This is a genomic window from Devriesea agamarum (genome assembly GCF_900070355.1).
GTDB lineage: Bacteria > Actinomycetota > Actinomycetes > Actinomycetales > Dermabacteraceae > Devriesea > Devriesea agamarum.
Window position 1 is genome coordinate 1211101 of sequence record NZ_LN849456.1, and the last position, 461373, is coordinate 1672473.

Here is a 461373-nt window from a genome sequence, read left to right on the forward strand (position 1 = left end):
CTCCGTCGCCGCGCGATCCTTCCGCCCCCAAGTGGAACCCGCTCAGCGGATACGCCCAAATCTTTATGCGCGTTGCCCGTGCGTGTCGCCGTGAACCAGTGATGCTGCACTACCTGATCTCGTCGGCAATCTACCGGGACGGCCTGGGCGCGATATTTTCTTTGGCGGGCGTGGTTGCAGCCGCCTCGTACGGGTTCTCCCAGACCGAGATCATTATTTTCGGGATTTCAGCGAATCTGATCGCGGGAGTCGGTGTCTACCTCGGCGGCAAGGCTGATGATCGCCTTGGGCCCCGGGTTGTGATCGTGGGTGGCTGTGTCGCGGTGATCCTCACGGCATCGGTGATTTTGCTGTCGGCTGCGCCGATTGTGTTTTGGATTTGCGGTCTCACGTTGAGTTTTTTCGTGGGCCCGATTCAATCGGCTTCGCGTTCTTTGCTCACACGCCTGTCCGATCCAGGCAGCGAATCGGAAAACTTCGGGCTGTACGCGACCACGGGAAGGGCGCTCGGGTTTATGGGTACCTTCGCCTTTGGCGTCACGGTGTCACTGTTCCAGGACACCCGCATGGGAATCCTGGGCGTGGTGATCGTGATGCTGCTCGGTTTGCTGACTTTCTTGCCGTTGAAACTCGGCGCCGCGGGAAAGCCCGGCTCTCAGTTAGCATCAGCAGCGCACGAGGCGAAGTCTTAGCGCTGAGGCGACGCCATGCGACTCGACCCGGGTTGGGTTGGGTTGGGTTGGGTTGGGTTGGGCGAGTTTACGTGAGTTGTTGCTTTTGAGACGGGGCCGTGCGGCCTAGGTCAGGTCTTTAGGGTCCACCAAGAACCCTTCGCCGTCGATCACGAAGCCTCCCAGCACCTCGTGCAGGCGCTTCGCTATCGTCGCACACGCGAAATAAGCTTCCCTCCACCGCTGCGCCACTTTGCGATCAGGCAGCTCTATTTCGCGTTCTTCTTCGTCATGCGGCGCATACACCACCGCGTAGGCGACAAAAGATTCGCGCACCCAATCCACCTTGGCTAGTGCAATGGGAACCGGTTCGGAGCTGGAGACCAGAACATGCACTTCGGCGTCGTCGCGCAGCGGAATCACGACCCGGTAGCCGTCGAGTTCATCTTCGACAACGCCCTCTGGCAGCTCATCCAGACGGGCTTCGGGCACGATGTCCTGGATGATTTCGAGGGTCTCATCGCGCAGAAGTCGGTCACCGGCGATCACCTGAAGATCCGGAACCGAATACCGATGCGGCACTAATGTCGCCCCGGAGTCGGTCACTAGGCGTCCGCCGGTACGTCGCGCGATGGAATGCAGTAAGTCGAGAAGCTTGCGTTCTTCGCGCCAGGGCAGCCCGTCGGGGAATGCACGCGCGTACCCTCTCCGGTCTGTCACACCTGCTTCGGGGGCACTTTCGCGTTCTCGCCGAACCGTCAATGTCCAGGTGCCTGTGCCGGGAATCTGCGTCAAAGATGCGGTTCGGGTCACCCGGATCATGGTGTGCCGCCGCTCAGCGTGCGGGAAACGGTTCAAGATGAGCGCCTCAATATCGTCGACGCTCACCACTGACGGCACTTCTAGACGATGACTCATCGGGAGGGGCCATCTCCGCTCTGATGGATAACCGGATTATCGGGGTGAAAACCGGGGTGGACGGGGTCGTATGACGGTTCGTCATGGTCGACCGCAATCATCGTACGATGAAAGTTCAAGTACGAGCGTGAGGCGGTGGGACCCCTCTGCCCGTGATAGCGGTTCAGATTCCCTTCGCTGCCGTACGGATGTTCAGCCGCCGAAGACAGCTGGAAAAAGCACAGCTGCCCAATCTTCATGCCCGGCCAGAGCTTGATCGGCAAGGTCGCCATATTCGACAGTTCCAAGGTCACATGCCCTGAAAAACCTGGGTCGATGAACCCAGCCGTGGAGTGAGTGAGCAAGCCGAGGCGTCCGAGCGAGCTCTTTCCTTCGAGCCGCGCCGCGATGTCATCCCCCAGGCTGACCAGCTCGTAGGTTGACGCCAACGCGAACTCCCCCGGATGCAGGATGAACGGTTTATCCGGGTCCACCTCAACCAGACGGGTCAGCTCGTTCTGATTGACCGCGGGATCGATCACCGAATACTTGTGGTTATCAAACAGCCGGAAGAAGCGGTCGATACGCACATCAACTGAGGACGGCTGGATCATCTGCGGATCGAATGGGTCCAGCGCGATCCGCCCAGCCGCCAGCGCACTGCGGATGTCACGATCGGAAAGAAGCACGGTTCAAATCTACCGGACAACGCAAGGCATCCACTGGCCCCATGCCGAAGTCGGTTCGTTATGTGAGGGATCGACAGCTTTCTGGGGGGGGGCGACAGTCCCCCTAGCCGAGAGTAAAAGTTCTCCAGGCGGGACCGCAATCCTCTAGGCGGGAACAACAGCATTCCAGGGCATGACGGTTCCCCAGGGGCGCGATAGTTGTCCCGGGAGGGCGCCGACGTCCTGGAAGGGACTGGAAGCCTTTCCAGATGGATCGGAGGCCTTCCGGCACGCCACACCACCGCGCATCGGAGCTCTCTAAATCTATTGAGGAGATCCATCGACAGGATACTTCTCCGGGCCTCGATGGATTTCAATGTGCCTCAGACAGTGCCGGTTCGATTCAACCCCAAGCTCGCGCTATACTATTCAGGTCTGGCCGCTCCTCCCAGCGGTTTGATGCGCGGGTGTAGTTCAATGGTAGAACTTCAGCTTCCCAAGCTGACAGCGCGGGTTCGATTCCCGTCACCCGCTCCATGCCGACATAAACCCTTGAAACATCGGAGGCTAGCCCTAGAAGTGAATTATGCTTTAATCAAGGTCTACATTTTGCTATTTAAGCGACCTGTTATGCAAAGCCGACAAAAGCGTCAGTCCTCACTTGTGGGAAGATTTTTTACCCAGGGGCCTACGGTAACGTCCGCTATTTATCACAAAACTAAGCATAGTCGCCAAGTTTTTCGAGCGATGAAGACTTGGCACAATAAAGGCGTTCAGTCGACGGGCTCCCAAGTAGACTCTTGATAGAAATCTATAGGTTGCGATTAGGCTAACATTGACATGAGGCACATCATATCACCCGTCCCGATCGTCAACGTGAGAGTAAACCATTGGGCGTCACTACCGAGATGACACTCATGAGTTAGCAAAAAGAAATGGGAGTACGGCTTTGGGCAGTTTATTAGCAGTCGCACCCGGGAAACTTTATAGATGCGGTAAAATGTATTTTTTGCTACAGATGCCCGAAAAAGCGAAATGGCCATACCTAGAGAACTCGCAGGTTTCAAGGTAGCTGCAGATATGAAACCGAAGCAAATAATCTCGGTAGCGTGACTTAAAATTCGCACACAAATAGCTTTTCTATCTATTAGTTGCACGTCGACCACCACACGCCAAGTCGGGCGGCGATATAAAGTTGAATAACGAAAAGTTTACAAGGATATTTAGATCAGCACGTTGGATCACATGGCTATTACACTTTGCACATACTCATTGATCCGGTGTATTTAAATAAAGAATAGACAAAGATATAAATATTATTTTATGGAGCTAGACCCAAGTTTTGTATGACATTATTTGAAATGTCATTCACATAAAAGACGACTATCAGAATATTAAGTCGGCCTTCATTTTTAAATCGCGCAAATTAAATTAAGTCGATATATTGCCTTGCTGTACCACAAATAAGCATCAACAGCTTGCAGTCTCTAGTTACTGTTTGATCTATCTTTCGAATGGTCCTTAGGCCTACTTATCGTGAAATCCTGAGAATCTGAAAAACATTTATTACGAAAGCGAATAGCTAGTCCGCAAGATAAAATGCCGCGATCGGGCAGAGAGACACGGGATAAATATGATCCTCTACGGTTAGCAGTATTTATCGCAGAGATTAGGGCTCATATCCGCTGCACGGTCATGAATCATGAGTTGCATACCCATCGGTGGCTGCGCTCTGTGCAGGTGAAGAAATGATGAGATGCACTGGTAAAATGTTCGCCAGTCTACCGATATCAGCTGAAATTAATACCCAGTAATGGTACCAATCGGTAATGTCGAGGCGATTTAAGGTTAGCGCTTCATAACCAATGGAATAATTACAGAGCTATAATAATCACAAGAAATATACCGTCATAGTTTGATACCTAGAAGCGAATTGCATCTAATCTATATGTAATACGAGTTATTTATCGATTTCAAATTAATAAGATCAAGAACCTCTCTCAAAATTAGGTTGCTATGTTAAATCGTTAATGGTACTACATCGTCCCAATTCGACACGGATAGACTTAGCGAAGTTTTGAGTTTGACTATGCAACGAATGTTTAATATTAAAATCGTAAAGATTGCAGGCAGACGCAATTATTTTAATATTAAAAAGCATAAATGCGAGTCGACATGTTTTGAAAACTAACAATCTTACCTTGAAGAGTAAATAGATAACTCCTTAACAGATCGACTGCTCTGCGAGGTCTAATATGACAGCAGTTATATAAATATCATAATATTATGAGAGATAAAGCCTTTCTGGGATTAAAAATCCAGCTACAGCAAATTAATGGCAATCAAGGGAATTGCTAAAGAATTTAATCTCATTAAAATAAATAAACCTTGAATGCAATTTTCCAAATTTTTAGCCGATAAATCGAATCAATTATCTAGCTCACGAGGTTAGAATATTATCCATATGTTCAATTATTTATCCTGACTAAATCATACACTTACGCCCCATTGAGACCAGATCGAACTGCGGGATTGCATTGAATTGCGATTAAGTCTCATAATGCGTCCCGACTCAGTTCACCTATAATTTAAGAACCAATACATTGGCATCTACTACAAACAGACCTGGTGCTTTCGCTTTTCATGTAAGCTGCCGGTGGGAAATCGGTAATGATTATCCGTTATCGATAACAATCGATCTTACAGTAGAGTTAGCAAAATGACACTTTAAACCAGGATGGGCCCATATTTACTCAATATAGTCAGTCAAATGAATTATAGATTTTTGTGCCACGGCGATCAGCCAGAAAGTAGATTCTGGCCTTATTCGCAATAAGAAAATTAAGAATTCCAGCATATTGCTTATATATTATAGGTGTGAGTGTGAGAAAAAATAGTAATACTATTCACCTGCATAATGTATTTATTATGCAATTCGCGCGTACAAACTAATAGGGATTTGGGAGCTGCGCATACTAACTTGTTGCATGTAGTCACGCGACAAAACCTACATAAAGCATAATTACCATTGTTTACGATTGAACTGAACTGGCTGCAGTTTAAGTATGGGTCGCCCATCCGCACCTTAGGATGAGCGACCCATCAATTAACTTATACTTTTAGTAAACGCGCTGCGCCGGCGAGTATAAATAACTACTTATGCTGTTGGCGGGAAAACTTTTTGCACTGAGAAAATCCCAATAATATCAACCCTACCAGCGCAACCCACGGAGCAGCAACCAGCATCATTTCGAAATATTCGCGGTGAGTTAGTAGGGACAAAAGGTAAACACCAATTAAAAAACCAAGGTTCCTGCGATGAGATTTCGAACTATCCCTTTAACCAATTCCATCCCTCCTTAAGAGCGCAACCTGTGACGTAGACACCAGCGGAAGCAGCTAGCCCTGCAGGAGTCAACTTAATAACTTGTTTAAGAGCAATTTTGGCACCCTGCTTTTTTAACTCTTTTTCGGCTTCTTTCTTCAAGAGTGCTGCAGCGGCACCCCAAGCTTTCTGCTTAATGTATTGGCCGAGAAGATTGTAATCGATGCCAAAAATCGAAAATCCGAGAATTCCAGTAACGACACATTCCCCAAATGATGCCCAGCTCCTATCGGTCACACCAGTTTTTGAAGCATTCATTGCAGAGGCTATTTTGTGAAACTGATCAATACTGACCTCGGGAGCATACTTTTGAGCATTGTTTTCATCAACAACGTAGATGCCCTTCGAATTTTCCTTAATAATTTTAGTAAAAATTAGCTCGAAGCCTTCTGATAGCTTCATTTCAAAGGTGTCGAGCTCTAAAGCCTCTACTGATTTGGCCGCAGCCGCATGGGATCCATGATAGTCCCCCGGTCTAGCTGCAGACGCCATCCCCATCCCTGCAAACATAACAGTGGTGGCAGTCACTGCAGCAATGCTCTTCTTAATTTTCATGTCCATAACTCCTTTGTGATGTCATCCACTCAAATCCATTTTATGAATAGGATTTTTATAGCGTACCAACATGAGTTGCGAGTCCACACCGGGTTACACGACTTCGACACTAACGATCTATCCGCATCCTACAAAAGTAGGAAAATCGCTCTGCACACTGTCCCCCTAAGGCTTATAGCCCGTACCCTGTCCTTGGGGCTATGTCTAGCATAGCTGCGTTCCACAGTAGCCCTTGCATCGCCTCCACAGCGATACCGTCACGTGTTCATAGCTACTACGTACGTACCAGTAGCTACAGTCAGTTGATCTGCATCATCCATAAGACGAACCTCACGACGTTCAGCGTCAGCTCAGAGCTACTCCCCCCTGCACACAGGCCCCTTCCACCTACGTCGATACCGTCAGGTGAAGGCGCCGGCCGCGCCAATGATCAATTAACCAGCGATCATGACTGGCGATTATCAGGGTCCCATTCCAGCTGGCTAAGGCTGATTCCAGGGCTTCAATGCTCGCCAGATCCAGATAGTTCGTCGGTTCGTCAATCACCACAATCTCTGGGCGACCCTCGACCGCCACCCCAATCTGCGCACGCCGCTGGTTACCCGCCGATAGCTTCGCAATAGGCGTTGCCCACATGGACGGGTGAAGCACTCCCGCGCCAGTCTCACCAATACCCCGGTCCCAGACGTCGCGAGAAAATCCAGCATCACCACATCGCGGCAGACGCTGCGGGATACAGGCCAAAGTCCCACCCACGCTCACGGATCCAGAGGCTGATCCTTCTGCATCGCGCGGCGGTCGGCCTGCAGCAATCCATGTGAGCAGCGTTGATTTCCCAGACCCATTACCACCGGTGACCAGCAGATGCTCGCCAGTCGCCAGATCAAAAGTCACCTCATCCAACCGACCCAGCACCCTCACCGCCCGTGCCGAGATCGCAAGTCCACTACGCACCCGAATCGGCTGCAGGTTCAGACTGAGCTCATAATTGCGCGGTTTACGCACCTCACGTTCTGCGAGCGCTTCAAGACGGCGATCATCGTGACGGGTTCGGCCCACCGCCGTCGCAGCGGCGCGGTCAGAGAAGAACTTCCGCGCCATCCCCGAAGCATTGGCAAGTTGTTTACCACCGCTAGCGATGTCCTCGCTGGCGCGGCGATGCAGTCTGACGCTTCGTTTTTCGGCTTGCTGCGCCGAGTGGAGCTCACGATGAGCGACTTTGGCGTGTTGTTTCGCCTGAAGGTAGTCGGTATATGTACCCGAGCACCGATACACACCAGGCAAACGCCCGCCACCTGCCGCTGTTACCATCGCCTGCCACGGCGCGGTATCGAAGTCATACATGACTGTGGCGACAGCCTCGATAAAGGCACGATCATGGCTAGTCATAAGAACCGGACCCGGCCACTGACAAATCTGGCGCGTCAGAAACTGAGCAGCCTCATCATCGAGATGGTTCGTAGGCTCGTCGAGCAGTAAAACAACCGGCCGAGCAAGCATCATCGCCGCTAGCTCAAGTCGCCCTGCCTGCCCCGGCGATAGCGTCCGAACAGGCCGCATCCGCCCCTCACCGGCGAGCTGAGACAGCCCTAAACCAGCTAACGTCTCATTAATTCGGGCATCCAACGACCAGACATCTGCCGTCGTCATCGCCGCCAGCAGACTGTCATATTCAGCGGCAAGCTGTGACGAGAAGGGCTCAGAGCTGAGGGCTTCTGTCACGTGGTCAAACCGTGCAGACAGCTCGCGAAAATGGGTTAACGCAGCATCGATGTAGTCCTGGACGCTACTGCCCTCGCCCGTCACACTGGGTACTCGCAGGCCGGCTTTAGTCGCACCAGGTATAGATACGGTTCCCGAGTCGGGGCGAATATCACCCGCGATCACGCCGAGCAGGGTCGATTTCCCGCAACCGTTAGGGCCAATCAGACAGGCGCGCTCACCATCTCCAACATACAAGGAGATGCCGTCAAGAAGCGGACGGTCCGTGTACGAAAAGGAAATGCTGTTGATGTCGATGGCAGGCATAGTGATCTCCAAGAGCGTCGGGATAAGACGGCGTCTCGGCTGGGCCGAGTGGAGATCACAGGGTCATCGGAACAGGCATACTCCTTACTAGCTAACAGGGCTGACGAGCGCCGCTGCACTCTTCCCACTGTAGCCGAAGACTAGTGCCAGCGGTGAAGACGGTGCAGTGCCATAAGAAGGTCCCAAGAGCACAAGGGGTCGCGAGCAGCAGTTAAAACCTAGACATGACTAGGAATGATCTGCATGGCATTCCGCCACAATGGGACAGGGATCGTTCAGGTAAAGTCGCCGGTCACGCCACAGCACCCCTTATGTGCACCGCTTTATTTGCGGTGCTTTATCATCGCATAGCCGCTCAGCCCCACGAGACCAAGCACAGCACCGACAATCACCGCGATCACAATTGTGTTGTGATCGCCAGCGTGTGGCCGGGCCGGATCATCGATAACCTCTCCATCTGACGAGGAGTCACCTTGAGCGTCAGACGTATTTTGCGCCGCGAAAATACTCAGGTTGGTGACGTCCTCAAGCGACCTCAGTTTGACAACCTGACCCTCAACAATTCCTTTATTCGCGTCTCGTACCGGGTAGGGCATGATGATGTCTAACTCTAGACGGGACAGCTTCAGGTACGGCTCGGGCAGGATCGGAGGCAAACCAACCTGAACAGAAGCTTTAGGCCCGGTGACATCTACATCAATATCGTCACCCCCAGCGATTTTCCCTCGAAATCGGCACTGTAAATCACCACCTCTAGAGACCGTGCTGACCTCGACGTCTTGCACTCTGATCCCATCAGAGACAAGATCACGGGCAATGCGCTCACAGGTGAGCTTTTGGTCAGCCACCACCGCCTTCGGAAAGGTCCCGACCGCATCGACGCTGATGCGCCCATCCTTCTCAACAGTCGCGCTTGCTTGAAGGTTGCACGCGGTCAGCAACACCGACATAAACATCGCTGTACACAGCGCACATAGAGACTTAACTCTCGACACAGTGAGCTCCTTTATTACGAGAGACTTTTACATTTAAACCGAGGACAACAAGGACTAGGCCGCACACAAAATAACTGCGGCCCCAGCCGAGATGGGTCCAATATGGCCGCCCCTGCGTCCGGCCCCATGACGCATGCACATAGCACATAGCACATAGCACATAGCACATAGCACATAGCACATAGCACATAGCACATAGCATGACCGAATACCGCCCCCGCACCTCACACAAACCGACAAGATGAGCTGGACCCCATCCGCACGAGCCCTCATCGAACGCGGCACTTCCGCCATCACGGCGCAACTCTATGTCAGACATAATCTCCTTCGCAGACCAGCGGAAACCTCAAAAAGATCCGCATGTCCGGTAGACCTGTGTCAGCATTTACCACATGGGATCCTCGGATTTGTGTGGGAATGAGCCCGCGATTTCGCTGCACCGTGTTGTGCGCGAGTTTCACAGCGGACACCAGGTGGTGCGGGCGCTCGATGACCTCACACTCGAGGTTCCGCGAGGCCAGTCCGTGGCGCTGCTGGGAGTCAACGGCGCCGGCAAAACGACACTGAGCAAGGTGTTATCGACGTGGATCTACCCGACCTCAGGCACAGCACGCGTTTTCGGTTTCGATGTAGTACGACAGTCGGCGGCAGCCTCACGATGTGTGGTCCCAATATTTGGCGGGGATCTCGGTCTGTATCCGATGTTGTCCGGTTGGGAGAACTTGCGCTATTTTTCGGCGGTCAGAGGCCAAAAGACCCGAGTCACAGCTTACGATATTGACAAAGCGCTCGACGAGGTGGGGCTCGGCGCAGCGAAAAAACGACGGGTTGAAGAATATTCCAAAGGGATGAAGCAGCGGCTTCACCTCGCCATTGGACTCGCCTCCGATGCTCCGCTGGTCATTCTCGACGAGCCAACAGCCGGTCTCGATCCGATTGAGGCAACCCGATTCCGCGGCACTATTCGCGAGCTCACCGGCCAAGGACGAACAATTCTGCTGACGAGTCACAACCTCGCTGACATTGAGGATGTGTCCGAGCGCGTGCTCTTCCTCAATGGCGGACACATCCAGCACGACCTGCCACTTGACCGCTTCAAAGCACTTGCAGGTTTCCGATATCGACTCAGTGCGACGACCCGCCAACGCATCTCCCGCGAAGGATATTCCTGCGTGGAAAATCCTGACGGAACATTTAGCATCCAGCGCCTACTCGGTGCCGATGAGTTCAGTGAAGTCTCTCGCATGCTTGCGGAGATCGAGGAGGCCGATGTTCTCAATGTCAGCCTTCAAGAGCCCACCCTCGATGAGGCTTTTTCAGCTGCCGCACAAGGGGTGTAAGGATGCCATTTCGCAACCAGTGTGGGATGCGCACGCGGGCAGTTTGCGCATCGTTTCGTCTCCAATTTCTGATCGTGGCCAACCGTCCCATGAATATCGCCACCGGTATCGTGACCCCATGGATGTTCATGTCGTTATACATCCTGCCTAGGATCCACAATGCGACAGCAGCTGATGTCACCGCATCGGTCAGTGCGAGCATCGTGGCATCGCTGTGGTCGGCCTCAATGTGGAGCGGGGCCGGCGTTATCCGGCGTGAGAAATGGATGGGAACACTTGGGTCGACCCTTTCCGGTCATTTGAATCCGTTCAGCGCCGTCCTTTCCAAGATCGCAGGAGCCGTCGCCTACGACGCCTTGCTCATTTCGCTGAGCGTGTCAGCTTTCTGCATCGCCTTCCAATTGCCTATTCAGCTAGAGCATCCAATGCTTACCCTCATGGCGTTTGTGTTGGTGGTGCTCTTCGGCGTATCCTCATCATCGCTGCTCGCTGGAGTGCTGATTCTAAGCCGCAATCCTTTCCACATTACGAACATTTTCGGCACCCCCATACTGCTGCTGGGCGGCCTCTTGATCCCACCTCAATATCTACCGTCATTTTGTTCGTGGATCGCTCAAGGCATTAATTTCTATTGGCTCCGGGAATTCATGAATTCGCTGCCGCACGTTTACCCGGACTACCCGCCCCTCTGGATTGGGATCGGGTTATCCGCCATCTACCTGGTATTAGCCTACATTGCAATGCAGCGTCTGCTGAAACGTGCGAAAAAGGAGGCGACTTTTGAGCTCTCCTAATGTGAATTCGTACCCGCGAGCAACCGCCGCCCGCGAAATGCTGCGATTGGCGTTCCTGCACCAGCTGCGGTCCATGCCACTGGGCATCTTGGTGACCACGCATATGGTCCCGGAATTGCTGCGCATGTTGGTCTATATCTTGATCGCGCAGTTGGCTGCTGGGCCGCAAGCGGCGACCGCGGCTGCAGCGGGCGCGGTCGCTCTCATCACCGTCCGGATGACGATATCCGAGCAGAGCGGCGTCCCAGTTGCCGATGTGTGGGCTAAAACCATTGGCAGAAACACCACCGCCGTGCTTCCGCTACATGTCCAGTATGCGATTCGGTCACTTCCGCTCCAGCTCATTGCCGCGATCGACAGTGGGATTGCGTTTGCATTGGTGAGCGTGTTCTACTCGCCGCATTCATTGGATATCGGGGCCTGGCTGCTCAGCCTGTCTTGCATTCCAAGCGGCGTCGCTTTTGGAACCGCTATTTCCGTGTCATGCCTCGGCAAGAATACCCACAATATGGTTCATAACATCGCCGTGAGTATTGTGACGGTGTGCTCCGGTGCGATCATGTCGGTCGATGCGGTCCCAGCTCTTAATGCCATTGGGGAAATTCTGCCGGTCACTCACTCGGCGCAGATCCTTCACGTCGGCGAGGTGTCCTCCTCTGTGTGGTATCTGGCAGGGCACGAACTTTTGATTGGACTAATGTGGTTCGCAATCGCCTGGCTCTTGTATACCGTGCTGCTACAACGGGCACGCCGCACCGGGAGTGCATATTTCGGAAACTGAGATCGACGCCCCGTCGAGAAGAAAGGTTGCCGCTACCACTGGCGCGGGTTGCCCCAGAAGGGAGGCCCATCTCGCCGATAAAATAGCTGAGGATAGATCGAGAGCAGCTTAAGAAAAGCTGCCGTGGTGCAGCACGGATAGCCACCCACCTCGTCCAGAGTTCACCAAAACCTCACTCCTCAGGTGGGCGACAGAATCGGAGGCAGAGCATTGAAAGGAAACCGGCAGCAACGATGGATCGCCATCACGATAGCGACGCTGACCTCGCTCATCACAATCTTGTGGGCGCTCAGGATTGTAATGGGGATGCTGGCCCCTGAGGAAGAAATCGACAATAATGCCCCTCAATTTAAAGCCGCTGGACATCAGGAGATATCGATATCCCGGCCCATGACCTTATACCACGGCGACACAATAATGCTCACGGATTAATGAAGGACTAGCTGCGCAATATGGCGTGATCTGTATGCGGACAACTACCTGGTGGATGCTCAGCTCTGTGCTGATAGTGCTGGCTACGTTGGTGTCCATTGTTGCTCTCGTGCCTGATCTCGGCCCGGTCAGGGCGCTCAGCATGGTCACGCCATTCGCGCAGCTCATCGCGTTCTCTGCCATTCTAGGCTGCGGGGCGGGTTTGTTCGGATTGGTGTTCCTCCTATCCGCCTGCATTATTAAGCGCGGGCGACGATACCCCTTCACAATTGGTTTGGCGTGGCTCATCGCCGGCATATGTTTCGTGCTGTTCCCAGCGGGTATGACTCTCCCTCCCCCAGAGACCAGCCCGGTCAATGCTCAAACGATCACGGTCGCGACGTTTAATAGCGGATCAGCTCTCACCTCGACGGACATTGACACCCTGGTCCGCTCATACGCCCCGAATGTCATCGTCTTGCCAGAAACCTCCGGTCCGGAGCTCGACGATGCTGTAGCAGGCAGTGGTTTTCACGGGTCGGTCTACACCGTGCCAGATGACGGTTTCCCCAGCACCTATACCGGGGATATCGATCCCACCAGCGTTTTAGTCAGCACGCAGCTCGGCCCAGCCCAGGTGATTGACGGACCCATGACGTCATTCGGTACGGTTGCTATCCGGTTCTCCGACCCATCACTCCCGATCGTCATCGGCCTTCATACTGCGCCTCCCCTACCCTCGATCGTCCATGAGTGGAGATCTGATCTCGATCGAGTTATCGCATTTGGTGAGCACTCCAACACTCCGCTCATACTCGCGGGAGATTTCAACGCAACTTTGCGGCACGGACCGATGGCGACCCGAACTCGGCTTATCGACACAGCGCAACAATGCGGCAGATTCCCTCAAGGAACTTGGCCGACCGCATTCCCCCGGGAATTTCGTTCCCAGATTGACCACGTCATGCTCAGCCCGAATATGGTTGCCCACACTTGCGCGGTGGTCGATATCGGGCAATCAGATCACGCCGCATACATTGCCACCATCGCTATGACGCTCTGACCAGAACCGAGTGTGAACCGAGCTGGTTCGTCCTGCGCTTCACGAATTCGTATCCGGCCGACAAGCGGTCGAGCCCTCTACCACGATGCGTCGCATAGGACCTCAGACAGTACGGTATTCATATCTCCATGGGTCGACGCACCATGAGCAGAACCTAACCCCCATGCAGCACCATCCTCATACACAATATGCGGCATAGCAAGTAAAATAGTCGACACTAGCATACGACCAATGTATTATTGAATATAATCAAACCAATCATCTAAGCAATCACGGACATATGCATTCCCCTCCTCAATCAGGAGATTAAGATGCATCGAAAATCTCATAAGCTTACTCCACCGTGGATGATATTTACCTTAGGCCCTCTCGGAGGTACTGCCATGTTCAGTACAGCAATGGCTTTTCATGGCTCCATCTTCTGGCTACCCCTTGATATCCTTGCCATATGTTCATTGTTAGTTATGCTCGTCATATTTGGCTGAGAGTTTAAATAAAGTAAGTGGCACATGACGTTGGCTCGCATTTAATATCTGTGCCACAGGAAATGCAATCTCAATGCTCCACGTAGGCACAAATTTTTATGTCATTAAAAATAAATTATAAACCTTATAATATTACGCTAGATTTATTCCCATTCAGGATCGTCTATGGGAAGCCATCCACGGTAGAGAATCTCCCGGGGAAGCCGCCGACTCAAAGCATTCCAAGTACTCAGCCACGAACGGCGAACCTCAGTCGGCAACCAGTTTTCGGAGCGCAGCTCTAGAGGAAGAAGAGGATCCAATCGCAACGCATCCTCAAGTCCTTGCGCGAGAAGCAATTGCGCATGGAGAACCGCTTCCATGCCGAGCACAGCTGTGATGAAATTATGTTTTAAAAGTGAGGCAAGGTCATGATACCTAGCAAGCAGTGGACCAGCAGGCCAAAGCATTTCAGCGAGTTCAATGGGATCATCCGTACCTCTCACCTCAACATTTGTTGCGGTAGCAACGACCAGTACCGAACGCTGTTCCTCAGCCAAGAACTCCACAAGATTATGCGGCGAAATGAACAGGCTCGTAGATATGTTTGCCGCCCCGAATCCAATAAGCTCTCGGCGCAGTTGATCCCTAAGATTTCGGTCAGATTCTGGAACATGCGGCGCGAACAGTCTCCAGCACCCATCCCAACGAATCATGCCCCTATCTTGAGCAAGTGCTAATTGCACTGCGTACCGATCACGCCCGAGTCGCGCAAGTCCGGTGTTTGTGGCGGTAAGTACTCCTTGGCGTCCGCGGCCAGTAACATCGATTTCACCGGCCGCAGCCATCCTGCGCAGGGCGAGTCGAAGAGGTTGATCTGCCATCCCAATGGCATTTGCAGTGTCGTACACTAAATCGAGAGTAACGCCACCATCAGTGGGGAGAAACGCCTCAATAATGGTGCGCGGAGTGATCTCTGTTCTTACATTTTTCATAATCCAATTTTCTTCCGCATGACGATGTAGCAATCAAATCCGTAAAGATGGCGCAGGGGTCCCATCCATCCGCGATCAATTTCCACGAATCCGCGCCGGTTGTAAAGCGATTTTGCCCGCGGATTTGCTGCGATCACGGTCAACTCGATGGCAACCGCTCCACAGCGTTGACCAAACGCCGATACCGCGTCAAGCAGGGACGATCCGATACCCCTTCCGCGCATTTCCCGATGAATACAAATCCCATCAAGGACTACTACGCCCTTACATTGGCGTCGCCTCAAAACAAACAGCACAAAAAGTGCCCACATTGTAGCCACTGGCGACAAATATCTACGTAGATAATCCCATGAGAGCTCAACTGCGCCACACCCGGATTCGTAGTATCCACATACCCCGCGACGCTACCGGCTACACGCGCAACCAGAACCCGGTCCCGACGCAGACAAGCCACCATCACGCGGCGCCCAATTGAGGGATTGGAGAAGGCAGCCGAGAGCTTGCGGCCGAATGCCTCCCAGTACAACTGCCCGACCTCCTCCCGCTCAGTTTCAGCGAACCCGTTCCCGATCACTATTTCTCCCACACCTCAAGATATCATGTAGACTACGATCGTGCGCCGAGCAATATGTAGCAGACGAAACCGCCTACCCCTCCTGCTTGCCGGTCCGCTGACATTCCTTCTTGCACTGGGTGGGCTCATAGTCCTTGGACATGACTTTCGGATCGAACAGAATGAAATTTCGATCAATACCGGAAAGGAGCAACTTCAAGGAGTGCTCACCACACCAAAATCAAAGCAACCTCGCGGTCTTGTGATAGTTGTTCATGGCGATGGGCCTATCGATGCCACATATGGAGGGCTCTACCTTCCATGGTTCGAGGCTGCGGCGGATGCCGACTACGCAACGCTGTCATGGAGTAAACCTGGAGTGGGCAGGTCCACAGGAGACTGGCTCACTCAGACCATGTCCGACCGCGCTACCGAGACATCCGCGGTGATCGATTGGGCTAAGAGCAATACAGGCGTCCCGACCGACCGCATTGTCCTATGGGGAGCTAGCCAAGCGGGATGGGTGCTGCCGAAAGTTGTAGCTTCACGCACCGATATCTCGGCAGTCATCGCGGTCAGCCCCGCAATTAACTGGCTGCAGCAAGGGCGATACAACCTCTTAGCCGAACTCGACCACAACAAAGTTAGCACCGTGGAAAAAGAAGCAGCCATTGCACGTAGCAACCACACAGTAGCCCTCCTCAAAGAAGGTACACCTTACGACACCTACAAGTCTCTTACAGGTGACCCCGAGCCAATGAGCCGGGATCGTTGGAAGTTTGTTTCCCTCAATTACACATCTGACGCCATAGCCGACCTAAAATCCATGGCCGATCAACAGATTCCGATCTTTCTTCTGCTCGGAAATTACGACCTCAACGTCGACATTAAGAATACCGAGTCGTCATACAAACACCTCTTTAGAGACAAGCTGATTATTAAACACTTCAATGCTGCACACTCGATGGCACGGCCCATCTTCGAGGACTCACAGGTTGCAGGCGCGCTTGTCGGAACTTTATGGCCGCGTGCACTAATGGCCACAAATGTTCTTAATTCTTATCACGACTATCTTTCAAGGATTCCATGATTATCGCGGCCGAGCCGCGGAATCGGTGTCCGGTTGCAACTCAGCTCTTTTACGACCGAGATCTAGTTGCCAGACGAGTGCAGCTGCAACGCATCGCCCGATATAGGCAATAAAGTTTAATCATGAGACTTGCTAGTCCGACACCGATGCCACACCTTATCTCATATGCGATTTATTCATTGAAAACCAACATGACAATGAAATAAAAATTGATAAGTACTCAGTGCATTGAGACAATATAATAACGGTGACAAATTTTCCAGGAAATCCTTAAGAATAAGGCCACCGTGGATAATATTTGCGTTGGGCCTCCTAAAAGGTGCTGCCATGTTCAGTGCAGCAATGGCTTTTCATGGCTCCATCTTCTGGCTATCGCTTGGCTCCCTTACCATATGTTCATCATTGGTACCGCTCATCATCTTTGACTGGAGGTCAAAATAGCATAAATAACACACGATGTGGGCTCGCATTTAATGTCAGTGCGGCAAGAGCTAGGATTTCAATGCCTTCACATAGGCGCGAGTTTTCTTCGCCGCCCACTCGTAGTGGGAGCTCGTCGCAGATACTAAGTAGGATCCGAGACTCGTGGTTCCAGTCCACAGGAAATACTTCTTCGTAAATAGCTCCTCGTCACTGAAGCTCTCGATGACAGCGACAATGTCATGGTGCGAGGCCGCTAGCAGTTCACGGGCGTGCTCGTAGGTCGTGTTGCGATGCTGCACAGCAAATAATTCATTGAGGCCCGCATAATTTCGCCACGTATAAGGCGCCGGGAAGAACCCGGCAGGGGTGCCGTTGCGATTAGCCGCCACCCAGGTCAACACGAGATTGTGCCATTCGTGTAAGTGAACCACCACATCGCGCAAGCAAGTATCGCGCCTCCAGTGCGCCTCAGAACCAGCTTCACGGAAACGCTGCGGAAATGGCTTCCGAGCTTGTTCCGCAGACAGAGAGTCCCACAGCGTCGTGAGTTTTGTGAACGAGCTAGTTGCAGCACTTAATAGCTCAACCTTCGTCGTCGGCCTCGGCATAAATCAAGTATAGCTGTCAGCCTGGCGACGGGCAGGTCATTCTCTATCTAATAATGGTGACCGAACCCCGATGAGTCTGGTCCAATCGGGTCACGCTTGTCCATCCTTCCTGCAGCTCAGGCAAACCTTCCAAATTCAGCTATCCACCTCATAGGCCTCGGGTTGAATACTTTCAGGTTGCAGCCTCGGACGGCCTCATACTAGCCCGCCAGGGCCATAGCGTCACAATTCAGTGGACTGAACATCGTAAAAGGTAAAGACATTAAATTGTTCCGGCAGAAAACCCGTGTCGGTCCGCAGAACAATCTGCTGGGGATCGCTGAGCTGTTTTGACGGGATGGAAACCGTCCACACGTAGGTATGTTCGACGCCATGCGCGGTTTTCGATGCCGATGCCCGAAACTCTGGCTTACCTAGCGGAATCGACCGGTGGTCCATGCCGTCATACATACTGAGAATTGGTCGATCCATATTGACCATTGGGGGCGTTGCCGGGCCTGTGACGGAAAGAGTCACGTCCGTCATGAGTTCTTTGCCGTGCGCCGGATACACGTCGGGAGTCATCCCGGCGGTGACGCGAAACCCGACCCCTACCTGGGCGGTACATACCTCTGCCGGGCTACCCTCTTTAATAGAGGTGGCCCAGTGCATCCTGTTCGCAGCGGACTCCGGCAGGCCCGCGTCAAGATAGGCTTGCCTCGCTTGATCACCGAGAATGTTTCCCGTAACAGTGCCTGGATCTGCGGTTGGGACCGCTTTATCGCGGCACGGATCAACAGCTAGCTGATCGCCGAACACCTCGGGACGCGTGGCGAGCTTAGCCGTGATCTTTGGCAGAGACCGCGTTCTGTCCCGGTGTGCACCGGTTGTAGCAGCCGAACCCACCGATGGCGACGTCCCTGGCGAGGCGTGAGGCTGCGTGCTGCACCCCATAGCACTCAGACCGAGAGCAAGAGCCGCGCAGACAACACCATATTTCCGCAGTGAAACCATTTATCCACTCTAGCGGTTCAGGACATTATGAAAACCTCATTCAGCTGAATGCGCCGTCTTCTAGCCACTTGCAGCCACGGTCTAGGCGCGCGTGCACACCGTCATGCAAACATCGCGGCAAGGCGCCGCATTCGTCCTCGCGAGACTTAGTCTCCGCTCTTAGTGACCGTATTTGTTTATAGGGCTGCTAAGCAAGAAATATCCCTGGCGGCATCACACTCTTGCCGCCAGGGATAATCCAGCACATACACATGGGGATTCCGACACGCGCAGTACTGTATATATAGGCGCAGCCTTACTACGAGCGCTGCCGCACGCAGCAGTCATCATCTGCGTAGGCCCAAGGTTTAACCCTTGATAGCACCTTCCCCTACACCGCGGAAGAAGAACCGCTGGAAACAGGCGAAGAAGATAATGATCGGGACCAACGCGATCATGGTTCCCGCGGCGATCGTCCGGGGGTCGGCGGCGAAGTTCGAGTTCAAGTACTCCATACCGACCGTCAACGTGTACTTATCGGGATCCGACAACACAATCAGAGGCCAGAGGAAGTCATCCCACCCACCGATAAAGGCGAAGATCGCAACCACACTGGCCATACCGCGGACACTTGGCCACACGATGTGGCGGAGAATCTGCCACGTATTGGCCCCGTCCAAGGTCGCCGCGTCAGTCAGCCCGTCGGGAATGGAGCGGCACGCTGCGGTCATCAGCAGCACATTGATAGCGCCCACCAAACCGGGCAGGATCACGCCGCCTAAAGAGTTGGCCAGCCCCAACTGTTTAATGGTGAGGAACTGACTCATCAGGGTGACTTCACCGGGAAGCAAAAGAGTCGAGAGCAAAATAGCGAACGCAATTTTTTTGCCCCGGAACTTCAAGCATCCAAGTGCGTAACCAGCGACGGTCGCGAGTACCACGTTCGACACTGCGAGCGTGACCGCGACAATCAGCGAGTGCCAAGCGTATTTCAGGATTGGAATGGTGTCAGCCACCCGGGAATAGTTTTCCAGGGTGAAGTGCCGGGGAATAATGTCCGGCGGGAAGGTGTAGATATCATCGAGCGGGCTTTTAAGTGACGTCGAGAGCTGCCAAATGAACGGACCGACGGCGATCAGCAGCATGATCACTAAGAGGACATAGCGAGTGATCAGGCCGGGCAGGGTTGGTTTTCCAAATCCGCCAGCGCCCTTGGTTCGCCACGGACGGCTCTTAGGTCGCATTGCCCCTGCTCCAGTTCGGGAACCGCGGGCTGAGGTGCCGGTGCGCTGTGCAATGTCGGGGGCGGGAGTTGCGCTCATCGGGCCACCTTCTTACTCGAACGATCCTCACGGTTTAGGTAGGCCACCAGTAGCAGCGGCCCAATGGTGCAGAAGAAGAGCACAACGCTCAGCGCTGAGGCGTATCCCAGACGGCCCTGGAGACCTGAGCCGGTTTGCTGCACCAGCATGACCAGGCTCGATGCCTCGCCACCGGGGCCACCGCTGCCGTTGGTCAGAACGTAAAGCTCGGTGAACACGCGCATCGCCGCCACCGTAATCATGGCGCTGACCAAGAACATGGCACCGCGCACGCCGGGCACGGTCACCGACCAGAAGCGGCGGATAGCGCCAGCACCATCCATTGCCGCCGCCTCGTGCAGTTCCCGGCCGACATTTCCTAGGGCCGCCAGGTAGATCACCATGTAGTAGCCGAGGCCCTTCCACACGGTGAGTAAAACCGCGGTCAGGATAATGCCCCATCGATTCGTCAGGAACGGAATGGGTCCGTGAATGAGCCCGATGAACTGCAACGCTTCGTTGATGACACCGCGCGAATCCACCATCCAGGTCCAGATCAGACCCACCACGACCACTGAGGCGATCACCGGAAAGTAGTAGGTGGTGCGAAAGAGCGCAATTCCCGGAATCTGTTTCTCCACCAGAAGAGCAAGCAGTAACGGCAAGAAGGTAAGGAAGGGAACGCAGGCCACCACATACACCAGACTGGTGACGAGCGCGTTCCAGAACCGCGGGTCAGACCCGATTTCGCCGTAGTTTTCCAACCCAATGAACTGGCCACCGGTCAGCGGGTTCGCATTCGTGAACGACAAAATGATCGTGTTCACAAACGGCCAGAGGGCGAAAACGATCACCCAGATCAGAGCAGGGGCAACTAACACCCATGCGGTTACCGTGCGCTTCCTTCGCATGCTTTCACCAATCCAGTGCGGTCCGCTCCTTTCGCGGAGCGGACCGCACTTTATGTCATTTCAGTCGTTCCGGGTGACGTTTACTTCTGTAAATTCTTATTCCCGTACTCCACGGCCTTATCCAGGGCAACCTTAGCCGACTGGGTACCCTTCAATGCCAAGGCCATCTGCTGATTGAGGTTGGTATTCATATCGTTGGTCCAACGCGGGTTCGTGATGTACTTTGCGTCTTTCAACGATGCCGATGCGATCTTCACCGCTTCGTTTTGCACCTCGTTATCGCTCTTCTCAGCGAATTTCGACGGATCTTCCGATGCTTTCACCGTACCGGGGAGGAAGCCCTGGGCAAGTTTGCAGAACGCAATCTGGTTCTCGTCGTTGGTAGCGAACTTTGCGAAGGCGAGCGCTGTTGCTGGATTCTTCGACTTGCCTGAGACGCTGAGCCCTTGCACGAACAGCGGCGCAAAGGGGAAGCGGGGATTGACTGCCGTATGGGAGAGAATCGTCGGCGCCTCGGTCTTGAGCTTATCCGCGTACGAGGACGTTGAGGTGGTCCAGAGAGCTTTGCCCTGCTTGTATAGCTCAGAGTTGCCCGCGAAGTTGGCGTTCAGTACCTCGGGCGGCATCGCTCCCATTTGGAACAGCTGCGCATAGCGCTCAAGCAGTTTAACGTTTTCATCGGTGTTGAAGTCAAACTTGCCATCTTTCATCGTGATGGTAAAGACCGGCATGCTCGAGATCAGAGGAGTTTTGCCCCCAGCTTTGGCGATCTTCTCAGCCAGGGTGAATACTTCATCCATGCTGGTGGGCAGAGAATTCTTGTCCACTCCGAAAGGCTTAAGGCCCTCCAGGTTCCACCAGTTCATGTCGGTGCCGAGGTACCAGGGGAAGCCGTAAATGCCATCGCCCTCGGTGAGCTTGTAGGAGGTCACGGCCCCGGAGACATAGGTGCTCTCCAGCGAGGGATCCGCCTTCTTCAAGTCCATCAAGAAGTTGCCCTTGACCAGTGGGTATGCCAAGTCAGGCGGAAGGTTGATGACGTCCGGAAGGGTCTGGGAGTTTGCCTGGGAGAGGATCTTGTCCTGGTAACCATCACCGGGCTGATCCATCCACTTCACTTTGGTGCCCGGATGCTTCGCCTCGAAGTCTTTGACGAGTTTCTCGAAGTACGGGGTGAACTTTTCAGACTTGAGTGACCAGGTCTGGAACGAAATTTCGCCCTTGACCTCACCTTTTGCGGCGTCTGAGCCCGAATCCGACCCGCCTGAGCCGCTGCCAGACAGGCCACAGCCTGCCAAGCCAAGAGCTGCCATACCGATTCCGGAGGCGAGTACGTGACGACGTTTGGGGAGCATGATGAACCTCTTCCTCGAAGCTGTCCGGGATGGCGCCTGAAACATACCGTGCTCGGTATCGTTTCTCATGCCACCAGCCCTTGCGATCTCACTGAAGCGCTAAAGCTAAGCCTGACACGGATTCTTATCGCATGTCAACGGGGGCAGCGAGCCCGATCTTTGCTAGCGCCCTTCCAGAGTACACCGCCAAATCGGGAGTAACTTTGGCACTCAACCACAACCCAAAGCAGAGATTCGACCGCCTCGAGCAGTGAAGCGCTTAAGCGGCGTAAGAGTGACATAAAGCGCAGTCTTCCACCGCTCCTATATAAGAACGTGCGCAGAATGACGACGAAGGTACGCGGCGGACCCGGTCGGCCTATGGTGAGATATTCCTATGCCCAAGATCATCGGCCGTTCGCTAGAGGACCATCGCCAGCAAACCCGCACTCGTATTTTCAATGCGCTCGGCGACCTCATGGAATCCAACAGCTTCGAGTCGATTACCTTCGCGCAAATCGCAGCCAAAGCCGGCGTGGGGCGAACTGCACTATACAACCACTTTTCTGATAAAGAGTCCCTCGTCCTGGCCTATGCCATGCACGAAACCAGCGGATATGTCGATCAACTGCGCGCTGGCATGGCGCACGCGCTGGACCCCGTGGATGCCATGCGCCTGTACATTCGCACCCAATTAGACCTGCGCCGTTCATTCCATTTCGCACCCGGTCCCGAACTGCGCAGCGTGCTGTCTACCGCAGCACTGCTGAAAATGCGCGAGCACGTCAAAATCATCGAAGATGTGCTGCGCGAAGTTCTCGACTCCGGGGTTAGCGGCGGTTACTTCACCTCGGATCTGGATATTGAGGCCACGATGCCGCTGATCAGCGCGTGCCTGATCGGTCGCCATATCCCCGAGGAGGAGGGGCCCGCTCGGGAACGCGCCATTGAGGCCGCCACTACGTTTGTTCTGCGGGCATTGAGCGCCCGCCTACCGGAGACCTTATCCGCCTCGGAGGCGTCCGCCTCATCTGAGGTATCCCCCGCCTCAGAAACGGAATGACCCTAGGCTCTCACGTTCCGCAGTTTGCTTACGGCCCGCGTCCCCGTCAAGGTTGCGGCCCCATCGAGGTTACGGCTCCGCCAAGATCACGGCTCTCACGAGCGCACCTAGCGCATATCCATCGAGCATGAAAAGGCCCGGGATGGAGTAACACGTTATGTGTCACACCATCCCGGGCCCATCACCGCAAGAGGAAATCCGCGTCAGAGGTTAGAACTTCGGCTTCCACGCATCACTGTCGAGATCTTCAGCCTCCGATAGCTCATCCTCACTGAAGTCAACTCGGCCAGCATCCGTGTTAGCCAGCAAGATGTGCTCGTCGTCCTCGTCGACATCGCGCGCGAAGAGAGGATCATCCAAGGTGTCGCCGAGATCTTCCAGATCCGGCTCAGCAATGGTGTCGGCGACCGCATACGCCATAAACACGATGGCCAACGCTAAAACAGCGATACCAATCCGCAGGTAGATGTTAGTGCCATTGGTCGCCAGCTGAATCACAGCGGGCAACACTAAAACCGCACTGAGCGCCGAGAGCAGCACGCTCGGCACCGCCAGCCGGCCAATGCTTCCGCGCAGACCCGTCGCCAACACGGCGTTGTCCAAAGCGGCGGTATGGGCCCAGGAACCTGGGCCTCCGTAGCGGCCCGACTCCACAACCCGCAGCGACGAGGACCAGGTTGAGGCGGACGCCCCCATCCACAGGGTGATCACCAGCATGCCAAGTGCCATACCCGCCAAGCTGTACGCCAGCGGCACAGCACCAATCCCAAAGCCGACAATCACCGGCGTAAGAAATGCTAAGACCAGCGGAACTAGAGCTGCTTTGTGGGCATCCCTGGAAAGATCATCCAGGTGAACAACTCCTGATCCGTCCTCTAGCAAGCTAACCCGAGTGTCCAATACGGCACCTGCCGCGATGCGCCGGGCCGCGTTCATCACGGCTGCCCCGGCAAACAGCGCAGCCACCAAACCGATTGCTAGCCCGGCCAAATTGCCGAGCGAGGAAATTGAGAAGTCAACAAGCAAGTGCTCTTCAAGCAACGTCTTCGCGTGCTGAGTCGCAATAACCAGAGCGCGGGCCACCAGTCCAAGGACTCCGACGACCAAGAACACCACCCCAATTCGCAGCCCTGACTGCACCTGCGTATCCGACGTGTGCGCTGCATCCCGAAGGCTATTCGAGGAGCCTTCGCGGTCAACCAGAGCTGAAATCGTGTGGAAGGCCGCGTGCCCCGCAAGCACCAGCATTGCGCCCCCAGCTGCCAGCACCGCAAGATAGATCGCAAGGCGGTCTACGCCACCGGCCAAGACATTCAGCACAACAAATGCAACTGCCATCAAAACTGTAATAACGCCAGCGATAACTCCGCCGAGACCGAAAGCACCGAGGACCGGCAAGCTGGCGCCGGTGCGCGTGGTCCGCGCTACCTGCAAGGTGAGACCAAACCGGCGATCAGCGAGATAAGCCACCGAGAACTGAGCAATCAGGGCGATGACCGCGCCAATTACCACCGCGAGTCCAGCCACCAGATGCGGATGCAGCTGAGAGAGCGTTACCACGTCGCCAACTTCAAAGGCACCGGCAATCGCTGTACGGCGTTCGATCAGCTGGGGTATTTGCGGAAGCATCTGCTCAGCCTGCTTCCAGAGCTCACTGTAGGGCATGGGGTATCCACCGACCACGAGCTCCTTTTGACCAGCCTGAGCGAAGTGAAGCCCGGGGAACGTGGACGGCAGCCACAGCATCGTGGCCGCGACCGCGCCACCCAGTCCAAGACCCGTCGGCAACAATGAGCCGAGCCGAAGCGCGCCTCGCTCCCGACCAGGAACGCCGAGCAGAGTAAAGAACGTGGAGAGAATCGCGGTCACCATGGCAACGCCCGCTACTACGAACGGCACCAGAACACCTTCAACGCCCATCACGCCGATTCCGGCGGCGTACCCGAGCCCTAGCACTGCGGCGGCCAGCATCACCACATCTGCACTGCGGCCCGCCCCGGCTACTACATCGGCGACCCGAACATGGGCGCTGCCTGGGTTGGAGGCACTATCCCGGGCGATCTGGTGTTCACTTGTCCCCACCAGAAGCGCCGATGAGTCAGCAGCGGTCGATGCGAACGCATCAACAGCTCGGCTGGCGACAGCGACCACCGCAGTACCTGCCGCAAAAGCGAGCAGAGCCGTCGCTGCCTGGTGATTGAGGATCAGCACCACGATGACCGGCACCAACGAAGCCAACCCCAACGGGAACAAAACAAACGCCCCGCCGATGCGCCCGACCAAACCTGCGCGCCGCTCGACAGGAACATTTCCTGCCGAGGTCAGAACAAATGCGCCGTGACGCGAGGTCACAAATGCAATGACCACACCCGCGAGGAGCATGCCCGATCTCCAGAACCGCTCGGGCCAGGTCCCCGCCACGAGCAGAAGCAATAGGGCGGCAGGGACGGCTACGAGCAGCGATACCGCAACCGTTGACACCCCCAGGCCGCGCACGCGAGCCACCAAAGCAGCTGTATTCCCGGCAGGGGAATCGGCAGACTCTTCGTCATCCGCCGTATCCGACGCCGACCTTGGCCCATCAGTGGGCACGTCATCAGTCTGACCGTCAGATACATCCGAATCGTCGCTGGATGTCTCCGGCAGACCAGATTCCTTAGACGATGCCCCCGCTCGTGGCAGAAGCACCAATCCGAGCACAATCGCAACGATGGCGATGAGCCCGGTGACGATAAGCGCCCAGGCCATGCCACCACCCATGGCGTAGTGGTTAATGATGTCCACTCTGTTCCTCTCGCTTCGCGTATCCCCGCGCCGAGCACGGGTAAGGGGACCGCCGCAGTTTATCCGTTGAGTGCCAGGTCTAAGCTGTGTTCGCCGTCATCGGTGACAATGACGGGCACCCCCCAGTCTTGCTGGTGCATATGACATGCGGGAAACTCTGCGGCTTCATCGTCGTCACACGAGGCCGCGCGGGCAGCAATATGCAAGACCCCCTCACCCACGTCCGGGTTAATGGTGAGCACCCGGCTCAGCTCGCTGTCCGTTCCAGATCCCGACAGCAGCAGCTCCGACGGGGTCGATGAGACTTGCAGCTGGGTCGACGGGCCAGACGAAGTATCCAGCTTGTGCCCCGGTGGAGTCGAAAAAATGACCCGAAGATTGAAGTGACCAGGAGAAATGGCGGTGACGGGGCGTTGCGTCGTCAAGGCGCCAGTATCGATGGTGCGTCGGGCAGCACCGGCCAGCGAGACAAAAGTCAGGCGGTGAGCAGCCGATTCCACCACTAAAAGCTGTTCGTCTCCGTCGACGGGCTCCACCGCAACCGCGTCCGAAGGCTCCGCCAAATCGGTAGCAACCGTCTCAACCATCTGTGTAACGGGATCGAATAGCCGAATAGCGCCGTTATAGGTGTCGGACATAGCGATCTGACCGGATGGCAGACACGTGACACCGAGCGGATGCTGAAGCAAGGCATCCTGCGCAGGACCGTCCACATGTCCGAAATCAAACAGACCCACACCGATCGCAGTGGCAACCGTGAGACTGTTCACGTCCAGGCACCTCAGCGCGGATGACTCCGCATCTGCGAACCACAGCTGACCGTTGCCGTCCTCATCAACCCCGCTCGTCTGCGCCCACCAGGAGGTTGCGGCCGGGCCATCCACCAGCCCCTCATGGGTGGTTCCAGCAAGCACCCGCAACCGACCCTGGAGCGGGTCAAACGCCCAGATCTGATGGTTGCCCGCCATGGTGACCACAACTTCCCCGAGAACCGCAGAAAAATGCACGTCGTACGGGGTGGACAGGGGACATTCCAAAGGATCACTATCTGCCGCAGGCCAGGAATCCGCCTGCGTCCGCTGCCGTCCAGTACCCGCCACCGTACGAACCTCGGTTTCCACGCGCGGACGCAGTAGTCGGTTATAACCAAACGTCACACCGCGAAGACGATGGCCCGCAGCATCGGCCACCACCACGTCATAACCGCACTCCTGGGCGATCTCCTGCGGAAGAACCGCCAGACCAATCGGTTCGTCGAACTGGGCGAGCTCAGCCTGTCCGTCGGCGTGGCCACGTACCCCGGACCCCACCGTTTCCATCACGGTAGCGGCGTCGTGGTCGAAAATGACTAGACGATGATGACCGGTATCCGAGACTAAGAACCGTCCATCGGGAAGCCGAAGGGCTTTAGACGGGAATCGAAGCGTTCCCGAGATCTCCTCGGCGGGCAGCGCAGGTGGCTCTCCCCTGCTCAAGGTACCGCGCTGCTCATGATCAGAGACGAGCTTGTCGATCAGCGCGTCAAGATCCTCCCCGTGCCCCTCACCACTCATTGTGCGCACGATGTACCCCTCAGGGTCGGTCACCACCAGAGTTGGCCAGGCCTTCACTCCGTATGCGGACCAAGTCGCAAGCTCCGGGTCATCCAGCACCGGGTGGGTCACGTTGTACCGGGCGATATTCTTAATCAGAGCGCCCTGATCAGCCTCATGAGTGAACTTCGGCGAATGCACGCCGATCACGACCAGTTCCTCGGACCATTTCTCTTCGAGGGGGCGCAGCTCGTCGAGAACGTGCAAACAGTTGACGCAGCAAAAGGTCCAGAAATCAAGCACGACGACCTTGCCGCGCAGCTCTTCTAGACCGAGCTCACGACCACCAGTGTTTAGCCACGACCTGCCCGTCAGCTCACTCGCTCGGACCCGGGACGTGAACGCTGTATCTTCGCTCATGCCCCCAGTGAACACGTAACCGGGCCGAGAACGCCACCGGGGCTATCCCCTGACAGCCATCTAAGTAACCAATAAGTCACCTGTTGACCTGGGAAAACAACCAGTTGATAGAAAATAGTCACGCACCTGAAAAATCATGACTCACGCCCGCAAGCTTCGTCTGAGTTCCGCAGCTGGGCCTCACCCTCACCAGAACGAAATCCACTCCAGCAGGTCGGGATCCGACAGGGACGAGATCGTCAGGTCAGCCTGCGGACATTGGGTGTCATGCGATGGCACCGCGATGAGCCGCAAACCAGCGCGACGGGCCGCCAGCGCCCCAAGCTCAGAATCCTCAAAAGCGAGAGTGTCCTTGGGGAAGGCTCCGCACGCAGCCGCACCGGCGAGATACATATCCGGGGCAGGTTTGGGATTTTCCACCGTATCGGAGGACTCAAGCGCCGTCATGTGCCGGATCAGACCGGTGCGGGTGAGCTTATCCTCCAACGCCTCGTGCCAAGAGTTTGACGCCACAGCCACGGGGACCCGGGCGGCTGCAGCCTCGACTACCTCCCGCGCACCGGGCAGAACCCGTAAGTCTCGTGCGAGCGCCGCTTTAAACTCAGCTTCTAGCTCCTCATGGACCCGCTCGACGGGTTGCTGAGCGGCCCGGGCGATGATTGCCACGGATGTTTCCAGTGCGGTGCCGACAATTGTTTTGTACTCCTCCGGGGACAGTTCAGCTCCGTAGCGGGCTAGGACTGTCTTCTGGGTGTGATTCCACACGGATTCGGTGTCGAGGAGCAGGCCATCGCAGTCGAAAACTACAGCTTTCGGCGTCCATTCTCCGAAGGTCTGGGCGAACCGATTGACGGTCATGCAATTCTCCTGAGGGGCAGGTTGTGACATCTTCTAGGAGGTCTAGGGGCTACCACGCGGAAATCCAGGCGAGCAGGCCGGGATCGTCTAATAATCGCAACGAGATATCGACGTCCGGCATCTCACCCGGTCCGGATGGGACAGCGAGCACCCGCAAGCCCGCCGCCCGAGCCGATTGCACCCCGGTCCGAGAATCTTCCATCGCCAACGCGTGGGCGGGTCTGACGCCCAATCGAGTGGCCGCTTGCGTATACATATCGGGCGCCGGCTTCGGCGCATCCACATCGTCGACCGAAATAATGTGCTGCGGCACGTCGGCGATCCCCGCAGTCTCTAGCTTGTGGCGCAAAAACTCTCCCGGCGTGTTGGACGCAATCGCAACCGGCACCCGTTCAGCTGCCGCATGCAGAACGGACTGGGCACCCGGTAGCAGGCACAGCTTCTGCTCAACGTCTTGTAGATGACGGGTAAAAAGTTTGGTCGCGACTTCAGCGGCGGGAATATGCACCAGCTCAGCCACGGTGGCAACCACCCGGTCGGCACTCGCACCCACCAGGGATGCCGCGCAATCTGCCGGGAGTTCAACGCCCGTCTCAGCCATAAATTCCGTGTAGGTCTCGACCCAGACCTGCTCGGTGTTCAGAAGTAGACCATCACAGTCAAAGACCACCGCTTCGGGGGTCCAGGTGCCGAAGGCGGTGAGCAGCCGTTGATGCAGAGGGGGCGAGTCAGAGGTGGACGAGGATAAGGCGTTCACACCCGACACTCTACGGGCTCATCCAGGCTCGTCCGGGAGAGTGCAACCCACCGCTTGGCACAGGCGATCACCAAAAGTTCTAAGGACACCCCTCAAACAGCTCAGGGATCAGCAAATGCACGCCTCAGCACACGCCCTCATGTAAGTAAATACACTCCCCGACTCAGCGGCGATGCGAATCGGCAATCTGGTGACGGGTCGGCAGCCTGAACATCGCGCCAGGCTGCCGACCCTTATATCCCTTCCCCCGAAGGGTCTAATCTAGACTAGCGACATTTATTACCTTTTCTGCTCGATAGCACACATCTGGGCCGAGATTTACATCACAGCCACCCGGTTGGCATGCAGAGAACCCGCCGGGACTTACTTCCCTTTACTCAGGTCGACAAGGCAGAATCAGCCCATGCAGATCACACCCGAGAAGTCCACCAAACTTGCCGTCATCGGAGCCGGGTCCGTGGGCTCATCTCTCGCCTACGCCTCGCTCATCCGCGGCGCCGCCAGAACTGTCGCCCTCTATGACCTCAACACCGCCAAAGTGAACGCTGAAGTGCTGGACCTCGCCCACGGCACCCAGTTCATGTCAGGATCCCGCGTCATTGGCGGCGATGACATCGAGTGCGTACACGATGCGGATGTCGTCGTCATTACCGCCGGAGCGCGCCAAAAGCCCGGCCAATCTCGCCTAGACCTCGCCGGGGCCAACGTCGCCATCCTGCGTTCACTCATGCCGCAACTGCTTGAACAAGCCCCCGACGCGATCTACGTACTGGTGACCAACCCGTGCGACGTGCTCACAGCCGCAGCGGTCAAGATCTCCGGACTGCCCCCGTCACGGGTGATGTCCTCTGGCACCGTGCTAGACAGCTCCCGATTGCGCTGGCTGATCGGCACCCGCATTGGCGTCGCCCCGTCCAGCGTGCACGCGATGATCGTCGGCGAACACGGAGACAGCGAATTCGGGCTCTGGTCCTCGGCATCCATCGGGCAGGTTCCCTTGACCCAGTGGACCGATGAAAACGGCGAGCAGGTCTTCACGCCCGAGGCCTTGGAAGAACTCGGGCACAAAGTCTCGGGCGCCGCCTACCGCGTTATCGAAGGAAAGGGCGCTACTAACTACGCCATCGGCGTCACCGGAACCCGGATCGTACAGGCAATTCTCGGTGATCAGCACGCGGTGCTTCCGGTGTCGACCGTGCTCGATGACTACCACGGCGTCAGCGGCGTCGCGATGAGCGTTCCCTCCATCGTCAGCCGTGATGGCGTCGTTCGCACGCTTGACTTCCCCATGGATGATGCCGAACACGCCCGCTTCATTCGCTCGGCGGAAACTCTGCGTGAGGTCCACCGGCAGCTCGGCATCTAACTCACGGCATCGGATATACACCCAGCCGCGGCAAGGTAACGTCCTAGCCGCGGCTGCTTGGCATACCAGCCGCGTCATCTAATGCACCCCAGGGCCAGTTTCCCCCAGCCGGGCAACTCACGGTCTCAGCGACTCTGCTCAGGCCTACTTAACGCAACCGCAAACCAATCCGTACCTCAGCTTCAGCAGGTCAGCGCATATTCCCACCCAATCAACCTGCCACGGAAATCGACGCGCCAGCTCATCATCGCGCAGGTCCGACCCGTTTTATGACGTGCACCGTTAGGATGGTTATCGCCCCCTCGGTTTAACACCCCTCGAGCTCCCTGCTCGCCGGAGGCGTCCACTGAACGGTATTTCGGAAGGCACACCATGGCTTGCGCTCACGACGACGAGGTTCCCACGTGTGACAAGGTGCTCGTAATTGGCGCTGGTCCGGCAGGACTAGCGGCCGCGGCAGCCTTACAAGAGCTGGACGTGCCCTTTGATCTCGTGGATCGCTCCCGAGACGTGGGAGGAGTATGGAACCCCGACGACCCTCACTCTCCCAGCTGGCCGGGATTGCGAGCAGTCTCATCGGTGTCCACCACGCAATTTGACGACCTATTAATGCCCGCCTCGTTCCCGGCGTTTCCTACCGCTGAGGATATGGCTAAGTACCTGCGCGCTTACACCGCTCACCACGGGCTCAGCGTGCATTTCCGCGGCGGCGTCACGGTTCGCAGCGCCACACCGTTTGGGCAGGGGCGGTGGCAGGTTGAGCTGTCCACCGGAGAAGTGGTGATCTACCGGGCATTAGTTTCGGCCCACGGCATCAGCCAGCGTGCCGCGCTGCCCGATTGGGCTCCCCCGCGTACTCGCACCTCCCGCAGCCCGGGGCATTTTGAGCCGACGGTGCGCCACAGTGTGTTAGAGGGCGAACCGCTTCCGCCCGTCGAGGTGCTGCACTCCAGCGCTTGGGCTGGGGCGGAATCAGTCGCCCACCGCAGCGTGCTGGTCGTCGGTTCCGGACAGTCTGCCGCCGACATTGCGGTGGAGGCCGCAGGCACCGCTCGTGAGGTCCGGCTTGCCATGCGCGAGGGTCACTGGGTGGTGCCCCGTCGTATCGGCCCGCTGCCCGGCGATATGCTCGCGGAACAGGAACCAGCGCTGCTGGGCCAGCTGAATGCACGCGTGGCGGAAAGCGTCGTAACCCGCATGGTCGGCACCCCCCAGGCATTCGGGCTGCCCGCTCCGCAACGCAGCCTTCTCAGTGACACCGTAATCGTCTCGGATGACCTCCTCGACCTGATCCGCTCCGGAGCGATTACGCCCACCGGCGAGGCCCTAGCCATGGCTCAGGACGGGACCGTGACGTTCACACCGCCTCCGAGTTCCCGTCCTGGAGTGACCTCCGTCGAGACGACATGGAGACCAGACATCGTGGTCTTTGCGACCGGCTACCGGCCAGGGTGCGATCACCTCGACGATGATCTACTTCCCCACGGAGCCGATGGATCGTGGGATCTATTCCTCGGCGCCTTCCCCCGGGTGCGGGATGACCTCGTGGTTTTGGGTCAGATCCAGGTCAGTGGCGGCACCTTCCCCATCGTGCGCGAACAGGCCCGCATCGCCGCGCGGATTTTACGCTCCTACCTCGACACCGGGCATCTGCCTGAAGCATTCCGGCAGGCCCGGGCATCCGGGGTACCGTCAACCTTGATCGGTCCCGCCACCCAACGCCTTCCCGAGGGGCCGCGCCAGGTCGTCGGTCGCTTCTTCGGTGCGCTGCGCGCTAAATCCCTCGGCGCGCAGGCACAGAGCACGACGCAACCCTCAGACCGGACGCATCTGCTGGGTCAGCTACGTACATTGCGCGCAGCACTGGCTGGCAACTGACCCATTCACCCGTTCACTGAGCGAAACTATGCCGTGACCTGACTGGCTGACATGCCGGTGATTGTTCCGCCCATTAGCTAGAGCGGCTTACGCACCCACCGGCTGAGGTCGCAGCCACCGGATAATGGCCCAGAAAACCAGGCCGAGAACCGGTGCGGCTACGATCAGGCCGATACCGGCCTGCTGCTGATCAATTAAGGCGTCCGCACGCCAGACCCGCCCCGTCGCTCCAAAAAATGATGCCTGAATTAGCACATCCCGCATCACCAAAGAGCCGCCCCACACAGCAAGAATAAGCGTAAGAAGGACCGACGCGAGGGCAGGAGCAGCCCGCGGATGAGAACGCGAGGCACAGCGCACCGCCCAGGCTCCGCCAATCCCCAAAGACAGCGTTAACAATGCCATCGCCATATGGCCGGTATGGTCGATCAGCGCCCACCGCAGAAGCGGTGAGAAAAACAGTGCAGCAAGGATCACAGCCCCAGCTCCCGAACCAGCCGTAAGCCACCAACCATTCCGGCGAGAGCCCCATGAGCACGAAGCCACCACACCGCTCACAAGCGGACCGACCACCACCAGCAACAGCACATGTTCGGTCACAAACGCCGAAAAAAGCACCCGCCCGTACACGCCGATTGGCCCCAGGAGCACCACCGACAGCACAATCAATCCGGTGAGAAATGCCAGGGACGAGTGACGATGAGGATGCCTCGTGCCGGGTGCAGACAGGCTGAGAGGATGCTGACGCCACCACCACAGCAATCCGAGAGACGCAATCAGGACCAGGGCAAACAGATCCAAACGCCACGTGAGAAGAACCTGCGGCCAGGTGGGCGCCGGAGGCAGACTAAGCCCTGTGACCAGCTCAAAAGGTGGCATTGCTGCGGCGCGAGCCGGAGGCGGACCGGCGGGTGGCGGAGCAATCCTCCCCATCAACGCGCCGAGCCCGGTCGCAATCACCATCACAGCAATTTCCGCAACAGCCAGGCGGGGCAGAATTGCCGTGCCGTCGCTGAGCACTAAGCGATGCCGCTGGAGCATTCCAGCCCCAGCCAGAATCAGCACCACCGCGATTTTCACCGCAGCAAAGCGCCCCCAGGCACCGTCCAGCATTGAGGACAGCCCCGAGACCCCCTGGGTTTGCACCAAAATCATCAGCACACCCGAAACAGCAATGGCAACCCAGGCGACACCGGCGAGGCGCGAATAGGCACGTACAAGAGTGCGTGTCTGCTGAACCCTCAGTCTGATCGTGGGACGGGTGTGAAGGTCAAGGATCTGGATGAGCCCTCCCATCCAGACAACCATGGCCAGAACGTGCACGAGAATCGCTGTGCCTGCCGTCTCGTGATCCTCAGCCGTGCTGGGATGACCAGTGCGCGCTAACCAGACGATTCCCAAAAGTGACAGAGCGACTCCGGCATAACCGCTCCACCGCAGCCGCGCCACCAGCACCATTGTGGTAAGTGCGGCAATCACCGTCACAGCCAGCAGATCCCGGCCAAGCTCACTGGTCACAAAGAGACCGAGATCAGAACCGAAACGCGAAGACCACAGCGGCTGCTCGGACGCCACCGAATACGACAGGATCAAGCCAATCAATGAGGCCACGGTCCAGATCCCCGCTGCCACCGAAGTGTTGGTCATGAGGTGGCCACGCACCTGGTCGCTATCTGGCCCGGATTCGCCTCGCGCGTCAAAAAAGGTGAGTAGACCGCATCCGGACGCTGTCAACGCCATAGCAGTCAGGTAGATCATCGCCACCAGAGTGGATGGAAGCACCTGGGTAAAAGATGTACCCGCGCCTTGTCCGCTGAAAACTCCGGTGGTGATCATAGCCGCGCCGGCGGTGACCGCGAGACCCAAACTTGCTGCCGCCACCAGCATCCAGCGCATCCCTCGCACGGAGCCGGCACCAATCGGGTTAGTGCCCGGGTCGAGACTAGGGCTCGGCCTAAGGCTAGAGCTAGGGCTAGAGCTAGAGCTAGAGCTAGACGGTTCCATGCCCTGCCCGGACATGCCTGTACCGTTCACCGGGTCCAAAGCACCGGTAGGAAAAGTCCGAGCCACATTGCGGCCATGATCGAACCCAAAGTGATCATCAAATATCCGACGGCTTCCACCGCAGCACCGCGACGCAGAAGCATCACAATTTCAAAGGCAAACGTGCTCATCGTGGTTAAAGCTCCGCAAAAACCGGTGCCCACGATCAGCAACAGCCAGGACGGTGAGGTGTCGGCGCCGTTGACCAAGATCCGGGTGAAAAATCCGAGCAGGAACGCACCGGCCACATTTACAACAAATGTCGCCCATGGGATCTGAGGTTTGTCCGGGTGGCGCTGCCACCGCACCCCCAGTTCAGAGACGGAGTACCGCACGAGAGCTCCGAGAGCACCACCAAATGCCACACACAGCACCGCGATCATGCGTGGTCCTCCGAATCACCGTGGGAATCATCAGCGGCATCACCGGCAGAGACAGATTCCTTAGCCCCGCCAAAAAGGCGCAGTCCAGCAGCCAAACCGCCAGCAGCAGCGATAATGCTGCTCAGGATGGTCAGCAAACCGTACTGAAGCGCCGTGACCGAGGCATCGCCTCCGATCATCAACGCGAATTCAATGCTGAACGTTGAGACGGTGGTAAAACCCCCACAAAAACCGGTAACCACCAGTGGTTTAATCCATTGGGGAGCCGATGCCCGGGCGATGAGTGCGCCGGAGACAACGCCGATCAGCAAACAGCCGACGATATTAGCCAGCAGCGTTGCCCACGGAAACCCCATCGTGGCGTGGTTGTGCACCCAGGGGAAAACGAGGCCGAGACCGTATCTGGACACAGCCCCAAGGCTGCCTCCCAACGCAACAAACGCATAAGGCACCCACGGCCGCGGTTTCGCGGGGCTGGGGGCAACCTCCAGCATGGCTTCGACATCGTCGAGATCCGCTGAGGTCAGCGCCGCGAATTCAGTGGTGTGCATCCGCGGATCATCGCGGCGCGCAGGACGCCGCTCAGAAGGCGTCGGAGGCATGGACATCACCGGGGAAGCCTAACAAGCAACCCGGGGAACGGGGCCGCTTCCCAGATGATGAACCCGAGGCCGACACCGCAGGCAAAACCTGCCGACAACTCACGCAATACCTGCATAGCTGCTGGCTGCCCCCCGAATCAGGTCCGCATGAAAACGGATTAGCCCCAGACCAGACCCATTTCCGGATGTTCCAGCACCGCAGAGACATCTCGCAGCAGTTCTGCCCCGAGCGCCCCGTCGATCAGCCGGTGATCAAAGGACAGCGCAAGATCCGTGACCTGGCGCGGAACAATCTGGCCGTCCTTAATCCATGGTTTTTCCTTCACCGCCCCGAAACCGAGGATGACCGATTCACCGGGGTTCAGAATCGGGGTCCCGGAATCAATGCCGAACACCCCAAAATTCGTGATGGTGATGGTGCCATCCCGGGTATCAGCAACCCGAGTTCCTCCAGCGCGAGCGGTGCGAGCCAGCGCCTGGATATCCTCGGCCAATTCGCGCAGCGTCTTTAAGTGGGCATCTTTAATGTTCGGCACGATCAACCCGCGAGGAGTGGCCGCGGCAATACCGAGATTCACATAATGCTTGTAGACAATCTCCTGGCTATCCTCATCCCAAGAAGCGTTGACCTCGGGGTTTCGACGGATAGCCACCAGGAGAGCCTTCGCCACGATCAGCAGCGGTGACACCTTGATATCGCGCCAATCACGGTCGTGACGCAGACGCTCCACCAACCGCATTGTTTCGGTCATGTCCACCGTGTTGAACACGGTGACGTGAGGAGCAGTGAACGCAGAAGACACCATGGCCTCAGCGGTCCTCTTGCGTACGGACCGGATCGGAACCCGAGTCGTCCGTTCATCGCTGACCACGCCGGGAAATGGCTGGTTCCGGGTGGTTTTCATATTGGCACCAAGGTCGTCGGGAGCCTGCGGATGCTCGTCGGGGAAGTAGTTCTCCTCCCCCGCCGGCTGCTCCGCTGAACGCCCTTGGCGCTCAGCCACGTCTGAGGCTGCGGGCTTAGCCGCGGCCATCACGTCATCGCGGGTGACGGTGCCATCCGGACCGGTCGCGAACACGTCGGCGAGCGCAATCCCGAGGTCACGCGCGAGTTTACGTACCGGAGGTTTCGCGAGAATGCGGTCGACGGGGACCTGCGGCGGATGCTCCTGATCTGAGAGCGCGGCACGCCGACGACGGCGCTGCGTCGCCCCCTCTTTGAGACCGTATCCCACCAAAATCTTGGGAGCAGCTGCCTCATCGCCCCCCGTGGCGCCGGTTTCATCCGGCTGCGGGGCATCGGACGATATCTCACCGTCGGCAGCACCGTCGGGCTGGGCGTCACCGTCGGGATGGGTATCAACGACGTCAGCGCCCTCGGGCTGAGTATCGACGTCGAGGAGCACAGCGCCGACCGCAACTTCATCACCGGGCGCGGCGCAGATTCGGGTGACACGACCGGCAACAGGGCTGGGAAGTTCAACCGCTGACTTCGCGGTCTCCACCTCCACCACGATGTCGTTAATCGCGATCAGGTCACCAACGGACACTTTGAATTCGATGATCTCGGCCTCGGTGAGTCCCTCGCCAGGATCGGTCAGGGTAATCGGCACGATACGCGGTGTGCTCATGGGTATGCGTGTTCTCCTTGGTCGGCGCGCCCATACTGGCGCAACCGGGTCCGGTCTAAGTCAGGCAGCGAGTGCGCGGTCCACGGCATCGAGGATGCGGTCGAGATCGGGCAGGTAGGACTCTTCCATTCTCGCCGGAGGATAGGGAAGGTGGAAAGCACCTACCCGAAGAACCGGCGATTCGAGGTAGTAGAAGCAGCGCTCGCTAACCCTGGCAGCGATTTCTCCGCCGAGGCCACCGAAGACCGGTGCCTCATGAGCGATCACCAACCTGCCGGTGCGGCGAACACTCGCGCACACTGTGTCGATATCTAGGGGGCTCAAACTGCGGGCATCGATCACTTCAATGTCAATGCCGTCGCCGGCGGCAGCATCAGCTGCTTGCAGAGCGGTGTGCACCATGGGCCCCCAGGCCAGCAGTGTCACATCTGTTCCGGGACGGACAACCCGCGCAGAGTACGGGGATTCCGCCGGACGGGTTTCAGTATCGACATCGCCCTTGAGCCAGTAGCGGCGTTTGGGTTCAAACAGGATCACCGGGTCGTCGGACTCAATAGCCTGCCGGATCATCCAATATCCGTCTTGGGCCGAGGCGGGTGCCAGAATCCGCAGACCCGCCGTGTGCGCAAAGAGCGCTTCGGGACTCTCGGAATGGTGCTCCACCGCACCGATGCCACCACCGGAGGGAATGCGGATAACCAGAGGCATCCGCACTTTGCCCTGCATCCGGTTATGCATTTTGGCGACCTGGGTGGTGATCTGGTTGAAAGCAGGGAAAACGAACCCGTCGAACTGAATCTCCAGCACGGGCCGGTACCCGCGGAAGGCCAGCCCCACGGCCGTGCCGACAATGGAAGCTTCGGCGAGTGGCGTATCAACCACTCGTTCAGAACCGAACTCGGCATGCAGTCCGTCGGTAATGCGGAAGACACCGCCGAGAGGGCCGATATCTTCGCCCATCAACAGGACTTTGTCGTCGGCGCGCATGGCGTCTCGCAGGCCAAGGTTAATGGCTTTGGCCATGGGCAGGGTCATGGTGCTCATCGGTTCCCCTCCGCGGTCGCCGGGTCAGATTCGTCCTCGAAGAAGGCGAGGTAGGCGCGGTATGCCTCGCGTTCCTCAGCAACCAGCGGGTGCGGTTCGGCGTAGGCGTAATCGAACATGCTCATCGGGTCGGGATCGGGCATCGCATGGATATGCGCGTGCAGGCGCATGGCGAGGTCATGGGCATCGGAATCGGTCTGCTGGATAAACGCATCGTCAATTTCGCCCAGGCCTTTGAGGTGTTTACGCAGCCTGAGAATCGGGTCAAGGCCCTCCCACTGCTGTTCCTCTTCGCGGGAACGATACCGGGTCGGATCATCGCTGGTGGTGTGCGCTGCCATCCGGTAGGTCAGCGCCTCGATGAATGCAGGGCCGCCACCGGATCGCGCTCGATCCAGTGCGTAGCGCGTGGTGGCCAGGGCCACGAGCACGTCGTTGCCGTCAATTCTGACGCTGGGAATTCCCCAGCCTCGTGACCGCTGCGCGAGCGGAACCCGGGTTTGGGTGCTAGTGGGCACGGAGATGGCCCAGTGGTTGTTCTGGCAGCCGAACACGATAGGAGCCTGGAAGGAGGCAGCCCAGGTGAAGGCTTCGGAGACTTCGCCCTCGCTGGATGCCCCGTCGCCGAAGAACGCGAGCACTGCCGTGTCCCGGTCAGGATCGCCCGTACCGACCAGGCCATCGCGTTGGAGTCCCATCGCGTAGCCGACGGCCTGGGGCGCTTGGGAGCCGAGCACGATCATGTACGGGTGGGTGTTGATCTCTGCGGGGTCCCATCCGCAGTGGGATACACCGCGGTACAGCTCCAGCAGGGTCATGGGTTCGATGCCGCGCGCCCATGCCACCCCGTGTTCACGGTAGGTGGGGACAAGGTAGTCGTGCGGGCGGGCACCGTGCCCCATGCCGATCTGGGCGCCTTCTTGTCCGAGCGCACTGGCCCACAGACCGAGTTGGCCCTGTCGCTGCAAGGAGGTCGCCTGGAGATCTGCGGCGCGGATCATCACCATGTCGCGGTAAAAACCGCGCAACGTGTCTGGGGTGACATCTGCGATCAACGGATCGAGATCAGGATGGGGGGTTCTGGTGCCGTCCGGTGCGAGGAGTTGGATCATGGGCTCGTTGCCCGGATCGGCAGGGATCGACGTTTGGAACACACTCACGACGGTAGCGTAACCTACGCAAGCGTAGGTCTAGGTGAAGATGGTCCCGACATGGACGTGACCAGCAGCAAGACTGCGCCAATAGCGCGCCGACGCCACGCCGGGACCACTGCAACACCCCGCAGACAACCTCCTGAAGCCGCACCAAGACCAGCTGGTGAGCTCACCGAAATAACCCGCAAGGGCCGATGCTCACCACCTCGCCTGAAAACAGTTCATCACCGTGAGGTTTTCAGCCAGAGCCCGCACGCCTCGATGATCCGATCATTCGCCTCGGGCTCAGCCACGGTGATACGCACACCGTCGGTCCCATAGGCGCGCACCACAAGGCCCTGTTCGTCGGCAAACGCCGCAAACTCGGCGCTGCTGTGGGCTAACGGCAGGTAGATGAAGTTCCCCTGTGACCGCGGAATGTTCCAGCCCTGGGCCCGCAGTTCGTCTTCGATTCGCTGGCGTTCCTCCCGCAGGGTGGCCGCCCGTTCTTCCAGCAGGTATTCGCTGTCCTCGTCCAGGCACGCCAACGCTCCCGCCTGGGCGAGCGCGTTCGCACCAAACGGCAGGGTCACCTTCGCCAGCGCGGTCGCCAACTGGGGATGCGCAATTGCGTACCCAATGCGCAGTCCCGCAATGCCGTGCGCCTTGGAGAAGGTGCGCAGCAGCACGACATTGCTGTGGCGATGAAAAATATCGAGTGCGTCTAGGCGCTGCTCAGGATTCACAAATTCCCGGTAGGCCTCATCGATGGCCACCACGACGTGATCCGGAACCGCAGCCAGGAAATCTTCGATCTGGTGGGCGGTTAGAGCCAGACCGGTCGGGTTGTTCGGGGTGCACAGGATGATCAGTTTTGTGCGCGAGGTGACGGCCGCGGCCATTGCCTCTAGATCATGGGAGAGGTCCTCGGTCAGCGGTACCTGCACGCTGTGGCCCCCATGGGTTCCGACAATGATCGGGTAAGCCTCAAAGGACCGCCACGCGTAGATGACCTCGTCACCTGGATCTACCAGTGCCCGCACCAAGTCTGCGCATGCGGCCACCGACCCGGTGGAGACGACTACCTGAGATGGGTCAACCCCGACCCGCTGCGCCAAGACGGTGCGCAGTGGCAGCGCCGTCATATCCGGGTATCGATTCAACCCATCGATACTGGCCAGCAGTGCTTCACGCACGGCGGGCAGCGGTGGGAAAGGCGATTCGTTAGAGGACAGTTTGAAGCGGACCTTCCCGTCATCCGCTGCTGGCTTACCGGGAACATAGCTCGGAAGAATATCCAGACACGAGCGGGTACGAATATGTTCCTCGACGGTGGGTTCTCTGCGAGATGGTTCCTGCTCAGCGAGGGCAGAAGAGACGGGGGACGATAATGATTGGGGCTCCATACATCCAGGGTAGTTGGCGCCGAGAGTGACCCGCTTGGAACAATGACGCCATGAAATTCGTCGGCCGCATCATCATCAGCGCCATTGCATTGTTCCTCAGCTCGCTCATCCTGCCAGGCATGCACCTTGCCGCGGAGGGGTCGACCACCTCCCGCATCGTCACCGTGGTGCTGGTGGCATTGGTGTTCGCCATTGTGAACACTGTCATCAAACCCGTTCTGAGCTTTTTGTCGTTGCCGCTGACCTGTCTCACGCTCGGCCTTTTCACCCTGGTGATTAACGCCATCATGCTGCTGCTGACCGCCTGGCTGAGCCAGCTGTTCGGTCTCGCCTTCCACATTGATTCCTTCTGGTGGGCGGTACTCGCCGGCGTTTTGGTGGGTCTGCTGGTGTCGATTTTCGAGGGCTTGGTGGGTCTGCATGAATCCAGGGAAGGCCGCTAGATCTCAGCTCTCGACGCGCCAGGTCGGGGAGCGATGCAAGAATGTTGAGCATGTCGACCTCTTTCGCCGATGTGTTCGCGCGCAGTGCCCCGCCTCTCGCTTTTACCCCTCTCGACGGTCGTTACCGCTCAGAGGTGGCCCCGCTGGTGGACCATCTCTCCGAGGCGGCGCTCAACCGGTGCCGCCTCATCGTCGAAGTGGAATGGATGATCCACCTGACCGACCAGGGTGCTCTGCCAGGTATCCGCAAGCTCACCGATGACGAACGGGCGCTGCTGCGGACTATTCCCGAGGAGTTTGATGAGGAGGGAATCGCCGAACACGCCGCCATCGAAAAGGAGACCGTCCACGATGTCAAAGCCGTCGAGTACTACATCAAACGACGGCTAGCCGGAACCTCGCTGGATTCCCTTTCGGAAATGGTGCATATTTTCTGCACCTCAGAGGACGTTAATAACCTCAGTTATGCGCTGATGGTGCGTGCAGCGGTCACCCAGGTATGGCTGCCGATCCTCGATGAGGTGACAGGTCGGCTCCGCGATCTTGCCCATCGCACCGCCCATGTTCCGATGCTCTCGCGCACTCATGGCCAGCCCGCCACCCCCACCACGCTGGGCAAAGAAATGGCTGTGTTCGCATACCGTCTGCAGCGCCAGCGCGACCGGGTGGCTTCCGATCAGTATCTGGGCAAGATCAACGGCGCCACCGGCACCTACGCAGCGCATTCCGTCGCCGTTCCGGACACCGACTGGCAGCACATTTCCCGTACCTTCGTCGAGCACCTGGGGTTGACCTGGAACCCGCTCACCACCCAGATCGAGTCCCACGACTGGCAGGCAGAAATCTATTCCGACATTGCCCGTGCAGGACGTATCTTGCACAACCTGGCAACCGATATCTGGACTTACATCTCGCTCGGCTATTTCCGTCAGCGCCTGTCGGCACAGGGTGGAACCGGATCCTCAACCATGCCGCACAAGGTCAATCCGATCCGGTTTGAGAACGCTGAAGCCAATTTGGAAATCTCTGCCGCGCTTTTCGATGTGTTATCCCAGACGTTGGTGACCTCTCGGTTGCAGCGGGATCTGACCGACTCCACCACCCAACGCAATATTGCGCCTGCGTTCGGGCACTCGGTGCTCGCAATGAAGAACCTGATCCGCGGTTTAGACGGGTTGGACGTGGATGCCGACGCCATGGCGCGTGATCTGGATGAGAACTGGGAAGTGCTCGGCGAGGCTGTGCAGTCCACGATGCGTGCGCTCGATCTGCGCGGGGTTGAGGGAATGGATCAGCCGTACGAGCGACTGAAAGATTTGACCCGTGGGCAGCGCGTGAGCGGCGAGCGCATGCGCGAGTTCATCGAATCACTCGGTGTGCCTGAGCCCGAACGCAGTCGGCTGTTGGCGCTGACCCCGGCGACGTATACGGGCCTCGCACCGGATCTGGTGGCACATCTTCGTGCGGATGCCCAATGACCGGGCGAACCTCCCCCTGCTGCGGGAACTCAGATGGCCTACCGGATCCCGGCGCCGATGGGGCTAGCGGCTCGAAAGGCTCCGGGGCATGCTCTGCCGAGGCCGGTACCTCCGAAGCCGGCTCCAGCACAGATCAAGCCGCCTGCCACACCATCTCGCCCGGTTACCGCCCGGCGAAAGTCGCCTATCTGCGGCGTCTGCGGCTGATCGAAGGCCAGGTGCGCGGATTGCAGCGGATGATCGACGAAGATGTGTACTGCATTGATGTTCTCACGCAGGTCAGCGCGGTGGTCAAAGCGCTGCAGTCCATCTCGGTTGCCCTTGTCGATGACCATATTCACCACTGTGTGCACGCAGCGGCTGCCTCTGGCGACGAAGCCGCGATTGAAGAAAAACTGGACGAGGTCTTAGTTGCCGTCAAACGTCTTTTGAAGTAAAAACCCGCATTTTAAACTAAAGACTTTTGAACTAAAGCCTTTGAGTCAAAGCCTTTGAACCAGAACTGCACGGAAGGTTATGTATGAAAATCGGTATTGTGCTCGGGTCAATTCGGGAGAACCGTGCCGGTGAAGCTGTCGCACACTGGGTATATGACGATGTCTCAGCCACCTGCGCATCGATGTCGCGGGCCACGGGTGAACACCTCGCGGTTGAACTCATTGATATTGCCGCTTTTCGCATTCCACTACTGACCACCCCCATCCATCCGGCCAAGTCCCAGCGCACCTACGATTCGGAAGGTGTGACGGCATTTTCTCGGGCCGTTGACTCCTGCGACGCCTACATATTCGTTACCGCTGAGCACAACCATTCAGTGCCCGGAGCGATGAAAAATGCCGTCGATTCACTGATGCCGGAGTGGTGGGGCAAGGCAGTTGCGTTTGTGTCCTACGGCGGTAACGGCGGCATCCGGGCTGTTGAGCATTGGCGGCAGATCCTCGGAAACTTCAACATGTATGACGTTCGCCAGAGCGTGAGCCTATCGCTGACGCGAGATCTTCCGGCACCCGGTGAGGAATTTAAGCCTTCTGATCGTCGCAAAGATGAGTTGGCGATGATGCTGTCACAGCTACTCACGGCTGCCAAGGTGGCCACGGACCGACTGTGAATCTCTGCGGACGCGATTTTTTCGTCGGTCGCGCCCGGGATCTCGCCCCACGACTGCTCGGATGCGTGCTGGTGGGGCGAGGAGTATCCCTTCGGATCACTGAGGTGGAAGCGTACGAGGGCGATATCGATCCCGGGTCCCACGCCTATCGCGGACGCACTGCCCGCAATGCCACCATGTTTCGAGAGGGCGGGCACCTCTACGTCTACCGCCATCTTGGAATCCACCACTGCATGAATATCGTCTCCGGAACCGCGGGCACGGCCACCGGCTGCTTAGTGCGCGCCGGAGAAGTGGTCGCCGGTATTGATGTGGCCCGAGGGCGTCGATCTGCCGCCGGCCGCACCACCAAAGATACGGATCTTGCCCAAGGGCCGGGGCGCGCCACCGTCGCCATGGGGATCACCCTCCACGACGACGGGACGGATCTGTGCGCACCCGATTCACCGTTCCACCTATATGCACCACCCCACCCACATAGGCCATCCCACTTATCTGCACCCGATCATCAACCGCATGCCACGCGATCCGGCCTGATCGGAACCTCGGTGCGAATTGGCCTGCGCCCAGAGGCCAGCGACCCCGCGCACTATGCGTGGCGATACTTTCTGCTGGGCGATCCAACGATATCGGGCCCCGCTTCGCTGAATCGCTCCCCTTCATCGGTCATCTGACATCTAAGCTCCTCCCCGAAATAGACCCAGTTCCCAGGCTGATCTGCATACACTCGCAGTGGGACCAACGGAGTATCCCTCCCGGTCCCGGGTCAGCCGCCTCGCATGCGAGGCACTCCTCAACGGACAGGGACAGGACACTGCGCGATGACGACGTACGTGTACGCATTCGACCAGGGACATAAAGACCAGAAAGACCTTCTGGGTGGTAAGGGCGCGAACCTCGCGGAAATGACGAGAATTGGCCTGCCAGTGCCCCCTGGTTTTACCGTTTCCACCGACGCTTGTCGCTACGTCATGGAACATGGAACTAATCCACCTGAGTTAAAAGACCAGGTCGACGCGGCATTAAGCAAAGTCGAAGAACTCATGGGACGCCGATTCGGCGATTCGCAACAGCCATTACTGGTCTCTGTGCGTTCCGGGGCGAAGTTTTCGATGCCCGGAATGATGGAAACGGTGCTCAACGTCGGACTCACCGATGAGACGATTCAAGGTCTTGCCCGCATGGCCGGGGCAGAGCGTTTTGCTTACGACTCCTATCGCAGGCTCATCCAGATGTACGGCAAAACCGTGTTGGATATCGATGGGGAACTTTTTGAGCATGTGCTCGACGATTACAAAGCCCGCCGCCAGGTCAGCTCCGATGTGGGCCTGAGCACCGATGATCTGCGCGGCATTATTGACGAGTTCAAAGCGATCGTGAAACGCGAATCGGGAACACCGTTTCCGCAGGATCCGCGCGAACAGCTCACCCGCTCCATTGAGGCTGTGTTCCGGTCCTGGAATGCGCCGCGCGCCGTCATTTACCGCAACACCGAACGAATCCCGCATGACCTCGGCACCGCGGTCAACATTTGCTCCATGGTGTTTGGCAATCTCGACGAACAATCCGCAACCGGTGTGGCGTTCACCCGTGACCCGGCCAGCGGCGCCCGCGGCGTCTACGGCGATTTCCTCGTGAATGCTCAGGGTGAGGACGTGGTGGCGGGAATCCGCAACACCCTGCCCCTGGCCGAGCTGGAGAATGTGCTCCCCGACTGCTACCGCGAACTCACCGGCATTATGGCCAGGTTGGAAGAGCACTACCGAGACCTGTGCGATATCGAGTTCACCATTGAATCCGGGAAACTGTGGATGCTCCAGACCCGCGTCGGCAAGCGCACCGCTGCCGCTGCCTTCCGAATCGCATCCCACCTGGTCGATGAAGGTTTGATCGACGAAACTGAGGCGCTCACCCGCGTCACTGGTGACCAGCTCACCCAACTCATGTTCCCCCGCTTCGACCGTTCAGGAACCCTCGACCTCATCGCCACCGGCATGAACGCCTCCCCCGGCGCAGCGGTCGGCCACGTGGTCTTTAACTCCGATATTGCCGTGGAGCGCCAGCGCGAGGGCATCCCGACCATCCTGGTGCGCCGCGAAACCAACCCCGATGATCTCGCCGGGATGATCGCAGCCGAAGGCATCCTCACCTCGCGCGGAGGGAAAACCTCCCACGCGGCTGTGGTCGCGCGCGGCATGGGTAAAACCTGCGTGTGCGGGGTTGAAGAGTTCGATGTTGACGGGGTGCACGGAGAAGTCCGGGTGCACGGTAACGTCCTGCTGCGCGAAGGCGACGTGATCTCCATCGACGGCACCACCGGCGAAGTATTCCGCGGTGAAGTCCCGGTGACCCCCAGCGAAGTCGTGCAGTACTTCGAGGGCTCCTTGGATCCGACCTCTCCGGACGCGTCCGAACTCGTTCAGGCGGTTCATCGTCTGATCGGGGTCGCTGATCGCGCCCGGACCATGAAGGTTCGCGCAAATGCCGACACCCCCGAGGACGCGGCACGATCCCGGCGCATGGGCGGCGAAGGTATCGGCCTGTGCCGTACCGAACACATGTTCCTCGGTGATCGGCGAGTCGTCGTAGAAAACCTGATCCTGGCGCATAATCAGGCCGAACGCGATGCGGCCCTGGCCGAGTTGCTTCCGCTTCAGCGTCAGGACTTCCTCGAAATTTTCGAGGCCATGGGCGAATTGCCGGTGACGGTTCGACTGCTCGATCCGCCGCTGCACGAGTTCCTACCGGACCTGACCGAACTGTCGGTGCGGCTCGCTAAGGATGACAAACCGGCCAGTGAGTACGACCAGCGGGTGTTAGAAGCTGTTCAGCGGATGCACGAACAAAATCCGATGCTGGGTCTTCGCGGGGTACGCCTGGGGCTGACCATTCCGGGCCTGTTTGGAATGCAGACCCGCGCCATCTTGGAGGCAGAAGCCGAAGCTCGTCGGCGTGGGCTCAACCCGCACGTGGAGATCATGGTGCCGCTAGTGGCATCGATCCGCGAGCTCAAAGCCATCAACGAGGAAATCCGTCAGGTCGCCCGCGACGTCTCAGAAGAACAAGGAGTGGACCTGACCGCCCGGGTCGGCACCATGATTGAACTCCCCCGCGCTGCACTGCGGGCCGACGAAATCGCGGAGGAAGCGGAGTTCTTCTCCTTCGGCACTAACGACCTCACCCAGACCACCTGGGGATTCTCCCGCGACGACGTGGAGGCCGGTTTCTTCTTCACCTACAAGGAACGCGGCATTTTGTTGCTGTCACCGTTTGAAACTCTCGACCAGTTTGGGGTCGGTGAGCTGGTGCGGATCGCTGCTGAACGGGGGCGTCAGACCAACCCCGATATTAAGCTCGGCGTGTGCGGTGAGCATGGCGGAGACCCGCAGTCGATCCACTTCTTCAACTGGGTGGGCCTCGACTATGTGTCGTGCTCACCGTTTAGGGTTCCGATTGCCCGGCTCGAAGCTGGCCGGGCTGCCTTGACAGTGGATTCGTTCGAGATGAGTCACTAATCGCGCCGATTGATTCCGCGTAGACCGCGTACCGCGTGAGTCTCGTGACCTGGTGGGCCATTCCGACAATGATCGGGATGGCCCACCTCTAAGTTTTGGGGCGGCTTAGTCAGTAGCGCGGACGGATGGACATGGAGTCGATGCTCGCTTCGGGGCTCATACGTGCCGCTAAGCCCACGGCCTGCGCCACAGACTCCGGACGCAGGTAGCGCTCCGCCTCGTACTCTGCCTGTTCACACGCCACGAGTTCCCGTTGCATATCTGTATCGACCCGACCCGGATGAATTGAGGTCACTCGTACCCCATGCGCACGCTCCTCAGCGCGCAGCGCATCCATCATGGCTCTCAGGGCGAATTTGGAGGCCGCATACGAGCTAGTACCCGCACTCGCGGTAAAACCTGCCCCGGAATTAATGGCAATCACTGTTCCCTGTGCGCGGCGCAGGTGCGGTAACAACAGTTTCGTCAGATCGGCACATGCCACAACATTCGTGTCTAGAACCTCTCGCCATTGGGTTGCATTCAGCTCCTGAACCTCACCAAATCCGAGCCGACCTGCCGACAACACCAGCACGTCTAAACCGTCGGGAAGCTCAAGCGTCTCCATGGCCTGCGCTAACGCTTTGTCGTCCGTGAGATCAGCACACAGGAGCTGGCTTCCGGGATATTCCTTGGCGAGCTCTTGCAATGCATTCTGTTGGCGTCCGCCCAGAATCAGGTTGTGGTCTTTGGAGAGGTCGTCGGCGATTGCACGGCCAATTCCGCGCGTCGCTCCGGTAATTAACGCTGTTTTCATACCCACCAGTCTCACACCCCAACGCGCCGCAGGCCCCATCCCGGGAAGTACAAGCCAGCCACAGGGCGCAGCCATTTTCGCCGAGGGGCCGCGAAAACGGGCTGGACCTGGGGCTGGGGCGCGGACTCGGGCTAGGGCTAGAGCTGGGGCCGCGGACTCGGGCTAGGACTGCGCCGCGGACCGCCCTGCCGCATCCATATACGGCTGCCAAAATATGGTTATGGATTGCACCCGGTCCTCGGCGCAGACAGCGTTCACCGCTGCGAAGGTCCGCACCGAGATTATTCTCGTGATGCTTCTGACGCTTGGCCAGTCAGCCGTCTATGCGGTGGTCTCACTCATCGCGAAACTGAGCCAGGGACCGCTGTCTGGCCAAACCACCGCGATGAACACATCGGCCTCACCACGCCCTTACCTGGATCTCACCTACCAGCTGCTCGATATCTTCTTCAACCTGGTGCCGGTGGCCCTGGTGCTGTTTCTACTCAACCTCGCGGGATACCGCGCCTGGCAGACCCTGGGGCTTACCCTGTCCCGTCCGTGGAAAGACGTCGGCTGGGGAGTTGCGCTGAGTGCCGCTATCGGGGTGCCGGGACTGGGACTGTACGCGCTCGGTCGGGCACTAGGCATAACTAGTGAAGTCGTACCTGTCGCATTACACGCCTTGTGGTGGACGATTCCGGTGCTCATCCTCCAAGCCGTGAAAAACGCCGTCTTGGAAGAGGTCATCGTCGCTGGGTATCTCGTGACTCGTCTGGAGGCGCTGGGCTGGAAGCCACGATGGATCATCACGACCTCTGCCCTCTTACGAGGCTCCTATCACCTGTATCAGGGGTTCGGGCCCGGTATCGCAAACGCGTTGATGGGGATCGTTTTTGCCGAGTATTTCCGCCGCACCCGCCGTACCCTTCCTTTGATCCTCGCGCATACCCTGCTCGACACCGTGGCGTTCGTCGGGTACTTCCTGCTGCGCAGCATCATCACGACCTGAGCAGACCCGCGGGGCTGTGTTGTCCCATCCCCGTGGCCGGCGCCTTCCAGTCCTAGCCCCATGCTCTCCAGTCCTGACCCCATGCCCTCCAGTCCTAGCCCCGTGCCTTCCAGACCCGAGACCCGCACCGGTCATAGCGGAGAACCGGCTCCCGGCCGCGAGATCGCAAACGGTGCCGGGCCCAGATAGAGCGATGCGACAGGCTAGAGAAGAGCTAGAGGATAAACGGTTCCTCGGCGCCCTGGGAGGTCAGCGGCAGGCCAGCCTCTGCCCACGCACCCATACCACCGCGCACATTAATCGCCTCATAGCCGTTCTGGTTCAGCCAGATCGCTGCCTTAGAGCTGCGCCCACCTGAGCGGCATACCAGGTACACCGGGCCATCCTCGGGCAGCTCACCGTACCGGGCAAGGAGTTCGCTGGCTGGAAGGTGCTGGGCATTTGGAGCATGCCCAGCATCCCATTCATCGCTTTCACGCACATCCACCAGGAGAGCGCCAGCTGGAATATCGGTGACATCAACGGAAGTAATCGCGTCGTTCATCATGCATGGAGCATACGGCGTCGCCGTAGCCTGCGCGAAGAGACGACCCCGCCTGGCGCGTCGGCGCTCAGCCACTCCGCACAGTGCGAGCACGACCGCACACTACGGCCCAGTCGACACGCTCAGTCGTGCAGCGCCACCGCTCGGATAAGAGGACGCGCCGCCGCAACCGCGCATAGCACCAAGGCGAACGACGCTACGACCGCAATGAGGTAGCCACCTGCGGTCATGAGTGCCTGCCCTGCGTTTCCACCCGCCACCGGCGCCAGCAACAACACAGATGAGACAGCAGCGACGACAGCGCTGAGCACGAGAGGTATTGCCGTCTCCAGGGTTCGGGCGCGGTGTAGATGGTTGAGATCAGCGCCAGAAATATGCATGGCGCGGTACTGGGTCCGCGAGTCGAGGACTTTAGCCGCTTGGGTCACCCCAGTCGATACCGCAGCCAAAACAGTCGCCATACCCAGCGTGAGATACCCGCCTGTCCTGACGTCGTGAGCCATCACCTCATCCGGGCCAGAGGGAGCGACAGCTCCGATATAGGCGGTGATTGCGGCCACAATCAGGGCGAATGAAATGCCGCCGACGGTTCGCCAGCCTGATCGCGGGTCATCTGCAAGACGTCGCGCAGCCACCAACAGCACGGGGCCGCGCGCCACCGCGCCCACAATGCGCGCCACGATCCACACTAGATAGGGTCCCAATAGGTTCACTGACGATATAGCCAGAACAAAGAGCGTAACCATCACTGCTATGGCAAGACCCATGTCCTGATAGCTGAGTCGCGACGCCACAATAAATACCACGAAGATGACCACCCACATCACCACGCGGGCCAACGACATCCGCATATCCCGTGACCGCCGGGCGACTCCAAGTGGGGATGTCGCCACACCGATCAAGCTAATGCTCGCGGAAACCACAGCGAGCACCACAAATCCGATCACTAAGAGGGGGTATCCCCACCAAGGAAGCAGAAGCCCACCGACGCTCAGTTGCTCACCATTAAAGCTGAGCAGCGCCACCAACGGCAGGGTCACCAGGTGCAAAATAATCCCGATCACCGCGCCCACCAGCGCCTGCACGCCGGTATCCAATACGGTTAGGACGCTAACTTGACCTCGGGTTGCCCCAACGAGTCTCATGACCGCAAGCTCATGGTCTCGCCGAGCTAGGGAAAGCCGCGCAGCCGATGCCCCCAAACCAACAGCAGCTGGCACCAACATTGCTCCGGCGATCACCGAGCAGAAAAAGAGAAAACTGTCTGGGGTGTCCTGGATATCTCCTGCCGAAATAGTTCTCCCAAACCATCCGATCCCACCGAGCACGGTCGCCAACATGCCACTGGAGACCGCGAACGCGATGATCGCCAGGGCCTCGCTTAAATGTCCTCGCCGTCTGACCAGCATTAACGACCAGGTTTTCAGCATTGCGTTCATGCCTGCACCCCCGCACCTGCGGGCCGCTGGTATTCGCGCGCGATGATGCCGTCTTGCATTGCGATAGTGCGTTCGCAAAACGAAGCCACATGAGGATCGTGGGTGACTACGATCAGCGAAGCGCCCGCATCGTGGCAGGCGGCCACCAGAGTCGACATCACCTCACGTCCCGTGGCTTGATCGAGCGCCCCGGTTGGTTCATCTGCGAACACCACACTCGGGGTCGATGTCAATGCCCGGGCTATGGCCACACGCTGCGCTTGCCCGCCGGATAGCTGACCGGGACGACGGTTATGCATACCGCTTAAGCCAAGCCGATCTAACCATTGGGCAGCGTTGTTCTGGGCAGCTTTTCGGGAGATGCCTGCAAACATGGACGGTAGTGCTGCGTTATCCAGGGCCGTAAGTTCAGGTAGGAGCTGTCCATCTTGAAAAACGAATCCGAAATCGGTGCGGCGGAGCTTGGTGCGGGCTCGATCGCCCAGTTGGGCGAGGTCTTGATCTCGGTACATAACAGATCCCGAGGACGGCTTATCAATACCCGCCAGTAAATGCAGCAGGGTAGTTTTCCCTGAACCAGACGGGCCCATAATCGCTAGGGACGAAGCCACGGTGACATCCAGATTGACGCCGGCCAACGCTCGGGTCTGCGCCTGCGATGTGCCATAAGTTTTAAAAAGCGCACGCGCGCTCAGCAGTGGAGTATTCATACATCCAAGGTGCCAGCACAGCCATCTCAAGCGGATCGGTCTGCAAACGGATATTCGCACCGAACATACGACCTCAGGCGTAGTCCGAGACGACCTCGGGGCGAAATAGCATCGTCCGAAGGCAAAAAGCCCGGCCAGGTCAGCCGAAGCGCCCGGAGATATAGTCCTCCGTTGCCTTCTGCTTCGGGTTGCGGAACATCACTTCGGTGTCATCCATTTCGATCAGCTTGCCGGGTTTTCCAGTGCCCGCAATATTAAAGAAAGCGGTGCGGTCCGACACGCGCGAGGCCTGCTGCATATTGTGGGTGACAATCACGATCGTATAGTCATTTTTCAGCTCATGAATGAGGTCTTCAATGGCGAGCGTGGAGATCGGATCCAAGGCCGAGCACGGCTCGTCCATCAACACGATTTCCGGTTTGACGGCAATTGCTCGTGCAATGCACAAACGCTGCTGCTGACCTCCGGACAAACCAGAGCCGGGTTTACCCAGGCGATCTTTCACCTCTTCCCACAGGTTCGCGCCGCGCAGAGACTTCTCCACCAACTCATCCGCAGCTGCCCGTGAAATCCGTTTGTTGTTGAGTTTGATGCCCGCGAGCACATTTTCGGCAATCGACATGGTCGGGAACGGATTCGGACGCTGAAAGACCATGCCGACCCGGCGGCGAACATTGACCGGATCCACCCCGGGACCGTAAATATTTTTGCCGTCGATCATCACGTTGCCCTTGGCGTAGGCACCGGGAATCACCTCGTGCATACGGTTGAGGGTGCGCAAAAATGTTGACTTCCCACACCCCGACGGCCCGATCAGCGCCGTGACGCTGCGCGGCTGAATGACCATATTGACGTCCTCGACAGCTAAGAAGCTGCCGTAGTACACATTGAGGTTCTCGACGTCGATTCGCTGCGACACCGCGGGTCCTTTCGCCAGGGGATGCTTGAGACCGGTCCGGGAGGCCGGATTAACGACCAGTCTTCGGGGAGAAGTAATAGGAAACGAAACGGGCGATCACATTCAGCAGCATCACAATCAAGATCAGCGTAAGCGCAGCTGCCCAGGCCCGGTCATAGTTGATCGTAGTTGAGCACGGGTAGGCCATGTTCGTAATCGGATTAGTAATGAGATCAGAGTTGCACACCGCATTACCCAGTTTGTACTGGCTATTAATAAAGGTGGGCAAAGTCGACATGCGCCCATCGAACATGTTGGCATTCATCATGGGCAAAGCGCCGATTGTCAGCAGCAGCGGCGCCGTCTCACCGATCACACGGGCAACAGCCAAGGTCACCGAGGTGGTCAGTCCCGCAATGGCGGTGCGCAACACGATCCGCACAATGGTCAACCATTTGGGGACCCCGAGCGCATAGGCTGCTTCCCTTAGCTCATTGGGCACTAAACGGAGCATTTCCTCGCTGGAACGCACCACGGTGGGGATCATCAAAACACTGAGCGCCACCGCGCCCATCATGCCGATGCGCAGCCCCGGGTCTCCGCTGACGGTGACAAATAGGGAGAGCGCGAACAGACCCGCGACGATCGAAGGAATCCCGGTCATCACGTCCACCAGAAAGGTAACGCCCCTACCCAGAATCTTCATTGGGCCGGTGGTCGCATATTCGACCAGGAAAATCGCGGTGAAGATACCAATCGGCACCGAGATGATAGATGCCCACAGCGTGATTAATAGGGTTCCCACAATGGCGTGAGAGATACCCCCGGAGTTCATACCGCCGATCACACCGGCCATATCGTGGGTCCAGAAATAGCCCGGATACGGTTGGAGAAGTTTCTTCAGACCGCGGCTGACCACTTCCCACAGTAGAGAAATCAGAGGGATCATGGCCAGGGCAAACGCGCCAAAAACAAACAGCGACATGAGCCGGTCCGCAGCCCAGCGAGGCCCCTCGCGCAGCCGTGAATAGGTGTAGCCAACAACCAGATGGACGAAGAAACCAAGGACGACCGCACCGGGAACAGAGAAGGCTCCGCACAGTGCCAGCACCACCCCGGCCAAGATCAGGGAGATGATCCCTGTGGCGAGCAGGTGGTACCACGGCAAGCTACGTTCGGCACTGGCAGCAAACCCAGATCCGCGGCCAGAACTGCCTCGTCCGGACCCACCTCGGTCAGACCCACTCCATCCAGGGCCACCAGCTTCGGGACGGTCGCAAGCCACATCGGCGACACTTTCGACCATAGAACCACTAGACGAAGGATGTGCCATCAGTTCGCTCCCGAGAAGTCCTTGCGGCGGGCGACAATCCCTCGCGCAATGGAATTAATAATGAACGTGATGATGAACAGGACCAACCCTGTAAAGACCAGCCTCGACATATCGATACCGGTCGATTCGGCGCTCTGAGCGGCAATGTTGGCAGCGATCGAATTATGCTGACCGACTTCGAGAATGTGCAGCGAATAGGTGTGTCCAGCCGAAAGCACCATCAACACAGCCATCGTCTCGCCCAGGGCACGGCCCAGCCCCAACATGGACGCGGAGACGATGCCCGAGCGGCCAAACGGCAGCACCGCCGTCCGGATCATTTCCCAACGGGTTGCGCCGAGCGCAAGTGCTGCCTCCTCGTGAAGTTTCGGAGTCTGCAAAAAAACCTCGCGCGTCACTGCCGTAATGATGGGCAAAATCATGACGGCCAGCACAATGGATGCCGACGCGAGGTTGCGCATCGGTTTAGTGGGGTCGCCAGCGAACAGCGGAATCCACGAAAAATAGGTATTCAAAAAGGTGTAGAGAGGTTCCAGCTTTGGCACCAGCCACACCCCGCCCCACAAACCGAAAACAACCGACGGCACCGCGGCGAGCAAATCCACCACGTACCCCAGAAGCTGTGCAAGTTTGCGAGGGGCAAAATGCGAAATGAATAGGGCAATCCCGACCGCGACCGGCACCGCCATCACGAGGGCGAGACCTGCAGCCAGCACGGTGCCGTAAATCAGCGGACCCGTGTAGGCAATTAAGGAGACGGCGTCCGCTTTCCCCGTGAGTTCCTTGCTGCCTTCGATAGCTTCGCGTGACTGCAACGCCAAGAAGACGAACACCGCGAGCAGAGTCAGGAAGATCACCAATCCTGACGCAACTGACATCGATGCGAAGATCCGGTCGGCAACACGCACTTTAGGTTTAGCCATCGGTGCTGGCGGTGCCGCCGATTCCGGCGTAGATGGGGGTGAGGCGGTGCTCACGCGCTAACTCCTCGATTGTGTAACTGCATTCGGCCTTCGATGAGACTCGAACCCGGTATGAGCGAACATGACGGTGCGCCGCCGGACCGTAACGGAGTGATCTGGCGGCGCACTGCCGGTCGCTGGTTGCTGTGAACGGCTCAGGCCTTTGCCTTGATGGACGAAATAGCCTTCTTCGCCTCGTCGCTCAGCTTTGTGGTCAGCGGGGCTGAACCTGCGGCCTGGTGAGCGGCCTGCTGGCCGTCGGTGGAGACGATGTAGTCCGCGTACGCCTTAACCAGATCCGCTTCCTGCTGGTTCTGGTAGGTGTCACACACAGCGAGGTAGGACACCAAAACCAGCGGGTAGGTGCCTGCTTCCTTCGTGGTGCGATCCAGCTCAACCACGATGTCGTGGTCGGAACGTCCCTGTGCACGCGGCGAAATCTCAACGGCCTTGGCCGCTTCCTCCGGGGTATATCCGACGTACTTATCGCCAACCTTGATCTTGGCGGTGGACAGATTGCCAGCCTTGGAAGCGTCGGCGTATCCGATGGTGCCGTCGCCGCCTTCGACCACCTTAATCAGGCCAGTCGTGCCGTCACCGGACTGTCCGCCCGCGTTCGGCCACGTTTCGACGGCTCCTGCAGTCCAGGTTTGCGGGGAGTTCTTCGAGAGGTATTCGGTGAAGTTTTCGGTGGTGCCCGACTTATCGGCGCGATGCACCGGCACGATCTGTTTGTCGGGAAGGTTGGCGTTGGGGTTGTCGGCCTTAATCGCCGGATCGTTCCACTTGGTGATCTTGCCGGAGAAGATACCCGCCAGCGCATCCGGCGACAGCTGCAAGTCCTTCACGCCGTCAAGCTTGTACACCACCGCAATCGGGGAAATGTAGATCGGAATATCGAAGGCTTGCCCCCCAAAACAGCGTTCCTTCGAGGACGTGATCTCCTGAGCGCTCAGCGGTTTGTCCGACCCAGCGAACACCACGCCTTTGCTGAGGAACTGCTCTCGCCCTTTACCGGACCCCACCGCATCGTAGGTGACCGAAGCGCCGGGGTTCAGAGCCATGAAATTCTGGGTCCAGGCACTTTGAGCAGCCTCCGCGGACGACGCACCCGAGCCGGCGAGCGAACCGCTCAGCTTCGAGGACGAACCTGCGCTGCTACTTGCACCGTTGGAGGGGACTTTAACCCCGCCGTCATTGCCACTACAGGCGGCAAGACCGAAGACGCTCACGATACCGAGGGTGGCTGCGGCGGCAAACTTGCTCGTCCGAACGTTCACTAGGTTTCCTCTCCAGAGCCTGTGGCTCTGCACACTCAACGGGGATGCGCACGGGACTACCGATGACATTCGTGAATGTAGGGAGGGCAGGTGTCTAATTGCCGCTAGGCGGGTGAACTTCCGGTTAACAATCTCGTCTATTCGCGTTCCTGCAGCTCAAGCGGCCTCACCGACGCGATGACTGATGTCACAGCGCCATCATGTCAAGCTGATGCGGCTTCACCAGATGTTCGGCAAATGGCGTTCAACAGCCACAACCTTGCCGCGGGCAGTGGTGTGCAGCACCAGCGCCTCCCCTGCGGCGAGGTAAGGGTCCTGCCGAGGAAGCTCCAACGCCGCAGCCTTCGTGGCATGGCGCCTAGCAACTTGAATCACCGTCGGTAAAACCGGTCGATGGGTGCATACAACCGTCGGACGTGCAGCGTCCAAAACCCGTTCCATCACCGCCGCTGTTTTCGACGGGCGTTTCGCATTGCCCGCCTCAGTGAGCTCGTCCCGGGTGACGATATCGATTCCGGCGGTGTGCGCGAACGGTTCCACGGTGGCAAGGCACCGCTTCCACGGACTGGTCACCACTTCTGCCGGGTCGAAGGCAGCCAGCAGCGGGGGCAGAGCCAAAGCCTGCTTGCGACCTTTTCTCGTCAACGGTCGAGTGCCTTCCCCTTTGCGCCATTTAGAGCGGCTGAGCGCTGAACCGTGCCGCTGCACCACAATCGGTACGGTTTGCAGTTCGTCAGCCTCCAGGTAGCGGCGCAGGGCATCAATTTGGACGTGATCTGCCGACCCGCTGACCATCGTGTCCACTGCATCGAGCTTAACCCATTCCACCCGGTCAATCTCTCGTGGGTCTTCTGGCCCCGGCGCCACCCGCGAACGCACGGTTCCCACCCAGTACTGCACGATTTTCGGTCGGCCATCAGGAAGGGAATACACGGCCGCGGGCAATGGTCGGTGCAGACGGATCCCGTACCCGGTCTCTTCGGTGATTTCGCGAATAGCAGCAGCCGGAAAAGTCTCTCCCGCATCCAGTTTCCCTTTGGGCACCGACCAGTCGTCATATCGTGGCCGGTGCACCAACAACACCTCTCGGCGGCCTTTTTTCTCCCGCCACACCAAAGCGCCAGCGGCCAACACCGGGGCCTCTGTTTTCACCCGATCAATCACAGACATAACCACTCCTCACGACCGCCGACGACGACGCCGATGCACGTCAATGAGCTCAGCTTGAAGATCGGGAAGACGCTCCCCGTCGGCATCGAGATAGTGGCGTCCCCAGACACCGTCACCATCCAGATGCCAGCTCGTCATAGAGTCGTCCATGGCCATATCCAGCAAACGGGTCAGCTGTTCGATGTGGTCCGGGCTTGTGATCCTTACGAGCGCCTCCACGCGCCGGTCAAGATTTCGATGCATCATATCGGCGCTGCCGATATACACGATTTTTTGTCCGCCACCGTCGAAGCTGAAAACGCGCGAGTGCTCAAGGAAACGACCGAGGAATGATCGCACCCGGATGGTGTCGCTCAGTCCAGGAACTCCTGGCCGCAGCGCACAAATACCCCTCACCACGATATCGACCGGAACTCCCGCCTGGGACGCCCGGTAGAGCGCGTCAATAATGGTTTCATCCACCATCGAGTTGCACTTAATACGAATTCTGGCGGGCCTGCCCGCAGCATGGTGGGCGATTTCGTCCTCAATGCGCTGCACTAAGCCGTCGCGCAACGCCCGAGGAGCGGTCAAAATCCGGCGTAGCGACGTGGCCGGGGCGTAACCCGACAACTGGTTAAACAGTCGGGTAATGTCCTGCCCCACCTGTTCGTCACAGGTTAAAAGTCCGAGATCCTCGTACATGCGGGCCGTCTTCGGGTGATAGTTCCCGGTGCCCACATGGCAGTACCGGCGCAGCCCGGCTTGCTCACGGCGAACCACCATCGACAATTTGCAGTGGGTTTTCAACCCGACGATTCCGTACACCACGTGCACGCCTGCGTGTTCAAGTTTCCGCGCCCACGAAATGTTAGCCTGCTCATCGAACCTGGCTTTGATTTCCACCAGCGCGAGCACCTGTTTTCCAGCTTCAGCCGCATCGATGAGCGCATCCACAATCGGCGAATCACCGGAGGTACGGTACAGGGTCTGCTTAATCGCTAGCACCTTCGGGTCGGCGGCAGCCTGTTCCAAAAATGCCTGCACGGACGTTGAGAAAGAATCGTACGGATGGTGTAGCAAAATATCGCGTTTGCGAATCGCCGCGAAAATATCCGCGGCTTTAGCCGTCTCCACCTCGTTCAAATGCGGATGAGTGGTCGGCAAAAAAGCCGGGAAATGCAAGCTAGGTGCGTCGATATCCGCGATTTCATGTAATCCGCGCAGGTCGACCAGACTGGGCAGCTCAAATACCTCGGCTTCCATCACACCGAGCTCGCGCACCAACCACTCCCGCACTTCCGGTTCGATGCCTTCTTCCAGTTCCAAACGAACCGGGGCACCAAACCGCCTGCGCAGAAGTTCCTTTTCGAGCACCTGCAAGAGGTTTTCTGCGTCGTCCTCTTCGACTTCCATGTCTTCGTTGCGCGTCACGCGGAAAATATGATGGCCGATGATGTCCATCCCGGGAAACAGCTGATCCAAGTTGGCAGCGATGACATCTTCCAACGGAATGAAGCGCAGTTCTTGCCGATCATCACCGCTCGGGCCGACCGCGTCCTCCGCGCTACGGATACGCACAAACCGCGGCAAGGTATCGGGCACTTTCACCCGCGCGAAATGCAGTTTGTCGCCGCTTTGGCTGCGCATCTGCACCACCAGGTTCAATGCCAGCCCAGCGATATAAGGGAATGGGTGCGCGGGATCCACGGCCAAGGGTGTGAGCACCGGAAAGAGTTCACTGGCAAAGAAATCCACCAGATGTTCCTGCTCGTCGGCATTCAGCCCATTCCAGTGAGTGATGGCGACACCGGCCTGTTCCAAGAGCGCCGGGCGCAGGTCATCCTCGACGATCCGGGACTGCATGACCTGCAATTCATGGGCCCGCCGACGCACCATATCCAGCACCTGCCGCGGCGGGATTCCCGATGGTCCCGTCACCGCAAGACCAGTCTCCAGACGACGCTTCAACCCAGCGACCCGCACCATGAAGAACTCATCCAGGTTCGAGGCGAAGATCGCGGCAAACCGAACCCGCTCCAGCAGCGGCACCTCACAGTCGCGCGAAAGTTCCTGCACCCGCTCGTTAAACGCCAGCCACGACAGTTCCCGTTCTAAGAAACGATCATCGGGTAGCGGCTCCCCGTCCTCGGTCGCGCCGCGTTTGGTGCGAGTGAGCCCGGTGTCTGCGGCGCGAGATGACGGCCTGGCACCGGTTCCGCGGGAGCTGGACCCTCTGCTGCCCGAATTCGATGACGTGCGCACGTTCACGGAGGCAGACTCCTGCGGCGCCAGTACCTTCGGGGTGGAACGCGCCGCAGGGTTCACGGTGACGGGATGGTGGGGTCCGGCCACTTGCGCCGCGGGCCGGAACTGGACGTCTTCGGAGATCACCTCGAAACCGAGATTGCGGTACAGCGTCAGCGCAGGGTCGTTATCCCCCTCCACGTAGAGGTGCACTCGGCGCACGCCGAGATCATGCACGTGATTCAAACTGTGGGTCAGCATGGCACGGGCCAAGCCCTGCCCTTGAGCTTGCGGCGAAACAGCCACCACATAGATTTCTGCGTCACTGGCACCGCGCACATGCTTGACCCAGCACATCCCGAGGATCGTGTGGCCGCGCCGCGCCAAGAGAAGATCGGCGGCATTGAACCAGGACTCACGCATCCGCTCTTCGAGGTCGCGGCGCGTCATATTTCCTTGCTCCGGGTGGCCTGCAAACGCCGCCGCATTCAGTTCCAGCAGACCGGGAGTATCCGTCGCAGGGTCGAAGGTTACAAGCTCGATATCTTCGGGCACATCACCGCGAACCGGGGGAACAGTCAGTTCAAGCCCCAGCTGCAGCAGACGCCGCACCGGAACATCGCCGCGCGAGCCGAGCAGAAGCAACGCCCCTTCCAAGGCGCCGTGAGCCCACACTGCGCCGTCGGGCCGCAGGGCAAGTGCCGCATCCAATAAGGCAGTGCCATACCCCTGGCGCCGGTGTTCCGGATGGACCATGCCCTGCACCGTGCCATCGGGCAAGATTCCTGCATATCCCACGAGTTCTCGATCCGCCGAGTAGACCATGAGATGCCACACTCCCCGGCACCTCGCGGTCGCTTTTAGTCGCAACCGAGCCGCCTCGTCCAGAGGCACCACCCCGTCATATTCCGCAACGGTTTGGCACAGGTCGATGACCGCCCTGCTCTGCCCTGGTGTCAGCAGATCAGTTTTTATCATGGGCGTTCGCGCTCTCCTCACGTCGTGTGACGCTGCTTGGTCCTACTCACGGTGTCTCCCCGGCGCACCTCAGTGCCCGTAGACTGCGGTTTGGGTCTTTACTGTGGGCCCTTAACCAATAAGAACTCTAACCGCCGACGCGACCGCTCGTCGCCTAACGCCTGCGAGACCAGGGAGGCTATCCCATGCCGAGGACAAACCGTGTTCCGCTCGGTGCCGCCCTCGGCCTGTTGATCACGATCATTCCTCTAATCCAGGGTCGGCTCTTTCCCTCCTCGCAGATGCTCAGCGGCATACAGCTTCTTCTAATCGCCGGTGTGTGCGTCATCGTGGTGGGGTTTTTATGCGCGGGCTGGCCTGAACTACTCGAACTTCCGTCCCCGCACGGAACCCGGCTCGTGATGGCTTGCACTGGGATCGCCGCGATTGCGGTAAGCCTGTTGACCAGTGTTGTCCACGCTAATCCCGACCCGCCAGCCTCCTTCACCGGCCTTGCCTTGGTGGTGGCAGCGTCAGTGTTGGCAGCTTTTATCCACGAAATGATGCGCAAGCAGCGGGATCGACTCACAGAGTCACTGACCGGAACGATCTGCGGCGCCCTGATCGTGACGCTTGCAATTGGCTGGATTGAGGCTGCCCGGTTCCCGAGCGGAGCCTGCCTCACTCTCGCTGCGGGTGCGAGTTTCACCGCGGCGTCGTTGATTCTCACACTCCCGATGCGGGGGCAGGTTTTAATTCCGATGGCGCTCGTCGGAGGCACCGCTGTCGGCACCCTGATGACCGCGGTGACTCGGCCTGGCGCATTGACGGTAGCGCTGGTCACCGGGCTCGTTGTGGCGGTTTTGACGGTTTCCATCCACTATCTGCTCACCCGGGTGTACCGGGCAGATGAACCTCGTGCCGTGCTCACCACCGCGGCGGCCCCGGTCGCCGTCATTGGCTTCGTGGTGATCGCGGTGGTCGGCATTTTCGGTCTATAGACCACTGGATCTTACGTGTGCCCGGCTCAAACTCGACCGGGCCGGGTCAGTCGTTCCCGTAACTTCGGGTCGATGTCCGTCCATGCTCGCTACACTGAGCCCATGAGTGCTCTCTCCATATTCTTTACAACTCTCGTGGTCTTGGTTGGCCTTGGCACCGTCGCATTCGCAGGCCTGGTCGTGACCCGCCTGTTTGGCCGGGGTCGCTGACGTGCCGATTGTTCTTGACGAGTCGCTGGATCCGTCTCTGTACCCGCTCGCCTGGCTGGTGGGTGAATGGCAAGGCGAAGGCGCCGTGCAGCTCCCGGGCGAAGACGGCCAGGATGTAGGCCGGCGCATTGAACAGACCGTCTCGGTGGCACCGACGCAGACAGCAGCCCTCGCATGGACCATGCGCACCTGGGTGTTTGACGCCCCATCACCGACCCCACCAACCGCCGTTTTTGCTGGTGACAGTGACGCTCAGTCCCAGGATCAGGCGAAGGCCCCAGATCAAGCCCCAAGCCGCGATTCAGCCCAGACAAGCTCTGATTTGTCGTCGGATGACTCCTCTGAGCCCGACCGCACGCTCTTGCACGAAGAAACCGGGTTTTGGCGCGTAACTGGACCGGTTGAGGGCGCAGATGTTGACAAAGCCCGCGGCGCTAAACCCGGCTCCCCCGAATCCCTGATCCCGTACGACGTGGAGTTCCTGCTCGCCCACCCTGAGGGAATGGTGGAGATCTATGTCGGACAGGTGCATGGACCTCGTATCACCCTCAACACTGATCTAGTGGCTCGCACCCGGACCGGTAGCGGCCATTCAGCAGCGGTTCGTATGTTTGGTTTGGTCCGCGGCAACCTCATGTGGGTTGAAGATCAGGCGAGCGAAGGCCGTGAGATGAGCAGTTACCTGTCGGTGGAACTGCACCGCGCCTCATGACTGTACCGCCCCCACCTCGGGAACCATCCCGGCTAGCTCAGCTTCCCGGAGCGGTGCTGTCCACGGGTCTGGACCAAGGTGTCGCCGCCCATTACGGTGCGTCGCTGCGTGAACAGCGACGCATGGAAACTGGCCGGGCCGTGGTCGATCTGTCCCACCTAGACATCCTGGAGATTGCGGGCGCAGATCGCCTGACCTGGCTGCATGCCATTACCTCACAGCACCTGGTCGGGTGTGTGCCCGGCAACTCCACGGAGTTGCTGGTGCTCTCACCTCAGGGGCGTATTGAACACGCAGCAGCAGTGATCGTGGGCGAGACCAGTCTGATGCTGGTGGTCGATCCCGGGCGCAGTGGTCCGCTGCTGGAGTTTTTCGACCGTATGCGCTTTGCGGCCCGCGTTCAGATCACGGTGCGGGATGACCTCGCTGCTGTCGGTTCCCAGGTTCCCTGGCCAAAGCTGAGCTTGCACAGCCAGCCAGAATGCAGCCAGTTAGCTGACAATTCCAGTGCCCAGACGGTGCACGCACCGGTGGCGGTGTGGACGGACCCCTGGCCGGGGATCTCCGATGGCGGCATCGCCTACGGGCCGGAACCGGAGGACGCCTCTGCCTGGCATTTGTCCCTGCTTCCGCGATCTGCCTGGGTGGACGCGATCGGTCCCGCATGGCATCGTGCCGATGGTTTAGCCGGGCTACTTGCCGCTGAGGCGCGCCGTATTGCAGCCCACCGCCCGCGGTTTCTCTACGAGGTTGATGACCGCAGCATCCCCCATGAATTGGATTGGCTACGCACCGCGGTGCACACGGCTAAAGGGTGCTATCGAGGGCAGGAAACCGTGGCGAAGGTGCTGAACTTGGGGCAGCCACCGCGCCGGTTGGTGATGCTTCATCTCGATGGTGGTCAGGAGACGCTGCCCGTCCATGGCGATGCGGTTGCGTTCTCAGGTCGAGCCATCGGACATGTCACCAGTGCCGCTGTGCACGCCGATCTGGGGCCGATTGCTTTAGCGCTCGTGCGCCGCGCTGTGCCGGTTGATGCGCCATTAACGGTGCAAGCCTTGGCCGGAGACAATGCCACCGTCTTAGATGCCACCCAGGAGCCGATTGTGCTGCCTCGGGACCACGGGCAGCGCCCACCCACCGCGAAACTCTAAAAGGCAGCCCCGCGAAAACTGTGCGAGGCTAGTGCCTCCGCGGGGTAGCCAGCTTCACGCTCCCCTCACCTTAACCTTCACTGGCAGAATGAGAGTATGCGCGCGACATCGGATGGATCCTCCCCCACATCTCCTGACCGCGCTCCCCGCGGCGACCACTCTCATCACGACCATCGCGACGACATTCTTGCCGTGCAGGAACGAGCGCGGCTCGCGCGTGAAGCTGCAGAGCACAAAAACACCCAACGTCTGCTGCGTGAGGCCGTGCACGCATTTACGCAGGCGCAGATACCTCCGATCCCTCTGCGAGCTCGGCCCTATAACGGGGGCCGCAGCATTCGCACGTCGTTGCGCGGATGGTATTTGACCCTGGACCGTCGTGCAGCGGTAGATACTGACGGGAATTTTTACCTTCTGCGGTGTGATGGGTCCTGGCGCGAACGTCTCCACGGCGCACATCCTGCTCCTAGCCCAGCGCCGCTGGTGATCGGTAGGGGTGGACGCGACGGCGAATCCATTGACCTCGCCGAGCTGATTGCACGACGCATTTCGGCGCCGATCCGATGAACCAGCGCCCCACACCGAAAAATCCGTCACCGGACTCATCGGCTCGTCTGCGCCCGTTTGATCGAGTCGTCCATGCAGCGGTGCCGCGCATCTCAGGGTTTCTTCGCGAGGGAGTTCAGCGGCTGCGAGAAGGACTGTGGCCCATCGCTTTAGCATCGCTGGCAGCCGCCCTGGCCTACGCAACCTCGAAGTTCCTCTGGGACCACCCCTACCCGTTCTTTTCGGCGATCGCCGCGTGGATCATTATTGGTTTCAGCACTGAGAAGAAGGTACGCAAGGTTGCCGAGTTATCCATGGGGGTTTTACTCGGGGTTGTTTACGGTGAAGCCCTGCGCTATCTGATTGGGTCGGGTACCTGGCAGATCGCCTTCGTTATTTTCACCGCTGCCCTCACCGCCCGGTTTCTTGATCGCGGAGTTATTTTTGCGATCCAAGCCGGCGTGCAGTCTTTGCTCGCCATGCTGATGCCGTTCCAGGCAGGCATGACCCCGATCGGTCGATTCTTTGATGCGGTCACTGGCGTCCTGATCGCCATTGTGATGCTGATGCTGCTCACCACCGATCCCCGGCGAATTCAACGCCGCGCTGCGATTCAGTTCTTTCGTAGCCTTGACGAGACAATGACTGCGCTGGCCTTATCGGCTCGCAATGGTTCGGCTGAGGTCTCCAGGGCAGCGCTTAAAAAAGTTCGGGCCACCTCGCAGTCCTCAACTGACCAGTGGGCGGTGGCCAATGATGCTGCCGACGAACTTGCCCGGTTTTCTCCGGCTGGTCACCGTCATGCCGCTGAAGTGCAACGTTTTCAGCATCTGTTGGTCGGCGCTGACCGGGCAATGCGTAATATTCGCGTGATAGCCCGACGCCAAACCCAATTTTTGGACGCGGTCGGTGGCCGGCCTCATTCTCATCTGGCTGATGCGTATCTCGCTGGGATCGATGCGATCGCAGCGATCCGAGAGGCTATCGATACCGGGGCTGATTTCACCGCGTCGCGACGAGCCCTACGGCTTTTTAGCTCCTACCTCACTCCGGAGCATCTTCTACGCGGTGATGACGACAAGGATCTGGGGCGGATCGGCCATTTTGAAGGCATCACACTGGTGATTCAGATCCGGTCGCTGGCTATCGACTTGTTGGAAGCCACCGGTTTAGATCATGCTGACGCCCAACGGTTTCTTCCCAGTCTTTTGGTGGTCTCAGATGGACAAATCGTCGGCCCCCGGCCGCTCACCCAGGAAATATCCGCTGTCGAACCCCCAACTACAACCGCAGCCATCGAATCGTTAATTCTCGGAACGATGGATGATGACCCTCCCGAGCAGCCGCACCCTTAGGATTGGCGCATGGTCTTCCAGATTCAGCAATGGATCTTCGTGATCCTCGGCGTCGGTATGTTCGCTCTTCAGATCTGGGCGTTCATCAACGCCCTTAGGTTTCGCCCTGACGCCTATGTCGCGGCGGGTAAGCGCACCAAAGTGTTTTGGTCCGTGCTGACGGGTGTTGCCATGCTGATCGGTTTCATATCGTTGCCCTACCCCATTGGTGGCGGGAACTCGCTCATGTTCCTCAATGTGATCGCCGCAGCGGCAGCCGGTGTTTTTCTAGCCGATGTGCTGCCTGCGCTCAAACGGGTGATGGGCCGGGCTCAGGGCCGCAGCTGGTAAGCATCCACGTGCGTTGAGGGGTGGGTGCGCTCTAGGCACGGCCACCTCTCCCTGATGGCATGCGGCACATGACGTGATGTTGTGCGTGTCCGATCCGACATCATTCGTCTTTGATCCGATGTTTTTGTGCATGCAGACGGGGCTGGCATTCCCGAACAGGAATGCCAGCCCCGTCTTAAGCATTCATGCCTGGGCAGTGATGCCCTGGCACTGTGCACGCCGCATCGTCAGGCCATCTTCTGGCCCTTGGAGCGGAGGTTGTCACAAGCCTCGATGACACGGGCCGCCATACCAGCTTCAGCCTTCTTGCCCCAGGCGCGCGGGTCGTAGGTCTTCTTGTTGCCGACCTCGCCGTCAACCTTGAGCACGCCCTCGTAGTTCTCCATCATGTGGCCCACGACGGGACGGGTGAATGCGTACTGGGTGTCGGTGTCGATGTTCATCTTGATGACACCGTTGTCGACGGCCTCGCGGATTTCCTCCAGGGTGGAGCCGGAGCCGCCGTGCATCACCAGGTCGAACGGCATGTCCTTGCCGTACTTCTCGCCGACAGCCTTCTGGATGTCCAGCAGAATCGACGGGGTGAGCTTCACGTTGCCCGGCTTGTACACGCCGTGCACGTTGCCGAAGGTCAGAGCGGTCAGGTAGCGACCGTTCTCGCCCAGGCCGAGTGCGGCAGCGGTCTTCAAGCCATCCTCGGGGGTGGAGAACAGCTTGTCTTCATCCACATCGGCCGAGTAGCCATCTTCTTCGCCACCGACGACGCCCACTTCGATTTCGAGAATCTTCTTGGCCTCGACACAGCGAGCAAGCAGCTTCTCAGCGATCTGCAGGTTTTCGTCGACCGGAACCGCCGAGCCGTCCCACATGTGGGACTGGAACAGGGGGTTCAAGCCCTTCTTTACGCGCTCGTTGAGGTCGTATTCGATGAGCGGTTCGACCCAGCTGGCGAGGTTCTGCTTCGCGCAGTGGTCGGTGTGCAGGGCGATCGTCACCGGGTAGTTCTTCGCGACCTCGGTCACGAACTGCGCGAGGGCGATAGAACCTGCGACGCGGTCCTTCACGGACGAGCCGGAGAGGTACTCCGCACCGCCCACGGACACCTGGATGATGCCGTCAGATTCGGCTTCGGTGAAGCCCTGAAGTGCTGCGATAGCGGTCTGGGAGGATGAGACGTTCACGGCCGGGTAGGCGAACTTGCCTGCCTTGGCCCGGTCGATCATCTCCGCGTACTTCTCAGGCGTTGCAATAGCCATGCTGTGTGATCTCCTCACGCGGGTGCTTCGGGGTCATGCCGGCAAACCGTGTCTCGGCCTCAGGCCACGGGCGTGCGACATACGGGACGCAGTCGCCGGCCATGTCCTATTGTCCCACAGTGGCGACGCGGCATCACGGGACCCACAGCGCCCAATCATCACCCCATCGGTGAACGACTTATCACAGTGACGCGAGGGGCGCTGCGACGTTGCCTATTCTGTGCCCGGTTTGCGGTTGCCACCTCGTATGAATTGCGGCGCTGTGCTTATGCGGTGGGCTCTTATGGCACGCACGGAATATCCGCGTGTCGACGAATCCACTCGTGCATGGCGATGGCGGCGGCAGCTCCCGCGTTCATTGACCGGGTGGATCCGTACTGCGGGATTGCAACCACGAGGTCCGCCCCGGCCAGCGCGTCCGCGCTCAAACCGGGTCCTTCCTGTCCGAAGATCATGACGGCATGCTCGGGGATCTCGGCGTGCTCAATCGCAACGCACCCCGGCACATTGTCAACCGCGATCACATATCGATCCTCAGCTCGAGCCCACTGTAGGAACTCCGGGACCGTCGGATGGTGGCGCACATCCTGGTAGCGATCGGTGACCATCGCACCACGGCGGTTCCAGCGCCGCGCGCCGACGATATGCACGGCCCCGACGTTAAACGCATTGGCGGTGCGCACCACCGAACCGATATTGAAGTCGTGTTCAAAATTCTCGATGGCGACATGCAGGTCGTGCCTGCGTATGGCCAGTTCCTCAATAATTGCGTCCCGCTTCCAGTAGCGGAAGCAGTCGATCACATTGCGTCGATCACCGTGAGCGAGCAGCTCCGGGTCATACCGAGGGTCAGTCGGCCAGGGATGCGGGTGCGGCCCCACCCCAATTTGCCGTTCGTTGCCGGTCTCCTGCTCTGTTCCCGCATGCCGTTCGGCGCCGATTTTCAGCTCCGCGCTAACGTGTTGCCCCGCGCTGACCTGTTGCCCCGTTTCGGGTTCTCGTTCGGTCCCGGCTTCGGCGCTGCTTTCTGCCGAGGAGGTCATAGCGCCAGTTCATCGACCGTGAACGCGGACAAATAGCGGTATCCAGCGGCTTCGACCTTCTCCCGGGCACCGGTTCCGCGGTCCATAATCACCGCCACCGCCTGAATCTGTGCCCCGGCCTGCGTCATCGCCTCGCAAGCCGTCAGCACCGAGGATCCGGTGGTGGAGGTGTCTTCAACCGCGATCACTGACCGTCCGGCAATATCGGGGCCTTCGATCCGACGTTGAAGGCCGTGCGCTTTTTCGCTCTTACGCACCACGAAAGCATCCAGCGCCGATGAGGTCCCCGCCGAGGCGTGCACGATGGCTGTGGCGACCGGGTCTGCCCCTAAGGTGAGACCACCGACTGCCTGCGCCCCGGGCACAAGGCCCTCACGCTGGAAAAGCTCGAGCATGACCTGCCCGACGAGCGGAGCAGCCTCATGATGCAGGGTGATCCGGCGCAGGTCGATGTAGTAGTCGGCCTGGGCACCGGAAGATAACGTCACTGTGCCGCGGACCACCGCGAGATCATTGATCAGCTGAAGAAGACGAGTACGCGCATCGGTCATGAAGCCAGCTTAACTGGGCTCCGGGCCCTTACCAGGGGCGGAGCGTTCACCGGCCACAGGGCTATCCCCGGATGTGGGCTGTTCCCCATGCGAGCGGTGAATCCCGTTAGAGCGGTGGCCCTCACCGTCACGGCGATCCTGGTTCGGCGCGCTGGCATCATTCGCGGAATGGGCAGAACCCGAAACCTCACCAGTCCACGGCAGTCGAGTCCGCCGCAAAGCTGTTAGCCGCTGGGCTTTTTGGGCCCGTCGGCGACTCGCCCACCGTTCCCACCGCCCGTACGTGACGTCGCGGATCACTGACCGAGGAGCGAACGGCGCCCCTTCCCGACCGGCCCGGTACCGCAGCGACGGGATCGAAAGCACAACCCCCTTCGCGGTGTCCCGCAGGGCTTGCTCCACCACGTACGGTGCTTTCAACCAGGTGATTCGGGGAAGACCATCGACGTTTATCGCGGCCCGGTCATGAAACTCGGTGTGCACATACCCCGGCAGCAACGCGGTCGCCGTCACCCCGGTTCCGCGCAGTTCCATCGCGAGCGACTCCGTGAACACCGTGACCCAGCTCTTTGCCGCCGCGTAGGTTCCCGCGGTCGTGTATGCAGCCAGAGATGACACGTTCAAGATTGCGCCTTTGCGTCGATGCACCATCGCCCGCGCTGCGGCATGGGAGAGCACCATCACCGCTGTCATGAGCGTGTCCATGTGGCGCACATGCTGCTCAATATCGGTCTCTAAAAAGCCGTGGCGCAGCCCGTATCCGGCGTTATTGACCAGCAGGTCGATGGGCGACACCGGATCGAGAAGGCGCCGGGCCACCTTGTGTAGCTGTTCCCGATCCGAGATGTCGGCGCGAAGCGTCTCAACCGAAACCTCCGCAACATGCTCAATCTGGCAGGCGATGGCGCGCAGCCTGTCCTCGTCACGAGCCACCAGGACCAAATCATGCCCGGTTGCCGCCAGCTGCCAGGCAAATTCCAGGCCGAGTCCTGCGGTTGACCCTGTGACCAGTGCGCGTGCCATGTCTCAAGAGTATTCATAGGATCGTCCTCATGCGCATAGCGACTTGGAATATCAATTCAGTACGAGCCCGCTCGGAGCGTCTGCTGGGTTTTCTGACCCGGCACGATGTTGATGTGTTGGCTTTGCAAGAGATCAAATGCCGATCTGAGCAATTCCCGCGCGATGAGCTGGAAGCTGCTGGCTACCAGGTCGCGGCGCACGGGTTGAACCAGTGGAACGGCGTAGCTCTGATCTCCCGGGTCGGGTTGGAGGATGTGCGCACCAGCATCGATGGTCTACCTGCGTGGGGCGATGATGACCTCGTGCACGAGGCTCGGGCGATCGGCGGTCTGGTGGCAGGCTCATTGCGCCTGTGGTCGCTGTATGTGCCCAACGGACGGGAAATTGATCACCCGCATTACGCCTATAAGCTGCGCTGGCTGGACGCGATCCGGGCTGAAGGCGAACGACTGTTGTCCGCCGATCCTGATAGCCGCACCATTTTTAGCGGCGACTTCAACGTGGCACCCCTCGATGAGGATGTCTGGGATCCTGAGTTCTTTGTCGGGAAAACGCATCTCACGCCCGCGGAGAGGGACGCTTTCCACGCCATTGTGGAAGCGGAATACGCAGATCTGGTGCGTCCGTACTGTCCCGGTCCCGGCGTCTACACCTTCTGGGACTACCAGCAACTGCGCTTCCCGAAGCGCCAGGGCATGCGGATCGATTTCTTGCTGGGCTCGCCTGCGGTTCAAAAGTGCGTGACCGGCGCCTTCATTGACCGAGAAGAACGCAAAGGCAAGGGCGCTTCCGATCACGCCCCCGTGGTGGTGGACCTGGACCTGTAGTTAGCCTGGATACCCGATTCATAGAGCCAGACTGGATGTGCTGTCACTGGAGCGGGGCTGGAGCTTGCGTCGATGGAATCGGACTGTGAACTGGAGCCTCGTTCCATGGCGCAGCCGTTGAGTCTTTGGAGTAGTCCGATGTGCAGCCTTCAGCCGATACTTTGAGGCACATCGCCGCTACTTTAAGGCACATCCTCCGGCGCGGACACAAAAAAGCGACGGCACCCTTAACGGATGCCGTCGCCCCATCGGGTCACGAGTCGGGATCAGGCGTGCACACCATCGTCAGCCGTTCCGAAGTTTTCTGCTTCGTTCGGCCGGTCCTTTGCGTGGACCAGTCGCACGTGGGTTTCGATTCGCTTCCCTATGGCTTTGTGATGCATTCAACATACTACTGACGCTTCAGGGATGCAAGGCCCGCTCGGGAGGACCTCACCGCATCGCGCAGCGTCACCAACCCGAGCATCGCCACCGCGGCTGCCACCAGGCCGAGCCCCACCATCAACGCGACTTTTTTCGGCGGATCCAACCGGTCGATCTTCTCGGTCGCACTGACTGGCGAGTAAAAGAACAGAACCGGCCACCCCTGGTCGGCAGCCTCTTTGCTCATCGCGCCGTCGGGGTTGACAACATACGGGTGCCCCACCATGTCCAGGAGCGGAACGTCTGTTTCACTGTCGGAGTAGGCGTAACTCGCGTCAAGATCGTAGCCGCGCAGGCGGGCAACACTGCGCACCCTGTCAGCCTTATCCTGCCCGTAGGCATGAAAGTCCAGTTCGCCGGTGCACACCCCGTCTTTCACCGCGACCTCTGACGCGATGACATCATCAGCTCCAAGCATCCGCGCAATCGGGACCACAAATGGCCGCGCCGCTGATGAGGCGATGACAATTGCACGCCCCTGTGCACGATGCTCAGCCATCAAAGCCACCGCTTCTTCATACACCTTGGGGGCGATGACTTCGGCGAGCGCTTCCTCCACAATGCGTTCGATCTGTTCGGGTCGCCATCCGGCGATCAGCGAGCACAGGTAGGAACGCATGCGCATCATCTGCTCATGATCGGCATCGGCCACGACGTAGAGATAGTGAGTGAAGGCTGCTCGCACCGCATCGGCGCGCTGCATCATGCCTTCCCGGCGCAAAGGCCCACGGAATGCGGTCACGGCATGGGTTGACATGACTGTCTTGTCGAGGTCGAAGATCGCTGCTGCTCTCGAAGTTCCAGATGGGGTCGTGCGCACCGTACCTGTCATGTACTCAGCCTACTGACGTGGGATCAGGCTGTCACCGACGCGCAGGTCTGATGGTCCTCGCGGGCGCTCCGTATGGATGCGTAGCGTTCGCACGGAGAGTACTCGGGGGCGACTCTCGCTAGCTCCGGTTACATACCGGTAACTCCGGTTACATACTCGCTAGCTTCGTTCAGGTACCGGTAACCGCACTGCATAGCCCATCCCAGAAAGCAAGATCAATATGAGGAACGACGCTATATTAGCGCCTTTAGTCGGAACTGGAGAATTCATATTCTCCCCTTCCCCTCATGACGAGTTCCATTGGTTTTAGCGTCATAGCATTTTGGCTAGCTCCTGAAAGTGATAACCGAATTTCTGAACTAGGACACTGATAGCAGGCGGCTGTATCCTGTCGATACGCGGGTCATCGACGCTGATTCTCTCCAGAGAGTAGTCCCCTCGATCATCTCGAGCGAACTCCGATCCCGTTCGGTTATCCCAGTCCATTTTTGTGACGCGTGCGAGAAAGAACGTTTGCGCTGATGGGGATTGGTCGGCCTCGTGTACGTCATATTCAACGTGCACAACAGGCCCTATCACGATGTCGGCGGCTCCGACTTCCTCAAGTGCTTCGCGTCTCGCAGCCATCTCTTCATCCTCGAAAGGATCCAAGCCACCTCCTACGGTGACGAGATACGGCTCGCGCCCAGGCCGACTTCGACCTATGAGAATCAGCGCCCCCTCCTGATCAAACAACAGCAGCCGCGCTGAGTCTCGGGAGCGTAGATGTGGAAATCTATTCGTAAACATTTGCCTTCATAGTCCTACCACGCGGCAGCTAAATAATTAGTATGTGCGATTACCGCATCGATGGCGCTTTATTACCCGCTATCAGAGGTGTCACCACCCCAAAAAAACCGTCTTGCGGACTGATGTGGACTCAAGGGACACCTGTTTATCACCGCGTCCATAGACGTTTTGGCAAACCCCGCCAGCCGTTCATCCACCAGGTGAAGCCGGGCGAGTTCTCCACACAACGCCGCACCCCTGGGGCTTGCCCCAGCCTCCGCCCAGCATGGACGCATGAATCCGCGTCACCTGATACACCCAAACGCCTCTCCCCCATCTGTGCCGTTAATCAACGCTCACGATCCCTCATCCCCACGTTTCACCTGCTCGCTGCTCGGATTTGGCCCTGACGTTGCGATGGCGCTGCACGATCACATCCTGGCTGCCGGAGGGACACTTGGCCCGAGTGAAGAGCAGCTTCAGCTGAAAGGCGGCACGGGCCACCAGGTACCCGCATCATCCGATCTTCTGCTGTGTGCACCCGCTGCGCTCGCCAGTTTAGATCCCGCCCTCACCCCACCGACGATCGTGGTCAGCGATCAGATGCCTGATTCATCGCTGTGGAATCTCGCGCTCGCCCGGGGTGTGCGCCGCGTCATCACGTTTCCTGATCAGTCGCGAGAACTGCTCGCCGAACTACAAGGGATCACGCTATCCTCAGCGCGCCACCGGGCATGCGTGATCGCGGTCAGCGGCGGATGCGGAGGCGCGGGGGCCTCATCCCTGGCAGCCCGCCTGGCTAGTGCTGCCACCAAACAGGACCTCACCACCGTGTTAATTGATGCCGACCCAGAAGGGGGCGGTCTCGATGTGCTGCTAGACCTCGATCCCGACGGGGCTCGGTGGGATGACGTCAACCCTCTCGCCCCAGGCGATGGGGAGGCATTGCGCGCCTCGCTCCCCCTCATTGATGGCTGCGCCGTGCTTGCGGGGCGCCCCTCGACCAGTCTGATTCCCGCGGCTATAACAGCGCTCTCCTCCAGTACCGACGTCCTTGTTCTCGATCTGCCGTGGGCGCTCGTCCCATCTATGACGAGCAATATCGACCGCATCCTCATGGTGGTTCCCGCTCACTTGCACGCTGTCTCAGCAGCAGCCCGTCGACTTTCGCATTTTCCGCTTGCGCACTCGGGGATGGCGTGCGATCTGGCCGTACGCCTAGTTTCCGGAGGCTGGATGGTCGAAGATGTCGAGGATGCTCTGGGGATGAGCGCGGCCCTCACGTTTCGTGATCACCGACCCGGTGTCATACCCATGAGAGATATTCGTCCCGGGCGTCGTGGGGCGGATGCCGCGTGCTCTCGCTATATCCGTCAGCTGATCACCCAAGATCTCGCTGTCACTAACCGCGCAGAACTCTCTCACGACCTCGACAGCCGCCCCGCCGGGGTTTCACGATGACCAGCCACCGCCGGCGGCAGAGCCATGTTCCTTCTCGCTCAGCGTCCCCGCTGTCGCATCACCCGATACCAGGGATCAAAGCCGCCGCATCGCGCACTGACGCCACCACCTACGACGAACACGAACACGAACGATTAGAGCAGATCAGTCGGCAACTCATCTCGGCCGTGCGCGATGACCTCATCGCTGAACCCGGGTCATTGGATGCCGCACGTGTCGCACGCTGCACCCAAGCCAGCGGACTGGTATTAGGAGCACACGACCTGGTCCGAGTCACCGCATCGGTGCGTGACCATGTCCACGGGCTCGGCCCCTTGCGCCCCTTCGCCCAGCCCGGGGTCACCGATATCTTGGTGACCGCAGATGGACGAGTCTGGGTAGACAGCGCAAAGACCAACGGCTTAGAACAAACATCGACGGTTCTCAGCAGCGAAGAATGCAGGGACACAGCCGTGCGCTTAGCGACCGCTGCTGGTCGCCGACTCGATGACGCGATGCCCTGGGTCGACGCGCATTTACACGATGGCACCCGTCTGCATGCAGTCCTTCCACCGGTAGCCATCGGCGGGACCGTCATTTCACTGCGTCGCCCTTCATCACATCGCCCCACCCTGGCCGACCTCGAACACAGTGGATCCCTTAGCGCCACAGCCCGCCATATCCTCACCGCATTGATCGAGCGCAAGCTGAGCTTCCTCATCAGCGGGGGCACGGGCAGCGGCAAAACCACCTTATTAGGCGCCATGCTCTCCTCCGTTCCCGAACACGAACGGGTTCTCATCGTCGAAGACGCCACAGAACTGCGCCCTGTTCACCCCCACGTCGTCCACCTGCAATCACGACACGCTAACAGTGAAGGAACAGGGCAGATAGGTCTGGACACCCTAGTCCGACAATGTCTGAGAATGCGGCCCGACCGCATCGTCGTCGGCGAATGCCGAGGTGCGGAGATTCGCGAGCTTCTTCTCGCACTGAACACCGGGCACGACGGCGGGTGCAGCACTCTCCATGCCAACAATGCCTACGACGTCCCGGCGCGGCTCGAAGCCCTCGGAGCGCTGGGCGGGCTCGATAGATCAGCCCTCGCGGCGCAGGCCATGAGCGCGCTCGATGTCATTCTGCATATCGAACGGCGAGGAAACCAACGAAAACTCACCCAGATCGCCACGCTGGCCCGAGGAACCGACGGATTTCTCACCACCGATGACGTCGCACGATTTTCACCCGCCGGAGACCTCATACCCGGACCCGCCTGGTCACAGCTCGCCACACGCCTGGAAGGCACCCCATTTGCCAGCTCACCTGCGACATCCCGTGCAGCTGAGCCCAGCGCTGCACCCCGTATCTCGGCGCCAACTCTCATCGACCAGGCCACCTATTTGCCATCGCAGCAGCCAATAGGACGCACCGCCCGACACAAAATGGACATATCATGACTCTATTCGACGCCTTGTTGATAGGGGTCCCCGCACTGCTGGCCATCCTCATGCTGCGTTCAACTCGGCCAAGGCCCGCGGACCGAAAACCCAACCCCACACAGCGCTCCGCTCCCATCCCTAAACGCCCCGTAGAAACGGGAGCTCTTGCTCAACTCGCCGAAGCACTAGCGGCCATGTTGAACGCCGGTCTCGGCCCTGCTCAGGCATGGCAGGTGTTAGCTGAGGAACTCACTGACCCCCGACTGACCTACCTCGCTCGCGCAGCGGCATCGTCCCTCGACCCCCAAAACGTCGTGGCACACGCACAGCTCGGTTCCCCCGGGCGAGCTTTGGCCGCAAGCCTCACACTCTCCCATCACTGCGGGGTCGGGCTTGCTCCTCTGCTGCGTGAGCTTGCCTCAACACTGCGCGACCTCGACGACGCCGACCGGGCCCGGCGCACCGCACTCGCAGGTCCACGCGCCACGGCCCGGCTCCTGCTCGCACTCCCCTGGGCCGCGCTCGGGATCGGAGCCGTGCTCGGCGGGAACCCCATCACCGTCTTGTTGAGCACGCCGCTCGGTCTGATCTGCCTGACTATTGGCACCGTGCTCAGCATTGCCGGGTGGTGGTGGATGCGACGTTTAGTCGATGCCGCTCGCATAGAAGAGCCGCATCGCCGCGGGGAGCGCAAGAGCTCATGAACCTTCACCTCACCCTGTTCCTGATCGGCATGTGCGCATGTGCCGCCACACTGGCGCTAATACCCAATCGGTACCAGAAGCCACCCCGCAGACTCGGCGAGTATGTATCCCACCTAGACGACACCGTCACTGCCGGCGACCCCAACCATAAACGTCACCCCGTACCACTCTCGCGAAATCGCATCGTCAGCCGTTGGATAGGAAGATCTCGGCAACAAACTGGGGTCGCACCCTGTCTCATCCTGACTCTCATAGTGGCCTGTCTACGGGCCGGAGCCCCTTTGGCTAAAGCCCTGCGCGACGTATCCATGGCTCTCGGCAGCGATCCATCCGCGTCTGTGCTCCACCAAGCCGCCGAGGCGCTGTCTTTAGGAACCTCGGGGCACACCTCCCTTAGCGCGCTTCCGCTGGGGCTTCATCCACTTCGCGATGCGGCGGTGCTCTCCGAACGCACCGGCGCAGACCTCGCAGATCTCCTCACAGCAGCCGCTCACGATGACCGACGCAGCCGAGCCCGACGCGCCGAGGCCCGCGCAGCAACCCTCGCGGTCCGCCTGGTTTTACCGACCGGGCTGTGCATTCTGCCAGCGTTCGTCGTCCTTGGCATCGTGCCCACGGTCTACTCGCTTCTCACCGCTCCCGGGCTACTCAGCCCCTAAAACCTCCGGGAATGCCCCGGACGATGACCCACACGGTCATCCCACACCGAAAACACCATAAAGAAAGGTCAGATATGTCAACTACCAGCACCATTGTCAAAACCGCACCAGCTAGTACCGCATCAAACGGCGTCACTACCCCGGAGCTTGATCGGCTCACGCCCACCACCCGGCCCCGGATTGATCTCGAACGAGGCGCAGCGACCGCCGAATACGCCATAGCCACCTTGGCAGCCTGCGGATTCGCAGCTGTCCTAGTCGGACTGCTGGCCTCTGGTGAAGTGCGCGAACTTCTCTTTGGAATTATCCGCTCTGCCCTCGGCATGGGATCGTGATCGAGAGCATCGTGGACACAGGTAACGCCTCTGGGCGCGGTGATGACATAGTGCCACCACCGCACTACCAGCCCAGGGGCGTTTGCCTCCGCGCCACAATTCAAGAAAACATCTCTCGGACCGAACGCGGATCGGCAACAGCTGAAACCGCCATCGTGCTTCCCGTCGTCATCCTGTTTGTGTTCGTCCTCGCGATCCTCGGCGTTGGCATCGCTTCGCAGCTCACGACCCTCGAAGCAGCGCGCGCAACGACCCGTGAATTAGTGCGCGGATCACCCCAGGAGAAAGCGATAGCTGTTGCCCACAGGATCGCCGGCCAGAAAGCAGATATCGCTATCACCCGCGACGGCGACTTCGTCCAGGTGAGAGTAAGGCGACCACTAGAAATCCCTCTGGACGGCCCTATTGCCTGGCCAGAGATGACGCTCACCGGCACCGCAACCGGTCATCTTGAACCACACCTCCTACCTGACAGCAGCAACCCCACACCAGAAGACAGCTCATGACTTATCCAAAGCACCGTCGCGACCGAGGATCCGCACCCGCCGGAGTCCTCGCTTTCACCTCAATGTTCCTCCTGATCGTCTGGGGCATTGGCCTGTTGGGCGTCGGGTTAAGCCTGCGCGTCCGCGTCGACGGCGCCGCTGACCTCGCCGCATTAGCAGCAGCAGATCACCTCGCAGGGCACAGCCTGGCTGGGACGCCCGACCAGTCAGACTCGCAACCGTGCGCCCTGGCCGAGGCTGTGGCAGCAAAGCACCACGTGCAGCTCACTTCATGCATCCTGAACGGCCCCGAGGCGATCGTCTCTGTCAGCGCATCAGCTCCGTTACTGGGAACCATGACTGGGCAGGCACGCGCAGGTCCCGAGGATTCACATATCTCGGGTGCACCGTTATCAGTAACCACACCATCGCTCGCACTGGCCTTACACCCGGCACCCATCGCGGTATGGGAAAGCTTGGAACCAGCAATCATCGCCGCGACCTCGCTGTAGGTCTGCACGGTGCCCGCACAGTCAACGCCAACAAAGTGATCATATTCAATGATCGTTTAGATATTTACCATGATCATCCGCCACGGATTGATAGCCCAAAGCACTCACTCGGCACCGCCACACATCCGCGGCGCACGCGCTTAACCGCCGCTAAATCACACTGACAGGACAGGAATACACATGAACCAGCTGCTGCTTATTGATTACGCCGAGGTTCTCTCCAAGCCTTTTAGCGATGACTCCATGACGAGCCTTGCCCGCCAGCTACACATGGACGTCAGCGAGTTCAAAGAACGCTATTGGGAGTACCGCGCCCCCTATGACCGGGGACAATCAGACCGTGATTATTGGGAGACCGTGGCCGGGCGAGAACTCGATGACGATACCCTCGCCACACTGATCAAAATCGATGTCGACGGATGGACAGACCTCGATCCCAGAGCCGAAGGCTGGTTATCGGATCTCAACGCGGCGGGAAGCAGGCCGTGGCTCCTATCAAATGCACCGCATCCTCTAGCCGACGCCGTTGAGCTTCTACCCCTTACCTCATCATTTGCTGGATTGCTCTTTAGCTGCCGAATCGGCGAGGCAAAACCCTCCGCTCAATGTTTCTCTGTGGCGCTCAAGGCCATGGGGGCAACACCGGAGTGCGTCACGTTCATTGATGACCGTCAGACAAATATCGAAGCCGCTGCGAGGCTTGGGCTAAACACCTATCTATTTACCGGGAACTACCCCCAACCGGATCACGTGCTCCACCCCAATCGCGCACAGAACATCTGATACTCAGCGCTCAACCAACGCCTCTAACAGCACAACCGCCCCCTGTTTAGAGAGCGGTTCGTTACCATTGCCGCACTTCGGAGACACGATGCAGGCGGGACACCCGGCACGGCACGGGCACGTACGCACCAGGTCGAGCGTGGCATCCAGCCATGCCCTCGCCCGGGCAAAACCCTGATCGGCAAACCCAGCCCCACCTGGCGCGCCGTCATGCACAAAAACCGTGGCATGACCTGTGTCTTCATGCAGCGCCGTTGATACCCCTCCGATATCCCAGCGATCACAGGTTGCAAGCAGGGGTAACAGTGAGATGGCCGCATGTTCGGCGGCATGCAACGCACCCGGTAAGTCCGCCGGAGCAATACCCGTGCGTTGGATCAGGTCCGGTGGGATCACCCACCACACGGCCCGGGTTGTCAACGATCGAGGCGGCAAATCCAGAGGATATTCGGCTAAAACAGCCCGCGTAAAAATATCCCGCACCTGATAGCTCGTGACCTGATCGGTGACATCAACCATCCCGCGACATAAGCGCACACCACTGTCCCACCGCGTATCCTCGTCCGTTGACCGGATGCGCAGTGAGGAAATCGATTGGGCATGCGTTGAGATCAGCGGGTCTTCTCGACGCACAAAGGCCACCGCGTCCTCAACATCAAGCCGATCAACAACAAACGTCTGCCCCTGATGCAAATAAACAGCCCCGTCATGAACCTGCTGGTGAGCGGCCGCCGCATCCACGGTTCCCAGTAGCGCTCCAGAAGATGTCTCGACGATGCGAACCGGCTCACCCCCGCTTCCCCGCAAGTCGGCGAGATCGTGAGCTGAGGATGGATGCGTCCAGTACCACCCGGTCGTCCGCCGTCGAAGAGCTCCCCGGCGCACGAGAACAGCCAGCAGATCAGCAGCGCTTGGCCCGAAAATCTCCAGATCCTCATCGCGCAGCGGATGCTCCGCGGCAGCCGCACACAAATGCGGTGACAGTACAAACGGGTTGTGCGGATCGAACACAGTCGCCTCAACCTCAGCCCCGAACACGGTGTCCGGATGATTGACCACATAGATGTCCAAAGGGTCCTCGCGGGCGATGAAAATCGCCAAGGCGGGCTGCTGGTGCGAGCGTCCTGTCCGTCCGATCTGCTGCCACAGTGATGCTCTAGTTCCGGGCCATCCGGTGACCAGCACCGCGTCCAAACCGGAGACATCAATACCAAGTTCCAACGCGTTCGTCGACGCCAGACCGAGCAGCTGTCCACTCCGAAGAGCTTTTTCCAGGTCACGGCGTTCCTGTGCGAGGAAACCTCCGCGATAGGCCGCGATTCGCCGGGCCCGATCAGCGATCTCTGGCCGATAGGTGTCCTCAGCTTGCTGGTCGAGCAGTCGGCGTGCGGAACGCGCCACCAGTTCGACGCCGCGCCGTGATCGCACGAAAGCCAACGTCCTGACTCCATGGCCCGCTAAGTCAGCGAGGAGTGCGGAGGCCTCAATAGTCGCTGATCGCCTCAGGGGTTCCACATCGGGGCCGGCGTGAGAGCCCTCATCAGAATCGACGCCACAACCAGCGTCGGGGTCCACACCACAACCAGAATCGACACCACAACCAGTGTCAGGATCGGTATCACAGCCGTCGTCAAGACCGGTATCAGAACCGTCATCAGGATTAATGTCAGGGCAGATACCCTGGCCAACTCGGCCTCGTGCTGCCCGAGACATCTCGGGACCGCTATCACTTCCCGGTTCCCACAGGGCGATGGTCACAGGAGCTCTGGGGGAACCATCGTCCTGCACTGCATGAACGGGTTGCCCCACAAGTCTCGACGCCGACAGATCGGGATGCGCTGTGGTTGCTGAGGCCAGAATCATCGTGGGCTGAGCACCATATAACCCTGCCAAACGACGCAGCCGCCGCATCACCATCGCGACGTGCGCACCAAACACGCCCCTATATGCGTGGCACTCGTCGATCACAACGTATTTCAGTGCTCTAAGGAAGGCCGTCCACTGCTCGTGACCGGGGAGCATGCCGTAGTGCAGCATGTCGGGGTTACTCAACACCAGATTTGCATGGCGTCGTATCCAGCGGCGTTCCTCGGATGGGGTGTCACCATCAAAGACAGCGGCCCTCACCTCACGCAAATCTGCCTCACGGCACAACGCCTCTAGGCCATGCAGCTGGTCGGAAGCGAGTGCCTTCGTAGGGGCAAGGTAGAGAGCCGTTGCTCGGTTAGCGGATGCGTCGTGCGTGCGCGCGGTGATAGCGCTGAGAACTGGCAGTTGGTAGGCGAGCGATTTACCCGATGCTGTAGAGGTCGCGATCACCACATGGCGACCCTCCTGCGCGCACCGTATCGCTTCGACCTGATGCGACCATAGGCGGTCAATTCCCCGTTGAGCCAGCGCCTCAACCAGCCGAGGGTCGATGCCAGGTGGGATATCGGCGTAACGGGCAGGTCGGGAGGCAAGGCGTTCCACGTGTCGCAGACACCCCAATCGACTGGCGGGTGCACTCAGCATTGCAAGCAGCCGGTCAGCATCCATCGAAGCACCCTCCCTCCTTGTCCCTACATTCTCTCTGTCCCTACATTTCGGCGACTTTCTGCGCTGTGAGAACGCGGCAGAGCCCTAAGAGCCCAGAGCCCAGAGCCCAGAGCCCAGAGCCCAGAGCCCAGAGCCCAGAGCCCAGAAGAACCGTCCCACAGGTCGCGCCGCACCTACGCATCGCAAAGCACCCCGCGCCTAGCCATCGCCGAGATCCCCGACGCCTATCCGCCCGAATCATCCGATCTTGGCCGGTCGGTTTTCGCGCTAGGTCAGCGACCCAGGCACAATCGTAGGCATGATCTCGCCTCCCCCACCCCAGATACCCGCCGGGCCACAGGGCCAACGGCTGTTGCGCGCCCTGCGCGAGGATCTGGAGTCCGCGGGCTACGGCGTCAGCGCCGTGAGAGAGACACTTGGACCGGTGGCCCACGATGCGCTGTCGCGGGAAAACCCCGTCCCGGCGCGTCGGCTCTTGGCGGCCCACTCTCGAGCTGGGCAGAGCTTTCCCGCGCTCGAGCTACTGAATCTTTTTACCCTGGGCGGTGTAATGGGCGGCGAGCGCATCTCTCATCTCCTGCCCCGCCTGGGACTGTGCGGCGCCATGGATCTCGGCTTGATCACACCGGTTTCCGATGATGACCTCCGCGAGGACGCGACACACCCCGTATGTCCAGACGCCGATCTTCAAGGCTCAGATTCCTGCACCTGCGATGATGCGCGCCGTGTTCCCGACACCAACTCTGTGGGCGAGACTTCTTTACACGCCGCACCTTCCCGCACGACCTCCTCACACGTCATCCCTTCCCGCGTCGCCTTTTTCCGCGCGACAGTTGATCTACGCCCGTATGAAGCGGAAGACGAACTGGGGCAGATCCTCTGGTGGATCACCTCGGATCTGTCTGAGCTTGCGACCGGCCGTGAACTCGCACCTGATCATGTCTTGGGAGTCGGCGGCGCCTCCACCACACTGGCAAGGATCACGCCCCGACCCCAGGTCAAGGCCACCTGGGATCTTGGCTGCGGATGCGGCATCCAGGCTTTGCATGCGGCACGCCATAGCGAACGGGTCGTGGCGACAGATCTATCACCCCGGGCCATAGCCTTTGCACGGTTTAATGCCGAACTGAACGGCGTGGCCTTGGATCTGCGGGTTGGCTCACTGTTTGAGCCGGTGGACGGCGAACGTTTCGATCTGATCGTCTCCAATCCTCCGTTCGTGATTACGCCTCGCGTTGCGAGCACCAACCCCGACCAGTCAGCCAGCACCAGCGAGACGCCTGCCCTAGATTATGCGGACCACGAACGCACCTTGACCTACCGGGACGGTGGCCGCAGCGGTGACCGACTGCTCGCTGAGGTCACATCAGGGCTCGGTGATCATCTGAACCCCGGTGGAATAGCGGTCATGCTCGGGAACTGGGAAATACCTTCCGACACCTCATGGGACACCCATCCGAGGGCCTGGGCTGCGGCTTCTGGTCTGAATACCTGGGTGATTCAGCGAGATGTCGAGGATCCAGCTCGGTACGCCGAAACGTGGACCCGAGACGGCGGGATCCGGCCTGGCGATCCTCGCTACGCACCCATGATTTCGCGGTGGCTAGATGATTTCGACACTCGACACGTGCACGGCGTGGGTTTTGGCTATTTGCTGTTTTCTCGGCCGGAGGATAGCTCGCCGCCTACCGTGCGCACCGAGGATATTCGGCGCCCTCTGCCCTCCCCGTTGGGACCGCGCTTGCTGGCGATCTTGCGTCGTGAAGCCAAGCTTTTGCGGCTGACTAACCAGGAGCTGTGCACTGTTCACCTTGTGCATGCCACGGATGTGATTGAGCGACGCCATCTCACTCCGGGCAGCGCGGATCCGCTGCTGATTGAGTTGGTTCAAGGTGATGGGCTGGCCGCTACCTACGCGGTGCCGTGGACTCTTGCCGCTGTGTTTGGTGCGTTGGACGGCGCGCTCACCCTGGGTCAGGTGGTTGCCGCGGTGGCTGCTTTGACGGAAACGGATCATGGCGAGCTATTAGAGGATCTTCTGCCGCGGGTGCGCGAGCTCATCCGCGATGGTCTTCTGCTCATGCCCGACTCCTTACCGCTGGCACCAGGAGACATCTCGCAGTCGTCCGCGGAGGCCTCGCCATCTCCGACACAGGTCTCGCCATCGTTAGCAGACGCGTCATACCCCGTTACAGACACCCCGCAGTCACCCACAGCAGACACTTCGCCAACACCCACAGCAGACGCCTCGCTATCACCCGCAGATGAGCAGTCAGCTTCGAGCCATAGGACGCATTTGTGAAAGGCCGCATAGCGACAGGCTGGGGCAGTTTCGCGTTGTGTTTAGCCTGTCTTGTCGGGGTCAGTCTGCTCGCCGGCACCTCTATAGATACTGCGGGTGGGCAGCGCTTGGACCAGCTGGTTTTGAGCGGCGCTCGGGGAGATGACGGGCTGATTAGCCGGATCGTCTTCCCGGTCCTGAACACGGTGTCCATCCCCTTTATTCTGGTTGCGCTTGTGGTCACCGTGCTCGTGGCTTTGCTGCGGCGTCGATACGGCTTGGCCTGGTCGATGTTGGTGCTGGTGCTCGGGTCCAATGCGACCACGCAGGTGCTGAAGAAAATCGTGATTGAACGCCCCCATTTGGTGGCTGGAATAGATGTCACGCCGAACTCTTTTCCGTCGGGGCACACGACGGTTGCGGCGAGTGTCGCCATTGCCTTTGCGGTGGTTGCGCCGACCACATTGCGGCCCTTGGTGAGCATTCTCGGGGCGTTCTTTACGATTTTGACAGGAATTGGCACCATGACCGGGGGCTGGCATCGGCCCAGTGATGTGGTGGGGGCATTTTTGGTGGTCGCGGCGTGGACGTTCGGTTTCTTGGCGTCGGAGGCTTTGATGGCGTGGCAGCAACCCCCTCAGCAACCCCCTCATGAACGTGTTCAGGCACGCCAAGGCTGCTACCCGCGCACGCGAAACCGCAAGATCCACCAGTGTCGCCGGACCCACCAGCGCCACCCAGAGTCACCTCAGTCCTCCCCAGCAGACAGCTGCCGGAGCATAAGTCGGGGGCACCTGCACGTGGAGCGGTGGATGCGCACTAATGCATGGCTGCTGAGGGGACTCGCCGCCGTCGGGGCAGTATCTCTAGCCAGTGGCGTAGCGCTGATTGGGGCACTTCCGCAGTCGCTTCCGTTGAATGATGTGGCCGTGCAATCACGTGCCTACCTCGGGGCTTGTGCAGGGATCTGCGGACTGTGGTGCCTCACCATGTGGGCCACGACACGCCTGCGAAAGATCCTCGATCCCCCGCCGTCCCAGACAATTGTGTTGCGCCACCGTGTACCGTGATCGTGTCATGCGCGGGAGATATCTCTCGCACCCCGGAGAAAGGCCTGAACTTGTCCACCGGTCGCCATCTCGTCATCGTCGAATCGCCCGCTAAGGCGCAAACCATCGGGAAGTACCTCGGTGACGAGTACATCGTCGAGGCTTCCGTCGGCCATATCCGCGATCTTCCTCAGCCCTCCGAATTACCTGCCGACATGAAGAAGGGGCCTTACGGTAAGTTCGCTGTCGATGTGGACAACGACTTCACGCCGTATTACGTCGTTGACTCGGATAAGAAGAAAAAAGTCGCCGAGCTGAAGAAGGCCCTCAAGGACGCTGACGCCCTGTATCTGGCCACAGACGAGGACCGCGAGGGTGAGGCCATCGCCTGGCACCTGCTGGAGACGCTGAAGCCGAAGAAGGGTCTCCCGGTGCACCGCATGGTGTTCCACGAAATCACCAAAGAAGCTATTCAACGGGCGGTGCATAACACCCGGCAGCTGGACGAACGCCTGGTTGATGCGCAGGAAACTCGCCGTATCCTTGACCGCTTGTATGGCTATGAGGTCTCCCCTGTGCTGTGGCGCAAGGTGAAACAGGGACTGTCGGCGGGTCGTGTCCAATCGGTGGCGACGCGTCTGGTGGTTGAGCGTGAACGCGAGCGCATGGCGTTTGTTCCCGCAGATTACTGGGATCTGATTGGCACCTTCGTGCCGGCCTCCGAGGCTGCAAACCCGGGGGCGGCTTTTAAGGCTCGTCTGCAATCGGTTGACGGTCAACGGGTAGCGACTGGACGCGATTTCCGTGATGACGGCACGGTCAAAACCAAGGGAGTGACCGTGCTGACCGAGGAGGCCGCACGCAATCTCGTCAGCGCGGTACAGGGAGCCCCGGCCACCGTCACGTCGGTGGAGTCCAAACCGTACACCCGCAGGCCTGCCGCTCCGTTTACCACCTCCTCCCTTCAGCAGGAGGCCTCGCGCAAGCTGCGTCTGAGCGCACGGCAGACGATGCGTATCGCGCAGACGCTGTATGAAAACGGTTACATCACCTATATGAGGACCGACTCGGTCACGTTGTCGGGCCAGGCCATTGCGGCGGCCCGGCGCCAGGCGACCGAGATGTACGGTGCTGAGTTCGTGCCGGATTCTCCGCGGGTCTACAAGGGCAAGGCACAAAACGCGCAGGAGGCGCACGAGGCGATCCGTCCGGCTGGTGATTCATTCCGCAGCCCGGCCGATGTGGCTCGTCAGTTAAGTGGGGACGCGTTCCGTCTGTATGACCTGATCTGGAAGCGCACGGTCGCTTCGCAGATGTCCGACGCGAAAGGATCGACCTCCACGGTCCGTCTCGATGTGACTGGGCAGGGTAAGACGGCGACGTTCAGCGCGTCCGGAACCGTCATTACTTTCCGCGGGTTCCTCGCCGCATACGAAGAGGGACGTGACCTTACTCGGTACGGCGATGAGGATGAGCAGGGAGATAAACGTCTGCCGCGGCTCAGTGAAGGTCAGCAGGCTGACGTTACTGCGCTGGAGGCCGACGGCCATGTGACCTCACCACCCCCTCGCTACACCGAAGCGTCTCTAGTCAGGGCTTTAGAAGAGCGCGGCATTGGCCGTCCGTCCACGTATGCGGCCACGATTTCGGTCATCCAGGATCGCGGCTATGTGCTGCATCGCGGCAATGCACTGGTTCCGAGCTGGCTCGCATTTTCGGTGGTTCGTCTGTTGGAGGAGCACTTCGACAATCTGGTGGACTACGACTTCACCGCGCAGATGGAAGCTGATCTGGATGAGATTGCGGCCGGGCGTATGCAGCGCCCCGCGTGGCTGCGGAGTTTCTATTTTGGTGATGGCGATGCGCTCGAGGGTCTGAAGAATGTGGTCGAAAACCTCGGTGACATTGATGCCCGCGAAATTAATTCGATTCCGATTGGTGAGGGCATTACTTTGCGGGTGGGCCGCTATGGCGCTTATGTGGAGCGGGCAACCTCTGAGGGCGCCGATCCTGTGCGTGCATCGGTTCCGGACGATATTGCCCCCGATGAGCTCACGGTGACCCTTGCTGAGGAGCTGCTGTCCCGCCAGAAGGACGATGGGCGTGTGCTCGGGGTTGATCCTGTGAGCGGCCACGACATCATTGCTAAGGATGGCCGTTACGGTCCGTACGTCACCGAGGTTCTGCCCGACACCGAGTCGGAGGCCGAGTCGGCTCCGAAGTCCAAGACGAAGAAAGCCGCAAAGCCAAAGCCACGCACAGCCTCACTGTTTAAGAGCATGAGCCTTGCCACCGTGTCGCTGGAGGAGGCTCTGGCTTTGCTGTCGCTTCCCAGGGTCGTTGGTGTGGATACCGACGGCACGGAGATTACCGCCCAAAATGGCCGCTTCGGCCCTTACCTCAAAAAGGGCACGGATTCGCGCACCATTGATTCGGAGGAGAAGCTTCTCACGATCACGTTGGATGAGGCTCAGGCTATTTTTGCTCAGCCGAAGACTCGCGCCCGGAGCGCCGCGAAACCTCCGTTGAAAGAGCTTGGCGTGGATCCCACGAGCGAGAAACCCATTGTGGTTAAAGATGGACGATTCGGTCCGTACATCACGGATGGGACCACCAATGTGACCCTGCGCAAGGATGACGTGCTGGAGGAGCTCACGCACGAGGTGGCGGTGGAGCGGTTAGCGGAGAAACGGGCGAAGGGTCCGGCGAAAAAGCGCACGACGAAGACTACTAAGTCCGCTAAAACCGCTAAGGCCACGAAAACCACTAAGGCGAGTGCGAGCACTGCTAAAGGCTCGTCATCGAAGGCGACGAAGTCTGCTGCGTCGAAAGCTAAAACAGCGACATCGTAAACAGTTCTACATCGTCGCCCCTGTCATTAGGCTTGCCCGGAATCGAAATAGTCTTGGACGTTCTGGGGTACGGGAGGAACCGGCAGCAGAGCTCCGTCACTGCGGATTGAAGCGGTCGCAACGCAACCGGCGGCGACCGCTTCACGTGCGGCGATAACAGAGGTCTCGGTGCGTCCGCCAGCACGCGCGAATCGCAAAAATTCCGAGACTAACCGCGGGTCAGCACCTCCGTGTTCACCGTCGGCGGGTTCGATGACTTCGACCGCATCGGGTCGGCCTGCGCCGCCGCGACGGGAAGTCCAGATGTATAGAAAATCGCCCGCGCCATCGCCCATGTTTTCAATGCGACCGGCATCGCCGATGACCGTGTAGTTTCGCCAGTAATCGGGGGTGAAATGACATTGCTCGTACGAGGCGAGCACCCCGTTACCCAGACGCATCTGAATCATCGAAATGTCTTCGACATCCACCACCGGATTCAGGTCGGTCTGGGCCAAGGGTGGCCACACCTGCTCGCTATACCAGTCCCCCATGCGCCGATCAGAATTGTCTCGACGCGAGGCGATGTCGCCGTAAACCATAAGGTCACCGATACCTGCAACCTGCCGGGTATATCCGCCCGCGAGCCAGTGAATCACGTCGATGTCGTGTGCGCCTTTTTGCAGCAGCAGTCCGGTGGAGAGCTCGCGGTCCGCATGCCAATCTTTAAAGTAGAAGTCGCCGCCTGCACCCACAAAATGACGACACCAAATAGCGCGAACTCGACCGATCCGGCCAGAATCAATGATCGCTTTCATTTGCCGGATGACCGGCATGTGCCGCATGTTGTGTCCGATATACAGGCGGGTGCGATGTTTCATGGCGACCGCCAGCATTCGATCAGTGTCCTGAACGGTAATCGCCATCGGTTTTTCGCAAAAGGTCGGCAGGCCAGCCGCCAGAGTTTGGCAGGCGATGTCGGCGTGTGTGTAGTCCGGCGCCAGCACCATCACTGCGTCGAGATCGTGTGCCAGAAGGTCATCGACCGTGCGCACATAGCGTGTGTGCTGGTCACCGAAGCGTGCTTTGGCTTCAGCCAGTCCACGATCCGAAGGATCGGCAACAACGCTGACCACTGACCCCTGTCCGGGAGCATGAGCATATCGGGCCAGACTTCCGCGCATGCCGTACCCGATCACACCGACTTTCATATCGACCATGTGCCCATCATGCCGCGCACGTGTCCCGCAGCGGTCAAACTCGTCCAACGCGCCGCCAGATCATCCTCACCACACAGTTATGCGCATGCGTAGCATCCCGCGAAACCGGTTCGTTAGAGTGAAGGTATTCGACAACCGCGTCGAACGAGAGGCGACAACGAGTCTCCCTGGCCCGCTTAGGGAACAAATAGCTCAGGAGCTGCGATGACGCACAGATTCAACCAACATTCCCCCCTCAAGCGCCGGACGCTGATCACAGGTGCCGCAGCTGCCGCCACCGTGGGTCTTTCCGGGTGTCTTCAAAATCCTCACCCCACCGGCGGAGCTGGCGGCGGATTAAACGGCTACGTGGATGGCGGTAGCACCGACAATGACAAAAAAGTCACCATTCTTGGCGCTTTTGCAGGCCAAGAACAGGATGCTTTCCGGGCGAGTTTGACCGCGTTTGAGAAGGAAAGCGGAATCAGCATCCAATACACCGGTGATAGCGACTTCACCACCACCATTAAACAGAAGGTGCAAGCCGGGGATGCGCCGGACATCGCTCTGTTTCCGCAGCCTGGCGGGCTTTTTGAGATGGCAGCGGCGGGGAAGGTCCAGCCGATCGATACCTTTTTGGATTACGACGCACTCGATGCGTCTTTGATTCCGGGATTCTTGGAGTCAGCGCGTTATAAGGGTCGCGTGTATGGGGCTCCGATGCGCATGGCCTGCAAGTCCATCGTCTGGTACCCGAAGAAGGCGTATGAGGCTGGCGGATACGGTGCTGAGCCCGCCACGATCCAGGACCTGTATCGCATCGCCGACACAATGAAAGCCGCGGGCATCACCCCGTGGACGGAGGCTTGGAATGCGGACCAGTCAACCGGTTGGGTGGGCACCGACTGGATTGAGGAGTACATGCTGCGCCTGCATGGCCCGCAGGTGTATGACGACTGGGTGTATCACCGGATCCCCTTTGATGATGCCAGGGTGATCGAAGCTTTCGACGCGGTCGGGGAACTCTTAAAGACCCCCGGAAATGTCAACGGTGGAGTTCCCGGGATTTTGAACACTAATTTTTCGGATGCCCCTCTTGCCGAGTTCGCTCATCCCCCGAAGGCACTCTTGCTGAGGCAGGGAAATTTCATCACCGGGTTTTTCCCCAAGGAGATCCAAGATCATTTGGATCAGGAGGTCGGAATCTTTCCTCTGCCGCGATGGGAAGGGGGTTTTGATGGACTTCCCATACTCGGCGGCGGTGACCTTGCCGCCCTGTTCAACGGCAATGACCCCGACTCCCAGAAGGTGATGCAGTTCCTCACCTCGCCGTCCTTTGGAGGGCCCTGGGCCGCAGCGGGCGGTTGGCTATCCCCTCATAAGACATTCAATGCCGCGCAGTACCCCAATGAAACCACCCGGCGGATCGCACAGATCGCTTCGAGCGCCGCCGTCTTCCGCTATGACGGAAGCGATTCCATGCCCAAGTCCGTGGGCTCCGGTTCGTTTTGGACCGGCATGGTGGAGTGGTTGAACGGTTCAAAAACCTCGCGCCAGGTGTGCCAGGAGATCGAAAAAGGGTGGCCGCGATCATGAGCGCTCACCCTGCATCTTCAGGTCATGCCGCAGATCCAGTGGATACAGCTCACCCTCAAGGCCCAACCTCATCGCACGGCTCAGGCTCATCGCAAGCCTCGGGTTTGTCTCAGCCTTACGATCACCGGGGACGGGCGCGGCCGCTGCGTATCCTGGGCGGCGTCATCGGCCTCAGCCTCACGGTGTGGCTCATCGGTAACCTTTTCCTGGCGATTGCCTACTACCCCGAGTTTTTTGCCCATTCCAGGATCTTGATGGGGGCTATTGCCCTGGTGGCCGGGGTGGGTGGTGCGATGGTTTTCTTTCGCTTCCTCAACCTTGCAATTGAGGGCCTCCCGTCCCGCTTATCTGAGGGTTTGATCCCGTACGCATTTTTGCTTCCCGGGTTCTCGCTGATGGCGCTGATGCTGATCTACCCGACGATTCAGACCATCGTGTACTCGTTTGCCAACGATGACTCAACCGCGTGGGTGGGCTTTGAGAATTACCGAACCATTTTCCAATCGGGTGAGTTCTGGCAATCAATCTTCAACAATGTGCTGTGGATTTTAATCGTCCCCTTTGTAACGGTTGCCTTCGGCTTAGCCGTAGCGGTGATGGCCGATAAGCTCTCTCCCCGGGGCGAAAAAATTGCCAAGTCTACGATTTTCCTCCCTATGGCGATCAGCTTCGTGGGAGCATCCACGATCTGGAGCCTGGTGTATGCGTACAACAATCCGGGAGATTCACAAACTGGTTTATTGAACGCCGTGTGGGTTGGCCTCGGCGGAGATCCGCACACCTGGCTGTCGATCTCGTCCGGTCGTCTGAATTCGCTGTTCTTGATGATCATTTTGATCTGGCTGCAAACGGGATTCGCCATGATCTTGCTGTCATCGGCCATTAAAGGGGTTCCTGAGGACACGATCGAGGCGGGCAGGGTGGACGGAGCTAGCGATTTTCGGATCTTCTGGCAGATCGTGCTACCTCAGATCAAGGGCACCATGCTCGCCGTGTTTATTACGGTTCTGATTTTGGTGCTGAAGGTTTTCGACATCATCTACGTCATGACCAACGGTCGCGATAACACCAACGTGATCGCGAATCTCTTCTTCAACAAGCTATTTGCCAGTGGTCAAGCCGGCATTGCCTCGGCAATTGTGGTGGTGCTACTGGTGGCCATCATCCCCATCTTGATTTATCAAGTGAAGGCATTTAGGGACCAGGAGGCACAGCGATGAACACGGCTGCCAATCCCCTCAAGCCAGCGTCGCGGCCCTCCTCAGGATCGGGGAGAGTGTCCGCGGCGCGACGTTCAGCTGGAACGCGGCATTCATCGGGCCGTAGCCGGCGAAGCATTCCCGCCATCATGACCGTGGTGATTCTCGGCGTGCTGTGGAGTATCCCGACGTTCGGCCTCTTGGTGACGAGCTTTCGCAGCCGCACTGACGCCGCCACGTCCGGGTGGTGGGATGCTCTGCTGAATCCGTTTGGCACCGGTTGGACACTCGATAACTACGCCCGTCTTTTCGACGGAACCACCATGGGTTCGTCCCTGGTGAACTCGGTGGTGGTGGCGATTCCGGCCACGATTTTGCCGATTATGTTCGCAGCTTTTGCCGCGTATGCATTCACCTTCATTGAGTTTCGGGGAAAGGACATACTCTTTATCGCGATTGTGGCCGTGATGGTGGTTCCCATTCAGGTTGCGTTTCAACCGATGTTGGACCTGCTGGGGCCTCGTCATCTCGATATTGCGGGGCAGTACATCGCCGTATGGCTTTTGCACACCGGCTTTGGCATGCCGCTCGCGATCTATGTGTTGCGCAACTACATGTCCACGCTTCCCCGTTCTGTTGTGGAATCCGCGAAGATTGATGGCTGTTCGCACTTTCAGACCTTCTGGCGGCTGGTGGCTCCGATGTCCATACCTGCTATCGCCGCCTTTGCGACCCTTCAGTTTTTGTGGGTGTGGAACGACCTGCTGATCGCGAAGCTCTTCCTCAATAGCGATCATAAGACGGTAATAGTCGATCTCCAGCAGTTGCTCGGCTCACAGGGACAGGGAGCAGAATTACTGACCGCAGGTGCGTTCATCACCATGATTGTGCCGATGATCGTGTTCTTCACGCTGCAACGGTTTTTCGTGCGCGGACTCACCGCCGGGTCGGTCAAGGGCTAATGTTCTACGGCGCCAGACGGCCCGCTATTTAGGCTTATGCACAGGGGCTCTCTCACTGGTGCCTTGCGGAGGGGACCAGTCGGGCTCAGTCTGTTCGCTGGTGTGTCACAGGCCCGCGATAGATTGGGGCCATGACTTCACAGCAGCTATGCCTTCCCCCGTCGCGGGTTCCTGATCCGCTGACGGCACCGGGTGTCTCGTGGGGTGTGATCGCGCCGGGGAATATCGCCGCGCAGTTCACGGATACGGTGCACCGGGCGAGCCAGTCGCGGGTGGTTGCGGTAGCTGGGCGCAATGAGGGCCGGGCTCAGGTTTTCGCAGCCGAGCACGGGGTGCAGCGCGCGCACGCGAGCGTGAGTGATCTGCTCGCCGATGATCGGGTGGAGATCGTATACATTGCGTCCCCTCACGCTCAGCACTATGAGCTGGCTCGTCAGGCCTTGTCATCAGGTAAGCCCGTGCTGGTGGAAAAGCCGTTCACGCTCAATGCTCATCAGGCCCGCGCCCTGCAGAATCTCGCCCGCCAGCAGGGTTTATTCCTGATGGAAGCGATGTGGATGCGTTTTCTCCCCCAGTTCGATGTGCTGCGTCAGATCCTTGCCGATGGCCTTATCGGTGATGTCGTCACCGTGTTAGCCGACCACGGGCAGATGTTCCCGCCGGATCCGTCCCATCGTCTGTATGCGCCGGAACTGGGTGGTGGAGCTCTTTTGGACCTCGGCGTCTATCCGGTGTCATTCGCGCAGATGGTGCTGGGGCAGCTGAGCGTCATCACCTCGGTCAGCAGCCCTGCGATGACAGGAGTTGACGCCCAAAGCTCAATCATCGCCTGCGGTCCGCACAATGCTCATGCTCTGCTGTCCACCACCTTGTCGAGTGTGACGCCGACTCGCGCATCTGTCAGTGGCACCCTCGGGAGGGTCGATGTCGCAGCCCCGTTTTATACCCCAGGCAGCCTGAGCGTGGCCTTGCACAGTGGTCGCACCGCTGAGTTTTCACACCCGGGGTCATTGCGCGACGGCATGGTGTTTGAAGCGGCAGAAGCGGCGCGCTGCCTGCGGCACGGGCTGCTCGAATCATCGGTGATGTCGTGGGCAGATACGGTGCAGGTGATGGAGGCCATGGATGCGGTGCGGGCACGTGCAGGGATCCTCTACCCGGGGGAGAATAGCGACCGTGCCTGATTCGCTTTCCATCTCGCCGTTAGCACCCAACTCCCAGGGCGTATCCGAGCCGCCCTCACATCTATCTCACCCTCGTCCCTGCGCCTCGGCAAGCGGATTGTTTGTCACGTTCGAGGGTGGCGACGGCGCCGGGAAGAGCACGCAGATTCGGATGCTCGCCGATTTTTTAAACAGCCATACCAAAGCACAAAAAGTCTTGGTCACTCGCGAACCGGGAGGATCTGATCTGGGGCAAGGCATCCGCACGCTGCTGCTTCATTCTGGACATGTGGCAACCCGGGCCGAAGCTCTTTTATACGCGGCAGACCGAGCCCATCACATCGCAGAAGTTGTGCGTCCTCACCTGGATTCAGGGGGGATTGTGCTGAGCGACCGCTACCTCGACTCGTCCGTCGCCTATCAAGGTGCTGGTCGGGCACTGGATCCCGCAGATATTCGCGCACTGTCACTGTGGGGAACAGATGGCCTTCTCCCCCACCTCACGTTCTTACTGGATTTAGACCCGGACCTATTTGTCCAACGCCGCAGTGCCGATACTCACGACCGATTGGAACGCGAAGATATCGTTTTCCACCAGGCGGTACGGGCACACTTCCTAGCTCTCGCTGAGGCCGAACCTCATCGGTTTGTTGTTCTCGATGCCAACCAGTCCAGAACAACGATCCATCAGGCAATCCGCACCGCTCTCAGCGAGCGCGGACTATTCGACTGTTCTTCCCCCGAAACGTGCACATCTGATTCTTCAGCTTCTGAATCGTTGGCCTCTGATTCTCTACCTTCTGAAGCTTTAGCCTCCGATTCTCTAGCCTCTGATTCTTCAGCTTTATCGAGCACTCAGCCCTGCGAAGGGCACGCCAGCACTTACTCGGCACCGAGTACTTCACTCCCGGGAACTGATCGATGAGCGTGTGGGATGACGTCGTCGGTCAGCCCGGAGCCACCGCCACTCTCAAGCAGGCCGCCGCACCACACGGTTCACTCACACATGCCTGGCTGATCACAGGGCCACCAGGCTCCGGGCGTTCCACCGCAGCCATCGCCTTCGCCGCCGCCCTAAACTGCGCGCATCGCAGCACCGACCCGAGCTCCCCCGAACCCGGATGCGGGCAGTGCCACGCATGTCAGACCATCCTCGCGGGCACACACGCAGATGTAACCCGGGTGAGGACCGACAAACTCTCCATCTCAAAAGACGAAGTGCGCTCACTCGTACAAGTGGCGCAACGCTCACCCAGCTCTGGCGAATTCCGGGTTCTCATCGTTGAAGACGCCGACCGTATGAGCGCAGGCACATTCAATGTTCTGCTGAAATCCATTGAAGAACCACCACCGAAAACAATTTGGATTCTGTGCGCTCCGTCGCCACAGGATCTTGCCCCGACGATTCGTTCCCGGTGCAGGGTGGTAACGCTTTCGCTTCCATCCCCCCATGACGTTACAGAGCTCTTAATTCGTCGTGACGGCATTGACCCCGAACTAGCTACGGTCGCAGCGCGTGCAGCCCAAGGCCATATTGGGCTTGCACGACGTTTCGCCATGCACCCCGATGCGCTGGCCAGGAGGGATGCCGTAGTTCGGATACCGTGGGAGCTTCGGGGAGTGGGCTCGGCGGTACTGCGCGCAGCACGTTTGGTGGAGGAGGCCACGGCCGAAGCCAAAGAAACATCAGAACATGCCGCTCGTATCGAACGTGAACGCTTTTTACGCAGTGCCGGGATAGAAGGATCAACTGTGCCCCCCGCATTGCGGTCGCAACTTAAACAGCTCGAAGACGACCAGAAAAAACGACAGACTCGCCTGGTGCGGGACGTCCTAGATCGGACACTGCTCGATCTGTTTTCGGTCTACCGCGACATCTTAATGATCCAGCTCGGCTCAGGGAGCGAGCTGGTCAACGTCGCCCTGTCTGACGATATTGCGCGCTACGCCGCCGACACCGAGGCCCGGGATACCTTGGCGGCACTGGACGCGATCACCCAAACTCGCGAACGCATCACCGCAAACGTTCCGCCTCTGCTTGCGGCAGAAGCATTACTCGCGAGGCTCGCAGCCCGCTGACCTGATCCTCTAAAACTGATCGCCCGAACAGTCTTCTATCCGAATCGCCTGCGCAATCCGCACGAAAACACGGCGACAGCCCTCTGGTCGGCCTATTTGGCCCCTTCATCGGTCTGAGCCGGCACGTCGTCAGCCCGTTCAACGGGTTCGCCGGACTGTTCAGCGCCTTCGTCAGGCCGATCAACAGGTTCATCAGACTGCTCAGCGCCTTCGTCAGGCCGATCAACAGGTTCATCAGACTGCTCAGCGCCTTCGTCAGGCCGATCAATAGGTTCGTCGGACTGTTCAGCGCCTTCGTCAGGCCGTTCGGACCGTTCATCGGCCTTTTCAGTCCGCTGGTCGGTCAGCTCATTGCCGCCTTCAACGCCCTTTTCGTCGGCGAGAGTGGTGTATTCCAGCTCAAGCTCGTCAAGAGCGTGATCAGCGTTCTCCTCGCGCGGAGAGTCATCCTCACCGGTCTCACTGTGCGATCCACACCCGTAGCCGAGCGAGACAACGCGACCGTCAGCCGGGGACCACTCATTAGCGCACACCCCAAAGGCTTGGCGGAACGAACCAGCCAGCAACACCAAAAATCCACACGATGAGCAGTGGTCAGTTACCGTCCCCCGACGGCGGCGAGCCGACGTATCACGCGGACCAAACTCGCCATTGTTCCACCGCTGAGCAGCCTCATCACGGCCTTCACGGCTGAGAACCCGGACTCGCCCCAGGCCAAACTCATTAATTTGTCCGGCATCAACATCGTGATGTTCATCAGATGCGTCACCATCAACCTGCTCGTACCCCTGATCCAGACGCGGATCATTCTCGATATACGGCAGGGTGTCATCAGCCCCTACATCCTCCGGTCGTAGACGGCTCGCCCACGGCTCCCAGGCTGGGGCAAGCAAGGCGTCCTCGCCGGGAAGCAGCGCCGTCTCGCACACCGTCGCAGTTTTGGCCCGAGGGGCTCGTGCCACGGTGACCACCCAGATCCAACCCCGGTACCCCGGCATGGTGCACTCAAAGACATGCGTGGCGAGACGCTCCCCTGCGGTCTCAACCCGCTGGTGCTCCCCTACCTGGCCGGGCTCGGTCACCTCAAGCAACGCGCGCTGCGCCACCTCAACGGACTGAGCGCAGATCGCATCCAATTTCGGTGTGGAACTACCCCGCCCGCGGGAGCTTGAGCCAGCCCGTGACCTGGATGTGCCACGTGACGACGACTTGGTGCGCGGCTGGGTCTCTGCGCCGTTACCGGCAGTAGGTGTGACGGTCTGTGAGGCCATACTCACGCCTCGAAATCGTCGGCAACCGCGCGCAAAACCGTCGCGATCTTCGCCGCATTGCGCCGTTCGGGATAGCGTCCACGCCGCAACCCGTTGGATGCCCCATCCAGAAGCTTGATGAGGTCCTCTACCAGGACAGCCATCTCTTCAGCGCTCTTGCGCTTGGCGCGCACAATCGAAGGCGCTGCTTCGAGAAGGCGCACGGACAGCGCTTGAGCACCGCGACGACCCTGAGCTACGTCATATTCGACGCGTGTTCCCGGTCGCAGGGTGCTCTGCCCGGCGGGCAGCGCTGATGACGGGAGATACACACTCCCGCCGTCTTCATCGTTGATGAAACCGAAGCCCTTCTCGGCGTCGTAGAACTTCACCTTGCCGCGTGGCACGTCGTGTCCGTCCCTACCCTTTGTCCCGGCGCGCTTGCGCCACAGTTTTAACCTCTGGTTCTCACTCCGAAGCCGCCATCAGCTCGGGGTGGAAAACCACGTGAGCTGACCTCAGCAACCGTCTTGCGACAGTTGCCCTGCGACAACCGCATTGCGATGGAGCGGCGCCACTGGTGGACGCTATTGAACCAACAACTAGTCTACAGGCGTTCGGATTGGGTTCCAGGACATTGTCACCGGCGTCAGCGCCGGCATGGTCCGGTCGACACGGGCCCAGTCTGGCGCTTAGCTGTGGCGAGCACTCCGCTGAGATCGGCATCGGTCAGGGCATATCCAATGCCCGGTTTATCGACGGAACGCGCCACGATGAGGCCCACCACGTCACCGCGAGGGGACAGAAGCGGACCGCCGGAGTCCCCTCGTCGCACATCACCTTCCAGAGCGTAAAGACGCCGAATCACCGATCCTCGGTCGTAAATATCCGTGCCGCGGGCGGTCAGTTGTTCACGAACCCGAACGGTCTGCGCCTGGTAAGCGCCCCCGCCAGGGAATCCATGCATGACCAGTTGCTCTCCGGGCTTTGCCACCCCGCGTACGGTCCGCACGGGGGCATGAAGATCGGGCACCGACACGATGGCGGCGTCCGCATCAGGGTCGAAGGCCACCACCTGACCGGAGAGCACCTTGCCACTGCGCTGCTCAATCTCGACCTCATCTAGCCCCGCCACAACGTGCGCTGCCGTCAGAACTTGTCCGGTCCCGATGACGACGCCCGACCCGCTTTGGCCAACGGAACATGACCGACCTTGGCCCCAAACCCTGACCACAGAATCTCTCCACCGGGCCGCCGAATCGCGCGCTAAACCGGTGTCGAGATGGGCAGGCTCCGCAACAGTTTCGGCATCGAGCGGCATGCTGAGCGTCGGGAGCCGAGATGGCCCGATGATTTCCGCCAGAGAACGCATCCCTGGACGGGCGGATGCCGGCATCACACCGTCTAAAGCAGCCAGCACCCGGGAGTCCGACACGGCTTGAGACACCCGCGGCCAGGGGCTTTCACGTAGCGGACCGATGGCCACCCACACCAACGTCAGCACCAGCAGTCCCCCGAGCATAGAGCCCGCGAAGCGATCGAGGCTGCCCAGCGCCGCGCGCGACTTGGAGCCGGTCGGCACCCGGCGCAGGCTACTTAACACCAGGCTCCCTAGGACACTACCCACGGCTTCAACGGCGACGACGAGCAGCACAATCACGATTAACGCGAGGACCACCCGCGTAGTGTTATCTGCTCCGATCACAGGTCCTACCGTGGATGCGACCGGCATAGCCAGGTAAAGGCCCGCGGCTAGACCCACCAAGGCCCCTAGTGCTGAAGCCAAAGTCAGTAGAAATCCCCGCCGCCAGCCGACCACAACATAGATCAGGATCACTACGATGATGGCGACGTCAACCACATGCCCTCCTTCCTGTGACCTCATCTGATAGACCGTCGGTGTGCGATACGGACGTATGCGCTACCCGCAGATTATCGGTACCGGATCGCGCGCGCTGAGCAGGAACCGGAATCCTGCGCTGAGTGGGCCACGGCGCTGCGAGGCCGGCGGCGCTCAACACCGCATCGAGAATTTTGGCGGTCAGGCCCCATATGAAATAGTCCGGGCTGCCAACTGCGTGAAACACGGGCCCGACCTGGCGCTTTGACAGTAATCCAGTGGCCCGGCAAGCCGGGTCTGATAGTCCACCCTGGCCTGTGAGCCGGATCCATTGAGCGGCAGCGACTTCTGCTGCGCTGATGCTCAGAGACGGACGGGAAGCCGACCAACCAATGACGGGAATCACCTGCACTGAGCGCACTTGCATACTCACCGGTGCGCTGACCCTCACCACTCGAACCGTCTCAGGATCGAGACCGACTTCTTCCCGAGCTTCCCTCAGTGCCGTGTCGGAGGGTCCAAAATCGCCTGGTTCTCGCATGCCGCCAGGCAGGGCGATCTGTCCGGGCTGGGATCGCAGGTGGTGCGCCCGTTCGGTCAGGAGAACCGACAGATCCTGGGTGGTGGATCCAGCAAGCAGCACCAAGACCGCGCTCGAAGCCCCGTTGAAGCTTGGGTCAGTTCCCGGGCTAGAGGTGGAATCCAGCAGCCGAGCCACCGGTGCCGGTAACTCGGGTTCATCGTGGCTCATGGCGTAGTCCGACCAGCTACCCGGTTTGTTGAGACCACGCCGATGCGGGGGCACAGATCCGCGAGGACGCATGCACCGCAGTGAGGGGCCCGCGCTGTGCAGCATGCTCGGCCATGGGCGATGAGCCGGTGCGAGAGCATAGTGAAGTTGATGTGGGATGCCCCGGGTCGCGCAACCACGTCGTCTTCCACCTGGCGCGGATTATCGTGGCTGCTCCATCCCAGGCGCCGCGACAGGCGCCCGACGTGGGTATCAACGGTGAGGAGCGAGGCACCAAATACGTTTCCTCGCACCACGTGCGCAGTTTTACGCCCCACCCCCGGTAATGCTTCAAGTGCCACCTGATCATCTGGCACACTGCCGCCGTGTTGCGTGAGTACGTCATGCCCAAGTCTGACCAGGCGCGCCGATTTAGTGTGGGCCATTCCCAGCGGTGCGATCACCGCTTCAACATCTGCGACCTCGGCTGAGGCGAGCGCCGCGGCGTCTGGCCAGCGGGAAAACAGCTCTGGCGTCACGGTGTTGACCCGGGCGTCGGTAGTTTGGGCTGACAGCACCGTCGCCACGAGCAGTTCAAAGGCGTTGCGGTGGTGCAGGGCGCATTGCGCATCCGGATATGCAGTGGCAAGACGGTCGTCCACGTCGTGAAGTGAAGGAATCGTCTGTCGAGGCGCGGGCCGAGCAACCGGACACTCCGCATTGTTACGTATTTGCGTCATCTCGATCTGCACCCTCCTCTTGACACAACACCAAAGCTAAACCTATGACCGCATGCGGATTTGCGCATGTGCTCTACGATGATTGTTCTCAGCGCCCTACCACCGGATGACACGTTGTCACGCCGGGACCGGGCCATTTACGCCCCGACGTGACACCTTTCACCCACTCACGTGCATTTTCCGTCACAATGGGGATTGCACGCCCGTCCCGGCATCAGTCGGGGCACCCGAGACCAGGAGGAACCGTGGACGAGAACATCGTACGGTCGGCGCCGTTGTTCGCCGCACTTGACGAAGACGGGAAGCAAGCCGTCCTCGCATCGATGTCGCAGGAGGACTACCATCGCGGAGCGGTGCTGTTTCGCGAAGGCGATCCGGGAGACCGGCTGTACATCATCGCATCGGGCAAGGTGAAGGTGGGCCACACCAGTGGCGATGGTCGCGAAAACCTGCTCGCCGTGCTCGGGCCGGGTGAGACTCTCGGTGAACTGTCACTGTTTGATCCGGGCCCCCGCAACGCCACTGCCACTGCCGTTGCCGAAACCACCCTGTATGCCCTCGGCCAGCAGGATCTCTACCGCGTTCTCGCACAGCGCCCAGAGGTCGCACGTCATCTTCTCGCGAGCCTTGCCCGCCGCCTCCGGAAGACAAACGAATCGCTAGCCGATCTTGTCTTTGCGGACGTTCCCGGTCGCGTCGCGAAGAACCTGCTGGATCTCGCGCAGCGATTCGGTCGGCAGACCGATGACGGTGTGATGGTCTCTCATGGACTCACCCAGGAGGAACTCGCCCAGCTGGTTGGCGCCTCCCGTGAAACAGTGAACAAGGCTCTGGCCGATTTCGCCTCCCGCGGATGGATCCGCTTGGAAGCTCGCGCGGTGCTGTTGCTCGACATCGAGCGTCTGCGCCGTCGGGCCCGCTGACACAATATTTCCAGTCGTAGGTGATTACAGGCGCTCTCATCTGTGATCACACGCAGCGCCCACCGCTGTCCTTGGACGATAGCGGTGGGCGCTTCGTATATGCGTCCATAGGCCATAACGCCATAACGCCATAAGGCCAGCCCGGCTCATCCGGTGCTTAAGCTGGTGCGCCCGGCCCTTAACCCGTCGCACACGCATCGTTAACCGGTTTAACGGCGCAGCCGGTCCTGCTCTGCCAGATAACGCAAAACAGCCCGCAAATTAGCGCGCGCAGCTTCCGCTAGCTCGGGCGCAAGATCGTCGCCGTACACCTGAGGAAGCAGACGATTCACAGTTAAGGCGCCTGCCGCCCGGGCTTTGCGCACTGCCTCGATGCGCCCGCAACGGCGGTCTGTGGCGCGACGGAGCAGGGCCAGCACGTCGTCGCCGCCTAGTGCCGCTTCACCGTGCCCCGGATAGAGTGCCTCAATGCGCCCTGCTTCAGCCATCGAGCTGAGACTTTGCAGGGTTTCTAAATAGTGGCCAAGGTTGCCGCTATCCGGATCGATCACCGTGACCCCGTCATCGAGCACGGTGTCGCCGCTCAGCAACAGACCTCCTGTCAGGAGGATGCCCACGCTATCGGCGGTATGCCCTGGGAGACGCAATATTTTCGCGACCTCATGGGACCCCGACAGCAGTGTGGCAGGCATCTTCTCCGCACCCGGGACTCGCCGGGGGTCAGCGGCAAGTATCCGCACCCGTTCCCCCGTTGCCGCTTCGAGCAATCGCCGCAGCGTACCCGCACCTTCGCAGTGGTCGGGATGGGAGTGAGTTACCAGCACGGCTCGGGGAACGCGCCCGATGTCCACAGCGCAGGCATCTAGAACAGCCTCAAGGTGGTCTCGCTTTTTCGGGCCGGGGTCAACAACCCAGACGTCGCAGTCCGTGCCGATGACATACGTGTTGGTTCCATCCATAGTCATGGGACCAGCGTTTCCCGCGCACAGCGGCACGAGATCAATTTCTATCGACGCCACGTTTTTGGTTGAGGTCAGCGGAATTCGACGAGCAGGTCGAGTTCGACCGGCGCATCTAGGGGCAAAGCTGCGACTCCGACTGCGCTGCGCGCATGCAATCCGCGCTCAGCGAAGATGTCACCGAGAAGATCTGACGCACCATTAATCACCCCGGGCTGGCCCGTAAACGAGGGAGCACTGGAGACATAACCCGTGAGTTTAACCACACGGCAGATTCGGTCGAGGTCATCGATTTCTGCGGCGATGGCCGCGAGTGCGTTCAGGCAGCACACGCGGGCGAGGTCGCGCGCAGTGTCAGGGTCAACCTCGGCGCCCACCTTGCCGGTCACTGGCAGTGCACCGTCCACTAGGGGCAGCTGCCCCGAGGTCGTCACCGTGTTTCCGCTGATAACAGCCGGAACATAAGAGGCGACCGGAGCGGGAACCGGAGGCAGAGAAAGTCCCATCCGGGCCAAAGCATCAAGGGTTTGGGACATTACTCAGCATCCCTCCGATGCGATGGGCCGTTTCAAGTACGCGACCAGAGATTCCGGATTGGGGCCCGGGATAACCTGCACGAGTTCCCAGCCCTCGCTTCCATAGTTATCAAGAATCTGCTTCGTCGCATGGATTAAAAGCGGAACGGTCAGGTATTCCCAGGTGGTGCGCTGTGTCATGGGGCAAGCCTACGACGAGTCCGACCTAGACCTCACACCCGGGCACCCTAGGCTGGGCGAGCGTCATGACAATCAATGCAGCACACCTAGCTTCCGGTGGGGCGTTGCACTAGCTGCTCTTGCTGACGGCACGCGGCTTCCAGCACATCAAACCAGTCGCTGACGTCGGGATACTGGCGGAGCATCCGACGACGTTCACGCTCGGTCATCCCTCCCCACACGCCGAATTCGATGCGATTTTGCAGGGCATCGGCAAGGCATTGTGTGCGCACCGGGCACGGCCCACATAAAGCTTTCACTCTTTGCTGGTCAGCACCCTGGACGAAAAAGCCATCGGGGTCGAGATTTGAGCATGCCCCGTGCGCTGTCCAGTCCTGACCGTCGGCCGCCCGTCGGTTCGTCCTCACATCGCCCTCTTTCGATCTTCGTCGATCCTCTTCCGCTGCACTGTGTCAGCCCTATGGCAACGCCATCCTAGGAACCAAGTTGGCTGTGTGCAAAGTCCACCAAAGTCATCAGACAACCGACATTGTTGGGTTTTGATACTCACCAGTCACTATCGTAAACCGCCACAACCCGAAACGGTACAGAGCGCCAGCGCCCCAACCGACACAGAGCGTCAGCACGACAACCGGCACAGAGCCCAGCGCCTTAACTGACTCAGAGCGCCAGCGCGACAACCGACACAGAGCGCTCCCGGCCTCTGTGAGCTGTGCCCCGACCTTGTGTCGCGTGCCCACATGGAAGCGCTCAGCCTCACCCCCTACTCTGGTACGTATGGCTGACCCTGATCCGACGCGACAGTCCTCCCGTTCCGGGGCCGTGGCGCGCCTTCGATCTGCCACGACGAAGCAAACCTTGATGCTCCTGCTCGGGTTGCTCGCAGTGTGCACCCTTTCGGGCATTCTCTTGGCGAGTTTGCTCCTGCCTGCGGTGACGGTAACCTCCGCCGCCGCAGACCAAGGCGTCAAAATGTTCAATGAGCTGCCCGACGAACTGGACGTGCAGCCCCTGAACGAAGCCTCGCGCATTGAGGCTGCCGATGGTTCTCTGCTGGCGATGTTCTACACAGAGAACCGAATCATGCTTCCGCTGGATCAGATTTCGCCAAATATTCAGCACGCCATTGTGGCGATTGAGGACCGCCGCTTCTATGAGCATGGCGGCGTTGACCCGAAGGGTTTGCTGCGCGCACTGGTCTCAAACCAGCTTCATAAGAATACGCAGGGCGCATCGACTCTAACCCAGCAGTACGTCAAAAACACTCTGCTGATGGATGCGGTCCAGCGCGGCGACAAAGAAGGGGTTGCGGAGGCAACCGAGCAAACCTACCTGCGAAAAGCCCGCGAAGCGAAGCTGGCGATGTCGTTGGAAAGCCGGCTGACTAACAAGCATCACGGCGATGTGCGCGCGGCGAAAAACGAGATTCTTAACGGTTATCTCAACGTCGCCCAGTTTGGCCCGTCCCAGTACGGTGTGGAGACGGCCTCGCGCCACTATTTCTCGAAGAACGCCAAAGATCTCACCGTGGGCGAAGCGGCGCTCCTGGCGGGAATTACCAACGCTCCGAACGCATACGACCCGGTCAGCCACCCGAAGGCAGCCACGAAGCGGCGCAATGAAGTGCTCGCCGAAATGAAGGCGCAGGGCTACATCAATCAGCAGCAGTTCGACGAGGCTAAAAACACGCCGGTCGAAAGCATGTTGAAGATCCAGAACTTTACTCCCGGGTGCGCCGAGGCCAAGGGCAGCGGGTTCTTCTGCGACTATGTAACCCGGGTTCTGTTGAATGATCCGGCGTTCGGTAAAACCTTTAAGGACCGTCAACGGCTTTTGTACGGCGGTGGCCTCACCATTAAAACGACGCTGGACCCGTCAAAACAAAAGATCGCCGAAGATATTTTGGAGCGCCGCGTTCCCTCCACATCGTCCAACGGCTTCGGCCACACTATCGTCACCGTGGAACCGGGCACCGGAAACATCGTGGTGATGGCTGAAAATCGCACTTTTAACCCGCATGAGCAGGTTAAACCCGGGGAAACCGCGCTGAACTATAACGTGCCGAGGGTGTTCGGTGGGAGCAATGGTTTCCCTGTCGGCTCGACTTTTAAGGCGTTCGTTTTGACCGAGTGGCTGATGACCGGTCACAGCGTCTACGACACGGTGGCTACCCGGCGTCAACCGATCAGCACCTATCCGGCGAAGTGTCTGCCGCGGGGTCGCTGGATGGACACTCAACCGTATGACCCGGATAACGCGGTGTCAGTGCCGCTGCCGCCCATGCAGACTGCGCTCGATGCCACCAAGTATTCGGTGAATACCTCGTACGCCCAGATGGCCCACCAGATGGATTTGTGCGACATTGCCTCGCGCGCTCGAAGCCTTGGCGCTATTCCCGCCTCGGTGAGCCCCGATTCGCCTAAGACGACAGAGATGCCGGTCAACGAGCTGTTCAAGGGACTGATTGGGCCGTCCTCAGTGGTGCTGGGCGAAATCCCGATCGCTCCTTTGGAGATGGCGGCGGCGTATGCAACCTTCCCGGCTGATGGCAAGTACTGCAAACCCCGCGCGATTCTCGAAGTGAAGGATCGAAACGGTAAGGATCTTCCGTTTACCGGTGAGCAGTGCAAGCAGGAAGTGCCAAAACCGGTGGCTGATGCTGTGCAGTACACCTTGGAACAGGACCTTCAAGATCCCCGGGCAACCGGTAAAGGGCACACGATTCCGGGTCATGACGCCGGTGGAAAGACCGGCACCGCCAGCATGCAGTATCACGGCTGGTATGTGGGCTTTACTAAGCAGCTATCCACCGCAGTGTGGTTTGGTCACCCTGCGCGCAATGTGCGCCCGGGTGGGTTCTCTGTGGATGGAGAGTACCTGCGCACCGGGCATGTGTGGGGCGCGACGGTGTCGTTGCCCACCTGGCAGGAATTCATGATCAAGGCTAGCGAAGGGATGGAGAATATTCCGTTCCCTGGCCCCCACCGTCAGGGTCTTTGGTGAAGGTCTCATCGGGAGAATCTCAACCCAACGCTGAGCCGACCGCTGCCCGGGTAGTGCCCGATGTCAGCGGTATGACGAAATCGCAGGCTACGAAGGCGCTGCGTCAGGCCGGATATAACGTGTCCGGTTCCGTCACGTCCCCGTCGGATTCGGTCCGTAAATGGGCTGTGACGGGCACTCAGCCAGCTGCCGGTACCGCGCTCGCGCCGGGCTCTTCGGTGACTTTGGTGCAGTCCTCAGGGCCTGCGCGGGGCACTCAGGAGGGACAGGTTGCGGGTGGTCCGTCGGATGAGGCGATGGCCCGTGTTGAAGAGGCGGAGGGCCTGGATGATTAGTCGGCGTCGGATGCCGTGCCCGGTGGCAGTAGCCGGGGCTTTGGGGTTTGCCGGGGCAGCAGCGGCACATGTGTGGGCGCGACACATTGAGATCAATGCGTTTACTCTGCGCGAGGAAACGCTGACGATTTTGCCAGCAGGGTATGCTCCGGTGCGCCTGCTACATATTTCCGACATCCATTTAATGCCTGATCAGGCCCGTAAGATTGCGTGGTTGTCGGATCTGGTTTCGTTGAAACCGGATGTGGTGATCAATACTGGCGACAATATTTCGTCGGCGATGTCGGTTCCAGCGCTGGAGCGCGCTTTATCAGGCTTGTTGCCGATCCCGGGTGCATTTGTTCTGGGTTCCAATGACTTATACGCACCGAAGCCTAAGAATGTGTTGCGTTACTTTTTGAAGGATCCTCGCCCTGACGGCTACACCGACGCCAACCGTCCAGCGAATTTGCCCACCGCCCGGCTGGTACGCATGCTCAGCTCGGGGGGTTGGAAGGATCTCACGAATCGTCGAGACGAGATCGTGCTGGATGTTCCTCAGACAGTGCCTTTGCGTCCGGCTCCGCGAGCAGATGGGCAGGAATCTGAGCGGCGCACAATCCCGTCGGGGGCGTCCGGCCTGCGTCTACAGCTGGTTGGCGTCGATGATCCGCATTTGGAGCGTGACGTGATGCCCCAGGAGCATGTGGAGGTTGAGCCTCGGGGGCATTCGTTGCGGATCGGGGTGGCTCACGCGCCGTATCGCCGTGTGCTTGATCGTTTCGTGGATGACGGTTGCAACCTCATTCTGTGCGGGCACACTCATGGCGGGCAGCTGCGAGTGCCAGGTTTCGGCGCTCTCGTGACTAACTGCGATCTTCCGCGTCGGCAGGCGCGCGGGCTCAGTGCATGGCGCGGTATTCCGCTGCATGTGAGCGCGGGTTTGGGCGCGAGCCCGTTTTCCAATATGCGTTTTGCATGTCCGCCGGAGGCGACGTTGCTCACGTTGCGTGCTCCTGGCTGCTGAGCGCGTCGCATAGTCGGCCTGAATTCTGCTAAGGTCGCTTGTGCTGTCCGATCCGGTCGCAACCGTTGAGGGCAGTGTTATTCGGTTCAGTTCCCGCGCGAGCGGGGTGTGAATTGGATAGTCCACCGGGGTGTGGCGCAGCTTGGTAGCGCGCTTCGTTCGGGACGAAGAGGTCGCAGGTTCAAATCCTGTCACCCCGACATGTGGCACCGTTGGTGCCGTTGAGGCTCGGATCCCTATGGGATCCGAGCCTCATGCACTTTCCGAGCCCCATGTGTATCCGGAGTCGGGTTCCCGTTGCAGGCTTCGGCTATAGGCCGTTGTCTCGCGGGCTCGTTCGACACTTCCGCTTCACTGAATCGCCCCACGTCGCCGATTCAGTCCGCTATTGCATTCCAAATGCGTTACTCCGTCCCGACCCGCTGGCTGCGCCACTCCATCATGAAAACGTCGCGCCACCGGCCGGCGTGCGGCCCAAATGCCATTAGCCCGACCCGTCGATAGGTTCCTACCGGGTAGAAACCGGCGCGGCGATGGACGGCGATGGAGGCGTGATTCTCCGGGAAGATACCCGCTCTGATCGACCAGATGCCGAGCTCTTCGGCGCGGTGCTGGGCCTGGGCCACCAGCAGGCTGCCGATCCCCTGTCCTTGATACGCCGGGTGCACGAAGAGGGAGATTTCCACTACTCCGGCGAAAACAGCTCGGGAGGACACCGGCATAGCACCGACCCATCCCGCAACGGCTCCTGTCGATGTGGTGGCCACAAGCGTCATGCCGTCGATATGGGACGCGACAAAGGAGTCGTAGGTTGGGGTGCTGTCGTCGAAGGTGGCCTCTCCGGTGCGCCGCCCCAGTTCGTAGGCCTCTTTAACCCCTGGCCACAGTGAGTGGTCGAGGAGGTGGATCTGGATCGACTCCATTGCGTGCGCGGGATCTGGTGACCTAGATTCTGTGGGCGTTACCCGCTGGCAGGCTTCGCTGTCGGATGCCAGGTCGGCATCGTCGTAGGGGGTGGGATATTTCGGATCGGGATGACTGCGGGGCATGACCATCAAAATACAGCTTCGCGACAGATTCCCGCCGAGTTGTCTCTCCCGTCTGTCAGTGGTGGATGAGAAGATCAATGTATGAGTCTCACGGTGTCAAAGAAACTGGGTTCCGGGCCAGCGCGAACGGTGAATTGTCTTCCTCGTCGCGGCATTCTCAGCCAGGCTCCGTGGGCGTGGTCAGGTTCGGGTCGGGCAGTTTTGGATGTGCCCTGCGATGGTCATGTGATTCGACCTGGCGACCACCTGGTATGGCATGTATTCCCCGTCTTCCACGACGATGGAGTGACTCAGTCTTGGGACGCAATCGGGGTCAGCCTTGATCTCACCTTCGATGATGGTTCGACTCTGCTCGCCAGCGCTATCGATGGGGATGGAGCTGAGTCTGAGCAGCGGCGAATCACCGACCAGTACGGTCACGGGCTCTCACCGACAACGGCGCTGTCCGTGCGTACCCGGTGGGCAGATCAATGGAACCGGGTCGAGATCGACCTCTCCGCACTCAGCGGGCGCCGTATCAGTGGCGCCGAGCTGGTGGTGGAACGTACCTCCTCGGGTTTTGTGGATGGCGTCATGATCAGTTCTGTGACCTCCCGCAGGCCGCGTCCCACTCGGCCCGTGGAGTGGGTTGATACCCGCCGCGGCACTCATTCCAGTGATCGTTTCTCCCGCGGTAATACGTTCCCAGCCGCCGCGGTGCCGCATGGGTTCACCTTTGTGACGCCGATGACCGATGCGCAAAGCTCACGCTGGCTGTATTCCTGGGCTGAGCACGATATTGCGCCCGGTGTGACGCCTCTTGGCGCTATCGCGTTAAACCATCAGCCAAGTCCCTGGATGGGAGACCGTACAGCGCTGCAGTTCCTGCCGGTTCCGGTTCTCGGCGATGAGGTTCCCGTATCGGATCCGGGCCACCGAAACCTGGTGTTTTCGCACGGTGATGAGCTGGCTCGCCCGGACCGTTACGAAGTGCTCACACATGAGGGGGTCCACATTGCTGTGGCGCCCACGGACCACGGAGCCCTGCTGGTCGCTGAGCTCAAGGGGCTGGAGGCCACACCTCATTCCGGGGCGGATGGTGTGACACGTTCGGATGGTCCACATGGCGCTGACGCTACAGCAGGTTCTCAGCGGCTCGGCGACGCCAGCACTGGTGAGAGCACTGAACCAAAGCCGGGTTTGGCGCTGGTGTGCGATCAGATCGGCGATCAGGGGCTACTGCGGATTGAGCCCTTGCCCGACGGCAGCGGCGCGCTGTTGAGCGGTTATGTCGAAGGGAATCCTGACGCCTTAGAGCGCGTTCCGCGGAAGTTTTTCGTGGCGGTGCTCGATACGCCTATCCGCGATCACGGTTTAGATTCGGCTGGGCGGGGCTGGGTGCGGGTTGAGGGTACCCGCTTGTCCATGCGGTGCGCGGTGTCCTTCATTTCGCTGGATCAGGCTAAGCACACGCTGGAGCTGGAACTTCCGCACGGGATTTCCTACGACGAAGTAGCCCATGCTGCGGCGGATGCCTGGGATGAGCTGTTAGGGCGTGTCCGGATTGGTGAGGGGCCGACGGCTGACTTTGGGCCGCGCACAGCAGACCGTTTCATGACGCATTATGGCAACCTCTACCGCCTTTTCCTCTACCCGAATCGAGCTAGTGAGAATGCAGGAACGGCGCAGAATCCTGCCTGGGTGTATACCTCACCGTTCGATGAGCTGGAACGCGAACCTGATGCGGAACGCACCGGGCATGTGGTGGCCTCGGGCCAGGTCATGGTCAATAACGGGTTTTGGGATACCTTCCGCACCTGCTGGCCCGCTTACTTTCTGTTCACCCCGGACTATGCGGGCGAACTTGTGGATGGGTTCATCGAGCATTTCCGGCAGGGTGGCTGGATGTCTCGCTGGTCCTCGCCCGGATATGCGGATTGCATGGTGGGCACGTCCAGTGACATCGTGATCGCAGATGCGCTCACTCACGGCGTCACCTCGTTCGACGTCACAGCTGGGTACGACAGCGCGCTGCGCAATGCAACCTCTCCCTCTCCGGTGCGTGAAACCGGGCGGAAGGGTTTGCATGAGGCACTGTTTCTCGGCTGGGTTCCCACGACCATTCATGAGGGCATGAGCTGGTCGCTTGAAAATGCTCTGAATGACTACGGCATCGCGGTGATGTCGGCTCTGTTGGCGGCATCCTGCTGCGCTGATGATCCTCGCCGGGAGGAATACGAGGCGAATACCGAGTGGTTTGGCTCGCGTGCAGCGAACTATGTTCATCTGTTCGATAAGCGCATCTCGTTTTTCCAGGGCCGGGACCGCCAGGGGAATTTCCGGACCGCTCCGGAAGTTTTCGATCCTGCTCGTTGGGGCGGCGATTACACCGAAACCAATGCGTGGGGCATGGCATTTACTGCAGTGCACGATATTGCGGGGCTTGCGTCCTTGTACGGCGGTGCCGACGGACTCGAAGCGCAGTTGGACGCGTTCTTTGCCACCCCGGAGACGGCACGTGCGGATGTCCGCGGCAGCTACGACACTGTGATCCACGAAATGACCGAGGCACGGGATATCCGGGAAGGCATGCTGGGGCTGTCTAATCAGCCGGCCCACCACATCCCGTTCCTGTACCTGTTCACCGGTTCACCGCATAAAACTCATCGCCTGGTGCGGTCGCTGGCTGATCGCCTCTTTACCGGCTCGGACCTCGGTATGGGATACCCAGGGGATGAAGACAACGGAGAGATGTCAACTTGGCATACCTTTGCGGCGCTGGGACTGTATCCGCTGACTCCCGCGTCGGGAACTTTCGTGCTGACCACCCCGCTATACGAACATGCCGAGGTTCATCTGCCCGGGGGGCAGCGCATTGTGATCGATGCAACGGGTGTGAGCGAACACAACACCTATATTCGTGGTATCCGTTTGGACGGTGAGCTCTGGGACCGTTCCTGGGTACCGACCTCGCGTCTGCACTCCGGGGTTCACATTGAGTTTGATCTGACGGATCAGCCCACCGAGTTCGGCGCGGCTGAGGACCTGCGTCCGCCGTCGATGTCGGCGTTGCCGGCCTCCTCTGGATCTGGATCGAGGATGGCCTCGTCCACGTCGGGGCCGCTGCCGCTTCAGGATTTGTTGGTTCGTGGGGCTCGCTACGACCTGAGTCCAGGTATTGAACGCCCGTGGGCCTTGATCGATGACACTTCGTATACCGCTGCGTACCTCCCGGGCGGAGCGTCGGTGACGCTCCATTTGACGACGCCTGCCGCTGGACGTCTGTATACCGTGACCTGTTCACCGCAGGGCGCTGTGACGGCGTGGCGGATTGAAGCCCGTCAAGACGACGGCAGCTGGGTGGAGATTGATCATCGGCACGGGGTGGAGTTCCGCTGGGACCGCCAGACGCGCGCGTTTGCGCTACCTGAGGTTGCTCGCACCCGGCTTTTTTCGGCCTATCGCTTCGTCGCATTAACTCCCGGGGATATTTTCCAATTGGAGTTCTTGGGGTAACTCATTCGCGAAAGATGTCATGGTCACAAATAAATAACACCCGTGTCATTATCATGACGATTCCGGAAACGCACATCGCGACACCCTGAAGCTGCAGGAAAAAAGTAAAATCTTTGTCAAATATAGGGTCTCGGGGAGGTAAAAGCCCTGTTTAAAGATCTTCCCAGGGACATAAGCTAGGACAAGAACCCACTGTTCAGAGGGTTCTGTCCAGACGCGCCGCCTTCCCCGTCGGCGTCCGGACCCTTCCTCGATTCCCTCGGTGACGGGTGCGAGGGCGCAGATGTCCTACGCGTCTCGCCGGCGGCCGATACCGAAGGATCACCCATGATGTTCACAGCGCCTCGGGGCACCCACCGTGCCCCAGGGCGGGCCGTCACCGACTTGTCGGGCTTGGTCGGTCCTGTCGGGCGTGGTCTCGGAAGCGTCGCCGTTCTCGGCGCCGTCGCTGCCGGTTCCGCGTTCCTCAGCAATGACCAAGCTCGTGCGGAGGGTCCAACTCCTATGCGGGGTCAGATTGCTCTTCCGTCGGTCGCCCAGGCTGCTAAGCCTGCGGCGATGAAACCTGCCCAGTCGTTCAACTATGTCAAGCTGCGCCACGGCGCCCGTGGCGAGGCCGTTTCCGCCCTGCAACAGCAGCTGGTGGATCGGGGTGCTCGCATCGCCGTCGATGGCGTTTTCGGACGCGACACTCTCAATGCTGTCCGAGATTTCCAGCGCTCTCAAGGGCTTCAAGTCGACGGAATCGTCGGCCCGCTCACCTGGAGTGCTCTCGGATCGGTCGCTACTCCGCAACAACCATCCACGTCCACTCCCCAGGAGCGCCGTCCGCTACTGCGGCACGGAGCTCGCGGCGACTCGGTTCGGGCTCTCCAGTCGGAACTCAATAATCATCGCGCGGACATCGCCGTGGATGGCATCTTCGGCCGGAGCACTCTCAATTCGGTACGCACCTTCCAGGCCAACGCCGGTATCGGTGTTGACGGCGTGGTGGGGCGCGACACCTGGAATGCCCTCCATAACTCCAATGCCGCGGCCAAGCCCGTGAGTGGATCGCCAGGCGCATCACGCCCGACCCCATCTACGCCTGGGTTTAACGGACGCGCCATCGTGAATCTCGCTAAGGATCAGCAGGGCGCACCATACGTGTGGGGAGGCTCCAGCCCTAGCGGTTTCGACTGCTCCGGTCTGACCAGCTGGACCTATCGGCAGATGGGGATTGATATTCCGCGCACCGCACGCCAGCAGGTGTATGGCGGACGCATTATTTCCCGCTCAGAAGCCGTGCCTGGTGACCTTGTTGCTTTCACCGGAGGCAACTACGGCCATATTGGGATCTACGCCGGTAACGGAAAGATTATTGACGCTTCGGGTTCCCGAGGCGAGGTCATGTACCGGTCCATCTGGGATGCATCGCACGTGTTCGTGACCTACCGCTGAGGTGACAGCAAACCTCTGAGGACCGTCAGGACCTCACACGATCGCATGGTCTCGTCCGGCACATCGGTGCCACTGGGAAGGGATGGGACACGCGAGGAAGGCCCGCCGAACCCTGCACGGGGTTGGGCGGGCCTTCGTGTTGTGAGGAGCCGCGTGGTTGTCTTGTGAAGCCGCGCGGTGTATGCGATTGAGGTTGAGCAAGTGGCGCAGGTGGAGCAGGCGTTGGCCTCCACGCCAGCCGATCTGGTCGATGGCCGGTTGGTGTATCCATAGCGGCCGGGGCGCCCAATACGCCAGCCTGGCCTACTCTGAGGCGCTGGCAGAACAGGGTGTGAGGGTTTGTGTGGGCACGAGGGGTGATTCGTGCGGCAACGTTCTGGCTGAGACGGTCAATGGTTTGTACAAGATCGAGCTGATCTATGTATGCACGAGCTGGCCATCGACGTCTGCGGTCGAACTCGCGACATCATTGGAGTGGGTGAGCTGGTGGAATCATCGGCGCCTTCCCGAGAATCTGGGCTACCACATCCCAGTCGAGGTTGAGGCCTCGTATGCTCAAGACGTAACGAAGGAGCTCATCCCGTCATGACACACGTGTTGGAACTAAACCCAGTGCGCTTCACTGCCGACGTCCCACCCACCGCAACTGGTTGATACATCTCGCGTGGTTTCGCCGCGACATCGGGAACGAGGAAAGTCGGGGGTTTATGCTGGGTCTGGTTCGGTCGCTCGAGTCCGCCAAAAAGCCCATCCGGAATCCAAATTACGGGATTCCACGAGTTATGCCGCCGTACCCACTCATTGTTTTCTTTCCGACGCTGATCCTCTTTGCGTGCCTGGGTGATAGCTGTCTGCAGGTTTTTCTCAATCGAATCCAACGCGATGATTAAACGATCCGCATCCCCCACCGCAGTCTGTGTATTCCTGGCCAGCACATCAGCGTAATGCCCCCGAAAGTCTTTCTTTGCTGTGGCAACATAGCCCGCCCGCGCCTGTGCCTGGTCCCGCAGCTTCTGAACCGCCCGCGCGCACTTCGAGCGTAAATCCTCCGCCACACTATAAATAAAATAAACCGCCCGTCGGTATCCTCGACAAGCAGTGGAACCTCAGTAAACTCCGTGTCGGTTGTATCGTCTGCCACCAGTCAACCCCTTTGTCAGCATCACGGTGCACATATAGAACACGCACGGCGCCACACACCCATTGCCCCTCGCATCCACATTGAACAAGGCACGCCAGGCACCGGCAAAAATCGCGACGCACCCGCCGAAACCAGCATGATGCGATGCGTGCCGGAATAGTACAACATCTCCGAGGACTCCGCCACGGCGGAACAGATCATCACATATGCCCGGTGAAACCAGACCCCGCGCGCCACAGATCAGCGACCGAACACCCCACCCGCCCCCACCTCCTTGGCCCACCTCATCGCCATCACCCGCCCCGCCACTATCACCCCGCCCCGTCTCGCCCCGCCACTATCACCCCATCACCCCATCACCCCATCACCCCATCAGAATCGCACCGCAGCGGCACCACAATCACGGCCAGAACTCGCGGGTCTCGGACGTGCTGTGCGACACTTTGCTATACAAATAATTCCCTGCCGTTGCGCTAGATTGCACCACCACACACACCAAGACTGCACCGTCAATGAGGAGCTGTTATGTCCGATCCCATGAGCCTCGTCCCACTTCCACGATCGGTCCAGTGGACCGGCCAGGAGTGGATCACCGACGACCCGTGGGGACAGCTGAGTGTCGGCATCGATAAAGATCTCCCCCGCACCGACTACGCACTATCCATCGGCCCTGGCGGAGCCCAGCTCACCGCGGGAAGCGAGGCTGCGCTGACCGATGGGCGAAATACGTTTGCGCAAATTCTGTGCGCCGCCGAGGGCCCCATCCCCGGAGTTCTCATCTCGGACGGGCCTGCGTATGCGTGGCGCGGCCTCATGATCGATGTGTGTCGTCATTTCATGCCCATCGCAGAGCTTCACAAAATGATCGACGCCATGGCATTGCACCGGCTGAACGTTTTACACCTTCATTTAACAGACGATCAGGGCTGGCGAGTGGAAATTAAGGGGTACCCGCGCCTGACCGAAGTGGGCGCATGGCGCGAGCGCACGCTCAGCAGCCACCAATCAGTCGCCGAGACGACTCCGGATGACGCCGAGTTCGATCATGAACGCCACGGCGGGTTCTACACCCAAGATGAGCTTCGCGAACTCGTCGATTACGCATCCAAACGCGGGATCACGATCGTCCCCGAAATCGATTTACCCGGTCATATGCAAGCCGCTATTGCCGCTTACCCACAGTTCGGCAACGATCCCGCTCAGCAATTCGGAGTGCGCGAGATGTGGGGGATTTCCGAGCATGTGCTGGGGGTGGGCGACGATGTCTTTGCTTTTGTTCGCGATGTTCTCAATCAGGTTTCGGATATTTTCCCCGGCCCGTTCGTGCACACCGGCGGGGACGAATGCCCGCGCCAGGAGTGGGAGGTCTCCGATGCCGCTCGCGCCCGCATGCAGGAGTGGGGTTTAACGCGGGTGAGTGAGATTCAAGGGAAGTTCTCCGAGGAAGCGTCGCGGGTTCTGGCGGCTAAGGGCAAACGGATGGTCGGCTGGGATGAAGTGTTAGAGACGCATCTTCCCGACGACACCGTGGTGATGGTGTGGCGCCCTGAGACCGAGGTTAGCGAAGCAACCTCGCGCGGTTTCCAAACCGTGGTGTCATCGTCGCGAGCCCTGTATTTCGATTACTACCAGGGGGATGCGTCGCAGGAGCCGCTGGCGATTGGTGGCCGCACGACCCTGCGGGATGTCTACGAATTTACGCCGGTGCCTGAGTCCCTGCCCGATGAGGACAAAGCTCTCGTTCTCGGTGTGCAGGCCCAGCTTTGGACCGAGTACATTCCCGACGGGCATCACCTGGAATACATGGCGTTCCCGCGCGTATGTGCCCTCGCCGAGTTGGCTTGGGGTTCACCGCGCCAGTCCTACCGCGAGTTTGAGGATCGGGTTCGGGCCCACCTTCCGCGTTTGGACGCGCTCGGGTTGACCTACCGACCTCTGGACTAAAGAGGAGTGCCGTGTCGTCGTCTGATCCCCACCGAGAAGGCGACATCCGCGCTGGCCACGAACGGTCGCGGCCAGCCCGGCACATGCCCTGGGCGCTTCGGGTTCGGGTAGCTCTGATCGTGACCCTGGTGGTGGTGGCAGCTGTGGGATTCGTATGGAGAGGGTTGTTGGGGCCGCGGTCATCCCCCGGCCCATCGGCTTCTTCCACGGCCTCTCCGTCGATTCCGCCCGGGGCGTTTTATTGTCCGCCGACGGGGTCGCTGCCCGCTGCCCCGGGATCGTTTACCGTGACGGTTCTCAATGGCTCGTCTCGCAATGGGCTCGCAGCTAAAACCTCGGAGGAGCTCACGACCCGGGGATATAAGGTCGCCAATATTGGCAATGCCTCTGCCCCTGACACCGCGACGGTGTTGCGGTTCGGCCCGTCCGGTTATCTTGCGGCTAGCAGCGTCTCCGTTAATTTCCCTCAGGTGACCTTTGCGATCGATAAACGGAGCGATAACAGTGTCGATATTGTGCTCGGACCTGAATTTACTCAGCTGGCTCCCCGCGCCCTGGCGAAGACTGCGTTACAAAAAGCGGTGAACGTTCCAAAGGGGTGCGTGCACCCGTAGCGGGTCGAGATCATTAGTGTTCAGAGTGTTCAGCGCCACGGATTTTCCTGCCAACCCACAGCGCAATAGCCCCGTCGAAAAGAAGAAGCGACATGATGGTGATGTAGAGCAGGAACTTGGAACTGTCGGGAGGTAGCAGCCCGTCGGCAAGGGCCAGCACACCATTTCCCGCGGGCGCCGGGGGCGTCACGACATTGGGCACGATATTCACCGTCAGCGTGGCGCCTCGGGTCACACCTTTGGAGTCGGTGACAAAGTAGGTTACCGGAGAGGTGGGGCCGCGGAACCCGTCTACCGGAGTGAATGTCATATTCCCGTCGTAGACCGCGAACGTGCCCTGATCGGGCAGCACGAGGACCCGGCCTGACCAGTGCGAGCTATTGCTGAGGTTGGGTGCCTGGATCGATTGCAGTTCCACCGACGAACGCCGGAAAGGCTGGTCTATTGAGACTGGCGCGTCGTTGGTGAGTAAATCCACGGTCACCGGATGATCCGCAGACCCTGTGATCACGTCATCGCGAATCGTCGGCAAAGCCTGCACATATTCCACGGAAAACACCGCCGATGCTTTATTGACCAGGTCAATATCATCGGCTTTGACCGCCACCGGGTCTGGGTTCCCCTTGAGGTCTGGCGCCGGTTGAAATATCAGCTGCATGCGATCCGGGCTAAAGCTCCACGTCCCCTGATGGGGTACGGTCACGGACTCTCGCGAATGCATCGCTGTTCCGCCGGGTCGATCGACGTGGATGGTCAGAGTCTCAGGCCGAATATTATCGAGCCGGTCCAGCAGTGAAATATCGACCTTGTGTCCGAGTCGCGCGAACTGTTTGTGGCCCACCACCACCGGATACATTGGCTTGAGGCGAGTTGGCAGGGTATGCATCGCCTCGTCGTTCGCCCCGATGATCGCGATTTCTGACGCCCGGCGAACTTCAGGACTCTGAGGGGTAAACGTCGCCGTTCCGCTTTCTGGGCTGAGCTCCCACTTTCCCTGATTGGGAACCTCTACATGGGTGCCATCGTGCTGAACCGTACCCGGCGGCATACCGTCGGTGATGAAACGGAGGGTAGATGCGGACACATCCTGCGCATCATGCATCACCGGGAACACAATGGGCTGTCCATACGAAGCCGTGCGCGACAGCGTCCGCAGCAGCGGGGTGGCCAGTCTGACCGTGCCCGCAGCAGCCGCAACCCCCACCGAGTTATACGCCGTAAAACGCACGGGGCCCGGCTGGCTATCGCGAAAATCCTGAGCCGGCTCAAAGCGGGCGTTGGTGGTGCCCGGCGTAATCTGCCAGATGCCCTGATCGGGAATCACAACACGCTGCCCATCCGAGCTGACGGTCGAGCCAGGCGGTAAATCTTCGATCAGGAAGCGGAAGGTCGAGGGCATCACGTTGGCTGCTCCCCGCGACAGATCAACGGTGACCGGCGCGCCCTGACTGGCAGTGGCAGCAACGTCCTTCACACTCGGATACGCCGCCTTCAGAGGCAATGGAGCGGATAGATGTCCACTGTGACTGCGCAACGACAGGGCAATATCCAATGGTGACCCGCGGAATGTTCTGACCGGGGTGAAAATAATCCGAGCCCCGATAATTTGCCAGGTTCCCTGATCTTGAATCGTCACACGTTTATGGTCGGGCGCCACCGAATATGCGTCGCTCACGTCATCATCGTCTGCGCCCGGGACAGACAATCGACCAGAGCCAAGTTCCAGATCAGCGCGGGCCGAAGGATCCACGAGCACATTGAGGTCGAAAGTGGTCGGGTCTCCCGGCACCCCATGCACGGTGGTCGTAGTCATCGGAATGGTGAATCCCTGAGTTTCTCCGACGGCCCGGGCAACTCCTGCGGGTGCACATATCACCGCAATCAACATGATCACGAGGAACAATATCGGGTGCCTTAAACCCATCCGGCTCTCGACTCTTTCCGTCCTCACCTGCGACACGGTACCAGCCCCACGATCACAGTCAGCAGTTTTCGATCGACCGTAAAGTAGAGATATGGACGTAAGCGATGAGGCACCACACACTGACTCAGCCTCACCGGGTGGTCTCGTGCGGTTCAGCCTTCGCGATGAGCTACCGTCTGGCGCGCTGCCACAGATAGCCCAATGGATGCGGCATGCCCGCTGGTATACCGGAGCATCATCGGATCTACCTCGTCTTTACCTGCGGGGACAAGTCCAGTTACCGGGTGTGGAGGGACCCCTCGTGCATCTCATGTTGCTCGAAGATACCGCTTCAAGCACCCCGGTTCTCTATGCGGTACCGCTTCAGGTCTTTCCCTGCGAGGACGTCCACCACAGCCGCCCGCATCAGGTAGACCCTCACGCGGTGATCGGACAGACGCACGACGGAATGCTGGTCGATGCCACCCGATCCGCATCGGGCCGGTCAGCGATACTGCGGGCCACGCTCACTGCCTGCCTGCATCCGGGATCCGTTACATCCTCACGGTGCCTATCCACCGAGCAGTCCAACACCTCCATGGTGTTCGAGTTCGACGATGCCGAGCCGATTATCGTGAAACTATTTCGCGTGATTCAACCGGGCCTAAACCCCGATATTGAGTTACAGACTGCGCTCAGTGCTCATCATTGTCCGCATCTTGCGCCCGTGCGGGGATCGTTAGAAGCTCAGTGGCCCCTCTCTGACGATCACCGTGTAGGTAAGGCAGGTAGTGACACCCTCCCCGACGTTCGCGTGGCTCACGGGCACCTCGGTATCGCTCAGCAGTTCATCCCTGATACGACGGATGGGTGGGCTTTCGCCATCGAACAGGCCCGACAGGGTCGCGACATCGCCGATGACATGGTGACCCTCGGGCAGGCAACCAGATCAGTCCACGCGAGTTTGCGCGACGCATTTGGCGAGATGCCTTTGGACCCACAACCCGTGCTTGCCCGGATGCGCGCGCACCTGAACTCCGCATCCCACACGGTGCCCCAGCTGCGCAAGCACACTGATGCCGTTCATACCATGCTGGATCGAGCAGTACACCGATCGTGGCCTTCCGCGCAGCGTATCCACGGTGACCTGCACCTTGGACAGGTAATCCGCGATGCCAACGGACGCTGGGTATTCCTGGATTTTGAAGGAGAACCGATGCGCCCCCTGTCCGAGCGTTCCCAGCCCGATGCCGCAATGCGCGACCTGGCGGGAATGCTGCGAAGCATCGACTACGCCGCAGCCTTCGCAGCCATGGCCCCCGGAAAACCGGCGCCTGGTGATGCTACCCCGGGCGATCCAGTGCCTGGTGATGCTACCCCGGACAGTCAGGCTGCGATGCCTCTATCGCTTCAGGAGTGGGCACAGCGGGCCCGCATCGCCTACCTATCTGGGTACGGGTTCCTGCCGGGCCCTGGTTCAGCCTGTGACCTGACCGTACTCGCTGCCTACGAAATCGACAAAGCCATCTATGAAGCGGTGTATGAAACGAGTTACCGCCCCAGTTGGGCACCGATTCCTCTCAGCGCCATTGAGCGCCTGACCTCAAATATCGGACCTGCAGGAAGTCCTTACCCCTCGTCCGACGGCACAAACTCAATCGGGCTCACCGACGAATACCTGTCATCCCTAATCGAGACCACACCCACCCCGCCGATAAACGGGGCCAACGCCTGAGGGTTCTTACCCGGGTTAGCTAGGAGCACCTGGAAACCGAAGTGTCGGAACGACTCCATCGCTGCGGTAATGAATTTACCTGCGCCTTTACTGAACGCCTCGTCGATAATAATCGGCGCATAGCGAGGAACATCGATCCCAGTACCAGCCAGTTGATAGCGCAGGGCAGCAGCGAGACAAAACGTCGTCAGACGCTCATTCTGCCCACCCGAGAGCGGCCCACCCGATTCATGGGCGTGGACCACAACCCCGTCGTCATTCACTTCCTCAGCATGAAAATGCACATGCCGACGCACATCCAAAATTGCCCTCGAAGCCTGGTCATCTTGGGTGCGAGCCGCGGTGATCAGCTCCATTAAATACTTCAACGAGATGAAACGCTGCTCGGCAAGTTCACGGTCAAGCGTGACATCGTTGGCCACGGTCGCATTCACAGCCTCACCGAGTGCACGTTTAAACTCATCCAACGCGGCAAGATGCACCGGGCGCATCGACAGCTGCAAATAACGTCCCTGATGGAACTCAACCTGGGCCAGCAAACTGTTGATCCGCACCAAACGTTTCTTAATTTCTGCCGGTTCACGAGCAATAGCGGTCGCCAATGCCTGGACGTCCGCAACGGTATTCCCGGTGAAGAAATTAAAAAACCGTTCCTCCACATCGGGCAGTTTCTCGTCTTCGATCCGGGTCAGGATCGCTAGGTATTCCGGCGCAGAATCTAGCGAGGTGTCGACGTCTCCCGCATCGGCGGGCCAACGCCGCGAGAACTCGCGCAAACCGGTGCGGATATCCTCCTCTGCCCGCGAGGTCTGCTTCGTCAGCTGCACGAGTTCCGCATCTAAGGTGGAGGCTGCATCGCGGGTGACCTGGTCGATGGTGGCCAGTGCCATCGTGGGTGCCACGGCGGCAAAACGCTCCGCAAGATCCTGCTCAACTTCGGGGGACAGCTCGCGGGCCGCAAGGCGCTGGCGAGCGTCCTCGAGCCGTTCGCGAGATCTCTCCGCCTGCTCATCGAGACGTCCCAGGGTGGCGGTCACGTCCAGCAGTTCTTCGTTATCATCCGAGATAGCCTGCTCGACCTCGCTGATCTGGTGGGCAATCGCGGTCAACGCTGCGGACCCATCTTCGGCGGCGCGCACCATGTCGCGCAGGTTTGCGATGCGCCGAGCCACGGAGGCTGCGTCAATATCGTCCCAGGTCACCCCCTGGATCTTGCCGATGGCGAATTGTCGATCGCGGCGGGCCTGCGCCTGGGTGTCGAGGTCCTTGCGCCGAGCCTGCGCTTCAAACAGCGCCTGCTCTGCGAGAGTCCGCTCCCCCTCGAACACTTGCCGTTTAGCTCGGTTATCAAATCCCAGAACCCAGGATGACCGGTCGTTAATTGCCCGGTCGGCACCTTTTTCGTGCCGGGTCGCGGAGTGTTTGATCTGGGCCGATTTGGTGACGGCGCGGGTGGCGTTTTTGAATTCGTCGATATTTTCAGCGCACACGTAGTCCATGCGCGATGCAATCTCGTGGGAGAGCCACTCCTGAAACTCGCCGTCTTTCACCTCGATCTTCGCCGCGAGTGAGCGCGGGTCAATCCGTGGCGTCGGCTGCACTAACCCGGTGCGGATGCGGTTGTAGGAGATCCGCCGGCGCAGTTTCATCCCATCGATCGCTTCCGCGAACGCACCGTAGTGCCGATCTGGGACCAGGATCGACCGTGCCAGGCTGCGCAACGCCTGTTCAGCGGCCGCAGTCCATTCTTCGTCTCCGGCGCGAACTTGCAACAGCTCCGCGGCGAACGGCAACGCACTCGGTGCAACCCCAATCGCATTCGCAACGGCATCGCGCACGGCGATGTCTTCGCTATGCATGTTCGACGCCCGCGAGCTGAGCGATGCCAGTTCCGCTTTGGTGCGCTCGAGTCGAACACTCAAGTCGCGAACCGCAGCCTCCGCCTCAAAACGGCGCTGACCAGCTTCTTTTTCTTCTGTCGCGAGACTTTCGGCGAGCGCGGTCACCTCTCGTTGCAGGGCAAGGAACATATCCTCCGCGAGCGGGGCCCGCAGATCGAGGGTGGCAAGCTGGGCCGCAAATTCTGTGGCCCGATCTTTGCGCCGGTCGCGTTCAACCTCAAGGCCGGCGATCTGCTGTTTCCAGTCGTCGATCTCGCCGCCACCGGCGCGCCGGCGCTGTTCTTTGAGCTGCGCGAGATCGTGGCGGCTTTCCTCCAAATCGGAGGTGAGTCGATGCTGCTGGGCGATGGCGCGGTCGTGTTCGCGCTGCAAATGCTCCTGTTCCTCGTGTAAGAGTCGCACCAGGTGGCGGGCTGCGAACAGGTCAATGTCGGCGCGGCGATCAACCAGGGCGCTGCCACGACTTCGCAGGTCATTCCACAAGGTGTAGGCATCGCGTACGGTTCTCAGGCAATCCCGTTGCTCGCGCGCCGTCACCAGCGCTTCATACACCTCGGAAAGGTTCGCAAAGTTCGCTAGCGCTTGGTCCGCAAGGTCAAAGGTGCGTGGCTCTTCCAACATGTAGTCGCGTAAAAGAGCGTTGATATCTCCCAGTTCTTTGGCCGACTGGATTTTGTGCAGCAGCCCGAGCGCTTTTTCATCGGGGATTCCGAGTATCTGACAGAACTTCGCGCGGTACTCGCGGAATTGCCGGAATACTTCCACCCCGGGAATGGCTTTTTCCAGCGCCTTCGCTTCAATTTGGGTTCCGACGAACGGTTGCAGGTCGGTCACGTCAAGGGGACTGCGGGCGATCAAATATAGGCTCTTCACATCCGAATCGGCGCTGTGGCCTTTGTGCAGCAGCAGCATCCGAGTCAGCTGTACCAGGGCCCCCGCACCGTCGCGGTAGCGCAGCGAGATCACCGACAGGGTGGATTTATCGCGCAGAACTTGCTGGGTGAACTCCCCGGTGGTCTGGTCGTAGTGCATCGCCCAGGCGCCACGCACATAACTGGCGACGGTGCGCCGATATTTGGCGCGAGCTGGACCGGCATCTGAGGCTGCGGCGTTGAAATGCAGGCTGCGCGGCGGAGTGAGCAAGGCGCTGATCGCGTCCAGCAGCGTGGACTTGCCGGTGCCAGGACCTCCGGTAAGGAAATAGCCTTTTGGCGAGATGGCGAGGTTGTGTGTGCCGTGGAAGGTTCCCCAGTTGGACACCTGCACGTGCGTTAACCGCCATTGACCGGGGTGGGGGTGGTCGGGGTCTCGCGGAGCGGGGGCACTGACAGCGGCGCCTGGGAGGTCCAAGCCCGCAAGCGGTGTCTCAGTCACGGTGTTCACAAGAGATGAGCCTACCGACTACCGGGCTGTCCCCCGCACTGCGAACATCGGAGTGTGCTCTATAAAATACGGACATGAGTAAACCTCCGATGATGTCCGCTCGTGCTCAACGTCGCAGATCCCGAGGGGTGTTAGCTGCCGGGATTATCATTATGTTCATATACATTATGCTTACTTCCGTGATTTCCTTTGCGAGCGGAATCGGAAATCCTGAACTAGGCATCACTGCGAGACTCATCGCCGCCGCGATTTTCACAGCTCCCATCGGTCTTATCAGCTTGGTATTGCTGTGCATTGGCATCGTTGCGGAATTTAAAGCCCACAAAATCAACGGCGCCGACTGGGCGCAGGCTGAAGCGGTGGCGCGAGAATGCGGGGCGCTGCTCGCACTATCCCCTACAGAGGCCTACCGATCGCCAGATAACTTCATACTGGCTCCGCATTCTTTAATCGAAGTTGAGCGCCATTTTGATCAGAAAACAGCCGGTGAGGTGCGCGGCGCGGTAGCTCACCGTTTCTCCATGTTCGGCTCGTCATTTGGTCACACAGTCGCTAGCCGTTCGGGGTACAGCGCATCGTCGACGAGCATATTTGGCGGAACCATTCGCGGCCTGTCTGATGTGCACCTGTCTTTGGACCAGACAACTCGCAGCGACCTCATGGGCGACGCGATCTTCGCCCTATTCGAGATAAGGGACCAGCAGGGCCACTCGGATACGGTGCGGCTGACAGCCTTGTCCAACGCCGCGGTATCCGACTGGATCTACGCTCTTATCTCTCAGACAGCGATTCGCTTCGGTCTCGACACCCACACCGGGGTCACCGTCGCCGCATATGCGGGCCAGCTCGCCAACCATTTCGGACCGGGCGATGTCTCCTATCTCTCTGATCGGCTCCACCTCATACAGCGTAACGGTGGCGACACCGATGACATCCGGATCGCGGGTCTGCCGAGCGGACGCAACGCGCTGGTAGCGGTCTCGGCTCTGCTCAATGGAAATAACGAATTGTTTGTATTCCCGTTGCGATTCCCAGCTATGTGGGGTGAAGCCCTCGGCAAGGCCTGTAGCCGACCGGCGATCGAGCAGCCTAAAGCCCACCATGCCATCGAATCATCCTAGGCGGTGCCTGCAATTAAGCAGCCGCTTAGCTGCTACTCGCCCTGACCGCGGATGTCCGCCTCAGTATCGTCCTGGTCCATATCTGAATCCTCACCAGCCTGCCGCCCACTTGATTCAAGATCGACCCCCGCTTCGCGATAGAGCGCGGTGAATTCCCGGGCCACATCCGGGGTGATCATCAGCCGCAGAACCGGGGAGATTTCAAAAGAGTCCCCTTGTTCATCCAGGAGTCCCGATTTATGGATCTTGGTGATACTGGCGCGTATTTCCCGGGCGAAACCGGCTTCGTCGGTGGAGGTGGACCGACGGTAGGCCGTCAACGCCTGCTCCAGTTCTTGCCGGGAGACTACTGCACGCTGGCCCCGTGAGGACTGGGTGAGGAGGTGCTGGCGCAAGATCAGCAGAAGAATTGAATCCAGTCGATTCAGACCCGTTAGTCTGCGCAGAAGTTTGGGTGCATCGGGATCCTGTTCACTTTGTCGCACGAAGGCGACCTGTGAGTCCTCGTCGAGAACGAGCTCTAAGAAAAGGTCGGCTAAGCGCAGTTCGATAGCTTCGCGGTCGCGCAGAAGCTGAGCCCAACGCTCTGAGTCTTTGCGTCCGTCCAGGAATGGACCTTGGAGGAGCGCCACCAGCACCCGTCGGGATGGGTCAACGAGGCGACGAAAGCCCCCGGAACCGCTGCGAGTATCCGTATCGGTTCCGGGGGTGTCGGGCTCGGATGAGTCGGCGTGACGAGATTCGGGTCGACGATATGGGGAGGTGCTCACGACGTCTCAGCCTACCGGTGTCTCATCCAACCCGACGCCCTCCCTGTGTCACATACCTGGGCCGCGGCCACCGCGTTAGTCAGGGCATGGGCGACGAGATACCGGCCCTAAGGATGGGCGACGGGATACCCGTGCCGAGGTTCGGTGGGCACGCGAGCCGGGTATGTAACAGGTCAGGCTTTACGGATTGTAATGGTCCATCCCGCGTCGCCGGTGCGATCAAAATGGGTTACCGGGTAACCGGATTCAGCGGCCCACCGCGGAATGGACTCGGTGGCCTGTGTGCAGTCGAACTCTATGACGAGTTCATCGCCGGGAGGCAGCTGAGCCATGGCTTCCTTGGCGTCGATCAGCGGAAACGGGCAGACCTCGCCGTTGGTCTGAAGGACATGGGTAGCTGACATCTGTTTTCTCCGTATCTTTGATATGTGGCGAGAAATCCTCAGTATTTATTGAGTGATCCTCAGAGTTGGTTGAATGGCCCTTAGTAAATGTTGACTGGTCCTCAGCGCTTTATTGAATGACCTCGACATTTGTTAAATGAGCTCAGTATTTGTCGAGTAACCTTCAGCATTTGGTAGGGATTTTTAATTTTGTTAAGGGGTTTTTATGGGTTGCGGTGGGCTGTTTATAACGTTGAGGTCGCGCCCACCGAGCCCAGGTGCTCACGAGCGGACATTGATTCCGACGGGTTCAGCGACCTGCGCCTCCCCCTGATCCAGAGCTGCGGCCGTGGTGCGCAGGGCTTGCCGTTCAGAGGTTCGGCCTGTCTGGTTCTGGGCGGCTTTATCCCTGGCTGCTGCGCGCGGCCTGATCAGCAGGAGGTAGGTGGCAAGTCCGGTACCTGCGATCATGGCGAGCAGGGCAGCCCAGCCTTGGTAACTGAACAGGGCCGTTTGAACCATGGCGTTTCCGATGGTGCATCCTCCGGCCCAGGCGGCCCCGACCCCCATCAGGGCCCCGCCGGTCAGTGCGCGCAGCAGCGTGGGGGCGTCGGGAACTCGCAGACGGAACTCCCCTGACCCCTTAGCCGCAATGAATGCGCCTACCAGGATGCCGAGCACAAGCAGTACGCCCCAGTCGATCTTGGAGAAGTCGCCGGTTGTAAAGAATGCGACGAGGTCGGCGCTGGGCGTGGTAATACCGAGGCCCGAGTTCCTGCCGGTCGCGGCAGATAGCGGCCATGCGAGGGTGGCCAAGATACCGATGATTACGGCGGCTCCGAAGGGTCCCCAGGGAGTTTCAAAGAAGATTCGGGCCAGTCCGGTGCGGCGTGCTGGAAGCATTGCCACGGGCAGTTTGGGACGGCGTACGTGGTGGGCTACCAGCAGGCCCACCCCGATGACGAGGGCGACCACGAGGAACCAGGGCGAGATGCCGAGGGTGTCGTACACGGTGGAGGCGGGGACGGTGGCGCCGCGCAGCCAGGATGTGACCGGCGCAAGGGGGCCGTCTTTTGCAATGGATGCGAACAGAGCGTAGGTGATCAGAGCGAACCAGCTGCCGACCAATCCTTCCGCGCTGCGGTAGTAGGTACCGGTTGCGCACCCGCCCGCCAGCACGATGCCAAATCCGAAGATCAGGCCACCGATGATGACGGCGAGGGGTGCGAAGTTGTGGATGACGGGAGAGATGAGCCCGACCTGTGTGAGGGCAAATACTCCGACGGATTGGATCGCGACGACCAGCAGGAAGGCGGAGAACCAGCGGGTCGAGCGGGTGAGGAACAGGTCACGGAAGGCGCCTGTGACGCAGAAGCGGCCGCGCTGGAGGGTGAACCCGAGTGCGGCACCGAGGAGGAGTCCAGTGAGGATCATGCGATGACGGTAACGGCTCACTCCCCCCGTTGCCAAGTTTTACTTATGAATATCATTAGTAAATGAACGCGTGTTGCTGCGAACCGATCTCGGACCGCGAATCTTAAGCAGGCGTACGCGCCCGCTAAATGTCGATCACCCGTTGGGCTGAGAGCGCCGGACATCCGCGAGTCCACCCACCGCCGGACACAAACTCACCCACCATGCCGCCGCAACGCCCATGCCACACTAAAAAGGTGCCCCCAGTCGATCCCCCTCAACCCGCAGTCGATCCCCCTCAGGCCGCTCCCAATTCCCCACACCCTGCCCCCAGCCATCCGGTGCGCCTGGATGACCTCACCATTGAGCGGGTGCTGCGGACAGTCGAATGCATTCCAGAGGGGCGAGTGGCAAGTTACGGCGATGTCGGGGCAATCGCCGGGGTCGGGGCGCGCCTCGTCGGACGTATTATGCGTGACTGGGGCTCATCCGTACCGTGGTGGCGCGTCACCAGGGCGAATGGCGATCACCCCATACTCGCCCGAGCCCGGCCGTACTGGCAGCGCGAAAATATAGAGGTTGCCGCTCACGGTCGTGGCTGTGTCATGACCACCTACCGCGTTGACCTCGCACAGCTGCGCAACGCCGCCGCCGTAGCCTGGCAGGATCTTCCCGACGCCTGAGCGCATCCGCGCAGCACCAACAAACCAGCCAGAAACCCACCTGCCCGGTGTGGCAAGACATAGCTTGCCCGTCCCACTCAGCTCGCAGGCACCGGAGTCAGGAAGAAAAAGGCTGGAATGCGTGCGACATAGGGGCGACCGTCAGGCTCGGTCCAGCGGATCGTTTCCTGATCCCCGTCGCGCTGCTCAGCATGCTGTGTCGCCAGGAACATCAGCCCGATCACGCTCGCAAGCCCCTGGGGCGCCGGATGTTCCCGCAGAACATCCCCAATCCCTGCCTGACCAGTACGAGCAATCACATCGTTGACATCCTTGGTCAGGCCATCAATGTCAATGTCATTCGTCCGCACCAAATCGCCCAGAACCTCCACGCTGAGCGCTTTCGCGTCATACACCTCCGCAGCTGCCGGTGAACCCGGGTCGGAGGGGTCGCGCAGTTGATGCTGCGACACTGAAGACACCAGCACGCGGGCCAGATCCAACTCCATCGGGAACGGTGCGCGGCTAGAGACCTCATCGCGAGCCGCCAGCGCCACCGATTGTGCTTCCACCAATGCATCGAGCATGACCCGGTGCTGCCGGAAATCCTGGCTGCGCACGAACCGGGCCAAGGAACGATACAGCTCGGTTTTCACATCGAGCACCTCTTGCGCAGGTTCATGTAGGTCTGAAAACACGTTAGCCAGACGTTCGCGTTCACTCCGGGTCAGCATCTTCGCGAAATCGCGCTCTAGCAGTCGATCCACCACAGCCTGGGCCTCTTGGCTGCGGATCGGATCATTTAGCATCCGGAAAAACGCGGTGAATGTGCGCCCCACTTGGGACTGACCTAGCAGATCATCCCCGGCCAGCAAGCTTTCCAGTACTTCGCCGCGGGCTGCGTCGGGCGAGAGAATCTGCTCGCGCAATCCGAGATCGACCTTGCGTAGATCCTCGCGGTACTGCAGAAAGTCTCCCGATAGCTCGGTGGCAATTTGCAGCACATCTCGCAGGCGGTCAACGGAGGATTCAGGGCTTGGCAAAAGCAGCTCACCCTCGCTGAGCTCACGGATCTGCCGTTCAATCTGTTCACGCTGTTCTTGAAGATCTCGCAACCGGCGGTCACGGTCGGTTTCGGTGTCCTGCGCGATGCGGTCGAATTGCTGGACCACCAACTGCAAACGCGATGTGGTCGTCGTGGGCTGGTGATCTTCTAATGAGGAGATGAACTGGAGCGCGTCAATGGTGGCCGCAGACGGCTCAAACATCGTTTCGACCCGGTTGGGGTCATCACGCCTGGTCACATACCCTTCGCGTACCCAGTCTTCGCAGTACTCAGCGGCCGACTTAGTCTGTTCGCGCCCTTCATCACGCAATAGCTCAAGGTGGGCTTCCACGCGTGCATGCATGTCTGAGCGCGGTAGACGGCGGTGTCCCGCGGGGAATATCGCCTGGAGGATCGCCAGCACCGCAGGCGCTTTGGTTCCGGCGAGCAGGCGCCAGGTACTTAGGCGTCGCAGCTGCTCGTAGCGCGCTTTGCGCTGAGCTGGCGAGATGGGGAGGCCAGCAGAACGGTCGTCGATCACGAATCACGAGCCTACCGGATGGGGCATAGCCCAGAGAGTTGCACGACGTCCCCGGCAACTCGTGAAAATCACGGTCCCGATCTCTCTTTGGGATAGGGGTGACCGCACCAAAGATGCGATTGGGGTCCGACATGGAGATTTCGTTCTCGGCAGGAAAGACAATATGCAGGTGAAGATCGTGAAGGATCCGGCCAATTACCTGAACCTCGCCAACTGATAAACCCTCAGACTAAGGACATCGCGATGACTTCCACGCGCGTCAGCGGCTTTGAACCCTCCCGACGGCAGCTCGGTCGAGGCGTCATAAGTATTGGGATCGGGGCATTCGGTCTTACACAAGGGGTCGGGTCCGCGTTCGCTGACTCAAAGCAACCGCCCACCGCCCCAGCCACGCACAAGCTCGCTGTGCGCTATCAGGTCTCACCGCTTAAGGCGCCCGGATGCGCGGGGCTAGTAGCGATTCACCTCGTCAATGTGGGAACTGAGACGTATTACATGCACTCTCCGCAGGCGAAGTTCCGGGTCGAGGTTCACACCGCGAAGGGTCCCAAAGGGGTAGCCCGCGCCATGACTCCGGGCTATTTCAACGGCGCGCACATGAGTGACCTCGGTTTCGACGCCGCGACGTCCGTGCACGCATTCGACGTGGTGCTCTCGCACCCGATCGATCCCGGCCACAATCAGCTCGTGGCCAATATTGCCTTCAGCGATGGTTTGACTCGCGAGGGGCGTGTGATCAACGAAATCATCACCACCCAGACCGTCCGGATGGATGACGATCACCCGACTGAGTCAAACACGGACGTTCTCTCCCGGTTTCACACGTGGAGCGATTTCGGAAAGCGCCATCCTGGCCTGTTCTGAGGTCAGCCGGTCATGTCCATTGGCCGTCGCGGCTACCTAACCGTCACACCTGACGGAAATTTGGTTGCGCCTTAGACCGAAGGGTCACCCACCACAGGACCTCGCAGATGCGGGGTCACAAGCCCCAGCTGGGTAGCTCGAACCAATATTTGTAACCGGGTGGTAACGCCAAGCTTATTAGCGAGTTGACGCATCCTTCCCTTGACTGTCACTTCTGCGATGTGAAGCTCTTTAGCGATCTCTGCGGTGCTGAGTCCCTGCGCTAGGAGCGCGAGTGCTTCTTGATCACGCTCAGTCAGATCAATGTTTGAACAATCAACCTGTTTCCCTTGGGTAGGGACCGCATCCACCAAAGCCGCCGCAATGCGCGGTTCCAGCACATCAGTGCCGTCCAGAACCGCCTGAAGCGCCCCCACAACAGCCTCCGGCGGAGTGTCTTTCAGCAGGTAGCCCGCCGCCCCGGCCCTGAGCATGGGCACCACCGACTCCACCGTAGCAAACGTCGTCACCGCAACAATTTTGGTAGCTGGGTGAGCAGCCAAAATGCGCCGAGTCGCCTCAATGCCGTGCAGGCGCGGCATCCGGATATCCATCACCACAAGATCAGGCTTCAGATCGCGCACCAGCGCAACCGCCTGCAGCCCATCCTCAGCCTCCCCCACAACCTCAAATGATGACGACGATGAGATGAAAATCTTGAGCGCGGAACGCACAAGGCTTTCATCGTCGGCAATCACCACGCGTGCCCTCATCCCATCCTCCATCAGTTGGGTTACAAAATGCCAAAATCTGCGAATCTGAGTTTCCCATCTTCACCCTCCAAGGTTACTCTTGAGTTTCAAAGGTTCCCAGCCGATCCTGGAGGTTCAATGTTGAAGAAAACTCTTACCGTCGCCGCTGCCGCTCTAATCGTGTTCGCCGGATCAGTTCCCGCCCAGGCCGCAGCTATCGGAGCGAAACCGATGGGCCCAGCAATGGCGCTATGTGATCTGATTCCTGAACTTTGCCCCCCTCACCTGCGCTGATTTCATCCCACCAGGCGCGCGGTAAGTTTTTCCCGTGCCATTGACAGATCCTCGTACTGACGACGTGCTCCTCGCACGAACGTCACGCTCACGTGCTGCCAGAGCACGGGGAAAGCGACCCCGTGCCTGGTGGATACCTCGGTGGACTATTGCCGTGGCACTAGTCTTCGCGGCTTTAGCCACATTCGACGACATCAGACTGGTCCTCACCTCCGCTCAGAATGGCGAAGTCTGCACCGTTGAGATAGTCACCCTTGCCTGCGAAATCCTCGCCATCTGCGGGGCGCTCTTTACCCCATGGATTCCGCTGGCCGCTCTCGCAATATCACTCGCATTAGCGCTGACCACGGGATTTTTCTCACCGATCATCTCAATAGGGATCGTCACCCTCGTCAGCGCAGCCGTACATGGTCGGCGCATACCGCTCCTGCTAGCTGCCGTGGGCAATCTGTTCGTGATCGGCATTATTGGCAATCACATCCCTCGACTGTGGACCACACTGATCTGGCTCGTTGCGCCTAGCCTCGCCATTGGGACCGTCATCATCTGGGTCATCGGAAACACCATCCGCCGCCAACGAGCCATCGAAGAAATGTCCAGAGACGTCGCAGCGCGCCTAGAGGCCGCACGGGAAGAGGAACGCCAGCGCCTCGCCCGCGAACTACACGATGTTGTCGCACACGAGCTGACCATCATCACCATGCAAGCAGCCGTATTGCGCCACGCCGTCGATGACCACACCGCCCAAGAAGCACGCGGCGCAATTGAACACACCTCCCGCAATGCGCTGACCGAACTCAAACATCTACTCAAAGTGCTCGAAGCCAACGACGCCGTAGCCACCAACGAGCATCCCGATTCCAACACCGACACACCCAAGGCCAGTGTCTCCTCAGACGCAGAGGATATTGACCTCCTCGCCCACGATCTGGCGGGACGCCTGCGCTCCCTCGGGCACAAAGTCACCGAAAACATAGCCTGTCCGCCGATGGACCCGGCTGTCTCCCGCACCGTTGACCGCCTCTTGCGCGAAGCCGTCACCAATATCGTCTCCCACGCCCCCACCGGCTGCCCCTGCCGGATAGAACTCGCCGACAAAGACCGGTCTCTATGTCTGATCATTGAGAACGGTCTGACTCCCAGTGACGCCGATGAAGCCGATCGCATCGAGATCCCTTCCAATGGCACAGGGCTGGCGAGCCTGCAAGAACGAGTGCGGCTACTGGGCGGACAACTCACCTGGACCAGCAGCCCCACCACCTGGACCCTTCACGCCACACTTCCCAGCGCTCACTAAAACAGCCTGCACACCGCATCGGGCGCTGGTGGGCACACATTCGCAGATACTCGCGCGCGGGCCCTGTCACAGATTAAGGTGACGAGATCCGATGTCCATCAGGTCCCGGAGAACCCCTGGAACCCACCCGGCGTCGGACCCGAATCGCCGCGCTCACGAAAGTCTGGTTCACACTGATGTCCACCATCCCGTCGTCGGACACGAAGCACAACTCCTCCCAACCGTCCGCGACGGCCAACCCAGATGCGACCGGTCTGCACGCGAAAGAGCCATATTGGGAACAGCTGCCCGCAGGCCGCAACCTCATGCCCGGACGCGCCCACCTCCACACTGACGCTCCGTCGATCTGTCTCGATGGCACTTGGGACTTCCGGTACGGGCTGCACGCGGACGGATCAGACCTTGGCCCCGCCGCCCCAATCGACGTGCCAGGCCTATGGCAGCTCCAGGGATACGGCGCACCGCAATACACCAACGTCATCTTCCCGTTCCCCATCGACGTCCCTCACGTTCCCGAAGAAAACCCCACCGGGCAGTATGAGAGAAACCTCGAGGTTCCGCCGAGCTGGCACGACCGGATCGCCGCCGGTGACCGAGTCTTCCTCCGCCTCCAGGGCGTAGATTCCTGCGCCTGGATCACCCTAGACGGGCACGATGTCGGCGTGACCAGCGGAAGCCGGCTCACCCAGGAATTCGACATCACCGACCTGCTCACCCCGGGATCACATCGGCTCGTGATCCGAGTGCACCAGTGGTCGGTAAACAGTTACCTCGAAGACCAAGACATGTGGTGGCTCTCGGGCATCTTCCGCTCGGTAGATCTGCTGCTGCGCCCGGCAGGCGGCATCCACGACGTGTTCGTGCACGCCGACTTCGATCCCGAAACCCGACGCGGATCCCTGCACGTTGAAGCCAAAGATCGCCATCACAAACCCTTAGCTGCACACCTACTCGTGCCCGACCTCGGCATCGACACCTCCATCGGCGCAGCAAAGCTCACTGACCTGGACGTTCTCCCATGGAGTGCTGAACAGCCTCAGCTGTATGACGCTACCCTCAGCGCTGGCGGGGAAACCGTGCGCCTGCGCATCGGATTCCGCCGGATCGAAACTAGGGGACACGTGATCCTCGTCAACGGCGAGCGCGTAGTCTTCCGCGGGGTCAACCGGCACGAGTTTGACCCGAAGGTTGGACGCACCCAGCACGAAGGCAACCAAGACCTCGACGTGCAGCTGATGAAACAGCACAACATCAACGCGGTGCGCACCTCCCACTATCCGCCGCACCAGCGCTTCCTAGATCTGTGCGACGAAGCGGGCCTATACGTGGTGTGCGAAGGCGACTTTGAAACCCACGGTTTCCACGCCGATTGCACCGGCGAAGAAAAACGCGGCGCAGGACATCGCCCCGCCATGGACACCCGATTCCTATCCACCCTGGTTGAACGCACAGAGCGATTCGTCCACCGGGATAAAAACCACCCGTCAATCGTCATGTGGTCCATCGGCAACGAGTCCGGCACCGGCGTATGCACGGACGCCATGATCGACGCAATCCATGCGATTGACCCCGACCGGCTACGAATTTACGAACAGGACTACACCGGACGCGCGGTAGATGTGTGGTCACTGATGTATTCCAGCATCGCTGACAGCGAAGCAATCGGCCGCCACGAAGATGCCGCCCCGCGGATGCGAGAACTAGCCGCGCATACCGGTCTCGGAGTCGACGCCGCCGACATGGTGAACATGCGATGTAACCAGCTGCCGTTCCTGTGGATCGAATTTGCTCACGCCATGGGCAACGGTGCTGGATCTCTGCGCGAATATATGGACCTCACCGACACCTACGAACGTTTGCACGGTGGATTCATCTGGGAGTGGATTGACCATGGTCTGCTCACCACCGGGGAAAACGGCGCACCCATCTATGCCTACGGCGGCGACTTCGCAGAAACACTGCACGATGCGAACTTCGTAGCCGACGGGCTCGTGCTGCCCGACCGCACCCCCTCCCCCGCGCTCGAGGACACCAAATGGTGTTTTAGCCCGATCACCCTAACTCTGAGCGAAGACCTCCTCACGATTCACAACCGGGCGTCCTTTGCCGATACATCATCGCTGGTGCTCCAGATTCGCCAGGACGACCGTGAATGGCGCGATCACCATCTGCCACCGGTTAATCCCGGGTCGAGCGTAAGCCTTGAGAATCTGATGGATCCGGAAGCGACCACCTATTCCGCGCGCATCGTCACCGGAACCGCCACTGCCTGGGTGCCCAAGGGACACGAGGTCGTCCGCGCCACCTACGTACGCGATGAAAAACTTCGCACGCAGCTGCCCACGCTGCGCCAGCAGGACACCGTCACTCCCGTCTTGAAGCAACCCGATCCGACCGCCCAGCCCGGTTCCATCGCCGCCGGAGGTTCCATCGCCCTGGGCCAGGCAGAATTCGACCATCGCGGGACTCTGCGCAGCCTCGGCGGAATCCAGCTTGATCAGGTCAAAACAGATGTCTGGCGAGCGCCGGTCGACAACGAACGGGCATTTACCTTCCTCCCGCTGGAAAGCCGCTGGCGGCGAATCGGCCTACCTCATGCGCGCACCCGCACCCAGAACATCGAAGAGATCGACGGCGACCTGGTCATCACCCAGAGAATCGGGCTCAACGGGTCCCTGCTCGGCTTCGACGTGCGGCAGCGCTGGTCCAGCGACGGCATCGGGTTGCGTCTGACAGAAGAGGTCATCCCCGATCCGGGGTGGCCGAAAGACCTCCCGATTCCCCGGATCGGATTCTCATTCGCACTGGATGGCACCTTCGATACGGTGACCTGGCGCGGTCGCGGCCCCGGCGAGTCATATCCGGACACCGGATACAGCGCAACGTTTGGAACCTACCGTCGCAGCGTCGCCGATATGCAGACCCCCTACGTGTTCCCCCAGGAAAACGGGAACCGCGCCGACGTCAGGGATACGCTGCTCACTCGCAGCGAGGGCAGTGCACTGCGAATCGTTGCCCCGGAAGGCATCGGACTGGCAGTTCGCCCGTGGGCACCAGCGGAACTGGATCGCGCCGCGCACAACGGCGAGCTGATCCCGGATGGCCGCACCTGGGTGACTTTATCCGCTGCTCTGCACGGGGTGGGCTCGGCAGCGTGTGGCCCCGCTCCGTTGCCGCAGTACACCCTCACCGCGCGACCGGTGACCTTTGAACTGCTCTTTGTAGAGGTTAACCAGTGATGATACCGGCGCCTTGGGTATGACTTCAGCGCACAGAAGCGAGGATTCTCAGGCTGCCGCGCACGGGCTTGGAGAACTCGGGGCTGAAAGGCTCGGGTCTGAAGGGCTCGGGCCTGGGGCGCTTGGGCCTGAGCCGCCCTCGCCTTTCACGGCATGGGCTGTGATCGCAACCAGCTTGGCCGCGGTGATCTGGTGGGTCACGAGCATCGGCATGACGACGATTCTTGCCATGGACGAGCTGCGCATCTCAGCCCTTGAGCAGGCCACAGCGCACGGCGTGGTCACTCTCATCCACCTGGTGATCCTCGCGCTATGCGCACTAAGCGGGCTCATGCTGGGCCAAAGCAGCTCAGGCGTGGGACGTATCGGCGGCATGCTGGTAGCTCTAGCCTCGGCCATCTCAGCAGTCAATCTGACAGCCGGGGTACTCATAACCCAAACCGAACCTGCCATATGGCGCGGGCTGCCAGGCCTGTTGCTGGTCTTGATGCTGGTCACCGCGGCGGTGCATATAGTCGGCGCGGCAATGGCACTCATCGCGCTGACCTCGGGTCCACCGCAGTCAGATCATGCGCACGGGTTCTGAACCACGACCCAGGCGAGCGCAGCCGGGTCCCTGACACATGCACCGCATGCAGCAGAGCGACGAGCGTGGTCACAGTCGCAAGTCGCCGGCGCTACTCGCTCTAGCGAGGCGACCCGTAATAGGCCCCGGTAGTCTCCTCGCGCAGCGCATCGAAATCACCATCGAGCAAGCTTTGGCGAATAGCGGCCACCAGACGCACCGTGAATCGTTCGTTATGGATCGTGCACAGGGTTGAAGCCAGCATCTCCTTCGCTTTAAACAGATGGTGGATATAGGCAACCGTGTAGTGTCCGCAGGTGTAGCAGTCACAGGCCTCGTCAATCGGAGCGAAGTGTCGGCGGAACCGGGCACCGGTGAGATTTACCCGACCAGTGCGGGTATACACCGCGCTGTTGCGCGCAACCCGGGACGGGGAGACACAATCGAAAGTATCCGCACCCGCAGCGACCGCCGTAAATAGGTCATCCACTTCACTAATGCCCAGCAAGTGTCGAGGCTTGTCATCGGGTAGTTCGTCGCTCACCCAGCCGACGATGGTGCCGAGGTTTTCTTTCTCCAGCGCGCCCCCGATTCCGAAACCGTCGAAGCGCCAACCGTCAATATCCATCATCCCCAGATCCTGGGCCGCCCGACGACGCAGATCCTCGTATTGGGCTCCTTGGATCACTCCCCACAGCTGCTGGTACGGGCGATGTGTTCGTTCTGCGGTGAGCCGAGCATGTTCGCGTAAACAGCGAATCGCCCACAGCCGAGTGCGCTCTAACGCTCGTTCCTGGTAGCCGCGCGAGTTCATCAGCGTGGTGAGCTCATCGAAGGCGAACATAATGTCGGCACCGAGACCATGCTGAATCTGCATGGAAATCTCCGGGGTGAAGCGGTGCACATCGCCATTAATAAACGAGGTAAAGGTCACGCCGTCGTCATCAACATGTGCCAAGCGTTCTTTGCCCTTCGCCACGGCATCGTCGGTTCCGCTCGCGGTGCGGGCTTTCTCCCCACCGGCAAATTCACTGCTCAGGACCTTTTTAAAACCTGCCCCGAGGCTCATCACCTGAAAACCACCCGAGTCGGTATAGGTGGGGCCCGGCCAGTTCATGAACGCACCGAGACCCCCCGCTTCATCGACCAGCTCATGCCCTGGCTGTAGATACAGGTGATAGGCATTGGCCAGCACCGCCTGAGCCCCGACGGCGGCAATCGACTCGGGCAGCACAGCTTTAACTGTCGCCTTCGTACCGACCGGAATGAATGCCGGGGTTTCAATCTGTCCATGTGCGGTGTGGATAACACCGGCGCGGGCTCGGCCGTTCGCGGCGTGGACAATGTCAAACCCTGTCTCTTTTACCACCCGTGGCTGCGGGGCGTTGCGGACTTGACTCGCGGGGGTCTCCTGGAAGTTGCTGGTCACGGACCTATCATTCCATGCCGGGCAGCCTGCCCCGCGGGTAACGAATCGTCGATTTCGCGGCAATGGAAGGAAAAGGAAAGACAAGGAACACGGCAAGCTCTGACAAGAACGTTCTGCATCCTTCCAACTTTCGTCTACAGTCGATGTCCGACGTCAAGTCATCGTCAGCCGCGGTAACCGGTCGAACGATCTTCTGTGCTGCACCTGTGCATCACGTGTGGATCCGGGATCGAATCGCTCGTCATCGGTTACGTCGGCATACCATGCCTACGATCATTCGATGCCCGAAGACCCCGACGGAAAGAGCCCGGCACCTATGTCCCATGCTGCTCATACGTCATCGCACCATGGCCGTCGGCGCGGTAATACCCAGGGCGAGAACACCGAGGAACAAAAGCCTGTGCCAAGCCGTATCCCTAAGCGGTCGCATGGGCGACGGCGTCTTCCTCTCGATAGTTACCAGGACACAAATTCCACCGCCGTGCCAAAGGTTTCCGTCTCGGACCAGACCACACCCTCAGCTCCTGACCGTCTGCCGCTAGAACCCTCGTCACCTGACCGTCTACCAGCCGGACAGCAGTCATCCAAACAGGGGCCGTCAGAACAGCGGCCACCTAAACAGGGGCCGTCAGAACAGCGGTTACCCAAACAGCAATTGGCCGAACAGCAGTTAGCCCAACAGCGGCCACCTAAGCAGCAGCCCACAGCAAAGCTTCTTCCAGATGCCCAGGCCGCTGGCCCAATCCGTGAGATTGCCGCACCAACAGCTGTCTCCGCGGCCACAAGCCTCAGCTCACAACCCACGGTTGCCGAGCCAACATCGCCGACATCTCAGGGTGTCAAGCCAAGCACTGCCGGCCCGACCACCGCACCTGAGCGAAAAAACTCACCCCCGGAACCTCGCACTGCCGTCATCACTCCCGACGGGCCGAGCCTGCCATCTCGAGGGAACCGCGCCGAATCGGGGACTCGCGCAGAGTCCGAGCCCCGTGAGGAGACAGGGGCTCGCGTAAAGCCCGAGTCCCGCACAGAATCCACGGCCCGTGCAAAGTCCGACACTGCACGGCAGGACATCACCCCGGCTGCGCAAGACGCCCGTCCCGGCGAGGATGATCCGCACGCACACTCCGTCTCCGAAGCGAAAAAACTGACCTCCTACCGGCCCGAGCTACAAGGTCTGCGCGCGGTCGCCATCATGATGGTGGTTTGCTACCACATTTGGTTTGGCCGTGTATCCGGCGGTGTCGATATCTTCCTGCTGATTTCAGCCTTTCTCCTCACCGGTTCCTTTACCCGAAAGCTAGAGCGCGGCACCCCGCTTCGCGTCCCTCGTTATTGGCTCCACGCCTTTAAACGACTGGTCCCGCCCGGTGCACTGGTCATCCTGTTGACCGTCATCGCCATGTTTTTTACCCTGCCTGGCGGCAGGTGGCGTGACATCCTCGATCAGGCGCTAGCGTCCCTGCTTTACGTCGAGAACTGGCTGCTCGCGGCCAATAGCGTGGATTACTACGCCTCGGATCATTCTCTGGCTAGTCCCCTGCAAAACTTCTGGTCACTATCGATCCAAGGGCAGGTTTTTCTGCTGTGGCCAGCGTTGTTCTTGATCGGTGCACTGCTCATCCGGTGGTTCCACCTACCAGTGCGACGCACCCTTTTTGTTCTGTTCGGGGCTGTGTTCGCAGGCTCGTTCGCGTGGTCTGTTTACTTCACGGCGACAGACCAGGTACTCGCCTACTTCGACACCCGTACCCGGCTATGGGAGTTCGCGCTCGGATCGCTGCTAGCGCTTGCCCTCCCCCTGCTGGAGCGGCGCTGGTCATACCGGCTGCCATCCAACCCGTCGGCCAACGGGTATCGGATCGTACGCGCCCTGCTCGGGTGGATCGGGCTGGCACTGATCTTGGCATGTGGCTGGGTGCTCGATATCGAAGGTGCCTTCCCCGGATACGTGGCTCTCTGGCCCACCCTGGCCGCCTGCCTGGTGATCGCTGCCGGCCCTACAAAAACGTGGTGGGGTGTGGACCGGCTGCTTGCCAGCAAACCTTTGCAATGGCTCGGCGATATTTCCTACGCGCTCTACCTGGTGCATTGGCCCGCCCTGGTGATCTTGCTGACCGTTCTCGAAGTCGAAACCCTCTCACCTCTGGTGGGAACCGCACTTGTGATCGGCGCGATTGTGATGGCCTGGGCAATTACCCGCTGGGTGGACTCCCCCATCCGCTATTCAAGCTGGGCTGATGCCCACTGGTGGCGCAGCGTCGGCATTATTGGGGTGAGTTTCACGATCGTGTTCGTCACTACCGCCACTGCCACCGAGGTCCTCGACCGCAATGAAGCCCGGCTCCAAGCTCTCGCATCAAAGAACAACCCCGGTGCGGTCGCCCTCAATCCAACGTTTCGCTATACCGGCGATCCTCACGCAGAGCTGATCCCCCAGGACGCCGACCTTCCACACAACTGGGTGTCGCTGCCGGAAAACTGCACGGGCACGTGGGCCCCCGACAGCAGCGAGATTGCAGGCAACTGCTCCCAGCTGCCCGGACAAGAAGGCAAACCCACCATCATGGTGGTGGGCAACTCTCGGGCCCAGCAGTTTGCGGGGTCAGTCATTCCGATTGCTCAAGCCAACGGTTTCACCGTGATCTCGTTGTTCCAGGGAGGATGCGCGTTCGGTACCGGCACCGATGCTCAATGCCCCGAATGGAGCCAAGCTGTTGAGAACTACATCCTCAAACACAAGCCCAATTACCTGATGACGACCACCACACTGGTCCCTCTGGGAGGCGGAGAAGAGACCATCACGCCGGGGATTGAGGGGAATCTTCACGAGATAATGAACGCCGGGATCTCGGTCGTCGGCTTGCGAGATGCACCCCGACTTCCTTTCGACCCGTACGGATGCCTGCAAGAAAACTCCGCTAATCCCGCGGTGTGCGTGGTGGATACCTCATCAATATTTGCAGCGAAAGACCCCAACCAGGACCTCACCCACATCCTGGACTCAGCCACTCAGGATGCGGTCGGGACCTCATCGTCGGAAGATTCATCGCACCCACGCGGACGCTTCCTACCCGTCGACCTCACCCCGTCGATCTGCCCGCAGGGCAAATGTGAGCTGGTGATCGGCAATGTGCGGGTATATCTAGACCCTGAACACCTCACCGCTGACTACACGCGTACTCTCGCTCTGCCACTGACCGACGCCCTTGCCGCCGACGGAGTGCAGTGGAAATAGCGAGCGTACTCGGTTGAGCCGAGCTATCGTTCTTCCGCGACGAGTTGTCGTTCCTGCGCTGGACGCAGCACCCCCGGCAGCATGATGAGAATGCCGACCAGCGGACCCGCAACCAGAGCAACCACCGCGCGGTAGTCGATGGTGCCAGGCAAAGCCAAACTCGCCAGCGCGGCCAGCACCGCCGCAGCCCATCCAGCTAAGAACAGAGTGTGGCGACCAAGAGCCTGGCACAACGCCCCGGTCAGCACGAGCGCGGCGAGCAGCGTCGCCGCCCCGGTGAGCGCAGCCAACAGTCCGCCCGAAACATCCTGACGGAAAAACGTCATGATCCACGGACCAATCAACCAGGCTAGGCCGCTGCCCACCGCTCCTACCGCGATAATTCCGCCACCAAATACCGCGAGCATCGCAGCCGGCCTCGACGAAGCACGCACAAAATAGGTGATCAATACGGATTGGAAGGCCGACAACGGAATGATCAGTGGCGCGCGGGTCAGGGAGATCGCCAAAATCAAACCCGCGGCGGCATCAACTTGGCTCTGCGAGGTCATCAGCGCAAGCAGCGTGGGAAAACCAGCGGTCAGCAGCGCATTGGAGACCTGAGCTGACACGGACGCCCCGAGTTTGCGCCCGAGTGCACCGGCCGGCACATCGGTGCGCGAGGCGAACGCAGCTCGGGCGCGAGCGGAGAACAGCATCATCGCAACCCAGCTGAATGAGGCCAGTGCCATCGCCCCTGCGAATCCACCGATCCCGAGTCCGATCATGACGGCTGCTCCCGCTGCGAGCAGGGTCAGAAGGCCACGCACCCCAGCTTCAAGCGTCAACAACCCCGACAGGCCATTCCAGTCACCTCGACCCGATAGGGCTCCCGCAGTGGCGGCGTGCGCAGCAAAACCCACCGCGGTCAGACAGACAAGTCCCCCCAGCAGCAACGGCTCTACCGCGAACACTTGGTCCTTCCACAGCGGAAGGCTGACCGCCGCGAGCACACCGAGGGCAGCGGCCACTACCAGCGCAACCGTCGCGACCCTCGGACCCTGTGGCGAGGTCATTGTGGTCGCTTTTGCCACCGAGCGGGTCAGCTCAGTGGTCACCCCGGCGAGCAGGCCTGTCACCAGTTGGTAGGCGGAGATAAACAGGAGAAGGTAGGTCAGGGTTGTGCTGTCATACACTCGCGCGCCGATATACATGGCCAGGTACATGACAGCTGCCGAGAAGAGCGAGGCGAGCCCCACCCCGGCGATGCTCCGCCCTTGTGTGCGCGGCGCCGCCTTAGAATGCGCCGACCCAGAGGCGGTGGTCTCTGAATCAGCCGTCGCATCACTCGTCAATGGGGCGGGCGTTGATGTCTCATGCGAACTCGATGTCTCATGCGGCATGGGTTGACCTCCTGAGTCGTCGGATTACCGAGCCCTGCCGCATCGGGCAGCCCTTCTCACGCTGTCGTCGCCCGCTGCTGCTACCTGCCTATCGGAAAGACAACCAGGCACCGACGCGAGTGGTGACGCTGTCACGAGTGATCACGCCGATACGTTCACTTGTGATACCGCTGGTGCTTTCGTGAGCACCCTATGAGCGCCTTGTTAGTATACGGAGGTGACCACCTCTGAGCTGCCGCAACGTTCCTGTGCCGCAGTCGTCACAGCTTTTCGCCCCACGGATTCACTGCGCGCAGCGATTGACTCTCTGCGCCCGCAGGTCCAGCGAATCGTCATTGTCGACGACGGCTCCCCCGACGAAGCCGCCCGGGCCTTATTAGAGTCTCTACGCGATGACCAGGTCGAGGTGATTCATCACCCGGAAAACCTCGGTATTGGCCAAGCGCTCAACACGGGTTTAGCTGCGCTGGATTCCGCTCCCCCGGAATTTGTTCTGACCATGGATCAGGATTCGGTTGTGCCCGACAGGTACGTCACAGACCTGCTTCGGGCTTTTTTCGCCGCGAGCGCTCATGGCGTTCGGGTCGGGATGATCGCGCCCGGCTCAGCCGAATCAGTGCATCGTGCCGACGCCCCTGGAGCCGATAACCCCGGTTTCCGGATCAGCGGTGAACCCATTCAGTCTGGACTCTTGATCCCGTGGAGTGTCTTCGCCGCCATTGGCCGCTTCCGTGCCGATCTCTTTATTGACAGCGTGGATTCCGAGTTTTATCTGCGAGCACACGCCGCTGGATTTCAGTGCATCGCCGCTCCGGGGGTGCGGCTGCGGCATCGCCTAGGCACCGGGTACCCGGTCAGTATCGCCGGTCGACATCTTGAGCTGACGGTAGCCAGTGATTTTCGGTATTACTACCAGGTCCGCAACCTCATCCATCTCACCCGCTCCCATGCCCGCACCGCTCCACTGTGGACCGCAGCGGCGCTTGGACGCGAGGTGCGTCATCTCGCCATCGTCACCGCATGTGTCCCCGGGCGAACTCGGCGTCTGCGAGAGGCTGTGCGCGGTTTAGGGGATGGTCTGCGCGGGCGTACTGGTCGTAGACCAGAGCCACGTGACAGCATTCGCGCACGGATCGGTGACACCGCAGCGAATCATTCCGAGAGCGCCGATATATCTGGCCCAAATGGCCTGAATCCACCCGTCCGCATCAGCGTATGCATGGCTGCATGGAACGGCGAGAAGTACATTGGCGAGCAATTGACATCGATCCTCGACCAGTTGGGGCCAAACGATGAAGTGATCGTGGTCGACGACTGTTCCAGCGATCACACCGCGGATGTCGTGGACTCCATCGATGACTCGCGTATCCGCTTAATCCGTGCCGAGCGCAATGCGGGATACGTCAAGACCTTTGAAAGGGCGATGAAACTCGCCCAGGGGGAATATGTGCTGCTGTCTGACCAGGATGATGTCTGGTTGCCGGGTCGGGCTGAGCTCATGGTGGCTGCTCTGAGTCGCCGTGACGTGGTGGCAACAAACCTCACAACCCTGGGTGGTCCTGACGCGATCCCCGGCCCCTACGGTCAATCCGACTGGCATTTAAGAGCCGCTGACTCCACCCGCCATCTGCGCAATATTCTTGGCATTTTGGCAGGGAATCGACCCTATTACGGGTGCGCTATGGGGGTTCACCGGCGGGCACTGGAACGAGGGGCTTTACCGTTCCCAGCCTGGCTCACGGAATCGCACGATCTGTGGTTAGCGCTGTACGCCAATGTGTTTGGTTCGCTGACGCACTGCGAGGAACGGTCATTGGCGCGCCGGTACCACGACAGCAACCAGACCCAGCCTACCCCGCGCGGCCTCAAGCAGGTCATTCGGTCGCGGCTGATGCTGATGCGCGCTCTGTGTACGTTGTTCGCGCGCAAGCTGAGGCGTCGATGACACCGTGCAGCGCACGACGTAGCGATCAAGGCAACCTTCGTACCCGATCATCGGAGCTCCAGTGACAACTCTCGACATCATGGTCCCCTATTGGGGTGATCCGGCGTATATGAAAGAGGCCATCGCCAGTGTCCTCGCTCAGACATCACCGCATTGGCGACTGACCATCATTGACGATGACTATCCGGGGACCGAAATTCGCGACCATGTGCAGGAGATTGCTGATGAGCGCATTCGTTACATCCGTAAAGAACGCAACGAAGGTCTGATCGAAAACTTTAAGTCCTGTGTGGCGGCCGCTGAGGCGCCGCTGATGGTCATGATCGGGTCCGATGATCGACTATTACCGGGCTACGTGGCCGAAGTCCTTGACGTTGCCGCACGGTTTCCGCATGCCTCGATTATCCAGCCGGGCGTTCAGGTCATTGACCAACACGGCTCCGTCAGCCGTACCCTGCCTGACACCGTGAAACACGTTCTTCTCAGCAGACAAAACGATCGGTACCGCGAGTATTCTGGGGAACAGCTGGCCGCCAGTTTATTAACCGGCAATTGGCTGTACTGGCCTTCCCTCACCTTCCGTACCGAACGGATCAAAGCAGTTCCGTTCCGCGACGGGTTCCCGGTGGTTCTCGACCTGGCGCTGATATTAGACCTGGTGTTTGCCGGAGATACCTTAGTGAGGTCCTCCAAGGTGGTGTTTGAGTACCGTCGGCATTTAGGCAGCGTCTCGAGCACGATGTTGTTTGACGGCTCGCGTTTTGACGATGAACGCGCGTATTTCCGAATCGCCGCCGACATCGCGGCTGCGCACAAATGGCCCCGGGCTCGTCGCGCTGCGCGGCTACACGCCACGTCCCGCGCCTACGCAGGGAAGACCCTCATGTCTGCACTCGCTCACCGCGACCTAAAGGCCGTCAAAGCACTCTCGCGCCACATCATCTCGACCTAGCCCGCATCTCGACCCACCGCGGATCTCGACCTAGCCCGCGTCTCGACCCAGCGCGCATCTCAAGTCACGCGCCGTGGAACGCCCACGGCAGGCCGAGGACGCTGGAGCGCGATCTGGCGCACATTTGTCCTAAGCCATAAGGGATTCTTACCTCGGCGTGCGTGCGGCTTGCGAAGATAGAAGGATGCAGACCTGGATTCCCCTCGTGGTCCCCGCCCTGACTGCGCTCGCGCTCATGATTGTGCCGGGCCTAGCTCTGGCCATCTGCGTCGGACAGCGCGGCGTCAACGCCGTCTTGCTCTCACCAGCACTGTCGGTGTCGCTGATCACGGTTGCCGCCGTGATCTACGGACCAACAGGCCTGCATTGGGCGCCCTGGATGCCTCTATCCCTGACGGTGGTGGCATGTCTGGTGGTCCTGCTCGCTCGCTTCATCATTGCGCGTATCCGTCGGCGCCGAGATAGCGCATCGACCGGCCAAGCCGATGTCGATGAAACCTCCGATGACCAGGTCATTGCATGCCCCTGGTTTCAGCGATCTGATCTGTGGATATACGGAGGATGGCTGGTGGCGGCGGTGCTCTGGCTGCGAAATATCCGCAATCTTCTGAAGTTCCCCAGCGCGATCTCGCAAACGTTCGACAACGTCTTCCATCTCTCAGCCATTCAGTACATCCTCGAACATGGCAATGCCTCGACGCTGACCCTGAGCTCACTCAACGCCTCCCCGGGTGACCCGGTCTACTATCCGGCAGCCTGGCACGACCTGGGATCGCTCACGGTTTTACTGACCGGCACGTCGGTTCCCATCGCCTCAAACGCCGTCCTGACTGCGACGTTTCTGGTGTGGCCGCTCAGCTGCCTCTTCCTGGTGCGCACGCTCCTGAAAAAACCGTCCCCAGCCGCTATGCTCGCCACCGGCGTTTTAAGCGCCGGATTCAGCGCGTTCCCTCTGCTCCTGGCTGGGTACGGTGTGCTCTACCCGAACCTGCTGGGGCTTGCGCTCGCCCCCATTTTGATAGGTCTCGGAGTCGATCTGCTGCGGGCGACACCTGCACGGCGTTTCCACACGTGGCATGCCGTTGTGCTGATCGTCCTAGCGGTGCCCGGAATTGGGATGTCCCACCCGAATGCTGTGATGACGGTGGCATTGATCGCAATCCCCGTCGTCGGCATGAGGATCCTGACGGTGCTGCGAGATATGTTGCGCCGTCACCGACCCCCGCTGCCGGGCATTGCGGAAATTATTGGGCTCTTTATTCTTCTGGCCGCGATTTACAAGAGCTGGGCGATTGTGCGCCCACCTCGCAGCCAGGCCGGGTGGGAACCGGTGATGCAACAGGCCGACGCCATCGGGCAAGCTATTGTGAATGCGCCGCTCGGGCAATGGCCCGCCTGGGTGGTCAGTGCTTTCGCCCTGTTCGGCGTGTACCGCATCATTCGCACCCGACAGAATCTTTGGCTTCCTCTGGTGTGGTGCGTGCTCGTCTTCTTCTGGCTGGTGGTAGCCAGTTTCCCGGCGAATAACTGGCGCTACAAACTCACCGGTGTGTGGTACAACGATTCCTTCCGGCTCGCCAGCATATTGCCGCTCGCTGCGCTTCCTTTAGCTGCGCTCGGTGTTCATCACCTTGCGTTGTGGCTGACCTCGCTGATTCACAGTCGGCACCGGCTCGTGAGCTCCGCTGGTGGCGGGGCGGCGGTGCACGGTGAACGCCGCACGCATCGCGCGCAGCACGCGACCGGGGCGGCTGCAGCGGTGGTCGCCGTCGGAATATCCGGCGTGCTGGTCGCAACCACCCAACGCGGAACCTATATGGACTACGCCGTGGACTGGGCAGGATCCACCTATCGGCTCTCCGATACCAGCCAACTGCTCACCAAAGACGAATACAACCTGATTATGCGGCTACCCTCATTGGTTCCACGCGATGCGGTCATTGCCACCAACCCGTGGAATGGTTCATCCCTGGCCTATCCGCTGACCGGTTTGAAAACTACGGCGCATCATGTGCTGGCATACCGCACCCACGATGCGGCGCTGCTGGATGATCACCTGGATCAAGTCGCCTCTGATCCCGCGGTGTGCCCGGCCATTGACCGCCTCCATGTTGACTACGTGCTCGACTTTGGCGATCAGGAAGTGAACGGAGGGGAGCACCCCTATCCCGGGTTCGATGATCTCGACACCGCCCCCGGGTTCAAATTAGTGGCGCATGAGGGACAGGCGAAGCTCTTCAAAGTAACCGCCTGTGCAAAGCCTTCCTAGCCTGTAAGCGGAGCTTTCCTAACCCTGAGGCGGCGCTTTTCTAACTCGTAAGCGGACCACTGATCGATCACAGTTAAGCCGCATGCACCTGAAGTGAGTGCAGCCGGCGGTAAGCGACCAGGCTGTCTTAGCAAACAGGGATCGATGCTTGAATAGAGACCATGCGCGATTCCAATCTCTCCCGCACGGAAAACACCTCCCGTACGGCAGCCGAAGCATTTGTGACAGACCTCGGTCATTTCGTCAGTGCCTCCCCATCTTCGTTCCATGCGGCGGAGGAAAGCGCCCGGCGTCTCGAAGCAGCCGGATTCACGCGGCTCAGCGAAACCGATGCGTGGACCGACCTGCGCGGCGAATTTTTTGTCGTGCGCGATGGCGCAATCATCGCCTGGGTCTGCCCTGAGGCCGCCGACAGTAACTCTCCGTTTCATATCGTCGGGGCGCACACGGATTCGCCGTCGCTCAAGCTCAAGCCTGCATCCACCATTGGGCGCGACGGCTTTACCCAGGTTGGGGTTGAGGTATATGGCGGCACGCTCTTAAATTCCTGGCTTGATCGGGAACTGTGCCTGGCGGGGCGGTTGATCACCCGGGACGGCACGCAGCATCTGACCCGTACCGGACCGATGATGCGGGTCCCACAGTTGGCCGTGCATCTGGATCGCGGGGTCAACGGCGAGGGTCTCGTGTTAGATCCGCAGCAGCATATGCAGCCGGTTTTTGGCCTCGGAGAGACCACTGCCGCTGATGTTCTCGGGATCCTGGCCGATGCCGCTGGGATCGATGCCACCGATGTTTCCGGGTACGACATCGTCACGATGGACACCCAACCGCCGGCGATTTTCGGGGCCGACCGCGATTTCTTTGCGAGCCCGCGCCTGGATAATCTGTCCTCCACCCATGCGGGGCTTACGGCACTTATCGAGGTGTCGGCCTCGCCTCGCGACGACGCTCCCATCGCCGTGTTTGTCTCCAACGACCACGAGGAAATCGGGTCTTCGACGCGGTCTGGGGCAGCGGGTCCGTTCTTGGAAGACATCTTGGTGCGTCTGCATATGAGTCTGGGTGGGGACCAGGCCTCGCTGCGCCGCGCCTACGCGAATTCGGCGGTAATTAGTTCCGATGCGGGGCATTCAGTCCACCCCAACTATCCCGAACGTCACGACCCCGCCGTACGACCGGTTCTCGGCGGAGGCCCCCTGCTGAAAATTAACGCGAATCAGCGCTATGCCACCGATGCTCAGGGCGCGGCGATGTGGGCTCGTATCTGTGAAGCGGCCGAAGTCCCCTATCAGGAGTTCGTGTCGAAGAATACGATGCCGTGCGGTTCCACCATCGGGCCGATCACGGCAACCCGGCTGGGCATGCTCACCGTGGATGTCGGCATCCCGTTGCTGTCGATGCACTCGGTGCGCGAAATGTGTGCGGTGGTGGATCCGCTGCGCCTAGAGCTCGCCTTGCGCGAATTCCTCGCCGGAACTGACTGACCCGGAACCAGCCGCCACCGTCTGCGCCACGATCTGCTCAACGTGGGAGCGGGCTCGTCGCGTGGTGGCGGCGATTTCGGAGTCGGGCCCATGTTCACGCAGCGCATCGTTAACCAGTTCATCCACCTGGTACAGCGCCGATTCAAACTCACCGGCCTGGGCACACGCCACCGCTAGGTCCGCGCGAGCGGTCAGAACTGTCTGCGAGGTCGCGCCGTGCTGATCAATCAGATCCGGCAATGCGGCGAACAGAGCACGCATCTGGTCTCCGCTCATGCCCCCAGCGCCCCTTTGTTGCGCACTAACCGCGCAAGCACGTCGGTTCTCACCGAGGATTTCTGGGGCACGCCGTCAAATCGAGGGGGCATAGTTTGGTCCACCCGCATCCAACCGTCGGTATCGCCCACCGGGGCGTCATGGCCAAGGCCGTCGGCGCTGACCTCGATACCGAACAGTGTGTGCAGGGCGGCGACGTATTCCTGAGCCTGACCTTCGCGGGCAAGCTGTTGAGCGCGCATGGTCGGCGAGTGCATCACTTTGGCGAAGATCCGGCGAATGCGGCGCTCCACATCGTTCGCGACCTGCGGCTCATGCTCCTCATGCAATCGGGCGATTTCCTCGTCCATGGCGGTGCGCACGGTCGCCCGCAGGGCCGAGACAGCCGGGTCGAGTTTGCGGATTTCCTGTCGCGATTGGAAGCGTTCGACCCCTTCGGCCACGATCGCCCGGGCCGCCGCAATAGCTTCGGTGGTGGCCTGATCCATGGGAGCGGCGATATCGGTGAGGCCGATCACCCGGATATGGCTCATGTGTCGCACGAGCGCGTGCAGGTCTGAGTGGAGGGCAAGGTCTAGCACGAGGGTGGGGCCGGATCCGAAGAAGCACTCCGGGAAGAGGGAGGTTCCGCGGCCAGAGCAGGCCAGTACGAGATCCGCTGCGCGCACAGCGTGGCTGAGGTCCGTGATGGGCACAACGTGGACGTCATGGCTTTGGGCGAAGGATTCTGCGCGGCCTGACCCTGAGAATACCGAGATGTCGGTGCACCCTCGGCGGGCGAGATCGCTCACCCCGAGTCGGGCATAAGCTCCCGTCCCGACGACTAGGACTCGCACGTCGCGCAGGGAGCCGAGGATTTCTTCGGCGCGGTCGAGCGCAACTGAGGCGCCTGAGCGTCCAGCGACACCGACTTTGGTGTGGCTCACCACCCGTTTGGCGTAGCGAAAACCGACTTGGAACAGGTCATTCAACATGGCAGTGGTGTGACCCGCTTCGAGTGATGCCCCGAACGCTGTGCGGACCTGGCCGGTGATTTCGGCTTCTCCCACCACAACCGACCGCAGGCCGGCCATCACTTCGTATAAATGCTCGGCAACTTGCGGACCCATGGCGGCGTCCAGGCACATGGAGACCATGTCGGGGTCGATACCGGAGGACTCGGCAATGGCCTGGATCACCAGATCGACGCCGTCGTGAAACCGTTCGGCATCGAGATAGATTTCGAGGCGGTTGCAGGTCGCGATGACCACCCACCCTAAAAGGGGCGAGTTATTAGCGCGGTCGAGCGGACCTGTAATTGCAGCCAGCATTTCGGGGATTTTTCGCGCGCCTCGGGTGAGCGCGTCGAGCACCTCGAGGTCGAGGTGCTCGTGGGTAGCGCGAAGGGCGACGAGCATAGGCTCTATCGTAACGAGGCTTTCCGGCGGTCCCGGAAGATCCCTACGCCGGGTGATAAGCCCCACATCGCTGTGGCAGGCAAGAGTCTGAGACATCCAGAGAGATGGGGCACAATGGGGCCATCATGAGTCGAAGCAGCACGTCATCCCCCATTTTTAGTGACGCCCCGTCAGATCAGTTGGGTGGCCGGTCCACCGGCGATGAAGCCGCCCCAGCACCTTCCCACACCCCAACCTCCCCAGAGGGTCTTGTAAGTCCCGACGCTTTTCTGCCAGCCTCACACCCTCTGTGCCAGGGTGCTGAGAAAGGCCCCGCCAACTCCCCGTTGCTCGCGCGCTATCGCGGACAGGGCTCTCAGGTCAGCGATGCTCCACCCAGCGTCTGGTTTATGCGCCAAGCGGGCAGATCCCTGCCGGAATACCGGAAAGCGCGCGAAGGTATCGCCATGCTCGATGCCTGTTTGATGCCCGAACTGGTCGCGGAGATCACCGTCCAACCAGTGAGGCGGCATCAGGTTGACGCCGGTATTTTCTTCTCCGACATTGTGGTGCCGGTGCGTTTAGCTGGACTCGGGGTCGAGATCCAGCCCGGCGTTGGACCGGTGGTTGAGCATCCGTTGCGCGCGGAAGCAGACATTAATGCTCTGCCTGCTGTCAGCGGCAATGACGCTCTTGACGCTGCGTTTGACCCGATTCGCGACGCCGTGCGCCTGACGACTAAAGAGCTCGGTACCACTCCCCTGATCGGGTTTTGCGGCGCACCATTTACCATCGCGTCCTACCTCGTCGAGGGCGGACCGAGTCGGGACCACCTGCGCACCCGCAGCCTCATGTTTTCTGACCCCGAGCTGTGGGATCGGCTCGCATCCTGGGTTGCTGACCTCTCCGGGCGTTTCCTGCGAGCCCAGGTTCTTGCCGGCGCCAGTGCCGTCCAGGTATTCGACTCCTGGGCCGGGAATCTTTCGCGCGAACAGTATGTGCGGCACGTCGCCCCGCACACCGCCCGGGTTTTCGCGCACGTCGCCGACCTTCCCGTGCCCAAAGTTCATTTCGGAGTGGGAGCAGGCCATTTACTTCAGCCCATGCGTGCGGTAGGAGCCGACGTGGTGGGGGTTGATCATCGTTTACACCTGCGCGATGCACTCGCCATCCTCGGGCCAAATACAGCGGTGCAAGGAAACCTCGACCCGGCCTGCTTATTCGCCACCGAAGATGCACGTTTCGCCCATACTCGTGAAGTGGTGGACGCCGGATCGGCGGCAGCCGGGCATGTGGTGAACCTCGGCCACGGCGTGCCACCCCATACCGACCCGCAGGTCCTCACCGACCTCGTCGCCTATATCCATTCGCTGCGTCCCTACGGTCCAGACGCAACAGCCTCACAGAATGGGCATACCCATGAATGACACCACCACCGCCCGTCGAACACTTGTGATCGGCGGAGGAATCTCTGGGTTGCTCTACGCCTGGCAAGCCCAGCAAACCGGGTGCCAGGTGACCGTCCTCGAAGCCGCCTCCGTCTGCGGCGGAGCCATCGGCGCGCATGAACTCGACGGCCTTGAGCTCAACACAGGCGCCGAAGCGTTTGCGACCGCGGGTGGCACCGTGCGCGAGCTCCTGGGCGACCTCGGCCTCAGCGAACACATCGTCGAGCCGTGCCCGTCCGGAAGCTGGGTGGTGACCCGAGGTGGAGCCGCGCCGCTGCCAGCCGCCGGGTACCTCGGCATCCCCGCGAATCCGCTGGCCCCGGATGTCCGCCGGATCATCGGCTGGCCCTCAGCTTTGCGCGCAGCGATCGGAGATGCCCTCCTACCCGGCTCTTATGCCCTGCGCGAAGGCACAACTCTGGGCGATTATGTGCGCACCCGAATGGGACGCCGAGTGCTCACACGGCTCGTTGAACCGGTAATCGGTGGGGTTCACGCCACAGATCCCAATCTGCTGGAACTGGCCGCCATCGCCCCCAAACTCCCGGACGCGACCCGCCGCACCGGTTCCCTCGCCCGAGCCGTGGCACATCTGCGTCCCTCCCGTAAAGCATCCGGCGCCGCTGTGTCCTCCCTGCGCCCCAGCATGGAGCTTCTGCCCCGCACCCTGGCCCAGCAGATCACCGACCGCGGCGGTGTCATTCTCACCAACTCCCCGGTCACCGGCCTGGTCCGTCTACCCGATGGGACTTATCGCGTCAGCTCAGGTCCAGATCAGCAGGAGTTCACCGCCGATCACGTGGTGCTAGCGGCCCCGGGAGAAGTGACCCGGGAGCTCGTGCGCGGGGTGAACCCGGCGGTGGCCGAGCTGATCCCCGTCGCCCCTCCCTCACCGGTCCGACTGGTCACCTTAGTGCTGGATGCTCCGGCGCTGCGCGCCAGGCCCCGCGGCAACGGGGTTCTGATCGCCGCTGAAACCACCGGTGTGCAGGCTAAAGCGCTCACCCATGCCACCGCCAAATGGCCACATCTGCGCGACGCAGCTGGTCAGCGGGAAATTGTGCGCTTGTCTTACGGTCGCTCAGGCGGACCGTTGCCAGCCCCGGAACTTTTCCCCGATCTGGCCCTCGCCGATGCATCCCGGATTCTCGGGGTGCCCTTGGACCGGTCACAGCTGCGCGCCCACGAAGTCATCACGTGGGAACGCGCACTATCTCAAGCCCGAGCGGGTCACCAGGCTGCGCTCGAGGACGTCGAGACCGCTCTGCGTGAAACCCCCGGCTTAAATATTGTCGGCGCGTGGCGCAGCGGAACCGGTCTCGCCGCTATCACCGGATTCACGCGACGTCTCGCTCGCACCATGGAAGGACAGTTATGACCGCGCACCCGCATTCCACCCCTTCGCACCCGGCGCCGCACCTGAGCGGTGAGGGAGAAGATGTCATCCGGTACGCCGCCTACATGGTGTACACCAAGACCCAGTGCCACGGCGCTAAGGCCCCGGTTGATACCGCTGAGCTCACCGCGTCCCTCGAGAAATTCATTGCTGATCAGGAACAGCGCGGAGTTGTGGTCCGCGGCCTGTACGATGTGTCGGATTTCCGGGCAGACGGCGACATTATGACCTGGATGCACGCCGAGAATCCAGCCGCATTGCAGCAGGCGGGACGCGATTTCCGTGCGCTTATGCCCGGCCGCCTCAGCCGCACGTGGGCAGCCATGGGTGTGCATCGCCAGGCTGAGTTCTCTAAGGATCACGCCCCCGCTTTCCTCGATGATCGGCGCACTCCGAAGGAGTGGATCACGGTCTACCCGTTCGTGCGCTCCTATGACTGGTATCTTCTGCCCGAGGATGAGCGCCGCGAGATGCTGCGTGAGCACGGCATGCTCGGCCGCGATTTTCCGCAGGTTCACGCCAACACGGTGGCCGCGTTTGCCCTGGGCGACTACGAGTGGCTGCTTTCTTTTGAAGCTGATCATCTCCACGAACTGGTCGATATGATGCGGCATCTGCGTTACTCTAAGGCGCGCCTGCATGTCCGTGACGAGCTGCCCTTCTATGCGGGCCGCCGCGTCACTCCCGCCACCGCTGCCGATCTGATGAACTGAAGGCCCTCCCGGATGCCCTTGACTGACCACACTGCGCCCGCACCGACAGACTCCACCCAGCCGTTAGAGTCCGACCAGCCGATTGACGATAACCACACCCGCCGAGGCCAACACCGTGCTTTCGACGGGATTTTGCTCGCGTCTTTCGGAGGTCCGGAAAAACCTGAGGACGTTATGCCGTTCCTGCGCAATGTGACGCGCGGTCGGGGCATCCCGGAAGAGCGGCTGGAGGAAGTCAGCCACCACTACCAGGCCATGGATGGCCAGTCCCCAATCAACGACCAGAACCGCGAATTGTTGCGCGACTTGCGGGCGGAGCTGGATCGCCGTGGGATTGAGCTACCCGTTGTCTGGGGTAACCGGAACTGGCATCCTTTTATGCGTGACGCCGTAGACGAGCTGTATGCGCAGGGCAAACGCCATATCCTTGGCATCGCAACCTCCGCATATTCGTCCTATTCGTCCTGCCGGCAATATCGGGAGGATTTCGGGACCATCCTGCGCGATAGTGGCCGCGATGGTGAGATGACGATCGATAAGATCCGCACCTATTTCAACGTTCCGGGTTTCTTGGATCCGGTGGTCGACGGGGTGGACGATGCGCTCACCTCGCTGCTCGATGAGGGCTTAACGCTGCCGGAGATCCGGGTCGTCTTCACCACGCATTCCATCCCGCTCACCATGGCCGACACCTCTGGTCCGGAGGATACGCATGAGCGCGGTTCCGGCGGGTGGTACGTCGAGCAGCACTTGGCAGCCTGCCGATACGTCGCAGGGGCCATCGCACAGCGTCGAGATATCGCGGTCACCGACTTAATGGATGACCCCGACCAGCAGACCGCATCGGGGCCGTTGCTCAGGTGGCAACTCGCCTACCAGTCCCGGTCTGGCCCACCTCAGGTTCCGTGGCTGGAGCCCGACATCGTCGATGTGATCGAGGAGATCAGCGCTTCGGATGACGTGTGCCGAGGCATCGTGGTCGCTCCGATCGGGTTTGTTACCGATCATGTCGAGGTGATTTGGGACCTGGATAAGGAGGCTCGTGAGGCTGCTGAGGAACACGGGCTCACCTTCCGTCGGGTGGCGACCGCGGGTCACGATCCGCGTTTCATTACCGCGCTCGTTGACCTGATTGAAGAACGCCTGGATCCGGCGCGGCCCCGCGCAGCGTTGACCGACTTTGGTATGACCCCTGACGTCTGCGGCCGTCGCTGCTGTCCAGGCAGGACGATTAGACCCACCACCTCGGGCATTGACTCAGATGAGGACTGTGCCCGGGCTGAGCAGGAGTCTGCATGAGCACCAATCCGCAGGCGACTGCTCACACCGGGGGGTCGCTGACCGGTGGTCACGGTGACTATCCGCGTCTACGGGTGGGAACCCGCGGGTCTTTGCTCGCGCTCGCGCAGTCAGAACAGTTTGCGATGTCCTTGGGGTGCCCATTTGAGCTGGTTCCGATCAGTACACACGGGGACAAGGACCGCACGAGTGCTCTGACGTCGATCGGTGGCACCGGTGTGTTTGTGACCGCGGTGCGCCAAGCGCTGTTAGATGGCGAGGTCGATGTCGTCGTTCACTCGATGAAAGATCTGCCCACTGCTCCCCCGGACGGTATTGCACTGGCGTGTGTGCCGCAACGCGAAGACCCTTCCGATGTGCTGTGCACCCGCAATGGCGAGTCGCTCAATGACCTTCCTGGCGGGGCTCGAGTGGGAACGGGTTCACCGCGCCGAGCTGCCCAGCTTTTGCGGATCCGACCGGATCTTTCGGTCCACGGGGTGCGCGGCAATATTGATACGCGTCTTGGCTTAGTAACCGGTGGCTCGTTCGATGCAATTGTGTTGGCGGCGGCTGGTTTGCGGAGAGCTGAACGCACCGCGGCTATCGGCGAGGTGTTTTCACCCGATGCGATGGTTCCGGCCCCCGCTCAGGGTGCCTTGGCTATTGAGTGCCGGGCCCACGATTTTGGATCCCCCAGCTCACAGTTGCCAAGTTCGGACGGCGGCTATCTGGACGGGCATCCGCTGGTGGCGCTCACCCCGCGGCTTGGGGAGGGCGCAGCTTGGTTTGCCCAGTTGTTGCGCGCCCAGGATGACCTAGCCAGTCGGCACGCAACGCTTGCTGAGCGTATGGTGCTGCGCCGTCTCGAAGCAGGATGCGCCGCCCCCGTGGCCGCGTACGCCCATATCACCGCTCAGCCGTGCCCGACGCTGCACCTGCGAGCACTGGTGATCTCGGCGGATGGCTCTCAGATTGTCGATAGATCTGTGTCGGGGGCACTACCCGAGGACTTATCGTCTTTTTCGGCTGAAAAGACTGCGGCTGAGTTGGGTATCCAATGCGCCGATGCCCTGCTCGAAGCCGGTGCCGATGCCATCCTCAAGGCCGCGGCAGAGGCCTTGCACCCTTAAGAACCCGCGGCAGGGTCCGTCCTATCGTCGTGAGGCGCTGCTTTCGCCCATGAATTCCTCCACCGTTGCTCGGTCTGCGCGCAGTGTCGGGTCGCGGTCGAGGTAGAACTTGGTTTCACGGGCTATCAACCCCGACAGCAGTAGCAAACCGATCAGGTTGGGCAGCGCCATCAGGCCGTTCATGAGATCGGCGAAGTTCCATACGATGTCCAGGGGAACCGTCGCACCGACGAACACCATCAGTGTGAAAACAACGCGGTACACGTACACGGCGCGCAGCCCCATTAAACGCTCGACGCAGCGCTCACCGTAGTAGGACCACCCGAGGATTGTGGAGAACGCGAACATAACCAGTCCGATGGTCACGATGTAGCCTCCCCATTCACCGGGCAAACCGTGACTGAAGGCATGGTTGGTCATGACACCCTTATCAATGTCTTCTTTCCACACTCCGGTGGTCACCAGCACCAGGCCGGTGAAGGTCACCACGACCAGGGTGTCGATGAAGGTTTGGGTCATAGATACCAGACCTTGGCGCACCGGGTGATAGGTGCGTGCAGAGGCGGCTGCAATGGGTGCGGATCCGAGCCCGGATTCGTTCGAGAACAGGCCGCGCGCCACCCCCAGCTGCATCATGAGCAGGAAGGCTGAACCAAAAAGTCCACCGGCGGCTGCGCTGCCACTAAAGGCTTCGGTGAAAATGAGGACAATGGCATCGGGAATAGCGCTGACATTTGCGATCAGGATCCATGTAGCGCCGAGGATATAAAAGACGATCATGATCGGTACGAACGCCGCGGTCACTTTACCGATTGCTTTAATACCGCCGATCAGAACAATGCCGGTCAACACGGTGATTACCAGACCGGTTACCCAGACTGGAATCCCGAACGTGCCTTCCATATTGGTGGAGACCGCATTGCCCTGTGTGGTGTTACCGATACCGAACGAGGCTAAGATGGCGAAAATCGCGAACAGCACCGACAGAATTGCCGGGAATACCTTCCACCCAAAATGCTGAGTGAGCCCCTGGCGGAGATAGTATTGCGGCCCACCAGAATATGCACCGGAGGCATCCTTCGTTCTAAACCGCACCGCTAAAAAGGCTTCGGAATACTTTGTCACCATGCCAAAGAGACCGGTCATCCACATCCAAAACAGCGATCCGGGGCCGCCGATTGATATCGCCCCGGCCACACCGACAATGTTTCCCACCCCGACAGTGGCTGCCAGCGCGGTCGTCAGGGCCTGAAATTGCGAAATCTCGCCTTGGTCGTCAGCACCTTCGTCGGTTCGATCGACGAATGCTAGGCGTAGCGCTGGAATCAGCTTGCGCAGTTGCAGACCGGTGAGCCGGATGGTCAGGAAAATTCCCGTTCCGAGCAGCAGGGGGATGAGCAAGAAGGGCCCCCAGACAATGCCGTCAATCGCGACGATAATGTCGTTGAGATGGGTGAGGAATGAAGTGTCTTCGGGCATGGAACCGCCTTTCCGCACCTCGCCGATAACCAGAGCTATCGACGCGGCGCATACGATCGCGTCACCCAGCTACCCTCAGCAGCTGCCGAAATGTGACCTAGGAGACAGAGGAGATGGGACCTGTGCATTCTGCCATCCGAGCGCACGTTCCGTCCGCCATCCCGCGTGTCGAAACCCAATGTTTATGATCGACATGAGGCGTGACAGTGAAATCGTCGCAGCACCCTGACCCCGACAATGGAGGCGGAATGAGCGTTGAGCAGGCACGCGTACTGATCACTCGCCCCGCTGGGCGGGCCGAGGTGTTGCGAGAACTGCTGGCTGATGCTGACATCCAGGCTGATAGCTGTCCGTTTATTGACTTGAAGCTGGCTCCCGAGGATGAGCGGGCCAAGGTGAGTCGTGAAGCTGCCAGCGGTGGTTTTGCATGGGTTGCATTGACCAGTAAAACAGCTGTGGACGCCCTGGATTTCTCTTGGTTCGCTCGGCCCAACAGGTGGCAGCCTCCCCACGGGAAGGTCGGGAGCGATGGCAAGATTGCTACCCACATGGGGACGCTTCCTCGCATTGCCGCAGTTGGGGGGGCCACCGCGCGGGCCGCTGAACGGGCCGGACTCTCCGTAGCGCTGACAGGTCTCGGTTCGGCTCAGGCTCTTTGCGAGGTCTTCCCTCCCCCAGCTCACCCCGACGAGAAGGTTCTTCTGCCGACCTCTGCCAAAGCGGCGTATACGCTCCACGACGGGCTGAGGGCCCTGGGCTACATGGTGATCCGGCGGCATGTCTACGACACGGTGCCCGCCGAGGTACCGCAGCCGGTCCTCGATAGGCTTCGCAAGGGCGAGTATTCCGCGGTGGTGCTGACATCGGGCACAGCGGCTCAACGTCTGCACGCTCTCTGTCCGGCATCGACGATCCGCACCATCGTCATTGGCGAGGCCACCAAGGCGAGCGCCGAGGCGCTAGGACTCACGGTGGCAGCCATGGCGAGCCGTCCGACCGATGACGCACTCGCCACCGCTGTGCGCGAGGTCGTTGCCCACGGCTAGGGCTGCTCTGACACCAGGGCGTTGTGGCCGTCAGGCTTGAGCTTTTAGCCCCTTGGTCGCAGGCTCCACCAATAGGGCGTGAATAGCATGTTTCAGCAGATCGACCACCGGCGTGCCCGGGGGGTTCCACCGGGAGGCGCTTTGCACGGTAAAGCCGCCAACCAAACCGAGGAGTGTCTGCACTCGCTCTCGCATGCGGTCAAGATGCGGATATTTCGCCGTCGCAAGTTCCGATACGGCAGCAATGGTTCTTTCTGTGGTCCGCTCCACCCAGGCTCGCGCGTCCTCGTCGTGGCAAGCCAGCATGGAAAACTGAACCCACATTATCGCCAGGCCGCGTGCCCGTTCGGTGTCAGCTAACGCACCGGTGAGGATCGCCATTAAGGCATCTAAGGGATCGTCGCACTCTGCCAGGATCCGCTCATATTCAAGATGAACGAGTTCGGAGACTCTTTCCATCGCCGCGGACAGCATGTGGCGCTTTGTTGGGAAATGGTGCTGAACTGCTCCGATCGATACTTCAGCTCGATCAGCAACGCTGCGCACAGAGACAGCATCCATCCCCCGCAGGACAGCAATCTCAATCAGACTGTCCGCGATACGGCCAGCGGTCGCTGACCTCGGGGCAGATGAGGGACTCATGTTTCAATCATGCACCTGAATCACGGATAACAGCGACCGAACAATACAATCGAACTGGGGTTTTGTGCAAAATTTAGAGGGGAGATCGGGACGTATGCACGACGCTTTACGTATCGTTCAACTCCGCCGCAGCGGCGTCTTGGCACGTCAGGCGGAATCCTCGCGCTCACCATGATTCAAAGGTCAAACAACCTCAGCTCAGATCTCCATAAATAGTGATGTGCATCACTGCGCAATGGATTACCGTGTTATGAGAGGAAGTTCTACTTTGGAAGCGACCGTGGTTTCAGACCAGCTCACAGCGTGACTGGCTAAGTCAGCGCCAACACCCTACCGCGTTCAGCATGTCCTTAACTACGGCTCCACCACCTGCGCCGCACCCCCACACCACAAGCTTTGACATCCGCATTCCCTTAAGGCCGTCCGCCCTTTATTCTCCGCAGCATTCACCGCAGCGCACACATGGATTCAACGAAGCCCCACGATCCTGGCGTACTGTGACTGCATGCCCATGCAGTTGCCGATCGACCGACCTCGCCGGCTCCGCTCAACCGGCGCCCTACGACGCCTCGTGCGCGAGCACCGGGTCCGTGCATCCGATCTCGTCTTACCCATGTTCGTCCGAGAAGGCGCCGACGCCCCTCGTGAAATCTCCTCCATGCCCGGAGTCCTTCAGCACACACTGGACTCCCTCGTGCGCGCAGCCGTCAGCGCCACCGAAGCCGGAGTCGGTGGCATCATGCTTTTCGGAGTGCCGTTATACAAAGACGCCGTCGGCAGTGGCGCCACCGATGATGACGGCATCTTGAACGTGGCTCTGCGCCGCCTGCGCTCCGAACTCGGAGACGCCACCGTCCTCATGTCAGATCTATGCCTGGACGAGTTCACCGACCACGGTCATTGCGGCGTGCTCACCGAAGACGGCCGAGTAGACAATGACGCCACCCTCCTGCGCTATCAGCAAATGGCCCTGGTACAAGCAGAAGCAGGCGCACACCTGCTCGGGCCATCCGGAATGATGGATGGCCAAGTGCGCATCATGCGCCAAGCGCTCGATGCCAAAGGCCACCAGGACGTCGGCATTTTCGCCTACACCGCCAAATATGCCTCCGCGTTCTACGGGCCCTTCCGAGAAGCCGTGGACTCATCGCTGACGGGCGACCGCCGCACCTATCAGCAAGATCCCGCTAATGGGTCCGAAGCGCTGCGCGAGACCGCACTCGATCTCGACGAGGGGGCAGACCTCCTCATGGTGAAACCCGGGCTGCCCTATCTCGACGTACTCAAAGACGTCTGTGCAATCTCGCCTGTTCCCGTGGGCAGTTATCAGGTTTCCGGTGAATACGCGATGATCGAAGCCGCAGCCGCCAACGGCTGGATCGACCGAGACCGAACCATCTTGGAGTCGCTGCTCGCATTCCGCCGCGCCGGTGCAAGCATAGTTTTAACGTATTACGCCGCTGAGGTCGCCACTTGGCTCCGCAACGGTTTGCCAGCCCACCTGGAGGAATTCGCATGAGCACACCATCTGTCAGCGCTGACTTATTTGAGCGAGCCCGTCGCGTCATCCCGTCGGGAGTGAACTCTCCGGTGCGCGCCTTCGGCTCCGTCGGGGGAACACCGCCGTTCATCACCTCGGCACACGGAGCGTTCGTGACGGACGCGGACGGACGCGACTATGTCGACCTCGTCTGCTCCTGGGGGCCCATCATCTTGGGGCACGCCCATCCAGCCGTGGTCGATGCGGTCCGGGAAGCCGCAGGAAAGGGCCTGTCGTTCGGCGCCCCGCAACCGGGAGAAGTTGAGCTTGCAGAACTGGTGACAGGCCTGATCACCCCGGTGGAGAAAATTCGGATGGTCTCCTCTGGGACCGAAGCCACCATGTCCGCAATCCGTCTCGCCCGCGGCGCCACCGGTCGGGACCTGATCGTAAAATTCGCAGGCTGCTACCACGGCCACGTCGACGCCTTACTCGCCGAAGCGGGCAGCGGCGTGGCGACCTTCGCAATGCCGGGTTCTGCGGGCGTCACTGCGCACACCACCGAAGATGTCCTAGTACTCCCGTACCACGATCGCGATGCTGTGCGCGAAGCCTTCGCTCGCGACGGCCAGCGCATCGCCGCCATCATCACCGAAGCCGCCCCCTGCAATATGGGCGTGATTCGACCCGACGTGCAGGACGGCATCGGGTTTAACCATTTCCTCGCCAACATCGCCCATGCTCACGGTGCCCTTCTGATCAGCGACGAAGTCCTCACCGGCTTCCGGGCCTCCGCCACCGGTCAGTACGGCCTAGATGGCCAAGGGTGGGCACCCGACCTCATGACATTTGGCAAGGTGATCGGCGGTGGCATGCCGGTCGGCGCCTTCGGCGGACGCGCCGACATTATGGATCTGCTGGCCCCGGCTGGACCGGTATATCAAGCCGGAACTCTCTCCGGCAATCCCCTGGCGACCGCCGCGGGCCTCGCCACGCTACGCGCACTTGACGCCTCGGTGTACGCCCGCCTGGGCGATGCTTCCCAGCGCCTGCAAGAAGCCATCTCTGAAGCGCTGACCAGCGCATCGGTTCCTCATACGGTGAATTCAACGGGAACCTTGTTCTCGGTATTCTTCCGAAACGGCGACGTGTGCGACTACTCCGATGCACAACAGCAAGACACCCGCGCCTACGCCGCGTTCTTCCATTCGATGCTGGAGCAGGGTATCGCTCTGCCTCCATCCGCGTACGAAGCCTGGTTCCTTTCTATCGCACACGATGACTCGGTTCTTGACCGCATCGTCGCCGCGTTGCCTGCGGCTGCCCGGGCAGCCGGACGCGTTGCAGGCTCGTCAGCATCGTCCTGAGGATTGTCCACCGCTATCCATGGAGATCAATCCGTACGAAGCGAAACTGCGCCAGTACAAGGCATTGGACGCAGTGCAGATGCAACGCGAGGCTCTGCCCCCCGATGACACGGCAGGCTGCCCTGGCTGTCCTTTCTACTGGACCTGTGACGTGCCGCATCGCGCCGACGATGTTCCAGCTCCTGAGGATATCGACCTCACTGCTGTCGCCGAGAGCACTGAGTCGCACCAGGGGGTAGGCCTGCCGCGGCGGGCCTACCGCCCTCGCGATGAAAGCGATATCGGGTACGAGGACATCTGGGAGGAAGACCACGACCACGACCACGACCACGACCACGACCACGACCACGACCACGACCACGACCACGACCAGCGTGCCGACGCTGCGGATGAGCGCAACTCAACCTCACAGCGTGGTCGTCGGTGGCCGTGGCGTCGACGGTAAAGCGTGAGACCGGCGATAAAGCGCCGTTGCGGATTCAATATGACGTGACCGTGGCACGCAAGAGTTTGTTCACCCTGCTGCCGAGCCCTACCCGGAACTGCGCGGATCGAAAACGGGGATGAAATGCTTTCAGTATCAACCCCGCGCCGCAGAACCCGTCCCCGCCAGCGACAATGATCGTTATAGCTCCCCATCCTCCGTATTCGTACAGACCTTGGATCGATACACATCTTCGGTATCGTTCTGCTGGGCTATCGACCGTCGGTAAGCATCCGCTTGAATCCCTCAGGCGTGGCACACGGGCGTGAACCGGCTCGCGCGTCTAACCTATTCCCACGGTCTGTGCTGGTCAAAGCTAAGCATCCGGGGATGAACTTGCCATGAACTTAAGGTGATACGACACATGGGCACTGCCTCCGCTACCTCGCCGTACCCGCTTCCACTACCCAATCTGACACACGCTATTGCGGTGATGGCGATTGTTAACCGTACCCCTGATTCGTTCTACGACCAGGGCAAAACCTGGGCGCTGAAGGCAGCTATCGACGCCGCGGTGAAGGCTGCATGCACCGGCGCCCAGATCGTCGATATCGGCGGGGTTCCCTTTGCGCCAGGGCATCCTCTGCCCGGAGACGACGAAGCAGACCGAGTTGAGCCCGTTGTTCGGGCTTTACGGGACCGGGATACACACGTGCTGATCTCCGTCGATACGTTCCACGCCAGTGTGGCGCAGCGTGTCCTAGCGGCAGGCGCCGACATTATTAATGACACCACCGGGTTGGCCGATCCTGAGCTGGCATCCGTGGTCGCCGAGTATGGGGCCTCCATTGTGCTCACGCACTCCCTAGCGTCTCCCCGCACGCCCTACCCGCGCCCCGTCTACGGCGACATCGTCACCGAGGTGCGGGATTTTCTGGAGACGCGAATCCAAACGGCGTTGGCGGCGGGAATTTCGGCTGATCGGATCATTATTGATCCGGGCCCGGACCTCAATAAGTCCACGGTGCACACGCTTGAGCTTTTACGCGGACTAGATCGGATCGCCGATCTGGGCTACCCCATGTTGGCGGCGCTGTCTCGCAAAGATTTCATCGGCGAAAGCCTCAGCCTGCCCAAGGAGGACCGGCTAATCGGGTCACTTGCCGCTGCCAGCCAGTGTGTCGAACGCGGCGCCCGCATCCTGAGGGTTCATGATGTCGCCGAAACATTGCAGTTCACCAGGATGATCGAAATTATGCGGGGTTGGCGCACCCCCAGCGGCCCGCTCGTGCATAACGCGAGCTAGCCGTCGCGGGGCGGAGCACCACTTGAGGGTGCTCCGCCCCGCGATCAACCGTTCCTATGAAGGTGGCGCTGGCAATCTCACCGATGCGCCCCTCTCCCTATATACCCGCGGAAAGGGGCGCTACCAGCGGGTCGCGTCAACGACGGCGAAGGCGCAGGGTCTTGATCTCGAACGGACGGAACGAGAGTGCGATCCCGTTCTCCGTCTCCTCGAGTCGGGTCCGATGCGCAGGGGCTGTCTCGGGGAAGTCCCGTTCGAGTAGATCCACAACCTTCGGGTCCGTCAGGCTATCGGCCACCGACACCAATGCCTGTGCCCTCGAGCCCTCGGACTCGTACAGGCGCAGCACCAGATCGCCGGAGCGGTCCTCGGCGAGCTTGATCGTCTCCACGATGACGGCGGGATGGCTGACGGAAACCAGCGGATGAGCCGGTGCCGCCGGGACCTGCTGTTGAGTGCCATCAGCGGGCTCGGGCAGAACCCGCACCGGAAGGTTCACCTGGTAACCCTCGGATACGGCGTCGCGGATTTCCGCACCCGGACGGATCGACACCGTCAGGGTGTAGCGCTTGTTGTCGGCACGCGGATCGGGATATTCAGGCGAGCGCACCAGGGTCAGGCGCGGAATCGTGGTTGAGCCGCCGTCCTCGGGCCGAGTGTGGCGCAGAACGTCGTGACCGTAGGTGGAGTCGTTGGCGATGGCCACCCCGTAGTCGGGTTCGCCCAGGTGCACCCAGCGGTGTGCACAGGTCTCAAACCGTGCGTAGTCCCACGAGGTGTTCACCGGCACCGGGCGTTTAATGTGTCCGAACTGGATTTCACTGGTCATATCGGCGGCACGCAGATCGAGCGGGAAGGCGAGCTTCAGAGCTTTCTTCTTTTCCTTCCAGTCGATGTCGTGCCGGATATCCAGGCTGCTGGCTCCACGACGCAGCACGTAGGTCTGCACGATGGTGGATTCGCCACCGGTGACACCACGGGTTGCTTCGCCCTCGGCGGTCGCCGTGCGGTAGGTGACAGCAACTCGCACCGCATCCTCGTCCTGCGTGGCTTCGATCGACACCGGAGTGGTGAGGTCACGCACCACGCGACGGTAGAACTCGTCGATGTCCCAGGCGTCCCAGGCGTTCGGGGTGTCGCGGTGCAGTTGGAGCAGGGCTCCTGCCGCTCCCGGTGCGATGGCCTCGCGTCCGGTATCCGCATCCACCAGGGACGAGATATTTCCGGCTGCGTCGATGACCGCGGTGACTAAGCCATTGCTGAGGGTCCAGGTGCGCCGTTCACCCTCGCCGCTTTCGGTGACGCGCAGGTTTGCCGTCGGATCGGTAGCTGCCGACGCCGCGCCAACGGCGTACGGCGCAATGTCGCCGCGGGCGACGGGGGCAGTGTTCACAATGCTGCCGGGAAGGCCAACCCCGGCTGAGCTCAGCGCGGCAAGTGCCGTCTCGATGATCCGTTCGCTGCGGGTGCGCACCGATTCGTAGTTGTGCTCGGCGTCCTTGTGTACCCAGGCAATCGATGAGCCCGGCAGGATGTCGTGGAACTGCATGAGCAAAACGTCGTGCCACATAGCTTCGAGCTCGTCATACGGGTACTCGAATGCCTCGGGGGCGCTGAGGCTCGCCAGGGACGACAAAAACTCGGCTTCGTGCAGCAGATGCTCGCTGCGCCGGTTGCCCTGTTTGGTGGACAGCTGCGCCGAGTAGGTGCCGCGATGCAGTTCGAGGTAAAGCTCACCGTTCCAGGTTTGAATCTCTTTGTATTCGTCGCGGGCGCGGGTGAAGAACTCTTTGGGGGTGCCGAATTCGACCTTGGGGCTGCCGTCGAGGTCCTGGGCGCGGCGTCCGGCTGCAATCTGTTCGCGGGTGGGGCCTCCGCCACCGTCGCCCCAGCCGAACAGGTCGATGCCGATGCTTGAGCGGCCTTTGTCTTTGAAGTTCTTTTCAAAGAACGCGAGTTCGGTGCCGGACAGCATGCCGTTGTAGGTATCGGCGGGCGGGAAGTGCGTGAACATTTCGGTGCCGTCGATACCTTCCCACCGGAAGGTGTGGTGGGGGAAGGTGTTGTACTGGTTCCAGCTGACCTTCTGGGTCAGGAAGAACTCATGCCCGGCGAGCGCTGTGATCTGGGGAAGAGCACCCGAGTAGCCGAAGGAATCCGGTAGCCAGGTTTCAGTGGTCTCTACGCCGAAGTTTTCCAGGAAGAAGCGTTTACCGGCGATGAACTGCCGAGCCATTGCCTCGGACCCTGGCATGTTGGTGTCGGATTCCACCCACATGCCGCCGACGGGGATGAACTGTCCGGCCGCTACTTTTTCCTTGATCCGCTCGAACAGCGCCGGATAGTGCTGTTTAATCCAGGCGTACTGCTGGGCGGACGAGCAGGAGAAGGTGAACTCAGGGTCGGCATCCATGAGGGCGCACACATTGGAGAATGTACGGGCGCATTTGCGGATGGTTTCACGTACCGGCCAGAGCCAGGCGGAATCGATGTGGGCGTGGCCTGTGGCGACGACGGTCAGCGCGGAGGATGCGGCGGGACGGCTGAGCGCGGGGCGCAGAGCATCGCGGGCCGCCTGGACGGTGCCGGACATGTCGTCGGGGTCGGCGATATCGCAGGCATCTTCGAGGGCACGCAAGATTTCGTGGCGGCGTGAGGAATGCTCGGGGAGGGCATCCATCAGTGTCTTCAGGGCCAGCATGTCTTGGTGTAGTTCCCAGATGCGCTTATCGCGGTGCGCTAGACGCAGCTCGGTGATCTCGTAGATCTCTTCGTCGGGGATGGTGTCGGGATCGCCGAGGGGGGTGGGGGCGAAGTCCCAGTTTCCGGCGACGGATGGGTTGGCGGCGCATTCGAGGTAGTAGTCGAGCTTTTCGCCCGGGCGCACCGGCAGGTAGTGGTTGTACGGGTTGATCGCTTTCACGGTGGTGCCGTCGGGGCGAAACACCAGGGCTTCGGCCTGGAATCCGGGCATGTTAGTGAAGGCGAGGTTGACTAGCAGTTCGCAGTCGGTGTCGTCCGTGGATGCCCAGTGTTCTGGAACGGTGCCGGTGACGTGCAACCACATGGTGCCCCATGGGCGGCCCCAGCGTGCGCCTACGGCAATGGGTTCGTAGGTAGCGGCGATAGCTTCACGGGGCGGGATCGGTTCTCCCGGCACCTGGTAGACGGCGAGGCTGACGTCGGCAAATTCGCGGTACGTCTTGCGTTCGACGTGGTCCCGGATGAAGCGTTGAATGCGTTCTTCAGTGATTTTGCGGTTTTCATGCATGGGGCGTCTCCTACGGGACGACGTCGTTGTGGTGCGTCGTGGATGGGCGTTTCGACGGTGGTGGAATGGTTGTTGGGGGTTCCTGCGAGTGGTGAATGGCTGCTGTTTTCGCGTCTGGTTCCGCACCTGAGTCGTGAGCGCTTGGTCAAACTTTTGGTTACGGAAACCGCCCGCTATTTTTGCCGGTGGAAAGCAGCTTCACCGGTTTATCTACCCTAACCCGGATTGGCGCCTCCACTCCACTCAGCGAGCCGGGACTTTTCTGTCGGCATCGGCGAAGCGACCCAGCACCTCGTCAGACAGCCGAGACCACAGGTGCTGGTGTATCTCCCCGAACGGTTGCTCGCCGAGGAAAGCACACGCCACCCCAGCCTCAGGATCCACCCACAGGAAGGACCCCGACTGACCAAAATGACCGAACGTGCCCGGGCTATTCCCCGATCCCGTCCAGTGCGGAGACTTCTGTGCCCGGATCTCCACCCCCAGACCCCAATCGTTATGTTCCTGGCGGCCATAACCGGGCAACACCCCTGGCAACCCCTCGAACACCACATGGGTGGCCAGACGGTGCAGCTGCGGTGAGACCAGCGTCGGGCACAGCAGTTCCCGTCCCAACGCGAGCAAATCCAACACACTGGCGCAAAACCCTGCCGCAGGAGACCCCTCAATCACCGCATCGGCCATCCCCAGAGGCTCTACCACCGTGCGTTCAATCCAATCCAGAGGGTCATACCCGGTGTCCGCCCCAATCTGATCACCCAAAATCTCAAACCCGCGGTTTGAATACGTCCGCCTCCGACCTGGTGCGCTCAAGACGTCGTCGGAACTAAACGCAAGACCCGCGGCATGGCTGAGCAGATGCCGCACGGTGGCCCCCGGAGGCCCAGCGGCAGCGTCAAGATCAAGCAGTTCCCGCTCCACCGCAATCCACGCGGACATCGCCGTGATCGGCTTGCTGACACTCGCCAGCGGATACGGCCTGCGCGGATCACCCAGTGTGCACCCGGTGCCGCGGGCATCGGTCACACCCAGGGCGCAGGAGAACGGAAACTCGTCAAAAACCGGGATCGAACTCACCGCTCCAGCATCCCACAATCACCGCTCCCACCGTCCGCCCACCAGCCAATCCACTACCCCCGACCAACTGTTCACCCCACTCTGTCGTCCGTCCCCGCCCGCGCCTCCGCACAGGTGAACGAGTCACCCAAGCTGGTATTCACGTGGAGTTACCCGGCGTTTTTCACAGGTTTATTACATGACCTCGACCTCGACACCATGAAGCGCTCGACCTTCTCGGATACGATGACCAGCGAGGAGATTGCCACAACCTTCGGATAGGAACCGGCGGGTAACGAGAGCTGAGGAAACGATCGTGGGATTTTTGGACCGGCTGGAACGCGGGCTCGACCGCGGTGTCACCAGCGTATTCTCACGCGGGCGCGGACAGATTAAGCCGCTCGACCTCGCCCAAGGACTGCGCCGTGAATGCGACGATCAGATCCAGGTCCTGGACCGGGATCGCACCCTAGCTCCGAACGTCTTCACGGTCTACCTGAACTCCGAAGACTACGACCGATTCGCTAGCTGGATCGACACCCTAATCGAAGAGCTGACCCGCCTCGTGGTCGAACACGTAGAGCGCCAGCGGTACACCCTGGTCGGCGCGGTCGCCGTGCACATCGAACGCGATGACGAAGTGCGCGCAGGCCGGTTTGAAACCGAGTCACGCACCGACAAGAACACTGGTACCCCCGCAACCTCATCCGCCGCTTCCGCTGCACCCGCCCCCAGCACCGATCCGATTATCGATATCGACGGACAGCAATACCTGCTCAGCGGCCCCGTCACCGTTATCGGAAGAGGCGGCGACTCCGACATTATTCTCGACGACAGCGGAGTCTCCCGACACCACGTCGAACTGCGGCGCGAGCGCACCGGACTCGTAGTCACCGATCTCGGGTCCACCAATGGCACGTTCCTCGACGGTGAACGCATCCGCACCCCCGTAAGTGCGCACGACGGTCAGCGCATCCGCATCGGCCGCACCACCTTGACCCTCACCCTTCCCACCCCGACGGCAGACGAGTGGTGAGGCCTTTCACTCATGAGTGAACTCACAATTATTCTGCTGCGTATCGGTTTCGTCGTCGCACTGTGGCTCTTTTTGTTCCTCGTGCTGGTGGTTTTGCGCAGCGACCTTTTCGGAACCGCGGTGGTTGCCCGAGGTCGCGCGGCGAATCGCAAAAATAGCCGTCGCGCAGAGTCCCGCAGTGAGACCAGCCGAACAGATGACACCCCCGCCTCTCGCACCGACCCCTCCGTGACCGCCCGCAACCTCGTGGTCACCGCTGGCCCATTGCGTGGCACATCACTGCACTTGCAATCCATGCCCGTCCTCATTGGCCGCGCCCCAGAATGCACCCTGGTTCTCGACGACGATTACGCATCTAATCGTCACGCGCGCGTGTTCGCCAAAGACGGCGAATGGTTTGTTGAGGACCTCGGTTCCACCAACGGCACCCTCTTAGCAGGTCGCCGTATCGATTCAGCAACCCTATTTAAACCGGGGGCAACCTTGCGCATTGGCCGAACAGAGATCGAATTGAGACGAGGACCTCGATGACCATCGCCCTGGACTATGCGGCACGGTCCGATGTCGGGCTCGTCCGGTCAAATAACCAGGACTCCGGATACGCAGGTAGTCACCTGCTCGTCATCGCGGATGGCATGGGCGGACACGCCGGCGGAGACGTCGCCAGCTCCGTCGCGATCGGCTACCTTGCCCACCTCGATTCGGAAACGCCCGCCACCGACATCGTGGCGGGTTTGGAGGAAACGATTCTCCAGGCCAACGACGCTATTTTGCAGCGTTCGCGGGAAGAACCTCAGCTGGCTGGGCTGGGAACCACGGTGACCGCGCTGCTGCGCAGCGAGGGTAAGTTCGCGCTCGCACACATTGGCGATTCACGGGCATATCTGCTGCGTGAGGGCCAGATGACCCAGGTCACCAAAGATCACACTTTTGTGCAGCGCCTCATGGATGAAGGGCGTCTGACCGAAGAGGAAGCCGAACGCCACCCCCAGCGTTCCGTGCTCATGCGAGTGCTCGGCGACGTCGACTCTGAACCGGACCTCGACCTCTCCCTGCGCCCGGCCCATCCGGGCGACCGCTGGCTGCTGTGCTCGGACGGCCTATCGGGCATTGTCTCCGCCGACACCATCGCTCACACGCTGACCAGTTACGACCAGCCCGGTGATTGCGCTGAGGCCTTAGTACAGCTTGCGTTAAAGGGTGGCGGCCCGGATAACGTGACCGTCATCGTCGCCGACGTCATAGACCTGGATGACATGCCCTCCGGGTATCCCACACCATCGACCACAGCCCAGGTCGTGGGGTCAGCCGCCCGCGACCGCAACCGTCCCACGGCCGCCACCGGACCTGCGGCCCGCGCTGCGGCACTGACCCGCCCCAACCCCGAGGTCCCTTTCGAGGACGAAGACTTCCAAGAAGATGAGCCGCCCCGCCGCACCCTGTGGCCACTGTTGGTGATTATTGCGCTTTTAGCCGCGGTTACCGTCGGGCTCGGGTGGCTCGGCTACCAGTGGAGCCAAAAACAATATTTCGTGGGCACCGACGGCGCCAATGTCGTGGTGTATCGGGGCATTAACCAGGACATTGGCCCGATCAGTTTGTTTGAGCCCGAGGTGGTCACGCCGGTGAAAGTGGCCGATTTACCACCCGTCTACCAAGAACGCGTCCGCTCCACCATCACCGCCCAGGACCGTGGCGACGCCGAACGCATTATTGCCAGTCTGAAAACGGAAGTGACCTCGCACGGCATTCCCACGCCGACCCCTGACGCCTCCGTAGATCCCACCGCAGATCCCAGCCCCTCCCCCGCCCAGCCTTCACCGCACAATCCGGGACCTGCCCCCGGGTCGAGCGGGGAGTGACCACACCATGGCGACAGTCCTCTCGTATGCCCCGCGCACCCGGCGCGCCACACATGCATTCCTGATGCTGTGTGCCGTTGCCATCGCCGTGGGCGCCCACATTCTGGTCGGCATCGGCCGATTCCAGCAGGTTCCAGACGACATCTGGATCTACGCCGGAGTGTTCCTGGCCTTCGGAGTGCTGCTGCATGTCATCGTTTGTTGGAAAGCACCGTATGCCGATCCCGTGATCGCCCCGGTCGCGGTCCTGATTAACGGACTCGGTGTGGCCTTAATTGCCAGCGTCGACGGCGCCCGGCAAGTCTTTGAACACAAAACCTTCGGCTACGCTGACCGCCAGCTCATGTGGACTGCCCTCGGGATCATCCTGTGCTGCGTCGTGATGCTGTTTTTACGCGACCACCGATTGCTTCGCCGGTACACCTGGATCTCAGCGCTGGCCGGAATCGCCCTGTTGTTGATGCCGTTGCTTCCGCTGATCGGCCACGAGGAAAATGGGTCCCGGATTTGGATCAAGATCGCTGGCTTCAGTTTCCAGCCCGGTGAGATCGCCAAAATCTGCTTCGCTATCTTCTTTGCCGGTTACCTCGTCTCTCGCCGGGATACCTTGGCACTGGCAGGCCCCAAGCTCCTCGGGATTCACTTCCCGCGGTGGCGAGACTTCGGCCCGATCCTGGTTGCCTGGGTCTTCGGTCTAGCCGTTTTAGTGTTTGAAACCGACCTCGGAACCTCCCTGCTGTTTTTCGGGTTGTTCGTTGCGGCGCTCTATATCGCCACCGACCGGCTGTCATGGATCATCATCGGCTTCGTGATGTTCGTGCCACCGGCAGTGTTCGCAGCCACCCACATCTCACATGTGCAGACCCGTATGACCTGCTGGATTGATCCGTTAGCGCGGGAAAATTACGACCGCTGCTACCAGGTCGCACAGGGCTTATTCGGTATGGCTAACGGCGGCATCACCGGGGCTGGACTGGGGCAGGGACGTCCGAATCTGGTTCCGTTCTCCTGGTCGGACTTCATTTTCTCCACCGCCGCCGAGGAATTGGGGCTGGTTGGAATCTTCGCGATTTTGATTCTGTACCTGGTGTTGATCGAACGGGCATTCCGCACCGGAGTTGGCATCTCGGACGGGTTCGGCAAACTCTTAGCGGGCGGTCTGGCGTTTGTGACCGCACTTCAGATCTTCGTAGTGATCGGTGGAATCACCCGCGTGATCCCGCTGACCGGCCTCACGTTGCCGTTTATGGCAGCGGGTGGATCTTCACTAATCGCCAACTGGATGATTATCGGTCTGCTGCTGCGCATGTCCGATTCCTCGCGCAGGCCCGACCCTAAACCCGTCTCTCCGGACGACCCCGCAGTGCAAGCAGCTCTCGCCGCCCAAAGCCTGACCCCACCACCGGCTGGGGTGAAGGCAGCATGAACAAGACCCTGCGCCGAGTGTCAGTGGTCGTCACTGTCATGTTTTTGCTGCTGTTTGGTTCCAGCACCTATTTCCAGGTGGTGAACCAGAACACGCTCAACCAGGATGGACGCAATGTCCGGGCCCTGTACAACGAGTATGGAAAGCATCGCGGACCGATCGTGGTCGCGGGGCAATCCATTGCTTCATCGGTCAAGGTGGATGATGTCTACGGATATCAACGTACCTACACGGATGGGCCTCTCTACGCTCCCGTCACCGGCTACTACTCGGTGGTGTACGGGTTCTCCGGCCTGGAACGCACCCTGAACGACACCCTGTCCGGTGATGCAGATGCCCTGTTCTACCAGCGCATTTCCGACGTTCTCTCGGGTAAGCAGGGACAGGGCGCAACCGTTGAGCTGAGCATCGACCCCGCCGCGCAGAAAGCCGCGTGGAACGCGCTAGGTGATCATCGTGGCGCCGTGGTCGCACTGGACCCCTCAAACGGCGCTGTGCTCGCCATGGTGTCAAAGCCGTCCTACGATCCAAACCAGTTGGCGAGCCACGACGTCAAAGCCGTCCGGGAGGCGTGGAAAAAGCTCAACGCCGACCCCAACAAACTGCTGGTAAACCGCGCCATTGCCGGCGACCTATATCCGCCCGGTTCTGTGTTCAAACTGGTCGTAGCATCCGCCGCCCTCAAAACTGGCCACTACACCAAGGACAGTCAGATTCCCGGACCCGGCAGCATGGTGCTGCCCGGGACGAAAACCACGCTGACAAACCATCCCCGGGGTGACGCCTCACCGTGCGGTCCCGACGGCAACTCAAGCCTGCTCGATGCCATCCGCCAGTCCTGCAATACCTCGTTCGCTCAGCTCGGGCTATCCCTTGGCGATCAGGCACTTACCAACGAAGCGAAGAGCTTCGGATTCGGACAAGCGCTGAAGATTCCGCTCGGGGTCACGCCGTCGTCCATCGGAACCGGACTCAACCAGTCACAACTCGCGATGAGTTCCATCGGCCAATACGAAGACCGCGTCACTCCCCTGCAGGTGGCGATGATCTCAGCCGCTGTCGCAAACGACGGCGTGGTGATGAAACCGCAGCTCGTATCCGCAATACGGACCAGTGACCTGCGCGAAATTGATGCACTTGCGCCCAAGGAACTCTCGCAGCCCCTCTCTGCGGCCAATGCCGCTCAAATGCGCGACATGATGGTCGCCACCGTGAAAGATGGCACCGGCACCGCGGCTCAGATCAAGGGCGCTGAGGTCGGCGGTAAAACCGGCACCGCCGAGTGGGGAGCAGGCCGAACCCCGCACGCTTGGTTCACCGGGTACGCCAAGAGCGGTGACCGTAAAGTTGCGGTCGCCGTGGTTGTGGAAGAAGGCGGATATGGCGGCGATGCAGCGGCTCCTGTGGCCCGCGACGTGATGAAGGCGGTGCTGAAGAAATGAGAACGCGCGAAGGCCTGATCCTCGAAGATCGCTATCGTCTGGTCCGGCTGATTGCCACCGGTGGCATGGGGCAGGTGTGGGAAGGTGTCGACCAAGACCTCGAACGCCCCTGCGCCATTAAAATCTTGCGCGAAGAATACGCGGGAGATCCCGGGTTTCTCGAACGGTTCCGTGCTGAGGCACGCCACACCGCAGCGTTAGCACACGATGCCATCGCGGCGCTGTATGACTACGGCGAAGCCGACGGCCGCGCCTACATTGTGATGGAGCTCGTTCCGGGCCGTCCCCTAGCCGACATCATTGAAGAAAACCCCGATGGCCTGCCGGAACGGCGAGTCCTGGATGTTCTCATTCAGCTTGCCCGAGCTTTAGAAGCCGCACATGCAGCGGGGGTCGTGCACCGCGACGTCAAGCCCGAAAACATTCTGGTTGATGACGAGAATAACTGGGCCGTAAAGATCACTGATTTCGGGATCGCCCGCAGCGCAGAACAAGCCCGCCTGACGAAATCTGGCTTGGTGATGGGCACCGCCCAATATCTGTCACCCGAGCAGGCAATGGGTAAGCAGGCCACCTCCCTGTCCGATATTTACGCTCTTGGGATCGTGGCTTTTGAGATCCTCTCCGGCCATCGACCGTTCACTGGGTCTAGCCAGGTCGAGATCGCGATGGCGCAGGTGAAACAGAAAGTTCCGCCGCTTCCCGACAAGGTTGACCCGGATCTGCGCACCCTGGTTGAGATGTGTCTGGCAAAAGCTCCGGCCAACCGTCCCCGGTCCGCAGCCTCCGTTGCCAGAGTGTTGGAGTCTATCCGCCGCGGCGAAACCCCGCGCTTTACCACGGGTTCTTTGCCCGTCTCCTCACCGCGTGACGCGTCACGACCTGCGCAATCGCCGGCCCGCACCGCTGCCCGGCCTGTCCCTGCTACCTCGCCGACCGGAACCCGCACCGCCGCCATGCCATTGCCCACCGCCGACAAGCCGCGGAACATGCGCCATCGGAGCGTCCGCCGTCCGGTACCGGTGCGCGGATTCTCTACCTCGACCTCCGCTAAGGATCGTCGGGCGCTTTCGAGCACCCACCCGGCATCCAATCCGGCCCACCCAGCACCCACAGCGAGTACGGCACCAAACCAGGGCGCACAGCGTGGAACGCTCGCCAGAAGCGGGCATGCTTCTGCCCAGGCGCAGGATACTGGTCGCGCCTCGTCCCCGGCAGGACCAGGGGCGACTGGAAACCCCCAGCACTCCTCGCTGCCACCGCAAACGGGCACCAGCGACCTTTGCGAAGCATCCTCGCCAAGGCCCCAGGGCACCTCCACCGGCCGTCGCCTCGGGCGATGGACCTTCCCGGGAATCGTTTTAGTGGTTCTTCTCGTGGCCGCCGCTGTGGTGGGCATCCTGACGGCCACTCGTACCATCTCTTTAGGAGCACCGGTACCGGGTGCAGTGACGGGCACTTCGGTGTACGCCAGCACCTCCGCAATATTCAGCGCGCCCGCCCCCGTGGCGGCTACGACCCGCAGCGACGATGACCAGGTTATGCCCGGACACCGTGCAGCTCACAGGTTGCGCGCCATTAGTATGGATCGATTAGTCACGACGCCGCACGGCATGAGGACGGAACAGCACAGTGAGTGATACCCCCATAGTCCTGGGAGGACGCTACGAGCTCGGAAAGATGCTCGGCACGGGCGGCATGGCCGACGTCTTCCTCGGCAAAGACACGCGCCTGCACCGCACGGTTGCGATTAAGATTTTGCGCTCTGACCTGGCGCGAGACGAGAACTTCCAGGAGAGGTTCCGCCGAGAGGCCCAGAGCGCAGCGGGACTGAATCATCCCACCATCGTCGGCGTATACGACACGGGAGAGGACCACCGCACAGACCACACGGGGCGGGACGTCTCGATCCCCTACATCGTGATGGAATATGTGCAAGGGCACACCCTGCGGGAACTGGTGAATCCCGACGATCCGCTGAGCGTGGATAAAGCAGCCGAAGTTATGGGGGGTGTGCTCTCGGCGCTGGAATACTCACACCGTTCAGGGATCGTGCACCGCGATATTAAACCGGGCAATGTGATGATGACACCCGCCGGTGAAGTCAAAGTCATGGACTTTGGCATCGCACGCGCGGCGGACGCCACCAGCGGTATGACCGCCACCCAGACCGTCATGGGCACCGCCCAATACCTCTCTCCTGAGCAGGCCCTCGGGGAGACCGTCGATTCCCGCTCCGATATCTACTCCGCCGCCTGTGTTCTGTACGAGCTGCTGACAGGACGTCCCCCGTTTACCGGTGACTCCCCCGTTTCCATTGCGTACCAGCACGTACGCGAACCTGTTCTGCCTCCGAGCCACTTCAACCCGAAGGTGCCCCCGGCGATGGACCAGGTGGTGCTCAAGGGGCTCGCCAAGTCGCGCGATGACCGCTATCAGTCGGCGGCCGAGTTTGCCCGTGACATCGCTAATGTCATCGCTGGCCGCCCCACAGCTGCGGCTCTTGGCGCCGCTGAAGCGGCAGGAGCGGGTCCAGATGACGCCACCCAGGTGCTCGGACGCGTGGCTGGCGCTACGGCCGCGACCACGGTGCTTCCCAACGGCAGCGCACCCACGCAGGCTCTATCCAGTCCTCATAAACCTCAGCCTGCCACCCGTCCGGCTGCGGCGCCGTCCCCATCGGGTCATCGCGCCGATGCAGACCGGAAGAAACGCAAGGCGTGGCCGTGGATCCTGCTAGCCGTTGTGATCGTGGCTATTTTGGCACTGGTCGGTTTCCTGTTTATCGGCGGTGGCTCACAGTCGGTGGCGGTTCCCAATGTGGTGGGGATGACCCAAGCCGATGCCCGCACCGCGCTGAATAAGGCTGACCTCAAAGCCCAGTTCCAGGAGATTCCCTCCACCGATGTTGAGCAGGGCAAGGTGATTTCAACTGACCCGCCCGCCGGCCAGAAAGCCGATGCCGGTTCCACCGTCAAGGTCAGTATTTCCTCGGGTCCGGATGCGGTGAAGGTTCCGGATCTCTCCGGAAAGACCAGTGACCAGGCTCAGCAGATGCTGGCCCAAGCCGGGTTGAAGATCGGCACGGTGAAGGAAGAAGACTCCCCCGGGACGAAGGCGGGTGAAGTTATCCGGTCTGAGCCAGCCGCAGGCACCCAGGTTCAGCAGGGCTCCCAGGTCAACATCCTGATCGCGTCCGGGCGGATCCCGGTACCGAACGTGGTCGGGCAGACCCAGGCCAGTGCCGAAGCCACCTTGAAGAACGCCGGATTAAAAGTGCAGGTTGTTCAGAGCCAGAGCAGCGATGAAACCCCCGGTCAGGTAGTGGCGCAAAACCCCGATGCATCTAACGGCACCACCGTGAAGATTGGGTCCACTGTTCAGATCACGGTGGTTGTCGAACCGAGCGAAGTCACCATGCTCAACTACGTTGGGAAGAACGCCGACGATGCGATTTTGAGTCTGCAGCAGCTCGGGTTCGGGATCCAGCGCCAGGAACAGTATTCAGCCTCGGTGCCGTCGGGTCAGGTGATTTCGACCAACCCTGCGGGTGGAACGAAGGTGAAACCGAACAGCACTGTGACCGTGGTGATCTCGAAGGGAGCCTGGGGCAGCCCCAGTGCCACCCCGACTGCGACCCCGAGTTCTCCCTCGGCTGGACGCCGCAATGGTCAGGACTAGGGCCATTACGATGACTGGTGATCATGGCTAAGAGGTCATTTTCGGACGAGACCACGGCAGGCCCCCGGGTGCTGGTCGTCGATAATTACGACAGCTTTGTCTGGACGATTGTCGGCTACCTGCGCCAGATGGGTGCCCGCTGCCAGGTTGTGCGCAATGATGAGGTGCCCACCTCGTCGCGCGGTGTGGACCTCACGGGATATGACGCGGTGCTCGTCTCCCCGGGCCCGGGGCATCCTCGCGAGGCGGGTCTAACCCTGGAGACTATTCGCGCATGTGCCGACATCCAACTCCCCATGCTCGGGGTGTGCCTTGGGCACCAGGCACTCGGCCAGTTTTTCGGAGCGACCGTCACCCATGCGCCGCGTTTAATGCACGGCCAGACCAGCCAGATTCATCACGAGGGCCGTGGGGTCTTCGAGGGGTTACCGTCCCCGCTGACGGCAACCCGCTATCACTCGTTGACGGTTGTTCCCGATACGGTGCCCCAGGAACTGATGGTGACGGCTCGCACCGAGGATGGCGTGATCATGGGTCTTTCCCACCGCACGCTGCCGCTGCACGGGGTACAGTTCCATCCGGAGTCGGTGCTCACTCAGTCCGGTCACCGGATGCTGGCAACATTCCTAGGGTTTGCCGACGGGCACGATCCAGCGGAGCGTTCCGCGGGTTTGGCGCCTCTGGTGGGTTAGGGGCGCTGTCTCCTCACCGTGCGCTTGAGCGGCGCGTCCTTTACGCTAGTCCTGCTGCTCACCACCGCCTGTTCTCCACCGCGTCTGGTCCTCAGAACGGTGATGGCTAGGAACCTAGGTGTTCCGGGTGTAGCAGTAACAACGCCGATCGATACCTATATTGATCGATAACGTATGAGTACCTGACCGATGACTGACGGAAAGAGGCACCGGATGGCCCGCGATAAGGTCCGCGCCCAGGCGGAGACAGACAACGTCGAGGATGATCCGTCGATGCCCGTAAAGCCCCGTAAGGTTCCCCGCGACCGCGCTGTCTCAACCCGTGGCAAGGCTCCTGCCCGCCAGACTCCCGCCGCTGCTAAGGATCGCGCCGCTACTGCGCCGAGTGCGGATCGGCCCGCCCCTGGGGCATCGCGGAGGCGCGTTGCAGCCCCGCGCCCTAATCCGCGATGGTGGGTTCCGACCATGGTGACCCTGTTCATCGTGGGTTTGCTCTATCTGGTGGTTTACTACCTGTCCACGGGGGCATATCCCCTTCCTATCGGCGACTGGAATCTGATTGTCGGGTTCGGAATCCTGATTCTCGGCTTCGCGATGACAATGCGCTGGCGTTAACAAAGTTTTGGCGTTGACCACGCGTTAGTGATGACTATGGCCCGGGCAGCTGCACGCTCCCGGGCTATGTTCTTTAACCTCCCAGGGATGGACCGAGAACGGTGACTATCGTCGAAGTAGTTACCGGATAAAGGAGAGTTCTCGTGGACACCCGATCGGTCTTCAATGACGACGCGCTCAACGCGCTAGCCCACCCCACCGCAGAGGAGATTGCGTCTCTAGATGCATGGTGGCGGGCAAGCAATTACCTGACTGTCGGCCAGATTTACCTCAAGTCAACGCCGCTCAACCCTCAGGAACTCACCAGCGAGGACATTAAGCCGCGTCTGCTCGGCCACTGGGGAACCTCACCGGGACTCGCGTTTATTTACGCGCACGCCTCGCGTCTTATCCGCGCCACCGGACAAGACATGGTCTACCTTGCTGGTCCCGGCCACGGCGGCCCTGCACTGGTCGGTGCCAGCTGGCTGGAAGGAAGCTATACGGAGAAGTTCCCTGAGGTCACCCAAGACCGTGAAGGCATGACGCGTCTTTTCCGACGGTTCTCAGCTCCCGGCGGTATCCCCTCCCATGTCTCGGTGACAACTCCGGGGTCGATTCACGAGGGCGGCGAACTCGGATACGTTCTGGTCCACGCCTTTGGGGCGGTATTCGACAACCCGGATCTGCTTGCACTGGCGGTGGTCGGCGACGGCGAAGCTGAAACCGCGCCGTTGGAAGGCTCGTGGAAGGGCATCAGCTTCCTGAACCCGCAACGCGACGGGGCAGTTCTGCCCATCTTGCACTTAAACGGCGCCAAGATTGCAGGGCCCACCGTCCAAGGCCGCAAAGATCCTAAGGAGCTGCGCAAGCTGTACGAGGGCCATGGATACCGCGTTATCGAGGTTACCGGGCACGATCTGCCGGGGATGCACGAACGGTTTGCGCAGGCGTTAGCCGATGCGTACGGTCAGATCCGAGACATTCAGGAACAGGCTCGCCACGGTGATTGGGACGGGACGCGGCCCGTTTGGCCCATGATTATTTTGCGGTCCCCGAAGGGCTGGACTGGACCGCATGAAGTTGATGGGGTGCTGACCGAGGGCACCTGGCGTGCGCATCAGGTTCCGCTGTCCGGTGTCAAAGACAATGAAGCGCATCTTGAGATTTTGCGCGAGTGGATGGCGTCCTACCGTCCGGACGAGCTATTCGATGCCGATGGACACCCCACGCCCATCGTATTGTCGGCGAATCCATCCGGGGACAAGCGCATGAGCGCAACCCCCTACGCCAACGGCGGGAAGATTCGCAAAGACCTGACCATGCCCAACTTCCGGGACTATGCGCTGGATGTGTCAGAGCCGGCGACGGTGCGCGCCGAGTCCACGCGCACACTGGGCTCGATGATGCGGGATCTGTACCGGCTCAACCCTGAACGGTTCCGCCTGTTCTGCCCTGACGAAACAAACTCCAATCGGCTCGGTGCGGTGTTTGAGGCCAGCGACCGCGCTTTCATGGAAAACGTTGTGCCCGAGGACGTCAAACTGTCTCACCAGGGCCGGGTGATGGAAGTTCTCAGCGAACATAACTGCCATGGCTGGCTGGAGGGGTACACCCTGACCGGCAGGCACGGCCTGTTTGCGTCGTACGAGGCCTTCGGCATGGTCAGTGCCTCCCAGACGATTCAGCACTGCAAGTGGCTGGAAGAAATGAACCATCTGGGATGGCGCAACAAAGTGCCCAGCTTGAACATCCTGCTGTCTTCGACCTGCTGGCGCAATGACCACAATGGGTTTTCACACCAGGGCCCAGGCCTGATCCAAAATGTGATTAACCAGCGAAAAGACGTTGCCCGCCTGTATTTCCCGCCGGATGCCAACTGTCTTGCGTCTGTGGCAGATCACGCGTTCAGGTCCCACAACCGGGTGAACCTGATCGTTCAAGACAAACAGCCTCAACTGCAGTATCTCGATATTGATGCGGCGGCTCGACACTGTGAACGCGGCTTTGGAGTGTGGGATTGGGCCGGGAATGAGGACGGGTCCAAAGATCCGGACATCGTGCTCGCCTGCGCGGGCGATGTGGTGACTATGGAGACGGTTGCTGCCGCTCAGATCCTGCGCGAGAAACTCCCTAATTTCTCGGTACGGGTGGTGAACGTGGTGCGTTTGATGACGCTGTCTCGCCCCAAGGATCATCCCAATGGCATGAGCGAAGTGGACTTCCGCGAGACGTTCACCGACACCCAGGATGTCATTTTCTCCTTCCACGGTTATCCGGGCGCCATCCATCAGCTGGTGCATGGCCGGCCGGATGCGGACCGCTTCCATGTGCGCGGTTTCATCGAGGAAGGCACGACCACGACCCCCTTCGACATGCTGGTGCGCAATCAAGCCGACCGGTACCACTTGGTTTTAGACGCGATTAACAATGCGTCGCGCCTGCCGCACGGCGCTGGCGAACTGGCGCGTTGGTGCGAGCGGAAGCTGGCCAAACATGAGCGCTATGTGGTCGAACATTTGCGTGACATGCCAGAGGTGAGGGACTGGCATTACACCCAGCCGATCGGCATGGACTGACGCCGGCCCGGGCATCGCGCATCGCCTTTTGTTTCCGGTGCGCGATGCCCACCCGAACCGGGACCATCGTCCCGTCTCATATCCCGAGAATTTTATTTACCCAGGTCAGAGGTCAGTGACCTCGCCCACGTCAAGGACATCACACCAGACGAAACGCCTATTCGGTTTCTCTCTAAGGCACCCCGCCTAGGGTGGAAACCAAGGAGAGTCCCCCAGCGGCCAACAGCCACGGACCCTCCCCCGGCCGACATCACGGAAAGAGGCAGATATGACCATCCAGGCCACCGAAAAACCTGCTCAGGAACCCTCCGAAGCCCCCGGCGACTCCGCCTGGGAGGGCTTTGTCAGCGGCCCCTGGCAGGAAACTGTCGACGTACGCGACTTCATTCAGCGCAACTACACCCCGTACGAGGGCGACGCCTCCTTCCTCGCGGGTCCCACCGAGAAAACCCTCCGGGTATGGGACACCTTGGAGAAGGATTACCTGGCTAAGGAACGCGAACGCCGCGTCTACGACGTTGACACCAAAACTCCGGCTGACATCGACGCATTCCCCGCCGGTTACATCTGCGAGGACGACAACGTCATCGTCGGCCTTCAGACCGATGTTCCGCTCAAGCGCGCCATGATGCCCAATGGCGGCTGGCGCATGGTCGAGACCGCCATCAAAGAGGCGGGCAAAGAACCCGACCCCGAGGTGAAGAAAATCTTCACCCAGTACCGCAAGACCCACAACGACGCGGTGTTCGATATCTACACCCCGCGCATCCGCGCCGCTCGGTCCTCCCACATCATCACCGGTCTTCCGGATGCCTACGGTCGTGGCCGCATCATTGGTGACTACCGCCGCGTGGCACTGTACGGGGTCGATGCCCTGATCGAAGCCAAGATGCGCGATAAGGATGCGGTCGCCGACAAGCCGTTCACTGAGCACTGGGCCCGCTACCGCGAAGAGCACAGCGAGCAGATTAAGGCTCTGAAGAAGCTGATCCACCTCGGCGACATGTACGGCTTTGATCTTCGCCGCCCGGCCCGTGACTCCAAAGAGGCCGTGCAGTGGACCTACCTCGCCTACCTCGCATCGGTGAAGTCGCAGGACGGCGCGGCCATGTCGATCGGTCGTCTCTCGGCCTTCCTGGACATCTACTTCGAGCGGGATCTGGCCGCTGGCAAGATCACCGAGTCTGACGCTCAGGAAATCATTGATGCGCTGGTGATCAAGCTGCGCATCGTCCGCTTCCTGCGCACCATCGACTACGACCAGATCTTCTCCGGTGACCCGTACTGGGCAACCTGGTCAGACGCTGGCTTCAGCGAGGACGGACGTTCCCAGGTCACCAAGACTTCGTTCCGTCTCCTGCAGACCCTGCGCAACCTTGGCCCGGCCCCGGAACCGAACATCACCATTTTCTGGGATCCGGCGCTGCCTAACGGCTACAAGGAATTCTGCTCCGCTATCTCAATTGAGACCTCCTCGGTCCAGTACGAGTCGGACGCTCAGATCCGCGAGCACTGGGGCGACGACGCGGCTATTGCCTGCTGTGTGTCCCCGATGAAGGTCGGCAAGCAGATGCAGTTCTTCGGTGCCCGCGTCAATGCGGCGAAGTCGCTTCTGTACGCGATTAACGGTGGCCGCGACGAGATGAGCGGCAAGCTGATCGTGCCGGGTCACAAGGGTGTTGAGGGCGACGGACCGCTCGACTTCGACGATGTGTGGCACAAGTACGAGGAGATGCTGGACTGGGTGGTCGGCACCTATGTTGAGGCGTTGAACATCATCCACTACTGCCACGACCGCTACGCCTACGAGTCCATCGAGATGGCTCTGCACGACTCGGACATCATCCGCACGATGGGTTGCGGTATCGCAGGTCTGTCCATCGTGGCGGACTCGCTGTCCGCTATTAAGTACGCCAAGGTGACCCCGGTTCGCGATGAGACCGGCCTGGTGGTCGACTACGTCACCGAGGGAGACTTCCCGGTTTACGGTAACGACGACGACCGTGCGGATGACATTGCCGCCACCGTGGTGCACACCGTGATGAGCAAGATCAAGGCCATCCCGATGTACCGCGATGCCATTCCGACTCAGTCGGTGCTGACCATCACCTCGAACGTGGTGTACGGCAAGGCCACCGGTTCCTTCCCCTCCGGTCACAAGAAGGGCACCCCGTTTGCTCCGGGCGCAAACCCGGAAAACGGTATGGACAGCCACGGCATGGTTGCCTCCATGCTGAGCGTGGGCAAGCTCGACTACAACGATGCGTTGGACGGCATTTCGCTGACCAACACCATCACCCCGTCGGGTCTCGGCCGCAGTAAGGAAGAACAGGTCAAGAACCTGGTCGGTATCCTCGATTCCGGATTTATCATCGACGAACCGGTGAACTAACCGTCCAGGGGCTTTATCCCACAACCACGGCCCCCGGGCCACTGCCACAAAGGAGAAAGAAATGTCAGTCAAGACTTTCGATGAGCGCATGGCCGATATGAAGGCGAAGCGTTCGGAGAGCAATAGCGACTCCGGCCTGTACCACGCCAACATCAACGTTCTGGAGCAGTCCACGCTGGAGGACGCCATGGAGCACCCCGAGAAGTACCCGAACCTCACCGTTCGCGTCTCGGGTTACGCGGTGAACTTCGTGAAGCTTACCCGTGAGCAGCAGCTCGACGTTCTGCACCGTACCTTCCACCAGAACGCCTGATTCTGACCGGTTCACCTCCCGCTAGCGATCGTCGCTATCGGGAGGTGAACCGAAAAAACAGCGGCCCGGCACATGATGACCATGTGCCGGGCCGCTGTCATGCGCGATTCACCCGTGCAAAGGTATGTGCCCTGGTGGCGAAGAGATATGTGCCGCAGCGAGCAGGTTCACTCCAGGGCAACAGCTCTCAGCAACCTAGCCGCAGTCGTCCTGATAACACTCGGTGCACCATGAACGCTCAGTGCGCCATGAACACTCGATATGCCATGAGACGACAGTGACCACGCCATACGGTGATGCCGCCGGTTAGCTCACTGCGGCGGTGATCGGGCCGATCGCGAAGTAAGCGACGAACGCAGCCGCTACCACCCACATCAGTGGATGGATAGTGCGAGCTTTACCCGCCATCGCATGCGTGACCACCCAAGCGATGAAGCCGACCCCAATCCCGTTGGAAATCGAATAGGTGAAGGGCATGACCACGATGGTGAGAAACGCCGGTAGCGCAATCTCGAAACGGTGCAGATCAATCTGGGTAATCTGCGAGACCATCAGCGCACCGACCACCACCAGAACCGGCGCCGCCGCCTCGATCGGCACGATCTGATACAGAGGCGTTAAGAACATGGCGCCCAAGAACAGCAGACCCGTCACGATATTGGCGAGTCCAGTGCGGGCACCGTCGGCAATACCCGATGCGGAGTCGATGTACACGGTGTTTGACGAGGAACTGACGCCGCCGCCGACAATTGCACCCACGCCTTCGACCACGAGCGCACGCTTCATATTCGGAAGGTTGCCGTGGCTGTCAGCAAGCTTGGCTTGCCGGCCCAGGCCAGTCATGGTTCCCATGGCGTCGAAGAAGTTGGCCAACACCAGCGTAAACACGAGCAGTGAGGCGGTCAGGGCACCGACGTTAGCGAACGCACCAAAAAGGTTAACTTGCCCGACCAGCGAGAGATCGGGCAGACCTCCGATAGAGGAGGGAAGGGTCGGCACTGCCAGCGCCCAACCCGACGGATTAGGTTTACCGTCCACGAACGACGGTCCGGCATGGGTGAGGGCCTGCACCACAATCGCGATGACCGTGGTCGAGAAAATGCCGAGGAACAGTGCTCCGCGCACGTTTTTCACCATCAAGGTTGCGCAGATGACCAATCCGATCACGAACACGAACGTCGGCCACGAGGCGATAGATCCGTCGATGCCAAGGCCCACCGGAACAGTGGTTTGTGCCGCGTCGGGAAGGCGCCGCACAAAACCCGCATCGACCAATCCGATAAAGGCGATGAATAGACCGATCCCCACCGAGATCGCAGCTTTGAGATCGTGCGGAATTGCATGGAACACGGCGGTACGAAACCCGGTCAGTGCAAGCAGCACGATAATGATGCCGTCGAGCACCACCAGGCCCATGGCTTCGGGCCAGGTGAGCCCCTCCACTTTGACCAGCGTGACCGCTACCAGGGTGTTAATTCCAAGCCCGGTCGCGATACCGAAGGGGTATTTAGCTACCAAACCAAACATGATGGTCATCACGCCTGCGGCGAGTGCGGTTACCGCAGCGACCTGGTTGGGGGCGAGTTCGGTGCCATTGCGGTCGGCAATGCCGCCCAGGATCAGCGGGTTCAGCACGATGATGTAGGCCATCGCGAAGAAGGTGACCAGACCGCCCCTCAGTTCACGCGGGATGGTCGAACCGCGGGAGCTGATGTGGAAGAAACGGTCGAGAGCACCCGCAGTACGACCCGGGGTCTTTGGTCCAGGTGGGGATGAGGAGTGAGGGGATGTGTTCGGCGCGAGATCCGAGGTGGAGGGGACGTGCGACACTGTGCACCTTTCGGGAACGTCACATCAGCCCGGACGATCTCCGGGCCCCTCGCAGCGGGGCCCACAATCGCTGGGGAGACATGCGGAGATGGCCGGCCATGTGGCCGCCCGTGGACATCTGACCTTAGGGTAAGTGAGGTTTGCGATCCTCGCGACATCGCAGCGGCGGGTGACCTATAACAATGACGGAACTCACCTAGATCAGGACCCCATCGGGACTTTCTCAACGCCCGTTTTACCTGCAAAAACGCTAGGCTGGAGGAGATGTGATCCCGCGGATCGCGGCGGTCAGTGTCCACCAGGAACGGGAGGTCCCTGCCATGAGCGCACCAGCGACGAGTGCATCGACCAATGCCATGCACGATGGAACCGCAGGCGTTTATCGCCCCGCGCCGGTGAGCGTTCCTGTCCCCCGGGTCCGCGGCGCAGCGGCTGGTATCGGTACCACGACGACGGACGCCCACTTAGCCACGGACAACCGCTCCGAGCGTTTCCGGCTGGTCCGCGAGGGGAAAGTCGCAGCCATTCACTCGTGGGAACTTGTCACTGCGGTGGATGGCCCCGGCACCCGTATGACTCTTTTCCTGTCGGGCTGCCCGCTGCGCTGCGTGTACTGCCACAACCCCGACACCTTGCAGGCTAAGGACGGTTCCAACCAGTCTTTGGAGGACGTGCTCGCACGGATTGCACGCTACCGCAAAGTGTTCCGCGCCACCGGTGGCGGCATTACGATCTCCGGCGGCGAACCCCTATTCCAGGCTCCGTTTGTCAAAAACGTATTGCGCGCATGCCAGGAGATGGGCGTACACACCGCGATTGACACCTCCGGTTTCCTGGGAGCCAAGTGCGATGACGACATGATCGACGATATCGATCTGGTGTTGCTGGACGTGAAATCGGGAATCCCGGAGACTTACCACAAAGTCACCGGCCAAGAGCTGGCTCCGACCATCGCCTTTGGCGACCGGTTAGCAGCGAAGAACAAGCGCATCTGGATTCGTTTCGTGCTGGTGCCCGGTTGGACTGATGCACCGGAGAATATTGAGGCCGTCGCAGATATCGTCACTCGGTGGAAGAGCGTGGATCGCGTTGAGGTGCTGCCTTTCCACAACATGGGTAAAGACAAATGGGAAGCGCTCGGTATGGATTACCAGCTGGAGGACACCACACCCCCGTCGTTTGAAGCTATCAACGACGCGCGCGAGCGCTTCCGCCGTCGCGGTTTGACGGTGTTCTAAACCGGTTTCGCGCCGATACCTGACAAGGCGCACCGTAGAGTCGCGTATATCCATCGCGACCGGGTACTCGCGTCTATCCGCGCGATACCGCAGCGACCGCATATACGCCGTCACGACCGGACTGTAGTCCAGCCATCATGGCCTGGCCCGCATCCTTGCGGGCATGGCTCACCCGGCGTCAACGCAACCTGAGAAGGCTCAGTTTTGTCACCGAGCCTCCAGCTTTTCCCTTGCTATCTCGGTACGGTAGATCAATGAATCCCTCGCAGGCCCAGCCTCATCTCGACGATAACCGCCGCCATCCTTGGACGCGATTCGTCGCGCTCGGGGACTCCTTTACCGAAGGGATTGGCGATCCCATGCCGGACGCCCCTGGAGGTCATCGCGGGTGGGCAGACCGTGTCGCCGAGGAACTGAGTCACGACACCCCTGACTTCGCCTATGCCAATCTCGCGATCCGGGGTCGGTTGTATAAGGACATCGTCGCCGAGCAGGTCGAACCCGCAATTGCGCTCAAGCCCGATTTAATTTCGTTCTTCGCCGGGGGAAACGATGTCATCAGACGGGGCGATCCGGATCGCATCGCACATGATCTAGACGATGCCATCGGACGCCTGGCCGCGACCGGCGCATCGATTATTTTGTGGACCGGTCCGGACATTGGCACTACGCCTGTGCTGAACCTAATTCGCGGCCGGGTCGCGATTTACAACGAAAACATGCGCACCATCGCCAAACGGTACGGTACCTACGTGGTGGACCTATGGTCGATGCACAATCTGGCGGCAGACCCCATGTGGGCGGATGATCGCCTTCATTTCTCTCCGCTGGGGCATCACACCATCGCGATTGAAGTGCTCAACACTCTCGGGGTGGAGCACTCGCTTCATCCGCATGAGGTGCGTTCTCTGCCACCAAAGACCTGGCGCGAAGCGCGCGCTGAAGACCTTGTGTGGGCCCGCACTCACCTCGCTCCATGGATGATGCGCCGTCTGCGCGGTCAGTCCTCGGGCGATGCGGTGCGACCCAAGCGACCGGTCGCAGGGCCGGTATTCGGTGCGCCGATGCCTCCCGGGTCCGCGAGCTTCGAGCACGAGGACTGATCGCTCTAATGTGAGGTCTTCAAACGTCTTAGCGTAAGTCCTGCTCACGGGTGACCTTTCATGTTTATAGTGGAGTGTTCACCATTCCCCCTAGATCAGGATTTGATATGTCCTCATCCAAGTGGCTGACGCGTCTGCGTCTCCTCTGTATCGTTCCCCTGCTCATCGTTTAGGCTGCCTGCGGCAAGCTCGACATGACGATTGATGTCACCAATCCCAAAACGGTCAATATGGCCTGGGAGTTTTCCATGCAAAAGGAGCTTGCAAGCCAACTGCTCAACAAGGCGGGTAAGCCAATCGGCCCAGAAGCCATGTGCGAGGAAGCTCAGGGCTCCGACTTCTTTGCTAAGACGAACACCAAAATCCAAACTTCAGGTGTACCTTTCGAGAAGGGCGACATCATCGGCTGCCGGGTGACGCTGACGGTCCCAGCTTCGGAGATGGGCAATGACTTCAAACTCACCACGCAGGGCGACCAATACAATTTCGTCATGGCAAGTGTCCCCCGGGCGACGGATGACGATATAAATAAGATCAAAGCCTCAGGCTTTGAGATGAAAATCGTATTCAAGATGCCAGGCAAGGTCCTGAACAGCAACGTGGGCCAGATCTCGGGCAGCGAGGTCATCGTCACGGATCTTAAACAATTCGTGTCTGGAATCAACGTGACCGGCGAGGCCCCAGCGAAGGCAGAAGCGCCCGCACCGGGCAAGAACTCCTCCTCGCCGGCAACTAAGAGCGATAAAGCCGCGATGGGCTGGCTCATAGCCTTGATTGCCATCGTGATCGGTCTGTTGATTGTCATCGCGGTCGTGGTGATCATCATTGTGGTCATGACGAAGTCCAAGAAGAAGCAGGTCCAGCAGAACGGACCCGCGGCCGGCCCGGTGCCGCCCGCTCCCTACGGCCAGGTACCTCCAACTAACGGCAACTTTGGCCCGAATGCCCAGGGTCCCGGTCAACCGGATAACGGTGGGAACGGCGACCACCAGAGCCCGCAGAGCTGAGGCACTTGTCTGCTCACCCATGTGAGCACAAGCATCAATGAGCACAAGGCCGCGGGCGGAGAGTCGCACAAGCCTCTCCGCCCGCGGCCTCCTTTTCCCTACGATTCGTCGATGTGATCAGGCTCTCCGTCTATCAATTGGCGCCGGATGCCACCGATGTCCTAAGCTTTAAGAGTCGCTGAAGCGATGGGCGCCTGTAGCTTAACGGATAGAGCATCTGACTACGGATCAGAAGGTTGGGGGTTCGAATCCCTCCAGGCGCGCAACGGAAGCCCCGTCACCACCGAGTGGCGGGGCTTCCTCATGTAGTCCCCCGTGGAAGGTCGAGCGTCAACCCCATGCACCCCAAGTCGGCAATCCACCTTTACACTCATAACCTACATTTCCATAGGCTTCGAGCCCGGCAAGTTTCCCTGAGACATACCCTGCCTTTATAGTGACATCTCGCAATTTCCATCACCCCGAATTCAGGTTGTTGCGACGTAAGGTTGCGGCGGCGCACGACTCGCAACACACAGCCCCATCCACGGCAATCTCAGCAAATCGCTACACAGCTGGCGGGATGCCCACAGCACATATCCCAACAAATGATGGCCACCCAAATCACTAGTAAACGTAGAACCAGTTACACAGAAACTTTCCTGAAGATCTCAAATTAGTTGGCGATGCGGCTACCTATACCCCCATAGCGCTATCTTTGCAATATCACATTTATGCCTTACGGACACCAAAAGGGGCTAGGTGTTACCACAGTCACATCATCTCACCCCGACTGAGATGTCCCTCACTTCCAGGTATGATTTCGATATAGCGCCGGAGAGGAGGTGTTGACAATGTTTCGGAAGATCGCTGAAGCACTCGGGATCGACGTAGTAATCAGGTGGGACGATAAGTGTCCGGCGTACCGCCGATGAAAAATCTCCCTTGGGCGCCCTTGCCTTCCCGGAGCCAAGGGCGCCCTCCTGTGTCAAGCAGAGCCACAATATGGGCAGCACGGGGGCGTACATGCTCCGTTGTGACGACTGAGAAATATAGGGCCGTGGGCCCCAAATGGATGATCAGCAGGTCTGGGAAATTAAGAGTCCCTGCGCACTGGCTCCAGCACTTGTCTGCGCCGCCGCCTAGAGCTGAGTCGCAAGCGTTTGACGTGGCCTATCATCCTGGGTTCGCATGCAATCTATCCTGCAAATACTGCTATCAGGCAGCCGAGGGACAGGAAGGCCTGTCATCGCGTATCGCGACAGGTAAAGACCGCGCCAAACCTAGTGACATTGCTAGATTCGTGCAATCAAAAATGCGTGAGGCCGAAGCAAACAACTGTACGGTCACTCTACTTGGAGGAGAACCCCTTCTCTACATGCCTGAAATCGAGAAATTCTTGCTTGAGCTTCGCCTACTAACACCCGTCACTCATGTACTTATGATAACAAATGGAACTCTCTTAAAGAAGAACACCCTTCAATGGCTTACTGCGATCGGATGCCTGCAGCTTCAGATCACATTGGATGGCTGGCGTGTTCAACACGACCAGTTCCGTCACCTGCGAAATGGCAAAGGTACATATAGTGACACATTGCGGATGATAAACTTTGCCTCTAATGCCAATATAAGTATAGTTTTGCGGATCAACGTGACAAGTTACAACATCGCTCAGATCCCACACCTTCTCGACGACGTCCAGCACTTGGATTGCGCAGGTGATATATCGATCTACTTCTCTTTAATAAACGATACAGAAGCATTTAAGGACGAGAATATAGAGTCGTCGGTGATGGCTAAGCGCTACGGCGCACTCCACTTCGATGCGGCAAGTCGAGGTTTAAATATCCTCAATCCTTCCCATAGAGGTAATTGTACCGTTTGCCAAACCCCTGAGGGTGGAGTGGTTTCAAACGGAGGCCTGGTTGTTTCTAGTACCGGGAAACTCTATAGCTGCTGGGAAAGCGCAGGTCAGGCAGGACGTGACGTCGGAAATGTAGTAGACGGATACGATCCAGCACGCTTTAAAGCCAACTGGGTGCAGTGCGGATATCACGGGGGCAGAAGCACTATCTTTCAGCGGCACGCGGAGAACTGGGCGTTCCTTGGGATGGAAGATGGGAAACGCGTCCACCTAGGATCAGCGGCGACATAACAGGCTCCTGGGAGGTGCTAAATGAAGCGAATATGGTCAGCCAGTCGATGGAGCTTGGCCTTCGCGTTCAGATCAGCGCCTTGGCTGATGACCATCACAGTCATCGTGACTTTAGTGACCGCATTAGTGCCCAGTGCCCAGGTAATCCTCGTAGGAAAACTGACCGACGCGGTAGGCGCTGGAGACTCAGCAGGCGCAACATTATGGGCCGTCGTCACGGGTGTAGTAGTCGCCGGATATTTAGCGTTACAGCAGGTCATGTACGCGGTTCAACGCATGACCCAGGTGGTGTTGACCGCAGACATGTCGGTGCAGGTTGATCGTGTGCTGAGCGGGCTGGAACCAATAGACATCGCGGACCAGCATCTTCAAGCGAAAGCGCGTGGCGCGCGCGAGGCAGTCGTCGAAGGCAAGGTGCAGCTTCAGGCAACCTCACTCCTATCCTTGGTCTTCGCGGTGGTTGTCGCAGGGTCACTGTGTTTAGCCATTGGCCGCAGCAGCATCGGTGCCGCTCTGTTCGTGCTGGGGTGCTTGGTGCCGCTGACAGTGTCCTCGATGTGGTACGCGAAGAAAGATGCGAAGATCTGGCCGTCGATCTCTGAGGAGCGTCGTCGCGGCGATTACAAACAGGACCAGATCACCTATCAAACGACCGCCACCGAACTCGCAACGCTCGGCGCATCCAACACGATGGCGCAGGGGGCGGCAGTGCATCGCTATGCCGCTCGCGGTCACGAACTTGCGCTTGAAAGGGTCTCGGTCATCGGCGACGGGCTAGCAGGTATTGTGTCAGCCTTTTGCCTCATCGGAGCCCTGTTATTTCTCGTATCACAGGACCTATCCCCCGGCGCGTTGGCAGGCGGAGCCGTGGGCATTTTATCCGGAATCCTAGCTACCGGTAACGTTGGTTTTGTCGTCGGCAGCCTGATGTCCGGGGCGAACGCGGTCGAGCGTTATCGCGCCTTTGTTGATCGACCTACCAAAGCTTTATCTTCAAGGCCGCTCGTGGATCACCCCAGGATCATTGAGACACGCGACCTGTCGGTTCGATACCCCTCACGGCAAGAGGAGTCCCTGTCTAATGCATCGATTATCGCGCGGCAGGGCGAGATGATTGCCCTCGTCGGCCCCAACGGCGCGGGAAAGTCGACGCTCGTGAAAGGTCTGATGGGTATGGCTCCCGTCAATGGCGGCTCAGTGCTCTTCGATGGCATCGATGTCACCGATCAGGGATTTCAGGAGCGCCGCCCCTGCTTTGGACTGCTATCCCAGGAGTTCGGTCGGTATGAGTTGACGGTGCGCGAAAACCTGCTGCTTGGCGCACAAAGCGGCAGCCCTGGCGATCAGAAGCTGTGGGAAGCCCTTGAGGCCGCGCGTGCGGCTGACTACGTCCGCGCCCTCGACGGCGGCTTGGATGCGCAACTCGGAGAGCAGTGGGGAGGCTCGGGTCTATCCGGTGGACAGTGGCAGCGTCTCGCCTTGGCCAGACTCATGTTGCGCGACGCGGCCGTATGGATTCTCGATGAGCCGACCAGCGCCATTGATGCCGAGGCGGAGGAGGAAATCTTCGCCGAGCTCCATCGCGTTGCCGCTGATCACATCACAATCGTCGTCTCACACCGGGCCTGGACTCTGCGGCACTGCGACCGCATATATGTTGTCGACGGGGGCCGCATTGTCGAGTCCGGATCCTTCCAGCAGCTCAAAGAGGGCGGGGGACGCTTCGCAGCATTGTTCGCCACCCAAAATGCCCAGTAGCGTACCTGATGGTTTATCCACATTAGCTCATCCGATATGCGCCTAGCCCTACAATAAATACACATCTCCAACACGAAGCATTAGATGTAACATCGGGGGTCACCATGGTCGAGCTCGCATATCAGAGGGCCCGCAAGGAAGCACGAAGGCTACTGGAAGTGTGCTGGGACGGAAAGTCCCGGTTGATTTACGGCCTATAACCGATGAGCTGAATGCCGAGTTATATCGCGCAGACCTCGGGAACAGCTTGTCCGGCCTGGTTTCAAAAGACAAAGGGAAACCCGCGCGGATCGTCTTGAACTCGCGCCACGTTGATCGGCGTAACCGTTTCACGTGAGCGCACGAGCTCGGTCACATCGTGGAGCGAAAGAATATCGCAGGTGACGATGACTATTCCTTCGAGGAGCTCACGCGCGGTCGCGAGTACGATTTACACGAGTTTTTCGCAGATGAGTTCGCAGGAGCCCTGCTCATGCCCTCCTTCGCGATTAACCACCTAAAGAGCAAGGGCGTCACGGTCGAAGAAATGGCGAACTATTTTAACGTCTCCATAGATGCCGTTAATAAATGCCTTGAACGACTAGCTAAGAATCCAGAATGAACGAATCACCCCAGATACCGTTCGAGACTGTCAAGACAGATGCGTTAACGAAACCTAAAATCAAAAGTCCAGCATCATCCGGTCTCTCTGCCGAAATCGCAAATGAATACAAGCAACGCAAAGATCAGCGCAAGTTTCTATTCGCATGCATTTTGACACTCGTATACGTAAGCCTTTTTACCCTACTCGCATTCATCACCTGTCTCGGAACAAAAGTTTTGTCCTGTCGGGCCCAGCTTCGGTAGCCGCTATCTCCGCACTGGGAGTTCAACCTTTTATATTGGTCGGCATTCTGACCACTAACGTATACAGAGATCTACCGACGAACGGTAATTCAGACAGGTAGCTGAGCGACAATTAGCCTTCACTGCGAAGCGAGCTGCTGAATGCGCTGACGGGACACACCCAAAATCGTCGCAATATCTGCCTGCGACATATCAAAACGGACAAGGGTATGGATGGCATCGCGGCGCAAGGTGGCCGCCTCGGCAAGAGCCTCCCGTCCGATCTGTTCACGCCCACCCGCTCTAGTGAGAACGGACTCAACGTCATCCGGAAGACTGTAGGTGACATGAACAGTGAAATCTTCTGTACCAGTCCACAGGGAAATCACGTCGTGTGCCTCTGCGGGGACATCTTTTGCATAACGCGCCTGGCCCATTGCGATGACCTTTTCCCCTGGGCGGAGGGCAGGACCGTACACGGAGGGAACTTTAAAAGTCCACCATGCGCCGTCCTTAAAGGCGACGACTTCATAAGCGGTCATAACGCGCCCCTCCACTCCCGTGGGATTTCAATACACGATCACTAGTCGGCGTTACAACTTCTACGGACCCCATCTGGACGTCGAAAGGAGCTATAACGCACGCACCAGCATCGCCCTACCTTCGGCAGCGCGGCCACGCCTTAATTGCGTCGCGAACGCTGCTCCACGAGGTCATAATCTCGCGCGTCCGAGGATTCATCTCTGCTGCTATCGCGGCAGTTCGAGCTTCCTCAAGCAGCTCATCAATGACCACCCGCCCGCCTCGGTCCACAGACGCTACCGCTGCCTCAACCATGGCGAAACTCAAAAGGTTGTCGTGAATCTCGTTCATCGGGGTGTACCCCGTGCGAACAGCCTGGCAAAACTCCACCAGTGAGGCGTCGATCTGCTCCAGCTCCGAGACGGTATCCTCAGCGAGGAGGGACGCCAATCGCTGATTTTCATCATCGTCATCGGTGCCGAGGCGAAGTACGCTCTGACCATCCCAGGTAGCGCTGCCTCTTTGGCACCCGACCCGCCATTCGCTGTTCCACCAGGTGGCAAGACCGCGCACATTCCAGCTGCCGCTGTAGACAAAAAGACCTCCGCCGTCCATCTCGAACGTGCAGCTGACGGTGGCATCCCCGGCGTAGGTGCTCCATGGCGGGTTCGCCCCATGTGCGGTCACCGCAACCGGTTCAGTTCCTGTCATGTATCGCACGGCATCGAACGCATGGATTCCCATATCGCGAAGCAGCGGATGTTCCTGGATCGCACGAAACCCATCTTGTTCTGTAAACAGGGTGAAGTAGGCATTGGTCAACCAGGCAGGGCCGTGCTCGCTGACGAAATCACGGATCTGTCGAACCTGACGAAAATAACGCCGAGACTGCGACACCATGAACAACGTTCCCGTAGCCTCAGCATGAGCCATTAAAGCAATGGCCTGCGGCAGCGTGTCGGTGACAGGTTTTTCGCCGAGCACCGGGATTCCTGCAGCCAGAGCCTGCACGGTAATGGGGTGGTGAGCTGCGGGGACCGTCGGGTTGATGATGATGTCGGCGCTAAGGCTCTGGGCGAGCGCTACCCCGTCGGTACCCAGCTGCACCGATGCCGGGTCCAAGTGTCCGGACTGGGCGAGTGCTTCTGCAGCAACATCTAGCGAAAGATCAGCGATGCCGACAAGTTCGGCAACCTCGCTGGCGACCACGCAGCGAGCCCACCAATGCCCCATAATGCCCGCGCCGATGATGACGGCTCGCAGCTTCGGCGGGCGATGGACGCGTTTATGATCATCACGCCCGTTATAGCCCTCGAGCCCGCCACGCCCGTCCTCTACATGGCTACTATCAGAGTGCGCGGTTACACGGCTGCTATCAGAGTGCACGGTGATCACCTTCGGATCGGAACCAGTCACGGTTGGCTCGGGCGATGGGAATCGGGGCACGCTCACGATGTTCGGGCCTTGCCCACAGCGCGGCGTTGGCGAGAATCCGCTGTATCTCCGGCTGATGGTAGACAGGGTAGTCCTGATCGCCCGGGCTGAAGTAGAAAATCTTGCCTTTGCCGCGCCGGAAACAGCACCCCGACCTAAACACTTCTCCCCCAGCGAATGAGGAAATAAAAACCAGCTCGTCAGGTTCCGGGATATCAAACATTTCCCCATACATTTCTTGTTGCGGAACGATGACGGGATGGGGCACTCCGCGGGCAATGGGATGAGATCCGTTAACCGTCCAAATTCGTTCCTCTTCCCCTTCGCTGCGCCACATCAGGTTGCAGGTGGTACCCATTAAACGGGTGAAGACCTTGGAGTAATGGGCTGAATGTAAAGCGAGCAGCCCCATCCCGCCGTGGACGTGCCGCACAACTCGATCAGCTACCTCATCAGGAACGTCCTCGTGCGCCTTATGCCCCCACCATGTGAGCACATCGGTGTTCGCGAGAGTCTCTTCATCCAATTCGCTCTCAATGTGGTCGAGCAGCACAATGCGAACATCCACGTCAAGACCGTCCGCCGTGAGCACGTTCTGAATCCCGGAAGCAATCGCGGCATGCATACCGTCGGGATAAATCCTTTGCACAGTCTGATCTACGCGTTCATGCCAGTTTTCGCCGAAAACAGTAAGCCGCAAAGAGGGCACATCATCCTCCGTGGGGTGTGATGAGAGACTCGGCGATTACATCGTAAAAGCATGAGTCGCACACGATCCGGGAACCTCGCCGGGACTTCAGAACAGGCTAGCCCGCCAAACCCAACCTTGGGCGTATCCTCGAGCCCAGCCAGCCGTACGCACAACCCGGCAACGGTCCCACCACCATCCCGTACCCCACGGGACTTTGTGCCTTATTCGCATGCTATGGTCTCCGAAGATGCCACCGATTCGCCGGATATCGCGCGCATACGTAGCGGCGTTGATGCCCGTGCAGCGGAAGCATTGACCACCGCACGCCGTCGTCCCCTAAGAGTCCGTTCACCACCTCTTAGCAACCCAATCAACAGTTCTCATCGTTCAATGACGAAAGATCTACCGATGATCCGCCCCCATCGCTCCCACTCATCCCCACATGTTGTTTCCCGTAGGAACCTCTTGCGCGCGGGCAGCGCCCTTGGAGCCGCTGCGCTCACAGGCTGCGCAGCTACCGTCGGGGCTGGAACCAAAGGCGAAGGTTCAGCACCCTCCCACGTTGAAGCGGGCAGTGGTTCACGTACCCTGACAATTTTGTCCATGGCGGCATCCATCCCCAAAGAAGACATCAACCAGTTCGCCGCCGAAAACAACTGCAGGGTGTCCATCCTCGAGTATTCCTATGACAAGCTCACGGCCATGCTGGCCGCTGGCGATCCTCCCGATATATGCCGAGGGCTCGGAGGCACTGACACACCATTTTTACAGCTCAAACAGCTGGCTGAACCTTTGGACCCTCTCCTAAAGTCCAGCCGCAAGTTGCGCATGGATATGCTGGCGCCCGTCAATAACCTGTGGCGCCATGATGGACACGAACAGGGCAAGGGAACCTACTGGGGCATCACCAAGGACTACTCGTATGACCTCCAGGTGTGGATCAACGCTGAGCTCGCGGGCGAGACCCCAACGAACAATGCTCCGTGGACGTATCAGAAGATTCTCGATGTAGCCAAAAAAGCTACGAAGACATCGCAGGGGCGGGTTGAGACCTACGGTTATGGCTGCTACCTCCAACCCCCTCCGGACCTCCAAGCCGTCCAAGCAATGATGTCGACCGCGGATCAACGACTTTTCCGTGACGATTTTGCGAGCCTCGACTTCACCCAGGAGGCGGGGATTCAAGCCATTGATTTCTTCAAGCAGCTCTGGGATACGTCAGCCACCCCGAACCCTCTGGCACCGAGTTCAAACGACATTTACGCGATGTGCAAGGCGGGTCGCATCGGAGTGTTCCAATCTGGGTACTGGACCCAGGCGATGTTCGCTGACGGTAAGCCTGAGGACCTTGAAAAGCTGTATCTCCTGACTACTCCGATGCTAGGGGATGAGCGGACCGCCTCTGTTCTCTCCGCCACCGGATATTGGATTCCGCGGGCCAGCTCCCAAAAGGATTTGGCGTGGAAATTCATGGAGTTTCACCTCGCCGGAGAATCCGCTCGCAAACGCGCCGAAAGTGGTTGGGGCATCCCGGCACTCATCACGGATGACAAGTACATGCCCACGGCGACCACGTTGAATAAGCGAGCTCTTGCCGCGAAGCAGGCCGATGACCCCTATTTCAAGGTGCAAAGCTTCACGCCCTACGCCAAAATTGACGCACTCAACCTCGACCTGAAAAAGGCGATGGAGAGAGGCGTGAAGAACGGCCATTCCGCGAAAGAAATCGCAGCCGAAGCTACCGAACGATGCAATGCCCAGCTTAAACGGGGGAAGCGCTGATATGACCTCCATCGACAACAGGCCGTCTAAGGCAAGCCCCGCTGCCCTCACGCCGGCGCGTGGTTCCTCGCCCGATGGGGGACGACGGTGGCGTCGCTACCGCCCCGCCACTTTTTACGCCTTCACCGCCCCATGGATTTTTGGCTTCGTTGCGCTCACCATCTTTCCTCTCGGGTTTGCTTTGTGGATGTCCTTTACCGACTATGACGGCATCTCCCCCACCACCAAAGGGGTCGGTTTCGCGAACTACGCGCGGGCTTTCGGTGACGCCGATCTAGGATCTTCCCTCATTCTCACGTTGATGCTCATGCTGGTCGTGGTGCCTTTGAGTGTCCTCTTCGGTCTCGCGCTTGCCGTGCTGTGCAATCAGCAGTTGCGTCTGCGCGGACTATACCGGTCGATTCTCTACTTACCAGCCGTGTTGCCGGTGACGGCGGGCGCCCTCGCGTTCAGGCTATTGTTCGACCAAGACACCGGCCCGATTAACGGCTTGCTGACCGCTATTGGCCTGGATGCGGTTCCGTGGCTTCAGGGGAATTACGCCTTCGGTTTGATGCTTGCCTACATGCTCTGGGGAACCGGTGCTTCGATGGTGATCTCTTTGGCGTCCTTGCAAAGTGTGCCGACCGAACTTCTCGAAGCAGCCATGGTCGACGGCGCGGGCGCCTGGCGGCGATTCTGGCGCATTACGGTTCCGCTCATTTCACCAATGCTGCTGTTTCAGTTCGTAACCGGCGTCATCGGATCCATCCAAATGTTCATTCCGGCCCTACTCATGGGCAACCAGAACATGGCCAGCAACGACTTTACGAGCATCCCCGAGGGTCTGCGGGTCTACATGTTGTTCGTCTATCAGACGTACTTCGCCTACGGGGACTTCGGATATGCCTCGGCCATGCTGTGGCTTTTGTTCATCGTGATCGTGGCGATCACGGTCCTGATCTTCACCTGTAGCCGCCGCTTCGTCTTCTATCAAAACTCCGGACCGGGGGATTCCAAATGAGATCCACACGTCGCAACCGCATCATCGCAAACGTCATCCTCGCTCTGGTCTGTCTGATCTTCCTGCTTCCGATCATTTGGATGATCGACCTCTCCCTGAAATCAGAATCCGAAGTGGCAGCGTTCCCAACCGTATGGTGGCCCGAATCCCTGCGGTGGGATAACTTCGCCTCCGCATTCACCTACATTGATTTCCTTGGCTACTTCAGGAATTCGTTAATCATCACAGCGATTTCCACGGTGCTGACGGTTCTCTCCAGTTCTGCGGTCGCGTTCGCCTTGGCTACTCAACGGGCCCGGGGCAAGAAAGTCATCTTTGCCATCATCATCGGCACCATGATGATTCCGTCGATCATCACCACGATTCCGGTCTACATCCTGTACGCGCGTCTCGGCTTAACCGATACCTACGTGCCCTGGATCCTGATGGGGATCGGTGGCTCAGCGTTCCTGATCTTCCTCATCCGGCAAGGTTTTGGCTCCATTCCCAGCGAGGTTGAAGATGCGGCGCTCATCGACGGGTGCGGATACTTCCGCATCTGGTGGCAGATCTATCTGCCGATGTCCAAGCCGATCCTCGCCGCCGCGATTGTTTTACAATTCGTCTTCTCCTGGGGCGATTATCTGATGCCGAAGCTTTTGCTCAGCAATGAGTCCACTACCCTCGCTGTCGCGATCAGCAATGGCTATGTGGATCAAATGCAAAATCCGCTGCAAACGATGATTGCTGCCGGAAGCCTATTGTTCTGCATTCCCGTGGTTCTGGTCTTCATCGTGCTCCAGAAATACTTTGTTCAGGGATTCGCCACCTCGGGGCTCAAATAGATGCGGCCCGCCGATAGATAGGCGGTTTAGTCTCCCCCGGTTACCCCTCCAGGTACTCCTCGCTTCACCAAAGCCCGCATACGCTCCCCCTACAGGATTATCCATATGACCGCTTCCCCATAATTTCCTCCCCGAACAGGAAGGCATAACGCTGTGGTATTTCATCAGAAGAATTCCCATCCTGTCACCACTAAGGCTCACTCCTCAGGCTTGAGGCTGCCCAGCAACGATCCAGGCACCAGCGGAGAATATCCCGCCGTCCCAGATACCCGGCACCGGTCGATCAGAGCCTCCCAGCGCGGCACAGTTGCCACTGCCGTCGCGGCGTTACTGGGCAGTTCCCTCGTGGTGCTGCCAGCCCTGCCAACAGCAGCGCAGCAGATCCTCACGGATCCCGCCTTGCCTCGCACCCTGTACGTCGACTGCTCAGCTGAACAGTCAGGAGACGGGAGCGCATCAGCGCCGTTGAATAATCTCGACGAGGCATCCTCCATTTCACTTGCCCCGGGAGATTCCCTGCTCTTTCATCGTGGATCAACCTGCCGGGGAACCTTAACCGTCACCGGCTCAGGCACAGCGCGACTACCCATTCGGATCTCCGATTACGGCGATGTGCCAGACCGAGCAGTCATCGATGGTAACGGTGGATCGTCGGCAATTGTGCTCGACAATATGGAGCACGTTGAGCTCTCGAATCTTGAGGTCACCAACGCAAATAATCCCGGCACTACCCGGACCGGGGTGCGTGTGGAGGCCAGAGATACCGGCGTTCGCTCGGGCATTACCATCCGCAAGCTTTTTGTGCACGACATTCTCGGTGACGATTCAAAGTGGACCGATGGTAGCCAAGGCATCGGTTTCGTCGTGCGCGCAGGTGATGTACCCACCCGGTTCGAGAATATTTCCGTCATCGGTAATGTGGTAGAACGGGTTGACCGGCAAGGTATTCAGCTGGTGGCCTCCGACTATGGCTCCCGTCCTGAAGAAGACCGGACCTCGGATAAGCCTCGCAACTGGCTAGCGTCAACTTCGATCCGGATTGCTCACAATGTGGTTCGCGATGTCGGCGGCGATGGCATCGTGCTCAATGCGACCGACGGTGCGATCGTCGAACGCAACACCGTCACCGGATTCCAGCGGCGCTCGGCGGGGTATAACGCGGGGATTTGGGCCTACAACGCCGACAATTCAGTGTTCCAATACAACGATGTGTCCGGCGGCGAAACCCACCGCGACGGCATGGCTTACGACATTGACCAGGGAAATATCGGCACCACATTCCGGTACAACTATTCCCACGACAATGAAGGTGGGGCCTTCCTCATATGCCAAAACGGTCCCGGAACCATCCGCGACGGACTCTTCCACGACAACTGGTCAACTAATGACTCTTATCGAGGGGTGGAAAATTGTAGCGGTGCCGTGGAGTCAGCCGCTATCGACCACAACACCTTCTATATCGGAGACGGGGTCTCTCAAACGGTTATTCAGGAAAATGTGAAAGCACCCCGCGCCATTTCCTTTACCAATAACCGCGTCACCAAGGAAGGCGACGGCACCGCAGGGTTCTCACTTCTGGACGACGGGTATACCTTTGCGGGCAATACCTTCACTGGCGTCATCGGTGCCCCAGTTCAGAACCGCGAGGCCGGCGCTGGAGCATGCGCTCCAGGCGCAGTAGTTCCGTCGGTTCTCAGTGACCTCGTGCTCACTGATGCTGATGGGAATGCGATTGGGATTCGCCCGGGCGCAGATACCAGCGCTGTCTTTGGCGCCTATTCATCTTTCACGATTGACCCTAATCAGGTCGCCGAGGATCGGCTCGGGTGCTTCTAGGTGGTCAGGGTGAGCACCGCTAAATCGCACCCAACCAACGCGAACATGCAGACCATCGCTATCACGCAGCGGCAATGGTCACCATGAACAGCTACCAGGCAAAAAATAGCTACCGCGCCCGGCGTAGGGCTACTGAGAATGGTGGCCCTGCGCCAGAGTTACCGGGGCAGTCCCCGGCCCAACCGGGTGATGGCGCGCCGCACCCCTCGGGCCGGACCACCGCCCGCCGATAGATAGATCCCGAGCAGAGCCGATGCTCCACCTGCCACGAGCATGAGCGGATCTCGGAAGCGGGCAGTTCGACCCTGACCACTAGCCAAAACACTCCCGATGCCGACGAAAAGCGCACCCATGGTGATCCCTGCGATCAGACGGTCAGCGGTTCCCTCTAGCCGTTCGATGATCGGTTCCAAGTCTTCGGGGGAGATGCGGACTTCAAGCCCCCTCGCTTCGTAGTCTTCAAGCAAGCTCAGCCCGCGTTCGGGAAGGTTGGTCGCAACGCGCATCGCATGCAGACCCGAATCTGCCAGGTGCTTGGCAAGGCTTGCTGGAGACCATTGCTCGAACAGGGTTCCGATCCCCACCTGCCCAAGCACCTGGGTCAGATGGAAGTCCGGATCGAGCACCGCCGCTGAGGACTCGGTCAGGACCAGCATGCGCAGCAGCGCGGCCACTTCGGGCGGCAGCTGCAAACGGTGGTCGCGCAGCAGCGCGGTGAGTTTCTGGAAGAACTCCATCACTGCAAGGTTGGCAAAGTTCTGTCCGCCGACGAAGTGCACGAGGATACTTACATCGCGCACGAGCGCACGTCGATCAACCCGACGCCGCGGCGGCGCAAGTTTCATCAGGGCTGAGGCGGCCGCTTCGGCGTCGTTGTGACGCAGCGCAATCAGTAAACGTAAAATGTCCTCGCGGGTGCGGGCCGACAACCGTCCCACCATGCCGAAGTCGATCAGCCACAAACCTCCGTCGGGTCGCACAAAGAGGTTCCCGGGGTGCGGGTCGGCGTGGAAGAAACCATCGACTAACACCATCCGCACGATGGTTCGGGTGGCGGCGTCTGCCAACTCGGACCGGTCGACCCCTGCCTCATCGAGCGCCTCGGTATCCGTAATCCTCATTCCCGAGACATATTCTTCGGTGAGGATGCGCGACGTGGTTGCTTCCCAGATCACTTGTGGAACATGAACGAGCCGGTCACCCGCCAGATTCTTGGCGAACTGAACGGCGTTGCGCGCTTCGGTGAGGTAGTCGAGTTCAGCCCGCAGCATCTCGGCGAAATAGTCGACGATACCCACGATGTCGTAGTCATTAGCCGCCGCCCACTCCCGGGAGGCCACCGAGGCGAGATTTTGCAGAATCTCCAAGTCGGTGGTCACCATGCGCGAAACCCCTGGTTTACGCACTTTTACCACCACATCGCGTCCATCCCGCAGCCGAGCCCGATGGGTCTGTCCGATGGAGGCGGAGGCCAGCGGCTCACGCTCAAATGACGAGTACACGGTGGATAGATCTCCGCCGAGTTCTTCTTCGACGATCTTGACGATGGTATCCCCGTCAACCGATGCGGTTCCGTCCTGCAATTTCGACAGTTCTCGCACATACGCAGCTGGGAGAATATCTTCGCGGGTGGACAGCAATTGACCGAGCTTCACAAAGGTTGGCCCAAGGTCCTCGAAGGCTCGTCGCAACCGGGCGGGACCCGTATTCTCATTCCCGTTGCTATCGCGCCCGCTGCGGTTGTGCCCATCGCCGATATGCCCGCTATGAGAGTTCTCGCTGCCGGTGCTGGCGTCGCCGTGAGGTTCGCCCTGGTCGGTTCCCTCAACTGTCAGTGCTGCGTCCTGTACCCGATTCTTTCTCCAGCGCAGCAGATGAGTGCGCAGCCCAACCTCATTGGCTACAACGCTCCATCCAGACCGGGCTAGAACCTCCGCGATTTCGCGATACCTCTCGGAATGACGTGGCATACAGTCAGCTTAAAGCCCGCGCCTGAACCCACGCACCGCTCAATCGACCAGGGTAACTTCAAAGGAATACAGGGTTGGGCGATACAGGTGCCGCCCGAACTCGATCACATCTCCCGAATCAGAGTGCGCTTTGCGGTCCATGGATAGCAGGGGTGCCCCAATCTCTTCGCCGAGCAGCTGGGCATCGCCTTCCTCCGCGGCGCACGCACAGATGCGTTCATGGGCTACCACGCTGCGCACGCCTCGGCTGCGCAGCGCCGCGTACAGACCGGTTTCCACGAGTTCAGCGTGGGAAGGCGCGATGCGGGCGGGAAGCACATTGCGCATTAACGCCAACGGTTCCCCGTCTAACAGACGCAACCGGGTCAGTTCCAGAACATGCTCCCCAGATTCCAGGAGCAGTCTGTCCGCTTGTTCGGCGGTCGGTTCCCCGATGCGATACTCGACGACCTGGGTGGACGGCGTCTTCCCGGTGCGCTGAAGATCATCAAATAATGAGGTCAAAGCCACTTTCCGGTTGACGTGACCGGATACCACCTGGGTTCCAACGCCGCGCTTTCGCACCAGCATGCCCTTGTCCACAACTTCTTGAATCCCCTGGCGGACGGTGGGTCGGGAAAGACCCAGCCGTTGGGATAGGGCGACCTCGTTTTCTAACCGGGCTCCTGCCGGCAGGGTTCCGTCGAGCACGGACCGCTCTATTACCCCTGCCAGTTGTAAATACAGAGGGGTCGATGAGGAACGGTCAATGTCGAATTCAATTTCGACGACGTCCATCGGATTAGTCGACATAATGCTGGCCTCCCGCCGTGTGGGGCGCATCGAGTGCGAAACCCGTTCACGCCTGTTTCCACGAGGTTCCGTGCGGATAAATCTACGCCTTCAGAAGGGCTTTTACCGGCAAGCCCATCATTCGGGGGGTTCCTGTAATGCGACCGCAACAAAACCGTCTTCTGTCAAAGACTTTTCAGCCGCTTCGCAGGTGGCCGCTGCGACATAGCCGTCCCAGGCCGTCGCCGCCTGAGGCGCGATATTGCTACCGTCGGCAATGGCATGAATCCATGCCTGGAACTCGGAATCGTATGCGGCAGCAAAACGCGGGCGGAAGTCTTCGGGAAGTTTTCCTCCCCATTGCGCGCCCGGCGTATGGGTGGTGATGCGTCCGTGCTGGAGCCCAATCGTGGCGATCCCTCGCGATCCGAGGACTTCGGTGCGCACTTCGTACCCGGATCGCGTATTCACATAAAGCTCATCGGTGACGATCTTTCCCGATGCCGTTGTGAACAGGAAAATCATCGGGTCGTGCTGTCCAGGGTGAGCATTCGCAGACGGGGTGGGCAGAACGGTCTGCACCTGCACAATGGGTTCGCCCAACAGGAATGAGACCGTATCAATTTCGTGAATCGCCGAGTCGTACACCATCATCTCGTCGCGGAAGCCGCTGTGAACATAAGCATTGCGATGTTTACAGTTGATCACTGAGATCTCGCCCAACTCCCCAGAGTCCATCGCGGCTTTGAGCTCGATGTATTCGGGGTCGAAGCGCCGCATGAACCCGAGTGACAGGTAGCGTCCGCCGCTTTTATGCTCGGCCTCCACGACCTGGTACGCGTCCTCGGGGTTCATAGCCAACGGTTTTTCGCACAGAACCGGTTTTCCCGCCTGGATACATGCGATGGCCTGGTCCCGGTGGTACCGGCCCGGGCTCGCGATCACCACCGCGTCCACCGCATCAGAGGTGATCAGATTGATCGGCGTTGGCGACTCCTCGCATCCGGGGATACGCGCGGACACCGCATGTGATCGCGTCGCATCGGCATCGAACACTGCAGTCACCCGCGCGCCCTTAATACGTCTCTGAAGGCGATCCACGTGATCTGCGCCCATCATCCCCACGCCGATCACTCCGACGCGGATGTCACCTGGCAGCTCAGATCGGGCACCCGCACCGCGGATATCACCTGGCACCTCAGATTGGGCAGCGGCACCGCGGATAGCACTGGCACCGGCGCGGATATCGCGATCACCGCGCCGGATTCCAGCGACATCATCGCGGCCAGCCAGATTCTCATTCATATTGAGGCCTCCTTCGTCTCAAGCACCCGCAGCTCGTGCGGTATCACATCCGGTCGGTGTTCTCAGTGCGCTCCGGGCACAGACGCGGATCTGGCGCCAGTTCGTCCCAGGTTCCACGAACCCAGGTCTGATCGGGGTGATCGGTAATGTTCCATGCCCGTTCATCGTCAGGACCAGCCATTACATTCAGGTAGTACATGTCATGTCCGGGGGCGGCTGCGCACGGACCGTGCCAGCCATGGGGCACTAACACCACGTCGCCCGTGCGCACTTCGGTCAGCAGTTCCAAGTCCCGATCACTATGTGCGCTGGTGGTCTGGTGGAAACCAAAACCGGGTGTGCCCGACGGTGCTGGCGCGATTTCGTAGTAGTAGATTTCTTCGAGTTCGCTCTCGGTCTCGGTGGTCTCATCGTGCTTGTGCGCGGGATAGCTAGACCAGTTCCCTCCGGGAGTAATCACCTCGCAGGCGATCAACGAGTCACAGTCGTCGAATCCGCCGACGGTGCCGAAGTTCCGCACTTGCCGCGTCATATTCCCAGCGCCGCGCACTTCCACCGGAATATCCTCCGCGCGAATCAGTGTGACTGGATGTTCAGGGGCTCCCTGCTTCACCATCGCGGAGGCGAATGCGAAGCGTCCACCGTGAGAACTGCGAAGCCGAATTTTGCATCCGGTTCCGGCATACAGCACATCGGTGGACCCAGCGAACACGTTCAAACGTCCGCGCAGAGAGTAGTTCTGACCGGCGACGCTGGCCTCACAGGACCCGTTGAGGGGAACCAACATGGTTTCCAGGCATCCCGTGTCGAATGTGGCCTCCGAACCGGGAGCCAAGTTCAGCACGTGCAAGCCGGTGTACTGCCAATCATCACGGGCACGCGGATCCACCACGATTTCAAATGGTCCGGTGCCGCTGCTCTGGGCGGGAATCACAAAATTTCCTTGTTCGGTGTGATGACCGGGTTTGTGCAAGCTGCTGGTCATGTCTCTCCTTCATGCTGCGAGGGCGCACGGTGCGCGTCCGTCGGTAGTAGCTGGGTATATCTGCTGGTCGTTATTAAATGTGTCCGTTAGTCGTGTGCGTCTGTCGCGCGTGTCTGTGAGGTACGTCGGGGTTGACGTCAGCGGTTTAGGCGGTTTATCCAATCATGTCGGCGGCGATGGATACGGCCTGCCGTACGTCGTCATCGCCCGGATAGAGCAAGCTTCGCCCGATCACCAGGCCTCGAACGGTGGGGAGGTCAAGCGCCCGCTGCCAGGAGGCATAGGCAGCCTCGGGGTCCCCGCTCGGGTTCCCTCCGAGGATGACAGTGGGGAGCGTGGTCGCATCCATGACTCGTTCCATATCCCGAACCGCGGGCAGTTTTAGCCAGGTGTAAGCGGAGGTGTGCCCGAGTCCCTGAGCAATATGAATCGAGGTGATGACCGCTTCGGGGCTGAGATCGTTAATGAGCTGGTCCCCGTCGCGGACGGTCAGGAATGGTTCCACCATGGCGATGAGCTGGCGCCGGGCGAGGTCGCTGATCGCGTGTGCGCATAGGTCGAGAGCGGTTGAGGTGCGTTCATCGGCATGATTGATGCGGGTGAGCATTTTCCCGCCGTTAAAACCGAAGCTATCCAATGTCGCCGCGTCGTAGGCGGTGAAACGGTCTTCAATCTCCCACGTTCCGCCTTGCAATCCGCCACGGTTCATTGAACCGAACACGACTTTGTTTTCCAGAGCGCCGCACAGCAACAAATCTTCCAGCACATCGGGAGTCCCGAGCACGCCATCGACCCCGGGAACCGCAAGTGCTTCTAAAAGCCGGTCGAGCAAGTCGGTTCGGCTGTGCATCGCGTACGGATCATTACCGACTCCGAGCGCCCCGCGGGCAGGATGATCAGCGGCAATGATCAGCAGTTTCCGGTCCGACGGGGTAGCTCCTCTCGACTCCCTGGCAAGTCCGCTCGCATAACTATCGAGGTCGGGATTGAGACTGCGGCGAGCGCGCACCGCCGCTAAACGCCGAATCCGTCCCGGATCCTGTGCCCGCACCTGGGTGATCTCGGCATAGGAGGAACAGAATGCATCAGCAGCGGGAACCGGCGGGGCAGGATCCGCCCGCATCTGGTCCATGGTGGGTGCGGTGTTCATCTGTGTGTCACTCCGTTGTGTCCAGCTGGTGCATCAAAGGGGCATGGTAGGGCGCGGTCACGTTGCGGTACTCGAGCTCCTGTCATCGCACTCGGTTGCGTAGGCTGGTGAGCATTTCCTCAACGCTGCTACCTCGGTTAGGGTCATCGCCTGCCAGCAGCATGTCTATTTCCTCGGCTGTGGGCATCGCAGTGGAACACTCGAGCCGGGAACTGACAATGGCACCGGCCGCGTTACACCTGGTCAAAAGTGTGGTGAGGTCGTGTCCGGCAAGCAGACCGTGGCACAGCGAACCGCCGAAGCTGTCTCCCGCCCCCAGACCGTTAATCACACGAATCCGATTCGCAGGCACTTCGACGCGTTCGGTGCGGGTTTTACCTAAAACACCGCGCGGGCCCTGCTTCACAATGGCCAGTTCAACCCCGAGATCCAGCAGAGCATCGGCAGCCCGATCGGGATCGCTCTGCCCAACCGCTACCTCGCACTCTTCGCGGTTTCCCACGGCCACGGTGCACAGAGCTAAGGCCTGTTGAACATACTCACGAGCCTGCTCCCGAGACTGCCAGAACATCGCTCGGTAGTCGAGGTCAAAGACAGTGTGCCTCGGCGCTCCCGGCGACACGGCTGACAGTTGGGTACCCGGTGCGGGCGTCTTGGCCTGAACACCGCTACCGCGAGCTACTTCGGCGCGGGCTCGCAATGCCTCAAAGTGCGCGCTCCGACTCGGGTCACAGGACAGCCCAGTGCCGGAAATCCAAAACAGCGGGGCCGCCGCAATCGCGTCGAAATCAAGATCCTCTGGCCTAAGCTGCAGATCCGGCGCCGAGGGATCGCGGTAAAAGAAGAGTGGGAAATCATCGGGCGGGTAGATCTCACAGAAGGTGACCGGTGTAGCGAGGTCGGCATCGGTCACCACAAAGGCCGAGGAGACACCGAGCCGTTCCATTTCCTGCACCACGAACCGCCCAAAGGGATCATCGCCGACCCCGGTGACCGCGGCCGCGCATCTGCCAAGGCGTGCGGCGGCAACCGCCACGTTAGTGGGGCTTCCACCGAGGAACTTCCCGAAACTGGTGACGTTTTCGAGCCCTACCCCTACTTGCAAAGGGTAGATGTCCACACCGCTGCGCCCAATGGTGATGACCTCGAGCGCAGATCCCTGATTCTCCTGCGATAGCGAGGGCTTAACCATGCTCTCGGAACTCCTTACCAGGCGCGCGACGCTGCGGGGCGACGTTAAGGTGCTTCATCTCTGAACCGAACCTACTCGAAGTTTGTTCGGTCATTTGTCACTACGCTATCACGGAGCTTTTCAGCACACCAGAGCCAGCGCCAACAGAACAGTAAAAATACGGTTCTGACCTCGGACAGCTCCCCTTCGACACCCCCAGGTCTGGGCGACCTCCAATCCGCGGAGCGCTCCATCCGGCAGCCTTCACATGCGACCTATGTTCTTACATAGTCTTGACATATGACAGCTAGACCACGATGCTTAGAAGCGTCCCGAACTCAGCGATGAGATCGCGTGCTCAAGGAGAGAAGAAAATGAACCAGTCCCTCGCTGGCGGCCCCCTCGGCGAAATGACCCGAACCACCCCCACCGTGCTGTGGAACGATTCGGCGGACCCCGACGAGCTGGCCCAGTCCATCGGCTTCGGAGCCGTCGGAGCCACCTGCAACCCGGTCATCGCGTACACCGGCATCACCAAACACATGGACATCTGGGGACCCCGCATCGCAGAAATCGCCGCTGAGCGCCCCACCGCTAGCGAATCGGAAATCGGCTGGCAGATCGTCAAAGAAATGAGCGTAGAGGCAGCCAAGCTTTTGCACCCGGCGTTCGTGGAATCCAATGGGCGCAACGGACGCCTCTCCATCCAAACCGACCCGCGCCTGCACCGAGACAAGGACGCCCTGGTTGCCCAGGCCGTTGAATTCTCCCAGCTGGCCGAGAACATTATCGTCAAAATTCCCGCCACCTCCGTCGGCATTCAGGCCATCGAAGAAGCCACCTACCAGGGCGTCGTAGTCAATGTGACCGTGTCGTTCACAGTTCCGCAGGTGATCGCCTCAGCCGAAGCCATCGAACGCGGGCTGCGTCGCCGCGAAGCCGAAGGGCTCGACATTTCCTCCATGGCCCCGGTCGTCACCCTGATGGGCGGCCGGTTAGACGACTGGCTCAAAGAAGTCGTCAAACGGGAAGGAATCGTGCTGGACCCCGGATACCTGGAATGGGCAGGCGTTGCCGCCATGAAACGCGCCTACGCCGAGATGCGCACTCGCGGTCTGCGCTCGCGACTGCTGTCCGCCGCATTCCGCAACCACCTGCAGTGGAGTGAACTCATCGGTGGAGACCTGGTCGTATCCCCGCCGTTTGCCTGGCAGAAGAAGTTCACCACCTCATCTATCGAATGCCGCAATCGCATTGACGAACCGGTGGACCCCAAGATCATCGAAACCCTCGAACGGCTCGTCCCTGAGTTCCATCGCGCCTACGAAGTCGATGGCATGACCCCCGAGGAGTTCGACAGCTTCGGCGCCACCCGCAAGACGCTGCGTCAGTTCCTGCAGGCCGACGCTGATCTGGACGCCCTGGTGCGCGACATCCTGGTTCCCGCCCCCTGAGAACATCACACTGGATGTCGTCCAGACCAATGAACGAGGATCGTATGAACGCCACTCCATCCCACGAATCCGCCGCACCCGCGAAACCCACGTCCGCAGGCAGCCGCACCGTCCGCTTAACCGTCGGCCAAGCCCTGGTCCGTTTCCTATCCGTGCAGTACAGCGAACGGGACGGTCAGCGCCAACGCCTGATCGCGGGCGTGCACGGCATCTTCGGACACGGCAACGTGTGCGGGGTCGGCCAGGCACTGCTGGAAAACCAGCTCGACCCCGCCGAGGGTGAAGAACACCTGCCGTTCTACCAGGCTCGCAATGAACAGAACATGGTGCACGCAGCGGTGTCCTACGCACGCACCAAGAACCGTTTGCAGACCTTCGCCTGCACCGCCTCCATCGGACCGGGGGCCACCAATATGGTTACGGGCGCCGCGCTCGCCACCATCGACCGCATCCCGGTTCTGCTCCTGCCCAGCGATATTTTTGCGAACCGAGCAGTGGATCCGGTGTTGCAACAGCTCGAGGACGAACGATCCCTCGATGTCTCGGTGAACGACGCCTTCCGGCCCGTATCCCGGTTCTTTGACCGGATCAATCGTCCTGAACAGTTGATCCCGAGTCTGCTTGCTGCCATGCGGGTGCTCACCGACCCAGCCGAAACCGGCGCGGTCACCGTATGCCTTCCTCAGGATGTACAGGCCGAAGCCTATGACTGGCCCCTGGCCTTCTTCACCCCCCGCACCTGGCATGTGTCGCGGCCTGTTCCGGAAGCCGGACCGATTGCCCGCGCCGCCGAGGCGATCCGCTCAGCGCAGCGGCCACTGCTCGTTGCCGGTGGCGGAGTGATCTATTCGGAGGCCTCATCAGCCCTAGCGGCCTTTGCAGACGCCACCGCCATTCCGGTATCCGACACCCAAGCGGGCAAGGGGGCGCTCTCCTGCGACCATCCCGCATCCGTCGGCGGTCTCGGAGCCACGGGCAATGATGCGGCCAACACACTGGCCGCCGAAGCGGATCTGGTGATCGGGGTCGGCACCCGCTACACCGATTTCACCACCGCCTCCCGCACCGCGTTCAAGAATCCCGACGTGCGCTTTGTCAACCTCAATGTCAAAGCGTTCGACGCAGCCAAACATAGCGCTGAGATGATCGTCGCCGATGCTCGCGAAGGTCTCCTCGCACTGACCAAGGCCCTGGAGGGTTACCGCGCGGACGATGGCCACACCACTCGCGCACAGCGTCTAGTTAAGGCGTGGACCGAACGGTCCCGGCCTTGCTTCGAGCCCCACAACCAGGAACTTCCCGCTCAAACCGAGATCTTCGGCGCTCTAAACGAACTGATGGGTGATGAGGACATCGTCATCAACGCCGCGGGCTCCATGCCCGGCGACCTGCAGGCACTGTGGCGCGCCCGCACCCCCGTGCAGTACCACCTCGAATACGGATACTCCTGCATGGGGTACGAGATTCCGGCCGCCTACGGTGCCAAACTCGCCTCTCCCCACAGCGAAGTCGTCGCGATTGTCGGCGACGGAACCTTCCAAATGGCTCCGCAGGAGATCGCCACCGTTGTTGCCGAAGGCATCAAGGTCATCTTGGTGATCCTGCAAAACTATGGCTGGTCATCCATCGGTGCCCTGTCTGAATCCCACGGCTCCCAGCGCTTTGGCACCAAGTACCGGATGCGCGATGAACAGTCGGGAATGCTCGACGGGCCCAAGCTGCCCATGGACATCGCCGCAAATATTCGCAGTTACGGTATTGATGTCGAGGAAGTGCGCGATACGCCGAGCTTCCGGGACGCCTACCTTCGCGCCTGCGAGAAGGACCAAACCTGCGCCATCGTGGTGGAGACCGACCTATACGGACCCAACCCGCCCGGAATTGGCTGGTGGGATGTTCCCGTCGCCGAAGTCTCGAGGTTGGAATCCACCCATAAAGCCCGTGCGGTTTACGAACAGCAGCGGGCCGACCAGCGTCCCTACCTCTAGCCCCCTCGCATAAGTCACGGATCGCGCCGTCTCCCCACCGCGACGGCGCGCCACCCCTTGTCTCAACATTTCACAGCATCGAAGGAGATATACATGACCACCGTCCAGCATTGGATCGACGGTAAGGAAACCCCGGGTTCCACCGGCACCACCCAGCCCATCATCAACCCGGCCACGGGAGAAGAGATTGGGACTCTCACGGTTGGAGATGCCAACACCGTCGATACCGCTGTGCGCATCGCAAAAGAAGCGCAGAAGAAGTGGGCGCGTTTCTCCCTGGCCAAGCGCACCCAAGTGATGTACCGCATGCGTGACCTGATCCTCGCGCACGTTGACGAAATCGCTGAGATCATCACCCGCGAACACGGCAAGACCATTGGCGATTCCAAGGGCGAGATCGCGCGCGGACTGGAGACCCTCGAGTTCGCCACCTCGATCACTCAGGAAACCCGCGGCGACTACTCGTCGAACGTCTCCACCGGCGTGGACATTCACACCATCCGCCAGCCCCTGGGCGTGGTCGCAGGGATCACCCCGTTTAACTTCCCGGCGATGGTTCCGTTTTGGATGCACCCGATCGCTATAGCGACGGGTAACGCCTTCATTTTGAAGCCGTCCGAACGCGATCCCTCCGCCTCGAACCTGTTTGCTCGCCTCTACCAGGAAGCTGGTCTTCCCGACGGCGTGTTCCAGGTCGTTCATGGCGGCAAAGACACCGTGGAGGCCCTGTGCACGCATGAAGACGTTGCAGCCGTCTCCTTCGTCGGCTCCACCCCCATCGCCAAACACGTCCATTCCCTTGCCAGCACCCATGGCAAGCGGGTGCAGGCGCTCGGCGGAGCGAACAACCACGCCGTCGTGATGCCCGACGCCAACATGGAGTTCGCCGCATCGCAGATCTCCTCAGGTGCATTCGGCGCCGCTGGCGAGCGCTGCATGGCCGTGCCAGTTGCAGTCACCGTCGGCGAGGCCCACGAGCCGTTCCTCGCGGCCATCAAGGCCGAAGCTGAGAAGGTAGTCGTCGGTCGGGGCGATGATCCGAAGGTGGGGATGGGCCCGGTCATCACCGCCCAGGCACGTCAGCGCGTCATCGACTTCACCAACGCGGCGGAAGCTGCTGGTGCCAAGGTTCTGGTCGATGGGCGCGACCTGGTGGTTGAAGGCTGCGAGAACGGTTTCTTCGTGGGCCCCACCGTGCTCACAGATGTTCCGCTAGATCAGCCCGCCTACTGCGAGGAAGTATTCGGCCCGATGCTGGTTGTCGTGCATGTCGACAATTTCGACGAGGCCCTGAACCTTGTGAACTCCTCGCCGTTCGGTAACGGCACCGCCATCTTCACCGGCTCCGGACACTACGCCCGCCGCTACGAAGACGAGGTCCAGGTCGGTATGGTCGGCATCAACGTTCCGATCCCGACCCCGGTCGGCTACTACTCATTCGGCGGATGGAAGAACTCCATCTTCGCTGAATACCACGCGCATGGCCCTGAAGCCGTGAAGTTCTACACCCGCCAGAAGGCCATCACCACCCGGTGGCCGCGGCAGGATGAGGCGCTGGAAGCCTCTATGAGCTTCCCGACCAACGACTGAGCGGCAACCGCACACTGACCGAGAATCGCGTGCATCATGCGTTGCTGCGTCGCACGCCCTGAAGTCGGGGCCCAGTACGAGGTGAGGAATGTCTTCACCTCTAGCCGGGCCCCGGCTTCGCGCTATCTCACCCATCATTTCTGTCACTGGAGACAACCCGATGAACACTGGTCAAACCCGCACCTCTGACCGTTCCCGCAACCCCGCCGCACCGTTTCATCGGCTCACGATCGGCGTATGCCCTGATCAATGGGGTGTCTGGTTCCCTGAGGATGATCAGCAGATTCCCTGGCGCACCGCCTTGGCGGAAATGGCGCAGGCCGGTTTCAGTGTGATGGAGACCGGCCCGTACGGGTATTTCCCCACCAATCCGACCGAGCTACGCGATGTTATGGACGAGCACGGATTCCGCGTGGTGGCGGGCACTGGCTGGGGCGTGTTGCACCGTGCTGAGGCCTGGCCCGAGACCGAACAGCGGTTCCGCCGGATCGCCGAGACCCATGCTGCGGTCGGCGCGGAATACATCGTGCACCTGCCGCCGATGTTCCGCGATGAAAAAACCGGTGCGTTCACCGATGACCGGGAATTATCGACCCAAGCCTGGAACTTGTACATCAAGCATGCCAATGCTCTTGGCAAACTGCTCAAACGCGATTATGGGCTCACCATGGTGCTGCACCCGCACGGCGATAGCCATATTGAAACTCCCGAGCAGATTGAGCGCATCTTTGAGGCGACCGATCCCGAGTACGTAAGTTTCTGCCTCGATACCGGCCACATCGTGTACGGCGGCGGTGATCCCTGTCAGATGGTTGAGCGCTATCCCGAACGCATCGGCTACGTGCACATTAAGGCTTTCGACCCTGAGATCACCCGGCAAGCTCACGAGCAGGACTGGCCGTTCGTGCGCGCGGTGGCGGCTGGAGCTTCTATGCGTCCGCCGGCAGGAGAACCGGATATGCGTGTGCTCATACAAAAGCTTGCCGCGATGGATAAGGACCTGTACGTGATCTGTGAACAGGACCTTTATCCGTGCGACCCCCAGCTTCCGTTGCCGAACGCCATCGCAACCCGTGAGTTCCTCGCCGACTGCGGCCTCGGCATCCGCTAACTATCCCATCACCCGGCGTGTGCCTGTCACACATCGTTCCATCCCAGGAGTTTCCCGTGGTCAAGGTTCTGCTCGATCCCTCCATGTACCACCCGCACCTATCCGTTGCCGATGAGCTGCGCAAAGCCGCGGAGCTCGGTTATCGCTATCTTGAACTATCTCCGCGCGCTGACTTTCACGAATGGCATCACTATCCCAAGGTGGATAAAGCGCTGATTCGCGAGGTCTCGGATGCGATGAAGGAAACCGGAGTCAAGATCTGGTCCTTTAACCCAGTCTTTAACTGGTCCTGCCCGGATGAGCAGGAACGCCAAGCCCAGGTTCGCAATTGGAAGCGTCTGCTCGAAATCGCCGATGCCCTGGAGGTTCCGATGATCGCCACGGAGCTATCAGGGGATCCGAATCGCCCGCTCGAGTCTGAGCATGCGTTTTATCGTTCCATTGAAGAGCTCATCCCGGTCTTTGAACGCTACGGTATTTCCTGCACCGTCGAAGCCCACCCCTATGACTTCGTCGAAACCAACGACCGGGCTGTGCAGATTGTGCGCGGTGTCGACCGAGACTGGTTCAACTATGAATTCTGTTTCCCTCATGCTTTCCATCTGTCGCAGGGCCGCGGAAACATTCGGGAGATGATGGATTACGCTGGCGCCCGGCTTCGCCATGTGCATATCGCCGATGTTTTCAATCATCTCGCTAATGTCGGCAACCGATATATCGTCAACCCCCCCGGGGTGGATGCCCGGGTGCATCAACACAATGAGATCGGGCGCGGCGATATCGACTGGGACGATGCCTTTAGCTATCTGCGCGAGATCTCGTACGACGGGCCCGTCTCCGTCTGCGTCTTTGGCTGGGAGGAAGAGGCCGATGACATTCACCGTCGCATGCGCGAGCGGATTCTCAGCGAACTCGGCGGAAAATAGCGCGCACTCGACCTCCGAGCCACAAGCCACGACCAGATTTAATTCACCACCTGCACAGGAGAATAAACATGACCCGTACATCCCGCGACATCGGCATCGGTGTGATCAGCCTCGGCTGGATGGGCCGTCTGCATACGACGTCCTATCAGCGGATTGCCTCCCGCTACCCGGAACTCGGACTGCGACCACGACTCATCGCCGCAGCTGACCCACTGGAAGCGAATCAAGAAGCAGCCCTTGAACAATACGGTTTCCAGCAAGCCGTAGCCGATATCGACGATGTGCTCGCCAATCCCGAGGTGGAGGCCATCTCAATCTGCTCCCCCAATTTCCTCCACCGGGAATTCGCGCTTAAAGCCGCCGCAGCTGGCAAACCATTTTGGATTGAAAAACCGATGGGTGTGAGTGCGGCCCAATCGCGGGACATTCTCCAGGCAGCCAAGGACGCGGGAATCGCTACCGGGGTCGGTTTCAACTACCGGCATGCTCCCGCCGTTGAGCATCTGCGTGAGCTGGTGCGTAGTGGTCAGCTCGGTCGGATTACCAATGTCCGCTGCTGGTTGATCGCTGATTACGCATCCTCCCCGGACGGCCCCCTCACTTGGCGCTATGACCGTGAGAAGGCGGGCAGCGGAGTTGTCGGTGACTTGCTGTCGCACGGCGCGGACCTGGTTCAGTATGTGACGGGCCAGCGCATCACCGAAGTCACCGCGATGAGCGACATTTTTATTTCCGAGCGCCCCATTCCCACCAAGATTGGGGTGGGTCACGGTGGATTTGAGGTCGGCGATGAAAAGGGTGCCGTCGGCAATGAGGACTGGGTGGCAGCTCTCGGTCATCTCTCGGCGGGAGCGCATGTGACACTGGAATCATCTCGGGTCGCCCGCGGAGACCGCAGCGATTACGCCCTGGAGATTTTCGGCACCGAGGGGTCCGCACGGTGGTCCTTCTTCCGCATGAACGAGTTCGAGGTGCAGATCGGCGACGGCGGTCTGAACCACGGTTACACCACGGTGTTGACAGCGGCTGGGCACGGCGAGTATGCCCGCTTCCAACCAGGACCCGGCATCCCGCTCAGCTTCGATGACTTAAAGCTCATCGAATGCGCGCAGTTCCTGACCGACGTGGTCAATGGATCCCATTGCGCTCCCAATGTGGCGGATGGCGTGGCTGCGGCTGAAGTCTGCGATGCGGTGGTGCGCTCGGCCGCCTCCCGCTCGTGGGAGAGCGTGCCCGAGGTTGAGGGAACCACTACGGTCAGCATGTGACCTCAGCGGGTAATCGCGCAGTAATCCTGCCCATCCCTTGATGAGGTAGCGACTTGCTCATCCACACGTTAAAGCCTGGTCTGAACTCCGCTCACAGCGGGCCGGACCAGGCTTTTTCACACCGTCGCTGGGATGCGGAAGCGTGACCTTGTGATGCCGTAAGCATCCATGTTCTAGGCGGGCTATTTGCGTGGGCCCACGGGCTCGATCGGGCTATTTTTTCGGGGCTGGGCGACCCCTATGTGGGCTGTGGGCTGTGGGCTGTGGGCATTTTAATCGGCACCAAATCGGGTGACAACGACGAAGGCCCGGGCAGCACAAGATTGCTCTGTGCTGCCCGGGCCTTTCGGATTCGGCGCGGCAATCCGCACTATACGGTTGGCGCGCCGACTAGGTATCCGCGACTGCCAAGTGATCTCAACTATCCGATGTCCGCGACGACCTGGAGATCTCGACTACAGGCTGCGCAAGAACTCCACCGACGCGGTCACGTCGGCCAGAGCGGCATCCCCCTGAGCGGGGTCGTCGAACTTGCAGTCCTGTTCCATCACGTACCAGCCGTCGTATCCGGCCTCCTGAAGGGCGCGGATGATCTCAGCGATCCGCGAACCGCCGGTGCCAAGCGGCAGGAACACTCCCGTAGCTACCGCGTCTGAGAAGGCGAGCTCACCGCGTGCGACCTGTCCAGCTTTGTCCAGATCAACATCCTTGAGGTGGACGTGACCGACCCGGTCAGCGTGGTCACGCACAAACGCGTAGGGGTCATTGCCGCCGCAGATCATGTGGCCGGTGTCCAGGCACAGTTCGATGTCGGTGTCATCGACCAGGCGCTGAACAGCCAGGGGCGATTCAATCATGGTGCCGACATGCTGATGGACCACGGCCCGCACCCCACGAGCGGCGGCGCGTTCACGCACCTCGTTCAAGCGCTCAGCGCACAGCTTCCATTCCTCGTCGTTCATTTCCCGCTTGGCGTCATAGCTGACCTCACCGGAATCGACCGACACCACCAGGACGCTAGCTCCTGCGGCTTCATAGGCGTCAAGTTCGGCCTCAAGCGCCGGAAACGGGTCAACATCGGGCTTGTGCAAAACCATCGGGAAGAACCCGCCGATGGCAGTCATGCCGAGCTTATCGAGGTAGGCGGCGCGCTCAGCCGGATCCGTGGGCAGGTAGCCGTAAGGGCCAAACTCGGTCGCCTTGACACCCAGCCGCGCCATATCACCGAAGACGCGGTCGGCATCCAGCTGGTAGCCCCAGTTGGCGGCTTCGCACACACCCCAGGAAATAGGGGCTGCGGCGAGGCGCAAGCTGTCTTTGTTTTCCATCGTCGTTGACATGTGTCAGTCCTCCTTGACGGCCTTAGTGGTCCGTGTCTTGAAATGATGCTCGAGTTCTTCGAGTGAATGCCCCTTGGTCTCCGGGGCCACGCGCCATACCCAGATGAACGCGATGATCTGAAGGCCCACGAAGATCAGGACGGTGGGGCCAACCCCGATTCCTCCGGCGACCTCGGGGAAGTAGCGTCCGACCAGGAAGGTCACCATCCACAGCACCCAGGCGCACACGCCCATGCCGACCCCGCGCACGTGTAGCGGGAAGATTTCGGACAGGTACAGCCAGGTGACGGTGCCGATTGCGCACTGCATAAAGGCGACGAACACGATGATGCAGATGAGAATCGCGTACGGACGGAACGGGTTCGACTCGGGCATCATGATGAAGATCAGTGCGAATGCACTGAGGGACACGATGGTGCCGGCGAGACCGGTCAGCAGCATGGGCTTGCGTCGCGCTGTGCGCAGCAGGTACATCGCGAGCGCAACGGCGCCCACCCCGACCAGACCGGGGATGATGTTGGCGTAGAAGGCGCCATTTTCGCCGAACCCAGACTTCTCCAGCACGGTCACCCCGTAGTACTGGATCACGTTGATACCGGAGATCTGGTTAATGATCGCCATGCCGACGCCAATGAAGAAAATGTGGCGGATCCACGGCACGCACACCAGATCTTTCAGGGTTCCGGTCTGTGCTTTGTAATCTTCGCGGGCGAGTTCTCGAACCTCGTCAAGTTCCTTGGGATCATAGGCCTCACGTCGGATGTCGCGCAGAACTTCCTGCACCCGATCGAATAGACCAGCGCGGGCGAGCCAACGCGGCGACTCCGGAACGGCCAGCATGCCGATCCACAGGGCGACGGCGGGAATGGTCGCGAGCACCAGCATGTAGCGCCATACATGGCCGGTGTTGCCCAAGGCGGTGGCGATACCGGCGTTGAAGATGAAGGCGAGGGCCTGACCGGAGACGATCATGAGCTCGTTTTGTGCCACGATGCGCCCGCGCTGGCTAGTGGGAGCCATCTCGGCGAGGAAGACAGGCACGATGATCGACGCGCCACCCACGGCGAAACCGAGGATGAGGCGGAAGGCCGCGAGCACAATCCAGTTCGGGGAAAGTGTGCACCCGATGGTTGCGACAGTGAAGATGACGGCGAGGCCGATGATGGTTTTACGGCGTCCAAAGCGGTCCGCTAGCCGTCCGCCGAAGACCGCACCCCAGGCCGCTCCGAACGGCAAGATGGCGGCAACGATGCCTTCAGTGGAGTTGTCCAGCCCAAGGCTTCCGCGCATCGACGGCAACGCGCCATTGATGACACCGGTGTCGTAGCCGAAGAGAAGCCCTCCGAAGGTGGCGATCGTCGCAATCAACCGCATTCGGCCGGTCAGCTTTGTTCGCTGATGTCTTTCGTGGGTCACCACGCTCATGTATCTGTTGTCCTTTCGACGTCGTCGTCACCGGCCATGGTGACCGGCGGACTGGTCCTGCTCCATCATCGGGCTCTAAGACCGCGGCGAGAATGCCGATGGGTATGTCCGGTGCGAACGGCGCACCACCCGGTGCGGGACGCTCGAAAAACCGCGGACGTCATCGTCATTCTCCTGAATCGAATCGGCGGCTTCGCGACCAATCTCACGATGCCTGCGCCTAACCATAGCGCAACCTCAGCAGTTTGTCAGGACATAAGAGAGCACATGGTCAAGACCTTTCCCTGACAAGGGGAATCCTTTACGACCGTCCTGCGCACTCAGCAGCCTGGTGCAGTGTAGCTGCGGAGATCTCCAGTCCTTCCAGACGTCCATACGCGGCGTCCTCATGCTCAATATTCACGGCGATATCCGGCTTCACCTCGGCGAGTGCGCCAAGTACCTGCCCCCAGTAGTCAACCCCATGCTCACCGCGCATATCGTGGCCCGTACCCACGGCCACGAAACGCCATGCCGGATCCGTAGGCCAGGCCGCACACCAGGTTCCGTAGCCGGTGGGCACAATTCCGGGGTCACCCGCTGGCACCCGCGTGAAGTCCACATCCAGAACTCCTTTCAGCGCCAAGCCGCGGTCCCCGAGGGCAACATCTTTGGCAGCCGCATGCACAATGTGATCCCCGAGATCTCGGATCACGGCGGGCACATCCATCCCCTGCCACATGAGATGCGAGGTATCCATTTCGACCCCGATCTGGCTCGCTCCCGTCACCTCGAGGAAGCGTCGGAATGTTTGCGGGTTAAATACGAGATTTTGGGGGTGAAGCTCCAGCGCCACCACCACCCCGGTGTCCGCAGCCAATGCGTCGATCTGCTGCCAGAACGGTTTAGCCACAGACCACTGGTAGTCCAGCACATCCAGTTCTGAACCGTTCCAGCAGTTCACTACCCAGGCAGGGTGATGAGCGTCCGCATCGGTACCCGGCAACCCTGACATCGCCACCACGGTTCCAACCCCCAGCTTGCCCGCAAGCTCAATACTGCGGCGCAGGTCGTCAGCATGTTTGGGGCCAACCTGGGGCGATGGGCTGAGCGGATTGCCATTGCAATTTAGCGCTGTGAGCTCCATTCCGGCTGCTTCAATGAGCCCGAGGTAGTCCTCCCGCGCGGTCTGAGATGCCAGAAGCAGGTCAACGTGGCAGTGCGGCGAGGGTATGAACCCGCCGCTATTGACCTCAAGCGAGGTCAGACCCATTCGGGTGAGTTCATTCATCGCCGCATCGAGTGGACGGTCGTGTAGGCAGGCGGTGTAGGCGCCGAGTTTCATGAGGGTCTCCTGTGGTTGAAAGGTGTTGTTTGGTTGGGGTTGTGGTCGGACTTGTGGGCCCGCTCAGCGGGATACGGCGGGAATGTATTGAGTCCGACGTGCCAGGCCCGCTCAGATCGGGCCGTCCTGAGGTCAGATAGGGCCGTCCTGAGGTCAGATAGGGCCGTCCTGAGGTTAGATCGGGCCGTCCTGAGCTGCAGGCGAGCTCGGTTCAGGGCCCATTGAGACCTCGAACCGAGCGGATGCATGAGCCAGCCTGGGCCAGAGATCGCAACCAGGGCAGCTGACGTCCAGCCGACCGGAGAAAAGAACCGGCCTCAATCGGAGGTCATGACGAGGCCGCGCCAGAGGGGTATCTCGCAACCGCGACGGTTCCTCCCCCGGCGGCAGCTGACCTCCTCACCGCGTCGAGCACCTCAAGGGTGTGAACTCCCTCGGCAAAACTCGGACAGGGTGGCAGAGCATCAGGCAGCGCACTGCCGGTTTGCGCCGCCACCACCTGTTCGAGGAACGCTCGTGCCTGGTAGACGAACTGATCCACCTGACTAACCCCGACCCCTTCAAAATCCATGGCACTGCCGCCGCGCACATATGGATGCTCGGGCCCAACCAGCACCCGGCGGGGCCCCGATCGCCCGGGCCCACCCGCGGCGTCGTCGAGAGTGAATTCGCCGGGACGAGTCATATCAAAACCAGCCCGAGCCTGAGGCCCTGCGAGGCTGAACGACAGTCCATTAGCTAGCCCATGTACGACCCGGCTGACAGCAAATACTCCTCGGGTGCCAGACGCGAACGTGGCGGTGAAGGTCGCCGTGTCGTCGTTCGTCACGGCCTCCATGGGGGTGATGTCCGCAGCCGCCGTGCCTGAAGACTGCCCCGGAGCTGCCGACTCGTCATCGCCAACGGTGATGCCGCGACCACCAGCCACATGCTGGGATGCCTGCGGGCGCTCAGTGACGGTCACCGAAAACCCTGCTCCCGCCACATCGGTGACCGGTCCTGCGATCTGCTCTAGGGCATCAATCAGATGAACGGCGAGGTCCCCCAGCGCCCCGCTCCCCATGGGGCCTTGATAGCGCCACGAGATCGGAGTTCTGGGGTCAGCGCCGTAATCACATAGGTACTGGCCGGTGACCTGAGAAATCGCGCCCAGTTCCCCTGCTCGGGCGAGCTGGATGAGCGCTGCAATGGCGGGATTACGGCGATAGCAATAGCCAACCGCGGTCACGAGGTCGGTCTGTTCTTCGAGCGCAGCCATAGCCCGGGCGTTCTCCAACGTGTCAGCCAACGGTTTTTCGCACAGCACATGTTTTCCAGCGGCGAGCATCGCTTCTGTGATCTCACGGTGCAGCGCGTTTCCGACCACGATGCTCACGGCGTCAACACTTGGATCCTCGGCAACGTCTCGCCAATCAGATACTGCCCGTTCAAAGCCGTAGCGCCGGGCCGCGTCCTCAGCGAAAGGATGGTGTAGGTCAGCAATTGACACCAGGCGAATGGGTGGAAGGTTGAGGCCGAACAGCGTAGACGCTTGCCGGAAAGCATTGGCATGGGCGCGTCCTGCCATCCCCGCTCCGATGACGGCGACGCCGATCGGTTTCGCTCGGTGCGGATCGGAATGCTGAGAAGGCGCGGGGTGGACTGGATTGACAGACAATGGAACTGAATCGGAATGCTCAGGTGAGGCCGGAGCAACGCCGGGTGGGGCCGCCGACGGGGCTGAGTTGGAATGCTTAGGTGGCGCCGAGGAAAGGTCCGGCGGAGGCGCCGACGGGGGTATCGCTGACGATGGCACCGGGGCCGGGTCGTGGGCTGTGGTCATGGTGACTCCTCTGTCGATGACGTGGGTTCTAGGTGTTGCGGAGGTGGCGTGTCGTGGCGATGTCGGTTGGTGCGAAACGCGCCGCGATTATCGCGGTGGGACGGGTAGGTGTGCCGCGATGGTGCACGCAGGAGTGGCGCCGGTATGGACGGCGGTGCCTGCGAGGGCGGGGTCTCCACGGCCAGCGGTGTAGCGAATCGATGGTTGATGGTTGGTGGGGTCGGCTTGTCGGGTTACTGGTTTGGTGCGGCGATGTCCGTCGCGAGGTCGAGTTCCGAGGCGGTTACGGGCAGCTGAACATCGTTGGTTTAGCGCGCGCTAAATTGTTGTTGCCATGTTAGGACAAATGACGGAGCGGTTCAACAAGGAGCGGCAGTGCGGCGTGCGCAGGGCAGGTATGGCGGGCGACCGCAGATGTCCGAGTGAGGTGTACACACCATGCCGCCCCGCCCCGGATCGGTCCGACACAAGGTAAACAAGGAGGCAAGGCTTAGGGGGCTACAGCGGAACGGGTGGTGAGCCGTACAGCACCCATGAGGTTCAGCAAATCTGGTGCCCACAGGCTGGCTCAGGCGCCATCAGGGCAAGCACCGGGGCAGATAGGCAGACTCCCGGGCCGACCGAAGTTAGCGTGGGGCTAAAGATGCAGCTGGGTTACGTGTAAAAAATTGCCCGCCTTGGGCAACCAAGACTGACTCTTTGATGCGCCTATCTAGAAGTCTCCACCTAAACCAGAGGAGTAAATCGAGGGAGGGGGTCTCCATCGATAAGGCCGAGCAACTGGAAAGTGGAAAATCTCAACCCGCGGCACGATACGACTGCGACTTGAGGAGGCCATACGGACCAAAATTCGTCGCGATGACTCGAAAACCAACTAACTTCAAAAATCTACTTTTTCCAGGAACACCTATGCAATCTCGTGCTCATTTTATAGCGAACACTCTCGACAAACACTATTTTTCGTGGCCGTTTATCTCGGCGATTGCGCTCAACAACGACACCGGCCCTTGATCCCGAAAGTGCTTGTATCGGCCATGGCCGATGCAAATTCACACCTCACCTCTAAGAGCACGACCCCGATCTAGAGCACCGCCAAACGTCAACGACACAAATATGACCTCAAGTATCGCCTTCCATCCCCCTGCACCAGCCAGGGCACACACCTCAGCTCAGCCGCTTTGGCGCACCACCACTCGCGGCGCGACCCTCTGGCGTACAGGCCCTAATTCGCAGACAGCCTCCACGGCCAGAGTCGCCAGGTCATCGGCGCGCTGATCAATCGAGGTCAAACTAATGGCGGGCAACGCACCCATGGCGGTGTTGTCATAGCCCACCACTGCCTCGAACCAGCGTGCATCACCCCAAACTTCACCCGATTCCGCACGCGCCTGCACCCCGCCGGCCGCTCCCCCGTGAGCCGCGAGCAACGACAGCGCGATCATGTCGTTATGCGTGGCGACACCATCGCAGGTGCTTGCGCTTAGTTCAGCAACCACTTGCTGCCAACGTGTTGGAGACGCTTCGTCGTGTACGTCGATCCGATAGACGGTAGCCCCTCCAGATCTCGCCTCACCCTCGAACCCTCGGACACGATCCCGCGCGGCCTTTTCTGCGCCCGTGCCGGTTGGCCCCACGTGCGCGAGGTGCATTCGCCCACGGTCCAGCAGATAACGCGCAGCTAATCGCCCACCTTGTTCGTCATCGGCTGCCACCCAGGACACGTCGTGAGCTCGCGTCTCACCGCCGACCACACAGGTTGGCATGGCTCGTCCAACTCGCTGGAGCGCTGTATCTGTCATCCGGGGGCTCACGATGACGAGCGCATCGGCACGTCCTTCGACGAAACCCTCTGCTGCGACCTGCTGTTCCTGGGCTGTGTGCCCGCCAATAGCGATGAGGACTTTCATGCTGCGTCGCCGCGCTACTTTTTGCACGCCTTCAGCCAGTTCACCGAAAAACGGGTTGCGAAGCTCAGGAACCACCACACCGATGGTGTTGGTGCGACGGGCCGCAAGGTGCGCTGCTGCGGCATGGGGCCGGTAGCCGAGTTCTGTGATCGCCGCGAGCACAGCTTGGCGTTTTTCTTCGCGTACGTGCGGCGCGCCACGCACAACCAGTGACACTAATGCACGCGAGACACCGGCGCGCCGTGCAACATCTGTTTGGGTGGGACGAGGGGAGGACACATGCGGAGTGTACCCAGATCTGTTCGGGCACCAGGGCGGGAACGCTCCGCACCAGTGCACAATATGCCATGCCTCAGAGCGCCATATGCCACGGTCCAGTGCGCACTGTGCCACGCCTCAGAGCGCCGTATATCAGGCGCTGGCGCATAGTGTGCCGTACCCCATGCGCAAACTTGTTCTGCGTATCTTTAGCGGCGAGTCCCTGCAATTCCCTGGCTGTAAGCCCATGCCACCAGCGCCGCCCGGTCACGCATTAGAGTTTTTGCGAGCAAGTGATTGACATGCGTCTTCACCGTTGCCATAGAGAGCACTAGTTCCCGCGCAATCTGCTGATTGGACCGGCCTGCGGCCACTAAGCGCAAAACTTCGATCTCTCGCGGCGTGAGACCAGCTCCGTCATCACTGTGAGCACCGCTTTCGAGACCGTCGTAGGCGTGCCGTTCTTGGGAGACCCCAGGATCAGAGGCTGCTCTTGGTCGATCTGTATCGGAAGCCGAGCCGAGCAGGGCGAGCGCCCGAGCCGGTACCACTGCCTGGCCACGGGCTGCGGCGCGCACTGCCTCAGCGATAGTTTCCGGCTCTTCATCTTTGTCGAGAAAACCGGCCACCCCCGCAGCTAGTGCAGATCGAATCGTGTCATCGTCATCGAATGTGGTCAGAGCAACGCAACGGGTGCGCACCCCTCGCTCCCGCAGTTCTCGCACCGCTTCCTGGCCGGTGCACACCGGCATTCTGAGGTCGGTCAGCAGCACATCCGGGTCGTGTTGCACCACGGCTTCTATAGCCAGCCGACCGTTTTCGACCGCAGCCACCACCTCTAACCCGTCCATCAGGTTAATCAGGCTGCGCAGACCTTCCCGCACGATCCGCTGATCCTCAGCGATCACGACCCGCAAACAGCCATCCACCTGCGGGTCCGGTTGCTGGGCGCTGTTCGGACCATCGTGCTGGGTCGAGGGCGGAATGGAGTCATTCACTGGTGGTTCCCTTCGGCGGTGTGACCTCGTGGAGATTATTCTCCTCTCTGAGGCTCACCAGCCAACCGTCGGGGGTCGGTCCCGCATTGAGGTCCCAGCCTTGCCGTTCAGCTGCTTCCAGCAAACCAATGAGCCCGAGGCCACTACCCTGCTCGATCGTCGGCGGGAATGTTGCCACGTCACCGCGCGACAGAATCTCCAGCCGCAAACCTTCCCCGCTCACCAGCTGTTCGTCGGCGGCGCTGCCATCACGCATCGTGTCGGTGACAGCATCATCGTGTGGTGACGGACCACCAATTCGGATGGACACGGGGCGACCTGCGGCATGTCGCATGCTGTTGGTCAGCGCTTCCCGCACGACGGTTAAGGCCAGTTCTTGGCCGTGGTCCCATTCAGCGAGGCTGCCTTCGACATCCACCGTGGTTCCGGTCAATGATCTTTGGATTGTGACCAGCCTGTTGAACACGTCGTCGGGGCTTTCCGCCGCGCCGTCCTCTGCACAATCGTCGTTGAAGAGGTCCTCGGCGTCAGCGATGGCGTCAATGATATCGACGGTGTCAGAGGTATCAACGCAGTCCGCGATGTCAGCATCAGCGACACTATCCGCTTCACTCGCCCCATCCGTTTCAGCCACCTCATCCGTTTCAGCCACCTCATCCGTTTCAGCCACCTCATCCGTTTCAGCCACCTCATCTGTTTCAGCCACCTCATCTGTTTCAGCCACCTCACCTGCTTCAGTCGCCTCACCCACTTCAGCTACCTCAGCCGCCGTATCCGCTTCAACAGGCCAGGTCTCGTCCATCTCCGCTGGCTCGTCCGCGCCGTCCGGTTCCAATGCCTCGTCCGCACCGTCCATATCAGCCGGAATCGTCACCCCTTCCCTATCGGTCACATCGACCGTCTGGGGAGTCTCCTGCGGTTCCGCAGAGCTGTTCAGCCCGACATCGATCACCTGAGTGTCCATGTGATCTGCTTCGATGCGATCCGTGACATCGGCGTCAGCTCGATCATCCACCACCGTGTCAGTGACGGTCAGATCATCGTCAGCTCCAGCGGAAACGGTCTGATCATCCACCGTCATCTCGGCAACCGGCGTGTCCACCTCATCGGCTTCGGGTCGGTCAGCTACCGGCATATCGGCGACGGAGGAATCATCGTCACCTACGTGGGCAACGGTTTTATCGTCCACCGTCGCATCCGCCGAAGCCGTCTCAACTGCGTCAGCTCCAGCCCCATCGACTTCAGCCCCATCAGCTCTCGTGACCACGTCGGCCACAACTATTTCAGCCGTATCCGTGTCATCCACCGCACCATCGGCAACGGGCATAACACCTACAGCTGCGGCCTCCACGCCCTGCGCGGACATATCACTGTCACGAGAGTCGCGGGAGTCAGTGCCATCGCGCAGATCGTGCACCGTGCGGCGCGCTTCGATCAGACCTGACCGCGCGAGCTGCCGAGCCAAATCCAGACGTTCTTGGAGGGCGGGGCTCACCCCTTCCCGACGGGCTTCAACCGTGGCCGCCGACAATGTGATTGCTAGACCGGAGAGTGTGTGTGCCAGCACGTCATGCACCTGCGCGGATACTTCTCTGCGCTGTTCGCCGAGCATATGTTCGGCGCGTTCATGAGCTAGGCTCAGCTCTGCCTGAGACCGCTCGTTCACCAGGGCTAACTCACGCGCCCGGGACAGCTCTTCGGCATCTCTACGCCGCAACCGCTCCTGGCTCCATATAGCTGCGATCACCATTGCTAAAAGATTCGTCAGAACGCCCCACCACGGCATATCCAACGCCGTCACGAGCCGGAGCATGGCCCCAAAAATCGCAATTAATAGCAGAATCCGAATAAGCCAGGAGAGTTCGGATCGAACAATCCACACCACCGCCACGAAGGCCACTAGCTGTAAGACTTCGTCGTTCCATGCAATAAGCAGAATTGAGGACCCAAGCATTAAACCCGCAGATAATCTCGGATCCCATATACCGCCAGGTTTAACACCGACGACAATACAAAACACATAGAGAGCTCCGCATAGCCAGGCTCCAAATGTCACCAGAGTGTTTGGTGCACCAAGTTGCAGCAGCCACTGAGCCGGCTCGCCCATCAGCAGCGACCATACAATTCCACCAATAAATATGGAGCGAAAGAGCCATCCCATGGGGGAAATTTCAGGCCCACGCACTTGTGCTTCGCGCGTACGCTGGTGGGCTTCATCTACCGCTAAGCGAGCCTCATCTGCTCCGCACTGCAGACCATCTGTCGAAGGCCCTTCAGGAGGCTCTAGGTGACTTCCCGATGTGGTCGAGATCTGCTTCTCGGCCACCGGATGCACATCCTCAGCCATCGCCGAGTTCTCTCCAGATGCTACGGGCTCCTCGTTAGGCAGCACGGTCCTCCCGTCAGGCTGCACAGGCTCCTCATCCGACAGCATGGGCCTCCCGTCAGGCAGCACGGGCTCCTCGCCAACTACCGCTGAATTCTCTTCAGGCACGGGCCGATTCTCGCCTATCTCAACACGAATCTGATCTGTGACAACCTCGACCGAGTCTGCGGTAACTTCAGCCTGGTCTGTAACAATATCGACCCGGTCTGCGACGGCATCAATCTCATCTATCACTCGGGAAACTTCCGGCGCTTCTACACGCGTAAACGTCGACATATTCCCCCGAATGGGCTCTCGATGTGCATCCATCTTGTCGTTCACATACCGCATAGTACGTGCTATGAGGCCAATAGATTTCCTTTCTATTGCCATATCAACCCGACCTCAACCCCCGGGGTTCACTGGTTCAACCCAGACTAAGTATCTAGTTTGAGGACATCGCAGACCCCCAGCGAGACAGTAGAGACACCCGGGTGCACAATGCACCCCTACGTCAAGGAGAATTCCCATGACCGGCAATTTGGTGGTCGAATTCGTGGCCGTCCTCGCTCTGGTGGGTTGGGTGATCGCCCGTCAGTTCACAGCGCGTCCGTTGACGCATCGAGGGCCCCGCATTCTGGTAGTCCTCGCCATAATCGGCGCCGTGCAGTTATTCAGTGTGGTCCAACATCACACGATTTCCCTCTACAGCGGCATAGGTTTGCTCCTCACCGCGGTGATAGCTGGCCTGCTGGGTTTGGCTCGCGGCGCAACCATGCGGATTTGGCGCGATGCCGACGGAAAAGCGTGGCGGCAGGGCACGATCTGGACACTTGGCCTGTGGGGCGTGTCTATCGCACTGCATATCGCGATCTCAACCCTCTTAGTTATGACTCAGCTGGCGAGCACCGCGGATGAGTCGCTGCTGCGGACGCCGTCAATTCTGATCTACATCGCGATTACGCTCGGTGCCCAGCACTATCTGACCTATCAGCGGCTCAATGCGCATGAGGCCAATCGCGCCTGTGTGCCATCGTTCCTCGCCCGCTAAGGCACCGCCCGATCCTTTGGGGCACCAGCTAATCCATTGAGGCACCGGCCTCACCCGCGACAAGCAGTGTTCACTTTAAGATTGCCGAGGCCGCGGCAAAGACGCCGAGGCCGAACGGCATCCCCGCACCACGATCACAAAGCCCACGAACACGGTCAGCGGCCAAAGAGCCAACGCAGGGACAATCCCCAATGCACTCCCGAACCCACCACCGATAATCCCGCCGAGCACACCGGACAGTTGCACGCTGGCGCGTCGTACCCCCGCTGTCGAATCGAGGACGTCCGAGGGAACCGTCATGAGCAATAATTCGGGTCCGACGGCATTGAGCGCCGCAACCGCCATTCCCCACAGCAGTTTTTGCACCGCAAGAAAAGCCGCCGCAACACCTGCCGGGAGAATAAACACCAGCAAGACACTGGCCGCTAGCAGGCTCTGCGCGAGAATTGCCGCAGCCATCACTCGGCGCGGCCCCCAGCGTTCCATGACCTTGCGTGCACACGAACCGCCCAGCATGGCTCCCACCGCCGCGAAGGCAACTAAAAACGCGAACCATCCAGCCCCGATATGTAAAACCCTAATGATCAGAATGGATTCGACGGCTGATCCGATGGCGAGCCCCGCGGTACCGCAGGAGATCGCGGCGGTGATCGCTCTGAGCGCTCCCCGGTCCCTCCAGACCCGTTTCACCGACTCCCCCACCGTCCGGGAGCGCGTCGATATCCGCGGCATATTGCTACACGTGGCGGGTGAGTGGTCTCGGAAGGTGATGAGCCATCCGCCGGAAAAAGCGATGAGCAAAATAACCCAGGCAGTACCCATCCCGATGTGTACGCCTCCGAGCACCACCGCAAGTCCTGCGATGAGCGGACCGACCATCGCGAAAATCCGGTCAGCCATCGCCAGATTCGCTGAGGTACGTTGCAGCAACACCGGCCAGTCTGGATTGCCCTCGATCTGTGCGAGATCCCGCGCAGTGCCCCCGTGCGCGACACTGCTGAACACCGCGCTCACCCCAAACAAGCTCACGATCACCATCACCATGGGGATCGTGAGCTTGTGGCGGAAAATCAGCACCGCGGCGGTACCGACCAGAATCAGTCTCAGCACCAAGGCGAAGCGCAGAACCCGCAGACCGGTGCGCCCGCAGGCTTGCCCCGACCCGAGCCCAATCGACCGTTCAGCGAGGGGACCGATCAGGAGGAACGCCAACGGTCCCAGCGCGTTGATCACCCCGACATCGAAGGCGGTAGCACCGAGCTTGGCCACAATCGCGTAGTCGCGGGTAAAACTGAAAACAGATCGACCGAGCCCGTCCGCGCACGTTGAGTAAAACAGTGCCGGACGGGAACAGCGAGCTCGCGAAATAGTCATGAACTACGGCGCACAGGGTCCACGCGCCAAGGTCTACCCGTCAGCGTGGAAGGATTTTGCCTGGGTTCAGGTTGCGTCCGGGATCCGTTGCTGAAAACAGTGAACCGAGGATGCCCGTTCCCACGCTGGTGACGTCCTGTTCCATCCACGGTGAGTGTTCGGTGCCCACGCCGTGGTGATGCGACAGGGCGCCTCCGTGGTCGACAAAGGTCTGCTGAACAGCGTTTTTGACGGTCCGATACTGCCCGAGGGCATCCTGACCAAATGGGAAGGCGAACGTGAAGTACAGGCACGCTCCCGCATGGTAGCTGTGCGACATGTGACAAAACATAAAGCCACGTAGGCCGAGCTGGTCGATAGCTTTGTGATAGGCGTCAAACACAGCCGTATGCATTTCGTTCAGCCGAGACCATGGAGCGGCAGTTTCGGAGACATCGCCGAAGACCCCATAGCTCAGCAGGAAGTCTCGTAAATACGGGGTGTCAAACTTCTTTTGATCGTAGATGGCGCCCGGCCCAGCGCCGAGAGAGATCCCGCCATTCTTTTTAACGATCTTCTTCACAATGGCTTTCTGCCGCGAGACATGCTCCGCAGATCCTTCAAAACAGACGTACGAAATGCACATCTTTTCGGTGGTGTCCCAGCCTTTGCGGCGCAAGTACGCGAAGAGGGTTTCTTGGACCTTCGCCGCGACCTCACCTTTCTTCGAGGACGGCTTTTTCACCATGGAGAGGCTAAACGCCGTCTCCGGACCATCGGACAGACGCGTGAATGTCGGGGTGACCTCGCTGCGGGCGATGGCGTGCATACCCCGGATGCCGTGTTCCCAGTCCGGGTACATGTACGCGATCACCTCACGCACCGGAGGCTTGCGATGGATCTGCACGGTGCATTCGGTTATTACCCCGAGCCGGCCTTCCGACCCGAGCACCATTTCCCGAAGGCTCGGGCCGTTGGATGCGCTCGGTAGCGCCTTCAAGGCCAAAGTCCCCTCGGCTCGCACCAGGCGCAGACCCTTGACGATGTCCGCGATATCCCCATACTTATCGGACTGCATGCCGGTGGACCGGGTCGCTGTCCATCCGCCGAGAGTGGAATAGGTGAAGGAATCCGGGAAGTGACCCAGGGTCCATCCCTTGGCGTTCAGCTGTTCTTCCAGATCCGGCCCGTACACACCGGCTTCGACCCGGGCAAGGCCTGCCGTGTCGTCGATCTCTAGCACGTTGCGCATGCGCCCGAGGTTCAACGAAACAATCGGACGTTCTTCAGCAGCATTGCAGGTCAGTGAACCGGAGATGCAGGAGCCGCCGCCGTAGGGAACCAGAACCAGGTCATTGTCAATCACGAATCGAACGATGGCGGCGACCTCGTCCTCACGTTCGGGGTAGAGCACCACATCCACTAGCCGACCGAAGTCGCCGGTCCGAAGGCGGAACAGGTCTGCCATGGATCGGCCGAAACTGTGCACAACCCGCAGCTCGTCGTCGACCGTCACATTGTCACGCCCGAGAATCTCATCGAACCCAGCCCGATGCTCCTGGCTCAAGCGAGAGGCTGGGACCTGGTAGTCGCTGAGATTCGGCTCGTCGGCGACGGTCACAGCATTGAGATCGATACCAATTTTGGAGTGCGCAAATGGAGCGAAAGCGGGTTTGTTGTCGAAACGAAAAACAACATCGTCCAGACCCCAGCCCCACCATTTATGCCGCTTGACTTCGCTCGGCTTCATCCCTGGCCTCTCTCTTTACCCGGGACGCCTGGTCCCAGGACATCGTGCACATGCGCAGCGTACAAACCCGCCACCGTAGCGCGGATACGCTCTGTGAACTGCGAAACACTCTCGTCATCGTACGCCGTCATGGGCGCTCCGAACACGACCGAAACCGGGGGTTTACCTGGTCTCGGCCAATTGCGACCTTTAGGCATCGCTTCATAGCCGCCGATAATGGCGGCGGGGATCACCGGCACCCCGACGCTGGATGCGAGCGCCGCGCTGCCCGGTTTAAACGTTCCCATTCGGCCCGTCATCGAACGGGTGCCTTCGGGGAAAACCAGAATCGGCACACCGTAGCGCAGCAGTCGGCGAGACATCCCGGAATTTGCGCGAGAACCATCGCGGTCAATGGGAAAAGCATTGAACAGCATCCGCACAAAGAATCGTCGGTACCAGATCTTGAAGAAATAGTCCGTGGCGACCCCGGTGGATAAAAATCTGGCCTGACGTGCCGGAAGGCACTGTGCCAACATGGGAGCGTCGAGGTGACTCGTGTGGTTGGCGACCAAAACATAGGCGCCTTTAACATCGCGAACCGCATCATCGCAGATCACATTTTGCTCAATCGTTGAGCGTACCAGCGCTCCGAATAGCCGCCGCTGGATAAACCGACGCACCACGGCTCGCCATCGGGACCGATACTTTTTCAGATCCCGATTCGACTGCGGAACCGGAGCACCCGGGATGGGCGCCGGATTTTTATCATGAGGCTGATAAGTCATCCGGGTCAGCGTTCCCGCGCCCGCCGGTCGCTGAGTTTGGCGCTGAGCTTTCTCACCAGCCTGCGCGGGGCATGGCGCAACAGAGCAATCATCACCTTGTATCTTCGCCCAGGTATGGAAATAACCTTGCCACGCGCCACGTCGGCGAGACACTCTTCGACAACCCGATCCGGATCCATCCACAGGAACGACGGGATCGACGTTCCGCTGATACCCGCCCGCGCATGGAATTCCGTACGCACCCATCCGGGACACAGCGCAGTGACTTGGACGCCTGTGCCACGCAAACGGTTATGCAGCGCCTCGGAATAATTCGTTGTCCACGCTTTCACTGCGCTGTAGTTGTTTTGTGTCACGTACCCCGATGTGGAGGAGGTAATGACAATCCAGCCTCGACCGCGGGCGCTCATCGCGCGTCCAGCAGCACCGGCCAAAACAAAAACGGCGCGCACCATCACTTCAAAGCCGAGATCGTGGCCGCTGACATCACGTGCCAACAGGTCATCGCGCAGCGAGAATCCTGCGTTACACACGAAGAAGTCAACTGGGTCGTGGTCGCTTTCGATTCGCGCGACCACTCGATCCACCGCTGAACGGTCAGATAGGTCAGCGGACATGGTTTCGACATGCACCCCGTAAGCGGCAGCCACCTCCGAGGCGACGGCGTCAAGGCGCGTTTGGTCCCGGGCTACGAGAACCAAGTCCACACCTCGACGCGCTAGCGCTCGGGCGAACGCTGCTCCAATGCCCGAGGTCCCGCCGGTAATCAGAGCCCTGTGCATGGCGCCTACGATACACTAGGCGACGCGCTGACCAGCGCGGGGATGCATTCCGGGGTCCGCTGGCACGACAAACTCTGATTGTCGTTGCCATGCCGCTTCACCTGGGACGATATCCCTCAGGATCGGATTTTCGGAGAGTCATCGCATGCACGAAAACACTACGGGAGCGCCCGCTGCCCAGCAGATCCTGCTCACGGGGGCCACCGGTTTCCTCGGGCAAGCGGTGCTGCAGGCCCTGCTGGAAAACCATCCGAATGTTCAGATCACCACACTGATCCGCCCGAAGGGCACTCAGACCGGCCGCAAACGACTCGAAGGGCTTATACGCAAGCCTGTGTTCGCCTCGTGGGCTGAGCGCAGCAGCGATGAGGTGGTACGCGAGGCCATCGCGTCCCGCGTGCACGTGCTGGAAGGTGATCTCGAAACAATCCGTGACGTGGGCACATCCTTCGACACGGTTATTCATTCCGCGTCCACCGTGTCGTTTGATCCTCCGATTGATGAGGCGTTCCGCGTGAATGTCGGCGGGGCCCAGAACCTTTACCAGGCACTGCTCGAATCCGGCCAGGATCCTCACGTCATTCATGTGTCTACCGCCTATGTCGGTGGCATCTCAAAGGGTCTGCGCCAGGAAGGTTCCCTGGTCCACGATGTTGACTGGCGTGCGGAATACAGCGCCGCCTTAGGTGCCCGGGAACGCGCCGAGCAAGAATCTCGGCGGCCCGAAAATCTTCGCTCCCTGATGAAAGCGGCCCGCGCCCGCGACGGGAAGATGGGTCCGAAAGCGGTTGCTGCGGCGGCTGAAGAACAGCGCAAACAGTGGGTGCACGATCGTCTGATTGATTATGGCCGCACCCGCGCCCAGTCAGTCGGTTGGACCGATATTTACACCTTCACCAAAGCGATGGCAGAACGCGTCGCCGAGACCATGTGGCGCGACGCCGGGCACCGCGTATCGTTTGTGCGGCCCTCAATTATTGAGTCGGCCCTCAACCGTCCCTTCCCGGGCTGGATCGACGGGTACAAGGTCGCAGACCCCCTGATCATGGCCTACGGCAAAGGCCTGCTACCCGAGTTCCCGGGCCTTGCCGACTCCATTCTCGACATTATCCCGGTTGACTTCGTCGTCAACGTGATCGTGGCGCTTGCCACCCAGAACGTACAGCGGACCGGAGATGAAGCGTATTACCAGGTGGTCTCTGGAGCCTCTAATCCCCTACCGTTCCATGCGATGGTCTCCGCCGTCCGGGACTATTTCTTGCAGCATCCGCTGACCGATGACAAGGGGCAAAAGATCATTGTCCCAAGTTGGAATTTCCCCAGCGTCGACTTGGTGGAGAAGAAGTTCCTCGCCAAGGAGAAATCAATCTCGGCGGCCCAGCTGGTCGCTACCCGTCTGCCCGCAACACAGCGGACCCGCTCCTGGGTGACGTCACTGCATAAGAATGCTTCGGGTTTAGCGACCCTGCGCAAGTACATGGAGCTGTATAAGCAGTACACGCAGACGGAAATGGTGTTCGACGACGCCAACACGAGGGCTCTGCGAGCGAGTTTGCCGCCGGAATACCTAGAGCGCGCTGATTTTGACGTCACTGGCATTGATTGGCGCACCTATTTCAAGGACCTGCATCTGCCTGCGGTGACGAATCTGACCAAGGCGTTTAGTCGTCGCAAAGCCACCTTGAAAGCCCGCAACGCACGACCCACCCCGCCACCGGCACCCGCCGAGGGAGCCCTGGCCGTGTTCGACCTCGATGGCACCATGGTGGCTCAGAACATCGTGCAGCAGTACATCGCGGTTGTGCGCGCTACGAAACCGAGGTCGGCGTGGCCTGCCGAGTTTGCCAAGATGCTCGGATCCGTACCCGCGTACCTGCGCGCTGAACAGCGTGACCGCGGCGAGTTCATCCGAACCTTCACCCGTCGCTATCAGGGTTACCGGCGCAGTGATTTAGAGAAGCTGTTTGCGGGCGAGCTCGGCGGTTTGATCCGTGACTCGATCCGTCCCGAAGCTTTGGCTCGTCTGGAGGAGCATCGCGCAGCTGGGCATCGCACCGTGCTGGTTACCGGGGCCATTGATGTGCTGGTGTCCCCGCTCTTGGACCTGTTCGATGAGGTGGTCGCAGGGCGGATGCACGAGGACAACGGGGTGATGACCGGCTACCTGGCCACACCGCCGCTGGTGGATGAAGCCCGCGCGAACTGGCTACACAAATACGCGGCGCAGCACGGCGCCGACCTTAAAGCCTCATACGGATACGGCGACTCTCACGCGGATGTCAGCTGGCTCGCCCTAGTTGGCCACCCTCACGCGGTGCGGCCTGATCTCGGCTTGTACCAGGTTGCCAAGAAGCAGCACTGGACCATCTTGGACTGGTGAGGCGCCGCTGAAGCGCAGGAGCTTTTAACAGCACCCAAAGGGCCCGATCCTCGACGCGAATACCGCGTTCTCGGATCGGGCCCTTTGTCGACATCGAGACCCTGTAGCAAGGCCTCGGCTGGCCATTGATCAGCCGGTGTTCTTCAACCCAGCGGCCACACCGTTAATAGATGTCAGAAGAGCACGCACCAATTCGTCGTCCGGCCCTTCCTGGGTGTCCTGCGCCATCCGCAGCCGCTTCAAGGTCGCAACCTGCATATACGAAATGGGATCGAGATACTGATCGCGCACCGCCAGCGTCCGCTTCAAAATCGGGTTGTTATCTAAGAGCCCGACCACATCGGTGAGTCGTTCGATCTCCGCAACGGTCAGCTCATACTCGTCGCGAATGACCTCGAACAGGTGCCAGAGTCGTTCCGGGACCAGCGTATGCACATAATGCGCGGCAATATCGATGTCGGTTTTCGCCAGCGTCATTTCGACATTGGAGATCGCCGTGCGGAAGAAGTGCCAGCGTTGCAGCATCCGACGCAGATCATCCGTCAAACCGGCCTCACGCGCCGCTTTCAGCCCCGAACCGGCACCGAACCAGCCGGGAACAATCTGCCGGGACTGCGTCCACCCAAACACCCAGGGAATCGCCCGAAGCCCGTCAAGTCCCTTTTCGGAAGTGGTGCGCTTTGAAGGCCGGGACCCGATATTCAGGTCCCCCAGCTGCTCAACCGGCGTGGAAGTGACGAAATACTCCGGCAGGTCGGGATGCTCTATCAGGCTGCGGTACCGAGCAAAAGCATGGTCCGAGACCAGCTGCATGACCTCACCGAACCGGCCCATTTCCTGCGCCGAGTTGCGGGCCTCACGATGCAGCGCCGACCCCTGCAAAACCGCTGCAAGGGAAAGGTCGAGGTTATCCCGGGCCAAAACCGGCAGCATGTACTTATCGGAGATCACTTCGCCCTGTTCGGTGAACTTAATTTCACCTTCCAGCACCCCGTACGGCTGCGCGAGAATCGCGTCGTAGGTCGGGCCACCGCCACGCCCCACCGAGCCACCCCGGCCATGGAACAGACGCAAAGTGACCCCGTGTTTAGCCGCAACATCGCGCAGGGTGCGCTGGGCCTGGTGAATTTCCCACAGGCTGGTCATCACTCCGGACTCCTTATTGGAGTCCGAATACCCGAGCATCACCTCATGCTTGTCGCCGCGCAACCGAACAATCTGACGATAGTGCGGGTCGCTGAGCAGGGCATCCAAAATGTCGCCCGCATGACGCAGTTCGCTGACCGTCTCCAACAGCGGCACGAACCCGATATCAGCGTGACCATCTTCGCCCGGCAAACCGGGCAACTCGATGAGCCCCGCTTCACGGGCCAGCAACACCACCGCGAGAATATCGTCGGCCCCCCTGGTCATCGACACGATATAGGTTTCGATCACCGCCTTGCCGTAAATCTCCTGCGCCCGAGCAATCTCGGTAAACACACCGAACGTCTTGGCGGCATCCTCAGACAGCCCGAGTCTCCCGGAGGCCAAACCCACCCCGGCCAGGGGGCGACGCCGACCTAACTCTGCCGACAGCAAGGCCTGCCGCTGGTCTCGGTCGAGCTGCGCGTAGGGACGATCATGCTCGCCGAGCCGGTCAATCAGCTGCGCAAGAAGCTCATGGTGTTTTTCCGCGTGCTCGCGAATATCCAAGGTGGCAAGGTTCAACCCCACCCCGGCCAGGGTGTGCCGCGCCGTGGCCAGCAGACCGTCTGCCGCGCGCGTGCCCTTGTTCTCTTCCAGCGAGCGCACGATGATGTCGAAATCGTCTTGGATCTCAGCACTCGACGCATAGTCCCTGCCCGGCGTGTGTGGCATCTCGTCGTGGATGCGCTGCCTGGTGCGTTCCAGTTTGGCGCGCATCGTTCCGAGTTTGAGCCGGTAGGGCTCCTCCTCAAACATTTCACGATGTTCTTCGCCGATTTCGGGAAGATGAGCAAGGTCTTGGCGCAGGGAATCCAACAGCTCCGGGGACGCTCCGGTCAGAGCCGTCGAAATCGACAGAGCCTGAATCGCCCGGGTGATAAAGGAACTCGCCACATCCAGCGCCACATCCGACTGCATCCGCAACACATCCCGGGTGACCTCCGGGGTGACGTACGGGTTACCGTCGCGGTCTCCGCCGATCCAGGACCCAAAACGCAGCGGCACCGCACGAGGCGCGAGCTGGGCCCCGTATTCCCGCAGTTCGTCGCGGAAAGCGTCCAAGAGTTCAGGCACCGTGTGCTCATACAGTTCCCGCAGATAGTACAGAGCGTTGCGAGCCTCGTCCTGAGGGGTCGGTCGGTTGCGGCGCAGCTCATCGGTCTGCCAGAGAACTTCGATGATCTCCGCGAGGGCGCGGTCCTGCCTACGCCGCTCGCTCGTTCCTTCGTCGGTGGGCACGGCAAGAATATCCGAGAGCTGGCGAAGCTTCGTGAGCACGGCCCGGCGTGAGGCTTCAGTAGGGTGCGCGGTGAACACTAAACGCACCGACAGCGAATCCACGGTGGCTTGCAACTGCTGTGTGCCGAGTTCATCGGCGATATCGCGGATGGTCCGCGGGATCCAGGACTCTTCCTCCCGCCGCGCAGTGATGGCCCGAACCCGGTACACCTGTTCCGCTGCGTTGGCGAGCAAAAAGTACAGGGAGAACGCGCGAGTCAGCACCGTTGCCTGTTCGGGCGGCAGATTGGCAATGCGTTCCTGCACCCGCTGCGCACCCTCGGCAGAACCAGACTTCTTCGACTCTTTAGCGAGGCTGCGGATCTCCTCAACTAAATCGAGCAGTTCCTGCCCGTGCTGGTCGGCGAGGGTCCTCCCAAGGATCGTGGTCAGTCGCCTGACGTCTGCCCGCAACGGAGCATCAATCAGCGGGTCATCCCCCACAATGGGGAACTCTGACGTGAGCGTCGGAATATGCAAGGTGTCGTCGTGGGTCACGGGGCCTCCTGCGTCGGGCGACGCCGCACCCGAACCGGTAACGAAGCACCGCCACAGGCGCGTCGACGCGATGCGAACGATGCCACTGTACCGTCAAGTTCGCGGGCTTTCGGGAGACGACAACGCCCCCGAGACATCAAGACTCAGGGGCGTAACCGGCGGAGACGAGAGGATTTGAACCTCCGAGGCGGTTTTTGCCGCCTACTCCCTTAGCAGGGGAGCGCATTCGGCCGCTCTGCCACGTCTCCTTTGCGCCTTAGCGCTCGAACTAGAGTACCTGAGTGCCGCGATGCGAGCCAGTTAGGCGACGGACGTCACTCTCCTGGCGCTGCCACATCACATTCGCGATTTATATCGCACCCTCACGACCGAGGTGCAGGGCCGCAGTCAGCACCGCAATGTGCTTGGGCGTTCCCACCCGGTATTTAGCGAAGGTGATGACCCCGTGCTCATCCAGTGCGAACGTGGACCGGATGGTGCCACGCACAATACGCCCGTACATGTTTTTGTCTGCCCAGGTGCCCCACGCCGTCATCATGGTGTGATCCTCATCGGATAACAGGGTGAACGGCAACGACTCTTCGCGAACAAAGCGTTCAAGAGCCTCCGCTGGATCCGGCGACACCCCGAAAACCTGGTATCCCTTGCGTGTAAACAGCTCGTAGTTATCACGCAGATCGCACGCCTGCGTGGTGCACAGCGGCGTGGACGCCTGCGGGTAGTGATATATCAGGGCAGGCGCTCCGGCGAGGTCAGCCAGGCGTACTCGGCCACCACCGGTCGCCGGCAGATCAAAGTCAGGGGCCTGGTCACCGACGGATAGACGGGGCGCTGGCGAGGATGTGCCCGCGTGGGCGGTGGATGATGTGCCGGACATTCGTAGCTCCTCTGATCGACAATGACACCGAGAATAGCGCCGGTCGCTCACGGCTCACGGCTCACGGCTCACGGCTCACGGCTCACGGCTCACGGCTCACGGCTCACGGCTCACGGCTCACGGACGACAATATGCGCACCCTGCTGCTGCGACATAAAAAGCGTGCGGCCCAAGGGAACCTGAGCCGCACGCTGAGGGCGGAGGGTGCGGGATTCGAACCCGCGGTACAGGGTTACTGCACAACGGTTTTCAAGACCGTCACATTCGGCCGCTCTGTCAACCCTCCATATGACCCGAAAGCCATCTCATCGCCCTCCCCAGCCACCGAGCTAAGGCCCCGTTATCCGGGACATGCTCTTAACTCACCTGGCAAGTTCAGTGCGATGCAGGCTCTAGGGTAGCGCGCAGTCAGGCTAATCGCCCACTCGGAAACCCGAATGTCTTGCCAACCACGCCTGCACTTCGCCCAAAGCAAGCCGAAAAGCCACCAGCCTGGGCACACAAAACCGCTCGTCTTCATGCCACATCCAGCATTTCCACAGGCCAGATCACAGAATCCGGCCTACCCTAGAGGTCATGCGTGTTATGGAGATCACCGATGACCACCGTCTAACCCTGACAACACGCTCGATCCCCGCACCCGGCCCGGGCGAAGTTCTCATTCGCGTGCACGCAGCCGGGGTCAACCGAGCCGACCTGCTGCAAGTTCAAGGACTCTATCCACCCCCGCACGGAGCAAGCGACCTCCCCGGACTCGAAGTCAGCGGGGTCATTGAACAGTTCGGCCCCACGCCCGAGCGCCCCACAGCGAAACGACATTCCACCACACAGCCTGAGCTGTCAGTCGGCGATGAAGTCCTCGCCCTGCTCCCGGGTGGTGGGTACGCCGAATACGTCACGGCACGGGCCGACCACTGCCTGCCCGCCCCTCCCAAACTGAGCCCTGTGGAAGGAGCCGGTCTTCCCGAGGTCGCGGCCACCGTCGTCTCAAACCTTCTGCACGAAGCGCGCATGCAAGCAAACGACACCCTGCTCGTGCACGGAGGCACCGGCGGTATCGGAAGTTTCGCGGTGCAGTTCGGCAGAGCTTTGGAAGCCAACGTCGTCACCACCGTTGCAGGTCGCGATAAAGCAGAAGTAGCCCGCACGCTCGGCGCAGGATACGTCATTGACCATACGGAAGAAGATTTTGTGGAGCGGATCCGCGCCTGGCGGCACGCGGGTGTGTTGAACGGCGGAGTCGATGTGGTGCTCGATGTGGTCGGCGGACCATACCTGGACCGCAATGTGGCCTGTTTAGCCACTGGCGGGCGGATCGTGGTGATCGGGACGATGAGAGGTCGCACTGGGTCCCTCGACCTCGGGCAGCTCATGGCACGGCGTGGCCGAATCATTGCCACCACCCTGCGAGCGCGGGCAGCGCACGACAAAGCAGCGATCATGCACACGGTGCACCAAACGGTGTGGCCGATGCTGGCAAGCCAGCGACTCCGCGTACCAGTGGGCGCCAGCTTCGCGCTTGAGGATGCACAGGCCGCCCACGACCTGATGCGGTCGGGCCAGCACATCGGGAAAATCGTGCTGACAGTAGGGTCCTGACCGGTCACAGTCCGCGCAAAAACTCAGCGACCCCGCCCTCGTCAAACCGACCGACCACCAGATCAGCTCGTTCCTTCACGTCGTTCCCGGCATTTCCGGGTGCCACAGCTGTGCCCGCCCAGTCGAGCATGTCCAGATCATTCGGGCCATCACCGATCGCAACCGTATTCTCCGGCGCGATCCCGTAACGCCTACGCAACGCCTCCAAGCCCGTCGCTTTGGACACCCCGGGCAGCGCAATGTCGATCCACCCGGACGAACCAAGGTCGTATCCGACGCAGTTCAAGCCATGAGCTGTGGCAACCTCGCTGAACTCCTGCGACGTATGGTTCGGCGAATACACCGCAACCCGGGTGACGCTGGCATCAAGCAACTGCTCATACTCTGCGACGTGATACGGCGTCGGCAGATGTCCGTCCGGAAACGGCGCATTGAGCAGGTATTTTTCACCTCTGATTTCGAGTCCGCACAGCGCGTCGGGAAACGCCCCGAGCATAATCTCCAACACCTCGCGGGGATTGAACTCGATCAGATCCTCAATCTCCCACGACCGCACCACCGCCTCGGGCTCGCCGGGAACCCTCATCGGACTCTCCCCCACCAGAGCCGGTTTGGTTTCAAACCATGCGGTCACTGCCCCGTTAGAACACACCCCGAGGCCCTTGCGTCCTGCGATCACACTGGCGGGCCCCAGCGCATGAACGGGGCTTCTGCCGGTTGCCACAACCACCAGCCATCCGTGACGCTGAAGGTTCCGCACGGCGTCTTTAACGTCCTCGAAAACGCCATTCGGACCCACAATCGTGCCGTCGATATCCAGGGCTACCAGCCCCACGGGGTGCTCACCGTTCATCTCATACCTCCTTGGTAGCCGCACGGTTGAGGTCCGCTCACGATGTGCGCCCGCCCGGTCCTGTCTGGCGCTCCTTACGAGCCCAAAATTGCCTCAAGCGCCAGGGCAGCGCCATCGTCACCGATCGTTGCAGTCCTCATATCCGCATGACAGGCCACATCCTCCAAAGCCTGCCCCATCGCCACACCTAAACCGGCCCACGCCAGCATGTCGATATCGTTGCGTCCATCGCCCATGGCGACAGTCGCCTCTTTCGGCACCCCCAGCTGCTGGCGCAGCTCCTCCAGAGCACTCGCCTTAGAGACACCTGGAGCGGAAATATCCAGCCAGGCATTCCACCCGACGGCATAACCCACCCCGGTCAAACCCGCACTGGCGACGATCCGTCTAAACTCCTCAGAGCTGAGATCGGGGCAAGAGACCACCACCCGGACCGCATCCAGCTGAGCCAGATCATCCAGTCGGGCCGGGCGGGCATCCGCGCCGAAACTCGCGTCCTGAAAACCAGGTGTAGCCACAAATGAGCCGTCCGCTGTCTCCACCGCAAACCGAGCTTGCGGGGCTTGATTGCGCAAAGCAGCCAGAGCACCTGCCGGATCGAAAGTATGACGGGACACCACCGACCAACTGCCGCGATCAGTATCCAGCGCCGCGGTCACACCCCCGTTTGAGCACACCATAAAGCCGCCGGAAAGGCCCGCCAGCTGCACGATGGGAACCGTCGCCCCCACGCTGCGTCCGGTGGCAATCACCACGTGATGTTGCCCTGCCGCCCGGTGTAAAACATCGCGCACCGCCGGTGACATTTCACCGTTGTGATCGACCAGGGTGCCGTCCACATCGAGCCCGATCAGCATCGGTTGGTGGGCGACCGTCCGTCGAAACCGGTCCACTGCCCGATGACGACGCAGGTCAGACACGGTGATACCGGTCATTGTCGGTGCGCTCATCCGCGTCAGGAGGCCACCTCGAAGATCTCCCGTCCCCCGAGGTAAGGACGTAGACCCTCAGGCACGACGACGCTGCCGTCCGCCTGTTGATGGTTCTCAAGAATCGCCGCGATCCACCGGGTGGTCGCGAGTGTTCCGTTCAAGGTTGCGACCGGTCGCAGCGATCCCTCATACCGTTCGCGGATCCCCAGACGCCGCGCCTGGAACTGAGTGCAGTTTGAGGTGGAGGTCAGCTCGCGATACGCCTGCTGACTGGGCATCCACGCTTCGCAGTCAAATTTCCGCGCCGCTGAGGTCCCCAAGTCGCCTGCTGCCGTGTCAATCACCCGGTAGGGCACATCGATCCGCCCCAGCATTTCCCGTTCCCAGGACAGCAGCCGCTCATGTTCGTCGAACGAGTCCTCAAGCCGACAGAACGAGAACATTTCCACCTTGTGGAACTGGTGAACCCGAATAATTCCACGAGTGTCTTTGCCATAGCTGCCCGCTTCACGGCGGTAACACGCTGACCAGCCCGCATAACGGAGAGGACCCCCGCTCAGATCGAGCACCTCGTCTCGGTGATACCCGGCCAAAGCCACCTCGCTGGTCCCCACCAGGTACAGGTCATCGCCCTTATCCAGGTGATACACCTCGGTGGCATGCTCCCCCAGGTAACCCGTTCCGTCCATGGTTTCCGGCAGAACCAGAGTCGGCGTAATCATCGGCGTGAACTCGTAGGAGACAGCCTGATCCATTGCAGCATTGAGCAAAGCCAGTTCCAGCAATGCGCCGACACCGGTTAAAAAGTAAAACCGAGCCCCGGACACCTTAGCGCCGCGAGCCATGTCGATGGCACGGATTTTTTCGGCGATCTCTAAATGGTCCCGAACCTCAAAGTCGAACGACGTCACCTCTCCAACCAGTTCACGCACGACATAGTCGTCTTCCCCGCCTTCCGGGGCACCCTCGGCAATATTCGGGATCTTGCGCAATAGTTCTTCGCGGTGTGCGCTTCGCTCCACCGATTCGGCTTCCAGACGCTTCACGTCGGCGGCTAGGCCCTTCACCTCAGAAAGAAGCGCCTGCTTCGCCTCCCCCTGCGCTTTCGCGACGTCTTTACCGATGGTTTTTTGCCGGGCTCTGGCGTTTTCAAAGGCGGTGGTGGCTTCCCGCCACGCTAAATCAGCGGCGAGAACTTCATCCACAATCGCTGCATCGCGACCACGCGCGCGCTGAGCAGCTCGGACAGTCTCGGGATTCTCACGCAAAAGCTTCAGATCAATCACACGACGATGCTACCCCGGCGACTACGGTGGTCCCATGGATGTCGGGAGGCTCTCCACTATCGAAGGTGTCATAGCGCTGATACTTGCGCTTGCCCTGCTCACTATTCTGATTGCGATCACCCGGCTCCTCCGGGATGTGCGACGAGCCCTTCAGCAGCTCCCAGACTCCTCGCCACACTCTCCCTCCGATGCCCAGTCCAAAGCCGGGGCATCTGCCGTCACCGACGCTGCGGACTCTAGCCCTCACACAGAAACCCGCATAAGCACCAGCGTCACCACAGTTCACGCCGCAGATGGCGCCACCGAGACTGCGGGCGAGATCACTGCGACCGCGCCCGAACATCATCCCCAGCCCAATCTCCGGGCTCGCATCGCCGTCGTCGTCAATCCGACAAAGCAACCGAGCATGTCTAAATTCCGGCGCCTGATCAATCGTGCCTGCGCTGAACTGGGCGAAGAACTCCCCCTCTTCTTTGAAACCACTGCGGATGACCCCGGGTACGGGCAAACCCGTCAGGCCATCATCCAGGGAGCCACCCTCGTGATTGCTGCCGGAGGCGACGGCACCGTGCGCACCGTGGCCTCAGCTCTCGCGGGCACAGACGTAGCCATGGCCCTGATTCCCAGTGGCACCGGAAACCTCCTCGCCCGCAACCTTGGAATCCCCCTGGACGACCCCGAAGAAGCCGCCTACATCGCGCTCACCGGAACCCAGCGCACCATTGACGTGGGTTGGCTGCGCTACGGCAGTTCACGTGCACAGGCCGAAACTGCCACCGAAGATATCTTCCTCGTGATCGCAGGAGTCGGATTCGATGCCACCATCATTACCTCCACCGATGACCGCCTGAAACGGAGAATCGGCTGGTTTGCCTACGTCATCTCGGGGCTGAAGAACATTACCGGGCGCAGTGTGGATGCCCACCTGCGCAGCGCAGACGGTGCGAGAACCAGCTGCAAAGTCCGCACCGTGTTGATCGGCAATGTGGGGAAACTGCCCGGCGGGCTCAATCTGCTGCCCGATGCCGTCGCTGATAACGGACGGCTAGAAATTCTCTGCCTGTCCTGGAAAGGGCTTGCGGGCCTCACCCAAATTGTGGCCCGACTCATGACCCCAAAAAACTCCCTGTTCAGACGAATGCCGTCATTGCATCGGATGGAGACCACGCAGCTTATGGTCGAGCTAGAAAAGCCTCTTCCGGTCCAGTTGGATGGGGACGGACGCGGCGAAGCGACACATCTGCTGGCCCGGGTTGACCCGCAAGCTCTGCACGTGAGAACTCCGTCCTAGCCAGAGGCAACCACCCGCAGATGCCGACTACCCGCGGATGCCAGCGCGCAACCCGTCCACCCACTGGCCCGCACGATCAAAGGCCACATCACTCAACTCGTCGCTGATCTGGGGCCTGACCTTGTCAGCTCGCGGATAAGACCCCAAATAAATCACCTTCGGACAGGTCCTATACAGGGATGCGAGCGCAGATCCCACCCGTCGGTCGGCAATATGCCCCTCAACGTCGAGAGAGAACGAATACCGGCCCAGCGCATCGCCGAGCGGACGGGACTCAATGCGAGAGAGATTCACGCCATGCGCACTGAACTGTTCGAGCATCTCCAGCAGCGCCCCCGTGCGGTTATGCGGCAGATGAACCACCAGCGAGGTTTTATCGGTGCCGGTCGGCTGCGGAATCGCACCGGCTCGCGCCACCATCACGAACCGGGTCACCGCATCCGAATGGTCCTCAATGCGTCCGGCATGCACCGTGAGCCCAAAATGCTTCGCCGCCAAAGGCGAGCAGATCACCGAGCGGCCACGGGCTGACTGAACCGGAGTGCGCGCAAGGTCCTGAGCAGCTGCGGCAGTCGACAGCGTGGTTTTCAGTGAGACCCCCGGCAGATGCGAGCGCACCCACCCCTGACACTGCGCCTGCGCATGGGAATGACTGGCCACCTCGGTGATCTCTGAGGTCGAAATCGGTTCCCGGGTCGCGAGAACAAAGGTGATCGGCACGATCTGCTCGGCGATAATCCCGATCCCGCCGGTCTGCGCGAGGGCATCCAACGTTCCTGACACGCCCCCTTCCACCGAGTTCTCCAGCGGGGCCATCACCGCATCTAGTCTGCCCTCCAGGAGGTCGAGCATTGCCGCGGGCACATTGGGATAGGGCACCGTATCGTCAGCGTCCACATCGTTAGTGCCCACATCGCCGGCGGACACGTTGTCGATGCCCGAAACCGTTGTGCCGGTCGCGGATAGCTGCGCCCCAACACCCCGTGCCAGGGCCTCGAGCAGGGCTTGGTGGGTGAAGGTGGTCGCCGGACCGAGATAGCCGTAACGCATAGTGGTTTACGCTACCGGCTGCGTCACGACATCCGCGGACAGTCCGGACGCTGGGACAGGGGACGTGGCCTAGAGCGCTACCGCCGCGATGTCAGTCCTCCACCTGGTCACTCCAGGACGGCGCACGAACCCACACATCACCTCCACAGCCTTATTCCGCATCCTCCATGCCCCGAGACCTCGTCTGTCACACCCGGACCTTAGGATCATCTCGTGCGTCGTCTTCTCGCTTTTCTCGCCACTTTGCTGCTGTGCGCCGTCGTGGCAGCTCCCGCCTCCGCCGCATGGCTGCAGGCGCCCGGAGTGACCCCCACCCAAGGCGACTCACACCCGTCCCCTGTGCGACTCGTCCTCACGACCGCAGGTCTGACCTGGGAAGACATCTCCCCCACCCGCACACCGGCCCTGCAATGCCTAGCTGATCACGCGGGGATCGCAGCGATGTCAACCACCTCGTCCTCAGCCATCTCCACCTATCGGCAGGGAGTTCAAGCGCTACACACCGGGTACCGAGGAATTCATGGCTTGGCTGGGCATGCCGCGGTGCCCGGGACCCTTCAGGGAGTGACCAGTTCACAGGACGCCACCGCCAGTTCCGGGGGAAGCGATGCCAGCCCCATCCGTAAAGATCTTCTCGCCACATATCCCGGAGGCCTTGAAGAAATACCCGGCCCCAACCCCACCGCCGAGCATCTCAGCACTGAAAGCAAAACTGTCGCCACGGCACTCGCCAACCATCCACATTCCATCGTGCTGGTACATCTGGGCGGATTGCCTGCGCACCCGAGTGCTACTGACCTTGCAGCTCTGGACACACGGGTCAGCCGGATACTCGACGCCGCTGGCGGATGTTCACAGCTGCCTCGCACGATTCTCGCGTCTGTGGCGGTGCTGAACCCTCCGAAGGATGACCTCCTGCCGACAGAGTCTTTGCACGATTCCCTTGCCCTTCCGGCACCGAACCGTTTGCAGGTGGTGATGGATACCGGCTATCCGGGAACCCTGCTCAGCTCAGGCTCTACCCACCAAAATGGCCTGGTCAGTGTCGTCGATCTGCTCCCCACCTTGATGGAACCAACCCAGGTACCGCTTCCATCTGACCTTCCGGGTTCCGCATGCGAGGCTGGCCCGGCTGCCTCAACGGCCGCTGCGCAACAACTCGTTCGCGACCGTACTCTCGCCGCGCAGCGCATCGGTTCCGCGACCTTACCCGTTCTTGGTATCTGGGGGGCTCCCTGCGCTATCGCGACGGTTTTGCTGTGGATTCCGCGGTTTGCCCGCGGACGACGACGTGCTGCTTTCGCCCGTGCCCTTGCGATTGCGCTTCCGCCTGCAACCGCTGCCGGACTGATCGCAAACCTCGTTCCCTGGTGGCGTGCGGAGCTTCCTTGGTTGGCTCTCGCCGGTTTCACCTGGTCGGTTGCCGCTGTCATCACCGCCATCGCGCTGCTGGGTCCGTGGCGGCGTCACCGGCTCGGTCCACCCGCCGCATCCGGCTTGATCACCGCCGGCATTATCCTCGGTGAATCAGCGTTCGGCTCACCGCTGCAAACCTCCGCGATCCTCGGGGCGGACCCGCTTGGTGGCGGTCGTTTCTACGGCATCTCTAATCACTTATTCGGTATCGTCCTCGCCTGTTCCCTGCTGGCCCTACTCGGGCTTTTGACCTGGTGTGATCGCCTCACCCCCGGGGCAGACGAGGGCGACAGCGCTGCGAGTGCTGCATCCCGCAGCAGACTGCGGGTGGCCATGGTGGCGGCGCTCGGAGCGGTGGTGTCCGTCATTTGCGTTGCCCCCACCATGGGCGCCGATTTCGGATCCATGCTGGTGTGCCTTCCCGTCTTTGGCCTGCTAGCACTATTGGTGTCACGGGTTCGACTCCGCCTGTGGCACGTGCTGGTTCTCGGCGGCGGCGGCGCGCTCGCGGTCATCGCGGTTGCCCTCGCGGACTGGATGCGCGCACCAGAGCAGCGCACCCACCTCGGTCGCTTTATCGACGCGGTTCTCACCGGTGATCTATGGCAAGTCATCGGCCGCAAACTCTCCCAGAACATCGGGCTCATCGCGCAGTATCCGCTTCTCGCCGCGGGCATGGTGCTCTTGGTTCTGCTCAGTCTGGCGCTTTTGTTCCCCGGACGAGCGCGCTGGGCACGGCTCAGCCGCCTCATCTCGGAAGTCCCCGTCGCGCGGCCCGTTGTGATCTGCCTGATTGCCGGTTCCTGGTTGGGCTTCGCCGTCAATGACACCGGCCCGCTCTTGGTGGTTGCCGCCGGGTTAATGACCGCCCCGTTGCTCACCGCGATGTTGCCCGACCCCGTTGCCCACGATGACAGCGCGTAAACGCGCAGGGGGCGGTGATATTGCCGGCAACGGACTCATTACCGCCTGTCATGATACTTCGGTGACGTTCCTGTTGCCGGGTCACGGGTCCGTGTCGATATCTTCGTCTGAGGAACTCACTCGTGGCGTATCAGGCGCGAGCGTGCATCGTCTGCACCTGAACGTCCCACCCGGTCGCGCAACGACCGCGATCATGAAAATTGCGTCATCTAATTCCAGCGGAATCCGGCTTCAATCCAGCGATGACATCAGTCGCGAGATCAACGTCTATACCCTGCCTCTGACAGAGAAAGCCACGCGGCGCATAAGCCGTCCTCAACTACTTGCCCACTGCTCATCCGGTACCTCCTCGTGGATCCTGCTGGAAGATGTAGGGCAAGCTCTTGACATCGAATGGAGCATCGATCGCGCCCTCACTGCAATGCGCGCGGCAGCCTCACTCGATGTCGTCGCGAAGACTCCCCAAAAGCATGAGTCATGGATTGCACCCAAGGAATACCGCTCTTTTGAACACCATATTGATGCTGGATTACAAAGCATTGAAATCCTTCGACAGTCCCCGAAGCTCAAAGATGAGCTGGATACGACGACTGATCTCAACCGCCTTGAACAACTGCTCCGAACAGCCCGCAAGACAGCCACCGCATTAGATCTCGAGCCCCATACTTTCCAGCATGGCGACCTCAATAACAGCAACATGGGGTTTACATCTGCTGATTCCCTCATGCTCATTGACTGGGCACAAGCCGGTATGGCACCTATTGGCTCCGATATCGCTGTGTTCCTCAGCGGCTTCTGTGCATTTGGCGGGCAGCTCGAAACGACAACAGCCGAGGACTTCGACAACCTCATGATCGCGGAATACGTCCGAGCCCACCCGCACCATATCCCTCACTCCATAATCCAACGCGTCGTCGATTTATGGTCGATCAGCTGGGCAATTCAAGTCCGTCTCGGGGCTGGTCTTCCCGCTGCGTGGAATATGAGTGAGGGATCGTCAAACAGGGCAAACATCATCGCCGACGTTCGCGATGGACTCCATCGCGCCACCCGCGCAGCTTCAAGACTGTGCCAATGAAAGAGCCTATCCACAGCCTCTATGAACGCTTAGGCTCGTCCGCCCCATCGCCTGCTCCATCGCCCGACGGCCTGCCCGATTCCTCACGCGATTCATGCTGCGGCGTGCTGCCCGGTCCATCGCCAAGCACAGAGTCTGTCTCGGTGCCAGCTCCGCGCGTGTTAGGTCCGTGCGTGTCGGCTCCAGGCACTAATCCGCGCCCGGCCTCAGGTTCAGAACCGTTACCCGGCCCACGACCACGCCGCGACACCAGTGCGCGCACCACATCGCGAAGCTGCGCGGCCCGGTGAACCTGTGACCGCAGATCACGGCCCGTCACCCGGTGCTGAAGCGCGCACGGAACTTCCTGAACCCAAAACCCTGCGGCGAGCGCGTCGATGCTGAGGGAAGTCTCCACGCCCCAACCTGCGGCCAGCGGCTGGCAGGCATCCCACACCTCGCGGGTCATGCACCGGGTGCCCGACAACGGCTGTTCCGGCTGCCACCCAGTCGCGCGGTGAATCCCTGAGCGCGCGGTGCGCACGACCAGCCCGAAACCTCCGCCGCGGCTGGACTGGGTCGGAAGCAACGCAATAGCCATATCGACACCGCGGTCGCACACCGCCTCAACCAAAGGCGCCGCATTCTCAGCGGTCTCCTGCAAATCCGCGTCGATAAAAAGCAGCGCCCTAGGGGGCAATGGATCTGGATTAATGACCGGAAGCGGCCCGGTGTGACCCGGCACCCGAGGTTCAGCATGCAGCGTTTCCTCGAACGTGTCATCCCCTTCGGCTGCGCTGACATCCTCGCGCATCGCCACGAGCCGGGCCCCGGTAGCCATTGCGGCAGCTTTACCGAGGTTGCGTTTATGCCGAACAACCAGGGCGCCGGCACCTTTGGCGATGGCGGAGGTGGCATCCGTGGAGCCATCGTCGACCACCACGATCAGATCGACCCGGTCGATACGTGATGCCGCGTGGATCGTGGCGTCTAGCCGTTCCGCTTCGTTATATGCCGGAATCACCACGGCCACGGCGTCCGGACGACCCTGAGTCAACGGGCCGGACTGTGAGTCGAGATCTGCTGACGAATGCTCGGTCACCACGTTGTCAGCCGGCTGCTCCGTCACCGCAGTGTCACCTGCCGGGCCACAATTCCACCTCGGGCCCGGCGCTCACGCGGGGTGAGCTCATCGGTGCAGGCCAGGGCGTCATGCATGCGCTGTGCGAGGTCGGAGGCGACCTCTTCGACCCCATCGACCCCAAATCCCTTCGGCAGGTCCCAGACGGGGATGGTGAGCCCATCGGCCCGGAAGGAACCGACATATCGCGTGCCCTCGCCCAGGCCGCTGTCGTGGCGCGCGTGCAGGCGGGCAATGGCGTCGATCACGCGATCTTCGTCAGCATCGAGCACCCAGCGCAGATGCTCCTTAGAACCGGCGTCCACCCAGAAAGCATGGGGCAGAGCCTTCACGGCCTTGGTCGGGAGGATGGAGGCGTTGGCTTCTTTGAGCGCGGCCTCAACCTGTTCGGTGCGTTCAGCCGATGCGTCAAGCCAAAACTCGAACGTGTCGTGGACGGTTACCGGAACGTCGGGGTCGATGTCGAGGAGGTCCTGGAGTCGGGGCGAGTCAGCGGTGAGGTCTATTTTTTCCACGGCTGTGCCGGGTTCTACCTCCAGCGCTTGGGCAATGGCCTGGCCGAAAGCTCGGGATAGGTCGCCGCCCGGGACGGATGCCTGCAATCCGACGATGACGCTTCCGTCTGTGCGGCGGACCGCTGGGTATGCCATCGGGAGCACGGTGGCGATCACGACGGGCACTCCGTCTCGGGTGCGTGCAGGCACGGTAGCGGAGGGAATGAGTTCGCGCATGGCGACGAGGTCGCGTTCGCGTCCGAGCCCGGCGAAGGGGCGGCGGACCAGGACGTCGGGTGAGGTGGCAGCCATGCAGACAGGTTACCCGGCCCTCGCCTGCATGTCCCCTGTGCAACCGCGTATGTCCGGTTACGTAGTGCGGGAGGCGTCAATCTCGAGGACGCCGCGGGCGGCGCCTAGGTCGGTGACGAGGTGGGTGATGTAGCCGGCGCGCAATGCCACGGCAAGTGGCAAGGCTTTGGAGCGGCCTCCGGCGATGCACACGGTGCGTTCCTTGGAGGCGAGATCTTCCAACGCGATGGCGACGGTCCGCTGATCCAAACTGGGCAGGCAGATGTGTCCGTCGGCGTCGTAGAACCGGGAGCAGATATCGCCGACTGCTCGGTGCAGCAGGTAGTCCCGGTCTGCGGAGGCGAAGGAATCCAGTGTGAACATGGTCGCATCGGGACCGATGCCGCCGACGGTGAAGATGGCGGTGGTGGCTTCGCGTCCGAGGTCAAGAACCGCTCTGATCTGGGGTTCTTTTTCGACGGCGCGGCGGGTTGCCGCGTGTTCAAAGAACAGCGGCAGGTGCAGGCTCCTCGGGCAGGCGTCGAAGGCGTCACAGAACAGGGGCATGGTTTCGTATTCACGGGTGCGCCGGGAATGGTAGGGGACGCCGCCTTTGAGTTCGACGATCTGCACGCCGGTTCGCGCCACGGGGGTGAGGTGTCGGCCCACACTGAACAGGGTTTCGCCCCAGGACAGGCCTACGATTTCGCGGTCGCGTATGAGGTCCCGCAGGAGGGCGGCGCCGATTCTGCCGATTTCTTCGAGGATGAGTTCGTGGTCATCGGGTGCCATGGCGATGCGCACGTCAGCCAGTCCGAAGCGTTCTTTGAGCTGCTGGGCCAGGCGGGAGGTGTCCTCTCTGGGGTCGTGAATGTCGATCGACACGAATCCGCACTCTTTGGCGTATTGAATGAGTTTGGACACGGTGGGACGTGAGACGCCGAGGGTCCGTGCGACCTCGTCCTGAGATTTTCCGAGCCCGTAATACAGTTTGGCGGCGTCCAGAGCTTGGACTTCTCGCTGCTGCATGGTCTCTCCTGACGTCTCGTCGGCTGACTGATTGTGCGCTGTGGGACCGCTCTTTTCCCCGGCGATGTGTCCGCGTGAGGAACTGATCGGGACCTGATATTGACAGTCCTTGACGCGCTTCCTACCGTGGCACATATGTTCGGAGGATACATAACGCATGTTCCGTAGGGCGAGGGCATAGCCGTCACAGCCATCAGAGAAACCAGCCTCAACCCGCCGACCACCTAGCTTCACCCCACACAGAAAAAATAGCTTCACCACACACAGAAAACAGATACCGACAAAGGAGTTTCCATGCGCCGATCAGAGGTGGCCGCACTCATCGACCACACGCTACTGCGCCCCGAGGCCACCCCCGCCGACGTTCAGGAGCTACTGTCCGAAGCAGAAGCGCTCGGCACCTACTCCATCTGCGTGTCCCCCAATCTGCTGCCCGTGGCCACTGACGCCTCATCGACGGTCAAAATCGCCACCGTCTGCGGGTTCCCCTCCGGGGCCCACCATGCCGAGGTCAAAGCAGCCGAAGCCGCCCGCTCCGTAGCCGACGGCGCCGATGAAATCGACATGGTCATTAACCTCGCCCTGGCCCAGACCGGCGACTACGACGGCATCGAACGCGAAATCCGCGCCGTACGCGAGGCCTGCCCCGAAGGTGTCGTACTCAAAGTCATCATCGAATCCGCCGCGCTGACTGACGAACAGATCGTCAGCTGCTGCCGCGCCGCCGAAGCAGCCGAAGCCGACTTCGTGAAAACCTCCACCGGTTTCCATCCCGCGGGCGGCGCCAGTGTTCACGCCGTCGAACTGATGGCACAAACCGTCGGCGGCCGCCTTGGCGTCAAAGCCTCCGGCGGCATCCGCACCGCTGAGACCGCCCTGGCCATGATCGAGGCCGGCGCTACCCGGCTCGGCCTGTCCGCGTCCCGCGCTATCTTGGAAGGACTTTCCGAATGAACAGCAACGATGCTCTGATCGCCGCCGCCCGGGATTGGGCGGCTGACGACCCCGACACCACCACCCAAGCCGAGCTGCTTCGCCTCGCGGACGCCGCCGAAAACGGCGATACCGACGCCCAGGCCGATCTCGCCAGCCGCTTCACCGGGCCCCTCACGTTCGGCACCGCCGGGCTGCGCGGGCGCGTCGGCGCAGGCCAGACCCGTATGAACGTCGCCGTGGTCACCCGTGCCACCGCGGGCCTTGGCCGGTACCTGCTGGACACCGTGGAGAGCGACGGTACCGACCGTCCCCGCGCTGTCGTGGGATGCGATGCCCGTTACGGATCCGCAGAGTTTTTCGATGCCACCGCCGAGGTGCTGGCCGCTGCCGGAATCGAGACTCTCACCCTGCCGCCACAGCTGCCCACCCCCGTCACCGCTTACGCGGTCCGCGCACTGAACGCCGATGCAGGCGTGATGGTCACCGCCTCGCACAACCCACCCGCCGACAACGGATACAAGGTCTACCTGGGCGGACGCGCAGCAACCGGTCCGGGCGAGGGTGTGCAGATTGTGCCTCCCGCCGACGCCGACATCGCCTCGCGTATCGAGGCAGCTCCTGCGGCCTGCGCCGTTGCCCGTAGCACCGAGGGTATCCGGGCGGTCGGCGAAGGACTCGTCGAACAGTACATCGAACGCGCTGTGTCCCTGCGACCAGGCCTCGGCGCGGACGGTACCGCCCCCACCGCCAGCATTCGGATCGTTCTGACGCCGATGCACGGGGTTGGTGGCGCGACCGCGCGGGAAGTTTTGCAGCGGGCCGGTTTCGAGGATGTCCACGTCGTCGAGCAGCAGGCCAAGCCCGACCCCGACTTCCCCACGGTTCCGTTCCCGAACCCGGAAGAACCGGGGGCCTTGGACCTTGCCCTCGAACTCGCCCAGAAGGTGAACGCACACGTCGTGATCGCACTCGATCCCGACGCCGACCGCTGCTCGGCTGCTATTCCGCTGCGGGATGGCACCTGGCGGCAGTTGACCGGCGATGAAATCGGGGCCCTGCTCGGCGAGCAGGCAGCAGCCGATGCTGACCGCAGCGGAGGCACCCTCGCCTGCTCGATCGTCTCCAGCCGACTGCTGAGCCGGATCGCTAAAGCCCATGGGCTGAACTTTGCCGCGACCCTCACCGGCTTCAAGTGGATTGCTCGCACCCCGGACCTTCGGTTCGGTTATGAAGAAGCCATCGGCTACTGCACCGACCCGGAAGCTGTGCGCGACAAAGACGGCATCACCGCCATGGTGCGCCTGGCCTCTCTGGTCGAGTCCCTGCACCATGCAGACCGCACCGTCGAGGACGAGCTGGACCGGCTGGCCCGCGAGCACGGCCTGCACGCGACGGCTCCGCTGAGCATCCGCGTCAACGATGTCTCGCTCATTTCCGACGCTATGACACGCCTGCGCGCTCAGGGGCCGACCGAGCTAGCCGGATCCCCCGTGGTGGCCGCTCACGATTTGGCCCAGGGGTACGACGGACTGCCGCCGACCGATGGTCTGCTCTACCTCACTGAAGCCGACGACCGTGTGATCGTGCGTCCGTCCGGAACTGAGCCGAAGCTCAAGTGCTACCTCGAAGTGGTGCTTCCGTGTGAAGGTGATCAGGTGCCTCGCGAACAGGCGGCTGAGCGGCTTTCCCGCATTACCGCCGATATGAAGGCCATCCTCAGCCTCTAACGGCATCTGAGCGATAACGCCGATATATCGACGGGTTGCGGCGCGCCACCGACGAGCACGAGTACCAACCTGTAAGACGCGGTACCGACTTTGGGGCGGCGCATCGACTCTGCTGCATAGCAGGTTTATCCGCGACATCTTGATTCCACCGACGCGACCCGCTGGATTCCAGTAAGGCCTGCGGGTCGCGTCGCCGGTGTGTTCGGAGCACCTTGATGGCTCCGCACACCACCGCATGACCCTTAACTCACCGACCGTTTTTACCGACTTGTTTTTAAGGACACCTCATGAGCATGCCCAGCACCCCACACATCAAGCCCGGCGACGTTCCTATTGCGGAAACCATCCTGCTGCCCGGTGACCCGCTGCGCGCGAAGTTCATCGCCGAGACCTACCTCGATAACCCGCGCTGCTTCAACGAAGTCCGCAACATGCTGGGCTACACCGGTACCTACAAGGGACGCGAAGTTTCTGTGATGGGTTCGGGTATGGGTATCCCCTCGATCTCCCTGTACTCCTACGAGCTCATTCACATGTTCGGTGTGAAGAACCTGATTCGTGTGGGTTCCTGTGGCGCGATGCAGGAAAACCTCAACCTGTACGACGTGGTCATCGCTCAGGGCGCATGCACCGACTCAAACTATCTCGCCCAGTTCAACCTTCCCGGCACCTTCGCGCCGCTGTCCTCGTACACCTTGCTTGAGCAAGCTAAACGCGCGGCGGACGCCAAGAACGCACCGGTTCACGTGGGTAACGTGCTCTCCAGCGACGTGTTCTACGGGGCCGACGCGGATGCGTGGAAGCGCTGGGCCTCCATGGGTGTGCTCGCCGTTGAAATGGAGTCAGCTGGTTTGTTCGCCAACGCTGCGGCCGCGGGCGTTCAGGCACTGGGAATCTTCACTGTGAGTGACAACCTGGTCACCTCGGCAGTGACCACCCCTGAGGAACGCCAGACAGCCTTTACCTCGATGATCGAGATCGCTCTCGAGATTGCCTAAGGACACTAACTATGCCCACTTCAAAACCTTCTTCTGAGGCGCCGGCCCGCGGGGTTAACCCGAAGCAGGCTGTGCCTCTGATCCTCGCGCTGTTCGTTTTCTCCCTGATCATCGACAACGGGTTTAAGAACCTGTCTCAGCCCATTGCGACGAACCTCGGTATTTCGCCGAGCGAAGCCAGCCTTCAAGCCACCCTCGCCGGCATTTTGATCGGGATCGGCGCCGTGGTGTATGCGACTCTTGCCGACTCGATCAGCATGCGTAAGCTTCTGATCTTCTCGGTGATCGTGATGTGCGCAGGCTCGCTGTTCGGGTTCATTTTCTCGAGCTCATTCCCGATGGTTTTGATCGGCCGCATTGTTCAGACGATGGGGCTCGCCGCTGCGGAAACTCTCTACGTCATCTATGTGACGAAGTATCTGTCCCGCAAGGACCAGAAAACCTTCCTCGGTTTCAGTACCAGCGCCTATCAGCTTTCGCTTTTCTTCGGCGTTTTAACGTCCGGATATATTGCGGGCTTGTCCAGCTCGAGCTGGAGCTGGATGTTTTTGGTTCCGCTGCTCGCTATCGTAACGATCCCGAGCATTTTGCGGACTGTTCCGCGCGGTGAGGTTACCAGCTCCCGCGTCGATGTGCTCGGCCTGTTTTTGGTCGCGGTTGTCGCTACCTGCCTGATTTTGTTCATGCAGCAGTTCCAGTTCTGGTACCTGCTGCCTGCGCTGATTGCGGTGGTGGTGTTCATCTGGCATATCCGCGCTCATCGGGGTGCCCTGGTCGATGCGTCATTCTTCTTGAACCATCGCTACACCACGATGCTTGCGGTTAACTTCATCATGTACTCGGTGCAGCTGGCGTACCTGTTCGTGTTCCCGTTCCTGCTGCGGGATCTGCATGGCCTAAAAATTGATGAATCCTCGTATGTGCTGGCACCGGCCTATTTGGTGGCTGCGATTGTCGGTGCGCTCACCGGTGCGATCGGGAAGTTCCTGTCCTCGCGCCAGGCGATCACGGTGGCCATGTTGGCGATCACCATCTCCCTGGTGATTCCCGCGGTCTTTGTCGAGTTCTGGATCGGCATGTACACGATCTCGATGATCTTGTTCGCTAGCGGGTTTGCTCTCATGTACGCCCCACTAATGTCCACGGCCATTCGGGATATCCCGCGTGAGCGTTCGGGTGTGGCGATCGGCTTCTACAACCTGGTGATCAATATTGCGGTGCCGATTGGCATTGCCTACACCGCAAAGCTGGTGGATGTGAAGCCCACGTTCCTGTCGTTCCTCACCACTTCGGGTCATGCCGACGGGCAGGTGTACTCGACGATTTTGTTCATTATCGCCGCGATTACCATTATCGGTCTTATCGTCTACCAGGTCGCTATTTCGGCTCTGACGAAGTCTGATGCTCGGCGCGGTATTTCCCCGGAGTCAGAACCGGTGGTCACCCACTGATCTGAGCTGAACCATTGACCGGTTAGATGATCGGTTGATGAAGGGGCATGTGAATAACAATTCATCTGAACGCTGAGTTCATGGGCCGGGGTCGCAGGCACATCTGCGGCCCCGGCTTCTCTCGTCATAAGGCTTTTAATCCCCGGTTCTCGACGCGTCAGCAGGATTTAAGCGGAGGCACTAGCAGCCCGCTTCAGCAGCGTGTTCACCGGCTTGCACGGCGGGCGGCTGAGGCCATCGCGTCGTCGAGCCGAATCAGCTCAGCCACCAGGACTTTCACCTTCGCTGCGCTGCGGCTGCGCACCTCGCTGAGCTCGCGCCCGATCTGGTCAAGGGCGGGCGCATGCCCGACCCACGCGGGCCGATCATCATGGGGTCTTCCCGAGTCGGCATATGCCTGGGCCAATACCTCAGCGCGGTCAGCCATATCCTCGATAATTGCGACCAGACGGTCGCGCAGGTCAACCGATATTCCGACCGGCTGGTTCTGGTTTACCTGCTGCTGGTGGGGTATCTGCTGGCCGCCCGCCTCCTGGTCAGGCCTCTGTTGGTCGGCCATCTCCTGGCTGGCCGCAGCCTGGTCCGTCGATGCAGTGTCACCGCGTTGCATGGTCCGGTACATCCCGGATTCTTCCACCGCAGTGATGGCTTGGGCAACGTTCCCCGCATTGACAGCAATTCCCCGCAAAGCGGCGATTAATGCCCGCGTGCCATCCAGTCGGCGCGCATTGCGTGGAGTTTTAATCAACGCGGACGCCACATCGTCCATTTGGTCTACGGCAATCCCGACCAGTCGCGCATCAATCCCGGGCCTAGCCCCGCTCTCCCCCATCACGATGCGCCTGACATCGTGCAATAGCCGGGTCACCTCGCGAGAGACCCGTGAAATGCCTTCCCCGAGGGCGGCACGGGAATGCAGGGGCAGCACGAAGGTGGCTACCACGGCACCGATGATGGCGCCGGTGCCGTTTTCGATAATCCGGTAAAGCACCAGAAGGTCCACTGTTCCGGTGGAGCCGTGCGCGCCGGAAAGGTAGACCTCAACCAGCGTAATGGTCAAAAAGACCACGAACCAGGTGTACGAGATGGTGAGTAACCCGGCGCCGATGGCGAGTGCCCCTACCGCGATGAGGACCTGCGCTGCGGGGTGAGCTTGCGAGAGTGGCACCGCAATTAAGATGCCGACGCCACCGCCGATCGCGGTGCCAATCAGGCGTCGGGCGACTTTGCGGAACCTGTCGGCCGTCACCGAGGCACCTTTCATCATGATGAAAGCCCCGATAGTCGCCCAATAGAACTTGTGCGGCTCGATCAGATAGCCCAACATACTGGCGATGCTCATGGCGATAAGGCCCTGGATGAGGTTACGCACGTCCATGTCCAGCACGAGCCGACCGAGGTGGGTTTTGCGCGCGGCGGCAGTGGCGAGCGCAGCTTTCCCGAGCGGCCGGAAGTTCGCGTACGGAATACCGGTGCTGTAGCCCGTTCCGCGGGCGGGGCCAACCGTATCGAGCATGTCCGACATGACGCGGCAGCGTGCCACTGCACCGGAGAGGTCTCTGGTGAGGGTGACCAGGCGGTGTGCGCCCGGCACGATATAGGCGTCGCCCTGTGGTTGGGCGTCGGGCGCTAACGGGATAGCGCCGGTTCGAGTGTCTTCGCGTGCCCGCTCAGACGGAGCCCGCCCGGAGAGCGTCTGCCCGGGTTCCCCGAGAGCGGCTACGGCTGGACCGCAGGCAACCTGGCCCGCCCCGTCATGTCCCGACGGCGCAGCCTGAGCAGCGCCGTCACTTGAGGCCAGCTGATGTTTGTCCTGGGAGGTGATCTGCGGGCCCCGGATGGCAAAACCTTCGTCGCGTTCAGCAGCTTCAATGGCGGCGCGCAGCGCTGCGAGATCAGCGTGAACGTGTTTACCCTGCGCGGTCTGATCGTCAGCGATATGGGCGAAGAGCTTCACCGCCGCAGCTCTAATATCGGCGGTGCCTGGATAGGCAGGATCGGGAGCGGGAACAGTACGTAGCCCCGTCGCAAGCCGTTCAATCACGGGGGCTACCGCCGCCACCCGCAGGTCGAGGTCGAACACTAACCGCTGAAAACGTTCCCCCCAGTGGAACGGCAGATCGGGGTGAACAGCGAGAACCGCTTCTAAAACCAGCGCGGTGCGGTGCATTGCCGCGCGAGACCAGGTGAACATTGCCCGTGAGACCCGGTCGTCCTGAGCAAGGAGCAGCGCAGCGTACCGGCAGAAAATGCGCCGGTTAGCGGTCAATGAGTGCCGGGTGAGCCGCAGATGCCGGCGGGTTGAGGAGGAGGCAAGGATCCAGCGCACGAGCACCATCACGGTCACCGCGAGGAGTCCGGTGACCTGTCCGTGCAGATATGTTGTCCACGGGTCTGGGCTGGCGGCGGCCCCGATGAGCGTGAGCAGGAAACCGTTCATGACAGAGTTACCGGCAATGTCGCCGAGCGGCCCGTACCGCGGCATCCACAGAGGAACCGCAGCGGCGAGCACGTAAGCCCCTGCAGCGAGCAGTGGCCACGGGGCGACGGCGGTGGCGATGGCCGCGGCTGCTCCGGTTGCGAAAAACATGACGACGGCCCGGCGGCCCAGTTCCCGTCGTTTATAGGTGCGCAAAGATAGGGCCGTTGTGATTGCGTAGGCGCTGGCCGCCATAATGCCAGCGTTCTCGCTGAAGCCGGGGAAGACTCCGCTGAGGGCGACCAGCCATCCCACCAGCACCAGGGTGCCGACACCGGTTATTCCTTGCCAGACGGTGCGGGTGAGGTAGAGCCCTGGGTCAGCAACCAGTAGGTAGCGCCATGGATGGGAGCAGACGTCGCGCAGCACCGGCAATACCCCGGACATAGCGGCCCGGGCTCGTCCCACAGGGTGGGGTATCTCCCGGGCAGGACGTGCAAGCCCCGCTCTGGTCGCGGCGCCGTGCGGCTCAGTGTTCGTCGTTGGCCTCCGTTCCTCGCCACTTCCCAATACCGTTCATCACGTGATAGACGATCACCGCTGCGAGGGTGCCGAGCGCGATTCCGGTGAGCTTAATTCCATCAAACGTCAAGGTGAGATCTGAAATACCGATAATAAGGGCAACCGCGGCGGTCATCTGGTTCTTTGGGCGGGTAAAGTCAACCCTCTGGTCAACCCACATGCGTACGCCGATGATCCCGATCAATCCGTATAGCGCTATGGTGACGCCGCCGAGCACACCAGCGGGGACGGAGTTGATGATCGCGCCGACCTTCGGGGACATGGCCAGCACAATGGCGACGATGCCTGCAACCCAGTAGGCAGCGGTGGAATAGACGCGGGTGGCGGCCATCACCCCGATGTTTTCGCCGTAGGTGGTGGTCGGTGATCCGCCGAATCCGGAGGACAGCATGGTGGCGGCACCGTCTGCGAACAGTGTCCGGCCCACCATATGGTCGAGGTTTTGCCCTGTCATCTGCCCAACGCTGCTGACGTGTCCCACGTTTTCGGCTATCAAGACGAGCACCACTGGTAAGAACATCGGCAGCAGTGAGAAGTTGAAGGTGGGATGGGTGAAGGTGGGCAGCCCGAGCCAGGCGGCGCTATCCACCGCGGAGAGGTCAACTTCGCCTTGGAGTAGCGCGGCCACATAGCCGATCACGACGCCGAGCAGGATCGATACCCGCCCGAGCAGGCCGCGAAACAGCACCACGCTGACGATGACGGCGCCGAGGGTGATGGCGGCGGTGCCCGGTGATTTCAACGCGTTGTCGCGGGCGGCGGGAGCGAGGTTGAATCCGATCAACGCCACGATGGAACCCATCACAACCGGGGGCATGAGGGCCTGGATCCAGCGCGTGCCCACGGATTGGACGAGCAACCCGATGAGGGCCAGAGCGGCGCCGGTCAGCAGCACGGCGCCGAGTGCATCGCCTGGGCCTCCACCTTTAACTGCTGCGGTGATCGGTGCAATGAAGGCGAAGGACGATCCCAGGTAGCTGGGGACCCGGTTGCCGGTCAGGATGAGGAATAGGAGGGTTCCGATACCGGAGAACAGCAGGGTGGTGGACGGCGGGAATCCGGTCAGCAGCGGGACGAGGAAGGTCGCGCCAAACATGGCCACGACATGTTGAGCGCCCAGTCCGATGGTCAGCGGCCAGGTGAGACGCTCATGGGGCGCGACGATTGCGCCGGGGGCGACATGGCGTCCGTCGCCGTGGAGCTGCCATCGAAACGGCAGCGCGCGGGATGAGGGGTGGGGGCGCTCGGGTGAGCGACTAGGCATGTGGGGCTCCTCGGGCAGGGCAGGGTCTCCATGCGGGTGCACGGGCGATGTGGGGGATCGCCCGGAAGACTATCGCGCGAGGCCGGGGCCACGCATCACTGTTCGCGTGGGAAGGAGGCCTTGCGGGCCCGATGTGCGGCAACGTCGGGTACTCGATCGCGCAATGATGTGCGTCCACCTCCGCGTCTGCGAAAGTCCTCGAACATGCGGGCGAGGTCGGGGGCGCCGTATTCGTCGCGGATCGGGGCGGGCACTGTGAGCATGAGGCCGATGGCCAGCCCGAGTGCGAGTGCTAATCCGCCGTTGGAGACCCCTGCCGCCGCCTGGGCGACGATGGTTTCGACGATGACGCCGAGGAAGCCGATGACAACCATGATGACTGCGCACACGACCGCGGTAGCTCGGGCGGCGTCTGCTGGGCGGTGTAAAAGGGCATGCCGACCGACCAGGGATAGGACCACCACCATCACACTGACCACGGCGGAGATGAGGTAGAGCAGGGGTCCCGCGGGCATCTCTTCTCCGGCACTGGCCGCAATTGCTGCCGCGGTGTTCCATAGGCAGGCACCGCAGTGCAGGATGGCGGAAAACTCGAAAGCACGCACCGCGTAGACGATCCAGTCTGAGCGTGTGAACGAGAGGGGTATGCCGCGCAGGAAGGCGCGAGATACCAGCACCGAGAATCCGGCGAAGAGGAACGGCAGCCATACGAAGGTGATTGCGAATGATTCGGGGGCAGCGTAGGAAAGTTTGAGGGAGTTGTCTGCGATGGCTCCGAGAATCATGGCGAGAATGCAGGTGACGCCGAAGATGTACCAGGAGGGGTGGCGCCTCAGCCCGGCCGCGAACGGGATCACGACTAGGGTGCTTGAAATGATGGCTGTGGCGAGGTTCAGCAGGGAAAATGTCCAGTCCCCGGTGACGGCGCGGCCGATCAGCATCACCAGCATGATGACGAAGCAGACAGCGACGCATGCGCTCAGCAGTTTGAGGAGTAGCCGCGCACGCCACCGGTTTTGCTCGCCTGGAATATGTCCCTCGTGCCCGCGGGGTTCTGCGGCCAGCACGGACCCGGCCAGTGCCAGCGACACGGCTACCCCGATGCCGACGGGCGGGCCTGTGACGAGCGGGGAGAACATGACGGGGATCGATGAGATCAGATCCCAGATGATGGTGCCGAGCGCAACCAGCATCACCGGGATTTGGGTGAGGATGCGCAGTCGGCGGATGACGGGTCGCCGGGCGTGCAGCGCTGTGAAGCGCAAGACGTAGGCGAGGATGATGCCGATCACGGCAATGATGATGGCCGTCATCGGCAACCAGAGCCGGAATGTTTGGTGCCGCCAGGTGAATTGGGTGACGCATGCGGCGAAGAAGCAGATGATGGCCAATAGGTCGCGGGCGAGGTCCCAACGGAAGACCACGCGCAGCGGTTCGGCCAGTGCCCGCAGGCGGGCCTGGGGATCGTCGTCTTCCTGGGTGGGAGTGGTCCCGGAGCGGGCGTAATTCGGCGCGGTTGGTGCACCGGATGGTCCGGAGGCGTGGGATGGTGCACCGGATGGCCTAGGGGCGGCAAGACCTGTTGTGGTCGCGCTGTGGGCAGGGAGGGGGGTTGATCCCTGTTGGGGGCCTAGGGCGCCGAAGCGACCGGGCGAGGCAGTGTATTCGTCAAGATCGCGCCGGTTGGGAAGTTCTTCGGTCGGTAGTTTGTCCGGGTCCGACTCTGCGAAGATCCAGTCGTCGCAGCGGTTGTTTTTATTGTCCTTCGCCATCGTCTCCCACTGTCGCCCTTGTCTCCCACTGTGTTGTTCCGCTGCGATGTCGCTGGTGCGTGACCCCATGCCGGTGGCTGGTACTGCGGCCCACCGCGCAGTTGCACCGTGTTGTCCAGCTGTGCAGTTGTACCGCTACGTTGTCTAGTTATTTTGTCCAGTTATGTTGTGCAGTTATTTTGTCTAGTTATTTTATGTATTTACGTTGTCTAGTTATGTTGTCTGGCTGTGCAACCCCGCAAAGTGATTCATGTTCAGTGTAGGGGCGGGGGCTGACACTCAGCCGGAGGTCAGGGGGCAAGTCGCCGATAACGGCGGGCCCAGCGGATGAGTGGTTGCGCACTGGATTGTGCGGCGCGGATGGAATGACGGGTTTGGTCTTCTTCACCGCGCCCGAGTGCGCTCACTTCCGCGACGTACAGAGCATGGGTGGCAGCCGGATACCGGGCAACCACCTTGAGGTCGAACCAGGCGAGCGCACCGGTCAAAATCGGGTGTCCGGCAGGGCTGCGCCGATGCGGCACTTCCGCGAAAAGCCCGGGGAGGGGGTTGCCTGGGGTTCCGAACCGGTCGGCTACTGCGATCTGGTCCTCGCTGAGCAGGTTCAAGGTGGCGGTGCCGACTTCGTCCACGGCCTCATCGATCCGGGCTCCGTCGTAAAGGCTGAGGGCCATGGTGGGTGGGTCATGTGAGATATCGAGGTAGGAGTCAATGGTGACAGCGACATCGAAGCGGCCGCGGTGGACGGTGAGCACGGCCAGATGCGCAGCGATATCGTCACTGAGGCGGTGATAGGCGTCAATGAATTCCGGCGCGTGGCCATCTCGCGGCACCTGGGCGGGTTCAGACAGATCAGTGGGCTCATAGGCGGGAACGGATGTCGGCGCGGAGTGCTCACGGCGCATTGAATGATCCGGATCGTCAGGATGCTCGGGCGTGGGTCGCATGGTTGGTGCGCGCATTCGTTGAGTGTACGGAGGGGGCAATAGTTGCATTCTCAAACGCGATATCCTGAGGGGCATGACCACACCCGAAACCGTGCTCACCGAGCGTTTCCAGTCTGCATTCGCACGCGCTTTCGGCGATGAGTTTGCCACCGCCGATCCGATTATTCGCCCCTCGCAGTTCGCTGATTTTCAGTGCAACGCAGCCATGGGCTTGGCAAAGCGCCTGGGGCGAGCCCCTCGACAGATCGCAGCTGACATTCTGGAGCACGCCGAGTTGTCCGATGTCGCGGAGCCGATGGAGGTGTCCGGGCCAGGGTTTCTCAATATCAAGCTGTTACCGGAGTGGATTGCCAGCCAGGTCGAGGCCATGCGGGCCGATGAGCGGCTGGGGGTGCCGAAGGAGAAGTCTCAGAACATTCCCATCGACTACTCGGCGCCGAACGTCGCTAAGGAAATGCACGTCGGTCATCTGCGCACCACCGTTGTCGGCGATAGCCTCGCGCGCACGCTGGAGTTCCTTGGACACCATGTGATCCGCCAGAATCACATCGGCGATTGGGGCACCCCGTTTGGCATGCTGATCGAGCATTTGCTGGAGGTCGGTGCCGACAGTGATGAGGCTGCGCTGCTGCGCACCAGCCCGAATGATTTTTATCAGGCAGCTCGCACCAAGTTTGAGAGCGATCCTGACTTCGCGGCACGGTCGCGGCGGCGCGTGGTGATGCTTCAGGGTGGCGATGAACCGACCTTGGAGCTGTGGCGGGAGCTGCTGGATCTGTCCAAGCAGTACTTCAACCACATTTACAAGCTGATGGATGTCACCTTAACCGATGATGATCTCGCGGGTGAATCCATGTACAACTCCATGTTGCCGAAGGTCTGCGAGGATCTGGAGGCCGCTGGGCTCGCGAGGATATCCGATGGTGCCCTGTGCGCTTTCCCCAAGGGTTTTACGGGCCGGGAAGGCAATCCGTTACCGCTGATCGTGCGCAAGTCCGACGGTGGTTATGGCTATGCGACCACGGACCTTGCGACGGTGCGCGACCGCGTGGACGAATTGCTGGCAAACCGGATTCTCTATGTCATCGGGGCACCCCAAGAGGTGCACCTGGCGATGGTCTTTGAGACCTCGAGCGAAGCCGGCTGGCTGCCGGAGTCGGTTCAGGTTATCCATGTGAAGATCGGGAACGTTCTGGGCGAGGACGGCAAGATTCTGCGCACCCGTTCGGGAGCCCCGCTGCGCCTTGTATCTCTGCTGGAAGAGGCGGTGGCCCGCGCCCGCTCGGTGATCGACGAACTGCGTCCTGACCTTTGTGAGGATGAACGTGCGGAGGTCGCTCACCAGATTGGGATCGGCGCGGTGAAGTACGCGGATCTGTCCACGAGTCATGACGCCGAGTACGTCTTCGATTTGGAGCGGATGCTCGCGCTACAGGGCAACACGGCTCCGTACTTGCAGTACGCGATCGCCCGGATCCGTTCGGTTCTGCGCAAGGCTGCTGCGCAGGGGCTGGAGGCGGATGAGAGCGCGGTGATCAATTTAGGTCAGGAGCAAGAGCGCGCGCTGGCTCTGCAGCTGCTTCAGTTCGGTCCGACGGTGACGCAGGTGGGCCAGACCTTGGAGCCGCATCGTTTGTGCTCGTACCTGTTTGCCACCGCACAGGCGTTCACCTCGTTCTACGAGAATTGCCCGATTCTTAAAGAGTCCGATCAGGCTATTCAGCGCTCTCGCTTGGCGTTGGCTGGGCTGTGTGAGCGGGTTCTGGTGCAGGGTCTGGATCTGCTCGGGGTGCGTGCGCCTCGGCAGATGTAGGTGCGTGCACCTCAGCAGGCCTGGGGTGACTGATAACGCCAGCTCACCCTGCTGTCTGACGGAATAGCCAGCCTCGACAGGCTAGACAACCTCGGCAACGCAATAACGCAGCCCGTCTCCATCCGCGGAGGCGGGCTGCGTTATTGCAAAGGCGGGTTGCGGTGGGCCGCCGATGAATGACTAGCTGCTAGATGGGCTGTTACCGTGCCGATGCGGACCGCGCGAAGGCCTTTGCGATGAAGTCGCCCTGCTGTTCCAGGAGCCGGTCGAGTTCGGGACCCCGGCGCAGACGTGGGATGAAGGTGAGCCTTCCGCCAACTTCCCGGTAGGTGACGTCTAGTCCCTGCTCTTGGAGTTGGATGCGGAAAATCCTGACGTCGGTGAGGAAGATGTCCTTGGTACCGACCGCTAGGAATAGGGGCGGTAGCCCGGTGAGGTCCGTGCCGACCGGGGACAGGTCCGGGTCATCCAGGCGGGTGCGTGCGGCGTAGATACGGGCGGCGGCATGATAGGTGCGGCGCTCGTGGAAGGAGTCGTGCATATCGGTCTCGGACATGGTGGCGTTGTTTAGTTCGAGATCGATCCAGGGGGACATGAGGAGAGTCCCGCCCGGCAGCGCAGCTCCGGCTTCGCGCCGTCTGCGCAGGGCGACCAGGGCCAGTCCGCCACCAGCATTTTGTCCGCTGAGGACCCAAGGGCGTTGCGACAGCGGGAGCTCGTTGAGCACGGCTTCAACATCGTCGAGCGCGACAGGGTGGCGGTGGTCGGGGGCGAGACGGTAATCAATCATCAGCCCGGCGCAGTCGCGGGCGCGGGCGGTAGTGGAGAGCCAGTCCCAGTCTCCGCCGAGGGGGCCTGCGAGATAGGCACCGCCGTGTAGGTGAATCACGATGCCAGCGTCTGCTTTGTGGCGGTCGAGCCAGACGGTTCGAGCCCGTCCGATCATCTCGACATCGACGGCGTGTCTGCGTTGGATGCTGCCGCCGGGGACGGCTTGGCGGACGAAACCGAAGCTCTTGGTGTAGAGCCTGTCCGGGAGTGGGAGCCGCCAGACGGCGCCAGCGGTCTGAACGAGTGCGCGGCGTACACGAGACATGGCATCGCTCCCTCACGGTGGGTGATTTTCTTGTGCTGCCACCCTATCGCTCCGCGCTCATTGCCGAGCCGGTGTGATGCGACCGACCCATTGCTTGTTGATCATGATTCTCAACTAGGGTAGAGTCAATCTCGTACTCCCGGTCTCCTGGGAGTGATGGGGAGAGGGTCCGCAGGCGCAACGCCTGCGGACCCTCGTGCATCACGCCATGAACTCACGCGTGATCAGTGAGATCTCAGTGGCAAAACAGTCGACAGCTTACTTCGTCGATGACATCCAGCCTTCGAGGTTGGGTCGCATCACGACAGGTCAGGCCGCACGGATGACGGTCAGTCAGACCATATGCGTGACCGTTAAGCCGGCCAGTTATACCTCAGGCCGCGTGGTGACACGAGGAGCATGAGCAGTCTGCGCAGGTGCAGTTCGCGCAGGAGTCACTACAGTGTGCGCACTCGCACTTGTTGTGGTTGCAGGTGGAGCAGGTGCAATCGGTGCAAGAACATTTAGCACAGGCATCGTCGCAGTGCGCACACTCGCAGGTTGTGCATTCGTCGTAGTGACCATCGTGCTCGCGGTGCGCATGTCCGTCGTGAATGTAGTCCACGTGATCCTCATGCACAACGGCCTCGTGCCCGCAGTTGGGGCCGTGGGTGTGACGGTGGGTTTCAGCGGGAGTGTGTGTGAGAGTGGTCATGACAGGTCTCCTTGGTGTGTGTGAGGGCGTCGAGGAACACGTGAGCGACATGTTCATCGACAAGGCCGTAAAGCATGGACCGGCCTTGGCGGGTGGCAGAGACGAGATGTGCGTCGCGCAATACCCGCAGATGCTGGGAAACCAGCGGCTGGGACAGTCCGACCGCTTCCACGAGTTCACCGACTGTCCGGGGTTGCTCGCTGATTTCATGCACAATCGCTGCCCTCACGGGCGAGGAGAGCGCTGAAAAAAGGTCGCACACCGCCGAGTACTCGGTGATGTCTCTCGTTTCGTTACCCATGCAAAAATCATTATATAAAAAATTGCGCATGTCAAGGGGGTAGGTGTCCAGGTTTCCATCATTGATCTCCCAGCTCGACAAGCTATTCATCGCCCCTCATACGGCCCGCCGCGCCCACCATCCCTCCGGCGGCACCGCTGGCCGACCCAGCAAAATCACTCCGACATCAACTACCGTTACCCCATGACCTTTGTTCTTGTGCTCGCCGCGATGCCAGCTGAGGCCGCACCCCTTCTACCCCACCTCGCACATCCGAGCGAAATCTCCACGCACGGGTCATTCACCGTCTGCTCAGGCACACTCAACCCCGCCCCTGAGGCTCTCCCCACCGAACCCGATCAGCTGGCTAAAACCAGCCACCGTGTCAAAACCGTCCCCTGTGCTGAAACCGACCACCCTGCCGAAACCAGCCACCGTGTCAAACCTGATCACCCTAACGATCCCGATCACCGCATTCAGGTTGCACTGATCACCACCGGGATCGGCATCGCCAACGCCGCCTCAGCAGCCACATGGGGTATCAGCACCTACTCCCCCGACCTCGTCATCTCCATCGGCTCCTGCGGAGGACTCGCAGCAGACATCGAAGTGGGAACCCTCGTCATCGGCGACAGCTTCTCCTACTCCATCGCGGACGCCACCGCCTTCGGCTATGAGATCGGCCAAGTCCCCGGGATGCCCGCTCGTTTCGACGCGGCACCCGATCTCGCCGACCTTGCCACTCAGGCAGCAACACGGATCCGACCCCACCTCACCACCGCGGGCGAGGACCCCGTCCGTCGCGGACTCATGCTGTCCGGGGACGCTTTCGTCACCGCGCCACTGGCCGACGGAATGCGCACACGGTTCCCCGGAGCGTTGACCGCAGACATGGAATCCACCGCCATTGCCCAGGTCTGCCACAACTTCGACCTACCCTTCGTCGCGATCCGATCCGTCTCTGATTTATGTGGACCGCGCGCCGATCAGCAGTTTCACCTCACCCTAGACGTGGTGGCCGAAAACTCCGTGCGCGCTCTTATCGCAACGCTCACCAGCCCCGGCCTCGCGACACCCACCTCGCCTACGATCTCGCAGCCCCAGGCTCGTCCGTAAACCTTCTCTACCACGGATGCTCTGAAACGTGATCGCATATTTTGCCGCCATGCTCGGACTCGGCGTTGCCGGGTTCGACCCCTTCGGCGCGTTGATTTTGGCGGCGCTGCTCACCCTGGGAGCGCGCCGCAATGCCGGAATCCGCTTCACCCTGGCGAGCTTGGTCTCCACTGTGGGCGGCTCGGTGATAGCCTCCATTCTCATTTCGTACGTGCACCTGAGCGTTCCGCATCTGCCCGGCCTGTTCTGGGTGATCGTAATGGCGGTGCTCGCGGCGGTCCTGTTCGGGTGGGGGATTTTGCGCCTGCGGCGTCCGCCCGCACCGCATAAACCCGCTAAACCTTTGTCACCGTCCCCGCTTCTCGCCGGTGCACTGTACGGCTTAGTGGCCTTCGGGGATCCTGCCCTGTGGGGCGCAGTGGCACTCGCTGGACGCACTTATCAGCTCCATGACATCGGCATCCCGACCCTGGTGGTGTCGTTCATTCTCTGGTTCATCGCCGGTCAATGGCCACTGCTCATCGCGACGGTAGCCGCGCTGACCGGACGACATGAGCGCATGGTGGCGAGGATCGCCGCCACTATTGAGCGATGGCGAACCCCTTTGCGGCATATCGCCACAACTCTCATCATGGTTGCAGCCGCTTTTTTCGCCGCCGATGCCGCCTGGTACCTCACCGTCGGCCATTTCCTGGTGTGACCAGCGCAAACTTCAGCTACTCTAGATTTTTCCGTGGTGATGCAGCTCACTTTTTAATGTGATATCACCGACGGATAGCACCCGTCAGGTTGATGATTCACGTATGCCTTTCTACCTTAGGAGGCCCTAAACCCCTGATCGGAAGGACGCTTTCGATGCCCTCCGTCCCCACGGACCATTCGAGCCAAATCCCGCATCAACCCCAGCAGACCAGTTCCAGCAGACCACCCGAACCCGCATCAAATGCACCTGACGAGTCAAAGTACGGACTTGCCCGGGCAGTGTTCGGCGCCTCCGTCGGCACCGTCGTGCTCTGTCTCGCATTCGCCCTGATCCTCCCCCACCAATTCAACGCGGTGATCGGCGCGGTCAACACGGTGATCGTCAACAGTATCGGCTGGTACTACGTCCTGATCGTGACCGGATTTGTGGTGTTCGGACTGGTGGTGGCGTTCAGCAAACTCGGCACCGTCAAGCTCGGCAACGATGATGACGAACCCGAATACGGCGTCTTCCCCTGGTTTGCGATGCTCTTCGCAGCCGGCATGGGCATCGGCCTGGTGTTCTGGGGCGCTGCCGAACCGTTGAAGTACCTCACTCAGCAGTGGACACCCCCGGGCACCGCAAACCTCAGCCCCTCCGGCCACGCTCAGCGAGCCCTGACCCAAACATTTTTGCACTGGGGTATTCATGCCTGGGCTATTTACGTGGTGGTCGGACTCGCCGTTGCATATGCCACGCACCGTCGCGGGCGCCCGATCTCAATTCGCTGGGCGTTAGAGCCTGTGCTCGGGCGCTACACCAACTCCTGGATCGGCGACCTTATCGATATCAGCGCTGTGGTGGGCACCCTCTTCGGTGTCGCCACCTCCCTGGGCTTTGGTGTCAACCAGATCACCGCTGGCCTCGCTCACCTCGGCCTCGTTCCCGACAACGCGATGGTCAAGATCATCATCGTCATCGTCATCACCGCCCTCGCCATACTGTCGGTGGTCTCAGGCTTGGATAAAGGCATTAAGTTGCTGTCCAACACCAATATGGGGCTGGCAGCACTTTTGCTGGTGGCAGTGCTGGTGCTCGGCCCCACGCTGATCTTGCTGCGCGAGTTCGTGTCCGGCATCGGCTCCTATATCCAAAACTTTGTGCAGCTGTCGTTTCAAACCTTCCCTTTTAACGGCGAGGCGGGCGAGACCTGGCTGGCAAACTGGACCACCAACTACTGGGGCTGGTGGATCTCCTGGTCCCCGTTCGTGGGCGTTTTCATTGCCCGGATATCGCGCGGTCGCACGGTGCGCGAGTTCATCGTCGGGGTTCTCCTCGTGCCCACGCTGGTGACGGTTTTGTGGTTCACCGTTCTCGGCGGAACTGCTATTTACCAGCAGCTGTTTGAGGGTAAGGGGCTCATCTCCGACGGCAACGTGGATGTGAACACAGTGTTGTTCGACATGTTGAACAATCTGCCGGGCGGCCCAGTTCTCAGCGGTCTCGCCATCATCCTGGTCACGATCTTCTTCATTACCAGCGCAGACTCGGGCGCGTTCGTCGTCGATATGATCGCGCACCGCGGGGACCCGCAACCGCCTCGTCTAACCCGCTTTATCTGGGCAGCAGCCTCAGGTGGAATTGCCGCGGTGCTGATCGGAATCAGTGCCACGCACGGGGAAGACACTTCTGGAATGTCGGCCCTGCAAGCGCTCACATTACTGGCTGCCGCACCATTTAGCGTGGTCATGATCGGTATGTGCTTGTCCGTGCTGCGCTCGCTCAAACGCGATGTGTTGCGGATTGAAAAGGCTGAGCGCGCGGTGATCCGGCGTGAACTGGTCGAACACGTGGCCGATCAGCTCGATGTCGCCCCGCCGCCCAGGCCAAAGCAGCTTCGGATCGCTCTGCGCAGGCGCCACAAGTAGCAGGCAGATGCCATACATAGCAAGCAGATGCCATAAGTAGCAATCAGATGCCATACGTGGCACGCAGACGCCATAAGTAGCAATCAGATGCCATAACTAGAGTCGACTTGCCACAGACAAGGGCCATCAGCACACAGCCCTAAACACTGAGACGGGCCCGATCAGCAGCGGGGGTGTCATACCGCTGTTGATCGGGCCCTAGCTCTGAGCGCGCTCAGTGCGCTGGAGGCGAGTGACCTTAACCCTTTTGGCGCCCTTTAAAGCGCGGGTTCTTTTTGTTGATGACGTACAGACGTCCGCGGCGGCGCACAACTTGGGCACCGTCTTTGTTGACGAGGGATCGAATTGAGGCACGGACTTTCATTTCGCGGCCTTCTTTCCGTAGCGACGGTTGAACTTCTCAACCCTGCCAGCGGTATCCACGATCCGGGTATTGCCGGTGTAGAACGGGTGTGATGCCGAGGAGATCTCGACATCGATCACCGGGTATTCCTGACCGTCTTCCCACAGCATCATGGTGTTTGAGCTGCGGGTGGACCGGGTCAGGATCGCGAAATCGGCAGACTTGTCGCGGAAGATGACGGGGCGATATTCGGGGTGGATACCCTGTTTCACGGAGTATTTCCTTTCAAAGAGCAGCGGTCATTACCAGCTGGACTTGGTGACTCCGGGCAGTTCGCCCCGGTGTGCCCGCTCGCGGAAGTTCACGCGCGACAGTCCGAACGTGCGCAGGTAGGCGCGAGGGCGACCGTCCACCACATCGCGGTTGCGCACACGCGTGGCGCTAGCATCGCGAGGCATTCTTTGCAGCTGTCGAACAGCCTCTGCCCGAGCTTCGTCGGTCGTCTCGGGGCTCTTAATAACGCGCTTGAGTTCAGCTCGTCGCTCCGCGTATCGGGCGACGATTTCGCGACGCTGGTTATTGCGGGCAATTTTTGATTTCTTAGCCATTGTTAGCGCTCCTCGCGGAACTCGACGACCTTGCGCACCTGCGGATCGTACTTGCGGATCGTGAGCCGGTCGGGCGTGTTCCGTCGGTTTTTTGTCGTGTAGTAGGTGTATCCGGTACCCGCGGTGGAACGCAGCTTGATAATGGGCCGAATATCGGTGCTTTTCTTAGCCATGATTTACCTCATACCTTCTCGCCGCGCGCCTGGATCTCGGCCACCACAGCGTCGATTCCACGCTTGTCGATGGTCTTGATACCGCGAGCGGAGACGGTGAGGCGGACCCGGCGTCCGAGCGACGGAACGTAATAGGTCTTCTTGTGAATATTTGGCTCGAACCGGCGCGAGGTGCGCCGGTTCGAGTGGGAGACGTTCTTGCCGAAACTGGGCTCAGCTCCCGTGACTTGACAACGTGAGGCCATGGTCAGCAACTATAGGGTTTGATAATCATTCTCGTCAAGAATGATGACCTACCCCTGAGCCACTAGATAGGGATGCCATGAGCGCAGACATGAGTGCACATCCACCGGGCCAGCCGCCCCACAACAACCCGTTCGGATCAGCAGCTGGACCCCGCCGCGATGGCAGCACGCCGATCAGCGTGATCGCCTCCATTGACCAGGTGCTACGCGATGCCCTCATCTTCAATCTGGTCACCGATCGACCCGACCTCGTCGTCCTGCGTCACGACGTAAACGCCGAAGAGGGGCTAATCCGCCGCCTTGTGATCGATTCCACCGGCATTATCGAGGACACCCCCGTCGAACTCGACCATCCGTGCATTTCCTGTGCCATGCGCGAAGATGCCGTCCCCACCCTCGCACGGCTTGTGGCCGATGGCCGGTGGAACGCGATTGCCTTCGCTCTGCCGCTCAGCGCTGATCCGCAGCTCATCGCCCGCACCCTCTCCCCCGCGTGCAAAAACGAGCTTCGCGGCGCTCACCTCGCGGCTGTCTGCGCGGTCGTCGACGTGAACACCGCGGTCGATGACCTTCTAGGCGAGGCCACCCTGGCAGAGCGCGGAATTTGCTGGGCCGGCGAGGACGAGCGGAGCGTCGGTGAGACTTTGGCTGCCCAGCTCGAATACGCCGACGTGGTGGTCCGCTCACATGAGCTAATGCACAGTTCGTCGGCAGATCCGGGCCGTGACGCCGCATCCGGCGGTCATACCGCAGCCGGCAACGATGCCTCGCCCAGCCCTCATGGTGCACCCGGTATCCCCGCATCGCCGTCTCCCGCGGCGTTGGGCAGTGAGCTGCTGGATCATCTGTGCCCGTTTGACACGCTGACGGTTAATGGCCTGCACGATGTCGATGTGGATGTGCTGCTGAATACGGAGCACTGCCTGAATGTCGCCGCTGAACGGATCGACCCGCGTTCAGCCCAGCCCTGGGGAGGGCCGAGCACGCACGGAGTGTGGACCCTTGACTTGGTCTCGGAGCGCCCGTTCCATCCAGACCGTTTTCTGGCCAATATCGAACGGCTCGGGGCCGGACGGCTGCGCTCACGCGGACGGTTCTGGGTGCCGTCGCGTCCGAGCACGGTCTGCCAATGGGATGGCGCAGGCGGACAGGTCTCCATCGGTGCGTTCGCCTCGACCGGCGCTGACCTTCCAACCACCAGGCTCATTATCACCGGCATTGACGCTGATCAAGACCGGATTCTGGAAGCGTTTGCACAGTCACTGCTGACCGAGGATGAGTGGGAAGCGGGCCTGTTGCCGTGGCTCGGTCAAGAGGATGTGCTCGCTCCCTGGCTCGGTGAGCGCAGCATCACTGGGGCGTGAGATAGCCGGAACTCGCGAGAGATGCCGGTCACTGCTGGTATTCGGGGTGCCCACGGCTACTGCATCGCTGAACGATCCACCGGATGGATGAGCTGCTTCCCCGAGGCTAGAGCGCGCAGGTTGGCCACGATGCGTTCCGGGGCACCGACGGGTCGCCCGCCTGCGCCGTGTGGAGTCACAATCAGACCTGGTGCATCCCACAGAGGCGATTCCTCGGGCAGCGGCTCCACCGCGGTGACGTCTAACGCGGCGCCGCCGATGCGTTGGGCCCGTAGGGCCTCAAGCAGAGCATTCTCATCAAGAGTCGCTCCCCGGCCCACGTTGATAACGAGGGCATGTTTCGGTAAACGGGCGAAGGTATCGGCCCCGAGAATTTGCTCGGTGCGCGGTGTTGCCGGGAGGATGCTGATCAACACGTCTGTGCTCGGCAGGTAGTCGGCAAGTGCATCCTCGCAGATCACGGGGAAGCCTTCGCGCTTTCCTGCGGTGCGGGCAATGCCGGTGACATCGGCGCCGAGCATCTTCAGCATCGGCGCAAGATGCTGACCGATTTCCCCGAAGCCCCAGATCAGTATCCGCGCTCCGAGCAGGGTCGTCAGGCGCCCCTCGGGGTGAAGCGGCTGCAAACCTCCTAGTTCTCGGGACCATTCGTGGCGGGCTTGGGACTGGAGGCTTTCGGGAATTCGGCGCACGAGTGCGAGGAGAAGAGCGAGTGTGTGTTCGGCCACCGTCGGGCAGTGGAGGCCAGCTCCGGTGCAGATGGGAACCTCTGACGGGAATCCCGCCGCGATAATACCGTCGACTCCGGCGGCGAGTGACTGCACCAGTTGCACTTGTGTGAGCTGACGAGCTGCTGATTCTAGGTTCTTGCGGGAGTTGCCCCACACCACCAAAGCATCGGCGTCATGGAGAGTTTCGGGGATCACCTCACGCGCGTTATAGGTGATTGTTTCCCATCCCTGCGGCAGCAGTGAGCTTCCGTCGGGGATTGTGAAATCCAAAGGCATGGTGTCGGGCAGTAGAACCTTCATGTCCTCAGCCTATGCCCGTCGGTTCCAACGCTAGGCCTGCCGGTTCCAACGCTAGGCCTGCCGGTTTCGAGGGTATGCCGCGGGGACTCGTACTCTCTTTCTCGTGCCTGGGTAGGTCAGCCTTTTCTTGCTACTAGCATCCTGCCGGTTTGCCTTCGCTTGAGGTTTCGGTGGCTTCGAGCGACTGCGGGCAGACATCAGCCGGGATGGTTCCCGGCGCCAAAATATCTGGTTCATCGTCATCCTCGTCTGCGCTGCGGGACTTGCGCACGGGGGCCACGTCGAACCGGGGCGGCCAGCGTTGGGCGAGCACGGGTTGAACGCCTCGTCCGATGCGCAGCCACAGCAGCACGATCACAACGGTCAGGCCTGTGGCGATGCCTCCGGCAAACAGAGTCCACCGCGGCCCAAGGTATTCGCCGACCCACCCGATCACGGGTGCACCGATCGGGGTTCCGCCGAGGAAGATCGCCATGTACAGGGCCATCACGCGCCCGCGGACCTGGGGATCACAAGCCAGTTGCACCGAGGCGTTAGCGCAGGTCATGACGGTGAGTGCGCATAAACCGACGGGAACCAGGACGATGGCGTAGATGGTGTAGGTGGGCGCGAATCCGAGGATGATGATGCCGATGGTGAATCCGGTGAGCGCCCCGAGTAGCAGGCGCAGGCGTGGTTGTGTTCGCCGGGCGGCGATGAGCGCGGCGGCTAGGGTTCCGATCGCCATAATGGAGCCAAGTAACCCGTATTCGCCTGCACCTTTACCGAAGACTGCGGTGGCCATGAGCGCGTTGGTGATCTGGAAGTTCAGCCCGAAGGTTCCGAGCATGAACACCATGAACAGGATGACGACAATGTCTGGGCGATGCCGCACATAGGCGATGCCTTCGCGGATTGCTCCTGGTCCGCGGCGGGCAGGGGCTGGGGTGAGGTCCCCGGGGCGCATGAGCAGGAGGGACCCGATCACGGCAATGAAGCTGAGGGCGTTGATGCCGATGTCGGGGGCGATGCCCCAGGCTGCGATGATGAGTCCGGCGAGGCCGGGTCCGAGCAGGCGGGCGCCGTTAAACGAGGCGCTGTTGAGGCCGACTGCGTTGGGGACCAGTCGCAGCGGAACCATTTCGGGTACGAAGGATTGCCGGGTGGGGTTATCTACCGCGGAGATCACGCCTTGCATCAGGGCGAGGAGGTAGACGTGCCACAGCTGAACGGTTCCGGTGACGATCAGCACCCAGAGGATTCCGGCGTTGAGTGCTAGCAGAAGTTGGGTGGCGATTAGTAGCCGCCGTTTGGGTAGGCGGTCGGCCATGGCACCGGCGAAGGGGGCGAGTATTGCGATGGGGATGAACTGGAGGGCGGTGACGTAGCCGAGAGCGCTTGCGGAGTGGTCGGTCAGTTTTGTGAGGACGAGCCAGTCTTGGCCGATGCGGGCCATCCAGGTGCCCATATTGGAGATGAATGCACCGATGAAGAAGACGCGGTAGTTAAAGATCGAGAAGGAGGCAAAGGTTCGTCCTGCTCCTTGCGACACTATCTACCACCTCCTGGAGCCCATTTTAGACCTGTTTGACGGGGCACCTTTTAGCTCACCCGGTTGGGAGCGGGGTCCTTGCCTGCCGTGAGTGCGGACTGCACTTTGGCTAGGCGTTGGCGCAGTTTGTTTTCGCGGGCGGGGTCCTCTCCCACGTCTTTGGTGCGCTCGACATAGTCCTCTCCGTAGGTCAGCAGTAATAGGTCATCCAGCAGGCGGATCGGGCCTGGCATGTAGCGGTAACCCATGACCGAGCGCAGTTGGTCGAGGTCGATTTGGGCGAGGAATGCGTGTAGGTCGTTTAGAGTTTCGATGCCCATGGCGCGCATGAGGCGCAGACCCCACCGGTAATGGGATTTTCGGGATAGTCCTCTGCCTGGCAGTGCGTCGAGCAGACCGTCGCGAACGTCCTCGGCTTCGATCAGGCGATGAGCCTCGGCTTGTTCGCGCCGTTGTTGTTCGAGCAAGCTCTGTTCAATTTGCAGCTGTTGAATCTTGGCGAATTCGGCGTCGGCGAGTTCCAGTAGGCCCGAAGCCAGGGTCAGGGACCGATCAATTTCAGGTGTGGCCGCACCGGAGGTCGGTTTATAACGCACCCCATGCTCGAACTGTGCCCAGGCATCCTGCAGGATGGTCCGGATCTGAATTTCGGCTGTGCCCAGGTCACCGTTGTCCACGATCAGGTGTAGCCCTGCGTATCCGATCTGCCCGCGTGCCCGCACTTCCCTCGATTTATCGCGAATCTGGACCACGGTCATTTCATCGCCGATCAGGTCCGCGATCCGCGCAATATCCGATTCGATGTTGCACACGATGCGTACCCCGACCAGATCGTGAACATCATGCATTCCGCCGATGTCGTCGCGTGCGAGTTTGCCTTCCAACGAATCGACTTCTTTAGCCCGGGCGATCACATCGCGGAAGTCCACGCCCTCGTCGACAAGAATTTCCTGAACGCGAGTCTGCAGCCGCACCGCTGACCGTAGGTACTCGTCCCGACGCGCCGCATAGCAGTCGAGATCTTCCGGGCCATGCCCCGATGATGAGTTACCACACGATGCTGTACCCGCTGCCGAAGCACCCGCCACGGAAGCATCAAGCCTTGGCGCACCCAGTGTCAGGTCACCCGACGACGCTGGACCCGGCCTCAATGCACCTGTGGACGCTAGACCCGGCCTCGACGCGCCCGACGGGGGTGCACCCTCAGGAGCCGGAGTCGAGGAAGCGCTGTCCAGGAGTTCGTTGGTCACGCATTAAGCCTACTGAAGAGGTACGTCACGCGAACCAGCAAGCGCCCCATTCACATTCTGTCCACTATTTGGATGTTTCTTTCGCACATAGTGGACGATCACTACCGTAAACCCCTACCAAGCAGGGATTTACCCTCCGGATAAGCGCACCACCCCGCGTCAACCGGACCGCACAGCGTTCCGCGCACCGGACTCACCGTCTGGCGCACTGAGCAGTGCATGCGCTATCCGGCGCACCCACCGCGTTCCGCCGTGGCCATCGCACCACCGGGACACCGAAGCACCAGATCAATCAGTCGAGGCGCTACCCATTGCCGCGGCCGCACCATCCGGTGCCGCACCTTCGCGCTGCGCGCCGAAACGTCGTCCGTAAACCGCCGTCTCACCCGACCCCTCCCCTCACCCCTGGAAGGATCCCGTGACTACCACCCTCACGCAGACCGAGCCGTCCGCGAGAAACTCCCGGGGCAAGGTCATCATCGCCTCGCTCATCGGCACCTCGATCGAGTTCTACGATTTCTACATCTACGCCACCGCTGCGGTCCTGATCTTCCCCGCACTGTTCTTCCCCGACGCTTCCAACAGCACCACGGCACAGTTATCCTCATTTGCCGTTTTCGGAGTCGCCTTCCTAGCGCGCCCAATCGGTTCCCTGCTGTTCGGACATCTCGGCGACCGCATCGGACGCAAAGGCACGCTGGTCGGATCACTGCTAACCATGGGCATTGCGACCGTGGTCATCGGTCTCCTGCCGACGGCTCTCACCCCCGGCTGGGCCATTCTTGCCCCGCTCGCGCTGGTCATCTGCCGGATGGCGCAAGGCATTGGGCTCGGCGGAGAGTGGTCGGGAGCGGCCCTGCTCGCCACCGAAAACGCCCCCGAAGGCAAACGCGCGGTGTACGGCACCTTCCCTCAGCTCGGCGCCCCCATCGGATTCATCGTCGCGAACCTCTTCATGCTCGTGCTGTCACAGGCCATGAGCAACGCCGACTTTATGTCCTACGGATGGCGCATTCCGTTTATCGCCTCCGCTGTGCTGGTCATGGTCGGGTTGTACGTGCGGATCAGCCTGATCGAATCCCCGGCCTTCACCGCCGCCAAACAGAAGCAGCAGATTGTCAAAATGCCGCTGCTGGAAACGGTGCGCACCCACCCGGTCCAGTTGGTGCTGGCAACCTTCAACATGGTCGGCACGTACTGCATCTTCTACCTCCTCACAACATTCGTGCTGACCTTCGGCACGACCCCCTCAACGGTTGAGTCGGCCCGCGCCGCAGCAGCCACGGCGGGTAAACCGTTTAACGCAGCCGCCTTCGTGCCCGGTCTCGGCTACACCCGTGAACAGTTCATCTTGATGCTGGTCATTAGCTGCGTGTGCTTCGGCATCTTCACGTTCCTCGCGGGCCCGTTGGCAGAGCGTTTCGGACGGCGCAGTCACTTGCTCGTCGTCACCATCGGAATCGTGGTGTACGGCCTGGTGTGGAGCCCGCTCTTACAGGGCGGAACCGTCGGGGTCATGATTGCTCTTATGGTTGGCTTTGCTCTCACCGGCCTCTCATTCGGCCCCATGGGTGCCCTGCTTCCTGAAATGTTCGCGACCAATGTGCGCTACACCGGCTCAGCGGTCGCCTACAACATGGCCTCCATTTTGGGTGCGGCCATCGCCCCGTTCATTTCCATCGCTCTGTGGTCCTGGGGCGAAGGCTCACCGTTCTGGGTCGGCGTATACCTTTCGGGGGTGGCTCTGCTCACCGTCGCATCCCTGGCCCTCACCAGGGAAACCCGCAACGTGGATTACGTCGGCAACGCAAGCCTAAGCCGTTAAAGCCTGACGCTGGAGGGCGCTCGAAGGAGTACCTGCGTCACACGCAGGTTGCAGGTCACGGGTCGCTGACAGGGTTCTGTATGGATCGTTCCATGGGTCCACTCAGAGCCCTGTCGGCATGTCATGGGTCGAGGGTTGTGGAGCTACCTCAATGGGCGCCGAACGCGCAATCTCGGATGCGGCTGACGACGCCCGGGGCAGTGTCCGGACGACGCTTCGTCAACGTAGCCTTTCGGTTCGCGCAGTGCCCCGGCGGCGGTGCCGTTCGCTCTTCCGACTCTGCCCCGCAAGGATTCGCTTCAGACGCATATGCGTGAGCGCATGCTGTATGCATAGCGCCCCACAGGTCAGGCCAATCCTTACCACGAATTCGACCCACAAAACCCATTGTCTATTGATGAGACAGCCGCACATGCATAAGCGATGCAATTTTGCCGGCCATTAATACCATCAGGCACCTACATGGAGGCTCGTAGGTGTCATTTCAGGCAGCCCAACAAGGACCACAAACAATCTCTCATCAGCGATGATATGTACACCAAAGACGGTCACCCAAACCCACAGAATACAAATTAATGACAGTGATAAAACTGTCAGCTCCCTAGTCTCATCATTCTATTTGACCACACCCCAATATCACCAATGGGTATACTTAAAAGCTCTACGCGGCTAGACCGCAAGAATCACAGAAAAATGAGGCACCGACACACACCACTCACCTTCACAAGGCGTTGGTCATACACGGTCGCCGACCCGATAAAGCCCACCAGCTAATTCTGGCGCCAGAGCACCCCGATAAACGGCAGAGCCGCTAACCCCGTGGGCTTTTTCGGTTTCTTCTCTTCTTCTTGCATCAGTTTAGCTTTGGCAGTTTTCCAGGCGGGAGTTATTGAGTAATCATATTTCGCTACGCCTCGGTCGCCCGCCCCACTGGTTCCTGACTGCGAGCCGTCAACAGCATACGACCGTAGAACATGTGCGGAGATCGGAAGCTTCTTCGGGATGGGGCCACCATTATCGGCAATTGTGTCCTCGTCCCGGATCGGCACGCCGAGAACTTTCATAACCTGCTCTTCATTGGTGCCAAAAAGCTCATAAATATCAACCTCCTCACCTGCTTCAACACGCTTTGAAATCATCGTAAGCGGGAAGAGCAGAATAGAGGTCTCCGGAACGTTAATAGCGGGGTCGATACCGTACTCATCTTCGACCTCCACCCATTCAAAATCAATGCGAGCGCCCCGCACCATGGCGTCACCGAGCAGAATCCCTAGCGACTGCAACTCATATGTGTGCTCCGCGGTGAACCGACCGGACTCTAACGCCTGCTTAATGAACTGCAGCTTCGTTGTGTACCGCTCGAAGTACTGCTGATGATCCTCAGGGATGAAGCTAAGCCCCCACTCACGAGCATGGTCGAGCCTGGCTTTCAGTTCACTCCCAAGAGGTCTAATCGTCGTCATAATCTCAGTGTATAGTCCGGACGTGGTCCACATCTCATCCGGACTACACCGCAACTACACCCGTTCCGAGGCCGGAACCGCATCCAGCGCAGTCACAATTGCCTGCACACTGGCTTTCGCGTCACCGAACAGCATCGACGTGTTGTCTTGGAAGAACAACGGATTCTGCACACCCGCGTATCCGGCTGCCATGGACCGTTTGAACACGACCGTGTGAGCCGCTTCCCACACGCACAGCACCGGCATACCGGCAATCGGTGAACCAGGGTCGGAAGCCGCCGGATTCACGGTATCGTTCGCCCCGATCACCAGCACCACATCGGTGTCTGCGAAGTCATCGTTAATCTCGTCCATTTCCAGCACGATGTCATACGGAACCTTAGCCTCAGCCAGTAAAACATTCATATGGCCAGGCAAACGCCCCGCAACCGGGTGGATACCGAAACGAACATTGACGCCGCGTTCGCGAAGCCGGGCGGTGAGATCCGCAACCGGATACTGAGCCTGGGCAACCGCCATACCGTATCCGGGGGCGATCACCACCGAACGCGCCTCGGCGAGCAGCTGAGCCACACCCGCGGCATCCAATTCGTGGATCTCGCCATCCTGGTCGGCGCTGGCGCCAGCCGAAGTCTCAGCCCCGAAACCGCCGAGGATCACCGACACGAAGGACCGGTTCATAGCGCGGCACATGATGTAGGACAAAATCGCACCGGACGCGCCCACCAGAGCACCGGTCACAATCAGCACATCCAAACCGAGCATGAACCCAGCCGCGGCGGCTGCCCAGCCCGAATACGAATTCAACATAGAGACCACTACCGGCATGTCAGCCCCGCCGATAGCGGCCACCAAGTGCCATCCGAGAGCGAAGGCGATGACGGTCATCAGCAGCAGCGATGCCACCTGAATCCAGAACACGTCGACGGTGAGGAACACAATCAGCAGCACCAGACAGACCAGCAGAGCCACCAGGTTTAGAAGATGCCGCGCGGGCAGAGTAAGCGGCTTCGAGGGGATCAGGCCGCGCAGTTTCCCGAAGGCAACCAGCGAGCCAGTGAAGGTAATCGCGCCAATGAACATGCCCAGGAACACCTCGAGGAGGTGCACGGTGTCCCCGTGACCGTCGAGGAAGGAGTTCAGCCCCACTAGCACGGCGGCCATGCCAACGAACGAGTGCAGCAGGGCCACAAGTTCGGGCATGCCCGTCATCTCCACGGTGAGCGCACGCCACAGGCCTACCGCCCCGCCGATCAGCAGAGCAATGGCCAGCAGCACCGCGCTGGTAACCAGGCCGGCTCCCGGCGTAGCTCCGTGGAATGCGGTCACGATGGTGGCAATCAGCGCAATCAACATGCCAGTAATGCCAAAGGCATTCCCCAGCTTGGCGCTTTCGTGGGTTGACAACCCCGCGAGCGCGAGGACGAACAGCAGCGCAGCGACAATATAAGCAGCAGTAACAGCGGGCAGGAGCATCTCAGGCCTTCCGGAACATGCGGAGCATCCGCTGGGTAACGGCGAATCCGCCCACGATGTTGATCGAGGCGATGAGCACAGCGAAGAAGGCGATGATCTTCACCAGCCAGTTATCGCTTGTGATCTGGTAAATCGCACCGACGACGATAATGCCGCTGATCGCGTTGGTCACGCTCATCAGCGGGGTGTGCAGCGCATGGCTGACCTTCCACACGACGTAGTATCCGACGATCACCGCGAGGACGAACACGCTCAGGTGGATCAAAAACGCCCCGGGAAGAAGCGGCGAAATCCCCAGGAATACCAGGCACGGGATCGTCACTGCCAAGTACGTTACCCACCAGGGCCGAGGCGGTTTAGGCGGAGCTTCTTCCGTCGGCGCGGCAGCGGGGGCTACGGCCGGTGCGGGCGCAGCAGAGACAGCCACCGGTGGCGGTGGGAACGTCACCTCCCCGTCGCGGGTCACCAGCATCGTGCGCACGATGACATCCTCGGTGTCGACCACGAGCTGGCCGTCTTTCTCAGGAGTCATCAACGTCAGAAGGTTCACCAGGTTGGTGCCGTACAGCTGCGAGGACTGCCCGGGAAGACGGGACGGCATGTCGTCATAGCCGATGATGACAACGCCGTTGTCACTCACGTACGCCTCACCGCGCCGAGTCAGCGTGCAGTTACCTCCGCCTGCGGCGGCGAGGTCCACGATCACGCTTCCGGGGCGCATCGCGGCCACCATCTCATCGGTAATTAAGCGGGGCGATGGGCGTCCCGGCACCGCAGCGGTGGTGATCACGATATCGGCCCAGGCACACTGTTCGGCATACAGTTCAGCGGCTTTGGCGGCGTCCTCAGCTCCGGGTTCACGTGCGTAACCGTCCGAAGATGCCGGACGCATACCCCCGCTGGCGGTGACAAACTCGGCGCCCATCGACGTGACCTGTTCAGCGGTTTCCGGGCGCACATCGCTGGCCCGTACCACCGCGCCAAGGCTTCCGGCCGCGCCAATCGCCGCCAGTCCGGCCACCCCGGCACCGAGCACAAAGACTCGGGCGGGCGGCACTTTACCGGCAGCGGTGACCTGGCCGGTGAAGAATCGTCCGAACGCGCCGGCGGCCTCCACGACGGCCCGGTAACCGGAAATGTTCGCCATCGAGGAGAGCGCATCCATCGACTGCGCGCGCGAAATACGCGGCACCATATCCATGGCGAGCGCGCACACGCCGCGCTCAGCCAGAGCGTCGACCAGCTCGGGGTTCTGGGCTGGGTACAAGAATGCGGCGAGCACTGCACCGGAGCGCAGCAGCGGCACATCCTTCACATCCAAGGGCCCGACGGCGAGCACAATGTCCGCGCCCCAAGCTTCTTCACGGGTGACGATCTGGGCGCCGGCCTCGGCATATGCTGAATCCGGATGGGATGCCAGCACACCGGCTCCGGCCTCAATCAGCACCTCATAGCCGAGACTTGCCAGCTTCTTCACAGTCGTAGGGGTGGCTGCTACCCGTCGTTCTCCAGGCGCACTTTCGTGGGGGATCCCGATCCTCATGATTCTGATTTCATCATGCAGGTTGCAGGACTACATTGATTTCATGCCTATTTGTCGACGCAGATCACGTAAAAACCGTGGGGGATCGGCATCGGGAGCCGGAATGTCCCGAACTGTGCTCGACCGTGTGGCACAGATGCGCCCCAGCTCAATCACGGCACCGTTGGCCTCAGCCGGGGTGGTGGGTGCGAGCGCCGCCACCTGGGTAGCGACCTCTCCGAGTCTCATCCCCCGCACCTGGTGGTCCACAGCGGCCAACGTCGGGCTCTCCCAGGTATATGGGTACGTGGCAGGCAAAGCCGGGGCTCAAGCGTTGAAGGTCGCCGCGCGCGCATTGGGGGTTAAAGCCAGCATTAAGCCTGAGGGCCGGAATGCTCTGCGCTGGATCGGGGCGGCCTCTTTCGTCGGGATGTCGGCCTATTCGTGGGTGCGTGGAGAGATCCGCCAACGCGAAATCACCCGCCTGGTGTTTGAAGAACCAAAACAGTCGTGGACGCAAGCGGCGGGAGTGGGCACTGGGATTGCCCTGTCCTGTGCGGTTTTGGCATCGGTGCGCGGCATTCTGATCGCCCATCACGCGCTGCATCGGGCTATCGGTCACCGTCTGCCCGGCCCGGTTGGGCAGGTGGTCTCGCTCGCAGCCATCGGCGGTCTCGGGGTGGTCGCTGGCGAGCGCCTGGTGCGCGGCGAACTTCTGCAATGGGCTATCCACCAAGCAGAGCGCACCAATTCCATGATCGCCCCCGGTTCCACTCCCCCGCGCAGCACGCTGCGTTCGGGATCCGCCGAGTCCTTAGAACGATGGCAGACCCTAGGCGCAGCCGGTCGGCGCATCGTGACCGGCGGCCCCAGCGCCGAACAGATCGCTCGCGTCACCGGTGCCCCCGCGATGGAACCTATCCGGGTGTATGCGGGGAAAATGCCGCCTGGCCGGAGTCTGGATGAGGCGGTCGATATTGTGCTGGCCGAACTCGACCGGACCGGGGCATGGGATCGACGTGTGCTCGCAATCTTCACCGGAACAGGCACCGGCTGGCTTCAAGAATGGTCGCTATCGGCGATTGAATATCTCACGGGCGGAAACTGCGCAACCGCATCCCTGCAATACAGCGTCTACACCAGCGGATTGTCCTATATCCTGGATCGCCAAGCCCCTCGCGCCGCTGGTCAAGCACTATTTCAGGCGGTGCGGCAACGCTTGGATCTGATCCCGAAGGACAAGCGTCCGCGACTGTTCGTCGCAGGGGAATCGCTTGGGTCCTACGGCGGTCAAGCAGCGTTTGCCTCACCGGAAGACCTGCTTAGCAATGTGGATGGCGCCGTGTGGACCGGCACTCCGCGTTTTACGCCATTGTGGCAGCAGTTCACCGCTCGGCGGCGCGGAGGATCACCGGAAGTTGCCCCGATTGTTGATGACGGTCGGCACGTCCGCTTCATTACCCATCCCGACGATCTGGTGCGCAATTTTTGGGGTGGCCCTTACGAACCGTGGGAGGCCCCGCGGATCGTGTACGCGCAGCACGCCAGCGACCCGGTGGTGTGGTGGTCTCCGCGCCTGCTGTGGGAGGAACCCGATTGGCTGCGCCAGCGTGTCGGCAAGGACGTCTCCCCCGCGGTGCGCTGGTTCCCCTGGGTCACGTTCTGGCAGATCGCCGCCGACATGCCGCTATCGATCTCCGTACCCGGCGGGCACGGGCATAGCTACCGCGAGGCCATGGTGCCCATTTGGGCGGCGGTTCTTGGCGAGGATCCGCGACAGGACCGCTCCGCCATCGTGGACGCCATCCGCGCCAGCATGTAGGTCAGTATCTGAACCTGCCCCCGTCTGAGACCGAACCCACCTAGAGCTAATTGCCTTAGGGCTGATCCCCGGTCGCCACCGGCAGATCAGGGTTAGCGCTCCACTGCGACCACGACCCCGGAAAAAGCCGCACCCGCTCATAACCAGCCTGTTCAAGCGCAAGCATCAGATGACAGGCCGTCACGCCCGACCCGCAGTACGCAATGATCTCCCGATCAGGACGCAAACCACCCAGAGCAAATATCTCCCGCAAGCCCATCGGGGTCAGAAAACAACCGTCCTCATCCAGCGACTGCGCAAAGGGCTGATTCAATGCCCCGGGAATATGCCCTGCACGCGGATCCACCGGTTCGGTATCGCCCCGATAGCGCTCCGGGGCGCGAGCATCCAGCACACACGCCGACCCGTCCGCAACCTCCTCCACGGTGGCAAGCCGTTCACGCGGCCACGGCTTCGGGGTCAACACCGCGGGCACCGGGGTCACTTCACCGGATTCAACCGGGCCATCCCAGGCGGTAAAGCCACCACTTAGCAGCGCAGCGTCGTGTCCGAGTGCACGCAGCATCCACACCAGGCGGGCCGCCGCGCTGCCCTGCCGGTCGTCGTAGGCCACCACAACGGTGTCATCCCCAATTCCCGCCGCACCGAGCGCCGAAGCAAACGTCTGCGGGTCAGGCAGCGGGTGCCGGCCTTCCGCTTCGGATGCGGGCGCCGCGAGCGCGCCATCGAGGTCCAAGTACACAGCCTGAGGAAGATGGCCTGCGAGATAGTTTTCCCGTCCGGTTGAGCCGTCGATGGCGAACCGGATATCGACCAGCGCGAGGGGTCGGGTGGAACCTTCGCGCTGGAGCCGGTCGAGACCAGCCCGGTCGATAATGGGCGGCAATCCGAGCGAGGTTCCTGACGGCCAAGGCCCCGGCACCGTATCCGCGGCACCAGAACCATCATTCGCAGTCACTAAACCATCATTCGCAATCACTGAACCATCATCCAACGTGTGTGCGCACATGACTCAATGCTAGGCCTAAGGTTCGCAGGCGTCGCAGATCACACGGAGTTACGCTGTTGCCATGAAAATCGCTTTCCTGGGAACCGGCAAGCTGGGCACCGAATTAGCCCGCCACCTCCTGCGAGACCACGACCTCACGGTATGGAACCGCACCCTCGAACGAACGAAGCCTCTGCGCGATGAGGGGGCCACCTGCGCTGCGACCCCTGCGGAGGCGGTTGCTGGTGCCGAGGTGGTGGTCAGCTGCCTGTTCGGCCCGGATGCCGTCCGCGAGACGATTATCGCCCCACAGCTCATTCCCGACGGTATGCCCTGGTTGGATGCGACGACGGTGTCGCCGGCGGACGGGGAGGAGTTCGCCCGTGCTGTCCCCAGCTATGTGGCAACCCCCGTGGTCGGCTCCCTGGGGCCGGCCCGGGCTGGCAAGCTCGGCGTCTACGTGGGCGGAACGGATCCCCAGGCTCGAAAGCTCGCCGCCGAGATTGTGACCCCTTGGGCAGACGCCGACCGGCTAATCGTGGTCACCGATGCGGCTGAAGCCGCCGTCGCCAAACTGTTGGCGAACCTGGCCCTTGCAGTCAGTGCCCAGGGCTTAACCGAAGCGCTCACGCTCGGGCGGGCGCGCGGACTGGATGATGCCCGGGTTCTAGATTTGCTCGCCCACACCGGCCTGGCTTTTATCGCGGGGATGAAACGCAACTTCGTGCTCGGCGAGGCCGACGTGCGCGACGCCCACTTCGCCGTGGATGCCATCGCCAAAGACGCCCGCCTCATGCTCAGCACCTCCGACCGGGATTTGCCGGCCACCCGCGCCGCTCTGAAGTCCCTTGAGGCAGCTGAAACCCGTGGACAGGGGGCCTTCGACTTCTCGGTGATCACGTTGCCACCAGAGTCCACACCCGACGCTGATATGTGACCTGCCGCGATTTACGTCATGCCTGGAACCTCCCGACATGCCGATCCTTGCCTAGAGCGGGTAGCATCCCGTCGTCGCATACATGACTCAACGGTGAACGGAGTTTGAATTCCGTGGACGTCTCCCTCGTGGTGATCCTGGTGGTCATCCTCGCTCTGTTCTTCGACTTCACGAACGGCTTTCACGACACCGCCAACGCGATGGCAACCCCCATCGCCACCGGTGCCATCAAGCCGAAACCCGCGGTGGCTCTAGCTGCTGTGCTGAACCTGGTCGGCGCGTTCCTATCTGTCGAAGTGGCGCAGACCATCTCCGGCGGTTTGATTCGCGAAGGTGCCAATGGCGTTCAGATCACACCCGAATTTGTGTTCGCGGGTTTGGTGGGCGCTGTGCTGTGGAACCTGCTGACCTGGCTGCTGGGCCTGCCGTCATCGTCCTCACACGCCCTGTTCGGCGGGTTGATCGGCGCTGCCATCGTGGGGTCGGGCATCGGGGCAATTGACGGCGGAGTTGTCGTCCAAAAAATCCTGCTGCCCGCGCTAGTTGCGCCCGCGGTTGCCGGGACGGCGGCATTCTTGTCCACTCGTTTGGCCTACGCCATTACAGCCAAGGGCACCCGCGGATCCTTTAGAGCCGGCCAGTTATTTTCCGCGTCACTCGTGGCACTCTCCCACGGAACCAACGACGCCCAAAAAACCATGGGCGTGATCACCCTGGTTCTGGTCTCGGCAGGTATGCAGCAGGCGGGCACTCCCCCGCACTTCTGGGTCATTCTTTCCTGCGCGCTCGCCATTGCCATCGGTACGTATTCCGGAGGCTGGCGGATCATCCGCACCATGGGCCGCGGCATCACCGAAATCAAACCTGTTCAGGGCTTTTCTGCTGAGGTCTCCACCGCCTCAGCCATTCTCGCCTCCAGCCACCTCGGATTCGCCCTGTCCACCACGCAGGTCGCCTCCGGCTCCGTGCTCGGTTCGGGACTGGGACGTCGTGGTTCCTCCGTGCAGTGGGGAACGGCGGGCCGTATCGCGCTGGCCTGGCTGCTCACCCTTCCGTCGGCGGGCATTATCGGCGCTGTGTCGGCTGCTCTCATGCACGTGAGCGAAGCCGGTTTCATGATCGTCGCGATCGCCGGTATGGCCGGCATCGCAATTATCTTCGTGATCTCCCAACGCAGCGCCGTCACCCATAAGAACGCCCTGTCAGAGGTTGAGGAAGTAGGCGAGACGGTACACCGTCCCCGTCGGCGCCGCGGCAAGAAATCTGGCGGCTCTAAGGGTAAGGAGACCCGCTCATGATCGAGTTCCTTCAAGTGACCGTCGTGACTATCGGTTCCGCACTCATCTTGGTCGGCCTCTTCGCTGGCGGAGTGCGTTTACGCGGCGAAGCTCAAGAACGCACCGGTTCAACTCGGACGGCGCTCATGACAGCATCCGTCGCCTGCACCACCCTGTGTGCTCTGGCTGTGCTGTTCGGGCTCTATCTGCTCATCCCGTACTTTCACCACTGAGCCGGGCTGTGCTGAGGCCCTAGAGCGGCCTTACTTGGCGCAGCCCCGCCTGTCTTAACCCGCTCCTGACCACATCCGCACAGGCTAGAACGCACCTGCGCAGGCAGATCGCATCACCCGGTTAAAGCCACCCGTTATCCAGGGCTTTGCGCACGGCTTCCGCGCGATTGATCACCCCAAGCTTTCCAATCGCCGACGAAATGTGATTGCGCACCGTCCCCTCGGACAGATACAACCGGGCAGCGATAGCTGCGGTCGTTCCTCCCTTAGCTGTTTCCTGCAACACGGTGGTCTCTCGGTCACTGAGCGGTGAGATACCGACAGACAGTGAGGCTGCGGCAAGTTCCGGATCGAGTACCCGAAGGCCGCAGTGCACACGACGAATCCCATCGACCAGGCGCTCCACCGGTGCATCCTTCACCATGAACCCCGCAGCGCCCGCCTCAAGGGTGCGTCGAAGATAGCCCGGTCTGCCGAAGGTCGTCAGCACAATCACCCGGGTTTTCAGCCCACTTCCGACCATCCGTTCAGCCACCTCAATACCATCCTGCGGGATACGCACATTTTCGTCACCGCCGTTGACGCCGGGCGGCATCTGCACATCGAGCAGGAGAATATCGGGCCTCGTGCGCTGCACCACCTGGAGAGTCTGCGCACAGGTGGATGCCTGTCCGACAATATCGAGATCTGTTTCGAGCCCCAGTAACGCTGCCAGACCTTCCCGTAAAAGGTCCTGATCATCAGCAAGAACTAGACGTATCACGCAACCGGCTCCTCGGATTGAACGGATGCGCCATCGACATCAGAACCACGGATGCGAACGTACTCACCGACATCACTTCCGGCATATCCCGCGGCCTCGCCCCGAGCTGACCGTCCACCATCGCAGCCGCGGGCGCTCGGCTCGTTCAGAACGATGCTGAGCGAGGTGCCCCGAGGGATACCGTCTCCGCTGCGAGTATCCAATTCGAGCCGCGCCCCTACCGCCTCGGCCCGGGCAACCAGCCCTGCAAGCCCCGAACCGGGTCTATCCTGCTTTGCTTGGGGCGTGGCGCGGCGGGTCCTCTCTATCCCGAGCCCGTCGTCAACAATCGTCACCCGATCTGAATGCACCTCGATCCAGCATCGGGTGGCCTCCGAATGACGCACCGTGTTGGTAATCCCCTCCCGGATCGCGTAACCAAATAGTTCACTGACCTCGTCAGAAAGAATCGGGATCGCGGACGGAAAATATCCCGCAATCCCCGCAGCACTCAGCACCGAACGCGCAGACGCTACCTCCGTTGCGACTCGCACCTCGCGCATGCCCGATGCGGTAGCCCGCACATCGGACAGGGCCTGCCGGCTCATGGTCTCAATCTTGTCCAGCTGCTCGGCGCATGCCATGGGATCAGCAGTCAACTGACGACGCGCGAGTTGGGCCGTCACCGTAATCACCGTGAGGGAATGCCCGAGCAGGTCGTGCAAATCCCGTCCAATCCGCTCGCGTTCAGCAGCCACTGCCAGCACCGCGTTGCGCTGTTCAACCGCGCTTAACCTGGCTTCCAGTCTCGCTTTTTCAAAGGTAATGCTGAGCGATAACCCGGTAAATAGTGCTGCGACGGCCAGCAGGGCCGAGAGGGTGTTTCCCAGCCATAAAGACAGCGCGAATGCTCCGCCCGCACAGATAACGGTGAGGATACGGGCTGTTTTGAGATCTGCCAGCATGACAATAGCGCCCGCCCAAAATATTGCCATATACAGCACATCGGATGTGACGAGAAGGGCCAGCGCGACCATGAGTCCGGCCATCATTCCCAGATAAACCCAGGCTCCGCGCTGACCGAACGTGGGCCGCACGCCGGGGGCTAAAACAAAGAGCACACCGAAGACAAGACAGAGGATGGTCACCGCGACCGCAAGGTGCAACGGGTTGCCCATCCAGGCCGGAATGATCATAAAAAGCAGATAGATGAGGCTTGTGACACAGAATGCAAAGCCGCCAGATTCTCTAGCAGCCCGATAGAGCTCCCCAATCCGCATGGTCACCTCACCATCCTCTCTTTTCACGTCTTAGTATGCCCACGGGGTTTCGTCCATGCACCTGCTCACGGGAGCACGGAGGCTCACCGTCTCAGCCTCGGGTCCTACCTCCCATGCGACGGAATCCGAGCATCGCGAGAAGACCCAACACCACCGTCCAGATCACCAGGATCACAAACGCGCTCACGGGAACAGCTCCGCCTTCAAACGTCCACCGACCAAACTCACTGATCGCAAAGGTGGGAAGCGCTTTACCGACGTTTTGAAGCCATGCCGGCAGCATTTCCATCGGCATCCACAAACCGCCTGCAACGGCAAACAGCATGAGCACAATAGTGGTGGTCGCCTGCACCGCGCTGGCCCGCAAGAACAGACCGATGACGATGCCGAGCAAAATCATCGGAAGCAGCGTGACCCACAGCATCGGAAGAGCCAGCAACCACGTGCGCACACTAAATGGCGCTGTTCCAACAACCGCCCCGGCAATAAATACGCCAATCAGGGCGGGTAGCAGCACCAGGCTGGCAGTCACGATTTTCCCGATCAAAAAGTCGCGGTTACTGAGCCCGGCAATGAGCAGCTGACGAATCCAACCGCTGGCACGTTCGGTCTGGATACGAGCACCCGCATTCAAAGCTGCGCCGAGACCCCCGTAAGCAGCCATATTGACCATGAACACGGTTCCAGCGGAGACCTTTCCAAGCTCATTGGAACCCCAAATCGCGTTGAACAAAATGAACAGCATGATTGGCAACGCGACCGTGAAGAAGACGAATGTGCCGTCTCGAAAAACCCCGAGGGTATTGCGGAGACAGTAGCTAAGCAAAGGTGAGGATGCGCGGGCGGTTGCTGATCGTTGCGGATTGGCGTGGGGAGGACGGGGGTATGCGGTTTGGTTGATGCGCCCGGTGGGCGAGCTGGGATTCGACATGGCTGTGTCCTTTCAGTGGCTGGTGAGTTGAACGAAAGCGTCTTCGAGCCGCGGCGCCGCAACCTCCACGCCGTGAACGGGCAGATCCGAGGTGAAAATGTCTCGCAACGTAGCGTCGGAATCGTCGGTGTCGATCCGTACCCGGGATCCGTCCATGCGCACCCCGGTCACGCCAGACAGGTGGGCGAGGGCTTCAGGGGCAACACCTGTCAAGCTGATGCTGCGGCCACCGGCCACGTTTTTAATGTCGTGCCCGGTGCCGTCAGCAACCTTGCGTCCACGGTCCATCACCACCACCCGGTCGGCTTCCTGGTCCGCTTCGTCGAGGTAGTGGGTGGCGAACACGATGGTGCGTCCTTCGCGCGCCACCTGGCGCATGCGCGACCAAAAGCTGCGCCTCGTTTCTACATCCATGGCGGCGGTTGGTTCGTCGAGCAGCAAGATCTGGGGGTCGCCCAGTAACGCCATTGCGAATCTGACCTTTTGCGCCTGGCCGCCGGATAGTTTGTCGCAGGACGCGGACATCACGTCGGCTATTCCCGCTCGTTCCACAGCGTCATCGAGGGGGATCGGATGACGGTGGATTCCCCGCAGCAGCATGAGCATGGCGCGTACGCTCCGGTTCTCCCACAGCGGAGCGTTTTGCAGCATCGCTCCGATCAGACCGGCTCGGGTTGCCTCCACGGGGCTCATTCCGGCAACTCGGACCTGTCCCTCACTAGGTGGGATGAGGCCGAGGATCATTTCGGTGGTGGTGGATTTCCCTGCACCGTTGGGTCCGAGCAGGGCGAGGATCTGCCCGCTGGAGATCGTGAGGTCAAGGTGATCGACGGCGGTGAGGTCGCCGTAGCGTTTAGTGAGACCGACAAGTTCGATGGCATTGCTCATGCCTCTACTCTTCTCGGAGGAGGGCTCCACCGCTTGAGGGCGATGTCACGATTGGACCATGACAGCTGTCATGATCTATCGCGTGCGGCTGGGCATCGTCTCACCAGCGGCGCCTGGTCCAGGAAAGGCCCAGACTCAGGCACAGGCACAGAGCCAATTTCAAGGCCGCCCAGGGGATAAACCAGGGACAGGCTCAGGATCAACCCCGTGGCGCGACAAAGCCAGCAGCGGCGCTAGACAGCCAGTTGAGATGACAGTTCCAGAGTTCTCTCCCGGGGAAGACAGGCCCGGCGGGCAGGAGAGTCAGACAGCATGGTCAGCGCGATAAACAGTCGTCCACGCCAGCCGGTCAGAGCCGAACCCTGGCGGCGTGGAACGAAACGCATATGGGAAAGCATGAAGGTGGCGTGATCGATATCGTCCTTCGGTAGCGCCCGGCGCAGAATCTCTGGAAGATTGCGCCCTTCCATGTAGCCAAAACGCACGGTCAGGTGATCCAGGCCGGACAGCCTGGTGCCGAGGTGGTCGCGGGTGACCCGTTCCTCATCGCTGACGTAAGGCCGATCCACATCGTCCATGCGCACGATGATGATGCGTTCGGGCAGAGCCCGGGTCAGACGGGCAAGACGCCGCAACGCATACGGAGCAGTGGAGGTACCGGCGTGAGGAAAGACGATGGTGCCAGGGACCCGGCGAATCGAGGGCGATGACAAAAGGCCGAGCAGAGCACCCAAATCACCTTCGATAGTGGCGCGTTTGCGCGAGATCCGGTGGCTCATGGTGAACCACGTCGTCATCACGATGAAACCGACGACCGCGAGCACCACCGGTAGCCATCCTCCGGACGCAATTTTGATCGCGTTGGCCGCAAACAGAAGCGACTCCAGCCCGATCAGGGCCACTCCCACAGGGATCAGCACCCACAGTGGCCACTGCCAGGTCCGCCGGGCATGTTCCAGCAAAAGCACAGTCGTCAAAAGGAAGGTCGCGGTCACGGCCACCCCGTAGGCGGTTGCCAGGGCAGTGGATGATTCAAATATGACCACCACGAGGACCACGCAGACAAACAGGATCATGGTCACCACCGGGATCTCAATCTGCCCGGAGTGGGTCGCCGACGTGTGGCGGACACGCATTCCCGGAAGGTATCCGAGCCGCATCGCCTGACGGACCACCGAGTAGGTTCCCGAAATCACCGCCTGGGATGCGATAACAGTGGCGCAGGTGGCGAGCACCACCAACGGAAGCGTGAGGAAGTGCGGGGCCAGATGGAAAAAGGGGTTATCGCGGGTGGATGGGTTCCCGAGAACCAACGCACCTTGTCCGAGATAGTTCACGATGAGCGCCGGATACGCGACAAAGAGCCACACCCTACGAATAGCTGAGGCCCCGAAATGGCCGAGGTCGGCGTACAGCGCTTCTGCCCCGGTCACCGACAGCACAACCGCCCCGAGGGCTACGAACGCGAGCATGGGGTGCTCGATCGCAAAGAATATCGCCGACGTCGGTAGTAATGCGTACAGAACCTGCGGATGGGCCAGAAGATGGGGAAGGCCGAGCGCGAATAAAACACCGAACCAGAGCAGCATGACGGGCCCGAATACGACCCCGATCCCGCCCGTGCCTGCTCGCTGCACCGCGAACAGGACCACGATAATGACCAGGGTGATAGGAACGACGTGCAAAGCGTGTCCCGGGGAGACAACCCCTAGTCCCTCTACCGCTGACAGCACGGAAATAGCGGGAGTGATCACGCCGTCGCCGAGGAACAGGCAGGCTCCGCCGATCCCGATCAGTAGCGCGATACCGGCGAAGCGACCACCCGGCCGCAACTCGCGCAGCCGCTGGTGTACGAGGGTGGCAAGGGACAGGATGCCGCCTTCACCGTCGTGGTCTGCCCGCAGGACAATCGCAACATAGGTGATGGAGACGATGAGGGTAAGGGTCCATACCAGCAGGGAGAGTAGTCCGATCACCTCGTTCTGACCGACTCCGAGGTCGAACGCGGTATGCATGGTGTACAGGGGGCTCGTGCCGATGTCGCCGAAGACCACACCGAGCGCGCCGAGCATAAGGGATCGCCTGGTCACCGCTGAACGATAGTTCTTCATCCAGACCGTTCCCTCAAAGTTTCCTGACCACTATCCAGTCAATCGCACGATAACCCCTGATCCCTACCTGTCAAGCCCCTCACGTCCCTCATGTCCCTCACATCTCTCAAGCAGCTCGCCCAGCACCTGAGCCACCCCATCCTGGTCATGAGATGGAGACACCCGATCAGCCACCGCATGAACCTCAGGGTGGGCGTTATCCACCGCCCACCCTACGGCTGCCCACCTCAGCATCGGCAGGTCATTGGGCATATCCCCGAACGCCCACACGTCATCAGCGCTAATCCCCTGCCGCCCGCACCAAGCTTCCAGCGCACTGGCTTTGCTCACCCCAACCGGCCCGATCTCTGCAAGACCCCCCGGCCCCGAATACGACAGCACCGCCCGATCACCCACGACCTCGGCCACCCGAGACAAAAACAGGTTCTCATCCTCCGCGCAGCGGTGATCCACCCGAGCTAAAAGTTTGCCTGCAGGCTGGGCCAACGTCTCAATCGGGCCGGTCACCACATTGTCGGGTACCCACTGCGGGTACAGATCCGGGTACCCCGTCTCCCGATGAAAACCGTCGCCGCATTCCGCAGCAAACCCGATCCCGGGAATTTCACGCCGCAAGTCTGCGGCGATGTCAGCGACCAAGTCCGGATTAAGCGTGTGCCGGTCGAGAATGGTGCGCTCCACCGTGTCGTAGACGAACGCGCCATTGGCACACAGCGCCACCCCGTGCGCTCCGGCGATCCCAGACAGGTGATCAACCCACCGGGGTGGTCGCGCCGTGACCAGCACCGTCATCACATCGTGCTCCCACATGCGGGCCAGAACATCACGCGTGCGCTTGCTGACGGACCCGTCGGATCGAAGCAAGGTACCGTCGAGATCGGTGGCAATAAGGCGAGGCCGTGGCAGGCCGCCGCTGAATCGGGGGGTGACTGGCGGCGTGCCCTCAGAGCGCGATGACATCGACCCATTCTAAAGAGTGCGCAATAACCCGCACCCTGACCTCTCGACCCACCTGTCGCGGTGTCTCGCCACCCCCTAAAACCCGTGCTGTCCTCAAGGTATGCATGGTCTGCCGGGGTCAAAAGTCCCGATATTCTCAGGTCCGTCATCAGGGCCCTCAAAACCCCTAAGATACTTTTCATGCCCCGTGTGCTTCACACTGCCCAGGCCCTCGTCGACATCGTCGTCGATGTCCCCGGTCTGCCGCCGCACGGAGGCAATGTCAATGCCACCGCGGTTAATCGGTATGCCGGGGGTGCGAGCACAATTTTGCTGGCCGCCGCACGTACCGGAGCCACAGCGGTCCACGGCGGCGCCCACGGTACCGGACCTCACGGTGATCTCATCCGGTCTGTCCTCGCCGCTGACGGGGTCGCTTTATCGGATGCGCCGATCCCCGATCAGGACACCGGATCCTGTTTTGTCTTCGTGGAACCGACCGCCGAACGCACTTTTGTCACCACCTACGGGGCTGAACGCCGCATTAGCGTGAAGTCTCTGTCCACGCTCGCCCCCGCCCCCGACGATTTCGTGTGTATCAGCGGGTACAGCCTGTTTCCACCCACCCGGGATCCTCTGCTCGGCTTCCTGCGCATACTCCCTCGTGATGCACAGATCGTGCTAGACCCCGGAGACGCCTTCGCGGAATTTCCCCGTGAGCTCCAGCGTGAGGTCCTAACCCGGGCCACCCTGTGGACTTCTAATGCAGATGAGGCCCGGGCGCTGACCGGCATTGAGGATCTCCTCGGCACCCTGCCAGCTATCGCACGGTTTTTACCACCGGGTGCCATCGTCGTCGTGCGCGATGGCGCTCGCGGCTGCTACCTGCTTCATCACGGCCATACGCTACATATTCCAGGCTTTCCGCAAATTCCCGTAGACACGAACGGGGCAGGTGATACCCATACCGGCACCCTGGTCGCCGAACGTGCGCTGGGCGCTGATTGGCCTGAGGCTGCGCGTCGAGCTAATGCCGCTGCCGCTCTCGCCGTGACTCGCCGCGGACCGACCAATGTTCCGCATAGAGCGGAAGTCGATGACTTTCTGCGACATTATTCCCCCTCAGACCTGCCCGTCCCACCCCCGACCACCAGCAGGAGTATCCCCTTATGACCACGCCCCCGGCCCAGGCGGCCGCTGCCACCGCGCACACCGCAGCGCCGATCAACGAGCGCGGCGTCATGCTCGATATCGGCCGTAAAGACTTTTCTCCGGGGTGGATTTTCTGGCTCCTGGATCAAATGGCCGAACGAGATCTGACGACGCTGCAGCTGCACCTGTCCGATGGTCTCGGTTTCCGCATCGCTTCACATGCCTACCCTGATGTCACCTCGCCCCATCACCTGCTGCGTCACGATGTGCTGGAGATTTTAGAGGCGGCGGAGGATCGCGGCATCACCGTGATTGGAGATGTCGACACCCCGTCGCATATGGAATACCTGCTGCGCAACCGGCCCGAGTTCTCGCTGCGCCTGGCTGATGGCCGGACGCTTCCCGGGCATCTGGATCTGTCGTTGGCGGCAGCGCGGGAATTCGTGCGGGATGTCGTCAGCGACATGGTGGACCTGTTTCGGTCGCGCCCCGCTGGTGCCCGCGTGTTCCACCTGGGTGGGGATGAGTATTTCCCAGCGCCCTGGCAGGAGGGCACTGATCATGCGTTCACCGATGAGGATGCGCCTCAGCTCGGGGCGTGGGCGCGGGAGGTGACCGGGGACCAGCGCGCCACCATGTATGACGCCTACACCCTGTATATGAACTCCCTCGCGGACCTGGTGCGGTCGCGCGGTTTGACCGCACGCATTTGGAATGACCATGTTCGCCCTGGTCAGGGCGTGGTTCGCTTGGATCCACAGACCCAGGTTGATGTCTGGGTGCGCTGGAATGACACGTTCCCGAGCGCCACCGATATTGCCCGGCAAGGCCACGATCTGATCAACTCCAATGGTGACTACCTGTACATCATCTTGACCGAAGAAGGTATCGGCACCGGACCGTGGAAGAACCCTCAGGGTGTGAAGTCATATTTCCATCCGCGACGTTTTATGGGGGCGGCTGGGTCTCACGCCGACCACGATGTCGATGCCAGTATTCCGGTGATCGGCTCCCACCTGTCGATCTGGTGCGACCACCCCGATGCGGTTTGCGAACAGGAGCTGGCCGCGATCATTCCGGCGTGGCTGGACGCCTACGCGGCTGCGACTCGCTCCGACCGTCCCCTTCCCCCTTCTCCCCATGTGACACTGCACCATACCAAAACCCAATTTGGCAGATGATTATGCGATGAACCGCCCCAATGTCGTTCTTTTCCTGACCGACGATCAAGGCCCCTGGGCTCTGGGCCGATATACCCCGGAGTTTCACACCCCGACCATTGACCGCCTCGCTGATGAGGGCACCAGCCTCGAACGCTTCTTCTGCGCGTCGCCGGTGTGTTCGCCTGCGCGAGCGTCGCTGCTCACAGGCCGGATGCCGTCGGGCCATGGCATTCACGACTGGATCACCCCCGACGGAGTGGACCATCCCCTGCCCTCCCCCACCTTTTTAGAGGGCAGGGAGACCATCGCGCAGCTGCTGAGTCGGTCCGGCTATATCTGCGCCATGGTCGGAAAATGGCACGCCGGGTATGCGCATGACCCCGCTCCCGGATACGATTACTGGTACTCCCATCGGTACGGTGGCGGCCCCTACTACAACGCCCCGATCTGGGCGTTTGACCATTGCACTGGCCGCAGCACGGTGAGCGCTGAACCTGCGGAAGAACCCCGTTATTTCACCGATGCGGTGGGGGAACAGGCCGTCGATTTCCTCACCCATCATCGGGACGACCAGAAACCGTTCTTCTTGCATGTCGCCACGACCGCCCCGCACGATCCGTGGACCGGCGGAAACCATCCGCAGGAGCTTCTCGACCTGTTTGCGGACACCGATTTTCCGTCTATCCCGCAGGGCGAGGTTCATCCGTGGTCCCTTCCCGGGGTGTTCGATGATGCCCGCGCGAATCGGCACGGGGCACTTTCGGGTTATGCGGCGGCGGTAGCAGGGGTTGATCGCATGGTTGATCGCGTGCTCACGCAGCTAACCCAGCTCGGTTTACTGGAGAACACCATCGTCATCTTCACGTCGGACAATGGGTTTTCGTGCGGTCATCACGGTATTTGGGGGAAGGGCAACGGGACTTCACCATTGAACTTCTGGGAACCTAGCGTGCGGGTTCCGTTCATTGTGCGCGGTCCTGGCATTGCCGTAGGGCGTAGCTGCGATGCATTGGTGAGTTCCACGAGCGTGTATGAGACGGTGGCTGAGCTAACCGGCTCCGCGCCTGCCGATGATCCTCTGCGCCACGGTCGCAGCGTCGTCGATGTGCTGAGGTCTGACGGTGACGATAACCCTGGCGGTGAGGAGTTTGTTCGTGTCATCGACGAGTACGGTGGGGGCCGTATGGTGCGCACCGATACGCACAAACTTGTTCTTCGCTATGACGGCCCGGGAGAGCTCTACCAGCTCGATGACGATCCCCTCGAACAGAACAATCTTTTCGGGGTTGCCAGCGCCAAGGGGATTCAAGACGAGTTGACGGGGCTGCTTCACCGCGACTTCGCCGCCTGCATTGATCCGGCTCTGGATGGCTGGCAGCTCCCGATTACAGGATCCGGTCAACGCCTACCCATTCCTTCTACCACCAGCACCCATCAAGTATTCAGGAGCCGTTAAATGACCGAGAGTCACACCCCTCACCGCCCAAACATCCTGCTGATTATTTCCGACGACCACGGATACGGCGATGTCTCGTGGAGAAGCACCGACCAGCAGGTCCATACCCCGAATCTGGATGCACTCGCTGCATCCGGTGTCATCTTCGACCAGGGATACGTCAGCGCACCGATCTGCTCACCCTCGCGCGCCGGTTTGATTACCGGCGCCCACCAGCAGCGCTGGGGCGCCCGTTGGTTCGACTCCTCCCACTTCGCCCCGGAGCCCTATCACACCATCCCCGAGGTTCTGCGCACAGCCGGATACCGCACGGGCTATTTCGGGAAGGTGCATTACGGTCCGGAACGACCGGGGGACCGCGCCTGCCCTGAAAACCACGGTTTCGATACCAGTTTTTACGGTCTGGCGGGCCTGTCCATGGGCCGACTGCACTATCTGCACCACAGCCAGTCGGCTGTCGAGGAGTACGGTGAGGCCGCAGCCGTCAACGGCGTCGCCCCGATGCTAGAAGGTGGCCAGGAGGTCGACTGCGAACGGCACCTCACCGTCGAGTTCGCGCAGCGGGCCATGGATTTCATGACCGATGACCAGCAAGATTCACCGTTCTTCTGCATGTTGGCGTTTAATGCCGTCCACAATTTCGCCTGGCAGCTCCCACAGGAGGAACTGGATGAGCGAGGCCTTCCTGTCCACCCCGATTTCGACTCCGGGGCGGCTGAATACCTCGACTGGTACGACGGCGCGATCAGTCCCAATCTCGATCACGGACGTGAGTACTACCTGGCTCAGCTGGAAATTATGGACCGTGAAATTGGCCGAGTTCTGGCGCGGCTCGAGGAGACAGGGCAGCGCGAGAATACGCTGATCGTGTATCTCACCGATAACGGAGGGTCCCGCTGCAATTACGGTGACAACTCTCCGCTGACCGGGACGAAGTATTCGCTGTATGAAGGCGGCGTCCGAGTTCCGTTCATCGTCTCGTGGCCGGGCGTCACCCCCGCTGGAGCCACGACCCGTGCTTTAGCCTCCAGTTTGGACCTCATGCCTACGTTCGCGGCCGCCGCCGGGGCTGCCTTGCCCGACGGTATTCCGGTCGATGGGATCGACCTCGCCCCGGTTTTGAGCGCGCCAGATAGCGCCAGCGCCCACGAGGAACTGCATTTCGATACCGGACATCAGTGGGCGGTCCGCACCCCCGAATGGAAGTTGCGCTGCACCCAGACCTCTGAGAAAACGACGCATTTCCGTAACTATCTGCTGTCTGTCGAACATACCGACCTCGGACCCGACCTGGCGCTGCACCGCATCGGTGAGAGCGTGGACGAATCCGAGGATCTTTCCGCTGATTTCCCCGAGGTGGTTCGCGATTTGACGGCTCGGCATGAGCGCTGGGCGGCCTCCATAGAAAGCCCGGCCTCACCAGGTGTGGGCACATCGGCCAAGGATAGCCGCGCTGACAAAACCGGCCAGATTGACCAAGCTGATCAAGCCGACCGGGCTGATCAGCCTGACAAGACTGTCTCGGCTAGCCAAAGTGACCGCACTGGCCGTGACGCCTATCGGTCGCTGTCTCCTTGGATGTCCTGACTCCCCTGGTTCGGGCACGCGTCGCGATTTGGGCGCACATTGTAGTTCGGGCACGCGTCGCGGTTCAGGCACCATTCTCAGTCGGGTGTGAGAGTCAGTCGGGCCTACACCTCGGTCAGGGCGCGAGTTTTGATCGACGCGCTAGTAACCGGTCTCGCACCTCGATAATCCCTCGCGCTACCGACAACGGGTCATCCCGCATCACCAGGTGCCCAGACCCCATCACCGGGCTCACGTGGACGTCAGCGCCATCGGCCCGCAGAAGATCAGCGACGGCTTGCTGCGCCTGCGCCCAATGTCCGTGACGATCGCGCTCACGCCGATACGCGGGCAATTGTTCTACTAGCAGGCCATCGAGCCTGCGGTGCTCTTGCCGCAGTATCCGCACCTGCCGGGTCATATCACCAAAGGCCGCATTTTCGACCAGTGCGGTGGCGCCTCGGGTGGGAAGCTTGCCGGGCAGAGCTGACAGCACCGCGTAGAGACTCCGTTGCGCCGATCTCGACACCTTGGCCCTTATTCCCGTCGCCGGTGCGGGCTCACTCGTGGCCGTGCTTCCATCGACGAGCACCAGGGCATCGACTACGCCCGGTTGAGTCCGCACCAATGCCTCAGCCACCAGCGCAGACATCGAATGAGCGACGAGGATGACACTCTCCCCGGGTCTGCGAGCAGCAGCGCGGGTGAGCCGATGAACCTCGTCGGCCAACGTGACCTTCCGGGGAGGTCCGTTGCGTCCGCAGGTTCCCGGTCTGCTGATCGCCATCATGCGCACACCGTCGGGGAGAACCCGGCACACGGGAGCAAAAGAGTCTCCGCACATGCCCAGGCCTGGAGCTAATATCACGAGCGTCGGTGAGGTCATCGTGTCCCCTGCCGCATGGCACGTGCGACCAACAGCATCCATGCCGCCGAGAAAATCAGTTGGAGTCGCTGCACAATCCCAATATAGGGATGCCACCCAAAGTCACCTGCCGCGGTCGCCAGAAGCATGATCACGGTGGCCACCGTCAGCGCTACACGCACCTTCCCTGACCGGAGCCAGGCATCGGCCACCATCGCCGTCACCATCCCGGCAGAGGCCAGCACGCTGGTCCATGAGTGGACGGTGTGCGCCAGCGGCAATAAGTTTGCGTCTTGCTGGGCGAGGCACATCGGGTCGATGGAGGCCACGCAGTGCAGCGGGCTGATCACGTCCGCGATTGTGAACACCCCAAAGGCGACGAACCCAAAGTGGAAGGCAGTGATCACAGCAGCTCGACGGGGCCGCGCCTCAGCAGAGTGGGGACCGCGGTGCTGAGGGGTGCGGTGCTGGAGGGCGCGGGATTGGGGGTTGTGAGCAGACTGGCTAGGCGAAGCGGAGGGCGCAGCACAGCCCGCCGACAGCGCCAATCCGGCTGACCTGGTCGGCATATAACGGCTCATCACAAACCCGAGCAGACCAATTAGAATCAGCATAAAACCGGTCAGTCCGTCGGCGAATCGGAAGAGCTCGGAAAACTCTTGGTCAACTGCCGACAGCTCGGACACATATGACCGCGTAATCAGGGTCGGAGTCCCAAGCAATGGGGAAATCAGCCATAGCGAATACACGATAGTCGCCGTGACAAGTAGGTACGGACGGATATCGAAGCGGGATGATGTGGCCATGTCCCTTTTACGCTACCAAAGTCAACGGCCGCAGCTCGGGTGTGTTCACACCGTGGCTTGAATCTTTTTCATACTCCGATTTCCGAACAGTTTGTCAACGACAACGGCAATGGCGCCATCCCCGGTGACGTTGCACGCGGTTCCGAACGAGTCAATCGCGATATAGGTTGCGATCATCAGGGCTACGGCAGTTTCGTCAAACCCGAGCATCGACTGCAAAATGCCGACGGCGGCCACGATTGCACCCCCGGGAACGCCCGGCGCAGCAATCATGGTGATACCGAGCATGAAGATAAACCCTATGTACTGCCACAGGGAGACGTCCATACCGGTGATCACGATGATGGCCAGCGAAAATGCGACGATCTTCATCGTGGATCCGGCCAAGTGGATGGTTGCGCATAGCGGCACGGTAAACGAGCCGATCTCTTCACGCACACCATTGCGGCGCACACATTGCAGCGTCACCGGAATAGTGGCCGCCGATGAGCTGGTCCCGAGCGCCGTCGCATAGGCAGGCATCATGCGGCGAAGCAACACCAGGGGATTACGCCGCACAATCGCCCCGGCCACGCTGAACTGTCCAAGCAGCAACAGAATATGCAGTACAAAAACGATCAGCATGACGGTCGCGAAAGTCGCGATAACTACCCGAATCTGTCCGTTTTTGGTCAGCGACAGGAACATTCCGAAGATATAAATCGGCAGCAGCGGCACAAGAATACGCTCAATAAGCAACGTAATAAGGGAGCGCAACTCATCGGCCCCGCGGCGCAGGGTATCCCCCTGCACCATCGTCAACCCCACGCCCACCACAAATGCAAGCAAGAGAGCTGTCATCACGCCGAACACCGGAGGCATTTCAATACTGAAGAACGGAGTTAAAAAGTGTTTCTCCGGGTTATCCAAAGTGCGCGCCGCTCCCGAGGAGAGCACGAGCGGGAAAAGGTTCCAGCCGACGGCCAGCGTTAAGAACCCCGATAGCAGGGTGGACGCATACGCAATCGCCGCGGTCACCGCGAGGTAGGCACCTGCGCCTCGCCCCAGCTCAGCGATGGCTGGGGTCACCATCCCGACGATAATTAGCGGGATTGAGAAGCCTAAGAAGGCGCTGAACAGGCTGTTAAAGGTGACAAAAACCTGTGCAAGCAGATCCGGCATCACAAATCCGAGCCCGATCCCCAGCACCATGGCCACCACGATGCGCGGCAAGAGCCCAATCCGGTTAAACCACCGGGACGTGCGGGTCGGTTGATCAGATGAGGAGGGGCCGGGGGTGACCATGGGAACTCCTTGGACTAACTTCAGGGCGTAACGGGGAGCCGACGGCATATGAAGCGACCGGGACATCAGCTAGCCCCGCACACCTCACCGGGGGGACGCTAGCATGCGCTCGGGTGCCCGCGCCGCCGCTGCCCATAGACATCGACTTTCGTCGTCTCGCTGCGAGGGCGCCCCCTGGTACTTTGGTCACACGAAATGCCTAACGCATCATGCGGTGAGGCGACTGACCTCAGGGAGTTCATTCGGATGGAATTGGGAATAGGTTTAGTAATCATAGTAGTCCTTATCATTGCCGCCATCTTGTTTTTCGTTTTACTCTTTGGCGGTTTGCGGACGAGTGTGCTGTTCACTGTTCACACGCAAGAGAACATCATCGTCGAGAGGTTCGGAAAGTTCCTACGGGTCGCATCTCCCGGTTTGAACTTTAAGATGCCGATTATTGACCGGCTCACCAGGCCGATTTCACTGCGTATTCAGCAGCTTGAAGTCAACATCGAATCCAAGACGAAGGACAACGTTTTCGTTACGGTGCCGGTCGCGGTCCAGTACGTCATCCGTGAGAGCCAAGTTGTTGACGCTTACTATCGTCTGTCCAACCCCGAAGCCCAGATCCGCTCGTATGTTTTTGACACCGTGCGTTCAGCATTGTCGGGTCTGAACCTGGACCAGGCGTTCGAGTCCAAGGACGACATCGCGAAGTCGGTCGAGGAGACCCTGTCGCATCGGATGGTGGAGTTCGGTTTCAACATTGTTAACACCCTGGTCACCGACATCTCCCCCGACCCCCGTGTGCGCGACTCAATGAACTCCATCAATGCCGCTCAGCGCGACCGGGTCGCCGCCCAGTCCCTGGCCGAAGCCGACAAGATCAAGCGAGTCACCCAAGCCGAAGCCGAGGCCGAATCAAAGCGTCTCCAGGGTGAGGGCGTGGCCGCCCAGCGCAAGGCCATTGCCATGGGTATCGCCGAGCAGTACGAGATGCTGCGCAAGGTCGGTATCGAGAACACTGCCGAGCAGCTACTGCTCATGACGCAGTATTTCGACACGATGCAGGACATCGCGCGCAATGGCCGCTCGAACGTTCTGTACCTGCCCTCCAACCCCGGAACCATTGGTTCCATGAGCGATGAAATCCGCAACGCTCTGCTCCAAGCGCAGGCAGCGGGCGATGCCAGCACTCACGCCACGCCGAGCCGGGAAGAAAAAGCACAGGCAGCTGAAGCCGAAAGTGAGCACCGCCGTCAGGTAGCGGAGAATGCCCGGCGTGCACAGGCGAACGCCCAGGCTAAAGCTCAGGCAAAGGCTCAGGCCAAAGCCCAGCAGTTTAAGCACCCCAATCAGTCGTAACCCTTGCCGGTTGCGCTAAAGACGAGCTGCACTCGTTGCTCGCAGCATAAAACTCTCTGCACGTTCGCATAAAACACGCATAAGAACAGCGGCGGGGTCGGATTCATGTACGCATCCGACCCCGCCGCTGACTTGTATCTACGATATTGTGGCCCTGCGGCAGCCTGGCACCGCCATTAGGCGCCGCAGATCAGCAGCCCCGTGGTTGTCACCGAATGGCCGATCTCAACCGCCGAGGCCCAATCCGACTGGACCTCACCCATGAGAACAACCGGGCAGATCGCGGAGCGTCCGCCCTCCCGGATCGCAGGCGGGTTCCAGGAAATCATCGGATCGCCTTGGGCGACGCGGTCCCCCTCGGATACCAGCACCTCAAAGCCCTCGCCGTTCAGCTGCACGGTGTCGATACCGAGGTGCACCAGCACCCCGAGACCGTCATCGCCGGTGATCACAAACGCATGCGGGTGAACCTTCACAACGGTGCCGTCAATCGGCGCAATCGCTGTCGAGGGAGCATCCTCCGGCTCGATAGCGAGCCCTTCCCCGACGATCCCCGCCGAAAAGACCGGGTCGGGGACGTCTTGCATGGCGACGACGGTACCCGCAACAGGTGCTAACAGATCGCTCACGAGTACAGATCCTCGATGTCAGAGGCGATGTTGTCCGCTTCGGGGCCGACAACAACCTGGATGGAGCTGCCCTGCACGACCACGCCGAACGCACCAGCCGCTTTGAGGGCTGCCTCGTCCACGAGATCAGGATCGTTCACCTCGACTCTCAGCCGAGTGATGCAGGGTTCCAGATCATCGATGTTGTCTTCGCCTCCCAGCGCGGACAGAATCTGCTCAGCCTTGGTCATAGTTGCCCTCCTATGGACATCTGCTCCGTTAGGGAGTCATGGTGTTCAAGCGTCAAAGCCCCGCAGCACGGCGCCACTGGTCCAGACAAGTTGATTCGACCGCAGACTCGTCCCGGTGTCAAGCGGATCTGGAAAACGCGGGGAACAGCCACCAAGAAACCGGTGTGAAGCGGGCAGATCTCTGCATGCAGGTCAGTCTTCCCAAATACTTTCGGCAACATCATCAGCCAGGAACTCCGCCGTCGGGCCGACGATAATCTGCACCGCGGTGCCAATCGCTGAGTACCCATGGAAGGGCAAGGCAGCCAGCGCTCTACGGTCCAACAGGTCGGGATCAACCACCTGGACACGCAAACGCGTCACGCAGGGTTCCAGCTCAACGATGTTTTGAGCACCCCCCAGAGCCGACACGATGCGTTCGATAACTCCCTGGGGACCGCCAGATTGGTGGTTCATGCCGCTCCTCCCGCACGCATACCCGCCCTGCGCGATCCTGTAGGCCCCGCGATGGGCACCCAGAGCGTGTACTTATCCCCGCGATAGTAAGACACCGAGAACAGGACTGGCACCGATTCGGCGAAGGTTCGCCGGGAGATCTTTAAAGCCGGTGATCCGCATTCCACGGACAACACCTCCGCTCCGTCGTCATCCAGCACCACTGCTTCGATGACATCCTCACCCCAGGTTGGGGCATAACCGCGTTCTTCAAGTTCTTCATGCAGGCTAAATGGAACCGCTGTAGCGATTAAACCCGGCAACAGTTCCGCTGGTAGCCAGGTGGTTTCGTCCGCCACCGGAATCCCGTCAGCCAAACGAATTCGGCGCACCAGGTACACCGGCGCACCGACCTCCAAACCTAGCGATGCGGCCACTTTGACTGACGCGAGCTCCTGCGTCGCCGTCAACACTTTGGATGACGGGATCATGCCGCGGCTGCGCATCTCCTGCGAAAAAGACTGGATGCGCGGCTGCAAGTCAATCCGGGGCTGCGCCACGAACGTCCCCTTGCCTTGGACCCGCACCAAAAGTCCCTCATTGACCATCGCATCGACCGCTTGGCGCACGGTCATTCGAGAGACCTCAAAACGCTCACACAGACTGCGTTCCGAGGGGATGGCATCCCCCGGCATGAGCCCAGCCTCCAGGAGTCCGCGCAGGTAGGCCTGGACTCTCACGTATTTCATGCCCGCCATTATCACGCGAGTTGCCGACGCTTTAAGCCAGATCCGGTGCAGGAACATCTTTTTGCACCCTCTCCCACCCCGCCGCATAGCGATGTGGCCCACAGATAGCGATGTGGCCCACAGGAGGTATCGGTTGGACAACCGCAACCCCGACGGGCTTGACAGACCCGACCTTCGCGGCTTTCACTGATGTGTAAGTGGTCCAGACAACTAGATGTTGGTGCGAAGCCTCGCACGGGGACCAAGACGATCACCGTCGCTCGACGCGGAGGACACCTACTATGGCGGGACAAGCGGGCTCGGCAACTGCCGCCCCGAAGAAGAAACGTTCAATCCCTGGATTCGCTCAGGCCCAGCGCGTTGGCCGTTCGCTGATGATGCCCATTGCATCTCTGCCGGCGGCCGCACTCCTCATGCGCATCGGCCAGCCAGACATGCTGGGTAAAGAAGGTCTTGCCCAGTACGCACACTGGCTAGAGCCCGTAGCCGAAGTTCTGGCGGCTGCTGGCGGAGCCATCTTCGACAATCTGCCCCTGATCTTCGCCCTTGGCGTTGCCATCGGCTATGCCAAAAAGGCTGATGGTTCCACTGGCCTGGCCGCCGTCATCGGCTACCTGGTCATGAGCAATGTCTTTAAGGCGCTGGCACCGTACTGGGGCTCGGCAGGAAATGATGGCGAGAAAGTCATCAACTACGGGGTCCTCGGCGGCATCGTCATCGGTATCGTCGCCGCCCTGCTCTACCAGCGGTTCCACCGCACCAAACTGCCCCCGTACCTGGCGTTCTTCGGCGGGCGCCGTTTCGTGCCGATCATTACCTCATTCGCCGCTGTGCTGATCGGCCTCGTACTGGGGATCATCTACCCGCTGTTCAACTGGCTGTTCAACGAAAAAATTGGCAACTTCCTGATGGAACACGCCGCGAACCCCGGTACCGGGTTCATTTTCGGTACCCTCAACCGGTTGCTGATCCCCTTCGGTCTGCACCACCTGCTCAACTCCCTGCCCTGGTTCCAGCTCGGCTCCTGCACCAACGACAAGGGCGCCACCGTTCACGGTGACATCACGTGCTTCTTCGCCGGTGTTGACGGAACCAACGCCTGGACCGGCTCCTTCATGACCGGTTTCTTCCCGATCATGATGTTCGCTCTTCCGGCAGCTGCTCTGGCCATTTACCACACGGCAAAGCCCGAGCGGAAGAAGATCACCGGCGGCATCATGCTGTCAGTGGGTCTGACCGCGTTCCTCACCGGTATCACCGAGCCTCTTGAGTACGCCTTCGCCTACGTCGCCTTCCCGCTGTACGCGGTCCACGCGGTGCTGACCGGTACCTCGCTGGCCTTGGTGAATGCTCTCGGCATTAAAGACGGATTCGGCTTCTCCGCAGGTCTGTTCGACTATCTGCTGAACTTCGGACGAGCCAGCGACCTGTCGGGAAGCGCATGGAAGGTGCTCGCACTGATCTTGATCGGTTTGTGCTATGCAGTGATTTACTACCTGCTCTTCCGCTTCGCAATCACCCGCTTTAAGCTGCACACTCCGGGCCGGGAAGACGGCACCGAAGGCGAAGCAGTGTCGGTATTCGACGAAGCACAGATCGCCGCGGAAAAGCGTTCCGGAAAGAAAGCCGCAGAACCCGACCGCGGTCAAAAGAAATAGCGACCCACCACAGTCGCACCTAACTATAAATAGTCACCCCAGATCATCACCCGGCGATCCCTACCCCAGGGACCACCGGGTGATATCTTGTGATCCTAGGCACACTACCTGGGTGAGAGTCATAAACCGCAGGGTGACCGAACCGTTCGAGGAGGAACGCAATGACCACAACCTCTGCTCTGCTAGACCTCCTTCCCGCATGCGCGATCAAAACCAAAGCGCGCGCCGTCTCGTGGCGGGACGCTGTGACCATGGCCGGCAATCTCCTGGTCGACGCAGGTAACACCACCCCGGTGTACATCAATGCCATGATCGACGCGATATTGCGCTACGGGCCGTACGTCGTGATTGCCCCCGGGGTAGCCCTAGCCCATTCCCGCCCCGACACATCCGTGCTCAGCACCGGATTCTCATGGCTGAGCCTAGAAAAGCCCGTGGAGTTCGGCTCCACCGTCAACGACCCAGTACACCTCGTCATCGGCCTTGCAGCAACGGATGCAAAACAGCATGTGCAAGCGCTGGCTGTTGTCGCCGAGCTGATTTCCGACCGCAAGCGCCTGGACGCGCTGTTAGCGGCGCCCGATGACGATGCCCTGCGCGCTGCACTCGCCGAGTAATACTCGCCGCGCAGCACAATCAGCAGACGCCAACGGACCATTCGCACCATCAGCAATCAATCCTCCACATCGACTAGCCTCCGCTAACCCACTAGAGCCAGCAGCGCTATTGGTCAGCCCACGCACCTCATCCGAAAGGAAAGCCTTATGAAGATCATCGCCGTGTGCGGAATGGGGATTGGAACCTCAATCATCCTCAAAATGACCATCGACCGCGCAATAAACGACCTCGGTGTCGATGCCGACGTCGAAGCCGCCGATATCTCCTCCGCCCGCGGGGCCGCAGCCATGGCCGATCTAGTGCTGACATCCGCTGAGCTCGCGGACGCACTCGGAGACGTCGACACCCCCATCGAAGTCATCACCGATTTCACCGATGTTGACGCCGTCAAAGCGGCCATTTCCCGCCACGCCGATTAAGCAGGGCTGAGATGGGGATTGTCCTGGCCATCGCGAGTTTCATCGTTAACCAGATTCTGTCGGTCCCCGCGTTCCTGGTCGGGATCGTGGTGGCCATCGGGTTGATCGCGCTGAGACGCAACACCGGCCAGGTCATCGGCGGCGCGCTGAAAGCCGTGCTCGGATTCCTGATTTTGTCCGCCGGTGCATCCGTAGTCACCTCGTCCCTGGAGCCGCTCGGGGAGATGATTCTCGGCGCCACCGGAGCGCAGGGAGTTGTGCCGACCAACGAAGCCATCGTCTCCATCGCCCAAAATCAATTCGGCACCATCACCGCCTGGGTGATGATCGCTGGATTCGCGGTGGCGATCATCCTGGCCCGCTTCACCCCGTTGAAGTACGTCTTTCTCACCGGCCATCACGTGTTCTTTATGGCCACCATGCTCACCGTGGTTCTGGCAACCGCGAAGGTCAGCTCAGTTATTCAGGTGGTGGTCGGGGCTATCCTCCTGGGCACCATCATGGTGGTCATGCCCGCGTTGGCACATCCGTGGATGAAAAAAGTTACCGGGAACAACAAGCTCGCCATTGGCCATTTCGGAACCCTTGGATACATTGTGTCGGGCGCTATCGGTCAGGCCGTGGGACGTCGTTCAAAATCCACCGAAGATATGCGCCTGCCGCAATCTCTGCATTTCCTTCGCGACTCCATGGTTGCTACCGCTCTATCAATGGTGCTGTTTTACGCGGTGTTCTGCGTGGCCTACCTTCTGCGCGCCGGAACTCCTGCCGCTTTAAAACTGTTTAACTCCCCCGACGTCGGCGCATACGTGGTCACTGCTCTCACCAAAGGCCTGATGTTCGGGGTTGGGGTTGCCATCATCCTCTACGGGGTGCGCATCATACTCGGCGAGCTAGTACCCGCATTCCAGGGCATCGCCGAGAAAGTCGTCCCCGGGGCGGTCCCAGCTTTGGACTGCCCGATTGTGTTCCCGTTCGCACCCAATGCAGTACTGATCGGCTTTATTTTCTCCTTCGCAGGTGGCCTGCTATCCTTGGGCGCCTTAGCGTTAATTTTCGGCCCGCTATTCGGCCTCGCCCTCATTTTGCCCGGGATGGTCCCGCACTTCTTCACCGGCGGAGCTGCCGGAGTATTCGGCAATGCCACCGGCGGACGCCGCGGCGCGATGTGCGGCGCATTTGCCAACGGCATCATCATCACCGTCCTCCCCGCCCTATTACTCAAAGTGCTCGGTTCCCTCGGGTTTGCAAACACCACCTTTGGCGACGCCGACTTCGGCTGGTATGGGACACTCATCGGCCACGCCATACAGGCTGGCCCCATCATCGGAATTATCCTCACCCTGATCATCGCCGCGATTTTGGTGGTGGGTGCCTCGTGGTGGCAGCGGCGGGTGGTGAACCGCGGATGGCTACCAGCGGCAGGGCACACCGAGTTTTTAGCCGAGGTGAAGAAAGCCGACAAAGCCAAGCGGGGGTAGGGCCGAAGCCGGCTTGATAGCTAAAGGTCAAGGCCTGGGCGACAGCACGGGCAGAAGCTGCCCTGACGGTTGACAGCCAGGGCAGCTTTGATGGTCGAGGCGTGACGGTTACACGCGGGAGCAGATCGGCTCAGGCATCACCGATGACCGTGGCTCGACGGATCCACACCGAAATTTCCTGAGTATCCAGTCCATCAGCCCCGCATCTCTGCACCCCTGAGCCTGCGCAGCGACGGCGCTCAATCCCTCCCGGATTCCACACCCGTTCAGCCATGGCGCGCAACGGAAGACGCATGCCGTCCTCAATCTGCTCCGGCGTTTCAGCCTCGGGCGCATCGCACCACAGAGCGAAATAGGAACCCGTAATCCATGCGGGCGTGGGATCCAGCCAACTCTGCGGAATCTGGCCATGGTCGGGGCACGGCGCGGGCCGAGTGGAGAAGATACCGGGGGACCAATTCAAAGCTGCGGCTGCCGTCGGATGTACGTCGTAGGCGCGACCCGGCGTGGTCACTACATAGTAGAAGCGGGAGTCATTGGTGTTGATCACCGTGTGCCCGCGTTCAGCGAAGCGCTCCACCGGCGCAAACGCCCGATGCCAGGCCGTCCAGTACATCACCGTGATGTGTGGATCCAAACCCAGACAGGTTCCGGGAAGATAGGACGCATCGTTCCAGGCCCTCACCTCCTGCACTCCGAGCACGCGCAAGCGGGTAGCTACCTCGTGGAGGAAATACGTGTACCCGTCGAGCACACTCGCACCCTCCCCGACCTGATCAATCGCATACGCGGCAAGCTGCGGATAACGAGCAGCCAGCGGTGCCTGCCACGATGCGGGGTCATCGGCGGACACTTCCTCCATGCTGAAGACTTCATCACCGCCCAAATGCCAGGATCGCGAAGGGAACAGGGGCACGAACTCCTCCAGCAGATCCCACAAAAGCTGTCGTGCCTCGGGATTGGAGTAGTCCAGGATCTTCCGGCCTTCGTCGCTGTCACCGGCGCGATACTCGGGGTTCTGCGCGAGGATCTGGGCCATATGACCGGGCACATCGAGCGCGGGCACAATCCGAACGTGATAGTGCTCAGCCTCTGCTACAAGCTGCTTCACCTCGTCCCGAGTCAAAAACTCACCGGACATAATCTCCGGGTGCGACCGACACTCCACCCGAAAACCTTCATTTTCGGAAAAATGAAGCTGGAGTTCATTCAGTTTCACGTAGGCGGCCTGACGCACCTGCCGAATCAGCCAGTCCAGATCGAAATATTTGCGCGCGGCATCAATATGCAGACCTCGCACTGGCTTATTTGGCTCATCGACCGCAACCGCCGGGGGAATCTCAGTATTGACCCGTAGCGCCTGGAGCGCGCTGCGGGTTGCCCAGAACAGTCCATCCCGGCCAGCTCCGCGCAGATCGAGATAGTCACCGGCCACAATCCGATAAGCCTCCGGGCTGGTGGTGCCGACGACCTCTCCGTACCCGAGCACGATGTCTCCCGGTTGCGGTGACGGTTCATCCTGCGAGGTCACCACGGGAAGATCCCGCCCGGTAATGCCCCTAAGGTCGCGGCGCAGAAGCTCAGCATCTGCGGTTAAGGATTGGATGTCTCCGCGCGGCGTGGAGTTTTGATTGTGCGGGGCCGGGGGCACCGGGCGCAGCAGAATCCGCGAGGTGGGGGTGAGACGGAACGGGTTACCGCTGGTAGCCGTCAGATTCTGAATCGTGGGAACTACACAGGCCAGGCCCGAGTTATCGAGCAACCGGCGCGGCGCAACCACCTCGGGAAGATTGTGCAGCGCCCCGGTCGAGGAATGGACCGGCACGAGCCGGATCGCCTCTGGGCCCGCACCTGCCGCTTTCGCACTGATCACCGCAACCACCGTGTTGGCACCGCGCTGGTTCAGCAGGCCCAACGGTACGGTGAAGGCATTTTGCGGTCCGATATCACCGATGAACACCCCGACATTCCAGCCGTTGACGAACAGCACGATCTGGCAGGGATCATGGCGGCCCTCCTCGAACCGGGAGGAGTCAATCACCAGTTGCCATGCGGTGTCCTGGTCCGTCGGCACGTCGAGTGTGACCGATGCGCGATACCAGCACACCCCTGGCCGGTCGGCGACCAGACTGCTCGTAGAGCTCCAGCCAGCGGGGACACCTGCGCTGTCAGCTGCTGCTGCATGGGACGCCGGGTCAGCGGGCAGTTCCGGGAGGTACCAACCGTGGCGCTCTCCGCCCAGGCCCCCGACGTTGTAGATCGTGCGGGCGGTATCCCAAGGGGTATCGCGGTCGATCGCCCCTTGCAGCCGCCACATCACGGCCTCGGTGGCGGGAAGTTCCGCATCGAACAGCCCTCGGTTCTGCCTGGATAGTCCATCGTCTGACCAGTCAAGGTTCTGCCCGAGATTGTGCACCAAAACCGCCAGCACCACTTCACGGCCCGGAGCGAAGTCGTGCTCTGCACCGGGGCCATAGCCCGACGCTAGATTAGGCCCAGCACATTCCTGCGCGCCGGTCTCTACGGGCTCGACCCTATCTGAAGGCACACCCGTATCCTTGCTGGTCACGGGCGGAATAGGCAGGGTCTGCCAGGTGCCGTCGGCGGTAGCAGCGCCGAGATAGTGGCCGTTGAGCCAAACCTGCATGAACGCCGGGGCTTTACCGTGCGGAGGCTGACCAGTGCCGCCGTTGCCGATCAGGCGAAGCTGACCGCCGTCACCTGGCAGATCGGCGAGCGTAAACCGCGCCCGATACCATACGGCGCCTTCGTAAAACCCGTAGTGATTCGAGTCCAGCACCACGCCTTGGGTACCGGGGCCTTGCCACGGCGTGGAACCCACCGTCGAATCCGCGACCTGCCAGGACGAGTCGTCGAAATCAGGGCGGAACTCATCGTCGTCACGGCGGGCGATCCAGGTGAGCTCAGGGGCGCTGACCGACACCGGGCCTGGCACCTGGCCGCACGCCTCAGCGCTGCTCAGACCGGCAACCTCCGGGCTATCCGACCCGACATCCCTCGTCTTACCCGAATCGACATCCTCCCCGCTGCTCACACCACCAGCGAGCTTTTGCCCGTTCCAGGTGGCCTCGGTGATGCCGTCGGGGCAGTCCAGATATATCGTGCCCGGCTTGCACATTCCGCCGGTGACATGGGCGCTCTGCCCGTCGATGAGAACGCCGCGCACGAATTCAGCGCCATGAACCACCACGATGGTATTTCCGTCCGCATCAATGGCCTGCAGATCAATCGCATCCGACGCCTCACCGCGGACGAACCACACGCTCGCGGCCTGTGCCCGCCCCATTGGTCGCAGTACCAGCGTATGGGCAGCTGCGACATCACCCGGGGCCGGATCGATGCGAATGTCGAGACCGCCGTGCCCGCGTTCAAAACCGCCCCGCCCGATCGCGATATCTTCGCCGTTACAGACATCCACGCCGGCGTGAACACCGGCGCCGTCGCATTCGCCGTTGGTGTTGGGGCTAGCACCGGCGTTGGGTTTGGAGTTGACGGGATGCTCGGCCAGCCTCGCGCCGTCGCCCTGGGTTTCATTCTCCGGCATTCCATGCCGGTAGTTCAGCCGAAGCTCGCCACGCGTTTCATCCCACGTCGTCTCCACTTCGGCAGCGCCTGTACCCGACGCAGTCACCACCGGAGGCTGGTCGTAGCGCAGCACAGTTTCGCCGGGGTCGCCGTCATAGCCAACGAGGTACTGCACCGTAGATCGCTGTCGATCGGCGCCAGCATCAGCATTCCCGCTGTCAGCGCGGCCCCCAATCACCCGGGAAAGCGGCTCACCGAACAGCTGAGAGGTGGTGTACAGCAGCCGATGTTCACCTATCCGCAGATCAGCAGCCATTAATAGGGCATCCCGACCGTGCAGGTGCAACTGGTCACCGGCGCGCTGAGGAATGCGCTCCCAGCGCGGGTGATCCCGATCAGTGGCTGGTTGCTGAGCCTGAGTAGGTGACGGGCGATGCCCGTCCGATGGGCTCTCCCCCAACCCGGTGTGGGGATGCGCCTGAGCATTCACGCTTGGCTGTTCAGCAGCACTGGTGTTCGGTTGTGCTGAAGCGCTGGGCTCCACGAGTTCTAAAGCATCCAGTGCGACCACGCTGCCCCGGCTTCCCGTGGCCGGTGTGCCCAGGACCTCGATGCTCAGAGAATGCTCCCCCGCCGGCAGATCCCGTACCTGGAGAGCAACAAATTGCGTGGGGCGATTTTGATCGGTGGGCACCCAACCGGTGATGGTGCCCCGGTCAGTGCCGTCAATGATCACTCTCGCCATTCCGTGATCGGTGCCCGTTCCGAGAATGACATCTACCCCGACGCCTTTAAACGAACAGGTCACGCGATCCCCCGCAGTGGCGGAGCGGGTGAGAGTGCCGTCATATGCTGACGAATCATTCACCTGTTCCCAGGACCCCTCGAAATGCACCTGTGGGTTCCGGTCATCCAGTCGCAGGGTTGAGGCGAGGTCGGGGACCTCAGATGCGGGTGCCAAATCGAGAGAGATGGTGAAGGACACCTCGGATTCGCTGTTGGAGTCCGCCAACCGGTATCCGAGCATCCTCGGGGCGCCGTGCGCGGTGGCGGCAAGCACGCCCGGGTCGGTCGCGATCCGCTGGTAACCATGGATTGCAGCCCTGCCGCCTGTGCTTTCAGTCCCCGCACCCGAGGTCCTGGTATCTTTCACCGGGGCAGGTGCGACCGGGCGCATAGACGCCAGGTCCGGCAGCGCATCTTGGTACGCGGCAAGTTCCTTTTGTACTGCGAGTTTCGGCGTCACCACGCGGTTCTCGTCAATCGCAGCCCCATAGTCGTAGCTGGTGAAACCCGACGACGGGGAGCCGGTCCAACCCCAGTTCGTTCCCCCAAACACCATGTAGTAATTGAACGCGGTGACACCATTACCGATATTGCGCACACCCCACTGCCGGGTAAAGGCACCATCGACGTACCGGGCCGCCTGAGCAATGTCGACATTCGCACCCCACGGAGTGAAAGTGCCACCCTGCGATTCGGTGATGAACTGCGGAGAGGACGAAGTATGCCGGCGGGCAGTGCTCTCGGATTCCCCGATCAGCCCGCGAGACGCTGTGCTGTCAAAACCGAGGGGATAGTAGTCGTAGGCATAAAAATCCAATCCATACTGTTTAACATCGCTGAACCGACCGCCGAGCGCGAAATCGTTATGAAAGACGGGCACGGCGATCCCGCCGCTGCGCACATGATCGGCGAGTATCCGCACGAACTCTGCACGGTCCCCCTGATCAGTGAGCATCTCGTTTTCAACCTGGTACATGAGCACGCTGCCACCGCCGTTGCTCACTTGATGGCGCGCAATGATGTCGGTAACCGCGCTCATCCAGGCGAGGCTGTCACGCAGATTGTCCGGGTCCAGGCCGCGCAACGGACCAGGTCGGTTCGTCATATACGCGGGCAGGCCCCCCATCGAAATTTCGGCGTTGATGTAGGGGCCGGGACGGGCGATCACATAGAGCCCTTCTTCCCGCGCCATGGTCAGCAGCAGATCGAGGTCGCGAATACCTGAGAAGTCAAACGGGCCATCCGGTGCGCTCTGGTGGAAGCCCCAGAAGAAATAGAGTGAGACGGCGTTAAAGCCCGCTCCGCGCATTTTCTGGAAGATATCTCGCCAGTGCCCGGGCGAGGGCAGTCGCCAGTAGTGCAGTTCGCCGGAGAAGATATGCAGCCGCGTACCGTCGACGAAGAAGGAACGCTGGTCCCAGGAGACGCGGTGTGGCCTGCGGTCATTTCCCGGGAACTTCATGGTGCCCCGGACCGTTCCGGTCACCTGGAGGTTTGACAGTATGGAACGCGCGTCATCGTGGCTCATAGTGGTTCGATTCCATCCCGCGAAGTATCCCGGTGTCAACCGGACATCAGACATCCCCCGTGACACGAGCGGTCTTTCGACCATGCCTGCCAGTTTCTTCACCATGTCTGCGTCCGTCTGGGGGAAATCCCCCGGAAGAATTCCGGGTTCCCGCCTTCAGCCGGACAGTCGACGTCCATACTCTAATCAGTATGAACAACACCCCTGTCGCCAGCGACAACGCCGCAACTCCGCCTTCGCATGACGAATCGTCGTTCGCCACGCCGCCACTTGCGCAACGCCCTGTCCGTAAGCTCAGCCGGGCAGCGGGACTGACCGCACTGATTTCATTCCTCATCACGACGGTGCTCGTGATCGGTGCCGTCATTGCGTTCGCTGTCGCCATTTTGAGCCCGGCACGCGCAGCCGTCACCAACGGACTCATCAGCACGCCCGAAACCCCGATATCTCTGCACAAGGGCGATACCATCGCGCTGTTCGGCGCGGACGAACATTCCGCCCCTCACCCCACTTGCATGGTCTCAGGGCCTGCGGGACAGCTCAATCTGCACACCCTGAACTTTCCGCACAGCCACGAGTGGGACATGGAGAACCAGGACCACAGCCGACTGCTCGGATGGGTCACGGCTCCGCAAGACGGCACCTACATCGTGCAGTGCACGGGCGCTGAATCGGGTTCTGTCGGCGTGGTCAACATCGCGAACCTCAGCACGATGTGGCGTACCGCTGTGATCGGGCTCATCGCTCTCGTGTTAGCGACGCTCTCCGGGGTGGTGACGGTTGCTGCGTCGGTGGTGTGGCTGGTTCGGATCAGTCAGCAGCTCAATTCCGCAAACTGAGGCAAGAGTAGTAGCCAATCCAGTAGACGGATAGGTATACTCAATCTCATGGGAATGACGACAATCAAAGTCCCAACTGAGCTCCGGGACCGAGTAAACCGCGACGCCCAGGAACAAGGGGTGACAGCGGCGGGCCTCATTGAGGCCCTCCTCGATGAGCATGAGCGCGGACAACGCATGAAAGCCTTTGGTCAAGCATTCAGGACTGCTGACGATGATTATTGGGATGAATTTTATGTATGGGACGTCTCATCGGCGAAAGATCAAGCCTAATGACCGATCTCGTGCGCGGAACTTTGGTCTGGGCTGATCTCAATCCGGTCCGGGGGCGAGAACAAGCTGGCAGGCGTCCTGCTCTCGTAATCTCCAGCAATCTCTACCTTGAGCAAGCCGACACCCTCGCGATCATCCTTCCCGCCACATCGAAGAATCGAGGATGGCCGAATCATGTTCTACTTCGAGGCCCATATCTCAACGTCAAGCAGCCAACCTATGCGATGACAGAGCAGCCTCGAACCGTCACTCGCGACCGCTTCTTAGGGACGATAGGGGTCGTAGACGACGAGACTATGCGGAACATCGACAGGTGGCTACGAGACTTTATGGGTCTTTAATCGACCCACAGCCCATTCTGCATGCAACATCCACTACATATTTCAGGTTCATGGAATGACGCTTCGCAGATCGGTCGATCTGCATCATCGCTCTCGTGTTAGCGACGCTCTCCGGGGTGGTGACGGTTGCCGGGTCGGTGGTGTGGCTGGTTCGGATCAGCCAGCAGCTCAATTCCGCTGAATAAAAGGGTCGCCGAGCCTAGGCAGAGCAGCGTCCAGCGACATAGAATCTACCTGTGCTGGACAAGCCTGCATGAACTTCATGCATGTCCCGTGAACAGTAGTTTTCTCTCTTAGTGTCAGGAGTACAGGCATGAACCAGGTAATGGCCACCGCACCGTCCCTTTTCGTGCCTGAATTTGGCGAGCTGGCTCTTCTCGCCGTCCCGGTTCTCGCGCTCTTCGCGGCCATCGGCGGAACTGTCCTCTACCTGGTGAAAAAGAAATAGAAGCAGGCATCGCGCCCCCTCGAACACCAGGCACACACCGGGCAGCTAAATACCGAAATTTCCCAGCGATTATTCAGCCGACCTGACCACAATCGCCCCCATGCCATCACCCGCGCTCAGCAAAGCCCATTGCCCGACCCATATGGATCAGCAATCGCTGCGCTGGCCGCTTCCCACCGCCCTATGGTGGCGCACCTGGGTCCCCGGAATCGGACTGATGATGGTGATCATCGCGGTGGCAGCGGGGGCTATCGTCACCACCCTTGGCGCTGTCTCCACCGGGGAAGCCTCCCTAGACGCAGCCCTAGCAGCTCACCGCACTCCTGCTATCACCCTCCTCGCCTGGGCTGTCGATATCGGAGTCGGGCCCAAAGGTGCCCCGGTCATCCTCGCCGTCATCTGCATCGGTTTATTCACTGCGCACCGTCGCAATGACGCCTTCGCACTCGGAGCCATGACCTCTATCGGATGGACCGGCGCCGCCCTGCCCAAACTCATCGTCAGACGCCACCGTCCCGGAGCAGAACTCCAACCGTTAAAAGCAGAGCTCGGCCATGACTCATTTCCTAGCGGACACACCGCATTTATCGGCGCGCTCGCAATGGCCGCCGTCGTCCTGCTGATCCGCGCCCGTATGCGCCGCGCTGCCACGGTGATGGCGGTGCTGGGCGTGGCAGCAATTGCGTTTGTGAGCTCAATGCGCATGTATCTCGGAGTGCATTTTCTGGTCGATGTGACCGCCGCCCCACTCTTTTCCTCCGGGGTGATCCTGATCCTGCTGCCGCAGTTTATGTGGTTCTCGAACTGGGCAACCGAACGTACCTCTCAGCTGTTTAGAAGCCGATCAACCCATGCACGCCGCGCACACCGATCACGACGCCGATGATCCCCACCGCCCAGGAAAACGCACTAGGAGCCTGACGCACCGACCACTCTCGGATCCGGCCAAGCAGCTCGTCACCGCGACTCCCACTCATAAGCCGCAGCCCCACCAGCACCAGGCCGGGCGCGATCATCACCACGCAGTACACGGCCAACACCACGGCCACGCTCAAAAACGATATTCCCGCGTTTCCCATAATTCCGATGGCGGCAATGTACGGCAGCATAGACGCCGCCTCCAGGAGACCGGCGGCAAACGCAAGGGCCATCACCGCCCAGCTAGATGCAGCGGCACGCCCCGAACGCTCAACCCAGCGCCGTACCCCCGCTTCCGGATCGCCTCCGCGTTTCACTACTTTCTTGGGGTCGAGCCACAAAGACCACAGCAGCAACACACCACCGACGGCAATCATGCCTACTCTCCCCGGTACGGAATCCAGCAGCGGCCCTACCGACGACACTGCGGGAAGCAGGCCCAGTGCAAGTAAAAGTCCAAGCAGATAGTAGAAAACACCGATCGTCACGAGATACAGCACCACGCGGCCAACAAGCCGCCCTCGCGATACCGGCGCCATGAGCAGCAATAGCGGAATCACCAGGGTGCCGACACTGGTCGAATCGACCAGGGCAAGCGCAAGCAGACCCAGCAGGCTCCCGGTATCCATACCGGTCACGGACATAATGAGCGACGACATGTCCCTATGGTCTCCAGGCACACCCCGGTATATCGCCCGCTAAAAGCATGAGATTCCAGCGTCCGGGAACCTGGTCATCTGGGCATCGCCGAATCGGTCTCCTCCCAAGGGATGAGATACGAGCGCCAGATCATGCACCACGACATGTGGGAGCGCCGGGGCAGAGGAAACTGGCTACTCTCAAGAATGTGACGGAACGCCAAGACGAGTACGCCGGAGTGCCTCTCAGCGAGGCTGACGGAGGTCGCTGCGAGGCTGACGGAGGTCGCAGCGAGGCTGGTAGGGCTCGCAGCCTCGGGATGTCTCACTTAGGGGCACCCGGGTCCGAAGCAGCTCCGGGCGCTATAGCGGTCGGCATCGAGACGACCCGGGCTGAACAGCCTGAGGATAACGGGACCGCGCAGACTGGCAACACAGCAACTCGCATGTCTTGGGGCCGCGATATTGCCGGGGCACTGACCTACGCTGCCATTGTTGCCTTGGTGCTCGCCGGGCCATTCTCTACATCGGGACTACTCGAGGGAATACCTCACTGGCCGCTGAAAGTCACCGCGATTCTGCTCGGGATTGCCTGCCTAGGGCTGTTGTGGAGACGCCGCTGTCCCCTCGTCACCGTGCTGACCACGGGTCTGATCAGCGTCGTCGAGATTTTAGTGACCGGCAGCATCGCCGCCATCATCCTGCTTTATGAGGCGCTGTACCGGGCCATCTTGGAGGGAAGCCTTAGATTCGCGCGGCGCGTCACCGTGGCCGTCTGTGTTCTCGGGTGCGGGCAAACGGTATGGATGTTGATGCACGTCACCGACCTGTATCAGGTCCTCGTAATCGTGTTCGTTGCCCTTATCGTCTGGGGGATGCCGCTGGCCTGGCCGTGGGAAGTCCGCCAGCATCGCGATGCCGCCCGGGTCGCGCATGAGCTCGCGCGAAGCGAACAGAAAGTGGCCGCGCAGCAGCAGCGACTCGCCACCCAAGCAGCGGCGCTCGCGGAGTCCGAACGTCAGCTCGCGGCCCAAACCGCAGCCTGGGCCGTGGTCGAGGAACGACGTCGAATCGCGCGTGACCTGCACGATGTGGTCGCAGGGCATCTGTCGGCAGTGGCTCTGCAAACCGGGGCCGCATGTTCAATCGCCGACGATGAGGTCCGGACCAAAGCTCTCGCCACTGCCCGGAGTGCGTCGGTAGCGGCGTTAAAAGACCTCCGTTCGCTGATCACCGTGCTTCACGACAGTCCTATTGCTCACACCGATGACGAGCTCACTCCCCTGACGGATACCGCTCTGACCTGGGATGATATCGCCTCACGGTTTTGTTGTGGGGTACCGGATACTGCGGTGCCCGCGCCGGCGCCTGCACCTGCACCTGCACCTGCACCTGCACCTGCACCTGCACCTGCACCTGCGACCACTACCCCAGCGACAACGACAAAGACAACGACAACAGATAAAAGCACGATCTGCGAGATTGATCCCGCGATTGACGACCCCGATCTGGTCGACCCGGCGATTCGCACCGCGCTTTTGCGCATTGCCTCCGAGGCTGTGACCAATGCTCTCACTCACGGCGCAGCACCGCGCGGGTTTAGGGTCTGCGTCCATGAGAAAACCGTCGAGTTGAGCTGTTGGAATGCCCTACGCGATCAGGGCACAAAGGCTATCCCTGGATCGGGTCGCGGGCTTATTGCGATGCGTCACCGCGCACATGCGGTCGGTGGCGATCTCACCACCGGAGTGTTTTCACGCGCCGCCGACGTCGTAGCAAAGCCGCAGACCGAGCAGCCCCACAGCCTCCGCCGGTGGGAATTGCACGCCACTTTCCCCACCCGTTCCCGCGCCGTTGATGTCAACATGACCTATGAGGAGACCGCATCGTGACCACCCAGCCGACCGGTAAAATCCCTGATCACACAGCTGTATCGAGACCATCTCGCTCCGTAGCAGGTTCGGCACGATCGGCACTACGCGTCCTCATCGCGGACGACCACGCCGCCGTCCGCGCGGGTCTGCGTCTGATCGTCGAGACGGCTGACGGTTTGGAGGTGGTTGGCGAAGTATGCGACGGACCATCCGCGGTTGAACTCGCCAAAACCGTCCCGGCTGATATCGCGCTCGTGGATGTGCGTATGCCTGGTGCGACCGGGATCGGGATTACCCCGGATTTGCGCGCACTCGGGGTGAAGGTTCTCGTCATCTCGTCCTTTGATCTCGACGATTATGTGCTTGCCGCACTGCGTGCCGGCGCCGACGGGTACCTCGTGAAAACGGAGGAACCTCACCGCATCGTCGACTCGATCCGTCGAGTGGCCGAAGGGGACGCCGTGTTGTCTCCGGAGGTGACGCGGGCCGTGGTTTGCCATCTGACGCCTGACTCGTCGGCACCCAATGCTGGCGAGCACAACCCACCACCCTGCACCCCAACTAGCGGCGCCGAGGGCCACCCGTTTGACACGGCAGATAAAGATCCGTCTTGCACGGCAGATAACCACGCCGAGCGCATTTCGAGCCTTACCCCCCCGTGAACGGGATGTGCTGCGTCTGCTCGCGGAAGGGCTTTCCAACCACGACATTGGGCGCGCCTTATTTATCGAGACCACGACGGTGAAGAGTCATGTCGCACATGTGCTGACCAAACTAGATGTAACCTCGCGTGTGCAGGCAGCTCTATGGTGGCACCGGCACGCCGAACTGCCGTAGTTTTGCCGGCGTACCGGATCGGCAGCAACGCCCCGATCACAGGTCACACCAATCACCGATCACCGATCACGCACAAGTCAACGGTCATACCCAGCTTGCCAGCCATACCTAGCTTGCCGGTCATCCCCAGATTGCCGGCTATAACCAGCTTGCCGGTCACACTGGTTACCGGCCATGCATGGGCAAGCAATCATTAGAGCACTAATCAACCGCATCCCACGCAGCAATTAGCCGCGCCCGCAGGTCGTGATAAGCCCTGCCGTCCACCGGGTAGCGGCGCAGATCAATATCGGCAAACGGACCGAGTAGCCGTGCGAATTCTTCCGGATCGAGCTGAGCTTGCACCGCAGTCAGCAGGCGATGGTCGACGAAGGCGTCGGCTAGCACCCGGTGACGCACTGACCTCCAGATCTGGCCGCCCTCCCCCGGATAAACCACGAAGGTATCGCCGCCAGGGAAAGCCGCCCCGGCTGTGGTATCGCGGAAAGGATCTGTTGATCGCCTCGACAACTGGGTGTTGTAGAAGTTGAAACCCCAGTGCAAAAATCCGGCGGCTCCCGTGGACCACAGCTGCACACCGATCGCGCGATGCCGGGGACGGGGCTGGGCGAAGAACCGGTTCGAGACGTCTTTGGACTGCGCCATGCAGTAGTACAACCAGAAATCATTGCGCTGATCAGCCAACCGAGGGTGGGACAAGAACGCGTCAGCGTGGTCAGTAGCGATCACCGGAAGATCCAAGACTTCAAGCATGTCTACTTCGCTGACCGCGTCTGCCGTCCTAAATCCTCGCAGAAGGTCTGTGACCACGCCGCGCGCCGCTTGGTATCCCTGACGAGCCCAGGCGCCGGGTTCATCGGAGACATGGAAAATAATGCGCCGTGGATCCCAGCAATCAGTGAGTTCGTTGATCAGCGCAGGGAGCAGTTGCTTAAGCAGGTTGCGGTAAGACGGGTCGGTGGCGGGCACATCCCATCCGAATGCGGGTTCCGGGCCATTGCCGGAGTCGATCAAGAACGAGGGACATGCGGTCGCGCCCCACTGAGTGAACAGGTGTGGCATTTCCAGCGTTGTGATGCCGAGCCGCCGACACATCTCAACCCACCATCGCAGCAGCGAGAAATCGAACTCGTACCGCACAGAATCCACGGCGACCTGTGGGGACGTATGTGCGGCTTCCATCGCCCGGGCAGGATCCACCTCGCCCGATGGAGCGTTCCGCGTGGTCTGCGGGACTTTTGCGTTATCGGCGTGGCATGGCGGGACCTCACGAATCCCGACTAACTGGGTGGGCTGGCGCCGAGCACCGACGGCGGTATCCAAGGGCGGGGTCCATACAGGGGTGAGCACGGTGTTCACACCCATCTCGACGGCAGCTTCCAGAATCCGTTCGCACACGCGCCGATGCTCCGGACCGAAAACATCGTGGTCGTAATAGGCAGCGATACCGTCGAGGTGAATCCACTCGGTGTGCGCAATGCTCAGGGGCGGCAGCGCGCGTCGAGCACACCGAACTGGTTGGATAACTGTCCCGAGTGCCTCTCCCGCCGGGTCATAAAGCGTGACCGTGAGCGCCGCGTCACGCTCAATATCGACACCGTCATCATCGCGAACCCGAACATCGAGCCAGAGACTGCGCCATTGCCCGAGGACAGCGGGAATTCCTTCGACGGTGAGGTGTCCCTGCCCATCATCGGTTGTGGGAAGCGGCCGCAGCACGTCGGGGAACAGACCGGGATCCGGGCGCACATAGCCGTCGTCGTGGTCCTCATAGGCGGGCAGATCGCACGGCACCAGGTCCACGGCATAGGCGTGCACGTCGAGACCACTAGGAACCTCAATGCGTGCCCGCATCCCATCGCTCAGTAGGAATGAGGGGGTTGTCGGAGGCTGGTACGCCACCTGCGCCGAGACGATCTCCCCGGGAATCGCTATCAGCGGAGAAACGTCATGCTTAGGATCGCCGCTACTGCGCTCTAGGCCGTCCGCGAAGACAGCGGTCAGCGAATCGACGACATGAAAAGTCCAGGTTGTACGTGATGTCGTCATGGTCTATGGTTTTCTCCTGCGATCCCATCGGTGAGCCTTTTTATTATCCCTGGCAAGACGCGCGCGGCCGTACCTGCCGCCACTCGCGCGACCATCGCCGGCAGAGCGCGCGACCATCCTCTGCAGAGTGCACCTAATCCCTGGCACAGCGCTCACGCCTTGCCAGGGCGAACCCGGCCAGAACAATACTCAGCGCATTGTTCAGGGCGTTCTTTTATCCCTTGACGGAGCCTTCGGTGAGGCCACCGCGCCAGAACCGTTGCAGAATCAGCATGAGGATCACCAGCGGAATCACACTGACCAGCGCACCACCAATAGTCAGTGAGTAGAACTCTGGCGACCGGTTGGTCTGCGCGTTCCACGTGGTCAGTCCGAGCGTGATTGGGTACAGCGATTCATCGGCCAGCATCACCAGCGGCAGCAAATAGTTATTCCAGATCGCAACAAACTGGAATAGGAAAATCGTGACGAGCGCCGGCGCCAACTGTCGCAGTGCGAGTGAATGGAAAATCCTGAGCTCACCCGCCCCATCCAGCCGACCCGATTCAAGCAGGGAGTCGGGGATCGCGGCGTCGGCATAAATCCGAGCGAGGAACATGCCGAAGGGCGAGACCATAGAGGGAATGAGAACCGACCAGTACGTATTGGTCAGACCAAGCATGTTAAAGACAAAAAACAGCGGGAGCGCCACAGCCGTTCCCGGAACCAGCACACCACCGAGCACGAAACCGAAGATGAGATTGCGTCCGCGGAAACGATATTTAGCTAACGCATAGCCACAGGCGGCCGCAAAATACGTGGCGAGAAGTGCCCCAAGTCCGGCGTACAGCAGGGAGTTGAGGCCCCACCGCACGAATGCACCGTCATTCGCCGTGAATACGTCCTTGAGGTTTTCCCAGAGCAAAAACTTGTGCCCGAACCAGAAACCGTTGGATCCGAACAGATCTTCGGAGGATTTTGTGGCGTTAATAATCACCCAGTACAGCGGAACGAGAAAGTACAGGGCGATGACCGATAGAAGCGAGGTAACGATGATCCGCGAGGCGGCACTACGACCAGCTTCGCGTCGCACTCGGCGCGGACGCGCCGCCGCAGCCTTTGATTCTGCCGCACCAGCCACCCCAGATGCACCGGAGCTAGTACCCACACGTGGGGCTGAGGAGGGTGCTTCCTGCTGGGGCGAGGATGTCGCATTGGGTCCCGAGCTCATTTCCGTCCTCCTCGATGCGAAATAGCTAGCGCAACTGCCGACAAGATGAAGGCGGCGAGCGCAATCAACACCGCTTGGGCCGAGGCCACCCCGATGTCATGGAACTGGAACGCATAGGTGTATGCGGACAGGTTCGGCGTGAATTCTTTGTCGATGCTTGGAGCCACATCCGCTAGCACTTGCGGTTCAGCGAACAATTGCAAGGTGCCGATGATCGAGAAGATGATGGTCAGCAGTAACGCGGGGCGGATCAATGGAACTTGAATACTGCGGGCGATGCGCAGCGGTCCGGCGCCGTCGATCTTCGCGGCTTCGTAAATCTCCGGGGGAATAGATTTCAGCTGCGCCACGATAATCAGCATGTTGTACCCGGTATATGTCCAGGTCACAATGTTGGCAATAGACCAGAGAACGGTTTCTGGACTGAGGAAGTCAACCTGGATGCCCGTCCAGCTGAGCACATCGACCACGGGCGACAGACCGGGCACGTACAGGAACGACCACAAAATCGTCGCGATCACCCCGGGGATGCCGTAGGGAAGGAAATAGGCCGTGCGGAACAGCCAAGGCCAGGCCGCGGATGCGCTCTCTAGCAGCAGAGCGAGTACCGTTGCCGCAATAATCATGACGCTGACCTGCACGATACCGAATACGATCATGCGACCAATCGAATGCACGAAGTTCGGGTTACTCAGCGCCTGAATATAGTTGTCAAACCCAGCGAAGCTGGTGGTGGACCCTTCATTGCCAACTAGGCCGTGCCGAGAGACCGTGAGGAAGCTTTGCTGAATGGCGATAATGATCGGCACAATGATTGTGAGAACAAACAGCAGCAGAAACGGCGCCATCAGAATCCACGGCGCAGCTTTGTTTTTCATGACGCCTCCTCCGCATCGAGCCCAAGTCCCCGCATGATGCCAAGAACTTCCTTTTGCGCCGTGGGCATGAAATCCACTAGAGAGGGGCCACCGGAGATCCGGGCACGCAAACCGTCGCTGAGCAGGCTGTTGACTCGCTGAACAATCGGCGCCCACATCCAGTGAAGGTTTTGCCCTTCAGCCATCGGCTCAATGACCTCTTTGTTGTAGTTCTGGCCGCTGAAGTATGCGGAGGGTTTTTCTCGGCTGGCCCCGATGTAGTCCTTGGCGGGCGACCAGCCGATACCGCAGTGTTCGATCATGGCGTCGATGCCTTCGGGGGTAGAACACATCCAGACCAGGAACTCCAAGGCTTCAGCAGGGTGTTTTGAGTTGGCGAGCACGGCTGCGGCGGAACCGCCCAGCTGCGAGGATGCGAAACCGTGCGGCCACCTTGGCATCGGGGCCGCGGCCCATTTCCCTTCTCCTTCGGGAAGGCCTTCGATGAGCGCGTCGCCCCAGGATCCGCCGATGTACGAGAGCACCTCGCCTTTGCCTGCGGCCGACATCCACGGTGTCGAAAACGCTCCGTACGCGGTGGAGATGAGTTTGTCGCCGAGCATCCGGTCCCAATACTCAGCAACCTCCATGGTGCGTTCATCGGTCATTGCGACTTCCCACGCTGAGCCGTGGGGCTTAAACCAGGTGGCACCGCTTTGCTGCACGAGGAATGCGAGATACATACCGTCGCCGGGATTTAGAGTCTCCACATAGCGGCCAGAACCTGAGTCTTTCACCAGGGCTGCCAGCGTGCGGAACTCATCCCAGGTGGCTGGGGGGCTCGCCCCAATGTCGGACATCACCTCGCGGTTGTAGAACATGGCGCCGGGGCCGGTGTCCTGCGGGATGCCGTAAATACCGTCGCCGATTACCGTCTGCGACCAGGCGGATGGGGCGAAAAGCTTTTCGTGATCTTTAGCGCCGTATCGCGCAAGGTCGACCAATGCCCCGGCGAGCGCGAAGTCTGGGATGGCCCGAAGTTCAACCTGGGCGATGTCGGGACCGCCTCCGGCGGCCACGGCGGACAAGATTTTTGCATATCCGCCGGATTCTCCGCCTTGGATCCAAGTCGCTTTCACATGAATGCGGTCCTGGGTGGCGTTAAAGATATCGGCCACTTTTTGCAGGTTTTTCACCCAGGCCCAATAGGTAAGGGTGACCGGGCCGTCGGATTTCGGGATCACGGGCTGGGAGTTGACGTTCGTTCCTGCCGATAGGCTGCCGCATGCTACGAGCGCGGGTAGCCCTAAGGCGGCGGCGCCCGCGGCGAGCATCGTGCGCCGTCCGTACCGGCGCGCTGTTTCGGCAGAAGATCCAGTTATTGGCGATGCTTTTGCGGATGGCTGGTCACAGGCGGCGCGGTATCGACGCTGTGACCGGCGCGAATGTGGTGACACGTGATACTCCCTCAAGTGGAGCGGCTTTGACCCATTACACAGCCGCAGTGCTGCGCATCACAATAGCCTGCCTAGGTCCCATCGAGCAGACACCGGACAGAGCCTCGCTCGACATCGTCCGACCACTCGGCCACGGCATAGGCAACTAGGCCGGAAAGACAGGCGAGAACTCGTGCAGCATGATCGGAACACCGAGATCAGCTGTTTTCACGCTCCACCATGCGAAATTCATTCGCGACATACTGAGGAAAGCGCGTTGCTATAACCCGATAGCGCACTGGTGGATCACAATGTCACTTGCCAACGCCGTTACCGGCATACACCATTTTGACCCGACACTCCTTATTTTGGCGGCGTCTACCGCTGCATATTCTGTTCACAGTCCCGCACCGCGCCCAAACACTTCTCCCCCGACCCGCCACCTCACCAACGACACCATCGCCACGGAGCACTGAGCACTGAGCACTGAGCACTGAGCACTGAGCACTGAGCACTGAGCACTGAGCACTGAGCACTGAGCACACCATCTCACTCACCTGGAGAATTATCGTGACCGACGAGCGCAACCAGTCAAATAGCACCTATTCACATCCCAGCCCGTCTCCACGCGACACAGCCAGTGATGACCGGTTCAGCAACGACCCGGCGGATCACCACGTCACCTCGTCATCCCCATCAACGCCGACCGACCATCTGTGCACCACCGAGCATGTGCTACACCTGCCCGATAGGGACCTTCGGTACACCGCAATCACAGGCACCCGAGTCCTGTGCGAGGAACTGACCGGATCTGGCGGCGGTGAGACTGGGGGCTCCGGATCGAAGGCCGTCGGATCGAGTAGTGCCGGCCCCTCATCCGAGACAGGAGGGCGCAGCGGTTACAGCCGGGCAGTGCCGTACGCCGAAGTGTTTTCCGTCAGTTATATCGCTCAGGATCGTGACCCTCAGCGCCCGGTGGTTTTCGCCTTTAACGGCGGCCCCGGCTCGTCAACCGTGTGGCTACATCTGGGAATGCTTGGTCCTAAGCGGGTGGACAGCGGCGATGTCGATCATCTCACCCCGCCGCCGTACGGCCTGCACGACAATCTTCACACCGTTCTCAGGGACGCCGACCTCGTCTGTATCGACCCTATGACCACCGGTTTCACCCGTCCGACGGTCGGACAGCAGCACGACCGGCACCACGGATTTGAGGCTGACCGCGATCTGGTGGCCTCTTTTATCATCGACTGGCTCACCCGCCACAATCGCTGGTTGTCTCCGAAATTCATTCTCGGCGAGTCCTACGGCACCACCCGTGCAGCGGCGCTTGCCGGGCACCTATTTTCGCGGTACTACCTCGCGCTCAACGGGGTGGTGCTTATCTCCCCGGTGCTGGACTTCGCGACGCTTTTGTTCAACCAGGGAAACGACTCCGCATACGTTCACTATCTTCCTACCTACGCTGCTATTGCGCACTACCACGGTAAGCACGAAGGACGTTCTCTGGAGGAGGTAGTTGCCGAGGCCACCGCGTTTGCCGACGGGCCCTACCAGGGACTTCTCGCCGCCGGTCACCGTTTGACCGCTGTCCAGCGCCGAGAGGCGGTGCAGAGCATCGCGGGGCTGACGGGGCTTCACCCGGACTACGTCGATCGGGCGAACTTGCGGATCGAACACCAGCACTTTTTCGCTGAGCTGCTGCGCGACCAGCACCGTCTTACCGGCCGTATCGACGGGCGTTTCACCATGCCTGCGGGTGATGCCAACGCGGCAACCGCCGACGATGACCCGTCCATCAGCGCGCTAGCCCCCGCATATACGGCGGGGATTAACCACTATCTCAGCTCAGACCTTGGCTTTCACACAGACATTGTCTATGAGGTCATGAGCGCCCGAGTTTACCCGTGGAGCTACAGCAGCTTCGAGAACTGCACGGTCAATGTCAGCGAAGACCTCGCCTCCGCAATGCGAGCCGTACCAGCCTTGCGCGTACTCGTGATGCACGGTTACCACGACGGGGCAACACCGTTCCATGCCTCTGAACATGCGCTGGCTCATCTCGCAATCCCTGAGCAGGATTACCACAGCAGATTGCGAGTGGAGTACTACCCTGCCGGGCACATGATGTACGTGCATGAACCATCTCGGATCGCCATGTCGCAGCACCTCTCGGAGTTCATCGCAGACGATAGCGCGCAGAATAGGTAACTCGATATATCCCCTCACCGGATAGTGAGGCTATAACCCACCGAAACATCTGGAAACAGGTTTACCCGGCATCGAGCTCGGTGTCGAGTGACCGTCCACACGACATACAGCAGAGATTAGATACGCCTGCGTCGCATCCATTAGCGCTGGCCAGAACCGGGTGCGATCTCCTGATTTGGTCGAGCTGTGACGTCCTTGCGTTCGCCCTGTATGGTTATCCGCGCTACGTCAGTGCCGACCCGAGGTTTCCCCCATCATGACCGACTCTCCGCATTCACCCTCCTCGCCCACGGGGTCATCCGCGTCTGACGCGGATATCCGCCCACCGGTGACAGTCGCCGGCCCAGTTGACCCCAATTCTTTGTCTCCTGAGGCCCCGAAGCACACCCGCTGGACCCCGGCATCTATTGCGCTATGGAGTGGCATCGCCCTCCTCGGAGGCATCGCCTGGTTTATGCTCGCGATCTATCGCGGGGAAAGCGTCAACGCTATCTGGTTCGTGTTTGCCGCCGTGTGCTCGTACTTCATCGCATACCGCTTTTACGCGAAGTACATCCAGGACAAACTGATCCGACCCAATGATCGCCGGGCCACCCCCGCCGAATACAGCTACGACGGCAAAGACTTCGTGCCCACCGACCGTCGCATCCTGTATGGCCACCACTTCGCTGCCATCGCCGGGGCTGGGCCTCTGGTCGGTCCCGTGCTCGCCGCACAGATGGGGTACCTGCCGGGCACGATCTGGATTATCGTCGGCGTGATCCTCGCCGGAGCAGTACAGGACTACCTAGTCCTGTTCACATCCATGCGCCGCGGAGGACGCTCGCTTGGCCAGATGGCCCGCGACGAACTCGGCCTGGTCGGCGGCATCGCCGCCTTCATCGCGACCCTGTCGATCATGCTGATTATCGTCGCGATCCTCGCCATGGTGGTGGTCAATGCGCTCGGCGAATCCACCTGGGGCGTCTACAGCGTGGGTCTGACCATCCCGATCGCACTGTTCATGGGTTTTTACCTGCGTTATATCCGGCCAGGCAAGGTCATGGAAGTGTCCCTGATCGGCTGTGCGCTGCTGCTGTTCGCCATTATCTCCGGCCGCTGGGTCTCTGAGACGGACTGGGGCCAGGCTCTGTTCCACCTCGATCGTCCTTTGATCGCCTGGATCATCATCATCTACGGTTTCCTCGCCGCGGTGCTCCCGGTGTGGATGCTGCTCGCCCCGCGCGACTACCTATCGACATTCATGAAGGTCGGAACAATCGTGATGTTGGCGATCGCGATTGTGCTCGTGCGGCCCGAGATCACTGTTCCGGCTGTCACCAAGTACGCCTCCACCGGCGACGGACCCGTCTTCAGCGGCGCTTTATTCCCGTTCCTCTTCGTAACAATCGCGTGTGGCGCACTGTCGGGCTTCCACGCCATGATCGCGTCCGGCACCACGCCGAAGCTCGTAGAGAAGGAATCGCAGACTCGCCTGATCGGTTACGGCGGCATGTTGATGGAATCCTTCGTGGCCATCATGGCGCTAGTCGCTGCGGTCTCTGTTGACCAGGGCATCTACTACGCGATGAACTCGGCATCCTCGGCCACCGGCGGCACCGTTGAATCGGCCGCCGCGTTCGTCAACTCGCTCGGCCTCACCGGCGTGCACGTCACACCCGCAGAACTCTCGGAGACCGCCCGACTCGTCGGCGAAGAATCCGTGGTCTCCCGCACCGGCGGTGCCCCAACCCTGGCGGTCGGGCTCTCGCACATCATGCATCAGCTGGTCGGCGGCGAAAGCATGATGAGTTTCTGGTACCACTTCGCGATTATGTTTGAGGCCCTGTTCATCCTCACGTCCGTGGACGCAGGCACCCGTGTCGCCCGCTTCATGGCTTCCGACGCGCTCGGTAACATCTACCCGCGGTTCCGCGACCTGAATTGGCGACTCGGCGCATGGATTACCACCGCGCTGATGGTGGCGGGTTGGGGATCCATCCTGGTCATGGGCGTGAATGACCCCCTGGGCGGCATCAACACCCTCTTCCCACTGTTCGGCATCGCGAACCAGCTACTCGCGGCGGTCGCCCTGTCGATTTGTATGGTGATCTTCGCCCGCAAGGGACGACGCTGGCTGCTGCTCATCGTTGCGGTACCGATGTACTTCACAGCGGTGATCACCGTGTACGGCTCCTATCTGAAGATCTTCTCTCCCAACCCCTCCATCGGCTATTTCGCCAACCACTTCGCCTACAAGGAGGCACTGGCCGCGGGAAAGACGTCACTGGGTAGCGCTAAAACCGTTGAGGCAATGCAAACCGTCGTCAGTAATACCCTGATCCAGGGTTCACTCTCGGTGCTGTTCGTGGTGTGCGGCCTGATCGTCATGATCGTCGCCACCTGGCGCACGCTGCAGGCTCTGCGCGGTGTCAAGCTGATCGATACCGAAGATCCCATCACCCCGTCGAAGATCTTCGCACCGCATGGCATGATCCCCACGCCCGCCGAACGTGAGCTGGAAAAAAAGTGGCAGGCCTACTATGCGAAGCATCCTGAAGAGGACCTTTCCGGTGTCTCGCACTGAGTTCTCGCCGAGCGGATCGGATGCGGGCCGCCGTGGCATCGGCGCGGCAAGTTCGGATCTGAGGTCGGATGGCGCGGCGGGTTTGGAAGCGGATGCAACGTGCCATGAGGTGAGCGCACACCATTGCGGACCTGATACAGGGCGCCAGGATAAGGGTGCTGTGCACCTGAAGGCGCGGCCGCGGAGTGAGCTCACCAGTTACATCGGGTCTGCTTGGAAAGCGTTCCGGCGGTTCTCCCGCGGCGTGCTCGGGTCTGACGCCTACGACAAATATCTGACGCACCACCGGGTCAGCGGATGCCCCCACCCGCCTCTCAGCGAACGCGAATTTTGGCGGCAGACCTACCGCGATATGGATGAGAACCCTCGCGGACGGTGCTGCTGACGCGAAGCGGTGCTGACAACGGCGAGCCCCATGGGCGCTCATAGCGCTAAGCGCCAAATACTCGTGAGCATGTGAGGCGTAGTGCTTGACTGGGGTTGTACCCGATAGCGCAGGTGCTCGTCTCTCGGGGAGCACGACGAAAGGACCTCCCATGCTCATCGCGTTTTCTATCGCCCCCTCCGGCACCGGACGTGCCGACGGTTCCGTGCACGACGCGGTTGCCGCGGCAGTGAAAGTCGTACGCGACTCCGGCCTTCCGAACCGAACCAGCAGCATGTTCACCGAAATTGAGGGCAGCTGGGACGAGGTGTTCGACGTCGTCAAACGCGCCACCGAGGCGGTCGAACCCTACGGTTCACGCATCTCGCTGGTGCTGAAGGCAGATATCCGCCCAGGCTATGAGGGCGAGATCAACGGCAAGTTGGAACGGTTAGAGCGCGCCATCGACGAGCAGGCTAACTAGCGGCAGCGCACATCGGGTCTGATCGGATCGTCCGCAACCACGGGCGTTTCACACCCGATTCAGGCCCAAGAAAGGACTGAGGCTATACGAACTTTGCCGTGAGCCCGTCGATTAAACGGTCAAACATCCGCGGAGCAACCTCGTCGAAACCTGGACCGAACTGGCTAAAGAGTTCGGCGCTAATCGCACCAACAATGGCGCACCAGGCTTCCATCGTGTTGGCCATAGCCACCGGGGTGGAGTCGATACCGAGGTCGGTCATGCTGCTTTCTAAGAAAGCGGTGTATTCGTCACCCAGACTGTCGCGGCGACCGCTCTGACATATTGCCGAGTGCACGGTCAGCTCACGTCACCCTGACTTCGCAGGACGCCAACATCAATATCAAACTCAGTCGAGTTTTAGTAACGCTTTTAACTACGCCAAAGATGCGAAATATCACAATATTAGCGATAAGATATATCCTGATATAACTTCCATAATCGAATCACAGAATGGTAACGATTTTGGGGCAATTCCCGCCACCTAACCTCTTCGCCGCTAGATTCCGATTACCAACTCGCCATGAAATTTGGTGAGCAAACCACACACAGGAGTATGGTCATGCACCTCAAAAGGTCTTAGCCATTGCCACTTCAACCGCCGTCCTACTCTCTGGGGCAGGGGCGGCATCGGCCCTAACTGTGCCGTCACAAAAATCTCCAACCTCATATCTTGCTTCGTCACGGACAGGCGATTTCGATTTCGGAAGCGCATACCTGATAGATTTTCAAGATGAGGGCGCCACAGCCAGCCCCGTCGAAGGACTCGAGCTCATAGAGTCGATCCCAGACTCGGCACTGATAAGCCAGGAAGCATTTAATGAATGGGTCGCAACAGTCCCACAATTTAGGGGACTTGTATCGTGCGGAATCGAGATCACAACGGCACTTGTAACCAATGCATTCGCCATCGCTAAAATTGCGAAGATTAAGTCTGCGATTAAAGCCGCAGGGGGTGCAAAAAAGTTTGCAGAGAAAGCTATCAGCGCCTTCAAAGAAGCAAAGAAAAATGGAAAACCAAACAAAGAAGCACTCAGTATCGCAGCCAACGAGGCCGCTAAAGTTGGGGGCAAGGAAGCGGTAGTTGCCGTTCTGGATTTTTTCTCAGTTAACTCGGTGCTTAAAGACTGTTTTGGAGTTGATCTTTAAATGAAAGCCGGTCCAGACAATTCACCTTCCCTTTCCCGTATCACCTGGCGAGGGCTACTATGCATAGCCCTAGCCTTAACCTGCAAACAGTTCATTCCGGAACCATTTGGGTTAGTACTGGGAGTAGTTTTTGCATTATTTGGCTGTTTTTACTTCATTCTTTTTATCTTTAAGGGTGGAATGAAAAATTAAATTTTAATTCAATCTAATTTGACGCACCAAAAGAAATATTCAAAATCTTCCGCTATTGCACGCTGTCCCTCATTGAGGACACCGACCGCAGCAACGAGCGGCTCCGTCGCGTTGACGACCACGATTAAACCTGCGGTACACGGGAAACAATGTTGGGCCTTGGGCGTCCCAAACCTTCCCCACTCGCTCACCTATATTCCCGACCTCGCCGAAGCCATAGTGTGGTGCGCCGCTCACGCAGACAGTTTGAGCCACGACCGTGTTCTGCACACGTCGACTCTTCCACCGAGTTCGCTGAGGCAGATTGCTTACCACCTCACCGATAAACCAATGTTCACCCGGGTTCCGACCTGGATGCTGCAAGCCGTTGGACTCATACATCCAATGGTCCGCGAACGTGCCCGCATGTCATACCTGTGGACGGGCCCCTGCACACTCAATCCAGGAGTGCTCGAAGAACACGGTCTCGCACCGACGGTGCTGGATAGACAGTTAGCACATTAGCGATCTTTTGATCCGGACGACGGCTCACCCCTCCGCCAAAAGGGCATTGGATGCACACCGACACCCTGATAGCTCTACATTGGGATACCTAAAACGAAGTACCGCATGCCCGACCAATCAAACACGGCGAGCAGAACACCGCCACAAACTGGAGTTATGACGCAGACGATCCGTATCGTTACAGGGTATATCCAGCCGACTCATGCTATATACTCAGTTCCATGCGAAAAAGCTCAGTTCTACTAAACACTGGAAAACTAGTCATTGGCATTGCTGCCGTCACGTTTTTCATATTTTCCATAATAAAGAAAGTTAACGCCCCATTTGACACCCCTGAGCCAAGCTCTTTCTTTGAATCGACATACTTTATCGTCGCAGCAGGCATCATCGGATTCATACTATTCATGTCGGGAATATCGCGTCTCGTCATCGGGGCTTTCCAAGGTCCGCACAGCGCCGCCAAGCTGGTCCCAGGGGTGGGCACCATCGAACAGGTCGAAATGACTGGGCTCGAAATCAACGGAATCCGCGTCTATAAACTGGCCATGCGTGTCACCGACAAGGACTCGAACGAGTTTCACGGCACTCTAAAAGCCCCCATCCCTCCCCATCAAACCCAAGGTTTAATTCCGGGAGCAATGCTTCCCGTGGGTTTCAAACCAGAAAAACCCGAGAAACTGTACCCGCTACCTAGCGAGCGCGTAGGCGAGGTTAACGACCTACTGCAGCAGGACCGGATCAAAAAAGGGCTCTCCGACCAGGAAAGCGTTGAAACCGTTAAACGAGGCGTAAGTGTGACCGGCGTTGTAGTGGAGTCGACCCCCACGGGTGAAGTCCGCGACGGACACACCGCGCTCGATATCACGGTTCGCTTTGCCCGCGCAGATCAGCCCAGCGAGTTCATCGACCGCACCAAGACCGTCTACCTACAGCCCCAGCAGGTCGCTAATGTGGCGGTAGGCAGGCAGGTTCAGGTCTTCTATCGCCCTGAGGATGATGCCTACATCGCGATGGGTATCGCCGCGAACGGGTAGGTTTAAGCCATCCTTGTGCTCAACTCAGTTGCGGTACACGCCTGCCCCTATGCGCTACTTTGATTTGCTATCCAGCCGGGTTCAATAAAAAGCAGCACATAGCCCCAAGGGCAGTGAGCATGACGGTTACGATCACCCCGCGAGAGGTCATATTTCCCCATCTACCCCTGGGAGTATTCCGAATCGGCAATGAACGGCACGGGCTCGGCAGCGTTTGCCATCCCGACGAAATCCTGGTCTCGAAAGATCTGATACCCGAGCACCGAAATACTGCAGATTCACTACTTCGCAAGATGCCCAGTGACTACAATCGACACATAACGTTCTCGAGAGTGGAGTGTCATGCGATCCTTCGTAGCTATTGATTTTGAAACGGCGAATGAACAGCGCAGCTCTGCCTGCGCGATTGGGCTCGTTCGATACAGCGATCACGGCGAAGTCGAGGATCGTTTTTACAGCTTGATTCACCCGCACCCCAGCGTTGACTACTTCAGCGCCGTCAATACTTGGGTTCATGGCATCACGGCTCGGGACGTTGCTGAGGCACCACAATGGTCAGACATTGTAGGCACGGTGGAAAGCTTCATAGAAGATAAGCCCATCGTCGCGCACAACATGGCTTTTGATGGCTACGTCTTGTCCGACCTTGCCAAACTGTACGAGCTGGACCCCATCACCAACAGAAAGTTCTGCACAGTTCGTTTAGCACGGCGGATGCTTGCGGACAAGCTCGAGAGAAAAAGCCTGGATGACGTATTCGACTACTACTTCCCGGGCGAGTCCTTCCAACACCACAACGCCACGGCTGATGCCGAAGCATGCGGAAGAATATTTATCCGTATGCAACAGGACTACAGCTTTGAAGACATCGAGCAACTATGCCCCGTAACCAGGGTCCGAAATTACCAACCTGGCCCCGCGGCAGGGGCTCTTCGCAACCGGAAAACTGTCGATGAACTCGTCGAGATATACGGAAAAAACAAGGAAGCACTGCGCGGACATCATGTTGTTTTCACGGGAGTTTTACGGCTTGGACGGAGGCCGGCACTCCAAGAACTAGTTCGCGCCACCGGCGGGATGGCGGATAAAAGTATCACCATGAAAACGACAATGCTTGTGGTAGGGATAGTCAACCCTCGTCACTGGGTTGAGGGAACGTCCGCATCGAAAAAAATGTTCAAAGCGAGCCAGCTCAGAGAAGCAGGCTCACCCATCGAAGTGGTCACTGAAGAGGAGTTCTTTAACCGGCTGACCGATGAACAATACTGACGAGCTATTCGCATGCCGCTGGAGTGACCACGCGGCGGCGCCTTGAAAAGGTAATAACGATGACATGTGAATGACGACGATACTAGCCTTGCCAATAATGGAACAGGGCTCCCACTTTTCGATCTTAGATTTAACTCCGCGCAGGTGAGCGCTGGTTCTCGTTTTTGAGACCAGGTCATGCCGCGCGCGAGTATGCGGTGAACTCTGGAAGTCCGGCGTTACTGTATTTTGACCTCCTCCTCAATCAGGACATCGTGACACTCCAGCGCTTCAACGGCATCCGATTCCAAGAAATCAACAATAATCGACCGGTACTTGTGAGCAAGAGACTATATACGCTGGCTCTTAGGGCCCTCAGCAATACATCCGTGGGCACAGCCCAATCCGGATAACACATTCTCAATTGATTGAACTGAACTCATCCCACATCGAAATCAAGTAGCCTTATGGCATGGCAGCTTGGGATCTTGGACCTTTCGATAACGACGGCGCGATGGATTTGGTCGCAGACATCAGCGACGGCGAGTTTGACGACCTCGACGACGTGCTCGACGTCAGCGATTATATTGACTCAGATCAGGGTGAGATGATCATTGCTCTCGCGCATCTCGCGGCGGGTCACTTTCCTGCGGATCAGGATGAGCTCACAGCTGACCATGTCTCGTTCCTAAAGTCGCCTGATATCCGCGCGAAGCTGCGCACTGCCCTGGAAGCAGTGCTCTCCACCAGTGAACGATCCGAACTCGTCGAACTATGGGAAGAGTCAGACGAGTTGGAGGAGTGGAAAGCGGCGTCGCACGTCGAACTAGCTGGCTGACTACTAAGCTCGTTCAGTTCTCCGTGTGGACATTGCACTCGCCACCATCGCCATTCATAGGCAGCACATCGATGCATATTGGTGGTGTGAGTGCGAGCACCCAAGTTTCTTCAACTGTAGCGCTTGAGGTTCCGAGGGCTGAGGTTTCGACGCTGTCTGCTAGCGTGCACTTTGGGTTGCAGCGATTGCGTCAAGGATTATTCGTGACGCGTGGGAAACAGAGGCGGTCGCGGTATCAATTCTGAGGTCGGCTCCGTCCCAGCGCTCGTATTCGCGTTGCTGGACAGCCTGCCAGTCCGGCAATTTGAGTCTGGGGACGGACACGGTGCGGTTTTCTACTCGTCGGCGGTGCTCAGCCGTATCCGTGCAGAACAGTTCAATGTTAATTATCGTGGCATCGCGGTCGCTTGCAGCGTTATTCCACGCCTGTCGGGTAAAACCGAGCGGGTTGACGCACTCGACAACGACAACTGCGCCCGGTACCAATAGATCGCGAGTGAGGGCATATCCCACCTCGTAGCCCGCCCCCTGCACACCGTCGGACCCCATCTCCCCGGAGTCCCTTAGCGCTTGCTCAATCGTATCGATCCGCAGATAAACGATGCTGGGCCTCCGCGAACGCATAGCGGCAGCGATAGTCGATTTACCCGTGGCAGGAAGTCCACCCAGGACGACGAGGACAGGCTTATTCACGCCTTCCAATATATCAATCAGCGCCGTTTCCAAACGGAGTATCCCCTACATCCAGAAAGAGAACATCCCAAAATCTTATTTTTTCTTCAAATTTAAGATCCGAAAGTGGAGACTCCCAACTTTCTATTTCGAGCAAAGCAAGACTCTCCACTGGGGTCTAAACATTGCTCTGATCCGTGACACTATTTTAAACCCGGCAATTCAAGCAGCTCTGACTGTCGTTCCAGCCCCTCGCCTACGACGATGTAAAGCACAGAACCCCAGATAAACCCCGATTATTTCGCACGCGAGAGAATCTCTCTTCGCTACATTCGCCACCTGGATGACGCAGCATCAGACTTGAAATCAAAGGTACAGCTATTAAAACGCAAATGACCATCTCCTCTTGGATGGAGAGCGGAAACTACTGCAACAGCACAGTAGCTAGCACCAGCACGATCAGCGATACCACTCCAACCCGAATGGCACTCTTGTTTATCGTGAACGGGCGTCTCATGATAAACAAGAGTTCCGTTTGTTGAACCACTGAAATTCACCGCCCATTCAATGGCAGACGCATGTCACATTCGATAGAAACTGAACCAGCGCCAACAATACTAGTTAGCGAAAAATAGGTGTTTAAACAAATCGTAGAGAACTACCCCTACGAATACAAATATGACTGTATAGAACCAGCCTGGAGAATTTTTCTTGGATGACTCTTTATGTTCGTCATTTTCTGCGATAGACATAGCCCTAGACCCCAAGATTCTTCTTTAGTTGACCGCGTGCCAGAGCTCCTATCAAACCTGCTCCGATGCCCCTGATCGGCCTCGCTTCTTTCATGCATTCCATAAAAGCCCCATAACTTTTTTAGGTTCTTTCAATGCATTGGGAGCGTGCCGAGCACTGCTGCGCAACAATTGCCACCAAAATTAGAGGTCGGCCACCTTATCAAGAGTTCAGACGGCAATCCTAGATATTCCTGTCGTAAATCTTTTGATTATTGGGGTTGTGGGCATCGCGCTTTACCAACCATAGAACTAAAGCGACCACGATTGCTAGGATAATCAAATTTGCAACGATGATGCCAATGAGTACCAAGATATGCATTGTCATAGTGAAACCTTCCCTTGCTGGCAATCAGCTACCCGCAACCCAGGCCCTAGTGGCCACATTTAACAGCATTCAAAGTGTGGCCCCGAATTTTAAATCTACGACCATGGTTGCGACTTGCTGAGACATTACGAGCAGTAACGTTTGGTAGCGGCGAATCCCATGATCCAACCCGCGTTAGCTTCTCGATTCAAAAACACTTGAGCCTCCCTGGGTAGGCCATAACGCTTAAATGCGGAAATGCTTTTTGCTTCTTGCGATCTTGCTCCAATCTCACTAAAACACGATCGAGAGTTGATCACTATTAACTTCCGCTATGGCGGACAAGGCGAACCCTCCTATCGTCATCGAAATGGCTGTAACTATAGGCAGGAGCCGTTTGACAGTAAGGGCACCAGCAATATTTTATTTTCAATCCGAGTACGAAAGTTGTATTCAACTTAGCCAGTATAGCACATGTCACATATATGTCAATCTTAAGAATATTCCGTTTATCGTCACCACGATATTCGCCATATTCGGTTAACCGCAACCCCTCTATCCGATTGCGGCGATCTGCCAGGATCTCCGCGTGCCACTTCTTATAGTGCTGCACGCAATGTTCCTCAAGATAAAGACTTTTTAGCAATGTCCCAATTTCATGAGCGCTCCGCAGAGCGATGGCGCTCTCGAATAGACCCGTTATCTAACAATCCAGAGTCGAGCCCACCACGAAGGGCGGCTGGGCTGCGCGATGTCACGCACTTCGCGTCCAGGCGGGCGTTCAAGCAACTTATGGTCTACTGGCCGCTGGCCGCTAATAAATGGACCATTCCGCGATCTACTAATGCCTTCTACGCTGAGCGAAATGCGTCACTGGCTGCGCAACGCGTACATTGTTGCCCCTCCCGCAGAACGAACGTAAGTCCGCCTCACGCCACGCAACCAACCCGACCTCATCAAACACCCCATTCGCACCCATCCCACACCGCATGGTCGGTAGCATGGACGACATGTCGGAGATCCTCACGTCGGCAATAGCACCCGCATCGGCAACACCACCGACAAACCAACCCGGCTCGCACCTCTCCCCTCCAGCACTCTTTTCCCCTGTCATGCGGCTCGCGCCCGCTGTCATGCTGCTCGCGCTCGCTAGCCTGCTGGTCACACCCGCTGGCATGCTGGCCGCACACCCTACCGACCACAGCGCATACCCATTCCTTCTCTGCCCGGACGACTGGATTCTCCTATGACCACTGACGCTATTGTCGCCATCAACGATCTTTCCGTCACCTACGGCCCAACGATCGCCCTGGACGGAGTGTCCTTACGCATACCGCAAGACGCGGGAGTGATCGGCCTCTTTGGTCCAAACGGTGCCGGTAAATCGACCATGCTGAGGACTGTGTGCGGCGACATAGGTCGCTACAAAGGAACCGTCACGGCTCCGAGCCGCAGCAATATCGCTTACCTTCCCGACGCGCCGTTTCTGTACTCCTGGCTATCGGTCAAACAGTGCTCTGAACTCTATGAACACCGCTATACCGACTTCAGGAAAGAGGTATTTGACGAATTCCTCACGGGCTCGAAGGTCACCACAGCCTCCCGAGTGTCAGCTCTGTCAAAGGGCATGTCGGAACGGCTACATCTCGCACTGATTATGTCCCGAGCGCCTGAGCTCTACGTTCTGGACGAGCCACTGGGAGGCGTCGATCCTCTGACCCGGGATCATCTACTTCACCTGATTATGAAGTATCGCTCCGACCACGCGCCGTTGATACTCAGCACCCACTTAATAAACGGCGTTGATCAGGTGTTTGACAACGTCGTGCTGATTTCTGATGGCAATGTGTTAGCCAACGACTCAGCAGCGTCACTGCGTGACCGAGGCGATGGCGATCTTGAACTCGCGTACAAGAGGATTGTTTCTGAACTATGACTGATCTACGACTCATGGCCTTCAAACACGGCCGAATTATGATGCCTTTGATTCTGCTGATGGCGATTCTCAGCATCGTACGCTTGATATCCGATGACGTCATTGTTCAGCAGATTCACGGTATCGGTGTCATGCTGCTATCGGTCGGCCTCGCGGTATATGCACTGGACTATCTCATTCGGCTGATTGGTCTTTCAGAGGATCGGCTTTTATTGCTGTCCCCGAAACCCCGCTGGATCATCGCGGCGCTCAGCAGTCTGGTCATGGGGATTCTCCTGACCATCGGATACATTGCAGCCATCATTCCGCAGGTCAGTGCTGACGGCGATGAGCTTCTCAACCAGCTCATCATGTTCGTCAGCTACATTGTGTCGGTCTTTTCGGGGCTTGGCTTAATGGTCTTCGTGGTGTACCTATTAAAAGGCGTGCGCGGTAAGACTGCTCTTCGCGCATCCACCTGGCTGCTGTTTGTGGTGATCGTAGGTGCAGCGATGGCGGCTTGCATTCTGAGCGTTATTCATCTAACCGAGCACAGCAACTGGTCGATCGGAGTAGCATCGAACAACAGCGCAGTTAATGTGTACGCAACCATCCTTCCCGTCACTGTTCTCGACGTGAAAGACATTGCCGGATTGGCGCTAAGTTTTGCTGGCGCGAATGCCATCGCAGGTTTAATATTTTGGGTCAGTGCGTCGCTGCTAGCTCGGCGGCCAAACAACTACATCTAAAAATATGCAAAACCATACTCCGCGAGCGCTCGTTTACTAGCAAAGCCTCCGGGTTCCCTAGCACGCCATCTGAGTTCGCTAACAAAGCCTCCGGGTTCACAAACAAAGCCTCAGGCTTGTCCATCGGCACACCTTCAGGGCAATAACGCCCGTGTAGCCACTAGCCACACCAACACAACAGCCGCTCCGTACCCATGCCGTCCAGATTTCTGACCGGTCACCTAGCGCTATCACCAGCCAAAGTTGCGGGCAGCGCTCTACCTCCCCGGTATCCGCGGCAGCAAAGTAGTATTTCCCCGCGACAGGCAGTTACCCTGTGACGCACCCGCCCGGCGATGCACACACGATTTTCGTATCTACTCGTGCGGCACCCACGTCGTGCGGACCCCACGGGCGCAACCGCTTGCCCCGCCGGATACCCGGCGCCCGCGGCGTGACCGCTTAGCCCTGCCGATCACCGGCACCTCTTACTCAAAGGAGAGCTACGTATGGACTGGACGCAAAATTGGCAGCAAACCCTGCCAGGGTGGGTTCTGCTGCTCATTGCCGCCTGCGCCATCGCCTTAATCCTCGTGATGGTCATCCGATTTAAGGTGCATGCCTTCATCACCTTGATCGTGGTGAGCCTGTTGACCGCGCTGGCAACCCAAATCCCGGTGCAACATATCGCCGAAACTATGGTCTCGGGCTTCGGAAAAACCCTGGGCAGTGTGGCGCTTCTAGTCGCCGTGGGGGCAATGCTCGGGCGCCTTGTGGAAACCTCCGGCGGGGCTAAGTCCCTTGCGGAGAAAATGGTCGAGATCTTCGGTGAAAAGCGTGCCCCCTTTGCGCTCGGCCTAGCTTCGCTCGTGGTCGGCTTCCCGATCTTTTTCGACGCGGGCATGCTGGTGGTCCTCCCCGTCGTGTTCGCTATTGCGCGCAGACTGCGCGGTTCTCTGCTGCTCTATGCCTTCCCGGTGATTGCAGCGCTATCGGTGATGCACGTCTTCGTGCCGCCCCATCCGGGTCCGGTTGCCGCGGCCGAGTTTTTGCATGCTGACCTGGGCACTGTGCTTCTGCTCGGAGTCATCGTCGCATTCCCGGTGTGGTACGTGGCCGGTCACTTATGGGGTCGGATTGTCGGTCAGCGCATTCCGCTGCCCATTCCCGCGCTATTGGGTAACCCAGACGATGGCGACGATGTCACCAATCCCCCGCGTCCGTTCACTATCGTGCTGATCCTGTTGCTGCCGCTCGTGCTGATCCTCGGCAACACGGGGCTGAGCGCTCTCGGCGCGGCCAACATCGTCGATGCCAAAGCCACCTGGGTACATGTGCTGCGCATGCTCGGGGAATCACCGATTGCCCTGCTCATTGCCGTGATCGTCGCCTCGGTCGTGCTGGGAACCCGTCGCGGTATCAACGGCACCGCCCTGGAGAAAACGCTCGATTCGGCACTGGGCCCGATCTGTTCAGTCGTCCTGATCACCGGTGCGGGCGGCATGTTCGGTGGGGTGTTGCGCACCTCCGGGATTGGCGCCGCCATCGAAACACTGCTGTCCGACATCGGGTTGCCGGTGTTCGTCGCCGCATACGTGATCGCGGCTGTTCTCCGTATCGCCCAGGGTTCGGCCACCGTCGCGCTCACCACCGCAGCGGCACTGATCGCCCCCGCGGTGCAGGCTGGTCATTATGGCTCGCTGGAAATCGCCTGCATTGTGCTCGCCACCGCTGCCGGTTCGGTGATTGCCAGCCATGTCAATGACTCCGGGTTCTGGCTGGTTGGCCGCCTGATGGGTATGGACGTGAAAACCACGTTGAAAACCTGGACCGTTCAGCAGACCATTCAATCGGTCTCCGCGTTCATCATTGTGGGGGTGATCTACCTGCTTGTCGGGCTCGCAGCCTAATGGCCTGTGCACCTCGCAGGAGTCGTGCGCAGCTCTCGAGAGCCATCGGTTAACAATCTGCACACCCGTAGGCTCCCTAACCCAGCTGCATGCACAACTCACCGTGTTCGCAGCCCAACCATCAGTGCATAAAAATATGGCCGGACCATCTGGACAACAACCAGCTGGTCCGGCCATATGTCATCGAGCCTGCGCTCGGGCCGGTCTCATATCAGGCCGACCTCATGTCACATCGCGGGCTTCCTTGACGCGAAACACCTTGCCGGGCCGCTGAACGCAGCGCCCGGCGAGCGCATCGATTACTTCAGCTCGCCGAGCACCTCATTCAGAGCCTCGGTCGAGGACGGGTGGGTCCAGATGCCGTCGCGCAACGTGCTCGCGGTGATGCCTGCGCGCATCGCCAGGGCCACCAGGTTGATGACTTCCTGGGAGTCGACGTGGAACAGTCGAGCGCCGAGGATCTGATCGGTCTCAGCGTCGACCACAAACTTAATGACACCGCGAGCGTCCTGCACGGTCTTCGGACGGGGCATGGCCTTCACCGCAGCGACCGATTTCATCGCTGTTTTCACCGTGTAACCGGCGCGAATAGCCTGGTCTTCACTCATGCCGACGGCGGAGAACGGAGGGGTCATAAAGGTCGTGCTGGGAACGCCCACGCGGTCCGAACGCACTCGGGTTCCGTTTCCAAGCAGGTCATCCAACACGATTCGGAAGTCGTCCAACGAGATGTAGGTGTGCTGTGGGCCGCCGTTGACATCGCCCACCGCATACACGCCCGGAACGTTGGTGCGCAGATGATCATCCACCACGATGGCGCCGCGGTCGGTGGTCTCGATCCCTGCGGCCTCCAGCCCCAGATCGTCGGTTGCAGGGCGGCGGCCCACTGAGACCAGCACGGCGTCAGCGGTCGCGGAGCCTTCGTTGCCGTCGGCGTCGGACCAGCGGACGGTGGCTTCTTGTCCGTCGTCGTCGACGCGGTTCACGGTGGCGCCGTGGACGAAGCGGATTCCATCTCCTTCCAGGACTTCGGTGACTGCTGCGGCGATGTCTTCGTCGTCACCGGGCAGAAGGCGCGGCATGGCACCAATCACGGTAACTTCTGCGCCAAATCCCCTAAACATAGAGGCAAATTCCAGGGCGATGAATCCGCTGCCGATAATGGCCAGGCGCTTCGGGAAGGGGTCGATGTGCTGGATGCTGGTGGAGGTGTGGACGCGGGGGCCATCCAGACCGGGGATGGGAGGCATCACGGTGACGGCGCCGGTTCCGATCACGATGGTCTCCGCCTGGACACGCAGGGTCTCGTCCGCGGCGCTGCCGCTGATCTGCACCTCATGGGGGCCGACGAAGCGGGCATGACCATTAATGACGGTGACGGTGTCTTTGTCGGCGAGCATCTGGTAGTTCACGGCGCGGAGTTTGTCGATGAGGGTGTCTCGGGCCGCAACGGCTGAGCGGAAGGTGGCCTGAATGTCATCCTCGCTCCGACGTTCCTGAGCGGAGTGCACGAGGGCTTTGGTGGGGACACAGCCGATGTTGATGCAGGTGCCGCCGTACATCTGGTCGGATTGTTCGACGATGGCGACGCGGCGGCCGCGAGCGGCATAGGTGGCCGCGAGCGTCTTGCCGCCTTTGCCCCAGCCGATGACGAGCAGGTCGACGGAGAGTTTTTCAGTGGTCGGGTTTGAAATCATGGGCCCATCTTCCTCGTGGAGAATTATCATTCTCCCCTAGAGTAGAGAATATGAATTCTCCGCGCAAGACCCCCCGCGGCGCTCATGTCGATCCTCACCAAGGCGACCACACCGGCCCACACCCCACCCCTCTTCCCGACGCCATTCACGCCACCTGCTGCGACGACCCCATCCTCGACGCCGCCGGACACCTCTTCTACGAACGCGGCATTGCCTCAGTCTCCATCCAAGACATCCGCGCCCGCGCCAACATCAGCCTGAAAGCGCTATACCGGCGTTACCCCTCCAAAGACACCCTCGTGCTGGCCTACCTATCCCGGACCCATTCGCGCTGGATGGACGATGTGCAGGCAGCAACCGCAGACTCCGCAACTCCCGAAGAAGCCATCGACCGCCTCTTTGCCTGGCTCCGCTCCTGGTTCTGCGCCCCCAACTATCTCGGGTGCGGAATCGCCAACACCCGCGGCGCAGCCCTGAGCCCCGAAGCCCGCGCCATCGTCCGACGCCACCTGCGTGAGCTGCAGGAACTACTGATTAACATCGTGGACGACCAGACCGCAGGCGAAGCCCTGTTCGTACTGGTCGAAGGCGCCATTGCCGCCAGCACCGGCACCGGCAACCCCGACTATGCCGACCGCGCCCACCGCGCCGCCCGAGCCCTGCTCAGCACTCGCCCGCACTGAGCCCCACGTACACTCTCCCCAGCACCCCGCCGCCCCGCGTTAAGATCACCACCACATCCACCGCTGTTACCACAGCCAGGGACTCTCGGCACCCAACCCGAGATCACACACTGGTAGACTTTTTGCGGTTTTGTTCCACCGACGGCAGCACTAAAGCAGGTGATGTCGCCAGCGGAATGTCCCTCTTCTATCCGGGGCCTCGGCCCAACACCCCTCACGTCAAGGAGGACGACGTGGACCAGATCGGCATCAAGCTCGACGCGCAAGCGATCGACTACGTGCTCATCGCGCTCTACTTCATCTTCGTCCTCGGTGTGGGCTGGTTCGCCAAGCGTGGCGTCTCCAACTCCATCGAATTCTTCCTATCCGGTCGTTCCCTACCCGCATGGGTGACCGGCCTCGCCTTCATCTCCGCGAACCTCGGCGCTGTCGAGATCATGGGGATGTCTGCTACGGGTGCCCAATACGGGTTCCCCACCATGCACTACTTCTGGATCGGTGCCATCCCCGCCATGCTGTTCCTCGGCGTGGTCATGATGCCGTTCTACTACGGTTCCAAAGTCCGCAGCGTGCCCGAGTTCATGCGCATGCGTTTCGGCACCGGCGCCCATCTGGTCAACGCCCTGTCCTTTGCGCTCGCGCAGCTGCTGATCGGTGGCGTGAACCTGTACCTGCTCGGCACCATTGTCAACCGTCTGCTCGGCTGGCCGCTATGGGTCGCGTTGATCGTCGCCGCTGCCATCGTGCTGTGCTACATCACCCTGGGCGGTCTGTCCGCTGCGATCTACAACGAAGTGCTGCAGTTCTTCGTGATCGTTGCGGCTTTGCTCCCCCTGACCCTGCTCGGCTTGCACAAGGTCGGCGGCTGGAAGGGACTGGTCGAGAAAGTCACCAGCGACGGTATGCTCGGTTCTCAGCAGCTGCACACCTGGCCCGGTGAGCAGCTATCCGGTTTCAATAACCCGGTGCTGTCCGTGATCGGTATCGTGTTCGGGCTCGGCTTCGTGCTCTCCTTCGGCTACTGGACCACCAACTTCGTCGAAGTTCAGCGCGCTATGGCCTCAAAGAACATCACGGCCGCCCGCATGACCCCGATCATCGGTGCCTTCCCGAAGATGTTCATCCCGTTCATTGTGATCGTCCCGGGTATGATCGCCGCGGTCCTAGTACCACAGCTATCAGACTACAAGCGGGTCTTTTACACCCAAGGTGAAGCAGCCGCAAATGCCAGCGGCATCAACTACAACGACGCCCTGCTCCTGCTGATGCGTGATGTATTGCCCAACGGCCTCTTGGGCATCGCCATCGCGGGTCTGCTGGCGGCATTTATGGCCGGTATGGCAGCGAACATCTCGGCGTTCAACACCGTGGTCAGCTATGACCTGTGGCAGCAGTACGTGATGAAGGACCGCTCCGATAAGCACTACTTGAACGTGGGACGCATCGCCACCGTCGCGGCCTGCATCATCGCAATCTTCACGGCTCTGATTGCCGCGAACTTCTCGAACATCTTGGCGTACTTGCAGACGCTCTTCAGCTTCTTTAACGCCCCGCTGTTCGCCACGTTCATCCTCGGTATGTTCTGGCGGCGGATGACCCCGGCCGCTGGCTGGGCCGGGCTGGTGTTCGGCACGCTGGCAGCGGTGGCACTCTGGGTGAGCTCGGAGGTATGGCACCTGTTCTACCTTCCCGGCCAGGGCCTCGCGTTCCTCGCGGCGGCCGCCGCATTCGTGGTGGACATCGCCGTTTCGGTCATCGTCACCATGTTCACCAAGCCCAAGCAAGCCTATGAACTGCGAGGCCTGGTGTACTCAGAAACCCCGAAGGCCGACCTGATCGATCCCGAGGAAAAAGCGTTGCCCTTCTGGCGGCGTCCAATCCCGATGGCATCTATCGGACTGGCTCTTGTCATCATTTTGAACATCGTGTTCGCCTAAGGAGCTCATCGTGAACGACAGCACCAAAAACGAGACCACCGAGCACGTTGAGACCGTCGGCGCCTTCGATATCCGGATCTTTATCGCTACCCTGATCTGCCTATTCGGCGTGATCCTAGTGGCCCTGGGGATCTTCGCCTTCAATGCTCATGAGGCGGCCATCACCGGCGGAATCAATGGCAATCTGTGGACCGGCATCATAATGATCGTGGTGGCAATTCTGTTCGTCGTGTGGGCGAAGATCGACCCGATCCGCATGGTGGTCCGGGAAAACGAACCAGGAGCTGAAGAGCCCCGCGACATCGCACCGGTGGACTAGCCATCGCATCGATAACTCATCCCGGTCGGTTTTCCAACCGGGTTTCCAGCTAGTTTCCCCGCCGGTTTCCGGCCAAGTCCAGACCGGGTTCTCCTATCCGTGGGCCCCGGTATCGCAGTAAATGAACGCTGCGATACCGGGGCCCACGTGTGTGACTCCCAGCCTCCCAGCGGCAACAACAGGAACCCGCACACCCAGCACGGCAGCTCGTTAAACACCCCCAGCAGCACGTACCCGCTCGGTCAGCATGTAGCCGCCAGTCAGCACGTTCAGCACCTACCCGCTCGACCAGCATGGACCGGATGTACAGCTCGGCGAGCGGCCCTCACGCGTTCAGCGCCGACGCAGCTGCACGAGCGCAGCACGCGTATGGTGACAACAGCGGCCACCGTCCACTGCAGGAGGTTTCGATGCCATCATCACCCGCCACCCAGACCACACATGTCACGCCGTCCCAGGTGGAGGACCTGCTCGCGCGTATGCCGCGCAGTTCCTTCATCGGCGGCGCCTTTACCGGGGGCACCCCTTCGCTATCGGTGATTGACCCCGCCACTGAGCAGAGCATCCTCTCGGTGGTCGATGCCTCCCCTGATCTGGGGACGCTGGCACTGGACGCCGCGTGCGACGCCGCCCCTGCGTGGGCCGCCACCACTGCGCGCGAACGCTCCACCATTGTGCGCCGAGCCTTCGAGCTGTGCCATGAGCGGGCGGACGACCTTGCGCTCACCATGACCCTGGAGATGGGCAAACCACTGGCGGAGTCCTATGGCGAAGTCAGTTACGGTGCTGAGTTCCTGCGCTGGTTCAGCGAAGAAGGCGTGCGCGCACCGGGACACTTCGGACCGGCCCCGGCCAGTGGTAAACGCATGCTTACGCTCAGCAAACCGGTTGGCCCGGTTCTCGCCATCACGCCGTGGAACTTCCCACTCGCCATGGGCACGCGAAAGATTGCCCCTGCTTTGGCCGCCGGATGCACGGTGGTGGTTAAACCCGCCCGACAGACCCCGCTGACCATGCTGCTGTTCCTGGAGATTCTGCGCGACGCCGGACTTCCCGACGGCGTCGTCAACTGCGTCGTGACCTCACACTCCCGCGAAATCAGCACCACTCTGCTTGCCGACCCGCGCCTACGCAAACTCACCTTCACCGGATCCACCGAGGTCGGCCGGACCCTTCTGGCCCAGGCCGCAGACCGGGTGTTGAAGACCTCCATGGAGCTCGGAGGCAATGCCCCGTTCCTGGTGATGCCCTCAGCTGATATCGATGTGGCCGTGGAGGCCGCCATGCCTGCGAAGTTCCGCAATAACGGGGAGGCATGCACGGCGGCGAACCGGTTCTACGTGCACAGCTCGCGCCTGGATGAGTTCACGGACAAATTTGTGGCAAAGGTTCGCAAGCTGGTCGTCGGTCCCGGACTTGACCGGGAGACCACGCTCGGTCCGCTCATTAATGCCGAGGGCCGAGACAAAGCCGAACAGTTGATCGCTGATGCCACCCAGCGCGGGGCGCAGACCGTCGCCGGTGGGCAGCAACTCGACCGACCAGGGTTCTTCCTCGAGCCCACTGTGCTCACGAATGTGCCCGCCGACGCGCGAATCTGTCACGAAGAAGTTTTCGCCCCGGTTGCGCCAATCATCGCGTGCGATGACCCAGAAGCCATGATCGCCGCTGCAAACGACACCGAGTTCGGCTTAATGGCGTATGTTATGGCCGCTGATCTCGACGAAGCGCTCAGCACCTGTGAGCGCCTGGAGTCGGGCATGATCGGCCTCAACTCCGGGGTGGTCTCTGATCCCGCAGCGCCGTTCGGCGGGGTAAAAGAGTCCGGTTTGGGGCGCGAAGGCGGTCATGCGGGCCTCGCCGAATATTTGGAGACCTGCTACATCGGGCTGCCCTAGCCGTCACCATTGGCTTGTCCAGCCGACATCGGGTTACCTTGCCGTCATCGTGGGGTTGCCCAGCCGACATCGAATTACCCTACTTTTTGATGGGGATACAACATCGCCGGGCGACGCGTCAGCTCGAGACCCTACTCATCACTGCGAGTAATTCGGCCCGGCTTGGAGACCTCGGCCTCAGCGAGCGCAAGGAATCCGTGCAGACCTGAGACCGCGCCGTGAGGAAACCGTGAGGATCGGTGGTCATCTGGGAATCCGGGCAGTGGAGTAAGGGAGTTCGCTACTCCACCGCCCGGCCTCATGCCGGGCCTCACCTCCTCCGGAGCTCGTCATGCTCGATCTGGTGCTGATTGCACTCATCCTCATCGTTTTCGGCGTTCTCACGCTCATCAGCTCAGGGGTGGAGAAGCTGTGAGCCACCTCTTGGATACGGTGGCGTCCCTGAGCGCATGCGGCCTGGGCATAGCCGCCATCGTCTATCTGGTCATCGCCCTTGTGCGGGCGGAGAAGTTCTCATGAGCGAGGGTCTGATTTCACTGTGGCCAACCATCGGCCAAATCGCTCTTCTCATCGCCATACTTGCCGTTCTGTATGTTCCGCTCGGCGGTTACATGGCCCGCATCTTTACCGCACCCGGCCACTGGCGCATCGAACGCTTGGTCTACCGGCTGATTGGGGCTGACCCCGACTCTGAGCAGACAGCATTCCGTTACACCCGCAGCGTGCTGGGGTTCAGCCTGGTCAGCATCGTGGTCCTCTATGCACTACTACGGTTGCAAGAGTTCCTGCCTCTGAACCTGGGGCACCACGGCCTCAATCCGCTGACCTCGTTTAACACCGCGATCAGCTTTGTCACCAACACCAACTGGCAGATGTACTCGCCTGAACAGGTGCTCGGTCACGGGGTTCAGATGTTCGGGCTGACCGTGCAAAACCTGGCCTCGGCAGCGGTTGGAATCTGCGTAGCAATAGCCCTCGTGCGGGGACTGACCCGTCAGCGCACAGAGGCGATCGGGAACTTCTGGGTGGATTTCACCCGCTGCTGTGTGCGGCTGCTGCTCCCCCTTGGATTTATTGCCGCCCTAGCCCTGATCGCCTGCGGAGTGATCCAAAACCTGCACCTGCCGACCGACGTCACCACCCTCACCGGGGCGCACCAGAGCATCCCGGGCGGTCCGGTCGCCAGCCAGGAAGCCCTTAAGGAGCTGGGAACCAACGGCGGCGGATTCTTCAACGCCAACTCTTCGCACCCCTTCGAGAACCCGAACGGAATCTCCAACCTGATTGAGATTCTGCTGATGCTGGCAATCCCATTTGCCCTTCCCCACACCGTCGGTGTGCTCGCGGGCGACTGGCGGCAAAGTATCACCATCGCGGCAGTGATGGGTGCCTTGTTCTTGGTGTCCGTATCGCTTCTGACCTGGATCGAAAGCCGCGGTCTCGGTTCGGCGTCCCAGCTAGCTGGGGGCGCCATGGAGGGCAAAGAGGTTCGATTCGGAATCGCCTCCTCCGCGCTCTTTGGCACCGCTTCGACTCTGACCTCAACCGGCGCTGTGAACTCCATGCACGACTCCTATACCGGGCTTGGAGGCTTGATGCTGCTGCTGAACATGCAGCTCGGTGAGGTTGCTCCCGGCGGAGTGGGATCGGGACTGTACGGGATGTTGATCCTGGCAATCGTCACGGTCTTCGTCGGCGGGCTCCTCGTGGGTCAAACCCCTGAATACCTCGGGAAAAAGATCGGCACCGGGGAGATGAAGCTGGCTAGTTTGTATGTGCTCACGATGCCCACGTTGGTGCTTGGCGGACTCGCGCTGAGCTTCGGCATCCCGGCTCTGCGCCACAGCATCATCAGTGATTCTCTGACGAACACGGGCAATCACGGGGTGTCGGAGGTGTTGTACGCGTTTACCTCCGCAGCGAATAACAACGGCAGCGCGTTCGCGGGTCTAACCTCATCCACTCCCTGGCTTGCGACTGTTCTAGGGGTGATCATGCTGCTGGGTCGGTTCGTGCCGATGATCTGCATTCTGGCGCTCGCGGGCCGCTTTGCCCGCCAGCAGCGACTGCCCTCCACCGCTGGCACCCTACCCACCCACGGGCTCCAATTCGTGGTACTTCTCCTCGGCATCACGGTCATCGTGACCGCATTGACCTTCCTCCCCGTGCTCGCACTCGGGCCTCTCGCAGAAGGGCTCCCCCGATGACTACCTCTCCCCGTCGCCGGGTTTTCGGGCCTCGGCAAATCCGTGAGGCCCTGCCCGGGGCCCTGCGCAAACTTGATCCTCGTCTGATGTGGCACAGCCCCGTCATGCTGCTGGTGGAAGTCGGTGCCGCCTATCTGAGTGTGCTCGGCATCGCGGAACTGGCCGTCGGTGCGGCCCCGACGTCCGGCGGGGAAACTATCCCGACGGGTTTCACCCTGATCATCGCTGCGCTACTTTGGTTTACCGTCCTTTGCGCTAACCTCGCCGAGTCTGTGGCGGAAGGACGCGGAAAAGCCCAGGCGGCAGCGTTGCGATCGACCCGCACCGACACCCCCGCTCATCGGGTGATTGACTTCGATCCCATCCAAGACCCCGCCGCTACCAGCTCCCGTGTGGACGTCATCAGCTCAGCGGACCTCAGCGTGGGCGATGTGGTTGTGGTCTCTGCCGGCGAAGCAATTCCTGGAGATGGCGACATTATCCATGGAATAGCCAGCGTCGATGAGTCGGCGATCACCGGAGAATCCGCGCCGGTAGTTCGGGAGTCGGGGGGCGACCGCAGCGCTGTCACCGGCGGCACCCGAGTGCTATCAGACCGGATCGTCGTGCGTATCACCTCCCAGCCCGGCCAAACCTTCGTCGACCGCATGATCGCCCTGGTCGAAGGATCCGAACGTCAGCGCACCCCCAACGAAATTGCACTGAATATCTTGCTCGCATCGCTGTCGGTGGTGTTCGTCGTAGTGTGTCTGACCCTGCGACCCGTGGCCGGATATCTGGGCGCCGCACCCAGCATTGCTGTGCTGATCGCCCTGCTGGTCTGCCTGATCCCGACCACCATCGGGGCGTTACTGAGCGCCATCGGTATCGCCGGTATGGACCGGCTAGTCCAACACAACGTACTGGCTATGTCCGGGCGTGCCGTGGAAGCCGCCGGCGATGTCACCACGCTGCTGATGGATAAGACGGGAACCATCACCTATGGCAACCGCCGGGCCGCAGAGTTTCGTACGGTGGGTCATGTCAGCGACCAAGATCTGCGCGACAGCGCCGTGCTCGCTTCTCTGGCCGACCACACGCCGGAAGGCCGCTCGATCCTGGACCTCGCCGCAGCTCAGGGTGCGAACCCCGCCGAGACGGTTCCGGGAGTCGCGGTCGAGTTCACCGCCCAAACGCGCATGTCGGGCCTGGACCTCCCCGACGGCACCCAGATCCGTAAGGGTGCTGGATCCGCGATCTTGGCGTGGATCGGGGCCATCGCTGATGACGACCCACGTCAAACAGCTGTGGACGCCATGCAGGATCATGTGGCACAGATCAGCACCGTCGGCGGTACCCCGCTGGTGGTAGCGCGGAAGGATCCGTCCGGACGCGGCGAGGTGCTCGGCGTGGTCTACCTCAAGGACACGGTGAAGGAAGGTCTCGCGGAGCGCTTTGCCGAAGTGCGTCGCATGGGCATCCGGACCGTCATGATTACCGGCGACAACGAACGCACCGCCCGCGCCATCGCTGCTGAAGCCGGAGTGGACGACGTGCTGGCAGAAGCCACCCCCGAGGACAAGCTGGCCCTCATCCGCCGTGAGCAAGAAGGCGGCCGCCTGGTCGCGATGACCGGTGATGGGACAAACGATGCGCCCGCTCTGGCTCAAGCCGATGTCGGCGTGGCGATGAACACCGGGACGTCTGCCGCAAAAGAAGCCGGGAACATGGTGGACCTGGATTCTGACCCCACCAAACTGATCGATATCGTGCGGATCGGTAAACAGCTGCTCATTACCCGAGGAGCGCTCACCACCTTTTCCATCTGCAATGACATTGCAAAATACTTCGCGATCATTCCCGCGATGTTCGCCGCAGCATTCCCCGGTCTGGCGGTGCTGAACATTATGCATTTGCACTCCCAGGCGAGCGCCATTCTGTCGGCGGTGATCTTCAACGCCCTGGTGATTCTCGCGCTGATTCCGCTAGCTCTGCGCGGGGTGCGGTACACCGCCGGGAGTGCGTCGCGCATTCTCACTCGCAACCTTTTAATCTACGGGCTCGGAGGAGTGATTGTGCCATTCATCGGCATCAAACTGATCGACCTCATTGTGCAGTTCCTTCCTGGTTTCTAGCCGGTTAGTCAACGGTCACCACTGGTTTCACACCGGTTTATCGCCGCTGCCTTACCGCTCTTGGCCGCAATCTCTTTCGCAGTCCTCTGCCCATACCCGACCCCAGTTGTTCAGCTGACAGGAAGCCCGCTATGTCCTCTCCATCACCGCTCACCCCGCCGAGCAGTTCTGTGAGCAGCTGCGTCAATTCGTTCGCTCGTTCTCCTAAGTCTCCCGAGACCGCTCATCTGAGGGGAGCTACTCCGCCTGGTTCTGTTTCGGACGGTCCTGTTTCGGGTGGTCCTGTTTCGGGTGGTTCTATTCCTGGCGGGCCGCCATCCCGTCCACGCCGGTACTTTTTGCCACCGTCTCTCAGGCCGCTGTGGACTGCGGTGCGCACTCTCGTGGTCATCACGGTCGCAGCCGGGGTGATCTACCCAGCAGCCGTCACCCTGATCGGGCAGATGCTGATGCCGTGGCAATCTAACGGCCAGCTGGCCAGCCAGAACGGCCAACCGGTCGGGTCCCGGCTGATCGGTCAGAGCTTCACCCGCGCCGATGGCACACCGATTGCGGGCTACCTGCAAAGTCGGCCCTCAGCCGCCGGAACCACGGGGTATGACGCGCTCAGCTCCTCTGCCAGCAATCTGGGCCCCGAAAACCCCAAGCTGATCAGCGACATCGCGCAGCGCCGCCAGCAGATCACAGGCAATGACCTCCAGGGCGCACCCGGTGGCTCCCCACAGAATCCGTCGACGTCACAGATTCCCGCCGACGCATTGACCTCCTCCGCTTCTGGCCTGGATCCCGACGTGAGCCCCGCCTACGCCTCGCTCCAGGTTGATCGCATTGCCCGAGCCCGGGGTGTGAGCGCGGACGTCGTGCGCACGGTGATCAACCGCCATGTGCAGGGCCGCGAGTTTGGGATCCTGGGTTCCCCGCGGGTCAACGCGCTCGCTGTGAATCTCGACCTGGACCGCACTTTCGGCCCGCTCCCCCGATCCGCACGATGACTGCGGCCCCACGGCCACGTGTATCTCTCCAATCGGCACCAACAAACTGTTCTGTTAGTCCCCGCAGCATTGTGACCACAGTCCATGCAGCTGCATAGGTCTAGCCCCGTGCTTCACAATGGTTCTGTGGCAAAAAGACGAGGTCGATTGCGGGTCCTTCTAGGTGCCGCCCCGGGTGTTGGTAAAACCGTGGCGATGTTGGAAGAGGGCAGCCGCATGGCGGCGGAAAACGTTGACGTGGTGGTTGCCCTGGTGGAAACCCATGGCCGCCGAGTCACCGCGGAGCGGGTCGGATCACTGGAAGTGATTCCTCGCCGTGAGGTGACCCACCGTCGCGTCACCCTCACCGACATGGACCTTCCCGCGGTGCTTGCCCGCGCCCCGCAGGTGGCGTTGGTGGATGAGCTCGCGCATACCAACGCCCCCGGCGGAGTGCACGAAAAACGGTGGGAAGACGTGGAGGACCTCCTAGATGCTGGGATCGACGTGATCACCACGGTCAATATCCAGCACATTGAGTCTCTCAATGATGTCGTCCAATCCATTACCGGGATCGTCCAACGCGAGACGGTCCCCGACGATGTGGTGAGGCGGGCTGACCGCATCGAAGTGGTCGATCTAACCCCTCGGGCTTTGCGCGAACGCCTCGAAGCCGGGCAGGTCTATCCCACCGACCGCATTGATGCGGCGCTGTCGAACTACTTTCGGCTCGGCAACCTGACGGCTCTGCGCGAGCTCGCTCTGCTGTGGCTGGCCGATGAGGTCGACTCGGCTTTGGCCGCATATCGGGCTGAGCACGGAATAGATTCCCGTTGGGAAGCCCGGGAGCGGGTGGTTGTGGCTCTTGCGGGCGGTCCTGAAGGGGAGACTCTTTTGCGCCGGGGAGCTCGGATTGCCTCGCGGTCCTCCGGTGGACGGTTGCTAGCTGTTCACGTGACCGCCGCTGACGGTTTGCGTGCCCCGTCCGCTATTGCTTTGCAGCAGCAACGCCAGCTGGTGGAGCAGCTGGGCGGAACTTTCCACCAACTGGTTGGCGACGACGTTCCCGCTACCTTGATTGACTTTGCGCGATCTGTCAACGCCACGCAGCTGGTCGTGGGGGTCTCACATCGTTCTAATCTCGCGCGACTGCTCGGTGGCCCCTCAATCGGCTCTGCTGTGATTCGTTCCAGCGGCGACATTGACGTGCACATCGTTACTCATGATCAGGCTGGGGGTCGTTTCGCATTACCGCGGCTGAGCGGGGCGATTACCTGGCGCCGGCAGCTCACGGCGCAGGTCATCGCACTGATGGTGATTCCTCTGCTGACGTGGTGGCTCACCTCTGTTCGCAACGAAGATTCCATGGCCACGAGCGTGCTCGTCTATCAAGTGGTCGTTATTCTGGTGACGCTGCTGGGCGGGGTGTGGGCTGCGCTCACCGCAGCCGTCTTATCCGGGTTTCTTCTTGATTTCTTTTTGATCAGACCGTTCTACACCGTCACTATTGCTGATCCGTGGCATCTTTTCGCCCTCATTTTGTATCTGGCGTCTGGGCTTCTGGTGGGCCTGGTGGTGGACCGTTCGGCGCGCACAGCGGTGATCGCCCGGCGCCGAGCCGCCGAGTCGGAACTGCTCGCCTCCCTCACCGGTGCGATGCTGCGTTCCAATGACCCGGTGACTACTTTGCTGAACCGCACTCGAGAAGCGTTCGGGATGCATGCGGTGGCACTTCGTCGCGACGGGCGGGAGGTTGCGCGCAGTGTGGACACGTATAGCGAAACCCGTCAGGGTTCAGGAGAGGATATGCAAGACGGCTCGTATCGAAGCTCCCATCGGGACACCACCAGCGCCAACGAAGCAGTTATCCAAACCATTCCTGTCGGACAGCAGGCTTCGCTGGAGCTGATTGGCCCGGTGCTCGATGGCAGGGATCGGCGTCTGGTCGGGGCCATTGCAGATCACCTTCAGGTGGAGCTCGAACGGGCTGACCTCACCCAGGCGGCCCGCATCGTTGAGCCGTTAGAAGAGGCCGATAAGGTGCGGCGGGCGCTTTTGGTTGCTGTTGGGCATGATGTGCGCCGGCCGCTGGCAGCTGCCACCACTGCGGTGGACGGTTTGCTCGATCCTGCGGTCACGTCGGAATCGGATCGCTTGGCGTTATTGTCTACTGCCCGCACTAGCCTTGCTAATCTCAAAGATCTGGTCACTAATCTGCTGGATGTGTCCCGGCTGCAATCGGGCCAGATGGCCGTTCATCTTGCACCGACCGATGTTGAGTCCTGCCTGCTCCCTGCGCTGGAGGAGACCGGGGCCGATCCTGCCCGGCTCACTCTCGATTTAGACCCGGCAGTGCCTCAGGTTCTTGCCGATGGCGCGCTACTCGTACGGGTGCTGGTGAATCTTTTAGCCAACGCAATGCGGCACTCTCCCGACGATCAGCCGGTGACGGTCTCGACCAGCAGCTTCGGTGATCTGGTGGAAATTCGGGTCGCCGACCGTGGTCCGGGAGTTCCTCCGGAGCGACGCGATGACATGTTCCGGCCGTTTCAGCGTCTGGGCGATACCGACAATGAAACTGGTCTCGGGCTCGGTCTTGCCCTGACCCAAGGGTTCGTGGAGGGTATGCGCGGGGTCTTGGAGGCTGAGACAACTCCCGGGGGTGGGCTGACCATGTGCGTGCAGCTTCGGGTTGCTCCTGCTCTGGATGACGGCGATGGGCAGACCGATCAGGACGTTGTGGCCTCCCCTGGTCCACAGTCAGTTCCCTCTCCGCCCACCCCGGAACAGTCTTCTACCCCTACCCCGGAACGTTCCTCTATCCCGCCCATTCCGGATCAGTCTTCCACCCCTACCCCGGAACGTTCCTCTACCCCGCCCATTCCGGACGAGCCTTCTAGCCCGTCCGCCCGACAGTCTCATGTCGCATCACCTACATCCTTTGAGGAGCACCCGTGACCAGGATCCTGCTGGCAGACGACGACCCGCAGATTCTGCGCGCCCTATCGATCACCTTGCGCGCGCACGGCTACGAGGTGACATGCGCGAAGGACGGCGCCGAAGCGGTGCGCGCTGCCGTGGGCGTCACCCCCGACCTGGTGATGGTGGATTTGGGGATGCCAGAGATGACGGGCCTCGAGGTCATTGAGGCGATCCGGGGTTGGTCGCAGGTTCCGATTCTGGTGGTGTCGGGACGAACGGAGTCCTCAGATAAGGTGACCGCTTTGGATCTCGGAGCGGATGACTACGTGACGAAACCGTTTTCTACGGATGAGCTGCTGGCCCGTATTCGGGCGCTTACTCGGCGTGGATCCGCTCTGCCCGATGCGCCAGCCACGGTGGATTTTGGGGTTGTGCGAGTTGACCGGGCTGCTACCCAGATTGTGAATGTGCACACGGGGCGTCCCATTCATCTGACGCCGACCGAGTGGAAAATATTGGATGTTCTTTTGGACAATCCGGGGCGTCTCGTCACCCGTTCTCAGATTTTTACGGCCCTATGGGGTGAGAACCAGGTGGCAGATACCGGGTACCTGCGTCTATATATTTCTCAGCTGCGCAAGAAACTTGAGCCTGATCAGGCTCGGCCACGACACCTGCTCACCGAGCCCGGTATGGGTTACCGGCTCGTCATTGAGTGATAGCGCCGGTCTGTGCCCGGTCTACATCGACATCGACACAGATCATGATGAGCCGGGTTTGGCTATGGGGCGACGTCGTGGGTGAGCGGCATGCGTTGCCTCAACCTTAGGGGCCGGGCGATAGTGCCCCCCACAAACCACAGGCGACCGCATCCGGGGATGGATGCGGTCGCCTGTGTGGATGTTATAGCTATAGCCCTTTAGAAACACACCTTGAAGTCGCCGACGGCGATTTCCTGCAGGTAATATCCCTTCGGGTCATCGAGATACCAGTACTGACGGGTATTACCAATGGGCGCCACGTTCTCGTACGTGAAGAGATAGGTCGATGACGACAGCGGTGAGTCGTGAGTCACCGTCACCGCGGCATAGTTTGAACCGTCATTGGGACGGACACCATATGCGGGGGTGAGTTCGGTGCCGCTGGTCGCCGACAGAGGAGACGTGTAGCGCGAGTAGCCCTTGAAGTTCGACGCAGGGTCGGACAGAGTGATCTTGTCGATCCAGCGCCCGTAGCTACCCTCGCCACCACGGTCAAAGTCAAACACCGTGTAGGTAATCGACTTCGGGGTCTTCGGGAACTTGAAGGTCACGGTCTGTTTGGGCATGAGGTTATTTTCGGGGCCACCAGCAGGCCGCTGCTGAGCGAGCACGAGACCCTTACCGTTCGGCTGCGATGGTTCCCCCGGAGAGCCGGTCAGCCTAATGGCAACCCCACCGATCGAGTCCCATCCTGCGTTGAAGCCGATGGAGAAGTCCCCGACGGTTCCATCCTTCGTCATGGAGTCAGGTGTACCGACAATGCGCTCCTGGGACACATACATCTCGACGTCGGGCTTACCTGCGGCGTCACTGCGCAGCATCACGCTACGGCGAGCGTCATAGCCCTGCTTGCCCGAGACAATCTTCGAGCTGGACCAGTCCAGGGTGTAGCAGCCAGACACACCCGATGCAGAGGCCGCGTATGCCGGTGCCGTAGAGGTCAGTGCCGCGACAGGGACAGTCCATGCCGCGCCCTTGGCAAAGGCCCTCCGCTTGATGTTCGTCGTGTCGCCCACTAGAGCTTCCCCTTTGCGATTACAAGGTTTTATCGTACACGTTCCCTTTGGTCGTTATAGAGGATACATGACCCACGGCATACCGACAAGTTCGCCAACAAACTACGCAGTTCTACACTGTGTCGAGCGGGACGGCTCACCCCATAACCCGAGAGTTCGACCAGCTCCTCGCCCACGAGAAACCCGGCGCCTGAGCATCTGCCCCGCCCCGACGCAGGAAACGCCGCAGCGACATATCCGAGCTCATTTACGGGGTCACCATCAGCGAAACACCAACGATCGCCACCATCGGATTTGCGCGAAGCCTCTACCAGATTTATGCGGAGCCCCCACCGATAGACGAACATTTAAAGATGTCCACCCATTCAAGGTGAATAGCAAATAAATGAAGGCGGCAGGAGAATGGAACCTAGCGCGAACACCAGAACACACGCCTTGGCACGAATCGGCACCGGGGGTAGCCAAATAGAGGGAAACTGCGAGTCACACTTCGAGAAGTAAACTCCTCCGAAGTTTCGTCAAGCACTCACCATCAGCAGGCGCGCGTCACAGACCCGAATACGAATGCATGCCGTTGAGCATCGTATTGACAACGGTGAAGTTGAGAATCAGGCAAACCACACCGACCAGCGAGAAAATCGCAGCGCGAGTGCCCCTGAAACCGCGGGTGCTGCGAGCATGCAAATACGCCGCATAAACCACCCAGATAACAAACGTCCACACTTCTTTGGGATCCCATCCCCAAGGACGACCCCACGCATAGTTAGCCCAAATAGCACCCGCGATCAGCGTAAAGGTCCACAGCACGAACCCGATCGCGTTAAGGCGAAAAGCCAGCCCCTCCAAATCGTGCGCACCGGGGAGTTTCGCCATTGCACCCCATTGAGCAGACCGCTTTTCCCGGGCCGTTTGCACCAGCTGCAAAATCGTGGCAACGGCTCCTAGGGCATACAGCGCCGTCGCAAGAATCGCAACGCTGACGTGAATAACGAGCCAATGCGAGTTCTGCAAACCGGGGGTTAATTGCGCGGCGGGCAAGAACCATTGAGTTTGCGCAACCATCATGGTGAGCAGCATGGGGCCGAGGATGAAGGTGCCCAAGTAGCGAAGATCGCGCCACAGGAGCAGCCCTAGGAACATGGCGATAATGACACAACCGCCGGTTACCGCGAACTCATACATGTTGCCCCACGGCACGCGCTGGGTGGCCCAGCCTCGCAGCACCACTCCACCCAGGTGCGCAACAAATGCGACGACCATCATCGCCAAGGCGAAGGATGCGGCTGGGCGGCGGGCAGTCGTCCCCGAGAAAAGATGACTTGTTTCCAAGCCGTCACCGGACGCGAGAGCCTGCCGGTTTGCGTTGCGCTCATCCGGACCGATCAGACCACTGACCGAACCGGCCCCATCCTGAGCCTCGTCTTCATCTGGACGTTCCATCACTGCCGTGGCGGTAGCGCCCGCGGCCCCCGACGCTTTGGAGCTCGTCGCAACAGCCGACATCTTTTGCGCTGCACGGGCGCGTTCAAAGCGACGCTCCGAACGACGAGCCCCTGAAAAAGCGAGGTCAATACCGAAGGCGATGAATGCCACGGTGTAGACCGCCAGGGCAACCACGATGAGGAGGTTAGAGAATCCGGCGAGTTGTTGATCGACCATAGCGAGTCCTCAGGGCTTTAGGAGTCGGGGCTTGTGGAGTCTGACAGCGCGGCGTCGGGGATATCGCCACCGCGGTTGCGGGTAGTGGGGATTATTGTCTCTGGTTTTCTAGTATCGCGGTTTTCGAGACCGCGTTGGTCAGGATCGGGGCTGCGGCTGCCAGAGCCTTTGTCGCATAGGCCATCGATGGCGGTGCGACGTTGCTCTGGGCTCGATGTCGAGTCTAGGCCGTTCTCGCCGACTAGTGCAGGGTTGGGTTCATCGAGCGGGCTCCTTGGCCCATCTGACCTATCCGTCTGAGCATCTTGTGGACCCGGCGCACCGAGACGAGCAGCCAGGGCCGCCACATCTCGGGTGAGGTTGTAATCCTCGCTGCGCGCCAGAGCAGCGGTCTCAATGACCAGCACCGGTGCTCCAGACACCGAGGTCCCTGTCTGGGCGCGCACCCACATCCGGCGACGCGGAACGAACAGCGACAGCGCCAACCCGAATAGCGCTGTCAGGCTCATCACCAAGGTCAGAATCAAGAAAGGATCGTGTTTCACATCGAATGCGGCATACCGACGTACTCCTTCAAAACTCACGGAGCCTCCGCCGGGAAGGGTGATGCTTTCTCCCGGTGTCAGTCGGATCAAGAAGGGAGATCCATTTTGGCCGGTAACCGGCTTCAAATTGGTCAGATCGATCTGGTAGGCGTTGCGGGGAATACCGCCGTCGAGGCCTAAGTCACCGGTATATACGGTGGCAGCGATCTGGGGGTTCAAAAGGTCGGGGTAGAGGGAGCGGGGTCCTTTGGCATCGATCGTTGCTGTGGGCATAAAGAAGCCGACTAATGCCAGCTGCTGCGGCTGGGCGTCCGGCGCTTTCACGATCAGCTGAGAGGTGTAATTTCCGTCGCGAGGGATGGTGATCATGGGCCCGTCGGCAACCACATGCCCGGTGCGGTCGGTGATTTTAATGATCGGAGCGTATCCGTTGCCCATCAGGAACACGTCGGCTCCTGGAATGCTTAAAGGCTCATTGACCTGGACTGTTTGGTCAAAGGTACCGCGGCCCGGTTCGTTCACGTTGACATCTGCCAAGAACGAACGCGGTTGCCCGAATTGACGTCCGGGCTGAGTTTCGTAGGTGGCGCGGAACTTCTTGAGCGTGAATTGAAAGTCAGGTAGGTCGGAGCGATCAAACCACGGCCCGGAGCTAAAGGAGTCATAGCGAGATAGGGAGTTGGAAAAACCTTCGCCTTCGACCACGGTCAGCTGCCCGCGATACTGCGTCAGATGGCCTAGTGCCACCCCAATCAGGACCCCTACCAGCGCCAAATGAAAGAGGAGGTTGCCGGTCTCCCGCAGGTATCCGCGTTCAGCGCTCACGCTGACCGCCTCGCCCTCTGCGAGGATTCGAGTGCGGTATCGGCGCCCGCGCAAGTCAGTGCGCGCTAAGTGGGCAATCTGCTCCGGTCTGAGGTCGTCCTCAAGGGGAACTTCCCACCTGGTGTATCCCACGAAACGGTCGAGACGGCGCGGAGTACGCGGTGGCTGCGAACGCAGCTGACGCACGTGGATAGTCAGCCGAGGAATGACACAACCGATAAGGGAGATGAAAAGCAGCAGATAGATCGCAGAGAACCACACCGAGCCGTAGACGTTAAACATCCCGATGGAGTCGAGGAAACGCCCCCAGGATCCGTTGCGTTCGAGAAACTGTTCCGTCTTGGCAGGGTCGATCCCGCGCTGTGGATACAGTGACCCCGGCAATGCGGCAATAGCCAGCAGCATCAGCAGCAATAGGGCGGTTTGCATGCTGGTGAGCTGCCTCCATAAAAACCGGAGGAAACCCACGGGCCCGAGCCGGGGCATGGTGACATCCGAAGTCGATTTGCGCGCCATTACACCACCGTCTCCACGGGTCCGATGAAGGTCTGTAACTGTGCCATCCAAGCCGCCCATTGCCCGGTGAGCAGGAGAACCCCGATCACCACGAGAAGGGCGCCACCGAGCACCGTAATAGTTCGGCGATGCGTCGACAGGGCACGGCTGGCGGCCATGGCGTGTCGGAATAGGAGGGCAAAGCCGACGAAGGGAAGGCCCAGTCCGAGTGAATAGGCGACGGCGAGCACTGCGCCGCGGGTCGCCGATCCCTCCCCCAGTGACAGTGCGGCAACGGCGGCGTAGGTGGGGCCGATGCACGGTGTCCATGACAGGCCGAACACGATCCCCAGCAGCGGAGCTCCCCAGAGGCCGGCATCTGGTCGACGCGCGATTCGTTTCTCTCCGGACAGCGCAGGGAATGCGCCGAGGAACAGCAGCCCCATGAAGATCACTAACACGCCTGCGCCGCGGTCAATCCATCCCGACCATCCCTTAAACAGATGCCCTACCAGCCCAAAGAACACGCCCATGGCGAGAAACACCAGCGTGAATCCGGCAACGAACAGGGCAGCTCCTGCGAACATCCGGCCTTTGCGGGGCTGGGCGGTGTCTTGTCCGGCGAGTCCGGAGACGTAGCCGAGGTAACCCGGCACAATTGGCAGCACACAGGGGGAACAAAACGCCACGATGCCTGCGGCCATAGCCACGGGAATGGCCAACAGCATGGATCCGTTCAGCACGGTTCCAGCGAAAGCCTCGCCGATCTTCGCCAGGTCAATTCCTGTCGGGGGCATCATTCGGCGAGGACCCGGTCGATCATGGCCCGTAGGGTGCTGGGTTCCACGGCGCCGGAGATTCGGGCAGCGGGACGTCCTGCGCGGTCCAGGACCAGGGTGCTGGGCACAGCGTTTGGCGCCACATTGCCGCGCATGGCGTACAGGATGCTGGAGTCAGGATCGGGCATAGACGGGTAGGGGATCTGATAACGCTGCTCGAATGCTTCGGCGGGGCCTTTGTGATCGCGCACGTTGACCCCGATGAAGTTCACACCTCGGTCTTGGTAGGCGTGGGCAATATCGCGCAGGTGAGGGGCTTCGACCCGGCATGGGGCGCAGGAGGCGTACCAGACGTTGATTACCAAAACCCGTCCGCGCGCGGAAGCTGCGCTGAATGGTTTGCCACTGTAGGTGGTGCCGGAGAAATCCAGGGGTTTACCCCGCTTATCCGGGGTAATTTCCGTGGTCACGCCGTCTCCGGAAACGAACCCTTTGTCGTATCGCCCGGAGGCATCGCCGCCTGAGCATGCGGCAAGCACCGGGATGGCGGTGAGGGCGCCGAGGGTTGCGATCAGGCGGCGGCGGGGAAACCGAGCGGGGGTGGGGTTCACGTGAGCTTGCCTCCGGTGGCGTCAACAGCGTCGCCGTACAGGTCGGCGGCGGGTTCGGCGTACTCCACTCCGAGCAGCTGGGAACCGCTGAAGCGGAAGGATGTCACCGAGCCTAGTCGGCATTGCCGACGACGGGGGTCGTGAGCTAGGCGCCGTCCTTCAGCTGCGAGGCGGGTGACCCAGATCGGCAATTGGTGCAGGACCAGCACCGCTTCGTGTCCGTCGGCGCGCAACCGAGCGTCGTGCACAGCGGCCATCACGCGCTGGACTTGGTCGCGGTAGGGCTCTCCCCAGGATGGTCGGAACGGATTGATCAGGTAGGGCCAGTGCACGGGGCGCGTTAAGCGTCCTGCTCCGTGCCCCACGCGCAATCCTTCAAAGTGGGCTCCCGCTTCGATCAGACGCTGATCAGTCCCTATGGGCAGGTTGTGTGCGGCGGCAATGGGGGCAGCGGTCTGTCGGGCGCGTAACAACGGGGAGGAGATGACCAGGGTGACATCGTGATCCGCAAGGTAGGCTCCGGCGCGCTCTGCCATGCGCTGTCCAAGCTCAGAGAGCCGGTAACCCGGAAGGCGTCCGTAGAGGATCTTGTTCGGGTTGTGGACCTCGCCATGGCGTACGAGGTGAACAGTGGTTTCGGTCATCTCGTCGCTACTCCCTGCTCTCTCACGGCTGTTGCCGCGTTGTCACCGCTCGATGCGACCCTTGGTTGGGGTCATGCGTCGTGGTTGGACGGTAGCAGGTCAGTCCTCGTCGTGTGCGACGAGCACCTTGTGCATGATGCGTCCGAGCTGGAGGAAGTCGTCCCGGCCCACCACGTCGATGAAATGTTCGATTACGGACGCTACATGATGAGGGGCGGCATATTCCAAGGCGGCATAGCCGACGTCGGTTAAATGAGCTTCTCGCCCTCGACCGTCGTTGGCGCAGCGAATCCGCTCAACGTAGCCGCGACGCTCGAGGCGAGCGACCGTGTGGGTCAGCCGCGAGCGCGAATGGACGATCTGCTCGGCTAGTTCTGACATGCGCAGATGTCGTCCTTCAGCTTCGCTGAGGCGTACCAAAATCTCGTATTCCGGAAGAGATAGGTCAATATCAGGTGTTTGCTCGAGTACCTGGGAGAAATGCTCATGCAGGAGCGATGAGGCGAAGAGGTAAGTCCGCCATGCTCGCTGCTCCTCATCGTCGAGCCAGCGGGTGGAGGTCATGCAGACATCGTACGCATCCACCACGGAATCAACGCTACTGGTAGAGCGTGAGCTCTATCGCCCAATAGCACAGCTTAGGCGACTACAGACGGTTACTGAGCAGTATGAAAACAACATTTCGGCATCAATATTGCGACTCGACCCCTCGGCGACCAATCTCCTGAGGACAATCCCCCCTCAGCTGGTCACCCTGCGTCCCACTCTCTCGTCACCCTCAGTCAAATCTCTTCGTCGAGCCTCTCCGTCAACTCTCCCGGCTAGCCCTCTCGGTCAACTTTCTCAGCCAGCTCTCAATGCGGCGCACACCCAACAGTGCGGCACCAATCTGACCGTTCCCCGCACGCGCCACAGCGCGCCGCATATCCCACTGCGTGCCACGCGTCCACAGTGCGCCATACACCCGATGTAGACCTTGACAGCGCCGTTTCACACCCGTTAGTTTATTTTTAAACTAGATTGAGTGGTGGGGCTCCCGACTACATCCACCACCCCACCGACCCGAAGGAGACACCATGACCGCTCTACCCACCGGACTCACCGCCGGACGCTGGACGCTGGACGCCGCACACACCGAAGTCGGCTTCTCCGTACGTCACGCAGGCATCTCCAAGACCCGCGGCTCATTCCGCGACGTCACCGGAACCCTCACCCTCGGAACCAGCCTCCAAGACAGCCAGCTCGACGCCACCGTCCAGATCGCCTCCATCGACACCGGCAACACCGACCGCGATAACCACCTGCGCGGAGAGGACTTCTTCGACGCCGAGCAGTTCCCCACCATGACCTTCCACGCCTCAGCAATTGACGACAGCACCCTTGCCGGCGAACTCAGCATTCACGGCGTCACCCGTGACATCACCTTCACGTATGAATTCCTCGGCGCCACCACCGACCCCTTCGGTGCCTACCGGGCCGGATTTGAAGCCACCGCCACAATCTCCCGCAAAGACTTCGGACTCACCTGGAACGCAGCCCTGGAAGCAGGCGGTGTACTGGTCGGCGACAAAGTCACCATCCAGCTGAGCGCCGAATTCGTCGCTCCCACCGCGAGCTGACCAGACACAATCAACCCAATTGGCGTTATCGACCCAGCACGCGGCGCCACCATGGCCGGCACCCTAAGGCCTTGGTGAGCGCCGCTTCATGCACCCTGAACCGGCAAATCACCCGGCCAGCCACCAAAACCACCGGCACATCCTCACCGAACCGGGCACGATCATCCGGATCAGCATCGACATCTCGGACCACAACGTCGGCGCCGTGAGCCTCCGCAATGCGGCGCACAACCGGCAGAGCCTCCTCGCATAAATGACACCCCACCCGCGTCACAAAGGTCACACGCGGCGGAGTCGATCCGGCGGAAGCCGAACAAGGTGTGGGATCAGGCATATCCGCAGCCTAGCCGGTCAGGCCGACGCACCCGGCCACACGCCATGACCCACCTCAACGGCATCTGCGCCGAGGACACGCCGCCCACACAGCATGAGGGCCGCCCCAGAAGCTTCCGGGGCGGCCCTCATGCGTGAACAAACGTCACTTCTTGTTGCGACGCTGATGGCGAGTCTTACGCAGCAGCTTGCGGTGCTTCTTCTTCGCCATGCGCTTGCGGCGCTTCTTAATCACAGAACCCATGGGGTACCTCGTCTTCGGATGGTCCGGTCCCGGACAGCCCGGGATGGTCAGGCAACGGTGCCCAGAAGCAGCCGGGCACGCAGACAAAACAGCAGTTTACATGGCGCTCACGGGCGCGTCGCCGCCCTCAGAGCGTGGCGGGCACCACGCAAACGGTCAAGTTCCTCATCTAAAGGAGCTAAAACCAGCTCATCAGCGACGTCGGCAACCGCCGATTCCAGCCGCTCGCGCACCTGACGCGAACGCCACCGGCTAGCCAGCGCCGCGCACGCACCACCCCCCAGAGCAACCAGCACACCCAGCGCTAAACCGAGCACGACCAGCACCGTCGGAAGAGGAATCGGAATTCCCAGCCCATCGACCATCGGCGGAGACGGCAACGGTAACTGCGCATACGCAAGCACCGCCAACAAGCTGAGCCACCCCAAGCCGACCACCAGCACCGCCAGCGCAAGCCACTGCAATACCCCGAGCACCGGCCACCACCAGGAACCGCGTTGCGCGCCGAGATCTGTTCTAGCGACCGCCTGATCCAAAGCGTCAGGAAGAGCATCGTCATGGCGACGAACCGCTTGACGCACCACCGGACACCACCCCTCAGGCACACCGTGCATAGAGGTCTCCGCCAGACGCCGCAACCCTCCATCGACATAAGCCCTCTGCGCGGCCCCGGCCGCCGGCAACGAGGTACGCCGAAGATCAGCCGGTTCGGACCGCCCCGCAAGTCCCAGTCGGCGCAGCGGATCGGGGCGGAACCGAGAGATCCACCGCACAAACGGCCAACCCGTCGCATGGTGAGCCCGTTTGCGATACGACCCAGCCGCCGCCTGCGCGATCTGCGGCACCCGGACGGCACTGGCCAAATCCGACGTCAGCGCATCGACGTCGCTCGATGACGGTCCAGGAACATCGACATCGCCCACGCTCCCGACCAATTCGGTGCCTACCCGCTGCAGATCAGCCAGGATCCGACGCCCGGCCGCATCTCGACGCCGAGCCACGTCATCAATCCTCGCCCACAGCTCATCGATTCCCTCGCCGGTGCGCGCAGACGCCGCCACCACCGGAACCCGACTGAGACCATCCGCTGCCAGCACCTCCCGCAACGACCGCAGGACATCCTTGCGATCCTCCGGGAGCAGCCGATCCACCTGGTTCAGCACCACCAAGGTGACAGCACCGTGTCCAGCATGCGGGGCCACAAAATCCCGGTGGAGCACGGCGTCAGCATATTTCTGAGGATCCAGCACCCACACCAGCACATCGACGACTTCAGCAAAATGTTCTGCCACCCGCCGATGCTCATCTGCCACCGAGTCGAAGTCGGGAAGATCCAGCAGCACCAGATGGCGGTCCTCACCCATCACGTGCCGATCAGTCACACCGAGCCAGTCCAGCAGTTCCTCACTGCCCTCGGACCCCCAGATCGCCGCCAGCGGGCGGCTCGTCGTCGGACGCCGCACATGTGTACGCGCAATATCGCGACCAGCCAGCGCATTCATCACCGTAGATTTACCGGAACCGGTGGCCCCGAATAGGCCAACTACGGTGTGCTCAGCCGACAGCAACCGGCGCGCCCGGGCCGAGCCCACCACCTGCCGAGCACGCTCAATCAGCGCATTGTCGATCCGGCCTTCGGCGCATTCGCATACGTCCTCCAGAGCTTCAATACGGGCAGCCAGCCGGTGCTCACCGCCCAGTCCACCATCGATATCCTGCTTAGGCTGGTTCTTCCTTCCAATCATGAGAGATCACCCGCCTGCCGCGGTGCCGCTACCTCATGCGCCAGCGCCCGCACCTCCTCGACAGCTTCCCGCAACGACTCCGGCGACGGCCCCAAATCCACCGCGTCAATACGGGCGGTGAAATCCTCCATTCGGGCCGCCCCCAGGGCACGCAAACGGTCCTCGAGCTGGTCGCGTGCCGTCCGAGCCAAACGGCGAACCGCTTCATCGCCAAAGATCGTCTCCAGCAGCTTCTGACCGATCACAGCCGTTCCCGCACCCACCCCAACTTCCAAACCGGTGGGGATGAAAGCCGTCGAGGCAAACACCACCACCATCAGGGCGATGCCGACCACGTTGACCCCTAGCGACAAAATCCGTGCCCGTTGACGACGATCTCGCCCCTCGGTGGAGACCAGCTCCAAAACATCTGCCTGCCAGTCTCGAATCGCACGGGCAACGTCGTCACCGGTGGAGTTGGGCAGCCGAGCCATATCGTCACCGTTCAACAGCAGCCGCCCCGACGGATCGGCGCGCCACGCGGAATCTACCCGTTCACACGCCCGGGCCAGTTCCTCAATCACAACACTGCGCAAACCCGTCTCCAACGCCTGTTCAACCCGAATGGCCGGCGCCGGTTTTCCGCGCAGGAACGCCCCTGCCCGGTCACGCATCCGCGAAAACCACGCCTCCACCCCGCGGAAAAACTCGCCTGCGCCCACAAGATCCTGCCAACGGGCCAGCACCTCGCCACGCAGAAGCGAACCATCGGAGACCGCCTCCACAATGTGATCATGGGCGGTTTTAAACGCAGAACTGACCTCTGCGCGACGGGCCTGTAACGCAGTGGCCTGGTCCTGCGTTGCCACCGCAATGCGCTGAGTGCCTGCGGCCACTGCCTGCAATGCACCCGCCAACGTGCGACGCGCGAGCTCAGCGCGGCGGCCCGCATCGTGCGCGAGCTCCCTCATCCAGGTGTCCAACGGTTCAATCGCCGCACGCGAGACTAAACCGTCATGATCCAGCGGCATTTCGCGCACGGGGAATAGAGCGGCGGGTTCCAGCCCGCGACGGACCAACAACGCGGACAGATCCTCAAGTAGCTCAGCAGTCACCGCGTCATCAATGCCCGCCTCCGCTGATGCGGATGAAGTCTCTGCGGACAGAGTATCTGGGGATTCAGCAGGTGTTCCCGATGCCCACCCGGTGCCGAGTTGAGAATTCGTGGCGGTCGCAAACGGTGCCGGAATCCGATTCATCACGATGGCAACGGTGATATCCCGATCCGCAGCCTGATCCAGCAACACCCACGGAACCGCGTCGGCATAGCGATTCGCTGTGGTCACAAAGATCCACAAGTCAGCCGCCCGCAATAGCTGCCCGGCCAAACGCCGGTTGGCTTCAGAAACCGAATCCACATCCGGGGCATCTAACAGCGCTAAACCGCGCGGAACCGCAGGATCAGCGACTAGTTCCAGCCCTCCGGGACCAGCGGCATCGCCCCCCGCGCCGGACCCTAAGCGGCCCGCGCGACCCGTTGAGCCCTGGCCACCTTGGTCTGCCTGATCTCGACGGATCCTCGCCAACCCCGGCAGAATCCGCGACCCTTCAAACCAAGGCGCATCCTCGGGATGATGCACAAGAATCGGGGTGCGCGTGGTCGGACGAATCGCCCCAGCCCGAGTGACCCGCCGACCAATCAGCGAGTTGACCAAAGTCGACTTTCCCGCACCGGTCGAACCACCGACAACCGCCAGCAACGGAGCCGACAGTGATCTGATCCGCGGCAACACATGATCGGCAAGCTGTCCGCTCACGGCGGCAATCTCATCACGCGCCTGATCAGCACCCGGAACCGGTAACGGCAGCCGTACCCCAGAAAGCTGGTCACACAACCGAGTGAGCAGGGCCTCTTCAGATCCCGCCCCGGCGCCAGGTACGCCCGTTGGGGAAACTGTCCGGGGAACTAACGGATCCTGTGTATCCATGTCGCCATCATGCCAGGCACCTCCGACATCCCAGGCATCGACAATCCCAACTCGCAGATATCGAGGACGCCGCACATCCCGCCCAAGCACATGGCGAGACACAAGGTCGCCTGACAGCGCCAGACACGTCAGTCATACAGCGGGTCGAGCCCCCACTCCGGAAAATGCGCGCGCCGAGCCGCCATCACAGCGCGATCCAACGGGTCCGCCGGATCAAACCCGTCAGCCCATTCCCGCGCCCGCACCGCGCGACCATCCCCCATCGTCAATAACTCCGGCAGCGGCAACGGCTTATGGCTTACCAGATTGTGGCGAACAATCAGGTCCCGCGCCGCATCCACGTACTCAGCGGGAGCCGCACGACCCGGGTCAAGATCATGACCCGACACCACCGCGAGCAGATGCGTCCATGCCCGCGGCACGACCGTATCCACGCCGTATCCTCCGCCACCCAGCGCCACCCACCGACCAGAACACACCTCGCGGGCCAGATCCCGCACCATCAGCGCCACATAACGCTGCGCCTCAATTGTGACGTCCAGATGCCCTAACGGATCGCAAGCATGGGTATCGCAGCCGTGCTGGCTGATCAGCAGATCGGGTCCGATGGCGCGCACCAGCGCCGGAACCGTAGCGCACACCGCCCGCACCCATCCGTCCGCATTGACATGGGGTGGCAGCGGGATATTCAGCGCTGACCCCAACGCATCAGAGCCCCCCGCATCCTGGATGAACCCGGTCCCGGGGAAAAGAGTGGTTCCCGATTCGTGAACCGATATCGTCACGACCCGAGGGTCATTCCAAAACGCCCGTTCCACACCGTCCCCGTGGTGCACGTCGAGATCCAGATACACCACTCGCCGCATTCCCGCCGCCAATGCGCGGGCAATCCCCACCGAGATGTCGTTGTAGACACAAAAACCACTCGCCCGAGCCGGCATAGCGTGGTGCATACCTCCTGCGATATTGACCGCCCGGCTGCACCGACCATTCAGCACCGCATCCACCGCCGCGCTCGTGCCGCCCACCAAGCGCGCACTGGCCTCATGCATCCCCGCGAACATCGGCACATCTGACGTGCCAATCCCCCATTCCTTCGCAAGCCGCTTTCGCATCTCGCGCGGCGGATCAGCGGACGCTAGCCGCACCGCCTGCACATATGCCGGATCGTGAATCGTCATCAGGTCCTGGTCGGAGGCAATCGGTGCGGGCAGGCCCACGCAGTCACCGGGAAGAATTCCCAGCGACCGGGACAGCAGCATCGTCAAACCGAGCCGGATCGGAGCCATCGGATGCCGCGGACCAAAGTCATACCCGGTCAGCGCGTCATCCCACACCACCCCAACCGCAGAGGCAGTTTCGTCACCAGCCGACAGCGCCCCGCCATCTGCGGTCCATAATGTCCTGTCCTCGGATCCCAATTTTGACGTCTGCGTCATAACGGCAGCCTAACCCGGCATTGCGTCATAGAATCCACGAGGACCAGCACCGAGATACGGAGAGCAGATGTGAAACGCACCAGCCGCCCGCTGAACGGCCCCGGGCGACGCGCCCCACTGGCCGTCCGGCTGCGCGACGGCCTACGCGATATCGTAGGCAGCGCCGCTCGCTCCTCCCCCGCACGCCTGGCACTTTTGGTGTTCACCAGCATGATCTTGCTGGTCACGGTCCTGCTCGAACTGCCAATTTCGAGCGCCTCCGGTCAGCGCACCCCCTTAGTCGATGCCCTATTCACGGCCATGTCCGCCGTGTGCGTGACCGGCCTGGTCACCGTGGAAACCGCAACTCACTGGTCAACTTTCGGCCTGGTCGTGCTGATGTTTGCGATGAAGGTTGGCGGTCTCGGTGTGCTCACCCTGGCATCCCTGCTCGGCCTATCCGTATCTCGCCACATGGGTCTGGCGCAGAAAATCATCACCGCTTCCGAAACCAAAGCCGAGAAACTCGCCGAGGTTGGCGGGGTGTTGCGCACTATCGTGATCACCTCCACCGCGTTCGAGCTGCTCACATTCCTTGCCATCACTCCTAATCTGTGGCTGCGCTCCCACGACTGGGGCAAGGCACTATTTAACGGCGCGTTCTACTCGATCAGCGCGTTTAACAACGCAGGATTCGTGCCCGAACACGCCGGGGTGGAACAGTACGTGGCCGACCCGTGGTTTTCCATCCCCGTGGCGCTGTCGGTGTTCGTCGGCTCTCTCGGATTCCCCGCCATCTTGGTGGTCGTGCGGTCCTGGCAGCATCCGAAGAACTGGACGCTGCACGCCAAATTAACTCTGACAACCTCCGGGATCCTGTTTATCGTCGGTTTCGTCGGCATCCTCGCCATGGAGTGGTCTAACCCTGCCACGCTCGGCCCGCATTCGCTGGGTGTGAAGATCATGGCTTCGGGGTTTGCCTCCGTGATGCCGCGCTCTGGCGGCCTTGCCACGCTCGATGTCGGGCATTTCCATCAGGAAACCTGGCTGCTCATGGACGCGCTCATGTTCATCGGCGGCGGCTCTGGTTCAACCGGCGGCGGCATCAAGGTCACCACATTTGCACTGCTCGTGTTGTCGATCATTGCTGAAGCTAGAGGCGACCGGGACGTCGAAGTGTTTAATCGCCGTATCCCTCAGGAAACCATCCGACAGGCGATTGCGGTACTGGTGGTCAGTGCCGTAGTGATTTTCGTGGCGACATGGATGATGATCCGTCTGACCGGTCTATCCCTGGACCGCACTATTTTTGAAGTGCTGTCTGCGTACGGCACCGTGGGACTGAGCACCGGCATCACCCACACATTGCCTGAGGCCGCAAAATATGTGCTGATTGTGTGCATGTATGCCGGTCGTGTGGGTCCGATGACACTCGGGGCTGCTCTGGCTCTGCGCCAACGCACCAAAGTGGTGCGACTGCCCGCCGAACGGCCGATCGTCGGCTGATTCCCCTGGCCCATCACCGCCAAAGACTGCGGGCTCACGAACGATCTCTATGTTTCGCATGATCGCTACGTTTCGCACGATCGACATGAGTCACATGCACATCATGGGGCACATGCACATCATCAGACACACGATCAACGTGAGAGACATGCTCGTCATCAGACACATGAACAACGTGAGACACATGCTCAACATGAATCACTAGATAAACTAACCGGACTAACTCGTGAGCTCAGCCCGTCAACTCGGAGGTATGCGTGGGCGATACCCGTCATAAAGACAGCGGAACACTCGTGATCGGACTTGGCCGATTCGGTGCCTCCCTCGCACTCACCCTTGAAGAACTCGGAACCGATGTTCTCGCCATTGATTCGCGCCCTGACCTGGTGCAAGAGTATTCCGGGCGCTTAACCCATGTGGTCGAAGCGGATGCCACCAATATGGATGCGCTGCTTCAGATCGGGGCCTCGGATTTCTCCGCGGCTGTGGTGGGGGTTGGCACGTCCATCGAATCAAGTGTGCTGATCACCGCGAACCTAGTTGACCTCGGTCGACCCATTATTTGGGCGAAGGCAATCTCCCAGGCTCACGGCAAGATTCTGGAGCGGATCGGCGCCCATCACGTGGTATTCCCCGAAAAGGACGCAGGTCAGAGGGTTGCACACCTGGTTAACGGGCGCCTGATCGACTACATCGAGTTCGACGACGGTTTCGCCATTGTGAAGATGCGTCCGCCGCGGGAAACCCAAGGTTTCACCCTGGCTGAATCCGATATCCGTGGGAAATACGGGGTGACCGTCGTCGGTGTGAAATCACCTGGCCGGGACTTCACCTACGCTGAACCAAACACCAAGGTGTCCGCGCATGACTTACTGATCGTCTCCGGTCACACGGACCTGCTGGAACGCTTCGCTAACCGGCCCTGAGCACCTGTAACCCGGCGTTGAGCACCTGTCGCGCTATCCGCGTCAGTCACCCCGCGCCATCCGGCGGGACTGCTCAGCGGCGGCGTCCATCGCGGCAGCAAGACCAGCCCTCACACTGTGCTGGTCTAACGCCGCCACCCCCTGCGCGGTGGTCCCGCCCGGGCTGCACACGTTGCCCCGCGCGATAGCCGGATGAATACCGGATTTGAGAAGCACACCGGTAGACCCGCGTACCGTCTGAATCACCGCGTCGGATGCGATATTCCGCGGCAAACCGAGCCGCACCGCCTCGTCAATCATCGCTTCAATCGCGTAAAACACGAACGCCGGAAGGGAACCCGCCGCAGCGATCAGCGCATGGACCTGGGTTTCAGGAAGATCCAGAACTACTGCGGACCCATCAAATAGGGCGTGGGCCAGGGCATCCTGCCGATCATCGACGCAGCTGCCCCGCATGTAATGCACCACGCCCTCACCGACCCCCACCGGCGTGTTGGGCATACAGCGCACGACAGCAGTGTTCTGCGGCAGAGCCGCCTCCAGCGCCGCCAGCTCTTTCCCGGCAGCCAAAGAGACCACTAAGACATCCTCGGTAAGCAGCGGACCCACCACGGTGAGGATGTCGTCTAGCTGGTAGGGCTTAACTCCAAGCACCAGGACGTCAGCCTGTGCAATCGCCTCATCCAGCGGCGCAGCTGCCACCCCGAGTTCATCCGCTGCCCGCTCAGAGCTGTCCGGGCGGGAATTGGTGACCGTGACGTGGCTGGGTTTGACTCCAGCATGCACAGCCGCGCGCACAATCGCGGATCCCATATTTCCCACACCCACCGCAGCGAGTCGAATATCGGCCAAGTCCACGCTCGGGGCGTTGTGCTGCTCAGTGCTCATGCCTTCAGGCTAGCGACCATTGCCCCAATGCGGCGGCACCTCGCGCAAAAGCCGGGCATCCTGCGGATTCACCTGTGTGGACTGCGCGGCCACGTCAGCCTCGTCCGGATCCTCGTCCCAAACAATCCTCTCCCCGGTCAGGGACGAAATCACAACTTTACTCATGAGCGTTCCTGGTAGCGACGGATCGCCGACGCAACCGACACGTCCAAGAGCACCGACCGCTTTTCAAAACCGAGGAACTCCCGGACTTCAGCCGCAAGGTTGTCTTCGAGGCGCGCTTTACCGTCGGAACAGATGTACTCGACCACGGCATCAAAGTCTTCGGGGCCGTAGAAGGACAGCGGGTGCCCGGCGGGGATTTGTGGGCGTGGCACCATGTGGCGGACAGTCGCGGTGCCGTCACGGGAATCGTCCTGGCCTGCCTCCAGGTGTGCGCGCAGAGCCCGCTCCACGCTGCGGCGGATCCGCTCAGCTTCCCCCTGGGGGTCGATGAACAGGGCCCAAGACCACACGCGTTCCACACGCCAGCCAGCGGCTTCCAAGCGTTCGGCACGCAACCGGTCGCGTTCGCGCTGGCTCGCCGTGTTGAGATAACGCTCCCCGTCGGTTTCCACCGCCACTAAGAAGCGTCCGGGAAGGTCCGGATGCCCTAAAGCGAGTTCCACCCGGTCGCCAGAGTGCCCGTAGTCCGGTGCGACGGTCAGGCCCAGCCGCCACAGACGATCAGCGAGATCAGCCACCAGTGCATCCGTGCGGTTAGGCCGTTCTCCCGGTTTCAAGTCCTCCAGCACAATGGCGCCGTCGTGCCGACCCAGTGACACAGGGGTCGTCGCTGACGACTGCTCAGCGCCCTGTGCGCCTTGGCGGGTATCGACCACAAACGTGGACAGGAACTGTTGGGTAGGCGGGGACGATGTGTCCTTAGACTCGCCCTGGTCAAAGGATGCGGTGGCAGATGCTGCACCTGGGCCACCAGCAGTGGCCGATCCGGTGGTGGCTTTGCTTCCCGGGCCTATCTTCGAGCCGCTGCCTATCTTCGAGCCGCTAGCATCGCGCGCGCTCCCCGGCACCGCCGACTCGGTGCCATCGTCGTCAGTCGCGTCCACTCCTTCGAGGTAGCGCAGCAGGGCGATCAGATCATGCCCACCTTCGCCGCGCAGCCGCTCCGGGTCCAGATCCGCAGCGCGCAAAGCAGTCACCACCGTGGTGCGGCCACGCGCACGGGTGAGCACCGAAGTGAGGGCCTCCCGACCAAACGGCCCGGTCAGCGGCCCAAACTTATGGATCACCCGGTCGTGCGGGGTTTTGCCGAACCCGATGGTCACAATGACGTCATCGCGGACCACAGCGGTGGCCTGCTCAGCCGGTAGAACGGTGAAGAATTCCTCGGCTCCGGGGTCGAAGAAGTCGCGCAAGCCCGGGATCACCGCGACGGTTTGCATAATGCGTTCCATCACCTTGCGGGCATGGTTCGCGGTGAGCGTGAGCACCGCAAGCGAACGTCCCGGACGGTTGCGGGCATGGGCAATCACAAGATCCGTAACCCGCCGCAGCTCCGCTTCGGTGCTTTCCACCTGGTCTTCACTGCCGGTGACCGGACCCCTGCCGTTTTCCACGTATTCGAGAACGTCCGGCTCAGGTTCGGAGGGACTGGGTACGCTCAGCAGCTCACCGCCGTACAGGCGTTCGCGCACAAAGGTGCGTAACCGTCCGCTTCCAGCGCGATCATCCCTGCGCAAGGTAACCGACGGGACAACTCGGCGCATCTCGTCGAGCAAAAGACCGGAACCGTCTTCCCGCTCAGGATCCGAGGACACCGCCATGGCGGGTTCGCCTGCGTATTCAAACGGGTCCCCGATGACGACGACCTGCGCGCCGCGCACAATCGCCGGAACCGCGGCCGCGGTGGGTAATCTACCGCCGTCGGCAATAATCACGACGTCAAAGTGACGTCCCTGCGGAATGATCTGGGGCACCAAGTAGGGGGAGGCCAGCCAGGTCGGGCGCGCCCTGAACAGAATCTGTTCATATTTCGCGGCCAAGTCCCGAACCGATGTGGTGGTGGCGCGCCGAAGCTCGATAATGGCGGCACGTGAGGTGTCGGGATAGGTCTTCATGGTGTCGACGAGCACATCATCGGCCACCTTGCGCACCCTCTGCGCTGCCGCCGCAATGAAGGCGCGATCCAAACGCCGATACCGTTCCGCTACCTGCGATAGCGAGGTTCCGTCGTATTCGGAGATGGTGGGTTCGGCGGCGGCAATGTACTCTAAAACGCTCTTCCACCAGGACAAATCGAGTTCAACCGATACCTGGTCGGCTCCGACCCCACGGGCACGCAGGTCCTCTACCAATGCACCTAGACCGTCGAAGTCTAGGCGCCGTAGCAGCGTGGTGTGCCGTGGAAGGTCCGTCAGTGACTCGCGGTCTCGAACCAGCCGATCCAGTCGCGCCTGAACCTCAGCGAGCGGTGCCGACAGCACGTCGCCGCCCTCCGGGGTCCCAGCGAGGAGGATGGCGAGTTCATCCCCGACTTTTTGCACCGTGCCATAGAGCGTGCGGGCGGCGGGAAGGCTCTTCGGGCAGGACGGGTTCACCCGGCGGTCGATGGCGATACGGTCCCAGGCTTCACGGGCCCGACGCACCTGGAACAGGGCAGCGTGAATGTCGGGGATCTGTGACATTGGACGGATCAGGGTGCGGGCCGCCTTACGCAGACGCCGACGTTCCCTAAACCCCATAATGACGCCATGCGCTTCCCGCCACTGCTTAGGTGCGGTCGCCGCGAGCAGGTCGTCGATATCGGCGCTGAACACGGCGCCATAAAAGTCCACCAACACGGCGCCGACGGCACTGAGAACGTCCAGGTTTTCCTGCCATTCGGCGAGGTTGTCCGGCGTGCGCAGTCCCACGTCAGGGCCGGTTTCGCGGATACGGCGGGTGATCTCGGGAAGGTGAGTATCGCGCAGTTCTTCCACCAGTTCCAGTGCCCGCGCCGCTTGAGTGTCGGTGGTGATGGTGGCCCCGAACCAGGCGGTGTCCTTAGGCCCGGTGCTCAGCGCACCGCACTCGGCGGCTTCCTTTAGCGCAGCGGCGTAATGATTGCGGTCCTCGCCCACCATACGGGCTGCCACCTCAGCGGAAAGCCGTACCGTGGTGCGGGGGGCTGGGCGGTGGCGAGTGAGAGCCGCCAGCGCGGTTAAGGCGTCATGGGCGCTGACCTGCCAAGGGTCCTGCACGCGATGCATCGCATCGACGTGACCACCGAGCACCTCGCGAGCCTCCACGAGCGCTGGATCTTCAGCGAGGGTTCCCGGCGGCGTGTAGGACCCGGCTCGGCGCAGTGAATCCAACAGGATCTGCGCGTAGTTGCGTTGCGTAGCCGGGTTGGGAGACAGATCGAATAGGAGTTCCCCGTATCCAGCGTCTTCAGCAACCCGCACCAATTCGGCGAGATTCCGGCGCCGCTGCGACACAATCAGCACGCTCTTTCCTCGCGCGTTCAGCTCAGCCATCAAATGAATGATGGTTTCGATACTGGACGATCCGGGAGGTGTGGAAATCGCCACGTGCGTTCCCGACAGCACCGCGTCCAAGGCGGACTGCTGGTCGGGATCGATGGCAGCCACCAGCGAAGCTTCGTCCACTGACGGGCGCGGTGACAGCATGGGGGCGACAATTTCGTCCCGGGCTTCCGCATCTCCGGCGAGCGCGGCCACCAGTGGATGCTCGGTCCACACCCGGCGATCGGTCGCGAGATCATCCACCAGCGGACCTGCGGTATCAATCAGGTTTGCGACCACCAGAGCGTGGGTAATCCGAAAGCCCGGCAGCGGTTCGCCGAGGGCGCGGAATGCATCCAGCACCGGGTTCGGATCGAACCCGTAGGCGCCGTCGGTGGTAGCAAGCAGTGCCCGTGCATCGACCGCGATACCCGCTTCGCGCAAAGTCCGCAGCAGGAACGGGTTGATGTCAACCGTCGCCTCAAGATCGAGGTCCACGTCTTCGCGAGCATTGCCGCGCAGACGCAAAGTGATCGGCCGTAAGAGGACGGGGGCGTGCATGGCTTCACCGCCGTCGGGCGGGAACCAGGATGCTTCGCCAATGCCGAGATAGCAGGTGGCTAGCCCAATGTCGTCGGCGTAGCGCTCTGCGGTTTCACGGATGGCGCGGGCTCGCCGACGCGCTTCGGCGAGCGCCCCCACTTCGCGCACCAGGGAGGATAGTCGGGTAGGGCCGCGGCCAGCGAGCAGCTGTGCCAGGCCGGAGGGATGAGAGTGGGTGAGATCGAGGACGTCCTGGTCAGCACGCATTTGCTGCAAAAAAGACTGTCCGTGCGAGGAGGTCGCAATCGCAGCTGACCAGCGGTCAAGCGCATCGCCTACTCGGTCGGCGCGGGTCATCGGGCGTTCGTCTTGGGCACGTGCCCGAGGATCATCGTCGATGGTCAGCGGCGCTGTCACCGCTTCGAGGGACCCCGTGGTGGTGGTCTCCACCGATACATCACCCGGGAGCACAGCATCAGGCGCCGCCTCGTCGCGAGGATTCGGGCGGTTGTAATGAACGGCCCGTTCGTCGCGGGGGCCATCCACCGCAACGTCGGGCGCGGTTTCGCGCTGAACTCGCTTGCGCTGACGACGTCCGAACATCCAGATCACGCCTCTACGCTACCGGTTGACCGGGCAAAGGACGATGAAGCGGCGCGGTGGTGCCTCACACGATCGTGAGCGCAACCCCTTGTTCATCTAAGAATCGGCGCAGATCCGCATCAACTTCTCCCGCTACGACCAGGTCCGTGAGTTCCCCCAGCGGGCAGATCCCAGCGAGCACCCGGGTACCAATTTTGTCCGCTGTCACCACGGCAATGGTTCGACGCGAATGGGCGATCATCGTCCTGGTCACGCCTGCCTCGGCGTCAGATCGGCAGGTTAGGCCCGCATCAATGTCCAGACCGACCGCACCGATGATCATGACGTCCAGCCACAGGTCCCGCATGGTCGCGGAGGCCAGTGGTCCGGTCAGCTCAAAGGAATACGGTTCGGCCACTCCGCCCAGGACCACGGTACGAATCGAGGGGCGCAGCACCATATCGGTCGCAATATTTAATGCGGCGCACACGACAGTTAGTCCCGGTAAGCCGTCGCGCATCGGTAGATCCGTGCGGGCCCCAATCCGTCGGGCAATCGCCGAAGTGGTACGTCCACCGTTCATACCGATGATCTGGCCCTGCCGGACCAGGGACGATACATAATCGGCGATGCGTTCTCGACCTTCGGCCTCGGGATCAGTGCCCCTGGACCGGGCGGCTAGCGAATAGGCGACGTCGATGGCGACGATACCGCCGTGGGTTCGGCGGGCAAGTTGGGCGTCTTCCATTTCGACGAAATCGCGTCGGACTGTGGATTCGGAGACTCCCAGTTCATCGGCCACCCGGGTGACGCTCAGTCGGCGTTCACGTGCAAGCAGCGCAAGCACTTGGTCCCAGCGTGCGCTCTTATCCCGGCTGGTGCGTCCATTGGGCTGGTCAACGCTCGGTGCGGTGCCATCCAGCTCGGTGGCCGGGGTGTCGCTCTCATGCTGCATATCGTTGCTCCCATAGTCGATCCGCTCACGCGAAACAGGCGTTCACACGTCAGCCTTGGAGAAGAGCCTGCCCTAGGAATTCTCCCTCACGCGCCCCCGGGAAGATGAAGAACACGGCAGAACCGATGGGGGTCGTCCACTGATTGAGCAGATCCAGCTCAGCTAAGCGCTGTTGAATCGGAATGTACTGGGTGTGAATATTTGCTTGATAGGCAAGGAAAACTAGTCCGCTGTCTGCGGTTTTACCTTGGGCGACCAGCTCCGGTGTCAGCGGCTCGTCATAGTTGAACGGCCGCCGCAGGATCATTTCCTTGGGTTTTTGTGCGTGGGCGCGGCGCGCATGGGCGAAATCCGGGATCACGGTGAGACCGGAGGCGTCCACCGCGTCGAAGTCCATCGGATCAGTCTCTTTTGATCCGGTCAACGGCGCACCATTAGGAAGTTTTCGGCCGATGACCTGCTCTTTAGCGGGCCGGTCCAGTTCATCCCAGGTTTCCATTTCCATGCGGATGCGGCGCACCACCAGCGAACTACCGTTGGCTGTCACGGGATCGGTGCCGCCGATAAATACGAGCTCGGGGTGAGCGTGCGGATCAGGATTGATCGTGCCGTCCACCTGGCCCATCAGGTTGCGCATACTTCCTGCCGGGCGGGGGGCTTCGCGAAATCCCCGCTGTACCCAGCGCACGGTGGCCAGTGTGCGTGCATCTTTGATCAGTGCTCGCGCAGCGTGGGAGAGGACCACGGGATCTTCAGCGCACACTTGGAGGATCACGTCCCCGCCGTTCCACCGATCTTCAAGGCGATCGATTTTCGGGAAGGGGGGCAGATCGGCAAGCCACGCGGGCCGCTTATCGGACGCCCCAATGACGTCGAACACCCGGGGCCCGATCCCCACCGTCGCGGTCAGGGAGGCCGGGCGCATAGCTAGTTCTCGCTCGGTATCGCTCAGCACCGGTTGTCCGGCCATCAACCGGTCGATGTCGTCGGTCCAGATCTGCATGAGCCGACGCACATGGTCTCGGGTGGCTCCCGGCACCAGGTCAAAGGCCACTAGGTTCAAATGCGCGGGGGGCGGATCTGCGATGCCGGGCTGCCTGTCACCACGAAAAGACAGGTAGTGCCCTGGTTCACGATGCTCCAGCGGACTGGCCGAAGTCGATTGCGAGTCGGGATTTACCCCTGTCCCACCGACCCCGAGCACAGCCGCAGTGCCGACAACTCCAATACCGGTCACCGCGGCTCCACCGAGGGCGCCGACGCCCGCCGCCAAAGCGGTGCGCCGACGCAGTGAACTCACCGTTGTAGACGACCCGTGCTGGGCAGAAGGCCCGGGGTCACCAGAAGGTGGCTCGTGGCTACCGGCAGATGGCTCGTGATCAGTGTTTGTGCCCATGGTCGTCGTGCGAGCCGTGGTCCCCGCCCTCGCCGGGGGCATAGTGCTCCTGCGCGCCGTCAAAAACGCGAGCGGGGAGCTTAAGGCTCGCTGTGATCTCCTTACCACCACTATTCATCACGAGGGTGATCGGGACCTCCTGTCCGGCCTCGATCGTTTTCTTCAGCTTCATCAGCATGATGTGATTCCCGCCGGGAACCAGGTCTAGTTTTCCACCCGCGGGGATCTGGAAACCACCCTCACGCTTGCGCATCTGGGTGCCGCCGCCCTCGGCCGGAACCGTTTCATGCAGTTCGACCATACCCGCGATGTCGCAGCGCACATCTTTCAGGGTGACGGTTTCTTTTGAGGGGTTGTGTAGGTGTCCAAACGCCGCAGTCATTCCACCAACCTTGTCGGCAGCTTTCACCCAGGCGTCGGTGACCTGAAGCGGTCCGGCAGTTACCGTTTTGGACTTGTTGTGCCCGGCGCTGGTGCTGGATTCAGCGGACGGCGCGGACTGAGCCGAGGACGACGAGGCGCTGGCGTCCGGCTTCTTGTCGGCGTTACCACATCCTGCCAGGACGGCTCCACCGGCGACCAGTGCACTGGCCATGAGGGTGCGGCGGGTGGGTGCAAAGTTTGAGGGCTTTGTCATCGTGTCACTCCTGGTTGTGTCGGTTGTTATCGAGGTGGTCGGGATCGGTAGGGGTGGTGCTGTCGGTAGGGATAGTGCGACCAGTTGGGGTCGTGCGGTTATCAGGCGTGGCATCATCGTCGGAGCGCACGGAGGGGGTGCCGGGGGCTTTGCGGTCGCCGGAGGCGGTCGAATTGACGGGGTCGATGGCTTTGGCGGGAGCGTCGGCTTTCGTGGTGGCCGACGATGCCGCCTGCGCTGATCGGGACCGGCGAACTCGGGCGAGGATGACAGCCAAAATGACCAAGTCCACGGCGACGAAAGCGATCACGATCAGGATCAATATGGCCGTTGGAGAGAGCCCGGTGTCAGATGTCTGTGAGGGATCAGGGGAAGCCGAGGCGGAGCTTGACGTGCCGGGCGGTTGACCTGGCTGATCGGTTGCTTGCGACGGCGCAGGGGAAACCGTTCGGTCTGGATTCTCGGATGCGGACGGCGTTGCAGATGCTGTGGGAGGCACCGCTCCTGACGAAGGTTTTGCGCCTGCTGACGGGGCGGTACCGCCTGGGGCTTGCACCGTGAAACGCACGACGCCATCGATCGGATGCCCGTCCGAGGACACGACCCGCCAGGCCACCTTGGCCTCACCGTTGGCGAGCGGCTTGGTCAAGGGAATGACCGCATCCGTGCCGGTGATCGTGGGTGCGCCGTCGAAAACCACCTGTCCGTTACCGTCAGTAACCCGGGCTTTAGGAGAAATCGGCAGAAGGTTGCTGGAGTAGCTGAGGGTGACCTGGGTGGGGCTGGTGGTCACGGTTGATCCCTGTGCCGGATCTGAGGACACCAGGGTGTCGTGGGCCGAGGCAGGAATGGCGGCGCCGATCCAAAATACGGCGAGGAACACAGCCGTGATGATGGCGATGAGTGCGCGCCGTGAGCGCTGCGGGGGCAACGAGCGTACCGAAACAGTCTCATAGTGCGAGCGCATCGAGACAGCCGCGTGGTGCGGGGGTATCGAAGTGTGCGGGCGCATCGGTAGCATCGAGCCGAGCGAGGGCGGCGAGCATATCGCGGGCACTGAAGGTGCCGGAGGCGTCGGTAACGCCGAACGCGTCGGGGGCGTCGAGCGGTCGTGATAATTCGAGCCGAGTGCGGCGCTGAACACGGAGCGGTTCCTTCCGGTGGATTGCTACGTTCAAGGCTAAACGGCGTAGATACCACCCCCAGGTCCCGTCTGAGAGCCAAATCATCCCATCTGGAGTGAACCGCGCCACACTTTCTGTTGACAAGTTTGATAAACGCGGCCATCTAGACAGGTTGAAAATTGCATGGTTAGCCCGTGGCGATCTCGTCGGGCGGGAGCGACCCGCGATCCCGCACCGCGCCGGCCCCGCGCGCGAGGAGCCGCCCCAGACATCGGCGGCAGCCTCAACCGGAAAGAAGTATTCGCCTAAGGTCACCTTCTGCCAACCCCCAGGATGACGCCGCTCGGATGCGCGGAGCCTTTCGCCACACCGACCGTGGGAAAGGGGACCGCAGTCTTTCCGATTTCATCCACAAGGCCGTTATAGCCGAGGTTGAGCGCCGCGAAAAGAAGTACAACAGCGGGAAGCCGTTCCCCAACCTCGAGGCCAGCCCCATCCCGCGCGGCCGACCAATGCAATAGTGCAGATTCGGTCAACTCACCGACGGTGCCGAGGTGCTGGTGGCCTAGCACCTCTCCCGCATCGGCGGGTCGCGCGCTTGGTCTCGAACCGCCCCGGAAACGATCGTTTACGGTACGTCTAGCGCCGAGGCGCCTAGGACGGTAACCGCCGAGACGATCCGTGATCTCGGAGCCCAAGGAGCTCAGCTCCTGAGCCACACAGAGCCGTTTTAGATGGGGATACGTCCACGCCCATGCGCGAGAATGATGCCACCCACACAGGGCCGCGCCACGCGTAAGACATCGTCGCTGAATTCCCGGGGGTAGAGGAGCGGGGATGATGCACATCCCTCCAGGCCGCTCTGCGGGTAAGTCAGATCAGATGTTGCCTCTCCGTGCGGCACTCCCAAGGCAAGAGAACAGCGGCGCATGGGCTACCTTCCAACCATCTCCTTCTTTGTGTACCGACGAATTATCTTTTTTTCATAAATTTCTCGAATAAGTTTAGAAACTACTACCCCACACAAAGCAATGACAACTTTAATATTTCCCGAAAAATTTAAGGCAAATGCCGCCATCGCAAAAATAAAAATGATCCAAAATTGAACCCATGAGAGCCATCGAGGACACATAGGAATCCTTTTTTATAAATAAAGACATGTCAGAAGTTGGCTGGATTTTAAATCGATTTAATGACAAAAATCCTATGATCTTTAAAAGACCTACTTTTGTAAAGAGACTCATTCTCGCGAATGAGAAAAAGTCTCCAATCAGTGGTGACAATTAAGGATGCCATCAATGGCACCCGAAATCATCCCTACAGCGGCTCCTGCCGAAGCTCCTGGGAGGCACCCGGTTTCAATATCAGCAACACATCCACCAATCGCACCCGTCACCGTCCCGCTTCTAATTCTATCCAGATTGCAGTCCACCCAAGAAAAGGAGTCATTTGCACTCAACAAAGTTGATTCTTTTGCCGTGCCGACATATTCTGCTTCGTGTGAATTTTTAAGAGTCCAGCGTCCATTTAAAGTCCCGGAATTCGTTTTAATGGAACTTGGGATCTGATTTCGCTTACCGTTTCCCCCTAGCAGATCTAGGTCCCCGTTCGCTTCGACTTTAAGCTGTCCGTCATTTGATACAGTGGCGTCCATCTTAATTTCATTAGAATACTTTCCGGGAGTGACTTGAATGCGATAAGTGGAATCATGGGAGACGGGTAGTCCCGCAGCTGACGCAGAAAGCATCCCCCCTCCCAAAAAGGCCCCCGTGAGAGCTGCAAAAGTAGCCACATTAGCCGCAATCCGAATGTAAGAAGTCATGTTGACGATCTCCTTTTCTGAAAGTTTATTCAAGTTTGTTATAGGAAACGAGATTGGATGAACTATAGAAATGCTACAGATTATCGCAAACCTCTATTAAACTTTACGCTCCGCAAGCAAGCTCAGGGAGCCTAAATGTACATACATCTACGTAACGCTTGCTCACCCTAAGTTTCACGGCTGGAATAATGCTGATGTTAGCCTGAGAATTTATCCACAGACTGTCGCGACTCGCAGGCTCACTAGGCCCCGGCACCTTACCAATCTGAACCATGTCTAAGAGGTTTGATGAATCGAGAGAGGCGCAGCTCGTTGCTGTCCACACTCTTCGAGCATGGACAGCATGGCTTGTGGGGTGGAGTGTTGCGATGGCTCGTGCAAGCACTCGGGCACTAAAGGTAAAGGCCTGCGAGGTCGTGTTTATGGCGCGGCAACAGGAGCAGATCGACCGAGATCGCTGTCACCACAAAACTGCTCGTGGACCGAATGCCGGCTGCTTACCGTGACCAGTTAGAACCCACCTCCACCGGGTGCCCTTTCACTGTTGGGGCTCCCACCCGGGATGGACTCGCGTGGTACATGCTGTGGGTCAGCCGAGACCTCGGTGAACCGCTGATTGTGCGAAGTCAGCATGGGTGAGCGCATCGGGGTGACCCGTAACGGCAAGCTCGCCGCGGTTATGGTCGGGGTAGCGGACCTCGAACTGCTCGAAGAGCTCGAGATGACCCAAGACGTCGCCGCCTATCGCGAGGCGATCACCGTTGACGATGGCATGCGCGTTAGTCTCGACGAACTACGACGTGACCTGGCTCCGTGAGCTACCGCGTTGAGTTCACCGCTGCTGCTGCTGCCAGGTGAAGAAGCTACCTCGACTGGCGCGTGACCGTGTGCTGGATGTTGTGGAGAACCTGGCTGAGGACCCGAGGCCACACGGAGCAAAAAGCTCGTCGGTGAGCGGCACGCCTGGCGTATCCGTATCGGGGACTACCGCGTCATCTACGACATCCTTGATGAAGCTCTGACCGCCACAGTCGTGCGCGCCGCCCATCTCCGGGATGTGTGCAACCACTAACGATGGTTTATAGACCGGTGGGTGACGAGGGGCAGCGGAACCCGACACGCCGGACCGAAACTCAGGACCAAAACCGCCACGGTCCGAAACCACCCCTAGACCGTTTTCGGAACATCAGTTAGAACTTAGTTATCACCAGTGAGAGGAGCCACCCGTGGCTACCGAACAGCGACTATCAACGACTGCGTCCGAACGAGCAAGGCATGTGGCCGAGGCGATCCACAGCATCGAAATGGAAGGCCTGTCAGTGTCGGCTGCCGCACGCCAGGATGACGCTGAGTATATTGCCGGGCGCATTGATTCTGATGAGTTGGTGGCCCGCGCGCGCACGCTATGGACTCACCTGATTTTGTTGACCCGTATCTCGATCCCCAGACGGGTCTGCTGAGGAACAAGGTCGGCGCACAGACGAATGCCGCCCTCGATGACGCCGAGGGCGACCTTTCGCATGCTCGCTTGATACAGCTCATGGATCACCCGGTCAAGCCGACCGGCGGCCTTGGCGAGTTGCGCGCGATCCACCGATATCTGTTTCAGGATGTCTACGACTGGGCGGGATTCCAGGAATTATTGCGTCAGATGCATCATTCGCCGGTGCCGCACAAACACTCCGAAGCCAGGATAGCCGAGATGACATCCGCCTGACCTGGGATTTCCCCATCCCTCCATTCTGATGCAACAATATTGCTTCTGATTCAACGCTAGATGGAGGGGTCATGGACGCTGTTCCGGGTGCCGCAAGCCTGCTGCTGGTCAGCGGGGTAAAGTACCTGAATGAGGCGTCCGCCGTGTTCGAGGCGATGGTGGAGGGTTGGTCTCGGCAGCAGGCCAGCCGCCGCTTGAAAGACACGACGATCCACCCGAGGCTGACCCTGATTCGGCGGTTTCAGGAGTTCACGAACGAGTACCCGTGGAACTGGAAAGCCCAGGACGTCGAAGACTTCACCGTGTCACTGATGAGCGGGGATCGCGGGCTGAGCACGGGCACGATTCGGGGCTACCACCTCATGCTGCGGCAGTTCTGCGACTATCTCACTGATCGCCGCTATGACTGGATGACGGAGTGCGAACAGCGGTTTGGTGCCGTGCCGGTGCAGATCTGCCACGAATGGAACACGGTCGCTCACCTGAACGAGTACGAGGGTCGGCCGGAGCGCCGCCCACTGACCTATGACGAGCTTGAAACGCTCTTCAACTACTGCGACGAGCGAGTGGAACAGATCGTTCGTGCGGGACGCAAAGGCGCTCTGGCTGCGATGCGTGACGCGCAGATGTTGAAGACCACCTACGCGTTCGGCTTGCGGCGTCGAGAAGTGGTCAGCCTGGATATTGCCGATTTAAGGGTGAACCCGCAGGTGCGGGAGTGGGGCAAGTACGGATCGCTGCACGTTCGCTACGGGAAGGCGGTGCGCGGCGGGCCTCCTCGACGCCGAACCGTGCTCGCGGTGCCCGAATTCGACTGGGCCTTGGACGGCCTGCGCCAGTGGGTCGAGCAGGCCCGCCCGAAGATGGAACCCGGCGCGCATCCGGCGCTCTGGGTAACCGAACGCAACAGTCGCGTGTCAGTTCGGTACTTGGATATTCGTTTCGCTGAGCTGCGCGCCGGGGCTGGCCTCCCTGCGGAACTGACTTTGCATTGCTTGCGGCATTCGTATGTGACGCACCTGATCGAGTTCGGTTACGCCGAACGGTTCGTTCAGGAACAAGTCGGCCACGCAACGGCATCGAGTACCGCGATCTACGCGTCGGTGAGCAGCGACTTCAAGAACCGCATCCTGACCGAAGCGCTCCATCGCGTCTATCAACCAGAGAAAGGATCATCATGATCAAGAAGATGAGCGCCCGCTGGAAGCTCCGAGAGCTGATGGCCTTGCAGGGCTTGTTCCAGACCACGGACTTGGTGCCACTGCTGGCAGAGCGCGGCATTCACCTCTCGCGCGAACAGGTATTCCGGCTGGTCACAAAGGCCCCGCAACGGCTGAATATGGATGTGCTCGTTGCACTCTGCGACATTCTCACCTGCACGCCGAACGACCTGATCGAAGCTGTTGAAGAGCCGACAACGGTCGAGAAGACCGGAACCGATGGTGAGGTTCGCGGCATCGGTGATCTGCGGCCGGTTCCGGCTCGGATACGCCGACCAGATCAGGCCTGAACAAGCCGCGGAGTCACATGCTGGATCAAGACAACATCGAGACGATCATCAAGGTCGTGACGGCGGCAGATACCGGGTTGGAGCGACCCGAAATCCTGAACGCAGTCATGACGGTCGCGAAGTACCCGAACGTGCGTGCGCGGTTACGCCGCACGCTCCAAGACATGCCTGACCCTTTACGGTCGGCAGAGCCGACGATGCCCCGTCAAACGCAGCGGTTTCTCCGAGCATTGATCGACGCCGGAGCGACGGGCATTCGGCTGCCTGCCTGCCAGGGTTGCGGTCGAATACGGCCGGTCGAGCACTCTCTTGCAGACAGCCGACGGGTCTGCGGTTCCTGTTGGCGTAAGGCGCGCTCCCAACCTTGCGGGAGGTGCGGCAAACACCGATTCCTGAATAGCCGACTTGCTGGAATACGAGTGTGCAGCAACTGCTACGCCAGTGACGAGCGCAATAGGAAAATCTGCCTGTCTTGCGGGAAACGAGCGCGGAAAGCCGTCCGAGCCGCGAACGGCATACTGTGCCAAACCTGCGCACCCCGTAAGACGCGAACCTGCTTTCGTTGCAGTGAAGAACGACCTGTCGGTGGATTCCTTCAGGATCACCCATTTTGCAAACGGTGCTACCAGCGCACGATAGCCACAGTTGCTCCCTGTCCGCGATGCGGGAACCCTCACGTCCTCGCGTACTTCGACGCCTCCGACGCCCTGGTGTGTGCTGACTGCGCGGGCCAGCCCGCGCAGTACGTCTGTCGCACCTGCGGAAGCGAGCAGCACCTCGTCGGCCGCCGATGCGCCCGATGCATCGTCTCTGAGCAGGTCACCGCACTCATCACCACACCGGACGGCGACATCCACCCGCAGTTGCGACCGGTGCTCGATGCTCTGCTCGCCCGCAACAACCCTCAGTCAGTGCAACGGTGGCTGACACGGGGGAAGGCGACCCAGATTCTCGCGAGCATGGCCCGCGGTGAGACGCCCATCAGCCACGAAGGCATCGACGCGTTTCCACGAGATCGTGCTCGAGAATACCTGCGCGATCTTCTCATCGCCTGCGGCGTGCTCCCCGAGACGTCGCGCGCGCTCCGCGACACACTCGAATGGGTTGATGGTTTCCTCGCCGAGCATTCCAGCCCGGATCGCCACGTGCTGCTGGCCTACACTCACTGGCACATCGTTCGCAGAGCCAGAGCGCAAGCCGCCAAAGGCAAGTTCACCGAGAGTGCCGGGGGAAATATTCGCGCCCACCTGCGTGCCCTGGGCCGGTTCCTCGACTGGCTACACGCCCAGCACACAACGCTTGATCGTGCCCGTCAAGCGCATATCGACGAGTACGTCGCAGCTCACCCGAATGCTACGCGCCACCTGCCTCAGTTCCTCAGCTGGACATGCGCGACAAATCGAAGTGGCCCGGTGACCTCGCCGACTTATCGCTCCCAGCTGCCCACGCCTCAAACTGCGGATGCTGGGCACTGGCAGACTGTTGAGCGGCTGCTGCAAGATGAGAGCATCCGTGTCGATACGAGGCTCTGCGGCCTGTTCGTTCTGCTCTACGGTCAGCGCCCATCGCACATCAGCCGCGTGACGCGCGACCGCGTGACCCTCACCCGGGAGAACGTCTCGATTCGCTTCGCTGACGATCCGATCGTACTGCCGCCAGAAGTCGATACGCTGCTACGGCAACACTTGCGATCGGTGGACAGCGACGGTGAACGCGCAGACAGCCCCTGGCTGTTCCCTGGCGTCAACCCCGCCCGCCCCATCGACCAAGGCGGCCTCGGAATGAGACTGAAACGCATCGGCGTTGCGGCGCAGACCAGCCGGACGACCGCGATCATGCAGCTCGCCGCCGAACTCCCCGTTGCGGTGCTCGCGGGGTTCCTCGGCATCCACCCGCAAACCGCCGTCGTCTGGAATAAGCTCGCCGCAAGCTCCTGGAACAGCTACCCGGCGCTACGACGGTCGCAGAGTCCATAGCTCGTCAACCAACTCAGTCCACAACCGCCGGAAGTCACCAACATCTGTATCGCCGGTAGCCCGCGAGCATTCAGAAGAGAATAGCAAGAGGTGCGGTTGACGAAGGATGACACTCAGCAGTGTCATGGGTGCTCGATACCCTCATCTATGAGGCTTACCCCTGGCGGAGGGGAGCAAGAAACAGACGGAGCGGCCATGCACATCAGAAACGTCACAGTTGAGAACGTGAAGAGCTTTCGCAAGAAACATCGATTCGATCTGAAGCCGGGAGTGAACTTCTTCGTCGGAGACAACAACAGCGGCAAGTCGACGGTTCTAGAAGCACTTCTGTTCACGTTCGAGGGGCCTTCAGCGATCTGCCCTTGGTCGCTATCTTCGCCCATATCCTCAGGATATCGATTAACACGTCTCGCTGCCTGAATCGGTGAGGCACCAGCTTTCCGCTTGTCCTCGAACGGATCAACGAACGGGTGCACGATCTTGCTATTGCGCTCAATGCTCTCACCCCAAGACCTCTCCGTCACCTTAGACTACGAAAGCGGTCAGGTCGTCGGCGTTCGTCACGCCAGTCGCCTCCATCAGGAGCCGCTGCGCCTCGACGGCGGCCTCCGTGCCTCGGCGCGCAGTGCCGGGCTTCACAGTGAGGTCGCCGCGCTCGGCGCGCGCCGCCAGCTCATCGTAGATGGTGCTCATGATGCCACTCCCCTATCGTCGGGCGAACGCCGAACAGAGAAGAATAATGCACACAACCGATATTGCACCTCCACCAGTAGAGCTGCGCACGGTTGACATTCGCAAAAACGTGGAAGGAGCGCAGTTTTTTCTTCCCGTCTCGATGATCAGTCGTGCCGCCAGTTATGCCGAGGGCGAGCTGCGTGCGGACAACGAGCTGCGCAGCATGAGCCGTGAGCAGTTCATCGACCGCCTGGCCTACCACTACGACCAATTCAACTACATACATCCGTTTCGCAAGGGCAATGGCAGGGCGCAACGAATGTTTTGGACCCGTGTCGCACGCGATGCTGGATGGCAGCTCGACTGGCGCGAAGTGTGCGGCGTGACCAACGACCAGGCGAGCCGCGCGGCATCTGAGCAGCGGGACTTTAGGCCGCTGCGTGAGATGTTCGATCAGATCGTCAGTAAGGCAACTCCGCAGGTTGAGCGGGACGCCGCCTGGCGCGTCGCAGAGCGTGCCCGGCTGTCGTTCCCCACGAATGCTACCGAGGCGGTGCACGGGCCTCAGAGCGGCCCGTCGAGCGCACCGCACTACCCTGCACACACTTAGGGTCAGGACAGAGCGTCGAGGGCCTGGCAACGACGGGCTAAGAGTGGGCAGGTGACCCGTGTTGGTTACGCGCGGGTGAGCACGCGCGAGCAGAATCCCGGCCCAGGAGGCAGAGCTACGCGGCGCATGCTGGACGATCACTCCCCCGGCCACTATCCACAGTTCCTTGACCAAAGGTCGGTCACAAGCGGACCCGCGCCCCCACCCAAGCCATCACAACATCCGCTTGCGATGCCGCAGGACCGGAAGACTTGTACGCACTCGCTCCACCTCCTGGGTGTCAATATCGACGACCAGAAGACCTGGTTCGCGTCCCAGTTCGGCGCGCACACTACCGGATGGATCAACGCATCGGGACAGTCCTACGCCGCGCGGAACGCTGCGATGCTCACCCTTATGACCGCTGTCATCCTGCGGCGGGGCCTGATCGCAGGCCAACAGCCACACCGTGGCATCCATCGCCCGGGCGGACGTCAAAGTGCGCCACTGATCAGCCTTGCTTGGACCATCCGCCCAGGCCGCCGACAGGATCACCGCGTCAGCCCCCGCCTCAGCTAAGGCGATGAACTGGTCTGGGAATCGAAGGTCATAGCAGATGGCAATCCCAATCCGCAGGCCGCCAAGATCGAAGGTGACCAGATCGCGTCCAGGTTCTACCGTGTCGGACTCCTTGGCCCCGCGTGCGTCGTAGAGGTGAATCTTGCGATAGCTGAGCTGGGTCCGCATGCCGCGAACGATCAGTTCATTGCGCACCCGACCCTGCTCCCCCGGGGTGAATGATCCCGCGACGATCACCAAGCCATAGCGGGCGGCGAGTTCCGTGATGTGCCGGTCGAACCGGGCTGAATCCTCGTGTGCGGCGCGCTGAAGGTCAGTGCCAAATGGCGTCAATGTTGCCTCAGGGAGCACCAGGAGCCGGGCCTGCTGCTTGGCGGCTCGGGCTGCCGCTTCGGCAATCCGGGCGATGGTGGCCCCAAAGTCCTCTGACACTTCAATCTGAGCGAGCGCCACCCGCAGAGCCCCCGTGCGGGTAGCGTCGGACTCGATTCGGCGCGCGGAGTCACAGTCGACGGCAGGGTCACGGTCACGATGACATTCCGTGTCGAGATGCCGCTTCCGGTCGAGGTGCCGTTCCCGGTCCCGATGGGTGTCCCGGTCGAGATGGATTCCCTGGTCGCGATAAACATCCCGGTCAAGACGGAAGTCGCGGGCCGGTTTGCGATCCGTGACGCGCTGCGGGACGGAATCGGGTTCCTGATCGCTGTGGCGACGGTGTTCGGGCCTATCGGTCTCAGTTGTGGCGGCGTTATCAGTTGTGGCAGCGTACCGATTAGAGATATCACCCGCCTCTTGCGCCCCCAATTCCCGGGCGTCCTTCGGGGTATCGACATCGCGGATCCGGTCGGTCACCGTGCCGAGGCTGACCACCGGGACCCGTGCATACAAACGTTTCATACTGCAACCGCTGACCGCCTGCGGAGTGAGCTGCGCACCGTCCGGCCTAGCCAGCTGCGTTAGAGCCTGCCGGAGCAGATCCACCGGCCACACCGAGCAGAGAAACTGCACATGCCCCTCACCGTCAACGACACTGCGCACCGCATCCGAGTCATCCGTAGCCAGCAGCCACGCCACTAAATCCCGGTCAATGAGCGGCATATCGCCACCGAGCACCAAAACCCTACGGATCTGCGGGCCAGCTTCCTCGACCCCCCTGGCAAGCCCCGCGACCGGACCCTGATGCGGAGGATCCTCGCGCACCACACGAATGGCGGGATCACCCTGGGGACCCGGACCCACCACCACCCGGTCGCACCCGCTGGCAGCAGCCAGCACCCGATCCCTGAGCGCCATGCCCCCAACGGTCAGCGCCGTCTTATCGATACCGTCCAAACGCTGCGCTCGGCCCCCGGTCAAGATGACCGCGAGAACATCGTCATACCGCTGCATAGGTTCCATGCACCGATTGTGCCAAGCGGGTATGACATCTGGTGCCGTAGACTATGTTCGGTCTCATCTTCGGATGGGGCTGGAGCCCCCGTAGCTCAGGGGATAGAGCACTTCTCTCCTAAAGAAGGTGTCGCGCGTTCGAATCGCGCCGGGGGCACTCCATCTACCAGCAGCGATGCTGGTCATCGCGCCACCTACTCGTTCTGCTCGGGCTCGTGTGTCACCTGTGTGACACCCGCCTCGCTAAAAACGAAGCCCCGCGCCCACAACCGTGGGCACAGGGCTTTCGAGCGACACCTGGCTTCGGTGCTCCAGAGGGGCACAATCCACCAGGCCACGATGGGGCACCGCACTATGTACCGATCCCAAAGGTTGTCGTCATCAGCTACTTTAACACGCTTAGAGAACTATCACCTACAACTATTCGTGAGCTCCGTCTTACGAGGGAGTCTTGACCGTCAAGGCGATCTCCACCTCTGAGGGATCGACATCGAGCCACAACGCAACGATTTCGCGTGCCACCTCCGGAGCCTTAGCCAAGCTCGCAGCTTGTCCGTACGCTCCGACCTCGGGAACCTCGATAAACCACCAGTGATCGCCATCTTTAACCACGGTAGCCTCATACTTCTTTACCATCAACACCCTTCTGCCCAGTTATATAAGCGCTTTCATGCAACGTTGCTGATTACGCGACACAAATTCAAAACTAACGTAGCAAGCCTAATCATTGTTACGCATCCCCGGGGCGCCTCATAGCCGGAAGCATCGAAAATATTCGTCCCAGGTACCTCCACCCCGCTGGCCTAGCGCGCATCACACCGTCAGCCACGACCAATATCTGCCTCGCCCGGGAAAACACTCCGATACCCTTTAAGGGAAACCCTTCGCCGACCATCCGGGAGAATGCACCGCCGCAGGATGGGCTCTCTCCTCGCCGTCAAGCCCGCGTTACCGGTCGTCTAGGGCAAGCATGGATGCATGCCTGAACGCGCCATCCCCTTCACCAAGCCCTACCTCAACCACCACCCCGAAACCCCTAGTCCCCGACCCACCTGTCGACTCCCTCACCGCCCCCTCTGCCAAGTCCCGCACCGCCCCCAACCGAACCACCCGCTTTCATCACCGCCCGCGCACACCCGAGGACCACTTTGACCCGCGTCATAAAGTTCATGGCATGGATGTGGCTGCAAGCTTGGCGCGCAGCACCGCTACAGACCGTCGCAGTAGCAGCCATCAATCTACTTCTATCCGCTATTCCCGCTCTTCAAGTACTGGCAATCTCTGCATATATCAGTGCTTTGACAACCGCCACGAAGTTCTCCGACACAACGTCGAGCTTTCTCGCACTGGTCCTGCTCATAGCGTTCACAGCGCCGCTAACAAACATTGAGCTAACCCTGCAGACACGAGCGGTCGATCTCATTAAACTGCGGCTCGCCTCCGAAATGACCAGCACCATCGCGGGGCTCACTCCTCAAGAACTTTCCACTCCTGAAATCGCTGCCCAGATCGAGAAAGCCAACTCGGCGGCGCAAGACGAATTGCCTTCCCGCTTCGGTTTCATGGTTATTCTTCTTCGCGACACAATTGCCGTCATCGCCGTCATCATAAGTTTGGCAAGTATGTCTATCTTGGCGGCAGTGTTGGTCTGTCTCTCGTTGCTTCCAGCGTTTTATGCGGCGCACCGCGCCAACGGAATCAATATTCGACTCTGGGATTCGATCGGTCATCTTTATTGGCGCGCCCGTTATCTTCATCAGTTACTCGTCTCCGGAAGTACATCGCGCGAGCTAAACTCACTCGGGGCTGCATCGAAGATAGGCGGTTTGGTATCGGATGTGTACACCTCGATTACAGATAAACGCAAGGAGACCTATCGTCCCTTGCTACTTGCGCGTCTCCTGGGTGGAGTCATCTCGTCCATCATCCTGGCAGTCGCTCTCATCGCGCTCACCTCGGGAGTGAACTACGGGCCGGTAGCGGCGGGCGGCGTGTACGGAGTCATGGCTGCGATGGGAACGGTCGGAGGGCTCGGCACGAATCTGGGTGCCATGATCGAATCGGTCGCGCCATATTCTCGATATACCGATCTGCAAAAGCTACGTCGTCCGGCGATACCTCATACCCATAAACCTCGTGTCACACAGTTGTCCGTGAGCGACCTAGAGTTCACGTACCCGAACGGCACCCGTCCATCCCTGACCGATTTCTCCCTCGAAGTGCGCAAAGGTCAGATCATTGCGGTAGTCGGAGTCAACGGCGCAGGCAAAACGACCGCTATCAATTGCATACTGGGTTCCCTACAGCCTGACCGCGGTGAGGTCGTGGTCGATGGGGCATCCCAGTCCGCGATGACTGCCGCAGACTGGGGTAGTCACTTCGGTATTCTCACCCAAGAGTTCGGGAAGTACGAGCTGACCGTAAGGCAAATTCTCACGCTCGGAGCTGTAGAGCCAGCTCCTTGCGATGATCAACTGTGGGCAGCGCTCAAAGCGGCAGATGCCGAGACCTTAGTACGGTCTTTCCCGGACGGGCTCGATCAGCAGCTCGGAACCCAGTGGTCAGGTGGGGTCGGGATATCCGGTGGGCAGTGGCAGCGGCTATCGCTGGCGCGGATCGTGCTGCGCGATGCACCTATTTGGATCTTGGATGAGCCAACCAGTTCTATTGACGCTGAGTCCGAACAGGAAATCTTTAAGGCGCTGCAACGAGACCGCGCAGATCGCATCACCATCGTCGTCTCTCACCGTGCATGGACCTTAAAAGGGATGGACGAGATTATCGTGCTCGACAAGGGCCGGATCGTAGAGCGGGGCACCTATTCAGATCTGTTGACGCGCGAAGGTCGCTTTGCTGCGATCTTCGCCGAACAGGTCTAGGACCATTACCCGCGCCGCGTTAATCCCCCGGCGACGATCGCACCGATCACGACTAGAGTTCCCACCCCGATGCACCACAATCCCCAAGTGCCAAGACCCTGCTCGGCGCTTAAGGCAAATGCGTCGGTGAGCTGTCCGAGCAAGCCGCTGGTCGGCAAAACCGAGTCAAAAATATCCCCGGCGTGGATGCCCAGCCACCATACGATGCCGCCCGATGCAGCCGTGAGCAGCCCTGCGGTCACCAGGAGCACGCGCCGACGGGTTCCGATCAGAACCGCCAAAATGGCGCACCCAATCGCGGCAAACCCTGCCCGGGGAGCCCAGGTGGTGAGCAGTCCGGCGTATTCGAGCGGAGCCCAATGGGGTAGGGATGCAATGTGCCAGCGGAGGTCTTTGGGCGGGTTGATCTGGACGCCGACGGTGTTGTGGACCGCGTCCGAAGCGCTCTGCGCAATCGGGTCCAGATCTAAGACGATTGGGATCGGGCCGGGAACAAACAGATGGTCGTGCACTTCGCCCATGGTCGACATCCACACGGCGCCGACGGACGGGTCGGTGATGACGTTTCTCGCACCGGATCGCAGGCCGGGCTCGATGCGGCTTTGAATCCAAGACGGCAAGTGGGTCACATTCAGGAGCTCATGAACGGCGTTGTCGGCAATCTGCCCACGCACCGTGGGGCTGTCCCCCACCGGCCCAGCGATTTCTAGGAAACCCTGCCGGGAGACAACGTGGTCAGCTAGCCACACTCCAGGGCCGCTCAGCGTTCCAAGGACAAACGCAAGCACGAGGAGCCCCGCCGCGCACGTGTTTCGCAGGCCTTTCATGGCAGTAACTGTATCGGCCAAAAGGATCGGCCCGGGCGCTCAGTGCGCCCGGGCCGATCCTTAAAAGCTGTGGTGGTCTCAGCGACCGATGCGGATGTAGCTCCAGTTACCTGACCAAAGCTTGCGCTCTGAGGTGTCCTTGATGGAGTTTCCGGCGTCGATAATCATACCGTTGCCGGCGTAGATGCCGATGTGGCCCGGCTTGTAGACGAGGTCGCCGGGGCGAGCCTCAGACTTGGAGATGTGGCGGCCCATGGCAGCCTGGGCGGAAGCAGAGTGCGGCAGGGAGATGCCGTGCTGAGCGTAAACCCATGCGGTGAAGCCGGAGCAGTCCCAGCCGGAGGTGCTGGAGCCGCCCCACACGTAGCGCACGCCGATGCCGTTGCGGGCGGTGGAGATGATGGACGAGCCGGCGACAACCTGGTTGCCGGCGCTGCCGGAGTCATCGGAGGAGCCCTGCGCACGGTAGTTGGCCGAGCGAACGGACTTCTTTACCTTGGTCTTGGCGATGGACAGACCGGCGTCATCCGCGTCGTCGGAAATACCGGCGACAGCGGCGTCCTGCTGCTCAGTCACGGCAGGCAGCTGCACTGCCGGAGCGGCGGGTACCTGGAGTACGGCCTGGCCCGAGGGGGCGGCCTGAATGTTCGGAGCCTCATCGGCGATAGCAATGTTGCTGCCTGTCAGCAGAAGCCCTGCCGCCACGGTTGCACCGGCGACATTGCGACCGATTGTGGTCGCCGGAGTCACGGCACGCATCTCACGGCGGTGAGTGTTCGTCGAACCCTTGGTCACTCTGAATCTCCCTGGCCCTCGAAGAGTTGTCTTCGTCCCGTCTTGGCAATAGCCCTGAACCTCGGACCGGTGACGGGAACGGGCACCAGACCGTGAACGCCGTCTTCCCTACCACTGGCGGCGCGAGTACAACGTTACGAAACTTCAAACGGGTTTCGCGCCCTCAGAGCGCAATCTGTTCGAGACCTTGAAGAAGCCTTTACTCACCGTCGGCGGGCGAGACGAACAGGTGACCCGCATCGTGCCAACTCACCTCGTGAACGACGTCACCCGGACGCTCCAAACGCACCCAGTCGCCGATCACAGTAGCTGTTACTAAAGCTCCCGGAATCATGCCGTGACCTGCGAGAGCGCTGAGCTGTTCAGTGTCTGCCTGTAGCGGTTCACCAATCCGTCGCAGGATCACCGATGCGGAACGATGCGTATCTGAGTCGCCGACCACATTGGTTAGCCGCGTCACGCCGGTAAAGATGTCTTTACCGGGATCTGTGATGCCGAGCACCTCCAATCCGGGGATTGGATTGCCGTAGGGGTCCACAAAGGGCGGTTTGATAAGGCTTGCGATCCGCCGTTCCACCGCCTCGCTCATCACGTGTTCCCACCGGCACGCCTCCTCGTGAACGTCGGCGAGGTCCAGTCCGATGAACTCAACCAGAAGCCGTTCAGCCAGCCGGTGTTTACGCATCACGGCGAGCGCCCGTCGCCGTCCCTCATCAGTAAAGGAGAGTTGACGATCTTCTTCGACCACGACCAGGCCGTCGCGCTCCATGCGCGCAATCGTCTGCGAGACGGTGGGGCCCGAATGCCCTAACCGTTCCGTGATGCGCGCACGCATCGGAATAATGTCTTCTTCTTGCAGTTCAATGATGGTTTTGAGATACATCTCGGTGGTGTCGATCAAGTCGCCACTCATCAGCTACTCCTTGGTGGGGGCACATTGCCTTTCGTGCCCTGCATGGCATGGGGTGTCTCAGAACCGGTCACCGCTAAGGACCGACCAGGTAGACGGCGTACCGCCAGTTTAGGCAGTCCGAACACGTACGTCAGCGCAAAACCACCGTACGGCGACCATCGACGAATACCCGACCTTCGCAGTGCCAGCGCACCGCGTCGGTGAGCGCCGCAACCTCGGCGTCTCGTCCACGAGCAGCGAGTTCAGCCGGTGTATATCCGTGATTGACGGCGAGCACGTGCTGGGCAATGATCGGCCCTTCGTCTAGGTCTGAGTTGACGTAGTGGGCGGTCGCGCCAATCATCTTCACGCCCCGGGCGTGGGCCTGGTGATATGGCCGAGCTCCTTTAAACGACGGCAAGAACGAATGGTGGATATTGATGCACCGACCTGCGAGGTTACCGGTGAGCTGGTCAGACAGGATCTGCATGTACCGCGCTAGGATCACAAGCTCGGCACCGGTGCGCTCGACAAGATCCAGCAGAGCACGCTCCGCATCGGGCTTGGTCTGCGCGGTCACGGGCACGTGGTGAAACTCGATCCCGTGCCAACGGGCGATTGGCTCATGGTCGGGATGGTTAGAGACCACGCCCACCACCTCAATTGGCAGATCCCCGGTCTGGGCGCGGAAGAGGAGATCGCGCAGGCAGTGTTCCGCCTTCGACGTCAGGATCAACACTTTGGTCCGGTATCCGGCGGGGCGCAGATCCCAGTCCATACCGAATTGCTCTGCCAGGCGAGCAAGGCTCTCGCGCAACGCTGTATGCGCATCGGGGTTCGGAAGTGCTACCTCCACCCGCTGAAAGAAACGTCCGCTCTGTGGATCTCCGAACTGGTGGGCCTCGCGAATATCACCGTCGTGATCGACCAGGACACTGCTGACCGCGTGGACTATGCCCACGCGGTCAGCGCATGAGAGCGTGAGAACGTACCGGGATGGGGATGTAGGTTCGTGCGAAGTCATCCCGGGAGGGTACCGCAGCGAGCGCACCGGCACATAACAACTACCGCACAGCAATGGGGCCGGAGACCAGCCGCAATGCGGTGGTATCCGGCCCCTGGATGCTCTGTCGAGTTGTTTGCGCTGTTCAGGCCCGCTGGGAACCAGTCAGTCCCGTGGGCACTAAACGCACATCCTGGTCAAACTTGTGCACCTGAGATGCGCTCGTGCCCGCAGGTCCCGCTGGCATCGCACGAACACTGTGGTCATGCTCGTGCGCGCAGAATCTCACGCATCAACTCGGCGGTTTCGGACGGAGTCTTGCCGACCTTTACTCCGGCAGCCTCAAGAGCTTCCTTCTTCGCGGCAGCCGTTCCGGCCGAACCCGACACAATCGCGCCCGCATGCCCCATGGTTTTACCTTCGGGAGCAGTAAACCCGGCGACGTAACCCACCACCGGTTTAGTGACGTGTTCGCGGATGTAGGCGGCGGCGCGTTCCTCGGCGTCGCCCCCGATTTCACCGATCATCACAATCGCATCGGTTTCAGGATCGTTCTCGAACGCTTCCAAGGCGTCGATATGGGTCGTCCCGATGACGGGGTCGCCGCCAATGCCGATGCAGGTCGTGAAGCCAAAGTCCCGCAGCTCGTACATCATCTGATAGGTCAAAGTGCCTGACTTCGACACCAGGCCGATGCGCCCGGGACCGGTGATGTTAGCGGGGATAATGCCGGCGTTGGACTTTCCGGGGCTGATGATGCCCGGGCAGTTCGGTCCAATCAGGCGAGTCTTGCCGCCGGCAGCGAGCGCATAGTTAAAGAACTCGGCGCTGTCTTTCACCGGGATGCCTTCGGTGATCACGATGGCCAGTGGGATCTCCGCGTCGATGGCTTCGATCACGGCAGCTTTGGCGAACTTGGGTGGCACAAACAGGACCGACACGTTGGCGCCAGTTTTTTCCATCGCCTCAGCAACCGTCCCGAACACGGGGACTTGCTGGCCACCGTCGAACGTCACGCTTTGACCAGCCTTGCGCGGGTTCACCCCGCCCACGATCTGGGTTCCCGAGGCGAGCATCCGCTGCGAATGCTTCATACCTTCCGAACCGGTCATGCCCTGGACAATGACTTTCGAGTTTTCATCGAGGAAAACGGACATGGCTATTCCTCACTTTCCGGCGGCGAGCTCAGCGGCTTTGGCCGCGGCGCCGTCCATCGTGTCGACCAGGGTGACCAGGGGGTGAGCAGCCTCGGTGAGGATCCGCCGCCCTTCCTCAACGTTGTTGCCGTCCAACCGGACGACCAACGGTTTGGAGGCCGTATCCCCCAGTTTCTGCAGCGCGCCCACAATGCCATTGGCGACCGCATCGCACGCCGTGATCCCGCCAAACACGTTCACGAACACGGACTTCACCTGCGGATCACCGAGGATCACATCCAGCCCGTTAGCCATCACTTCGGCCGATGCACCGCCGCCGATATCGAGGAAGTTCGCCGGTTTCACCCCGTGCGCCTGCCCGGCGTAAGCCACCACGTCGAGAGTGGACATCACCAGCCCCGCACCGTTGCCGATCACCCCGACCTGACCGTCGAGCTTCACGTAGTTCAGGTCCATTGCCTTGGCTTTGGCTTCTAACGGGTCCGCCGCTGCTTTGTCTTCGAGGGCCGCGTGATCGTCGTGCCGAAATTCGGCGTTGTCATCCAACGTCACCTTGCCGTCGAGGGCGATGATCTCTCCCTCACCGGTTTTCACCAGGGGGTTAACTTCCACCAGGGTGGCGTCTTCTTCACGGTAGACATTCCAGAGTTTCTGCAGAACCGGGATAACTTTTGCTGCGGTTTCCTCGTCAAAGCCTGCCTGTTTGACGATCTGGGCGGCTTTGTCGGCGTCAATGCCGACGTTCGGATCGACCGGAACCTTCGCGAGCGCTTCGGGCCGTTCGACCGCAAGCTGCTCGATCTCCATCCCGCCTTCGACCGAGCACATGGCGAGGTAACGCCGGTGAGCTCGATCGAGCAGCAGTGAAAAATAGTATTCCTCGGCGATATTCGCCCCAGCGGCGATCATCACGCGGTGAACGGTATGGCCTTTGATATCCATGCCAAGGATCTGTGCGGCCTTGTCGTGGGCGTCCTCGGGCGACTTCGCCACCTTGACACCCCCGGCTTTACCGCGTCCACCGGTTTTGACCTGGGCTTTCACGACCACCACCGGGGTCGCGAGCTGTTGTGCTGCGGCCTTCGCGGCCGCGGGGTCTTCCGCAACGACTCCGGGGAGCACGGGCACACCGTGCTTCTCGAAGAGGTCACGGGCCTGGTATTCAAACAGGTCCACGGGTGTTGAGTCCTCTCGACTTCGAGTGTGGGCGGCAGGCCGGATCCCGGCCGAGGCATCCGCCCAGCGGATCGTCTACCACCCTATACGCCACCCCTGACAGAGAAGTGTCCGTCCTCCACAAACGGGCACCCGCGACGGGCACAACAGGCCAACACCACGTTCTCACTAGCCGAAAATAGCGAGCACCGTAGCATGGGGGCATGGCCCGTCGATCCCGCACTCTCCGTCAGCGCATCGGAAATCAGCTGCTGTTCTCCATCGCTGTGCTCACTGTGCTGTTCTTTTTGCTGAAGTTCATCGGGATCCGCGTCACGATGCCGGGCCTGGTGCTATCGATTGTCATCACCGTCGCCCTCAACGTGGCCCTGTCGTATTGGAATGTCAACCGCTCCCCGAATCGCCCCAGAGACGAGCAGAGATGAACGACTGGCGAACCTATATGAAAGCGGCGCGCAACACCGTGCGCCAACAAGCTCCGGGAGCACGTGAAGCCGTCAAGCAGACGGTAAAGGACGCCGCACAGTCCGCTCGTGTGAATGCGAAAGCCGCAGGACACGTCCTGTCCTCCCACACCGAACAGACCCGAAAGGCAGTGCGCCAAGATGCCGCTGCCTACGTGGTGGTGGCGCATCGCAAGTTGAAACGAGCCCAGCTGGGTCGACGTCTGCTGGCGGCACTGCGCGACGCCCTGATCATGGGGGTCTCGATCACCGTGATCTGGTTTATCCTCAGCAAAACCGCTGTCAAAATTCCCTTCGAGTGGGTGCTGATTGGGATCATCTTGTTGATGGCTCTACGTTTCGTCGTCGCGTTTTCTCGAAAGCGGCCGGAATCGGACGAGGCTGAAGCAACCGGGGCAGAGCAATCCCCAGACGGCTCATCCGCACCGCCACAGCGCTGAGACCTCCGTTCAGGACTGGCGGACCCTCGGTCCTACCATGAGTGCGTGACCGACGAGGCCTCCGCACCGACAGCCGACCCCACCCCATCCTCAAACCGCCCGCGACACAGCCCGCCCGGCGGTCGCCGATCCTGGCACCGGCAAGCTTCCCGCCCCATTTCATGGTGGCTCTTTGCCCTGGTGGTGCTCGCGTTTATTCATCCGTGGGTGCCGCAATCACGCTGGCTGCTGGTGCATATGGTGACCTTGGGTCTGATCACCACATCGATCATGATCTGGGGCCAGCATTTCACCGAAGCACTGTTAAAAATCCGTTTACCGGACTCAGCCCGGTCAGTTCAGGTGTGGCGAATCCGGGCGCTCACCGTCGGCATCATCGTGGTGGGCACGGGAATCATCGGAGGGTGGCCGTGGGTCACCGTAGCCGGAGCCGTGGTGGTGGGCGGCTGCGTCACCTGGTACGCCCTCGATTTACTCGGGCAGCTTCGGCGAGCGCTTCCCTCTCCATTTCGCAGCACCGTCCGTTTTTACATCACCGCAGCACTGTTACTCCCGGTGGGCGCCACGTTCGGGGCTCTCCTCGCATTTTCTCCTCCGAGCCCTTGGCAGGGGCGACTACTTCTCGCTCACCAGGCGATCAATCTGCTCGGTTTCGTGGGGCTCACGGCTGTGGGGACTCTGATCACCCTGTGGCCGACTGTCTTGCGGACCCGGATGGTTGCAGGCCAGGCGCAGACCGGTTATCGCGTGCTTATTGCCCTCGCGGCCGGGATGACGCTGATCGTGGCCGGGGCACTCCTCGGATTCACTGCACTGGTGGTCGCGGGCCTGGTGGTGTATCTAGCTGGGCTGCTGTGGTTTATGACAGACCTCGTGCGCTGTGCGCATGCTCAACCACCCGTCACATTCCCTGCGATGTCGATCGCGGCAGGGGTTCTATGGCTGCTCGGGACCTTAATTGGTCTGCTCGTGCTGCTTCTAACGGACCCTCACCGGGTGCTGGTGGCCGGTGATATCCAGGGCCTCACCGTCCCCTATGTTGCAGGCTTTTTGGTTCAGTTGCTCTTCGGCGCCATGAGTTACCTCATGCCTACAGTGATGGGTGGCGGCCCCGCGCCAGTGCGGGCTGGGCTGCGCGAAACGGATCGGTTTGGGGTTGCCCGAGTCATCGCGCTGAACACCTCCCTCGTGCTGTACCTATTAATCCCCTCTTCAACGGTCCGAGTCGCCGTTGCTTTCGTGGCTTTCATCAGCTTGGGGATGTTCATTCCGCTCATTATTCGGATGGTCAAGGCCAATCTGCGGGCTAGACGGGATACCGGGCGCGCCCAGCAAGCCCTACACGCGCAGCACAAGACGCCGGACACAACGCCCAACCTGGCCGCACACCACGTGTCGAATGAGCACGAGACACCGGTGAACCGGCGACATTTTGCCGAAGCAGTGCTCGGGATCGGCACCGCGCTAGGTGCGGTCGCCGTGGGCCGGGCTGCCGACCCTGCACTCACAGGGCCCATCTCCTCCGCCACCTCTGATCCTGACGGAAACACTCGCGCTATCCGTCCCACCGGGCATACGACGAGGATTAAAGTCACCGCATCGGGGATGAGGTTTCATCCCCAAAATCTCACGGTTCCGGTGGGTGATCACCTGATACTCACCGTCACAAACACCGATCCGACGACCACACACGACCTGGCGTTGGATAACGGCGCTCAGACTCGGCGTCTGTCTCCCGGCGCATCTCAAACGCTCGACGTCGGGGTGATCCGCACCGATATACACGGGTGGTGCACCATCGTGGGGCACCGGGCGATGGGCATGGTCTTAAACATCCGGGCCCTCAGATCAGCTGGAACAGACCACACCGCCGCTGACACCCACGGCAACACGGATGCACACGACGAACAGCTTGTCGGCGTCCCCGAGCGCCAAACCGTCGATCTCACGGCACCTCCCGGGCCCCAGTACCAGCCTCGTCATGCCTTATTGCCCGCGGTTCCTCCCGGGCGACGGCACCAGATTGACCTCACCGCCGAAGAGGTCGACCGCGAGTTCGCCCCCGGATTTACCCAACGCGCCATGACCTACAACGGTCTAGTGATGGGACCGATCCTGCACGCACATGTCGGAGACGAGTTCGCGGTACATCTGGTCAATAAAGGCAGCATGGGCCATTCGATAGATTTCCACGCGGGAACGGTTTCACCGCAACCAAATATGCGCACCATCGCACCCGGGCAGTCACTCGATTACGAGTTCACCGCCCATCGTTCCGGGATCTGGCTCTATCACTGTTCCACGATGCCAATGTCAGCGCATATTGCATCCGGAATGTTTGGGGCCGTGATCGTGCGTCCGCCGAGCCTGAGCCAGGTGGCTCGCGAATATGTACTGGTGCAATCTGAGGCCTATTTAGGTCCTCGCGGCGGGAACGTCGATATGCGCAAAATTGCTGATGAACGGCCGGACCTCACCATGTTTAACGGACACGCAAACCAGTATGTGCACGCGCCTTTGACTGCTCGGGTTGGAGAACGTATCCGGTTCTGGGTTCTCGCCGCGGGACCGAGCAGGGGCATAAGTTTCCATATTGTGGGCGCCCAATTCGACACCGTCTTTAAAGAAGGCGCGTACCTGTTGCGTCCGGATAACCCCGACCTTGGCGGATCCCAGGCGTTAGACCTCGCCTCATGCCAAGGAGGATTCGTTGAAACCGTGTTTGAACAACCCGGCACCTACACCTTCGTTAACCATTCGTTTGTTGACATGGAGCGCGGTGCCCGCGGACTGATCACCGTCACAACCTGATCAGCGGGTGGAATCTGCGCTGTTATCGGGGGGCAGGCGATGCGCTGAGCGGATGGGCTCGACGCAGCGGAGTTCCCAGCACATAACCCACCAGCGCAAGCACGGTGATCACAGCGAGCGTACCGAGCGTCAACGCTTCAAAGGTTCCGCGTTCAACTTTCCACGTGCCGTGGAAGTCGTAAGGCAGGCCCAGCATGTGCTCGATCGTCCCGGGGAAAACCGTCGTCCAGGACCCAACCAGCACCCAGGCCAAACACAGCCCGCCGAGTGCCATGAACCCCAGGTTAGAGACCGGTGCTTTAAAGGACCTCGGCACATCCGGTCGCGAATACCGCAGGCGGATCACAGCCGGGATAATGATCAGATACGACAGTAAGAATGTGCTGATCGAAATATTCAGCACAATGTTGAACAAGGTCGCTGACGTTCCGTGCACGCTCATCGCGGCCACTAAGAAGGCCGTCGCCACCACCCCGGAGAGCACGTTGACTCGTACCGGAGTGCCAAGGCTGCGGTGAAAGCGGCCAAAAAATCCTCCAAAGAAGGCACCGTCGGCCGCAGCGATGGCTTGCATCCGGTCAGAGACCAGCATCCACGATGCCCCGTGACAGACCGTGATAGCGACCAGGATCAGCGCCATTGCGGCGAGCATCGGCTCCTGGACGGGGCCGTACACGCTAAAGACCTCGCGCACCGCGTTCATCAGACCGTCGACCCCGTCGATCTTCTCCGCGGGAAGAACCCACAAAATCGCAGCGATCGGTATCAGGTAGCAGACCGCGGCAATCGCGCAGGCCCGCAACACCGAAATCGACACGTCTTTGGTAGCGTTTTTCATCTCCCCGGACGCTGAGTTCGGTGCCTCAAATCCGAGAAAAGAAAACAGCAGCAGCGGAACCACCGCAAAAAACCCGGTGAGGGTGGGGGTTAATGATCCCAGCGACAGTGTTTGCGGACCTTTGAGGATCAGATAGAGAACAGCGGTCAGAACGAAGAACCCCAAGAAAACAATCTTGAGAACGGCACCTAGATTCGGCACCCACTTGGCCTTGTTCATGCTCACCACGGCAAAGAACACCGTGATCCAGATATAGCTGAGCTTCACTGCATAGTCACCAACACTGCCGTGGCTGACCGGAATGAGGTACTGATCAATGGTCTCCGATGCGAGAAACGCCATCGATCCACCCACCCAGACCGGTTGCGTCACCCAAGTCAGAATCGACGCGACCGAAGCTAACGGGCGTCCGAAAGCCTCGCGCACCCACAAATACACCCCACCTTCGCCGATAAACGCCCCACCTGTTTCAGCGAAAATCAGCGCGTAGGGGACCAGGAAGAACAACACCAAGACCAAGCACCAGGTGAATGTCTGCGGACCCAGTGCTGAGACCGATCCGAGCATTTCCAGCCCGACCACAGCCGCAATAATGAGGAACAGGATGTCGAGCCGCCCCAGGGTCTTCTTCAGGTAGCGGTTTTGCTCAGCCGCCATAGCGGTCGAGGTCCGTTTATTGACAAGCGACACAAGGCATCCTTTGTAGGGTGTTAAGACTGCGGCATTCTACCGGGCTGTAAAGCAACGCCCTCAATCCAGTTACAGCTTGGTGAGCGGCGCATAGCGCACGAGCAGGCGTTTCTTTCCGTGCGGCGCTTTGAACACCACTTCCACCTGGGTCTTTTCTCCCGAGCCGCTGACCGAGGTGACTGTTCCCATGCCGAAAGAATCATGGGTGACGCGATCCCCGACCGCTAGCGACGGGATTTGGTCCGCGTTGCGTGCGGGACGCCCGGATCCGAAGGACGGACGCGAGACATCTCGCCGCCCCTGACCAATCCCCGCACCCACTAGGGATGGCCCACGACGTGTCTGCTCACGTCCCCAGGACTGTCCCTGGCTCGATCCGCTGCCCCAGGAGCTACTACCCGACAAAGAGCTACTGCCCGCCCGGGCCACATGCATAACCTCGTCGGGAAGGTCATCGATGAACCGGCTGGCTGGCATGTACTGGGTAGATCCCCAGGCGGCACGCATCTGGGCACGGGTGATAAAAAGCCGTTCGCGAGCGCGGGTTAGACCCACATACACCAATCGTCGTTCCTCCTCCAGCTGCTCAGGATCAGCTAAAGAACGCTGATGCGGGAACGTACCGTCTTCCATCCCGGTCAAAAACACCACCGGAAATTCAAGACCCTTTGCCGTATGCAGCGTCATCAGGGTGACGAATTGGTCATCTCCGTCGGGAATCTGATCCGAATCCGCCACCAGCGACACCTTTTCTAAAAACGCTTCGACTAAGCCCTGTTCGGACTGGTCACCAGCGATGTCGGTGAGGTCAGTGAGCTGGTCGGGACGGGCATCAGCCTCTGTCTCATCCCCCGCCAATGCCGCGAATTCTGACTCTGCTGCGGCCCCAGCCTGCTGCTCAGTTTCAAACTCTGCGGCAACCGCCACCAGCTCGGACAGGTTCTCCAGCCGCGACTCGTCTTGTGGGTCATCGCTCGCTCTCAGCTCCGCTTCATACCCCGTGCGCTGCAAAATAGCATCCAAAACGGTGGCCGGGCCCTCACCTCGATCCACCAGTTCGCGCAGCTCGGCGAGCAGTGCAGTGAAGTTTCGGATCATCCCCAGCGACCGGGTGGCGATGCCGGGAGCTTCCTCAGCCCGTTCCAGCGCCTCGCCAAACGCGACCCGCTCCTGCTCGGCTAACAGTGCGACGGCTGCTTCTGCTCGGTCACCTATTCCCCGCTTGGGAACGTTAAGGATCCGACGCAGGTTTATTTCGTCGGCGGGATTAACCAGCACGCGCAGATAGGCGATAGCGTCCTTAATCTCACGGCGCTCATAAAAGCGGGTTCCGCCGACCACCTTGTAGGGCAACCCCACCCGAACCAGCTGGTCCTCCAACGCTCGGGACTGAGCGTTCGCGCGATAAAACACCGCGATATCGCCCGCTTGTCGGCCACCGTCAATTAAGGCGTCGATCTGCTGGCTGATATAGCGAGCCTCCGCCTGATCATCGTCAGCGACATACAGGGTGATCTTGTCGCCCGCCCCATGGTCAGTCCAGAGATTTTTCTTCCGCCGCCCCGGGTTGGCTTCAATCACAGCATTCGCCGCGGTCAAAATGTTCTGGGTCGAGCGGTAATTCTGTTCGAGCACAATCGTGCGGGCCCGTGGGTAATCCTGCTCGAACTCGATAATGTTACGAATTGTCGCCCCGCGGAACGCATAAATGGACTGGTCAGAGTCACCCACCACGGTGAGGTCCACATGCTCATTTTCCCCCACAAGCTCGCGGATCAACGCATACTGGGCGTGGTTGGTATCCTGATATTCATCAACCAGAACATGTCGAAAACGTCGCCGGTACCCCTCGGCAATGTCCGGGTGCTCGCGCAGCAAACGCACCACCAAACCGATCAGGTCGTCAAAGTCACACGCCCCCGCTAGGCGCAGCCGTTCGTCATAGGCCGCGTACACCTTGGCAATTGTTTTCTCCCACGGGTTCTTCGAGTTCTCTGCCTCGTCGGTGAACCGTTGCGGGCTAACCAGTTCATTTTTGAGGGAGGAGATTCGGGAGGCGAACCCGCGCGGCGGATTCTTTTTCGTATCGAGGCCGAGGTCCTTGCACACCGACTGAATCAGCCGCTGAGAATCCGCCGCATCGTAAATGGAAAACCCCGACGTCAGACCGAGCGCACCGGCATCTCGCCGAAGAATCCGGACACACGCCGAGTGAAACGTTGACACCCACATGGAGCGGGCTGCCGGACCGATGAGCGCCTCAACCCGCTCTTTCATTTCCGCGGCGGCCTTATTAGTGAAGGTAATCGCGAGAATTTCCCCGGGATGCGCTTCCCCTGTCCGCAGAAGATGGGCAATGCGATGGGTCAGGACCCTGGTCTTGCCCGATCCGGCGCCGGCCACGATCAGCAAAGGAGACCCCCGATGCTCGACCGCTTCGCGTTGCGGCGGGTTGAGCCCCACCACCAGATCATCCGGGCTACCGCCCTGTACGGCAGCGGCAGCCACCGGACCAGCTGCACGCTCAGCCCCATGGCCTGGGCGCACGATAGCCTCGCGATCTGGTCCAGCACCAGGCGCATCGCGTCCGGCGCCCAGACCGGAGGCACCAACTGTCAGGTCAGAGGATTCAGGCGAGGGCTCGGGGGCATCAGAAGGAACCGCCGGATTCGTTGCGAAACGATCAAAGGCGGCGGGCAGCGGAAAGTCATCGAACAAAGAGCTCATGGTGCGACCAGGATAGGCGCCCGACCCGACAAAGGACCTAAGCCCTTTTGGTGAGGCCATATGCCGGTACCTCTCGGTAAGATTCCAGGGAAGCCGACGACAAGAGGAGTACCGAGCATGAGCGTCCCGCGCACGACGCCATCGCCACCCGATGCCGTCTCGTTGCATCGCGCGGCATCCACATCGGCCCCCGACGCCCAGACTCTAGACACTCAGGTCCCCCAAATCCACGTTCCAGACATCCCGTTTTGGTCACGGCCCATCCAACCGGTCAACATGATCGGTTCCATCGTGGTCGGCCCGATTATGGCCGCCCTCGGAGCCACCATCACCGCCATCATCCTGCTGGGCCTCGCCGTGATTGCGACGTTAACGGTTGCGCCCACCTGGCCCGACACCCCCATCCCACCCGGGCCGCTGCATCCCACGGTAGTTCCCGATCCCGGCCCGTTGTACACATTCCAGCTGATCATCGGGGTGATCGCCCAGACCGTCGCCATCGGCTTCGGTGGCACACTGCGCGGGGATATCTCCATGTACAGCCCGTACGGGGCCAGCACCGGGATGTCTCTGGTCTACCGGATGCCCATTTTGATCATTCCCGTGATCACCATGCTGGTGGTGATCGGAACGAACATTGTCCTCAACCGCACAAGTCGTCCAACCAACCAGTTCGCTATTGTGTCCTCTGCGCTGCTCGCCGGGATTTTCGCGATGATTGGCAGTTCCATCGCTATGTGGATCTTTGCGATTCCGTTCCCGCCGACCTCTTCCACAGTTGCCACCAATGAGCTGCGCACTGGAAACTATGGGGCGGCAGCAGGGGTGTTCCTGGTGGTTTTCGCCGGAACCCTGATCGGCCAGCAGCTAGGGGCGCGCAAACCCCTGGTCCCCATCCCGCTGATGCGCGATGTGTGCCGAGGCATTGGCACCGCCCTCACTCATCTGGTCACCCTGGCGTTACTGGGCGGTAGCATTGTGTTGATCACCCTGACCTGGGAGATTGCGACCCACTCGGGGCTAGCCAACGCCGCCGTGTTCTTGCTGATGTCCCCGTGGTTTGGTGTGACCATTGCAATCTGGGCAGCGGCGGTCGGCATGCTCGCGCCCGTGCATGGTACCCTCCCCGGCGAGACCCAGATGTTCGGCACCATCACATCCCTGGACCCATGGCACTGGATCCCGCTGCTGGCGGCAGTGTTCGCTCTCGCGTTGGCCGCTGCAGCCATCCGCAATGCCACGCGGTTTCGCCAGCCTGAAGGAACCGATGTCAGCCGGATCACTCGCATCGGCGGTTGGTTTGTACTTCCGGCGGCCTACGGGGCGCTTGCCCTATTGGCCCTGGTGGCGACCCGGAGCCGAGCCTGGGTGGATACCGGCGCTATCGGACAGATGCTGCTGGGGTCGCAGCCGCAGATCAGCTTCGATATTCAGCTGGTCGCGTGGGGACCTCTCGTGTTCATGCTGTGGGGCGGGATCGTAGAACTGCTGTCTCGGGCCATCGCACCGGCCCGCACCGCCCTGCGCACCCGCTCCCGTCCTCCGACACCGGTGCTGGTCATCGGAGCCAGCTATCTTGGACTATTCACGCTGGTGGTTGCGATCGGGTTGATCGCCGCCCACTGGTAGTGCCGGGGCACAGCGCCGACGCGTTCAGCCTCCGATATGGAAAACGGCCACCACAATATTGGCGATGATCAGAACCGGAATGCCGTACCACACAACCGGGTTCGTCTTCTCCCGACGATCCTTGGCCACAAAGGCAAACGCGGTCACAATCAGCGCCACCACGAGTTTGATGGTGTAGAAAAGATGCCCGCTGGCGGCACCCATGGACATGTTCACGACCATTGCCAGGGCGCCGAATACGAGAGCGCCAGCGGCGGCATGGGCGACAGCAGGGCTAATCTGCTTGGTACGAGCGGCCACAGCCCACGCACCGAGAGCAACGGCCCAGCACACGAGGTGGAGGATAACCAAGATTCCAATGACGATGTTCATACCGGAAGTCTAAGGTGCTGACGTGCCGTCACGACGTTCTGTTCTGCGCCGGACAGGCATGGTTGCGCTGGTCACAGCTTGCTCAGCGGGACTGGCTCAGCCGACAACGCCCGAGCGTGCCGCCCCGGGAACATCGTGGATACTGCGCAGCAGCGGCGTCGTGCGCCTGACCGACGGTCGTCTGGAAGCACTCCCGGGCCGCGGCCCCGCAGATCCGGTACAGCGTCGGCTCTGGCTTCCACGGTCACTGCGTGCCCGCATTGTCCCCTCCGCTCTCGCCGCTACCGCTGATCTTTCTCATGTCCCTTTTCAGCTTCGGACAATGGCCCGTCAAGCCCTCGCCGACCTGGATGTTCTCACTCTTGCCGACGGCACCGCGCTAGCATCCATCGCCCCGAACTGGCGGTACCACTGGCCCCGCGACGCCGCGTTCGTTGCCCTCGCGCTCACCGTGTACGGAGCTGCCGACCGCGGACTATCCGTTCTTCAGCGCAGCGTGGGCTGTCTTAGCCCCGATGGCACCCTGGAGGCTCGATATCTCCCCGGATCCTGTTCACCGCCGGACCATCGCGGAGCGCAACTGGACGGCCTGGGATGGACACTATGGGCACTTGACCAGTGGCGTCATCTCGCACCTGGGCAGGTCGCCGCTGACCGTGCCCGCACCGTTCAACATATGGCGTCGGCACTAGCTCGCGGTCTCACCCGTCACCTCGACCCGGTCACAGGACTTCCGAGCGCCTCCCCCGATTACTGGGAAGTTCCGACCTCTGCGCTCACACTCGGAACAGCTGCCCCGGTGACCAGCGGGCTGTGCGCGGCCTCCCGACTGCTCAGCGACGTTGCCGAGGGCCGTGCTCTGCATATGGCTGCTCGCCGTGCCCACGCCTCTTTGCGAACCAGCTTTGGAACTCGTGGCTGGCCGCGCCGCGCTGATCGCCCCGGCCTGGACTGTGGCGTTGCAATGGTCTTCCCGCCGTTTCTTGCTGGGACGGGTGCAACAGACCAGGTCCGCGACCGAGCCCGGACGCGGCTCGCGGTTCCCATAGGGGGCATCCGCCCTGGGGAAGACTGGCACGACTGGCTGACCTCGTGGACGCCGGAACTCGCGCTCTTTACCCTGGTCGATGCCTGTGCCGGACAGCGCGATAAAGCCCTTGGAGACCTCCGATTTCTTTCCCAGCATCTGACGGTGGCGGATTCTTTGCCGGAAAAGATCAACGGTTCCGGGGCTCCCGCAGGCGCTGCACCTTTGGCTTGGACAGCTGCCCTGGTGCTGTTGACCTTGAGTGTGCTTGCCGGAACCGATCTTACGCCCCCGACGCTGTGACCAGCGCTATGGCCTGCGCGTAGAGCCGCATATGCTCAGCGACGCTGTCCTTCCACCCCGGTATCGGCGGCAGCGTGCGCGCGGCATCTCTGAAGGCCGCCAACTGTGGACCGGATGGATTTTGCGCGAAGTGGGCAAGGATCTGTCCCAGCTTGGCATGACTGTCGACCGAGATCACTGCGTTCTGTAAGCCTGCGCCCAATTCGCTCAGCGCAACAGAGTCCAGCGCATTTTTCGAGGCAGAATCCAACTCGGTCTGCGGGATATTGTCGAAAAGGTCAGCTACCGGGGCCCCTGTGCGCACAATGATTGGCAATCCTGCTAACCGGGCCTCCAAAGCTGCTAAACCAAATGATTCGTCGGGGGACGGTGCAACAAAGACATCGGCCTGGCGATAGAGCTGTTTCAGTGCGTCGCGATTTTTCAGGCCGACAAAACGCACCACCCGAGTTCGGGTTACTGCCGAGGCCAGGTGTCGAAACGGCCCGGTTCCGCAGACCACCCAGTCCACCCCGCAGGTTGCATCCCGCGGCGTCAGGGTGTGCGATAAGCGCACAATATCGGCGACCCGTTTACGCGGCGCTAGGCGCATGGCTGACACCACCCGCAGCGCTCCGCCGGCTCGAATGACCGGGCGCTCTATATCCCAGTCGCCTGGATCAACCGCGTTGATCAACACTTTGACCGGGATGGGGGTTCCAAAGCAGCGCTGAGCCGCGAACGCCGCCCGGGCAGAGACCGCGGTCAATACCGCCCCCTGCCCTGACCGCAGCTGACGCGGGTACCACAGGGGCATGGTCTGTGTCCGCCCGAGCGGACCCAATGCCGGAAGAACTCGGGTCATCACCCCGGCAAGCACACTGTGCCAGGTGATGACCAGCGGTATGTGCGCAGCCAGGGCTATCTGGATTGCCTGGTTCGCAAATGGTGACACCAGACCGGCGTGAATATGCACCACGTCGGGTCTGATCTCGGCCAGTTCAGCGCTTAGCAGTCGATAGCCGGACGGGGTAACCGGCAGACCAGCAAAACCACGTCCCAATCTGCGAATCTGCACCACATGGGAATGCAAATCCGATACTTGGTCTGCTGCTGGGTCTGATACTGAGTCTGATGGCGGGTTCGCTCCATCGCGTGAGGATGAGGGGGCGGGTGAGCCCGAGGTGGCAGGCAGAGATGGCGCACCGTGTGACTCCGCGGTGGCGGTGACGACGAACACTCGATGCCCGGCCCTAGCCAGGTGACGGGCAAGCGCCGCCACATGACGTTCGATACCGCCCACGCGCGGTTCATAGCAGTCGGAAACCAAAGCGATCCGCACGTCCGTATTTTATGCGGGCTCTTGGGACGTTTACCGCCCGCCTTGGAGTTCAACCCGCATGCGAGAATAGTCGGCGATGAACGAGCACAGGCCACGCGACCGCACGGCCACTTCTCCCCTGCGTCAAGCATTGCGTATCACGCTGTCAGCCATCGCGGTCATCATCCTGATCGGATGGGTTCTTCCCGCCGTCACGGGCACGAGCTGGCCGAGTATCGCGACCTCGCTGTCGCGCATCTCCATGCCATATCTGATTGCCCTGTTTGTTCTCGAACTGTGCGTGATTCTCACCTATGCCGTTGCGGTGCAGGTGGTGGTCCCTGGTCTTCGGTACTGGCACGGTTTACTCACCCATACGACATCGACCGCGATATCTAATTCCGTGCCGTTTGGTAGTGCACTGTCACTCGGGGCGCTGTATGCGATGTTGCGCTCATACGGGTTTTCGCGCAGCACCATCGCTTTAGCGGTCGCCTTGACCTCACTTGCCGATACCGTGGTCAAACTGGCCCTGCCTGTCGTGGGGCTGGCCGCGTTGGCTCTCGCTGGTCAGGCTGTTCCGCGCGGTGTGGCCTGGGCTGCTTTAAGTGCGGCCGTTCTGGGGGCTCTGGTTTTGGGGACCGTGATTGCGGTGGCGTGTTCAGCGCGGGCGCTGAGCGCGCTCACCACCTCGCTTCAGGACACAGTTCATCGCGTTTTCGCTCTCATGGGACGGTCCAGCACCCCCGATTTGGTGACCCCCGCGCTGTCGCTCCGGCAACGGGCGACAACGATTATGCGACGCGGCTGGCACCGGCTCATCCTGCCTGCTACAGGTGTACGCGTTATTCAGTTCATTATGTTCGTCGTGTGCCTGCGGGCTGTCGGCGAAGACATCGGATTAGCAGCGGCTTTCGCAACATTCGCTCTGGGCCGGCTGCTGGCGATGGTTCCCCTGACTCCTTCTGGCATTGGCATCACGGAGACGGGCACTGCCGCCGCCCTGGTCACGCTCGGTGCCGACCCAACCGCTGCCGTCTCAGCGGTGCTGCTGTTGACGCTGGCGACCACGGTGCTCCAAGTCCCGATCGGGGCGGTGACCGGCGGTATCTGGTGGGTACGACGGCACCACATCCATCCTTACGGCGACGACATCAGCACACCAGGAGCATCCTCATGACCGGCCACACCAGTGCGAACGCAGCAGCCTGTCGGGGAGGCTACGGAGCCCTACCCAAGTTGTCGGGCACCGCTTTTTTCCCCATTGCTTGGATTGCGCGCCTACCGGCAGCCATGATGCCCGTCGCGGTGATGACGCTGCTGGTTGCTACGACGGGCTCGTACACCACAGCGGGCTACGGTTCCGGTTCTGTCGGTCTAGGGACCGCAATTGGGGCCCCGCTGCTCGGTCTGGCCGTGGATCGTTTCGGTCAACGTCGTGTGTTGGTGCCCATTGCGGTGCTGGCGTGCCTTGGGATTCTTGCCACCGTGATCCTGGCGGTCTACCGGGCCCCGACCATCGCGATCTGCGCTGCCTGTTTAATCGCCGGACTCGCTAACCCTCAGGTCGGGGTGATGGCGAGGTCGCGTTGGCTGCATCTGGCTGGGACCCCTACACATAACCCCGGCAAACGCGCCGGGTGGTATTCGCGGACCGTCGCGGCCGCGCTCGGCTATGAGTCGATGGCCGACGAACTGAGCTTCGTGGTGGGCCCGGTTTTGGTGGGGACGGTTTCTGCTCTGGCTGGGGATCCCGCGCCGCTGACCTTAGCTGCTGCGGCGACTGCCTTGTTTGTGATTTGGTTTGCTCTGCACCGCACGGCCCCGCCGTCCGTGCGAATGCATGCAGACGCCGGCAGTTCCCAGGCCCCCGCCCGGGACATTTTTAGACTTCCTGTGCTGTCTCCCGTCATCGGGATGGCCTGTCAGGGTGCTTATTTCGGTGCCACTCTCACCGCGGTGACTGCCATGGCCAATGCCACCGGGGATCCCGGACGGGCCGGTATTTTGTATGGCGCGATGGGATTGACATCCGCGGTGTTCGCGCTGACCTTGGTGCGGGTACCCGACCGGATTAGTCTGCGCACTCGGTGGATCGTCTCCGCGGCGGTGATGACCGTCGGCGCACTCATGCTGCCGCTAGCCCATGGTCCGATCACGTTGATGCTGTGTCTCGCGCTCACGGGCTGCGGCGTGGGCCCGGCAATGGTGACGATGTTCGCGACCGCCGGTGCCACCTCCCCCGCCGGTCGAGCCAGTTTGGTGATGACCCTCATGTCTGCGGCTGTGGTGACGGGACAAGCCCTAGCTTCGCCGCTGACTGGACGTTTGGCGGACCATGGGGGCTACGCCGCGGTGGCGTGGGTTCCGGCGCTGTGCGGCTTGCTGGTGGCCTTGGCGGCCATCTTTACTCGCTCGCACCGTTCTTCGCAGTAAGTCTTGCCGCCAGAACACCAGGCTAAGAAATCTGTTCAGGTGGGTGGCAGTAGTTAGCGTTGCCCGAAGGCTCCTACGGCCCAGCGTCGCACTGCCTGGAACGCTGCCGAGCGGGCGTCGAGGTCGGAGCAGAATACGTCGTGGCGCGCGCCCTCAACCCTGATTGTGGTTACGCACCGTCCTAGACGCGGGGCACGGGCAGCGATCGCTTTCACGCTGAGAACGACATCGGCACGGCGCATATCGCGATGAAACCAGGCTCCGAAGCGGGTCCGGGTTGAGCACAGAACGAGCACGGGAATAGTGAGGTCAAGTCCGCGCGCGAGCCGACGCTGGCCTTTGAGCACTGCGGCCAGGGTCCTCGCGGGCAGCGGGTATCCGCCATCGGGTTTCAGCGACCGGTCATAGTCCCATTCCCCGCCGTAGACGCGATGCACAGTGCGGGCATAGAACGGGAATCCGCGCGATGTGACGGTGGCGTGGGAATGTATGCGGGCTCGGGCTTTGACGAAGGGCGTCATAAACGATCGGCCCGCCGATCCCAGGTAGAACTCAAGCCACGGCGAGTTTAAAACCAACCCGGTTACCGCGTCTCGATGTCGCGCAGCCCATAGAGCTGCGATTAAGCCGCCGGTGGAGTGTCCAACAACGAGAAGACGCCGCTCGCGTCCAATGACGGCGCGAGCGGCATCAATGTCCTCGTCATACTCATCCAGCGAATTCACGGACGTTGGGGTCTGCCCGGGCCTCAAGCTACGCCCGTACTTGCGCAGATCCAACGCGTAGAACTCAGCTCCTAGGGAGCTGAAAAACTCCGCGACGTGACGCTGGAAGAAATAGTCGGACCAGCCATGCAGATATAAAACGGAGACTCCCGTTAAAGGTCTGCACACCGAATTCGCAGAAACAGAAGGAGGCTGGTAGCGAACTAGCGTCGCGAACAGCTCTCCCTCGTCATCTCTTCCAAGAGAAAGCGGGCGTGCTGAAAAACCCTCACCCAGCACATCTGGGTCGAATCCTTGTGGCACACCCATCTACTCTCCCGCAGGCGATCTCAACGAGATCATCCTAAACGGGAGAGCAGCGGACGGACGGTCAGGAACCGTCAGCCTCGGTATTCTCATGCAGCAGCGACTCGACCTCGCTCTGACGGTAACGGCGATGTCCGCCGAGGGTGCGAATTGACGAAAGCTTGCCCGCCTGCGCCCACCTAGTCACCGTCTTCGGGTCGACCCGGAAGAGCTGCGCGACCTCGGCTGGCGTAAGTAGCTTCTCTGAAGTCTCGTGCTCGGGGGTCATGCGGCTCCTCCACTACGGCCTATACACCGCCATGGCGTTTCCATGACGGTAGTAACGACATATCACCTATTAGAGCATACGCTCTAGAACCTCAATGATATATGCCCAACGATTCTATAGGAAATCACACGAATTGCAGTTGATGTGAACTCATTACATAACTGAGCTAGCGCGGCTTTGCCATACATAAGTATGGATGTAAAAGGCTTTCCCTTCGATAACCAAACGATCACGACGCCCTGATCGATTACCGCTGATCAGCTCGCTATAACTGGCTCTCGAAACTCATCGCTTACCCCGATTGACACCCAATCAACCCCTGTGACGTCCGCCTCTAAAGCGCTCGCCACACGGGTTCACGATGCGAACCTCGGCCTCCAAAAATCTCTCAATGTGAACAGATTTCTCTCACACTGTTTCTCAGGGTTCTCACACTGACCCCAACGACGGGACCTCAGCCGCCACTCGAGAGCCTTCCATGCGGGCCCTAAGTCCCTAAATAGTGACCGTTCACTGCGCACCAAAGTTCCGTCAGTGAACACCTAAGCACCAGCCTTAGATCCTTAATGCCCCACTGACCGCACCGAAGTGCCGCACCAACCCCTGGGTGATCTCACTCATATAACCCGCACCCGATTCCGAAATGCGACCCGAGACCATACAGACCGTCACACCCCTCATACACATGCACCTCACATACACACATACCCCTCACGTACATGCACCCCACATACACGCCCGCACTCCCTCACAATCATGGCCGCCATCCACATGCCCGCCGCCCCTCACACGTATTCCCGAATCACCTCACACATACCTACATTCCCCGTACACACGCCCCCAGGCCGTCAAGGTCCCCACCTGCGCCTTAAACGGCCCCTCTTGACCGACTTCCCCGACTTCCCGCGCGCGACGACCCCTTAAAGCCCCTCAGAGAGCCCTCCACACTTCTTACAGCGCGCCCCACCCGACCCTCTGGACCCCAAAATCCGACATCTACGCGGCGTTCCTCACCTTCAGTTTCATTTAGAGCCCGTGACGCTATACTCTTAGGAGACGCGACAAGACATTCAGGCGGGCACCCATGCCCGAAAGTTGAAGCACAGGGGGTCTGACCCATGGGGCGTGGCCGGCAGAAAGCCAAGCAGACCAAGGTGGCACGGGACCTCAAGTACTACAGTCCCCCCACCGACCTCACCGCCCTGCAACGCGAGCTCCAGGGCAAGAGCGCATCCTCAGCAACCGAACAGTACGACGATGATGAGGATTACGCCGACGAGGGCCAGGCAGTGCAATCGAGCCGCAAACGCTGAACTCAGCGTATAGAACAAGGTCGGGCCAGGTTCACATGAACCCTGGCCCGACCTTGTTCTATGTCCATAGCCTTCGACGCCCACAGCCCATAAGAGCCGTCGGATCCCAAACAGGCCATCACATCCCCAAAAAGCAGGCGTATCCCAAGCAGGCAGGCGTATCCAGCACACTCCTCGCCATGACATCTCTCGGGTCCGACGCGGCCCTCGCCGCCTAGCCCCAGGGTGAAGACGCCCCCAACGTGGAGCCGTCCCACAACCCGCGAGCGCGTGCGTTAACCCCGCGCAAGACTCACAGGGGCCAGCCCGGATATTGGCCCGTGAGCGCAACAGCGCCGCCATCGACACCTTTGGCCCCACTCACGACGATATCGAGGCCCTGAGCGCCCTGTGCAGTCCCGGGATGGGGCTCCTGCACAATTGAGCCGAGCCGGTGAGTAGCCAACCCGCGCTGCGCCAAAAGATCCACCGCCTGCGCGACGCTGTCCGGGGCGAGAACCGCCACCATACCGATCCCCATGTTCAGAGTCGCTTCGAGGTCAAGCTGCGGCACCGCTCCCCAATCCCGCACATGATCAAAGATCGGCCCCGGCACCCAGCTGCCGCGGTCAATGTGCGCGGTCAGACCGCGCGGCAACACCCGGGCGAGATTAGCAGCTAGACCACCGCCGGTAATGTGACTGAAGGCACGCACCACCTCGGTGTCCATCTCGTCAATCAAGAACAGCAGGTCCGCCGCATAGATCTTGGTGGGTTCGAGCAGCTCCGCTCCGACCGTGCGTCCGAGGAGATCGTCGTGCTCCTCATAGCCGACTCCTGCCCGAGCAAGCGCCGCTCGCACCAGCGAATAGCCATTGGAATGCAAGCCCGAGGACTCCAAGCCGAGAACCACATCACCGGGTTGAACCCGATCAGGTCCGAGCAGTGCGTCCGCTTCCACCACACCCACGGCAGCGCCAGCCACGTCGTAGTCATCCGGGCCCAGCAGCCCAGGATGTTCCGCTGTTTCGCCACCCACCAAGGCACAATCGGCCAGTCGGCACCCGTCTGCGATGCCACGCACGATGTCGGCGATTCGATCCGGCACCACTCGGCCACAGGCAATGTAGTCAGTCATGGCCACCGGGCGGGCCCCACACACCACGATGTCATCCACCACCATGGCGACCAGATCCTGTCCGATCGTGTGGTGAATATCGAGGGCTTGGGCAACCGCAACCTTGGTCCCCACCCCGTCGGTGCTCGACGCCAGCAGTGGTCGCCGATAGTTCTTGAACGAGGACACATCCACCAGCCCCGCAAAACCACCGATCCCTCCGAGCACGGATGGCCCGTGGGTTGCCGCAACCGCTTCCTTCATCAGCGCCACAGCGGTGTCACCAGCATGGGTATCCACACCTGCGCTGGCATACGTGACGGGACGTGCCTCGGTCATGTATTTAGCATCCCTTCTGTTCAAGAACGTTCTTTCCAAGCCCTTCGGGATCCGGCAAAGCCACCGGATAGTCACCGGTGAAACAAGCGGTGCATAGGCGTTCTGGCGGCTGCCTAGTCGCTTGGATCATGCCGCTATCAGAGATGTAACCCAGTGAGTCTGCGCCAATAGACCGGCAAATTTCGTCCGTGTTAAGCCCATTGGCAATGAGCTCAGCACGCATCGCGAAATCAATCCCGTAATAGCAGGGCCAGGTCACCGGAGGACTAGAAATACGGACGTGAACTTCCTTTGCCCCAGCTTCACGCAACATCCGCACCACAGCGCGCTGCGTATTACCGCGCACAATGGAGTCGTCGATCACCACCAGGCGCTGTCCGTCAATGACTTCGCGCAACGGGTTCAGTTTCAAACGGATACCGAGCTGCCGGATGGTTTGAGACGGTTGAATAAACGTCCGGCCTACATAGGCATTTTTCACCATGCCCTGGCCGTACGGGATACCCGATTCCTGCGCGTAACCAATCGCGGCGGGTGTCCCGGATTCGGGAGTGGGGATCACAAGGTCAGCCTCCACCGGGTGCTCCCGGGCCAGTTCCCGGCCCATTGCGATACGGGCTGCATTCACATTGCGCCCCGCAATGGTGGTGTCGGGCCGAGCGAGATAGACGTACTCAAAGACGCATCCCTTGGGCCGAGACGGCTGCACCTGCTCGCTATGTAAGCCCTGTTCGTCGATGCTGATCAGTTCCCCCGGAGCGATCTCGCGCACGAACGACGCTCCACAGATGTCTAGCGCGGCGCTTTCTGAGGCGACCACCCACCCCCGCTCCAGACGACCCAGCACCAGCGGACGGATCCCTTCTGGGTCGCGGGCTGCATACAGCGTGGTTTCGTCCATCAGCACAAAGCAATAGGCCCCGCGCAGACGCGGCAGCAGATCGATCACCGCTTCGTGCAAGCTCCCCGGGGTATCCAGCAGCGCGGTAACGAGTGCGGTATCCGTGGTGTTTCCGCGATGAATTTCACCCTTGCGTCGCGCAGGCTGTGCGGCCTCGCTCTGCTGGTCCCGCGCGGTCAACAGGTCACGCAGTTCCCGCGTGTTCACCAGGTTACCGTTGTGGGCTAGAGCCACGGTGCCTTCATGCCGCGCCCCGAGCGTAGGTTGAGCATTCGCCCAGGTAGAGCCCCCGGTTGTCGAGTATCGGGTGTGCCCAATGGCGATATGCCCGGTCAGCGATCCAAGCGAGCTTTCATCGAAGACCTGGGAGACCAGCCCCATGTCCTTGTAGACCAGGATTTTTTCGCCGTCGCTAGTAGCGATCCCGGCGGATTCCTGGCCCCGATGCTGAAGCGCATATAGGCCGTAGTAGGCGAGTTTTGCGACGTCCTCACCCGGGGCGAAAACTCCGAAGACGCCACACGCATCTTGCGGGCCCTTCTCACCGGGAAGGAGGTCGTGGTTCAGGGTTCCGTCACCGCGTGCCACGGCACCATGGTGCCATATTTAGGCGCTGGGTCCGTCCTCGCGGGTATCGGCGAGATGGCCCTGGTTCTCGCTGGGCTCAGCGGATTGCAGACGACGGGCATACAGCATGTCTAGGATCACGCCGATGATGCCTCCGACAGCTCCGATCAGAAGTGCCCCCAGCACCGCGAAATACAGAACTGCCGCCGGGCTAGAGCCCTTCGAGAACAGCGCGAGCACCACACCCGCGACCACTCCGAGCAGGATGAATACCAGCAGAATCGACCCGATGCGAGGTGCTCGACCGCGCCGCACATAAACGACGCGAGCGGTGCTGTCACCGGTCTCACCACTGTGATCAGCCGGTTCGTTGCGATCCCGAGTCCGGTCGGAATCACCGATCGTGCGATCGGGGCTGCCAGTCACATCCTCGTTGTTCATTGCCCCTCCACCGCGTCAACCGCCGCCGTCACAATCGCCGGATCGGTGAGCGTGCCATCACACATGGTCTTACCGCGCGCCGACAAATGCACATCCCGCACCCCGGTCTGTGCGAGCACCTGACGGATATCTGCGGGGCGCAACCCGCCTCCGGCCATCACGTCCAGCAGCCCATCCCCGGCGTCCTGCATCCGGGCGAGGTCAGTGAGTCCGTCGATCACCCGCGGCGCCCCGCCGGAGCTCAAAGCCCGGTGAAATCCCATGCTGACCAGGCGGTGAATGGCATCGACTCGCTGCTCGGTGCCGTTCAGTTCGTCCAACGCTCGATGGAAGGTGAGGACGAGCCCACGCACATCCTCGGTGGCTGCTGCTAGTGCGGCGTCACGAATGTGTTCAATTGCTTTGAGGTCCACTCCAATCTGCGATGCGCTCGATCCGTGCTGCAATGCCCCGATCACGACGCCCGCGGCTCCGGCGTGCACCGCGTCGGCGGCCTGCTTAGCCATCAGCTCGACTTCGTCTTGGTGGAAAAAGAAGTCCCCTGGACGGGAACGGATCAGAACATGAACGTCGAAGGTGTCCCGTGCCTCCCGCGCTTCAACCAGCTCACGGGCTCGGGCAACGCACTGGCGGGTGAGGTCAGCCGACGGGGTGAGTCCCCCGCAGTCGAGGTCAACGCACAGTTCGACGCGGCTGGCTCCATGCCTAGCTGCGACTTCCAGCCCTTTAACGTCTTGGACGGCAATTTCGACGGCAACGGTCACGGGGGTCTCTCCTCATTAGTGGTCAGCAGGGGCGGTGGCATCGCTACCCGCACGACGATCCTCCTGCGTATCCGCGCAGCACGCAGCGTGGGCGGAAAAGCCTGTGATGACGGGAAGCAGTCCGCGTAGGTCACTTCGTTCACCGCTCGCATGCAAGGCGCCCGACTGACGGGCGTCCTCCCAACGCATACGACCGATAGCCAGAGCGAGCCATGTGTCGGCATCGGTTTCGACCACCGCCGGCGGGGTTCCACGGGTGTGGCGAACTCCGGCGACAGCCTGAACCACCGCGAACGGGGGCACCCGCAGCTCAACCGCGCCGCCCGGTGACCGCTCGGCGAGCAAGCCTGTGGTGTACCGGACAGCGGTTGCAACAATTGCCCTGGGCACCGATCCTGCGGGGTGTTCAGCCCACGTCTTCACGGCGATCTTTCCCTGATCCGGGTCGATCTTGGCGCGCGGTGACAACGGATAACCTCAGAGACTTACCTGGCGCGATGAGTCGGGCAGCAGATCGTGCACCTGAATAATCTGTTCGCGGCCCGGGCCGACCCCAATCACGGAGAAACGACAGCCGGACAGCTCTTCCAGGCGGGCGATATACCGTCGGGCATTGTCGGGTAGGTCCTCCAGGGTGCGGGCGCCGGTGATGTCCTCGTCCCATCCGGGCATGGTGTCGTACACCGGTTTGGCGTGGTGGAATTCGGTCTGAGTCATCGGCATCTCACGGTGAAGTACGCCGTCGACGTCGTAGCCGGTGCAGATCGGGATCTCTGCTATCCCGGTGAGCACGTCGAGTTTGGTGAGCACAATGTCGGTGAAGCCGTTAATCCGGGTTGCGTGGCGAACCATCAGCGCATCGAACCAGCCGCAGCGCCGCGGACGACCGGTATTCACACCAACTTCCCCGCCGACTGTCTGCAGGAACTCTCCCCACTTGTCGTGCAGCTCCGTGGGGAAGGGCCCTGCCCCCACCCGAGTGGTGTACGCCTTGACGATACCGACCACCCGGTCGATACGAGTGGGGCCTATGCCAGAACCGGTGCAGGCACCGCCCGCGGTCGGGTTCGATGAGGTCACAAACGGATAGGTGCCGTGGTCGACGTCCAGGAACGTCGCCTGACCGCCTTCCATCAACACCACCTCGCCGCGATCCAACGCCTCATTCAGGAGCAGCGTCGTATCGACCACCATCGGTCGAACGCGTTCAGCGCGTTCCAGGAAGTAGTCGAGTATTTCGTCAACCTCCACCGCCCGGCGATTGTAGAGCTTGACCAAAAGTTCGTTCTTTTGCCGAAGTGCACCTTCAATTTTCTGGCGCAAAATCGACGGGTCGAACAGGTCCTGCACCCGAAGGCCCAGCCGCCCTACTTTGTCCATATAGCTGGGACCGATGCCGCGGCCGGTGGTGCCGATGGCTCGTTTACCGAGGAATCGCTCGGTGACCTTATCCATGGTCTGGTGATAGGGCGCAACCAGGTGGGCGTTGGCAGAGATCCGCAGACGTCTAGCATCCAGGCCGCGGGCAATCAGGCCGTCCATTTCCTCAAACAGCGCTTCTAAGTTCACCACCACCCCGTTGCCTATCACCGGGGTCGCGTTCGGGCTGAGAATACCTGCGGGCAAGAGTTTGAGCTCAAACTTCTCACCGCCGACCACCACCGTATGACCAGCGTTATTGCCGCCATTGGGTTTCACAACATAGTCGACGTAGGGGCCGAGGAGGTCTGTCGCCTTGCCCTTCCCCTCGTCTCCCCACTGGGCTCCGACGATGACGATCGCGGGCATGATCGGTCCTTCTCTCTGACGGGTACCACCGATGGGTGGCTAATATGGCGCGAAGCGCCGCGAGTCTATCAGGGGCGGGTCATTGACGTGGCAAACTCAAGCTGGGGTCGCACTCGGCTACGAAGGTCGCAATCCGCTGTACCTCGTCGCGTTCGCCGATGAGCTCAGCGGCCTGTCCCAACGCCATCAGGGCCCGCAGAAATCCTCGGTTCGGACCGTGCTTAAACGGCACGGGTCCCTGCCCTCGCCAACCCGCGCGACGAAGCGCGTCCAGACCGCGATGGTATCCGGTGCGCGCATACGCATAGGCGGCCACGGCCTCCCCTTTTTCTAGTGCCTGTTCAGCGAGCACAGCCCAGGCCAGGGATGCCGCCGGGTACGCCGCGGCGAGGTGCTCGGCAGATTCACCGGAAGCTAGTCCCAGGGACACCGTGGAATCCGGATGGTCCTCGGGAAGCAGGGTGGCGGGGATCGGCAACAGGTTGGCTCGAGCGGCAGGAGGCGGGCCTGCGGACGCTGCTGACTGAGCGGCCCGCTGCGGGGTGGGGTTATGTGCTGCTGGGGGCGTGGGAGTGTCGGCCATGCTGCCATGGTAGAACCCGGCACCTGATAGGAATATGCCATGGAACGTTCGCCCGACGGCTCCGACGTCCTGACCGGGCCGGGAGCTGAGGACCTCCTGCGATCTGCACTATCCGGCGCCGGTGGCAGGTTGCGCAGCTGGGACCTCGACCATGTCGATCATCGTCCTGGACGCTCGACGACCGCATTGTTTCGGGCGTGCGTCTCCTGGCCCGATCTCGACGGGCCGTCCGCACCAGCGCGCGAGGAACTGTTTGGGGCCAGCGCCCATGTCGGTGAGCATGAAACACATGTGGCAACCCCTGATCAGTCACTCGTGCTCACCAACGGCGATTTCAACGTGCGGATGTGGCGATATCCGCACGATCCGTGGCTTCCTGCTCTGCCCAAGGTCAGTTATCCAGATGCTCTGCCCACCACTCTTCGCGATCTGGGGCTGAACCCCGGCACATCCCCGACTGAAGCTATTCCGACGGAGGTTATCTCTTATCGGCCAGGGCGCCGAGCGGTTTTACGGGCGAGTCTGCCCACCGGGGCCGTGTTTTTAAAAGTGGTGCAGCCTCATAAAACAGCGCGGATTGTGCAACGTCATGGACTGCTCGCGGAGGCTGGAGTCCCTGTTCCGCAGGTGCTCGCCCACGGTGAAGGCCTGGTGGTGTTGCGCGAGCTTCCGGGTAAACCTTTGGCTTTAGCGGTGCTGGAAGAGGGCGCGCAGGCGTGCCGTGGCGACGATTTAGTGGCGTTGCTGGACCGCATGCCCCGCTCACTGTTTTCCTTGCCCCCGCACCGGCCATGGACCGAGTCAGCTGAGTTTTATGCCAATGTCGTGGCATCAGCCCTTCCTACTTTGCGGCCTCGCGTGGATGCGGTGGTTCACCAGATCCGGTCCGGTTTAGAGGCGGTGGATCGACGAATTGGTTTAACAGCGCACGACGTTGTGCACGGCGATTTCTACGAAGCTCAGATTTTCGTGGATCGAGGCCGTGTGGTGGGGATGCTGGATGTGGACACGGTCGGTCCGGGACGCCGAGCCGATGATCTGGCGTGTCTGCTGGCGCATGTGAGTGTGTTGGCGAGCTATGGGGAAAGTGGCCGGATTAGCGCTGACATATATTCCCGGATTAACGCCGCATTGGAGTCGTGGTATCGCGTATTCGCGGCGCGCACTGATCCACAGGAGCTCGCGCTGCGCACAGCGGGGGTTTTACTGTCACTGGCTACTGGCCCGCACCGACAGCAGGATGAGAATTGGCGCGACGCTACGGCTGCTTTGGTGGAGCTAGCGGAGCGATGGGCACACCCCAGCACAGCCGCAGGCTAGGGTCGTAGAGCTGGATGTTGGTTCCAAGCCGGTGATCAAGGTATGGCCAGCGACAGCGTTGCCAGCCGGGCTGTGGAGCCGTACCGCTTTTACACTGGGCGCATGCGCGCAGTTATTCAACGGGTGAGTTCAGCTCGAGTCCGGGTCCCCTCCTCAGACAACACCGCCGAGGTGGTGGGCCAGATCGATGGCCCGGGCTTACTCGTGTTACTGGGTGTCACCCACGATGACGGTCCCGAGCAGGTGGCAACCGTGGCCCGCAAGATCTGCGAACTGCGGCTGCTCGATGGAGAACGCTCCGTCGAGGACACAGGCGGCAGCGTCTTAGTAGTGTCCCAATTCACACTATATGCGGATGTGCGTAAGGGACGCCGGCCGTCCTGGAACCGGGCAGCTCCGGCTGATATTGCCGAGCCTCTTGTTGAGCAGGTGATTGACGCCATCCAGGCCCGAGGCGTTCCCGTGCACACAGGCCGTTTTGGGGCGCACATGCTGGTAGATCTCACCAACGACGGCCCGGTCACGATTTTGCTCGACGTGTGATCACGCGCTGACCTTTGATGTGCTGCGCAGCGCTTCGCATCTCAGGACGCTGGCACCGTAGGCTGATCACATGACCTACACACTGGTGCTGCTCCGCCACGGCGAGAGCGAATGGAATGCGAAGAACCTCTTCACCGGCTGGGTGGATGTCCACCTGTCGGAGAAGGGCCGCGAGGAAGCCGTCCACGGCGGTGAGCTGATCAAGGAATCCGGGATCCGCCCGGATGTCGTCCACACCTCCCTGTTGCGTCGGGCGATTATGACCGCCAATCTTGCGCTGGATGCCGCTGATCTGCACTGGATCCCGGTGCGCCGCGACTGGCGTTTGAATGAGCGTCACTACGGTGCTCTGCAGGGTCTGAACAAGACCGAGATCCGCGATAAATACGGCGACGAACAGTTCATGGCCTGGCGTCGTTCCTACGACACCCCGCCGCCGGACATCGAGTTCGGCACCGAGTTCTCCCAGGACACGGACCCGCGCTACGCCGATCTGGGCGATGCGATGCCGAAGGCCGAGTGCTTGAAGGATGTCGTGGCTCGGTTCCTGCCGTACTGGGAAGAGGGCATCAAGCCTGACCTGAAGGACGGCAAGACGGTGCTGATCGCGGCACACGGTAACTCCCTGCGTGCGCTGGTGAAGTTCCTGGACGATATCTCCGACGAGGAAATCTCCGGTCTGAACATCCCCACTGGTCAGCCGCTGGTATACGAGCTGGATGAGGACTTCAAGCCGGTCACTAAGGGTGGCCGCTACCTGGATCCGGTGGCTGCGAAGGCTGCCGCCGAAGCCGTTGCCAATCAGGGCAAGAAGTAATCGGGTAACTACACCCTGACCCAGGGAGTGCTAGCTGGTGGCGGCAGGTGATATGCCGTCACTGGGAATGGACTCACTGAGTTCTCACTGACAAGCACAGCGCGATGCCCTATCTGAGGTCGAAAAGCCTCGGATAGGGCATCGCGCTGTCTAGATAAAGCGGAATTTACCGTCGGCGGCGAGATCGGGTTCCAAACAGCGACCGAGTAATTTCCCGGCCTAGAACCGTCCCTGCCGACCGCAAGAATGATTTCACCGCGGGGTGGTCGAAGAAGCCTTCGGGTTCCGTGCGAGACCTGGTACGGGTCGACGTAGCGGTACGAGTTTTAGGTGCTGGGGACGAGCGCCGCGGCTCGCGATCGGCACCCGCATCGGATGCATCCTTCGGGCCGGAACCACCCGATGTGCCGGCGCCTCCCGGTTCCCCCAACCCGCCAGGCGTCCCTGCCTCGCTTGCCGCGGGGTGCATTTGGCGCTCAGCTCGCGCCGTCAGCAGTTCGTACGCGGATTCACGATCAACCACCGGTTCATAGATAGGCCGGATCGATGATGCGCCCACAATGCGCTGAATCTCCTGCTCAGGTGCCGGAGCCATGGATGAGAGCGGAGCCCGCACGGCGACGCGAGCCACCGGAGTTGGAGCTCCCTTCTCGCTCATCACGGTCACCACAGCTTCACCTGTGCCCAGCGCAGGGATCACCTCAACCAGGTCATATGAGCTGGTCGGGAAGGTGGAGGCGGTTGCTTTCAGCGCTTTAGCATCATCGGGTGTGTACGCGCGCAAAGCATGCTGCACCCGGTTTCCGAGCTGGGCGAGAACATCAGCCGGAATATCCTTCGGAGTCTGGGTGATGAAGAAAATGCCGACGCCTTTGGAGCGGATCAGCCTCACCGTCTGTACCACCTGGTCCAGGAATGCCTGGGAGGCATTTTTAAACAGGAGGTGAGCTTCGTCGAAGAAGAACACCAGCTTGGGCTTGTCCTGGTCGCCAACTTCAGGCAAATCTTGATAGAGGTCAGCGAGCAGCCACATCATGAACGTGGAAAACAGCTCGGGCCTGCTGGCAACTCCCGGCAATTCGAGGCAGGAGATCATGCCGCGTCCCGCAGAGTCCGTGCGCAGCAGTTCTTGGGTATCAAAGGCCGTTTCACCAAAGAAAGCATCCGCGCCGGACGCCTCTAAGGCCGTGATCTTGCGCAGAATCACCCCGGCGGTCGAGGTGGAAATACCGCCGATTCCTTTCAGCTCTGGCTTTCCCTCATCCGAGGTCAGGAATTGGATGAGTGCCCGCAGATCTTTGAGATCTAATAGCGCCAGTCCGTGAGTGTCGGCATAGTGGAAAATAAGACCGAGTGAGGACTCTTGGGTTTCATTGAGCTGTAACACTTTGGACAGCAACACTGGCCCGAAATCTGTGACGGTGGTGCGAATCGGCACCCCGATGCCCTGTCCTCCTAAGGAATAAAACTCGGTGCTTCCAGCAGCCGGAGCCCAGTCCTGTCCGCGGGCGGCGGCCCGTTCACGAATCGCTGGCGAGTCCTCGCCCGGCACCGCGATTCCCGAAAGGTCACCTTTCATGTCCGCGACGAATACCGCGGTGCCTGCCGCTGCCACCTGTTCGGCGATAACTTGCAGCGTTTTTGTTTTTCCCGTCCCCGTGGCACCAGCAATCAGGCCGTGTCGATTCAACATACCTAGCGCTAAATAGACCGGAGCATCGGCGACCGGTCCATCATCGGCTAGCACCGCCCCCAGGTGAATCCTCGTGCCGTCAAAGGCATAGGCCGCGGCGATGTCCGCGGGATCAACTGTCGCGGTCTGCGAATCGGATGTCATCGTGATCTCCTGAGGTGGGAGGATGCGCCGGATGCGGCAACTATGAGTGTGTGTACAGGTACGTTATCTCCGCCGCCTGGATGCCGCTAAAGCGTCAAAGACGGTATCCCATAAAATAGCGCGCCGCGCCGGGTCTTTTGCCTGCCGACCCGTGCGTCCATCGGGCTGAAAGCGGTGGAAATAGGTTCCCGATGGTGCGGTCAAGTCATCGGCGGCTAAATGCACCAGTGGCCTAGCACCTTCGTCGTTGTCGATCATCATGTGTCGCGCGATTTTGGAACGGTACATCGGACCGTATATGCGCGACGTTGCGGCAAAGGATGAGGCCACCACCCCGGGATGCACCGAGTATGCCCGCAGGCCCGATCCCGCGGTGCGTCGGGCGAGTTCACGAGTCATCATGACGACGGCGAGTTTCGCATTGGCGTAGGTGCGCATCTGGTGGTAGCTACCTGAGCCACCGGTGAGGTCACCGAGGCGGATCCGGCCGATGTTGGAGGCCGCGGAAGACGTGGTCACTACTCGCACATCGTGGGTTCGGGCGTTTTCCAGCAGGGTCGGCATGAGCAGGTCGAGCAGATAGAAGTGAGCGATCAGGTTGACCTGCATGGTTTCTTCAAAGCCGTCTTCTGTAATCCGCCTCGTGGGGAACAGCCCACCCGCGTTGAGCAGCAGGGCGTCCACGCGCGGTACCTGATCGGATAGTTGTGTAGCGAGGGCTTCGACATCATCCAGTCTCGCCATGTCCGCAAGAATGGCGGTGCCGTTGACACTGTCGGCGACCGCCCGGGTGCGGTCTGGGTCGCGCCCGACCACTATCAGGTGCGCTCCCCTGGCCGCCAGCTGTCTCGCTGCCGCGGCACCGATGCCTGAACTTCCGCCGGTCACCACCATGACGCGGTCTGCGAGGTCGCGTACCGGATACTCAGATTCTTGGTCCGGCGACGAGCTGTGAGATGGCGGTAATACAGGCGACATGGGGCGATGATAGCCGAGCAGCGGCAACAGTTTGGAACTCGTTTAAGAGCGCAGGAGGAGGGGTTTCCCGCGCGATACACTGCACCCTAAACCGCACCCCCAGCGCTATATAGCAAATGCGCTGATACCAACCGATATATCAGCATGCGAGTTGGCTGATCGCTATTTTCGACGCGTTGACCTAATAAACGGCTCGTCCACGTCGCTGCCGATCAAGAGCTGATATTTTCCTGGCCGCCTAAACGCATTGCCGTGCACCTCGCATTGCCGGTATTCCCGGATCAGGTCCAGGTCGAACTCCGCCATATAAATACCTTCATCACCCGGGGCTTCCAGGATGCACATGTCGTCATAGCGCGCCGATTGCGGTCGGTATGCCACTCCGTCAAAGGCGTTTGAATGACCATTACAGTCTGGCTCATTATCGGGGTAATTACAGGTGGCAAGCCCCATCATGTTTTCGTAGGCCCGCGCTCGAAGTTGGGATAAACGGTTGATCTCCATGGGACAGGCGTTGGGGACTAACACAATTTCGGCACCTTTGAGCATCAAAACTCTGGCGCTCTCGGGAAATTCTCGGTCATAGCAGATCATCGCCCCAATTTTGACGATGCCGCCCTCCGTATCCAGGTCGGTGACATAAAAATCGTCCCCCGCTGTGAGTGCTCGTTCCACATCAAAGTCGCAGGTGTGTACCTTTGCGTAGTCAAGAACCCGCTTTCCGTGGCGATCAAACAGGGTAATCGAGTTTTTCGGGCCGGTTGCGCAAGCTTCCAGGTATGTGATCCCGATGGCCATTCCAAGCTGCTGGGCACAAGCACCAAAGGTATTTACAAAGTCGCTATCCGCAGATATCGCGTCCGCTTGCCATTCTTCGGCGGGCCGGTCATAGATGTCGTAGCCATTGCTCCACATCTCCGGGAACAGAGCGATATCTGCTCCCATGGACTTCGCCTCTGCACAGGCTCGTATCCCCTTTTTGACGTTGCCATCGAGGCTGTCAGTTGACGCAATTTGCAGTAACGCTACGTTGAGATCACTCATGTTCCTCCCGCCTTCCTGCCCGGCAATTCGCGTGTTTCTTTAACGCAGAAAACCCGCATTAACAGCGGGTTTTCTGCTTTTCATCTATTCCCATTCAATGGTTCCCGGGGGCTTACTGGTCACGTCCAGCACCACCCGATTGACCTCCTCCACCTCGTTGGTGATCCGGGTGGAGATCCGGGACAGCACATCGTAGGGCAGTCGCGCCCAATCCGCCGTCATCGCATCATCACTGGTCACGGGCCGCAGCACAACCGGATGTCCGTAGGTGCGGCCATCCCCCTGCACGCCAACGCTGCGCACGTCCGCGAGCAACACCACGGGGCACTGCCAGATATCGCGGTCCAGACCCGCGGCGGTCATTTCCTCACGCACAATGGCATCCGCGGCGCGCAGCAAATCCAGGCGGTCCTTCGTGACTTCGCCAATGATGCGGATCCCGAGCCCTGGCCCGGGGAATGGCTGACGCCAAACAATGTCGTCAGGCAATCCCAGCTGTGCACCGACCGCGCGCACCTCATCCTTAAAGAGGGCGCGCAGGGGTTCCACGAGTTCAAATGTGAGGTCATCTGGCAGACCGCCAACATTGTGGTGGCTCTTAATATTTGCGGCACCTTCCCCGCCACCAGATTCGACCACGTCGGGGTAGAGAGTGCCTTGCACCAGGAAGGCCGTCTGTTCAGCGTGAGAGTCCTCGCCCTGACCAGTTACTACGCCTGCCTCGCGGAGAATATCCGCCTGGGCCTGCTCAAAGCAGCGGATGAACTCCCGACCGATGATTTTGCGTTTTTCTTCCGGGTCGCTGACACCGGCGAGCGCCGTGAGGAACTGATCAGCAGCATCAACCACCACGAGTTTCGCTCCGGTGGCTGCTACGAAGTCGCGTTCAACCTGCTCAGTTTCGCCCTGGCGCATGAGACCGTGATCGACATACACGCAGGTGAGTTGGTCCCCGATGGCGCGCTGCACGAGCGCGGCCGCCACCGCCGAGTCCACTCCTCCGGACAGGCCGCAAATGGCGCGTCCGGTGCCAACCTGCGCGCGGATGCGTTCAATCTGTTCGTCAATGACATTGTTGGTGGTCCACGACGGCTCAATGCCGGCTCCCCGATACAGGAAGTTTTCCAGCACCTCCTGCCCTAGATCAGAATGACCAACCTCGGGATGCCACTGCACCCCGAATAGACGGCGCTCGGGGTCCTCGAAGGCAGCGACAGGGCTACCTGCGGAGCGGGCGATCACGGCACATCCCTGCGGGGGCTCGCTCACGCAGTCGCCGTGGCTCATCCATACATGCTGGTCAAGGCTCTGGCCCGAGAGCAGAACCGAGGTGCCATTCAGGGCTGACAGGCGGGTGCCGCCGTATTCGCGGGTTCCTGTTTTCTCGACGGTGCCGCTGAGTTCCTTTGCCATGGCCTGGAAGCCGTAGCACAGGCCGAGAACGGGAACTCCCGCAGACAGCAGAGCCGCATCCAGACGTGGTGCGCCGTCAGCATAGACGGATGATGGTCCGCCGGACAGGATGATGGCCAGCGGTTGCTTGGCCAGCATTGCCTCAGCCGACATGGTGTGAGGCACGATCTCGGAATAGATGCGAGCTTCGCGCACCCGGCGGGCAATGAGCTGGGCGTATTGTGCGCCGAAATCGACAACAAGGACGGGACGGTGATCGGTGGTGGTCACGGAACTCATCCTAAACGCCCGCGGCCTTGCGGCTTGCCCACATACCTGTATCTGGCTGCGGCGTTAGCCGTTTTTAAACCGCCAGCTACAGGGCTGAGAAGTCCCTTCCCCACCCCCGGGGATACGCCTCTAGCCTCCGCGTCAACTCCACAAGGCTCTTGTCTTTTCCAGAGCTAGTCGTGGGCCGCTTGTTCGCGTCGTTCTGCGAGCTCACGCTCCACCAGCTGGCTGGTCCACTTCTCTCCAAAGAACGACAGGATCGGCACAACGCCGAACAGCATCAACAGCAACATGCGCGGAAGCGCCCACCGCATTTTCAGCCATAGGTCAAAGCAGAGGACAACGTAGATCATGTAAATCAAGCCGTGGATCGGCGACCATTTTTCGGCGACCCAGGCCCACGTTGCATGGGATCCGCTGGGATCGGGGAAAACCAGGTACTTCATGACCATGATCGCGACCAGCAAAAGCAGCGCAATACCTTCAACGATGGAAGCGACCTTGAAGCGGGCTAGAGCGGTGCGGATTCGCGCATCCTCGTTCTTCTCACCGGGGGTGACATCCTCGGGGACCGGGATGAACTGCGTCACGTCGGGTTCCTCTCACAGTTTTGATCGGCGGGGGTCTTAGATTGAGCGGGCAACGGTTCCGGTGTTACCGGGCGAGAACCACCGTTGCTCGTATGCACCTGCATATCCTTAAGCCGGGCCTGCATTTCATCACGGTAGGTCTGCCGGACCATCCTCCACCAGAGATAGAGGAAGAAGCCAGCGAACAGGATCCACTGGACCGCATAACCGAGATTTTGAAGGTTCAGACCTTGGGCAAATGCGCTCTCAGGCCGGGGCATAGCGTGTAGCGGCATTGGCGAACGGCGAGCAGGTGCTGTGGCATTGCCCGTACCTGCCGTTTCACCCGCAGCGGCAACCGGACTGGAGGAGGCCACGAAACCGCTGTACATCGGCCCACCCCACACGTTCAGCAGCGCCTGGGTCGAAATCTCTCCCGCCAGGCCATCGCCAATGATCCCCTGCTGGGCAGCCTCGGAGGCTTCAAGCCATCCCGACACCGTCACTGTTCCCGACGGCGGCGGCGCAATCGCTTCTTTTATTTCCTTCAATGCAGCACCGTCGTGCCCGCTAGCAGGACCCTCCTGCCCGGCCTCAGCCGATCCTCCCCCACCGCCACCGGCAGTTCCATCCGCCTCCGCGCCGGGTGGCATCTCGACCCAGCCGCGGACGACCGGTAACAAAGCCGTGTCAGATCCGTGGTGAACCCGTAACGCCGTCACCACGAGCACGGCATTGCGCTCCTCAATGCGCCGGTCCGGAATAAGTATTTGAAGCGACGGATCGAACGTTCCTCGCGCCTCAATGCGCCGACCGGATGCCTCGTTGGTCACAGCTTGGCTCGGGGTGAGCACCTGATCCAACGGCACGGGGTGTTCAGCGTCAGAGGTTGACTGGGCAGTCAGCGCCCGATGCGCACGATCCCACTGCCAGGACGCAAGCAGCCCACAGACAGTGGCTATGGCCATCATCAGGGTGAGTATCCCCAGAAATCGAGGACGCAAGGCAACGCGCAGCATTTAGTCATCGTAAGTGCCGCCTGTGACAACCGACGCATCCCCTCTCTCAGCAGACTGTGACCGTGTCCACGCTTTGGGATCACCAAGACCATTCATCCTGATACGTCTCAGACCGGCGTCCTATCCTGAGAACGTGACCCACAGTGTGTACATTGCCTCGTCCGAAGGACGGTCCGGTAAATCAACCGTGGCCCTTGGCCTGCTCGACGCGCTCGTCGCAGCATCTGAGAACGTCGGTGTTTTCCGCCCCGTCCACCAGTCCTCTGACCACCGCGACAGCGTGGTAGACCTCCTGATCTCTCACCCCGGCATCACCCAGAGTTACGAGGACGCGCTCGGCGTGCCCTACGCCCTGATGCACAGCGACCCGGACGCCGCTCATGAGCAGATCATGCGCCGCTACCAGCTCCTGCGGGAACGCTACAGCGCATTGATTGTGCTCGGCTCGGATTACGTTGACGTATCCAACCCCGGCGAGCTCGCCTTTAACGCCACCGTCGCGGCAAACATCGGTGCCCCCGTGATCCTCGTGGTCAACGGCTTAGGCCGCACCCCCGACCAGGTTGCCACCCTGGCTACGGTTGCCCGCTCCGAGCTGGCTGCGCACCATGCAGATCCAATCGCGGTCATCGCCAACCGGGTAGATCCCGCCGAACCCGATGCGGTACGCGACGCACTGACCTCGCAGCTCGCCGCACAGGAAGCCGACCCACAGGCCGTTCTGGTCAGCATCATCCCGGAAAACCCGGTGATCACCGCGCCGACCGTCCAGATCTTGAAGGATGCGGTGGAGGGTGAACTTGCCCAGGGCAACCCGGAGTGGCTGCACCGCAACTCTCTCGGTGTGGTGATCGCAGCGATGAGCTTGCCCAACGTGTTGGAGCGGTTGACGGAAAACTGCACCGTGATCGCCCCCGGTGACCGCCTGGATATCCTCCCCGGTCTCTACCTCGCGCAGCAGTCGGGAACGTTCCCAACCCTCGCGTCGATCATCCTGACCGGCGGATACGAGCCCCCGGCGGAGTTCTCCCGGCTGCTGTCGGGCCTCACCCAGGATCTGCCGGTGATCATCACCGAACATTCCACCTTCGACGCCGCCCAACGAGTTGCTAACGCCACCGGTCCGCTGACGGCTGATGCGCCGCAGAAGATGGAAGCTGCCCGACGCACCTTCGCTGACCATGTCGATACCAAGGCACTGCTCAAAGCCGTCGACGTGGCCAAGTCGGATGTGGTCACCCCGATGATGTTCGAGTTCGAGCTTCTGGCTCGCGCCCGCGGAGAGAAAAAGCGGATCGTCCTGCCGGAAGGCGATGAGCCGCGGATCCTAGCCGCCGCAGAAACTCTTCTGGCTCGCGGTGTCGCCGATCTGATCCTGCTCGGCGAAGAAAACGAGATCCGGTCTAAGGCTTCGCAGCTGGGGCATGACATCACCGCCGCCCGAGTGGTATCCCCCCATGACCCGGAGCTGGTGGAGAAATACGCCGCCGAGTACGCGCGGCTGCGCGCCAAAAAGGGTGTCACACTCGAACAGGCTCGCGAAAAGATCCAGGACGTCTCCTACTTCGGCACCATGATGGTCCACATGGGCGAGGCTGACGGTATGGTCTCCGGCGCGGTGCACTCCACGGCCCACACCATCCGCCCGAGCTTTGAGATCATCAAGACCAAGCCGGGTGCGAAGATCGTCTCCTCGGTGTTCCTCATGTCGCTCCAAGACCGGGTACTCGTCTACGGCGACTGCGCGGTAAACCCGGATCCGACCGCCGAACAGCTCGCCGATATCGCCGCCCAGTCCGCGCAGACCGCGGTCCAGTTCGGTATCGATCCTAGGATCGCCATGCTGTCCTACTCGACCGGCACCTCCGGGACCGGCGCTGACGTGGATAAAGTGCGCGAGGCCACCGACCTGGTCCGATCCAGCCATCCCGACCTCAATGTCGAAGGCCCCATCCAGTACGACGCTGCCGTGGATGCTTCCGTGGCTAAGACGAAGCTGCCTGACTCCGCGGTCGCCGGACGCGCCACCGTTTTCGTGTTCCCGGACCTCAATACGGGCAACAATACGTACAAGGCCGTGCAGCGCTCCGCTGGAGCCATCGCAATTGGCCCTGTGCTTCAGGGCCTAAACAAGCCGGTCAATGACCTGTCCCGAGGCGCGCTGGTGGACGACATCATCAACACCGTCGTCATCACCGCAATTCAGGCGCAAGCTGCCGATCAGCAGACCACCCACAACACCACCTCTCAGGAGAACGCGTGAGCAGCACCAAAGTCCTCGTCGTCAACTCGGGCTCGTCCTCGATCAAATTCCAGCTACTGGATCCCGTGACCGGCCAGGTCGACGCGTCAGGCATTGTTGAGCGAATTGGTCTGGCCGACGGCATCTACTCGATTAAGGCGAACGGCGAAAAGAAAGAGTTCTTCGAGCCGGTTCCCAATCACGAGGTCGGCATGCAGAAAATGCGCCACGCCTTCGACGTGGTCGGCATTGAGCTCACCGAGCAGACTGTCGCGGCCGTCGGCCACCGCGTAGTCCAGGGCGGTTCAGTGTTCTCGCACGCCACGCTGATTGATGACACCGTGCGCGATCAGATCCACGACCTGGGCAAACTGGCCCCGCTACACAATTACGCTGCGGTGGACGGTATCAACGGCGCTAAGAAACTGCTGCCAAACCTGCCGCACGTGGCCGTGTTTGATACCTCGTTCTTCTCGGAGCTGCCCGCATCCGCGCGCAACTACGGGATCAACAAAGAGGTTGCCGCTGAGCATGCCATCTACCGTTACGGCGCCCACGGCACCAGCCACGATTACGTCTCCCACGAGGTGGCTGCCTTCCTCGGCCGAGATCTCGCGGACACCAACACCATCGTGATGCACCTGGGCAACGGGGCATCGGCCTCGGCTGTCCAAGGTGGACACCCGATCGACACCTCCATGGGGCTGACCCCGCTGGAGGGCCTGGTGATGGGCACTCGCTCAGGCGACATTGACCCCAGCGTCTATGTGCATCTTTTCCGTCAGGCGCAGATGAGCCCGGAAGAGGTCGACACGTTGCTGAACAAGAAGTCCGGCATGATGGGCCTGTGCGGGTTCAGCGACTTCCGCGACATCGAGGACGAGGTGGAAAAGGGCAACCCTGATGCCTCAGTAGCGGTGGACGTATACGTCCACCGACTCAAGAAGTACATCGGTGCCTACTCATTCCTCATGGGGCGCTTGGATGTGCTCGCCTTTACCGCGGGTATCGGCGAGAACGCCTCGTTCATCCGCGAACGCGCCTGCCAGGGCCTTAAAGGTTTCGGCATTGTGCTGGATGCGGACAAGAATGCGCTGCGCACCGGCGAGCCGCAGATCATTTCTGCTGAGGATTCCGCGGTCACCGTGGTTGTCTTTCCCACCAATGAGGAACTTGCGATCGCGCGTCACACCGTCGAGGTAGCCGGCTTAGCCTAAGCAGCCCACCTTCTCGGATCGGCTGTCACGCCGCACTAACCGCCAGTGGCCGGGTCTCGTATTCGAGACCCGGCCACTGCAATTGAGGCGTCACACAAAAACTATGCGCTATAGAGAGACAGGATCTGCCCAGACCACATCATCCCTTGTGCCACATATACGGACCTCTGAACATGAACGCCATATGGCAACACTCGGCGGAATAGAACGGGTGGATATACCCGGTACACTGTCCATTACCACATTTACATGACTATTCCTGGAAGTTCTCACATGTCATCTCCTATGCAGCCCTCCTGGCAGCACCCGCCGTCGCAGCCGGGCCCATACGCTCCGCAGGTTCCTCAGAAAAAACGAGGCCTGAAGAGGATTATCTTGGTGCGCTCGGCGTCGTCGCCAATCTGATCGCATTCTTTATAGTCCCCTCCATGGTGGCAACCGCAGCCGGTGCAGCAACTACCGCCAGCATCACCAACGACCAGATCCAGGTAGTCGATGCCGCACACGCTATTCTCCCCGGCGCCACTGAGACCACGGCCTACCTGGTCCTTGCCGCACCACAAGACGCGCCGAATGTCGTGTGCACCGACACGAAATCGGTGGCGAAACTACAGAAAATGAATCCGACGCCTTCGAGGTATTCGGTTGAGGGCGTGCAGCTCGACCTGATATATATGGTCAGCGAATCGAAGGCTTCGCAGGTAGAGCTGCAATGCAGTGGAGCAGAAGCAATCGCTTACGCCAAAGCAGATCTTTCCAGTTCTATATATATCGCTTTAATTACACATATTTTTATTGCTGGATTGGGCGTTATTGCGCTGGGTCTGTTGATCTGGGGAATCATCGCCCTCGTGCAGACCTCACAGAAGCTACCGTGAGCCACCTGCGGTGACTAGAGGACAGATTTGGCCCGACTGCCAAATCTGCACCTTGAGATTTCAGCGGTTATGCTCACCGATTTGAAGGTCGGTGGGCATAACCAGCGCTGCGGGGCTTATTTAAAAATCAAGGTCAGCCGCTCACTCTTACAAAATGGACGCATGAGATTGCCGACCCTAGTCCAAGGCGGTTTCTTGATTTTTACCCATATCTAGATTTTCCTAGAAGTTCTCACACGTCCTCACCCATGTAGCCCTCTTACCCATACCAGCCTCCTCTGCCGAACCCATATGCCCCCACGGCAGCTCGCAAAAAGCGTGGCCTCAACGTAAATCCCGTCGAAGGGATTTACGTGATCACCGAACCTGAATACAAGCAGGTTGAGCCGTAAGGTAAAGGTGAAAGCACAATTGCGTACGCCCGAATTGATTGCTCCGGCTTCATCACTGCCGGCCTCATCTACTCTGTTATTTCGTTATTACTGTTTTTTGTGCGCTTAGCCTGCTCATCTGGGGAATCGTCGCCCGAGTGAGGTCCTCCCGGATGCCTTAGGCTGATTTCACGGCCAGCTTAGTTATGGTCACAGGCGACAGATAGGAAGCGGCATGTGGCGCACTAAGCTTGAATTTGCTGCTCTAGTCCTAGCCCCGGTTTCCCATCCCCTAGAGGTACGGAACCCGGTCATCGAGTTAGCTGTGTTGACTAATCTGAGCCGGACGTTTTTGGGTTAGCCATGCGACTGATCCGGGCCGTCATCGTGACGATGAGCACGGCCACGGGTCTGAGCACCGGTCAGCATGGACAACTGCATTAGCGCGCCGTGAGGTGCCTCCACCCGGTGCACAATATACGCGGGTAGGTGCACAAACCCTCCTGGTACTACACGCTCCGTGCGGCCACCAACCGTAAATTCGATAGCTCCTTCGAGAACCTGCACCAGTATGGGATGCGCCGCTTTGTGGTCTGCCAACACCTGACCGGGTGCAAACCGAAACATGATCACATTCACACCGTCGCCAGTCAATATCCGCTGAGCACCTGGACCGTTTTCCCGCGGGGCTACCTCGACGGTAGTGGCGTTCATTGCGGTGAGTAAATCTTCTGACCCGGCCTGGTGGGCTTCCCGCTGCACCCATGCACGGCCTTCGCTATCCCATGTGGTCATGTCATATCCCCTCAAGAACCTGTTGCAGGTACTCTCAATAGCGGTAATGCTTTATAGTCGGCACCACTTGTAGTCGGTAACCACAGATTTCCACGGTCACAACCAAGACCTGTTAGCCAGCGACGACAACTTCAACCCGCTGAAACTCCTTAAGATCGAGGTAACCCGTGGTGGCCATCGCATGACGCAAAGCCCCCACCAGGTTCGTCGTGCCGTCAGCGGCCAGACCAGGCCCGAACAGAATCTGTTCCATCGGTGCCACGGTGCCGACGTGCACGCGATGTCCGCGCGGCAAGATCGGGTGGTGCGCTTCACTCCCCCAGTGGAAACCGCGGCCGGGGGCCTCGGTGGCGCGCGCGAGTGCCGCCCCCACCATGAGACCGTCGGCCCCGCATGCGATGGCTTTGACTAGGTCTCCGGAGCGCCCGAGCCCGCCATCAGCGATGACATGCACGTACCGGCCACCGGATTCATCCATGTAGTCGCGTCGAGCTGCGGCAACGTCGGCTACGGCGGTGGCCAGCGGAACCTTCACCCCGAGGGTTTCCCAGGTGGTATGTGCTGCTCCGCCGCCAAAGCCGACCAGCACACCAGCTGCGCCGGTACGCATCAGGTGCAACGCGGCGGTGTAGGTGGCGCATCCTCCGACGATCACCGGCACGTCGAGTTCGTAGATGAAACGTTTGAGGTTGAGCGGTTCGCGATTGCCCGAGACGTGTTCTGCCGAGACGGTGGTCCCGCGAATGAAGAAAAGGTCAACTCCTGCGTCGACGACTGTTTTCCAGTGTTCCTGGGTGCGCTGCGGGGACAGGGCCCCGGCGGCGGTGACACCGGCTTCCCGCAGTTGCCGGATGCGTTCGGTGATCAGTTCCGCTTTCACCGGTTCGGCATAGATTTCTCGCATCCGCTCGGTCACTCGCTCTTCCGGCAAGGATGCGATGTCTTCGAGCAGCGGGGTCGGATCTTCATATCGGGTCCAAAGACCTTCAAGGTCCAGCACCCCGAGCCCACCGTGTTGTCCAAGATCAATCGCGACGTCGGGAGAGATCGCAGAATCCATCGGGGCGGCGATGATCGGAATGTCGAAGTGATAGGCGTCTACCTGCCAAGCGGTCGACACGTCCTCGGGATCACGGGTCCGGCGCGATGGCACCACCGCAATGTCGTCCAAGGAGTAGGCCCGGCGGGCTCGCTTATTGCGTCCGATCTCAATCTCGCTCATCACGTGGTCGAGTCTATCGGTGATAGTTCCCCGCGCGGCTACGACCTGCCCGTCATCACCGAACTACCCCGCCGATCCGCCATAGCCAGTGTGGCTATCGCCGCTGCGGTACCCCAAGCACCGGCTCATCCGCGGCCGTTAATATAAAGCCCTGAGCGGTGGGCTGCGCCGCCTCGCCGCGGGAACAGAGGACCTTTACAGCGGCCACACCACCTCGACATCCGCCGGCTTGCCCTTTTGCCGCAGGTAATTGTTGAAGTTCTCCGCCCAGGCCCTGTGCATCGACACCTGTTCGCGATGCAGTTCATCCAGGCTGACCTGGGCAATTTTGGTGTGTTTAGCCGCCATGGCGCGCAGCACATCGAGCGTTGCCGACACGTCAACATCGGCGGTATGCATCTCGCCGTTCTGGGTGACGCCGTAGAGCTCGCACAGTGTCGACAGAGTGCGTTTGCCCTTGCGGAAGCGGTCTAAGGAGCGGTCTAGCACCAAAGGGTCCACCACGGGTGCGATGTCGTGCCCAAGCCGGTCGGTCACGGTCGGCAGATTATTGCGGCGCAGCTCATGTTCCAAGATCTTGAGGTCAAACGACCCATTGAAAGCAACCAGCGGAGTGCCATCGCCGAGCGCTTCAGCGATCAAGGCCGCCATCTCATCCAAGGCGGCGGCAGGCGGCTGCCCATAGGTACGGGCGTGCTCAGTGGTGACATGGTGAACAGCCTGCGCTGCTTCAGGAATTGGTATCCCCGGATCAATCAGCCAGGTCGCTACCACTTCGCGATCCCTGCCAGGCCCTGTCGAATACACGAGTGCGGCTGTCACTATCCGGTCAGAGGTCACATCCGTGCCCGTCGTCTCCGTATCGAAACCGAGCAGAGGACGGTCGAGCCAGCAGGTCGCATTCATAGTGGCAAGCCTAGTCGGACGGTATGACATTCCTCGCTGACTCTGTGCCTGGGCCTACCGCAGGCCGACACGGCCACGACTTATAGATTTCGCTGATGCCTCTATATCCGCGTGGTCCTTTACAGTGGCCGGGTGACTCATTGCCCTGATGATCTTGCCTCAGCCGTTCTCGCCGGACACACCACGACGCGCGAGGAAGCACTCGACCTCTTGCGCACCCCACCAACCGGTGTCCCGGCATTGGTTGCGGCCGCACATCGTCTGCGAACCGCGGCCTTTGGCACCGAAGTAAAGGTAAATTACCTGGTCAATTTGCGGTCGGGGCTGTGCCCAGAAGACTGCGGATACTGCTCACAGCGACTGGGGTCAGCCGCCGATATCCTCACCTATTCCTGGCTCAGTCCCGAGGAAACACTTCGGCAAGCGCAGGCGGGAATCGCTGGCGGTGCCCGCCGCGTGTGCATGGTGGCATCCGGGCGCGGACCATCGACACGGGATGTTGAGCGTGTTGCCGGCACCGTGGAGGCGTTGAAAGAAACTCACCCCGAGGTCGAGGTGTGCGCGTGCCTCGGCTTTGTGGATGAGGCCAAGGCACAGCGTCTGCGCGAAGCCGGGGTCGATGCCTATAACCACAACCTCAATACTTCCCGCGCTCAATACGATTCGGTATGCACCACGCACACGTACGATGACCGCGTCGATACCGTGCGCGCATCCCGGGAGGCGGGGCTCTCCCCGTGCTCAGGACTCATTACCGGCATGGGAGAGAGCGACGAAGACCTCGTTGACACCGTGCGAGAACTGGTGGCGCTCGACGTCGATTCGATTCCGGTGAACTTCCTGATGCCGTTCAAAGGCACCCCCATGGAAGGCCGCTGGGAACTCACGCCCCTGCGCTGTCTTACGGTGCTGTGTATGGTGCGTTTCCTCGCGCCCCGCACTGAGATCCGCATTGCCGGGGGCCGAGAAATCCACCTGCGGTCCCTCCAGACACAGGCGTTGTACGTCGCGAATTCGCTATTCCTTGGCGACTATCTCACCAGCCAGGGACAGGCTGCGCGAGCCGATCTGGAAATGATCCGCGATGCAGGGCTCACCCTCGCCGGAGGGACAGACCTAACCGCGCTGCTAGCGCGTATCGACGCCGACACTGCGACGCAATCTAGCCCCACCCGTCCCTGCGATACCGAGGCCTGCGACAGCGGGACCTGCGGCGACAACCCCACCGACGGCGAGAATCCCACCGATGCCGGTGGCCATAGCGTTCCCCCGCTCGCACTGCGCCGCCGCGGCGCCGGGACCGACCTGGCACCCAACGCATGAACAGCCTGATCGCACGAGATCGCGGACTGCTCTGGCACCCGTATGCGCCCCTAGATGGTCCGCCTCTGTACGAGGTGACATCCGCGCAAGGTGTCCGGCTCACACTCCGCGATGCAAATGGCTCCACCCACGAGGTGCTGGATGCCATGTCTTCATGGTGGTGTCAGGTCCACGGATATCGCCACCCCGTGCTCGACGCCGCAGCCCACGACCAGATCGACCGTTTCAGTCACGTCATGTTCGGCGGTCTGACCCACGGTCCAGCGGTCGAACTCGCTGAACGTCTAATCAGGCTGACGCCAAACCCGCTCGCGCACGTGTTCCTGGCCGATTCTGGTTCAGTCGCCGTAGAGGTCGCGTTGAAACTGTGCGTCCAGGCGCAACAGGGGCGTGGGCACTCTGAACGAACCGCTATCGCAGCTATCTCCGGTGGATACCACGGTGACACCACGGGAGCGATGAGCATTTGCGACCCCCACGATGGAATGCACCATCTGTTTCACGGCTTAGTCAGCGACCAGGTCTTTCTCCCCCGCCCACCCGCGCCCGCCGACGGCGAAGGCATAGACCCCGACACAAGCTCTGACGAATTCGCCCTCTGGACGGCGGCGACCCGCACGATCATTGACCGACACCACCATCGCCTCGCCGCGGTGTTCTGCGAACCAGTTCTTCAGGGCGCAGGGGGCATGCGCGTGTACGATCCACGCTGCCTGACAGTGCTACGCGACCTGTGCGATGAGTACGGGTTACTGCTGGTAGCCGACGAAATCGCCACCGCATTCGGCCGCACTGGAACATTATTCGGCTGCGATCACGCCGAGGTGGTTCCCGACATCATGTGCGTGGGGAAGGCACTGACCGGGGGTTACCTCACCCTTGCCGCGGTCATCACGACGTCCGAGGTCGCCGACGCGATTGCGTCCTCAGCGCCCGGAGCCCTTCTCCACGGCCCCACATTCATGGGCAATCCTTTAGCCTGCGCGGTGGCAGGCGCGAGCCTGGATCTGCTAACGACAGCGGGGTCCGGATCGGCATGGACGGATGAAGTGCCACGGGTGGAAGCAGCTCTACGCACCTATCTCCGTCCCGCCGCAGCTTTGAGCTGTGTGGACGAGGTGAGAGTGCTGGGCGCCGTCGGCGTCATTCAGCTCAACCGTCCGGCCGATGTTCCGAAACTCACCGCGGCTGCTGTTCGCCGAGGAGTTTGGGTTCGTCCGTTCCGCAACCTCGTCTACACGATGCCCCCGTATCTGATCACTGACGATGAGGTGCGGCGCGTATCTAGCGGCATGATCGAGGCGATTGCGGAGGTTCACGATGGCTCATAGAGGTCGCATTACGATTGTGACCGGCACAGATACGGATGTCGGCAAAACCATTGCCACAGCCACCATTGCTGCTGCTCTCGTCGAGGCCGGACGCAAAGTCGCGATTGTGAAACCTGTGCAGACCGGTCTTCCTCCACGCCGGCCCGATATCGTCGACGGTGACGTGGATATTGCGGCACGGCTATCTGGGGCGAGCACCGCTCTTGAAGGGGTCCGGTTTACCCGCCCCATGGCCCCGCGTCAGGCCGCCCGCCTTGAAGGCCGCTGTCTGCCCAATCTTGAGGTTCATTGTGCCCTCATCGACGATGCAGCTGCTACCCACGACGAAGTCCTGGTCGAGGGTGCTGGCGGGATGCTGGTTGAGCTTGCGCCCCAGCGCACAATTGTCGATCTCGCCTTGGCTTTGCGGCAAAGGTGTCACGTCTCCGTCTCGTCCACGGCCTCACAGACCTGCCCGGCGCCGGACCAGCACCCAAGTGGGGACCCCTGCGCGAACGTACGGGTGCTTGTGGTCACCAGATCGCGGCTCGGAACTTTAAATCACACGGCGCTGACTATTGAGGCACTGACTGCGCGCAGTCTTACTCCCGCCGGGATTGTGATCGGTTCGTGGCCGGAGCAGCCCGACGAGATCGACCGGGAAAATCTCAGCGATCTTCGCGCCGGATCGACACCGGTCCTCGCGACGATTCCGGCAGGCCTCGGGCAGGTAGAGCCGGAAGAGTTTCGTCGCCGCGTGCGCGAGATCGCTGACCTGCACCACCCGCCCGCGTGCTAATCAGCGGAGTAGTTCGGGGCCTCCACAATTCCCACGATGTCATGCGGATGCGATTCGCGTAGTCCAGCCGGGGTAATTCGCACAAACCGCCCCCGATCCTTCAGCTCAGGGACGGTGCGTGCTCCCACATAAAACATGGACTGGTGCAATCCGCCGACGAGCTGATGAACCACCTGACCGAGCGTGCCACGGTACGCAACCCGGCCTTCAATACCCTCGGGGATGATTTTGTCGTCGCTCGTGACATCAGCCTGGAAATAACGGTCCTTGGAGAACGACTTCTTCCCGCGTGAAGCCATCGCCCCCACGGACCCCATTCCGCGATACGCCTTGTACTGTTTCCCGTTGATCAGCACCAGCTGCCCCGGGGATTCCTCACAGCCTGCGAACAGTGAGCCAATCATGACCGTCGAGGCACCAGCCACCATCGCTTTCGCAATGTCACCCGAATATTGCAGACCACCGTCACCGATCACCGGTACACCCAATGGCGCACAAGCTCGGGCAGCCTCATGGATCGCGGTAATCTGCGGAACCCCAACACCGGCCACAACCCGAGTGGTGCAGATCGAACCCGGGCCAACCCCCACCTTGACGGCATCGACTCCGGCCTCGGCGAGCGCTTTCGCGCCGTCATACGTGGCTACGTTTCCGCCGATGATCTGTACATCTGCGAAGGCCGGGTCATTCTTCAGCTTCTCGATCATCTGAATCATCAGGCGCGAGTGCCCGTGGGCGGTATCGACGACCAACACGTCTACCCCGGCCTCGGTGAGAGCTCCGGCGCGTTCATACGCATCCCCGAAGAATCCAACAGCCGCACCCACCAGCAAACGTCCCTGAGCGTCCTTGGATGCCAACGGGAACTGTTCGGATTTCACGAAGTCTTTCACGGTGATCAGGCCGCGCAACCGCCCGTCGTGATCGACCAACGGCAGGCGTTCACGCTTGTTTTTGCGCAGCAGAGCCGTTGCCTGTTCGGGGCTGACGTCTTCCGGGGCGGTAAACAGAAGCTGGGCAGTCATCACATCGCGCACGCGAGTGGTCGCCCATTCGGCCACGGGGGTGAAACGAAGGTCGCGGTTGGTACAGATGCCCAGCAGCCGCAAGTTCTCATCGACCACGGGGAGTCCCGAGACCCGGTACTGTCCGCAGATTTGATCCAGTTCTTCTAGGGTGGCGTCGGGTCCAATCGTGACTGGGTTGGTGATGCGACCGGTTTGAGTTCGCTTGACCAAGTCCACCTGGTGCGCCTGATCTTCAATCGACAGGTTGCGATGCAAGATACCGATTCCGCCGTGCCGGGCCATTGCGATGGCCATGCGGGACTCGGTCACGGTGTCCATCGCGGCTGATGCAAGGGGCAAGTGGAGGCTTATTTCTTTGGTCAACTGCGAGGTCGTATCAACCTCGCTGGGAATCACATCCGACTCCCCTGGCAGGAGCAAGACGTCGTCATAGGTGAGGCCGATGAATCCGAACGGGTCGCCAGTCGTCATGCTCCGATGCTACCGGCGTCAGGCGTCCTCGCGAGCACGGGTACGGATGGATGATCTCTCACCGCGTCGCCACGCATCGAAGTCGGCTTGAAATAACGCCGCATCACTCTCATATTCGGGAAGCCACGGCATCCCCGCCTGCCGGGCACCTTCGTATCGTCCCCAGCATCGAAGCTGGGCGAGATCGCGGGCCAGAATGTCTCTGCGCGCTGGCGAGATCGGCTGACCCGCCATGCGTTGTAACATCCGCAGTCCGTTCCACGAGGCGTCATCCCAGCCGATATGGGGCACCGCCCAGGTGGTGCTGTTCTGCATAGCACACGCCACAGTCGCCGATGCCAGGTAGCCGCGGGGGAGATTCTCGGGGGTCGGGGTGGCCTCGCGGTGCGATGGGGCGGGAACGGAGGTTGGGTCGGAATATGGCGGATGGGCATCGGGGGCGCACAGAGTAACAATTGCGCTCCCCCGTGCTCGGGCATCGGCGTCCGCACAGATCACATCCTGGGCGGACACAACCTCCTCGTTCCCGCGGGGGAACTTGGTTCGGATGAGTCCGCGTAGCTGGATGCACCCGGTCGCGGGGTCAAGCACAATCACGCGGTGCCTTGCGCCCATGGTGAGCAGGACGATGATCGCAAAGAAAACCCAGATAGCTATCCAGGCCGCGATCATCTGCCACCAGGGGTTCTCGAAGGGCCCTCCCAATACGCCCGGAACCCAGACCCAGCCCTCGACCATCCCGATGCGGCGCAGCAGCTCCCACACGCTAGAGACGGGCGGGGCTAAGAGCAGAGCAAGGGTGCTCACCCCGATCAGGAGGGCTGGAGCGACGCGCGCAATGAATGACGGCCCCACGAGGACGTGGCCTTGGCGGGTGCGGCGTAGACGGGCTGCTCCATCAGCGGCCTCAACATCGCGGGTCGAGCTAGCGCCTGCCGATACGTCAGCTGAGGCGCGCACCTCGTGGGGCTGGGATTCGGGGTTCACTGGTCGTCTTCCGGCCAGGCGGCGAGCCGACGACGGCTAGTGAAGTGGTGGTCAATGCCGGTGATGGGGTCGGTAAAGGCCAGAGCCCTGGCGAGCAGCTGCAACGGATAAGAATGATCAACACTTATCGACACCTCTTTGTCGAGAGTCGCACAACCATCGCCCGCGCGAGCATCACCATCGTCTGCGCGAGCGCCACCAGCCCCGAGAGCATCGGCAGACCGGTCAGCATCAGGGGTCTCAACAGGCCCGTCCACCCGGCGATGATCAAGCGCAGGGCTGGCCTCCCCATATAGCGGGTCAGCAAGGATGGGCCAGCCGATGCTCGCAAGGTGAACCCGCAGCTGGTGGGTCTTCCCTGTATGCGGGAACAGCTCAACCAAACCGAGCACCGGATCCGATCCGTCCGGGCTACTAGAGCGGGTCATATCCAGGAGGGTGTAGTCGGTGCGGGCGTTGACCTCACCGGGCACGATGCTGGTTCTCAGGTCTCCACGGGGCTTGACCAGACGATTTGCTATCACCCCACGTGTTCCCAGCACGCCGCCAGCACCCACCGCCCCACATGTATCCGGCGCCCCTTGGATGTCCGCCACTCCGCGTAGGCGCAACCCCTCGCAGCCGGCCTCGTCGTCGGGAAGCGCAACGACGGCGCGGTAGGTTTTCGTGACCTCCCCGCGTGCAAACAGAGTCTGATAGATGCCACGATCCTCTGGGCGTTTACCGAACACCAGCACCCCGGCGGTGCCAAGGTCGAGCCGATGCAACGGCACCAGATCCATGTTCTGATGAGCGCGCCGGAGCCTGACCAGCACGGAACTGAGCACATGGCGTCCGCGCGGCATGGTCGCCATGCCATGGGGTTTGTCGATAACAAGCAGGTGATCGTCCTCGTACAGCACGGGCAACGGCTGATCGGGCACCTCTTCGGGGGCGAGTTCCCGGTAAAACGCAAGCATCAGACCGGGAACGCAGTGATCGGTCGGCATGACGGGCACGCCATCCCAGCGCAGCACCTCACCGTGACGCATGCGCTGGTCTAGGTCAGTCACCCCCGGCGATGCTAGGGGCGGGAAGCGTTGCAGAAGATAGTCGCGGATCGTCAGCCCAGTTGGGACATCGCGCGGCAAACACACCTGGATCGGGTGCAGTCCGTCCCGGGCAGGTAAGGGGCAGGCGTCGCGGCGTGCGCGTCGAGTCCGGCTGCGCCCCCGGCTCATACCGGGTTTTCGTGACGGCGCCATGCAGGCGAGGTGGCCAGGTGTGCCAGGGCGAGACCGAGAGCTGCTGCCAACACCACTTGAACGGCGTCAAATCCGAGCACCAAGGCTTGGGTGACACCCGAGTCTGCGCCACTGGACAGCATGGAATACGCCTTGTACATGGTGAAACCGGGGATCATGATGACCACCGCTGGTACCGAAATCGACATGCGCGGAACATGCACGGTGCGCGCGACCACCCACGACGCAATACCGATCAGCACGGTCGCAAAAAGCGTGGCAAGTTGCAGCGGCATACCATTTTCGGAGAGCGCATAGCGCAGGGAGTTAGCGACGAGAGAAATAGACGACGCGATGATGGCGATCTTCCACGGAGAATTAAAGATCACCGCGAAACCGAACACCCCGACGAAGGTCGCGACCGCTCGCAACGGTAGCTCCCACACAAAGGGAAGCATCAGCCCAGGAGAACCGTGTCCGGCCACTCCTGCCGCCTCAGCCACCACCCAGATGCTTGCAGCCCCCGCCAGGACGATCATGACCGAATAGGCCAGACGTGCAATTCCAGCGCTGAAGTCCTGGCGCACCATATCCAGCACGCCGGTGATCATCGGAAAACCGGGGACGAGGAAGAGCACCGCAGCGAGGTATCCCGACTCATGACCTGGTCCGATCCATCCGAGCGCAGTCGGGACCCCGACCGCCAGCAGGTACACAATGCTAGTGATCAGACCGGCCAGGATGGTGATGAGCACATGGTTCCACACCCGTCGTTGGAGCGTTTTCCGGAACGCTTGGCCGATGGTCGCGGCAATAAAGACACCTATCATCTCGACTGGGCCGCCGTGGTTTAGGAAGGAGAATCCGGTGCAGGCCACGCCAGCGGCGAGCGCGTTCACGAGCCGCGACCACTGCGGTGGTCTGCTTTTGATGTCGTCGAGTTGCCGATAGATTTCGGCGGCGCGCACCCCGTCGGGCAGGGTTTCCACCATGCGCTGCGTGGACCATTGCAC

385 protein-coding genes, 6 tRNA genes and 4 pseudogenes (2 of these 395 cut by a window edge) are annotated in these 461373 nt (G+C 60.5%); 196 read left to right on the plus strand and 199 right to left on the minus strand.

The genetic code is table 11. From position 1 onward, the window contains the following. A protein-coding gene (locus tag BN1724_RS05365; RefSeq protein ID WP_231928165.1) for an MFS transporter crosses the window boundary here: on the plus strand, nt 1-692 show its 3' portion. The gene continues 697 nt to the left of window position 1, outside the view; only the last 692 of its 1389 coding nucleotides appear in the window; its start codon lies beyond the left edge, outside the window; its stop codon occupies nt 690-692. A gap of 105 nt (nt 693-797) precedes the next feature. On the opposite strand, the gene BN1724_RS05370 is transcribed toward BN1724_RS05365, so the two are convergent. After that, nucleotides 798-1589 carry a hypothetical protein gene (locus BN1724_RS05370; protein WP_058234533.1) on the minus strand — a complete coding sequence of 264 codons (792 nt, stop codon included), beginning with the start codon at nt 1587-1589 and terminating at the stop codon, nt 798-800. After that, entirely contained in the window at nt 1586-2257 is a 672-nt protein-coding gene (gene dcd / locus BN1724_RS05375) for a dCTP deaminase (RefSeq protein WP_084252782.1), read from the minus strand. The genes BN1724_RS05370 and dcd overlap by 4 nt, the downstream gene beginning before the upstream one ends. Nucleotides 2258-2699: 442 nt before the next feature. Between dcd and BN1724_RS05380 the strand changes: the two genes are divergently transcribed. Then, nucleotides 2700-2773, plus strand: a tRNA-Gly gene (locus BN1724_RS05380). A gap of 2794 nt (nt 2774-5567) precedes the next feature. Here BN1724_RS05380 and BN1724_RS05385 read toward each other — a convergent pair. From BN1724_RS05385 to BN1724_RS05395, 3 genes are all read right to left on the minus strand, one after another. After that, on the minus strand, nt 5568-6176 hold the full coding sequence (locus BN1724_RS05385) for a hypothetical protein (protein ID WP_157085771.1): 609 nt from the start codon (nt 6174-6176) through the stop codon (nt 5568-5570). Between the two features lie 387 nt (nt 6177-6563). Further along, nucleotides 6564-8204: an ABC-F family ATP-binding cassette domain-containing protein gene (locus tag BN1724_RS05390; protein ID WP_058234535.1), complete on the minus strand. Its 1641-nt coding sequence runs from the start codon at nt 8202-8204 to the stop codon at nt 6564-6566. A gap of 323 nt (nt 8205-8527) precedes the next feature. Continuing rightward, nucleotides 8528-9199 carry a hypothetical protein gene (locus tag BN1724_RS05395; RefSeq protein WP_157085772.1) on the minus strand — a complete coding sequence of 224 codons (672 nt, stop codon included), beginning with the start codon at nt 9197-9199 and terminating at the stop codon, nt 8528-8530. 392 nt (nt 9200-9591) lie between these two features. On the opposite strand from BN1724_RS05395, the gene BN1724_RS05400 reads away from it, so the two are divergent. The 4 genes from BN1724_RS05400 to BN1724_RS05420 all read left to right on the plus strand — a co-directional run bounded on the left by BN1724_RS05400 (nt 9592) and on the right by BN1724_RS05420 (nt 13588). Next, entirely contained in the window at nt 9592-10539 is a 948-nt protein-coding gene (locus tag BN1724_RS05400; RefSeq protein WP_084252783.1) for an ABC transporter ATP-binding protein, read from the plus strand. A gap of 2 nt (nt 10540-10541) precedes the next feature. Beyond that, nucleotides 10542-11333, plus strand: coding sequence for an ABC transporter permease (locus tag BN1724_RS05405; RefSeq protein ID WP_197671759.1), 792 nt, complete (start codon nt 10542-10544; stop codon nt 11331-11333). Then, the gene (locus tag BN1724_RS05410; RefSeq protein WP_157085773.1) at nt 11320-12114 is read left to right on the plus strand and encodes an ABC transporter permease; all 795 of its coding nucleotides are present in this window, start codon (nt 11320-11322) and stop codon (nt 12112-12114) included. The genes BN1724_RS05405 and BN1724_RS05410 overlap by 14 nt, the downstream gene beginning before the upstream one ends. Nucleotides 12115-12580: 466 nt before the next feature. Further along, nucleotides 12581-13588 (plus strand): endonuclease/exonuclease/phosphatase family protein, encoded by a 1008-nt coding sequence (locus tag BN1724_RS05420; protein WP_058234541.1) that lies wholly within the window; start codon nt 12581-12583, stop codon nt 13586-13588. Between the two features lie 628 nt (nt 13589-14216). On the opposite strand, the gene BN1724_RS05425 is transcribed toward BN1724_RS05420, so the two are convergent. Together BN1724_RS05425 and BN1724_RS05430 are read right to left on the minus strand one after the other, a co-directional pair. Then, nucleotides 14217-15047 carry a hypothetical protein gene (locus tag BN1724_RS05425; RefSeq protein WP_058234542.1) on the minus strand — a complete coding sequence of 277 codons (831 nt, stop codon included), beginning with the start codon at nt 15045-15047 and terminating at the stop codon, nt 14217-14219. After that, complete coding sequence (locus BN1724_RS05430; protein ID WP_084252784.1) at nt 15044-15358, minus strand: GNAT family N-acetyltransferase; 315 nt, start codon at nt 15356-15358, stop codon at nt 15044-15046. Before BN1724_RS05430 ends, BN1724_RS05425 begins: the two co-directional genes overlap by 4 nt. A gap of 303 nt (nt 15359-15661) precedes the next feature. Between BN1724_RS05430 and BN1724_RS05440 the strand changes: the two genes are divergently transcribed. Then, nucleotides 15662-16690: an alpha/beta hydrolase family protein gene (locus BN1724_RS05440; RefSeq protein ID WP_197671760.1), complete on the plus strand. Its 1029-nt coding sequence runs from the start codon at nt 15662-15664 to the stop codon at nt 16688-16690. 491 nt (nt 16691-17181) lie between these two features. On the opposite strand, the gene BN1724_RS05445 is transcribed toward BN1724_RS05440, so the two are convergent. From BN1724_RS05445 to BN1724_RS05465, 5 genes are all read right to left on the minus strand, one after another. After that, nucleotides 17182-17721, minus strand: coding sequence for a ClbS/DfsB family four-helix bundle protein (locus BN1724_RS05445; RefSeq protein ID WP_058234545.1), 540 nt, complete (start codon nt 17719-17721; stop codon nt 17182-17184). A gap of 222 nt (nt 17722-17943) precedes the next feature. Then, the gene (locus BN1724_RS05450) at nt 17944-18606 is read right to left on the minus strand and encodes a hypothetical protein (RefSeq protein WP_058234546.1); all 663 of its coding nucleotides are present in this window, start codon (nt 18604-18606) and stop codon (nt 17944-17946) included. A gap of 455 nt (nt 18607-19061) precedes the next feature. Beyond that, nucleotides 19062-20015 carry a carbohydrate ABC transporter permease gene (locus tag BN1724_RS05455; RefSeq protein ID WP_084252785.1) on the minus strand — a complete coding sequence of 318 codons (954 nt, stop codon included), beginning with the start codon at nt 20013-20015 and terminating at the stop codon, nt 19062-19064. Next, nucleotides 20012-20905, minus strand: a complete 894-nt coding sequence (locus tag BN1724_RS05460; RefSeq protein ID WP_058234547.1) for a carbohydrate ABC transporter permease — start codon at nt 20903-20905, stop codon at nt 20012-20014. The genes BN1724_RS05455 and BN1724_RS05460 overlap by 4 nt, the downstream gene beginning before the upstream one ends. An 80-nt stretch (nt 20906-20985) precedes the next feature. Continuing rightward, a complete protein-coding gene (locus BN1724_RS05465; protein ID WP_058235789.1) occupies nt 20986-22260 on the minus strand; it encodes an ABC transporter substrate-binding protein in 1275 nt (424 codons plus the stop codon). A gap of 376 nt (nt 22261-22636) precedes the next feature. Here BN1724_RS05465 and BN1724_RS05470 point away from each other — a divergent pair, with 376 nt between their 5' ends. Continuing rightward, on the plus strand, nt 22637-23302 hold the full coding sequence (locus BN1724_RS05470; protein WP_058234548.1) for a TetR/AcrR family transcriptional regulator: 666 nt from the start codon (nt 22637-22639) through the stop codon (nt 23300-23302). 210 nt (nt 23303-23512) lie between these two features. Here the strand turns inward: BN1724_RS05470 and BN1724_RS05475 are convergent, their stop codons facing one another. The 4 genes from BN1724_RS05475 to BN1724_RS05490 form a co-directional block, all read right to left on the minus strand. After that, a complete protein-coding gene (locus BN1724_RS05475) occupies nt 23513-26086 on the minus strand; it encodes a sodium/proton-translocating pyrophosphatase (RefSeq protein ID WP_058234549.1) in 2574 nt (857 codons plus the stop codon). Between the two features lie 59 nt (nt 26087-26145). Beyond that, nucleotides 26146-28038: an NHL domain-containing thioredoxin family protein gene (locus tag BN1724_RS05480; protein ID WP_058235790.1), complete on the minus strand. Its 1893-nt coding sequence runs from the start codon at nt 28036-28038 to the stop codon at nt 26146-26148. Between the two features lie 186 nt (nt 28039-28224). After that, nucleotides 28225-28896, minus strand: coding sequence for an HAD family hydrolase (locus BN1724_RS05485; RefSeq protein ID WP_058234550.1), 672 nt, complete (start codon nt 28894-28896; stop codon nt 28225-28227). Between the two features lie 49 nt (nt 28897-28945). Further along, complete coding sequence (locus tag BN1724_RS05490; RefSeq protein WP_172797083.1) at nt 28946-29653, minus strand: HAD family hydrolase; 708 nt, start codon at nt 29651-29653, stop codon at nt 28946-28948. Between the two features lie 403 nt (nt 29654-30056). Here BN1724_RS05490 and BN1724_RS05495 point away from each other — a divergent pair, with 403 nt between their 5' ends. Together BN1724_RS05495 and BN1724_RS05500 are read left to right on the plus strand one after the other, a co-directional pair. Further along, nucleotides 30057-31019, plus strand: a complete 963-nt coding sequence (locus tag BN1724_RS05495; protein ID WP_058234551.1) for an L-lactate dehydrogenase — start codon at nt 30057-30059, stop codon at nt 31017-31019. A 372-nt stretch (nt 31020-31391) separates the two neighbouring features. After that, a complete protein-coding gene (locus tag BN1724_RS05500; RefSeq protein ID WP_058234552.1) occupies nt 31392-32897 on the plus strand; it encodes a flavin-containing monooxygenase in 1506 nt (501 codons plus the stop codon). Between the two features lie 87 nt (nt 32898-32984). On the opposite strand, the gene BN1724_RS05505 is transcribed toward BN1724_RS05500, so the two are convergent. From BN1724_RS05505 to hisC, 7 genes are all read right to left on the minus strand, one after another. Further along, the gene (locus BN1724_RS05505) at nt 32985-34793 is read right to left on the minus strand and encodes a cytochrome c oxidase assembly protein (protein WP_231928273.1); all 1809 of its coding nucleotides are present in this window, start codon (nt 34791-34793) and stop codon (nt 32985-32987) included. A gap of 134 nt (nt 34794-34927) precedes the next feature. Then, nucleotides 34928-35323 carry a fluoride efflux transporter CrcB gene (gene crcB, locus BN1724_RS05510; RefSeq protein WP_058234554.1) on the minus strand — a complete coding sequence of 132 codons (396 nt, stop codon included), beginning with the start codon at nt 35321-35323 and terminating at the stop codon, nt 34928-34930. Then, nucleotides 35320-35931: a fluoride efflux transporter FluC gene (locus tag BN1724_RS05515; protein ID WP_084252789.1), complete on the minus strand. Its 612-nt coding sequence runs from the start codon at nt 35929-35931 to the stop codon at nt 35320-35322. Before BN1724_RS05515 ends, crcB begins: the two co-directional genes overlap by 4 nt. A 152-nt stretch (nt 35932-36083) precedes the next feature. Then, nucleotides 36084-37556 carry a dihydrolipoamide acetyltransferase family protein gene (locus BN1724_RS05520; RefSeq protein WP_058234556.1) on the minus strand — a complete coding sequence of 491 codons (1473 nt, stop codon included), beginning with the start codon at nt 37554-37556 and terminating at the stop codon, nt 36084-36086. Nucleotides 37557-37616: 60 nt separating this feature from the next. Next, entirely contained in the window at nt 37617-38600 is a 984-nt protein-coding gene (locus BN1724_RS05525) for an alpha-ketoacid dehydrogenase subunit beta (protein ID WP_058234557.1), read from the minus strand. Then, a complete protein-coding gene (locus BN1724_RS05530) occupies nt 38597-39760 on the minus strand; it encodes a thiamine pyrophosphate-dependent dehydrogenase E1 component subunit alpha (protein WP_231928166.1) in 1164 nt (387 codons plus the stop codon). The genes BN1724_RS05525 and BN1724_RS05530 overlap by 4 nt, the downstream gene beginning before the upstream one ends. 218 nt (nt 39761-39978) lie before the next feature. After that, nucleotides 39979-41139: a histidinol-phosphate transaminase gene (gene hisC, locus BN1724_RS05535; RefSeq protein ID WP_084252790.1), complete on the minus strand. Its 1161-nt coding sequence runs from the start codon at nt 41137-41139 to the stop codon at nt 39979-39981. A 50-nt stretch (nt 41140-41189) separates the two neighbouring features. Between hisC and BN1724_RS05540 the strand changes: the two genes are divergently transcribed. From BN1724_RS05540 to ppdK, 6 genes are all read left to right on the plus strand, one after another. Further along, nucleotides 41190-41582, plus strand: a complete 393-nt coding sequence (locus BN1724_RS05540; RefSeq protein ID WP_058234558.1) for a phage holin family protein — start codon at nt 41190-41192, stop codon at nt 41580-41582. 50 nt (nt 41583-41632) lie between these two features. Continuing rightward, nucleotides 41633-43060, plus strand: a complete 1428-nt coding sequence (purB, locus tag BN1724_RS05545; protein ID WP_084253108.1) for an adenylosuccinate lyase — start codon at nt 41633-41635, stop codon at nt 43058-43060. Beyond that, nucleotides 43057-43497, plus strand: coding sequence for a metal-sensitive transcriptional regulator (locus BN1724_RS13490; RefSeq protein WP_084252791.1), 441 nt, complete (start codon nt 43057-43059; stop codon nt 43495-43497). The genes purB and BN1724_RS13490 overlap by 4 nt, the downstream gene beginning before the upstream one ends. A gap of 83 nt (nt 43498-43580) precedes the next feature. Continuing rightward, nucleotides 43581-44168, plus strand: coding sequence for an NADPH-dependent FMN reductase (locus BN1724_RS05555; protein WP_058234560.1), 588 nt, complete (start codon nt 43581-43583; stop codon nt 44166-44168). Then, nucleotides 44165-44842: a DNA-3-methyladenine glycosylase gene (locus BN1724_RS05560; protein ID WP_058234561.1), complete on the plus strand. Its 678-nt coding sequence runs from the start codon at nt 44165-44167 to the stop codon at nt 44840-44842. The genes BN1724_RS05555 and BN1724_RS05560 overlap by 4 nt, the downstream gene beginning before the upstream one ends. A gap of 147 nt (nt 44843-44989) precedes the next feature. Then, nucleotides 44990-47683, plus strand: a complete 2694-nt coding sequence (gene ppdK / locus BN1724_RS05565; RefSeq protein ID WP_058234562.1) for a pyruvate, phosphate dikinase — start codon at nt 44990-44992, stop codon at nt 47681-47683. 109 nt (nt 47684-47792) lie between these two features. Here ppdK and BN1724_RS05570 read toward each other — a convergent pair whose 3' ends face one another. Beyond that, nucleotides 47793-48479 (minus strand): SDR family oxidoreductase, encoded by a 687-nt coding sequence (locus tag BN1724_RS05570; RefSeq protein WP_058234563.1) that lies wholly within the window; start codon nt 48477-48479, stop codon nt 47793-47795. A gap of 220 nt (nt 48480-48699) precedes the next feature. Here BN1724_RS05570 and BN1724_RS05575 point away from each other — a divergent pair, with 220 nt between their 5' ends. Beyond that, a complete protein-coding gene (locus BN1724_RS05575) occupies nt 48700-49470 on the plus strand; it encodes a CPBP family intramembrane glutamic endopeptidase (protein WP_157085775.1) in 771 nt (256 codons plus the stop codon). Between the two features lie 214 nt (nt 49471-49684). On the opposite strand, the gene BN1724_RS05580 is transcribed toward BN1724_RS05575, so the two are convergent. The 10 genes and pseudogenes from BN1724_RS05580 to mshD all read right to left on the minus strand — a co-directional run. Further along, nucleotides 49685-50017 (minus strand): rhodanese-like domain-containing protein, encoded by a 333-nt coding sequence (locus BN1724_RS05580; RefSeq protein WP_058235795.1) that lies wholly within the window; start codon nt 50015-50017, stop codon nt 49685-49687. 119 nt (nt 50018-50136) lie between these two features. Continuing rightward, on the minus strand, nt 50137-51453 hold the full coding sequence (locus tag BN1724_RS05585; RefSeq protein ID WP_058234565.1) for an FtsX-like permease family protein: 1317 nt from the start codon (nt 51451-51453) through the stop codon (nt 50137-50139). Next, nucleotides 51450-52163, minus strand: coding sequence for an ABC transporter ATP-binding protein (locus BN1724_RS05590; protein WP_058234566.1), 714 nt, complete (start codon nt 52161-52163; stop codon nt 51450-51452). Before BN1724_RS05590 ends, BN1724_RS05585 begins: the two co-directional genes overlap by 4 nt. 139 nt (nt 52164-52302) lie before the next feature. Continuing rightward, a complete protein-coding gene (pstB, locus tag BN1724_RS05595) occupies nt 52303-53082 on the minus strand; it encodes a phosphate ABC transporter ATP-binding protein PstB (protein ID WP_058234567.1) in 780 nt (259 codons plus the stop codon). A gap of 49 nt (nt 53083-53131) precedes the next feature. Beyond that, the gene (gene pstA, locus BN1724_RS05600; RefSeq protein WP_084252792.1) at nt 53132-54367 is read right to left on the minus strand and encodes a phosphate ABC transporter permease PstA; all 1236 of its coding nucleotides are present in this window, start codon (nt 54365-54367) and stop codon (nt 53132-53134) included. Nucleotides 54368-54393: 26 nt separating this feature from the next. Further along, nucleotides 54394-55317, minus strand: a complete 924-nt coding sequence (pstC, locus tag BN1724_RS05605) for a phosphate ABC transporter permease subunit PstC (protein ID WP_084253109.1) — start codon at nt 55315-55317, stop codon at nt 54394-54396. 194 nt (nt 55318-55511) lie between these two features. Continuing rightward, nucleotides 55512-56636 (minus strand): phosphate ABC transporter substrate-binding protein PstS, encoded by a 1125-nt coding sequence (pstS, locus tag BN1724_RS05610; protein ID WP_058234569.1) that lies wholly within the window; start codon nt 56634-56636, stop codon nt 55512-55514. Between the two features lie 219 nt (nt 56637-56855). After that, nucleotides 56856-57806, minus strand: coding sequence for an NUDIX hydrolase (locus BN1724_RS05615; RefSeq protein WP_058234570.1), 951 nt, complete (start codon nt 57804-57806; stop codon nt 56856-56858). A 9-nt stretch (nt 57807-57815) separates the two neighbouring features. Beyond that, entirely contained in the window at nt 57816-60056 is a 2241-nt protein-coding gene (locus BN1724_RS05620) for an RNA degradosome polyphosphate kinase (protein ID WP_456236267.1), read from the minus strand. A 114-nt stretch (nt 60057-60170) separates the two neighbouring features. After that, nucleotides 60171-61010, minus strand: a pseudogene (gene mshD, locus BN1724_RS13270) (mycothiol synthase); the annotation flags it as partial. Between the two features lie 185 nt (nt 61011-61195). On the opposite strand from mshD, the gene BN1724_RS05625 reads away from it, so the two are divergent. The 6 genes from BN1724_RS05625 (at nt 61196) to BN1724_RS05650 (ending at nt 66297) form a co-directional block, all read left to right on the plus strand. Then, the gene (locus tag BN1724_RS05625) at nt 61196-61990 is read left to right on the plus strand and encodes a hypothetical protein (RefSeq protein ID WP_058234571.1); all 795 of its coding nucleotides are present in this window, start codon (nt 61196-61198) and stop codon (nt 61988-61990) included. Between the two features lie 211 nt (nt 61991-62201). Next, on the plus strand, nt 62202-62912 hold the full coding sequence (locus tag BN1724_RS05630) for an FABP family protein (protein WP_172797085.1): 711 nt from the start codon (nt 62202-62204) through the stop codon (nt 62910-62912). Then, nucleotides 62909-64066, plus strand: a complete 1158-nt coding sequence (ygfZ, locus tag BN1724_RS05635; RefSeq protein ID WP_058234573.1) for a CAF17-like 4Fe-4S cluster assembly/insertion protein YgfZ — start codon at nt 62909-62911, stop codon at nt 64064-64066. The genes BN1724_RS05630 and ygfZ overlap by 4 nt, the downstream gene beginning before the upstream one ends. A gap of 96 nt (nt 64067-64162) precedes the next feature. Further along, the gene (locus BN1724_RS05640) at nt 64163-64633 is read left to right on the plus strand and encodes a hypothetical protein (protein ID WP_058234574.1); all 471 of its coding nucleotides are present in this window, start codon (nt 64163-64165) and stop codon (nt 64631-64633) included. After that, nucleotides 64630-65967 carry an FUSC family protein gene (locus tag BN1724_RS05645; RefSeq protein ID WP_058234575.1) on the plus strand — a complete coding sequence of 446 codons (1338 nt, stop codon included), beginning with the start codon at nt 64630-64632 and terminating at the stop codon, nt 65965-65967. Before BN1724_RS05640 ends, BN1724_RS05645 begins: the two co-directional genes overlap by 4 nt. Before the next feature lie 9 nt (nt 65968-65976). After that, a complete protein-coding gene (locus BN1724_RS05650; protein WP_058234576.1) occupies nt 65977-66297 on the plus strand; it encodes a DUF2516 family protein in 321 nt (106 codons plus the stop codon). A 227-nt stretch (nt 66298-66524) separates the two neighbouring features. On the opposite strand, the gene fbaA is transcribed toward BN1724_RS05650, so the two are convergent. From fbaA to BN1724_RS05670, 4 genes are all read right to left on the minus strand, one after another. Further along, nucleotides 66525-67553, minus strand: a complete 1029-nt coding sequence (gene fbaA / locus BN1724_RS05655; protein ID WP_058234577.1) for a class II fructose-bisphosphate aldolase — start codon at nt 67551-67553, stop codon at nt 66525-66527. Nucleotides 67554-67834: 281 nt separating this feature from the next. Further along, complete coding sequence (locus BN1724_RS05660; protein ID WP_058234578.1) at nt 67835-68596, minus strand: TrmH family RNA methyltransferase; 762 nt, start codon at nt 68594-68596, stop codon at nt 67835-67837. Next, nucleotides 68593-69147, minus strand: coding sequence for an orotate phosphoribosyltransferase (pyrE, locus tag BN1724_RS05665; protein WP_058234579.1), 555 nt, complete (start codon nt 69145-69147; stop codon nt 68593-68595). Before pyrE ends, BN1724_RS05660 begins: the two co-directional genes overlap by 4 nt. Nucleotides 69148-69156: 9 nt before the next feature. After that, nucleotides 69157-70170, minus strand: a complete 1014-nt coding sequence (locus BN1724_RS05670; RefSeq protein WP_084252793.1) for an SDR family NAD(P)-dependent oxidoreductase — start codon at nt 70168-70170, stop codon at nt 69157-69159. 29 nt (nt 70171-70199) lie between these two features. On the opposite strand from BN1724_RS05670, the gene BN1724_RS05675 reads away from it, so the two are divergent. After that, nucleotides 70200-70997, plus strand: a complete 798-nt coding sequence (locus BN1724_RS05675; RefSeq protein ID WP_058234580.1) for an exodeoxyribonuclease III — start codon at nt 70200-70202, stop codon at nt 70995-70997. A gap of 391 nt (nt 70998-71388) precedes the next feature. Here BN1724_RS05675 and BN1724_RS05680 read toward each other — a convergent pair whose 3' ends face one another. Both BN1724_RS05680 and BN1724_RS05685 read right to left on the minus strand, forming a co-directional pair. Then, nucleotides 71389-72252 (minus strand): HAD family hydrolase, encoded by an 864-nt coding sequence (locus BN1724_RS05680; protein WP_084252794.1) that lies wholly within the window; start codon nt 72250-72252, stop codon nt 71389-71391. Between the two features lie 312 nt (nt 72253-72564). Continuing rightward, nucleotides 72565-73041: an NUDIX domain-containing protein gene (locus BN1724_RS05685; RefSeq protein ID WP_058234582.1), complete on the minus strand. Its 477-nt coding sequence runs from the start codon at nt 73039-73041 to the stop codon at nt 72565-72567. A gap of 273 nt (nt 73042-73314) precedes the next feature. On the opposite strand from BN1724_RS05685, the gene ssd reads away from it, so the two are divergent. The 8 genes from ssd to BN1724_RS05725 all read left to right on the plus strand — a co-directional run bounded on the left by ssd (nt 73315) and on the right by BN1724_RS05725 (nt 79377). After that, a complete protein-coding gene (ssd, locus tag BN1724_RS05690; protein ID WP_058234583.1) occupies nt 73315-74481 on the plus strand; it encodes a septum site-determining protein Ssd in 1167 nt (388 codons plus the stop codon). Beyond that, nucleotides 74478-75917, plus strand: coding sequence for a TadA family conjugal transfer-associated ATPase (locus BN1724_RS05695; RefSeq protein WP_084252795.1), 1440 nt, complete (start codon nt 74478-74480; stop codon nt 75915-75917). Before ssd ends, BN1724_RS05695 begins: the two co-directional genes overlap by 4 nt. Then, a complete protein-coding gene (locus tag BN1724_RS05700; protein WP_058234584.1) occupies nt 75914-76603 on the plus strand; it encodes a type II secretion system F family protein in 690 nt (229 codons plus the stop codon). The genes BN1724_RS05695 and BN1724_RS05700 overlap by 4 nt, the downstream gene beginning before the upstream one ends. Before the next feature lie 254 nt (nt 76604-76857). Continuing rightward, complete coding sequence (locus BN1724_RS13075; RefSeq protein ID WP_172797086.1) at nt 76858-77262, plus strand: type II secretion system F family protein; 405 nt, start codon at nt 76858-76860, stop codon at nt 77260-77262. Between the two features lie 74 nt (nt 77263-77336). Continuing rightward, nucleotides 77337-77597 carry a DUF4244 domain-containing protein gene (locus tag BN1724_RS05710; RefSeq protein WP_058234586.1) on the plus strand — a complete coding sequence of 87 codons (261 nt, stop codon included), beginning with the start codon at nt 77337-77339 and terminating at the stop codon, nt 77595-77597. Further along, a complete protein-coding gene (locus BN1724_RS05715; protein WP_058234587.1) occupies nt 77594-78103 on the plus strand; it encodes a TadE family protein in 510 nt (169 codons plus the stop codon). Before BN1724_RS05710 ends, BN1724_RS05715 begins: the two co-directional genes overlap by 4 nt. Beyond that, nucleotides 78100-78594 (plus strand): Rv3654c family TadE-like protein, encoded by a 495-nt coding sequence (locus BN1724_RS05720; RefSeq protein WP_058234588.1) that lies wholly within the window; start codon nt 78100-78102, stop codon nt 78592-78594. Before BN1724_RS05715 ends, BN1724_RS05720 begins: the two co-directional genes overlap by 4 nt. Before the next feature lie 180 nt (nt 78595-78774). Beyond that, nucleotides 78775-79377, plus strand: coding sequence for an HAD-IA family hydrolase (locus tag BN1724_RS05725; protein WP_058234589.1), 603 nt, complete (start codon nt 78775-78777; stop codon nt 79375-79377). Between the two features lie 3 nt (nt 79378-79380). On the opposite strand, the gene BN1724_RS05730 is transcribed toward BN1724_RS05725, so the two are convergent. Then, nucleotides 79381-81915 carry a DEAD/DEAH box helicase gene (locus BN1724_RS05730; protein ID WP_058234590.1) on the minus strand — a complete coding sequence of 845 codons (2535 nt, stop codon included), beginning with the start codon at nt 81913-81915 and terminating at the stop codon, nt 79381-79383. Between the two features lie 298 nt (nt 81916-82213). On the opposite strand from BN1724_RS05730, the gene BN1724_RS05735 reads away from it, so the two are divergent. From BN1724_RS05735 to topA, 3 genes are read left to right on the plus strand one after another with little or no spacing between them, the layout of a single operon-like run. Continuing rightward, complete coding sequence (locus tag BN1724_RS05735; protein ID WP_084252798.1) at nt 82214-84217, plus strand: DUF7059 domain-containing protein; 2004 nt, start codon at nt 82214-82216, stop codon at nt 84215-84217. Further along, nucleotides 84214-85266, plus strand: a complete 1053-nt coding sequence (locus BN1724_RS05740; RefSeq protein WP_058234591.1) for a phosphatase PAP2 family protein — start codon at nt 84214-84216, stop codon at nt 85264-85266. Before BN1724_RS05735 ends, BN1724_RS05740 begins: the two co-directional genes overlap by 4 nt. Before the next feature lie 50 nt (nt 85267-85316). Then, on the plus strand, nt 85317-88097 hold the full coding sequence (gene topA / locus BN1724_RS05745; RefSeq protein ID WP_058235798.1) for a type I DNA topoisomerase: 2781 nt from the start codon (nt 85317-85319) through the stop codon (nt 88095-88097). A gap of 26 nt (nt 88098-88123) precedes the next feature. On the opposite strand, the gene BN1724_RS05750 is transcribed toward topA, so the two are convergent. Beyond that, a complete protein-coding gene (locus tag BN1724_RS05750) occupies nt 88124-89296 on the minus strand; it encodes a Gfo/Idh/MocA family protein (protein WP_058234592.1) in 1173 nt (390 codons plus the stop codon). Nucleotides 89297-89500: 204 nt separating this feature from the next. On the opposite strand from BN1724_RS05750, the gene BN1724_RS05755 reads away from it, so the two are divergent. From BN1724_RS05755 to BN1724_RS05780, 6 genes are all read left to right on the plus strand, one after another. Continuing rightward, nucleotides 89501-90871, plus strand: coding sequence for an ABC transporter substrate-binding protein (locus BN1724_RS05755; protein ID WP_058234593.1), 1371 nt, complete (start codon nt 89501-89503; stop codon nt 90869-90871). After that, on the plus strand, nt 90868-92091 hold the full coding sequence (locus BN1724_RS05760) for a carbohydrate ABC transporter permease (protein WP_084253111.1): 1224 nt from the start codon (nt 90868-90870) through the stop codon (nt 92089-92091). The genes BN1724_RS05755 and BN1724_RS05760 overlap by 4 nt, the downstream gene beginning before the upstream one ends. A gap of 128 nt (nt 92092-92219) precedes the next feature. Beyond that, nucleotides 92220-93032 (plus strand): carbohydrate ABC transporter permease, encoded by an 813-nt coding sequence (locus BN1724_RS05765; protein ID WP_058235800.1) that lies wholly within the window; start codon nt 92220-92222, stop codon nt 93030-93032. A 131-nt stretch (nt 93033-93163) separates the two neighbouring features. Then, complete coding sequence (locus BN1724_RS05770) at nt 93164-94216, plus strand: Gfo/Idh/MocA family protein (protein WP_058234594.1); 1053 nt, start codon at nt 93164-93166, stop codon at nt 94214-94216. Beyond that, entirely contained in the window at nt 94209-95120 is a 912-nt protein-coding gene (gene tmk / locus BN1724_RS13420) for a dTMP kinase (protein ID WP_269447053.1), read from the plus strand. Before BN1724_RS05770 ends, tmk begins: the two co-directional genes overlap by 8 nt. Next, on the plus strand, nt 95117-96274 hold the full coding sequence (locus tag BN1724_RS05780) for a DNA polymerase III subunit delta' (RefSeq protein ID WP_058234595.1): 1158 nt from the start codon (nt 95117-95119) through the stop codon (nt 96272-96274). The genes tmk and BN1724_RS05780 overlap by 4 nt, the downstream gene beginning before the upstream one ends. 92 nt (nt 96275-96366) lie before the next feature. Here BN1724_RS05780 and BN1724_RS05785 read toward each other — a convergent pair whose 3' ends face one another. From BN1724_RS05785 to BN1724_RS05805, 5 genes are all read right to left on the minus strand, one after another. Further along, a complete protein-coding gene (locus tag BN1724_RS05785; protein WP_084252800.1) occupies nt 96367-97545 on the minus strand; it encodes a DUF3027 domain-containing protein in 1179 nt (392 codons plus the stop codon). 2 nt (nt 97546-97547) lie between these two features. Further along, nucleotides 97548-97931, minus strand: a complete 384-nt coding sequence (locus BN1724_RS05790) for a cold-shock protein (RefSeq protein WP_058234596.1) — start codon at nt 97929-97931, stop codon at nt 97548-97550. A 242-nt stretch (nt 97932-98173) separates the two neighbouring features. Further along, complete coding sequence (locus BN1724_RS05795; protein WP_058234597.1) at nt 98174-99385, minus strand: MarP family serine protease; 1212 nt, start codon at nt 99383-99385, stop codon at nt 98174-98176. Then, nucleotides 99378-100115 carry an NUDIX hydrolase gene (locus tag BN1724_RS05800; protein ID WP_058234598.1) on the minus strand — a complete coding sequence of 246 codons (738 nt, stop codon included), beginning with the start codon at nt 100113-100115 and terminating at the stop codon, nt 99378-99380. Before BN1724_RS05800 ends, BN1724_RS05795 begins: the two co-directional genes overlap by 8 nt. Next, on the minus strand, nt 100112-100834 hold the full coding sequence (locus BN1724_RS05805; RefSeq protein ID WP_084253113.1) for an endonuclease III domain-containing protein: 723 nt from the start codon (nt 100832-100834) through the stop codon (nt 100112-100114). The genes BN1724_RS05800 and BN1724_RS05805 overlap by 4 nt, the downstream gene beginning before the upstream one ends. Nucleotides 100835-101079: 245 nt before the next feature. Between BN1724_RS05805 and BN1724_RS05810 the strand changes: the two genes are divergently transcribed. Next, a complete protein-coding gene (locus BN1724_RS05810; protein ID WP_058234599.1) occupies nt 101080-101757 on the plus strand; it encodes a Crp/Fnr family transcriptional regulator in 678 nt (225 codons plus the stop codon). Between the two features lie 209 nt (nt 101758-101966). On the opposite strand, the gene BN1724_RS05815 is transcribed toward BN1724_RS05810, so the two are convergent. The 4 genes from BN1724_RS05815 to BN1724_RS05825 form a co-directional block, all read right to left on the minus strand. Beyond that, a complete protein-coding gene (locus BN1724_RS05815) occupies nt 101967-102722 on the minus strand; it encodes an MBL fold metallo-hydrolase (protein WP_084253114.1) in 756 nt (251 codons plus the stop codon). Nucleotides 102723-102790: 68 nt separating this feature from the next. Next, nucleotides 102791-103252: a RidA family protein gene (locus BN1724_RS05820; RefSeq protein WP_058234601.1), complete on the minus strand. Its 462-nt coding sequence runs from the start codon at nt 103250-103252 to the stop codon at nt 102791-102793. Between the two features lie 3 nt (nt 103253-103255). Beyond that, nucleotides 103256-103432 carry a DUF4177 domain-containing protein gene (locus tag BN1724_RS12875; RefSeq protein WP_157085778.1) on the minus strand — a complete coding sequence of 59 codons (177 nt, stop codon included), beginning with the start codon at nt 103430-103432 and terminating at the stop codon, nt 103256-103258. A gap of 86 nt (nt 103433-103518) precedes the next feature. Further along, complete coding sequence (locus BN1724_RS05825; RefSeq protein WP_058234602.1) at nt 103519-103839, minus strand: WhiB family transcriptional regulator; 321 nt, start codon at nt 103837-103839, stop codon at nt 103519-103521. 370 nt (nt 103840-104209) lie between these two features. Here BN1724_RS05825 and BN1724_RS05830 point away from each other — a divergent pair, with 370 nt between their 5' ends. From BN1724_RS05830 to BN1724_RS05845, 4 genes are all read left to right on the plus strand, one after another. Beyond that, a complete protein-coding gene (locus tag BN1724_RS05830; protein ID WP_058234603.1) occupies nt 104210-106435 on the plus strand; it encodes a transglycosylase domain-containing protein in 2226 nt (741 codons plus the stop codon). Next, nucleotides 106432-106770, plus strand: coding sequence for a PASTA domain-containing protein (locus tag BN1724_RS13280; RefSeq protein WP_058234604.1), 339 nt, complete (start codon nt 106432-106434; stop codon nt 106768-106770). The genes BN1724_RS05830 and BN1724_RS13280 overlap by 4 nt, the downstream gene beginning before the upstream one ends. Then, nucleotides 106763-107776 carry a metallophosphoesterase gene (locus BN1724_RS05840; RefSeq protein WP_231928167.1) on the plus strand — a complete coding sequence of 338 codons (1014 nt, stop codon included), beginning with the start codon at nt 106763-106765 and terminating at the stop codon, nt 107774-107776. Before BN1724_RS13280 ends, BN1724_RS05840 begins: the two co-directional genes overlap by 8 nt. Before the next feature lie 126 nt (nt 107777-107902). Then, nucleotides 107903-107976: transfer RNA gene (locus BN1724_RS05845), tRNA-Pro, on the plus strand. Between the two features lie 204 nt (nt 107977-108180). Here BN1724_RS05845 and BN1724_RS05850 read toward each other — a convergent pair. Continuing rightward, nucleotides 108181-108825: a GNAT family N-acetyltransferase gene (locus BN1724_RS05850; protein ID WP_172797087.1), complete on the minus strand. Its 645-nt coding sequence runs from the start codon at nt 108823-108825 to the stop codon at nt 108181-108183. A 93-nt stretch (nt 108826-108918) separates the two neighbouring features. Between BN1724_RS05850 and BN1724_RS05855 the strand changes: the two genes are divergently transcribed. From BN1724_RS05855 to BN1724_RS13565, 3 genes and pseudogenes are all read left to right on the plus strand, one after another. Beyond that, nucleotides 108919-112320 carry a GH92 family glycosyl hydrolase gene (locus BN1724_RS05855; protein WP_172797088.1) on the plus strand — a complete coding sequence of 1134 codons (3402 nt, stop codon included), beginning with the start codon at nt 108919-108921 and terminating at the stop codon, nt 112318-112320. A 327-nt stretch (nt 112321-112647) separates the two neighbouring features. Further along, nucleotides 112648-113760, plus strand: a complete 1113-nt coding sequence (locus BN1724_RS05860; protein WP_058234608.1) for a C40 family peptidase — start codon at nt 112648-112650, stop codon at nt 113758-113760. A gap of 268 nt (nt 113761-114028) precedes the next feature. Then, nucleotides 114029-114349: pseudogene (locus BN1724_RS13565) on the plus strand (IS3 family transposase); the annotation flags it as partial. Here BN1724_RS13565 and BN1724_RS05870 read toward each other — a convergent pair. Next, complete coding sequence (locus BN1724_RS05870; RefSeq protein WP_058234610.1) at nt 114336-114815, minus strand: hypothetical protein; 480 nt, start codon at nt 114813-114815, stop codon at nt 114336-114338. The pseudogene BN1724_RS13565 and the gene BN1724_RS05870 sit on opposite strands and share 14 nt — an antisense overlap. A 611-nt stretch (nt 114816-115426) precedes the next feature. On the opposite strand from BN1724_RS05870, the gene BN1724_RS05875 reads away from it, so the two are divergent. Both BN1724_RS05875 and BN1724_RS05880 read left to right on the plus strand, forming a co-directional pair. Beyond that, nucleotides 115427-116845, plus strand: coding sequence for a beta-N-acetylhexosaminidase (locus BN1724_RS05875; RefSeq protein ID WP_058234611.1), 1419 nt, complete (start codon nt 115427-115429; stop codon nt 116843-116845). 11 nt (nt 116846-116856) lie between these two features. Then, complete coding sequence (locus BN1724_RS05880) at nt 116857-117459, plus strand: LytR C-terminal domain-containing protein (protein ID WP_058234612.1); 603 nt, start codon at nt 116857-116859, stop codon at nt 117457-117459. 13 nt (nt 117460-117472) lie between these two features. Here BN1724_RS05880 and BN1724_RS05885 read toward each other — a convergent pair whose 3' ends face one another. Beyond that, a complete protein-coding gene (locus tag BN1724_RS05885; RefSeq protein ID WP_157085779.1) occupies nt 117473-119272 on the minus strand; it encodes an Ig-like domain-containing protein in 1800 nt (599 codons plus the stop codon). 202 nt (nt 119273-119474) lie between these two features. Between BN1724_RS05885 and BN1724_RS05890 the strand changes: the two genes are divergently transcribed. Next, complete coding sequence (locus BN1724_RS05890; protein WP_058234614.1) at nt 119475-121097, plus strand: maltokinase N-terminal cap-like domain-containing protein; 1623 nt, start codon at nt 119475-119477, stop codon at nt 121095-121097. Here the strand turns inward: BN1724_RS05890 and BN1724_RS05895 are convergent. Then, a complete protein-coding gene (locus tag BN1724_RS05895) occupies nt 120992-124381 on the minus strand; it encodes an ATP-binding protein (RefSeq protein ID WP_157085780.1) in 3390 nt (1129 codons plus the stop codon). The genes BN1724_RS05890 and BN1724_RS05895 overlap by 106 nt on opposite strands. Before the next feature lie 74 nt (nt 124382-124455). On the opposite strand from BN1724_RS05895, the gene BN1724_RS05900 reads away from it, so the two are divergent. Then, entirely contained in the window at nt 124456-125502 is a 1047-nt protein-coding gene (locus BN1724_RS05900; protein ID WP_157085781.1) for a hypothetical protein, read from the plus strand. A 32-nt stretch (nt 125503-125534) separates the two neighbouring features. Here the strand turns inward: BN1724_RS05900 and BN1724_RS05905 are convergent, their stop codons facing one another. The 3 genes from BN1724_RS05905 to BN1724_RS05915 form a co-directional block, all read right to left on the minus strand. Further along, entirely contained in the window at nt 125535-126272 is a 738-nt protein-coding gene (locus tag BN1724_RS05905; protein WP_084252803.1) for a DUF4194 domain-containing protein, read from the minus strand. Between the two features lie 173 nt (nt 126273-126445). Beyond that, nucleotides 126446-126676, minus strand: coding sequence for a sulfurtransferase TusA family protein (locus tag BN1724_RS05910; RefSeq protein ID WP_058234616.1), 231 nt, complete (start codon nt 126674-126676; stop codon nt 126446-126448). A gap of 261 nt (nt 126677-126937) precedes the next feature. After that, on the minus strand, nt 126938-128089 hold the full coding sequence (locus BN1724_RS05915; RefSeq protein ID WP_058234617.1) for a YeeE/YedE family protein: 1152 nt from the start codon (nt 128087-128089) through the stop codon (nt 126938-126940). A gap of 236 nt (nt 128090-128325) precedes the next feature. Between BN1724_RS05915 and BN1724_RS05920 the strand changes: the two genes are divergently transcribed. After that, nucleotides 128326-128751, plus strand: coding sequence for an MGMT family protein (locus BN1724_RS05920; protein ID WP_331709452.1), 426 nt, complete (start codon nt 128326-128328; stop codon nt 128749-128751). A 77-nt stretch (nt 128752-128828) separates the two neighbouring features. On the opposite strand, the gene BN1724_RS05925 is transcribed toward BN1724_RS05920, so the two are convergent. Then, entirely contained in the window at nt 128829-130316 is a 1488-nt protein-coding gene (locus BN1724_RS05925) for a DUF3375 domain-containing protein (RefSeq protein WP_231928168.1), read from the minus strand. 61 nt (nt 130317-130377) lie between these two features. Here BN1724_RS05925 and BN1724_RS12880 point away from each other — a divergent pair, with 61 nt between their 5' ends. Then, nucleotides 130378-130533 (plus strand): hypothetical protein, encoded by a 156-nt coding sequence (locus BN1724_RS12880; RefSeq protein WP_157085782.1) that lies wholly within the window; start codon nt 130378-130380, stop codon nt 130531-130533. Nucleotides 130534-130559: 26 nt separating this feature from the next. Further along, nucleotides 130560-131180 (plus strand): hypothetical protein, encoded by a 621-nt coding sequence (locus BN1724_RS05930; RefSeq protein WP_058234618.1) that lies wholly within the window; start codon nt 130560-130562, stop codon nt 131178-131180. Between the two features lie 71 nt (nt 131181-131251). On the opposite strand, the gene BN1724_RS05935 is transcribed toward BN1724_RS05930, so the two are convergent. Continuing rightward, entirely contained in the window at nt 131252-131932 is a 681-nt protein-coding gene (locus BN1724_RS05935; RefSeq protein ID WP_058234619.1) for a response regulator, read from the minus strand. Between the two features lie 117 nt (nt 131933-132049). Here BN1724_RS05935 and BN1724_RS12885 point away from each other — a divergent pair, with 117 nt between their 5' ends. From BN1724_RS12885 to BN1724_RS05950, 4 genes are all read left to right on the plus strand, one after another. Continuing rightward, nucleotides 132050-132205 (plus strand): hypothetical protein, encoded by a 156-nt coding sequence (locus BN1724_RS12885; RefSeq protein WP_157085783.1) that lies wholly within the window; start codon nt 132050-132052, stop codon nt 132203-132205. Nucleotides 132206-132359: 154 nt separating this feature from the next. Beyond that, nucleotides 132360-133502: a sensor histidine kinase gene (locus BN1724_RS05940; RefSeq protein WP_058234620.1), complete on the plus strand. Its 1143-nt coding sequence runs from the start codon at nt 132360-132362 to the stop codon at nt 133500-133502. A 176-nt stretch (nt 133503-133678) separates the two neighbouring features. Further along, complete coding sequence (locus BN1724_RS05945) at nt 133679-136741, plus strand: glycoside hydrolase family 2 TIM barrel-domain containing protein (protein ID WP_058234621.1); 3063 nt, start codon at nt 133679-133681, stop codon at nt 136739-136741. Between the two features lie 19 nt (nt 136742-136760). Then, nucleotides 136761-137327 (plus strand): hypothetical protein, encoded by a 567-nt coding sequence (locus BN1724_RS05950; RefSeq protein WP_058234622.1) that lies wholly within the window; start codon nt 136761-136763, stop codon nt 137325-137327. 100 nt (nt 137328-137427) lie between these two features. Here BN1724_RS05950 and tgt read toward each other — a convergent pair whose 3' ends face one another. After that, entirely contained in the window at nt 137428-138735 is a 1308-nt protein-coding gene (tgt, locus tag BN1724_RS05955; protein ID WP_084252804.1) for a tRNA guanosine(34) transglycosylase Tgt, read from the minus strand. Between the two features lie 280 nt (nt 138736-139015). On the opposite strand from tgt, the gene BN1724_RS05960 reads away from it, so the two are divergent. Next, the gene (locus BN1724_RS05960) at nt 139016-141973 is read left to right on the plus strand and encodes an acyltransferase family protein (protein WP_157085784.1); all 2958 of its coding nucleotides are present in this window, start codon (nt 139016-139018) and stop codon (nt 141971-141973) included. Between the two features lie 23 nt (nt 141974-141996). Here BN1724_RS05960 and BN1724_RS05965 read toward each other — a convergent pair whose 3' ends face one another. After that, a complete protein-coding gene (locus BN1724_RS05965; RefSeq protein WP_058234624.1) occupies nt 141997-143355 on the minus strand; it encodes a hypothetical protein in 1359 nt (452 codons plus the stop codon). 217 nt (nt 143356-143572) lie between these two features. On the opposite strand from BN1724_RS05965, the gene BN1724_RS12570 reads away from it, so the two are divergent. The 4 genes from BN1724_RS12570 to BN1724_RS05985 all read left to right on the plus strand — a co-directional run bounded on the left by BN1724_RS12570 (nt 143573) and on the right by BN1724_RS05985 (nt 150008). After that, nucleotides 143573-145300 (plus strand): glycosyltransferase, encoded by a 1728-nt coding sequence (locus tag BN1724_RS12570; RefSeq protein ID WP_084252806.1) that lies wholly within the window; start codon nt 143573-143575, stop codon nt 145298-145300. A gap of 61 nt (nt 145301-145361) precedes the next feature. Continuing rightward, nucleotides 145362-146252: a glycosyltransferase family 2 protein gene (locus BN1724_RS05975; RefSeq protein WP_231928169.1), complete on the plus strand. Its 891-nt coding sequence runs from the start codon at nt 145362-145364 to the stop codon at nt 146250-146252. A 184-nt stretch (nt 146253-146436) separates the two neighbouring features. Then, nucleotides 146437-148521: a DUF6541 family protein gene (locus BN1724_RS05980; protein ID WP_058234625.1), complete on the plus strand. Its 2085-nt coding sequence runs from the start codon at nt 146437-146439 to the stop codon at nt 148519-148521. A 161-nt stretch (nt 148522-148682) separates the two neighbouring features. Continuing rightward, nucleotides 148683-150008 carry a M18 family aminopeptidase gene (locus BN1724_RS05985; protein ID WP_058234626.1) on the plus strand — a complete coding sequence of 442 codons (1326 nt, stop codon included), beginning with the start codon at nt 148683-148685 and terminating at the stop codon, nt 150006-150008. Here the strand turns inward: BN1724_RS05985 and BN1724_RS05990 are convergent. Both BN1724_RS05990 and BN1724_RS05995 read right to left on the minus strand, forming a co-directional pair. Beyond that, nucleotides 149967-150284: a hypothetical protein gene (locus BN1724_RS05990; protein WP_157085785.1), complete on the minus strand. Its 318-nt coding sequence runs from the start codon at nt 150282-150284 to the stop codon at nt 149967-149969. The genes BN1724_RS05985 and BN1724_RS05990 overlap by 42 nt on opposite strands. Continuing rightward, nucleotides 150281-151681 (minus strand): glutamyl-tRNA reductase, encoded by a 1401-nt coding sequence (locus tag BN1724_RS05995; protein WP_058234628.1) that lies wholly within the window; start codon nt 151679-151681, stop codon nt 150281-150283. Before BN1724_RS05995 ends, BN1724_RS05990 begins: the two co-directional genes overlap by 4 nt. 125 nt (nt 151682-151806) lie before the next feature. Between BN1724_RS05995 and hemE the strand changes: the two genes are divergently transcribed. From hemE to hemC, 5 genes are read left to right on the plus strand one after another with little or no spacing between them, the layout of a single operon-like run. Beyond that, nucleotides 151807-153087 (plus strand): uroporphyrinogen decarboxylase, encoded by a 1281-nt coding sequence (gene hemE / locus BN1724_RS06000; RefSeq protein ID WP_084253116.1) that lies wholly within the window; start codon nt 151807-151809, stop codon nt 153085-153087. Next, nucleotides 153080-154486, plus strand: coding sequence for a protoporphyrinogen oxidase (gene hemG / locus BN1724_RS06005; RefSeq protein ID WP_058234629.1), 1407 nt, complete (start codon nt 153080-153082; stop codon nt 154484-154486). Before hemE ends, hemG begins: the two co-directional genes overlap by 8 nt. Continuing rightward, on the plus strand, nt 154483-155217 hold the full coding sequence (gene hemQ, locus BN1724_RS06010) for a hydrogen peroxide-dependent heme synthase (RefSeq protein ID WP_084252809.1): 735 nt from the start codon (nt 154483-154485) through the stop codon (nt 155215-155217). The genes hemG and hemQ overlap by 4 nt, the downstream gene beginning before the upstream one ends. 12 nt (nt 155218-155229) lie before the next feature. Continuing rightward, on the plus strand, nt 155230-156516 hold the full coding sequence (locus tag BN1724_RS06015) for a ferrochelatase (protein ID WP_058234630.1): 1287 nt from the start codon (nt 155230-155232) through the stop codon (nt 156514-156516). Next, complete coding sequence (gene hemC, locus BN1724_RS06020; protein ID WP_084252810.1) at nt 156513-157628, plus strand: hydroxymethylbilane synthase; 1116 nt, start codon at nt 156513-156515, stop codon at nt 157626-157628. The genes BN1724_RS06015 and hemC overlap by 4 nt, the downstream gene beginning before the upstream one ends. A 21-nt stretch (nt 157629-157649) precedes the next feature. Here hemC and BN1724_RS06025 read toward each other — a convergent pair whose 3' ends face one another. After that, the gene (locus tag BN1724_RS06025; RefSeq protein WP_058234631.1) at nt 157650-159107 is read right to left on the minus strand and encodes an alanine/glycine:cation symporter family protein; all 1458 of its coding nucleotides are present in this window, start codon (nt 159105-159107) and stop codon (nt 157650-157652) included. 206 nt (nt 159108-159313) lie between these two features. Between BN1724_RS06025 and BN1724_RS06030 the strand changes: the two genes are divergently transcribed. After that, on the plus strand, nt 159314-160153 hold the full coding sequence (locus BN1724_RS06030) for a uroporphyrinogen-III synthase (RefSeq protein WP_157085786.1): 840 nt from the start codon (nt 159314-159316) through the stop codon (nt 160151-160153). Between the two features lie 30 nt (nt 160154-160183). Here BN1724_RS06030 and BN1724_RS06035 read toward each other — a convergent pair whose 3' ends face one another. Continuing rightward, nucleotides 160184-160795, minus strand: coding sequence for a TetR/AcrR family transcriptional regulator (locus tag BN1724_RS06035; RefSeq protein ID WP_058234633.1), 612 nt, complete (start codon nt 160793-160795; stop codon nt 160184-160186). A gap of 511 nt (nt 160796-161306) precedes the next feature. Here BN1724_RS06035 and hemB point away from each other — a divergent pair. From hemB to folP, 4 genes are all read left to right on the plus strand, one after another. After that, nucleotides 161307-162314 carry a porphobilinogen synthase gene (gene hemB / locus BN1724_RS06040; protein WP_058235812.1) on the plus strand — a complete coding sequence of 336 codons (1008 nt, stop codon included), beginning with the start codon at nt 161307-161309 and terminating at the stop codon, nt 162312-162314. Beyond that, nucleotides 162311-163642, plus strand: a complete 1332-nt coding sequence (hemL, locus tag BN1724_RS06045; protein ID WP_058234634.1) for a glutamate-1-semialdehyde 2,1-aminomutase — start codon at nt 162311-162313, stop codon at nt 163640-163642. Before hemB ends, hemL begins: the two co-directional genes overlap by 4 nt. Nucleotides 163643-163661: 19 nt before the next feature. After that, nucleotides 163662-164087 carry a hypothetical protein gene (locus BN1724_RS12890; RefSeq protein ID WP_197671761.1) on the plus strand — a complete coding sequence of 142 codons (426 nt, stop codon included), beginning with the start codon at nt 163662-163664 and terminating at the stop codon, nt 164085-164087. A gap of 403 nt (nt 164088-164490) precedes the next feature. Continuing rightward, nucleotides 164491-165372, plus strand: coding sequence for a dihydropteroate synthase (folP, locus tag BN1724_RS06055; protein ID WP_058234635.1), 882 nt, complete (start codon nt 164491-164493; stop codon nt 165370-165372). Between the two features lie 136 nt (nt 165373-165508). Here folP and BN1724_RS06060 read toward each other — a convergent pair whose 3' ends face one another. Both BN1724_RS06060 and BN1724_RS06065 read right to left on the minus strand, forming a co-directional pair. Further along, nucleotides 165509-168643 carry an alpha-mannosidase gene (locus BN1724_RS06060; RefSeq protein ID WP_058234636.1) on the minus strand — a complete coding sequence of 1045 codons (3135 nt, stop codon included), beginning with the start codon at nt 168641-168643 and terminating at the stop codon, nt 165509-165511. A gap of 243 nt (nt 168644-168886) precedes the next feature. Continuing rightward, nucleotides 168887-169720: a serine hydrolase domain-containing protein gene (locus BN1724_RS06065; protein WP_231928170.1), complete on the minus strand. Its 834-nt coding sequence runs from the start codon at nt 169718-169720 to the stop codon at nt 168887-168889. A gap of 114 nt (nt 169721-169834) precedes the next feature. On the opposite strand from BN1724_RS06065, the gene BN1724_RS12895 reads away from it, so the two are divergent. The 13 genes from BN1724_RS12895 to grcA2 all read left to right on the plus strand — a co-directional run bounded on the left by BN1724_RS12895 (nt 169835) and on the right by grcA2 (nt 185716). Then, nucleotides 169835-169981: a hypothetical protein gene (locus BN1724_RS12895; protein WP_157085787.1), complete on the plus strand. Its 147-nt coding sequence runs from the start codon at nt 169835-169837 to the stop codon at nt 169979-169981. Between the two features lie 34 nt (nt 169982-170015). Beyond that, a complete protein-coding gene (locus BN1724_RS06070) occupies nt 170016-170735 on the plus strand; it encodes an FhaA domain-containing protein (RefSeq protein ID WP_058234638.1) in 720 nt (239 codons plus the stop codon). A 12-nt stretch (nt 170736-170747) separates the two neighbouring features. After that, a complete protein-coding gene (locus BN1724_RS06075; RefSeq protein WP_058234639.1) occupies nt 170748-171266 on the plus strand; it encodes an FHA domain-containing protein FhaB/FipA in 519 nt (172 codons plus the stop codon). Continuing rightward, entirely contained in the window at nt 171263-172597 is a 1335-nt protein-coding gene (locus BN1724_RS06080) for a Stp1/IreP family PP2C-type Ser/Thr phosphatase (RefSeq protein WP_058234640.1), read from the plus strand. Before BN1724_RS06075 ends, BN1724_RS06080 begins: the two co-directional genes overlap by 4 nt. Before the next feature lie 7 nt (nt 172598-172604). Then, nucleotides 172605-174023, plus strand: coding sequence for an FtsW/RodA/SpoVE family cell cycle protein (locus BN1724_RS06085; RefSeq protein ID WP_058234641.1), 1419 nt, complete (start codon nt 172605-172607; stop codon nt 174021-174023). After that, a complete protein-coding gene (locus tag BN1724_RS06090) occupies nt 174020-175465 on the plus strand; it encodes a peptidoglycan D,D-transpeptidase FtsI family protein (protein WP_058234642.1) in 1446 nt (481 codons plus the stop codon). Before BN1724_RS06085 ends, BN1724_RS06090 begins: the two co-directional genes overlap by 4 nt. After that, nucleotides 175462-177105 (plus strand): serine/threonine-protein kinase, encoded by a 1644-nt coding sequence (locus BN1724_RS06095; protein ID WP_084252812.1) that lies wholly within the window; start codon nt 175462-175464, stop codon nt 177103-177105. Before BN1724_RS06090 ends, BN1724_RS06095 begins: the two co-directional genes overlap by 4 nt. After that, on the plus strand, nt 177098-179146 hold the full coding sequence (gene pknB / locus BN1724_RS06100; RefSeq protein ID WP_058234643.1) for a Stk1 family PASTA domain-containing Ser/Thr kinase: 2049 nt from the start codon (nt 177098-177100) through the stop codon (nt 179144-179146). The genes BN1724_RS06095 and pknB overlap by 8 nt, the downstream gene beginning before the upstream one ends. A 23-nt stretch (nt 179147-179169) precedes the next feature. Next, nucleotides 179170-179838, plus strand: coding sequence for an anthranilate synthase component II (locus tag BN1724_RS06105; RefSeq protein ID WP_058235813.1), 669 nt, complete (start codon nt 179170-179172; stop codon nt 179836-179838). Nucleotides 179839-180027: 189 nt separating this feature from the next. Further along, nucleotides 180028-180453, plus strand: coding sequence for a cell division protein CrgA (locus BN1724_RS06110; protein ID WP_231928171.1), 426 nt, complete (start codon nt 180028-180030; stop codon nt 180451-180453). Nucleotides 180454-180596: 143 nt separating this feature from the next. Next, nucleotides 180597-183011, plus strand: coding sequence for a phosphoketolase family protein (locus BN1724_RS06115; RefSeq protein ID WP_058234645.1), 2415 nt, complete (start codon nt 180597-180599; stop codon nt 183009-183011). Between the two features lie 268 nt (nt 183012-183279). Further along, nucleotides 183280-185403 carry a pyruvate formate lyase family protein gene (locus BN1724_RS06120; RefSeq protein WP_058234646.1) on the plus strand — a complete coding sequence of 708 codons (2124 nt, stop codon included), beginning with the start codon at nt 183280-183282 and terminating at the stop codon, nt 185401-185403. Nucleotides 185404-185464: 61 nt separating this feature from the next. Next, complete coding sequence (grcA2, locus tag BN1724_RS13425; protein ID WP_058234647.1) at nt 185465-185716, plus strand: autonomous glycyl radical cofactor GrcA2; 252 nt, start codon at nt 185465-185467, stop codon at nt 185714-185716. 306 nt (nt 185717-186022) lie between these two features. Here grcA2 and BN1724_RS06130 read toward each other — a convergent pair whose 3' ends face one another. Continuing rightward, entirely contained in the window at nt 186023-187546 is a 1524-nt protein-coding gene (locus tag BN1724_RS06130) for an NCS2 family permease (protein WP_058234648.1), read from the minus strand. Between the two features lie 320 nt (nt 187547-187866). Here BN1724_RS06130 and pflA point away from each other — a divergent pair, with 320 nt between their 5' ends. The 7 genes and pseudogenes from pflA to BN1724_RS06165 all read left to right on the plus strand — a co-directional run. Then, entirely contained in the window at nt 187867-188784 is a 918-nt protein-coding gene (gene pflA, locus BN1724_RS06135; protein ID WP_231928172.1) for a pyruvate formate-lyase-activating protein, read from the plus strand. Between the two features lie 254 nt (nt 188785-189038). Beyond that, complete coding sequence (locus BN1724_RS06140) at nt 189039-189887, plus strand: SGNH/GDSL hydrolase family protein (protein ID WP_058234649.1); 849 nt, start codon at nt 189039-189041, stop codon at nt 189885-189887. A gap of 194 nt (nt 189888-190081) precedes the next feature. Continuing rightward, entirely contained in the window at nt 190082-190894 is an 813-nt protein-coding gene (locus tag BN1724_RS06145; RefSeq protein WP_157085788.1) for a hypothetical protein, read from the plus strand. A gap of 190 nt (nt 190895-191084) precedes the next feature. Continuing rightward, nucleotides 191085-191157: transfer RNA gene (locus BN1724_RS06150), tRNA-Arg, on the plus strand. 791 nt (nt 191158-191948) lie between these two features. Next, the gene (locus BN1724_RS12580; RefSeq protein WP_231928276.1) at nt 191949-193028 is read left to right on the plus strand and encodes a radical SAM protein; all 1080 of its coding nucleotides are present in this window, start codon (nt 191949-191951) and stop codon (nt 193026-193028) included. A gap of 87 nt (nt 193029-193115) precedes the next feature. Then, nucleotides 193116-194786 (plus strand): ATP-binding cassette domain-containing protein, encoded by a 1671-nt coding sequence (locus tag BN1724_RS06160; RefSeq protein WP_058234652.1) that lies wholly within the window; start codon nt 193116-193118, stop codon nt 194784-194786. 349 nt (nt 194787-195135) lie between these two features. After that, nucleotides 195136-195387: pseudogene (locus BN1724_RS06165) on the plus strand (ImmA/IrrE family metallo-endopeptidase); the annotation flags it as partial. 364 nt (nt 195388-195751) lie between these two features. Here the strand turns inward: BN1724_RS06165 and BN1724_RS06175 are convergent. From BN1724_RS06175 to BN1724_RS06185, 3 genes are all read right to left on the minus strand, one after another. Then, the gene (locus tag BN1724_RS06175) at nt 195752-196153 is read right to left on the minus strand and encodes a hypothetical protein (protein ID WP_058234655.1); all 402 of its coding nucleotides are present in this window, start codon (nt 196151-196153) and stop codon (nt 195752-195754) included. 115 nt (nt 196154-196268) lie between these two features. Further along, nucleotides 196269-197519, minus strand: a complete 1251-nt coding sequence (locus BN1724_RS06180; RefSeq protein ID WP_231928173.1) for a Gfo/Idh/MocA family protein — start codon at nt 197517-197519, stop codon at nt 196269-196271. After that, nucleotides 197509-198267 (minus strand): ThuA domain-containing protein, encoded by a 759-nt coding sequence (locus BN1724_RS06185; RefSeq protein WP_058235816.1) that lies wholly within the window; start codon nt 198265-198267, stop codon nt 197509-197511. Before BN1724_RS06185 ends, BN1724_RS06180 begins: the two co-directional genes overlap by 11 nt. Before the next feature lie 456 nt (nt 198268-198723). On the opposite strand from BN1724_RS06185, the gene BN1724_RS06190 reads away from it, so the two are divergent. The 4 genes from BN1724_RS06190 (at nt 198724) to BN1724_RS06205 (ending at nt 203703) form a co-directional block, all read left to right on the plus strand. Further along, nucleotides 198724-200040 (plus strand): extracellular solute-binding protein, encoded by a 1317-nt coding sequence (locus BN1724_RS06190; RefSeq protein ID WP_058234656.1) that lies wholly within the window; start codon nt 198724-198726, stop codon nt 200038-200040. Nucleotide 200041: 1 nt separating this feature from the next. Continuing rightward, complete coding sequence (locus BN1724_RS06195; protein WP_058234657.1) at nt 200042-201043, plus strand: carbohydrate ABC transporter permease; 1002 nt, start codon at nt 200042-200044, stop codon at nt 201041-201043. Beyond that, on the plus strand, nt 201040-201867 hold the full coding sequence (locus BN1724_RS06200; protein WP_058234658.1) for a carbohydrate ABC transporter permease: 828 nt from the start codon (nt 201040-201042) through the stop codon (nt 201865-201867). The genes BN1724_RS06195 and BN1724_RS06200 overlap by 4 nt, the downstream gene beginning before the upstream one ends. Nucleotides 201868-202077: 210 nt before the next feature. Then, on the plus strand, nt 202078-203703 hold the full coding sequence (locus BN1724_RS06205; protein ID WP_157085789.1) for a right-handed parallel beta-helix repeat-containing protein: 1626 nt from the start codon (nt 202078-202080) through the stop codon (nt 203701-203703). Between the two features lie 158 nt (nt 203704-203861). Here the strand turns inward: BN1724_RS06205 and BN1724_RS06210 are convergent, their stop codons facing one another. The 6 genes from BN1724_RS06210 to BN1724_RS06235 form a co-directional block, all read right to left on the minus strand. Continuing rightward, nucleotides 203862-205673 carry an ABC1 kinase family protein gene (locus tag BN1724_RS06210; protein WP_058234660.1) on the minus strand — a complete coding sequence of 604 codons (1812 nt, stop codon included), beginning with the start codon at nt 205671-205673 and terminating at the stop codon, nt 203862-203864. A 39-nt stretch (nt 205674-205712) separates the two neighbouring features. Then, nucleotides 205713-206465 carry a GntR family transcriptional regulator gene (locus tag BN1724_RS06215; protein ID WP_084252817.1) on the minus strand — a complete coding sequence of 251 codons (753 nt, stop codon included), beginning with the start codon at nt 206463-206465 and terminating at the stop codon, nt 205713-205715. A 117-nt stretch (nt 206466-206582) separates the two neighbouring features. Continuing rightward, nucleotides 206583-207749 (minus strand): Gfo/Idh/MocA family protein, encoded by a 1167-nt coding sequence (locus BN1724_RS06220; protein WP_084252818.1) that lies wholly within the window; start codon nt 207747-207749, stop codon nt 206583-206585. 43 nt (nt 207750-207792) lie between these two features. Next, nucleotides 207793-208734, minus strand: coding sequence for a 5-deoxy-glucuronate isomerase (iolB, locus tag BN1724_RS06225; protein ID WP_058234661.1), 942 nt, complete (start codon nt 208732-208734; stop codon nt 207793-207795). A 154-nt stretch (nt 208735-208888) separates the two neighbouring features. Continuing rightward, nucleotides 208889-209857, minus strand: a complete 969-nt coding sequence (locus BN1724_RS06230) for a Cgl0159 family (beta/alpha)8-fold protein (protein ID WP_157085918.1) — start codon at nt 209855-209857, stop codon at nt 208889-208891. A gap of 109 nt (nt 209858-209966) precedes the next feature. Continuing rightward, nucleotides 209967-211076, minus strand: coding sequence for a 5-dehydro-2-deoxygluconokinase (locus BN1724_RS06235; RefSeq protein WP_058234662.1), 1110 nt, complete (start codon nt 211074-211076; stop codon nt 209967-209969). A gap of 353 nt (nt 211077-211429) precedes the next feature. Between BN1724_RS06235 and BN1724_RS06240 the strand changes: the two genes are divergently transcribed. The 6 genes from BN1724_RS06240 to BN1724_RS06265 all read left to right on the plus strand — a co-directional run bounded on the left by BN1724_RS06240 (nt 211430) and on the right by BN1724_RS06265 (nt 219392). Next, a complete protein-coding gene (locus BN1724_RS06240; protein WP_058234663.1) occupies nt 211430-212509 on the plus strand; it encodes a transaldolase family protein in 1080 nt (359 codons plus the stop codon). A gap of 44 nt (nt 212510-212553) precedes the next feature. Then, on the plus strand, nt 212554-214497 hold the full coding sequence (gene iolD, locus BN1724_RS06245; protein WP_157085790.1) for a 3D-(3,5/4)-trihydroxycyclohexane-1,2-dione acylhydrolase (decyclizing): 1944 nt from the start codon (nt 212554-212556) through the stop codon (nt 214495-214497). Between the two features lie 93 nt (nt 214498-214590). Further along, nucleotides 214591-216087 (plus strand): CoA-acylating methylmalonate-semialdehyde dehydrogenase, encoded by a 1497-nt coding sequence (locus BN1724_RS06250; protein WP_058234664.1) that lies wholly within the window; start codon nt 214591-214593, stop codon nt 216085-216087. A 160-nt stretch (nt 216088-216247) separates the two neighbouring features. Continuing rightward, entirely contained in the window at nt 216248-217198 is a 951-nt protein-coding gene (locus BN1724_RS06255; protein WP_058234665.1) for a TIM barrel protein, read from the plus strand. Nucleotides 217199-217254: 56 nt separating this feature from the next. Next, nucleotides 217255-218124, plus strand: coding sequence for a sugar phosphate isomerase/epimerase family protein (locus BN1724_RS06260; protein WP_197671762.1), 870 nt, complete (start codon nt 217255-217257; stop codon nt 218122-218124). A 68-nt stretch (nt 218125-218192) separates the two neighbouring features. Beyond that, a complete protein-coding gene (locus tag BN1724_RS06265) occupies nt 218193-219392 on the plus strand; it encodes a Gfo/Idh/MocA family protein (RefSeq protein ID WP_058234666.1) in 1200 nt (399 codons plus the stop codon). Nucleotides 219393-219847: 455 nt separating this feature from the next. Here BN1724_RS06265 and BN1724_RS06270 read toward each other — a convergent pair whose 3' ends face one another. From BN1724_RS06270 to BN1724_RS06300, 7 genes are all read right to left on the minus strand, one after another. Next, on the minus strand, nt 219848-220732 hold the full coding sequence (locus BN1724_RS06270; RefSeq protein ID WP_058234667.1) for a TIM barrel protein: 885 nt from the start codon (nt 220730-220732) through the stop codon (nt 219848-219850). A gap of 3 nt (nt 220733-220735) precedes the next feature. Continuing rightward, nucleotides 220736-222157: a sugar porter family MFS transporter gene (locus BN1724_RS06275; RefSeq protein WP_058234668.1), complete on the minus strand. Its 1422-nt coding sequence runs from the start codon at nt 222155-222157 to the stop codon at nt 220736-220738. Nucleotides 222158-222458: 301 nt separating this feature from the next. Further along, nucleotides 222459-223481, minus strand: a complete 1023-nt coding sequence (locus tag BN1724_RS06280) for a sugar phosphate isomerase/epimerase family protein (protein WP_058234669.1) — start codon at nt 223479-223481, stop codon at nt 222459-222461. Between the two features lie 328 nt (nt 223482-223809). Further along, on the minus strand, nt 223810-225303 hold the full coding sequence (locus BN1724_RS06285; protein WP_084252820.1) for a Gfo/Idh/MocA family oxidoreductase: 1494 nt from the start codon (nt 225301-225303) through the stop codon (nt 223810-223812). 1169 nt (nt 225304-226472) lie between these two features. After that, complete coding sequence (locus BN1724_RS06290; protein ID WP_058234670.1) at nt 226473-227489, minus strand: LacI family DNA-binding transcriptional regulator; 1017 nt, start codon at nt 227487-227489, stop codon at nt 226473-226475. Nucleotides 227490-227677: 188 nt separating this feature from the next. Next, nucleotides 227678-228466 (minus strand): response regulator, encoded by a 789-nt coding sequence (locus tag BN1724_RS06295; RefSeq protein WP_197671763.1) that lies wholly within the window; start codon nt 228464-228466, stop codon nt 227678-227680. Next, on the minus strand, nt 228459-231173 hold the full coding sequence (locus tag BN1724_RS06300; RefSeq protein WP_172797090.1) for a histidine kinase: 2715 nt from the start codon (nt 231171-231173) through the stop codon (nt 228459-228461). The genes BN1724_RS06295 and BN1724_RS06300 overlap by 8 nt, the downstream gene beginning before the upstream one ends. A gap of 187 nt (nt 231174-231360) precedes the next feature. On the opposite strand from BN1724_RS06300, the gene BN1724_RS06305 reads away from it, so the two are divergent. Continuing rightward, nucleotides 231361-231882, plus strand: a complete 522-nt coding sequence (locus tag BN1724_RS06305) for a hypothetical protein (protein ID WP_058234672.1) — start codon at nt 231361-231363, stop codon at nt 231880-231882. A gap of 75 nt (nt 231883-231957) precedes the next feature. On the opposite strand, the gene BN1724_RS06310 is transcribed toward BN1724_RS06305, so the two are convergent. From BN1724_RS06310 to BN1724_RS06325, 4 genes are read right to left on the minus strand one after another with little or no spacing between them, the layout of a single operon-like run. After that, the gene (locus BN1724_RS06310; RefSeq protein WP_058234673.1) at nt 231958-233256 is read right to left on the minus strand and encodes an MFS transporter; all 1299 of its coding nucleotides are present in this window, start codon (nt 233254-233256) and stop codon (nt 231958-231960) included. Nucleotides 233257-233296: 40 nt separating this feature from the next. Next, nucleotides 233297-234985 carry an FAD-binding oxidoreductase gene (locus tag BN1724_RS06315; protein WP_058234674.1) on the minus strand — a complete coding sequence of 563 codons (1689 nt, stop codon included), beginning with the start codon at nt 234983-234985 and terminating at the stop codon, nt 233297-233299. Next, nucleotides 234982-235752, minus strand: a complete 771-nt coding sequence (locus BN1724_RS06320; RefSeq protein WP_084252823.1) for a lysophospholipid acyltransferase family protein — start codon at nt 235750-235752, stop codon at nt 234982-234984. Before BN1724_RS06320 ends, BN1724_RS06315 begins: the two co-directional genes overlap by 4 nt. Before the next feature lie 5 nt (nt 235753-235757). Then, nucleotides 235758-236534 (minus strand): SDR family NAD(P)-dependent oxidoreductase, encoded by a 777-nt coding sequence (locus BN1724_RS06325; protein WP_058234675.1) that lies wholly within the window; start codon nt 236532-236534, stop codon nt 235758-235760. 145 nt (nt 236535-236679) lie between these two features. Between BN1724_RS06325 and BN1724_RS06330 the strand changes: the two genes are divergently transcribed. After that, nucleotides 236680-238914: an HAD-IB family hydrolase gene (locus BN1724_RS06330; protein ID WP_058234676.1), complete on the plus strand. Its 2235-nt coding sequence runs from the start codon at nt 236680-236682 to the stop codon at nt 238912-238914. Between the two features lie 129 nt (nt 238915-239043). Here BN1724_RS06330 and ppc read toward each other — a convergent pair whose 3' ends face one another. From ppc to BN1724_RS06350, 4 genes are all read right to left on the minus strand, one after another. Next, a complete protein-coding gene (ppc, locus tag BN1724_RS06335) occupies nt 239044-241878 on the minus strand; it encodes a phosphoenolpyruvate carboxylase (protein WP_058234677.1) in 2835 nt (944 codons plus the stop codon). Between the two features lie 159 nt (nt 241879-242037). After that, nucleotides 242038-242126 (minus strand) — tRNA-Ser (locus tag BN1724_RS06340). A 101-nt stretch (nt 242127-242227) separates the two neighbouring features. Continuing rightward, entirely contained in the window at nt 242228-242755 is a 528-nt protein-coding gene (locus tag BN1724_RS06345; RefSeq protein ID WP_058234678.1) for a peroxiredoxin, read from the minus strand. Nucleotides 242756-242953: 198 nt separating this feature from the next. Then, nucleotides 242954-243041: transfer RNA gene (locus tag BN1724_RS06350), tRNA-Ser, on the minus strand. A 290-nt stretch (nt 243042-243331) separates the two neighbouring features. Here BN1724_RS06350 and BN1724_RS06355 point away from each other — a divergent pair. After that, nucleotides 243332-244354, plus strand: a complete 1023-nt coding sequence (locus BN1724_RS06355; RefSeq protein ID WP_058234679.1) for an NAD(P)H-quinone oxidoreductase — start codon at nt 243332-243334, stop codon at nt 244352-244354. A 4-nt stretch (nt 244355-244358) separates the two neighbouring features. Here the strand turns inward: BN1724_RS06355 and BN1724_RS06360 are convergent, their stop codons facing one another. The 3 genes from BN1724_RS06360 to serS form a co-directional block, all read right to left on the minus strand. After that, nucleotides 244359-245207 carry an HAD family hydrolase gene (locus tag BN1724_RS06360; protein ID WP_058234680.1) on the minus strand — a complete coding sequence of 283 codons (849 nt, stop codon included), beginning with the start codon at nt 245205-245207 and terminating at the stop codon, nt 244359-244361. A 74-nt stretch (nt 245208-245281) separates the two neighbouring features. Then, entirely contained in the window at nt 245282-246157 is an 876-nt protein-coding gene (locus BN1724_RS06365; protein ID WP_157085791.1) for an HAD family hydrolase, read from the minus strand. A gap of 5 nt (nt 246158-246162) precedes the next feature. Further along, on the minus strand, nt 246163-247425 hold the full coding sequence (gene serS / locus BN1724_RS06370; protein ID WP_058234682.1) for a serine--tRNA ligase: 1263 nt from the start codon (nt 247423-247425) through the stop codon (nt 246163-246165). A 34-nt stretch (nt 247426-247459) separates the two neighbouring features. Between serS and BN1724_RS06375 the strand changes: the two genes are divergently transcribed. Next, on the plus strand, nt 247460-248716 hold the full coding sequence (locus BN1724_RS06375; RefSeq protein WP_058234683.1) for a diacylglycerol/lipid kinase family protein: 1257 nt from the start codon (nt 247460-247462) through the stop codon (nt 248714-248716). Nucleotides 248717-248743: 27 nt separating this feature from the next. Here the strand turns inward: BN1724_RS06375 and pheA are convergent, their stop codons facing one another. Then, a complete protein-coding gene (gene pheA, locus BN1724_RS06380) occupies nt 248744-249766 on the minus strand; it encodes a prephenate dehydratase (protein WP_058234684.1) in 1023 nt (340 codons plus the stop codon). Nucleotides 249767-249979: 213 nt separating this feature from the next. On the opposite strand from pheA, the gene BN1724_RS06385 reads away from it, so the two are divergent. Together BN1724_RS06385 and BN1724_RS06390 are read left to right on the plus strand one after the other, a co-directional pair. Next, on the plus strand, nt 249980-252106 hold the full coding sequence (locus BN1724_RS06385) for a hypothetical protein (RefSeq protein WP_058234685.1): 2127 nt from the start codon (nt 249980-249982) through the stop codon (nt 252104-252106). A gap of 193 nt (nt 252107-252299) precedes the next feature. After that, on the plus strand, nt 252300-253184 hold the full coding sequence (locus BN1724_RS06390; protein WP_331709454.1) for a phosphotransferase: 885 nt from the start codon (nt 252300-252302) through the stop codon (nt 253182-253184). 19 nt (nt 253185-253203) lie between these two features. On the opposite strand, the gene BN1724_RS06395 is transcribed toward BN1724_RS06390, so the two are convergent. Genes BN1724_RS06395 through BN1724_RS06405 form a run of 3 tightly spaced genes read right to left on the minus strand, consistent with a single transcriptional unit; the run spans nt 253204 to nt 256118 of the window. Next, nucleotides 253204-254292: a glycosyltransferase family 2 protein gene (locus tag BN1724_RS06395; protein ID WP_231928175.1), complete on the minus strand. Its 1089-nt coding sequence runs from the start codon at nt 254290-254292 to the stop codon at nt 253204-253206. After that, a complete protein-coding gene (locus tag BN1724_RS06400; protein WP_058234687.1) occupies nt 254289-255110 on the minus strand; it encodes a DUF5926 family protein in 822 nt (273 codons plus the stop codon). The genes BN1724_RS06395 and BN1724_RS06400 overlap by 4 nt, the downstream gene beginning before the upstream one ends. A gap of 57 nt (nt 255111-255167) precedes the next feature. Then, nucleotides 255168-256118, minus strand: a complete 951-nt coding sequence (locus BN1724_RS06405; RefSeq protein ID WP_058234688.1) for a sugar-binding transcriptional regulator — start codon at nt 256116-256118, stop codon at nt 255168-255170. Between the two features lie 291 nt (nt 256119-256409). Between BN1724_RS06405 and deoC the strand changes: the two are divergent. From deoC to BN1724_RS06425, 4 genes and pseudogenes are all read left to right on the plus strand, one after another. Beyond that, nucleotides 256410-257072, plus strand: a pseudogene (deoC, locus tag BN1724_RS06410) (deoxyribose-phosphate aldolase); the annotation flags it as partial. Further along, nucleotides 257069-258781 carry a phospho-sugar mutase gene (locus BN1724_RS06415; protein ID WP_058234690.1) on the plus strand — a complete coding sequence of 571 codons (1713 nt, stop codon included), beginning with the start codon at nt 257069-257071 and terminating at the stop codon, nt 258779-258781. The pseudogene deoC and the gene BN1724_RS06415, both read left to right, overlap by 4 nt. Before the next feature lie 287 nt (nt 258782-259068). Continuing rightward, complete coding sequence (gene deoD / locus BN1724_RS06420; RefSeq protein ID WP_058234691.1) at nt 259069-259779, plus strand: purine-nucleoside phosphorylase; 711 nt, start codon at nt 259069-259071, stop codon at nt 259777-259779. A gap of 11 nt (nt 259780-259790) precedes the next feature. Then, a complete protein-coding gene (locus BN1724_RS06425; RefSeq protein WP_058234692.1) occupies nt 259791-261230 on the plus strand; it encodes an MFS transporter in 1440 nt (479 codons plus the stop codon). Between the two features lie 205 nt (nt 261231-261435). Here BN1724_RS06425 and BN1724_RS06430 read toward each other — a convergent pair whose 3' ends face one another. The 4 genes from BN1724_RS06430 to BN1724_RS06445 form a co-directional block, all read right to left on the minus strand. Beyond that, nucleotides 261436-264117: an FUSC family protein gene (locus BN1724_RS06430; RefSeq protein ID WP_157085792.1), complete on the minus strand. Its 2682-nt coding sequence runs from the start codon at nt 264115-264117 to the stop codon at nt 261436-261438. Nucleotides 264118-264178: 61 nt separating this feature from the next. Further along, nucleotides 264179-265495 (minus strand): uracil-xanthine permease family protein, encoded by a 1317-nt coding sequence (locus BN1724_RS06435; RefSeq protein ID WP_058234694.1) that lies wholly within the window; start codon nt 265493-265495, stop codon nt 264179-264181. Between the two features lie 95 nt (nt 265496-265590). Next, entirely contained in the window at nt 265591-267267 is a 1677-nt protein-coding gene (locus BN1724_RS06440) for a DUF7937 domain-containing protein (protein ID WP_058234695.1), read from the minus strand. 290 nt (nt 267268-267557) lie between these two features. Further along, the gene (locus tag BN1724_RS06445; protein ID WP_231928176.1) at nt 267558-268229 is read right to left on the minus strand and encodes a flavin reductase family protein; all 672 of its coding nucleotides are present in this window, start codon (nt 268227-268229) and stop codon (nt 267558-267560) included. 58 nt (nt 268230-268287) lie between these two features. Here BN1724_RS06445 and argS point away from each other — a divergent pair, with 58 nt between their 5' ends. Continuing rightward, entirely contained in the window at nt 268288-270027 is a 1740-nt protein-coding gene (gene argS / locus BN1724_RS06450) for an arginine--tRNA ligase (protein WP_058234696.1), read from the plus strand. Between the two features lie 199 nt (nt 270028-270226). Here the strand turns inward: argS and BN1724_RS06455 are convergent, their stop codons facing one another. Both BN1724_RS06455 and BN1724_RS06460 read right to left on the minus strand, forming a co-directional pair. Continuing rightward, complete coding sequence (locus tag BN1724_RS06455) at nt 270227-271123, minus strand: alpha/beta hydrolase fold domain-containing protein (RefSeq protein WP_058234697.1); 897 nt, start codon at nt 271121-271123, stop codon at nt 270227-270229. Between the two features lie 665 nt (nt 271124-271788). Beyond that, nucleotides 271789-272118, minus strand: coding sequence for an ArsR/SmtB family transcription factor (locus BN1724_RS06460; RefSeq protein ID WP_058235825.1), 330 nt, complete (start codon nt 272116-272118; stop codon nt 271789-271791). A gap of 183 nt (nt 272119-272301) precedes the next feature. Between BN1724_RS06460 and mtnN the strand changes: the two genes are divergently transcribed. The 3 genes from mtnN (at nt 272302) to BN1724_RS06475 (ending at nt 275823) form a co-directional block, all read left to right on the plus strand. Next, nucleotides 272302-273213: a 5'-methylthioadenosine/S-adenosylhomocysteine nucleosidase gene (gene mtnN, locus BN1724_RS06465; RefSeq protein ID WP_231928177.1), complete on the plus strand. Its 912-nt coding sequence runs from the start codon at nt 272302-272304 to the stop codon at nt 273211-273213. Nucleotides 273214-273241: 28 nt separating this feature from the next. Further along, on the plus strand, nt 273242-273913 hold the full coding sequence (locus BN1724_RS06470) for a hypothetical protein (RefSeq protein WP_058234699.1): 672 nt from the start codon (nt 273242-273244) through the stop codon (nt 273911-273913). Between the two features lie 155 nt (nt 273914-274068). Further along, nucleotides 274069-275823 carry a BCCT family transporter gene (locus tag BN1724_RS06475; RefSeq protein ID WP_084252826.1) on the plus strand — a complete coding sequence of 585 codons (1755 nt, stop codon included), beginning with the start codon at nt 274069-274071 and terminating at the stop codon, nt 275821-275823. A gap of 238 nt (nt 275824-276061) precedes the next feature. Here BN1724_RS06475 and ykgO read toward each other — a convergent pair whose 3' ends face one another. From ykgO to rpmB, 5 genes are read right to left on the minus strand one after another with little or no spacing between them, the layout of a single operon-like run. Further along, nucleotides 276062-276187, minus strand: a complete 126-nt coding sequence (gene ykgO, locus BN1724_RS06480; RefSeq protein ID WP_058234700.1) for a type B 50S ribosomal protein L36 — start codon at nt 276185-276187, stop codon at nt 276062-276064. After that, nucleotides 276184-276438, minus strand: coding sequence for a type B 50S ribosomal protein L31 (locus tag BN1724_RS06485; RefSeq protein WP_058234701.1), 255 nt, complete (start codon nt 276436-276438; stop codon nt 276184-276186). Before BN1724_RS06485 ends, ykgO begins: the two co-directional genes overlap by 4 nt. 30 nt (nt 276439-276468) lie before the next feature. After that, complete coding sequence (gene rpsN / locus BN1724_RS06490) at nt 276469-276774, minus strand: 30S ribosomal protein S14 (RefSeq protein WP_058234702.1); 306 nt, start codon at nt 276772-276774, stop codon at nt 276469-276471. Nucleotides 276775-276776: 2 nt separating this feature from the next. Beyond that, a complete protein-coding gene (gene rpmG, locus BN1724_RS06495; protein ID WP_058234703.1) occupies nt 276777-276947 on the minus strand; it encodes a 50S ribosomal protein L33 in 171 nt (56 codons plus the stop codon). 8 nt (nt 276948-276955) lie between these two features. Then, entirely contained in the window at nt 276956-277192 is a 237-nt protein-coding gene (gene rpmB, locus BN1724_RS06500; protein WP_058234704.1) for a 50S ribosomal protein L28, read from the minus strand. A gap of 89 nt (nt 277193-277281) precedes the next feature. Here rpmB and BN1724_RS06505 point away from each other — a divergent pair, with 89 nt between their 5' ends. After that, nucleotides 277282-278556, plus strand: a complete 1275-nt coding sequence (locus BN1724_RS06505; protein ID WP_058234705.1) for a CobW family GTP-binding protein — start codon at nt 277282-277284, stop codon at nt 278554-278556. 56 nt (nt 278557-278612) lie between these two features. Here BN1724_RS06505 and BN1724_RS06510 read toward each other — a convergent pair whose 3' ends face one another. The 3 genes from BN1724_RS06510 to BN1724_RS06520 all read right to left on the minus strand — a co-directional run bounded on the left by BN1724_RS06510 (nt 278613) and on the right by BN1724_RS06520 (nt 282368). Further along, entirely contained in the window at nt 278613-279587 is a 975-nt protein-coding gene (locus BN1724_RS06510) for a phosphoglycerate dehydrogenase (protein WP_058234706.1), read from the minus strand. Between the two features lie 133 nt (nt 279588-279720). Beyond that, entirely contained in the window at nt 279721-281118 is a 1398-nt protein-coding gene (locus tag BN1724_RS06515; RefSeq protein WP_084252828.1) for an MFS transporter, read from the minus strand. Between the two features lie 50 nt (nt 281119-281168). Continuing rightward, on the minus strand, nt 281169-282368 hold the full coding sequence (locus BN1724_RS06520; RefSeq protein WP_084252829.1) for a GTP pyrophosphokinase: 1200 nt from the start codon (nt 282366-282368) through the stop codon (nt 281169-281171). 418 nt (nt 282369-282786) lie between these two features. On the opposite strand from BN1724_RS06520, the gene BN1724_RS06525 reads away from it, so the two are divergent. Continuing rightward, the gene (locus BN1724_RS06525) at nt 282787-284193 is read left to right on the plus strand and encodes an MFS transporter (RefSeq protein WP_058234708.1); all 1407 of its coding nucleotides are present in this window, start codon (nt 282787-282789) and stop codon (nt 284191-284193) included. A 770-nt stretch (nt 284194-284963) separates the two neighbouring features. On the opposite strand, the gene BN1724_RS06530 is transcribed toward BN1724_RS06525, so the two are convergent. Genes BN1724_RS06530 through BN1724_RS06540 form a run of 3 tightly spaced genes read right to left on the minus strand, consistent with a single transcriptional unit; the run spans nt 284964 to nt 288675 of the window. Continuing rightward, nucleotides 284964-285656 (minus strand): DUF3806 domain-containing protein, encoded by a 693-nt coding sequence (locus BN1724_RS06530; protein WP_084253122.1) that lies wholly within the window; start codon nt 285654-285656, stop codon nt 284964-284966. Between the two features lie 54 nt (nt 285657-285710). Next, complete coding sequence (gene pntB, locus BN1724_RS06535; protein WP_058234710.1) at nt 285711-287132, minus strand: Re/Si-specific NAD(P)(+) transhydrogenase subunit beta; 1422 nt, start codon at nt 287130-287132, stop codon at nt 285711-285713. Between the two features lies 1 nt (nt 287133). Beyond that, the gene (locus BN1724_RS06540; RefSeq protein ID WP_058234711.1) at nt 287134-288675 is read right to left on the minus strand and encodes a Re/Si-specific NAD(P)(+) transhydrogenase subunit alpha; all 1542 of its coding nucleotides are present in this window, start codon (nt 288673-288675) and stop codon (nt 287134-287136) included. A 103-nt stretch (nt 288676-288778) separates the two neighbouring features. Here BN1724_RS06540 and BN1724_RS06545 point away from each other — a divergent pair, with 103 nt between their 5' ends. Further along, nucleotides 288779-290476: an alpha/beta hydrolase gene (locus tag BN1724_RS06545; protein WP_058234712.1), complete on the plus strand. Its 1698-nt coding sequence runs from the start codon at nt 288779-288781 to the stop codon at nt 290474-290476. A gap of 55 nt (nt 290477-290531) precedes the next feature. On the opposite strand, the gene BN1724_RS06550 is transcribed toward BN1724_RS06545, so the two are convergent. After that, nucleotides 290532-291485, minus strand: a complete 954-nt coding sequence (locus tag BN1724_RS06550; RefSeq protein WP_084252830.1) for a sulfurtransferase — start codon at nt 291483-291485, stop codon at nt 290532-290534. A gap of 61 nt (nt 291486-291546) precedes the next feature. On the opposite strand from BN1724_RS06550, the gene BN1724_RS06555 reads away from it, so the two are divergent. From BN1724_RS06555 to BN1724_RS06565, 3 genes are all read left to right on the plus strand, one after another. Then, nucleotides 291547-292401 (plus strand): NAD(P)-dependent oxidoreductase, encoded by an 855-nt coding sequence (locus tag BN1724_RS06555; RefSeq protein WP_058234713.1) that lies wholly within the window; start codon nt 291547-291549, stop codon nt 292399-292401. 113 nt (nt 292402-292514) lie between these two features. Beyond that, entirely contained in the window at nt 292515-293699 is a 1185-nt protein-coding gene (locus tag BN1724_RS06560) for an inorganic phosphate transporter (RefSeq protein WP_058234714.1), read from the plus strand. Beyond that, complete coding sequence (locus BN1724_RS06565; protein WP_058234715.1) at nt 293696-293911, plus strand: hypothetical protein; 216 nt, start codon at nt 293696-293698, stop codon at nt 293909-293911. Before BN1724_RS06560 ends, BN1724_RS06565 begins: the two co-directional genes overlap by 4 nt. Nucleotides 293912-294032: 121 nt before the next feature. Here BN1724_RS06565 and BN1724_RS06570 read toward each other — a convergent pair whose 3' ends face one another. The 6 genes from BN1724_RS06570 to BN1724_RS06595 all read right to left on the minus strand — a co-directional run bounded on the left by BN1724_RS06570 (nt 294033) and on the right by BN1724_RS06595 (nt 300823). After that, nucleotides 294033-294674: a response regulator transcription factor gene (locus BN1724_RS06570; protein WP_058234716.1), complete on the minus strand. Its 642-nt coding sequence runs from the start codon at nt 294672-294674 to the stop codon at nt 294033-294035. Further along, the gene (locus BN1724_RS06575) at nt 294671-295933 is read right to left on the minus strand and encodes a sensor histidine kinase (protein WP_231928277.1); all 1263 of its coding nucleotides are present in this window, start codon (nt 295931-295933) and stop codon (nt 294671-294673) included. The genes BN1724_RS06570 and BN1724_RS06575 overlap by 4 nt, the downstream gene beginning before the upstream one ends. A gap of 91 nt (nt 295934-296024) precedes the next feature. Beyond that, nucleotides 296025-296864, minus strand: a complete 840-nt coding sequence (locus tag BN1724_RS06580) for an ABC transporter permease (RefSeq protein WP_058234718.1) — start codon at nt 296862-296864, stop codon at nt 296025-296027. Between the two features lie 12 nt (nt 296865-296876). Beyond that, nucleotides 296877-297752 (minus strand): ABC transporter ATP-binding protein, encoded by an 876-nt coding sequence (locus BN1724_RS06585; RefSeq protein WP_058234719.1) that lies wholly within the window; start codon nt 297750-297752, stop codon nt 296877-296879. Between the two features lie 233 nt (nt 297753-297985). After that, on the minus strand, nt 297986-299842 hold the full coding sequence (locus BN1724_RS06590; RefSeq protein WP_197671764.1) for a potassium transporter Kup: 1857 nt from the start codon (nt 299840-299842) through the stop codon (nt 297986-297988). 84 nt (nt 299843-299926) lie between these two features. Beyond that, a complete protein-coding gene (locus BN1724_RS06595) occupies nt 299927-300823 on the minus strand; it encodes an HAD family hydrolase (protein WP_084252831.1) in 897 nt (298 codons plus the stop codon). Nucleotides 300824-301003: 180 nt separating this feature from the next. Here BN1724_RS06595 and BN1724_RS06600 point away from each other — a divergent pair, with 180 nt between their 5' ends. From BN1724_RS06600 to BN1724_RS06615, 4 genes are read left to right on the plus strand one after another with little or no spacing between them, the layout of a single operon-like run. Continuing rightward, nucleotides 301004-301975, plus strand: coding sequence for a PfkB family carbohydrate kinase (locus tag BN1724_RS06600; protein ID WP_084252832.1), 972 nt, complete (start codon nt 301004-301006; stop codon nt 301973-301975). Continuing rightward, nucleotides 301972-303135 carry a family 20 glycosylhydrolase gene (locus BN1724_RS06605; RefSeq protein WP_058234721.1) on the plus strand — a complete coding sequence of 388 codons (1164 nt, stop codon included), beginning with the start codon at nt 301972-301974 and terminating at the stop codon, nt 303133-303135. Before BN1724_RS06600 ends, BN1724_RS06605 begins: the two co-directional genes overlap by 4 nt. A gap of 7 nt (nt 303136-303142) precedes the next feature. Continuing rightward, nucleotides 303143-304573 (plus strand): sulfatase-like hydrolase/transferase, encoded by a 1431-nt coding sequence (locus BN1724_RS06610; protein WP_058234722.1) that lies wholly within the window; start codon nt 303143-303145, stop codon nt 304571-304573. Then, entirely contained in the window at nt 304574-306160 is a 1587-nt protein-coding gene (locus BN1724_RS06615) for a sulfatase family protein (RefSeq protein WP_084252833.1), read from the plus strand. A 115-nt stretch (nt 306161-306275) separates the two neighbouring features. Here the strand turns inward: BN1724_RS06615 and BN1724_RS06620 are convergent, their stop codons facing one another. Genes BN1724_RS06620 through BN1724_RS06630 form a run of 3 tightly spaced genes read right to left on the minus strand, consistent with a single transcriptional unit; the run spans nt 306276 to nt 309094 of the window. Further along, on the minus strand, nt 306276-307025 hold the full coding sequence (locus BN1724_RS06620) for an alpha/beta fold hydrolase (RefSeq protein WP_058234723.1): 750 nt from the start codon (nt 307023-307025) through the stop codon (nt 306276-306278). Next, a complete protein-coding gene (locus BN1724_RS06625; protein ID WP_058234724.1) occupies nt 307022-307810 on the minus strand; it encodes a DUF998 domain-containing protein in 789 nt (262 codons plus the stop codon). The genes BN1724_RS06620 and BN1724_RS06625 overlap by 4 nt, the downstream gene beginning before the upstream one ends. Nucleotides 307811-307855: 45 nt before the next feature. Continuing rightward, entirely contained in the window at nt 307856-309094 is a 1239-nt protein-coding gene (locus tag BN1724_RS06630) for a dicarboxylate/amino acid:cation symporter (protein WP_058234725.1), read from the minus strand. 246 nt (nt 309095-309340) lie between these two features. Here BN1724_RS06630 and BN1724_RS06635 point away from each other — a divergent pair, with 246 nt between their 5' ends. Further along, on the plus strand, nt 309341-310441 hold the full coding sequence (locus tag BN1724_RS06635; protein WP_058234726.1) for an SPFH domain-containing protein: 1101 nt from the start codon (nt 309341-309343) through the stop codon (nt 310439-310441). Nucleotides 310442-310617: 176 nt separating this feature from the next. Here BN1724_RS06635 and BN1724_RS06640 read toward each other — a convergent pair whose 3' ends face one another. The 4 genes from BN1724_RS06640 to BN1724_RS06655 all read right to left on the minus strand — a co-directional run bounded on the left by BN1724_RS06640 (nt 310618) and on the right by BN1724_RS06655 (nt 312484). Then, nucleotides 310618-311070: a PTS sugar transporter subunit IIA gene (locus BN1724_RS06640; RefSeq protein WP_058234727.1), complete on the minus strand. Its 453-nt coding sequence runs from the start codon at nt 311068-311070 to the stop codon at nt 310618-310620. Then, nucleotides 311067-311300: a PTS transporter subunit EIIB gene (locus BN1724_RS06645; protein WP_058234728.1), complete on the minus strand. Its 234-nt coding sequence runs from the start codon at nt 311298-311300 to the stop codon at nt 311067-311069. Before BN1724_RS06645 ends, BN1724_RS06640 begins: the two co-directional genes overlap by 4 nt. 192 nt (nt 311301-311492) lie before the next feature. Beyond that, nucleotides 311493-311756 (minus strand): PTS transporter subunit EIIB, encoded by a 264-nt coding sequence (locus tag BN1724_RS06650; protein WP_058234729.1) that lies wholly within the window; start codon nt 311754-311756, stop codon nt 311493-311495. Next, nucleotides 311753-312484, minus strand: coding sequence for a GntR family transcriptional regulator (locus BN1724_RS06655; RefSeq protein WP_058235828.1), 732 nt, complete (start codon nt 312482-312484; stop codon nt 311753-311755). The genes BN1724_RS06650 and BN1724_RS06655 overlap by 4 nt, the downstream gene beginning before the upstream one ends. Nucleotides 312485-312765: 281 nt before the next feature. Between BN1724_RS06655 and BN1724_RS06660 the strand changes: the two genes are divergently transcribed. The 4 genes from BN1724_RS06660 (at nt 312766) to BN1724_RS06675 (ending at nt 316660) form a co-directional block, all read left to right on the plus strand. Continuing rightward, on the plus strand, nt 312766-314142 hold the full coding sequence (locus tag BN1724_RS06660; RefSeq protein WP_058234730.1) for a PTS transporter subunit EIIC: 1377 nt from the start codon (nt 312766-312768) through the stop codon (nt 314140-314142). A gap of 161 nt (nt 314143-314303) precedes the next feature. Further along, on the plus strand, nt 314304-314759 hold the full coding sequence (locus BN1724_RS06665) for a PTS sugar transporter subunit IIA (RefSeq protein ID WP_058234731.1): 456 nt from the start codon (nt 314304-314306) through the stop codon (nt 314757-314759). A 147-nt stretch (nt 314760-314906) separates the two neighbouring features. Further along, nucleotides 314907-315179: a PTS sugar transporter subunit IIB gene (locus tag BN1724_RS06670; RefSeq protein ID WP_058234732.1), complete on the plus strand. Its 273-nt coding sequence runs from the start codon at nt 314907-314909 to the stop codon at nt 315177-315179. 11 nt (nt 315180-315190) lie between these two features. Further along, a complete protein-coding gene (locus tag BN1724_RS06675; protein WP_058234733.1) occupies nt 315191-316660 on the plus strand; it encodes a PTS ascorbate transporter subunit IIC in 1470 nt (489 codons plus the stop codon). Between the two features lie 130 nt (nt 316661-316790). On the opposite strand, the gene BN1724_RS06680 is transcribed toward BN1724_RS06675, so the two are convergent. Continuing rightward, nucleotides 316791-322520, minus strand: a complete 5730-nt coding sequence (locus BN1724_RS06680) for a beta-galactosidase (protein ID WP_157085794.1) — start codon at nt 322518-322520, stop codon at nt 316791-316793. A 191-nt stretch (nt 322521-322711) separates the two neighbouring features. Here BN1724_RS06680 and BN1724_RS06685 point away from each other — a divergent pair, with 191 nt between their 5' ends. The 5 genes from BN1724_RS06685 to BN1724_RS06700 all read left to right on the plus strand — a co-directional run bounded on the left by BN1724_RS06685 (nt 322712) and on the right by BN1724_RS06700 (nt 325307). Next, on the plus strand, nt 322712-323359 hold the full coding sequence (locus BN1724_RS06685; protein WP_058234735.1) for a hypothetical protein: 648 nt from the start codon (nt 322712-322714) through the stop codon (nt 323357-323359). A gap of 48 nt (nt 323360-323407) precedes the next feature. Next, nucleotides 323408-323632: a ribbon-helix-helix protein gene (locus BN1724_RS06690; protein WP_058234736.1), complete on the plus strand. Its 225-nt coding sequence runs from the start codon at nt 323408-323410 to the stop codon at nt 323630-323632. Beyond that, nucleotides 323632-323973, plus strand: a complete 342-nt coding sequence (locus BN1724_RS06695) for a type II toxin-antitoxin system PemK/MazF family toxin (protein WP_058234737.1) — start codon at nt 323632-323634, stop codon at nt 323971-323973. The genes BN1724_RS06690 and BN1724_RS06695 overlap by 1 nt, the downstream gene beginning before the upstream one ends. A 313-nt stretch (nt 323974-324286) precedes the next feature. Next, nucleotides 324287-324421 carry a hypothetical protein gene (locus BN1724_RS13430; RefSeq protein WP_269447054.1) on the plus strand — a complete coding sequence of 45 codons (135 nt, stop codon included), beginning with the start codon at nt 324287-324289 and terminating at the stop codon, nt 324419-324421. Between the two features lie 100 nt (nt 324422-324521). Continuing rightward, complete coding sequence (locus tag BN1724_RS06700; RefSeq protein ID WP_058234738.1) at nt 324522-325307, plus strand: phosphatase PAP2 family protein; 786 nt, start codon at nt 324522-324524, stop codon at nt 325305-325307. Here BN1724_RS06700 and BN1724_RS06705 read toward each other — a convergent pair. Continuing rightward, nucleotides 325255-325998 (minus strand): GAP family protein, encoded by a 744-nt coding sequence (locus BN1724_RS06705; RefSeq protein ID WP_231928178.1) that lies wholly within the window; start codon nt 325996-325998, stop codon nt 325255-325257. The two genes, BN1724_RS06700 and BN1724_RS06705, sit on opposite strands and share 53 nt — an antisense overlap. 188 nt (nt 325999-326186) lie before the next feature. Here BN1724_RS06705 and BN1724_RS06710 point away from each other — a divergent pair, with 188 nt between their 5' ends. Genes BN1724_RS06710 through BN1724_RS13290 form a run of 3 tightly spaced genes read left to right on the plus strand, consistent with a single transcriptional unit; the run spans nt 326187 to nt 328688 of the window. Beyond that, the gene (locus BN1724_RS06710; protein WP_058234739.1) at nt 326187-327869 is read left to right on the plus strand and encodes a sensor histidine kinase; all 1683 of its coding nucleotides are present in this window, start codon (nt 326187-326189) and stop codon (nt 327867-327869) included. Continuing rightward, nucleotides 327866-328513, plus strand: coding sequence for a response regulator (locus BN1724_RS06715; RefSeq protein WP_058234740.1), 648 nt, complete (start codon nt 327866-327868; stop codon nt 328511-328513). The genes BN1724_RS06710 and BN1724_RS06715 overlap by 4 nt, the downstream gene beginning before the upstream one ends. 7 nt (nt 328514-328520) lie before the next feature. Then, complete coding sequence (locus BN1724_RS13290; RefSeq protein ID WP_231928179.1) at nt 328521-328688, plus strand: response regulator transcription factor; 168 nt, start codon at nt 328521-328523, stop codon at nt 328686-328688. Between the two features lie 201 nt (nt 328689-328889). On the opposite strand, the gene BN1724_RS06720 is transcribed toward BN1724_RS13290, so the two are convergent. The 4 genes from BN1724_RS06720 to BN1724_RS06735 form a co-directional block, all read right to left on the minus strand. Beyond that, complete coding sequence (locus BN1724_RS06720) at nt 328890-330737, minus strand: DUF4091 domain-containing protein (RefSeq protein ID WP_058234741.1); 1848 nt, start codon at nt 330735-330737, stop codon at nt 328890-328892. Nucleotides 330738-330951: 214 nt separating this feature from the next. After that, nucleotides 330952-331947 (minus strand): carbohydrate ABC transporter permease, encoded by a 996-nt coding sequence (locus BN1724_RS06725; RefSeq protein WP_084252837.1) that lies wholly within the window; start codon nt 331945-331947, stop codon nt 330952-330954. After that, nucleotides 331944-332825 carry a carbohydrate ABC transporter permease gene (locus BN1724_RS06730; protein WP_058234742.1) on the minus strand — a complete coding sequence of 294 codons (882 nt, stop codon included), beginning with the start codon at nt 332823-332825 and terminating at the stop codon, nt 331944-331946. The genes BN1724_RS06725 and BN1724_RS06730 overlap by 4 nt, the downstream gene beginning before the upstream one ends. Further along, nucleotides 332822-334261: an ABC transporter substrate-binding protein gene (locus BN1724_RS06735; RefSeq protein ID WP_231928180.1), complete on the minus strand. Its 1440-nt coding sequence runs from the start codon at nt 334259-334261 to the stop codon at nt 332822-332824. Before BN1724_RS06735 ends, BN1724_RS06730 begins: the two co-directional genes overlap by 4 nt. Before the next feature lie 549 nt (nt 334262-334810). Between BN1724_RS06735 and BN1724_RS06740 the strand changes: the two genes are divergently transcribed. From BN1724_RS06740 to BN1724_RS06755, 4 genes are all read left to right on the plus strand, one after another. After that, on the plus strand, nt 334811-336451 hold the full coding sequence (locus BN1724_RS06740) for a S10 family peptidase (protein ID WP_084252838.1): 1641 nt from the start codon (nt 334811-334813) through the stop codon (nt 336449-336451). Nucleotides 336452-336707: 256 nt separating this feature from the next. Next, nucleotides 336708-339017 carry a carbon starvation CstA family protein gene (locus BN1724_RS06745; protein ID WP_197671765.1) on the plus strand — a complete coding sequence of 770 codons (2310 nt, stop codon included), beginning with the start codon at nt 336708-336710 and terminating at the stop codon, nt 339015-339017. Then, the gene (locus BN1724_RS13495) at nt 339004-339402 is read left to right on the plus strand and encodes a YbdD/YjiX family protein (RefSeq protein WP_331709455.1); all 399 of its coding nucleotides are present in this window, start codon (nt 339004-339006) and stop codon (nt 339400-339402) included. The genes BN1724_RS06745 and BN1724_RS13495 overlap by 14 nt, the downstream gene beginning before the upstream one ends. A 151-nt stretch (nt 339403-339553) precedes the next feature. After that, nucleotides 339554-339865, plus strand: coding sequence for a thiamine-binding protein (locus tag BN1724_RS06755; protein ID WP_058234744.1), 312 nt, complete (start codon nt 339554-339556; stop codon nt 339863-339865). A gap of 82 nt (nt 339866-339947) precedes the next feature. Here BN1724_RS06755 and BN1724_RS06760 read toward each other — a convergent pair whose 3' ends face one another. Further along, the gene (locus tag BN1724_RS06760) at nt 339948-340127 is read right to left on the minus strand and encodes a hypothetical protein (RefSeq protein ID WP_157085796.1); all 180 of its coding nucleotides are present in this window, start codon (nt 340125-340127) and stop codon (nt 339948-339950) included. A gap of 419 nt (nt 340128-340546) precedes the next feature. Between BN1724_RS06760 and BN1724_RS06765 the strand changes: the two genes are divergently transcribed. Continuing rightward, nucleotides 340547-341053, plus strand: coding sequence for a hypothetical protein (locus BN1724_RS06765; protein ID WP_058234746.1), 507 nt, complete (start codon nt 340547-340549; stop codon nt 341051-341053). A 351-nt stretch (nt 341054-341404) separates the two neighbouring features. After that, complete coding sequence (locus BN1724_RS06770) at nt 341405-341749, plus strand: Rossmann-fold NAD(P)-binding domain-containing protein (protein ID WP_058234747.1); 345 nt, start codon at nt 341405-341407, stop codon at nt 341747-341749. A 205-nt stretch (nt 341750-341954) separates the two neighbouring features. Here the strand turns inward: BN1724_RS06770 and BN1724_RS06775 are convergent, their stop codons facing one another. Further along, entirely contained in the window at nt 341955-342155 is a 201-nt protein-coding gene (locus tag BN1724_RS06775; protein WP_157085797.1) for a hypothetical protein, read from the minus strand. Here BN1724_RS06775 and BN1724_RS06780 point away from each other — a divergent pair. The 3 genes from BN1724_RS06780 to BN1724_RS06790 all read left to right on the plus strand — a co-directional run bounded on the left by BN1724_RS06780 (nt 342154) and on the right by BN1724_RS06790 (nt 344869). After that, nucleotides 342154-342783 carry a hypothetical protein gene (locus tag BN1724_RS06780; protein WP_058234749.1) on the plus strand — a complete coding sequence of 210 codons (630 nt, stop codon included), beginning with the start codon at nt 342154-342156 and terminating at the stop codon, nt 342781-342783. The genes BN1724_RS06775 and BN1724_RS06780 overlap by 2 nt on opposite strands. 342 nt (nt 342784-343125) lie before the next feature. Beyond that, nucleotides 343126-344052, plus strand: coding sequence for an exonuclease domain-containing protein (locus BN1724_RS06785; RefSeq protein WP_058234750.1), 927 nt, complete (start codon nt 343126-343128; stop codon nt 344050-344052). 451 nt (nt 344053-344503) lie between these two features. Then, complete coding sequence (locus BN1724_RS06790) at nt 344504-344869, plus strand: DUF4259 domain-containing protein (protein ID WP_058234751.1); 366 nt, start codon at nt 344504-344506, stop codon at nt 344867-344869. 159 nt (nt 344870-345028) lie between these two features. On the opposite strand, the gene BN1724_RS06795 is transcribed toward BN1724_RS06790, so the two are convergent. Further along, nucleotides 345029-345562, minus strand: a complete 534-nt coding sequence (locus BN1724_RS06795) for an AAA family ATPase (protein ID WP_197671766.1) — start codon at nt 345560-345562, stop codon at nt 345029-345031. Between the two features lie 2087 nt (nt 345563-347649). Between BN1724_RS06795 and BN1724_RS12900 the strand changes: the two genes are divergently transcribed. The 4 genes from BN1724_RS12900 (at nt 347650) to BN1724_RS06815 (ending at nt 351192) form a co-directional block, all read left to right on the plus strand. After that, entirely contained in the window at nt 347650-347889 is a 240-nt protein-coding gene (locus BN1724_RS12900; RefSeq protein WP_157085798.1) for a hypothetical protein, read from the plus strand. Beyond that, nucleotides 347886-348575, plus strand: coding sequence for an ATP-binding cassette domain-containing protein (locus BN1724_RS06805; RefSeq protein ID WP_058234753.1), 690 nt, complete (start codon nt 347886-347888; stop codon nt 348573-348575). Before BN1724_RS12900 ends, BN1724_RS06805 begins: the two co-directional genes overlap by 4 nt. Further along, on the plus strand, nt 348572-349303 hold the full coding sequence (locus BN1724_RS06810) for a hypothetical protein (protein WP_058234754.1): 732 nt from the start codon (nt 348572-348574) through the stop codon (nt 349301-349303). Before BN1724_RS06805 ends, BN1724_RS06810 begins: the two co-directional genes overlap by 4 nt. A 488-nt stretch (nt 349304-349791) precedes the next feature. Next, complete coding sequence (locus tag BN1724_RS06815) at nt 349792-351192, plus strand: GntP family permease (protein ID WP_058234755.1); 1401 nt, start codon at nt 349792-349794, stop codon at nt 351190-351192. Between the two features lie 299 nt (nt 351193-351491). Here BN1724_RS06815 and BN1724_RS06820 read toward each other — a convergent pair whose 3' ends face one another. After that, a complete protein-coding gene (locus tag BN1724_RS06820; RefSeq protein WP_058234756.1) occupies nt 351492-352889 on the minus strand; it encodes an FAD-dependent oxidoreductase in 1398 nt (465 codons plus the stop codon). A 50-nt stretch (nt 352890-352939) separates the two neighbouring features. On the opposite strand from BN1724_RS06820, the gene BN1724_RS06825 reads away from it, so the two are divergent. The 4 genes from BN1724_RS06825 to BN1724_RS06840 all read left to right on the plus strand — a co-directional run bounded on the left by BN1724_RS06825 (nt 352940) and on the right by BN1724_RS06840 (nt 357726). After that, complete coding sequence (locus BN1724_RS06825; RefSeq protein WP_058234757.1) at nt 352940-353572, plus strand: TetR/AcrR family transcriptional regulator; 633 nt, start codon at nt 352940-352942, stop codon at nt 353570-353572. Nucleotides 353573-353805: 233 nt separating this feature from the next. Then, the gene (locus tag BN1724_RS06830) at nt 353806-355509 is read left to right on the plus strand and encodes a sodium:solute symporter family protein (RefSeq protein ID WP_231928181.1); all 1704 of its coding nucleotides are present in this window, start codon (nt 353806-353808) and stop codon (nt 355507-355509) included. A gap of 10 nt (nt 355510-355519) precedes the next feature. Next, entirely contained in the window at nt 355520-355828 is a 309-nt protein-coding gene (locus BN1724_RS06835) for a tetraspanin family protein (protein ID WP_058234758.1), read from the plus strand. Between the two features lie 410 nt (nt 355829-356238). Continuing rightward, nucleotides 356239-357726, plus strand: a complete 1488-nt coding sequence (locus tag BN1724_RS06840; RefSeq protein ID WP_058235835.1) for an NAD-dependent succinate-semialdehyde dehydrogenase — start codon at nt 356239-356241, stop codon at nt 357724-357726. Nucleotides 357727-357857: 131 nt separating this feature from the next. On the opposite strand, the gene BN1724_RS12905 is transcribed toward BN1724_RS06840, so the two are convergent. Further along, entirely contained in the window at nt 357858-358028 is a 171-nt protein-coding gene (locus BN1724_RS12905; RefSeq protein ID WP_157085799.1) for a hypothetical protein, read from the minus strand. A gap of 109 nt (nt 358029-358137) precedes the next feature. On the opposite strand from BN1724_RS12905, the gene BN1724_RS13080 reads away from it, so the two are divergent. The 6 genes from BN1724_RS13080 (at nt 358138) to BN1724_RS06865 (ending at nt 366659) form a co-directional block, all read left to right on the plus strand. Beyond that, nucleotides 358138-358245, plus strand: coding sequence for a potassium-transporting ATPase subunit F (locus BN1724_RS13080; protein ID WP_197671767.1), 108 nt, complete (start codon nt 358138-358140; stop codon nt 358243-358245). Then, nucleotides 358242-359933 (plus strand): potassium-transporting ATPase subunit KdpA, encoded by a 1692-nt coding sequence (gene kdpA, locus BN1724_RS06845; RefSeq protein WP_058234759.1) that lies wholly within the window; start codon nt 358242-358244, stop codon nt 359931-359933. The genes BN1724_RS13080 and kdpA overlap by 4 nt, the downstream gene beginning before the upstream one ends. Further along, nucleotides 359930-362047 (plus strand): potassium-transporting ATPase subunit KdpB, encoded by a 2118-nt coding sequence (gene kdpB / locus BN1724_RS06850; RefSeq protein ID WP_058234760.1) that lies wholly within the window; start codon nt 359930-359932, stop codon nt 362045-362047. The genes kdpA and kdpB overlap by 4 nt, the downstream gene beginning before the upstream one ends. A gap of 371 nt (nt 362048-362418) precedes the next feature. Beyond that, nucleotides 362419-363039, plus strand: a complete 621-nt coding sequence (kdpC, locus tag BN1724_RS06855; RefSeq protein ID WP_231928182.1) for a potassium-transporting ATPase subunit KdpC — start codon at nt 362419-362421, stop codon at nt 363037-363039. A gap of 126 nt (nt 363040-363165) precedes the next feature. Next, on the plus strand, nt 363166-365976 hold the full coding sequence (locus BN1724_RS06860; RefSeq protein WP_269447055.1) for a sensor histidine kinase: 2811 nt from the start codon (nt 363166-363168) through the stop codon (nt 365974-365976). Then, nucleotides 365973-366659 (plus strand): response regulator transcription factor, encoded by a 687-nt coding sequence (locus BN1724_RS06865; RefSeq protein WP_058234762.1) that lies wholly within the window; start codon nt 365973-365975, stop codon nt 366657-366659. The genes BN1724_RS06860 and BN1724_RS06865 overlap by 4 nt, the downstream gene beginning before the upstream one ends. Nucleotides 366660-366859: 200 nt before the next feature. Here BN1724_RS06865 and BN1724_RS06870 read toward each other — a convergent pair whose 3' ends face one another. From BN1724_RS06870 to BN1724_RS06900, 7 genes are all read right to left on the minus strand, one after another. Then, a complete protein-coding gene (locus BN1724_RS06870; RefSeq protein WP_058234763.1) occupies nt 366860-367717 on the minus strand; it encodes an LPS-assembly protein LptD in 858 nt (285 codons plus the stop codon). 546 nt (nt 367718-368263) lie between these two features. Next, a complete protein-coding gene (gene ccsB, locus BN1724_RS06875; protein WP_058234764.1) occupies nt 368264-369376 on the minus strand; it encodes a c-type cytochrome biogenesis protein CcsB in 1113 nt (370 codons plus the stop codon). A 17-nt stretch (nt 369377-369393) separates the two neighbouring features. Next, nucleotides 369394-371262, minus strand: coding sequence for a cytochrome c biogenesis protein ResB (gene resB / locus BN1724_RS06880; protein ID WP_084252844.1), 1869 nt, complete (start codon nt 371260-371262; stop codon nt 369394-369396). Beyond that, a complete protein-coding gene (locus BN1724_RS06885; protein WP_231928183.1) occupies nt 371262-372041 on the minus strand; it encodes a cytochrome c biogenesis CcdA family protein in 780 nt (259 codons plus the stop codon). The genes resB and BN1724_RS06885 overlap by 1 nt, the downstream gene beginning before the upstream one ends. Further along, complete coding sequence (locus BN1724_RS06890) at nt 372038-372631, minus strand: TlpA family protein disulfide reductase (protein ID WP_084252845.1); 594 nt, start codon at nt 372629-372631, stop codon at nt 372038-372040. The genes BN1724_RS06885 and BN1724_RS06890 overlap by 4 nt, the downstream gene beginning before the upstream one ends. After that, complete coding sequence (locus tag BN1724_RS06895) at nt 372628-373275, minus strand: histidine phosphatase family protein (RefSeq protein WP_058234765.1); 648 nt, start codon at nt 373273-373275, stop codon at nt 372628-372630. The genes BN1724_RS06890 and BN1724_RS06895 overlap by 4 nt, the downstream gene beginning before the upstream one ends. 99 nt (nt 373276-373374) lie before the next feature. Beyond that, a complete protein-coding gene (locus BN1724_RS06900; RefSeq protein ID WP_058235838.1) occupies nt 373375-373839 on the minus strand; it encodes a MarR family winged helix-turn-helix transcriptional regulator in 465 nt (154 codons plus the stop codon). Nucleotides 373840-374351: 512 nt separating this feature from the next. On the opposite strand from BN1724_RS06900, the gene BN1724_RS06905 reads away from it, so the two are divergent. Continuing rightward, entirely contained in the window at nt 374352-374894 is a 543-nt protein-coding gene (locus BN1724_RS06905) for a YceI family protein (RefSeq protein ID WP_058234766.1), read from the plus strand. Nucleotides 374895-374919: 25 nt separating this feature from the next. Here the strand turns inward: BN1724_RS06905 and BN1724_RS06910 are convergent, their stop codons facing one another. The 5 genes from BN1724_RS06910 to BN1724_RS06925 form a co-directional block, all read right to left on the minus strand. Beyond that, a complete protein-coding gene (locus BN1724_RS06910) occupies nt 374920-375228 on the minus strand; it encodes a glutaredoxin family protein (RefSeq protein ID WP_058234767.1) in 309 nt (102 codons plus the stop codon). A 144-nt stretch (nt 375229-375372) separates the two neighbouring features. After that, nucleotides 375373-375471, minus strand: a complete 99-nt coding sequence (locus BN1724_RS12600) for a 30S ribosomal protein bS22 (RefSeq protein WP_003792170.1) — start codon at nt 375469-375471, stop codon at nt 375373-375375. 107 nt (nt 375472-375578) lie between these two features. After that, nucleotides 375579-377216, minus strand: coding sequence for a GTPase family protein (locus tag BN1724_RS06915; RefSeq protein WP_058234768.1), 1638 nt, complete (start codon nt 377214-377216; stop codon nt 375579-375581). Further along, the gene (locus BN1724_RS06920) at nt 377213-379183 is read right to left on the minus strand and encodes a dynamin family protein (RefSeq protein WP_084253124.1); all 1971 of its coding nucleotides are present in this window, start codon (nt 379181-379183) and stop codon (nt 377213-377215) included. The genes BN1724_RS06915 and BN1724_RS06920 overlap by 4 nt, the downstream gene beginning before the upstream one ends. A 128-nt stretch (nt 379184-379311) precedes the next feature. Beyond that, on the minus strand, nt 379312-380622 hold the full coding sequence (locus tag BN1724_RS06925; RefSeq protein ID WP_084252846.1) for an acetoin utilization protein AcuC: 1311 nt from the start codon (nt 380620-380622) through the stop codon (nt 379312-379314). Nucleotides 380623-380712: 90 nt separating this feature from the next. On the opposite strand from BN1724_RS06925, the gene BN1724_RS06930 reads away from it, so the two are divergent. Next, nucleotides 380713-382107, plus strand: coding sequence for a TrkH family potassium uptake protein (locus tag BN1724_RS06930; protein WP_407919318.1), 1395 nt, complete (start codon nt 380713-380715; stop codon nt 382105-382107). Between the two features lie 257 nt (nt 382108-382364). Beyond that, nucleotides 382365-383033 (plus strand): potassium channel family protein, encoded by a 669-nt coding sequence (locus tag BN1724_RS06935; RefSeq protein ID WP_058234769.1) that lies wholly within the window; start codon nt 382365-382367, stop codon nt 383031-383033. A gap of 42 nt (nt 383034-383075) precedes the next feature. Here the strand turns inward: BN1724_RS06935 and proC are convergent, their stop codons facing one another. The 8 genes from proC to BN1724_RS13085 form a co-directional block, all read right to left on the minus strand. After that, complete coding sequence (gene proC / locus BN1724_RS06940; protein WP_058234770.1) at nt 383076-383921, minus strand: pyrroline-5-carboxylate reductase; 846 nt, start codon at nt 383919-383921, stop codon at nt 383076-383078. 9 nt (nt 383922-383930) lie between these two features. Further along, the gene (locus BN1724_RS12915; protein WP_157085801.1) at nt 383931-384086 is read right to left on the minus strand and encodes a hypothetical protein; all 156 of its coding nucleotides are present in this window, start codon (nt 384084-384086) and stop codon (nt 383931-383933) included. After that, nucleotides 384083-388573 (minus strand): DUF4011 domain-containing protein, encoded by a 4491-nt coding sequence (locus BN1724_RS06945; RefSeq protein ID WP_058234771.1) that lies wholly within the window; start codon nt 388571-388573, stop codon nt 384083-384085. The genes BN1724_RS12915 and BN1724_RS06945 overlap by 4 nt, the downstream gene beginning before the upstream one ends. A gap of 64 nt (nt 388574-388637) precedes the next feature. Then, nucleotides 388638-389507, minus strand: coding sequence for a DeoR/GlpR family DNA-binding transcription regulator (locus tag BN1724_RS06950; RefSeq protein WP_084252847.1), 870 nt, complete (start codon nt 389505-389507; stop codon nt 388638-388640). 49 nt (nt 389508-389556) lie between these two features. After that, the gene (locus tag BN1724_RS06955) at nt 389557-390807 is read right to left on the minus strand and encodes a Dyp-type peroxidase (protein WP_084252848.1); all 1251 of its coding nucleotides are present in this window, start codon (nt 390805-390807) and stop codon (nt 389557-389559) included. 79 nt (nt 390808-390886) lie between these two features. Then, the gene (locus BN1724_RS06960) at nt 390887-391540 is read right to left on the minus strand and encodes a copper chaperone PCu(A)C (RefSeq protein ID WP_058234772.1); all 654 of its coding nucleotides are present in this window, start codon (nt 391538-391540) and stop codon (nt 390887-390889) included. A gap of 4 nt (nt 391541-391544) precedes the next feature. Continuing rightward, nucleotides 391545-392507, minus strand: coding sequence for a copper resistance CopC family protein (locus BN1724_RS06965; protein ID WP_172797093.1), 963 nt, complete (start codon nt 392505-392507; stop codon nt 391545-391547). Further along, nucleotides 392491-392718, minus strand: a complete 228-nt coding sequence (locus BN1724_RS13085; protein WP_172797094.1) for a hypothetical protein — start codon at nt 392716-392718, stop codon at nt 392491-392493. The genes BN1724_RS06965 and BN1724_RS13085 overlap by 17 nt, the downstream gene beginning before the upstream one ends. 293 nt (nt 392719-393011) lie before the next feature. Between BN1724_RS13085 and BN1724_RS13570 the strand changes: the two genes are divergently transcribed. Beyond that, nucleotides 393012-393185: a ParB family protein gene (locus BN1724_RS13570; RefSeq protein WP_172797095.1), complete on the plus strand. Its 174-nt coding sequence runs from the start codon at nt 393012-393014 to the stop codon at nt 393183-393185. Between the two features lie 749 nt (nt 393186-393934). Here the strand turns inward: BN1724_RS13570 and BN1724_RS06980 are convergent. Continuing rightward, the gene (locus BN1724_RS06980) at nt 393935-394486 is read right to left on the minus strand and encodes a hypothetical protein (protein ID WP_058234776.1); all 552 of its coding nucleotides are present in this window, start codon (nt 394484-394486) and stop codon (nt 393935-393937) included. 631 nt (nt 394487-395117) lie between these two features. Here BN1724_RS06980 and BN1724_RS06985 point away from each other — a divergent pair. Beyond that, a complete protein-coding gene (locus tag BN1724_RS06985; protein ID WP_231928186.1) occupies nt 395118-395303 on the plus strand; it encodes a hypothetical protein in 186 nt (61 codons plus the stop codon). Between the two features lie 15 nt (nt 395304-395318). On the opposite strand, the gene BN1724_RS13620 is transcribed toward BN1724_RS06985, so the two are convergent. Beyond that, nucleotides 395319-395651, minus strand: a complete 333-nt coding sequence (locus tag BN1724_RS13620) for a hypothetical protein (RefSeq protein WP_456236265.1) — start codon at nt 395649-395651, stop codon at nt 395319-395321. A 61-nt stretch (nt 395652-395712) separates the two neighbouring features. Here BN1724_RS13620 and BN1724_RS13310 point away from each other — a divergent pair, with 61 nt between their 5' ends. The 6 genes from BN1724_RS13310 to BN1724_RS13575 all read left to right on the plus strand — a co-directional run bounded on the left by BN1724_RS13310 (nt 395713) and on the right by BN1724_RS13575 (nt 400109). Continuing rightward, a complete protein-coding gene (locus tag BN1724_RS13310; protein ID WP_231928187.1) occupies nt 395713-395946 on the plus strand; it encodes an antitoxin VbhA family protein in 234 nt (77 codons plus the stop codon). Further along, nucleotides 395892-396203 (plus strand): hypothetical protein, encoded by a 312-nt coding sequence (locus BN1724_RS06990; protein ID WP_058234777.1) that lies wholly within the window; start codon nt 395892-395894, stop codon nt 396201-396203. Before BN1724_RS13310 ends, BN1724_RS06990 begins: the two co-directional genes overlap by 55 nt. Nucleotides 396204-396274: 71 nt before the next feature. Continuing rightward, the gene (locus BN1724_RS06995; RefSeq protein WP_058234778.1) at nt 396275-397384 is read left to right on the plus strand and encodes a tyrosine-type recombinase/integrase; all 1110 of its coding nucleotides are present in this window, start codon (nt 396275-396277) and stop codon (nt 397382-397384) included. After that, nucleotides 397381-397713 carry a helix-turn-helix domain-containing protein gene (locus BN1724_RS07000; protein WP_058234779.1) on the plus strand — a complete coding sequence of 111 codons (333 nt, stop codon included), beginning with the start codon at nt 397381-397383 and terminating at the stop codon, nt 397711-397713. Before BN1724_RS06995 ends, BN1724_RS07000 begins: the two co-directional genes overlap by 4 nt. 710 nt (nt 397714-398423) lie before the next feature. Continuing rightward, nucleotides 398424-399689, plus strand: a complete 1266-nt coding sequence (locus BN1724_RS07005) for a hypothetical protein (protein WP_058234780.1) — start codon at nt 398424-398426, stop codon at nt 399687-399689. Between the two features lie 195 nt (nt 399690-399884). Further along, entirely contained in the window at nt 399885-400109 is a 225-nt protein-coding gene (locus BN1724_RS13575) for an AAA family ATPase (protein ID WP_407919319.1), read from the plus strand. Nucleotides 400110-400214: 105 nt separating this feature from the next. On the opposite strand, the gene BN1724_RS13095 is transcribed toward BN1724_RS13575, so the two are convergent. Further along, nucleotides 400215-400382 (minus strand): hypothetical protein, encoded by a 168-nt coding sequence (locus tag BN1724_RS13095; protein ID WP_172797096.1) that lies wholly within the window; start codon nt 400380-400382, stop codon nt 400215-400217. A gap of 46 nt (nt 400383-400428) precedes the next feature. Between BN1724_RS13095 and BN1724_RS07010 the strand changes: the two genes are divergently transcribed. Beyond that, nucleotides 400429-400974 (plus strand): Fic/DOC family protein, encoded by a 546-nt coding sequence (locus tag BN1724_RS07010; RefSeq protein ID WP_231928188.1) that lies wholly within the window; start codon nt 400429-400431, stop codon nt 400972-400974. Nucleotides 400975-401187: 213 nt separating this feature from the next. On the opposite strand, the gene BN1724_RS07015 is transcribed toward BN1724_RS07010, so the two are convergent. Next, nucleotides 401188-402930, minus strand: coding sequence for a nitrilase-related carbon-nitrogen hydrolase (locus tag BN1724_RS07015; RefSeq protein ID WP_084252852.1), 1743 nt, complete (start codon nt 402928-402930; stop codon nt 401188-401190). Nucleotides 402931-403005: 75 nt separating this feature from the next. Between BN1724_RS07015 and BN1724_RS07020 the strand changes: the two genes are divergently transcribed. Next, nucleotides 403006-403078 (plus strand) — tRNA-Arg (locus BN1724_RS07020). 281 nt (nt 403079-403359) lie between these two features. Here the strand turns inward: BN1724_RS07020 and BN1724_RS12925 are convergent. Beyond that, the gene (locus tag BN1724_RS12925; protein WP_157085805.1) at nt 403360-403557 is read right to left on the minus strand and encodes a type II toxin-antitoxin system HicB family antitoxin; all 198 of its coding nucleotides are present in this window, start codon (nt 403555-403557) and stop codon (nt 403360-403362) included. A gap of 512 nt (nt 403558-404069) precedes the next feature. On the opposite strand from BN1724_RS12925, the gene BN1724_RS07025 reads away from it, so the two are divergent. After that, nucleotides 404070-405800 (plus strand): ABC transporter ATP-binding protein, encoded by a 1731-nt coding sequence (locus BN1724_RS07025; RefSeq protein ID WP_157085806.1) that lies wholly within the window; start codon nt 404070-404072, stop codon nt 405798-405800. 5 nt (nt 405801-405805) lie between these two features. Here BN1724_RS07025 and BN1724_RS07030 read toward each other — a convergent pair whose 3' ends face one another. The 6 genes from BN1724_RS07030 to sucC form a co-directional block, all read right to left on the minus strand. Continuing rightward, nucleotides 405806-406627, minus strand: a complete 822-nt coding sequence (locus BN1724_RS07030; protein ID WP_058234783.1) for a hypothetical protein — start codon at nt 406625-406627, stop codon at nt 405806-405808. A 78-nt stretch (nt 406628-406705) separates the two neighbouring features. After that, nucleotides 406706-407422 (minus strand): C40 family peptidase, encoded by a 717-nt coding sequence (locus BN1724_RS07035; protein WP_058234784.1) that lies wholly within the window; start codon nt 407420-407422, stop codon nt 406706-406708. Nucleotides 407423-407621: 199 nt separating this feature from the next. Continuing rightward, nucleotides 407622-408335, minus strand: a complete 714-nt coding sequence (locus BN1724_RS07040; protein ID WP_157085807.1) for a metal-dependent transcriptional regulator — start codon at nt 408333-408335, stop codon at nt 407622-407624. Between the two features lie 130 nt (nt 408336-408465). Then, on the minus strand, nt 408466-409338 hold the full coding sequence (purU, locus tag BN1724_RS07045; protein WP_058234786.1) for a formyltetrahydrofolate deformylase: 873 nt from the start codon (nt 409336-409338) through the stop codon (nt 408466-408468). 242 nt (nt 409339-409580) lie between these two features. Continuing rightward, nucleotides 409581-410474, minus strand: a complete 894-nt coding sequence (sucD, locus tag BN1724_RS07050; protein WP_058234787.1) for a succinate--CoA ligase subunit alpha — start codon at nt 410472-410474, stop codon at nt 409581-409583. A gap of 9 nt (nt 410475-410483) precedes the next feature. Further along, nucleotides 410484-411650, minus strand: coding sequence for an ADP-forming succinate--CoA ligase subunit beta (gene sucC / locus BN1724_RS07055; protein ID WP_058234788.1), 1167 nt, complete (start codon nt 411648-411650; stop codon nt 410484-410486). Between the two features lie 203 nt (nt 411651-411853). Between sucC and BN1724_RS07060 the strand changes: the two genes are divergently transcribed. From BN1724_RS07060 to BN1724_RS07070, 3 genes are read left to right on the plus strand one after another with little or no spacing between them, the layout of a single operon-like run. Beyond that, complete coding sequence (locus BN1724_RS07060) at nt 411854-412075, plus strand: hypothetical protein (protein ID WP_058234789.1); 222 nt, start codon at nt 411854-411856, stop codon at nt 412073-412075. Beyond that, on the plus strand, nt 412072-412554 hold the full coding sequence (locus BN1724_RS07065; protein ID WP_058234790.1) for a hypothetical protein: 483 nt from the start codon (nt 412072-412074) through the stop codon (nt 412552-412554). Before BN1724_RS07060 ends, BN1724_RS07065 begins: the two co-directional genes overlap by 4 nt. Nucleotides 412555-412599: 45 nt before the next feature. After that, on the plus strand, nt 412600-415365 hold the full coding sequence (locus tag BN1724_RS07070; RefSeq protein ID WP_197671769.1) for a multicopper oxidase domain-containing protein: 2766 nt from the start codon (nt 412600-412602) through the stop codon (nt 415363-415365). Nucleotides 415366-415387: 22 nt separating this feature from the next. On the opposite strand, the gene BN1724_RS07075 is transcribed toward BN1724_RS07070, so the two are convergent. Both BN1724_RS07075 and BN1724_RS07080 read right to left on the minus strand, forming a co-directional pair. Next, nucleotides 415388-416893 carry an APC family permease gene (locus BN1724_RS07075; protein ID WP_231928189.1) on the minus strand — a complete coding sequence of 502 codons (1506 nt, stop codon included), beginning with the start codon at nt 416891-416893 and terminating at the stop codon, nt 415388-415390. A gap of 69 nt (nt 416894-416962) precedes the next feature. After that, nucleotides 416963-419620, minus strand: coding sequence for a UvrD-helicase domain-containing protein (locus BN1724_RS07080; protein WP_058235846.1), 2658 nt, complete (start codon nt 419618-419620; stop codon nt 416963-416965). A gap of 117 nt (nt 419621-419737) precedes the next feature. Here BN1724_RS07080 and BN1724_RS07085 point away from each other — a divergent pair, with 117 nt between their 5' ends. Further along, on the plus strand, nt 419738-421249 hold the full coding sequence (locus BN1724_RS07085) for a hypothetical protein (protein WP_058234791.1): 1512 nt from the start codon (nt 419738-419740) through the stop codon (nt 421247-421249). 24 nt (nt 421250-421273) lie between these two features. On the opposite strand, the gene BN1724_RS07090 is transcribed toward BN1724_RS07085, so the two are convergent. Continuing rightward, a complete protein-coding gene (locus BN1724_RS07090; RefSeq protein ID WP_058234792.1) occupies nt 421274-421621 on the minus strand; it encodes a hypothetical protein in 348 nt (115 codons plus the stop codon). A 22-nt stretch (nt 421622-421643) separates the two neighbouring features. Here BN1724_RS07090 and BN1724_RS07095 point away from each other — a divergent pair, with 22 nt between their 5' ends. Continuing rightward, a complete protein-coding gene (locus tag BN1724_RS07095) occupies nt 421644-422951 on the plus strand; it encodes a glycoside hydrolase family 15 (protein ID WP_157085808.1) in 1308 nt (435 codons plus the stop codon). Here the strand turns inward: BN1724_RS07095 and BN1724_RS07100 are convergent. Further along, nucleotides 422932-424272: a glycosyltransferase family 4 protein gene (locus BN1724_RS07100; RefSeq protein ID WP_058234794.1), complete on the minus strand. Its 1341-nt coding sequence runs from the start codon at nt 424270-424272 to the stop codon at nt 422932-422934. The genes BN1724_RS07095 and BN1724_RS07100 overlap by 20 nt on opposite strands. 76 nt (nt 424273-424348) lie before the next feature. Between BN1724_RS07100 and BN1724_RS07105 the strand changes: the two genes are divergently transcribed. Beyond that, the gene (locus tag BN1724_RS07105; RefSeq protein WP_058234795.1) at nt 424349-425431 is read left to right on the plus strand and encodes a lysylphosphatidylglycerol synthase transmembrane domain-containing protein; all 1083 of its coding nucleotides are present in this window, start codon (nt 424349-424351) and stop codon (nt 425429-425431) included. Further along, a complete protein-coding gene (locus BN1724_RS07110) occupies nt 425428-426687 on the plus strand; it encodes an MFS transporter (protein ID WP_058234796.1) in 1260 nt (419 codons plus the stop codon). Before BN1724_RS07105 ends, BN1724_RS07110 begins: the two co-directional genes overlap by 4 nt. A 53-nt stretch (nt 426688-426740) precedes the next feature. On the opposite strand, the gene BN1724_RS07115 is transcribed toward BN1724_RS07110, so the two are convergent. Then, a complete protein-coding gene (locus BN1724_RS07115; RefSeq protein ID WP_058234797.1) occupies nt 426741-427721 on the minus strand; it encodes an alpha/beta hydrolase in 981 nt (326 codons plus the stop codon). 61 nt (nt 427722-427782) lie between these two features. Beyond that, nucleotides 427783-427986, minus strand: coding sequence for a BldC family transcriptional regulator (locus BN1724_RS07120; RefSeq protein WP_058234798.1), 204 nt, complete (start codon nt 427984-427986; stop codon nt 427783-427785). 1118 nt (nt 427987-429104) lie between these two features. On the opposite strand from BN1724_RS07120, the gene BN1724_RS07125 reads away from it, so the two are divergent. Then, complete coding sequence (locus tag BN1724_RS07125) at nt 429105-429299, plus strand: DUF3073 domain-containing protein (RefSeq protein WP_058234799.1); 195 nt, start codon at nt 429105-429107, stop codon at nt 429297-429299. 292 nt (nt 429300-429591) lie between these two features. Here BN1724_RS07125 and purM read toward each other — a convergent pair whose 3' ends face one another. The 7 genes from purM to BN1724_RS07160 form a co-directional block, all read right to left on the minus strand. Then, complete coding sequence (gene purM, locus BN1724_RS07130) at nt 429592-430734, minus strand: phosphoribosylformylglycinamidine cyclo-ligase (protein WP_058234800.1); 1143 nt, start codon at nt 430732-430734, stop codon at nt 429592-429594. 4 nt (nt 430735-430738) lie between these two features. After that, nucleotides 430739-432223 carry an amidophosphoribosyltransferase gene (gene purF, locus BN1724_RS07135; protein WP_058234801.1) on the minus strand — a complete coding sequence of 495 codons (1485 nt, stop codon included), beginning with the start codon at nt 432221-432223 and terminating at the stop codon, nt 430739-430741. Nucleotides 432224-432241: 18 nt separating this feature from the next. Then, nucleotides 432242-432643 (minus strand): hypothetical protein, encoded by a 402-nt coding sequence (locus BN1724_RS07140; protein ID WP_058234802.1) that lies wholly within the window; start codon nt 432641-432643, stop codon nt 432242-432244. Beyond that, on the minus strand, nt 432640-433407 hold the full coding sequence (locus BN1724_RS07145) for a copper homeostasis protein CutC (protein ID WP_058234803.1): 768 nt from the start codon (nt 433405-433407) through the stop codon (nt 432640-432642). The genes BN1724_RS07140 and BN1724_RS07145 overlap by 4 nt, the downstream gene beginning before the upstream one ends. Nucleotides 433408-433422: 15 nt before the next feature. Continuing rightward, complete coding sequence (locus BN1724_RS07150) at nt 433423-433875, minus strand: sterol carrier family protein (protein ID WP_067635252.1); 453 nt, start codon at nt 433873-433875, stop codon at nt 433423-433425. A gap of 9 nt (nt 433876-433884) precedes the next feature. Further along, entirely contained in the window at nt 433885-435195 is a 1311-nt protein-coding gene (locus BN1724_RS07155; protein ID WP_058234804.1) for an adenylosuccinate synthase, read from the minus strand. A gap of 79 nt (nt 435196-435274) precedes the next feature. Then, a complete protein-coding gene (locus BN1724_RS07160; RefSeq protein WP_084252853.1) occupies nt 435275-435778 on the minus strand; it encodes a DUF3151 domain-containing protein in 504 nt (167 codons plus the stop codon). A 39-nt stretch (nt 435779-435817) separates the two neighbouring features. Here BN1724_RS07160 and BN1724_RS07165 point away from each other — a divergent pair, with 39 nt between their 5' ends. From BN1724_RS07165 to BN1724_RS07175, 3 genes are all read left to right on the plus strand, one after another. After that, on the plus strand, nt 435818-437098 hold the full coding sequence (locus BN1724_RS07165; RefSeq protein ID WP_058234805.1) for a phosphotransferase: 1281 nt from the start codon (nt 435818-435820) through the stop codon (nt 437096-437098). A gap of 102 nt (nt 437099-437200) precedes the next feature. Continuing rightward, the gene (dtd, locus tag BN1724_RS07170) at nt 437201-437641 is read left to right on the plus strand and encodes a D-aminoacyl-tRNA deacylase (protein WP_058235848.1); all 441 of its coding nucleotides are present in this window, start codon (nt 437201-437203) and stop codon (nt 437639-437641) included. Nucleotides 437642-437711: 70 nt separating this feature from the next. Next, nucleotides 437712-438458, plus strand: coding sequence for a phosphoglyceromutase (locus BN1724_RS07175; protein WP_058234806.1), 747 nt, complete (start codon nt 437712-437714; stop codon nt 438456-438458). A gap of 166 nt (nt 438459-438624) precedes the next feature. Here BN1724_RS07175 and BN1724_RS07180 read toward each other — a convergent pair whose 3' ends face one another. The 6 genes from BN1724_RS07180 to BN1724_RS07205 all read right to left on the minus strand — a co-directional run bounded on the left by BN1724_RS07180 (nt 438625) and on the right by BN1724_RS07205 (nt 445588). Beyond that, nucleotides 438625-440295, minus strand: coding sequence for a helicase HerA-like domain-containing protein (locus BN1724_RS07180; RefSeq protein ID WP_058234807.1), 1671 nt, complete (start codon nt 440293-440295; stop codon nt 438625-438627). Between the two features lie 63 nt (nt 440296-440358). After that, nucleotides 440359-441273: an SDR family NAD(P)-dependent oxidoreductase gene (locus BN1724_RS07185; RefSeq protein WP_157085809.1), complete on the minus strand. Its 915-nt coding sequence runs from the start codon at nt 441271-441273 to the stop codon at nt 440359-440361. 162 nt (nt 441274-441435) lie between these two features. Beyond that, complete coding sequence (locus BN1724_RS07190; protein ID WP_058234809.1) at nt 441436-442317, minus strand: carbon-nitrogen hydrolase family protein; 882 nt, start codon at nt 442315-442317, stop codon at nt 441436-441438. An 84-nt stretch (nt 442318-442401) separates the two neighbouring features. Then, the gene (guaA, locus tag BN1724_RS07195; protein WP_058234810.1) at nt 442402-444009 is read right to left on the minus strand and encodes a glutamine-hydrolyzing GMP synthase; all 1608 of its coding nucleotides are present in this window, start codon (nt 444007-444009) and stop codon (nt 442402-442404) included. A gap of 164 nt (nt 444010-444173) precedes the next feature. Continuing rightward, complete coding sequence (locus BN1724_RS07200; protein WP_231928190.1) at nt 444174-444590, minus strand: DUF3817 domain-containing protein; 417 nt, start codon at nt 444588-444590, stop codon at nt 444174-444176. Continuing rightward, nucleotides 444587-445588: an SURF1 family protein gene (locus tag BN1724_RS07205; RefSeq protein ID WP_058234811.1), complete on the minus strand. Its 1002-nt coding sequence runs from the start codon at nt 445586-445588 to the stop codon at nt 444587-444589. The genes BN1724_RS07200 and BN1724_RS07205 overlap by 4 nt, the downstream gene beginning before the upstream one ends. Nucleotides 445589-445721: 133 nt before the next feature. Between BN1724_RS07205 and pta the strand changes: the two genes are divergently transcribed. The 3 genes from pta to BN1724_RS07220 all read left to right on the plus strand — a co-directional run bounded on the left by pta (nt 445722) and on the right by BN1724_RS07220 (nt 449925). Beyond that, nucleotides 445722-447851 carry a phosphate acetyltransferase gene (gene pta / locus BN1724_RS07210; RefSeq protein WP_058234812.1) on the plus strand — a complete coding sequence of 710 codons (2130 nt, stop codon included), beginning with the start codon at nt 445722-445724 and terminating at the stop codon, nt 447849-447851. Beyond that, on the plus strand, nt 447848-449047 hold the full coding sequence (locus BN1724_RS07215) for an acetate/propionate family kinase (protein ID WP_058234813.1): 1200 nt from the start codon (nt 447848-447850) through the stop codon (nt 449045-449047). Before pta ends, BN1724_RS07215 begins: the two co-directional genes overlap by 4 nt. Nucleotides 449048-449475: 428 nt before the next feature. Further along, nucleotides 449476-449925, plus strand: coding sequence for a hypothetical protein (locus BN1724_RS07220; RefSeq protein WP_058234814.1), 450 nt, complete (start codon nt 449476-449478; stop codon nt 449923-449925). A 728-nt stretch (nt 449926-450653) separates the two neighbouring features. Here the strand turns inward: BN1724_RS07220 and BN1724_RS07225 are convergent. From BN1724_RS07225 to BN1724_RS07235, 3 genes are all read right to left on the minus strand, one after another. Beyond that, a complete protein-coding gene (locus BN1724_RS07225) occupies nt 450654-451091 on the minus strand; it encodes a cupin domain-containing protein (RefSeq protein ID WP_058234815.1) in 438 nt (145 codons plus the stop codon). A gap of 112 nt (nt 451092-451203) precedes the next feature. After that, nucleotides 451204-452313: a GuaB3 family IMP dehydrogenase-related protein gene (locus tag BN1724_RS07230; RefSeq protein WP_172797097.1), complete on the minus strand. Its 1110-nt coding sequence runs from the start codon at nt 452311-452313 to the stop codon at nt 451204-451206. Nucleotides 452314-452508: 195 nt separating this feature from the next. After that, complete coding sequence (locus tag BN1724_RS07235; RefSeq protein ID WP_058234817.1) at nt 452509-453219, minus strand: exonuclease domain-containing protein; 711 nt, start codon at nt 453217-453219, stop codon at nt 452509-452511. Between the two features lie 132 nt (nt 453220-453351). On the opposite strand from BN1724_RS07235, the gene bioB reads away from it, so the two are divergent. Genes bioB through bioD form a run of 3 tightly spaced genes read left to right on the plus strand, consistent with a single transcriptional unit; the run spans nt 453352 to nt 456651 of the window. After that, nucleotides 453352-454542: a biotin synthase BioB gene (gene bioB / locus BN1724_RS07240; RefSeq protein WP_058234818.1), complete on the plus strand. Its 1191-nt coding sequence runs from the start codon at nt 453352-453354 to the stop codon at nt 454540-454542. Further along, nucleotides 454539-455873, plus strand: a complete 1335-nt coding sequence (gene bioA, locus BN1724_RS07245) for an adenosylmethionine--8-amino-7-oxononanoate transaminase (RefSeq protein ID WP_058234819.1) — start codon at nt 454539-454541, stop codon at nt 455871-455873. Before bioB ends, bioA begins: the two co-directional genes overlap by 4 nt. Next, complete coding sequence (gene bioD, locus BN1724_RS07250; RefSeq protein WP_058234820.1) at nt 455863-456651, plus strand: dethiobiotin synthase; 789 nt, start codon at nt 455863-455865, stop codon at nt 456649-456651. The genes bioA and bioD overlap by 11 nt, the downstream gene beginning before the upstream one ends. Here the strand turns inward: bioD and guaB are convergent. The 4 genes in view from guaB to BN1724_RS07270 are tightly spaced (at most 18 nt apart) and all read right to left on the minus strand, a layout consistent with a single transcriptional unit that may run on beyond the window. Continuing rightward, complete coding sequence (gene guaB / locus BN1724_RS07255; RefSeq protein WP_058234821.1) at nt 456648-458150, minus strand: IMP dehydrogenase; 1503 nt, start codon at nt 458148-458150, stop codon at nt 456648-456650. The genes bioD and guaB overlap by 4 nt on opposite strands. Before the next feature lie 18 nt (nt 458151-458168). Further along, nucleotides 458169-459137, minus strand: coding sequence for a hypothetical protein (locus BN1724_RS07260; RefSeq protein WP_058234822.1), 969 nt, complete (start codon nt 459135-459137; stop codon nt 458169-458171). Beyond that, the gene (locus BN1724_RS07265) at nt 459134-460381 is read right to left on the minus strand and encodes a pseudouridine synthase (RefSeq protein ID WP_084252855.1); all 1248 of its coding nucleotides are present in this window, start codon (nt 460379-460381) and stop codon (nt 459134-459136) included. Before BN1724_RS07265 ends, BN1724_RS07260 begins: the two co-directional genes overlap by 4 nt. Next, a protein-coding gene (locus tag BN1724_RS07270; RefSeq protein ID WP_058234824.1) for a threonine/serine exporter family protein crosses the window boundary here: on the minus strand, nt 460354-461373 show its 3' portion. Its footprint extends 327 nt past the window's final position; 1020 of the gene's 1347 nt are visible here — the last part of the coding sequence; the start codon falls outside the window, past its right edge; its stop codon occupies nt 460354-460356. Before BN1724_RS07270 ends, BN1724_RS07265 begins: the two co-directional genes overlap by 28 nt.

Coding starts and splice junctions, on each gene's coding strand:
- BN1724_RS05370 (WP_058234533.1), bottom strand. CDS start 1,589: ATGAGTCATCGTCTAGAAGTGCCGTCAGTGGTGAGCGTCGACGATATT.
- BN1724_RS05385 (WP_157085771.1), bottom strand. CDS start 6,176: ATGAAAATTAAGAAGAGCATTGCTGCAGTGACTGCCACCACTGTTATG.
- BN1724_RS05390 (WP_058234535.1), bottom strand. CDS start 8,204: ATGCCTGCCATCGACATCAACAGCATTTCCTTTTCGTACACGGACCGT.
- BN1724_RS05400 (WP_084252783.1), top strand. CDS start 9,592: ATGGGATCCTCGGATTTGTGTGGGAATGAGCCCGCGATTTCGCTGCAC.
- BN1724_RS05405 (WP_197671759.1), top strand. CDS start 10,542: ATGCCATTTCGCAACCAGTGTGGGATGCGCACGCGGGCAGTTTGCGCA.
- BN1724_RS05420 (WP_058234541.1), top strand. CDS start 12,581: ATGCGGACAACTACCTGGTGGATGCTCAGCTCTGTGCTGATAGTGCTG.
- BN1724_RS05425 (WP_058234542.1), bottom strand. CDS start 15,047: ATGAAAAATGTAAGAACAGAGATCACTCCGCGCACCATTATTGAGGCG.
- BN1724_RS05430 (WP_084252784.1), bottom strand. CDS start 15,358: ATGTGGGCACTTTTTGTGCTGTTTGTTTTGAGGCGACGCCAATGTAAG.
- BN1724_RS05445 (WP_058234545.1), bottom strand. CDS start 17,721: ATGCCGAGGCCGACGACGAAGGTTGAGCTATTAAGTGCTGCAACTAGC.
- BN1724_RS05455 (WP_084252785.1), bottom strand. CDS start 20,015: ATGAGCGCAACTCCCGCCCCCGACATTGCACAGCGCACCGGCACCTCA.
- BN1724_RS05460 (WP_058234547.1), bottom strand. CDS start 20,905: ATGCGAAGGAAGCGCACGGTAACCGCATGGGTGTTAGTTGCCCCTGCT.
- BN1724_RS05465 (WP_058235789.1), bottom strand. CDS start 22,260: ATGCTCCCCAAACGTCGTCACGTACTCGCCTCCGGAATCGGTATGGCA.
- BN1724_RS05470 (WP_058234548.1), top strand. CDS start 22,637: ATGCCCAAGATCATCGGCCGTTCGCTAGAGGACCATCGCCAGCAAACC.
- BN1724_RS05480 (WP_058235790.1), bottom strand. CDS start 28,038: ATGAGCGAAGATACAGCGTTCACGTCCCGGGTCCGAGCGAGTGAGCTG.
- BN1724_RS05485 (WP_058234550.1), bottom strand. CDS start 28,896: ATGACCGTCAATCGGTTCGCCCAGACCTTCGGAGAATGGACGCCGAAA.
- BN1724_RS05495 (WP_058234551.1), top strand. CDS start 30,057: ATGCAGATCACACCCGAGAAGTCCACCAAACTTGCCGTCATCGGAGCC.
- BN1724_RS05500 (WP_058234552.1), top strand. CDS start 31,392: ATGGCTTGCGCTCACGACGACGAGGTTCCCACGTGTGACAAGGTGCTC.
- BN1724_RS05505 (WP_231928273.1), bottom strand. CDS start 34,793: ATGCGCTGGATGCTGGTGGCGGCAGCAAGTTTGGGTCTCGCGGTCACC.
- crcB (WP_058234554.1), bottom strand. CDS start 35,323: ATGATCGCGGTGCTGTGTGTGGCATTTGGTGGTGCTCTCGGAGCTCTC.
- BN1724_RS05515 (WP_084252789.1), bottom strand. CDS start 35,931: ATGTCCATGCCTCCGACGCCTTCTGAGCGGCGTCCTGCGCGCCGCGAT.
- BN1724_RS05520 (WP_058234556.1), bottom strand. CDS start 37,556: ATGAGCACACCGCGTATCGTGCCGATTACCCTGACCGATCCTGGCGAG.
- BN1724_RS05525 (WP_058234557.1), bottom strand. CDS start 38,600: ATGAGCACCATGACCCTGCCCATGGCCAAAGCCATTAACCTTGGCCTG.
- hisC (WP_084252790.1), bottom strand. CDS start 41,139: ATGGAGCCCCAATCATTATCGTCCCCCGTCTCTTCTGCCCTCGCTGAG.
- BN1724_RS05540 (WP_058234558.1), top strand. CDS start 41,190: ATGAAATTCGTCGGCCGCATCATCATCAGCGCCATTGCATTGTTCCTC.
- purB (WP_084253108.1), top strand. CDS start 41,633: ATGTCGACCTCTTTCGCCGATGTGTTCGCGCGCAGTGCCCCGCCTCTC.
- BN1724_RS13490 (WP_084252791.1), top strand. CDS start 43,057: ATGACCGGGCGAACCTCCCCCTGCTGCGGGAACTCAGATGGCCTACCG.
- BN1724_RS05555 (WP_058234560.1), top strand. CDS start 43,581: ATGAAAATCGGTATTGTGCTCGGGTCAATTCGGGAGAACCGTGCCGGT.
- ppdK (WP_058234562.1), top strand. CDS start 44,990: ATGACGACGTACGTGTACGCATTCGACCAGGGACATAAAGACCAGAAA.
- BN1724_RS05570 (WP_058234563.1), bottom strand. CDS start 48,479: ATGAAAACAGCGTTAATTACCGGAGCGACGCGCGGAATTGGCCGTGCA.
- BN1724_RS05575 (WP_157085775.1), top strand. CDS start 48,700: ATGGATTGCACCCGGTCCTCGGCGCAGACAGCGTTCACCGCTGCGAAG.
- BN1724_RS05580 (WP_058235795.1), bottom strand. CDS start 50,017: ATGATGAACGACGCGATTACTTCCGTTGATGTCACCGATATTCCAGCT.
- BN1724_RS05585 (WP_058234565.1), bottom strand. CDS start 51,453: ATGAACGCAATGCTGAAAACCTGGTCGTTAATGCTGGTCAGACGGCGA.
- BN1724_RS05590 (WP_058234566.1), bottom strand. CDS start 52,163: ATGAATACTCCACTGCTGAGCGCGCGTGCGCTTTTTAAAACTTATGGC.
- pstA (WP_084252792.1), bottom strand. CDS start 54,367: ATGGTCGAAAGTGTCGCCGATGTGGCTTGCGACCGTCCCGAAGCTGGT.
- pstC (WP_084253109.1), bottom strand. CDS start 55,317: ATGGCTAAACCTAAAGTGCGTGTTGCCGACCGGATCTTCGCATCGATG.
- BN1724_RS05615 (WP_058234570.1), bottom strand. CDS start 57,806: ATGTCTGTGATTGATCGGGTGAAAACAGAGGCCCCGGTGTTGGCCGCT.
- BN1724_RS05625 (WP_058234571.1), top strand. CDS start 61,196: ATGCCGAGGACAAACCGTGTTCCGCTCGGTGCCGCCCTCGGCCTGTTG.
- ygfZ (WP_058234573.1), top strand. CDS start 62,909: ATGACTGTACCGCCCCCACCTCGGGAACCATCCCGGCTAGCTCAGCTT.
- BN1724_RS05640 (WP_058234574.1), top strand. CDS start 64,163: ATGCGCGCGACATCGGATGGATCCTCCCCCACATCTCCTGACCGCGCT.
- BN1724_RS05645 (WP_058234575.1), top strand. CDS start 64,630: ATGAACCAGCGCCCCACACCGAAAAATCCGTCACCGGACTCATCGGCT.
- BN1724_RS05650 (WP_058234576.1), top strand. CDS start 65,977: ATGGTCTTCCAGATTCAGCAATGGATCTTCGTGATCCTCGGCGTCGGT.
- fbaA (WP_058234577.1), bottom strand. CDS start 67,553: ATGGCTATTGCAACGCCTGAGAAGTACGCGGAGATGATCGACCGGGCC.
- BN1724_RS05660 (WP_058234578.1), bottom strand. CDS start 68,596: ATGACCTCCTCGGCAGAAAGCAGCGCCGAAGCCGGGACCGAACGAGAA.
- pyrE (WP_058234579.1), bottom strand. CDS start 69,147: ATGACCGATGCGCGTACTCGTCTTCTTCAGCTGATCAATGATCTCGCG.
- BN1724_RS05670 (WP_084252793.1), bottom strand. CDS start 70,170: ATGGCACGCGCACTGGTCACAGGGTCAACCGCAGGACTCGGCCTGGAA.
- BN1724_RS05675 (WP_058234580.1), top strand. CDS start 70,200: ATGCGCATAGCGACTTGGAATATCAATTCAGTACGAGCCCGCTCGGAG.
- BN1724_RS05680 (WP_084252794.1), bottom strand. CDS start 72,252: ATGACAGGTACGGTGCGCACGACCCCATCTGGAACTTCGAGAGCAGCA.
- BN1724_RS05685 (WP_058234582.1), bottom strand. CDS start 73,041: ATGTTTACGAATAGATTTCCACATCTACGCTCCCGAGACTCAGCGCGG.
- ssd (WP_058234583.1), top strand. CDS start 73,315: ATGAATCCGCGTCACCTGATACACCCAAACGCCTCTCCCCCATCTGTG.
- BN1724_RS05695 (WP_084252795.1), top strand. CDS start 74,478: ATGACCAGCCACCGCCGGCGGCAGAGCCATGTTCCTTCTCGCTCAGCG.
- BN1724_RS05700 (WP_058234584.1), top strand. CDS start 75,914: ATGACTCTATTCGACGCCTTGTTGATAGGGGTCCCCGCACTGCTGGCC.
- BN1724_RS05710 (WP_058234586.1), top strand. CDS start 77,337: ATGTCAACTACCAGCACCATTGTCAAAACCGCACCAGCTAGTACCGCA.
- BN1724_RS05720 (WP_058234588.1), top strand. CDS start 78,100: ATGACTTATCCAAAGCACCGTCGCGACCGAGGATCCGCACCCGCCGGA.
- BN1724_RS05725 (WP_058234589.1), top strand. CDS start 78,775: ATGAACCAGCTGCTGCTTATTGATTACGCCGAGGTTCTCTCCAAGCCT.
- BN1724_RS05730 (WP_058234590.1), bottom strand. CDS start 81,915: ATGGATGCTGACCGGCTGCTTGCAATGCTGAGTGCACCCGCCAGTCGA.
- BN1724_RS05735 (WP_084252798.1), top strand. CDS start 82,214: ATGATCTCGCCTCCCCCACCCCAGATACCCGCCGGGCCACAGGGCCAA.
- BN1724_RS05750 (WP_058234592.1), bottom strand. CDS start 89,296: ATGGTCGATATGAAAGTCGGTGTGATCGGGTACGGCATGCGCGGAAGT.
- BN1724_RS05755 (WP_058234593.1), top strand. CDS start 89,501: ATGACGCACAGATTCAACCAACATTCCCCCCTCAAGCGCCGGACGCTG.
- BN1724_RS05760 (WP_084253111.1), top strand. CDS start 90,868: ATGAGCGCTCACCCTGCATCTTCAGGTCATGCCGCAGATCCAGTGGAT.
- BN1724_RS05765 (WP_058235800.1), top strand. CDS start 92,220: ATGACCGTGGTGATTCTCGGCGTGCTGTGGAGTATCCCGACGTTCGGC.
- BN1724_RS05770 (WP_058234594.1), top strand. CDS start 93,164: ATGACTTCACAGCAGCTATGCCTTCCCCCGTCGCGGGTTCCTGATCCG.
- BN1724_RS05780 (WP_058234595.1), top strand. CDS start 95,117: ATGAGCGTGTGGGATGACGTCGTCGGTCAGCCCGGAGCCACCGCCACT.
- BN1724_RS05785 (WP_084252800.1), bottom strand. CDS start 97,545: ATGGCCTCACAGACCGTCACACCTACTGCCGGTAACGGCGCAGAGACC.
- BN1724_RS05800 (WP_058234598.1), bottom strand. CDS start 100,115: ATGAGCCACGATGAACCCGAGTTACCGGCACCGGTGGCTCGGCTGCTG.
- BN1724_RS05805 (WP_084253113.1), bottom strand. CDS start 100,834: ATGACGCAAATACGTAACAATGCGGAGTGTCCGGTTGCTCGGCCCGCG.
- BN1724_RS05815 (WP_084253114.1), bottom strand. CDS start 102,722: ATGACTATGGATGGAACCAACACGTATGTCATCGGCACGGACTGCGAC.
- BN1724_RS05820 (WP_058234601.1), bottom strand. CDS start 103,252: ATGTCCCAAACCCTTGATGCTTTGGCCCGGATGGGACTTTCTCTGCCT.
- BN1724_RS12875 (WP_157085778.1), bottom strand. CDS start 103,432: ATGACACAGCGCACCACCTGGGAATACCTGACCGTTCCGCTTTTAATC.
- BN1724_RS05830 (WP_058234603.1), top strand. CDS start 104,210: ATGGCTGACCCTGATCCGACGCGACAGTCCTCCCGTTCCGGGGCCGTG.
- BN1724_RS05840 (WP_231928167.1), top strand. CDS start 106,763: ATGATTAGTCGGCGTCGGATGCCGTGCCCGGTGGCAGTAGCCGGGGCT.
- BN1724_RS05850 (WP_172797087.1), bottom strand. CDS start 108,825: ATGCCCCGCAGTCATCCCGATCCGAAATATCCCACCCCCTACGACGAT.
- BN1724_RS05860 (WP_058234608.1), top strand. CDS start 112,648: ATGATGTTCACAGCGCCTCGGGGCACCCACCGTGCCCCAGGGCGGGCC.
- BN1724_RS05875 (WP_058234611.1), top strand. CDS start 115,427: ATGTCCGATCCCATGAGCCTCGTCCCACTTCCACGATCGGTCCAGTGG.
- BN1724_RS05885 (WP_157085779.1), bottom strand. CDS start 119,272: ATGACTACGACCACCGTGCATGGGGTGCCGGGAGACCCGACCACTTTC.
- BN1724_RS05890 (WP_058234614.1), top strand. CDS start 119,475: ATGGACGTAAGCGATGAGGCACCACACACTGACTCAGCCTCACCGGGT.
- BN1724_RS05900 (WP_157085781.1), top strand. CDS start 124,456: ATGAGTAAACCTCCGATGATGTCCGCTCGTGCTCAACGTCGCAGATCC.
- BN1724_RS05910 (WP_058234616.1), bottom strand. CDS start 126,676: ATGTCAGCTACCCATGTCCTTCAGACCAACGGCGAGGTCTGCCCGTTT.
- BN1724_RS05915 (WP_058234617.1), bottom strand. CDS start 128,089: ATGATCCTCACTGGACTCCTCCTCGGTGCCGCACTCGGGTTCACCCTC.
- BN1724_RS05930 (WP_058234618.1), top strand. CDS start 130,560: ATGACTTCCACGCGCGTCAGCGGCTTTGAACCCTCCCGACGGCAGCTC.
- BN1724_RS05935 (WP_058234619.1), bottom strand. CDS start 131,932: ATGAGGGCACGCGTGGTGATTGCCGACGATGAAAGCCTTGTGCGTTCC.
- BN1724_RS12885 (WP_157085783.1), top strand. CDS start 132,050: ATGTTGAAGAAAACTCTTACCGTCGCCGCTGCCGCTCTAATCGTGTTC.
- BN1724_RS05945 (WP_058234621.1), top strand. CDS start 133,679: ATGTCCACCATCCCGTCGTCGGACACGAAGCACAACTCCTCCCAACCG.
- BN1724_RS05950 (WP_058234622.1), top strand. CDS start 136,761: ATGACTTCAGCGCACAGAAGCGAGGATTCTCAGGCTGCCGCGCACGGG.
- BN1724_RS05960 (WP_157085784.1), top strand. CDS start 139,016: ATGCCCGAAGACCCCGACGGAAAGAGCCCGGCACCTATGTCCCATGCT.
- BN1724_RS05965 (WP_058234624.1), bottom strand. CDS start 143,355: ATGCCGCATGAGACATCGAGTTCGCATGAGACATCAACGCCCGCCCCA.
- BN1724_RS05980 (WP_058234625.1), top strand. CDS start 146,437: ATGCAGACCTGGATTCCCCTCGTGGTCCCCGCCCTGACTGCGCTCGCG.
- BN1724_RS05985 (WP_058234626.1), top strand. CDS start 148,683: ATGCGCGATTCCAATCTCTCCCGCACGGAAAACACCTCCCGTACGGCA.
- BN1724_RS05990 (WP_157085785.1), bottom strand. CDS start 150,284: ATGAGCGGAGACCAGATGCGTGCTCTGTTCGCCGCATTGCCGGATCTG.
- BN1724_RS05995 (WP_058234628.1), bottom strand. CDS start 151,681: ATGCTCGTCGCCCTTCGCGCTACCCACGAGCACCTCGACCTCGAGGTG.
- hemE (WP_084253116.1), top strand. CDS start 151,807: ATGAGTCGAAGCAGCACGTCATCCCCCATTTTTAGTGACGCCCCGTCA.
- hemG (WP_058234629.1), top strand. CDS start 153,080: ATGAATGACACCACCACCGCCCGTCGAACACTTGTGATCGGCGGAGGA.
- hemQ (WP_084252809.1), top strand. CDS start 154,483: ATGACCGCGCACCCGCATTCCACCCCTTCGCACCCGGCGCCGCACCTG.
- BN1724_RS06015 (WP_058234630.1), top strand. CDS start 155,230: ATGCCCTTGACTGACCACACTGCGCCCGCACCGACAGACTCCACCCAG.
- hemC (WP_084252810.1), top strand. CDS start 156,513: ATGAGCACCAATCCGCAGGCGACTGCTCACACCGGGGGGTCGCTGACC.
- BN1724_RS06025 (WP_058234631.1), bottom strand. CDS start 159,107: ATGCCCGAAGACACTTCATTCCTCACCCATCTCAACGACATTATCGTC.
- BN1724_RS06035 (WP_058234633.1), bottom strand. CDS start 160,795: ATGAGTCCCTCATCTGCCCCGAGGTCAGCGACCGCTGGCCGTATCGCG.
- hemB (WP_058235812.1), top strand. CDS start 161,307: ATGCAGTTGCCGATCGACCGACCTCGCCGGCTCCGCTCAACCGGCGCC.
- hemL (WP_058234634.1), top strand. CDS start 162,311: ATGAGCACACCATCTGTCAGCGCTGACTTATTTGAGCGAGCCCGTCGC.
- BN1724_RS12890 (WP_197671761.1), top strand. CDS start 163,662: ATGGAGATCAATCCGTACGAAGCGAAACTGCGCCAGTACAAGGCATTG.
- folP (WP_058234635.1), top strand. CDS start 164,491: ATGGGCACTGCCTCCGCTACCTCGCCGTACCCGCTTCCACTACCCAAT.
- BN1724_RS06060 (WP_058234636.1), bottom strand. CDS start 168,643: ATGCATGAAAACCGCAAAATCACTGAAGAACGCATTCAACGCTTCATC.
- BN1724_RS06075 (WP_058234639.1), top strand. CDS start 170,748: ATGAGTGAACTCACAATTATTCTGCTGCGTATCGGTTTCGTCGTCGCA.
- BN1724_RS06080 (WP_058234640.1), top strand. CDS start 171,263: ATGACCATCGCCCTGGACTATGCGGCACGGTCCGATGTCGGGCTCGTC.
- BN1724_RS06085 (WP_058234641.1), top strand. CDS start 172,605: ATGGCGACAGTCCTCTCGTATGCCCCGCGCACCCGGCGCGCCACACAT.
- BN1724_RS06090 (WP_058234642.1), top strand. CDS start 174,020: ATGAACAAGACCCTGCGCCGAGTGTCAGTGGTCGTCACTGTCATGTTT.
- BN1724_RS06095 (WP_084252812.1), top strand. CDS start 175,462: ATGAGAACGCGCGAAGGCCTGATCCTCGAAGATCGCTATCGTCTGGTC.
- BN1724_RS06105 (WP_058235813.1), top strand. CDS start 179,170: ATGGCTAAGAGGTCATTTTCGGACGAGACCACGGCAGGCCCCCGGGTG.
- BN1724_RS06110 (WP_231928171.1), top strand. CDS start 180,028: ATGACTGACGGAAAGAGGCACCGGATGGCCCGCGATAAGGTCCGCGCC.
- BN1724_RS06120 (WP_058234646.1), top strand. CDS start 183,280: ATGACCATCCAGGCCACCGAAAAACCTGCTCAGGAACCCTCCGAAGCC.
- grcA2 (WP_058234647.1), top strand. CDS start 185,465: ATGTCAGTCAAGACTTTCGATGAGCGCATGGCCGATATGAAGGCGAAG.
- pflA (WP_231928172.1), top strand. CDS start 187,867: ATGAGCGCACCAGCGACGAGTGCATCGACCAATGCCATGCACGATGGA.
- BN1724_RS06140 (WP_058234649.1), top strand. CDS start 189,039: ATGAATCCCTCGCAGGCCCAGCCTCATCTCGACGATAACCGCCGCCAT.
- BN1724_RS06145 (WP_157085788.1), top strand. CDS start 190,082: ATGACGATTGATGTCACCAATCCCAAAACGGTCAATATGGCCTGGGAG.
- BN1724_RS12580 (WP_231928276.1), top strand. CDS start 191,949: ATGATCAGCAGGTCTGGGAAATTAAGAGTCCCTGCGCACTGGCTCCAG.
- BN1724_RS06160 (WP_058234652.1), top strand. CDS start 193,116: ATGACCATCACAGTCATCGTGACTTTAGTGACCGCATTAGTGCCCAGT.
- BN1724_RS06175 (WP_058234655.1), bottom strand. CDS start 196,153: ATGACCGCTTATGAAGTCGTCGCCTTTAAGGACGGCGCATGGTGGACT.
- BN1724_RS06195 (WP_058234657.1), top strand. CDS start 200,042: ATGACCTCCATCGACAACAGGCCGTCTAAGGCAAGCCCCGCTGCCCTC.
- BN1724_RS06200 (WP_058234658.1), top strand. CDS start 201,040: ATGAGATCCACACGTCGCAACCGCATCATCGCAAACGTCATCCTCGCT.
- BN1724_RS06210 (WP_058234660.1), bottom strand. CDS start 205,673: ATGCCACGTCATTCCGAGAGGTATCGCGAAATCGCGGAGGTTCTAGCC.
- BN1724_RS06215 (WP_084252817.1), bottom strand. CDS start 206,465: ATGTCGACTAATCCGATGGACGTCGTCGAAATTGAATTCGACATTGAC.
- BN1724_RS06220 (WP_084252818.1), bottom strand. CDS start 207,749: ATGAATGAGAATCTGGCTGGCCGCGATGATGTCGCTGGAATCCGGCGC.
- iolB (WP_058234661.1), bottom strand. CDS start 208,734: ATGACCAGCAGCTTGCACAAACCCGGTCATCACACCGAACAAGGAAAT.
- BN1724_RS06230 (WP_157085918.1), bottom strand. CDS start 209,857: ATGCGGGCGGATCCTGCCCCGCCGGTTCCCGCTGCTGATGCATTCTGT.
- BN1724_RS06235 (WP_058234662.1), bottom strand. CDS start 211,076: ATGGTTAAGCCCTCGCTATCGCAGGAGAATCAGGGATCTGCGCTCGAG.
- BN1724_RS06240 (WP_058234663.1), top strand. CDS start 211,430: ATGAACCAGTCCCTCGCTGGCGGCCCCCTCGGCGAAATGACCCGAACC.
- iolD (WP_157085790.1), top strand. CDS start 212,554: ATGAACGCCACTCCATCCCACGAATCCGCCGCACCCGCGAAACCCACG.
- BN1724_RS06250 (WP_058234664.1), top strand. CDS start 214,591: ATGACCACCGTCCAGCATTGGATCGACGGTAAGGAAACCCCGGGTTCC.
- BN1724_RS06255 (WP_058234665.1), top strand. CDS start 216,248: ATGAACACTGGTCAAACCCGCACCTCTGACCGTTCCCGCAACCCCGCC.
- BN1724_RS06265 (WP_058234666.1), top strand. CDS start 218,193: ATGACCCGTACATCCCGCGACATCGGCATCGGTGTGATCAGCCTCGGC.
- BN1724_RS06270 (WP_058234667.1), bottom strand. CDS start 220,732: ATGTCAACGACGATGGAAAACAAAGACAGCTTGCGCCTCGCCGCAGCC.
- BN1724_RS06275 (WP_058234668.1), bottom strand. CDS start 222,157: ATGAGCGTGGTGACCCACGAAAGACATCAGCGAACAAAGCTGACCGGC.
- BN1724_RS06280 (WP_058234669.1), bottom strand. CDS start 223,481: ATGAAACTCGGCGCCTACACCGCCTGCCTACACGACCGTCCACTCGAT.
- BN1724_RS06285 (WP_084252820.1), bottom strand. CDS start 225,303: ATGACCACAGCCCACGACCCGGCCCCGGTGCCATCGTCAGCGATACCC.
- BN1724_RS06305 (WP_058234672.1), top strand. CDS start 231,361: ATGACCGGCAATTTGGTGGTCGAATTCGTGGCCGTCCTCGCTCTGGTG.
- BN1724_RS06310 (WP_058234673.1), bottom strand. CDS start 233,256: ATGACTATTTCGCGAGCTCGCTGTTCCCGTCCGGCACTGTTTTACTCA.
- BN1724_RS06315 (WP_058234674.1), bottom strand. CDS start 234,985: ATGAAGCCGAGCGAAGTCAAGCGGCATAAATGGTGGGGCTGGGGTCTG.
- BN1724_RS06320 (WP_084252823.1), bottom strand. CDS start 235,752: ATGACTTATCAGCCTCATGATAAAAATCCGGCGCCCATCCCGGGTGCT.
- BN1724_RS06325 (WP_058234675.1), bottom strand. CDS start 236,534: ATGCACAGGGCTCTGATTACCGGCGGGACCTCGGGCATTGGAGCAGCG.
- BN1724_RS06330 (WP_058234676.1), top strand. CDS start 236,680: ATGCACGAAAACACTACGGGAGCGCCCGCTGCCCAGCAGATCCTGCTC.
- BN1724_RS06345 (WP_058234678.1), bottom strand. CDS start 242,755: ATGTCCGGCACATCATCCACCGCCCACGCGGGCACATCCTCGCCAGCG.
- BN1724_RS06355 (WP_058234679.1), top strand. CDS start 243,332: ATGCGTGTTATGGAGATCACCGATGACCACCGTCTAACCCTGACAACA.
- BN1724_RS06360 (WP_058234680.1), bottom strand. CDS start 245,207: ATGAACGGTGAGCACCCCGTGGGGCTGGTAGCCCTGGATATCGACGGC.
- BN1724_RS06365 (WP_157085791.1), bottom strand. CDS start 246,157: ATGAGCGCACCGACAATGACCGGTATCACCGTGTCTGACCTGCGTCGT.
- BN1724_RS06375 (WP_058234683.1), top strand. CDS start 247,460: ATGGATGTCGGGAGGCTCTCCACTATCGAAGGTGTCATAGCGCTGATA.
- pheA (WP_058234684.1), bottom strand. CDS start 249,766: ATGCGTTACGGCTATCTCGGTCCGGCGACCACCTTCACCCACCAAGCC.
- BN1724_RS06390 (WP_331709454.1), top strand. CDS start 252,300: ATGAAAATTGCGTCATCTAATTCCAGCGGAATCCGGCTTCAATCCAGC.
- BN1724_RS06400 (WP_058234687.1), bottom strand. CDS start 255,110: ATGGCTGCCACCTCACCCGACGTCCTGGTCCGCCGCCCCTTCGCCGGG.
- BN1724_RS06405 (WP_058234688.1), bottom strand. CDS start 256,118: ATGCAGCAGCGAGAAGTCCAAGCTCTGGACGCCGCCAAACTGTATTAC.
- BN1724_RS06415 (WP_058234690.1), top strand. CDS start 257,069: ATGAACAGCAACGATGCTCTGATCGCCGCCGCCCGGGATTGGGCGGCT.
- deoD (WP_058234691.1), top strand. CDS start 259,069: ATGAGCATGCCCAGCACCCCACACATCAAGCCCGGCGACGTTCCTATT.
- BN1724_RS06425 (WP_058234692.1), top strand. CDS start 259,791: ATGCCCACTTCAAAACCTTCTTCTGAGGCGCCGGCCCGCGGGGTTAAC.
- BN1724_RS06435 (WP_058234694.1), bottom strand. CDS start 265,495: ATGCCTAGTCGCTCACCCGAGCGCCCCCACCCCTCATCCCGCGCGCTG.
- BN1724_RS06440 (WP_058234695.1), bottom strand. CDS start 267,267: ATGGCGAAGGACAATAAAAACAACCGCTGCGACGACTGGATCTTCGCA.
- BN1724_RS06445 (WP_231928176.1), bottom strand. CDS start 268,229: ATGCGCGCACCAACCATGCGACCCACGCCCGAGCATCCTGACGATCCG.
- argS (WP_058234696.1), top strand. CDS start 268,288: ATGACCACACCCGAAACCGTGCTCACCGAGCGTTTCCAGTCTGCATTC.
- BN1724_RS06455 (WP_058234697.1), bottom strand. CDS start 271,123: ATGTCTCGTGTACGCCGCGCACTCGTTCAGACCGCTGGCGCCGTCTGG.
- BN1724_RS06460 (WP_058235825.1), bottom strand. CDS start 272,118: ATGGGTAACGAAACGAGAGACATCACCGAGTACTCGGCGGTGTGCGAC.
- mtnN (WP_231928177.1), top strand. CDS start 272,302: ATGACCTTTGTTCTTGTGCTCGCCGCGATGCCAGCTGAGGCCGCACCC.
- BN1724_RS06475 (WP_084252826.1), top strand. CDS start 274,069: ATGCCCTCCGTCCCCACGGACCATTCGAGCCAAATCCCGCATCAACCC.
- ykgO (WP_058234700.1), bottom strand. CDS start 276,187: ATGAAAGTCCGTGCCTCAATTCGATCCCTCGTCAACAAAGACGGTGCC.
- rpsN (WP_058234702.1), bottom strand. CDS start 276,774: ATGGCTAAGAAATCAAAAATTGCCCGCAATAACCAGCGTCGCGAAATC.
- rpmG (WP_058234703.1), bottom strand. CDS start 276,947: ATGGCTAAGAAAAGCACCGATATTCGGCCCATTATCAAGCTGCGTTCC.
- rpmB (WP_058234704.1), bottom strand. CDS start 277,192: ATGGCCTCACGTTGTCAAGTCACGGGAGCTGAGCCCAGTTTCGGCAAG.
- BN1724_RS06505 (WP_058234705.1), top strand. CDS start 277,282: ATGAGTGCACATCCACCGGGCCAGCCGCCCCACAACAACCCGTTCGGA.
- BN1724_RS06510 (WP_058234706.1), bottom strand. CDS start 279,587: ATGAAGGTTCTACTGCCCGACACCATGCCTTTGGATTTCACAATCCCC.
- BN1724_RS06530 (WP_084253122.1), bottom strand. CDS start 285,656: ATGACGACGATTAGACCTCTTGGGAGTGAACTGAAAGCCAGGCTCGAC.
- pntB (WP_058234710.1), bottom strand. CDS start 287,132: ATGCTCCTGCCCGCTGTTACTGCTGCTTATATTGTCGCTGCGCTGCTG.
- BN1724_RS06540 (WP_058234711.1), bottom strand. CDS start 288,675: ATGAGGATCGGGATCCCCCACGAAAGTGCGCCTGGAGAACGACGGGTA.
- BN1724_RS06545 (WP_058234712.1), top strand. CDS start 288,779: ATGTCCCGAACTGTGCTCGACCGTGTGGCACAGATGCGCCCCAGCTCA.
- BN1724_RS06550 (WP_084252830.1), bottom strand. CDS start 291,485: ATGTGCGCACACACGTTGGATGATGGTTCAGTGATTGCGAATGATGGT.
- BN1724_RS06555 (WP_058234713.1), top strand. CDS start 291,547: ATGAAAATCGCTTTCCTGGGAACCGGCAAGCTGGGCACCGAATTAGCC.
- BN1724_RS06565 (WP_058234715.1), top strand. CDS start 293,696: ATGATCGAGTTCCTTCAAGTGACCGTCGTGACTATCGGTTCCGCACTC.
- BN1724_RS06575 (WP_231928277.1), bottom strand. CDS start 295,933: ATGCGGATTGGGGAGCTCTATCGGGCTGCTAGAGAATCTGGCGGCTTT.
- BN1724_RS06580 (WP_058234718.1), bottom strand. CDS start 296,864: ATGTCGAATCCCAGCTCGCCCACCGGGCGCATCAACCAAACCGCATAC.
- BN1724_RS06585 (WP_058234719.1), bottom strand. CDS start 297,752: ATGAGCAATGCCATCGAACTTGTCGGTCTCACTAAACGCTACGGCGAC.
- BN1724_RS06595 (WP_084252831.1), bottom strand. CDS start 300,823: ATGTCATCGCGCTCTGAGGGCACGCCGCCAGTCACCCCCCGATTCAGC.
- BN1724_RS06600 (WP_084252832.1), top strand. CDS start 301,004: ATGCCCCGTGTGCTTCACACTGCCCAGGCCCTCGTCGACATCGTCGTC.
- BN1724_RS06605 (WP_058234721.1), top strand. CDS start 301,972: ATGACCACGCCCCCGGCCCAGGCGGCCGCTGCCACCGCGCACACCGCA.
- BN1724_RS06610 (WP_058234722.1), top strand. CDS start 303,143: ATGAACCGCCCCAATGTCGTTCTTTTCCTGACCGACGATCAAGGCCCC.
- BN1724_RS06615 (WP_084252833.1), top strand. CDS start 304,574: ATGACCGAGAGTCACACCCCTCACCGCCCAAACATCCTGCTGATTATT.
- BN1724_RS06620 (WP_058234723.1), bottom strand. CDS start 307,025: ATGACCTCACCGACGCTCGTGATATTAGCTCCAGGCCTGGGCATGTGC.
- BN1724_RS06625 (WP_058234724.1), bottom strand. CDS start 307,810: ATGGCCACATCATCCCGCTTCGATATCCGTCCGTACCTACTTGTCACG.
- BN1724_RS06630 (WP_058234725.1), bottom strand. CDS start 309,094: ATGGTCACCCCCGGCCCCTCCTCATCTGATCAACCGACCCGCACGTCC.
- BN1724_RS06635 (WP_058234726.1), top strand. CDS start 309,341: ATGGAATTGGGAATAGGTTTAGTAATCATAGTAGTCCTTATCATTGCC.
- BN1724_RS06645 (WP_058234728.1), bottom strand. CDS start 311,300: ATGACCAAGGCTGAGCAGATTCTGTCCGCGCTGGGAGGCGAAGACAAC.
- BN1724_RS06650 (WP_058234729.1), bottom strand. CDS start 311,756: ATGAACCACCAATCTGGCGGTCCCCAGGGAGTTATCGAACGCATCGTG.
- BN1724_RS06655 (WP_058235828.1), bottom strand. CDS start 312,484: ATGAAATACGTGAGAGTCCAGGCCTACCTGCGCGGACTCCTGGAGGCT.
- BN1724_RS06660 (WP_058234730.1), top strand. CDS start 312,766: ATGGCGGGACAAGCGGGCTCGGCAACTGCCGCCCCGAAGAAGAAACGT.
- BN1724_RS06665 (WP_058234731.1), top strand. CDS start 314,304: ATGACCACAACCTCTGCTCTGCTAGACCTCCTTCCCGCATGCGCGATC.
- BN1724_RS06670 (WP_058234732.1), top strand. CDS start 314,907: ATGAAGATCATCGCCGTGTGCGGAATGGGGATTGGAACCTCAATCATC.
- BN1724_RS06675 (WP_058234733.1), top strand. CDS start 315,191: ATGGGGATTGTCCTGGCCATCGCGAGTTTCATCGTTAACCAGATTCTG.
- BN1724_RS06680 (WP_157085794.1), bottom strand. CDS start 322,520: ATGAGCCACGATGACGCGCGTTCCATACTGTCAAACCTCCAGGTGACC.
- BN1724_RS06685 (WP_058234735.1), top strand. CDS start 322,712: ATGAACAACACCCCTGTCGCCAGCGACAACGCCGCAACTCCGCCTTCG.
- BN1724_RS06690 (WP_058234736.1), top strand. CDS start 323,408: ATGGGAATGACGACAATCAAAGTCCCAACTGAGCTCCGGGACCGAGTA.
- BN1724_RS06695 (WP_058234737.1), top strand. CDS start 323,632: ATGACCGATCTCGTGCGCGGAACTTTGGTCTGGGCTGATCTCAATCCG.
- BN1724_RS13430 (WP_269447054.1), top strand. CDS start 324,287: ATGAACCAGGTAATGGCCACCGCACCGTCCCTTTTCGTGCCTGAATTT.
- BN1724_RS06700 (WP_058234738.1), top strand. CDS start 324,522: ATGCCATCACCCGCGCTCAGCAAAGCCCATTGCCCGACCCATATGGAT.
- BN1724_RS06705 (WP_231928178.1), bottom strand. CDS start 325,998: ATGTCGTCGCTCATTATGTCCGTGACCGGTATGGATACCGGGAGCCTG.
- BN1724_RS06720 (WP_058234741.1), bottom strand. CDS start 330,737: ATGACGACATCACGTACAACCTGGACTTTTCATGTCGTCGATTCGCTG.
- BN1724_RS06725 (WP_084252837.1), bottom strand. CDS start 331,947: ATGAGCTCGGGACCCAATGCGACATCCTCGCCCCAGCAGGAAGCACCC.
- BN1724_RS06730 (WP_058234742.1), bottom strand. CDS start 332,825: ATGAAAAACAAAGCTGCGCCGTGGATTCTGATGGCGCCGTTTCTGCTG.
- BN1724_RS06745 (WP_197671765.1), top strand. CDS start 336,708: ATGACCGACTCTCCGCATTCACCCTCCTCGCCCACGGGGTCATCCGCG.
- BN1724_RS06755 (WP_058234744.1), top strand. CDS start 339,554: ATGCTCATCGCGTTTTCTATCGCCCCCTCCGGCACCGGACGTGCCGAC.
- BN1724_RS06760 (WP_157085796.1), bottom strand. CDS start 340,127: ATGACCGACCTCGGTATCGACTCCACCCCGGTGGCTATGGCCAACACG.
- BN1724_RS06780 (WP_058234749.1), top strand. CDS start 342,154: ATGTCGGGAATATCGCGTCTCGTCATCGGGGCTTTCCAAGGTCCGCAC.
- BN1724_RS06775 (WP_157085797.1), bottom strand. CDS start 342,155: ATGAATAGTATGAATCCGATGATGCCTGCTGCGACGATAAAGTATGTC.
- BN1724_RS06785 (WP_058234750.1), top strand. CDS start 343,126: ATGCGATCCTTCGTAGCTATTGATTTTGAAACGGCGAATGAACAGCGC.
- BN1724_RS06790 (WP_058234751.1), top strand. CDS start 344,504: ATGGCAGCTTGGGATCTTGGACCTTTCGATAACGACGGCGCGATGGAT.
- BN1724_RS12900 (WP_157085798.1), top strand. CDS start 347,650: ATGTCGGAGATCCTCACGTCGGCAATAGCACCCGCATCGGCAACACCA.
- BN1724_RS06805 (WP_058234753.1), top strand. CDS start 347,886: ATGACCACTGACGCTATTGTCGCCATCAACGATCTTTCCGTCACCTAC.
- BN1724_RS06810 (WP_058234754.1), top strand. CDS start 348,572: ATGACTGATCTACGACTCATGGCCTTCAAACACGGCCGAATTATGATG.
- BN1724_RS06815 (WP_058234755.1), top strand. CDS start 349,792: ATGGACTGGACGCAAAATTGGCAGCAAACCCTGCCAGGGTGGGTTCTG.
- BN1724_RS06820 (WP_058234756.1), bottom strand. CDS start 352,889: ATGATTTCAAACCCGACCACTGAAAAACTCTCCGTCGACCTGCTCGTC.
- BN1724_RS06825 (WP_058234757.1), top strand. CDS start 352,940: ATGAATTCTCCGCGCAAGACCCCCCGCGGCGCTCATGTCGATCCTCAC.
- BN1724_RS06840 (WP_058235835.1), top strand. CDS start 356,239: ATGCCATCATCACCCGCCACCCAGACCACACATGTCACGCCGTCCCAG.
- BN1724_RS12905 (WP_157085799.1), bottom strand. CDS start 358,028: ATGAGGCCGGGCGGTGGAGTAGCGAACTCCCTTACTCCACTGCCCGGA.
- kdpA (WP_058234759.1), top strand. CDS start 358,242: ATGAGCGAGGGTCTGATTTCACTGTGGCCAACCATCGGCCAAATCGCT.
- kdpB (WP_058234760.1), top strand. CDS start 359,930: ATGACTACCTCTCCCCGTCGCCGGGTTTTCGGGCCTCGGCAAATCCGT.
- ccsB (WP_058234764.1), bottom strand. CDS start 369,376: ATGGTCGATCAACAACTCGCCGGATTCTCTAACCTCCTCATCGTGGTT.
- resB (WP_084252844.1), bottom strand. CDS start 371,262: ATGGCGCGCAAATCGACTTCGGATGTCACCATGCCCCGGCTCGGGCCC.
- BN1724_RS06885 (WP_231928183.1), bottom strand. CDS start 372,041: ATGATGCCCCCGACAGGAATTGACCTGGCGAAGATCGGCGAGGCTTTC.
- BN1724_RS06895 (WP_058234765.1), bottom strand. CDS start 373,275: ATGACCGAAACCACTGTTCACCTCGTACGCCATGGCGAGGTCCACAAC.
- BN1724_RS06900 (WP_058235838.1), bottom strand. CDS start 373,839: ATGACCTCCACCCGCTGGCTCGACGATGAGGAGCAGCGAGCATGGCGG.
- BN1724_RS06905 (WP_058234766.1), top strand. CDS start 374,352: ATGACCGCTCTACCCACCGGACTCACCGCCGGACGCTGGACGCTGGAC.
- BN1724_RS06910 (WP_058234767.1), bottom strand. CDS start 375,228: ATGCCTGATCCCACACCTTGTTCGGCTTCCGCCGGATCGACTCCGCCG.
- BN1724_RS12600 (WP_003792170.1), bottom strand. CDS start 375,471: ATGGGTTCTGTGATTAAGAAGCGCCGCAAGCGCATGGCGAAGAAGAAG.
- BN1724_RS06915 (WP_058234768.1), bottom strand. CDS start 377,216: ATGATTGGAAGGAAGAACCAGCCTAAGCAGGATATCGATGGTGGACTG.
- BN1724_RS06920 (WP_084253124.1), bottom strand. CDS start 379,183: ATGGATACACAGGATCCGTTAGTTCCCCGGACAGTTTCCCCAACGGGC.
- BN1724_RS06925 (WP_084252846.1), bottom strand. CDS start 380,622: ATGACGCAGACGTCAAAATTGGGATCCGAGGACAGGACATTATGGACC.
- proC (WP_058234770.1), bottom strand. CDS start 383,921: ATGAGCACTGAGCAGCACAACGCCCCGAGCGTGGACTTGGCCGATATT.
- BN1724_RS12915 (WP_157085801.1), bottom strand. CDS start 384,086: ATGAGTAAAGTTGTGATTTCGTCCCTGACCGGGGAGAGGATTGTTTGG.
- BN1724_RS06945 (WP_058234771.1), bottom strand. CDS start 388,573: ATGTTCGGACGTCGTCAGCGCAAGCGAGTTCAGCGCGAAACCGCGCCC.
- BN1724_RS06950 (WP_084252847.1), bottom strand. CDS start 389,507: ATGCAGCATGAGAGCGACACCCCGGCCACCGAGCTGGATGGCACCGCA.
- BN1724_RS06960 (WP_058234772.1), bottom strand. CDS start 391,540: ATGACAAAGCCCTCAAACTTTGCACCCACCCGCCGCACCCTCATGGCC.
- BN1724_RS06965 (WP_172797093.1), bottom strand. CDS start 392,507: ATGCGCTCGCACTATGAGACTGTTTCGGTACGCTCGTTGCCCCCGCAG.
- BN1724_RS13570 (WP_172797095.1), top strand. CDS start 393,012: ATGCGCGGAGCCTTTCGCCACACCGACCGTGGGAAAGGGGACCGCAGT.
- BN1724_RS06980 (WP_058234776.1), bottom strand. CDS start 394,486: ATGACTTCTTACATTCGGATTGCGGCTAATGTGGCTACTTTTGCAGCT.
- BN1724_RS06985 (WP_231928186.1), top strand. CDS start 395,118: ATGGGTGAGCGCATCGGGGTGACCCGTAACGGCAAGCTCGCCGCGGTT.
- BN1724_RS06990 (WP_058234777.1), top strand. CDS start 395,892: ATGGACTCACCTGATTTTGTTGACCCGTATCTCGATCCCCAGACGGGT.
- BN1724_RS06995 (WP_058234778.1), top strand. CDS start 396,275: ATGGACGCTGTTCCGGGTGCCGCAAGCCTGCTGCTGGTCAGCGGGGTA.
- BN1724_RS07000 (WP_058234779.1), top strand. CDS start 397,381: ATGATCAAGAAGATGAGCGCCCGCTGGAAGCTCCGAGAGCTGATGGCC.
- BN1724_RS13575 (WP_407919319.1), top strand. CDS start 399,885: ATGCACATCAGAAACGTCACAGTTGAGAACGTGAAGAGCTTTCGCAAG.
- BN1724_RS13095 (WP_172797096.1), bottom strand. CDS start 400,382: ATGAGCACCATCTACGATGAGCTGGCGGCGCGCGCCGAGCGCGGCGAC.
- BN1724_RS07010 (WP_231928188.1), top strand. CDS start 400,429: ATGCACACAACCGATATTGCACCTCCACCAGTAGAGCTGCGCACGGTT.
- BN1724_RS07015 (WP_084252852.1), bottom strand. CDS start 402,930: ATGGAACCTATGCAGCGGTATGACGATGTTCTCGCGGTCATCTTGACC.
- BN1724_RS12925 (WP_157085805.1), bottom strand. CDS start 403,557: ATGGTAAAGAAGTATGAGGCTACCGTGGTTAAAGATGGCGATCACTGG.
- BN1724_RS07030 (WP_058234783.1), bottom strand. CDS start 406,627: ATGAAAGGCCTGCGAAACACGTGCGCGGCGGGGCTCCTCGTGCTTGCG.
- BN1724_RS07040 (WP_157085807.1), bottom strand. CDS start 408,335: ATGAGTGGCGACTTGATCGACACCACCGAGATGTATCTCAAAACCATC.
- purU (WP_058234786.1), bottom strand. CDS start 409,338: ATGACTTCGCACGAACCTACATCCCCATCCCGGTACGTTCTCACGCTC.
- sucD (WP_058234787.1), bottom strand. CDS start 410,474: ATGTCCGTTTTCCTCGATGAAAACTCGAAAGTCATTGTCCAGGGCATG.
- BN1724_RS07060 (WP_058234789.1), top strand. CDS start 411,854: ATGGCCCGTCGATCCCGCACTCTCCGTCAGCGCATCGGAAATCAGCTG.
- BN1724_RS07065 (WP_058234790.1), top strand. CDS start 412,072: ATGAACGACTGGCGAACCTATATGAAAGCGGCGCGCAACACCGTGCGC.
- BN1724_RS07080 (WP_058235846.1), bottom strand. CDS start 419,620: ATGAGCTCTTTGTTCGATGACTTTCCGCTGCCCGCCGCCTTTGATCGT.
- BN1724_RS07085 (WP_058234791.1), top strand. CDS start 419,738: ATGAGCGTCCCGCGCACGACGCCATCGCCACCCGATGCCGTCTCGTTG.
- BN1724_RS07090 (WP_058234792.1), bottom strand. CDS start 421,621: ATGAACATCGTCATTGGAATCTTGGTTATCCTCCACCTCGTGTGCTGG.
- BN1724_RS07105 (WP_058234795.1), top strand. CDS start 424,349: ATGAACGAGCACAGGCCACGCGACCGCACGGCCACTTCTCCCCTGCGT.
- BN1724_RS07110 (WP_058234796.1), top strand. CDS start 425,428: ATGACCGGCCACACCAGTGCGAACGCAGCAGCCTGTCGGGGAGGCTAC.
- BN1724_RS07115 (WP_058234797.1), bottom strand. CDS start 427,721: ATGGGTGTGCCACAAGGATTCGACCCAGATGTGCTGGGTGAGGGTTTT.
- BN1724_RS07120 (WP_058234798.1), bottom strand. CDS start 427,986: ATGACCCCCGAGCACGAGACTTCAGAGAAGCTACTTACGCCAGCCGAG.
- BN1724_RS07125 (WP_058234799.1), top strand. CDS start 429,105: ATGGGGCGTGGCCGGCAGAAAGCCAAGCAGACCAAGGTGGCACGGGAC.
- purM (WP_058234800.1), bottom strand. CDS start 430,734: ATGACCGAGGCACGTCCCGTCACGTATGCCAGCGCAGGTGTGGATACC.
- BN1724_RS07140 (WP_058234802.1), bottom strand. CDS start 432,643: ATGAACAACGAGGATGTGACTGGCAGCCCCGATCGCACGATCGGTGAT.
- BN1724_RS07155 (WP_058234804.1), bottom strand. CDS start 435,195: ATGCCCGCGATCGTCATCGTCGGAGCCCAGTGGGGAGACGAGGGGAAG.
- BN1724_RS07160 (WP_084252853.1), bottom strand. CDS start 435,778: ATGGCCGACACTCCCACGCCCCCAGCAGCACATAACCCCACCCCGCAG.
- BN1724_RS07165 (WP_058234805.1), top strand. CDS start 435,818: ATGGAACGTTCGCCCGACGGCTCCGACGTCCTGACCGGGCCGGGAGCT.
- dtd (WP_058235848.1), top strand. CDS start 437,201: ATGCGCGCAGTTATTCAACGGGTGAGTTCAGCTCGAGTCCGGGTCCCC.
- BN1724_RS07175 (WP_058234806.1), top strand. CDS start 437,712: ATGACCTACACACTGGTGCTGCTCCGCCACGGCGAGAGCGAATGGAAT.
- BN1724_RS07180 (WP_058234807.1), bottom strand. CDS start 440,295: ATGACATCCGATTCGCAGACCGCGACAGTTGATCCCGCGGACATCGCC.
- BN1724_RS07185 (WP_157085809.1), bottom strand. CDS start 441,273: ATGTCGCCTGTATTACCGCCATCTCACAGCTCGTCGCCGGACCAAGAA.
- BN1724_RS07190 (WP_058234809.1), bottom strand. CDS start 442,317: ATGAGTGATCTCAACGTAGCGTTACTGCAAATTGCGTCAACTGACAGC.
- guaA (WP_058234810.1), bottom strand. CDS start 444,009: ATGAGTTCCGTGACCACCACCGATCACCGTCCCGTCCTTGTTGTCGAT.
- BN1724_RS07205 (WP_058234811.1), bottom strand. CDS start 445,588: ATGCTGCGCGTTGCCTTGCGTCCTCGATTTCTGGGGATACTCACCCTG.
- BN1724_RS07220 (WP_058234814.1), top strand. CDS start 449,476: ATGGTGGCAACCGCAGCCGGTGCAGCAACTACCGCCAGCATCACCAAC.
- BN1724_RS07225 (WP_058234815.1), bottom strand. CDS start 451,091: ATGACCACATGGGATAGCGAAGGCCGTGCATGGGTGCAGCGGGAAGCC.
- BN1724_RS07230 (WP_172797097.1), bottom strand. CDS start 452,313: ATGAGCGAGATTGAGATCGGACGCAATAAGCGAGCCCGCCGGGCCTAC.
- BN1724_RS07235 (WP_058234817.1), bottom strand. CDS start 453,219: ATGAATGCGACCTGCTGGCTCGACCGTCCTCTGCTCGGTTTCGATACG.
- bioA (WP_058234819.1), top strand. CDS start 454,539: ATGAACAGCCTGATCGCACGAGATCGCGGACTGCTCTGGCACCCGTAT.
- bioD (WP_058234820.1), top strand. CDS start 455,863: ATGGCTCATAGAGGTCGCATTACGATTGTGACCGGCACAGATACGGAT.
- guaB (WP_058234821.1), bottom strand. CDS start 458,150: ATGACGACTGGCGACCCGTTCGGATTCATCGGCCTCACCTATGACGAC.
- BN1724_RS07265 (WP_084252855.1), bottom strand. CDS start 460,381: ATGGCGCCGTCACGAAAACCCGGTATGAGCCGGGGGCGCAGCCGGACT.